Source organism: Actinoplanes sp. CA-252034 (assembly GCF_050956125.1).
GTDB lineage: Bacteria > Actinomycetota > Actinomycetes > Mycobacteriales > Micromonosporaceae > Actinoplanes.
On sequence record NZ_CP191846.1, the window covers coordinates 6943576 to 7404948 of the forward strand.

Annotated in this window: 338 protein-coding genes, 3 tRNA genes, 13 pseudogenes and 4 riboswitches (1 of these 358 only partly in view); of the genes and pseudogenes, 165 read left to right on the forward strand and 189 right to left on the reverse strand. The window is 71.2% G+C overall.

Annotated features, from left to right (window positions below; genetic code table 11):
• Nucleotides 1-169: 169 nt before the first annotated feature.
• Entirely contained in the window at nucleotides 170-403 is a 234-nt protein-coding gene (locus tag ACQPZW_RS31860; RefSeq protein WP_433789720.1) for a zinc-binding dehydrogenase, read from the forward strand.
• A 31-nt stretch (nucleotides 404-434) separates the two neighbouring features.
• Here ACQPZW_RS31860 and ACQPZW_RS31865 read toward each other — a convergent pair whose 3' ends face one another.
• From ACQPZW_RS31865 to ACQPZW_RS31895, 7 genes are all read right to left on the reverse strand, one after another.
• Nucleotides 435-9986, reverse strand: a complete 9552-nt coding sequence (locus tag ACQPZW_RS31865) for an SDR family NAD(P)-dependent oxidoreductase (protein WP_433789721.1) — start codon at nucleotides 9984-9986, stop codon at nucleotides 435-437.
• Nucleotides 9983-12667 carry an SDR family NAD(P)-dependent oxidoreductase gene (locus ACQPZW_RS31870; RefSeq protein ID WP_433789722.1) on the reverse strand — a complete coding sequence of 895 codons (2685 nt, stop codon included), beginning with the start codon at nucleotides 12665-12667 and terminating at the stop codon, nucleotides 9983-9985. The genes ACQPZW_RS31865 and ACQPZW_RS31870 overlap by 4 nt, the downstream gene beginning before the upstream one ends.
• Nucleotides 12589-23961 (reverse strand): type I polyketide synthase, encoded by an 11373-nt coding sequence (locus ACQPZW_RS31875; RefSeq protein ID WP_433789723.1) that lies wholly within the window; start codon nucleotides 23959-23961, stop codon nucleotides 12589-12591. Before ACQPZW_RS31875 ends, ACQPZW_RS31870 begins: the two co-directional genes overlap by 79 nt.
• A complete protein-coding gene (locus ACQPZW_RS31880; RefSeq protein WP_433789724.1) occupies nucleotides 23955-25121 on the reverse strand; it encodes a hypothetical protein in 1167 nt (388 codons plus the stop codon). The genes ACQPZW_RS31875 and ACQPZW_RS31880 overlap by 7 nt, the downstream gene beginning before the upstream one ends.
• The gene (locus tag ACQPZW_RS31885) at nucleotides 25019-40360 is read right to left on the reverse strand and encodes an SDR family NAD(P)-dependent oxidoreductase (protein ID WP_433797672.1); all 15342 of its coding nucleotides are present in this window, start codon (nucleotides 40358-40360) and stop codon (nucleotides 25019-25021) included. The genes ACQPZW_RS31880 and ACQPZW_RS31885 overlap by 103 nt, the downstream gene beginning before the upstream one ends.
• 85 nt (nucleotides 40361-40445) lie before the next feature.
• Complete coding sequence (locus tag ACQPZW_RS31890) at nucleotides 40446-41945, reverse strand: PH domain-containing protein (protein WP_433789725.1); 1500 nt, start codon at nucleotides 41943-41945, stop codon at nucleotides 40446-40448.
• Nucleotides 41942-42427: a PH domain-containing protein gene (locus ACQPZW_RS31895; protein WP_433789726.1), complete on the reverse strand. Its 486-nt coding sequence runs from the start codon at nucleotides 42425-42427 to the stop codon at nucleotides 41942-41944. The genes ACQPZW_RS31890 and ACQPZW_RS31895 overlap by 4 nt, the downstream gene beginning before the upstream one ends.
• Nucleotides 42428-42580: 153 nt before the next feature.
• Between ACQPZW_RS31895 and ACQPZW_RS31900 the strand changes: the two genes are divergently transcribed.
• Together ACQPZW_RS31900 and ACQPZW_RS31905 are read left to right on the forward strand one after the other, a co-directional pair.
• Nucleotides 42581-43369, forward strand: a complete 789-nt coding sequence (locus ACQPZW_RS31900) for a carbon-nitrogen hydrolase family protein (RefSeq protein WP_433789727.1) — start codon at nucleotides 42581-42583, stop codon at nucleotides 43367-43369.
• A gap of 170 nt (nucleotides 43370-43539) precedes the next feature.
• Nucleotides 43540-44868 (forward strand): annotated as a pseudogene (locus ACQPZW_RS31905) (flavin monoamine oxidase family protein); the annotation flags it as partial.
• Between the two features lie 149 nt (nucleotides 44869-45017).
• Here ACQPZW_RS31905 and ACQPZW_RS31910 read toward each other — a convergent pair.
• From ACQPZW_RS31910 to ACQPZW_RS31920, 3 genes and pseudogenes are all read right to left on the reverse strand, one after another.
• Nucleotides 45018-45923: an ACP S-malonyltransferase gene (locus ACQPZW_RS31910; protein WP_433789728.1), complete on the reverse strand. Its 906-nt coding sequence runs from the start codon at nucleotides 45921-45923 to the stop codon at nucleotides 45018-45020.
• Entirely contained in the window at nucleotides 45920-47332 is a 1413-nt protein-coding gene (locus ACQPZW_RS31915; protein WP_433789729.1) for a class I adenylate-forming enzyme family protein, read from the reverse strand. The genes ACQPZW_RS31910 and ACQPZW_RS31915 overlap by 4 nt, the downstream gene beginning before the upstream one ends.
• Nucleotides 47333-47351: 19 nt before the next feature.
• Nucleotides 47352-48337: pseudogene (locus ACQPZW_RS31920) on the reverse strand (agmatinase family protein).
• Between the two features lie 689 nt (nucleotides 48338-49026).
• Between ACQPZW_RS31920 and ACQPZW_RS31925 the strand changes: the two are divergent.
• A complete protein-coding gene (locus tag ACQPZW_RS31925; RefSeq protein ID WP_433789730.1) occupies nucleotides 49027-51789 on the forward strand; it encodes a helix-turn-helix transcriptional regulator in 2763 nt (920 codons plus the stop codon).
• 5 nt (nucleotides 51790-51794) lie between these two features.
• On the opposite strand, the gene ACQPZW_RS31930 is transcribed toward ACQPZW_RS31925, so the two are convergent.
• Nucleotides 51795-52622: a metallophosphoesterase family protein gene (locus tag ACQPZW_RS31930; protein WP_433789731.1), complete on the reverse strand. Its 828-nt coding sequence runs from the start codon at nucleotides 52620-52622 to the stop codon at nucleotides 51795-51797.
• Nucleotides 52623-52760: 138 nt separating this feature from the next.
• Between ACQPZW_RS31930 and ACQPZW_RS31935 the strand changes: the two genes are divergently transcribed.
• From ACQPZW_RS31935 to ACQPZW_RS31960, 6 genes are read left to right on the forward strand one after another with little or no spacing between them, the layout of a single operon-like run.
• A complete protein-coding gene (locus tag ACQPZW_RS31935; RefSeq protein WP_433789732.1) occupies nucleotides 52761-53606 on the forward strand; it encodes an ABC transporter ATP-binding protein in 846 nt (281 codons plus the stop codon).
• A complete protein-coding gene (locus ACQPZW_RS31940) occupies nucleotides 53603-54424 on the forward strand; it encodes an ABC transporter permease (RefSeq protein WP_433789733.1) in 822 nt (273 codons plus the stop codon). Before ACQPZW_RS31935 ends, ACQPZW_RS31940 begins: the two co-directional genes overlap by 4 nt.
• Nucleotides 54421-55572 (forward strand): sensor histidine kinase, encoded by a 1152-nt coding sequence (locus ACQPZW_RS31945; protein WP_433789734.1) that lies wholly within the window; start codon nucleotides 54421-54423, stop codon nucleotides 55570-55572. Before ACQPZW_RS31940 ends, ACQPZW_RS31945 begins: the two co-directional genes overlap by 4 nt.
• 56 nt (nucleotides 55573-55628) lie before the next feature.
• Nucleotides 55629-56192 carry a response regulator gene (locus tag ACQPZW_RS31950; RefSeq protein WP_433797673.1) on the forward strand — a complete coding sequence of 188 codons (564 nt, stop codon included), beginning with the start codon at nucleotides 55629-55631 and terminating at the stop codon, nucleotides 56190-56192.
• 49 nt (nucleotides 56193-56241) lie between these two features.
• Nucleotides 56242-57639 (forward strand): acyl-CoA carboxylase subunit beta, encoded by a 1398-nt coding sequence (locus tag ACQPZW_RS31955; protein ID WP_433789735.1) that lies wholly within the window; start codon nucleotides 56242-56244, stop codon nucleotides 57637-57639.
• Nucleotides 57640-57654: 15 nt separating this feature from the next.
• The gene (locus ACQPZW_RS31960) at nucleotides 57655-57843 is read left to right on the forward strand and encodes a hypothetical protein (protein WP_433789736.1); all 189 of its coding nucleotides are present in this window, start codon (nucleotides 57655-57657) and stop codon (nucleotides 57841-57843) included.
• A gap of 511 nt (nucleotides 57844-58354) precedes the next feature.
• Here ACQPZW_RS31960 and ACQPZW_RS31965 read toward each other — a convergent pair.
• The 4 genes from ACQPZW_RS31965 to ACQPZW_RS31980 form a co-directional block, all read right to left on the reverse strand.
• The gene (locus ACQPZW_RS31965) at nucleotides 58355-58723 is read right to left on the reverse strand and encodes a hypothetical protein (protein WP_433789737.1); all 369 of its coding nucleotides are present in this window, start codon (nucleotides 58721-58723) and stop codon (nucleotides 58355-58357) included.
• On the reverse strand, nucleotides 58702-59895 hold the full coding sequence (locus ACQPZW_RS31970) for a substrate-binding domain-containing protein (protein WP_433789738.1): 1194 nt from the start codon (nucleotides 59893-59895) through the stop codon (nucleotides 58702-58704). Before ACQPZW_RS31970 ends, ACQPZW_RS31965 begins: the two co-directional genes overlap by 22 nt.
• 613 nt (nucleotides 59896-60508) lie before the next feature.
• Nucleotides 60509-61603, reverse strand: coding sequence for an IS630 family transposase (locus ACQPZW_RS31975; RefSeq protein WP_433797674.1), 1095 nt, complete (start codon nucleotides 61601-61603; stop codon nucleotides 60509-60511).
• Nucleotides 61604-61626: 23 nt separating this feature from the next.
• Nucleotides 61627-62274: a hypothetical protein gene (locus ACQPZW_RS31980; RefSeq protein ID WP_433789739.1), complete on the reverse strand. Its 648-nt coding sequence runs from the start codon at nucleotides 62272-62274 to the stop codon at nucleotides 61627-61629.
• Nucleotides 62275-62768: 494 nt separating this feature from the next.
• Between ACQPZW_RS31980 and ACQPZW_RS31985 the strand changes: the two genes are divergently transcribed.
• Nucleotides 62769-63932 (forward strand): ISAs1 family transposase, encoded by a 1164-nt coding sequence (locus ACQPZW_RS31985; RefSeq protein WP_433788678.1) that lies wholly within the window; start codon nucleotides 62769-62771, stop codon nucleotides 63930-63932.
• 2389 nt (nucleotides 63933-66321) lie between these two features.
• On the opposite strand, the gene ACQPZW_RS31990 is transcribed toward ACQPZW_RS31985, so the two are convergent.
• The 4 genes from ACQPZW_RS31990 to ACQPZW_RS32005 form a co-directional block, all read right to left on the reverse strand.
• Nucleotides 66322-67845: a recombinase family protein gene (locus ACQPZW_RS31990; RefSeq protein ID WP_433789740.1), complete on the reverse strand. Its 1524-nt coding sequence runs from the start codon at nucleotides 67843-67845 to the stop codon at nucleotides 66322-66324.
• 122 nt (nucleotides 67846-67967) lie between these two features.
• A complete protein-coding gene (locus ACQPZW_RS31995; RefSeq protein ID WP_433789741.1) occupies nucleotides 67968-69038 on the reverse strand; it encodes a site-specific integrase in 1071 nt (356 codons plus the stop codon).
• 926 nt (nucleotides 69039-69964) lie between these two features.
• Entirely contained in the window at nucleotides 69965-71095 is a 1131-nt protein-coding gene (locus ACQPZW_RS32000) for a hypothetical protein (RefSeq protein WP_433789742.1), read from the reverse strand.
• Nucleotides 71096-71130: 35 nt separating this feature from the next.
• The gene (locus tag ACQPZW_RS32005; RefSeq protein ID WP_433789743.1) at nucleotides 71131-76335 is read right to left on the reverse strand and encodes an ATP-binding protein; all 5205 of its coding nucleotides are present in this window, start codon (nucleotides 76333-76335) and stop codon (nucleotides 71131-71133) included.
• A 376-nt stretch (nucleotides 76336-76711) separates the two neighbouring features.
• Here ACQPZW_RS32005 and ACQPZW_RS32010 point away from each other — a divergent pair, with 376 nt between their 5' ends.
• Both ACQPZW_RS32010 and ACQPZW_RS32015 read left to right on the forward strand, forming a co-directional pair.
• Nucleotides 76712-81127 carry an AAA domain-containing protein gene (locus tag ACQPZW_RS32010; RefSeq protein WP_433789744.1) on the forward strand — a complete coding sequence of 1472 codons (4416 nt, stop codon included), beginning with the start codon at nucleotides 76712-76714 and terminating at the stop codon, nucleotides 81125-81127.
• A gap of 50 nt (nucleotides 81128-81177) precedes the next feature.
• Entirely contained in the window at nucleotides 81178-81999 is an 822-nt protein-coding gene (locus ACQPZW_RS32015) for a DUF4145 domain-containing protein (RefSeq protein WP_433789745.1), read from the forward strand.
• Nucleotides 82000-82287: 288 nt separating this feature from the next.
• On the opposite strand, the gene ACQPZW_RS32020 is transcribed toward ACQPZW_RS32015, so the two are convergent.
• Nucleotides 82288-83757 (reverse strand): recombinase family protein, encoded by a 1470-nt coding sequence (locus ACQPZW_RS32020; protein WP_433789746.1) that lies wholly within the window; start codon nucleotides 83755-83757, stop codon nucleotides 82288-82290.
• A 36-nt stretch (nucleotides 83758-83793) separates the two neighbouring features.
• Here ACQPZW_RS32020 and ACQPZW_RS32025 point away from each other — a divergent pair, with 36 nt between their 5' ends.
• The 5 genes from ACQPZW_RS32025 to ACQPZW_RS32045 all read left to right on the forward strand — a co-directional run bounded on the left by ACQPZW_RS32025 (nucleotide 83794) and on the right by ACQPZW_RS32045 (nucleotide 90190).
• Entirely contained in the window at nucleotides 83794-84021 is a 228-nt protein-coding gene (locus ACQPZW_RS32025) for a hypothetical protein (RefSeq protein WP_433789747.1), read from the forward strand.
• A 149-nt stretch (nucleotides 84022-84170) separates the two neighbouring features.
• A complete protein-coding gene (locus tag ACQPZW_RS32030; RefSeq protein WP_433789748.1) occupies nucleotides 84171-85169 on the forward strand; it encodes a hypothetical protein in 999 nt (332 codons plus the stop codon).
• Between the two features lie 116 nt (nucleotides 85170-85285).
• Entirely contained in the window at nucleotides 85286-85765 is a 480-nt protein-coding gene (locus tag ACQPZW_RS32035) for a hypothetical protein (RefSeq protein ID WP_433789749.1), read from the forward strand.
• A 58-nt stretch (nucleotides 85766-85823) separates the two neighbouring features.
• Complete coding sequence (locus tag ACQPZW_RS32040) at nucleotides 85824-86207, forward strand: hypothetical protein (protein ID WP_433789750.1); 384 nt, start codon at nucleotides 85824-85826, stop codon at nucleotides 86205-86207.
• A 287-nt stretch (nucleotides 86208-86494) separates the two neighbouring features.
• Nucleotides 86495-90190: a GH92 family glycosyl hydrolase gene (locus ACQPZW_RS32045; protein WP_433789751.1), complete on the forward strand. Its 3696-nt coding sequence runs from the start codon at nucleotides 86495-86497 to the stop codon at nucleotides 90188-90190.
• Nucleotides 90191-90237: 47 nt separating this feature from the next.
• Here ACQPZW_RS32045 and ACQPZW_RS32050 read toward each other — a convergent pair whose 3' ends face one another.
• The 3 genes from ACQPZW_RS32050 to ACQPZW_RS32060 form a co-directional block, all read right to left on the reverse strand.
• Nucleotides 90238-92337 (reverse strand): MMPL family transporter, encoded by a 2100-nt coding sequence (locus ACQPZW_RS32050; RefSeq protein ID WP_433789752.1) that lies wholly within the window; start codon nucleotides 92335-92337, stop codon nucleotides 90238-90240.
• 98 nt (nucleotides 92338-92435) lie between these two features.
• Nucleotides 92436-93881 (reverse strand): glycoside hydrolase family 76 protein, encoded by a 1446-nt coding sequence (locus ACQPZW_RS32055; RefSeq protein WP_433789753.1) that lies wholly within the window; start codon nucleotides 93879-93881, stop codon nucleotides 92436-92438.
• Between the two features lie 55 nt (nucleotides 93882-93936).
• A complete protein-coding gene (locus ACQPZW_RS32060; protein WP_433789754.1) occupies nucleotides 93937-94497 on the reverse strand; it encodes an RICIN domain-containing protein in 561 nt (186 codons plus the stop codon).
• Nucleotides 94498-94777: 280 nt separating this feature from the next.
• Between ACQPZW_RS32060 and ACQPZW_RS32065 the strand changes: the two genes are divergently transcribed.
• Nucleotides 94778-95257: a MarR family winged helix-turn-helix transcriptional regulator gene (locus ACQPZW_RS32065; protein WP_433789755.1), complete on the forward strand. Its 480-nt coding sequence runs from the start codon at nucleotides 94778-94780 to the stop codon at nucleotides 95255-95257.
• Nucleotides 95258-95329: 72 nt separating this feature from the next.
• On the forward strand, nucleotides 95330-96721 hold the full coding sequence (locus tag ACQPZW_RS32070; RefSeq protein WP_433789756.1) for an MFS transporter: 1392 nt from the start codon (nucleotides 95330-95332) through the stop codon (nucleotides 96719-96721).
• 126 nt (nucleotides 96722-96847) lie between these two features.
• Here ACQPZW_RS32070 and ACQPZW_RS32075 read toward each other — a convergent pair whose 3' ends face one another.
• Nucleotides 96848-97411 carry a transglycosylase family protein gene (locus tag ACQPZW_RS32075; protein WP_433789757.1) on the reverse strand — a complete coding sequence of 188 codons (564 nt, stop codon included), beginning with the start codon at nucleotides 97409-97411 and terminating at the stop codon, nucleotides 96848-96850.
• Between the two features lie 2 nt (nucleotides 97412-97413).
• A riboswitch (cyclic di-AMP (ydaO/yuaA leader) is annotated at nucleotides 97414-97660 on the reverse strand.
• 287 nt (nucleotides 97661-97947) lie between these two features.
• On the reverse strand, nucleotides 97948-98898 hold the full coding sequence (locus tag ACQPZW_RS32080) for a lysostaphin resistance A-like protein (protein WP_433789758.1): 951 nt from the start codon (nucleotides 98896-98898) through the stop codon (nucleotides 97948-97950).
• A 97-nt stretch (nucleotides 98899-98995) separates the two neighbouring features.
• On the opposite strand from ACQPZW_RS32080, the gene ACQPZW_RS32085 reads away from it, so the two are divergent.
• Complete coding sequence (locus ACQPZW_RS32085) at nucleotides 98996-99499, forward strand: GNAT family N-acetyltransferase (RefSeq protein ID WP_433789759.1); 504 nt, start codon at nucleotides 98996-98998, stop codon at nucleotides 99497-99499.
• On the opposite strand, the gene ACQPZW_RS32090 is transcribed toward ACQPZW_RS32085, so the two are convergent.
• The 3 genes from ACQPZW_RS32090 to ACQPZW_RS32100 form a co-directional block, all read right to left on the reverse strand.
• The gene (locus tag ACQPZW_RS32090; protein ID WP_433789760.1) at nucleotides 99500-102217 is read right to left on the reverse strand and encodes a beta-galactosidase; all 2718 of its coding nucleotides are present in this window, start codon (nucleotides 102215-102217) and stop codon (nucleotides 99500-99502) included. It lies immediately after the preceding gene.
• A gap of 75 nt (nucleotides 102218-102292) precedes the next feature.
• A complete protein-coding gene (locus tag ACQPZW_RS32095) occupies nucleotides 102293-103315 on the reverse strand; it encodes a rhamnogalacturonan acetylesterase (RefSeq protein WP_433789761.1) in 1023 nt (340 codons plus the stop codon).
• 61 nt (nucleotides 103316-103376) lie between these two features.
• Nucleotides 103377-104279, reverse strand: a complete 903-nt coding sequence (locus ACQPZW_RS32100) for an NADP-dependent oxidoreductase (protein ID WP_433789762.1) — start codon at nucleotides 104277-104279, stop codon at nucleotides 103377-103379.
• A 131-nt stretch (nucleotides 104280-104410) separates the two neighbouring features.
• On the opposite strand from ACQPZW_RS32100, the gene ACQPZW_RS32105 reads away from it, so the two are divergent.
• Nucleotides 104411-105262, forward strand: a complete 852-nt coding sequence (locus tag ACQPZW_RS32105) for a helix-turn-helix transcriptional regulator (RefSeq protein WP_433789763.1) — start codon at nucleotides 104411-104413, stop codon at nucleotides 105260-105262.
• A gap of 12 nt (nucleotides 105263-105274) precedes the next feature.
• On the opposite strand, the gene ACQPZW_RS32110 is transcribed toward ACQPZW_RS32105, so the two are convergent.
• Both ACQPZW_RS32110 and ACQPZW_RS32115 read right to left on the reverse strand, forming a co-directional pair.
• Entirely contained in the window at nucleotides 105275-106747 is a 1473-nt protein-coding gene (locus ACQPZW_RS32110) for a diguanylate cyclase domain-containing protein (protein WP_433789764.1), read from the reverse strand.
• A gap of 23 nt (nucleotides 106748-106770) precedes the next feature.
• The gene (locus ACQPZW_RS32115; RefSeq protein WP_433789765.1) at nucleotides 106771-109902 is read right to left on the reverse strand and encodes a PAS domain S-box protein; all 3132 of its coding nucleotides are present in this window, start codon (nucleotides 109900-109902) and stop codon (nucleotides 106771-106773) included.
• Between the two features lie 131 nt (nucleotides 109903-110033).
• Nucleotides 110034-110128, forward strand: a riboswitch (glycine riboswitch).
• A 4-nt stretch (nucleotides 110129-110132) separates the two neighbouring features.
• Nucleotides 110133-110219, forward strand: a riboswitch (glycine riboswitch).
• A 32-nt stretch (nucleotides 110220-110251) separates the two neighbouring features.
• On the opposite strand from ACQPZW_RS32115, the gene gcvT reads away from it, so the two are divergent.
• Both gcvT and ACQPZW_RS32125 read left to right on the forward strand, forming a co-directional pair.
• Nucleotides 110252-111304: a glycine cleavage system aminomethyltransferase GcvT gene (gene gcvT, locus ACQPZW_RS32120; RefSeq protein ID WP_433789766.1), complete on the forward strand. Its 1053-nt coding sequence runs from the start codon at nucleotides 110252-110254 to the stop codon at nucleotides 111302-111304.
• Nucleotides 111305-111307: 3 nt separating this feature from the next.
• Nucleotides 111308-112594, forward strand: a complete 1287-nt coding sequence (locus tag ACQPZW_RS32125) for an L-serine ammonia-lyase (protein WP_433789767.1) — start codon at nucleotides 111308-111310, stop codon at nucleotides 112592-112594.
• 6 nt (nucleotides 112595-112600) lie between these two features.
• On the opposite strand, the gene ACQPZW_RS32130 is transcribed toward ACQPZW_RS32125, so the two are convergent.
• Complete coding sequence (locus ACQPZW_RS32130; RefSeq protein WP_433789768.1) at nucleotides 112601-113089, reverse strand: MarR family winged helix-turn-helix transcriptional regulator; 489 nt, start codon at nucleotides 113087-113089, stop codon at nucleotides 112601-112603.
• 86 nt (nucleotides 113090-113175) lie between these two features.
• Between ACQPZW_RS32130 and ACQPZW_RS32135 the strand changes: the two genes are divergently transcribed.
• Nucleotides 113176-114690: an LLM class flavin-dependent oxidoreductase gene (locus ACQPZW_RS32135; RefSeq protein WP_433789769.1), complete on the forward strand. Its 1515-nt coding sequence runs from the start codon at nucleotides 113176-113178 to the stop codon at nucleotides 114688-114690.
• Between the two features lie 486 nt (nucleotides 114691-115176).
• Here ACQPZW_RS32135 and ACQPZW_RS32140 read toward each other — a convergent pair whose 3' ends face one another.
• On the reverse strand, nucleotides 115177-115803 hold the full coding sequence (locus ACQPZW_RS32140; protein WP_433789770.1) for a DUF4352 domain-containing protein: 627 nt from the start codon (nucleotides 115801-115803) through the stop codon (nucleotides 115177-115179).
• A gap of 238 nt (nucleotides 115804-116041) precedes the next feature.
• The gene (locus tag ACQPZW_RS32145) at nucleotides 116042-116935 is read right to left on the reverse strand and encodes a LysR substrate-binding domain-containing protein (protein ID WP_433789771.1); all 894 of its coding nucleotides are present in this window, start codon (nucleotides 116933-116935) and stop codon (nucleotides 116042-116044) included.
• A 78-nt stretch (nucleotides 116936-117013) separates the two neighbouring features.
• Here ACQPZW_RS32145 and ACQPZW_RS32150 point away from each other — a divergent pair, with 78 nt between their 5' ends.
• The 8 genes from ACQPZW_RS32150 to ACQPZW_RS32185 all read left to right on the forward strand — a co-directional run bounded on the left by ACQPZW_RS32150 (nucleotide 117014) and on the right by ACQPZW_RS32185 (nucleotide 123741).
• Nucleotides 117014-118195 (forward strand): thiolase family protein, encoded by a 1182-nt coding sequence (locus ACQPZW_RS32150; protein WP_433789772.1) that lies wholly within the window; start codon nucleotides 117014-117016, stop codon nucleotides 118193-118195.
• A complete protein-coding gene (locus ACQPZW_RS32155; protein ID WP_433789773.1) occupies nucleotides 118192-118851 on the forward strand; it encodes a 3-oxoacid CoA-transferase subunit A in 660 nt (219 codons plus the stop codon). Before ACQPZW_RS32150 ends, ACQPZW_RS32155 begins: the two co-directional genes overlap by 4 nt.
• On the forward strand, nucleotides 118851-119414 hold the full coding sequence (locus tag ACQPZW_RS32160; RefSeq protein WP_433789774.1) for a 3-oxoacid CoA-transferase subunit B: 564 nt from the start codon (nucleotides 118851-118853) through the stop codon (nucleotides 119412-119414). The genes ACQPZW_RS32155 and ACQPZW_RS32160 overlap by 1 nt, the downstream gene beginning before the upstream one ends.
• 346 nt (nucleotides 119415-119760) lie before the next feature.
• Nucleotides 119761-119937 (forward strand): hypothetical protein, encoded by a 177-nt coding sequence (locus tag ACQPZW_RS32165; protein WP_433789775.1) that lies wholly within the window; start codon nucleotides 119761-119763, stop codon nucleotides 119935-119937.
• Nucleotides 119938-120061: 124 nt separating this feature from the next.
• Nucleotides 120062-120835, forward strand: coding sequence for an SDR family NAD(P)-dependent oxidoreductase (locus ACQPZW_RS32170; protein ID WP_433789776.1), 774 nt, complete (start codon nucleotides 120062-120064; stop codon nucleotides 120833-120835).
• 86 nt (nucleotides 120836-120921) lie between these two features.
• Nucleotides 120922-121077 carry a hypothetical protein gene (locus tag ACQPZW_RS32175; protein WP_433789777.1) on the forward strand — a complete coding sequence of 52 codons (156 nt, stop codon included), beginning with the start codon at nucleotides 120922-120924 and terminating at the stop codon, nucleotides 121075-121077.
• 927 nt (nucleotides 121078-122004) lie between these two features.
• Nucleotides 122005-122778, forward strand: a complete 774-nt coding sequence (locus ACQPZW_RS32180; protein ID WP_433789778.1) for a hypothetical protein — start codon at nucleotides 122005-122007, stop codon at nucleotides 122776-122778.
• A 165-nt stretch (nucleotides 122779-122943) separates the two neighbouring features.
• Nucleotides 122944-123741, forward strand: a complete 798-nt coding sequence (locus tag ACQPZW_RS32185) for a phosphotransferase enzyme family protein (protein WP_433789779.1) — start codon at nucleotides 122944-122946, stop codon at nucleotides 123739-123741.
• An 84-nt stretch (nucleotides 123742-123825) separates the two neighbouring features.
• On the opposite strand, the gene ACQPZW_RS32190 is transcribed toward ACQPZW_RS32185, so the two are convergent.
• From ACQPZW_RS32190 to ACQPZW_RS32200, 3 genes are all read right to left on the reverse strand, one after another.
• Complete coding sequence (locus tag ACQPZW_RS32190) at nucleotides 123826-124431, reverse strand: HEAT repeat domain-containing protein (RefSeq protein ID WP_433789780.1); 606 nt, start codon at nucleotides 124429-124431, stop codon at nucleotides 123826-123828.
• Between the two features lie 104 nt (nucleotides 124432-124535).
• The gene (locus ACQPZW_RS32195) at nucleotides 124536-126758 is read right to left on the reverse strand and encodes a galactose-binding domain-containing protein (RefSeq protein ID WP_433789781.1); all 2223 of its coding nucleotides are present in this window, start codon (nucleotides 126756-126758) and stop codon (nucleotides 124536-124538) included.
• Between the two features lie 282 nt (nucleotides 126759-127040).
• Entirely contained in the window at nucleotides 127041-127679 is a 639-nt protein-coding gene (locus ACQPZW_RS32200) for a TetR/AcrR family transcriptional regulator (protein ID WP_433789782.1), read from the reverse strand.
• Between the two features lie 207 nt (nucleotides 127680-127886).
• Between ACQPZW_RS32200 and ACQPZW_RS32205 the strand changes: the two genes are divergently transcribed.
• The 6 genes from ACQPZW_RS32205 to ACQPZW_RS32230 all read left to right on the forward strand — a co-directional run bounded on the left by ACQPZW_RS32205 (nucleotide 127887) and on the right by ACQPZW_RS32230 (nucleotide 136560).
• Nucleotides 127887-128705: an alpha/beta fold hydrolase gene (locus tag ACQPZW_RS32205; protein WP_433797675.1), complete on the forward strand. Its 819-nt coding sequence runs from the start codon at nucleotides 127887-127889 to the stop codon at nucleotides 128703-128705.
• 66 nt (nucleotides 128706-128771) lie between these two features.
• Nucleotides 128772-129314 (forward strand): N-acetyltransferase family protein, encoded by a 543-nt coding sequence (locus ACQPZW_RS32210; RefSeq protein WP_433789783.1) that lies wholly within the window; start codon nucleotides 128772-128774, stop codon nucleotides 129312-129314.
• Nucleotides 129315-129363: 49 nt separating this feature from the next.
• Nucleotides 129364-130272, forward strand: coding sequence for an ABC transporter ATP-binding protein (locus ACQPZW_RS32215; RefSeq protein WP_433789784.1), 909 nt, complete (start codon nucleotides 129364-129366; stop codon nucleotides 130270-130272).
• On the forward strand, nucleotides 130269-130943 hold the full coding sequence (locus ACQPZW_RS32220; RefSeq protein ID WP_433789785.1) for an ABC transporter ATP-binding protein: 675 nt from the start codon (nucleotides 130269-130271) through the stop codon (nucleotides 130941-130943). The genes ACQPZW_RS32215 and ACQPZW_RS32220 overlap by 4 nt, the downstream gene beginning before the upstream one ends.
• A gap of 2 nt (nucleotides 130944-130945) precedes the next feature.
• Nucleotides 130946-133939 (forward strand): FtsX-like permease family protein, encoded by a 2994-nt coding sequence (locus ACQPZW_RS32225; protein WP_433789786.1) that lies wholly within the window; start codon nucleotides 130946-130948, stop codon nucleotides 133937-133939.
• A complete protein-coding gene (locus tag ACQPZW_RS32230) occupies nucleotides 133936-136560 on the forward strand; it encodes an FtsX-like permease family protein (protein ID WP_433789787.1) in 2625 nt (874 codons plus the stop codon). The genes ACQPZW_RS32225 and ACQPZW_RS32230 overlap by 4 nt, the downstream gene beginning before the upstream one ends.
• 51 nt (nucleotides 136561-136611) lie before the next feature.
• Here ACQPZW_RS32230 and ACQPZW_RS32235 read toward each other — a convergent pair whose 3' ends face one another.
• The 5 genes from ACQPZW_RS32235 to ACQPZW_RS32255 form a co-directional block, all read right to left on the reverse strand.
• Entirely contained in the window at nucleotides 136612-136914 is a 303-nt protein-coding gene (locus ACQPZW_RS32235; RefSeq protein WP_433789788.1) for a GNAT family N-acetyltransferase, read from the reverse strand.
• 99 nt (nucleotides 136915-137013) lie between these two features.
• Entirely contained in the window at nucleotides 137014-138201 is a 1188-nt protein-coding gene (locus ACQPZW_RS32240; protein WP_433789789.1) for an acyl-CoA thioesterase/BAAT N-terminal domain-containing protein, read from the reverse strand.
• A 125-nt stretch (nucleotides 138202-138326) separates the two neighbouring features.
• Nucleotides 138327-138404: transfer RNA gene (locus ACQPZW_RS32245), tRNA-Glu, on the reverse strand.
• Between the two features lie 11 nt (nucleotides 138405-138415).
• Nucleotides 138416-138489, reverse strand: a tRNA-Ile gene (locus ACQPZW_RS32250).
• A 10-nt stretch (nucleotides 138490-138499) separates the two neighbouring features.
• Nucleotides 138500-138571 (reverse strand) — tRNA-Asp (locus ACQPZW_RS32255).
• A 105-nt stretch (nucleotides 138572-138676) separates the two neighbouring features.
• On the opposite strand from ACQPZW_RS32255, the gene ACQPZW_RS32260 reads away from it, so the two are divergent.
• From ACQPZW_RS32260 to ACQPZW_RS32280, 5 genes are all read left to right on the forward strand, one after another.
• On the forward strand, nucleotides 138677-139927 hold the full coding sequence (locus tag ACQPZW_RS32260; protein ID WP_433789790.1) for a DUF4037 domain-containing protein: 1251 nt from the start codon (nucleotides 138677-138679) through the stop codon (nucleotides 139925-139927).
• Between the two features lie 57 nt (nucleotides 139928-139984).
• On the forward strand, nucleotides 139985-140758 hold the full coding sequence (locus ACQPZW_RS32265; protein WP_433789791.1) for a cyclase family protein: 774 nt from the start codon (nucleotides 139985-139987) through the stop codon (nucleotides 140756-140758).
• Nucleotides 140755-142071 carry a thiamine pyrophosphate-binding protein gene (locus ACQPZW_RS32270; protein ID WP_433789792.1) on the forward strand — a complete coding sequence of 439 codons (1317 nt, stop codon included), beginning with the start codon at nucleotides 140755-140757 and terminating at the stop codon, nucleotides 142069-142071. The genes ACQPZW_RS32265 and ACQPZW_RS32270 overlap by 4 nt, the downstream gene beginning before the upstream one ends.
• The gene (locus tag ACQPZW_RS32275; protein ID WP_433789793.1) at nucleotides 142071-142394 is read left to right on the forward strand and encodes a thiamine pyrophosphate-dependent enzyme; all 324 of its coding nucleotides are present in this window, start codon (nucleotides 142071-142073) and stop codon (nucleotides 142392-142394) included. The genes ACQPZW_RS32270 and ACQPZW_RS32275 overlap by 1 nt, the downstream gene beginning before the upstream one ends.
• Before the next feature lie 474 nt (nucleotides 142395-142868).
• Nucleotides 142869-143525: a TetR/AcrR family transcriptional regulator gene (locus ACQPZW_RS32280; RefSeq protein ID WP_433789794.1), complete on the forward strand. Its 657-nt coding sequence runs from the start codon at nucleotides 142869-142871 to the stop codon at nucleotides 143523-143525.
• Here ACQPZW_RS32280 and ACQPZW_RS32285 read toward each other — a convergent pair.
• Entirely contained in the window at nucleotides 143514-145208 is a 1695-nt protein-coding gene (locus ACQPZW_RS32285; protein WP_433789795.1) for an ABC transporter ATP-binding protein, read from the reverse strand. The genes ACQPZW_RS32280 and ACQPZW_RS32285 overlap by 12 nt on opposite strands.
• A complete protein-coding gene (locus ACQPZW_RS32290; RefSeq protein WP_433789796.1) occupies nucleotides 145205-146839 on the reverse strand; it encodes an ABC transporter ATP-binding protein in 1635 nt (544 codons plus the stop codon). Before ACQPZW_RS32290 ends, ACQPZW_RS32285 begins: the two co-directional genes overlap by 4 nt.
• Before the next feature lie 151 nt (nucleotides 146840-146990).
• Here ACQPZW_RS32290 and ACQPZW_RS32295 point away from each other — a divergent pair, with 151 nt between their 5' ends.
• Entirely contained in the window at nucleotides 146991-147122 is a 132-nt protein-coding gene (locus ACQPZW_RS32295; protein WP_433789797.1) for a hypothetical protein, read from the forward strand.
• A gap of 33 nt (nucleotides 147123-147155) precedes the next feature.
• On the opposite strand, the gene ACQPZW_RS32300 is transcribed toward ACQPZW_RS32295, so the two are convergent.
• The 3 genes from ACQPZW_RS32300 to ACQPZW_RS32310 all read right to left on the reverse strand — a co-directional run bounded on the left by ACQPZW_RS32300 (nucleotide 147156) and on the right by ACQPZW_RS32310 (nucleotide 154350).
• Complete coding sequence (locus ACQPZW_RS32300; protein WP_433789798.1) at nucleotides 147156-150404, reverse strand: MGH1-like glycoside hydrolase domain-containing protein; 3249 nt, start codon at nucleotides 150402-150404, stop codon at nucleotides 147156-147158.
• Between the two features lie 71 nt (nucleotides 150405-150475).
• Nucleotides 150476-151891 (reverse strand): glycoside hydrolase family 43 protein, encoded by a 1416-nt coding sequence (locus ACQPZW_RS32305; protein ID WP_433789799.1) that lies wholly within the window; start codon nucleotides 151889-151891, stop codon nucleotides 150476-150478.
• A 35-nt stretch (nucleotides 151892-151926) separates the two neighbouring features.
• Nucleotides 151927-154350 (reverse strand): beta-L-arabinofuranosidase domain-containing protein, encoded by a 2424-nt coding sequence (locus ACQPZW_RS32310; protein ID WP_433789800.1) that lies wholly within the window; start codon nucleotides 154348-154350, stop codon nucleotides 151927-151929.
• 292 nt (nucleotides 154351-154642) lie between these two features.
• Here ACQPZW_RS32310 and ACQPZW_RS32315 point away from each other — a divergent pair, with 292 nt between their 5' ends.
• The gene (locus tag ACQPZW_RS32315) at nucleotides 154643-155095 is read left to right on the forward strand and encodes a DoxX family protein (RefSeq protein ID WP_433789801.1); all 453 of its coding nucleotides are present in this window, start codon (nucleotides 154643-154645) and stop codon (nucleotides 155093-155095) included.
• Nucleotides 155096-155133: 38 nt separating this feature from the next.
• Here the strand turns inward: ACQPZW_RS32315 and ACQPZW_RS32320 are convergent, their stop codons facing one another.
• Nucleotides 155134-157287 (reverse strand): putative bifunctional diguanylate cyclase/phosphodiesterase, encoded by a 2154-nt coding sequence (locus ACQPZW_RS32320; protein WP_433789802.1) that lies wholly within the window; start codon nucleotides 157285-157287, stop codon nucleotides 155134-155136.
• Nucleotides 157288-157575: 288 nt separating this feature from the next.
• Here ACQPZW_RS32320 and ACQPZW_RS32325 point away from each other — a divergent pair, with 288 nt between their 5' ends.
• Entirely contained in the window at nucleotides 157576-158325 is a 750-nt protein-coding gene (locus ACQPZW_RS32325) for an NPP1 family protein (protein ID WP_433789803.1), read from the forward strand.
• Between the two features lie 43 nt (nucleotides 158326-158368).
• Here ACQPZW_RS32325 and ACQPZW_RS32330 read toward each other — a convergent pair whose 3' ends face one another.
• The 4 genes from ACQPZW_RS32330 to ACQPZW_RS32345 all read right to left on the reverse strand — a co-directional run bounded on the left by ACQPZW_RS32330 (nucleotide 158369) and on the right by ACQPZW_RS32345 (nucleotide 163073).
• Nucleotides 158369-158944: a GyrI-like domain-containing protein gene (locus tag ACQPZW_RS32330; protein WP_433789804.1), complete on the reverse strand. Its 576-nt coding sequence runs from the start codon at nucleotides 158942-158944 to the stop codon at nucleotides 158369-158371.
• Entirely contained in the window at nucleotides 158941-159732 is a 792-nt protein-coding gene (locus ACQPZW_RS32335) for a MerR family transcriptional regulator (protein ID WP_433797676.1), read from the reverse strand. Before ACQPZW_RS32335 ends, ACQPZW_RS32330 begins: the two co-directional genes overlap by 4 nt.
• Before the next feature lie 175 nt (nucleotides 159733-159907).
• Entirely contained in the window at nucleotides 159908-161272 is a 1365-nt protein-coding gene (locus ACQPZW_RS32340) for a hypothetical protein (protein ID WP_433789805.1), read from the reverse strand.
• 220 nt (nucleotides 161273-161492) lie between these two features.
• Complete coding sequence (locus ACQPZW_RS32345; RefSeq protein WP_433789806.1) at nucleotides 161493-163073, reverse strand: ABC-F family ATP-binding cassette domain-containing protein; 1581 nt, start codon at nucleotides 163071-163073, stop codon at nucleotides 161493-161495.
• Nucleotides 163074-163313: 240 nt separating this feature from the next.
• Here ACQPZW_RS32345 and ACQPZW_RS32350 point away from each other — a divergent pair.
• Both ACQPZW_RS32350 and ACQPZW_RS32355 read left to right on the forward strand, forming a co-directional pair.
• A pseudogene (locus ACQPZW_RS32350) lies at nucleotides 163314-163793 on the forward strand (alpha/beta fold hydrolase); the annotation flags it as partial.
• 113 nt (nucleotides 163794-163906) lie between these two features.
• Nucleotides 163907-164029 (forward strand): hypothetical protein, encoded by a 123-nt coding sequence (locus ACQPZW_RS32355; RefSeq protein ID WP_433797894.1) that lies wholly within the window; start codon nucleotides 163907-163909, stop codon nucleotides 164027-164029.
• Here ACQPZW_RS32355 and ACQPZW_RS32360 read toward each other — a convergent pair.
• Nucleotides 164022-164612 carry a TetR/AcrR family transcriptional regulator gene (locus ACQPZW_RS32360; RefSeq protein WP_433797895.1) on the reverse strand — a complete coding sequence of 197 codons (591 nt, stop codon included), beginning with the start codon at nucleotides 164610-164612 and terminating at the stop codon, nucleotides 164022-164024. The genes ACQPZW_RS32355 and ACQPZW_RS32360 overlap by 8 nt on opposite strands.
• 120 nt (nucleotides 164613-164732) lie before the next feature.
• Here ACQPZW_RS32360 and ACQPZW_RS32365 point away from each other — a divergent pair, with 120 nt between their 5' ends.
• Complete coding sequence (locus ACQPZW_RS32365; RefSeq protein WP_433789807.1) at nucleotides 164733-165710, forward strand: 2-dehydropantoate 2-reductase; 978 nt, start codon at nucleotides 164733-164735, stop codon at nucleotides 165708-165710.
• Between the two features lie 167 nt (nucleotides 165711-165877).
• Here ACQPZW_RS32365 and ACQPZW_RS32370 read toward each other — a convergent pair whose 3' ends face one another.
• Both ACQPZW_RS32370 and ACQPZW_RS32375 read right to left on the reverse strand, forming a co-directional pair.
• Nucleotides 165878-167176 carry a hypothetical protein gene (locus ACQPZW_RS32370; RefSeq protein WP_433789808.1) on the reverse strand — a complete coding sequence of 433 codons (1299 nt, stop codon included), beginning with the start codon at nucleotides 167174-167176 and terminating at the stop codon, nucleotides 165878-165880.
• Nucleotides 167173-167679: a SigE family RNA polymerase sigma factor gene (locus ACQPZW_RS32375; protein ID WP_433797677.1), complete on the reverse strand. Its 507-nt coding sequence runs from the start codon at nucleotides 167677-167679 to the stop codon at nucleotides 167173-167175. Before ACQPZW_RS32375 ends, ACQPZW_RS32370 begins: the two co-directional genes overlap by 4 nt.
• A gap of 79 nt (nucleotides 167680-167758) precedes the next feature.
• On the opposite strand from ACQPZW_RS32375, the gene manD reads away from it, so the two are divergent.
• Complete coding sequence (gene manD, locus ACQPZW_RS32380) at nucleotides 167759-168967, forward strand: D-mannonate dehydratase ManD (protein ID WP_433789809.1); 1209 nt, start codon at nucleotides 167759-167761, stop codon at nucleotides 168965-168967.
• Nucleotides 168968-169154: 187 nt separating this feature from the next.
• On the opposite strand, the gene ACQPZW_RS32385 is transcribed toward manD, so the two are convergent.
• The 4 genes from ACQPZW_RS32385 to ACQPZW_RS32400 form a co-directional block, all read right to left on the reverse strand.
• The gene (locus ACQPZW_RS32385) at nucleotides 169155-169934 is read right to left on the reverse strand and encodes an aminotransferase class IV (protein WP_433789810.1); all 780 of its coding nucleotides are present in this window, start codon (nucleotides 169932-169934) and stop codon (nucleotides 169155-169157) included.
• A gap of 4 nt (nucleotides 169935-169938) precedes the next feature.
• A complete protein-coding gene (locus ACQPZW_RS32390) occupies nucleotides 169939-170823 on the reverse strand; it encodes a GNAT family N-acetyltransferase (protein WP_433789811.1) in 885 nt (294 codons plus the stop codon).
• Between the two features lie 214 nt (nucleotides 170824-171037).
• Nucleotides 171038-171667, reverse strand: a complete 630-nt coding sequence (locus ACQPZW_RS32395; protein WP_433789812.1) for an NAD-dependent epimerase/dehydratase family protein — start codon at nucleotides 171665-171667, stop codon at nucleotides 171038-171040.
• 219 nt (nucleotides 171668-171886) lie between these two features.
• Nucleotides 171887-172519, reverse strand: coding sequence for an EamA family transporter (locus ACQPZW_RS32400; protein WP_433789813.1), 633 nt, complete (start codon nucleotides 172517-172519; stop codon nucleotides 171887-171889).
• A gap of 576 nt (nucleotides 172520-173095) precedes the next feature.
• Here ACQPZW_RS32400 and ACQPZW_RS32405 point away from each other — a divergent pair.
• On the forward strand, nucleotides 173096-173992 hold the full coding sequence (locus ACQPZW_RS32405; protein ID WP_433789814.1) for a LysR family transcriptional regulator: 897 nt from the start codon (nucleotides 173096-173098) through the stop codon (nucleotides 173990-173992).
• Nucleotides 173993-174079: 87 nt separating this feature from the next.
• On the opposite strand, the gene ACQPZW_RS32410 is transcribed toward ACQPZW_RS32405, so the two are convergent.
• Both ACQPZW_RS32410 and ACQPZW_RS32415 read right to left on the reverse strand, forming a co-directional pair.
• Nucleotides 174080-177283 carry a BTAD domain-containing putative transcriptional regulator gene (locus ACQPZW_RS32410; protein ID WP_433789815.1) on the reverse strand — a complete coding sequence of 1068 codons (3204 nt, stop codon included), beginning with the start codon at nucleotides 177281-177283 and terminating at the stop codon, nucleotides 174080-174082.
• Nucleotides 177237-178187, reverse strand: coding sequence for an LLM class flavin-dependent oxidoreductase (locus tag ACQPZW_RS32415; protein ID WP_433789816.1), 951 nt, complete (start codon nucleotides 178185-178187; stop codon nucleotides 177237-177239). The genes ACQPZW_RS32410 and ACQPZW_RS32415 overlap by 47 nt, the downstream gene beginning before the upstream one ends.
• A gap of 97 nt (nucleotides 178188-178284) precedes the next feature.
• Between ACQPZW_RS32415 and ACQPZW_RS32420 the strand changes: the two genes are divergently transcribed.
• The 3 genes from ACQPZW_RS32420 to ACQPZW_RS32430 all read left to right on the forward strand — a co-directional run bounded on the left by ACQPZW_RS32420 (nucleotide 178285) and on the right by ACQPZW_RS32430 (nucleotide 180284).
• Nucleotides 178285-179136, forward strand: a complete 852-nt coding sequence (locus ACQPZW_RS32420; protein WP_433789817.1) for a helix-turn-helix transcriptional regulator — start codon at nucleotides 178285-178287, stop codon at nucleotides 179134-179136.
• 399 nt (nucleotides 179137-179535) lie between these two features.
• Nucleotides 179536-179988 (forward strand): carboxymuconolactone decarboxylase family protein, encoded by a 453-nt coding sequence (locus tag ACQPZW_RS32425; RefSeq protein WP_433789818.1) that lies wholly within the window; start codon nucleotides 179536-179538, stop codon nucleotides 179986-179988.
• A 5-nt stretch (nucleotides 179989-179993) separates the two neighbouring features.
• Nucleotides 179994-180284 (forward strand): hypothetical protein, encoded by a 291-nt coding sequence (locus tag ACQPZW_RS32430; protein ID WP_433789819.1) that lies wholly within the window; start codon nucleotides 179994-179996, stop codon nucleotides 180282-180284.
• A 360-nt stretch (nucleotides 180285-180644) separates the two neighbouring features.
• On the opposite strand, the gene ACQPZW_RS32435 is transcribed toward ACQPZW_RS32430, so the two are convergent.
• Nucleotides 180645-180935 carry a hypothetical protein gene (locus tag ACQPZW_RS32435; protein ID WP_433789820.1) on the reverse strand — a complete coding sequence of 97 codons (291 nt, stop codon included), beginning with the start codon at nucleotides 180933-180935 and terminating at the stop codon, nucleotides 180645-180647.
• A 410-nt stretch (nucleotides 180936-181345) separates the two neighbouring features.
• On the opposite strand from ACQPZW_RS32435, the gene sigK reads away from it, so the two are divergent.
• The 3 genes from sigK (at nucleotide 181346) to ACQPZW_RS32450 (ending at nucleotide 183080) form a co-directional block, all read left to right on the forward strand.
• Nucleotides 181346-181960 carry an ECF RNA polymerase sigma factor SigK gene (gene sigK, locus ACQPZW_RS32440; RefSeq protein ID WP_433789821.1) on the forward strand — a complete coding sequence of 205 codons (615 nt, stop codon included), beginning with the start codon at nucleotides 181346-181348 and terminating at the stop codon, nucleotides 181958-181960.
• Nucleotides 181957-182712 (forward strand): anti-sigma factor domain-containing protein, encoded by a 756-nt coding sequence (locus ACQPZW_RS32445; RefSeq protein ID WP_433789822.1) that lies wholly within the window; start codon nucleotides 181957-181959, stop codon nucleotides 182710-182712. Before sigK ends, ACQPZW_RS32445 begins: the two co-directional genes overlap by 4 nt.
• A 200-nt stretch (nucleotides 182713-182912) precedes the next feature.
• The gene (locus tag ACQPZW_RS32450) at nucleotides 182913-183080 is read left to right on the forward strand and encodes a hypothetical protein (protein ID WP_433789823.1); all 168 of its coding nucleotides are present in this window, start codon (nucleotides 182913-182915) and stop codon (nucleotides 183078-183080) included.
• 166 nt (nucleotides 183081-183246) lie between these two features.
• Here the strand turns inward: ACQPZW_RS32450 and ACQPZW_RS32455 are convergent, their stop codons facing one another.
• The 5 genes and pseudogenes from ACQPZW_RS32455 to ACQPZW_RS32475 form a co-directional block, all read right to left on the reverse strand.
• Nucleotides 183247-183396, reverse strand: a complete 150-nt coding sequence (locus ACQPZW_RS32455; protein ID WP_433797896.1) for a hypothetical protein — start codon at nucleotides 183394-183396, stop codon at nucleotides 183247-183249.
• 51 nt (nucleotides 183397-183447) lie between these two features.
• Nucleotides 183448-183624: pseudogene (locus tag ACQPZW_RS32460) on the reverse strand (hypothetical protein); the annotation flags it as partial.
• Nucleotides 183588-185102, reverse strand: a pseudogene (locus ACQPZW_RS32465) (galactose-binding domain-containing protein); the annotation flags it as partial. The pseudogenes ACQPZW_RS32460 and ACQPZW_RS32465, both read right to left, overlap by 37 nt.
• Complete coding sequence (locus ACQPZW_RS32470) at nucleotides 185063-185398, reverse strand: hypothetical protein (RefSeq protein WP_433797897.1); 336 nt, start codon at nucleotides 185396-185398, stop codon at nucleotides 185063-185065. The pseudogene ACQPZW_RS32465 and the gene ACQPZW_RS32470, both read right to left, overlap by 40 nt.
• Nucleotides 185399-185469: 71 nt before the next feature.
• Nucleotides 185470-186105: a TetR/AcrR family transcriptional regulator gene (locus ACQPZW_RS32475; protein WP_433789824.1), complete on the reverse strand. Its 636-nt coding sequence runs from the start codon at nucleotides 186103-186105 to the stop codon at nucleotides 185470-185472.
• A 206-nt stretch (nucleotides 186106-186311) separates the two neighbouring features.
• On the opposite strand from ACQPZW_RS32475, the gene ACQPZW_RS32480 reads away from it, so the two are divergent.
• The gene (locus tag ACQPZW_RS32480) at nucleotides 186312-186947 is read left to right on the forward strand and encodes a DsbA family oxidoreductase (protein WP_433789825.1); all 636 of its coding nucleotides are present in this window, start codon (nucleotides 186312-186314) and stop codon (nucleotides 186945-186947) included.
• Between the two features lie 292 nt (nucleotides 186948-187239).
• On the opposite strand, the gene ACQPZW_RS32485 is transcribed toward ACQPZW_RS32480, so the two are convergent.
• The 8 genes from ACQPZW_RS32485 to ACQPZW_RS32520 all read right to left on the reverse strand — a co-directional run bounded on the left by ACQPZW_RS32485 (nucleotide 187240) and on the right by ACQPZW_RS32520 (nucleotide 198052).
• Nucleotides 187240-189471, reverse strand: coding sequence for a putative bifunctional diguanylate cyclase/phosphodiesterase (locus ACQPZW_RS32485; protein ID WP_433789826.1), 2232 nt, complete (start codon nucleotides 189469-189471; stop codon nucleotides 187240-187242).
• A gap of 93 nt (nucleotides 189472-189564) precedes the next feature.
• Complete coding sequence (locus ACQPZW_RS32490; RefSeq protein ID WP_433789827.1) at nucleotides 189565-191829, reverse strand: M4 family metallopeptidase; 2265 nt, start codon at nucleotides 191827-191829, stop codon at nucleotides 189565-189567.
• 266 nt (nucleotides 191830-192095) lie between these two features.
• Entirely contained in the window at nucleotides 192096-192797 is a 702-nt protein-coding gene (locus ACQPZW_RS32495) for a GNAT family N-acetyltransferase (protein ID WP_433789828.1), read from the reverse strand.
• A 134-nt stretch (nucleotides 192798-192931) separates the two neighbouring features.
• A complete protein-coding gene (locus tag ACQPZW_RS32500) occupies nucleotides 192932-194704 on the reverse strand; it encodes a carbohydrate-binding module family 20 domain-containing protein (protein ID WP_433789829.1) in 1773 nt (590 codons plus the stop codon).
• 164 nt (nucleotides 194705-194868) lie between these two features.
• Entirely contained in the window at nucleotides 194869-195783 is a 915-nt protein-coding gene (locus tag ACQPZW_RS32505; protein WP_433789830.1) for a glycine betaine ABC transporter substrate-binding protein, read from the reverse strand.
• Nucleotides 195784-195786: 3 nt separating this feature from the next.
• Nucleotides 195787-196443: an ABC transporter permease gene (locus ACQPZW_RS32510; RefSeq protein WP_433789831.1), complete on the reverse strand. Its 657-nt coding sequence runs from the start codon at nucleotides 196441-196443 to the stop codon at nucleotides 195787-195789.
• Nucleotides 196440-197078, reverse strand: coding sequence for an ABC transporter permease (locus ACQPZW_RS32515; protein WP_433789832.1), 639 nt, complete (start codon nucleotides 197076-197078; stop codon nucleotides 196440-196442). Before ACQPZW_RS32515 ends, ACQPZW_RS32510 begins: the two co-directional genes overlap by 4 nt.
• A complete protein-coding gene (locus ACQPZW_RS32520) occupies nucleotides 197075-198052 on the reverse strand; it encodes an ABC transporter ATP-binding protein (protein ID WP_433789833.1) in 978 nt (325 codons plus the stop codon). Before ACQPZW_RS32520 ends, ACQPZW_RS32515 begins: the two co-directional genes overlap by 4 nt.
• 91 nt (nucleotides 198053-198143) lie before the next feature.
• On the opposite strand from ACQPZW_RS32520, the gene ACQPZW_RS32525 reads away from it, so the two are divergent.
• Nucleotides 198144-199565, forward strand: a complete 1422-nt coding sequence (locus ACQPZW_RS32525; RefSeq protein WP_433789834.1) for an aromatic amino acid lyase — start codon at nucleotides 198144-198146, stop codon at nucleotides 199563-199565.
• A 7-nt stretch (nucleotides 199566-199572) separates the two neighbouring features.
• Here ACQPZW_RS32525 and ACQPZW_RS32530 read toward each other — a convergent pair whose 3' ends face one another.
• Nucleotides 199573-202299 carry a hypothetical protein gene (locus tag ACQPZW_RS32530; protein ID WP_433789835.1) on the reverse strand — a complete coding sequence of 909 codons (2727 nt, stop codon included), beginning with the start codon at nucleotides 202297-202299 and terminating at the stop codon, nucleotides 199573-199575.
• Between the two features lie 171 nt (nucleotides 202300-202470).
• Between ACQPZW_RS32530 and ACQPZW_RS32535 the strand changes: the two genes are divergently transcribed.
• The 3 genes from ACQPZW_RS32535 to ACQPZW_RS32545 are packed head-to-tail and all read left to right on the forward strand — an operon-like array spanning nucleotide 202471 to nucleotide 205378.
• Entirely contained in the window at nucleotides 202471-203757 is a 1287-nt protein-coding gene (locus ACQPZW_RS32535) for an ABC transporter substrate-binding protein (protein ID WP_433789836.1), read from the forward strand.
• Nucleotides 203754-204614 carry a carbohydrate ABC transporter permease gene (locus ACQPZW_RS32540; protein ID WP_433789837.1) on the forward strand — a complete coding sequence of 287 codons (861 nt, stop codon included), beginning with the start codon at nucleotides 203754-203756 and terminating at the stop codon, nucleotides 204612-204614. The genes ACQPZW_RS32535 and ACQPZW_RS32540 overlap by 4 nt, the downstream gene beginning before the upstream one ends.
• Complete coding sequence (locus ACQPZW_RS32545) at nucleotides 204611-205378, forward strand: carbohydrate ABC transporter permease (protein ID WP_433789838.1); 768 nt, start codon at nucleotides 204611-204613, stop codon at nucleotides 205376-205378. Before ACQPZW_RS32540 ends, ACQPZW_RS32545 begins: the two co-directional genes overlap by 4 nt.
• A gap of 32 nt (nucleotides 205379-205410) precedes the next feature.
• On the opposite strand, the gene ACQPZW_RS32550 is transcribed toward ACQPZW_RS32545, so the two are convergent.
• The gene (locus ACQPZW_RS32550) at nucleotides 205411-206253 is read right to left on the reverse strand and encodes a cytochrome c biogenesis CcdA family protein (RefSeq protein WP_433789839.1); all 843 of its coding nucleotides are present in this window, start codon (nucleotides 206251-206253) and stop codon (nucleotides 205411-205413) included.
• A 210-nt stretch (nucleotides 206254-206463) separates the two neighbouring features.
• On the opposite strand from ACQPZW_RS32550, the gene ACQPZW_RS32555 reads away from it, so the two are divergent.
• Complete coding sequence (locus ACQPZW_RS32555) at nucleotides 206464-206850, forward strand: hypothetical protein (protein ID WP_433789840.1); 387 nt, start codon at nucleotides 206464-206466, stop codon at nucleotides 206848-206850.
• A gap of 6 nt (nucleotides 206851-206856) precedes the next feature.
• On the opposite strand, the gene ACQPZW_RS32560 is transcribed toward ACQPZW_RS32555, so the two are convergent.
• On the reverse strand, nucleotides 206857-207330 hold the full coding sequence (locus ACQPZW_RS32560) for a DUF1992 domain-containing protein (protein WP_433789841.1): 474 nt from the start codon (nucleotides 207328-207330) through the stop codon (nucleotides 206857-206859).
• A gap of 170 nt (nucleotides 207331-207500) precedes the next feature.
• Entirely contained in the window at nucleotides 207501-208388 is an 888-nt protein-coding gene (locus tag ACQPZW_RS32565) for an amidohydrolase (protein ID WP_433789842.1), read from the reverse strand.
• Between the two features lie 64 nt (nucleotides 208389-208452).
• On the opposite strand from ACQPZW_RS32565, the gene ACQPZW_RS32570 reads away from it, so the two are divergent.
• The 6 genes from ACQPZW_RS32570 to ACQPZW_RS32595 all read left to right on the forward strand — a co-directional run bounded on the left by ACQPZW_RS32570 (nucleotide 208453) and on the right by ACQPZW_RS32595 (nucleotide 214375).
• Nucleotides 208453-209517: an aldose epimerase family protein gene (locus ACQPZW_RS32570; protein WP_433789843.1), complete on the forward strand. Its 1065-nt coding sequence runs from the start codon at nucleotides 208453-208455 to the stop codon at nucleotides 209515-209517.
• Nucleotides 209518-209627: 110 nt separating this feature from the next.
• Nucleotides 209628-210758, forward strand: coding sequence for an RCC1 domain-containing protein (locus tag ACQPZW_RS32575; protein WP_433789844.1), 1131 nt, complete (start codon nucleotides 209628-209630; stop codon nucleotides 210756-210758).
• Nucleotides 210759-210782: 24 nt separating this feature from the next.
• On the forward strand, nucleotides 210783-211694 hold the full coding sequence (locus tag ACQPZW_RS32580; protein ID WP_433789845.1) for a DUF1295 domain-containing protein: 912 nt from the start codon (nucleotides 210783-210785) through the stop codon (nucleotides 211692-211694).
• 28 nt (nucleotides 211695-211722) lie between these two features.
• Entirely contained in the window at nucleotides 211723-212529 is an 807-nt protein-coding gene (locus ACQPZW_RS32585; RefSeq protein ID WP_433789846.1) for an SDR family NAD(P)-dependent oxidoreductase, read from the forward strand.
• 223 nt (nucleotides 212530-212752) lie between these two features.
• Nucleotides 212753-213124 carry a YciI family protein gene (locus tag ACQPZW_RS32590; protein WP_433789847.1) on the forward strand — a complete coding sequence of 124 codons (372 nt, stop codon included), beginning with the start codon at nucleotides 212753-212755 and terminating at the stop codon, nucleotides 213122-213124.
• A 27-nt stretch (nucleotides 213125-213151) separates the two neighbouring features.
• On the forward strand, nucleotides 213152-214375 hold the full coding sequence (locus tag ACQPZW_RS32595) for an RNA polymerase sigma factor (protein WP_433789848.1): 1224 nt from the start codon (nucleotides 213152-213154) through the stop codon (nucleotides 214373-214375).
• Between the two features lie 30 nt (nucleotides 214376-214405).
• On the opposite strand, the gene ACQPZW_RS32600 is transcribed toward ACQPZW_RS32595, so the two are convergent.
• The 4 genes from ACQPZW_RS32600 to ACQPZW_RS32615 are packed head-to-tail and all read right to left on the reverse strand — an operon-like array spanning nucleotide 214406 to nucleotide 219187.
• A complete protein-coding gene (locus tag ACQPZW_RS32600) occupies nucleotides 214406-215161 on the reverse strand; it encodes a discoidin domain-containing protein (protein ID WP_433789849.1) in 756 nt (251 codons plus the stop codon).
• Nucleotides 215158-216699, reverse strand: coding sequence for an alkaline phosphatase D family protein (locus ACQPZW_RS32605; protein WP_433789850.1), 1542 nt, complete (start codon nucleotides 216697-216699; stop codon nucleotides 215158-215160). The genes ACQPZW_RS32600 and ACQPZW_RS32605 overlap by 4 nt, the downstream gene beginning before the upstream one ends.
• Nucleotides 216700-216743: 44 nt before the next feature.
• Entirely contained in the window at nucleotides 216744-218504 is a 1761-nt protein-coding gene (locus ACQPZW_RS32610; protein ID WP_433789851.1) for a sensor histidine kinase, read from the reverse strand.
• On the reverse strand, nucleotides 218501-219187 hold the full coding sequence (locus ACQPZW_RS32615; RefSeq protein ID WP_433789852.1) for a response regulator transcription factor: 687 nt from the start codon (nucleotides 219185-219187) through the stop codon (nucleotides 218501-218503). Before ACQPZW_RS32615 ends, ACQPZW_RS32610 begins: the two co-directional genes overlap by 4 nt.
• A 91-nt stretch (nucleotides 219188-219278) precedes the next feature.
• Between ACQPZW_RS32615 and ACQPZW_RS32620 the strand changes: the two genes are divergently transcribed.
• Genes ACQPZW_RS32620 through ACQPZW_RS32630 form a run of 3 tightly spaced genes read left to right on the forward strand, consistent with a single transcriptional unit; the run spans nucleotide 219279 to nucleotide 222261 of the window.
• Nucleotides 219279-220436, forward strand: coding sequence for an efflux RND transporter periplasmic adaptor subunit (locus tag ACQPZW_RS32620; protein WP_433789853.1), 1158 nt, complete (start codon nucleotides 219279-219281; stop codon nucleotides 220434-220436).
• Nucleotides 220433-221098 carry an ABC transporter ATP-binding protein gene (locus ACQPZW_RS32625; protein ID WP_433789854.1) on the forward strand — a complete coding sequence of 222 codons (666 nt, stop codon included), beginning with the start codon at nucleotides 220433-220435 and terminating at the stop codon, nucleotides 221096-221098. The genes ACQPZW_RS32620 and ACQPZW_RS32625 overlap by 4 nt, the downstream gene beginning before the upstream one ends.
• A complete protein-coding gene (locus ACQPZW_RS32630; RefSeq protein WP_433789855.1) occupies nucleotides 221095-222261 on the forward strand; it encodes an ABC transporter permease in 1167 nt (388 codons plus the stop codon). The genes ACQPZW_RS32625 and ACQPZW_RS32630 overlap by 4 nt, the downstream gene beginning before the upstream one ends.
• Nucleotides 222262-222359: 98 nt before the next feature.
• Here the strand turns inward: ACQPZW_RS32630 and ACQPZW_RS32635 are convergent, their stop codons facing one another.
• Nucleotides 222360-222944, reverse strand: a complete 585-nt coding sequence (locus ACQPZW_RS32635) for a hypothetical protein (RefSeq protein ID WP_433789856.1) — start codon at nucleotides 222942-222944, stop codon at nucleotides 222360-222362.
• A 93-nt stretch (nucleotides 222945-223037) separates the two neighbouring features.
• On the opposite strand from ACQPZW_RS32635, the gene ACQPZW_RS32640 reads away from it, so the two are divergent.
• Together ACQPZW_RS32640 and ACQPZW_RS32645 are read left to right on the forward strand one after the other, a co-directional pair.
• Entirely contained in the window at nucleotides 223038-223361 is a 324-nt protein-coding gene (locus ACQPZW_RS32640; protein WP_433789857.1) for a hypothetical protein, read from the forward strand.
• A gap of 22 nt (nucleotides 223362-223383) precedes the next feature.
• The gene (locus tag ACQPZW_RS32645) at nucleotides 223384-223875 is read left to right on the forward strand and encodes a GNAT family N-acetyltransferase (protein WP_433789858.1); all 492 of its coding nucleotides are present in this window, start codon (nucleotides 223384-223386) and stop codon (nucleotides 223873-223875) included.
• A gap of 1533 nt (nucleotides 223876-225408) precedes the next feature.
• Here ACQPZW_RS32645 and ACQPZW_RS32650 read toward each other — a convergent pair.
• The 3 genes from ACQPZW_RS32650 to ACQPZW_RS32660 are packed head-to-tail and all read right to left on the reverse strand — an operon-like array spanning nucleotide 225409 to nucleotide 229915.
• A complete protein-coding gene (locus tag ACQPZW_RS32650; RefSeq protein WP_433789859.1) occupies nucleotides 225409-225981 on the reverse strand; it encodes an AAA family ATPase in 573 nt (190 codons plus the stop codon).
• Complete coding sequence (locus ACQPZW_RS32655) at nucleotides 225974-227110, reverse strand: MFS transporter (RefSeq protein WP_433789860.1); 1137 nt, start codon at nucleotides 227108-227110, stop codon at nucleotides 225974-225976. The genes ACQPZW_RS32650 and ACQPZW_RS32655 overlap by 8 nt, the downstream gene beginning before the upstream one ends.
• A 24-nt stretch (nucleotides 227111-227134) precedes the next feature.
• Nucleotides 227135-229915, reverse strand: a complete 2781-nt coding sequence (locus ACQPZW_RS32660) for an FAD-binding and (Fe-S)-binding domain-containing protein (protein ID WP_433789861.1) — start codon at nucleotides 229913-229915, stop codon at nucleotides 227135-227137.
• A 353-nt stretch (nucleotides 229916-230268) separates the two neighbouring features.
• Here ACQPZW_RS32660 and ACQPZW_RS32665 point away from each other — a divergent pair, with 353 nt between their 5' ends.
• Nucleotides 230269-231240, forward strand: a complete 972-nt coding sequence (locus tag ACQPZW_RS32665; RefSeq protein WP_433789862.1) for a hypothetical protein — start codon at nucleotides 230269-230271, stop codon at nucleotides 231238-231240.
• Nucleotides 231241-231310: 70 nt separating this feature from the next.
• Here the strand turns inward: ACQPZW_RS32665 and ACQPZW_RS32670 are convergent, their stop codons facing one another.
• The 6 genes from ACQPZW_RS32670 to ACQPZW_RS32695 all read right to left on the reverse strand — a co-directional run bounded on the left by ACQPZW_RS32670 (nucleotide 231311) and on the right by ACQPZW_RS32695 (nucleotide 237522).
• Nucleotides 231311-231592, reverse strand: a complete 282-nt coding sequence (locus ACQPZW_RS32670) for an ArsR/SmtB family transcription factor (RefSeq protein ID WP_433797678.1) — start codon at nucleotides 231590-231592, stop codon at nucleotides 231311-231313.
• 50 nt (nucleotides 231593-231642) lie between these two features.
• Nucleotides 231643-232089 carry an SRPBCC domain-containing protein gene (locus ACQPZW_RS32675; RefSeq protein ID WP_433789863.1) on the reverse strand — a complete coding sequence of 149 codons (447 nt, stop codon included), beginning with the start codon at nucleotides 232087-232089 and terminating at the stop codon, nucleotides 231643-231645.
• A 129-nt stretch (nucleotides 232090-232218) separates the two neighbouring features.
• A complete protein-coding gene (locus tag ACQPZW_RS32680) occupies nucleotides 232219-234444 on the reverse strand; it encodes a family 78 glycoside hydrolase catalytic domain (RefSeq protein ID WP_433789864.1) in 2226 nt (741 codons plus the stop codon).
• A gap of 29 nt (nucleotides 234445-234473) precedes the next feature.
• Nucleotides 234474-235307 carry a carbohydrate ABC transporter permease gene (locus ACQPZW_RS32685; protein ID WP_433789865.1) on the reverse strand — a complete coding sequence of 278 codons (834 nt, stop codon included), beginning with the start codon at nucleotides 235305-235307 and terminating at the stop codon, nucleotides 234474-234476.
• Complete coding sequence (locus ACQPZW_RS32690; RefSeq protein ID WP_433789866.1) at nucleotides 235304-236218, reverse strand: carbohydrate ABC transporter permease; 915 nt, start codon at nucleotides 236216-236218, stop codon at nucleotides 235304-235306. The genes ACQPZW_RS32685 and ACQPZW_RS32690 overlap by 4 nt, the downstream gene beginning before the upstream one ends.
• Entirely contained in the window at nucleotides 236218-237522 is a 1305-nt protein-coding gene (locus ACQPZW_RS32695; protein WP_433789867.1) for an ABC transporter substrate-binding protein, read from the reverse strand. Before ACQPZW_RS32695 ends, ACQPZW_RS32690 begins: the two co-directional genes overlap by 1 nt.
• 161 nt (nucleotides 237523-237683) lie before the next feature.
• Here ACQPZW_RS32695 and ACQPZW_RS32700 point away from each other — a divergent pair, with 161 nt between their 5' ends.
• From ACQPZW_RS32700 to ACQPZW_RS32710, 3 genes are all read left to right on the forward strand, one after another.
• A complete protein-coding gene (locus ACQPZW_RS32700) occupies nucleotides 237684-238700 on the forward strand; it encodes a LacI family DNA-binding transcriptional regulator (protein WP_433789868.1) in 1017 nt (338 codons plus the stop codon).
• Between the two features lie 126 nt (nucleotides 238701-238826).
• Nucleotides 238827-240509, forward strand: coding sequence for a serine/threonine protein kinase (locus ACQPZW_RS32705; protein WP_433789869.1), 1683 nt, complete (start codon nucleotides 238827-238829; stop codon nucleotides 240507-240509).
• A gap of 205 nt (nucleotides 240510-240714) precedes the next feature.
• Nucleotides 240715-241419, forward strand: coding sequence for a hypothetical protein (locus ACQPZW_RS32710; RefSeq protein ID WP_433789870.1), 705 nt, complete (start codon nucleotides 240715-240717; stop codon nucleotides 241417-241419).
• 97 nt (nucleotides 241420-241516) lie between these two features.
• Here the strand turns inward: ACQPZW_RS32710 and ACQPZW_RS32715 are convergent, their stop codons facing one another.
• Both ACQPZW_RS32715 and ACQPZW_RS32720 read right to left on the reverse strand, forming a co-directional pair.
• Nucleotides 241517-241819: an STAS domain-containing protein gene (locus tag ACQPZW_RS32715; RefSeq protein ID WP_433789871.1), complete on the reverse strand. Its 303-nt coding sequence runs from the start codon at nucleotides 241817-241819 to the stop codon at nucleotides 241517-241519.
• Entirely contained in the window at nucleotides 241819-245871 is a 4053-nt protein-coding gene (locus ACQPZW_RS32720) for a SpoIIE family protein phosphatase (RefSeq protein WP_433789872.1), read from the reverse strand. The genes ACQPZW_RS32715 and ACQPZW_RS32720 overlap by 1 nt, the downstream gene beginning before the upstream one ends.
• A gap of 127 nt (nucleotides 245872-245998) precedes the next feature.
• Here ACQPZW_RS32720 and ACQPZW_RS32725 point away from each other — a divergent pair, with 127 nt between their 5' ends.
• The 12 genes and pseudogenes from ACQPZW_RS32725 to ACQPZW_RS32780 all read left to right on the forward strand — a co-directional run bounded on the left by ACQPZW_RS32725 (nucleotide 245999) and on the right by ACQPZW_RS32780 (nucleotide 256373).
• Nucleotides 245999-246676: a response regulator transcription factor gene (locus tag ACQPZW_RS32725; protein ID WP_433789873.1), complete on the forward strand. Its 678-nt coding sequence runs from the start codon at nucleotides 245999-246001 to the stop codon at nucleotides 246674-246676.
• 679 nt (nucleotides 246677-247355) lie between these two features.
• Nucleotides 247356-247697 (forward strand): annotated as a pseudogene (locus ACQPZW_RS32730) (HAMP domain-containing protein); the annotation flags it as partial.
• 212 nt (nucleotides 247698-247909) lie between these two features.
• Complete coding sequence (locus ACQPZW_RS32735; protein WP_433789874.1) at nucleotides 247910-248218, forward strand: ATP-binding protein; 309 nt, start codon at nucleotides 247910-247912, stop codon at nucleotides 248216-248218.
• A 185-nt stretch (nucleotides 248219-248403) separates the two neighbouring features.
• Nucleotides 248404-248754, forward strand: a complete 351-nt coding sequence (locus ACQPZW_RS32740; RefSeq protein WP_433789875.1) for a PepSY domain-containing protein — start codon at nucleotides 248404-248406, stop codon at nucleotides 248752-248754.
• Nucleotides 248755-248904: 150 nt separating this feature from the next.
• Complete coding sequence (locus tag ACQPZW_RS32745; protein ID WP_433789876.1) at nucleotides 248905-249102, forward strand: DUF3311 domain-containing protein; 198 nt, start codon at nucleotides 248905-248907, stop codon at nucleotides 249100-249102.
• Between the two features lie 38 nt (nucleotides 249103-249140).
• Nucleotides 249141-250808, forward strand: coding sequence for a sodium:solute symporter family protein (locus tag ACQPZW_RS32750; RefSeq protein WP_433797680.1), 1668 nt, complete (start codon nucleotides 249141-249143; stop codon nucleotides 250806-250808).
• Between the two features lie 161 nt (nucleotides 250809-250969).
• Nucleotides 250970-251491, forward strand: a complete 522-nt coding sequence (locus ACQPZW_RS32755; RefSeq protein WP_433789877.1) for a hypothetical protein — start codon at nucleotides 250970-250972, stop codon at nucleotides 251489-251491.
• Nucleotides 251452-251892 (forward strand): hypothetical protein, encoded by a 441-nt coding sequence (locus ACQPZW_RS32760; protein ID WP_433789878.1) that lies wholly within the window; start codon nucleotides 251452-251454, stop codon nucleotides 251890-251892. The genes ACQPZW_RS32755 and ACQPZW_RS32760 overlap by 40 nt, the downstream gene beginning before the upstream one ends.
• Nucleotides 251892-253358 carry an STM4014 family protein gene (locus ACQPZW_RS32765; RefSeq protein ID WP_433789879.1) on the forward strand — a complete coding sequence of 489 codons (1467 nt, stop codon included), beginning with the start codon at nucleotides 251892-251894 and terminating at the stop codon, nucleotides 253356-253358. Before ACQPZW_RS32760 ends, ACQPZW_RS32765 begins: the two co-directional genes overlap by 1 nt.
• Nucleotides 253358-254155: an STM4013/SEN3800 family hydrolase gene (locus ACQPZW_RS32770; protein WP_433789880.1), complete on the forward strand. Its 798-nt coding sequence runs from the start codon at nucleotides 253358-253360 to the stop codon at nucleotides 254153-254155. Before ACQPZW_RS32765 ends, ACQPZW_RS32770 begins: the two co-directional genes overlap by 1 nt.
• Nucleotides 254152-255453 carry an STM4012 family radical SAM protein gene (locus tag ACQPZW_RS32775; protein ID WP_433789881.1) on the forward strand — a complete coding sequence of 434 codons (1302 nt, stop codon included), beginning with the start codon at nucleotides 254152-254154 and terminating at the stop codon, nucleotides 255451-255453. Before ACQPZW_RS32770 ends, ACQPZW_RS32775 begins: the two co-directional genes overlap by 4 nt.
• 17 nt (nucleotides 255454-255470) lie before the next feature.
• Nucleotides 255471-256373 (forward strand): STM4011 family radical SAM protein, encoded by a 903-nt coding sequence (locus tag ACQPZW_RS32780; protein WP_433789882.1) that lies wholly within the window; start codon nucleotides 255471-255473, stop codon nucleotides 256371-256373.
• A 181-nt stretch (nucleotides 256374-256554) separates the two neighbouring features.
• On the opposite strand, the gene ACQPZW_RS32785 is transcribed toward ACQPZW_RS32780, so the two are convergent.
• Nucleotides 256555-257622 carry a LacI family DNA-binding transcriptional regulator gene (locus tag ACQPZW_RS32785; protein WP_433789883.1) on the reverse strand — a complete coding sequence of 356 codons (1068 nt, stop codon included), beginning with the start codon at nucleotides 257620-257622 and terminating at the stop codon, nucleotides 256555-256557.
• Nucleotides 257623-257638: 16 nt separating this feature from the next.
• Here ACQPZW_RS32785 and ACQPZW_RS32790 point away from each other — a divergent pair, with 16 nt between their 5' ends.
• Complete coding sequence (locus tag ACQPZW_RS32790; protein WP_433789884.1) at nucleotides 257639-259078, forward strand: MFS transporter; 1440 nt, start codon at nucleotides 257639-257641, stop codon at nucleotides 259076-259078.
• A 160-nt stretch (nucleotides 259079-259238) separates the two neighbouring features.
• Here ACQPZW_RS32790 and ACQPZW_RS32795 read toward each other — a convergent pair whose 3' ends face one another.
• The 4 genes from ACQPZW_RS32795 to ACQPZW_RS32810 form a co-directional block, all read right to left on the reverse strand.
• A complete protein-coding gene (locus ACQPZW_RS32795; protein ID WP_433789885.1) occupies nucleotides 259239-260465 on the reverse strand; it encodes a DUF6745 domain-containing protein in 1227 nt (408 codons plus the stop codon).
• An 11-nt stretch (nucleotides 260466-260476) separates the two neighbouring features.
• A complete protein-coding gene (locus tag ACQPZW_RS32800) occupies nucleotides 260477-260794 on the reverse strand; it encodes a hypothetical protein (RefSeq protein ID WP_433789886.1) in 318 nt (105 codons plus the stop codon).
• A 239-nt stretch (nucleotides 260795-261033) separates the two neighbouring features.
• On the reverse strand, nucleotides 261034-262644 hold the full coding sequence (locus ACQPZW_RS32805; protein ID WP_433789887.1) for a serine/threonine-protein kinase: 1611 nt from the start codon (nucleotides 262642-262644) through the stop codon (nucleotides 261034-261036).
• Entirely contained in the window at nucleotides 262548-263006 is a 459-nt protein-coding gene (locus ACQPZW_RS32810) for a serine/threonine protein kinase (protein WP_433789888.1), read from the reverse strand. The genes ACQPZW_RS32805 and ACQPZW_RS32810 overlap by 97 nt, the downstream gene beginning before the upstream one ends.
• A 46-nt stretch (nucleotides 263007-263052) precedes the next feature.
• On the opposite strand from ACQPZW_RS32810, the gene ACQPZW_RS32815 reads away from it, so the two are divergent.
• A complete protein-coding gene (locus ACQPZW_RS32815) occupies nucleotides 263053-263781 on the forward strand; it encodes a PP2C family protein-serine/threonine phosphatase (protein WP_433789889.1) in 729 nt (242 codons plus the stop codon).
• Here the strand turns inward: ACQPZW_RS32815 and ACQPZW_RS32820 are convergent.
• Together ACQPZW_RS32820 and ACQPZW_RS32825 are read right to left on the reverse strand one after the other, a co-directional pair.
• Nucleotides 263765-264007 (reverse strand): DUF3817 domain-containing protein, encoded by a 243-nt coding sequence (locus ACQPZW_RS32820; protein ID WP_433789890.1) that lies wholly within the window; start codon nucleotides 264005-264007, stop codon nucleotides 263765-263767. The genes ACQPZW_RS32815 and ACQPZW_RS32820 overlap by 17 nt on opposite strands.
• A complete protein-coding gene (locus ACQPZW_RS32825) occupies nucleotides 264004-264420 on the reverse strand; it encodes a hypothetical protein (protein ID WP_433789891.1) in 417 nt (138 codons plus the stop codon). Before ACQPZW_RS32825 ends, ACQPZW_RS32820 begins: the two co-directional genes overlap by 4 nt.
• Before the next feature lie 230 nt (nucleotides 264421-264650).
• On the opposite strand from ACQPZW_RS32825, the gene ACQPZW_RS32830 reads away from it, so the two are divergent.
• Complete coding sequence (locus ACQPZW_RS32830) at nucleotides 264651-265640, forward strand: GlxA family transcriptional regulator (protein ID WP_433789892.1); 990 nt, start codon at nucleotides 264651-264653, stop codon at nucleotides 265638-265640.
• Nucleotides 265641-265845: 205 nt separating this feature from the next.
• Here ACQPZW_RS32830 and ACQPZW_RS32835 read toward each other — a convergent pair whose 3' ends face one another.
• The gene (locus ACQPZW_RS32835) at nucleotides 265846-266139 is read right to left on the reverse strand and encodes a hypothetical protein (RefSeq protein ID WP_433789893.1); all 294 of its coding nucleotides are present in this window, start codon (nucleotides 266137-266139) and stop codon (nucleotides 265846-265848) included.
• Between the two features lie 112 nt (nucleotides 266140-266251).
• Between ACQPZW_RS32835 and ACQPZW_RS32840 the strand changes: the two genes are divergently transcribed.
• Nucleotides 266252-266728, forward strand: coding sequence for a DUF2243 domain-containing protein (locus ACQPZW_RS32840; RefSeq protein WP_433789894.1), 477 nt, complete (start codon nucleotides 266252-266254; stop codon nucleotides 266726-266728).
• Nucleotides 266725-267498: a cytochrome c oxidase assembly protein gene (locus tag ACQPZW_RS32845; RefSeq protein WP_433789895.1), complete on the forward strand. Its 774-nt coding sequence runs from the start codon at nucleotides 266725-266727 to the stop codon at nucleotides 267496-267498. Before ACQPZW_RS32840 ends, ACQPZW_RS32845 begins: the two co-directional genes overlap by 4 nt.
• Here ACQPZW_RS32845 and ACQPZW_RS32850 read toward each other — a convergent pair.
• From ACQPZW_RS32850 to ACQPZW_RS32860, 3 genes are all read right to left on the reverse strand, one after another.
• Nucleotides 267441-268610: a zinc-dependent alcohol dehydrogenase gene (locus tag ACQPZW_RS32850; protein WP_433789896.1), complete on the reverse strand. Its 1170-nt coding sequence runs from the start codon at nucleotides 268608-268610 to the stop codon at nucleotides 267441-267443. The two genes, ACQPZW_RS32845 and ACQPZW_RS32850, sit on opposite strands and share 58 nt — an antisense overlap.
• On the reverse strand, nucleotides 268607-269029 hold the full coding sequence (locus ACQPZW_RS32855; protein WP_433789897.1) for a hypothetical protein: 423 nt from the start codon (nucleotides 269027-269029) through the stop codon (nucleotides 268607-268609). The genes ACQPZW_RS32850 and ACQPZW_RS32855 overlap by 4 nt, the downstream gene beginning before the upstream one ends.
• A gap of 195 nt (nucleotides 269030-269224) precedes the next feature.
• On the reverse strand, nucleotides 269225-270382 hold the full coding sequence (locus ACQPZW_RS32860; protein ID WP_433789898.1) for an endonuclease: 1158 nt from the start codon (nucleotides 270380-270382) through the stop codon (nucleotides 269225-269227).
• Nucleotides 270383-270649: 267 nt separating this feature from the next.
• Here ACQPZW_RS32860 and ACQPZW_RS32865 point away from each other — a divergent pair, with 267 nt between their 5' ends.
• A complete protein-coding gene (locus ACQPZW_RS32865) occupies nucleotides 270650-270793 on the forward strand; it encodes a hypothetical protein (protein ID WP_433789899.1) in 144 nt (47 codons plus the stop codon).
• 151 nt (nucleotides 270794-270944) lie between these two features.
• Here ACQPZW_RS32865 and ACQPZW_RS32870 read toward each other — a convergent pair whose 3' ends face one another.
• A complete protein-coding gene (locus ACQPZW_RS32870; protein WP_433789900.1) occupies nucleotides 270945-271982 on the reverse strand; it encodes an SGNH/GDSL hydrolase family protein in 1038 nt (345 codons plus the stop codon).
• Nucleotides 271983-272115: 133 nt separating this feature from the next.
• On the opposite strand from ACQPZW_RS32870, the gene ACQPZW_RS32875 reads away from it, so the two are divergent.
• Nucleotides 272116-274857 carry a DUF6493 family protein gene (locus ACQPZW_RS32875; RefSeq protein WP_433789901.1) on the forward strand — a complete coding sequence of 914 codons (2742 nt, stop codon included), beginning with the start codon at nucleotides 272116-272118 and terminating at the stop codon, nucleotides 274855-274857.
• Nucleotides 274858-275311: 454 nt separating this feature from the next.
• Nucleotides 275312-275746 (forward strand): hypothetical protein, encoded by a 435-nt coding sequence (locus ACQPZW_RS32880; protein WP_433789902.1) that lies wholly within the window; start codon nucleotides 275312-275314, stop codon nucleotides 275744-275746.
• Between the two features lie 518 nt (nucleotides 275747-276264).
• On the opposite strand, the gene ACQPZW_RS32885 is transcribed toward ACQPZW_RS32880, so the two are convergent.
• Both ACQPZW_RS32885 and ACQPZW_RS32890 read right to left on the reverse strand, forming a co-directional pair.
• Entirely contained in the window at nucleotides 276265-279180 is a 2916-nt protein-coding gene (locus tag ACQPZW_RS32885; protein WP_433789903.1) for a M36 family metallopeptidase, read from the reverse strand.
• 526 nt (nucleotides 279181-279706) lie between these two features.
• On the reverse strand, nucleotides 279707-280933 hold the full coding sequence (locus ACQPZW_RS32890; RefSeq protein ID WP_433789904.1) for an alpha/beta hydrolase family protein: 1227 nt from the start codon (nucleotides 280931-280933) through the stop codon (nucleotides 279707-279709).
• A 242-nt stretch (nucleotides 280934-281175) separates the two neighbouring features.
• On the opposite strand from ACQPZW_RS32890, the gene ACQPZW_RS32895 reads away from it, so the two are divergent.
• The 4 genes from ACQPZW_RS32895 (at nucleotide 281176) to ACQPZW_RS32910 (ending at nucleotide 285229) form a co-directional block, all read left to right on the forward strand.
• Entirely contained in the window at nucleotides 281176-281970 is a 795-nt protein-coding gene (locus tag ACQPZW_RS32895; RefSeq protein ID WP_433789905.1) for a hypothetical protein, read from the forward strand.
• Between the two features lie 21 nt (nucleotides 281971-281991).
• Nucleotides 281992-284046: a PAS domain S-box protein gene (locus ACQPZW_RS32900; RefSeq protein WP_433789906.1), complete on the forward strand. Its 2055-nt coding sequence runs from the start codon at nucleotides 281992-281994 to the stop codon at nucleotides 284044-284046.
• A 268-nt stretch (nucleotides 284047-284314) separates the two neighbouring features.
• Entirely contained in the window at nucleotides 284315-284758 is a 444-nt protein-coding gene (locus tag ACQPZW_RS32905) for a hypothetical protein (protein ID WP_433789907.1), read from the forward strand.
• A gap of 57 nt (nucleotides 284759-284815) precedes the next feature.
• A complete protein-coding gene (locus ACQPZW_RS32910; RefSeq protein ID WP_433789908.1) occupies nucleotides 284816-285229 on the forward strand; it encodes a DoxX family protein in 414 nt (137 codons plus the stop codon).
• Here the strand turns inward: ACQPZW_RS32910 and ACQPZW_RS32915 are convergent.
• Nucleotides 285219-285908, reverse strand: coding sequence for an SDR family NAD(P)-dependent oxidoreductase (locus ACQPZW_RS32915; protein WP_433789909.1), 690 nt, complete (start codon nucleotides 285906-285908; stop codon nucleotides 285219-285221). The two genes, ACQPZW_RS32910 and ACQPZW_RS32915, sit on opposite strands and share 11 nt — an antisense overlap.
• A 300-nt stretch (nucleotides 285909-286208) precedes the next feature.
• Between ACQPZW_RS32915 and ACQPZW_RS32920 the strand changes: the two genes are divergently transcribed.
• Both ACQPZW_RS32920 and ACQPZW_RS32925 read left to right on the forward strand, forming a co-directional pair.
• Nucleotides 286209-287342 carry a serine/threonine protein kinase gene (locus ACQPZW_RS32920; protein ID WP_433789910.1) on the forward strand — a complete coding sequence of 378 codons (1134 nt, stop codon included), beginning with the start codon at nucleotides 286209-286211 and terminating at the stop codon, nucleotides 287340-287342.
• Between the two features lie 431 nt (nucleotides 287343-287773).
• Complete coding sequence (locus tag ACQPZW_RS32925; protein WP_433789911.1) at nucleotides 287774-288112, forward strand: RNA polymerase-binding protein RbpA; 339 nt, start codon at nucleotides 287774-287776, stop codon at nucleotides 288110-288112.
• A gap of 323 nt (nucleotides 288113-288435) precedes the next feature.
• Here ACQPZW_RS32925 and ACQPZW_RS32930 read toward each other — a convergent pair whose 3' ends face one another.
• The 9 genes from ACQPZW_RS32930 to ACQPZW_RS32970 all read right to left on the reverse strand — a co-directional run bounded on the left by ACQPZW_RS32930 (nucleotide 288436) and on the right by ACQPZW_RS32970 (nucleotide 298239).
• On the reverse strand, nucleotides 288436-288945 hold the full coding sequence (locus ACQPZW_RS32930; RefSeq protein ID WP_433789912.1) for an FxsA family protein: 510 nt from the start codon (nucleotides 288943-288945) through the stop codon (nucleotides 288436-288438).
• An 82-nt stretch (nucleotides 288946-289027) separates the two neighbouring features.
• Nucleotides 289028-289798: a polyprenol monophosphomannose synthase gene (locus tag ACQPZW_RS32935; RefSeq protein WP_433789913.1), complete on the reverse strand. Its 771-nt coding sequence runs from the start codon at nucleotides 289796-289798 to the stop codon at nucleotides 289028-289030.
• Nucleotides 289795-291399, reverse strand: coding sequence for an apolipoprotein N-acyltransferase (gene lnt / locus ACQPZW_RS32940; protein WP_433797681.1), 1605 nt, complete (start codon nucleotides 291397-291399; stop codon nucleotides 289795-289797). Before lnt ends, ACQPZW_RS32935 begins: the two co-directional genes overlap by 4 nt.
• A gap of 427 nt (nucleotides 291400-291826) precedes the next feature.
• Complete coding sequence (locus tag ACQPZW_RS32945) at nucleotides 291827-293035, reverse strand: glutamate mutase L (protein ID WP_433789914.1); 1209 nt, start codon at nucleotides 293033-293035, stop codon at nucleotides 291827-291829.
• Nucleotides 293032-293397: a hotdog domain-containing protein gene (locus tag ACQPZW_RS32950; protein ID WP_433789915.1), complete on the reverse strand. Its 366-nt coding sequence runs from the start codon at nucleotides 293395-293397 to the stop codon at nucleotides 293032-293034. Before ACQPZW_RS32950 ends, ACQPZW_RS32945 begins: the two co-directional genes overlap by 4 nt.
• On the reverse strand, nucleotides 293394-294128 hold the full coding sequence (locus ACQPZW_RS32955) for an OAM dimerization domain-containing protein (protein WP_433789916.1): 735 nt from the start codon (nucleotides 294126-294128) through the stop codon (nucleotides 293394-293396). Before ACQPZW_RS32955 ends, ACQPZW_RS32950 begins: the two co-directional genes overlap by 4 nt.
• Nucleotides 294125-295663: a lysine 5,6-aminomutase subunit alpha gene (locus ACQPZW_RS32960; RefSeq protein ID WP_433789917.1), complete on the reverse strand. Its 1539-nt coding sequence runs from the start codon at nucleotides 295661-295663 to the stop codon at nucleotides 294125-294127. Before ACQPZW_RS32960 ends, ACQPZW_RS32955 begins: the two co-directional genes overlap by 4 nt.
• Nucleotides 295664-295678: 15 nt before the next feature.
• The gene (locus tag ACQPZW_RS32965; protein WP_433789918.1) at nucleotides 295679-297217 is read right to left on the reverse strand and encodes an amidohydrolase; all 1539 of its coding nucleotides are present in this window, start codon (nucleotides 297215-297217) and stop codon (nucleotides 295679-295681) included.
• Between the two features lie 5 nt (nucleotides 297218-297222).
• Nucleotides 297223-298239: an L-erythro-3,5-diaminohexanoate dehydrogenase gene (locus ACQPZW_RS32970; RefSeq protein ID WP_433789919.1), complete on the reverse strand. Its 1017-nt coding sequence runs from the start codon at nucleotides 298237-298239 to the stop codon at nucleotides 297223-297225.
• A gap of 132 nt (nucleotides 298240-298371) precedes the next feature.
• On the opposite strand from ACQPZW_RS32970, the gene ACQPZW_RS32975 reads away from it, so the two are divergent.
• Nucleotides 298372-299733, forward strand: a complete 1362-nt coding sequence (locus ACQPZW_RS32975; protein ID WP_433789920.1) for a KamA family radical SAM protein — start codon at nucleotides 298372-298374, stop codon at nucleotides 299731-299733.
• Nucleotides 299734-299782: 49 nt separating this feature from the next.
• On the opposite strand, the gene ACQPZW_RS32980 is transcribed toward ACQPZW_RS32975, so the two are convergent.
• Nucleotides 299783-299974, reverse strand: coding sequence for a CsbD family protein (locus ACQPZW_RS32980; protein WP_433789921.1), 192 nt, complete (start codon nucleotides 299972-299974; stop codon nucleotides 299783-299785).
• Between the two features lie 159 nt (nucleotides 299975-300133).
• Nucleotides 300134-300568, reverse strand: coding sequence for a winged helix-turn-helix transcriptional regulator (locus ACQPZW_RS32985; RefSeq protein ID WP_433789922.1), 435 nt, complete (start codon nucleotides 300566-300568; stop codon nucleotides 300134-300136).
• Nucleotides 300569-300646: 78 nt separating this feature from the next.
• Here ACQPZW_RS32985 and ACQPZW_RS32990 point away from each other — a divergent pair, with 78 nt between their 5' ends.
• Both ACQPZW_RS32990 and ACQPZW_RS32995 read left to right on the forward strand, forming a co-directional pair.
• Nucleotides 300647-301519: an aldo/keto reductase family oxidoreductase gene (locus ACQPZW_RS32990; protein ID WP_433789923.1), complete on the forward strand. Its 873-nt coding sequence runs from the start codon at nucleotides 300647-300649 to the stop codon at nucleotides 301517-301519.
• A 287-nt stretch (nucleotides 301520-301806) separates the two neighbouring features.
• Nucleotides 301807-302691, forward strand: coding sequence for an NAD(P)/FAD-dependent oxidoreductase (locus ACQPZW_RS32995; protein ID WP_433797682.1), 885 nt, complete (start codon nucleotides 301807-301809; stop codon nucleotides 302689-302691).
• 221 nt (nucleotides 302692-302912) lie between these two features.
• Here ACQPZW_RS32995 and ACQPZW_RS33000 read toward each other — a convergent pair whose 3' ends face one another.
• The gene (locus ACQPZW_RS33000) at nucleotides 302913-303518 is read right to left on the reverse strand and encodes a maleylpyruvate isomerase N-terminal domain-containing protein (RefSeq protein WP_433797683.1); all 606 of its coding nucleotides are present in this window, start codon (nucleotides 303516-303518) and stop codon (nucleotides 302913-302915) included.
• Between the two features lie 28 nt (nucleotides 303519-303546).
• On the opposite strand from ACQPZW_RS33000, the gene ACQPZW_RS33005 reads away from it, so the two are divergent.
• Together ACQPZW_RS33005 and ACQPZW_RS33010 are read left to right on the forward strand one after the other, a co-directional pair.
• Nucleotides 303547-304110, forward strand: coding sequence for a TetR/AcrR family transcriptional regulator (locus ACQPZW_RS33005; protein ID WP_433789924.1), 564 nt, complete (start codon nucleotides 303547-303549; stop codon nucleotides 304108-304110).
• Nucleotides 304111-304193: 83 nt separating this feature from the next.
• Nucleotides 304194-305399: a pyridoxal phosphate-dependent aminotransferase gene (locus ACQPZW_RS33010; RefSeq protein WP_433789925.1), complete on the forward strand. Its 1206-nt coding sequence runs from the start codon at nucleotides 304194-304196 to the stop codon at nucleotides 305397-305399.
• Nucleotides 305400-305402: 3 nt separating this feature from the next.
• Here ACQPZW_RS33010 and ACQPZW_RS33015 read toward each other — a convergent pair whose 3' ends face one another.
• Nucleotides 305403-305573 carry a hypothetical protein gene (locus ACQPZW_RS33015; RefSeq protein ID WP_433789926.1) on the reverse strand — a complete coding sequence of 57 codons (171 nt, stop codon included), beginning with the start codon at nucleotides 305571-305573 and terminating at the stop codon, nucleotides 305403-305405.
• Between the two features lie 166 nt (nucleotides 305574-305739).
• Between ACQPZW_RS33015 and ACQPZW_RS33020 the strand changes: the two genes are divergently transcribed.
• Entirely contained in the window at nucleotides 305740-305970 is a 231-nt protein-coding gene (locus tag ACQPZW_RS33020; protein WP_433789927.1) for a hypothetical protein, read from the forward strand.
• 48 nt (nucleotides 305971-306018) lie between these two features.
• Here ACQPZW_RS33020 and ACQPZW_RS33025 read toward each other — a convergent pair whose 3' ends face one another.
• Genes ACQPZW_RS33025 through ACQPZW_RS33040 form a run of 4 tightly spaced genes read right to left on the reverse strand, consistent with a single transcriptional unit; the run spans nucleotide 306019 to nucleotide 309127 of the window.
• Entirely contained in the window at nucleotides 306019-306465 is a 447-nt protein-coding gene (locus tag ACQPZW_RS33025; protein ID WP_433789928.1) for an Lrp/AsnC family transcriptional regulator, read from the reverse strand.
• A 26-nt stretch (nucleotides 306466-306491) separates the two neighbouring features.
• Nucleotides 306492-307631, reverse strand: a complete 1140-nt coding sequence (locus tag ACQPZW_RS33030) for an acyl-CoA dehydrogenase family protein (RefSeq protein ID WP_433789929.1) — start codon at nucleotides 307629-307631, stop codon at nucleotides 306492-306494.
• A gap of 9 nt (nucleotides 307632-307640) precedes the next feature.
• Complete coding sequence (locus tag ACQPZW_RS33035) at nucleotides 307641-308306, reverse strand: response regulator (protein WP_433789930.1); 666 nt, start codon at nucleotides 308304-308306, stop codon at nucleotides 307641-307643.
• Between the two features lie 38 nt (nucleotides 308307-308344).
• Nucleotides 308345-309127, reverse strand: coding sequence for a sensor histidine kinase (locus tag ACQPZW_RS33040; protein ID WP_433797685.1), 783 nt, complete (start codon nucleotides 309125-309127; stop codon nucleotides 308345-308347).
• A 151-nt stretch (nucleotides 309128-309278) separates the two neighbouring features.
• Between ACQPZW_RS33040 and ACQPZW_RS33045 the strand changes: the two genes are divergently transcribed.
• From ACQPZW_RS33045 to ACQPZW_RS33075, 7 genes are all read left to right on the forward strand, one after another.
• Nucleotides 309279-309968: an ABC transporter ATP-binding protein gene (locus ACQPZW_RS33045; protein WP_433789931.1), complete on the forward strand. Its 690-nt coding sequence runs from the start codon at nucleotides 309279-309281 to the stop codon at nucleotides 309966-309968.
• Nucleotides 309965-312295 carry an FtsX-like permease family protein gene (locus ACQPZW_RS33050; RefSeq protein WP_433789932.1) on the forward strand — a complete coding sequence of 777 codons (2331 nt, stop codon included), beginning with the start codon at nucleotides 309965-309967 and terminating at the stop codon, nucleotides 312293-312295. Before ACQPZW_RS33045 ends, ACQPZW_RS33050 begins: the two co-directional genes overlap by 4 nt.
• Before the next feature lie 84 nt (nucleotides 312296-312379).
• Nucleotides 312380-314389: a M6 family metalloprotease domain-containing protein gene (locus tag ACQPZW_RS33055; protein ID WP_433789933.1), complete on the forward strand. Its 2010-nt coding sequence runs from the start codon at nucleotides 312380-312382 to the stop codon at nucleotides 314387-314389.
• A gap of 80 nt (nucleotides 314390-314469) precedes the next feature.
• On the forward strand, nucleotides 314470-315435 hold the full coding sequence (locus ACQPZW_RS33060) for an aldo/keto reductase (RefSeq protein WP_433789934.1): 966 nt from the start codon (nucleotides 314470-314472) through the stop codon (nucleotides 315433-315435).
• Between the two features lie 9 nt (nucleotides 315436-315444).
• Nucleotides 315445-316353, forward strand: a complete 909-nt coding sequence (locus ACQPZW_RS33065; RefSeq protein ID WP_433789935.1) for a 5'-3' exonuclease — start codon at nucleotides 315445-315447, stop codon at nucleotides 316351-316353.
• Between the two features lie 104 nt (nucleotides 316354-316457).
• Nucleotides 316458-319520 (forward strand): putative bifunctional diguanylate cyclase/phosphodiesterase, encoded by a 3063-nt coding sequence (locus tag ACQPZW_RS33070; RefSeq protein WP_433789936.1) that lies wholly within the window; start codon nucleotides 316458-316460, stop codon nucleotides 319518-319520.
• An 81-nt stretch (nucleotides 319521-319601) separates the two neighbouring features.
• Nucleotides 319602-320264, forward strand: a complete 663-nt coding sequence (locus tag ACQPZW_RS33075) for a GNAT family N-acetyltransferase (RefSeq protein WP_433789937.1) — start codon at nucleotides 319602-319604, stop codon at nucleotides 320262-320264.
• 659 nt (nucleotides 320265-320923) lie between these two features.
• Here ACQPZW_RS33075 and ACQPZW_RS33080 read toward each other — a convergent pair.
• Nucleotides 320924-322105: an acyl-CoA dehydrogenase family protein gene (locus ACQPZW_RS33080; RefSeq protein WP_433789938.1), complete on the reverse strand. Its 1182-nt coding sequence runs from the start codon at nucleotides 322103-322105 to the stop codon at nucleotides 320924-320926.
• Between the two features lie 83 nt (nucleotides 322106-322188).
• On the opposite strand from ACQPZW_RS33080, the gene ACQPZW_RS33085 reads away from it, so the two are divergent.
• From ACQPZW_RS33085 to ACQPZW_RS33095, 3 genes are read left to right on the forward strand one after another with little or no spacing between them, the layout of a single operon-like run.
• Nucleotides 322189-323736, forward strand: coding sequence for a diguanylate cyclase domain-containing protein (locus tag ACQPZW_RS33085; RefSeq protein ID WP_433789939.1), 1548 nt, complete (start codon nucleotides 322189-322191; stop codon nucleotides 323734-323736).
• Between the two features lie 26 nt (nucleotides 323737-323762).
• Nucleotides 323763-323975, forward strand: a complete 213-nt coding sequence (locus ACQPZW_RS33090; protein ID WP_433789940.1) for a hypothetical protein — start codon at nucleotides 323763-323765, stop codon at nucleotides 323973-323975.
• 4 nt (nucleotides 323976-323979) lie between these two features.
• Complete coding sequence (locus ACQPZW_RS33095; RefSeq protein ID WP_433789941.1) at nucleotides 323980-325221, forward strand: vanadium-dependent haloperoxidase; 1242 nt, start codon at nucleotides 323980-323982, stop codon at nucleotides 325219-325221.
• Between the two features lie 36 nt (nucleotides 325222-325257).
• Here ACQPZW_RS33095 and ACQPZW_RS33100 read toward each other — a convergent pair whose 3' ends face one another.
• The gene (locus ACQPZW_RS33100) at nucleotides 325258-326106 is read right to left on the reverse strand and encodes a class I SAM-dependent methyltransferase (RefSeq protein ID WP_433789942.1); all 849 of its coding nucleotides are present in this window, start codon (nucleotides 326104-326106) and stop codon (nucleotides 325258-325260) included.
• A 425-nt stretch (nucleotides 326107-326531) separates the two neighbouring features.
• On the opposite strand from ACQPZW_RS33100, the gene ACQPZW_RS33105 reads away from it, so the two are divergent.
• Nucleotides 326532-327074: an HNH endonuclease family protein gene (locus tag ACQPZW_RS33105; protein WP_433797686.1), complete on the forward strand. Its 543-nt coding sequence runs from the start codon at nucleotides 326532-326534 to the stop codon at nucleotides 327072-327074.
• A 73-nt stretch (nucleotides 327075-327147) separates the two neighbouring features.
• On the opposite strand, the gene ACQPZW_RS33110 is transcribed toward ACQPZW_RS33105, so the two are convergent.
• Nucleotides 327148-327735 (reverse strand): GNAT family N-acetyltransferase, encoded by a 588-nt coding sequence (locus tag ACQPZW_RS33110; protein WP_433789943.1) that lies wholly within the window; start codon nucleotides 327733-327735, stop codon nucleotides 327148-327150.
• Between the two features lie 14 nt (nucleotides 327736-327749).
• A riboswitch (SAM riboswitch) is annotated at nucleotides 327750-327866 on the reverse strand.
• Nucleotides 327867-328288: 422 nt separating this feature from the next.
• On the opposite strand from ACQPZW_RS33110, the gene ACQPZW_RS33115 reads away from it, so the two are divergent.
• Nucleotides 328289-328438 carry a hypothetical protein gene (locus tag ACQPZW_RS33115; RefSeq protein ID WP_433789944.1) on the forward strand — a complete coding sequence of 50 codons (150 nt, stop codon included), beginning with the start codon at nucleotides 328289-328291 and terminating at the stop codon, nucleotides 328436-328438.
• A gap of 669 nt (nucleotides 328439-329107) precedes the next feature.
• On the opposite strand, the gene dacB is transcribed toward ACQPZW_RS33115, so the two are convergent.
• The 11 genes and pseudogenes from dacB to ACQPZW_RS33170 all read right to left on the reverse strand — a co-directional run bounded on the left by dacB (nucleotide 329108) and on the right by ACQPZW_RS33170 (nucleotide 343712).
• Nucleotides 329108-330775, reverse strand: a complete 1668-nt coding sequence (gene dacB / locus ACQPZW_RS33120) for a D-alanyl-D-alanine carboxypeptidase/D-alanyl-D-alanine endopeptidase (RefSeq protein ID WP_433789945.1) — start codon at nucleotides 330773-330775, stop codon at nucleotides 329108-329110.
• A 225-nt stretch (nucleotides 330776-331000) separates the two neighbouring features.
• Nucleotides 331001-331417 (reverse strand): DUF1810 domain-containing protein, encoded by a 417-nt coding sequence (locus ACQPZW_RS33125; RefSeq protein ID WP_433789946.1) that lies wholly within the window; start codon nucleotides 331415-331417, stop codon nucleotides 331001-331003.
• Nucleotides 331410-331805, reverse strand: a complete 396-nt coding sequence (locus ACQPZW_RS33130) for a ChaB family protein (RefSeq protein ID WP_433789947.1) — start codon at nucleotides 331803-331805, stop codon at nucleotides 331410-331412. Before ACQPZW_RS33130 ends, ACQPZW_RS33125 begins: the two co-directional genes overlap by 8 nt.
• Nucleotides 331806-331861: 56 nt before the next feature.
• The gene (locus ACQPZW_RS33135) at nucleotides 331862-334186 is read right to left on the reverse strand and encodes a calcium-binding protein (RefSeq protein ID WP_433789948.1); all 2325 of its coding nucleotides are present in this window, start codon (nucleotides 334184-334186) and stop codon (nucleotides 331862-331864) included.
• Nucleotides 334187-334200: 14 nt separating this feature from the next.
• Nucleotides 334201-336321 (reverse strand): calcium-binding protein, encoded by a 2121-nt coding sequence (locus ACQPZW_RS33140; RefSeq protein WP_433789949.1) that lies wholly within the window; start codon nucleotides 336319-336321, stop codon nucleotides 334201-334203.
• A gap of 4 nt (nucleotides 336322-336325) precedes the next feature.
• Complete coding sequence (locus ACQPZW_RS33145; protein WP_433789950.1) at nucleotides 336326-338236, reverse strand: fibronectin type III domain-containing protein; 1911 nt, start codon at nucleotides 338234-338236, stop codon at nucleotides 336326-336328.
• A gap of 90 nt (nucleotides 338237-338326) precedes the next feature.
• Nucleotides 338327-339850 carry a hypothetical protein gene (locus ACQPZW_RS33150; RefSeq protein ID WP_433789951.1) on the reverse strand — a complete coding sequence of 508 codons (1524 nt, stop codon included), beginning with the start codon at nucleotides 339848-339850 and terminating at the stop codon, nucleotides 338327-338329.
• Between the two features lie 21 nt (nucleotides 339851-339871).
• Nucleotides 339872-340222, reverse strand: a pseudogene (locus ACQPZW_RS33155) (calcium-binding protein); the annotation flags it as partial.
• A 77-nt stretch (nucleotides 340223-340299) separates the two neighbouring features.
• A pseudogene (locus ACQPZW_RS33160) lies at nucleotides 340300-340557 on the reverse strand (hypothetical protein); the annotation flags it as partial.
• Nucleotides 340558-340590: 33 nt separating this feature from the next.
• The gene (locus ACQPZW_RS33165) at nucleotides 340591-342561 is read right to left on the reverse strand and encodes a fibronectin type III domain-containing protein (RefSeq protein WP_433789952.1); all 1971 of its coding nucleotides are present in this window, start codon (nucleotides 342559-342561) and stop codon (nucleotides 340591-340593) included.
• Between the two features lie 71 nt (nucleotides 342562-342632).
• Nucleotides 342633-343712, reverse strand: coding sequence for a hypothetical protein (locus ACQPZW_RS33170; protein WP_433789953.1), 1080 nt, complete (start codon nucleotides 343710-343712; stop codon nucleotides 342633-342635).
• Nucleotides 343713-343773: 61 nt separating this feature from the next.
• Between ACQPZW_RS33170 and ACQPZW_RS33175 the strand changes: the two genes are divergently transcribed.
• Nucleotides 343774-344133 (forward strand): MerR family transcriptional regulator, encoded by a 360-nt coding sequence (locus ACQPZW_RS33175; protein WP_433789954.1) that lies wholly within the window; start codon nucleotides 343774-343776, stop codon nucleotides 344131-344133.
• The gene (locus ACQPZW_RS33180) at nucleotides 344130-344471 is read left to right on the forward strand and encodes a VOC family protein (protein WP_433789955.1); all 342 of its coding nucleotides are present in this window, start codon (nucleotides 344130-344132) and stop codon (nucleotides 344469-344471) included. The genes ACQPZW_RS33175 and ACQPZW_RS33180 overlap by 4 nt, the downstream gene beginning before the upstream one ends.
• On the opposite strand, the gene glgX is transcribed toward ACQPZW_RS33180, so the two are convergent.
• Nucleotides 344468-346576, reverse strand: coding sequence for a glycogen debranching protein GlgX (gene glgX, locus ACQPZW_RS33185; protein WP_433789956.1), 2109 nt, complete (start codon nucleotides 346574-346576; stop codon nucleotides 344468-344470). The genes ACQPZW_RS33180 and glgX overlap by 4 nt on opposite strands.
• Before the next feature lie 41 nt (nucleotides 346577-346617).
• Nucleotides 346618-347694 (reverse strand): serine hydrolase domain-containing protein, encoded by a 1077-nt coding sequence (locus ACQPZW_RS33190; protein WP_433789957.1) that lies wholly within the window; start codon nucleotides 347692-347694, stop codon nucleotides 346618-346620.
• 138 nt (nucleotides 347695-347832) lie between these two features.
• Between ACQPZW_RS33190 and ACQPZW_RS33195 the strand changes: the two genes are divergently transcribed.
• On the forward strand, nucleotides 347833-349230 hold the full coding sequence (locus ACQPZW_RS33195; protein ID WP_433789958.1) for an MFS transporter: 1398 nt from the start codon (nucleotides 347833-347835) through the stop codon (nucleotides 349228-349230).
• A gap of 759 nt (nucleotides 349231-349989) precedes the next feature.
• Here the strand turns inward: ACQPZW_RS33195 and ACQPZW_RS33200 are convergent.
• Together ACQPZW_RS33200 and ACQPZW_RS33205 are read right to left on the reverse strand one after the other, a co-directional pair.
• Nucleotides 349990-350271: a hypothetical protein gene (locus tag ACQPZW_RS33200; RefSeq protein WP_433789959.1), complete on the reverse strand. Its 282-nt coding sequence runs from the start codon at nucleotides 350269-350271 to the stop codon at nucleotides 349990-349992.
• Between the two features lie 1329 nt (nucleotides 350272-351600).
• Nucleotides 351601-351915, reverse strand: a complete 315-nt coding sequence (locus ACQPZW_RS33205) for a hypothetical protein (RefSeq protein WP_433789960.1) — start codon at nucleotides 351913-351915, stop codon at nucleotides 351601-351603.
• 822 nt (nucleotides 351916-352737) lie between these two features.
• Between ACQPZW_RS33205 and ACQPZW_RS33210 the strand changes: the two genes are divergently transcribed.
• A complete protein-coding gene (locus tag ACQPZW_RS33210) occupies nucleotides 352738-353457 on the forward strand; it encodes a magnesium transporter MgtE N-terminal domain-containing protein (protein WP_433789961.1) in 720 nt (239 codons plus the stop codon).
• Between the two features lie 17 nt (nucleotides 353458-353474).
• A complete protein-coding gene (locus ACQPZW_RS33215; RefSeq protein ID WP_433789962.1) occupies nucleotides 353475-354533 on the forward strand; it encodes a spore photoproduct lyase family protein in 1059 nt (352 codons plus the stop codon).
• Between the two features lie 88 nt (nucleotides 354534-354621).
• Here ACQPZW_RS33215 and ACQPZW_RS33220 read toward each other — a convergent pair whose 3' ends face one another.
• Nucleotides 354622-355680: a lipase family protein gene (locus tag ACQPZW_RS33220; RefSeq protein WP_433789963.1), complete on the reverse strand. Its 1059-nt coding sequence runs from the start codon at nucleotides 355678-355680 to the stop codon at nucleotides 354622-354624.
• Nucleotides 355681-355869: 189 nt separating this feature from the next.
• A complete protein-coding gene (locus tag ACQPZW_RS33225; RefSeq protein WP_433789964.1) occupies nucleotides 355870-356202 on the reverse strand; it encodes an erythromycin esterase family protein in 333 nt (110 codons plus the stop codon).
• Between the two features lie 74 nt (nucleotides 356203-356276).
• Here ACQPZW_RS33225 and ACQPZW_RS33230 point away from each other — a divergent pair, with 74 nt between their 5' ends.
• Nucleotides 356277-356771, forward strand: a complete 495-nt coding sequence (locus ACQPZW_RS33230) for an oxidoreductase (RefSeq protein WP_433789965.1) — start codon at nucleotides 356277-356279, stop codon at nucleotides 356769-356771.
• 47 nt (nucleotides 356772-356818) lie between these two features.
• Here the strand turns inward: ACQPZW_RS33230 and ACQPZW_RS33235 are convergent.
• The 4 genes and pseudogenes from ACQPZW_RS33235 to ACQPZW_RS33250 form a co-directional block, all read right to left on the reverse strand.
• Nucleotides 356819-356965: pseudogene (locus ACQPZW_RS33235) on the reverse strand (sulfurtransferase TusA family protein); the annotation flags it as partial.
• The gene (locus tag ACQPZW_RS33240) at nucleotides 356962-357360 is read right to left on the reverse strand and encodes an NUDIX domain-containing protein (protein WP_433789966.1); all 399 of its coding nucleotides are present in this window, start codon (nucleotides 357358-357360) and stop codon (nucleotides 356962-356964) included. The gene ACQPZW_RS33240 and the pseudogene ACQPZW_RS33235, both read right to left, overlap by 4 nt.
• Before the next feature lie 8 nt (nucleotides 357361-357368).
• Nucleotides 357369-358412 (reverse strand): PP2C family protein-serine/threonine phosphatase, encoded by a 1044-nt coding sequence (locus ACQPZW_RS33245; RefSeq protein WP_433789967.1) that lies wholly within the window; start codon nucleotides 358410-358412, stop codon nucleotides 357369-357371.
• Between the two features lie 95 nt (nucleotides 358413-358507).
• Nucleotides 358508-359398: an ANTAR domain-containing protein gene (locus tag ACQPZW_RS33250; RefSeq protein WP_433789968.1), complete on the reverse strand. Its 891-nt coding sequence runs from the start codon at nucleotides 359396-359398 to the stop codon at nucleotides 358508-358510.
• Between the two features lie 1873 nt (nucleotides 359399-361271).
• Here ACQPZW_RS33250 and ACQPZW_RS33255 point away from each other — a divergent pair.
• Nucleotides 361272-361586 carry a type II toxin-antitoxin system PemK/MazF family toxin gene (locus tag ACQPZW_RS33255; RefSeq protein ID WP_093611341.1) on the forward strand — a complete coding sequence of 105 codons (315 nt, stop codon included), beginning with the start codon at nucleotides 361272-361274 and terminating at the stop codon, nucleotides 361584-361586.
• Between the two features lie 190 nt (nucleotides 361587-361776).
• On the opposite strand, the gene ACQPZW_RS33260 is transcribed toward ACQPZW_RS33255, so the two are convergent.
• Nucleotides 361777-363183 (reverse strand): diguanylate cyclase domain-containing protein, encoded by a 1407-nt coding sequence (locus ACQPZW_RS33260; protein WP_433789969.1) that lies wholly within the window; start codon nucleotides 363181-363183, stop codon nucleotides 361777-361779.
• 135 nt (nucleotides 363184-363318) lie between these two features.
• Here ACQPZW_RS33260 and gndA point away from each other — a divergent pair, with 135 nt between their 5' ends.
• On the forward strand, nucleotides 363319-364758 hold the full coding sequence (gene gndA / locus ACQPZW_RS33265; RefSeq protein WP_433789970.1) for an NADP-dependent phosphogluconate dehydrogenase: 1440 nt from the start codon (nucleotides 363319-363321) through the stop codon (nucleotides 364756-364758).
• A gap of 6 nt (nucleotides 364759-364764) precedes the next feature.
• On the opposite strand, the gene ACQPZW_RS33270 is transcribed toward gndA, so the two are convergent.
• From ACQPZW_RS33270 to pgm, 4 genes are all read right to left on the reverse strand, one after another.
• Nucleotides 364765-366198 (reverse strand): diguanylate cyclase domain-containing protein, encoded by a 1434-nt coding sequence (locus tag ACQPZW_RS33270; protein WP_433789971.1) that lies wholly within the window; start codon nucleotides 366196-366198, stop codon nucleotides 364765-364767.
• A gap of 103 nt (nucleotides 366199-366301) precedes the next feature.
• The gene (locus ACQPZW_RS33275; protein WP_433789972.1) at nucleotides 366302-367645 is read right to left on the reverse strand and encodes an MFS transporter; all 1344 of its coding nucleotides are present in this window, start codon (nucleotides 367643-367645) and stop codon (nucleotides 366302-366304) included.
• 48 nt (nucleotides 367646-367693) lie between these two features.
• Nucleotides 367694-369994 (reverse strand): putative bifunctional diguanylate cyclase/phosphodiesterase, encoded by a 2301-nt coding sequence (locus ACQPZW_RS33280; RefSeq protein WP_433789973.1) that lies wholly within the window; start codon nucleotides 369992-369994, stop codon nucleotides 367694-367696.
• 84 nt (nucleotides 369995-370078) lie between these two features.
• Nucleotides 370079-371704, reverse strand: coding sequence for a phosphoglucomutase (alpha-D-glucose-1,6-bisphosphate-dependent) (gene pgm / locus ACQPZW_RS33285; RefSeq protein ID WP_433789974.1), 1626 nt, complete (start codon nucleotides 371702-371704; stop codon nucleotides 370079-370081).
• A gap of 103 nt (nucleotides 371705-371807) precedes the next feature.
• Between pgm and ACQPZW_RS33290 the strand changes: the two genes are divergently transcribed.
• Both ACQPZW_RS33290 and yaaA read left to right on the forward strand, forming a co-directional pair.
• Nucleotides 371808-373532, forward strand: coding sequence for a copper resistance CopC/CopD family protein (locus ACQPZW_RS33290; RefSeq protein ID WP_433789975.1), 1725 nt, complete (start codon nucleotides 371808-371810; stop codon nucleotides 373530-373532).
• A 24-nt stretch (nucleotides 373533-373556) separates the two neighbouring features.
• The gene (yaaA, locus tag ACQPZW_RS33295) at nucleotides 373557-374351 is read left to right on the forward strand and encodes a peroxide stress protein YaaA (RefSeq protein WP_433789976.1); all 795 of its coding nucleotides are present in this window, start codon (nucleotides 373557-373559) and stop codon (nucleotides 374349-374351) included.
• A gap of 3 nt (nucleotides 374352-374354) precedes the next feature.
• On the opposite strand, the gene ACQPZW_RS33300 is transcribed toward yaaA, so the two are convergent.
• Nucleotides 374355-374888, reverse strand: a complete 534-nt coding sequence (locus ACQPZW_RS33300; protein ID WP_433789977.1) for an FKBP-type peptidyl-prolyl cis-trans isomerase — start codon at nucleotides 374886-374888, stop codon at nucleotides 374355-374357.
• A gap of 256 nt (nucleotides 374889-375144) precedes the next feature.
• On the opposite strand from ACQPZW_RS33300, the gene ACQPZW_RS33305 reads away from it, so the two are divergent.
• The 3 genes from ACQPZW_RS33305 (at nucleotide 375145) to ACQPZW_RS33315 (ending at nucleotide 384049) form a co-directional block, all read left to right on the forward strand.
• Nucleotides 375145-375846 (forward strand): hypothetical protein, encoded by a 702-nt coding sequence (locus ACQPZW_RS33305; RefSeq protein WP_433789978.1) that lies wholly within the window; start codon nucleotides 375145-375147, stop codon nucleotides 375844-375846.
• Between the two features lie 82 nt (nucleotides 375847-375928).
• Nucleotides 375929-378820: an MMPL family transporter gene (locus ACQPZW_RS33310; RefSeq protein ID WP_433789979.1), complete on the forward strand. Its 2892-nt coding sequence runs from the start codon at nucleotides 375929-375931 to the stop codon at nucleotides 378818-378820.
• 3804 nt (nucleotides 378821-382624) lie between these two features.
• Entirely contained in the window at nucleotides 382625-384049 is a 1425-nt protein-coding gene (locus ACQPZW_RS33315) for an SDR family NAD(P)-dependent oxidoreductase (protein WP_433789980.1), read from the forward strand.
• Nucleotides 384050-384131: 82 nt separating this feature from the next.
• Here ACQPZW_RS33315 and ACQPZW_RS33320 read toward each other — a convergent pair whose 3' ends face one another.
• From ACQPZW_RS33320 to ACQPZW_RS33340, 5 genes and pseudogenes are all read right to left on the reverse strand, one after another.
• On the reverse strand, nucleotides 384132-384854 hold the full coding sequence (locus ACQPZW_RS33320; protein WP_433789981.1) for a hypothetical protein: 723 nt from the start codon (nucleotides 384852-384854) through the stop codon (nucleotides 384132-384134).
• 1215 nt (nucleotides 384855-386069) lie between these two features.
• Nucleotides 386070-386962 (reverse strand): IS5 family transposase gene (locus ACQPZW_RS33325; RefSeq protein WP_433789982.1). Its coding sequence is split into 2 segments (ribosomal slippage): nucleotides 386070-386287 and nucleotides 386287-386962, totalling 894 coding nucleotides; the frame shifts between segments, so codons are not numbered across the junction.
• Between the two features lie 133 nt (nucleotides 386963-387095).
• Complete coding sequence (locus tag ACQPZW_RS33330; RefSeq protein ID WP_433789983.1) at nucleotides 387096-388496, reverse strand: hypothetical protein; 1401 nt, start codon at nucleotides 388494-388496, stop codon at nucleotides 387096-387098.
• A gap of 227 nt (nucleotides 388497-388723) precedes the next feature.
• Nucleotides 388724-391710: pseudogene (locus tag ACQPZW_RS33335) on the reverse strand (DEAD/DEAH box helicase).
• 222 nt (nucleotides 391711-391932) lie between these two features.
• A complete protein-coding gene (locus ACQPZW_RS33340) occupies nucleotides 391933-392385 on the reverse strand; it encodes a DUF5990 family protein (protein ID WP_433789984.1) in 453 nt (150 codons plus the stop codon).
• Between the two features lie 128 nt (nucleotides 392386-392513).
• Here ACQPZW_RS33340 and ACQPZW_RS33345 point away from each other — a divergent pair, with 128 nt between their 5' ends.
• The 5 genes and pseudogenes from ACQPZW_RS33345 (at nucleotide 392514) to ACQPZW_RS33365 (ending at nucleotide 398304) form a co-directional block, all read left to right on the forward strand.
• Entirely contained in the window at nucleotides 392514-393488 is a 975-nt protein-coding gene (locus ACQPZW_RS33345; RefSeq protein ID WP_433789985.1) for an alpha/beta hydrolase, read from the forward strand.
• 11 nt (nucleotides 393489-393499) lie between these two features.
• On the forward strand, nucleotides 393500-394735 hold the full coding sequence (locus ACQPZW_RS33350; protein ID WP_433789986.1) for an ATP-grasp domain-containing protein: 1236 nt from the start codon (nucleotides 393500-393502) through the stop codon (nucleotides 394733-394735).
• A 182-nt stretch (nucleotides 394736-394917) separates the two neighbouring features.
• Nucleotides 394918-395484: pseudogene (locus tag ACQPZW_RS33355) on the forward strand (cellulase N-terminal Ig-like domain-containing protein); the annotation flags it as partial.
• 269 nt (nucleotides 395485-395753) lie between these two features.
• Complete coding sequence (locus tag ACQPZW_RS33360; RefSeq protein WP_433789987.1) at nucleotides 395754-396974, forward strand: glycoside hydrolase family 9 protein; 1221 nt, start codon at nucleotides 395754-395756, stop codon at nucleotides 396972-396974.
• Between the two features lie 64 nt (nucleotides 396975-397038).
• Nucleotides 397039-398304 carry a cytochrome P450 gene (locus ACQPZW_RS33365; RefSeq protein ID WP_433789988.1) on the forward strand — a complete coding sequence of 422 codons (1266 nt, stop codon included), beginning with the start codon at nucleotides 397039-397041 and terminating at the stop codon, nucleotides 398302-398304.
• 65 nt (nucleotides 398305-398369) lie between these two features.
• Here the strand turns inward: ACQPZW_RS33365 and ACQPZW_RS33370 are convergent, their stop codons facing one another.
• Nucleotides 398370-399170: an arginase family protein gene (locus ACQPZW_RS33370; protein ID WP_433789989.1), complete on the reverse strand. Its 801-nt coding sequence runs from the start codon at nucleotides 399168-399170 to the stop codon at nucleotides 398370-398372.
• Complete coding sequence (locus ACQPZW_RS33375) at nucleotides 399134-399481, reverse strand: STAS domain-containing protein (protein ID WP_433789990.1); 348 nt, start codon at nucleotides 399479-399481, stop codon at nucleotides 399134-399136. Before ACQPZW_RS33375 ends, ACQPZW_RS33370 begins: the two co-directional genes overlap by 37 nt.
• Nucleotides 399482-399707: 226 nt before the next feature.
• On the opposite strand from ACQPZW_RS33375, the gene ACQPZW_RS33380 reads away from it, so the two are divergent.
• Nucleotides 399708-401270, forward strand: coding sequence for an amino acid permease (locus ACQPZW_RS33380; RefSeq protein WP_433789991.1), 1563 nt, complete (start codon nucleotides 399708-399710; stop codon nucleotides 401268-401270).
• Nucleotides 401267-402139, forward strand: a complete 873-nt coding sequence (locus ACQPZW_RS33385; protein ID WP_433789992.1) for a universal stress protein — start codon at nucleotides 401267-401269, stop codon at nucleotides 402137-402139. Before ACQPZW_RS33380 ends, ACQPZW_RS33385 begins: the two co-directional genes overlap by 4 nt.
• 120 nt (nucleotides 402140-402259) lie before the next feature.
• On the opposite strand, the pseudogene ACQPZW_RS33390 reads toward ACQPZW_RS33385, so the two are convergent.
• The 3 genes and pseudogenes from ACQPZW_RS33390 to ACQPZW_RS33400 all read right to left on the reverse strand — a co-directional run bounded on the left by ACQPZW_RS33390 (nucleotide 402260) and on the right by ACQPZW_RS33400 (nucleotide 405422).
• Nucleotides 402260-403239 (reverse strand): annotated as a pseudogene (locus ACQPZW_RS33390) (serine/threonine-protein kinase).
• 268 nt (nucleotides 403240-403507) lie between these two features.
• Entirely contained in the window at nucleotides 403508-404419 is a 912-nt protein-coding gene (locus tag ACQPZW_RS33395; protein ID WP_433789993.1) for a hypothetical protein, read from the reverse strand.
• Nucleotides 404420-404486: 67 nt separating this feature from the next.
• The gene (locus ACQPZW_RS33400) at nucleotides 404487-405422 is read right to left on the reverse strand and encodes a sulfotransferase family protein (RefSeq protein WP_433789994.1); all 936 of its coding nucleotides are present in this window, start codon (nucleotides 405420-405422) and stop codon (nucleotides 404487-404489) included.
• Nucleotides 405423-406282: 860 nt separating this feature from the next.
• On the opposite strand from ACQPZW_RS33400, the gene ACQPZW_RS33405 reads away from it, so the two are divergent.
• The 6 genes from ACQPZW_RS33405 to ACQPZW_RS33430 are packed head-to-tail and all read left to right on the forward strand — an operon-like array spanning nucleotide 406283 to nucleotide 413853.
• Nucleotides 406283-407212, forward strand: a complete 930-nt coding sequence (locus ACQPZW_RS33405) for a glycosyltransferase family 2 protein (protein WP_433789995.1) — start codon at nucleotides 406283-406285, stop codon at nucleotides 407210-407212.
• Nucleotides 407213-407245: 33 nt separating this feature from the next.
• On the forward strand, nucleotides 407246-408208 hold the full coding sequence (locus tag ACQPZW_RS33410; RefSeq protein ID WP_433789996.1) for a glycosyltransferase family 2 protein: 963 nt from the start codon (nucleotides 407246-407248) through the stop codon (nucleotides 408206-408208).
• Nucleotides 408205-409527 (forward strand): glycosyltransferase family 2 protein, encoded by a 1323-nt coding sequence (locus ACQPZW_RS33415; RefSeq protein ID WP_433789997.1) that lies wholly within the window; start codon nucleotides 408205-408207, stop codon nucleotides 409525-409527. The genes ACQPZW_RS33410 and ACQPZW_RS33415 overlap by 4 nt, the downstream gene beginning before the upstream one ends.
• A 52-nt stretch (nucleotides 409528-409579) precedes the next feature.
• Nucleotides 409580-411979: a hypothetical protein gene (locus ACQPZW_RS33420; protein WP_433789998.1), complete on the forward strand. Its 2400-nt coding sequence runs from the start codon at nucleotides 409580-409582 to the stop codon at nucleotides 411977-411979.
• The gene (locus ACQPZW_RS33425) at nucleotides 411976-412752 is read left to right on the forward strand and encodes a DUF1616 domain-containing protein (RefSeq protein ID WP_433789999.1); all 777 of its coding nucleotides are present in this window, start codon (nucleotides 411976-411978) and stop codon (nucleotides 412750-412752) included. The genes ACQPZW_RS33420 and ACQPZW_RS33425 overlap by 4 nt, the downstream gene beginning before the upstream one ends.
• Nucleotides 412753-412776: 24 nt before the next feature.
• Entirely contained in the window at nucleotides 412777-413853 is a 1077-nt protein-coding gene (locus ACQPZW_RS33430) for a glycoside hydrolase family 26 protein (RefSeq protein ID WP_433790000.1), read from the forward strand.
• On the opposite strand, the gene ACQPZW_RS33435 is transcribed toward ACQPZW_RS33430, so the two are convergent.
• Both ACQPZW_RS33435 and ACQPZW_RS33440 read right to left on the reverse strand, forming a co-directional pair.
• A complete protein-coding gene (locus tag ACQPZW_RS33435; protein ID WP_433790001.1) occupies nucleotides 413843-414901 on the reverse strand; it encodes a glycoside hydrolase family 26 protein in 1059 nt (352 codons plus the stop codon). The genes ACQPZW_RS33430 and ACQPZW_RS33435 overlap by 11 nt on opposite strands.
• A complete protein-coding gene (locus ACQPZW_RS33440; protein WP_433790002.1) occupies nucleotides 414898-415701 on the reverse strand; it encodes a polysaccharide deacetylase family protein in 804 nt (267 codons plus the stop codon). Before ACQPZW_RS33440 ends, ACQPZW_RS33435 begins: the two co-directional genes overlap by 4 nt.
• Before the next feature lie 238 nt (nucleotides 415702-415939).
• Here ACQPZW_RS33440 and ACQPZW_RS33445 point away from each other — a divergent pair, with 238 nt between their 5' ends.
• Nucleotides 415940-416602, forward strand: coding sequence for a hypothetical protein (locus ACQPZW_RS33445; RefSeq protein ID WP_433790003.1), 663 nt, complete (start codon nucleotides 415940-415942; stop codon nucleotides 416600-416602).
• A 172-nt stretch (nucleotides 416603-416774) separates the two neighbouring features.
• Here ACQPZW_RS33445 and ACQPZW_RS33450 read toward each other — a convergent pair whose 3' ends face one another.
• Complete coding sequence (locus ACQPZW_RS33450; protein ID WP_433790004.1) at nucleotides 416775-417671, reverse strand: ScyD/ScyE family protein; 897 nt, start codon at nucleotides 417669-417671, stop codon at nucleotides 416775-416777.
• A 136-nt stretch (nucleotides 417672-417807) separates the two neighbouring features.
• On the opposite strand from ACQPZW_RS33450, the gene ACQPZW_RS33455 reads away from it, so the two are divergent.
• From ACQPZW_RS33455 to ACQPZW_RS33475, 5 genes and pseudogenes are all read left to right on the forward strand, one after another.
• On the forward strand, nucleotides 417808-418482 hold the full coding sequence (locus tag ACQPZW_RS33455) for a nucleoside/nucleotide kinase family protein (protein ID WP_433790005.1): 675 nt from the start codon (nucleotides 417808-417810) through the stop codon (nucleotides 418480-418482).
• Nucleotides 418483-418540: 58 nt separating this feature from the next.
• Nucleotides 418541-419722: a metallophosphoesterase gene (locus tag ACQPZW_RS33460; protein WP_433790006.1), complete on the forward strand. Its 1182-nt coding sequence runs from the start codon at nucleotides 418541-418543 to the stop codon at nucleotides 419720-419722.
• Nucleotides 419723-419812: 90 nt separating this feature from the next.
• A complete protein-coding gene (locus ACQPZW_RS33465) occupies nucleotides 419813-420712 on the forward strand; it encodes a phosphotransferase family protein (protein WP_433790007.1) in 900 nt (299 codons plus the stop codon).
• 102 nt (nucleotides 420713-420814) lie between these two features.
• Nucleotides 420815-424296 (forward strand): annotated as a pseudogene (locus ACQPZW_RS33470) (ATP-binding cassette domain-containing protein).
• 17 nt (nucleotides 424297-424313) lie between these two features.
• Nucleotides 424314-425117, forward strand: coding sequence for a hypothetical protein (locus ACQPZW_RS33475; protein ID WP_433790008.1), 804 nt, complete (start codon nucleotides 424314-424316; stop codon nucleotides 425115-425117).
• Here ACQPZW_RS33475 and ACQPZW_RS33480 read toward each other — a convergent pair.
• Nucleotides 425104-426135, reverse strand: coding sequence for an alpha/beta hydrolase (locus ACQPZW_RS33480; protein ID WP_433790009.1), 1032 nt, complete (start codon nucleotides 426133-426135; stop codon nucleotides 425104-425106). The genes ACQPZW_RS33475 and ACQPZW_RS33480 overlap by 14 nt on opposite strands.
• Nucleotides 426136-426161: 26 nt before the next feature.
• On the opposite strand from ACQPZW_RS33480, the gene ACQPZW_RS33485 reads away from it, so the two are divergent.
• Together ACQPZW_RS33485 and ACQPZW_RS33490 are read left to right on the forward strand one after the other, a co-directional pair.
• On the forward strand, nucleotides 426162-427322 hold the full coding sequence (locus ACQPZW_RS33485; RefSeq protein ID WP_433790010.1) for an acyltransferase family protein: 1161 nt from the start codon (nucleotides 426162-426164) through the stop codon (nucleotides 427320-427322).
• On the forward strand, nucleotides 427276-428400 hold the full coding sequence (locus ACQPZW_RS33490) for a barstar family protein (RefSeq protein ID WP_433790011.1): 1125 nt from the start codon (nucleotides 427276-427278) through the stop codon (nucleotides 428398-428400). The genes ACQPZW_RS33485 and ACQPZW_RS33490 overlap by 47 nt, the downstream gene beginning before the upstream one ends.
• A 52-nt stretch (nucleotides 428401-428452) precedes the next feature.
• Here ACQPZW_RS33490 and ACQPZW_RS33495 read toward each other — a convergent pair whose 3' ends face one another.
• The 7 genes from ACQPZW_RS33495 to ACQPZW_RS33525 form a co-directional block, all read right to left on the reverse strand.
• The gene (locus tag ACQPZW_RS33495; protein WP_433790012.1) at nucleotides 428453-429607 is read right to left on the reverse strand and encodes a dienelactone hydrolase family protein; all 1155 of its coding nucleotides are present in this window, start codon (nucleotides 429605-429607) and stop codon (nucleotides 428453-428455) included.
• A gap of 109 nt (nucleotides 429608-429716) precedes the next feature.
• Nucleotides 429717-431030, reverse strand: a complete 1314-nt coding sequence (locus tag ACQPZW_RS33500) for a carbohydrate-binding protein (RefSeq protein WP_433790013.1) — start codon at nucleotides 431028-431030, stop codon at nucleotides 429717-429719.
• Between the two features lie 173 nt (nucleotides 431031-431203).
• Nucleotides 431204-433078, reverse strand: a complete 1875-nt coding sequence (locus ACQPZW_RS33505) for a glycoside hydrolase family 5 protein (RefSeq protein ID WP_433790014.1) — start codon at nucleotides 433076-433078, stop codon at nucleotides 431204-431206.
• Between the two features lie 119 nt (nucleotides 433079-433197).
• Nucleotides 433198-434991, reverse strand: coding sequence for a rhamnogalacturonan lyase (locus tag ACQPZW_RS33510; protein WP_433790015.1), 1794 nt, complete (start codon nucleotides 434989-434991; stop codon nucleotides 433198-433200).
• 187 nt (nucleotides 434992-435178) lie between these two features.
• The gene (locus ACQPZW_RS33515) at nucleotides 435179-436516 is read right to left on the reverse strand and encodes a hypothetical protein (RefSeq protein WP_433790016.1); all 1338 of its coding nucleotides are present in this window, start codon (nucleotides 436514-436516) and stop codon (nucleotides 435179-435181) included.
• Complete coding sequence (locus ACQPZW_RS33520; protein ID WP_433790017.1) at nucleotides 436513-436764, reverse strand: hypothetical protein; 252 nt, start codon at nucleotides 436762-436764, stop codon at nucleotides 436513-436515. The genes ACQPZW_RS33515 and ACQPZW_RS33520 overlap by 4 nt, the downstream gene beginning before the upstream one ends.
• Nucleotides 436761-437687: a metal-dependent hydrolase gene (locus ACQPZW_RS33525; RefSeq protein ID WP_433790018.1), complete on the reverse strand. Its 927-nt coding sequence runs from the start codon at nucleotides 437685-437687 to the stop codon at nucleotides 436761-436763. Before ACQPZW_RS33525 ends, ACQPZW_RS33520 begins: the two co-directional genes overlap by 4 nt.
• An 84-nt stretch (nucleotides 437688-437771) precedes the next feature.
• Between ACQPZW_RS33525 and ACQPZW_RS33530 the strand changes: the two genes are divergently transcribed.
• On the forward strand, nucleotides 437772-437930 hold the full coding sequence (locus ACQPZW_RS33530; protein WP_433790019.1) for a hypothetical protein: 159 nt from the start codon (nucleotides 437772-437774) through the stop codon (nucleotides 437928-437930).
• Here the strand turns inward: ACQPZW_RS33530 and ACQPZW_RS33535 are convergent.
• The gene (locus ACQPZW_RS33535) at nucleotides 437927-439003 is read right to left on the reverse strand and encodes a winged helix DNA-binding domain-containing protein (RefSeq protein WP_433790020.1); all 1077 of its coding nucleotides are present in this window, start codon (nucleotides 439001-439003) and stop codon (nucleotides 437927-437929) included. The two genes, ACQPZW_RS33530 and ACQPZW_RS33535, sit on opposite strands and share 4 nt — an antisense overlap.
• A gap of 33 nt (nucleotides 439004-439036) precedes the next feature.
• Nucleotides 439037-440668 (reverse strand): glucose-6-phosphate isomerase, encoded by a 1632-nt coding sequence (gene pgi, locus ACQPZW_RS33540; protein WP_433790021.1) that lies wholly within the window; start codon nucleotides 440666-440668, stop codon nucleotides 439037-439039.
• A gap of 268 nt (nucleotides 440669-440936) precedes the next feature.
• On the opposite strand from pgi, the gene ACQPZW_RS33545 reads away from it, so the two are divergent.
• The gene (locus ACQPZW_RS33545; RefSeq protein WP_433790022.1) at nucleotides 440937-442271 is read left to right on the forward strand and encodes an SWIM zinc finger family protein; all 1335 of its coding nucleotides are present in this window, start codon (nucleotides 440937-440939) and stop codon (nucleotides 442269-442271) included.
• Nucleotides 442268-444952 carry a DUF6493 family protein gene (locus tag ACQPZW_RS33550; RefSeq protein ID WP_433790023.1) on the forward strand — a complete coding sequence of 895 codons (2685 nt, stop codon included), beginning with the start codon at nucleotides 442268-442270 and terminating at the stop codon, nucleotides 444950-444952. Before ACQPZW_RS33545 ends, ACQPZW_RS33550 begins: the two co-directional genes overlap by 4 nt.
• A gap of 1113 nt (nucleotides 444953-446065) precedes the next feature.
• Here the strand turns inward: ACQPZW_RS33550 and ACQPZW_RS33555 are convergent.
• From ACQPZW_RS33555 to ACQPZW_RS33565, 3 genes are all read right to left on the reverse strand, one after another.
• Nucleotides 446066-446731 carry an esterase/lipase family protein gene (locus tag ACQPZW_RS33555; RefSeq protein ID WP_433790024.1) on the reverse strand — a complete coding sequence of 222 codons (666 nt, stop codon included), beginning with the start codon at nucleotides 446729-446731 and terminating at the stop codon, nucleotides 446066-446068.
• 562 nt (nucleotides 446732-447293) lie between these two features.
• Entirely contained in the window at nucleotides 447294-447497 is a 204-nt protein-coding gene (locus tag ACQPZW_RS33560) for a hypothetical protein (RefSeq protein WP_433790025.1), read from the reverse strand.
• A gap of 58 nt (nucleotides 447498-447555) precedes the next feature.
• A complete protein-coding gene (locus ACQPZW_RS33565; protein ID WP_433790026.1) occupies nucleotides 447556-448215 on the reverse strand; it encodes an SIMPL domain-containing protein in 660 nt (219 codons plus the stop codon).
• 468 nt (nucleotides 448216-448683) lie between these two features.
• Between ACQPZW_RS33565 and ACQPZW_RS33570 the strand changes: the two genes are divergently transcribed.
• Together ACQPZW_RS33570 and ACQPZW_RS33575 are read left to right on the forward strand one after the other, a co-directional pair.
• Entirely contained in the window at nucleotides 448684-450768 is a 2085-nt protein-coding gene (locus ACQPZW_RS33570; RefSeq protein ID WP_433790027.1) for a serine/threonine protein kinase, read from the forward strand.
• A 247-nt stretch (nucleotides 450769-451015) separates the two neighbouring features.
• On the forward strand, nucleotides 451016-452212 hold the full coding sequence (locus tag ACQPZW_RS33575; RefSeq protein WP_433790028.1) for a DUF1996 domain-containing protein: 1197 nt from the start codon (nucleotides 451016-451018) through the stop codon (nucleotides 452210-452212).
• Between the two features lie 16 nt (nucleotides 452213-452228).
• On the opposite strand, the gene ACQPZW_RS33580 is transcribed toward ACQPZW_RS33575, so the two are convergent.
• The 3 genes from ACQPZW_RS33580 to ACQPZW_RS33590 are packed head-to-tail and all read right to left on the reverse strand — an operon-like array spanning nucleotide 452229 to nucleotide 455181.
• A complete protein-coding gene (locus ACQPZW_RS33580; RefSeq protein ID WP_433790029.1) occupies nucleotides 452229-453998 on the reverse strand; it encodes a protein kinase domain-containing protein in 1770 nt (589 codons plus the stop codon).
• A complete protein-coding gene (locus tag ACQPZW_RS33585; protein ID WP_433790030.1) occupies nucleotides 453988-454710 on the reverse strand; it encodes a hypothetical protein in 723 nt (240 codons plus the stop codon). Before ACQPZW_RS33585 ends, ACQPZW_RS33580 begins: the two co-directional genes overlap by 11 nt.
• 12 nt (nucleotides 454711-454722) lie before the next feature.
• Nucleotides 454723-455181, reverse strand: a complete 459-nt coding sequence (locus ACQPZW_RS33590) for a peptidase inhibitor family I36 protein (protein ID WP_433790031.1) — start codon at nucleotides 455179-455181, stop codon at nucleotides 454723-454725.
• Between the two features lie 289 nt (nucleotides 455182-455470).
• On the opposite strand from ACQPZW_RS33590, the gene ACQPZW_RS33595 reads away from it, so the two are divergent.
• Entirely contained in the window at nucleotides 455471-455941 is a 471-nt protein-coding gene (locus ACQPZW_RS33595) for a hypothetical protein (RefSeq protein WP_433790032.1), read from the forward strand.
• Here the strand turns inward: ACQPZW_RS33595 and ACQPZW_RS33600 are convergent.
• The 3 genes from ACQPZW_RS33600 to ACQPZW_RS33610 form a co-directional block, all read right to left on the reverse strand.
• Nucleotides 455926-456492, reverse strand: a complete 567-nt coding sequence (locus ACQPZW_RS33600; protein ID WP_433790033.1) for an exonuclease — start codon at nucleotides 456490-456492, stop codon at nucleotides 455926-455928. The two genes, ACQPZW_RS33595 and ACQPZW_RS33600, sit on opposite strands and share 16 nt — an antisense overlap.
• Before the next feature lie 44 nt (nucleotides 456493-456536).
• Complete coding sequence (locus ACQPZW_RS33605; RefSeq protein WP_433790034.1) at nucleotides 456537-457766, reverse strand: acyltransferase family protein; 1230 nt, start codon at nucleotides 457764-457766, stop codon at nucleotides 456537-456539.
• A 160-nt stretch (nucleotides 457767-457926) separates the two neighbouring features.
• A complete protein-coding gene (locus tag ACQPZW_RS33610; RefSeq protein ID WP_433790035.1) occupies nucleotides 457927-458967 on the reverse strand; it encodes a glycoside hydrolase family 26 protein in 1041 nt (346 codons plus the stop codon).
• A 172-nt stretch (nucleotides 458968-459139) separates the two neighbouring features.
• Between ACQPZW_RS33610 and ACQPZW_RS33615 the strand changes: the two genes are divergently transcribed.
• Entirely contained in the window at nucleotides 459140-460306 is a 1167-nt protein-coding gene (locus ACQPZW_RS33615) for a dipeptidase (protein WP_433790036.1), read from the forward strand.
• A 162-nt stretch (nucleotides 460307-460468) separates the two neighbouring features.
• Nucleotides 460469-461155, forward strand: a complete 687-nt coding sequence (locus ACQPZW_RS33620; RefSeq protein ID WP_433797687.1) for a S1 family peptidase — start codon at nucleotides 460469-460471, stop codon at nucleotides 461153-461155.
• Nucleotides 461156-461176: 21 nt separating this feature from the next.
• On the opposite strand, the gene ACQPZW_RS33625 is transcribed toward ACQPZW_RS33620, so the two are convergent.
• On the reverse strand, nucleotides 461177-461373 hold the end of the coding sequence (locus ACQPZW_RS33625) for a hypothetical protein (protein ID WP_433790037.1). The gene runs 757 nt beyond the window's last position; 197 of the gene's 954 nt are visible here — the last part of the coding sequence; the start codon falls outside the window, past its right edge; it ends in the stop codon at nucleotides 461177-461179.

Here is a 461373-nt window from a genome sequence, read left to right on the forward strand (position 1 = left end):
GTCGAGGTGGCGGTGGCCGGCGTGTCCTTCGTCGAGACGCAGATCCGGCGCGGCACCGACAGGTGGCATGAGCGGCCACGGCTGCCGCACGTGCCGGGCGGTCTGGTGGCCCGACGGGTCAGCGAGGTCGGCGCGCGGGTCGACCCGGCTTGGCTCGGCCGGTGTGACGGTGCTCGGCATCGAACAGCTCTTCGGGTTCGGACGGCGGGTGCCGCGCTGGGCGAGCCAGATCATGTCACTGGCCGCGGAGGGGATCATCCGGCCGCTCATCGGGCAGACCTTCTCGCTGGAGCAGGCCGCCGAGGCGCACGCTGCGATCGAGGGCCGTACCGCCGTGGGGAAGACCTTGCTTCTCCTCGGAGAGGATCCCGGCCGCCGGCCGTCCCGTCGCCGCACGGTGTGAGCGACGGCGAGGGGACGGCCGGACGGGTCGATCAGAGGCCCAGCTCCTGGTCGATGAAGGCGAACATCTCCTCGTCGCTGGCGTCGTCGAGGCGGCCGGTGACCTCGTCGGTGCCAGCCGGCTGCCAGCCCGCGAGCAGTTTCCGCAGGCGGGCCGCGATCTGGTCGAGGACCGCCGGGTCCAGGCCGTCGGCTGACAGCGCCGCCTCGAACCGGTCCAGTTCCTCCAGGGCGGGCAGCGGCGGGGCGGCCGGGGCCAGCTCGCCGTGCAGGTGGGCGGCCAGATCCTCGGGTGTCGGGTAGTCGAAGATGACCGTGGCCGGCAGCCGCAGCCCGGTCGCGGTGCTCAGCCCGTTGCGCAGTTCGACCGCGGTCAGCGAGTCGAAGCCCAGGTCGAGGAAGCCGCGGGTGGGTTCGATCGGCTGGCCCTCCGGATAGCCGAGGACCGCCGCCACGTGGCGGTGCACCAGGTCGAGCAGCAGCTCCCGGCCGGCTTCGGTGGACAGGCCGGTGAGGCGGTGCTGCACCGGGTCGGCGGTGGTGGGCGCGGCCACCCGGGTGGTGGTGGGCCGGACGAGGCCGCGCAGCAGATGCGGCACCTCCCCAGCGGCCCGTACGGCGGCCAGGTCGAGCCGGATCGGGACGACCGCCGCCACCGGTGCGGTCACGGCCGCGTCGAAGGCCGCCGCCCCCGATACGGCGTCGAACGTGAGCGTCCCGGCCCGGGCCATCCGCTGCCGGGCGTTGTCGTCGAGGTCGCCGGCCATGCCGCCGTCGGCCCACGGGCCCCAGGCCAGCGCGGTCGCCGGGAGACCCAGCGTGCGCCGGTGCTCGGCGAGCGCGTCGAGGAAAGCGTTCGCGGCGGCGTAGTTGGCCTGCCCCGGTGTGCCGAAGACGGCCGACGCCGACGAGAACAGCACGAACGCCGACAGGTTCCGGTCGCGGGTCAGCTCGTGCAGGTGCAGGGCGGCGTCCACCTTGGGCCGCAGCACCAGGTCGAGCCGCTCCGGTGTCATCTGCTCGGTGATGCCGTCGGCCAGGACGCCCGCGGTGTGCACGACCGCGGTGACCGGATGCTCGGCGAGCACCGCGGCGAGCGCGTCGCGGTCGGTGACGTCCGCGGCGACCAGGGTCACCTCGGCGTCCAGCTCGTCGGCGAGCGCCTTGCCGCCGCCGCTGCGGCTGACCAGCACCAGCCGCCGGACGCCGTGCCGGTCGACCAGGCGCCGGGCGATGTGAGCGGCCAGAGCACCGGATCCACCGGTGATCAGAACCGGTCCTTCGCCGAACGACACGGGGTCACCCGCGGTGGTCCGGGCCAGTCGTGGTGCGAACAGCTCGCCGCCCCGGACTGCCACCTCCGGCTCGCCGGCGGCAACGGCGGCCGGGATCAGCCGCCAAGAGGCCGGGTCGTCGTCGACGACGATGACCCGGATCCGGTCCGGGTTCTCCTGGCCGGCCGACCGGAGCAGGCCGCGGACCGCCGCACCGGCGAGGGTGTCGCCGGTCAGCGCGACGAACCGGGAGCCGCCGGCCAGGGCCTGCTGAACCAGGCCGAGAATCCGGCGCAGCTCGGCCCCGGTCTTGCCGTCGGGGACGTAACCGGCGGTCACCAGCACGACCGGGGCACCGGAGCCGCCGGAGACGGCCGTCCCCAGCGTGACCGGAGCGCCGAACCCGCCGACACCCGGAACTCCGGGCAGCTGCGGCAGCGGGTCACCGAGGACCGCCCAGCCGGTGGTCGTAGCCGCCGCCGGTACGGGCAGACGCGTCCAGTCGACCGTGTACAGGTCACCGGCACCCGGCTGGACCGACGGCGCCGGCCGCAGCACCAACGAGCCGACCGTCAGCACCGGCTGCCCGTCCACCGTGTACGCGTCCAGCCGCACCGCGTCGCCCGAGCCGGTCAGCCGTACGTGGAGCCGGTCCGCGCCGGTGGCGTGCACCGTGACGTCCGACCAGCTGAACGGCACCCGGGCCACCCCGTCCCCATCGCCGAGAGCCAGCGCGTGCAGCGCCGCGTCGAGCAGTGCAGGGTGCACCCCGAAGCGGGCGGCGACACGCTGCTGCTCGGCGTCCAGAGCCACTTCGGCGTAGCGGGCATCGCCGTGCTGCCAGACCGAGTGCAGCCCTTGGAAGGCCGGACCGTAGTCGAGGCCGATGTCGCGCAGCCCGGGATAGAGCCCGTCCACCGGCAGCGGCACCGCACCGGCCGGCGGCCACGAGGACAGGACGTCCGGTGAGCCGGACGTGCCGAGCGTCCCGGTCGCGTGGTGCAGCCAGTCGCCGTCCCCGCTCCGGGAGTGGATCCGCACCGTGGAGCCGCCGACGGTGACCTGCAGTTGCACGGCCCCACGGTCCGGCACGACCAGCGGCGCGTGCAGGGTCAGCTCCTCGATCGCGGCGCCGCCGGCCTGCAGCGCCAGCTCCAGCAGGGCGGTGCCGGGCAGCAGCGCCGCACCGGAGACGACGTGGTCGGCCAGCCACGGGTGGGTACGCAACGAGATCCGCCCGGTCAGCACGGCGCCGTCCCCGTCGGCGAGCGGGACGACTGCCCCGAGCAGCGGGTGGTCGGCTGTGTCCAGCCCGGCGGCCCCGAGGTCGCCGGTTCCGGAACGCGGGGCGATCCAGTACCGCTGCCGCTGGAACGCGTAGGTCGGCAGAGCGGCCGGGCGTACGCCCTGGTGCAGCGCGGTCCAGTCGACGTCGACACCGTCGGCGAACAGGGTGGCCAGTGCGGTCAGCGCCGTCGTCACCTCGTCACGCCCGCGCCGCAGCAGCGGCACCGCGTCGTCGACCACAGTCGACAGCACCGCGTCCGGCCCCAGCTCGACGAACCGCACACCGTCCAGCTCGGCGATCGCGTCGGCGAACCGCACGGTGTCGCGCACGTGCGACACCCAGTAGCCCGGGTCCGACCAGCGGCCGTGACCGGGCGCGAACGTCAGCGTCCGCACGACCCGCTCGAACTCCGGCAGCATCGGCTCCATCAGCCGCGAATGGAAGGCGTGGCTGGTCCGCAGCCTGGTGGTCTTCCACGGCATGTCCGGAATGTGGGCGCCGGCCACCACCACCGATGCGGGGCCGTTCACCGCGGCGATGTCCAGATCGGGGAACGCGGCCCGGACCTCGTCCTCGGAGGCCTGCACCGCGACCATCACACCACCGGCGGGAAGCGCCTGCATCAGACGGCCCCGCGCGGCGACCAGCGTGGCCGCGTCGGCCAGCGAGAACACCCCGGCGACATGGGCCGCGGCGATCTCCCCGATCGAGTGGCCTACCAGCACGTCCGGGCGCACGCCCCACGAATCCAGCAGCGCGTGCAGCGCCACCTCGACGGCGAAGATGGCCGGCTGGGCGTACCCGGTCTGATGGATCAGCTCCTCGTCGGCGAGCACCTCCGACAGCGGCCGGTCCAGATACTGATCGACGTGCAGGGCGACCCGGTCGAACGCTTCCGCGAACACCGGGAAGGACGCGTACAGGCCACGGCCCATGTCGGCGCGCTGTGAACCCTGGCCGGTGAACAGGAACCCGAGCCGCCGGGACGTCGCCACCCCGCGCGCGACCACGTCCGAGCCGAGCAGCACGGCGCGGTACGGCAGGGCCGCCCGCCGGGCCGCCGCCGCACCGATCCCACGCATGTCACCGGCGGCCGTCTCGACCCGCGACAGTTGCACCTGCAGCGCGGCCTCGCTGTGCCCGGACACCGGCACCGGCACCACCGGCAGCGGCGTCACCGCGGTCACGGCCGGCGCATCCGGCGCCTCCTCGATGATCATGTGAGCGTTGGTGCCGCTCACCCCGAACGCCGACACACCCGCCCGGCGCGGGCGCTCTCCGGCGGGCCACGGCTGAGCCGACGTGAGCAGTGCGACATCACCGGCCGACCAGTCCACGTGCGACGACGGCGCGTCGGCGTGCAGGGTCGCCGGCAGCGTCTCGTGGCGCAGGGCGAGGACCATCTTGGCGATGCCCGCGACACCGGCCGCGGCCTGGGTGTGCCCGATGTTGGACTTCACCGACCCGAGCCACAGCGGCGTGTCCCGGTCCTGGCCGTAGGTCGCGAGCAGCGCCTGCGCCTCGATCGGGTCGCCGAGGGTGGTACCCGTGCCGTGCGCCTCGACCGCGTCCACGTCCGATGCCCGCAGACCTGCCGCGGCGAGCGCCTGCCGGATGACCCGCTGCTGGGCGGGACCGTTCGGCGCGGTGAGCCCGTTCGACGCGCCGTCGGAGTTGACCGCCGTCCCGCGGACCACGGCAAGGATCTCGTGCCCGTGCCGTCGCGCGTCAGACAGCCGCTCGACCAGCAGCATGCCCGCGCCCTCGGACCAGCCGGTCCCGTCCGCGCCATCGCCGAACGACTTGCAGCGCCCGTCCGGCGACAGCCCGCGCTGCCGGGAGAACTCGACGAACACGTCCGCGTTCGGCATCACCGTCACCCCGCCGACGAGCGCCATCGAACACTCGCCGGACCGCAGCGCCTGACCCGCCAGATGCAGCGCGACCAGCGACGACGAGCACGCCGTGTCGACGGTGACGGCCGGGCCCTCCAGCCCGAACGTGTAGGCGACCCGGCCCGACATGACCGACGAGGCCGTTCCGGTGAGCATGTGCCCTTCCAGGCCGTCGACCGATTCGCCGGGCCCGTTGCCGTACCCCATGAAGGAGGCTCCGACGAAGACGCCGACCGGCTCGCCGCGCAGGCCCAGCGGATTCACCCCGGCCGTCTCGAAGGCCTCCCACGACGTTTCCAGGAGCAGCCGCTGCTGCGGGTCCATCGCGGTCGCCTCGCGCGGCGAGATCCCGAAGAGCCCGGCGTCGAACGTGGTGGCGGCGTCGAGGAAACCGCCGTGCCGGGTGTAGGAGGTGCCCGGGTGCTCCGGGTCCGGGTGGTAGAGCGCCTCCAGGTCCCAGCCGCGGTCCTCCGGGAAGGTGCCGATGCCGTCCCGGCCGGACGCGACGAGATCCCAGTATCCGGCGGGCGTCTCGACTCCGCCGGGCAGGCGCAGGCCCATGCCGACGATCACGATCGGATCGTCGCTGGTCACCGTGGTCGCCTCGGCGGGCGGGCGCGTCTCGGTCCCGCCGACGGCCTCGAGGAGGTACGCCGTGAGCCGCTCCGCATCGGGATGGTCGAACACGAGTGTCGCCGGCAGGGCGAGCCCCGTCGCCGCCCGCAGACGGTTGCGCAGGTCGACCGCGGTGAGCGAGTCGAACCCGAGGTCCTTGAACGCGCGGCCGGGTTCGATCGCGTCGCCGGACGTGTGCCCGAGCGCGGCCGCCACCTCGGCGCGGACCAGGCCGAGCACGGCCCGTTGCCGATCGTTTCCGGCCATCGTGGCGAGCCGGGCGGCCAGACCGCTCGCCGGCTGCCCGGCGTCGTCGCCGGCCGGGGCGAGCCGGGCGAAGAACGGCCGCTCCCGGGTGGCGGTGAACAGCGGCAGGAAGTCGGCCCAGCGCACGTCCGCGACGATGACCTGCTCGTCGCCGGCGCCGACTGCCGTGGCCAGCGCGGTGAGGGCTCGCTCGGGGGCCATCGGGTCGAGGCCGCGGCGCCGCAGCTGACCGGCCACGTCCTCGTCGGCGGCCATCCCGACCCGCGCCCACGGGCCCCAGGCCACGGCGGTGCCCGGCTTGCCGTCCGCCCTCCGCCGGGCGATCAGGGCGTCGAGGGCGGCGTTCGCGGCGCCGTAGGCGGCCTGGCCGGCGCTGCCCCAGACGCCGGAGATCGACGAGAACACCACGAAGGCGTCCACGTCGCCGGCCAGCTCGTCCAGGTGCTGCGCGGCGAGGACTTTGCCGCGGATCACCCGGTCGAGGTGACCGGTGTCGGCGTCGACCAGGTCGACGTCCTCGCTGACCCCGGCCGCGTGCACGATCGCGTCGACCGGGCCGACCGCGGCCAGCAGCGCCGCGGCGGCGGCCCGGTCGGCCAGGTCGCAGGCGTGCACCTCGGCGTTCGGAATGTCGGTCTCGCCCCCGCGGCGGGACACCAGGACCAGACGGTCCGCGCCGTAGTCGGCGGCCCAGCGGGCCACCTGCGAGCCCAGTCCGCCGGTGCCGCCGGCGATCAGGATCGTGCCGCGCGGCCGCCAGGCCGTGGCGAGCGGCGCGGGGGCGTGGTCGAGGCGCCTGACCAGGATGCCGCCGGCGCGGATCGCGATCTGGTCCTCGGCGCCGAGCGCGCCGGAGAGCACGGCGGCGATGCGGTCCTCGGATCGTTTGTCGAGGTCGGTGGGGAGGTCGAGCAGGCCACCCCAGAACTCGGGGTGTTCGAGGCCGGCCGCCCGGGCGAAGCCCCACAGTTGCGCCTGGGTGACGTCGGCCCGGCCGGTGGCCACGGCTCCCCGGGTGACCAGCCACAGCGGGGCGGTCACCCCGTCGGCCGCCAGGGACTGGACCAGCTCCAGGGCCTCCTCGGGGGTGGCCGGGGCGGCGACGATGCCGACGGCGGCCCGCACGTCGTCGGTCACCGTGGCGCCGTGCCGCTCCAGCATCGCGGCCAGCGGCACGTCGCCGATCAGCGCCCAGGCGCCGTCGAGGGTCGCCGGGGCCGGGTCGGTGACCGGCTCCCACACCACCCGGTAGCGCCAGCCGTCGACCGTGGCCCGGTCGCGGCCCTGTGCTCGCCAACCGGCCAGCGCGGGCAGCACCGTCTCCAGGTCGGTCTCGGCGACACCGAGCTGGGCGGCGAGGCCGGGCAGGTCGCCCTGCTCGATCCGGTCCCAGAACGCCGCCTCCACCGGATCGGTGGTGGTGGCGCGGAACTCCAGCCAGTAGCGCTGCCGCTGGAAGGGATAGGTCGGCAGGTCAGCCGGTTCAACCCCGTTGAAGAGCGCAGACCATTGCACGGGTACGCCCTGAGCAAACAGCGTGGCCACGCCGGTCAGCAGGGTCGTCACCTCGTCACGGCCGCGGCGCAGCAGCGGGACCGCGTCGTCGACCATCGCCGACAACACTGCATCCGGCCCCAACTCCACGAACCGCACGTCCGCGAGCCTGGGCTCGGACACCGGATCCGCCGGGCTTGAGGCTCGTGAGTGGCGGCTGGCGCTGTCGCTCCCGCCCACCTGGGCGATCGCGTCCGCAAACCGGACTGTGTCGCGCACATGCGACACCCAGTAGGCCGGATTCGACCAGTCCCCCGACGACACCACCGGGATGGTTGGCGCGTTGAATGACAGCGCCCGCACCGCCCGATCGAAATCGGCGAGCATCGGCTCCATCAACCGCGAATGGAACGCGTGACTGGTCCGCAGCCGCGTCGTCTTCCAGGGCCCGCCTTCAACAAGCGAGATGTCGGAATCGGGGCCGGAGACCACGACCGACCTCGGCCCGTTCACCGCCGCGATGTCGATGCCCGGGAACGCCCCCCGCACCTCGTCCTCCGACGCCTGCACCGCCAGCATCGCCCCACCAGCCGGAAGCGCCTGCATCAGACGACCCCGAGCGGTCACCAGTGTGGCCGCATCAACCAGGGAGAACACCCCGGCCACGTGAGCAGCGGCGATCTCACCGATCGAGTGACCGACCAGCACATCCGGGCGCACACCCCACGACTCCAGCAGCGCATGCAACGCCACCTCGACGGCGAAGATCGCCGGCTGGGCGTAAGCCGTCTGATGAATCAGCTCGTCATCGGCCAGCACCTCGGCGAGCGGCCGGTCCAGATACTGATCGACGTGCAGGGCGACCCGGTCGAATGCTTCCGCGAACACCGGGAACGCCTCGTACAGGCCACGGCCCATGTCGACACGCTGCGAACCCTGACCGGTGAACAGGAACCCGAGGCGGGCCGGTGACGCGACCCCGCGGGCGACCACCTCCGAGCCGAGGACCACGGCACGATGCGACAGCACCGCCCGGCGGGCCGCACCCGCACCTAGAGACATCGGGGACGCGTCGACCGTACCGAAAAGGGTCATCTGAGCATCGAGAACGGCATCGCTCGCACCGGAAACGATCACCGGGACCACCGGAAGCGGCGATGGCGCTGCAGGCGCCTCGAACGCCGGCGGCTCCTCGATGATCACGTGCGCGTTGGTGCCGGAGACACCGAACGCCGAGATGCCGGCGCGGCGGGGCCTCTCGCCCGCCTGCCACGGCTGAGCCTCCGTGAGCAGGGCGATCTCCCCCGCGGACCAGTCGACGTGCGGCGACGGCGAGTCCGCGTGCAGCGTCGCGGGCAGCAGGTCGTGGCGCATCGCCAGGACCATCTTGACGATCCCGGCGACACCGGCGGCGGCCTGGGTGTGCCCGATGTTCGACTTGACCGAGCCGAGCCACAGCGGCGCTGACCGATCCTGACCATAGGTGGCCAGCAGCGCCTGCGCCTCGATCGGGTCACCGAGCGTAGTCCCGGTGCCGTGCGCCTCGACCACGTCGACGTCCGCCGTGGTCAGACCCGCGCCGGCTAGCGCCTGGCGGATGACCCGTTGCTGAGCGGGCCCGTTGGGCGCGGTGAGCCCGTTGGACGCGCCGTCCTGGTTGACCGCCGTCCCGCGCACCACCGCCAGCACCCGCCGCCCCGCCGCACGCGCCGTCGACAGGCGCTCCACCAGCAGCATCCCCGCGCCTTCGGACCAGCCGGTCCCGTCCGCGCCCGCGCCGAACGATCGGCACCGGCCGTCCGCCGACAGCCCGCGCTGCCGCGAGAACTCGACGAAGATGTCCGGCGTCGGCATCACCGTCACACCGCCGACCAGCGCCATCGAACACTCGCCGGACCGTAGCGCCTGCCCGGCCAGATGCAGCGCCACCAGCGACGACGAGCACGCTGTGTCGATGGTGACGGCCGGGCCCTCCAGACCGAACGTGTAGGAGATCCGCCCCGAGATGACCGACGAGGCGGTGCCGGTGAGCAGGTGTCCTTCGAGGCCTTCGGACGTGGTGCCGTACCCCATGAAGGCCGCGCCCGCGAACACCCCGACCGGCTCGCCCTGCAGCGACAACGGGTCGATCCCGGCCCGCTCGAACGCCTCCCACGACGTCTCCAGCAGCAGCCTCTGCTGCGGGTCCATGGCGAGCGCCTCACGCGGCGAGATCCCGAACAGTCCCGCGTCGAACTCGGCGGCCCCACGCAGGAAGCCACCCTCCCGCGCATAGAACGTGCCCGGGTGGTCCGGGTCCGGGTGGTAGAGCCGGTCCAGGTCCCAGCCGCGGTCGGTGGGGAACGCACCGATCCCGTCCCCACCGGAGGCGACCAGATCCCAGTACTGCTCCGGCGTCTCGACACCGCCCGGCAGGCGTACCCCCATGCCGACGATCACGATCGGATCGTCGCTGGTCACCGTGGCTGCCCCGGCAAGCGGTTGCGGCTCACTGACGCCCAAGATCTTCTGCTGTACGAACGAAGCGAGCCGTTGTGCACTCGGGTGATCGAACGCGAGCGTCGCCGGAAGGACGAGCCCGGTCGCGGCCTGCAGCCGGTTCCGAAGTTCGACAGCGGTCAGCGAGTCGAACCCGAGCTCCTTGAAGGCCCGTTCCGGGTCGATGGCGGCCCCCGAAGCGTGACCGAGTGCCGCCGCGACCTCGCCGCGGACCAGTTCCAGGACTGCCCGCTGCGACTCGGCCCGCGTCATCCCGGCCAGCCGCGTGGCGAGCGCCGAGGTGGTCCCCCGGCCGCTTCCACCGGCCCGGCTTCCGCCAGCGCCGCGAAGAGCGGCCGCTCCCGGGTGGCCGTGAACAGCGGCAGGAAGTCCGCCCACCGAACGTCGGCGACCGTCACGGCCTCCTCACCCGAGCCGACCGCGGCGGTCATCGCGGCCAGCCCGAGGTTCGGTTCGATCGGGCTGAGCCCCTGCCGCCGCAGCCGTCCCGTCGTGTCGTCGCCGGCGGCCATCCCGACCCGGGCCCACGGCCCCCAGGCGATCGCGGTGCCGGGTTTGCCCTGCGCCCGGCGGCGGGCGATCAGCGCGTCGAGGGCGGCGTTCGCGGCGCCGTAGGCGGCCTGTTCGGCGCTGCCCCAGATGCCGGAGATCGACGAGAACACCACGAACGCGTCCACGTCTCCGGCCAGCTCGTCGAGATGCAGAGCGCCGAGCACCTTCCCGTCGACGACCCGGCGGACGTGCTCGGCGTCGGCTTCGAGGATCGTCGCGTGCTCGCTGACCCCGGCCGCGTGGACGACGGCGTCGACCGGCCCGACCGCGGTTAGCAGCGCCTCGACGGCGTCACGGTCGGCCAGGTCGCAGGCGTGCACCTCGGCGTTCGGAATGTCGGTCTCGCCGCCGCGCCGGGAGACGAGGACGATCCGCTCGGCCCCGTTCTCGGCAGCCCAGCGGGCGACCGCGCCGCCCAGCCCACCGGTGCCACCGGCGATCAGCACGGTCCCGCTGGGCCGCCAGTCCGCCGTCACACGCACCGCCGGCGCGTGCTGAAGCCGCCGGACGAGCAGCCCACCAGCCCGGACGGCGACCTGGTCCTCACTGCCCAGCGCCCCACCCAGAACCGCGGCGATCCGCCCGGCCGCCCGCTCGTCGATGGTCTCCGGCAGATCGAGCAGACCACCCCAGCGGTCGGGGTGCTCGAGGGCCATGGTGCGCCCGAGCCCCCACACCTGCGCCTGCACCGGGTCGGCGGGCAGGTCGGACCGCCCGGCCGAAACCGCCGCACGGGTCACGAACCAGACCGGCGCCGCAGCCTCCCGGGCCACCTCAAGCGCGTCGTCGAGCCCGTCGGCCAGGCAGATGACACCCGCCACCGGCCCTTCCGGCGCGCTGGTGACCACGCGGGCCCCGTGCGCGGTGAGAGCCGCCACCAGCCCGTGCCAGTCCGCACCCACTCCTTCAGGGCCCGGCACCGACTCGCGCTGAGCCGCGCTCCCCCCTTCCTTGCCCGGCACCGCCGCCCCCGACTCGAGGCCATCACCATGCCCCTGAACGGCGCCATCGTGATCCTGGCCAGACGCCGGAGAACGGGTGCCGAGCAGCAGCCAGGTCCCGGTGAGCGGCCTGGGGCCGGGATCGGTCACCGGCTGCCAGGTGATCCGGTAGCGGAGGCCGTCCAAACGGGAACGCTCACGGCCCCGCGCTCGCCACGAGGTGAGCGCGGGGAGAGCTTCCTGCAGTGAGGTGGCGGGGTCGACGCCGAGTTCGGCGGTGAGCTGGGCCAGGTCGCCCCGGTCGATGGTGTCCCAGAAGGCGGTGTCCACCGGGTCGGCCCGCTCGGTGCGGGCCTCCAACCAGTACCGCTGGCGCTGGAACGCGTAGGTCGGCAGGGCCGCCGGGCGGACACCGTCATGGAACGCGGTCCAGTCGACGGCGACACCGCTCACGAACAGCCTCGCCACGGCGGTCAAAGCCGTCGTGACCTCGTCACCGTCACGGCGCAGCAGCGGCACCGCGTCGTCGACCAGCGCCGACAGCACCGCATCCGGCCCCAGCTCGACGAACCGCACCTCGGACACAGGACCCGCCGCGTCCACGCCGGCACCAGGGCCACGTCCTAGTTGCGCGATCGCATCAGCAAAGCGGACCGTGTCGCGCACATGCGACACCCAATAGGCCGGATCCGACCAGTCCCCCGACGACACCACCGGGATGCTCGGCGCACGGAACGACAACCTCCGGACCACCCGATCGAAATCGGCCAGCATCGGCTCCATCAACCGCGAATGGAACGCATGACTGGTCCGCAGCCGCGTCGACTTCCACCCGCCCGCGGCGATCTCGGAAATGTCGGAATCGGGGCCGGAGACCACGACCGACCTCGGCCCGTTCACCGCCGCGATGTCGATGCCCGGGAACGCCGCCCGCACCTCGTCCTCCGACGCCTGCACCGCCAGCATCGCCCCACCAGCCGGAAGCGCCTGCATCAGACGACCCCGCGCCGTGACCAGAACGGCCGCGTCGGCCAGCGAGAACACCCCGGCCACGTGAGCAGCGGCGATCTCACCGATCGAGTGACCGACCAGCACATCCGGGCGCACACCCCACGACTCCAGCAGCGCATGCAACGCCACCTCGACCGCGAAGATCGCCGGCTGCGCATAACCCGTCTGGTGGATCAACTCCTCATCGGCCAGCACCTCGGCGAGAGGCCGGTCCAGATACTGATCGAGATGCAGGGCGACCCGATCGAATTCCGAAGCGAACACCGGGAAGGACGCGTACAGACCACGGCCCATGTCGACACGCTGCGAACCCTGGCCGGTGAACAGGAACCCGAGACGCGCGGACGACGTCACTCCGGACAGCCCGCCACCGGCTGCCACCTCGGCGAGACCGGCCGACAACGTGGCGTGATCCGATGCCAGGACCACAGCCCGATGCGGCAGAGCGGCACGCCTGGCAGCCGCCGCACCGACGGCCGCCACATCGACCCGGCCATCTCGGCCGATCCCGCGACCGGCACGGCCGATGTCGCGTCGGGATCGGTGATCTCCATCAACCTGGCCGCCTGCGCGGCCAGGGCTGCCCGATCGTGTCCGGACACCACCACCGGCACGATTCCCCGGCGCGCCGAAAGCGCCGGGGCGACCGCCGGGGCCTCTTCGATGATCACGTGGGCGTTGGTGCCGGAGACACCGAAGGCGGACACACCGGCCCGGCGCGGGCGGTCGGCCGCCGGCCACGGCTGAGCCGACGTCAGCAGGGCGATGTCACCGGCCGTCCAGTCCACGTGCGGCGACGGCGCGTCGGCGTGCAGAGTCGCAGGGAGGACCCCGTGCCGCAAGGCCAGCACCATCTTGGCGATGCCGGCGACACCCGCGGCCGCCTGGGTGTGGCCGATGTTCGACTTCACCGACCCCAGCCACAACGGCGCCCCGGCACGGTCCTGACCATAGGTGGCCAGCAACGCCTGCGCCTCGATCGGGTCACCGAGGGCGGTGCCCGTGCCGTGCGCCTCGACCGCGTCCACCTCCGACGGGCGCAGACCCGCGGCGGCCAGCGCCTGCCGGATCACCCGCTGCTGGGCGGGACCGTTCGGGGCGGTCAGGCCGTTCGAGGCGCCGTCGGAGTTGACCGCCGTGCCACGGACCACGGCGAGGATCTCGTGGCCGTGCCGCTGCGCGTCCGACAGTCGTTCGATCAGGAGCATTCCCGCGCCCTCGGACCAACCGGTCCCGTCCGCGCCGTCTCCGAAGGAGCGGCAGCGGCCGTCCGCCGACAGCCCGCGCTGCCGGGAGAACTCGACGAACACGTCCGCGGTGGGCATCACGGTGACACCGCCGACCAGGGCCATCGTGCATTCGCCGGAGCGCAGCGCCTGCGCCGCTAGGTGCAGGGCCACCAGCGACGACGAGCACGCCGTGTCGACCGTGACGGCGGGGCCCTCCAGGCCGAACGTGTACGACACCCGGCCGGAGATGACCGACGACGCCGTACCGGTGAGCAGGTGTCCCTCCGCTGCTTCGGCCGCGCCGGAGCCGTACCCCATGAAGGTCGCTCCGACGTAGACCCCGACCGGCTCGCCGCGCAGGCCGAGCGGGTTGACCCCGGCCGTCTCGAACGCCTCCCACGACGTCTCCAGCAGCAGACGCTGCTGCGGGTCCATGGCCAGCGCCTCGCGGGGCGAGATGCCGAACAGGGCCGCGTCGAACTCGCCGGCACCGTAGAGGAAACCGCCCTCCCGCGCGTAGGTCGTGCCCGGGTGGTCGGGGTCGGGGTGGTAGAGGCGGTCGATGTCCCAGCCGCGGTCGGCCGGGAACGGCCCGATCACGTCCGTCGATCCGGCGACCAGGTCCCAGAGCGCCCGCGGTGATTCCACGCCGCCGGGCAGGCGCAGGCCCATGCCGACGATGACGATCGGGTCGTCGGTGGCCGCGGTGGCCGCGGTGGCATGAGTGTCGGCGCTGCCCGGGGCGGCCGTGTCCGGCGCCAGAAGGGCCAGCGCGAAGGACGCGAGCCGGTCGGCGTTCGGATAGTCGAAGACCAGGGTGGCCGGCAGCGCCAGACCGGTGGCGGTCTGCAGGCGGTTGCGCAGCTCGACGGCGGTCAGGGAGTCGAAGCCCAGGTCCTTGAAGGCGCGTTCCGGTTCGATCGCGGTGGCCGAAGCGTGGCCGAGGGCCGTGGCGACCTCGGCGCGGACCAGGTCCAGCACGAGGCGGTGCCGTTCGGCGGCGGGCAGGCCGGCCAATTCGACGGCGAGGCCCGGCGTCCCGGCGGTCGCCGCTGCGAGGGTGACGGCTGCGGTCTCGGGCAGGTCGTCGAAGAGTGGGCGCGGCCGGGCGGCGGTGAAGAGCGGCAGGAACTCGTCCCACCGTACGTCCGCGACCGTCACCAGGTCGTCGCCGGAGCCGACGGCCGAGGCGAGAGCCGCGACCGCCCGCTGCGGGTCCATGGCGGCGAGTCCCTGGCGACGCAGGGCGGTGGCCGCGTTCTCGGCACCGGCCATGCCGACCTGGGCCCAAGGCCCCCAGGCGATCGACGTGCCGGGCTTCCCGGCGGCCCGGCGGCGCTGGATCAGGCCGTCGAGGGCGGCGTTGGCGGCCCCGTAGGCGGCCTGGCGTGCGCTGCCCCAGGTGGCCGAGATCGACGAGAAGACGATGAACGCGTCCACGTCACCCACCATCTCGTCCAGGTGCAGGGCGCCGTCGACCTTGCCCCGCCGCACCCGGTCGAGGTGCGCGCGATCCGCGTCGGACAGGCTGACGTCCTCACCGATACCGGCCGCGTGCACCACGGCGTCGACCGGCCCCACCGCCGCCAGCAGTGCCCGCACCGCGGCCCGGTCACCGATGTCGCAGGCGTGCACCTCGGCGTTCGGCAGCTCGGTCGCACCGCCGCTGCGGGACACCAGGATCAGCCGCTCGGCGCCGTTGCCGGCCGCCCACCGGGCGACTTCCCCGCCCAGCCCGCCGGTCCCCCCGGTGATCAGCACGGTGCCCCGCGGCCGCCAGCCACCACCCCCACCGACAGGTGCGGTCTCCGGCGAACCGCCACCCGCAAGGTTGATCGCGGGTGTGCCGGTGCCGGCCGGGGCGTGGATGAGACGGCGGGCGAGCACTCCGGCAGGCCGGAGCGCCAGTTGGTCCTCCGGGCCGAGGGCGCCGCCGAGGATCGCTGCGAGCCGGTCGGCTGACCGGGCGTCCAGGGTGGCGGGCAGGTCGAGCAGGCCGCCCCACATGCGCGGGTGTTCCAGGCCGACCGCCCGGCCGAAGCCCCAGAGCGCGGCCATCGCCACATCGACGTCCTCGTCCGCACGGCCGGTGGCGACCGCGTTCCGGGTGATCATCCACAGCGGGGCGTCGACGCCGGCCGCGGCGAGGGCCTGAACCAGGTCGAGCGTCTCGTCGGTCCCGTCCAGGACAGAGATAACGCCGGCCAGGCCGTCGGTGACGCCGTCCGCATGGAGAGCCGCGCCGATACGACCGGCTACACCACGACCCGGGCCCACCACCGCCTCGGCGACGCCGTCCGGCGAGACAGCGACGTCGTTGGGCGCCAGGGGTTCGGCCGGGTGCGGCGTGGTTCTAAGGCGCAGCGCCTCGGCCGGGAGGGTGGCTACGGTTGCGCCCCGGGCGGTCAGGGCCTCGGCCAGGACCTCGGTCCGGGCCGAGGCGCCACCGACCAGCAGCCACCTGCCGGACAGGCCGGTGGTTGTGGGGACGGTCAGCGGCTTCCAGATCACCCGATAACGCCAACCGTCCAGCAGCACATGTTCCCGGCCTCGGGCTCGCCAGGCGGCCAGGGCCGGAAGCAGGTGCGCAACGGCGGCCTCGTCCACGCCCAGTCGGCCGGCCAGGGTGGCGGCGTCACCGTCTGCCACCGCGGACCAGAAGCCGTCGTCGGCGCCGTCGGCGGCGACTGCGCGGACACCCTTCGCGGGCCAGAAACGCTGCCGCTGGAAGGGATAGGTCGGCAGGTCAGCCGGTTCAACCCCGTTGAAGAGCGCAGACCATTGCACGGGTACGCCCTGCACAAACAGCGTGGCCACGCCGGTCAGCAGGGTCGTCACCTCGTCACGGCCACGGCGCAGCAGCGGCACCGCGCCGTCGACCATCGCCGACAGCACCGCATCCGGCCCCAGCTCGACGAACCGGACACCGTCCAACTCGGCGATCGCGTCGGCGAAGCGGACCGTGTCGCGCACGTGCGACACCCAGTAGGCCGGGTCCGACCAGCGGCCGTGCCCCGGCGTGAACGTCAACGCCCGGACGATCCGCTCGAACTCCGGCAGCATCGGGTCCATCAACCGCGAATGGAACGCGTGACTGGTCCGCAGCCGCGTCGTCTTCCACTCCCGGGCGGCGATTTCGGAAATGTCGGCATCGAGGCCGGAGACCACGACCGACCTCGGCCCGTTCACCGCTGCAATGTCGATGTCCGGGAATGCCGCCCGCACCTCTTCCTCCGACGCCTGGACCGCCAGCATCGCCCCGCCAACGGGGAGTGCCTGCATCAGACGACCGCGAGCGGTCACCAGTGTGGCCGCATCAATCAGGGAGAACACCCCGGCCACGTGAGCAGCGGCGATCTCACCGATCGAGTGACCGACCAGCACATCCGGCCGCACACCCCACGACTCCAGCAGCGCGTGCAACGCCACCTCGACGGCGAAGATCGCCGGCTGGGCGTAAGCCGTCTGATGAATCAACTCCTCATCGGCCAGCACCTCGGCGAGCGGCCGGTCCAGGTGCTGGTCGAGATGCAGGGCGACCCGGTCGAACGCTTCCGCGAACACCGGGAACGCCTCGTGAAGGCCACGGCCCATATCGACACGCTGCGAACCCTGACCGGTGAACAGGAACCCGAGCCGCCGGGACGTGGCCACACCACGGGCCACCACCTCCGAGCCCAGGACCACGGCACGATGCGACAGCACCGCCCGACGGGCCGCACCCGCACCTAGAGCCATCGAAGACGCGTCGACCGTACCGAAAAGGGTCATCTGAGCATCGAGAGCCGCATCGCTCGCACCGGAAAGGATCACCGGGACCACCGGAAGCGGCGATGGCGCTGCAGGCGCCTCGAACGCCGGCGGCTCCTCCAAAATCACGTGCGCGTTGGTCCCGCTGATGCCGAAGGAGGACACGCCGGCCCGGCGGGGCCGTGAACCGGCCCGCCAAGGCTGGGCGGACGTGAGCAGGGCGATGTCGCCTTCGGACCAGTCGACGTGCGGGGACGGCTCGTCGGCGTGCAGAGTCGCGGGCAGCGCGCCGTGCTGGAAGGCGAGCACCATCTTGAGAATGCCCGCGGCGCCGGCGGCGGCCTGGGTGTGCCCGATGTTCGACTTGATCGACCCGAGCCACAGCGGCGCTGTCCGATCCTGACCATAGGTGGCCAGCAGCGCCTGCGCCTCGATCGGGTCCCCGAGAGCGGTCCCCGTGCCGTGCGCCTCGACGACGTCCACCTCGGACGGCTGCAGCCCGGCCACCGCGAGCGCCTGCCGGATGACCCGCTGCTGGGACGGCCCGTTCGGCGCGGTGAGCCCGTTCGACGCACCGTCCTGGTTGACCGCCGTCCCGCGCACCACCGCGAGGACCCGCCGGCCCGCCGCACGCGCCGTGGACAGCCGCTCGACGAGGAGGACGCCGGCGCCCTCACCCCACGCGGTGCCGTCGGCTCCGGCGCCGAACGCCTTGATCCGCCCGTCGGCGGCGAGGCCGCGCTGCTGGCTGAAGTCGAGGAACGCCATCGGCGTCGACATCACGGTGACACCGCCGACCAGGGCCATCGTGCACTCCCCGGACTGCAGCGCCTGCCCGGCCAGGTGCAGCGCCACCAGCGACGACGAGCAGGCGGTGTCGACGGTGACCGCCGGTCCTTCCAGGCCAAACATGTAGGACACCCGCCCGGAGAGGACGCTGGCCGCGTTGCCGGTGCCGATGTGCCCGGCGGATGCGGCGACATCGGCGTGCCCTTCGTCGAGGAGCGCCACGTAGTCCTGGCCGTTGGTGCCCGCGAACACCCCGATCCGTTCGCCACGCAGGGCCGACGGGTCCATTCCGGCCCGCTCGAACGCCTCCCACGACGTCTCCAGGAGCAGGCGCTGTTGCGGGTCCATGGCGAGCGCCTCACGCGGCGAGATCCCGAAGAGCCCCGCGTCGAAGGTGGTGGCGCCGGTGACGAAGCCGCCCGCGCGGACGTACGTGGCGCCGGCGCGACCGGGTTCCGGGTGGTAGATCGCGTCAAGGTCCCAGCCGCGGTCGGCCGGGAACGCGCCGATCGCGTCGGCGCCGGAGGCGAGCAGCTCCCACAGCGCCTCCGGGGTGTCGGCGTCCCCGGGGAATCGGCAGGCCAGGCCCACGATGACGATCGGGTCGTCGACGGCCGTGGCGACGGGTGCGGACGATGTCGTGGGCCGGCTTCCGGCGAGCCGCTCCAGGAGGTACGCCGTGAGCCGCTCCGCGTCCGGGTAGTCGAACACGAGGGTGGCCGGCAGGGTGAGCCCGGTGGCCGCGGCGAGCCGGTTGCGCAGCTCCATCGCGGTCAGCGAGTCGAAGCCGAGCTCCTGGAAGGATCGTCCGGCCGGGACCGCGTCGGCGTTCTCGTGGCCGAGCACGGATGCGGCGGCCGTGCGCACGTCGGCGAGGATGGTCCGGCGCGCTTCGGCGGGCGGCAGGTCGGCCAGCCGTACGGCCAGTGGCAGCCGCCCGTCGACGGTGACCTCGCGGCCCTGTGCCCGCACCTCGGGAAGGTCGGCGAGGATCGTGGCGGGCCGGACTGCTCCGAGTTCGGCGGCGAACCGGTCCCAGCGCACGTCGGCGACGAGCACCGTGGGTTCGCCGCTGCCGACCGCGTCGGCCATGGCGGCCAGCGCGAGGTCCGGCGGCAGCAGGGTGAGGCCGGTCCGCCGGAACTGCGCGGACGCGGCGTGGCCGGCCATCATCCCGGCGTCGGCCCACGGACCCCAGGCGATCGAGGTGGCCGGCAGCCCGGCGGCGGCCCGCTGTGCGGCGAGCGCGTCGAGGGCGGCGTTCGCGGCGGCGTAGTTGGCCTGCCCGGGGTTGCCGAAGACACCCGCGGTCGACGAGAACAGCACGAACGCGCTGAGCGGCCGGTGTGCGGTCAGCTCGTGCAGCAGCTGCGCGGCGTCGGCTTTGGCGGCCAGCACGGTGTCGAGGCGGGCCGGGTCGAGACCGGCGATCATGCCGTCGGCGAGCACTCCGGCGGCGTGCACGATCGCCAGGTCCGGCTCGTCGTCGAACTCGGCGAGCAGCGCGGTGACGGCGTCCCTGTCGGTGAGGTCGCAGGCGCGGACTTCAACGGTGGGCAGGTCGGTGGTGCCGCCGCCGATGGAGGGCAGGTCGGTGGTGCCGCCGCCGATGGAGGGCAGGTCGGTGGTGCCGCCGCTGCGGGAGACCAGGATGATCCGGTCGGCGCCGTTGTCGGCGGCCCAGCGGGCGACCTGGCGGCCGAGTCCGCCGGTGCCGCCGGTGATCAGGATCGTGCCGGTCGGGCGCCACCGGTCGTGCGGCGCGGGCGCCGGGACGAGGCGGCGCACCAGCAGGCCGGCGTCACGGATGGCGATCTCGGTCTCGTCACCGAGACGGCCGGCCAGGACGGCGGTGAGGCGCGCGATCGCCCGGGCGTCGGGATTTTCGGGCAGTTCGACGAGGCCGCCCCAGCGGTCCGGGTGTTCCAGGGCCGCGACCCGGCCGAAGCCCTGGATCCGCGCCCCGGCGGGGTCGGTCAGCAGCCAGAGCGGGGCGGTGATACCGGCCCGGCCCAGCTCCTGGACAAGGGCGAGGGCCTCGTGGACGGTGGCGGGACGGGCGATCACACCGTCGATCGGCGTGGTAGCGGCCAGATCGGTGACGACGGTGGCGCCGGGCAGCGGCATGTCGGCGCCGAGGACCAGCCAGGTGCCGGTCAGCGTGGCCGGGGCCGGGTCGGCGACCGGCTTCCAGGTGACCCGGTAGCGCCAGCCGGCGATCCGGGAGCGTTCCCGGCCCCGGGCGCGCCAGGTGGTGAGGGCGGGCAGGACGGTTTCGACCGCGCCGGGGTCGACGCCGAGTTCGGCGGCGAGGGTGGGCAGGTCACCGAGTTCGACGGCGTCCCAGAAGCCGTCCTCGACGGCGGCGGGCGCGACGGGCAGCAGCCAGTAGCGGCTGTGCTCGAACGGATAGGTAGGCAGGTCAGCCGGTTCAACACCGTTGAAAAGCGCAGACCATTGCACGGGTACGCCCTGCACAAACAGCGTGGCCACGCCGGTCAGCAGGGTCGTCACCTCGTCACGGCCACGGCGCAGCAGCGGCACCGCGCCGTCGACCATCGCCGACAACACCGCATCCGGCCCCAGCTCCACGAACCGCACGTCCGCGAGCCGTCGCTCAGCCACCGAATCCGCCGGACTCAGGGCACCTGAGCCACGGCCCACCTCGCCCGGAACCAGCTGCGCGATCGCCTCGGCAAACCGGACCGTGTCCCGCACATGCGCGACCCAGTAGGCCGAATCGGACCAATCTCCCTGCGAGATGACCGGGAGGTTGGGCTCATTGAAGGTCAACGTCAGGACGATGCGCTCGAATTCGGGCAGCATCGGCTCCATCAACCGCGAATGGAACGCGTGACTGGTCCGCAGCCGCGTCGTCTTCCAGGGCCCGCCTTCAACAAGCGAAATGTCGGCATCGGGGCCGGAGACCACGACCGATCTGGGGCCATTGACCGCCGCGATGTCGATGTGCGGGAATGCCGCCCGCACCTCGTCCTCCGACGCCTGGACCGCCAGCATCGCCCCGCCCGCGGGAAGCGCCTGCATCAGACGACCCCGAGCGGTCACCAGAACGGCCGCGTCGGCCAGCGAGAACACCCCGGCCACGTGAGCAGCGGCGATCTCACCGATCGAGTGACCGACCAGCACGTCCGGCCGGACGCCCCAACTGTCGAGGAGAGCATGCAACGCCACCTCGACCGCGAAGATCGCCGGCTGCGCATAGCCGGTCTGGTGGATCAACTCCTCATCGGCCAGCACCTCGGCGAGCGGCCGGTCCAGATACTGATCGACGTGCAGGGCGACCCGGTCGAACGCTTCCGCAAACACCGGGAACGACGCGTACAGGCCCCGGCCCATATCGACACGCTGCGAACCCTGACCGGTGAACAGGAACCCCAGACGGGCCGGTGACGCCACCCCGCGAGCGACCACCTCCGAGCCGAGGACCACGGCACGATGCGACAGCACCGCCCGACGGGCCGCACCCGCACCTAGAGACATCGAAGACGCGTCGACCGTACCGAAAAGGGTGAATTGAGCATCGAGAACGGCATCGCTCGCGCCGGAAAGGATCACCGGGACCACCGGAAGCGGCGAAGGCGGCGAAGGCGGCGAGAAGACCGGCGGCTCCTCCAGGATCACGTGCGCGTTGGTGCCGGACACGCCGAACGCCGAGATGCCGGCACGGCGGGGCCTCTCGCCCGCCTGCCACGGCTGAGCCTCCGTGAGCAGGGCGATCTCCCCCGCGGACCAGTCAACGTGCGGCGACGGCGACGCGGCGTGCCGGGTAGCCGGGAGCACACCGTGCCGCATCGCGAGGACCATCTTGGCGATGCCCGCGACACCGGCGGCGGCCTGAGTGTGGCCGATGTTGGACTTCACCGACCCGAGCCACAGCGGCGCTGACCGATCCTGACCATAGGTGGCCAGCAGCGCCTGCGCCTCGATCGGGTCACCGAGCGTAGTCCCGGTTCCGTGCGCCTCGACCGCATCCACGTCCGAGGCCCGCAGACCCGCCGCGGTCAGCGCCTGCCGGATCACCCGCTGCTGGGCGGGCCCGTTCGGGGCGGTGAGCCCGTTGGACGCGCCGTCCTGGTTGACCGCCGTTCCGCGCACCACCGCCAGCACCCGCCGCCCGGCCGCCCGGGCCGTCGACAGCCGCTCGACCAGCAGCATGCCCGCGCCTTCGGACCAGCCGGTGCCGTCGGCGTCCGCGCTGAACGACTTGCACTGCCCGTCCGGCGACAGCCCGCGCTGCCGGGAGAACTCGACGAACACGTCCGCGTTCGGCATCACCGTCACGCCGCCGACGAGCGCCATCGAACATTCACCCGACCGTAGCGCCTGCCCGGCCAGATGCAGCGCCACCAGCGACGACGAGCACGCCGTGTCGATGGTGACGGCCGGGCCCTCCAGCCCGAACGTGTAGGAGATCCGCCCCGACATGACCGACGAGGCGGTGCCGGTGAGCAGGTGTCCCTCGATGCCGTCGGCGGCCTCGACCGGGCCCATGCCGTAACCCATCACGGACGCGCCGACGAACACGCCGACCGGCTCCCCGGCCAGGCCGAGCGGGTCGACGCCGCCGCGTTCCAGCGCCTCCCACGACGTTTCAAGCAGCAGCCGCTGCTGCGGGTCCATGGCGAGGGCCTCGCGCGGCGAGATCCCGAACAGCCCGGCGTCGAAGTCGCCGGCGCCGTACAGGAAACCGCCGCCGCGGGCGTAGAACGTGCCCGGATGGTCCGGGTCCGGGTGGTACAGCCGGTCCAGGTCCCAGCCACGGTCGGTGGGGAACGCACCGATCCCGTCCCCACCGGAGGCGACCAGATCCCAGTACTGCTCCGGCGTCTCGACACCGCCCGGCAGGCGTACCCCCATGCCGACGATCACGATCGGATCATCGCTGGTCACCGTGGCTGCCCCGGCAAGCGGTTGCGGCCCGCTCACCCCGAGGACCTTCTGCTGTACGAACGAAGCGAGCCGTTGTGCACTCGGGTGATCGAACGCGAGCGTCGCCGGAAGGACGAGCCCGGTCGCGGCCTGCAGCCGGTTCCGAAGTTCGACAGCGGTCAGCGAGTCGAACCCGAGCTCCTTAAACGCCTTCCCCGGGTCGATCGTGTCGGTCGAGGCGTGCCCGAGGACCGCCGCGACGTGGGTGCGCACCACATCCGTGATCAGGCGTTCCTGGTCGGCGGCGGCCAGCCCGGCGAGCCGCTGCGCGAACGCCGACGTCTCGGGCCGGTCCTGCTGCCCGGCGATGCTGCGGGCGGCGGGCAGGTCGGCGAAGAACGGGCGCGGCCGGGTGGCGGTGAAAGCGGGCAGGAAGTCGGTCCACCGTACGTCGGCGACCACGACCTGTTCCTCACCCGCGCCGACCGCACCGGCCATGGCGGCGAGCGCCGTCCCCGGATCCACCGGCTGAAGGCCGCGGCGCCGCAGCCGGCCGGCGACCTCGGCCTCGGCGGCCATGCCGACGCGCGCCCACGGGCCCCACGCGATCGCGGTGCCGGCCAGGCCACGGGCCCGGCGGCCGGCGACGACGGCGTCCAGTGCGGCGTTCGCCGCAGAGTAGGCGGCCTGGCCGGAACTGCCCCAGATCCCGGAGATCGACGAGAACACCACGAACGCGTCCACGTCCCCGGCCAGTTCGTCCAGGTGCCGGGCGCCGTCCACCTTGCCGGTGAGCACCCGCTCCAGGTGCCCGGCATCGACGTCGACCAGGTCGGCGTCCTCGGCCACCCCGGCCGCGTGCACGATCGCGTGCACCGGGCCGACTGCGGCCAGCAGCGCCTCGACGGCAGCCCGGTCGGCCAGATCGCAGGCGTGCACCTCGGCGTTCGGAATGTCGGTCTCGCCGCCACGCCGGGACACCAGGACCAATCGGTCCGCGCCGTTGTCGGCGGCCCAACGGGCCACCTGCGAGCCCAGACCACCGGTGCCACCGGCGATCAGCACGGTCCCGCGAGGCCGCCAGACCCCACCGGCGGCAGCGACACCCGAGCCGGGCACGCCCTCTCCGGCGCCGCCGCCCTCAACCGAGCCACCCACGTCAACCGGGCCGTCGTCCCTGGTCGGGCCACCCACCGCGGCCGGACCACCCACCGCGGCCGAGCCATCCACCTCGACCGGCTTTCCGGGCTGGACCGGGTTACCGGGCCGGGACGGATCGCTGGGGAACGCTGGATTCTCGCGGGTTGGGGGGCCGGTTGCAGACGGCGGATCAGGGCGCCGCCGGATCGGAGAGCGATCTGGTCCTCGTCGCCGAGTGCTCCGGCGAGGATCGCGGCGAGGCGGCCGGCGGTCGGCGCGTCGACCGCCCGGGGAAGGTCGATGAGGCCCCGCCAGGTCTGCGGGTGTTCGAGGCCGGCGACCCGGCCCAGGCCCCACTTGGCGGCCTGCATCACGTCGGGGGCACCGTCGGCGCGGCCGGTGGCCACCGCGTTGCGGGTCAGCAGCCAGGTCGGCGCGTCCGCCGTGCGGACCAGGCCGGGCAGGTCGGTGAGCGGCACGGACGGCAGGACGAGGATGCCGTCGACGGCCGCTGCCGCCAGTTCCGCGGCGATGACCGGAACGGCTTCGATACCCGCGGCGGCAAGGGCGTCGGCAAGGCCCAGGTCGTCGTCGCCGATCAGAGCCCAGACACCGGAGCCTCCGGGCCGGGCGACGCCCGGGGAGGCGGGCAGGTCGGCGGGCTTCCAGATGACTCGGTGGCGCCAGCCGTCGATCAGGGAACGTTCGCGGCCGCGGGCTCGCCAGGCCGTCAAGGCGGGCAGCAGCGGCTCCACTGTGAGGGCCGCGACGCCCAGGCGGGCGGCTAGCTCCTGCAGGTCTCCGCGGTCGATCGGCTCCCAGAACGAGTCGTCGGCGGCGGTGGCCGGGGCTTCGGGCCGGGAGCGCAGCCAGTAGCGCTGGCGCTGGAACGCGTAGGTCGGCAGGGCCGCCGGGCGGACACCGTCATGGAACGCGGTCCAGTCGACGGCGACACCGCTCACGAACAGCCTCGCCACGGCGGTCAAAGCCGTCGTGACCTCGTCACCGTCACGGCGCAGCAGCGGCACCGCGTCGTCGACCAGCGCCGACAGCACCGCATCCGGCCCCAGCTCGACGAACCGCACACCCGCAAGCCCTGGCGCGGGCACCGGATCCGCCGCGTTCGACAGGCCAGGGCCCTGCCCCAACTGCGCGATCGCGTCCGCGAACCGAACCGTGTCCCGCACATGAGACACCCAATAGGCCGGATCCGACCAATCCCCGACGACACCACCGGGATCGTCGGCGCACTGAACGACAACCTCCGGACCACCCGATCGAAATCGGCCAGCATCGGCTCCATCAACCGCGAATGGAACGCATGACTGGTCCGCAGCCGCGTCGACTTCCACCCGCCCGCGGCGATCTCGGAAATGTCGGAATCGGGGCCGGAGACCACGACCGACCTCGGCCCGTTCACCGCCGCGATGTCGATGCCCGGGAACGCCGCCCGCACCTCGTCCTCCGACGCCTGCACCGCCAGCATCGCCCCACCAGCCGGAAGCGCCTGCATCAGACGACCCCGCGCCGTGACCAGAACGGCCGCGTCGGCCAGCGAGAACACCCCGGCCACGTGAGCAGCGGCGATCTCACCGATCGAGTGACCGACCAGCACATCCGGGCGCACACCCCACGACTCCAGCAGCGCATGCAACGCCACCTCGACCGCGAAGATCGCCGGCTGCGCATAACCCGTCTGGTGGATCAACTCCTCATCGGCCAGCACCTCGGCGAGAGGCCGGTCCAGATACTGATCGAGATGCAGGGCGACCCGATCGAATTCCGAAGCGAACACCGGGAAGGACGCGTACAGACCACGGCCCATGTCGACACGCTGTGAACCCTGGCCGGTGAACAGGAACCCGAGACGCGCCGGAGACGCCACTCCGGACAGTCCACCGCCGGCCACGACCTCGGACAGGCCGGCGGCCAGCGAGGAGGAATCCGACGCCAGGACCACCGCCCGATGCGGGAGGACGGCACGCCGGGCGGCGGCCGCACCCACCGCCGTCACCTCCACGTCAGCGCCGCCGACCTCGATCAGTCGCGCGGCCTGAGCGGTCAGCGCCGTCCGATCGTTCCCGGACAGCGCCACCGGCACGATCCGCCGGCGAACAGGTTCGGCCGGGGACTTCTCGACGTTCGCCCCGGCAGCAGGGGCCTCTTCGATGATCACGTGGGCGTTGGTGCCGGAGACACCGAAGGCGGACACACCGGCCCGGCGCGGGCGGTCGGCCGCCGGCCACGGCTGAGCCGACGTCAGCAGGGCGATGTCACCGGCCGTCCAGTCCACGTGCGGCGACGGCGCGTCGGCGTGCAGAGTCGCAGGGAGGACCCCGTGCCGCAAGGCCAGCACCATCTTGGCGATGCCGGCGACACCCGCGGCCGCCTGGGTGTGGCCGATGTTCGACTTCACCGACCCCAGCCACAACGGCGCCCCGGCACGGTCCTGACCATAGGTGGCCAGCAACGCCTGCGCCTCGATCGGGTCACCGAGGGCGGTGCCCGTGCCGTGCGCCTCGACCGCGTCGACGTCGGCTGCGGCGAGGCCCGCGCCCGCCAGCGCGGCCCGGATCACCCGCTGCTGGGCGGGACCGTTCGGGGCGGTCAGGCCGTTGGACGCGCCGTCGGAGTTGACGGCGCTTCCCCGTACCACCGCAAGGATCTCGTGCCCGGCGGCCGTGGCCGTCGACAACCGCTCGACCAGGAGCATTCCCGCGCCCTCGGACCAACCGGTCCCGTCCGCGCCGTCTCCGAAGGAGCGGCAGCGGCCGTCGGCGGACAGCCCGCGCTGCCGGGAGAATTCGACGAAGACGTCCGGGTCCGGCATGACGGTGACGCCGCCGACCAGGGCCATCGTGCATTCGCCGGAGCGCAGCGCCTGCGCCGCTAGGTGCAGGGCCACCAGCGACGACGAGCACGCCGTGTCGACGGTGACGGCGGGGCCTTCCAGCCCGAACGTGTAGGCGATCCGGCCGGAGATGACCGACGAGGCGGTGCCGGTGAGCAGGTGCCCCTCGACGCCGTCGGTGGAGTCGACGGGGCCGCTGCCGTACCCCATGAAGGACGCGCCGACGTAGACGCCGACCGTTTCGCCGCGCAGGCCGAGGGGGTCGACCCCGGCCGCCTCGAACGCCTCCCACGACGTCTCCAGCAGCAGCCGCTGCTGCGGGTCCATGGCCAGCGCCTCACGCGGCGAGATCCCGAACAGCCCGGCGTCGAAGTCACCGGCCCCGTACAGGAAGCCGCCCTCCCGGGCGTAGAAGGTGCCCGGGTGGTCCGGGTCCGGGTGGTAGAGCCGGTCCAGGTCCCAGCCACGGTCGGTGGGGAACGGGCCGATGCCCTCTCCTCCGGCGGCGACGAGGTCCCAGAACTGTTCGGGTGTGTCGACGCCGCCGGGCAGCCGCAGTCCCATGCCGACGATCACGATCGGGTCGCCGGTGGCCGCCACGGCCTGGGCCACGTTGGCGTCGGAGACCACGGTGTCCGGGGTGAGCCGGGCTAGCACGAACGTGGTGAGCTGCTCGGCGTTCGGATAGTCGAAGACCAGGGTCGCCGGGAGTGTGAGACCGGTGGCGGTCTGCAGGCGGTTCCGGAGTTCGACGGCGGTGAGCGAGTCGAACCCGAGGTCCTTGAAGGCCCGGCCGGGCGGGATCGCGGCCGCCGACGCGTGGCCGAGCGCCGTGGCGACCTCGGCCCGGATCAGATCCAGCACGGTACGGTGCCGCTCGGCAGCCGGCATGCCCGCGAGTCGTGCGGTCAGCCCGGTCTCACGCTGCTCGTCGGTGGCGGCGACGGCGCCGGCCGTGGCGAGCCGCGCGAACAGCGGCCGCTCCCGGCTCGCGGTGAAAAGCGGCAGGAAGTCCGCCCAGCGCACGTCCGCGACGACGACCTGCTCGTCACCGGCACCGACCGCCGTGGCCAGCGCCGCCAGCGCCCGTTCCGGCGCCATCGGGTTCAGACCGCGGCGGCGCAGCTGACCGGCGATGTCCTCGTCAGCGGCCATGCCGACCCGCGCCCACGGGCCCCACGCGACGGCCGTGCCGGGTTTGCCCTGCGCACGGCGGCGAGTGATCAGCGCGTCCAGAGCGGCGTTCGCGGCGCCGTAGGCGGCTTGACCGGCGCTGCCCCAGATCCCGGAGATCGACGAGAACACCACGAAGGCGTCCACGTCGCCGGCCAGCTCGTCGAGGTGCCGCGCACCGAGAACCTTGCCGTCGAAGACCCGGCGCAGGTGCTCGGCATCGGCGTCGAGCAGGGTGACGTCCTCGCCGACACCGGCCGCGTGCACGACCGCGTCGACCGGGCCGACCGCGGCCAGCAGCGCCTCGACGGCGTCACGGTCGGCCAGGTCGCAGGCGTGCACCTCGGCGTTGGGAATGTCGGTCTCGCCGCCACGGCGGGACACCAGGACCAGTCGGTCCGCACCGTTCTCGGCAGCCCAGCGGGCCACCTGCGAGCCCAGTCCGCCGGTGCCGCCGGCGATCAGGATCGTGCCGCGGGGCCGCCATTCGGGGGTGTTGTCGGCCGCCGCGGCCGTGGTGAGGCGGCGGACGAGGATGCCGTTGCTGCGGACCGCGATCTGGTCCTCGGCGCCGGACGCCCCGGACAGCACGGCCGCGATCCGGCCCACCGCGCGGTCGTCGATCATCTCGGGGAGTTCGAGCAGGCCGCCCCAGAGTTCGGGGTGCTCCAGGCCGACCGCTCGGGCGAAGCCCTGCACCGCCGCCTGGTCGACACCACTGCCCCGGGTGGCGAACCAGATCGGGATCCGCCGTCCGATCATCGACTTCACCAGGTCGAGGGCCTCGGCCGGCGACGACGGGGAGACGACGACACCGGTCGTCGCCTCTGCCAGCGGGACGACCATGGCGCCCAGCCGGGTCAGCAGTTCCTCGTCGCCCGCCCAGCTGCCGGACAGGGTCGCGGTCCGGCTCTCCACCGGCTCCCAGGTGACGCGGTAGCGCCAGCCGTCGAGTTCGGAGCGCTCACGACTGCGGGCGCGCCAGGACGCCAGGGCGGGGACCAGGTCGGTGAGGGCGCCGGCCGGCAGCCGCAGTTGGTCGGCCAGAGTGGCCAGGTCACCGCGCTCGACGGTGGCCCAGAAACCACCGTCGTCGGCCCCGGCCGCAGCGTCCACCGGGGCTTCGTCGAGCCAGTAGCGCTCCCGTTGGAAGGGATAGGTCGGCAGGTCAGCCGGTTCAACCCCGTTGAAGAGCGCAGACCATTGCACGGGTACGCCCTGAGCAAACAGCGTGGCCACGCCGGTGAGCAGGGTCGTCACCTCGTCACGGCCGCGGCGCAGCAGCGGCACCGCGTCGTCGACCATCGCCGACAACACCGCATCCGGGCCCAGCTCCACGAACCGCACGCCCCCACTCGCGAGCCGTGCGTCAGATGCCGGATCCGTGCCGCGCGCGTCGAGCTGCGCGATCGCGTCCGCAAACCGGACCGTATCCCGCACATGCGACACCCAGTAACCCGGATCCGACCAGTCCCCCGACGACACCACCGGGATCGTCGGCGCACGGAACGACAGCGCCCGCACCACCCGATCGAAATCGGCCAGCATCGGCTCCATCAACCGCGAATGGAACGCGTGACTGGTCCGCAGCCGCTTCGTCTTCCAAGGCCCACCTTCAACAAGCGAAATGTCGGCATCGGGGCCGGAGACCACGACCGATCTGGGGCCATTGACCGCCGCGATGTCGATGTCCGGGAACGCCGCCCGCACCTCGTCCTCCGACGCCTGCACCGCCAGCATCGCCCCACCCGCGGGAAGCGCCTGCATGAGACGGCCTCGGGCGGTGACTAGGACAGCCGCGTCAGTCAGCGACATCACTCCGGCCACGTGAGCAGCGGCGATCTCACCGATCGAGTGACCGACCAGCACATCCGGGCGCACACCCCACGACTCCAGCAGCGCGTGCAACGCCACCTCAACGGCGAAGATCGCCGGCTGCGCATAACCCGTCTGGTGGATCAACTCCTCATCGGCCAGCGCCTCGGCGAGCGGCCGGTCCAGATACTGATCGACGTGCAGGGCGACCCGGTCGAACGCTTCCGCGAACACCGGGAACGACGCGTACAGGCCACGGCCCATATCGACACGCTGTGAACCCTGACCGGTGAACAGGAACCCGAGGCGGGCCGGTGACGCCACCCCGCGAGCGACCACCTCCGAGCCGAGGACCACGGCACGATGCGACAGCACCGCCCGACGGGCCGCACCCGCACCTAGAGACATCGAAGACGCGTCGACCGTACCGAAAAGGGTGAATTGAACATCGAGAACGGCATCGCTCGCGCCGGAAAGGATCACCGGGACCACCGGAAGCGGCGATGGCGCTGCAGGCGCGTCGAACGCCGGCGGCTCCTCCAGGATCACGTGCGCGTTGGTCCCGCTCATGCCGAACGACGACACACCGGCCCGGCGGGGCCGCGAACCGGCCGGCCACGGCTGGGCCGACGTGAGCAGCGATATCTCGCCCGCCGACCAGTCCACGTGCGGCGAAGGCGAATCCACGTGCAGGGTCTGGGGCAGCAGGCCGTGGCGCATCGCCATGACCATCTTGACGATCCCGGCGACACCGGCCGCGGCCTGCGCGTGCCCGATGTTCGACTTGACCGAGCCGAGCCACAGCGGCGCTGACCGATCCTGACCATAGGTCGCCAACAGCGCCTGCGCCTCGATCGGATCACCGAGAGCGGTTCCCGTCCCGTGCGCCTCCACCACGTCCACGTCGGACGACTCCAGCCCGGCGACGGCGAGCGCCTGCCGGATGACCCGCTGCTGGGACGGCCCATTCGGGGCGGTGAGCCCGTTCGACGCACCGTCCTGGTTGACCGCCGTCCCGCGCACCACCGCCAGCACCCGCCGCCCCGCCGCACGCGCCGTCGACAGCCGCTCGACCAACAGCATGCCCGCGCCCTCGGCCCAGCCGGTGCCGTCGGCCGCCGCGGCGAACGGCTTGCAGCGGCCGTCGGCGGCGAGGCCGCGCTGCCGGGAGAACTGGGTGAACGTCTCCGGCCCGGACATCACACAGACGCCGCCGACCAGCGCCATCGTGCACTCACCGGACCGTACCGCCTGGGTGGCGAGATGCAGGGCGACCAGCGACGAGGAGCAGGCGGTGTCGATGGTGACGGCCGGTCCTTCCAGGCCGAACGTGTAGGAGATGCGGCCGGAGACGACGCTGGCGGCGGTGCCGGTGAGCAGGTGGCCTTCGATGCCGTCGGGCAGCGCACCGGCCCGGGCGCCGTAGTCGATGCTGTTGGCGCCCGCGAACACGCCGACCGCTTCGCCGCGCAGTGACAGCGGGTCGATCCCGGCCCGCTCGAACGCCTCCCACGACGTCTCGAGGAGCAGCCGCTGCTGGGGGTCCATGGCGGTCGCCTCGCGCGGCGAGATCCCGAACAGGCCGGCGTCGAACTGGGCCGCGTCGTGCAGGAAGCCGCCCTCGCGGGTGTACGAGGTGCCGGGGTGGTCGGGGTCCGGGTGGTAGAGCGCGTCCAGGTCCCAGCCGCGGTCGGTGGGGAAGCCGCCGACCGTGTCGGTGCCGGAGGCGACGAGGTCCCACAGGGCTTCGGGGGTGTCGGCGCCGCCCGGGAACCGGACGCCCATGCCGACGATGACCAGCGGGTCGTCGCCGTCCGCCGCGACCGTCGCCGGTCCGGTCACGGTGACGGCCGAGCCGGTCAGCTCGTCCAGCAGGTGGGCGGCGAGCCGTTCGATGCTGGGGTGGTCGAAGGCGAGTGTGGCGGGCAGCGCCAGCCCGGTGGCGGCGCGCAGCCGGTTGCGCAGGTCGACGGCGGTGAGTGAGTCGAAGCCGAGGTCCTTGAACGCCCGGCCGGGCGCGATCGCGTCGGTGGTGGCGTGGCCGAGGACCGCGGCGACGTGGGTGCGCACCAGGTCGGCGACGTGCCGGCGGCGGTCGGCGGCGGGCAGGGCGGCGAGCCGCTGGCCGAGGCTGGTGACCACGGTGCCGGTGGCGGCCGGCGCGACCGCTTCGGGCAGGTCGTCGAAGAGCGGGCGGGCACGGGTGGCCGTGAACGCGGACAGGAACTCCGGCCAGCGCACGTCGGCCACGGTCACCGCGGTCTCGCCGGCGCCGACCGCGTAGGCCATGGCGGTGATCGCACGGTGCGGGTCCATCGGGGCCAGGCCGACGCGGCGCAACTGGGTCGCCACCTCGTCGTCGGCGGCCATCCCGACCCGGGCCCACGGCCCCCAGGCGATCGCGGTGCCCGGCTCGCCCTGTGCGCGGCGGCGTTCGATCAGGGCGTCCAGGGCGGCGTTCGCAGCGCCGTAGGCGGCCTGCATTCCGCTGCCCCAGATGCCGGAGATCGAGGAGAAGACGACGAACGCGTCGACGTCGCCGACCAGCTCGTCGAGGTGCCGGGCGCCGTCGACCTTGCCGGAGAGCAGGTCGTGCAGGTGCTGCTCGTCGGCGTCGGCCAGGGAGACGTCGGCGGCCACCCCGGCCGCGTGCACGACCGCGTTCACCGGGCCGATCGCGGTCAGCAGCGCCTCGACGGCGGCCCGGTCGGCCAGGTCGCAGGCGTGCACCTCGGCGTTCGGCAGGTCGGTCGTGCCGCCTCGGCGGGAGACCAGGACGATCCGTTCGGCGCCGTTGCCGGCGGCCCACCGGGCCACCTCGGTGCCGAGGCCGCCGGTGCCGCCGGTGATCAGGATCGTGCCGCGCGGCTGCCACGCCGGGCCGGTGGCGGCGGGCGCGTGGGTGAGGCGGCGGACCAGGACGCCGCTGTCGCGGACGGCGATCTGGTCCTCGGCACCGAGGGCTCCGGCGAGGACCCCGGCGATCCGTGCGGCGGTACGGTCGTCGACGGTCTCGGGGAGTTCGAGCAAGCCGCCCCAGAGTTCGGGGTGCTCCAGGCCGACCGCTCGGGCGAAGCCCTGCACCGCGGCCTGGTCGACACCACTGCCCCGGGTGGCGAACCAGATCGGGATCTGCCGTCCGATCATCGACTTCACCAGATCGAGGGCTTCAGCAGGTGACGACGGGGAGACGACGACACCGGTGGTGGCCTCGGCCAGCGAGACGACCATGGCACCGACACGGGTCAGCAGTTCCTCGTCGCCCGCCCACGTGCCGGACAGGGTGGCCGGTGGGAGGTCGGCCGGTTTCCAGGTGATCCGGTAGCGCCAGGCGTCGGCCTGCGAGCGTTCGCGTCCCCGAGAACGCCACGCGGCCAGCGCGGGCAGCACCTCGGCGAGCGAGTCGGCGGGGAGATCCAGCTGGGCGGCGAGCGTGGGCAGATCGCCCTGCTCGACGGTCTGCCAGAAACCGGTCTCGGCGTCGGCCGGGGCCGGTGCGACCGGCTGACTCTCCAGCCAGTAGCGGCTGCGCTGGAAGGGATAGGTCGGCAGGTCAGCCGGTTCAACCCCGTTGAAGAGCGAAGACCATTGCACGGGTACGCCCTGCACAAACAGCGTGGCCACGCCGGTCAGCAGGGTCGTCACCTCGTCACGGCCACGGCGCAGCAGCGGCACCGCGCCGTCGACCATCGCCGACAGCACCGCATCCGGCCCCAGCTCGACGAACCGGACACCGTCCAACTCGGCGATCGCGTCGGCGAAGCGGACCGTGTCGCGCACGTGCGACACCCAGTAGGCCGGGTCCGACCAGCGGCCGTGCCCCGGCGTGAACGTCAACGCCCGGACGATCCGCTCGAACTCCGGCAGCATCGGGTCCATCAACCGCGAATGGAACGCGTGACTGGTCCGCAGCCGCGTCGTCTTCCACTCCCGGGCGGCGATTTCGGAAATGTCGGCATCGAGGCCGGAGACCACGACCGACCTCGGCCCGTTCACCGCTGCAATGTCGATGTCCGGGAATGCCGCCCGCACCTCTTCCTCCGACGCCTGGACCGCCAGCATCGCCCCGCCAACGGGGAGTGCCTGCATCAGACGACCGCGAGCGGTCACCAGTGTGGCCGCATCAATCAGGGAGAACACCCCGGCCACGTGAGCAGCGGCGATCTCACCGATCGAGTGACCGACCAGCACATCCGGGCGCACACCCCACGACTCCAGCAGCGCGTGCAACGCCACCTCAACGGCGAAGATCGCCGGCTGGGCGTAAGCCGTCTGATGAATCAACTCCTCATCGGCCAGCACCTCGGCGAGCGGCCGGTCCAGGTGCTGGTCGAGATGCAGGGCGACCCGGTCGAACGCTTCCGCGAACACCGGGAACGCCTCGTGAAGGCCACGGCCCATGTCGACACGCTGCGAACCCTGACCGGTGAACAGGAACCCGAGCCGCCGGGACGTGGCTACACCACGGGCCACCACCTCCGAGCCCAGGACCACGGCACGATGCGACAGCACCGCCCGACGGGCCGCACCCGCACCTAGAGCCATCGGGGACGCGTCGACCGTACCGAAAAGGGTCATCTGAGCATCGAGAACCGCATCGCTCGCACCGGAAAGGATCACCGGGACCACCGGAAGCGGCGATGGCGCTGCAGGCGCCTCGAACGCCGGCGGCTCCTCCAAAATCACGTGCGCGTTGGTGCCGGACACGCCGAACGAGGAGACGCCGGCACGGCGCGGCTGCTCCCCCGCGGGCCAGGGCTGAGCCGACGTGAGCAGGGAGATGTCCCCGGCCGACCAGTCGACGTGCGGTGACGGCTCGTCGACGTGCAGGGTCGCGGGCAGCAGCGAGTGCCGCATCGCGAGGACCATCTTGACGATGCCCGCGATGCCCGCCGCGGCCTGGGTGTGCCCGATGTTCGACTTGACCGAGCCGAGCCACAGGGGCGCTGTCCGATCCTGACCATAGGTGGCCAGCAGCGCCTGCGCCTCGATCGGGTCCCCGAGAGCGGTCCCCGTGCCGTGCGCCTCGACGACGTCCACCTCGGACGGCTGCAGCCCGGCCACCGCGAGCGCCTGCCGGATGACCCGCTGCTGGGACGGCCCGTTCGGCGCGGTGAGCCCGTTGGAGGCGCCGTCGGAGTTGACGGCCGTGCCGCGGACGACGGCGAGGACGCGGCGCCCGGCGGCCTGCGCCGTGGAGAGGCGTTCGACCAGCAGCATGCCCGCGCCCTCACCCCAGGCCGTGCCGTCGGCGCCCGCGGCGAACGCCTTGATCCGCCCGTCGGCGGCGAGGCCGCGCTGGCGGCTGAAGTCGAGGAAGGCGTCCGGCGTCGACATCACGGTGACACCGCCGACCAGGGCCATCGTGCACTCGCCCGACCGCAGCGCCTGCCCGGCCAGATGCAGCGCCACCAGCGACGACGAGCACGCGGTGTCGACAGTGACGGCCGGGCCTTCCAGGCCGAACGTGTAGGCGATGCGGCCGGAGACGACGCTGCCCGCGGTGCCGGTGCTGAGATATCCCTCGAGGTCGGTGGGGATGCCGGTGCGCTGGCTCGCGTAGTCCTGCCCGTTGGAGCCGGCGAACACGCCGACCGCTTCGCCGCGCAGTGACAACGGGTCGATCCCGGCCCGCTCGAACGCCTCCCATGAGGTCTCCAGCAGCAGCCGCTGCTGCGGGTCCATGGCGAGCGCCTCACGCGGCGAGATCCCGAACAGGCCGGCGTCGAAGTCGGCCGCGCCGTGCAGGAAGCCGCCCTCGCGGGCGTAGGAGGTGCCGGGGTGGTCCGGGTCCGGGTGGTAAAGGCCGTCGAGGTCCCAGCCACGGTCGGTGGGGAAGCCGCCGATCGCGTCGGCGCCGGAGGCGACCAGGTCCCACAGGGCTTCCGGGGTGTCGGCGCCGCCGGGGAACCGGACGCCCATGCCGACGATGACGATCGGGTCGTCGGCCGCCTCGGTGACCGCCGCGACGGTGCTGGTGGGCAGGGATCCGGCGATCTGCCCGTGGACGAACGCGGCGAGCCGTTCGATGCTGGGATGGTCGAACGCGAGCGTTGCCGGGAGGACGAGCCCGGTCGCGGCCTGGAGCCGGTTGCGCAGCTCGACGGCGGTCAGCGAGTCGAAGCCGAGTTCCCGGAAGGCGCGGGTGGGCTCGATGGGCTCGCCGGAGGTGTGGCCGAGGACGGCGGCGACGTGCGTACGGACCATCTCGGTGACGAGACGTCGCCGTTCGGGGGCGGGCAGTTCGAGCAGCCGCTGGCCGTAGGTGGAGAAGACCGTGCCACCGGTGGGCGGGGTGTCGGCGAGCCGGTCGAACAGCGGGCGTTCCCGGGCGGCGGCGAACAGCGGCACGAACTCGTCCCACCGGACGTCGGCCACGGTGACCGTGATGTCGCCGCCGCCGACGGCACCGGCCATCGCGGCGATCGCCCGGTCGGCGGGCAGCGCGTGCAGACCCTGCCGGCGCAGCAGTTCCGTCTCGCCCTGGTCGGCGGCCATGCCGACGGCGGCCCAGGGGCCCCAGGCGATCGCGGTGCCGGGCCGTCCCGCGGCGCGGCGGCGTTCGATCAGGGCGTCCAGGGCGGCGTTCGCGGCGCCGTAGGCGGCCTGGCCGCGGCTGCCCCAGACTCCGGAGATCGACGAGAACACCACGAACGCGTCGACGTCCCCGGCCAGCTCGTCGAGGTGCCGGGCCCCGTCCACCTTGCCGGACAGCACCCGCCGCAGGTGGTCCTCGTCGGCGTCGGCCAGGTCGGCGTCCTCACCGACACCGGCCGCGTGGACCACCGCGCCGACCGGCCCGATCGCGGCCAGCAGCGCCTCGACGGCGGCCCGGTCGGCCAGGTCGCAGGCGTGCACCTCGGCGTTCGGCAGGTCGGTCGTGCCGCCTCGGCGGGAGACCAGGACGATCCGTTCGGCGCCGTTGCCGGCGGCCCACCGGGCCACCTCGGTGCCGAGGCCGCCGGTGCCGCCGGTGATCAGGATCGTGCCGCGCGGCTGCCAGGCCCGTCCCGAGGTCGCCGGGGCGCTGACCAGGCGGCGGACCAGGACGCCGTTGCCGCGGACCGCGATCTGGTCCTCACTGCCGAACTCACCGGACAGCACGGCCGCGATCCGGCCCGCCGCGCGGTCGTCGATCGTCGCGGGGAGTTCGAGCAGGCCGCCCCAGAGTTCGGGGTGCTCCAGGCCGACGACCCGGGCGAAGCCCTGCACCGCGGCCTGGTCGACACCACTGCCCCGGGTGGCGAACCAGATCGGGATCTGCCGTCCGATCATCGACTTCACCAGATCGAGGGCTTCAGCAGGTGACGACGGGGAGACGACGACACCGGTGGTGGCCTCGGCCAGCGAGACGACCATGGCACCGACACGGGTCAGCAGTTCCTCGTCGCCCGCCCAGCTGCCGGACAGGGTCGCGGTCCGGCTCTCCACCGGCTCCCAGACGGCCCGGTACCGCCAGCCGTCGATGATCGAGCGTTCCCGGCCGCGGGACCGCCAGGCGGCCAGGGCCGGGAGCACACCTTCGACGGCGGCGGTGTCGACGCCGATCTCGGCGGCGAGAGCGGGCAGGTCGGCGCGGTCCACGGCGGTCCAGAACGCGCTGTCGTCGTCGCCGCGGGCGGCGGGGGCGGTGTCGAGCCAGAACCGCTGCCGTTGGAAGGCGTAGGTGGGCAGGTCGACGATCCGGGCGGCCGGGGGGAACAGTCTCGGCCAGTCCAGGTCGGCGCCGCGGGTCCAGAGGGTGGCGGCGGCGGCCCGCACGGTGGCGGCCTCGTCCCGGTCGCGGCGCAGCAGCGGCACCGCGCCGTCGACCATGGCCGACAGGACCGCGTCCGGGCCGATCTCGACGAACCGGGCGTCGCCGACCTGGGCGACCGCGTCGGCGAACCGGACGGTGGCGCGGATCTGGCCGACCCAGTAGTCGATGTCGGTCCACTGGCCGGGTTCGACCGGTCGGCCGGTGACGGTGGAGACGATCGGGATCTTCGGCTCGCGGAAGGTGAGGAAGCGCAGCAGGCGGCGGAACTCGGCGAGCATCGGCTCCATCAGCCGGGAGTGGAAGGCGTGGCTGGTCCGCAGGCGGGTGGTCGTCCAGCCGTGCGCCTCGACCGGTGCGATGTCGGCCTCGGTCCCGGCGACGACGACCGCGTTCGGGCCGTTGACGGCGGCCAGGTCGACGTCGGGGAACGCGGCACGTACGTCGGCCTCGGCGGCCCGCACGGCCAGCATCACCCCACCGGCGGGCAGCGCCTGCATCAGCCGGCCGCGGGCGCCGACCAGGGCGGCGGCGTCGGGCAGCGACAGGACCCCGGCGGCGTACGCGGCCGCGATCTCCCCGATCGAGTGTCCGACCAGCACGTCCGGGGTGATCCCCCAGTGTTCGAGCAGCGCCAGCAGGCCCACTTCGACGGCGAAGACGGCGGGCTGGGCGTACGCCGTACCGGCGAGCAACTCCGGGTCGTCGAGCGCGTCGGCGAGCGGGGTGTCGAGCTGGATGTCGAGGTACCAGGCGGCCTCGTCGAACGCGGCGGCGAACACCGGCTCGGCCCGGTACAGCGCCCGGCCCATCCCCACCCGCTGGGAGCCCTGCCCGGTGAACAGGAACGCGGTCCGGGCCGTGGCAGCCGTGCCGGTCACGGTGAGAGCGCGCAGACCCTCCTCGGCGGTGGCGCGGTCGGTGGCCGGCACGACGGCCCGGTACGGGAAGTGCGTACGGGTGGTGGCCAGCGAGAACCCGAGGTCGGGCAGTGCCGTGTCGAGCCGGTCGAGCAGTTTCGCGGCCTGCGCGGACAACCCCTCGGCGGTGCGGGCGGAGATCGGCAGCAGCGTGACCCCGGCCGGTTCGGCAGCCGGCGCGGGTGCCTGCGACGGCGGCTCCTCGATGATCACGTGGGCGTTGGTGCCGCTCATGCCGAACGACGAGACCGCGGCCCGGCGGGGGCGTTCGGTCACCGGCCACGGCCGTGGTTCGGTGAGCAGCTCGACCGACCCGGCCGTCCAGTCGACGTGCGGGGACGGCGCGTCGACGTGCAGTGTCCGGGGCAGCACCTGGTGGCGCAGCGCCTCGACCATCTTGATCACACCGCCGACACCGGCGGCCGCCTGGGCGTGCCCGATGTTGGACTTCAGCGAGCCCAGCCAGAGCGGCTCGGCCCGGTCGCGGCCGTAGGTGGCCAGCAGCGCCTGCGCCTCGATCGGGTCGCCGAGGGTGGTGCCGGTGCCGTGCGCCTCGACCGCGTCCACGTCGGAGGGCTCCAGCCCGGCGTTGGCGAGCGCCTGCCGGATGACCCGCTGCTGGGCCGGGCCGTTCGGGGCGGTCAGGCCGTTGGAGGCGCCGTCCTGGTTGACCGCGGATCCGCGGACGACGGCGAGGATGCGGCGGCCGGCGGCCTGGGCGGTGGAGAGCCGTTCGACGAGCAGCATGCCGATGCCCTCGGCCCAGGCGGTGCCGTCGGCGGCGGCCGCGAACGGCTTGCACCGGCCGTCCGGGGCGAGGCCGCGCTGCCGGGAGAACGCCAGGAACGACGCGGGGCTGGCCATCACGGCCACGCCACCGGCCAGCGCCATCGTGCATTCGCCCTGGCGCAGCGCCTGCGCGGCCAGGTGCAGGGCCACCAGCGACGAGGAGCAGGCGGTGTCGACGGTCAGCGCCGGGCCCTGCAGGCCGAGGACGTAGGAGACCCGGCCGGAGGCGACGCTGGCGGCGTTGCCGGTGACCAGGTAGCCCTCCAGGCCGTCGGCGGCGTCCTGCAGGCGGGGGCCGTACTCCTGGGTCTCGGCGCCGACGAACACGCCGATCCGCTGCTCGCGGAGGGTGTCCGGGACGAGCCCGGCGGCTTCCAGGGCCTCCCAGGAGGTCTCCAGGACCAGCCGCTGCTGGGCGTCCATGGCGAGCGCCTCACGCGGGCTGATTCCGAAGAACGCGGCGTCGAAGTCACCGGCGTCGTAGAGGAAGCCGCCCTCGCGGGTGTAGCTGGTGCCGGGCTGGTCCGGGTCGGTGGAGTAGAGGGCGTCGAGATCCCAGCCCCGGTCGGCCGGGAAGGTCCCGATGGCGTCGGCGCCGTCGTCGACCAGCCGCCACAGGCCGTCCGGGGTGTCGGCGCCGCCGGGGAACCGGCAGGCCATGCCGACGATCGCGATCGGCTCGTCGGACTGCCCGGGCATCCCGGCGGTGGCGGGCTCCGGGGCCAGGCCGAGCAGTTCGGCGTGCAGGTGGCGGGCGAGCGCGGCCGGGGTCGGGTAGTCGAACGCCAGCGTCACCGGCAGCGCCAGGCCGGTGGCCGCGGTAAGCCGGCTGTGCAGCTCGACCGCCGTCAGCGAGTCGAAGCCGGTCTCGAAGAACGTGTCGCCGGCCGCGACCGGCTCACCGGCGGGCCGGCGCAGCGCCGCAGCCGCGAGGCCGGTGACCAGGTCGGTGAGCAGCCGGTGCGCTTCCGGCGCCGGCATTCCGGCCAGGCGGTCCCGCAGTTCCCCGGACGAATCCATCATCTCGCGCCCACCATTCGGCAAAGAACAGCAATAGCCCACACTATTCGCGGAGGCTAGCGGTGTGCCGAGAGGCGGAAATCCCCTAGCGGACCCCTACGGGTTTGTTTTCCTCAGGTGCGGTTTCGAGGAATTCGTCGAGCATTCCGGGGGTGGCGGCGCGAGCAAGGGCGAGGCCGTCGGCGACCCGGACGTCGCGGATTCGGTAGCCGCTGCGGCCTGCGCCGACCATGGCCACGAACGTGGCGATGCCGGCCCGCCGCTGGAAGGCGGACTGGTCGATGCCCCAGCCGATGACGGCTGACGTGTCGATCAGGACGGTCCGCCGGTTGTAGGTGCCGCAGCGGGTGACCAGGTAGCGGCCGTGCAGCCCCGACCCGAGGTTGCGGTGGGCGTCGACGGCCGCGGCGACGGCCAGGGGCAGCAGGATCGCGGCGGAGATCCCGGCGATGTGCAGCAGCACGTCGGTCAGCAGCGCGCCGAGCAGCACGAGCGGCGCTTCGAGCAGGGCGATGCCGCTGACGGCCCAGGTCAGGCGGCGGCGCAGGGCCGCGCGGGGCGCCCCGGCCAGAGTGAGGCCGGTGAGGAAGCCGGGGTCCTCGCCGAGGATGCCGGCGGCGACCCGGTGCGCCTCGGCCTTCGGCGCGGGCGGTAGCAGGGCGCTCTTGTTCGAGGTGGACCGGTCCTCGTGGGTGCCGAGGCCGATCGCGATCGCGTTGAGCCGGGCGCCCCGGGCCAGCCGCAGCGGCTGGGGCTCGCTGATCTGCAGGCCGCGCAGCCGGGTCCGGTCGAGCCACACCGACCGGGTGCTGAACAGGCCGCGTCGCATGTCGAGGGCGTCGCCGACGGCGTCCAGCCGGTAGCCCCACCAGCTCTCCACGAAGGTGCTGAGCGAGGTGAGCGCGCCGAGGGCGAGGATCACCAGCAGCGGTACGCCGATCGCCGCCCCCAACGGCAGTCCGGCCAGCCCGAACCAGATGGACCGCAGGAAGCCCACGTCGGCCGGGTTGATCCGCAGCGAGTCCAGCAGCCGGAAGAACCCGCCGAGGACCGCGCCGACCCCGGCCACGCCCCACACGCTCAGCGGCGCGTATCGCAGCCAGCGCCAGGTCAGCATGGACAGAGTGGTGTCGCCGCCGGTGTCGCCCGGGTCGAGCAGCCGGCGCAGTGACTCGGCGCGGGCCACGCTCACCCCGTCGAGGACCAGCTGGCGGCTGTCCGACTCGGCCTGGGAGCCCGGGTTGATCCGGACCACCCGCAGCCGCAGCAGCCGGTGCAGGACGGTGGCGGTGACGTCGACGCTGCGGATCCGGTCCTGCGGCATCGTGCGGTGCCGGCGGAACAGCAGACCGGAGCGGACCTCGACCCGGTCGCCGTCGAGCCGGTAGCGGGTGGTGGCCACCCGGACGGCGAAGATCACGGCGATGACGACGAAGGTCGCGGCGATCGAGGCGAGGGTGATCAGCGCGGCCAGGTCGGGATCGCCGCCGGTGAGCAGCAGGGTGAGCAGGGCGGTGCCGAGCGGCGGGACCAGCCAGGTGAGGCTCACCGCGACCATCCGCGGCTCGAGGCGCTCCCAGGTCACTGCCCGTCTCCCGGGGCGGCCTGGGCGCGGGCGGCGAGCGTCTCGGCGAGGTCGGCGGCCACCTGCCGGTCGAGGCCCTGGATGCGCACCGGGCCGGCCGCCGACGCGGACGTCACGACCAGTCCGGCCAGTCCGAACATGCGCTGGATCGGGCCGCTGCCGGTGTCGACGGTCTGGATGCGGGCCATCGGGGTGATCCGGCTGCGCTGCCACAGCCACCCGGACCGGGCGTAGACGGCGGTGCCGGTGGCCTCCCAGCGGTGCACCCGGTAGCGCCAGAGCGGCATGACCACCAGGTACGCCAGCCCGATCGCGGCGACCACGGCCGTGCTGACGCCGAGCCAGAAGCGGGCCGGCGCGATCAGCGCGGTCAGCAGCGCCAGCACGGCGACGGGGGGCACCGCGAACACCGCGGCCTGGGCGATCCACCAGCGCACCGCACGCCGGTCCAGTCGGTTGCCGGGCCGCCGTATCGATTCCACGGGCCCGAGCATAAACGGCCGTACATCGACTGGGGTATCCGAGGTGGGTAGGGGTTGCCGCCATTTCCGGTGGCCGGTAGCAATTCTGGCGGCATGTCTCGCCGGCTGCTCGAATTCGCGAGAGGCGAACCATCGGTGAATGCTTCGGAAACAATGCGAATCGCGTGCTGGCAACCCGATTGGGTCGCCGGCCGTTCGCATCACGACGATTTCCTGAGCCGGTTGACGGAGGTCGCCGCGGCGGCGTCCGGTGCGGGGGCGAGCCTGCTCGTCACGCCGGAGATGTCGGCCACCGGCTACCACCTGGGCCGGGCCCGTACGGTGGAGCTGGCCCAGCCCGCCGACGGGCCGTTGACGGCCGCGGTCGCCGCGATCGCGGCCCGCCACGGGCTGGCGATCGTCTACGGCTGGCCGGAGCGGGCCGGCGACACCGTCCACAACAGCGTGCACCTGGTCGACGCCGACGGCACGGTCACGGCCCGCTACCGCAAGACTCACCTGTACGGCGAGATCGACCGCTCGGTGTTCACCGCCGGCGACGACCTGGTGGTGCAGGCGAAGCTCGGCGGGCTCACGGTCGGCCTGCTGGTCTGTTACGACATCGAGTTCCCGGAGACGGTCCGCGCGCACACACTGGCCGGCACCGAACTGCTCGTGGTGCCGACCGCCCTGGTCCGGCCGTGGGAGTTCGTGGCACGCACCCTGGTCCCGGCCCGCGCCTTCGAGAGCCAGCTGTTCATCGCCTACGTCAACTGGCACAGCCCCAGCCCGGACGGCTACTGCGGGCTGAGCACCGTGGTCGGCCCGGACGGCGCGGCCCGGGCCCGGCAGTCCGGCCCGCTGCTGATCGCCGACCTCGACCGGGACGCGCTGACCGCCGCCCGCCGGGTCACCCCGTATCTGGCCGACCGCCGCCCCGGTCTGTACGGCGGTGCCCGGTGACGCTGCTGGCCGCTCCCCCGATCACCATGTTCGGCCCGGACTTCCCGTTCGGCTACGACCGCTGGCTGGCCCACCCCGACGGCCTGGGCATCGTCCCGCCGGACATGCACGGCACGCCGGTCGCGGTCGTCGGCGGCGGGATCGCCGGGCTGGTCGCCGCCTATGAGCTGATGCGGCTGGGCCTGCGCCCGGTGGTGTTCGAGGCCGAGCAGCTCGGCGGCCGGATGCGCACCGCCTGCTTCCCGGGGCATCCGGACACCGCGGCGGAGCTGGGCGCGATGCGGTTCCCGCCGTCGGCGACCGCCCTGTTCCACTACGTCGACCTGGTCGGCCTGACGACCCGGCCGTTCCCGAACCCGCTGGCGCCGGCCACCCCGCAGACCGTGGTCGACGTCAACGGCGACCGGCATTTCGCCCGCGTCGCCGATGACCTGCCCGCCCTGTACCAGCAGGTCAACGAGGCGTGGCGCAAGGCGCTGGAGGAGGGCGCGGACTTCGGTGCGATGGACTCGGCGATCCGGCACCGGGACGTGGCGGCCATCAAATCGCTGTGGAACCGGCTGGTGCCGTTACTGGACGACCAGTCGTTCTACGGTTTCCTGGCGTCGTCGCCGTCGTTCGCCTCGTTCCGGCACCGGGAGGTGTTCGGGCAGGTCGGGTTCGGCTCGGGCGGCTGGGACACCGACTTCCCGAACTCCATGCTGGAGATCCTGCGGGTCGTCTACACCGACGCCGACGGCGACCACCAGACCCTGGTCGGTGGGGCTCAGCAACTGCCGTTGCGGCTGTGGGAGCATGCCGTGGACCGGCCCGCGCACTGGCCGCCCGGCACGTCGCTGGCGTCGCTGCATCCGGACGGGCCACGACCGGAGGTCACCCGGCTGTCGCGGTCGCGGGGCTGGGTCCGGGTGGAGACCGCGCAGGGCGCCGGGGAGTTCCTGGCGGCCGTGCTGACCCCGCAGGTGCGTCTGCTGACGTCGCGGATCGACACCGACGAGGATCTGTTCCCGACCGGCGTGTGGTCGGCTATCGAGCGCACCCACTACATGGGCGGGTCGAAGCTGTTCGCGCTGGTGGACCGGCCGTTCTGGCACGAGGTCGACGAGCTGACCGGCCGGCCGGCGATGGGGATGACGCTCACCGACCGGGCGCCGCGCAGCGTGTACCTGTTTGACGAGGGGCCCGGCGAGCCCGGGGTGATGTGCCTGTCATACACCTGGAACGACGATTCGCTGAAGGTGTCGGCGCTGCCGGCCGCCGAACGGCTCGACGTGATGCTGCGGCATCTGCGGCGGATTTACCCGTCGGTCGACGTCCGCAGCCGGATCATCGCCCCGCCCATCGCCGTGACCTGGGAGAACGAGCCGCACTTCATGGGCGCGTTCAAGGCCAACCTGCCGGGCCACTACCGCTATCAGCGGCGGTTGTTCACCCATTTCATGCAGGACACACTTCCGGTACGCCAGCGCGGCGTGTTCCTGGCCGGCGATGACGTGTCGTGGACCGGTGGGTTCGCCGAGGGCGCCGTCACCACGGCTCTGAACGCGGTCTGGGGGGTGCTGAACCACCTCGGTGGCCGTACCCCGCGGGAAACCCCGGCCCGGGCGACGCCTTCGCCGGCATCGCCCCGATCGAGTTGCCGTACTGATCAGCGACGCGGGCGCACCAGCGCCCGCCGCAGGTCGCACAGCTCGACACCGAAGTGGTCGGCGGTGACCCGCAGCCGGGAGAACATCGCGTCGGGGCCGGCGACCCACAGCCGGTCCACGCCATGGCCGCGCAGCGCGGTGACGGTGTCGAGCCAGCCGATCGGGCGGACGAACCCGTCGAGCAGGCTCGCCCGCAGCTCGTCCACACCGGTGACGAGCGACCCGTCGAGGTAGGACACGATCGGCAGGCGCGGTGCGGCCAGCGGATACCGGTCGTAGACGGCGGCCATCCGCTCCCGCAGGCCGGCGAAGACGGCGGCGTGCGCGGGCGGGCGCATGGTGTAGAGCGAGTAGCCGCCGGCCTCGCTGATCGCGGCCTTGAACGGCTCGAGCTCGCCGTCACGCAGCGACACCATGTGGAAGTCGGTGTCCAGGTGGCCGGAGATCTCATGCCAGGCCAGGCCGTCGAGCAGCTCGGCCAGCCGGCCGGCGGGGACCCGGGTGAACGAGTGGGTGACCACGTCACGGTGCTCGGTGGCGAAGAACTCCCGCTCGGTACGGGCGATGTCGCCGGCCAGCAGCACGGTGTCGGCGAAGCCGAGCGCGCCGGTGTAGGCCAGCGCGGCGCGTTCGCCGAAGCTCGGGCCGACACAGTAGGCGGGGTCGGCGCCGAGCCAGTCGGTGGACCAATCGGCCAGCGCCAGACAGGCCACCAGCACGGCGACCTGCACCGGTTCGGCGTAGTCGTCGTCGGGGGCGGCGGCCAGCGCGTCGGCCAGGTGGTAGCCCAGGGCCTCGTCGGCTTCGGCGAGACGCCTGCGGGCGTACGGATGGATCATCAGGAAGGTGCCGAGGTCCCGGCGGCGGACCGGGGAGAGCGCGGGGAAGACGATCGCCGAGGTCATTCGCCCGCCGCCAGGTTCTCCAGGGCCTTGCGGTCGGGTTTGCCGTTGCGGTTGAGCGGCAGCCGGTCCAGCACGACGACCCGGTTGGGCTGTTCGTAGGCGGGCAGCACCGCGCAGATCCGGTCGCGCCAGTGGCCGGCGTCGGCGCCGGTCTCGTCCTCGACGAAGAACACCAGTGAGCTTCCGCGCCGCTCGTCGGGGACCGCGATCACCTTGGCCGAGCAGCCGGCCTCGGCGACCCGCGCCTCGATCAGCTCGGGGTAGAGGGTGTAGCCCATCCGGTGCACGGCCAGTTTGCGGCCGTGGACGTAGAGGTTGCCGTCCTTGTCGAGGCGGCCGAAGTCGCCGGTGCGCCGCCACCCGCGCGGCGCGAGGTCGAGTTCACCGTCGGTGTCGAGGTAGCCCTCCATCAGGTCGGGTGAGTCGACCTCGATCTCGCCGATCTCCTCGGCGCCGAGCACGATGTCCTCGTTGTCGACGATCCGGACGCCCATGCCCTCGACCGGCTGTCCGGTGGCGACCGGGTTGTCCTCGGTGGCGAACGCGACGTTGCCCAGCTCGGTGCTGCCGTAACTGTCCAGCAGCGGTTTGCCGCACAGTGCCACGTACCGGTCGACCAGGGTCGGGTCGAGGGGGGCGGCGCCGCTGCAGTACAGCCGGACGGTGCGCAGCTCGGCCATCGGGTCGGGCCGCCGGGTGACGATGTTGAGGATGCTGCGGTACGTCGACGGTGTGGCGTCGAGGACGGTGGCGCCGGTCTGGGCGGCCATTCGCAGGGCCCGGTCGGCACGCCGGTACGGGGCGATCACCAGCGAGCAACGGACCAGCCAGGCGATGAACACCATGGACAGGCCGTACTGATGGGAGAAGGGCAGCAGCGGCAGCAGCACGTCGCCGGGGCGGTGGCCGATCTGCACGGCGTTGCGTTCCAGGTTGCGCAGGAAGCGGGCGCCGGTCTTGACCACACCCTTGGGCACGCCGGTCGACCCGGACGACCACATGATCAGCCCGTCCGGCAGGGCACGCCAGATGTCCAGGTCCAGCGGGCCGTCCAGCTGCGGGACGGGGAGAGCGGTGGCGGCGGCGAGCAGCTGGTAGACGAACACTACCGGGCCGTCGGCGGGGGGAACGGCGTCATCGTCGACGATCGTCAGCGCGGCGCGGGTGAGCCTCTGGATGCGGGTGGTCTCGTCGGCCTTGTCCTGGTGGTCGACGAGCACGATGGAGGCGCCGGCATGGGCCAGGGCGAGCAGCACGGTGACCCAGGCGGCCGAGTTGTCGGCCTTGAGGATCACCCGGGTGCCCGGGTGGACGCCGTGCCCGGCCAGCACCGCGGCGACCCGGGCGGCGGTGCGCTCGAGGTCGTGCAGGGACTGGGCCGAGTCGGGGGCGAAGACGGTGGCGGTCATGGGGGCCGTCCTTCTGCGGTCAGGTCAGCGGGAACTTGAGCTGGCCGGAGGCGATCGGGTTGACGTAGTCGGCGCTGGTCATCCCGGCCTTTCGCATGGCCAGGCCGGTCAGGCCCTCGAAGATGGCCCGGCGCGCGTTCATCGTGGTGGTGTATCCGGGGTCCAGGTGCGGCGCGATCTCGACGACGTCGATGCCGATCACATTGGTCTCGGCGCAGATCCGGCGGAAGGCCGGGAACAGCTCGCGCGGGGTGAGCCCGCCGGGTTCGGGGGTGCCGGTGCCGGGGCGTAGGCCGGGTCGAGCACGTCGATGTCGAGGGAGAGATAGACGAACTCAGGCCCGTCCAGGATCTCCTCGATGACCTGATCGAGCACGGCGGTGAAGCCCCGCCGTTCGATCTCGACCATGAAATGGGTACGCAGTCCCTGCCGCCGCATCCAGTTGAACAGCTGGTCGTCGGGGCCGGTGGGGGTGCGCAGGCCGACCTGGACGAAGTTCTTGCCGGGGATCCGGTTCTCCTCGATGAGCCGCCAGATCGGGGTGCCGTGGGTGATTCGGTGGCCGAAGATGTGCTCGTGGCAGTCGGGGTGGGCGTCGAAGTGGACGACGCCGATCTTGTCCGGGCCGTACAGCTCGGCCAGGGCGCCGACGCTGGCGATCATCAGGGAGTGGTCGCCGCCGAGGATGACCGGGACGGCGCCGACGTCGGCGACCTCGCGCACGGTCGCCGCGATCGACGGCAGTGACTTCTCGACACTGAAGATGTCGACCGCGGCGTCGCCGTAGTCGACCACCTTGAGGGTGTTGAACGGACTGACCCGGGTGCTGGCGCTGACCATCAGCTCGGGGGTGTTGAACAGGTAGCGTTCGTCGGAACGCATCGCCCGGGGGCCGTAGGCGGCGCCGCGGTGCCCGGAGGAGGAGTCCAGCGGCACCCCGAGAACGGCGACGTCGACGCCGCCGGCGCGCAGGTCCTCCTGGTCGAGGCAGATCGGGGTGCCCATGAAGGTGGGGATCCCGGAGTAGGCGGCCTGGAGGAAGTTTCGCCGCAGGTCGATCGGGCCGGGCTCGCGGGCCGGCGCCTGCGATCGATCGACCGGAATCTGCCAGGCCTCGGCCGCGCCGCTCTCCGTCACGCTGTCGTCCTCATCCCGAATAGGTCGGATGGCAATTCTTCCAAGCCGGGCGGACGTTACGAGGCGGCGAATACGGGGCCAACCCCAGGACTCCCCCTACCGGCCTCCACTATGGACTTGAAGGATCGTCGCGTCCTGTTCTTCACGTGGCCTGTTTCAGCCGGCATCCACATCGCATTCACCTACGTGAAAGCCTTGGTTAAGCGGTTCATCTCCCATTACTGGTTCCGGTCGGACACAAGTGAAGCGATAGACACTCAAACACAGACGCCGCAGGTCAAGGGTCGTTTCAACACCGCCACGCAACGGTAAGTTGTCCTAATTATGCCCGGATGCACGAAGACTGCGTCTGCGCGTGACCTCAGTGCTTCATTGCTTGCGTCCGCTTTACAGTGACATACTGTCGCCGCCGATCATGGCGGCTCATGGCATTTCCATAGTCGATATGAATCACACGTCCGGAGCCCGACGATGTGCTCGTGAGATTCGTATCACCCTCATTTTAATCGGATTACAGCGCCCAGGAAAACGGGCGGTTACCTCGGGGGAAGCCAGTCATGGTGTTTGTCGAACGGCAAGATCAGGTTGCCGGTTTCGCGACCACGATGGCGGCGTGCCAGGCCGGCCACGGCCGCTTGGTGGCCATCACCGGGCCGATGGCCAGCGGCAAGAGCACGCTGCTCGGCGAGTTCGTCCAGCGCGCCGCCGCGGCGGGCTTCGTCACCATGCAGGCCATCGGAACCCGGGCCGAGCGGGCCCTGCCGCTGAGCGTGATCAACCAGCTCTGCCACGAGCTCCCGGTCCCCGAGGCCGACCGGATCCTGCTGGTCCGCGAAGCCCACCGGATCGCGGTCCGGCACGCCGGCGGCACCCTGGTCCCCGGTCAGGGCCTGCCCACCATGCTGCACAACGTGTCCGCGGCCCTGCTGGCCACCAGCCGCGAAGTGCCGGTGCTGATCGCCGTCGACGACCTGCATCACGTCGACCCGCTGTCGCTGCACTGCCTGGTCTACCTGGCCCGCCGCATCCGTACCGCCCGGATCCTGATGGTCGTCACCAGCGGCGAGCTCGTCGAGCCGGCAGAACCGCACCTGCACGCCGAGCTGCTCGAGTCTGCCGCCCACGACCACACGCTGCCCCGGCTGTCGCGCGACGGCATCGGTGAGATGCTGGCCGCCACCCTGGGCGCCCCGCCCGCCGACGCGATGGTCGACGCCTGCGCCAGCGCCACCGGCGGCAACCCGCTGCTGGCCCGGACCCTGATGACCGACCTGCGTGAGTCCGGCGCCCCCGCCCTGGACCGCGACGGCCAGGTCCGGCCCGGCCGCGCCTACACCTCCGCCGTCCGCCGCTACGTCGACCGGTGCGACCCGCAGATCCAGCTGGTCCTGGCCGCCGCCGCGGTCCTCGGTGAACGCCCGCCGGCCGGCGCGCTGACCGTGGCCCGGCTGGCCGACGTGGACACCGCCGCCACCCGCCGGGCGCTGCGCGGCCTGGAGCGCGCCGGCCTGCTCGTCGACGGCTGCCAGCTGCGCCCGCACGCCCGGCAGGCGGTCCTCGACCACCTCGCCCCAGCCACGCTGACCGACCTGCACCTGCGGGCCGCCCGGCTGCTGCACGAGGAGGGCTCCACGCCGCTGCCGGTCGCCGAGCACCTGCTCGCCGCCGGTCACGCGCCGCACTGGGCCGGACCGCTGCTGGTCGAGGCCGCCGACCGGCTGTTCACCGGGGGCGACGCCGACCGGGGCCTGACCCTGCTGCGCCTGGCCCACGACAGCACCACCGACACCCGCGAGCGGGCCGCCCTCAAGGTCGCGCTGATGCAGGCCGAGTGGCGTACCGACCCGGCCACCGCCGGGCACCGGCTCGGGCAGCTGGCCGCCGCCGCCCAGGACGGCCGGCTCACCGTCGAGGCCCGCGTGACCGTGGCGCACTGTCTGCTGTGGCTGGGCAACACGGCCGAGGCGATTCAGGTCATCGACGGCCTGCCCGGCCCGGACGCCACCGCCGACATCCGCTTCCTCACGGTGTGGGCCCGCTACCTGTACCCGGGGCTGCTCCCCGACGAGCCGGACGGGCCACTCGTCACCCGGCGCAGCCCGGAGAGCATGGTCAGCACCCGCCACGCGATCGCGCACGCCCTGGAGACGGTGCTGATCAAAGGCCCGAACACGGCTGCCGTGACCGCCGCCGAGCAGTCACTGCCCCGGGCCCAGCTCGGCCCCGGCACCCCGGCCGCGCTGGCCGCCGCGCTGGCCGTGCTGGTCTACGCCGACCACCTGGAGACCGCCACCCTCTGGACCGACCGGCTGATCGCCCAGGCCAGCGAGCTCGGCGCCCCGTCCTGGCAGGCCATGCTCTTCGGCGTCCGCGCCGACATCGCGCTGCGCGCCGGCCACCTCGCCGACGCCCAGCGCTACGCCGAGGCCGCCCTCGGGCAGATGTCCCCGGCGAGCTGGGGACCGGCCATCGCTGTGCCGCTCAGCGCGCTGATCATGGCCGCCCTCGGCCGCGGCGACCTGGAGGCCGCCCGCCGGCAGCTCGACCAGCCGGTGCCCGACGCGATGTTCCGCACCGTGTGGGGACTGTCCTACCTGCAGGCCCGCGGCCATTACTACCTGGCCACCGGCCGTCCCGCCGCCGCCCTCGACGACTTCACCACCTGCGGTGACCTGATGGCCCGCTGGAACCTCGACCTGCCCGCCATCGTCCCCTGGCGGGTCCTCACCGCCGACGCCCACCTGGCCCTGGAGCAGCCGGAACGCGCCCGCACCCTGGCCGAGAGCCAGCTCACCCAGCTCGGCGCCGAACCCAGCCGCACCAAGGCCGCCGCCCTACGGGTGCTCGCCGCCACGGTCGCCCCGGTGCAGCGCCCGGCCCTGCTACGTGACGCGACCACCATGTTCCGCGGTTGCGGCGACCGGCTCGGCCTGGCCCAAGCGCTGGCCGACCTGAGCCGCGCCCAGCGTGCGCTCGGCGACTTCCAGCGCGCCCGGCTGACCGTGCGCAAGGCCTACGACGTGGCCGGCGAATGCCAGGCCGACGCCCTGCGCAAGGTGCTGCTGCCGGACGTCGACGACAACGCCCTGGCCGTCGCCGACGCGGGCGACACCGAGGCGTTCCACTCCCTCAGCGACGCCGAGCGCCGGGTCGCCGCGCTGGCCGCGCAGGGCAGCACCAACCGGCAGATCGCCACCAAGCTGTACGTCACGGTGAGCACCGTCGAGCAGCACCTAACCAAGGTCTACCGCAAACTCAACGTCACCCGCCGAGCCGACCTGCTGATCAAGTTCGGTGCGCTGATCGGCGATCCGGCATGAACCGCTCAGCCGAGGATCCGGCGCAGGCGCCCCGGCGGGGTGCCGCGCCGCCGCCACTCCCGCGGATAACCGACCGACACCTCCTCGAAGCGCACCCCGTCGTAGTACGTGGTCCGCGGAATGTGCAGGTGGCCGTACACCGATGCCGCCGCCCGGAACCGGACGTGCCAGTCGGCGGTCAGCTCGGTGCCGCACCACTGGGCGAACTCGGGAAACCGCAGGATCCGGGTCGGCTCCCGCACCATCGGCCAGTGGTTGATCAGCACCGTCGGCAGGCCGGCCGGGATCGCGTCGAGCCGCTTCCGGGTCTGCTCCACCCGCGCCCAGCACCACTGCTCCCGGCTCGGATACGGGTCCGGGTACAGCAGGATCTCGTCGGTGCAGACCACGCCGGTCTCGTACGCGTACGCCAGTGCCTGCTCCTTGGTGGTGTGCCCCGGCATCCGGAACGAGTAGTCGTAGAGCAGGAACAGCGGCGCCACCACGGCCGGCCCATCGGCACCGTCCCACACCGGATACTCGTCCTCCGGGGTGGCCACACCGAGCTCCCGGCAGGCCTCGACCAGCCGCCGGTAGCGCGCCTCGCCGCGCTCGGTCACCGGATCCTCCCGCGGCGTCCACAGCTCGTGGTTGCCCGGCGACCAGACCACCTTGGCGAACCGGCCGGCCAGCAGTCGCAAGGCCCACACCACATCGGCGAACATCTCCCCCACGTCACCGGCGACGATCAGCCAGTCACCGTCGTCCTCCGGGCGCAGGCTCTCGACGATCTCACGATTCTCCTGGTACGCGATGTGCAGGTCACTGATCGCGAACAGCGTCGGTGCGGGCATTCGACCACGCTAACCAGCGCGGCGCGGGTCGTCGTACCCCTAGCCGACCCCCACCGGCCGCGATGTCCATCACTCGATGGACACCTGTCGGTGGATCGGCCGTCGCGGCCGGACGCCGCCGCCACCGATGCTGACACCGTGACAGAAGCGGTACGAGTACGCGGCCTGGGCAAGAGCTACCCGGGCATGAGAGCCGTCGACGGTGTCGACCTGGACATCACCGAAGGGGAGATCTTCGCGCTGCTGGGGCCCAACGGCGCCGGCAAGACGACCACGGTGGAGATCCTCGAGGGTTTCCGCAGACGCGACGCCGGCGAGGTGCTGGTCCTCGGCCAGGACCCGCAACGCGCCCCACGGCGCTGGCGCTACGACATCGGCCTGGTCCTGCAGAACGCCTCGGACATGGCCGACATGACCGTCGCCGAGACGGTCCGGCACTTCGCCCGTTACTACCCCGACCCGCGGACGGTCGACGAGGTCCTCGACCTCACTGGGCTCACCGAGAAGGCCGGCAAGAAGGTACGCACCCTCTCCGGCGGCCAGCGCCGGCGCGTCGACGTGGCGATCGGTGTGGTCGGCCGTCCCCGCCTGCTGTTCCTCGACGAGCCGACGACCGGTTTCGACCCGGCCGCCCGCCGCCAGTTCTGGGCGCTCGTCCGGACCCTGTCCGCCCAGGACGGCACCACGATCCTGCTCACCACCCACTACCTGGACGAGGTGGAGGCCCTCGCCGACCGGGTCGCGGTGCTCACCGCCGGCCGCATCAAGGCCGTCGGCACCCCCCGCGACCTCGGCGGCCGCGACAGCGCCGAAGCCACGGTCGGCTGGATCGAGGCCGGCGAACACCGGCACACCAGCACGCCGAAACCCACCGTCGTGGTGGCCGGACTGGCCGACCGGATGGGCGGCGAGATCCCCGGCCTGACCGTCACCCGCCCGTCCCTGGAAGACGTCTACCTGGACCTGATCGGAAGCCGGCGATGACCACCATGCCCCTGCGCGATCCGTCGGCGTGGGAGCTGTGCGCCGCCCGCTCCGGCGTCGAACTGCGCCAGTTCTTCCGCGAGCGCACCGCGGTTGTCTTCACCTTCGCGCTGCCGGTGGTGCTGCTCACCCTGCTCGGCTCCATCTTCGACAAACAGCTCGCGGCCGGCGGCGTACCGGCCAGCCAAATGCTCGCCGCCGGCATGATCGCCGCCGGCATCGGCTCGACGTGCTTCGTCAACCTCGCCACCAGCATCGTCAGCGACCGCGAGGACGGCACCCTCAAACGGCTGCGCGGCGTGCCGATGCCACCGATCGCCTACTTCGCCGGCAAGGTCGTGCTGGTCCTGGTCACCACCGTCGTCGAGGTGCTGCTGGTCCTCGCCGTCGGCGCCGCCTTCTACGACCTGCCGCTACCCGCCGACCCGGCCCGATGGCTCACCTTCACCTGGGTCTTCCTGCTCGGCGTGACCGGTTGCGCGCTGCTGGGCACCGCGATGAGCAGCGTCCCCCGATCGGTCCGCGCCGCGGCACCGATCGTCAACCTTCCGTTCCTCGTCCTGCAGTTCGTCTCCGGTATCTTCATCGTCCCGATCACCGTGCTGCCGGAGTCGTTGCAGCAGGTCGGCGCACTGTTCCCGCTGAAGTGGATGGCGCAGGGCTTCCGTTCGGTGTTCCTGCCGGAGGGGGCCGCCGCCACCGAGGCCGCCGGCGCCTGGGAGCACGGCCGGATCGCGCTGGTCCTGGCCGCCTGGTGCCTCGGAGGTCTGATCCTGTGCCTGACGACGTTCCGCTGGCAGGGCAGGAAGGACGGTTGAGTCGCGGCCCCGAGGAGTGGCTGCGCTGGCAGCCACTCTGGGACGCCTACTTCGTCGTGGTCGCCGTGGCCACCGCCGCCGGCGTGACCATCGACCGCGACGCCGCCTACCCTCACCGGGTCATCGCAGTCGCGGTTCTCGTCACTCTGACGACAGCCCATCTGGGGTACGGACGACGCCTGATCCGCCACGCCCGAGGCACCCGGCGGGCACTGCTCTACCAGGTCACGGTCGTGGTGCTGTTCGCGACGGCCGTCATCTCCGTACCCCGAAGCGCTTTTCTGGTCTTCGCTCTCTGCGCCCCGGCGTTCATGACGGCCGGCCCGATCGCCGGCGCCGTGATCGTGCTCGCTCTGCACCTGGTCTGCCTGTGGGCGACCGCCCCCGACACGCTGCTCGGCGCCGCCGGCATCATCGCCGCGTCACTGTCGGTCGTGCTCGGCATCTGGATCAGCCAGGTCATTCGGCAGAGCACCGAACGCGGCGAGCTGATCGCCGAACTCGAAGCAACCCGCGCCGAACTCGCCCGGGTCTCCTACGAGGCCGGCCGCGCCGCCGAACGCGAACAGGTCGCCGACGCCGTCCATGACACCATCGCCCAGGGCCTCTCCAGCACCATCATGCTGCTGCAGGCAGCCCTCGGCGCCCTCGACGACGACCCGGTCCGTGCCCACCGCCACTTGGAGCTGGCGGCCGGCACCGCGCGGGACAACCTGGCCGATGCGCGGGCTCTGATCACCGCCCGACCGCTGCCGGAGGCAACCGCCGGGTCCCTCTCCGACGCACTCGTCCGCGAGGTCGACCGGCTCCGCGAGCTCACCGGCATCGACGCGACCCTGCACGTCGAAGGGGACACCGGACCGGCCGGCCGAGCCGTCGACGTGGAGCTGCTGCGACTGGCCCAGGAGGCGCTGACCAACGTCCGCAAGCACGCCGCTGCACGCCGCGTCACGGTGCTGCTGGCCCACGATCCCGGCCGCATCCGGTTGGAGGTCAACGACGACGGCCGCGGATTCGCCGCCGACACCACCCCGGCCGGGCACGGCCTGCCGCTGATGCGCCGCCGTCTGCGCGAGGCCGGAGGCACCCTGCACATCGACTCGGTGCCCGGCGCCGGCACCCACATCCGAATCGAGGTTCCCACGTGACCATCCGACTGCTGCTGGTCGACGACCACACGGTGATCCGCGCCGGCATCCGCGCGATGCTGCACGACGACCACGACCTGGACATCGTCGGCGAGGCGGCCACCGGCAACGCCGCCGTGCAGGCTGCCTACGAGCTGAAGCCGGACGTCGTGCTGATGGACCTGCGCATGCCCGACGGCGACGGCGTGAGCGCCACCGCGGAGATCCGGGCCGGCCTACCGGGTACCCAGGTGGTGATCCTGACGACGTACGAGACCGACGGCGACATCCTGCGCGCCGTCGAGGCGGGCGCCGTCGGCTACCTGCTCAAGGACACACCCCCCGGCGACCTCGCGCAGGCGGTCAGGGCGGCGGCACGCGGCGAGACCGTGCTGTCCCCGTCGGTCACCGGCCGGCTGCTGGACCGGGCCCGCCGGCCCCGCACCGAGATCCTGTCGCACCGCGAGATCGACGTGCTACGCCTGATCGCCCGCGGCCAAACGAACGCCGACATCGCCCGGGAGCTGCTCATCGCCGAGGCGACCGTCAAGACGTACGTCGTGCGCATCTTCGCCAAACTCGGCGTCGCCGACCGTACCGCCGCCGTGATGGCCGCGGTCCAGTCCGGCATCCTGGAATAGGGGTGCCCTACGGGTGTCGCGAGCCGCCGCCGGGGTGCAGGTTGACATCATGCAGGATCCTCGAGCCCCGATCGCCCGGCTCAGCGCGCTGCTCGACCCCGGTGACATTGTTCTGCTGCACCCGGCCGACGACAGCGGCGTGGTCGCGGTCAGCGGATCGATCAACGGCATTGCGGTGTACGCGTACTGCACCGACGCCACCCGCATCGGCGGCGCCCTCGGAGCGGCCGGCTGCGCCCACATCGTCACCGCCATCGAGACAGCCCTGCGCGACGGCCGCCCGGTCCTCGGGATCTGGCACTCAGGTGGCGCCCGGCTCGCCGACGGCGTCGAGTCGATGGACGGCGTGGCCCGGATGTTCGCCGCCATGACAGCCGCATCCGGCCGGATCCCGCAACTGTCGGTGATCGTCGGCCCGGCAGCGGGCGCGGCCTCCTACGGCCCGGCGCTGACCGACCTGGTGGTCATGGCCGACACCGGGCGCATGCTGATCACCGGCCCCGACGTGATCCGCAGCGTCACCGGCGAACAGGTCGACCTCACCACCCTCGCCGGGCCCGCCGTGCACGGCCGCAAGTCCGGGGTGGCGCACGTGGTCGCCGCATCCGAGGCCGAGGCGTACGAGACCGCCCGCCATCTGACCACCCTGCTGACCGACCGCGCCGCCTTCGACCCGTCCCTGGTCGACGAGCCGACCGACCTGCGCACGCTGCTGCCCGCCTCGGCACGCCGCGCCTATGACGTACGCCCCCTGGTCCGGGCGCTGGTCGACGACCGGCCCGGCGGCGGCACCAGCCTGATCGAGATCCAGCCCGGCTGGGCCCGCAACCTGCTCGTCGGCCTGGCCCGTTTCGCCGGCCGCAGCGTCGGTGTGCTCGCCAACAACCCGCTGCGCAAAGGCGGCTGCCTCGACTCGCTCAGCGCGGAGAAGGGCGCACGCTTCGTACGGATGTGTGACGCCCACGGCATCCCGCTGCTCGTGATCGTCGACGTGCCCGGCTATCTGCCCGGCGTGGCCCAGGAATGGGACGGCGTGATCCGGCGGGGCGCGAAACTGCTGCACGCGTTCGCCGAGGCCGCCGTTCCGAGGGTCACGCTGGTGACCCGCAAGGCGTACGGCGGTGCCTACATCGCGATGAACTCACGCGGACTCGGCGCCACTGCGGTCTACGCCTGGCCGGAAGCGGAGGTCGCGGTGATGGGCGCGGAGGCGGCGGTCGCGGTGCTGCACCGCAAGCGACTCGCTGCGACGCCCGCCGACGAGGTCGAAGCTCTTCGGGCCGAACTGATCGACGACCAGCGACGGACCGCCGGAAGCCTCGACCGGGCGGTGACCCTCGGTGTGGTCGATGCTGTCATCGAGCCCGCCGACAGCCGCCGTTGGCTGGCGAAGGCCCTGGCCGAGGCCGCTCCGCGGCACGGTGCTCACGGCAACATCCCGCTCTGACACGTCACCGTCGCCGTGCAGGACCAGCCCCAACTCCGTGGCGAAGTGCCGGGTGGATCGCAAAGTCGCGACAGCGGCGTCGTGACGTTCTCCCGGCCGGGTGGGACGGGCCTGCGTGAGGCTACGATGCAGGGCCTGAAGTTCGGCGAGGTGGGCATCGAGCAGTTCTATTACGTCGGCGTGCATGGGGAAGCCCTCAAGTGACGTGCGCGGAATACGGCTACTTCCGGTTGTTCATGGCGTCGTCCCTGGCTGCCTGGCTCCTCTCGACAGACAACCACCATCACGCAGGGCATGCGAATCAAGCACTACCTGCAACGCTGCGAGCCTAGGGCAGTCAGATGAACGACTCGGCGTATACCGGGTCATGTCGATGGTCGCGACCGCTCGGCGAAACCGCACCATCTGCCGCTTAAATGCGCAAAAGGGTAATACTCGGCCACGAGAAGTGGCCGGGAGATGGCCGTCACCTGACCAGAGGTTGACTATGATCAGGCCGGCGATCTGGCCATGCACCCAGAACTGCAGTGCCGGCAACACGACAACGATTACAGAAAGTAACGTCGGCCCTCGCGCTCGTCTGAAAGACCACAGCGGCAGTTCCCGTGCCGGCGCAGAAGATACCGGCACCCTGCGACGATCGAACCCGGGTCCGGCCGCCGGAACACGTCGATCGTGACGCTGCTCGACCGGCGGGCGCGATCAGGCTCGTCCGTCATTCCCGTGGCGTGGTGCACAGCGGCTCGGGTGTGCCGTCACCGCGCACGCACGGCGCGTCCTGCTGTGCCGCGATCATCGAGCGGGCCTCGGCGCCCACCAGATAGTTGGCGAAGGAGCGCGTCAACGGGTCGGCCTTGTCCAAGTCGCCGTAGCTGTAGAGGTACTCCACGGTCCAGAACGGATAGCCGGCTCGGATGTCGTCGATCGTGGCGGCCCGTCCAGCGAGCCGGACCTGCTTCACCCCGGGAGTCAGCAGCGCGTTGGGCGTGTCCACGTATCCCACCGCGCCCGCCCGGGACCGCACCTTGACCAGGACGTCGCTGGTGGTGGTCTGCTCGCAGATCACCGGCTGCGAGCGCAGCACCCCCCCTCACGCAGCACATCGCAGGAGTCGCTGGTGGCACCGGCCTGCCGGTCCTTTAGGACATACGTCTCCAGCGCCCGCCGGCTGCCCGACCGGTCGTCACGGGCCACCACCCGGATCGGCGCCGCGTCCGCCGCCGCGTCGACGTCCTGCCAGCCGGCGACCTCACCCCGGAAGATGCGGCGCAGCGCGTCAACGGACAGGTCGGTGACAGCGACACCGTTGTTCACGACCACGCTGTACGGCACGACCGCCAGACCACGGCTGGGTACCAGATCGGCGAACCCGATGAACTTTCCGTCAGCCAGCGCAAGCCGCCGGGGCCGCTGCTCGGGAGCGGCGTTCTGCAGATGATCCAGGCCCTCGAAGCTGCCCGCCGCCACCACGGTGATCTTCGCATCGTCGCAGTAGGACATGTACTGCCCGGCCAGATGCGCCGCGATCCCGGCGAACGCGCTGGAGCCCTCCACGATCAGCTCACCCGAAGCACACACCGGCGCACTGGCCGACGTGCCCGCTCTCCTCGGCGAACTGGCGAACAGCAGGGTCGCCACCAGGGCACCGGCCAGCAAGGTGCTCACCGCGGCACCGGCGATGGTGGTCCGCCGGGTCCGTGGCGTATCCGCCGCGGTGACCAGCCCACCCTCGGACAGCCGGCCGATCGCCTTCGCCGGCGGGTTCGGCCCTGCACCCTCGTTGGAGAGCAGGACGACGACCTTGTACTCCTCGTTCGGGTTCAGATCCACCCGCGGCAGTTCCAGGGTCGTGCTGCCGAGTTGCCACTGGAAGTCCTTGAACTCCTTGCCCAGCGCTTCCGTTTTTTCCTCCGTGAAACCCGCGGCGATGGTCCGGCGGCCCGGGAAATCCAGTTCCAGAGTCTTGTAGTCGTGCCGAGAGATAGCCGTACGGCCGACGTTCTTGACCCGCGCCACCACCAGAGCCGGATCCGCGATATGGGCGTTCTCCCGATCCATGACCCGCGCGACGAGCCGGGCGTAGGCGGGGCTGAATCCCAGCGGCGAGTTGAACCGCACCCGAAACGACAACACCCGCTTACGCCGGGCCTGGAACTGATTGAACGCCGTCAGTCCGAGCGCCAGCACCAGGGCGGCGACCAGACTGCCCACCCCCTGCTGAGCACTGAGCCAGTCCACCAGAACCGACACCGCCACCGGTCCCCTTCCTCACCTGCCACGTCCCCCGGAGACGACGAGGACCGGCAGTTGGTCATCGAGGGGCCCACACCGTCAGTCCATCGATGTTTCTCGCCGAACTTGACCCGCAGGAGTGCGCCAAGTGAACAGGCGATCACGCCTTGACGATGTGCCTGGCCCCAAGTCGCGTCCGGATTCGTGAGGAAACGCTCACCTCGGCTGACGGGGCATCCGGCGGCCAACTGACACCGATCTCTACGTGGACGTCCAGATTTCTACACGCTGCACGCAGCCCCCGGACCGACAGATTCGCTGACACCATGAAATACCGCGCCGGTGGCTCGTGTCATTGAGAGCAGATGACCGGGCGGATCTAAATCGAGCGGGGGACCAGTTCTCGCTCCATCAGCAAGGGCACGAAGCCCCGGATCCCCGCATGAACAGCGGTCTATACCGCGCAAACGACGGCGCACGCGACCTTGTCACCTCGTTGCACATCAGCCCCCTGCGGGCCTTGGGGCAGCAGTGGGGTGGAGAGCTGGTAGCCGCCGGCTTTGACGACATGGGGGTCGATGGCTTCGGGTGCAGCTGCGGCGTCCGCGGCGGCTAGTGCATCGTGATGCTGATCGATTTACTTTGAGTTTTTCGCGACGAGTTTCTTGATGTTGCGTTGGGTGAGGCGGACTTTCGCGAGGATCTCGTCGGCGGTCGCGGTCCAGGTGAAGGGTCGCGGGTTGCTGTTCCAGGAGGCGATGTAGGCGCGGATGGTGCGGACGAGGATCTGCACCGAGGCGAAGGTGCCGCGGCGGATGGCCTGGCGGGTGATGATGCCGAACCAAGTCTCGATCTGGTTCAGCCAGCTCGAACCGGTCGGGGTGAAGTGGAAGTGGACGTTCGGGTTCGCGTCCAGCCAGGCCGTCACCTCGGGTGTGGTGTGGGTGGACAGGTTGTCCAGCACGACATGGACCTCGCGGCCGGCGTGCGGGGCGACGGCCTTCTTCAGGAAGGTCAGGAACGCGGCGCTGTTCCTGCTCGGCACGCAGTCGCCGATCACTTCGCCGGTGTTCACGTTCAGGGCGGCGAACAGGTTGGTGGTGCCGTGCCGGACGTAGTCGTGGGTGCGCTGCTCGGACCGGTCGAACTCGATCGGTAACAGCGGCTGGGTGCGGTCCAGGGCTTGGATCTGGGTCTTCTCATCCAGGCTGAGCACGACCGCCCCGCCCGGCGGGTCCAGATACAAGCCGACGATGTCGGCGACCTTGTCCGCGAACGCGGGGTCCCTGCTGAGTTTGAAGGTGCCTTGCTTCTGCGGTTTCAGGCCGTGTTCGCGCCACAGGTTCGCCACCCAGTGATACGAGACGCTCGTCCCGCACGTGCGGGTGACGTAGTCGGCCATCGTCCGGGTCGACCAGTGCGACAACCCGGTCTCCGCCGGCGGTGTCGCCCGGGTCAGCGCGAGGACCCGCGACCGGACATCCGCGCTGACCTGCTCACGAGGCCCGCCAGGCTTCGCGGCCAGAAGCCCGGACGCACCGTCGGCGGCGTACCGGCCGAGCCACAGATCCACCGTCGGCCGTGACACCCCCGCCAGCACGGCGATGTCCTTCTTCAGCCGACCCTCGGCATGCCACAACACGATCCGTGCCCGCGTCCCGACCGCCGCCGACACCTCTGAACTCGTCGTCAGCGCACGCAGCTCAGCAGTCTGGCCAGCCGTCAACGCCACCCCGACAGCCAACCACACCATCATCACGTAAAGGCAACAGAATCACGATGCACTAGTTCGTAATATCGAATGGTCTCATCGCCTAAGGCCACGGGATCCAGGCCCTCGACCCGTTTGAGGTATTGCAGGACGGCGACAGTGGAACGAAGCTGATCGAATAGGAAGTCCCAGTCGCGCCGCAGTAGCACGGTGGCGTGTTCGCGGGGCACGTAGTCAGGCACTCCAGGATGATCGATGACGACCACTGAGAGCCAGGTTTTGCCAGCGGGTCTGATCTCGATGCCCCGGTCGCGTTCGTTGATCAGTGTAATAGCGGGCTTGGTGCCGAGCTTGCGGATGGTTCCGACCGCTTGGCGTGCGGCCTTGACGATACGGGAGTCGAGCCAGGATCGTTCACGCTGAAGGTTCTGACCGCGCTCGGTGCGCGCCTTCACCTGAACCACGGCGGCCAAATCGCCGGCCATGAGGATCGCGTCGCCGAGTTCCCTGACACCGGACCCGCTGGCTTGCTGGATTGAGCGGAAAACGAAGTCGGGTAGGCCCCACGTCGCGGCTGCTTGCCGGGTGGCGTCTTCAGCGGCGGGCCCGACCTCGACGTCCGTGGACAGCGCGCGGGCGGGTTGAATTCGCCGGGCGAGTATGCCGTCGTCGGTTTCAATGAGCAGTGTCAAGTCGCCGTTATGATGACGTTCAGCTCGAGGCGAGTCCACGACGAATTATTATCGTTGCCAACTGGTGACACCGACCGGCGGAGGCTCGACTGGCCTTCCGGGTAGGTTGATGCCGCATCCGCTGTACCGGCTCTATGCCGACAGTGCTCTCGCTGAGCTGCAGGTGCCGCGCCAAATCAGAAGAGCCTTCGTCTCCGCGTTACTCTTTGGAGAGTTGGGTATCGCCTTGGCTGCCTGCGACGCGAACCTGGATGCATTTCGGTCCAGACGCATATAGTTCGCTCATTCGGTCTCCTCAGCGCCACCAGCAGGCAAAAGGCGAGGCAGGGATTGACCGTGGGGGTTCAAGTCCCAGGGCCCCGGCAAAGTCGTGGTGGTGTCCGACTTGAGTGGACTGGGGTAGAAGCGCCGCTGTTCGGTGCAGCAAGACGGGCATGACCGATTCAGAAGATCATCAAGGTTCCTACGCCACGATGATCTATCCGAAGTGAGTCATGCCCGCACTGCCATCATCTCTGATCTCCTCTTTGTCCTGTACACCGGCTCTGACCGTGCCCGAAACCGCTGGCGGGCTGGTGGCAGCGCTGGCCGAGCTGCCCGATCCGCGGGCCCGGCGAGGGGTCCGGCATCAGCTGACGGTGGTGGTTGTCGCAGCGGTCTGCGCGGTGATCGCCGGCTGCCGTTCCTACACCGCGATCGCCGAGTGGGTCGCCGACGTGCCGGCCACGACCGCTCTCACCTTGGGCATCACCCCTGGCCGGCGCCCATCCGAAGCAATGATCCGCCGGCTTTTGCAGGCCCTCGACGCGCAGCTGCTGACCACCGCGATCACTGTCTGGCTCGCAGGCCGGGCCGAGACCCCGGCGAGTCGGCAGGCCATCGCGGTCGATGGCAAGACACTGCGCGGATCCCGCACCGGCGACAGCACCGCCCGACACGTCCTGGCCGCTTGCGATCAGAACGCCGGTATCGTCCTGGCCAGCACTGATGTCGACGGCAAGACCAATGAAATCACCCGATTCGGTCCGCTGCTCGACCAGATCGGCGACCTACGCGACACCGTGATCACCGCTGACGCCATGCACTGCCAGCGCGAACACGTCGACTACCTCGCCGAACGCGGCGCCCACTGGATCCTGACCGTCAAAGGAAACCAGCCTCACCTGCACAAACAACTCTCAAGACTGCCGTGGAGACAGGTCCCGCAAGCTGCCCGCCAGGATGACCGCGGCCACGGCCGCCGAGAGATCCGCACCTTGAAGATCCTGACCGTCGCGGCCGGCATCGACTTCCCGCACGCCGCCCAGGCCCTGCAGATCCGCCGCCGCAGACGCCGTCTCGACCAGCCCCGACGCTTCACCACCGAAACCGTCTACGCCATCACCGACCTACTCCTTCACCAGGCCAAGCCGGCCCAGCTGGCTGACTGGATCCGCGGTCACTGGACCATCGAGAACAAGATCCACTGGGTTCGCGACGTCACCTACGACGAAGATCGCAGCCAAATCCGCACCGGCACCGGACCACACGTCATGGCAGCCCTCCGCGACGCCGCCATCAGCGCGCTACGAGCGGCCGGAACCACCAACATCGCCGCCGCCAACCGGCACCACGCCCGCGACAGCAGCCGCCCACTGGCACTTCTCGGCCTCATTTAGGACTTTGCCGGGGCCCTGGTTCAAGTCCCCCCTCGGACACGTTAACCCACAAATGCGATCATCACTCTGCGTGAGCAGCAAGGCGATTGGTCGGCCGCCTCGGACCTCAATCCTGTAGCTCGTCCTTAACGGATCCGGCCGCATCCCGAATCCGGATTCCTCGATACGCCTCGGCTCCATCCGAATCAACAGCCCAGGTTAAGCGGTCTGGTGGGCTCGGGCGCGAGGATGGCAGTTCGGGCAGCGGGCGACGCCGCCGCTGGCGATTTCGATCAGACGGTTGGGCCCACACGCGTCACATTGGGGGGCCAAAGTAACCGGGGCTGCAGTGACCACATCGCGGAGCTCGGCAAGGAGCTCACAGAGATCATCAACCGGAATGCCTCGAACATAGGCTCCGATACTGCGTGGACGATGCCGATCAGTGAGGAGTTTGACGACGGCTCGCGCTTCCCGGCCGGTCGCTCCGGTGACCCTGATGACGTAGTCGAGGGTCGGACGTCGGGGTTGATCGATGACGGCCACGGGCTCGGACGGATAAGGCGGACGTGCAGCTCCGGCAGAGGGGCCCTCATGTCCGTCTGCCGGAGGTACATGTCCAGCAGGCGCTCTCGGATGTCCTCCTTCATCCGATGGAGGACCTGCAACTCCACCATGCTGAGCTGGTGGTATTGCTGGTGAGAGATCTGCGGGTCCGCCTGACGCCGGCGATCGCGTCGACATAGTCGTGGTGGCGATGCACGTCCCACACTCGCATCCTGGATCAGCCGGCATCGGGGGCAGTCGCCATCGGGGAACCCGCCCGGGGGTGGCGTACAGCGGTTCCCCTCGCCGGTCCGTACCGATCGGCACCCGTACGTTGATTCCGTTCTTGGTAAGCCGGGTGATGGCATGCCGCAGGCCCCGGGAGTCCACCCTGGCACGGCGGCACAGCGTGTCGGTGCTGATCTCCCGGATCTCCCCCACGGTGCGAGAGTTCTCCGCGATGGCCACCAGAATCAGCACCTCGGTCGCGGTAAGACCTTTGGGCGCGTGGTCCAGGACCTCCACAACGAGCTGATACATGTACGACCGTTCTCCCCGGATGGTGTTGCTTGGTCCCGAGCCGGCCTCGGGCAGGACAGTACGGCTGGCAGGCGTGACAGATAGGTGGGCGTGCTCGCGCGGCGCCCGACGCCACGGGCGTGTCCGGTTTTGCACGAATGCCGCGCCACGATTTTGTCGCCTCGTTGCCCGCCGTGCATGGGCTTGCCGATGAGCTTGTATTTGCGGCGCTTCGTCGGCTGACTTCGCGCGCCGGCGCTCAGGCGACGCGCTGCCGCCGTATCTCCGGACAGGGCCGCAGCACCACGGTGCCTTCACCATCGAGGGCGGGCAGGGCGCTCACCACTCAGCGTGCACAGCTTGATACAGGATCCGCGCCACCAGCCACGCATCACTGCCGGCGCCCGGGTGGGTAACGACAAAGCATGCCCGAGCCGGGTCAGCGCGCTCATCAACATGGTCAGCGTCTGATTCATTCTTCCCCATCAAAAGCTCGACTCAGAAGGCGCTCGATGGCCCCTCGGATGATCGGTCGTCAGGTGCCTTCTGAGCTTCGACAAGATGGCGCATCAACGGAAGTTGTCTGCGGTTGTCTCCGGTAGTCCGGTTGGTGTCTCTTGCACCAGCGGTACACCGGACGCCCATTGGTGCAGCCCGTTCTTCCGAACTCTCCCCTGGGCCGGCGCCAGCAAGGTAACCGCGACCACAGACCCCCGGCTCTCTGGTGCGGACAGCACCTGACGCCCGACCGAATTGACCCTCAGTAGGCCGCCCGGCGTGAACACACACCCACCTTCGACCCGGCCCGACGGGGGGACCGGAACGCTGCTGCCGTTCGGGCCATAATGCGTCAGCCCGATCGGGGGCACCAGCTACCTGAAGGCTGGCAGCACGATCCACATTGCCGTAAACGCCTACTACGACGGCGGCGACGCCCGGCCAAGACTGCGAAGATCTCCGCAACCACTGTCTCGCTCTTACCGCTGCCGACCTCCAATGCCGCAACGGTCAAGAGGCAAGTCCCAAACGCAACTCGTCGTCCGTCACACCGACAGGAACAGCGTGCCACCGACTCCCTGCATGGCTGTCCGAGATTCGGCCCGGGCCCATGGCTGCCTCACAGCCTCTGCCGTTACACGCCTGCTGACTCGCGATCGACCTCCCGCCCCGAGTTGCCATCCGATCGCAGATGGCAGTCAAACCCGCTGACTCGACTCGGATCAAGCACCTCGCCGCCAAACGCCCACACCGAAGGTAATGACAGTCGACACGAGATACTGATCCGACGCCCTCGAAGACGACGGGCCAGTCCGATCAAGCAGCCCCGGCAAACGTGCACTCACGCTCACCACGCCGGCTGAGCATCCATCAGAGAGCTCCGCTGATCCGGGACCACCCCCGCACGACTCGCCCCACTTTCAGACGGCGGCCGCGCTCGCGTCTGGCAGCCGGGGCCTCCCGACTCATCGGTGCTCAGATCGAGAGTCACACTGACCGGTGTACAGACGATGACGATGTTCCGCCGGCGAAGACACGCAGCGAAGACCCCCGGCGGAAACGAACTCACGTCACGACGTTCCAAGTTCGCGAATGCGATCGTCGTCTTCTCCAACAGCACGTCCTCTCGCACGTACAGAATCTTGGGCCTGCCGGGTTCGGCCGCGCTCCCGCTGTTGTGGCCGTGCCGGCATCGGTAGCGAGCCAACCCTTTCGACCAGTGGCCCTCCGCGCGCCGGCCACACAACCCGCAGATCACCAGGCCGGTCAGAACGTACCGGCGCTCAATCCCATCAGCTGGCTTCAGCAACGCGGACACCCGCTGCACCTGGAGGAAGTCGGTCTCACTGACCAACGGCGGGTGCGTCACCTTCCTCGAGAAGATCCATTCGTCAGCCGGATTCCACCGCCGGGTCGGCTTCCGGCCGGGCGAACGGCCCCCGTGAGCGCCGAGAGTCGTGTCATGGTGATCGGTGCGCTGCCGGTTCCACACCTCACGACCGGTATAACGGGGATTCGCCAAGATCGCCGCCACCGTACGCACCGTCCACTCCCGGCCACTGCGGTGCGGGTTCCGCGCCCGGTCATGCGCCGACGGCGGCACCACGCCGGCCGCGTTCAACGTCCTGGCAATCCCGGGCGTACTCTCCCCGCCGAGCCGCAGGTCGAAGATCCAGCGCACGTGCGGGGCGGTCACCGGATCCAGGTCCAGGCGATGCAGCCGCCTGCCCCAGCCCGCGTGTACCGCGTTCGGATGCGGTCCCGCGTCGACGATCCGGTACCCGTACGGCGGCCGCCCGCCCAGGAACCGACCCTGCTCCCGGGTTTGCGCGGCCATAGCCGCCGACGCCCGCAACCGGGAACGCAGGATCTCGCGCTGCGACTGATGACCCAGCATCAGCATCAACGCCTGATGAACCGGGCTGTCTGCTTCCACCGGCCCACCCGCCTCCGGCAGCCACATCTGCACCCCATGCGCACCGAACACCGGCAGCAGCGCCTGCAGCTGGCCTCCGTAAAACGCGCGCTCGAACTCACCGACCACAATCGCATCGAACACCCTCGCCGCATCGGCCACCTCGGCGAGCAGCGCGCCAGCCTGTGGACGCAGATGCCAGTCCAGGCTCCGCGGACATCCGACGTCGAAGAAGTCCACGACGATCCTGCCGTGCCCAGCGATGAGCTGACTGGCGCAGTCGAACTGCCATTGATACGACGTCGCATGATCCTGGAAGTCGCCCGTCGACATCCGCCCGTAGAACGCGAACCGGATATCACCCCGGTCATGGCGGGCGTGACGACCCCGACGGCGCCGCGGTACAGCGGTGTCCGACGGTGCGACGGGATCCGGTGAAGCGGCAGGGGAATCCATCACGATCACCTCACTCAGGACGAGGTATCGATGAGAGATCTCACCAACATGCCGATGACGCACGACCGCGCAGGTTCACTCACATGAATGGTCCACCGCTCGAGCGATAGACAACGCCGTACCTACGCCCCGCCGAATCCCTGCCACAACGAATCGGACTCCATGGTGCCCGTGGCCAGCGGATGCGGCTCACTGGTCAGCCACGCCACCACCCCAGCCAACTCCGCCAGCCCGGCGATCGGCTCACCCGTGCGGCCGGTCAGAACCGCCCGGCCCGCATCGGACCCGACATAACCGCGCGCGACACCAGAACCGAATCGGCTGCTGATCCGGTCCAAGGTCGCCCTCCGCAACCAACCCGTGCTCACCTGCTGCTCAGCAACCCACGAGAGCTGCCGGCCGATCCGCCGCCACAAATGGTCATACCGCCGCGAGGTGATGCACCGACCGTCGCGATACCGCAACAAACCCGGCCCCGGACCCGGCCGCCACTGCACATGCTGCGCCAAAGCCGCCGCCAACGACGGCGACACCGGCTGCGTCCGCGCGTCCGCCGACCCCGCCCGCAACACGATCACCGACCGCTGCACGTCCAGATCGGCTGTACCGAGGCCCAGCGCCTCGCCGCGGGTGCACGCCGTCTCCAGGTGCAATCGCAGCAGCAACACATCCAGATCCGGATCTTCGCCCGTCCCCGCCACCACAGTGTTGATCTCCGTCAACTCGCCGTCAGTCAACACCCGGCCTCCGCTCGGGACCGGACGGCGAGGTTTAGCCACCTCACCCGCCGGATTACAGCCAGCAGGCACCACACCATCAGCAACCGCCCGGGAGTAGAGACACCGCAGCGCCGCAACAAGATGCTCCGCAGCGCTGCCTCCCCCACGACCGTTGCGCCGCTTCACCGCCGCCTCCCGACGCTGCCCGGCCAACTCGGACACCTCCGCCGCGGATACCTCGTCCAGACGCCGGCCACCCCACTGCTCGACCACCATGCGCCAGTACGGCTCATACGCGCGCCGTGCACCTGAACCGACCGCCGTCGTCAAGACGGGCAAATACTCAGCGAACGTCGGCGCCCCGTTACGACTCGCCCGATCGGCGGTCCGTACCTGCTCCGCTGTAACGCCGAGCCGACGCATCTCGGACTTCACCCGCTCGAGCCGATCCGGCAACGGCACTTCCTCGGTCACGATGCAGCACCCTCCCGTCTCCACTGAAATCTTGATCACCTCGGAGGCGATACACCCGTTGCCGGGCTCGAACCCACCCACAAGCTGACCCATTCCGCGACAGCCATCGTCCTACCGGCATCAGCCGCCGCGAGATCAGCAACTGCCCCGCACGCATCGGATCGCCACCCGCGACACCATCGTCGGTGGCAGACCGATCCCCGGGAAGTTGTCTTCGGTTGTCCCCGATAGTCCCGGCGCCACCTCGCTCCTATCACCCGCTGCCAGGAGCTCCCCGGCCACATGCTCCTCAACCGGTACTGCAAATCGCGAAGTCGCCCGCAGCCTCGCCACCGACGTCGACCCTGTCACCAATCGGCTCCTAAAGTCAGCCCGCGACGCCGACGACTCACCGGGACAAGCCGTTCCCTGCCCAACAACGCTCAAGCAGAAAGACCGCGGACACGGGTCGAGATCGAACTCCAACGACTGGCACCTCCGATCCGGGACAACCGCAGACAACTTCCGCCACGCCAGACGAGCACGCAACCATAGTCACTGCAAGGGACTTCGTCACCGACTGCAGCCCCTTGTCGCGCCGATCTCGGCATGATGGCCGCCACGGTTCAAGCCCGAGGCCCACAAGCGCCACTACCCGGCCGACGGGAGGGCTCATCTCGATGGCGAAGAAGACAGCAACCGAATGCTGGCAGGACTTCTGGCGAGTGATCGCCCGAGCCCACGCGGACGCATGTAGGCGTGAAGCAGCCGGATTGAACCAGAAGGACGCCGACCAGCCACAGTCACGCCGCGATTCGAGCGGTGGTGATCAACCCCCCGGATGAAGGCATCACCGCATCGCGCCGCGAGTTCGGAGCCACAGTGACCATCACATTGCTTCAACCGCCGCCCACGCCAGAAGCCGCAGGTCCTACTTTCTACACTCGTCAGTCTTCGTCGCCTGCCCCATCAGTCGGGAAGTCATGCAGCGAGCAATCCACCACTACTCCCGCAGCGAGCCGATGCGCGCCCACCGCCTTAAGTAGTTGCTCGTAGAGGTCAGGGCGTATCAAAAGGTCGGTGCCGTGAACGGCTGGTTCGAGTGGGCTGTAGCTGCCGTCGTGGACGAGAACTCCTCGCCATTGGCGGCCGACGATCGCCACACCGTTGTCATCGACCAACACGTGGCGCAGCGCCGGCGTTTCGGGCCGGAGCCCCAACAGGGCGACGACCTCGATCCGTGGAACGAGTACGTACTGTGCGAGTCCGATGCCTCGGTTCGTCGCCGGAGTGCCCGGCTGGCCCCGATAGGTGACGAGGGCAGCCAGCGGCCCCGACATCGACGCGAGAACGGCCGCGGCTCGTTCGGCGTTCAGACCAGGATCAAGCCGGTCGTGGGTCAGCGACCACAGGTTGGGTGGAGTCTGCGACAGCGGCAGACTGTTGGCGGGCAACGGCGAGTCACACGTTTCGAGTCCGGTGGCGATGATCATCGCTCGGCCGGCGGTCTCGGGGTGGCGGGTTGCCGGTGTAGCCTGCCGTTCGAACAGGGCCAGCTGAACCCATCCCTCGTATGGTGCCTCACCAGCGCGTACCGGTTCGGCGTCCGCGCCGGCGAGCTGCCGGACATCCGCCAAGCCGCCCGCGCCCGCTGGTGGCCACTGGGCATCGTCTTCGAACCACGGAATCGGGGTCAGCGACCATTCCAGAGCGCGTGCTCGCGTCCGTGGACGTGGGACCCGCGACGCTTCGCCGCGCAACGCCCACAGAGCAGTCGGCGCCAGCCAATGAGCGAGGAAACGCTCGAAGCGGCGCGGCTCCGAGACGATGCCTTCGACGGACTGGGCCGTTCGAATGCCTGCCGCACAGGCCTGCAACTCGTTCTCGGCGGCCGCTTCATCGGCAAGGTAGGCGTCCGGAATCCGCCGGGACCAGGCTGATGACCGCAGCTGATCATTCTGCTGCCGGAAGCGTTCACCGATGCTCTCGACCTGCCCGGCCAGCCTGTCGACGACCGCGTCACGAAGCCCGGGTGGCTCGTCGGCGTCGGCAAGTCGATTGTCGAGAAATCGGTCCACCAGCGCTTCTGCTTGGTGGCGCGCTGTCGGCGAGCTCATTCGCGTTCTCCCAGCAGTTCGCGAAACGCGACACGTAACTGTGGGGCCGGCTCGGTCGCCGGCGGATCGGGGACGACACGTCCGTGTCGTTGCGAGATCGCTGCTGCGAGCGAGCGCACCGACAACCAATCCGTCCGGGCCAAGATCGCCAGCTCAGCCGCCAACTCCTCGGTCAACTCCCCTCCAGGTAGACAGGCACTGATGACCTCCAGCAGCCATGTGGTCCGGCCCGCATCCAACCCGCGGCGGAATATCCGAGCGAGTACCGTTTGAGCGCACTTCGGACGGCAGGTCAGAAGCAGAGCAGCAGCGAGAAGGCTCTGCCGCAGATCCGCGCGCAAAGGTTGAACGATCGTTGCCAGCGCGAGCGCCGCCAACGCCTCGTCAACCGCTTCCCCGTCCGGTTCAACAGTCGGCCGGTAGGTATGGGCACCACGTTCGGCGGCTCCTGGCAGCCGACGCGCGATCACTGACAATGCGGCTTCCCAGCACTCGACTGCGATCTGACCGGTTGTCGCGGGCGCGGTCACCGCGAACGCCGCGACGACGGCCTGTGTCACCCCGAAGTTGTGTTGGGTAGTTGAGGCGACCGCGGCGGCGATTGCCGCCGCTAGCGTCCGCTCCGCGGTCGGCCCATCAAGATGGTGTGCCGTAGCCCAGAGATCTGTTCGTCGGCGACCGGCGAACGTGCGCCACCCGCCTCCGCCTCGGATGCGGGTGTATGCGAGTGTCAGGCAGTAGCTGGCGACTGTTTTCAACGGCTCGCCACTGGTGTCGCACCGCAGTGCGAGGCCCTGGCCGAGAACGGCGAACATTTCGTTGTCGGCGTGCGAGGGGATTTCGCGGGCGATGTCGTCGAGTAGCCCGATACCTGCGGCTGCCCCGTGGGCAAGGGTCTCCTCGAGGACGCGCCAGCCGATGATGTTCGTGACCGATTCCAGGTCCCAGGACGTATCAATGCCATCCCGAAGACGCTGGCCAGCGAATGCCCGAGCCGCGAGTACCGCGCCCGATCGGCCGGTGGGCAGACTGGGGCTCTGCCCAGCCGCAATCCGGCTCGGCAACTCAAGCCGGTCAGGCGTCGGGCGCGCGTCTCGTCTGCTGTTGCCCTGCTTTTTCGGAAGCGGTGTCCGGGCCAGGAATGCAGTGCCACCCAGCCGGACGACCGCGCGGACGAGTTCGGGTGTCGCCACGGCTGCGGGTTGGCTGTCGGAGTACACCGCCGCCTCGTCGTCGTAGGTGGCTGCGATGCTATTCGCGACGATGGCCAGTAGTACGTCCGTCTGCGGGCTCGATGCGAGCTCTCCGGCGAGCCTGGTCAGCAGTTCACGATCGACGGCCGGATCACGCCAGCCTGTTCCGGTCGTCAGGCGCAGTGCCGCCAGGACGATGGGGTCGGCGGTCGTGATCTGGCCGGTCAACAGGGTGGTGTGCGCGGTGTATGCCCGATTGTCTTCGAAGCCGACGTCTGCAATGAGGACATCGGCGCCGTCGAGGCCCGCAGCGATCGGATCGATTGTCGCGACGTTCTCCCACCACTGACTGACGACGTTCGACGTTCCGCGCCCGTTGGTGTGTTGACTCACCAGGTAGACCGGATCGACGAGATTGTGCAGGCATCGGCGGGCGACGTGGATGTCGGCGACGTCAGCGACGTCCTGGATACTGTCGAGGACCTCATAGATGGTGGGATCCTTGTGGCCGCCGTAGGCGGCGAGCAGCAAGCTGGCACGACGCCAGCATTCATCGGCTTCCTGCCCGGCGCCCGCGGCAATGCAGATACGAGCGGTCGCGAGTTCGAAGTCGGCTGTGATGCGGTACTGGGTACGGGAGTCGTCTCGCCGCTGCCGGACGACCCGCATCAGCGCATGGACTGATGCCACGCCCAATCGGTCGGAAAGGCGAGCGAGGATCCCCAACAGGTCGTTGGTGATCAGGGGCCCGTTTTCAGGCAGTCCCAAGTTAGTTGTGGTGGTGGTTCCATCACCGATGGCGATGAGGTGGCTGAGAACCTGGTCGAGGTCGCTGGGCCGTACGACGGCCAGGGAAGCCTCGAGGACCTGATGGATGAGCGGCTGGATCGAGTGAAGGTCGCAGGCACGGGGTTCTCCAGTGAACGCGTGTGCCTCTTCGGCCAGGTCCGCGAGGGCGACCCGGACTGCTGTTGAGGCGTCCTCGGCCGTGGTGAGGCCCGCGCCGACGTCGCGGGCCGTGCCGATCGTCGCCACGGCGTAACGCAGCCATGCCCGGTAGAAGCCGACGCCGCCCAACAGGGCCGCGCACCGCATCGGGACGGCCCGGTCGACGGCGTGGCCGAGTTCCAGCAGTGACAACCATCGTTGGACGTGTCCATGGCTGCCCGCATGATCACCGACGATCGTGGCGGTGGCCCTCAGTAGTTCCGCTCCGAGGTCCGAGACTCCCGATCTTCCCAGGACATCGGCAGCCGCGACCGAGTGGCTCAGGTATCCGGCGATGTCCAGGGCCGGAGCGAGCGTCCATGCCTGGCTGGCAAGTTCGGCCGGCTCAGGTAGGCCGGGTGTCCCGCCAGCCGCGAGGTTCGCCAGCGTGAGGTAGACCCTGGCGGCTTTGGCCGGATCGGTGATCGCGGCCGCAACATCAGGCATCGTCGCCGGAGGCAGGCCCGCGGCGAACACCTTCGCCAGCTCGTCAAGGGGAACGTCATGGTCACGCCCGAGGTACTCGGCAACCTGTTCGGCCAGGTCAGGGGGAGTATCTCCGCGTTGGATACGCAGGCGAAGCAAACCAAGCTGTACGGCGAGGTGAAGACTGCCGTCGTGATCGGAGCTGTCCGTGCGGCGTCCGCGGCTCGATTCGCGGGTGTGGGCGTCGAGGTACACCTTCCACGGGGCTGCGGCGCCAGCCAGATCAACTGCATGACAAAGCCGCAGACCCCATTGCGGCGCGAACGTCGGTCGCCCTTCGTACAGAAGACGATCGGCAACGGTGTCAGGGCCGACGAGGTCCACCACGACGTCCGCATAAGAAACAAGGGTGTCAGGAAGCGACTCGGTCTCGTAGGCGTCGATCGCCTTGCGAACCTCGACGCAGGTGATCAAGGTTGGCCAGTCAAGCCGTACTTCGCTTTCGCGGGCCACAACGGCGACGACCCGATGTAACGCCTCCGGCGGCTGAAACGCGCTGATGGCCTCGGCCACGAAGCCCGCTTCGATGAGGCGCTTCAGGTCCTGGTACCGGTCGAGACGAGCAAGTAGTTCCGGGAGGTGCCGGAACGCCCTTGCGTCGATGTAGAAGCCGCGCGCCATCAGCCATTCAGCAATCTTGAGGCGGACGGTGGCGACCCAGCCGTCGTCCTTGTCACGCAGAATATGCCGGCTGAAGCTTTCGTGATGAATCCGCAGGCCGCCGAGACCAGGCTGAGAATTCAGCACCGGCGCGAGTGTTGCGAGGGCGCCGGCGACGAGCGGCCGGATCATGGGATCGACCAGGTCGCCGAGCTCGTCTGCAGACAGAGCGAAGTCACACACGGCGAGCGTGCCGATGGTGAACAACTGATCCGGAGTCAAGGCGCCGAGCAGATGCCCGTAATAGGCGTCGATATCCGTGGCCGTGCCGGGAATGCGCTTAAGCCGGTGAACGATCTGGTTGACCGTGCCGGGCGCTGTACCCTCGTCCAGCGGAGAAGTACCGATCGCGTAGCGGCACAGGTAGGTCGCGTACAACGCGTTGCCGCTCGAGCGTTCAAAGAGCAGGTCAACGACAGCGCGTTTTTCGTCAGCCGACGGTGTGATCCCTGCGAGACCGGAGAACAATCCGTGCTTGGCCGCAAGAGCGCACACCTCATCCCACGACATGCGCGGCATCTGGACCAGGCGCCCGCGCGCGGATCCTGAACCAGCGAGGTGCCGGCTGGGCTGACTGGCGATGATCATGCACACGCCGTCGGGAAGCTCAATGGCAAGTAACCGTTCGGCCAGCAGGCGCGACGGGCCGTCCCTCTGACCGGTGTTGCGGCCCAGCACCCGGTCGACATGATCCAGACCATCAACGATCAGAAGCAAGCTTCGCTCCGGATCGCTGACGCGACATCGCCGAACTGCTTCAGTGAGAGCTTCTGCGGTGGCGGCGAACCGTGGTCGCAGGCCGGCCGTGGCTTCGGGAACAACCTGTTCTAGCTGTTTGATCAGGCTACCGATCACTACGTCGGCGAGCACACGTTCGTCCCGGTCGATGTCGGCAGCGCCGAGCCAGCAGTGGTGCCGCGCCACGATCCAGTCGTCGGCGCGGTACGCGTCTGCAAGCTCCTGACACAGCCACGACTTGCCGACGCCGGGCTCGCCGGTGATAACAACGCGGCCACCGACAAGTGCGGTGGCGCCGACATGCTCTCGTACTTCGGCGACTGCTCCTGTTCTGGGCACGACGACGTTCGCCTCGATGGGGTGCCCTTCGGCGACCGCTCCGAAGTCGGTAGTGAGCCCCACCCGGGGCACCAGACTCTCGCGAGTAACCTCACCGTCGCGCGCCCGGGCGCCAGTAGCCGCGTGGGTCAGTGCCAGTGCCACATACTCCGGCTGAACGGCCGTGTTGGGAACACGACCAGCACCGAGTTCCTCGACGACCCGGCGCAGAAGCACACGCTCGGCCGGGCCGGGCGCCGAGAAGTCAAGCGTCGCCGCCGGCGCAGCGGTGTCGATGGTGAGACTTGCACAAGCCGCTTGGATCTTCACCGCGGTCAGACCGTTGAGGCGCTGCTTCCACGGTTCCATTTGCTGAAGCTTCTCCGGATTGAACGCGAATCGTCGAGTTGGCAGGCCCGGCACCGGATCGCCGGGGTCATTGGCCCGCGTGACGGGCTCGAGTACCGCCGCCAGGCCTTCGTCCGGGCCACCGTCTCGGACAACGACCCGATACTCAGTACCCGGATGCCGCTCCAGGTCGGCCAGAAGGGAAGCGAACAGCCGGTCGAGCCGCAAACTTCTTCCATCTGCGGAGAAGGTCTGCTTCGACAGCTTTCTGTCCGTAGTGGTGTGCTTGATCTGAACGCGGACCCTCCGCCCTGTCCGATACCTCACGGTCAGATCGTCGAACCGGTCGCCGGGTTCGCCCTTCGTGTCGACCGTGACCTGGTCGGCGACCCCCAGCACCAGGTCGACGAGAGCGATGCCCGTGATGAGGTCTTGATACGCATAGCCATAGTGAGTAAGTCTCAGATTCATCCGCATCCTCGGACTTGTTCCTGCCCGAGAATCGACCCGGATGAGCCCTTCAGCGGGCGAAGCGCATGAGCTGATCTTCACGTTACCGTGAGACGGTCCAGCACCCACAGGGTTGCAGCGATCTCCGTTCGCGGCGGGGACCCGACGGTGTTGAATACCCGACGACACCACAGATCGCCGTCAAACTCCCGGCGACATCGACGATCCGCGTCGGGACGTCTGCACCAGACGTTCACGCCGGCAGACCACCCGGACCTTCCGGATGCATCACCACACGGCAGAGTCCCGCAGGCCTCGATTCACTCACGCACAAAACGTTGCGCTAGGTACTCAACCGAACGCATCCTGTAGTGCTGTCGAGTGTGGAGGACATACGTTGCCGGAGCTGATTTCGCCGACAGATCCCGAGGTCATCAAACTGACCACCGGCCTCATCACCTACCTGAAAGCCCTGGTGAGCAGGTCACCCCACCAACAAACGCCAGACATCATCACCCACAACCCGCACGCCTGGCTCGACACCTACCAGACGTTCGTCCAGCCACCGTCAGACGACGGCACCCTGCTGGCGGTGGAACATCTTCCCGTCACCGGACCACCACCAATGCCACCCGAACTCGACGAATGGACCGACCACCGCTGGGACGATCCCAAAGGCCCGGAACCGACGCTGGACGACCTCGGTGAAGCCAGCGCCGTTCCAGGCAGAGTCAAAGCAGCATTCACACGATGGTCGCGCACCTGGCGAGAATGGGCCGACGCAGAGATACAGGCTGACGGCACACGTGACTGTTACAACAAACTCGAAGAACTCCGCCAACAGGCCACCCAGCAAGCCGACACCCACGAACTCATCCTCGGCCTGGGACTTCTCACCGCCCCCATCACCGACGCCCCCACCATCTACCGGCATCTGCTGACCGTCGACGTCACCATCGACCTCGATCCCAACACCGACGTAATACGCGTCGAACTGCCAGCACAGACGCCGCTCACCCGCGAAGATCTTGACTTCTTGTCCAACGTCGCCCTGTTTCGGGGCGATCGCGCATCGGCCCAGCACTTCGACGCCTCCCTCGAAGAACTCGACCCCTTCTCGGAGCAGGTGGCCACCTGGCTCGACCGATGGGGCAGAAACTGCTGGAACAGCGCCCTCGACCTGACAGCCACACAACAATGGGCACCGGCCGCAAACGAGACGGCCCACCCATCGCTGCGCCTCGCCCCGGCACTGATACTCCGTAAACGCGAGGCAGGCGGTCAACTCGCCTTCTACGACCGCATCCTCGCTCACCTACGCCAACCCGGAGCGGCCGCCCCGATCGGCCTCGCCCAAATGGTCCTCGCGCTAGGACCCGACGACCGAGTGCGCTGGCTACGAGAAACCACCGGCACCGATGGACAACTAGCCGGTACCGATCCGCTACTGCCATTAGCGACCAACGACGAACAACGCGACGTCCTCCGTGTCCTGGAAACCGACACGGCAGCAGTAGTACAGGGACCACCCGGCACCGGAAAGACCCACACCATCGCAAACCTGATCTGCGCTCTCCTAGCAGACGGCCATCGCATCCTTGTCACCAGCCAGAAAAGCCAAGCCCTGCACGTACTCCGCAGCAAACTCCCACCAGCCGTACGCGACCTGTGCGTCCTCATGAGCGGACTGCAAGGCAACGGACAAGACGAACTCGACCGCAGTATCGGCGCCCTGTCCGACCTTCAATCCACCACGAACACCGACCAGCTACGACACGACATCACACGTCTTCGCGAGCAACGACAGCAACTCCTCGGCCGCGTCGACCGCATCATGGCCGACCTCAGCGTCGCCCGAGGTCAAGAGCACGCCAGACACCCCATCGGCGCCACCGGCAAAACTCTCACGCTGCTCGACCTCGTTGCTGGCATCCGCGCCGGAAGGGAACAACACCAGTGGATCGGCGACCTGCCCGCCAACGCTGATCCTCAACCGCCGATCAGCAACGATGAAGCCCGCACTCTGCTCAAGCTCCTACGCGAAACCACCCCCGAGCGGGCAGCCCGACTGGAGCAACTGTTCCCGGATGAGCAAATCCTCATCGCCGTAGACCACTTCGCCGAAGCGCGCGCAGCCATCTGTGAAGCAGAAGCGGTGGTCGGGACGGATCACGACCTGATAGCTCCGCTGCTGGACGCCGACGCACACGTGCTCGCTGAACTCGGCCGCCTCCTCGACGAGGCCGCTGACGCGCTCAGCGCATGCGGCCTACCCGAATTGATCAACAACTGGGAACGTCAAGACTGGCGGCGCAACGCTGTCTCGACACAACTCAACCGCCGAAACCCCGCCTATTGGGCGGCGCTGCTCGCCGACCTCGCCGCAGTCCTGCACGACGACGACGTCCTCGCCGCCGAACACGCCGCCGACGTAGCGATCGAAATCACACCAGGCGGAGCCTCCCGGACACGCCTGCTCGGGCAGGCCAGACGCCTACACAGCTACCTCTCCCGCGGCGGCCGTGTCCGCCGTTTACTGCCGGCCCAGGAACAACTGGACGCCACCCAGTTCCTCACCCACTGCACCGTCAGCGGCCTGCGGCCGAACACACTGCACGAGGTAGCCACCGCCATCAGCTACCTCCACGCAGACGCCACAGTGACAGCAGTACTCGAGGAATGGTCCCGCCTCGGCGTCACCGTTCTCGGCGGCACCCTGCGCCGCAAAATCGCCCAACTCCGCGACATCCAGCACAACGCCATGGCAATCAACCAGCTCACCGAGACCCGCACCGCCATCGAACTAGCCCTGCGAAACAGCGGTCTCCGGCTTGCCATCCGCACCATCGCAGACTGGGATGCGACAGTCCGCGTCGTCCGTGCCGCACCAATCATCACCCGAGCCCGAACCGCCGGATCGAAACTGCAGCAAGCAGCCAACGAGTTGACCGCCTTCAGCCGCCGAATCAACGCCGCACCCGAAGCCGCGCTCCTCGCCGCCGCCCTCAACGACCTCGACGGCGAGGGCTACTCCACAAACTACGCCCGGCTGACGCAAGGCCGAGCCGACCAGCACACCGAACAACAAAGCCAAACCCTGCTCTCGCGCCTCGCCGCGGCCCATCCCGCCCTGGCATCAACCCTGAGCAACGACCCCTGGCAACAGCACTGGGACAACCGCCTGCCAGCAATCGAACCGGCCTGGCACTGGGCCACCGCACACAATTACTTCCATCTCATACGAAGCGTGGAAGGTCAGAAAAACTACGAGCAGATTCTCGCCCAGACCGAACAACGGCTCAGCGACGTCACCGAACAACTCGCCGGGAAACAAGCACTCCTACACTGCCTCACGCGAATCACCCCAGAACAACGCCAAGCCCTGCAAACCTACCGCAGCCACGTAGCCCGCTACGGCCGCGGCAGAAGCAATCAAAAACACCGCCAAAACACCTCAATCCGCGAAGCCATGCAAGACGCACAAGGCGCGGTACCCGCCTGGGTCATGCCACTGACCGTCGTAGCCAAAACCATCCCCGCCGAACCCAACACCTTCGACGTCGTCATCGTCGACGAAGCCAGCCAAGCCGACCTGGAATCGCTCTACCTACTCTGGCTAGCACCCCGCACCATCGTCGTCGGCGACGAACGACAATGCGCCCCACCACCCGGAAACGACCTCGACGCCGCCGCAGCCCTCCGCGACCGGCTCCTACCCGGACTGAAGCAACACCTCCGCGACGGCTTCGAACCCGGGATGAACCTCTACGAACTACTCGCCGCTCGGTTCCCCAAAGTCATCCGACTCACCGAACACTTCCGCTGCATGCCCGAAATCATCGGCTGGTCCTCCACCCTCTTCTACCAGCCCCGCCTCATTCCCTTACGACAATACGGCGCCGAACGCCTCGACCCCCTGAAAGTCATTCACGTCGAAAACGCCACATCACTCGGCACCGAAAACACTCTCCGAAACCCCACCGAGGCAGAAGCCATAGCAGACACCATCGTCAAACTCACCCAAGAACCCGACTATCAAGACAAAACCATCGGCGTCATCACCCTGCACGGCTCAAAAACCAAACACCTCGAACTCATCGAAAACCTGGTCCGAGAGCGCGTCGATCCCGCCGTTCTCCGTCACCACGAATTCCGGGTCGGACAGCCACCCGACTTCCAAGGCGACGAGCGCCACATCATCCTGCTCTCCATGCTCGTAACACCATTACCAAGCGGACGGCCACTCTTCCCCCACACCGGCCGGCACCAAGAACGCCGATTCAACGTCGCCGCCACCCGCGCACAAGATCAAATGTGGCTGTTCACATCAGTACGACCCAGCGACCTCAAACCCGAAGACCTACGACACCAACTTCTCACCTACATGAGCCACCCACCAGCCCCCCTCACCAGCGATCCACAGTGGGACGACACAACCCGCAACCAACCACGCCGCCCGCTCCAATCCCTACTCGAACAAAACGTCTTCCTCGACCTCCGCAGCCGCGGATACGACGTACTCCCCCAACACCCCGTCGGCGCCCGGACCATCGACCTCGTCGTAGTCGGCGACCGCGGCCTACTCGCCATCACCTGCGAAACGCCAGAGCAAACCCTCAGCCCGGAAGACCTCAAAGCCGAGCTCCGCCACGAACACCAACTCGGCCGCGCCCAGTGGCGCTTCCACCGAATCCGGCACAGCGAATACCTCCACAACCCAGAAGCTGCGATGCAACCACTCTGGCAACACCTCGATCAGCTTCAGATCGAGCCACGATCCCTCACTCGCCCACCCAGGCACTCCGCTCGATAGACGAACGGCCCCACCACCCGAACCAAAGCCAACCGAGAGGGGACACCTCCGTGCTCGAAGACCTCGACGACAACACGCTCGACGGCATCGCCAGCATCGCCTGCGGCGGCGGCGACTACCCCGTCTACCGCAGCACCAACGACATCCGAAAACTACTCACCCAGGCAAAATGGAACGACGTCCCGCCACACGACGGCACCACATCACGCAAAGACTGGCTCGCCAAACAACTACGCTCCCGCCGAAACACCGCCGGCGCCATAGACGCAGTCGTACTACGACTCGTCGACCCTCGCGAATACATAGCCCGCAACGAACCACTCGCCGCCGCCGAAGTCAGCACCCTCCTCAACACCCTGCTGACCGCCGAAGGCTTTGAGATCAGCCACCACCACGGCAAACCCACAATCCGCCCATACAAACCCACCGAAGACGACGGAGACGACCCCACCGACACCACCCTCCACGTCGCCATGGCCGACATCGTCAGCGACCGCAGCCTGGCAGCCGTCCTAGACCAGAGACTCACCGAAGCCAGAATCTGCCGCCGCCACGGCGCCTACACCAGCGCCGTCATCATGCTCGGCAGCCTTCTCGAAGGCATCCTGCTAGACGCCGTAGCCACAAGACTGCCCAACGACACAACCCGACTCGACAATTGGACACTCGACAACCTCATCAAAACAGCACGCCAACACCGATGGATCCAATCCGACCGCCACGATTTCGGACACCTTCTACGCCAATACCGAAACCTCGTCCATCCCCGAGCAGAAATCCGCCGCGGCGACGCACCAGACGCGCACACACTCAACATGTGCTGGCCCGTCATCAGCGCCACACTCAACGACCTAGCCGCCACCGCCCCTTAACCCGAACAGCCAAAGTCGCGTCCCCTCAAGCCAAAGTCGCTCATGCGGCAGATAACCCAGAACCACCACTCCCGCCGCAAAGACCTGAACCGAAAAACTCCCGCTACCCGGCATCCCACACGGCCCCACTCGCCAACCCAACAAGAATGATCAGAAATTTCAACATTTCGGTGCCGACGGGCAAGCTAAGACACCGCCAGACGACCAAAAAACCGCAACATGAACCCGATACAGCCAACATGGCGAGCGGGCTAGGATACCAGCGACGCTTACAGCACACCCACGCTATTAATCGGCCTGCCACAGGGGAACCAACTCCACCTTGCCCGGACCGAACGGCCCCGGATGAACAACCATCCGCCTGAACACCGCAGCCAAAGCCTCACGCTTGTCATGCGCCGTGAACCGATCCCACTCATCCAACAAAGCACCGAACTGACGGACATAGGTGATGCCACTCGCCGCGACCCGCTTCTCAGCCAACCGCTTACCGGCCTCAGCCGCCGCCAGCGCAGCAGCAATCTCGGCACGCTGGCGCACGTAGTCTTCACGATCGATCAACTCATCGGTCCAGGAATCCGCAAGTCGTGCACGCTTCCGCATCAATCGATTGATATCCGCCTCCAGCGCCTCAACATCATCCGTCGCCCGACGACCAGCCTCAAGCCGCCGCGCCTCCTCGGTAACCGACTCACCCCGCTGAACGTGCCGCTCAATCCAACCCAGAATGAACCTCATCGCTCGCAGGTCAGACACATTATTCGGAGCATGGGCCTTGGAAACTTCTGCACGATTACACGTCCAATTCAGCACACGCCCCCGGCCCGACTTCGTCGACACCATCGCGCCACCACAGTCGGGATAGCCACAGAACATCAGACCCGACAAAGCGTGGGATGCCGTCCGCAACCGAGGCGCCATCTTGGCCTGAGCCGCACGCCGCTCCCGATAACGTTCAAACAGCTCCAGCGAAATAATCGGCTCGTGAGCCCCACGCCGCCACACGTCGAAGTGGGCGATTGTGTACTTCCCGGCAGCCGCTGTATCCGACCGCTCCCTGATCCAGCCGGCAGCGAAGCCGGTATCGAGCATGTGACCCAACCGGTTGCCGTTCCACAGGATGCCCGTCGTCGTCCGCAGACCCGCGGCATTCCACTCCAACGCCATGCCCCGCAACGACGCGCCACTCACATACGCCTCATACGCGGTCTTCAGCGTCTCACGCAGCGACTCATCAACCCGGTATCGCTTGCCCTCGTAGATGTACCCCCACCGAGGCTTGCCATCCGTCGGAAGTCCATCACGCCGGCGCTTGTCTTGCGCTTCCTTCCAACTATCCGAAATCATGTCGGACTGAAGCTGAGCGATCGACAGCAGCTGGTCGCGCGTGAACCGGCCGATCGTCGTCTTCGGATCCACATCCTCGGTCGCGGCCCGCACAATGCCGCCGACCTCCTCCACCGCCGCCAAGTGAATCTGCGACTCCTTGAGGTTGCGGCCCCACCGCGACCACTTCCACAGGATCACGTAAGACCAGCGGCCCTCCTTGACGCCCTGGATGACCTCCTTCACGCGCCGCTTGGCGAAGTAGCGACCCGACTTGTCGATGTCCTGGATCTCGGCAACGATCTGGATACCCTCGCGCTCCGCCAGCATGTCGATCGTGTGACGCTGCACCTCTGGCGAGATCAGGTCATCGCCGCGACCACCCACCTTGGAAACCCGGATGTAGGCGACCCCCGTACGTTCCTCAGCCATGCCCGGCTCCTCCCCCAAGATCCAATGTAGCCAGGTTTGGCACGCCTGACGCCGGTCAGCCAGACCGGGTTGCCGGCCGAGTCGACGATCTTGTTGCCGGAGACGTGCAGCCAGTCGGTGGCCGGTGCGGCCGCGGCGGACGCGCCGGGCGCCGCGGTCACCGCCGCGGTGGCCCCGCCGGTCACCGCCAGTGCCATCCCGAGGACGGCGCTGGCGATGCGTTTGCGTGTGGCTCTCACTCGAACTCCCTGGGGACGGGCATGATCGGAATCTGGGAGCGCTCCCATCGACAGTATTTAATCCCAGCGAAACAGGAAGCAAGACTTTTCGAAACCGACTTCCACTTCGGTACGGCCCACCGCCGCCCCATCGCCCGAACCGCCGGGCCCGATGATCATCTATGCTCTGCGCTCGTGCTCGATCGTCTTGTTGTACGGCTGTCACCGTCCGCGCCGTACCCGGAGGCACGCGCCCTGGTCAAGGTGCTCGCGGCCGGTGACTGGGCCGGCTGTCTGCAGATCATCGGCGAGGCCGACGCCCCGGCGCGTACGGAACTGATCGCCCTGCTGGGGCGGCACCGGCGGCTCCATGGCCTGGCGGCACGGGCACTGACGGCCGACCCGGAGGACTCCGTCGCGGCGGCGGCACGGGCGTTCCAGCTGATCCACCAGGGCTGGCAGATCCGCGGCCAGGCGCGGGCCCGGCACGTGTCCGAGCGCCAGTTCGAGATGTTCCACCGCTATCTGGCCGAGGCTGAGAAGGTGCTGCACGCCGGGCTCACCCACGCGGCCCACGACACCGCTCTGTGGACGGCGGCGCTGACCACCGCCCGCGGTCTGGGGATGGGTCTGGAGCAGGCCCGGTACCGGTATGGGAGCCTGGCCGCGTTCGACCCGCACCATCTGCCCGGCCAACTGCAACTGGTGCAGCAGCTGTGCCCGAAGTGGGGCGGCGACTGGGCCGAGGCGGAGGAGTTCGCCCGCACCGCCGGGCGGGCCGCACCCGACGGCGCCCCCAACGCGATGCTGATCGTCGACGTCTACCTGGAGAAGTGGCTCGAGCAGCCCGGCGTGCGGGATCTGTCGACCGCGCAGGCCCGCGCCGACCTTCGTGAGGCCGCCGACCGGTCGGTACGCCACCCCGCGTTCCGGCGCACGGTCGGCTGGGTCCCGGTGGTCAACTCGTTCGCGATGGCGTTCTGGCTGGCCGAGGAGCACGCGGCCGCCAAGCAGATGTTCGCCATGCTCGGGCCGTACGCCTCCGAGTTCCCGTGGGCGTACCACCGGGGCGGTGCGGCGACCGCGTTCCGCCGGGCACGGGTGCGGGCCTACGGCCTGTCCGGTGGGCCGACCAGCGCCGTGGACGCGCTGCTGGTGGCCACCTCCGCACTGACCCGCTACGTCAAAGGCTAGGCCGGAGGTCCGCATGAGCGTCCCGTTCGAGGTGGACGGCGTACCCGCGCTGTTCACCGAGTCGGCCGGCCCGGATCTGTGCCTCACTGCGTGACCTTCCGGTCGGCCGGCTGCCGGTGGAGAAGGAGATCCTGCGCACCGCGGCGGCCTCGCGCCACGGCGACGAGATGCCGGTCCGGCGGCACGGCGCCCGGGGTTACGGCGCCGCCGCGTTCCCCGAGTTCGGCCTGGCCGGCCTCACGGCCGACGACCTGCGTGTCTGGGCCGACCGTCATTTCGTACGCGGGAACGCCGCCCTGTGGATCACCGGCCCGCATCTACCGGACGGGCTGCGGCTGGACCTGCCCGACGGTGAACGCCAGGCCCCGCCGGCCGGTTCGGCGCCGCTGCCGGTCACGCCCGGGTACCTCCCCGGCCCCGACGGCGCCGTCGTCTGGGACACCGTGGTCCCCCGCGAGATCGCCGCCACGGTGTACACCGGCCTGCTCAGCCGCGACCTGCGCCGCGTCCTGCGTCAGGAGGGCGGCCTGTCCTACACCGCTGCGGCCGACCACACACCGTGCCGACGGCACCACCTGGATCACCGCGCTCGCTGACGCCCTGCCCGACAGGCAGGGCCCGGTCCTCGACGGTCTGACCGGTGTCCTCGACCGGATGCGCCGCGGCGAGTTCGACGACGCCGGCCTGACCGCGGTCGTCGAACAGCACTGCGGCGACCTGGTGCGGGCCGAACGGCAGGGTGACCGGCTGCTGCGACAGACGGTCGACCTGCTGCTGGGCCGGCCGCCTCATGACCTCGACGAGGTGCTGGCGGCGATCCGGGCGGTCACCCGCGACGACGTGACGCGGGTGGCGCGGGCCGCGTACGCCACCGGGCTGCTGCGGGCACCCGGCGGTACCGCGCCCGGCGACGGCTGGACCGCCGTCCCGGACGCCTCCGGCGCCCCCGTCACCGGGCAGGTGTATCCGTCACTGTCCGCCCCGGCCCACGACCGGGTCATTCTCGGCGACGACGGCGCCACTCTCGTCGAGGGGTGACCGGCACGTATCCGCTGGCCAGTCTCCCCGCGCAACTGTTCGCCATGGCGCTGGTGGCCGCCCGGGGAGCCTGGGCGCTGCGCGCGCTGCTAGAGCTGCACCAGGGCCGATGACGGCGGGTAGGGTCTGCGTAATCGATCGACACTCCCCTTTCTGTTAAGTGACCTTTACAGATCGATATCAGGCGATCGAAGATGGCGGGTGATCTTCCTTGTCGATGGAGGCTTCATGCGTCGTACCCCGCTCGCCGCCGTGTTGTCGCTTGCCCTGGTCGGGGGTCGGTGGTGGTGAGCCGGCCGGCCGCGGCCGCTCCGGGCCCGAGGTTCAGCACCTCGTTCGAGACCGGGGATCCACCTCCCACCTGGCAGAACACCGCGGAGCGGACCTCCGGGGTGGACGGCCGGCTCCAGGCGGGGATTCCCGGGTCGGTCAACGGCCGGGTCGCCGCGGTCACCGCTTCCGGCGAGAACACCGGCGGCGGCGAGGTCAAGGAGAACCTGCTCGACGCCGACCCGGACACCAAGTGGCTGGTCTTCGCCGGCACCGGCTGGGTGACCTACCGGTTGGACGCGCCGGTACGGGTCACCCGCTACGCCCTGACCGCCGCGAACGACGTGCCCAGCCGGGACCCGCGCGACTGGCGCCTCGAGGGCTCGGCCGACGGCAGCACCTGGACCACGGTCGACACCCGGACCGGGCAGGCCCTCGGCGAGCGGGGCGCGACGACCATCTACGACGTCGCGACCCCCGGCGACTACGGCTTCTACCGGCTGACCGTGACCGCGAACGGCGGCGCGACCATCGTGCAACTGGCCGACCTGCAGCTGTCGAACGGTGACGAGACACCGCCGCCGCCCGAGCCGGCCCGCAGCGCGATCGGGACCGGGCCGTCGAACGCGCCGGCCGCCAAGGCCCGGGTCGGGTACTCCGGCCTGGCCTCGCTGGAGTTCGCCGGACGTCATGCGACGGACGGGCGCGGGTACACGTACAACAAGATCTATGACGTCGATCTGAAGATCGGGCCGGACACCGAGCTGTCCTATCTGGTGTTCCCCGAGTTCAGCCGGGGTGACCTGAGCTATCCGGCCACCTATACGGCGGTGGATCTGGCGTTCACCGACGGCACGTTCCTGAGCGGGCTGAAGGCGAAGGACCAGCACGGGACCGTGGTCAGCCCGCAGGCGCAGGGCGCGGCCAAGAAGCTGTCCGCCAACCAGTGGAACAAGATCGTGTCGCGGATCGGCCGGGTCGCCCGCGGCAAGACCGTCGACCGCATCCTGGTCGCCTACGACAAGCCGTCCGGGCCGCAGAGCCCCTGGCGGGCCTGGTTCGACGACATCACCCTGACCGACGTCAAGGATCACAAGCCGATCAAGAGCCTCGCGGGGTACGTGGAGACGCGTCGCGGAACGCAGTCGAGCGGAGGCTTCTCCCGCGGCAACAACATCCCCGCCGCCGCCGTGCCGCACGGGTTCAACTTCTGGACCCCGGTGACCAACGCGTCCACCCTGAGCTGGCTGTACGAGTACCACAAGGGCAACAACGCGGCGAACCTGCCGGAGCTGCAGGCGCTGTCGGTCAGCCACGAGCCCAGCCCGTGGATGGCGGACCGGCAGACCTTCCAGTTCATGCCGCAGGACGGCACCGGCGTCCCGAACGCCGACCGGGCCGCCCGGGCGCTGCCGTTCCACCACGAGAACGAGACCGCCCGGCCGCACTACTACGGTGTCACGTTCGACAGTGGGCTGACGGCGGAGATGGCACCCACCGATCACGCCGCCCTGCTGCGCTTCACCTTCACCGGCGACGGCGGCAACATCATCTTCGACAACGTCAACGACAACGCCGGCCTGACCGTCGACGCGGCGACCGGCACGGTCACCGGATGGACCGACGTACGCAGCGGCCTGTCCAACGGCGCGTCCCGGATGTTCCTCTACGCCACCGTCGACGCCCCGGTGCTCGGTGGCGGGATGCTGCCGGCCGGCAACCGTCCCTCCACCGGATACGTCACGGTCGGCGCGAAGACGGTGAACCTGCGGGTGGCCACGTCGCTGCTCAGCGTCGACCAGGCCCGGCACAACCTGGAGCTGGAGATCGCCGCCGCGGACACGCTGGAGAAGGTCCGCCACCGCGCCGAGACCGCCTGGAACGCCAAGCTGCGGACCGTCGAGGTGGAGGGCGCGAGCCGGGACCAGCTGGTCACCCTCTACTCCAGCCTGTACCGGCTGTTCCTCTACCCGAACTCGGCACACGAGAACACCGGCACGAACGCGGCCCCGGTGTGGCGGCACGCGGTCCAGTCGTCGACGACCACGCCGCCGAGCACACCGACCGAGACCGGGGCCCCGGTCAAGGACGGGAAGGTGTACGTCAACAACGGCTTCTGGGACACCTACCGCACCACCTGGCCGGCCTATTCACTGCTCACCCCGAAGCTGGCCGGGGAGATGGTGGACGGGTTCGTGCAGCAGTACCGCGACGGCGGCTGGATCTCCCGGTGGTCGTCGCCCGGATACGCGAACCTGATGGTCGGCACCAGTTCGGATGTGGCGTTCGCGGACGCGTACCTCAAGGGCGTGAAGGGTTTCGATCTCGAAGACGCCTATGCGGCGGCCGTCAAGAACGCCTCGGTCGCGCCACCGAACGACAACGTCGGCCGCAAGGGCCTGACCTCCTCGATCTTCAAGGGGTACACGCCGTCGGACGCCACCGGTGAGGCGATGTCCTGGGCGGTGGACGGCTACATCAACGACTACGGCATCGCGAACATGGCCCAGGCTCTCGGCCACACCGAGGAGGCCACCTACTACCGGCAGCGGGCACTGAACTACGTCAACCACTTCGACCCGTCGGTCGACTTCTTCCAAGGTAGGAACTCCGCCGGGCAGTGGCGGTGGGGCCCGACGCAGTACGACCCGGAGGTGTGGGGTTACGACTACACCGAGACCAACGGCTGGAACATGGCGTTCCACGTGCCGCAGGACGGCCAGGGCCTGGCCAACCTGTACGGCGGCCGGGACGCGCTCGCCGGCAAACTGGACACGTTCTTCTCGACGCCGGAGACCGGGCTCAAGTTCGGCTCCTACGGCGGTGTCATCCACGAGATGACCGAGGCCCGGGACGTACGGATCGGCCAGTACGGCCACAGCAACCAGCCGTCGCACCACATCCCGTGGATGTACACGTTCACCGGGCAGCCGTCCAAGACCCAGGCGCTGACCCGGGAGATCGTCGACCGGCTCTACCTGGGCAGCGAGATCGGCCAGGGCTACCCGGGCGACGAGGACAACGGGGAGATGTCCGCCTGGTACGTGTTCGCCGCCCTGGGCTTCTACCCGCTGCAGATGGGCAGCGCCAACTACGTGATCGGCTCACCGCTGTTCACCAAGGCCACCATCAACCTGGAGAACGGCCGGAAGGTCGTCATCCGGGCGCACGGCAACTCGCCCCACAACGTCTACGTCCAGTCCCTGAAGGTCAACGGCAAGGCGTGGAAGTCGACGACGCTGCCGCACTCGATCCTCGCCGGTGGCGGCACCCTCGACTTCACCATGGGGGCGAAGCCGTCGAAGTGGGCCACCGGGGCCGACGCGGTGCCGCCGTCGCTGACCTCCGGCCCCGAGGTGGCCGGCCCGCAGAAGGACGTGACCGGCACGGTGACCACTGCCGCGCTGGCCGACGACTCCTCGGCGACGGAGGCGACCGTCACGGCACAGGAGTGGACGCTGCCTGCGGCGGCCGAGGTCGGCCAGTACACCCTCACCTCCGCGGCGGGGGCCGGCGCCGATCCGGCCGGCTGGAGACTGCTCGGCTCGGCCGACGGCACCACCTGGACCGAACTCGATACCCGGTCCGGGCAGGCCTTCCCGTGGCGGCGGCAGACCCGGCCGTTCACGGTGGCGTCGCCGGGCGCCTACACCCGCTACCGTCTGGAGTTCACCGGCCCGGCCACGGTGGCCGAACTGGAACTGCTGGCCTGACGATGCGAACCGGCCCGGTGACTTCCACCGGGCCGGCTCCGGCCCGGTCAGGCCACGGGGACCCGCGCCGCGGGGGCCAGCCGCGGCCGCCACCAGTTCCAGCGGCCGAGCAGAGACATCGTCGCCGGAAGCAGCAGACCACGCACCACCGTGACGTCCAGCAGAACGGCCACGGCCATCCCGACGCCGATCTCCTTCACCGCGACCAGATCGCCGAGGACGAAGCCGAGAAAGACGATGCCGATCGCCAGGGCGGCCGTGGTGATCACCGGACCGGCGGCGGTGATCCCGGCCAGGACCGCGCGGTCGTTGGCCGCGTCGTCGGAGGCCGTCCGCCGGTCCCACTCCTCCTTGATCCGGGCGAGCAGGAACACCTCGTAGTCCATGGACAGCCCGAACGCGAACACGAACAGCAGCAGCGGTGTCGTCAGGTCGAGCACACCCCAGGGCTCGAAACCCAGCACTCCGGCACCCCAGCCCCACTGGAACACCGCGACCAGCACCCCCATGGTCGCCAGCAGTGTCAGCATGTTCATCGCGATGGCCTTGACCGGCACGACCACCGAGCGGGTGAGGGCGAACAGCAGCGCTCCGGTGGCCACCACGATGACGGCCAGGGCGACGGGCAGGCGCTCGGCCACCGATCGCTTCGCGTCGGTGAGCTCCGCCGCGGGACCGGCCACCAGCACGGGGGCGGGCGCGTCGAGTGCCCGCAGGTCGGCCACCAACCGCTGCGCCTGCCGGCTGTCCGAGGCGCCGTCGGGCACCACGTCGGCGACGCTCACCCCGGCGGGCACGTCTGACCGCACGTACACGTCGGACACGCCCGGCAGCTGCTCCATGGTGTCGAACAGCCGCTTGACCTCCGGCCGGTCCGGGCCCGCCTCGACCACCACGGTCAGCGGCTGCTTCGGCGGGTCGGCGAACCTCTCCTGCGTGGCCTCGTACGCCTGACGTGCCTCGCTGGTCCCGGGGAGCACGCGGACGTCGGAGTTGCCGAGCTCCACGGACAGCAGTGGAGCGCTCAGCACCAGCAGACCGGCGACCACGGCCAGCGCCACCGGGCCCGGCCGGCGCTGAGCGAGCCCGGCCAGCCGCACGAGAAGACCGGGGCCCCGCGACCGGCGCGACCCGCCGTGCGCCGGGATGCGCCGGTGGGCGACCGCGATCAGCGCGGGCACGAGCGTCATCCCGGCCGCCGTCGCCAGCACGACGACCAGCGCTCCGCCCATCGCCATCGCGGCCAGCACGGGGTCACCGAAGACGAAGAGCCCGGCCAGCGCCGCGGCGACCGCCGAGCCGGACACCAGCACCGCCCGGCCGGCGGTCACCACCGTACGCTCGATGAGCTCGGCCATCGGCGCGCGTGGATCGGTGGCCCGCTCCTCCTGGAACCGCGTGATCATCAGCAGGCTGTAGTCGACGGCCAGCCCGATCCCGAGCAGGGTCACCACGTTGACGGCATACTCGCTGACCGGCAGCAGGCGGGCCAGGCCGGTCAGCGCCAGCAGCGTGGCGGTGACCGCGCCCACGGCGGCGCCCAGCGGCAGCAGGCCGACCACCAGGCCGCCCAGCAGCAGGATCAGCAGGATCCCGACGCAGATCAGAGCGATCGACTCACCGACCGCGGCGTCCCGGACCGCCTGATCGCCGAACTCCCGCTCGGCCAGCAGCCCGCCCCCGATCAGGATCTCCGGAGCGTCGATGCGGCGCAGGGCGGCACTCACCCGGTCGGCGGCGCGGAGGGCCTCGTCCTCGCTCAGGCCCGGCGTCAACTCCACCGTGATCAGCGAGCTGTGGTTGTCGGTGGAGATCTGCCGCGTCCCCGTGGTGTACGAGTCCTCGACCTCGGCCACGCCCGGGATGTCGCGGATCTCGTACGCGATGCGGCTGACGCTCTCGACGAGCGCGATGGCGCCGACGTCACGCCCGGAGATCACCGCGACCACCCGTTCGCCCTCGGGCGACAGCGCGTCCAGACGGGCCTGCGCGACAGCCGCCGGCGCACCGGCGGGCAGGGAGTCGATCGACTGCGTGCGATCGTAGACGGAGCCACCGAACACCGCGCCGGCCACCGCGACCGCCAGCCACACGACGATGACGGTACGACGCCAGGCGTGAACGGCTCGACCCAGCCCAGCCGGCATGACGGCCTCCTGACCGGCGCCGGAAGGCAGCCCCGGCACATTCGATCATCGCGGCCGGACGGCACGCAACCATGTGGAGCCGGTCCGGTCCACTACGGTCAGTTCGGCGCCGCGTTGAGCAGGTCGAGCACGCTGTGCTGGCAGCCGTGGCTGGTGGGGACGTAGGGACCGGCCCAGTGGCTGCCGTACTGGTCGAGGGTGTCGCGGTTGCGGGCGTACGCGCTGTCCGCCTGCCGTTGCAGGTACGCCGTGTAGGCACCGCCGGTCGCCGAGCTCAGCACACCGAGGCCCCGGACGGCCGGGCCCTTGAACGAGACGCCGTCACCGCCGCACGTGTTGCTCTCGTTGGGTTCCCGCATGATCCCGCTCGCGTTCAGGTAGGTGCTGGAGGTCAGCGCGTCCCCGATCCGCCGGGCGGCGGCCAGCGTGCCCGGGTCGCCGGTCAGCTGGTTCAGCCGCACCAGGGCGTTGATCAGAACACCCTGGTTGTACGTCCACGTCACGTCACCGTTGTTGCGGCAGGTCGTGAGGTTGACGCCGTCGTTGACCAGGTTGCCGGAGTTGAGCATGCCGGTGCTCTGGAACCACGTCCAGCCTGCCTGGGCCCGTTGCCGGTACACCGTGTCGCCCGGGACCCGGCGGGACAGCTCGGCGTTCAGCTGGATGTAGAGGCTGTTGGAGATGGCGTTCTTGACGGTGCGATCGGTCCGCCAGTAGACCCCGCCGCCGCAGCGGGTGTCCCAGTATGCGTGCATGTGGTCGGCGTCCGCGCGGGCCGTCGCCAGGTAGCGGCTCTCCCCGGTCAGGTCGTACGCGGCCACCCAGGCCAGCCCCCACCAGCCGGTGTCGTCGAGGTACTCGTTGCGGAACTGGCCCTGACGACTGTTGATGTTGCGGTCGTAGGTCTCGCTGACCGCGTACCGGTAGCTCTGCATGCCACTGATCCGGATGCTGTCGATGAGGGCGGTGAGCGCGTTGGCGCCGGTCCACCAGCCGTTGGTGTCGAACAGGCCGGTGGCGCGATCGAAGCGCATCATCAGCGCCGTGGAAGCGGCGGTGCGCCGGTTCGCGGCGTTCCAGGTGGTGCGGGCCCACGCCGTACAGGCGATCTCCGGACGGTCGGCGGCTTTACCGCACGCCCGCAACGCGCCGACGCCCCGCGCGGCCCAGTCGTCGACGTTGACCATGCCCGTACGCCATCCGGTGCCACCCGCCGGGACCCGGGTCTCGCTGACGCGGCTGCCGTCCGGCCAGCTGCGCCCGCCGTCCATCGAGCGGTCCAGCCACACCTCGTCGCCGGCCGTTGCGCCGCTCACCGAGGCCCAGCCCATCGCGTCGGTGTCGTTGACGTGCAGGCGGAAGGTCCGCCCGTACAGGAGCGCGGTGACCGGGACACGCTCGTTCGGCGCCAGCGCCGGGTCACGGCCGTCGCAGTAGCGGTTGCAGATGACGGCGGCGGCCCGGGCCGGGCCGGCGAACGGAACCGGTGCGAGCGCGGCGACCGCGATCAGGGTGAGGCTCGCGAGGAGTCGACGGTTCGTCATACCTGTTAACAAACCTGAAAAATCGCTAGGCGTCAATATGTGACGCGTTCGCTCATCAGAAGATGTTCCAGCGCTGGTTCCAGCTGTTCTTGCAGCTCCACACCTGCAGCGGAGCGCCGTCGGAGAAGTTCACGTCCCGGACGTCGAGGCAGCGGCCGTCGGCGACGTTGACCAGCCATCCCCAGTTGCTGCCGGGCACCACGTCGACGAAGTGCCACTGCTGGTTGGCCGAGCTGGAGCACGTGTACTGGTAGACGGGGGCGCCGTCGTAGTCACCTCGGTCCATGGACTTGTCCAGGCACTTACCGGAGTTGCGATTGCGCAGCTCGACGACGTTGTCCATGCCCGGCACGTAGCTCGACAGGACGTCCCACCGCTGGTTGGCGACGTTCCCCGTCCTCTCCAGACGCCAGAGATGGGCCGGACCGCGGTCGTCCTTGGACCAGTTGGCGATGTCGAGGACCTTCGGCCCGATGACACCCGACGGCGCGAGCACGCTGATGTAGATGTCGTACGCGCCGGCCGACGCCGGAGCGGGCCCGACCAGCAGGGTGCTCAGCCCGACGACCACCGCCGCCAGCGCTCCGAACGCCCGCCGCAGACTCTTCCCGTTCATGCGATTCCCCCGTGATCGATCGACCGGCGGCGCTCATCGCCGCCGCGGGAGAAGGTATCGACCACCTCGGCGGGACGGCCACGATCCGCCGTCTCCGGTTGCGCAGTTGCGCAACCGGAGACGGCGGATGCCGGACGGTCGCATTCGGCCCGGCGGGCGCGCCGCGGCCGGGACGGGCCGCCTGCCTCGCGCGGGAGCCACGGGGCCGCGTGGGTGCGGTCGGGGCGGCAGTGATTCGTACCGTAAGCGGATCATCTGTTTGCGAACTAATCTGGGCGGCATGACTGCGATGGCGCCCACGCGGACCGCGACGGACCTGTCCTTCCTGCTGGACCACACCAGCCATGTGCTGCGGACGCGGATGGCGGCGGCGCTCGCCGAGATCGGGCTGACGGCGCGGATGCACTGTGTGCTGGTGCACGCGCTGGAGGAGGAGCGGACGCAGATTCAGCTGGCCGAGCTGGGCGACATGGACAAGACGACCATGGTCGTCACCGTGGACGCGCTGGAGAAGGCGGGCTATGCCGAGCGGCGGCCGTCGAGCACGGACCGGCGGGCGCGGATCATCGCGGTCACGCCGGAGGGGGCCGGAGTCGCGCGGCGGAGTCAGGAGATCGTCGACGGGGTGCACCGGGAGGCGCTCGGCAGCCTTCCCGACGACGAGCGTGACGTGCTGGTCCGGGCCCTGAATCGGCTGGCCACCGGGCACCTGGGGACGCCGGTCGAGGGCGCCAGGCGGGCCCGCGAGCGCGTCAGGTAGTTCCGACCGGGATCGTCTACAACAAGACTATCTGCTAGCGTCCTTTCCATCCGCATCGATGGGGAGGCTCTCATGCATCGCTGGACCGCGCTCGGCGCTCTGTCCGCCGCCGGGCTGATGACGATTCTCGACGGCAGCATCGTGACCGTGGCGATGCCCGCGATCCAGCAGGACCTGGGGTTCTCCCCGGCCGGGCTGAGCTGGATGGTCAACGCGTACCTGATCCCGTTCGGTGGCCTGCTGCTGCTCGCCGGGCGGCTCGGTGACCTGATCGGGCGGCGGGTGATGTTCCTGACCGGCAACGCCGTCTTCACCGCCGCGTCGCTGCTGGCCGGGCTCGCGACCGGACCGGGCACACTGATCGCCGCCCGGTTCCTGCAAGGGGCCGGCAGCGCGATGGCCTCGGCCGTGGTGCTCGGCATCCTCGTCACGACCTTCACCGACGCCGGAGAGCGGGGCCGGGCGATCGCGGTCTTCAGCTTCACCGGCGCGGCCGGGGCGTCGATCGGCCAGGTCCTCGGCGGGGTGCTGACCGACCTGCTGAGCTGGCCGTGGATCTTCTTCGTCAACGTCCCGATCGGCGTGGCCACGATCCTGGTCGCGGTACGGGTGCTCCCCCGCGACCGCGGTCTGGGGCTGTCCGCGGGCGCCGACGTGCTCGGTGCCGCCCTGGTCACGTCCGGGCTGATGCTCGGCATCTACACCGTCGTCGAGGGCGGGCGGCACTGGTGGACCGGCGTGGTGTCGCTGACACTGCTGGCCGGGTTCGTGGCCCGGCAGGCGACCGCCGCCGACCCGCTGATGCCGCTGCGGATCCTCCGGTCCCGCAACGTCACCGGGGCCAACCTGGCGCAGATGCTGGCACTGTCCGGCATGTTCGCCTTCCAGATCCTGGTCGCGCTGTACATGCAGAGGGTGCTCGGCTACACCGCGCTGGAGACGGGGCTCGCGATGCTTCCGGCGGCGGTCGGGATCGGGGCCGTGTCGCTGTTCGTGTCGGCACGGGTCAATGCCCGGTTCGGCGCCCGCACGGTGCTGATCGCCGGGCTCGTGCTGCTGATCGCGGCGATGGGGCTGCTGACCCGGATCCCGGTACGGGCCGACTACGTCACCGACCTGCTGCCGGTGATGCTGCTGATCTCCGGCGGCGGGCTGGTCCTGCCGGCGCTGGCCACCCTCGGCATGTCCGGGGCACGGGACAGCGACGCCGGACTCGCGTCGGGACTGTTCAACACCACCCAGCAGGTCGGCATGGCGATCGGCGTCGCGGTGCTGTCGACCCTGGCGGCGTCGCGCACCGGCGGGCTGCTCGCGGCCGGGAGCACGCCGGCGGAGGCGCTGACCGGCGGCTACCGGCTGGCCTTCGCCACCTCGGCGGGACTGCTGGCCACCGGCCTGCTGGTCGCCGTGGCCGTTCTGCGGCAGCCGCGGGCCACCGCTGCGCTGCAGCCGGTCCGGCCCTGACGCCACGTCCGACTCGAGGCGGCGGACCGCGCCGGGGTGGTGCCGCGCAGTCCAACGACTGCGTGACGCCACCCCAGCACGGTCCCGACGCGCAGTGTCCCGACGCGCACGGTCCCGACGCGACGGTCAGAGGCGGATGCGCTGCCCCGGGAAGATCAGGGCGGGGCCGCGGAGCTTGTCCTTGTTGAGCGCGTAGAGCGTACGCCAACCGCCCTTGACCTTGTATTTCCGCGCGATCGCGGCGAGCGTGTCACCGGAACGGATCACGTAGGTCTTGCCGGTCGCCTTGACCGACGTCTTCTTGGCCTTCTTCTTCGAGGTCGCCGTCGTCGCCTTGTAGACGCCGGACTTCTTACCGCAGGTCGGCCACGGGCTCAGGCCACGCTTGGCGTAGAGCTTGTTGGCGATGGCGATCTGCTCGGCCTTGGTGGCCTTGTCGGCGGTCGCGGCATACTTGCCACCGCCGTTCGACTTCCACGTGCTGCGGCTGAACTGCAGGCCGCCGTGATACCCGTTGCCGGTGTTGATGTGCCACCTGCCGCCGGACTCGCACTTGGCGACGACATCCCAGTTGACCTGGCGCGCGGCCTGAGCCGGAGTGGCCGGGCCGAGCAGGACGCCGGCTCCGGTGACTCCGGCGGTTGCCAGAACCAGGGCAAGGCGAACTCGTCTACTACCGATCCGAGACATGGAGATCCTCCACGCCTGCGAGGTGAGCTGTCGGATTCGGGCACGGATCGTTCTCGACCTGCCTGGAGTCTCACCTCTCAGGCGATCAGGGCGACGGCGTCCGCCGTCGTGAACGATCCTCGCTGGCCCGGCCGCGTGCACACGGCTTCACCCCTAGGCGCGCATCCCGCGCGCCGTGAAGATTGGGTCCCCCGCTCCTGCCCTCCTATCGAGTCTGTGGACGGGGGCAGGACTCGGCGGTCCGTCCACAGTGCCCGCAACGCGGGACTGCCCGACGGTAACCACGTCGATGGGCTCGGAGCCAACCCGATCGCCCTTCAGAGTGACGTTCTTCTCAGTATTTGCCCACTTTGATCTTCATTGTGGACGGGAATTTCCGACACTGGGCTTATACCTGTTTCATCCTGTTTTTTCGTGGCTCAACGGGACGGGCTGTCGGCTTTCATCGGGTCACCCGGCGGGCCACAAAGCTTCCCATTACCCGCTTTTCGGGCCGGTCATCGATGCTCGGGAGGTTTGCCGGGCCGTGAAGCGGGTCAGCGGACGCCGGCCACCAGGGAGTAGACGCCTGCCGGGTAGCCGGTGACGGGGGTGGCGGTGGCCAGGCCGCGCCGCCGGGCCAGCCAGATGATCACTGCGGCGAAGCCGAGAAGGAGCGGGACGTCCACGGCGAAGCCCTGCCACGGCATGTCGGCCGCGGTCTCGTCGATCGTGAGCTGGCCGAACGCGGCCGCCACCAGGGTGCCGAGCAGGTTGTTCATGACATGCAGGGCCACCGCGGCCTCCAGCCCACCGGTGCGCACCGTCACCCAGCCGGCGACCACGCCGAACAGCATCAGGTCGGCGAAGCCCCACGGCGTTCCCCACCCGTGCAGCGCGGCGAAGACCACGGCCTGCACCACGATCGGCAGCCACGGTCCGCGCAGGTACGCGCCGAGGCCCTGGAGCAGCCAGCCACGGCACACGTACTCCTCGGCGGCGGCCTGGAACGGCACCACGGCCAGCAGCACCACCGACGACACCAGGAACGGCCCCCACCCGGCCAACGGGTCGCCGAGTCCGGCGTCCTCCCCGGTGGCCTCGGCGAGCGCCGTGACCGCCGTCAGGAACACGACGATCGTCACCGCGGCGACGCCCAGGCAGACCGCGAGCCACCGCCACCGGATCCGGCCGGTCACCGACGACAGCGTCCCGGCCGGGCGCTGCTGGATCCAGCGGGCCGCGATCAGCACGAATGGCAGGATCACGGCGATCGACAGGAAACCCACCGCCAGGTCGGGCAGCGCGCCGAACGAGGCCATGCCGTCCGGCCCGTCCGGGCGCCCGGAGACCTCGGCCGCGATCACGTAGGTCCCGTAGCCGCCGATCATCGTGACGAACCCGGCCACGACGACGAACAGGGTGCCCACCGGGAAACGCCACCAACGGTGCGCGGCGGTACGAGCGGCGCGGTGGTAGGGGCTACCGGGCGGCGGAGGCGTCATCATGCCCACGAGTCTTCCCGCCGGGGCGGGCCGGCGGATCTGGCCGCGGCCGGATTCTCACCCCTAACCTGAGATATAGAGGTCCGGCAGAATACCGATCATGGAACCACCCGAGATGATCAACGCCGGCGAGCTGGTCCTCAAACGCTGGGAACCCGAATGGTCCGCCGAGGTGGCCGCGGCCGTCCAGGAGTCGCTGCCCGAGCTGGCGCCGTTCCTGCCGTTCGCCACCCCGCACTACGGTGTCGCCGAGGCCCGCGCCTACGCCGAGCGGTCAGCGGCCGATTGGGCGGCCGGGACCGAGTTCAACTACGCGATCTTCACGACCGTCGGTGACCTGATCGGGTCGATCGGGCTGATGACCAGGCCGGGGCCGGGCGCGCTGGAGATCGGCTACTGGATACGGACCCCGTGGGCGGGCCGGGGGCGGATGACCGCCGCGGTGACGGTCCTGTCCCGGGTGGGGCTGTCGCTGCCGGGCATCGAGCGCCTGGTCATCCGGCACCACCCGGCCAACCTCGCGTCCGCCGCGGTGGCGGCCAAGGCCGGTTTCGTCGAGATCGGCCGCGACGGCGACTCCGTGATCCGGGAGCGCCGCGCCTGATCACCGTGGGCCGGTGCCCCCGTCCAGGACCACGACACCCCGGGCGGGGAGCGTCGGCGGGGCGCCGGGCAGATCCGGCAGGGCGATCGTCTCGGCGGTGCGGTTGATCAGGAAACGGAACGGGCCGCGGACCGCGAGCTCCACCTTTCCGCGCAGGGCGGGCGGCAGCTCGCTGACGACTCCGGCCGGCGCCAGCAGCTCGTCGAGGATCGGCACCAGGCCTTGCGGCCTCAATCGGGTCGAGACGTACGCCGCGGAGCCGGCACCCACCTCCCGGCGTGTGACGGCCGCCCCGCCGCCGGCGTAGGTGACCAGCACCTTGGTCGCCGGGTCGGTCACCTCCACGCGCTCGGACCAGAGCGTGCCGGCCGTGCCGTCGGACAGCGGCGCCGACTCCCCGTCCAGCAGGGGCGCGAACTCCTCGACCCGGATGCCGAGCAGGTCACGCAGCGCACCCGGGTAACCGCCGAGCCACGCGTGGTCGAACTCGTCGACGATGCCGGAGAAGTACGTCGTCACCAGGTGACCGCCGCCGGTCACGTAGTCCTCGAGGCGCTGCCTCAGGGCGGCCGGGACGAGGTGCAGGATCGGCGCCACGACCAGCCGGTATCCGGTCAGGTCGGCGGCGACCGGCACCACGTCGGCGCGGATGCCCAGGTCGAGCAGGGCCGTATACCAGTCGAGCGCCTCGTCACGGTAGCGGAGCCGGTCGGTCGGGTGCGCGTCCTGTTCGGCGGCCCACCACGACTCGTAATCAATCACCACGGCCACCGCGGACGGCGTACGCCGCACGGTTGCGACGCCGGACAGTGACCGCAACCGCGCGCCGAGATCGGTGACCGCCGCGAAGATCGCGCTGCTCTCGCCGGCGTGCGGCAGCATCGCCGAGTGATACTTCTCGGCGCCCGCCCGGGACTGCCGCCATTGGAAGAAGCAGACGCCGTCGGCGCCGTGGGCGACGTGCGTGAGCGAGTCGCGGGCCAGCTCGCCGGGGAGTTTCGGCACGTTGACCGGCTGCCAGTTGACCGCACCGGTGGAGTGCTCCATCAGGAACCAGGGCCGGCCGGCGATCAGGTTGCCGGACAGGTTGGCCGAGAACGACAGCTCGTCGCGCGACTGCGGGCCGGGCCGGGTGTAGTGGTCGTTGGCGATGAAGTCGACCTCGGCCGCCCAGTCCGGATAGTTCATCTCGTTGATCGGCCCGGCGACCATGAAGTTGGTGGTCACCGGCACGTCCGGGGTGATCTCCCGCAGGATGCGCCGCTCGGCCAGGTAGTGCTCCTTGAGGGCGTCCGACGAGAACCGCCTGAAGTCGAGCTGCTGCGTCGGGTTGACCGGCCCGTTCGCGTGGCGCGGCGGCAGGATCTGCTCCCACTCGCCGTAGCGCTGCGACCAGAAGTCGGTGCCCCAGGCCTCGTTCAGCGCGTCCAGGGTGGTGTATCGCCGCCGCAGCCAGACCCGGAACGCGCGCGCCGCGTCGTCGGAGTAGTCATGGACGTTGTGGCAGCCCAGCTCGTTGCTGACATGCCAGGCGGCCAGCGCGGGATGGCCGGCGTAGCGCTTCGCGATCGTACGGACCAGGCGCAGCGCGTGCTCGCGGAAGACCGGTGAGGTGGGTCGCCAGTGCTGGCGGGCGCCCGGCCACACGGTGCGGCCGTCCCGGTCGACCGGCAGGATCTCCGGGTGCTTCGTGGTCAGCCACGGCGGCGGCGAGGCGGTCGGAGTGGCCAGATCGACCAGGATGCCGCCCGCGTGCAGCAGGTCGATGACCTCGTCGAGCCAGCCGAAGTCGTAGCGCCGCTCGGCCGGTTCGAGCCGGGCCCACGCGAAGATGCCCAGCGACACGATCGTGACCCCGGCCTCGCGCATGGCCCGCACGTCGTCGGCCCACACCTCGCGCGGCCACTGCTCCGGGTTGTAGTCGGCGCCGAACTCGATGCGCGGCTCGCCGTCGCGTTTCAGCCAGCGCGGCGCGTCCCGGGGCGCGCGCAACGCGGCCGCGAAGAAGCCGAGCGACGCGTCGACCGAGTCGGGGACGTCGAGCGGCCGGTTGAGGTGGCCGTGCGTGGTGCCGGGAGCCACGAACGACTCGGCCGGCACCCCGACCTCACGCAGCTGCCGTTGCAGCAGCTCGCCGGAGGGACGCAGGTCGTCGATCTCGGAGAGCAGGATGTGGGCCGGCGGCAGGCCGTCGAGCCGGGCCGCGCCGGGCAGGGCGTCGGCCGGGAGGTCGCTGATCCGGCCCACGTAGTTGCGGACCATGTCCTCGATGTTCTCCAGCGTGCGCCCGTGCCCGAGCGTCGGCGTCGGGAAGTGCGCGAACGGATAGGCCAGCAGGAGCAGGTCCGGCCGGTCGTCCGTGGTGCGCAGCGCGGCCGCGACGGCGAGGGCCGCTCCCGCGCTCGCACCGCCGAGAGCCCGGCGTGCCGGCAGGTCGTCGCGAGCGGCCACCCAGGACCAGACGGCGTGCACGTCGTCGATCGGGACCGGGTAGCGGACCCCGTCGACGGCCAGGCGATAGCCGACCGAGAAGACGACCGCGTTCGCCCGGCGCGACAGCTCGGCGCCGACCATGTCGGACTCGGGAGTGTCCAGGCCGCCGTGGCGGAACCCTCCACCATGGGCCCAGACGAGCACCGCCTCCGCCGGGCCGTCCGGCTCGTAGACCCGCACCGGAATCGGGCCGTGCGGCCCCGTCACCTCGAGATCCGCGCTCATTCACCCATCCTTGTGAAACGTATTAGCCCAGGCAAGCGCTTTCCGCAGGTTTCCGGTGCGGTTCTCCCCCACGCCTCAGCCTCCGTACCACTCGCGGAGCCGGGTCAGCACGAGCCCGCCGATCCGGTCGGCGCCGTACTCCGAGAAGTGGGTGTTGTCGCGCTTCTCGTCGTACAGGAAGATCGGCTTCGAGGCCTCCGGACCGAGCCCTTCGACCAGCGCGGCGCTGTCCGCGGTCAGGTCGATGTAGGGCACACCGGAGGCGCCCGCGACCGCCGCCATCTCCGCGGGCAGGTCCACGCCGAGCCCGTTGACGTGCCTCGCGACCGGCGTGAGCCGGCCGTCCGCGTCGAAGAGACGGCGCACCGGCGGGCTGACCAGCACCGGCCGAGCGTCCAGGGCCCTCAGCTCGGTGACCATCCGGGTCAGGTTGGCGCGATAGTCCTCGGCGGTCGTGGCCTTGTCGTTGTGCCCGAACTGCAGCAGCACCACGTCACCACGGCCGACCCGCGGGAGCATCGTGGCCCACAGCCGCGGATCGGCCAGGAACGACGCCGAGCCCTCCCCCGAGTCGGCGTAGTTGGCCACCGTCACCGACCGGGGCAGGTGCTGCGGGATCGCCTGACCCCAGCCCGTGTAGGGCACGACGGCCTGGTCGCAGACTGTCGAGTCACCGGCGAGGAACAACCGCGGCCCCCGTGGCGGCGCGGGTCGCACGGTCACCCGGCGCACCTGCGGGGCGGCGCCGGTGAAGGTGAGCGTCAGCCCTGGCGTGCCGACGGCGGGCAGGGTCGGCTCGCCCTCCGGCTCGCGCACGTCGACCCGGAACCCCCGGTGCGCGAACCGCCCCGCCCCGGTGGCCGTCTCGGCGAGCATCATCCGGCGCGCCTCGGCCCGCACGGCGGTGCTGCCGGCCGCGTCCGGGCTGCCGAGGGTCACCGCGACGTCGTACACCCCGGGCGGCACGTCGTAGTGGCAGACCACCGGGGCGGTCCCGGCGCACTCGCCGGGGATGTCATGGCGCCCACCGGCCAGAGCCGGGCTCGGCGCCACGACGGCGGCCACGGTGGCCAGCGCCAGCGCTCGGGATCTTCTCATCGGGGTCTCTCCCATCGACATTTTGAAACGTTTACATCGATGAAACCCGATCAGTCAAGCTCTACGGCCGCAGCAGCAGCTTTCCCCGGACATGGCCACCGGCACTGCGGTCCTGGGCCTTACCCGCGTCGGCCAGGGCGAACGTCCCGGCCACCTCGACCCGCAGCCGGCCGGTCCCCGCCAGCTCGGCCAGGGCCGCCAACGCCTCCCCGCTGCGCTCGCCGCCCGCCGAGAACACCACCCCCGACTGCTGGGCGGCCACCGCGTCGGCGATCGTCACGATCCGGTCGACGCCGCCACGCAGCTCCACCGACACCTCCACCGCGCCCTGACCCGCCGCGTCGAAGACGGCGTCGACCCGCGGCGCCACGGCCCGGACCCGGTCGGCGAGACCCGGGCCGTACGCGACCGGGACCGCCCCGAGCGACCGCAGGTAGTCGTGGTTGCCCGGCGACGCGGTGCCGACGACGGTCGCCCCACGAGCCACCGCCAGCTGCACCGCCACCCCGCCGACACCACCGGCCGCCCCGTGGATCAGCACCGTCTCCCCCGCCCCGACGGCGAGCAGGTCCAGGACCCGCTGGGCGGTCTCCCCCGCCACCGGCAGCGCGGCCGCCTCGTCCCAGCCCAGCCCGGCCGGCTTCCGGGCGACCACGGTGGCCAGCGCGTAGTCCGCGTACGCGCCGGTGTCGGTGAACCCGAGCACCTCGTCGCCGGCCGCCAGACCGGTCACCCCCTCGCCCACCTCGTCGACCACACCGGCCGCCTCCCAGCCGGGCGTCGCCGGGAACACGGTCGGGAACACCTGCTCCAGGAGGCCGTTGCGGACCTTGTGGTCGACCGGGTTGACACCGGCCGCCACCACCCGCAGCCGGACCTGGCCGGGCCCCGGCTGCGGCACGCCGACCTCGGCCACCCGCAGCACCTCGGGACCACCGAACCGGTCGAAGACGATCGCCTCCATGACTGCCACCTCTCTCGTGGATCGCTGTGGCACCCAGGCTGCTGCGATCGCGGGCCGTTGTGGAGCGGACCTGTTTCCCTAGGACCGGTGATCCTTGGCTACCGTCCGGCGGATGCGCGAGCATTGCCGTCATGGATCGACGTGAGCTGGCCGACTTCCTGCGCCGCTGCCGGGAGCGGCTGCGGCCAGCCGACGTCGGGCTGACGGCGGGGCCACGACGGCGTACGCCCGGATTGCGCCGTGAGGAGCTGGCCATGCTCGCCGGTATGTCGGCCGACTATCTGATGCGCCTCGAACAGGCCCGCAGCCCGCAGCCGTCGCCGCAGGTGCTCCGCTCGCTGGGGCAGGCGCTGCGCCTCAGCGACGACGAACGTGACCACCTCTACCTGCTGGCCGGGCACCGTCCACCGGCCGGGCGGCCGGCCGGCGCCCACGTCCGGCCCGGACTGCTCTACCTGCTCGACCAGCTGACCGGTGTGCCCGCCCAGGTGCTCAGCGACCTCGGCGACGTGCTGGCGCAGAACGCGCTGGCCGAGACCCTGTTCGGTGACATCTGCCCGCCGATGCGCCACGACCACGAGCAGGATCACAACATCGTGTGGCGGTGGTTCAACGACCCGCGGATCCGGCTGGCCCATCCGGTCGAGGAGCACGACTACCTCAGCCAGGTGTATGTCGCCGATCTGCGGGCCGCGATCGCCCGGCGCGGTCGCGACCCGGTCGCGGCGACGCTGGTGGAACGGCTCCGGGGGTGCAGCGACGAGTTCGCCGGGCTGTGGGACCGGCACGAGGTGGCGGTCCGCCGGCAGAGCCGCCTGCGCGTGCAGCACCCCACCGTCGGGCTGCTCGAGCTCGACTGCGAGACGCTGCTGACCCCGGCCGAGGATCAGCGGCTGGTGCTGCTCACCGCGCCGCCGGGCAGCCCGACCGCAGGCCACCTGGAACTGCTGCGGGTCGTCGGCCGGGAGACGTTCGCGGGCTGAGCCGGGCCACCCTCAGGCGGCGACCTCGAAGGCGCCCTTGCCGCGGTTCTTCGCCCGGTACATCGCCTGGTCGGCCAGGTTGAGCAGATGTGACGCGTCGCCGCCGGCACGGTCGGCCAGCGCGGCGCCGACGCTGGCCCGTACGGTCGCGGTGCCGCCCGCCGGCAGCGGGCACGGCGCGTCGACGGCCCGGATGATCCGGTCGGCCACGGCCGGCAGGCCCTCCGGCGGCGGCCGGTCGAGGAGGATGGCGAACTCGTCGCCCCCGAGACGGGCGACCAGGTCTCCGGGGCCGACCGCGGCACGCAGACGGGCGGCCGTCTCGATCAGCACGGCGTCACCGGCGGCGTGGCCGTACCGGTCGTTGACGGGTTTGAAGTCGTCCAGGTCGATCAGGAGCACCCCGGCCGGGCCCGGGTTCCGCAACGACGCGGTCAGCCGGTCCAGGAAGCAGGCCCGGTTGGCCAGGCCGGTGAGGCTGTCGGTGAACGCCATGGCATGCAGCCGCCGGGTGAGGCCGTCACGTTCGGCGAGCAGCCGGGCGTTGTCGATGAACGCGGTGAGCTGCCGGGCCACGACGATCCCGGTGCAGAGCACGGCGCCGGCCTGGACGATCCAGGCTCGCGGGTCCAGCCCGCCGGTCAGCAGGGCCCAGATGAGCAGCAGGTGGATGCCGGCGAGCGCCAGATACGGCATCGCGCTGTACGGGCGCTTGCGTACCGCCGGCGTCACGGCCCGCCCGGCCAGGAACCGGCGATACTGGAACCACGCCGCGACGAGCAGCAGCGCGTGACAGGCCAGGCTGAGCGCGAAGACGACGCCGGGACGCCCGGCCCGTGCCAGCTCCGGTCCCAGGGTGCGGGCCAGGCTCTCCAGCGTTCCGGCGATCGGGCCCATCACGCCGATGTGCCAGCGGAACGGCGCGGTCCCACTGAGGTAGAGCCGACCGACCGCGAACGCCAGCAGCATCGCGATCAACGGGGCGGCCACCCCGGCGACCTGCCCGGCCCCGAAGGAGCCGGTCATCGTCCAGTACAGGCACCCGGCGCCGACCGCGGTCACCACCGTGGCCAGGTCGAGGTGGTAGCAGAGACGCTCCCTCGCCGACCGGTGCGGCAACGGGTAGGTGGCGATCACGCCGATCACCACCGCGCCGCCCAGGCCGAGCGCCACGGTCCGCGCGATCCCGGTGCCGGTACGGGCGTCGAACGACGACGGGTCGGCCAGCGTCATGGCGACCTGGAGCCAGTCGGCGACACTGAAGATCGCACCGGCGACGATGAAGGCCCGCCAGAAACGGCGTTCCGTGGTGGGCTCCGGCATGAGGCGGACCGCGCGGTACGCGTACCACGTCATCGCCGTGGCGAAGACGGCGACGGTGAGCCAGCAGACCACCGCGTGGACGGCCGGGCTCCCCCACGGCACGACGAAGACGGCGCCGAGCACGGTGGTCAGCGCGGCGACGGCCACCGGAAGGACCGGCATCGGGAGGCTGCTCCGGGGTGACGTCACGCCGGGCTGACCGATCCGGCGGCGGCCACCGGCAGGGTCAGGGTGAAGATGCTGCCCGCCGGGTAGCCGGGCAGGTACCCGACCGTGCCGTCGTTGGCCTCGGCGAGGCCCTTGACGATGTAGAGGCCCAGCCCGGCGCCCTGGATGGTCACGTCTCCGGCGGCCGCCCGGCTGAACCGGTCGAACAGATGCGGCCGCAGCGGCTCCGGGATCCCCGGGCCGTCGTCGTAAACGCTGATCAGCGCGTTGCCGCCCTGCACCTCGACGGTGATCGCGGTGACGCCCCCGGCGTACTTGTCGGCGTTGGTGCAGAAGTTGGTGACGATCTGGTGCAGGTGACTGGGATGCACCAGCACCGCCTGGTCGGGCGGGCAGGTCACTCCGGGGGTGATGCCGAGCCCGGTCACCACCTCGTGCAGGGCGGCCGCGACCTCCACCGGCTCCGGCACGGCGTGCAGCTGGCCGGCGTCGATGGTGTAGAGGGTGAGGATCTCGGCGCGCAGCAGGTTGAGCCGGTGGGTGGAGCGGGCGATGACCTCCAGCGCCTTGCGGTGTGCGGGCGCCAGCTGCCCCGGCTCGGCGAGCACCATCTCGGCATAGCCGGCGATCGTGTTGAGCGGGGTGCCGATCTCGTGGGAGAGCATGCCCATCAGGTCGAGCCGGAACGCGTTCGCCTCGGCCAGCCGGGCGTTGCTGTCCTGCAGCTCGTCGTTGCGCACCCCGAGCAGCCCGGCCGCGGCGTCGCGTTCCCGTTCCGCGGCCAGGCGCGCCGTCACATCCTGGACGACGGCGATGAAGCTGGTCGGCTGGCCGTCGCTGTCGCGCACCAGGGACATGCCGACCTCGGCGTCCACCACGCGGCCGTCGGCGTGCAGCAGGCGCAGGTGGCGGCCGGCCGGGAGGTTCTCGGTGAACAGTATGGCCGCGGCGCGGTGATTGGCGGGCCGGTCGTCGGGATGGGTGATGTCGTCGAGGGTGAGGTCCTCCAGCTCGACGACCGACCGGCCGAGGATTTCCGCGAGCGCCGGATTGACGTGCTGGAACCGCCCGTCGAGCCGGATCGTCGCCTGGCCGACGGTGGCCAGCGCGAACTGGGTGCGCAGACGCTCCTCGCTGTCGGCGAGCCGCCGTTCGGCCTCTTTACGGGCGGTGACGTCGATGTTGATCTCGAGGATCGCCAGCGGTACGCCGTCCTCGTCGTACTGGACGCTCTGATGGGACAGCACCACGACGCGGCTGCCGTCGCTGCGCAGATGGTCCAGCTCGCCGTGCCAGCGGCCCACGTCGGCCAGGGTGCCCTCGATCAGGGTCCGCAGCGCCGGGAACCGGGTGTTGAGCAGCCGGTGCAGGTTGCAGCCGAGCACCGCGTCCGGCTTCCACCCGTAGATGCCCTCGGCGCCCCGGTTCCAGTAGGTGACCTTGCCGGTGAGGTCCCGCACGATCACCGCGGTGGGCGCCAGGTCGAGCAGCTCGGCCTGCTGGCGCAGTCGCGCGGTGTCGCGGTGGCGCTCGGTGACGTCGCTGCAGACGCCGTCGACGAAGAGCACGCCGTTCTCCCGGCGTGGGTGGCCACGGGTCCACACCCAGCGGGTGACCCCGTCGCCGCCGATCAGCCGGCAGACGGTCTCCGCGGCCTGCCCGGTCGTCAGTGTCCTGCGGAACGCGCGGAAGGACTCCTGATCGTCGGGGTGCACCATCGCGGCCATCGCCTCGCCCAGATCGCCGCCGGACGGCGGCGGCCCGCCGAAGACACCGGTGTTGCCGGGGCTGGCGTACATCACCCGGACCGAGCCGTCGGCGGCGATCCGGACCTTCCACAGGAAGTCACTGAGGTTGGCGACGATCTGGTCGAAACCACGCCGGGCACGGCTGAGCTCCAGCTCCAGGTCGAGGGCACGGCGGCGGTGGACGTACTGGCCGATGTGCGCGGCGACCGTGTCGAGGGCGGCCATCACCTCCGGGTCGGCCTCGGTGCGCCGCCGGTCGTAGACGGCGAGGACCCCGACCACGTCGACGCCGTTGCGGACCGGCACGGCCACGACGCTCTGCAGCCCGGCGGCCCCGGCGGCGGCGGCACGCGGGCCGTCGGACGCCGGCAGGTCGGTGGACCAGCAGGCCGCGGCGGTCTCCCACACCTGCCCGACAGCGCCGCGACCACGGCTGATCTCCCGGACCGGGCGCATCGACTCGGCCATCGCGGCGTCCCGGCACCACGCGGCCAGCCGGACCAGGCACCTTCCCCGCGCGGCGTCGAGGTGCCAGTACTCGACGTACGGCCAGCGCAGCCCCTCACCGACGGCGGCGAGCACCGAGTCGGTGGCCTGCTCCACGTTCTGGGCCGCGGCCAGCGCCCCCGCGACGGCGTATTCGAGCCGCCGCAGCCGCTCGCCGTGCTGCCGGGCGGTGATGTCGCGGACGAACGTGCCCATCACCGTCGACGACAGCTCGATCGGGAACCGGCGGCCACCGCGGTGCACGGCCTCGAACTCGCCCCGGCGCCCGGCCTCGTCGAGGTCGTGTTCCACCTCGTCGAGCCACCGGCGGAAGCCCTCGCGCCGGTCCGGGGCGATGATCAGCTCCTCGATCGGGCGGCCGAGCGCCTCCAGCTCGCTCCAGCCGAACATCCGCTCGGCGGCCCGGTTCCAGGTGGTGACCCGGCCGTCGGCGCCGGCAGCGACGAAGGCGTCCAGGGTGCTGTCCAGGATCCGCCGCAGCTGCTCGGAACCGCGCGCCGCCTCGGTGGCCGCGATCCGCGCCGCGATCTCGCCCGCCGCCGCGACGGCCAGGCCCTCCAGGACGGCGATGTCCGTGCCGGTCCACTCCCGCGGCCGGTCGTCGAAGACGCACAGGGCCCCCACGACCCGGCCGTCCGGCGAGCACAGCGGAGCACCCATCCAGGTGTCGGCCAGCACGTGCGGCGCCGCGGTCTCGACCACCTGCCGGCACCACGACTCCGGCGCCGGGGCGGGCTCGATCCCGCTGACGTCGCCGGCGAGCACGGAGCCGGACGGCAGCATCGCCACGCAGGCCCGTCCGCCGGCGAGACGGGCGGCCAGGACGGTGATCTGCTCCAGGACGGGCGACGCCGGGGCGAGGTCCACGTCGTCGGCCACTGCGATCGCGTTCATCGAGAGGCCCATCGTCCATGGCGCGGCACAATTGAGAGCTGGGCCACACACCGCTGTCCGGCAGGGCCGCGGCAGGCGGGCGGGTCGCGGTAGGCGGTAGGGTCTCGGCAGACAACCGAATACTTCGCCGCGATTCCGCCGCGGGAGAGTCCTCGCAGGTCAGCGAGGCGCCGAAGGAGCAACTTCTCCCTCAGAATCTCTCAGGCCCCCGTACCGCGACGGTCAGGCGACTCTGGAAAGTCAGCTCTTTCACGGAGCTGCGCCCACGGTGCAAGCCGCCCCTCCGGCGGTGAACCTCTCAGGCAGAGATGACAGAGCGAGGGAGGCCCGACCCGACAAGGAGCCTCCGTTGCGACACACCGCCCTGCACCACGTCCATCAGACCCACGGCGCCACCATGACCGGTTTCGCCGGCTGGTCCATGCCGCTGCGCTACGGCAGCGACATCGCCGAGCACCACACTGTCCGTACCGGCGTGGGCCTGTTCGATCTCGGGCACATGGGCCAGATCGAGGTGACCGGGCCCGACGCCGCCGCGTTCCTGGATCACGCTCTGGTCGGCCGGTTGTCGAAGGTCGCGGTGGGCCGCGCCAAGTACACGATGCTCTGCCACACGACCGGCGGCGTCCTCGACGACCTGGTCGTCTACCGGCTGGCCAGGGACCGGTTCCTGGTGGTGGCCAACGCCGGCAACGCGGCCGTGGTCCGGGCGATGCTCGGCGAGCACTCCGGCGGCTTCACCGTCACGATCACCGATCAGGCGCGGTCACTGATCGCGGTGCAGGGGCCGAAAGCCGTCGACGTGGTCGGCGAGCACCCGGATCTGCGCTACTACGGCATCCGGCCGGAGCGGCTGGCCGGGCGCGACGTGCTGCTGGCCCGTACCGGGTACACCGGCGAGGACGGGTTCGAGATCTACTGCGCCGACTCCGACGCCGAGGCGATCTGGGCGTGGGCGATCGACAGGGGCGCGGTTCCGTGCGGTCTGGCCTGCCGGGACACGCTGCGCCTGGAGGCCGGGATGCCGCTGTACGGCCACGAGCTCACCCTGCGCACCACCCCGTTCGACGCCGGTCTGGGCCGCGTCGTCGCCCTCGACAAGACGGACTTCGTCGGGGCCGCCGCCCTCCGCGCCGCCCGGCCGGACCGCCTGCTGACCGGCCTCGTGACCAAGGGCCGCCGCTCGCCACGGGCCGGTCACGCGGTCCTCGACCCGGACACCGGCGAGCGCCTCGGCGAGGTGACCAGCGGCGTCCCCTCCCCCACCCTCGGCCACCCGATCGCCATGGCCTACCTCCCGGCCGACCGCGCCGAGCCCGGCACCCGCGTGGTCGTCGACATCCGCGGCACCCGTGAAGAGGCCGAGGTCGTCACGCTGCCGTTCTACCGCAGGCAGGGCTGAGCCGTGACCGTCTCCGTCTTCGACCTGTTCTCCATCGGCATCGGCCCGTCCAGCTCGCACACGGTCGGCCCGATGCGCGCGGCCCGGCTCTTCACCGGCCACCTGACCGGCATCGACGGCGTGACGACCGTGCGGGCCGAGCTGTTCGGCTCGCTCGGCGCGACCGGTCACGGGCACGGCACGCCACGGGCGGTGCTGCTCGGCCTGCAGGGTGAGGACCCGGAGACGGTCGACACCACGCTCGAACCGTCCGCGGACGCCACCGGGTTCGCCGTGGACGTGGTGCTGCACCGGCGGCGCGCGCTGCCCGGCCACCCCAACGGCATGCGCTTCACCGCGCTGGGCGCCGACGGCACCGAGTTGCTGACCAAGACCTATTTCTCGGTCGGCGGCGGGTTCGTGGTGGATGACCGGGCCTCGGGTGTACGTCCGGAGCACACGCTCGTGCCCCACCCGTTCTCCTCCGGCGCTGACCTGCTGGAGCTGACCCGCTCCACCGGACTGTCGATCTCCCGTCTGATGCTGCACAACGAGTCCGTGCGGCGGCCCGTCGCCGAGGTGCGGGCCGGGCTGCTCGGCATCTGGCGGGTGATGAGCGCCTGCATCGACGACGGGCTGGACGCGGAGGGCGTACTCCCCGGTGGTTTGAAGGTCCGTCGCCGCGCCGCGCTGACCGCCCGCAAGTTGACCGCCGACGGTGATCCGCTGGAGTGGTTGACCGTCTACGCCATGGCGGTGAACGAGGAGAACGCGGCGGGCGGCCGGGTGGTGACCGCACCGACCAACGGGGCCGCCGGGATCATCCCGGCCGTGCTGCGCTACTACCTGGACTTCGTGCCCGGGGCGAACGAGGACGGGGTGGTGCGGTTCCTGCTGGCGGCCGGTGCCATCGGGCACCTGTTCAAGGAGAACGCGTCGATCTCCGGGGCGGAGGTGGGCTGCCAGGGTGAGGTCGGGTCGGCGTGCGCGATGGCCGCGGCCGGACTGGCCGAGGTGCTCGGCGGCACCCCGGAGCAGGTGGAGAACGCCGCCGAGATCGGCATGGAGCACAACCTGGGCCTGACCTGCGACCCGGTCGGCGGCCTGGTGCAGATCCCGTGCATCGAGCGCAACGGCATGGCCGCGGTCAAGGCCGTCACCGCCGCGAAGATGGCGCTGCGCGGCGACGGCCGCCACCACGTCTCCCTCGACAAGGTCATCAAGACCATGAAGGAGACCGGCGCCGACATGAAGAGCAAGTACAAGGAGACGTCACGGGGCGGCCTGGCCGTCAACGTCATCGAGTGCTGACGCCGGTCAGCGCCCCTTCTCGTCGCGGGCCGTCGTGACGGCCTCGCACAGGTCGGTCAGCGGGTCCCGGGCCTGGGCACTGCAGGCGATCGTCTGCAGCAGCCCCCGGAAGGAGTCGGCGTCGCCGGCCGGCAGCGCGCCGAGCACGTGCGCCTCGACATGCCGCAAGGCGTCGCGGTGGGACTGCCAGGCCTCGCGGCCCCTGGTGGTGGCGACGACGAGACGGCTGCGGCGGTCGGCCGGGTCGGGGCGGCGGGCGACCAGCTCGGCCCGCTCCAGGTCGTCGATCAGGTAGGTCAGGATGGTCCGGTCGATGCCCAGATCGGCGCCGATCGCGCCCTGGTTGCGGGGTGGCTCGCCGATCGCCGCCGAGAGCACCTGATAGCCGCGCGGGCCGCCGGGCAGATCGCCGAGCACGTGGTCGGCGGCCTTGGCGTAGGCACGGAAGACCACTCCCAGCATCCAGCCGAGATCACCTTCGAGGGGCGTCGTCACACGACCACCCTAGCTCAGCCTTACAGAAGTTCTGCCCTTCAAATGTTCTGTTTGACAGAACATCTTTTCCGCGTCACAGTTGCCGCATGTCCGACTACGGCCACCCGCTCGAGTTCGGGTCCTTCATCACCCCGTCAGCCGCCGACCCCGCCCGCGTCGTCGCGCTCACCGTGCTCGCCGAGCAGGCCGGCTTCGACCTGGTCACCTTCCAGGACCATCCCTACCAGCCCGGCTTCCTAGACACCTGGACTCTGCTCAGTTACGCCGCCGCCCGCACCTCGTCGGTGCGCCTCGCGGCCAACGTCACCAACCTGCCGCTGCGCCCACCCGCCGTCCTCGCCCGCAGCGTCGCCGCCCTCGACCTGCTCAGCGGCGGCCGGATCGAGCTGGGCCTCGGCGCCGGCGCGTTCGCCGAGGCGGTCGAGGCGATGGGCGGGCCCCGGCTCACCCCCGGCCAGGCCGTGCAGGCCCTGGAGGAGGGCATCGACGTCATCCGCCAGATCTGGGACACCGACGCACGCGGCCCGGTCCGCGTCGACGGCCGGTTCCACCGGGTCTCCGGCGCCAAACGCGGCCCGGCCCCCGCCCACGACGTCGGCATCTGGCTCGGCGCCTACAAGCCGCGGATGCTGGCCCTCACCGGCCGCCGCGCCGACGGCTGGCTGCCCTCCCTGGCCTACCTGAAGGACGGCGACCTCGCCGCCGGCAACCGGATCATCGACGAGGCGGCGCTGGAAGCCGGCCGCAAACCCGCCGACATCCGGCGCCTGCTCAACATCGGCGGCCGCTTCACCGACGCCGGCCACGGGCCGCTCGTGGGCCCCGCCGAGCAGTGGGCCGAGGAGCTCACCGATCTGGCCCTCACCGACGGCGTCGGCACGTTCATCCTGGCCTCGGACGACCCCGACGACCTGCGGCGATTCGCGGACGAGGTGATCCCCGCGGTCCGCGAGGCGGTCACCGCCGAGCGCTCCGGCACCCGCACGCTCGCACCGCCCTCCGCCCTGCCGTCGGCCTCCGTCGCGCCTGCCCGGGACACCGCTTCTCCAGGCGCCCGACCGGGCGCTCCGGCGCGGAAGGCGGGCCGGTCACCGTTCGCCGTGACTCCCACTCCCGACGACGGGGTACGCCTGAGCGGCACCGTGGTCTGGGACGAGCAGACCCGCCCGACCGGCCCCGCCCCGGACCCGGATCGCACCTACACCGAGCACGACCTCGCCACCGGACGGCACCTGATCCAGGTCCACGACGGCCTGCGCGGCGAACTGGCCCAGATCCACGACCTGATCGGCCAGGTCGAGGCCGGCACGATCGACGTCGGCACGGCCCGCTCCCACATCAACACGATGACCATGCGGCAGAACAACTGGACCCTCGGCACGTACTGCGAGTCCTATTGCCGGATCGTCACCACCCACCACACCATCGAGGACCGCTCGCTCTTCCCGCACCTGCGCCGGGCCGACCCACGCCTGGCCCCGTGGTGGACCGCCTCGAACAGGAGCACCACGTCATCCACGAGGTCCTCGAGGGTGTCGACAAGGCCCTGGTCGCGCTGGTCTCCACCCCCGACGGCCTGTCCGGCCTGCGGGACGCGGTGAACCTGCTGAGCGACACCCTGCTGTCCCATCTGGCCTACGAGGAACGCGAGCTGATCGAGCCCCTGTCCCGCCTCGGCGCGCAGTAGGCGACCCCGACCCGCCCGCATCGAACCGCTTCACACCACCCGGTCCCGCCGGCAGGCGGGGGCGGACCCGCCGGTCAGCGGGTGGCCGCCGGCCGGGCGCCCGCGCTGGAATGGCAGGGCCGGGACGAGCCCGGCCCTGCCGCACGGGGTGATCGTTTCGTCCGCAGATCCGGACGACGGGAATTCGCTGGTCGTGTTGTCACACGAGCGGCCGCCGGTGCCTTGGCCGGCGGATGCTCCGGAGGCCGGCGCCACACCCCGCTGCGCGCGTGCCGACTGACCGCTGCTCGGGGCGCTCGCGGCAGTCGCCGGCCGGTGGGGTGGGGGGAACGCCCTCCGGCCGGCCGCCGCGACCATGGCCGGGCTCGTCGCGGTCAGAACCGAGGTGCCGGAGCGCGGCCTACTTCAGGGGAATCCGGATCCCGGCGGTGAACATCGACTCGTGTACGACGATCGACGTCAGTTTCGTGCCTGCCGGAACGTCGTACACCAACTTCCCGTTCACCTTGTTGCCCGGGTTGATGTTCTCGAGGAATGTCTGGTTCTGATCGTTGACGTAAACCTCGGCGCCACTGTCGACGGAGTACTCGGTGCCTTTCCCGTCGTAGGCCTTCTGCGAGTTGGAGTCGAACAGTTCGGCCGTCGTAGCCACGTTCTTGACGGTCACGTCGACCATGCAGAACTGGCCCTGGGCCTTCACCCCGAACTCACCGCCCACCTCCTTGGCGCCACACTTCATGCCGGTCACCGTGAACTCGAACTTGCCGTCGGTCGCCGGCTTGCCGAACTCACCCGCGACGGCATTGGCGCCCTTCTGGTTTGCGTCCAGTTCAGTGGCCGCATCCCCGACCACCTTCGCCCCTCCCGCCAGAAGAGCGATTCCACCGATGCAGGCCGCGATGACGGCGAGGGCGATACCGCCGAGAACCCACGGCCACACCCGGCGCTTCCTCGGCGGCGGCCCGAATGGGGTCACGCCATACGGCTGGCCGACGGGCTGCTGATATTGGGGCGGCTGGTAGCTCATGAAGGCGGCTCCACGGATCAGGGTTGAGAATTGTCATTCGGCGGGGTCCAGATCGAAAAGACCGGGCCGCAACCACCCAACTCTCCAAAGTGGTGCCGGAGGATGGCGATTTCGGTCACATCGCCGCAACGATCGTCCAGATCGGACGGGCCGGTCAGCCTCCGATCGCGGTCGTCGGATGACGCCCATCACCCGCTGGTACAGATCCGGCGCGCGTAGCCGACAAGAGTGACGGCTGTCAGGGGTTGGCCGGGGCGGCGAGCTGGGTGATGACCCGGATGGCCTGCGCTGTCACCGGGGAGTCCTCACCGGAGCGCACGGCCAGGGCCAGGTCGATGCGGGCGGTGGGGTCGGTCAGCGGGCGGTATGTCGCGCCCGGCACGCCGAGCTGGGCCACCGGCTCGGGGACGATGGCCAGGCCCAGGTCAGCGGCCACGAACGTCACCAGGGTGGACGTCTCGACGACCTCGTGGCGGATCCGCGGCTCGAACCCGGCGCGGTCGCAGAGGCGGCGGACGGCGCCGTACATGGCGGAGTCGCGTTCGGCGTGGATGACGAAGTCCTCGTCTGCCAAGTCGGTGACATCCAGGCGGGCCCGGGCGGTCAGGGGGTGACCGTCGGGCAGGGCGACGATCAGCGCATCGCTGCGCAGCGTGCGGACGGTGATGCCGGGGTCGTCGACGGGCGGGCGGAGCAGGGCGATGTCGATGTCGCGGCGCTGCAGGGCGGCCACCTGCTGGGCACCGAGCATCTCGCCGCGGAAGGCGACCTCCACCCCGGGCAGCTCCTCGCGCAGGCGGCGGGCGACGGCGGGGAGCAGGCTGTAGGTGGCCGAGCCGACGCAACCGACCGACAGGCGGCCCTGCAGACCGGCGGCCACCCTCCGGGCGACCTCGCCCGCGTCGTCGACGGCGGCCAGGACGGTGCGGACCCGGTCCAGGTAGGCGGCGCCCGCCTCGGTGAGCTCGACGCGGCGGGTGTTGCGGTTGAGCAGTCGTACGCCCAACTCGCTCTCCAGCTGCCGGATCTGCTGGGAGAGCGGTGGCTGGGCCATGTGCAGGCGGGCGGCGGCACGGCCGAAGTGGCGTTCCTCGGCGACGGCCAGGAAGTACCGCAGATGTCGCAGCTCCATGAACTGATACTCGCTGAGTCTCAGTTCCGGCGGAACAGGTATTTCTGAATATCAGAGCTGCTTACTAGCGTGGGAGTCATGGCTGACTCATTTGTGTACGCCGCCGTTCGTACCCCGTTCGGCCGTTATTCCGGAGCGCTGGCCGACGTCCGCCCGGACGATCTCGCCGCGACCGCCCTGACCGGGCTGCTCGCCAAGGCCCCGGAGCTGGACCCGGCCCGGATCGACGACGTGTACTGGGGTAACGCCAACGGCGCGGGCGAGGACAACCGCAACGTCGGCCGGATGGCGGTGCTGCTGGCCGGACTGCCCACCTCGGTGCCGGCCGCCACGGTCAACCGGCTCTGCGGCTCCAGCCTCGACGCGGCGATCATCGGGTCCCGGGCGATCGCCGCCGGTGACGCCGAGATCGTGGTGGTCGGCGGTGTCGAGTCGATGACCCGGGCCCCGTGGGTGCTGCCGAAACCGTCGCGGGCCTTCCCGGCCGGCAACGTGGAGGCGGTGTCCACGACGCTCGGGTGGCGACTGACGAACCCGAGGATGCCGGCCGAGTGGACCGCGTCGCTGGGCGAGTGCAACGAGCAGCTCGGCGACAAGTACGGCATCTCCCGCGAGCGGCAGGACGCGTTCGCCGCCCGGTCGCACGCGCTCGCCGACAAGGCGTGGAACGACGGGTTCTACACCGATCTGGTGACCCCGGTCGGTGACCTGACCCGGGACGAGGGCATCCGCGCCGACAGCAGTGTGGAGAAGCTGGCGCGGCTCAAACCCTCGTTCCGGCCCGACGGGACGATCACGGCCGGTAACGCCTCGCCGCTCAATGACGGGGCGGCGGCCGTCCTGCTGGGGTCGGAGCGGGTGGCCGTACAACTGCGGCTTGATCCTCTCGCTCGCATCGCGGGACGTGCCGCACACGCCGTCGACCCGCAGGAATTCGGTTTCGCGCCGGTCGAGGCGGCCGAGAGGGCGCTGCGGCAGGCCGGGATCGGCTGGTCGGACGTCGGCGCGGTCGAGCTCAACGAGGCGTTCGCGGTGCAGTCGCTCGCGTGTGTGGACGCGTGGGGCGTGGACCCGGAGATCGTCAACACCCGCGGAGGGGCGATCGCCATCGGTCATCCGCTGGGTGCCTCCGGCGCTCGGATCCTCGGCACACTCGCCCACGTGCTGCGCGAACGCAAACAGCGCTGGGGTGTCGCGGCGATCTGTATCGGCGTCGGCCAGGCACTCGCCGTGGTCCTGGAGAACCCGGGGAAGGCATGAGGACGCAGACGGTCGACGCGCTGACCGCGGTTCGTGAGGTCAAGGACGGCGACACCGTGCTGGTCGGCGGCTTCGGCATGGCCGGCATGCCGGTCGCGCTGATCGACGCGCTGATCGAGCACGGCGCCGGCGACCTCACGATCGTCAGCAACAATGCCGGCAACGGTGACACCGGGCTGGCGGCACTGCTGGCGGCGGGTCGCGTACGCAAGATGGTGTGCTCCTTCCCCCGGCAGGCCGACTCGTGGGTCTTCGACGGCCTCTACCGGGCCGGGAAGATCGAGTTGGAGCTGGTGCCGCAGGGCAACCTGGCCGAGCGGATGCGCGCGGCCGGGGCCGGGATCGGCGCGTTCTACTGCCCGACCGGGGTCGGCACGCCGATCGCCGAGGGCCGCGAGACCCGGGTGATCGACGGCCGGGAGTACGTCCTGGAGTATCCGATCCGCGGTGACGTCGCGCTGATCCGGGCGCATGTAGCGGACCGGCTCGGCAACCTGGTCTACCGCAAGACGGCCCGCAACTTCGGCCCGGTGATGGCGACCGCCGCGAAGATCACGATCGCGCAGGTGTCGAAGATCGTCGAGATCGGCGAGTTGGACCCGGAGGCGGTCGTGACCCCGTCGATCCACGTGAACCGACTGGTGGAGGCAGCCTGATGGCCCTGGACAAGAACGAACTGGCCAGGCTGGTCGCCGGCGACATCCCGGACGGGGCGTACGTCAATCTCGGCATCGGCCAGCCCACGTCGATCGCCCGCTATCTGAACGCGGAGAGCGGCGTCATCCTGCACACCGAGAACGGCATGCTCGGCATGGGCGAGGTGGTCCCGGACGACCAGGCCGACTGGGATCTCACCAACGCCGGCAAACAGCCGGTCACCGAGTTGCCGGGGGCCGCATACTTCCACCACGCCGACTCGTTCGCGATGATGCGCGGCGGCCACCTCGACGTCTGCGTGATGGGCGCCTTCCAGGTGTCGGCCGCCGGTGACCTGGCAAACTGGCACACCGGGGCGCCGGACGCGATCCCGGCGGTCGGCGGGGCGATGGACCTGGCCGCCGGCGCCAAGCAGGTCTGGGTGATGATGACGCTGTTCACCAGGTCGGGCGAGCCGAAACTGGTCCCGGCCTGCACCTATCCCCTGACCGGCAGGGCGTGTGTCACCCGCGTCTACACCGAGGTCGCGACATTCCACATCACCCCGAGGGGGTACGGGTGACCGCCACCCACGGCATCGAGGTGGAGGAACTGGCCGCCAAGCTCGACGTGAAGCTGCTCCCCTCAGCGGCGGTGAGCACCACACGGCAAAGGTGATCTTGCTGGTAGCTTTCCTCCATGGATTCCTCCGAGGGTTCGGCGATCCCCTTCCGGACCCTTCATCACACCGTGGAAAGCCATAGAGAGCTCGCCGTGGTCGGGCTTTACCTGATCCCGGACGAACACGTGGCCGACACATGGGATTTCCTCGATGGTGGCCGCACTCCCCGAGCTGCCCCTACCGTAGACCTCGCCACTGAGACCGTGGTCCTCTTCACTCACGGACATCGACCCACCCGGGGCACGGCGTGACCATTGATCGCGTCGTGCTGGAGGACGGGCACCTGGTCGTCGAGGCCACCGAAACGCGCCGCACGGGCGGTCTCGACTCCGCTGTCTCGCCGGCACACCTGATCGCCGTGAAGGGGAAGTGGCCGCCCTATGGCGACATTCGCCTTCGGCTGCAGGTTACGTACGGACCTTAGAACCCCAGTGCCTGACTACGGATGCCCCGCCGGACGATCAGACGGTCAGGCCCGTGTGCATCACCCGTAGAGGACCGGTGAAGCGGTTGATCGGGTTGTCCGGTGATCGGGCAGGATGGCTGTCATGGCGACGATTCTGATTTCCGGCTCCAGCGACGGCATCGGGCGGCAAACGGCCGAGACTTTGGCGGCGGACGGGCATCAGGTGACCCTGCACGCCCGTACCGAGCGCCGTGCCGAGGACGCACGCAAGGCCGTGCCGCAGGCGCATGGTGTGATCGTCGGTGACCTGGCGTCCCTGGCGCAGACCCGCGAGCTGGCCGCCCAGGCGAACGCGGCCGGGCCGTTCGACGTGGTGATCCACAACGCCGGTATCGGTGGCGGGCAGTCCGCCCCGGAGATCACCGAGGACGGACTGGAGCGGATCTTCCAGGTCAACACGCTGGCCCCGTACCTCTTGACCGCGCTGATGCCGGCGCCGGGCCGCCTGATCTATCTGACCTCGGGCCTGGAGGCCGACGGCCGGGCCCGCCTCGACGACCCGCAGTGGCAGACCCGGCAGTGGGACGGCATGCAGGCCTACAGCGACTCCAAGCTGTACGACGTGATGCTCGCCTTCGCGGTTGCGCGGCTCCGCCCCGGCACCCTGAGCAACACGGTCGACCCAGGCTGGATCCGCACCCGGATGGGTGGCCCCAACGCCACCGACGACCTGCCGCAGGGGGCGGAGACTCAGATCTGGCTCGCGACCTCGGACGAGCCGGCCGCCACAGTGACCGGCCACTACTTCAAGCGCCGCACGGCCTTGACGGCGAACCCGCAGGCCTACGACGAGGGGTTGCAGGAGGAGTTGCTCGCTCTTTGCGCTGACCTCACCGGTGTCAAGCTCCCGGGCTAGGCAGCGATCGATCGCCGCCCTCCGAGCCGCGCCGCCCAGACGCGGGCACGGCGCTGGAGGATTTGCCGCGGTCATCCGCTCGCGCGATGACGACGACACCGGCGGTCACACCCAGGGCCCGCATTCAGCGCGACACCGAGACCGACGTTGTTGAGCACGATCCCGGCGACGACGCCGAAGGCAGCGCCAAAAGCGACCCAGACCTCGATATTCGACCAGATCCCAAGACTTGCGGCGCCTAAGGCTTGTCGTTACTCGTCATCGGATCTCTCCCAGGACGTCTAGGGAGCTTCTGAGGTCAGGGTCTGTGCCAGGTCACCGCCGCCCCGGCCGGCCTACCTGCCGGGTTCGGGTGTTCTCGCCGCCGTCTACGGTCGGTGACCGAGCCCGGGTTCCCCTACCGGGTGCACCGGACGGCTCCGGCGATGGGCCTTGTACCCACCCGAACCGCTGCTCGGGTGCGACTGCGGCGCGACACCAGCGTCGACGACCCGGCCCACGCGTGCCAGTGGTCCGTGTAGTCGATCTTCTCCGTGGTCGCCGGCGGCGATGGGCGCACACGTAACGGTTGCGTGTGCGCTGGTCGTCGCCCTGGCGTTGGTGAGAGCCCACGATCGGGGTTGCGTGTGCGCTGGTGGTCGTGGGGGCGTGGCTGGGGTCGCACGATCGGTGTTCGTGTGCGCCTGTGCTCGTCCTCGTCCTCGGCGAAGGCCTCGGCGAAGGCAGGGAACGTCCTGGTGACGAGTCCCCCGGGGCAAGGGCAGCGGACGTCTCGGCGACCAGCCCTTCGGCGCAATGGGCCGGAGACGTCTCGGTGGCCAGTCCCCCGGGCCGACGGCAGCGGACGTCTCGGCGACCAGTCCGTGAACCGCGGCGTGAACGGGCTGCCAGCCACGTCATCACCTGGCTGAGCTATGGCCAGCCGACGCCGGCGCAGACCCTGATTCCGAAAGCTCTCTAGCGGAAAGGCGGACGATCCGGCGGCCAACCGTGGCGAATGCGCCACCGTCACCCTCCACAAATGGGACGGTGGCCGGTGCGGAGCACCGTTCGCTGCTGATCGAGATCCCGGCCTGGCGATGGCACCCCGTGTGCCTCCGGGGTGGCCCAAGTCGCATCGGCGTCCGTCAGTGCGGCGGGGCGGATCACGCTGCCCTACGCTGCCCGCCATGCGAAACGGGGAACGAAACCACACCATCGGACGCCGGGGCCTGCTCGTCGGCGCCCTGGCCGCCACCGCCGCACTGGCGGGTTGCAGCACCGGGACGCAGGACGCTGCTGCGCCGGGCACGTCGTCCGCCGCGGCCACGATGCAGCACTTCGGATCGGATGGGTACGGCAAGCTACGGATCACCATGACCAGGAGCGAGGCGCTGGCTACCGGCGACTTGATCACCTCACCCGTGTCGACGGTGGGCGGCGACGACTACTCGTTCGTCGGCGGTCCGGCTCCCGACCCGAGCCGGATGGCCGCGGACGAGAAGCTGGAGAACGAGGTCGAGAAGGCCGCGAAGGCGGCGGACGCAGCCCGAGCCAAGGCGGACGAGTACCGCAGAACCCACGGCCGTTCCGCGCAGGAGTCCGCGAGGTCGGCCCGGCTGGCGGCCGACTCCGCCGCTGCCGCGGCCAAGAGCATCGAGACGATGGCCGCCTCCACCGAGCGGTCAGGAGAGCGGCTCACGGCCTTCCTGACCGCCGGCGGCGTGTCGTTCACCGGCGAGCGGATGACCACCATCGCGGCGCCGCCCAACGCCACCACGGCCGAAGGCGTCTCGCGCGGCTCGAGCCTGGACCAGCTGAGAGCGGCGTACGACAGCAAAGGCCTGAAATCCACCTCAGAGGGCCGGTACGAGATGGCGGCCGGTCAGCCGGGCTGGACGATGACCTTCGACGTGGAGGCGGGCAAGGTCGCGTACATGATGCTGCGCGCCACCGAAGCCTGAGCCCGTCCCGCATCGATGCGCCTCGGCGGCGCTGGATTCCACGGCCACATGGAATGACCGCCGCCGGGGCCCTGCCCAGCACGTCCCGCCGTGCCGAATCGAGTGCGTTGCCGAAGGCAGGAAGTCGGTGTTCCGTACGCCGTCACTCCGCTCAGAATGCTGTGCATGAGTGACCACGACGCCGGTGCAGCGACCGGGCAGGAAGAAGTACTGGCGGGAGGCAACATGGGCAGGGCAGTGCGCGTAGGCGTCAGCGTCCGTCGCCGTGCCGGTGCCTGGAGCCCGACGATCCAGCGACTCCTCCGGCACCTGAGACAGCATGGCCTGGAGTGGGTCCCCGAGCCCCTCGGGCGCGATCAGGACGGACGTGACAGCGTCGCTTACCTGGCCGGGGAGGTGCCCCAATACCCGCTGCCGGACTGGATCTGGAGCGAAGGCATCCTGACCGACGCGGCCCGGCACCTGGCCCATCTGCACGCAGCCAGCGCAGACTTCCTCGATACCACGGACGCGATCTGGCAGATTCCTGCGCACGAGCCGGTCGAGGTCATCTGCCACAACGACTTCGCTCCCTACAACATGGTCTTCACCGATGGCCGGCTTACCGGGGTCATCGATTGGGACACTGCCTCTCCTGGCCCACGGGTCTGGGATCTGGCCTACCTCGCGTACCGGTTGGTGCCGCTGACCGATCCGGCCAACGGTGACGGCTTGGACAGTGACGTGAGTCAGCGAGCCCGACGCCTGCGACTGCTCTGTGACACCTACAACCGCTACCACGGTCACGAGGTGGACACGGCAGCCATCCTTCCCGTCACCGTGCAGCGCCTGCTTGACTTGGCCCATTTCACACAAGCGCGTGTCGACGCCGGTCAAGACGAGCTCCGTGGCCACGTCGGCCTCTACCGGCGAGATGCCGCATGGATTACCGCCCATACCAGGGCCTTCCAGATGCCCGGCTGAGTCGTTCATAAGCGGGCCGAACGCGCTCATCCGCCGTCGATCGGGCGTCCTGTGGCAGGTCGAGGCCGGAGGTTGAACGGCGAGCTAGCGGCTCACCTCGACGCCGCGGAGCAGCAGTCCTTCGACTGCCTCGGCACGGGTGTCGGGGTCGTCGTCGTCGAGCCGGGCGGCGAGCGCGTCACGCAGCCGGGGGAAATCGGCGTCGGTCTGGCGTGCGAGGCCGAACGTGGCCCAGTCGCGGACCCGGGCGTCCACGTCGGCGGAGAGCGTGATGAGAGCGTCGAGGGCTGCCGCTTCCGGGCGGCCGAGCAGGCCGAAGGCCACGCCGCGCCGGACGCCGGCGTCGGGGTGGGTGTGCAGGCTGATCAGGGGCGCCAGGCTGCGCTCGTCGCCGATGTGCCCGAACCCGACGGTGATCGCGTGGAGCACGTCCGGGTCGGACTCGTCCCGCACCATCGTCAGCAGCAGCGTCAGCGCCTCCTCGCGGAACGGCCGGAACTGGCCGAGCACGTCGGCGGCCAGGAGGCGGCGCGCGGGATCGGGGTGACCGGCCGACCGGGCGGCGATCTCGACTGCCTCCCGCCCGCCGTGACGGTGCAGGTGGGAGATCAGCTCCCAGCGGCGGTCGTCGTCGCCCGCGCGAAGCGCCTCGTCGAAGGCTTCGGCGGTGGTGGGTTCGGGCGTCGACATGACGACCATCGTGTCCGGCTCGTTCACATCGCTCAACAGAGATCGCGGCCGCCGGTGCGGGTAGCACCGGTGGCCGCGTGGTTCACGCCGTCATCGCCGTGGGATCAGGGGTAGGCGATGACGTTGCGCGGGGTGGTGTTGCCGGCCGGGTTGGGCACGGCGCCACCGGTGTCGTTGACGACGTTGGCGATGGTGCCGACGTCACCGAGGGAGACGGTCAGGACGCTGCGCAGCTGAACGCCGGACCGGTTGGGCACCTCGAAGGCCCGGTCCACCCGGACGGCGGGGTTGACGTTGAAGTAGGCGTACGAGCCGCCGCCCCAGAGCTGGTGGTCGGTGACGGCGTCGGCGACCTTGTAGGCGGCGTAGCCGTTTCCGCGGGGCCCGATCCAGGCGGCCTGGTTCGGCACGTCGTACGGCTTCTCGTTCTGGAAGAAGATCGTCTTGCCGCGGTTGCCGTTCCAGATGACCTCGTACTTCTGGTAGTGCTCGACGAACAGGCCGGTCGCAAGGACGTCGTCGCCGTTCACGAGGACGCCGGTGTCGCCGGTGTTGACCGTCCAGCCGGTGGGCGCGCCGCCGTGGTCGGCCCGCCAGGCCCAGATGTGGTCGATGATCGTGTCGTCGCTGTGCACCGCGAGAGTGGTGGTGGCCTTGCCCTGGACGCTGCTGCCGATGCGGAAGAAGACGTCCTGCAGGCTGATCGGGTTCGCGGCGTGGTCGGTGTGGACGCCGGCCCGGCCGACGGTCAGCAGGGTCGGGCTGTTCGTCGTACCCGCGTCGAAGGTCAGACCGCTCACCTTGACGCCGTCGACGTCGGCGATGTTCAGGGCCTCGACCCCGCCGGACGGGATCAGGGTCGGGAAGCCGATGCCGGTGACCACGGTGTTGGCGCGGGTGACCCGGATGGTGTCGTTGAGGGTGTAGGTGCCCGGGGTGAAGAACAGGTTCAGTCCCTGAGCGAGCGCCTGGTTGATCCGGGCGGCGCTGTCACCGGGCTTGGCGACGTAGAACTCCCGCATCGGGATCGAGGTGCCGGCCGCGTTCGGCCAGGTGGCGCCGGCCGAGTTGCGCCGGAGGGCGGGGACGAAGACGCGGTAGAGGCCGGCGTTGTCGACGTACAGGTACGGCTTCTCGCGGCTGACCGGCGTGGTGGCCAGCGTGGTGTGCGGCGGGTTCGGGAACGCGTTGGCCGGGGCGCCCTGGACGCCGGAGTAGACCATGTTCCAGACGCCGCCGTCCCAGCGCGTGATCCGGCTGTCGCGGGTGTACCACTGCTGCTGCGAGCCGGACGAGACGACACCGTCGACGATGGAGTCGGCCAGGTAGCCGCCGCTGGAGTAGCCCTGTCCGCCGTCCTGGTTCGACGGAGCCAGCGTCAGGTTGCCCTTGATGTGCACCCGGCGCATCGGCGCGGCCTGGGAGACGGCCCACCGGTTGGTGCCGCCCTCGGGCACGATCGACAGGTTCTCCATGCTGCGCCAGAAGTTCTGGGTCGCGTTCTTCTCGTCGCCGTAGTTCCAGCCGGAGTCGACGTTCACGGCGCCGTTGATCGTCACGTCGTCGGGGTTGAGACCGAGGCCAGCGATCGTCGTGTAGAACCCGACGTTGGCCCACACCCGCCCGTAGGTGCCGGGCTTGAAGAGGAACACGTGGCGCTGGGAGCCGAACTGCGCGGTCGGGCTGCGCAGCTGCGCGTTGAACGCCGAGTCCACCGCCGACTGGATGGTCGAGGCCGCGGTGCCCGGCTCGAAGATCCGCACGTTCGAGCCGAAGTCCGGGGTGTCCGAGGTCGGCAGCGTCGGGGTCGTGGTCGTCCCGAAGACCTGGAACTCCCAGAGCGAGTAGCCGTACGGGGTGGCCCGGGTGGTGCCGCTCATCCGCACGTACCGGCCACTGCCGGTGACGTTCAGCGTCTGGACGCCGGCCTGGCCCGTCGTGACCGGGGTGACGTTCGTCCAGGAGGTGCCGTTCGCGGAGGTCTGGATGGTGAACGCCGAGGCGTACGCCGCCTCCCAGTTCAGCACGACCTGGCTGATCGACTGGCTGCTGCCCAGGTCGACCTGCAGCCACTGCGGGTCGGCGAAGGTGCTGGACCAGCGCGTGCCGGTGTTGCCGTCGACCGCGTTTGAGGCGGGGAAGGCGGCGCTCTCGACGGACGAGGCGGTGGCCGGCTTGCCTTGCGACAACGGGACGTCCGCGGCGCTGGCGGTGCCGGCGATCGAGGCGACGGTGAGACCGAGGGCGGCGGCGAGGGCGGCGCTCAGCACGACCCGCCCGCGGCGCAGGTGTCTCTGCCGCGGGGAAATCAGTGTCGGGGGTGTCATGTTCCTGCCTTCGGACGGGGTGCCGCGCGTCCGTGATGACGGGCGTACAGCAGGCGAGGGGGACGGGGTGAGCGCAAAGCAGAGAGCGCTCTCCGAGAATTGTTACTTCGGCGTCGCGGCCCGTCAATATGTCGGCAACAAATGAACGGTTCCGGAACCGCGCCGAGATCGAGAATCGTTCGGAATGGCAATTCCTTCGATCAAAACTGTTATCCGTCGCGACCCGGATCGTCCCCTCGCGGCGCGGAGAGCCGCCCGCCGCCCGCCGCCCGCCGCCCGCGCTCAGGGAGCCGGATCGGTGCGGGGCAGGACTCCGTTCAGGAGGAGGTCGACCGTTCCGACCATCTCCTCGGCGAGGTCGAACGGGGCCGGCTCCTCGCTGGCCCATGCGGTGAGGATGACGTAATACGAGGACGCCAGGATCAGGCCGACACGGTCGGCGTCGACGGCCGGATCGATCTCCCCCTTGCGCTGGGCCTCGGCGAAGATGCCGGCGAACTCGACGGCCACCGGTATCCGCTGCCACGTGTCCGCCACCCCCACCGACCCGAGGATCACCGCGACACTCTCGGGCCGGGAGGCGTCGCTGAGCGCCCCCAACTCGGCGAAGTACCGCACGAGGATCTCTCGCGCCGATGACCCGGAGCCGCCGGCATGGGTGGCCCGGAGCGCTTTCTCGCGACGCCGCGTGGCCCATTCCTGCAGGAAGGCGGCCTTGCGAGGGAAGTGGTTGAACACTGTGGCCCGGGCGACATCGGCACGCTCGGCGATGTCCTCCATCGTCGTGCCCTCATACGTCTTCTCGACGAACAACGCGATGGCGACGTCGTAGAGCTCGGCACGACGGCGCTCCCGCTGGCGGGCACGGCGGTCCGGCGATGCCGATCCGGGGTCGGAGGAACTCGAAGTGCGGGCTGTCACCGACTGTTCACTTCCTTGGAGACGACAGGTGTGCTCTACTACGGTCATATTCGTTGGACTCGAGTCCAACAATGGACGTGGGTTCGTTCTTGTACTCCAGATCAGTCTACAACGCCGCCGTGGACACGCCTCCAGGAGAAACCTTTGACTCAGCACACGCACCACGACGCCGCAGCCGACACCAGGCCGACGCCCGGCACGTCCTCCCTGACCGTCGACGGCGGCCGGCTCGCCTACGAGGTGGCCGGCCGGGGACCCCTGGTCGTTCTGGCCCACGGCATGGGGCACACCCGCACCGCGTACCGATTCGTGGCGCCGGCCCTGATCGCTGCCGGCTACCGGGTCGCATCAGCCGACCTGCGCGGGTGCGGCGAGTCGACAGCGGCCTGGCCGTCCTACACACGCACCGACATCGCCGGTGACCTGATCGCGCTGATCCGCCACCTCGGCGGCCCGGCCACCCTGGTCGGCCACTCCATCTCCGGCGGCGCCGCCACCATCGCGGCCGCCCAGGCGCCCGACCTGATCAGCGGCATCGTCGAGATCGCGCCGTTCACCCGCGCGCAGGCGATGAGCATCGGTGACTTCGCCTCCAAGACCTACCGCAAGGGCGCCTACCGGATGCTCGGCACGATGATGGGCAGCGTGCCCCAGTGGCTCGGCTACCTCGACCACGCCTACCCGGGCCGCAAACCCGGCGACTGGGCCGCCCGGCAGGCCGGCATCGAGACCCACCTGCGCGAACCTGGCCGGATGAAGGCTCTGCAGGCGATGCTCAAGACCTCGCCGGCCGACGCCGGAGCGCGACTGGCCGACGTACGCTGCCCGGCCCTGATCATCGAGGGCTCGCTGGATCCCGACTGGACCGACCCGTACGCCGAGGGCCGGGCGATCATCGACGCACTACCGGCGGGCCTCGGCGAACTGCAGATGATCGACGGCGCCGGGCACTATCCCCACGACCAGTACCCTGACCAGACCACGGAGCTGATCCTGTCGTTCCTGGGCGCGAACGCCGGCGCCTGAGCTCTCCCGGGGCCCCGGCTCGCGTCACCCCGCACACCGATCCGCACGCCCATTAGCCTTGCGGGCGTGCCCGGATCATCTATCACCGCCGTCGTCCGTCCCGCCGTCGCCGCCGACGTGGCCACCATCGCGCGGATCTGCTCCACGGCCTACCGCAACGCGTACCGTGATCTGCTGCCCGAGGGGTACATCAACCGCAGCGTGGCCGAGTTCTACAGCGAGCCACGGATCGCCCGGGACATCGACCCGTCGCCGCCGGGCTGGTTCGGCTACCAGGTCGTCGAGCAGGAAGGCCGGGTCCTCGGGGCGGCCGGCGGCGGCATGGCGGACGCGACGGCCGGTGAGCTGTCACTGATCTACCTGGAGGCGGCCGAGCGGTGCCGTGGCCTCGGCACCCTGCTGCTGGACCGGGTGACCGAGCAGATCCGGGCGGTCGGCGGCACCGAGATGTGGGTGTCGGTGTTCCTCGGCGACTCGGCGGGCATCGGTTTCTACCGAAAACGGGGCTTCCAACCAATGGATACGGTACGGGCCACACTGTCCCGCGAGGACGACCACATCCGGAGCCTGCGCATGCGCCGGTTGACGGCGGACGTCCTGAACCGTTAGATAGGCACGCCCAAGATCTATCCGTAGCGCAAGTCGGGGGACTTCCGCCATGTCGTTGCCGCAACCGCCCGCACGGGCGGCGGAGTTCGGGCGGGATGCGCTGATCGTCTGCGACAACCTGGTCCGGATCTACCAGACCGGATCGATCGAGGTGCAGGCGTTACAGGGCCTGGACCTGCTGGTCAACGCCGGTGAGATGATCGCTGTGGTGGGCGCGTCCGGGTCGGGCAAGTCGACGCTGCTGTCGATCCTCGCCGGGATCGACGCGCCGACCGCCGGACGGGCCCGGGTCGGCGAGGCCGATCTGCTGGCCATGTCCCGCAGCGACCGGGTGCGCTACCGGCGGCACACCGTCGGGTTCGTCCGGCAGCAGACGGCGTCGAACCTGATCCCGTACCTCACCTCCCGCGAGGTGATCGAGATGCCGATGGTCGCCGCCCGCCGGCCGGCCCGCACGCGCCGCGCCCGCGCCGACGAGTTGCTCGCCGCCCTCGACGTCGGCGACTGCGCCGACCGCAAGCCCGCCCAGATGTCCGGCGGCCAGCAGCAGCGTGTCGCGATCGCGGTCGCGATGGCCAACGAGCCGCGGGTGCTGTTCGCCGACGAGCCGACCGGCGAGCTGGACACCACCACGTCGGCCGGGGTGTTCGAGGCGCTGCGGCACGTCAACCGCGAGTTCGGGGTGACCGTCGTGGTGGTCACCCACGACCCGGAGGTGAGCGGTCAGGTGGAGCGCACCGTGGCGATCCGGGACGGCCGGACCAGCAGTGAGGTGCTGCGCCGCACCGAGACGTCGTCGAACGGGGACACCCACGTGATCGCCGAGGAGTACGCGGTGATGGACCGGGCCGGGCGGGTGCAGATCCCGCGGGAGTACCGGGACGCCCTGGACCTGACCCGCCGGGTGCGGCTGGCGCTGGAGGCAGACCACGTGACGATCCACCCGGACCCGTCGTGAGCGCGCTGGTGTCGGTGCGGGGCGTGCACCGGCGGTTCGGCAGCGGCCCGGCCGTGGTCCACGCGCTGCGCGGGGTGTCCTTCGACGTCGAGGCGGGCAGCATGGTGGCGCTCGTCGGCCGGTCCGGGTCGGGCAAGACGACGCTGCTCAACGTGGTCGGCGGACTCGACCAGCCGGACGAGGGCTCGGTCGTCGTCGACGGCGACGAGGTCACCGGCATGAGCGAGGACCGGCTGTCCCGGCTGCGGCGCGAGAAGGTGTCGTACGTGTTCCAGACGTTCGGTCTGATCCCGGTGCTGTCGGCCGCCGAGAACGTGGGCGCGCCGCTGCGACTGGCCCGTACGCCCGCCGCCGAACGGGAGAAGCGGGTGGCGCTGCTGCTCGACCTGGTCGGGCTCTCCGAACACGCCGCGCAGCGCCCCGGCGAGATGTCCGGCGGTCAACAGCAGCGGGTCGCCATCGCACGGGCCCTGGCCGCGTCACCGCGACTGCTGATCGCCGACGAGCCGACCGGCCAGCTCGACGCCGAGACCGGCCGCTCGGTGATGGCGCTGCTGCGGGCGGTCGTCGAGTCCGAGGGGGTCACCGCGCTGGTGTCCACGCACGACCCGGTGATGATGGCGCTGGCCGACCGGGTGATCCGGATCAGCGACGGCCAGGTCGACGCGTAGCCGTGCGGACCATCATCCTCCGGCGGGCCCGGGCGCAGTGGCCGCTGCTGGCCGCGGTGCTGACCGTCGTCACCATCGGCGCCACTCTGCTCGGGGTCTGCGCCCTGCTCGTCACCCGGACCTCGGACCGCGCGCTCGAGGTCGCGGCGTCGCGGGCCGTCCCGGCGGACACCGGCGTCACCGCCTACACCGTGACGATGGCCCGCGGCGACGTGGCGTCGGTGGATGCCGACAGCCGGTCGGTGCTGCGCGAGGCGGTGGCGCCGTTCGGCAGCGTGATGGCGGGGCGGATGTCGACCGAGATGCGACACCTCGAGCGCGGCGACGACAAGACGCCGAGCCTGGCGTACTTCTCCGGCGTCGAGGACCTGACGGATCGCGCGACTCTGCTGACCGGTCGATGGCCGCGCCCCGGCGCGGGCGAGGTGGTGCTGCTCGACCGGACCGCCAAGGCGCTCGGCGCACGGCCGGGCACCCGCGTGCGGCTCGGCCGGGAGTTGGCACGCGACCCGGCGCCGGGACTGACCGTGAGCGTCGTCGGTGTCGTCCAGGCCCGGTCCGGCGGTGGCTGGAATCGTGACCCTCTCGAAGGCGCCGGGTACGTGCCCGACTACCGCGGGTCGCCGCTGCCCACCGCCCAGGTGTTCGGGCCGTTCCTGGCCGACTACCGGGACCTGCTGGCCGGCGGTTCGGCGGTCAGCCGACTGGAGATCACCGCCCGGCCCGACCTGTCCGCGTCCAGCCCCCGCGACCTGGACCGGCTCAGCACCGGCGTGCGGGACGCCAACGGGCGGCTGTCGGCGGTGCTCGGCGAACGGGTGCAGATCGAGCGCATCGCGTCGCGGTTGCCCTCGGTGCTGGCCGACACCGCCCGGCAGCAACGGATCACGTCCTCGGCGGTGCTCGCGGTCGCGGTGCTCGGTGCGGTGCTGACCGCGGCGGCGCTCCGGCTGGCCGGGCGGCTGACCGCGGACGTCCGCGCCGACGAGTCGGCTCTGCTGTCCGCCGCCGGGACCAGCCGCGTGCAGCTGGCCGGGCTCGCCGCCGCCGAGAACGGGCTGCTCGCCCTGCTGGCGGTGGCCGTCGCGCTGCCACTGTCGTCGCTGGCGCACGCCGCTCTCACCAGTCTTGCGCCGTTCACCGATGCCGGCCTGACCGCCACTCCGGCGGTGACCGGCCCGCAGTTGCTCGCCGTCGCGGCCGGCGCCGCGCTGCTCTTCCTGCCGACTCCGGCCCGGTCCGGACTGGCCCGCTCCGGCGCCGACCTGGCACTCGTCGCGCTGGCCACCGGCGCCTGGTTCTCGGCGCGCTCCGAGGGCGCCGACGCCCGTGTCGACGTGGTACGCGTGCTGGTCCCGGCCCTGGTGCTGGCCGCCGGCTGTGTGATCGCGCTGCGCCTGGCGCCGCCCGTGCTACGTGCCGCCGACCGGTGGACGAGCCGGGCGCGCGGGCTGGCGCTGCCGCTCGCCATGTCCGAGGCGGCCCGCCGGCCCCGGGCGATCGCGGCCGGGCTGCTCGTCGCGCTCGGGTGTGCGGCGGCGACGTTCGCGGTGGCGTTCGACGCGACCTGGCACCGGTCCCAGCTCGACCAGGCGAACCTGGCGGTCGGCTCCGACATGGTCCTCACGCTGGGTGCGCCCGCGTATGCCGGGCAGGGCGCCGAGGTGTCCCGGACGACCGGCGGCCAGGCCCGGCCCGCCACCGACCGCAACGTGTCGATCGGCCAGTGGCTCGGCGGCAGCGACGCCCCGCCCCGGCTCGTCGCGGTGCGCGGGCCGGCCGCCGCACCGGGTGTCCCGATCGCCCGGAGCACCGTCCTCACCCTCACCGGGCGGGCCACCGGCGAGGATCCGCTGTCGGTGACGCCGCAGCTCATCCTCGAGGACGACACCGGCCTGCGGATCCCGTGCACCGGGGCGGCGATCCCGCTGGACGGCCGCCCGCACCGGCTGCCGGACTGCGTGCCGATCGACGGCATGCGCCTGATCGCCGTGATGCTGCCGGTCGTCTACAACGAGTTCGCCTACGACACCGTCAAGACCAGCAAGATCACCGTGGACCTGTCAGTTCCGGCAGGTGACGGCTGGACCGCCTCGTCCGCTCAGCCCTACTCCGGCCAGCTCACCGACCTCGCGGTCACCGCGAACGGCGCGTCGATGCGGATGAGCGCCGAGGTGGCGCTCGGTGGCCCGCCCGACGCCGCCCGACGCCTGGTCGCCACGTCCTTCGCCGACCCCGGACCGATTCCGGTCACCGTCTCGGAACGGCTCGCCTCGCAGCTGTCGGTCGGGCCCGGTGACGAACTCCAGGTCATGGCCGGCCTGGCCGCGATCCGGGTGACGGTCACGGACGTCACCACGACGATCCCCGGGGCGCCGGGCGCCGCCGCGATCTCCGCCGACCTGGACACCCTCTCGCGGTCCCTGCTCGTGCACGGCGAGCCGCAGTTCCCCATCGACGCGTGGTGGGTCACCGGGGCTGCCGACGCCGCCCCGGCGGCGGCGCTCCATCTCGGTGACATCCGCACGCGTACGGGCGAAGCAGCGCGACTGACCACCGGCCCCGTTCCGGCCGCCCTGCCCGGATCGCTGCGCATGCTGGTCCCCGCCGCGATCCTGCTGCTCCTGGCCGGCCTGATCCTGCACGTGACGTGTGACCTGCAGGCACGGGCCATCGAGGTGGCACGTCTACGCGGCCTCGGCCTGACCAGGCGTGACATCCGTACCACTCTGCTCGGCCAGCACACGATCGTCCTGCTGCCACTGCTGCTCGCCGGAGCCGTCGTCGGGGCCGCCGCGACCTGGCTGGTCAGCCCACTGCTGGTGCGCTCGGAAACGGGGGGCGTGCCGGTTCCGGCGGTCGCCCCGGTCTGGCCCTGGCCCGCCGAGTCGGCCCTGCTGGCACTGCTGCTCACCGCCACGGCGCTCGCGGTCGCCTCGGTCGTGGTGGTCCAGTCGCGTCGCGCCGACGCCGCTCACCTGCGAGTCGCCTCATGAGATCGCTGCCGATGACCACGGGGCTGCACGGGGCGTCGATCCGCGGCCGGGCCCGCGCCGACGCCGGGCCGCTGCTGCTGTCGGCGCTGGTCGTGCTGATGGTCAGTCTCCTGGCCGGTGCGGTTCCCGGACTGGTGGAGAAGACCGCCGACGAAGCCGTGCGCGACGCGGTCCGCCGGGCCGGCGACCGAGCGCAGATCACCGCCACCGCACGGTTCGAGCCCGACTACTCGCGCACCGGCCGGCTCCGGGCACCGCACCTCGCCAAGGACATCGACGACCTGCGTATCCGGGCCACCGACGAACTCGGCAGCGATCTGCAGAAGTTGCTGCGGCCACCGGTCGCCTCGGTCATCAGCCCCACCCTGAAGGTCACCGACGGCAGCGTGCTGCGAACCTTCCGGATGGTGTATCTGGCCGGGGACACCGGCCCCGAGGTCGTCTGGTCGGCCGGCTCGGCCCCGGCGGCGAGCGGCGACGAGACGGCCGAGATCGACATCTACGGCCCACCCTGGCGGGTCCAGGTCGGCGTCTCCGAGACGGCGGCGAAATCCTTCGGGGTACGGCCGGGCGCGCTCCTGAAACTCGCCGATGAACGCGGGAACACCAAGGAAGCGCAGGTGAGCGGGATCTTCCGCCCCGTCGACCCGGCCGATCCGGCGTGGGCCTCGGCCCCGTGGCTGCTGAACCCGGCGATCGGCGGCGACGGCATCGGGACGACCCGGTTCGGTGGGCTGCTCAGCGCCGAGTCCCTGCCCGACGCCCGGCTCGCGTTCCAGCCCGACGAACTGAAGCGCACCGTGTCGTTCAGCCCCGACCCGGCCGCGATGACCTGGGCGAACGCCCACTACGTCAACGCCACCGTGGTCAACCTGCAGGCCAAGTCCGCGACGTCGAGCAGCATCGACACCTCGTCGAGCTGGCAGACCGGGCTCGACTCCGTCCTCGACGAGGTCACCGCACAGATCGAGACGGCCCGGGTGCAGGCGTCGGTGATGCTCGCGGCGATCCTGGCCGGGGCCGTGCTGGTGCTACTGCTCGCGGCCGACCTGCTCGTGCGGCGCCGTTCGGCGGCTCTGGTGCTGGCCCGGCAGCGGGGCGCCACACTCACGGCGCTCGGGCTGGAACTGCTGACCGAGTCGTCGCTGGTGGCACTGGCCGCGGCCGGAGTCGGATGTGCGGCGGCCCTGCTGGTCACCGGGGCCGTGGCCGGAGTGTGGGTGGCGCCGGTCCTGGTCACGGCGATCGCGGCGGTGCCGGCGTACGGCCTGCTCACCGCCGCCTCGGCCACCCGCGACCGTAAGGTGCCCGCCAACCGATCCGCCCGCCGGTGGGCGCAGCACACCGGCGTGCTGCGCCGGGCCGCCGCCGAGGCGACCGTGGTCCTCGCCGCGGCCGCCGCGATCGTCGCCCTCCACCAGCGTGGGCTCGGATCGGGCCTGCCGGTGCTGGCGCCCACCCTCGCGGTGCTCGCCGGCGCCATCCTGGTGGTACGCCTGCTGCCACCGGTCACCGGGCTGGTGCTGCGGTGGGCACTGCGGTCACGGCGGCCCCTGGCGGTGTTCGGCAGCGCGCAGGCGTCATCCGCCTCCGGGCGGGCGCTGCCGGTCGCCGCCCTGGTCACGTCGGTCGCGTTGGCGACGTTCGCGCTGGTCACGGCCGCGACCGTGGAGCGCGGGCTGGCCAGTGGCGCACAGGACACGGTCGGCGCGGACGTACGCGTCGACCTCAGCGACGACGCCGGCGCGACCACCGAGGAGACGGCCCGCCGGATCGCCGCCGCACCGGGGGTGACTCGCGTCGTGACCGGGCAGGTGACCGACGCGGCACGGATCGTCGCGGACGGGAAGCTCACCGCGGCCCGGCTGGTGATCGTAGACAGCCGGACGTTCACCGGCGTGCCACTCGGCGGGGTGCAGGCGCTGGTCCGCTCGTTGAACGGCACGCTGCGCGAGGGCATGACCGTGGAGATCCTTCAGGACGGCAAACCGGCGGTACGGCTGACCGCGTCCGGTGCGGCCCCGGCGGTCGGTGGGTCGGCCGAGGTCGTGATCGTCGACGTGGCGGCCGGGCTGCCGACGGTGCCGAACACCGTCTGGGTCACCGGCCCCGGCGCCCAACAGGCCACCGACGGCCTGCCCGTGGTGTCGCGCGCCGAGGTGGCCCGCTCCCGCCGGGCCGCGCCGCTGGTCGCCGGGCTGATCTGGCTGACCTGGGCGACCGCGGCGTTCCTGCTGGTGGCGGGGCTGCTCGGGTTCGCGTTGACGGCGGCGGCCGGCGCGCCCGGACGATGGCTGACGGTGAGCCGGCTGCGAACGCTCGGGTTGACGCCCCGGCAGGGCCGACTGGTCGCCGCCGGTGAACTGCTGCCGGTGGCGGCGGTCGCGGCGGTCGGCGGCACGGCCCTGGGCGCGCTGGTGGCGACGGTGACGACCGGGCCGTTGGGGTTGCGGTTGCTCACCGGCCAGGTCACCGACCCGGCCACGGTCCTGCCGTGGGCGGGGCTCGCCGCGGTGGCCGCGCTGTTCCTGATCACGGCCCCGCTGCTGGTGCGCGCCGAGGCGGCAGTACGCCGTCGCCTGCGCCTGGCCGAGGTCCTGCGGGTGGGCGGCCCCACGTGACCGAATGGTCCGCGCACGCGTCGGCCACCGCTCAACACGGCGACCGGGCCTCTATTTGATGCGGCGAGTGGAGCGAGCGACGAACCTGTCGTAGGCGGGGTGCTTCTCCAGCCACTCGGCCAGGACCGGGCACATCGGCACGACGGTCCGGTTGCGGCTCTCGGCGTCCTCCATGACGGCGCGGGCCAGCAGCGCACCCACATCCCGGCCCTCGAATCGCGGGTCGATGGTGGTGTGGGTGTAGACGATGATCGGCCCGGTCACCTGGTACGTGAGCATGCCGGCCAACTCACCGGCCTCGTCGCGCGCCTCGAAACGTTCCTTCGCGGGCACCTCGGCCACCGTGATCGTCACCCCACCATCCAACCACGGGCGGTTCGGCGCCGACCTTTCCGGCTGGTCCCAGCTCCGGCGGAAGGACTCGAAACGGACCTGACTTCGCCGACCGCCCTGTCAGGGTGCTGCGAGCATCTCCAGCACTCGGGGCCACCCGTCCACCCGTGCGCGTTGATCGTCCGCGCGGGTGCCGCCCATGCGTAACTGTCCCGTGGCGACGCCGGTGGGAATGTGTGGGTAGGTGCCGACGACATGCCCGGCCCTTGGGTAGATCAGGATCTTGAAATCCGGGCGCCGCCCCCGCAGCCGTCTCGCAGACCCGGCCGAATCCCACAACTGATCGTCGCCACCGGCGATCGCCAGCAGTCCGCCGGAGATCTTGTCGACCGGGATGGGCCCTCGCGGCACCGGCTTGCCCCGATAGGTCCAGGCTGGCCGGTCGTCGTAGGGAAAGCCGGCATGGACGACGTCGCTGGGTGCGTAGACGACCACCCCGCGCACCAGATCGGGGAAGTGCTGCCCGACCAGCAGCGCCGCCTCGCTGCCCCGGGAATAGCCGATCACCGTGACCGGTCCGCCGCCGGTCTGCGCCGCCAGGTGCCGGAGCGCCGTCGCGAAATACTCCAGCGGGACCCGATCCAGCGTCGCCGGCAGTCCCGGCGCGTCGAAGTAGGCCAGCGCCATCGCCGGATGCCCGTGCGAGGCGAGTTGGGCGGCCTCCCAGAGTTGGGAACTACCGCCCTCCGAACCACCGAAAATCAGGACCGGCCGCCGGACGTGGCCCTCTGCCCGCGGCAGATAGATGTCGGCGACGAGCTCGTCGGTGTGCACCCGCTGGTGGGTGACTCCTTCACCGAGCCACTGTCGTCGCGCGACGGCCGTCGCGGCGGCGCCGCTCGCCGCGGTCGCCGTCAACCGCACTTCGGAAGGCCCCAGTTCGGGGCGTTCAGGGGCCAGAAAGCTGGTGTCGGGGTCGGCGCCCTCCGGCACCATCGACCAGAACAGGCCCATCCCGTCCACGCCCTGGTAGCTGCCGCCCGTTGAGGGGGCCGCATCCAGGTCGGCGACGCCGGTCGGGTCGGCGCGTACCACCGCGGTGCCGCGCCAGGTGATGTTGTTCCGGTCAGTGGTCTCCGAGCGGATCGTGACGGAGCGGCCGGCGGCCAAACCGGTCACCCGGATCCCCACCCGCTCATCGGCGAGCGCGACCGGGGCATCCACGGCTATCACGGGATGCTCGTCCGGCGCCGAGCAGGCCGGGAGGGTGGCGAGCAACAGAACTACGGTGACGGCACGACGAAACATCCGGTCAAGCTATTCGATTCGATGACGATGAGCATCGCGGCCGGGAGTCGGACCGGGTCGTGGACTACGCACCCGGATGACCGGCCGCCTGTGGATCCGTGCCCCGCTCGGCCCGCTGGGAGCCATGGTGGCGCGGACGGGACTCGAACCCGCACATGTCCCGGGTGAAAGCCGGGCGACTCTACCTATTCGTCCACCGCGCCAGGGTGGTGCGTGTCGCCGGGTGGGGTCGAACCACCGGCCTCCGACTTATCAGGTCGGCGCTCTGACCAGCTGAGCTACGGCGACGTGTGTTGCGCGCCCCGTGCCGGGATCGAACCGGCGGCCCCCCGCTCGACAGGCGGGTGCTCTCCCATTGAGCTAACGGGGCTGGAAAATCGGTCCGAACACAAAGAACCGCCCGATTCCCGTGGGGGAATGGGCGGCGCGAACGAACGCTGAAGCGATCTATCGGCGCCGCCGGAGAATATCTTCATTGATCGCGTTCATCTCGGTCTCCCCGTTCGTTCGGTCTGGAACTGGGGAGAACATTAAGGCGCTCGCCGGGACGCGGCAACGCATTTATCGTGACGGCGTGCTGCTCGAATTCGTGCCCGGTCTGCGACTGTGCCGGGACTTCTACACCGAGGCCGTCCGTCCGATCCTCGACGAGGCCCATCCGGGGCTGCCGTACGCGGCCGCGCGGATCGGGCCGGGCTCGGAGGTGCTCGGCTTCGACACACCGCGCTCGGTCGATCACGACTGGGGGCCGCGGCTGGAGCTGTTCCTGCTGCCGGAGGACGTCGCCCGGCACGGTGCCGACCTGTCCGCGCTGCTCGCGGCACGTCTGCCGAAGCACGTCGGCGGGTGGCCGACCAACTTCGAGCCGGCCGACGCCCGGGTGCGTGTCATGACGCCGACCACCGGGCCGGTCGCGCACCGGGTGCACATCACCGACGTGGCGACCTGGTCGGTGGAGCGCCTCGGATTCGACGGGCGCGCCGAGCCCACCACACTGGACTGGCTGGCCACGCCCACGCAACGGCTCGCCGAGACCGTCGGCGGCGCGGTGTTCCACGACGGCGTCGGCGAGCTGACGGCGCTGCGGCGGCGGCTCGACTGGTATCCGGACGGCGTGTGGCGGCGGGTGCTGGCCGCTCAGTGGACACGGATCGCGCAGGAGGAGGCGTTCGTCGGGCGGACCGCCGAGATCGGGGACGAGCTGGGCAGCAGGATCGTCGCGGCGCGGTTGGCCCGGGATGTGACGCGGCTGGTCCTGCTGTTGGCGCGCCGCTTTCCGCCGTACGGCAAATGGCTGGGTAGCGCCCTCACCGCCCTGCCGGAAGCGGCCGGGATCGTCGCCGCGCTGCACGACGCCCTCGCCGCCGCTGATGCGCGGCAGCGCCAGGCCTCGCTCTGTGACGCCTACGAGGCGGCCGGCGACTGGCAGAATCGTCTCGGCATCGCCGAGACGGTCGACGCGACGCGGCGCCCGTATTTCGACCGACCGTTCCCGGTCATCGACGCGGGCCGGTTCGCCGCCGCACTGACCGAGGATGAAACGCCGGGGACCGACGGTGAAGCGCCGGGCATCGAGGATGAGGCGCCCGGGACCGAGGGCGGAGCGCCCGAGGCCGAGGGTGAAGCGCCCGGGATCGGGGGGATCGACCAGTTCGCCGACAGCACCGACGTGCTGGAGCGGCCGGACCTCGCTCGCCGGATCATGCGGGCCGCGACCGCCCCGTAAGGCCGAAGTCCGGGTCGATGCCTGCCGCGCGGAACGCGGCGGCCGTAGGGTTTGCCGATGAGCGTTTTGAAGGCCCTGTTGTCCGGTGTCGGCGGCGGCTCGATCGAGGTCGTCGATCTGACCGCGCCGCTGTCCGCGGCTACGCCGATCCTGCAGCTGCCGCCGCCGTTCGCGAACACGATCCCGTTCGGACTCGAGGAGATCAGCCGGTACGACGACCGGGGCCCGGCCTGGTACTGGAACGACATCCACACCGGCGAGCACACCGGCACCCATTTCGACGCCCCGATCCACTGGGTGACCGGCCGCGACGGTGACGACGTGTCGCAGGTCCCGCCGCAGCGGCTCATCGCCGGGGCAGCGGTCGTCGACGTCGCCGACCGGGCCGCGAAGGACCCCGATTTCCTGCTCGAAGTGGAGCACATCCGTGAATGGGAGAGCACGCACGGGCCTCTTCCGCGCGGCGGGTGGCTCCTGATCCGTACCGGATGGGATTCCCGCTCGGGTGACCAGGAGGCCTTCCTGAACGCGAACGAGACCGGTCCGCACACGCCGGGCGTTTCGGTGGAGGCCGCGAAGTGGCTGGCCGAGGAATCGCCGGTGATCGGCATCGGGGTGGAGACCGTCGGCACCGACGCGGGCGCCGCGCATTCGTTCGATCCGCCGTTCCCGTGCCATTCCTATCTGCTCGGGGCCGGGAAATACGGGCTCACCCAATTGCGGAACCTGGATCGGCTGCCACCCACCGGATCGGTGGTGATCGCTCCCCCGCTGCCGATCGTCGGCGGTTCGGGAAGCCCGGTCCGCGTTCTGGCCCTCGTGGAAAAGTGAGCGACCGGACCGTTGCCGACGTCGTCGGCGAGACCCTCGCGAAACTCGGCGCCGACCTGGTCTTCGGTGTCGTCGGAAGCGGAAACTTCCACGTCACCAACGCGCTCGTCGCGCACGGGGCCCGGTTCGTCGCCACCCGGCACGAGGGCGGGGCGGCCACGGCTGCGGACGCGTATGCGCGGGTCAGCGGGCGCCCAGGCGTCGTCACCGTGCATCAGGGCTGCGGGCTGACCAATGCGATGACCGGCATCGCGGAGGCGGCGAAGAGCCGCACGCCCATGATCGTTCTGGCCGCCGAGCCGGCCGCGTCCGCGTTGCGGTCGAACTTCCGCGTCGACCAGGACGCGCTGGCGCACGCGGTCGGCGCGGTCAGCGACCGGGTGCACGGGCCGGCGTCGGCCGTCGCGGACGCCACCCGCGCCTGGCGGACCGCCGTGCTCCACCGGCGCACCGTCGTGCTCAACCTGCCGCTGGACGTGCAGGCCGCGACCGCCGAACCGGCCGAGGTGACGCCCGCTCCGGCGAGCCAGCCGCCCCGCGCGTCCGACGACGCCGTGACCGCTCTTGCCCACCTACTGAAGGGCGCGGAACGGCCGGTCTTCATCGCCGGGCGCGGGGCGGTCGCCGCCCGGGCCGAGCTGGAGTCGCTGGCCACGGCGTCCGGCGCGTTGCTGGCGACGTCGGCCGCGGCGAAGGGGCTGTTCGCCGGCGACGACTGGAACCTCGACGTATCCGGTGGTTTCGCCACCCCGCTGGCGGCCGAGCTGATCCGCTCGGCGGACGTCGTCGTCGCCTGGGGCGCGTCGCTCAACATGTGGACGAGCCGGCACGGATCGCTGATCGGGCCGGACGCCGCGGTCGTGCAGGTGGATGTCGATCCGGCCGCCTTCGGCGCACATCATCGCCTCGACCTGGGCATCTGCGGGGACGCGCGATTGACGGCACTCGCCGTCGCGGCCGCGCTCCCCGATCATCGGGAGGCCTTCCGGACCGAGGGGGTACGCGCGAAGCTGCGCGACCGGGGACGCTGGCGTGACGTCGAGTACACCGACACCGGCGACGACAGCCGGATCGACCCGCGGACCCTCGCGATCGGCCTCGACGACCTGCTCCCGGCCGAGCGGGTCATCGCCGTCGACTCGGGCAACTTCATGGGCTACCCGTCGATGTTCCTGTCCGTTCCCGATCACCAGGGTCTCGTGTTCACCCAGGCGTTCCAGTCGATCGGGCTGGGCCTGGCGAGCGCCCTCGGGCCGCGCTGGCGAGCCCCGGCCGGCTACCGGTCGCGGCATGCGGGGACGGCGGTTTCCTGATGGGCATCGCCGAGCTCGACACGATCCGGCGGCTCGGGCTCGGCATGCTGATCGTGGTCTGGAACGACGAGGCGTACGGCGCCGAGGTGCACCACTTCGGGCCGGCCGGGCACGCGCTGTCCACGGTGGTGTTCCCGGAGACGGATCTGGCCGCCGTCGCCCGCGGCTACGGGTGCGCCGCGGTGACCGTACGCAAGCCGGAAGATCTTGATCCGGTCCGGGAATGGCTGGCCGGTCCCCGGGACGTGCCGATGGTCGTGGACGCGAAGGTCACCGCCGACCATCCGTCCTGGTGGCTGGAGGAGGCCTTCCGCGGCCACTAGAGGTCGAAGGATCCCGACCGGCCGGTTGCCGTGCCACACCAGGTTCCACGGGCCGAAGTCGCCGTGACCGACCAGGTCCCCGGCGCCGAACACCCCGTCGTGAGCGGCCCATCCGGCCACGGCGGCGGGCCGGAACCCGCGCACCGCGTCGTGGTAGTCGCGCAGCAGCCGGGCCGTCGCGGCCAGCCCGTCGTCGGTCACCACCTTCGCCCAGCCGTCACCGCCGGACTCGCCGTCCAGCCAGGTGAGGACCTCCCGGCCGGCCTCGTCGATGCCGAGAACGCGGGGAGCATACTCGAATCCGGTCCGCTCCAGGTGGTGCAGGAGTTCGTGGACCGTCGGCGACCAGGGGTGCATCGGACGGCGGACGGTGTCGCCGATCCGGATCACCCGCCGGTGCGGATCGTCCTGGAGCACGTCGTCGCCATCGGTACACCGCACCACACGGGTGGGCCGGTCGGGAAGGATGGGGACATGTCCGCAGAGGTGTCCCGCCCACGGGGTGTCGGCCGTCCGCCCCGCCTGTCCCTGGAGGCGATCATCGCCGCGGCGGAGCGCCTGCTGGTGGCCGAGGGCCCGGAGAGACTGTCGATGCGGCGGCTGGCGACCGAGCTGGGCAGCACGCCGATGGCGCTCTACCACCATGTCCGCGACAAGGACGAGCTGCTGGTACGGGTGCTGGAGTCGCAGGCACGGACGATGCCCCGGCCGGACCTGCCGGCCGAGCCGCGGGACCGGCTGGTGGCCGCGTCGGTGCTGCTCTACGAGTTGCTGGCGGAGCGCCCCTGGATCGTCGAGGTGCTGACCGGCGACGACCTGATCGGGCCGTCGGCGCTGTGGATCGTCGAGGTGATGGTCGGCGCCGCAGCCGACTGCGGGCTGGCCGAGGACGAGGCGTTCTACGTGTACCGGACGATCTGGTTCTACATCGTCGGCGACCTGATCATCCGGATCACCGGGGCCCGCCGCCGGGCCCGGGCGGCGGCGGCCCACCAGGACGGGGTCGTCGCCGGGCTGACCGCCGACGACTATCCGCGGCTGGTGTCGCTGGCCGGGCGCTGGGCCGACCTCAACGCCCGCGACACCCATCAGCGGGCGCTGACCGCGATCGTCGACGGGCTACTCCCCTGAGAACGCGGCGTAGCGGCCGCCGCGACGCAGCAGCTCGTCGGGGGTGCCCTGTTCGATGATCCGCCCGCCGTCGAGGAAGATCACCCGGTCGGCCCGGCGGACGGTCCGTATCCGGTGGGCGACCATGATGACGGTACGGCCGGACATCAGCCGGTCGATGCCGGCGTGCACGGCCGCCTCGTTGTCCGGGTCGAGCGCCGACGTCACCTCGTCGAGCAGCACGATCGGTGCGTCCTTGAGCAGGGCCCGCGCGATCGCGACACGCTGGCGCTCGCCGCCGGACAGCAGTGCGCCGCCCTCCCCCACGATCGCCGACCAGCCGCCGGGCAGCCGGTCGACGACCTCGTCCAGTCCCGCGGCGGTGGCGGCGGCCCGTACCTGCTGATCGGTCGCGTCCGGGCGGCCGAGCCGCACGTTCTCCTCGATCGTGCCGTCGAAGAGGTAGACGTCCTGGAAGACGATCGCGATACGGGCCATCAGGTCGGCCGGGTCCATGTCACGGACGTCGGCGCCACCGACCCGGATCGCGCCCGCGTCCACGTCGGCGAACCGGGCCAGCAGGCGCAGCAGGGTGGACTTGCCCGCACCGGACGGGCCGACGACGGCGAGTCGCTGCCCCTGCGGCACGGTCAGCGACAGGCCGTCCAGGACGATCCGGTCGCCGTCACGGGCGGTCACCGCGTCGAGCTCCAGGTCGTGGTGGTCGGGGCGGACCGGGGTCGCGGGCTCGGGCAGGGGTGCGGTGCGCAGCAGGCGGTCGAGGCGGTCGAGTTCGCCGCGGGCGGTCCGGAGTTTGCCGCCGATGTCCGAAAGCGACAGCAGAGGGTCGGCGGCGCGGGCGGCGAGCACCAGGATCGCCAGCAGTTCCACGGCGCTCTCTTCTTCCGGGGCGGTGCCCACCGCCAGGTTTAGGGCGAGTGCCAGTACCGCGGTGAAGACGACCTGCACGGTCACCGCCAGGCCGACCGCGCCCGGCAGCACCGACAGGGTCCGGCGGCGCGACGCCCGCTCGACCTCCCGCAGCGCCCGGTCGAGCGGCCCGAACCCGTCCCGGCCACCGGCCCGCAGCACCGGCTGGGCCTGCACGTATTCGACGACCCGGGCGGCAGCCTCGTCCGCCCGCCCGGCGTGGGCGGCGTCGGCGGCGGCAGCCGACCGCGCGGTCACCAGGTGCACGGCCACCACCAGCGGCGCGGCGGCCAGCGCGGCGAGCCCCAGCCGCCAGTCGAGCACGGTGATCACCACGACGATCGTCAGCGGCGTGACGCAGGCGGCCACGAACGGCGCCATCAGATGAGCGGCCACCCCCATCGCGGTGAGCAGCCCTCGCCCGGCCATCGTGGACACCTCGCCGACGCGGGCACCGGTGAACCAGCCGATCGGCAGCCGCGCCAGGTGTCTGCCGAGGCGGTGGTACATGCCGCGCAGCATCGTGGTGCCGACCCGCATGCCCGCCAGGTCACTGCGGTAGCGCAGCAGGGCGTAACCGGCGACCGCCACCGCGAACGCGATAAGCCACGGCCGGGCGTCCGCCGTCGGGCCGCCCAGCAGCGCCCGCAACAGCGGCACGAGCAGGGCGTACAGCAGCCCCTCGGCCACGGCGGTGATCACCATCAGGGCGACGGTGCGGCGCATCGGCACGGCGTATTCGTGGCCGAGCACCCGCAGCAGGGTCCGGATCATCGGACGATCACCCCCTCGCGCAGCGTCACCACGGTGTCGGCGCCGGCGACGGTCTCCGGCCGGTGCGCGATGACCAGCACCGTCCGGTTCCGCAGGGTGGCCAGCGTCTGACGTACCGCCCGGTCGGTCTGCGGGTCGGCGAACGCGGTCGCCTCGTCGAGCACCAGGATCGGGGTGTCCGCGGCCAGGGCACGGGCCAGCGCGATCCGCTGCGCCTCACCGCCGGAGAGCTCGGCCTCGTCACCGAGGACCGTGTCGTAACCGCGCGGGAGCTCGAGAATGCGGTCGTGGATGTGCGCGAGCTTCGCCGCGCGGATCACCGCGTCCCGGTCCGCTTCCGGCACGGCGAGGGAGATGTTGTCCGCCACCGAGGTACGCAGGAGGCGCACGTCCTGGAACACGAAGGAGATCCGCCGGCGCAGCTCCCGCCCGCCGATGTCGCGCAGGTCCACACCGCCGAGCCGGATCGAGCCGGCGTCCGGGTCGAAGAACCGTGGCAACAGCCGCACCATTGTCGACTTGCCGCTGCCGGACGGGCCGGTCAGCGCGGTGACCGTGCCCGGCTCCACCGTCAGATCGATGCCGCGCAGCACCTCCCGCCCGTCGTAGGAGAACCGCACACCACACCATTCGAGCCGGTCACCGTCCGGGACGATCGGGTGCGCCGGCTCCGGCAGCGGCTCGACGGCGAGCACGCCCCGGATCCGGCCGACCGCGCGACCGGCCGCCTGCAGGTCGTCGAAGCCGTGCCCCAGGGCCGCCACCGGTGCGGTCAGGCCGAGTCCGAGCAGCAGGAACGGCAACAGATCAGCCGGGGCGAGGTGGCCGGAAGTGATCAGCGCGGTGCCGCCGGTCAGGACGGCGAGCAGCACGAACGGCGGGGACAGCGCCAACTGCATCCCGGCCGCCACGGCGGACACTCCGCGTACCCACCGGGTGAAGATGCCGACGAAGTCGTCGGCGGCGGTGAGGAAACGGCGATAGGCGTCGCCGGCTCCGCCGAACGCCTTGACGACGGCGATGCCACGGACGTATTCCACGCTGGTGTCGGCGATGCGGCCCAGGGCCGCGTCGAAGGCTTCCTGCTCACGGGTACGGGCGGGCGTCATCAGCAGCGGGACGAGGGCGATCGCCAGCACCACCGGGACCAGGGTGATCAGGGTGAGCCGCCAGTCGATGGTCAGCAGGTAGATCAGCGACACCAGCGGCACGACGAACGCAGCGGTCAGTTCGCCCGGGGCGTGCGCGATGAACGGGTGCACGGCGGTCACGTCGTCGCCGGCGACCTTGGCCAGCTCACCGGTGCGCCGGTGGTCGAGCCAGCCGAGAGGCGCGCGGCCCAGCGCCGCGGCGAGCGCCCTCCGCAGGGTGAGCTGGACCCGCCCGTCGAGGAGGTGCCCGAAGCCCGCCGACGCCGACGTGAAAACCAGCCGGAGCAGCAGCCCGGCGACGCCGAGGAGCACGACCGTCCGCAGGTGATCCTCGTCCACCGGGCCGGGCGCCAGCAGCACCCGGCCCACCTCGGCCACCGCGAGCAGCGGCGCCAGCCCGGCGAGCGCCCCGGCCACCTGCAGTCCCGCAACGAGCACGAACCCGGTGACGTGTGGCCGCAGCAGTTGCCCGATCATCATGCCGATCACTCCCCCGCCTATTATCTTACGCGTAAGATAATAGGCGGGGACCGCTCCGGTCCACCCCGCCGTCCCGGGCGGCTCCGTGCCTCAACCGTTTCGCACCCGGGTGGCTCCCCCGGCCGCACCGGAACCGGCCGACCAGAGGGACATGCAGACGCTTCTCTCGGAACTCGCCACCCCCTTGGTCGCCGGTCTCGCCGGGATGCTCGGCGTCTACGCCGCCGAGGACGTGCTCGGCCGGCTGCGCCGCTCAGGCCGGTGCCCGCAGCGCTGGCGCTGACCACAGCGCCGGCGCCGACGGGTCACCCGCTCGTCAACTGGCGAAGGCCTTCACCTCCAGGAGCCCGACGGAGGCTGCGCCGCTGGTCAGTGCCACCCGCAACCGGGTCGTGCTGACCTGACCGAACGTGACGACGTTGTACTGCCCGGCGGCGACGGGGTAGCCGCTCGCCGACGGCACGTCCACGTAGGCGGTGCCGTTCCAGTACTGGAGCTTCCACGACGCGGGCAGGTCGATGCCCTGGCCGTCGTCGAAGAAGTAGACCTGGGCGGACTTCAGGTTCTGCGCCGTGGACCAGGTCAGTTCGGCCCACTGCTGTCCCTGGTTGGGCCAGGTTCCCCAGCGCGGGTTGACGGTGTCGTTCGACGACGACGGGTCGATGCCGTCGTTGATGGCGGCGACGCTCTCCCACGACGACGTGTACGAGGCGCTCGGGGTGGCCGCCGTCGCCAGGTTGGGGTTGGGATTCGGCGGGACGGTGCCCTGCCCGTACAGCTTGATCTCGGTCAGTCCGGTCTTGGCGCCGCCGGACGGCTGGGTGAACTGGACCCGCAGCCGCGTCGTGCTGACCGCGGTGAAGGTGACCTTGTTGAAGTTGGACTGCGGGGTGCCCGGCGTCTTGACCTGCGAGGCCGTGTTGACCCAGGCGCTGCCGTTCCAGTACTGGACGTTGTAGCCGGTCGGCGGCCGGTACCGGTTGCCGGCCCGGTCGTTACGGAAGTAGAGCCAGGCCTCGTCGACGGTACGGGCGGTGCTGCCGAAGTCGAGCTCGTACCAGTCGGTGGCGTTGGCACTGCCGTAACTGCCCCACAGCGGCGCGTTGGTCGGCAGCCCGTCGATCGCGCCGGCGACCGAGGTGCCGGAGGTGGTGTACGACGCCGACGCGCTCGCCCCGGCAGCCAGGTTGGGCCGGGTGGAGGTGAGGTCGACGCCCGCCTTGGCGAAGACGTCGACCACGCGCGCCCCGCTCTGCACCACGTTCTGCGGCGCCTGAAGTGACGCGAACGCGGTGCTGAACGCGACCGTCCCGGTGGTGGTGACGGCCCCGGTCGCCGGGTTGTAGGTGAACGGCGCCAGCTGGTTGAGGGTGGCGACGCGGGTCCCGTTCAGGTAGATCGAGTACCCCTGGGGCACCCCGGGATACCTGGTCACGCCGTCGGCCGGGTCGTCCCAGACGATCGACAGGTCGGCGTTGCGGTAGCGCAGGTTGTTGACCGCGAAGTGGCTCCAGCCGATGTTGATCGGCGACAGCTGGATCTGGGCGTCGTTGCGCGGCCGCAGCCCGGCGACGTCCTCGATGATGGTCCAGTTGCTGCTGCCCAGGATGTTGTGGTGGATCCACGAGCGGTACGTGATGGCGCTGCCGTTCCAGTCGGCCCAGAACTCGTTGGCGTCCGGCCAGTTGGTGTCGCCGCCGACGTACTGTGCCCAGGCGTTCCAGTAGAGCAGCTTCTTGTAGTCGTCGGTGTTCATCCACGAGTTGGGGTAGTTGCGCAGCACCGACGAGTAGAGCCGGAACTGCACCGTCGAGTTGATCGTGGAGAAGTTGTTGCTGCCCGGGTTCCCGGCGGCCGCGGCGGCCGCCTTGTCGACCTGATTGGCGGTGTAGAAGGGGAAGATCGGGTACTGGCCGGCGTCGGCGAACAGGCGCAGCGCCTCCCGGTACTGGGCGGTGTTCGGCATCAGCCCGACCGCGTACGGGTAGTAGTTGTTGATCTCCTTCCACGGCACGAACGCGTTCGTGGAGACGTGTTTGTGCTCCAGGAGCTGCCGGTCCGGGTTCCACAGCGTGTTGATCACGCCGTTGCGGATCCGGTCGGCGAGCGTCTGCATCTCGGTGGCCTTGGCCGTGTTGCCCATCAGCGTGTAGGCGTCGCGGGCGGCGTTGGCGGCGCTCCACACGTAGGCGGTCTCGGCGCGATCGAGGTTGCCGGCCCGCCAGTGGAACGACACGGCGTCGGCGTCGTTTCCGGTCATCGCGCCCCAGTCGTACTCGATGACGCCGTTGTTGTTGGTGTCGTAGGTGGCCAGCTGGCCCTTGGCGTCACCCTCGGCGTAGCGGGCGAAGTTGTTGAGCATCGCCGGCTGGCCACCGTGGATCTGGTAGGCCCGCCACGCCGCCTCGGCGATGTACTGGGTGTACGAGTTGGACCAGTTCTCCGGGTCGCCCGGGTTGTCGACGAAGCGGCCGTTCGCCGAGTACTGGCCGACCGCCAGGTACGGGCCGTAGGAGTACTCCGGGCTGCGCAGGTACTTCAGGTCGTCGATATGCATCGGCTGGGTGAGCGCGATCGCGTTGTTGTAGCCGGTCACGCCCTCGATCGACTGCGGGAACTGGAAGTCCTGGCCGGGGATGTCGGCGTCGAGGTGGTTGAAGCGCATCAGCCACCAGCGGTAGTAGATGTTCTTCTTGATCGCCGCGTCCGGCACGTCGATGTAGGGCACGTTGTCGGCCCACCATCTGTTGTAGGCGCGGACGTGGGTGGCGAACGCGTCGGCCGGTGTCCGGGTGCGGTAGGCGTCGTACTCGGTACGTGACGCCGGGATCTCGGTGGCGACCCAGCCGAGCTGCACCTTGACGGTGACCGTCTGCCCGGCGGCGACCGTCACCGATCGGCTGAGCGCCCCGTTGGCGGCGGTGAAGCCGTCACCGGAGAACCGCGGGTAGAGCGTCGTCAGGTTGTTCTTGACGGCCCGCGTGCCGGTCAGCTCGGTGCCGCTCACGGTGGTCGCGTAGGGCGACGTGGCGTTCAGTGTCAGGGTCGTCGAGGCGCTGCCGTTGTTGACCACGGCGACGTTGGTGACCAGCACGTTGTTGTCGGTGATGAACTTGGTGACGTCGAGCCGGACCGAGCCGTTGGTGTGCACGCTGCGCCAGTGGCTGGGGGTCTGCCGGCGCTGGGCGGCCTGTTCGGTGAAGGTGCCGGTGGACGCGGTGATGGCGTAGGCGTTCTGGCTGGAGATGTTGTCCCAGTACGCGGCGTTGCCACCGAACCCGATCACCGACGGGGTGTGCGTGTTCATGAACGCGGCCCGCCCGCGGGTCATCAGCCAGGTGCCGGCCGGGTCGTTCCCGGTGCGTGCGAGCAGGCGGTCCATCCAGAAGTCGGTGCCGCTCGACTCGGCGTCGTAGATGGCGCGCATCGTGTCGCCGGTGGTGTAGGCGACCGGCGGCGCCGGGATCGATCCCGTGTTGCCGAAGGTCGGGAACCCGATGGGTTGCGCGGCCAGGGCCGGCTGCGGGTTGACGGTCAGCGAGGCCGCGATCAACGTCAGGCTCATCGTGTACGCCCAGACGCGCCGAATCCTGCCGAAGCCTCGACGGTCCGGCCGTCGTCTGTCGACCGGCCGCCTCATGACTGGAACGCCTTCCACTCGAGCACGCCGGTGGACAGTCCGCTGCGTGAGGTGATCTGCAGACGAAGCCGCGTCGTGTTGACCGCGCTGGCGAACGTGTTGACGTTCTCAACATTGCCGGCGACGCCACATGTTGACTGCAGTTGAACGGATACATATTGACTGCCGTTCCAATACTGCAGTGCACATGACGCCGGGAGGTCGATGCCCTGGTTGTCGTCGAACCAGTAGACCGAGCTCTTGTTGATCGACTGAGCGGTCGGCCAGGTGTACTCGATCCACTGTGTGCCCTGTTGTGGCCAGTTGCCGTACGCCAGGTTGGACCGGTCCTGCGAGTTCGCCGGCGTCCCGCCGTTGTTGACCGCGGCCAGGCTCTCCCACGACGACACGTACGACGTCGTCGCGGTGGCGGACGGCGCGATGTTGGTCCCGCCACCACCTCCACCGCCCGGATTCGGCGGCGGCCCGGTGGTCGTCTGCACGACCGGCTGGATCGTCCCGTCAGCGTTGAAGTACAACCGGTCGACCGCCACCGACCTGCGGAAGTTGCCACCGCCGGGCGCGTTCGCGTTGTGGTAGACGATGTACCACTGCCCGTTGAACTCGACGATGCCGGCGTGGTTGGTCGTCGACGACACCTGGCCGAGCACGACACCCCGGTGCGTCCACGGCCCCATCGGGTTGGTCGCGGTGGCGTACCGCTGGCAGGCGTAGTTGGTGTTGGTGACACAGCCACCGGTGTCGTTGGCGGCGTACATCATGTAGTAGAGGCCGTTGCGTTTGAACATCCACGGGGCCTCCCAGTAGTTGGTGAGTCCCGTCGGCGTGACGACCGACCCGACCGTGTCGATCATGTTGGCCGCCAGGCGCACGGCACGGGGTCCCCAGTAGCCGCCCCAGTACATGTAGGCCTGCCCGTCGTCGTCGACGAAGACGGTGGGGTCGATGTTGAGGCCGGACGAGTTGGCGGTGCTGTCGCTGATCAGCGGCCCGCCCTTGGCGTCGGTGAACGGGCCGAGCGGGCTGTCCCCGACGGCGACGCCGATGTTCATCCAGCCGGCGCCGTTGCCGTTGACCGAGGTGTACCAGTAGTACTTGCCGTTGCGCGGCTCGACCTCACCGGCCCAGGCGTCGGCGCCGGCCCACGGGAACGTGGCGATGTTGGCGCGGGCGCCGTTGTCGGTCCAACTCGCCGCGTCGGTGGAGGACAGCACGTGCCATTCGCGCATCACGAAGTTGCTGCCGCCGGTGGGCGCCTCGTCGCGGCCGGCGTAGATGTACATGGTGTTGCCGACGACCAGGGGGGCCGGGTCGGCGGTGTAGATGTTGGTGATGATCGGGTTGGCGGCCTGCGAGGGGGTGGCGACGGCTGTCGCCGCGGCCGCGGTGGCCAGCACGCTGAACAGCGCCACTGACCGTCTTCTTCTCGACATCGAAACTGCCTCTCTCACTGTCCGGTGGAAAACAGTTGAGCGACCTCCGCCGCGGACAGCGCCCGGCTGTGGATCCGGAACCCGTCGACGGCGGCGGTCAAATACGGATCGGAGGCGTACTGGGAGCGGCCGATCCAGTTCTGGGTGGTCGACGGCAACGCGGACGGGCGTACCGTGAGCGCGGTGTTGCGGGCGACCTCGGCGCCGTTGACGTAGAGGACGCCGAGGTTGCCGGTGTGGGTGACGGCGACGTGGGTCCACGCCCCGGTGGGGAGCGCGGCCGGGGCGTCGATGCGCTGCTCGGCACCGGAGCCGCCGCCGCTGATCGCGTACCGGGCGGCGCCGGAGCCGCTGCGCGGGGTGAGGAACAGGTACGCACCGGTGCCCGTGCCGAAGTCGAAGACCCGGGTCCAGGTGGCGGCGGTGTCGATGCGGACCCAGGTCGCGACGGTGAACGCGGTGACGCCGGCCAGGATGCCGCCGGGCAGGGCGACGTGCCCGTTGCTCCCGTTGAGCAGGACTGCGCTGCCGGTGCGCCCGGCGGTGCGGGTGACGCCGCCGGCCAGGGTGGCGGTCCAGCCGTTGCCGGTGGCGTCGGCCGCGCTCGTGCCGGACGTCTCGTCGAAGGGGTAGTACGCCTCCTTCGGCGTGCCGCTCGTGACGTTCCAGTAGACGGAGTAGCGCTGGCCATGCGTCTTGTAGAACGGCCGGAGCAGCACCGATCCCGCGGTGTACTCCAGTGGCGTGCCGGTCGGCTGCGGAGTCCCCGAGAGTGTCGGCAGGGAGCTGAGGTTGCTGGTGCCGAACTGACCGGCGAGCACGATCGGCCCGTACTTGACGGCGCGCACCGACGGGTTGTCCGGTGCGGCCTCCAGGGTGAGCGTCATCGGCAGGCTGACATCGACGACGTCGCCGGTGGCCCAGATGCGATTGATCGAGAGGTAGGTGCCGGGTGTCGGCGGTCCGGTGAGGACGCCGTTGACCCGGACCTGGGCGCCGCTGGTCCAGGACGGGATGCGGATCCGCATGTCGAAGGCACCGGAGCCGGCGGTCACGGTGAGCCGGGTGGACGGGCTCTCCGGATACGTGGTGTCCTGCCGGATCGTGACGCCTTGACTTGACCACGTCAATGTTGACGAGATGTACATGTTGACGTAGAGCGTCGTGTCGACGTGGAAGTAGATGCTCTCGGCGAACTTGGTGTTCGTCTCCATCCCGGTGCCGTGACAGCAGGTGAAGTTGTCGTAGTCGTTGCTGTACGTCTTGATCCCGCCGGCCCGCAACGGCACGTAGTAGCAGTGGTGCCCGTGTGCCGAGCTGGGATTCTGCGCGCCGAGCAGGTGGTTGTAGAGGCCCTTCTCGTAGAAGTCCATGAACTCGGCGGCCCGTGACGGGTCGGTGAAGAACAACTGCCGGGTCAACTTCAGCATGTTGTACGTGTTGCAACACTCGCACGTGTTGTCGGACAGCTCCGACGCGATCCGGTCCGGTGCCTGGAAGTACTCGCCGTTGGAGTTGCCGCCGATCGCGTACGAGTGACGGCGTACCACGAAGTTCCAGAAGTTGACCGCGATGTCGCGGTAACGGGTGTCGCCCGTCGCGTGGTATCCGCGGATCGCCGCGATGGCCTTCGGGATCTGCGTGTTGGCGTGGAATCCGGCCAGCGCGTCTACCCCGGCGGCGAGCGGGTCGAGCACCTGGGCGTGATCGAAGTACTGGGCGGTGAACAGGTGCACCGGCTCTTCGGTGAGCTGGTAGAGGTTGAACAGGGTCTCGCCGATACCGCCGAACTCGACGCGCAGCATCTGCTGCCGCTGGGCGTGCGTGAGCCGGCTGTTGCGAGCCTGCACCCACGCGGCCTTGCGCTGCAGCACGGCGAGGGCCTGGGCGCTGCCGGTGAGCAGGTGCCAGTCGAGCAGCCCTTGCACGATCTTGTGGAGGGTGTAGTAGGGCGCCCACACCTGCCGGCCGGTCTCGACCCGGTCGATGAACGACTCGGGGTAGGCGGAGAGGAAGCCGTTCGGGCGCTGGCAGAGGGCGAGCTGCGCGACCAGATAGTCGCCCTTGGCCTGGTAGGTGGTGTCGCCGGTGCCGGCGTAGGCCTGGGCGAGCGCGCTGAGCACGTGCCCGATGGAGTGGCCGCGCAGCTCGGTGGTGGGTGACTCCCAGCCGCCGCACGGGGTGGCCGACGACGACAGGCCGGCGGTCACCCGGAACATGTGCAGCAGCCGGTCGGCGTTGAGGAAGCGCAGGTAGGCCTGGGTGCGGCCGGCGTTGTCGGCGAACGGGCCGGCACCCAGCCGGACGGCGGTGAGCGGGAACGGATACGCCGAGACTCCGGCGTCCGGGCGGACGGCGCGGGCCGGGCCGGCGGGCAGCAGAACCCCGGCGGCTCCGGCGGCGCCGGCGATCAGGACGGTACGACGGTTGAAACGCATGAGGACACCTCTGCAATCGAGATATATCGATGCATGGGAAGCGGAGGAGCCCGGGAAAGATGCAGCGTGTGACACCCCTGGGCAGCTCCGGCGGACCCGCCCCCGTGATGCGGCTCGCCTGCGGCACACGCTGCCTTACGAAAACGTTTTCGGCAAGATGTAGAACCGGTTACGAATAGATTTCCGTCACCCCGGACTCTTAGGCGAAATTTAAGATCGTCTATATAAAGCGACGTTCCGAGCACCTAGGGTGGTTTTCCAGATTGTCCACTTCCCGACAGAGGAGCGTCTATTGTCTACCCCACGCGTGAACGAGATCACCTGGCTGCTGTTCCGGGTCGTCGTCGGCCTGCTCTTCACCTGTCACGGGCTCGCCACCGTGTTCGGCCTGCTCGGCGGCGCCCGGGGCACGGGCCAGGCGGTGGCGGTCGGCCTGTGGCCCAACTGGTATGCCGGGCTCATCCAGCTCGTCTGCGGCGTGCTCGTCCTCGTCGGACTCGGCACCCGCCCGGCCGCGATCCTGGCGTCCGGCTCGATGGCGTACGCCTACTTCGTGGTGCATCAGCCGGACGGCCTGATGCCGATCGAGAACGGCGGCGTCACCCCCGCCCTCTACGCCTGGTCCTTCCTCCTGATCGCCGTCGTCGGCGGCGGGCCGTGGTCCATCGACGCGCTGATCCGCAACCAGCGCGCCTCGGTCCCCGCGGTCACCCCGGAGAGGACGACCGCGAAGGCGAGCGTCTGACCCCGGCGACATCCCGGTCGCGTCGGCGGCCGGGATCGTCAGGCCGCCAGGTCCCGCTGCTGTTCGAGTAGGGCCAGGACCTGACCGGGCTCGACCGGCCGGGAGTACAGGTAGCCCTGGCCCCGCTCCGAGCCGAGTGCCAGCAACTCGGCGGCCTGCCCCTCGGTCTCGATCCCCTCCGCCACGGTGGTCAGCCGCAGGATCTGCGCCAGCCGGATCACCGCCTCGGCGATGGCCGCGCCCTCGGCGGTGCCGTCCAGCCGCGCCACGAAACCGCGGTCGATCTTGAGAATGTCGACCGGAAGACGTGTCAGGTACTGCAGGGACGAGTAGCCCGTACCGAAATCGTCGATGGCGATCCGGACCCCCGCGGACCGCAACCGTCGCAGCGCCGCGACCTCGACCGCTTCCTCGACCATCGCCGACTCGGTCACCTCGACGACCAGGCTCTGCGCGGGCACCCCGGCGCGATCGAGCACGCTGAGCACCTCCCGCGCGAGATGCGGCTCCTGCAGCTGGCGCGGTGAGACGTTGACGGTGACCGTCAGGTCGGCGCCGGCCGCCCGCCAGGCCGCCACCTGCTGGACCGCCTGCTCCAGCACCCACCGGCCGATCCCGACGATCTCGCCGGACCGTTCGGCGACCGGGATGAAGGCGGACGGAGAGATCGCGCCGTGCAGCGGGTGCCGCCAGCGCAGAAGTGCCTCGGCCGCCACCACCCGGCCGGTCGCCAGGTCGACGATGGGCTGGTAGACGACGCTGAGCTCGTCGCGCTGCCGAGCGCCCTCCAGGGCCTCGGCGAGCGCCGCGTCCACCGCCCGGCGGTCGTTCATCGACAGCTCGTGGACGACGAACGTCGACGCCGGCGACCGGACGGCGTGGCTCATCGCGATCTCGGCGTTGCGCAGCACCGTCTTGGCGGGCTCGCCGATGCGGGCGACGGCCATCCCGATCGAGCACCGGACCTCGTCGTCGTCGGCCGCGGCGAGGATCCGCTGCGCCGCGATGGTCGCCTCACCGGCCACACCGGCATCGGTGAGCAGCACCCCGAAGGTCGCCGGGCCGGTCCGCGCGACCAGGTCGTCGGCACGGACGTTGCGCCGCAGGATCGACGACATGCGGTGCTGCGCCCGCGGCTCGGCCACCGCGATCACCAGCACGGCGAACGGCTCGCGGCCGCGGACCACCGCGGCGAGCGCCTCCTTCAGGCCCGCCCGGTTGGCCAGCCCGGTCTCCGGGTCGCGGCCGGCCCGTGCCCGACTCGTCCGCAGCGAGATCCAGTAGCGGAACGTCACCGCGGCCAGCATGGCGGCCATCGCGACGACCAGGCCGCTCCAGCGCAGCCAGCCGGACGTCCGCACGATCACCACGAGCAGCAGCGCCACGCCGGTGACCAGCGCGCCCAGGGGCAGATACGCGACCCAGCGCGGCGGATCGGCCCGGCGCGCCCGGTCGGTGACGCTGCCGATGCCGGACGCCGACATCAGCGGCGAGAGCGTGAGCAGCAGATGGGCGGTCACCACGAGGGCGCCGCCGGACGGCTCGACCAGACGTTCCACACCGGTCGGCAGGGTGGTGGCCCATCGGGTGTCGGCCAGGATCGCGAGCATCATTCCGGTGACCAGGACGGTGATCGGATCGCGCCAGTGGTTGACCATGCCGCGCAGCAGCATCGCGGCGATCGCCATGGCCAGCATCAGGTCGGCGGTCAGCAGGCCGCCGACGATGCTCCAGGTCGCGGCGGACCGGCCGGACACCAGCGCCGGGTCCAGCCCCGCGAACCAGACCACCATCACCCCGGCCGCGCCGACCGCCACCATCTCGGCGGCGAACGCCTGCCGGTGCGGGCCGCTGAGTCTCAGCAGCGGGCCGAGCACGGTCGACAGGCCGAGCAGGGCCATCCCGCCGATGTGGGTCGCGGCGGCGGCCCACCACAGCCACGCCGGTGCGCCGGCCAGCCAGGCGGTGAGCGTCACCGCGTTGCCGACTCCCAGCCCGCGGGCGACCGCGGCGAGCCGGCACGGCAGCACGTTGATGCCGAGCCGGGCGACCCGGGTCAGGTAGTGGACGCCGATCGCGTCCACCACGGCCAGGGAGATACCGAGGATCATCGGATACCAGGACGGGACGATCCAGCCGGCGACCTGCACGGGGAGGATCGCGGCGAGAAGCAGCAGCGTACGGCGGGGCACCGGCCTCGCGCCTACCACCGAACTCCGCCTCACATCCGTTCTGTCGGCGCACGCCGACGGGAGATGAGACAAACTCTTGCCCCAAGGGGCCGCAGGCCTCAAGCTGATCGATTGTTACCGGCGGGTAGACCGTCGGCCGGTCGAGGACGTGGTGTTCGCCGAGCGTTGATCCCCGCGCAGCCCGGTGGATGCCCCACCACCCGGCGGCCGTGCGGAGATCCGACGGAACGATTCCCCCCGATCGATACCGAGGAGTCCGATGTCCCCACCACTCCCCGCCGCCGGGCGTTGCGTTCGGCGTTCGTCGCCGGCAGCGCGCTCGCCGTCCTGGCCGTCACGGCCGCTCCGGCGCTCGCCGCTCCCCCGGCCGAGCTGCCCGGCAACGCCGAGGCGATCGAGACCAAGTGGCAGCCGGCGTACGACTACGACACCGACGGCTGCTACCCCACCCCGGCGATCGGCCCGACCGGCGTCGTCAACGGCGGGCTCAAGCCGACCGGCTCGCTCAGCGGCGACTGCCACGACAACTACGACCTGGACAACACCAACGGGTACTCGCGGTACAAGTGCAACAACGGGTGGTGCGCCGTCGCGTACGGCCTCTACTTCGAGAAGGACCAGGCGCTGGCGAACAGCTCGATCGGCGGGCACCGCCACGATTGGGAGCACGTCGTGGTGTGGGTGCAGAACGACGTGGCGAAGTACGTCTCCACCTCGGCGCACGGCGACTTCGACATCGCGGCGGCGAGCGCCGTGCGGTGGACCGGCAACCACCCGAAGATCGTCTACCATAAGGACGGGGTCAGCACGCACGCGTTCCGGCTGGCCGGCTCCAACGACGAGCCGCCGGAGAACGGCTACGCCACCTGGCAGTACCCGTCGCTGGTCGGCTGGAACGGCTTCCCGTCCACCGCCGTGCGCACCACGCTGAGCAACTACGACTTCGGCAGCGCCAACTTCGGGCTCAAGGACGCCAACTTCGTCAACCTGCTCACCGAGGCGATGCCGTCCGGCATCACCTTCAACCCTTCCGCCTGACGTACGCCGCCCGCCCCGCCCGTGGTGGGCGGGGCGGGCACGCCTAACGGGCCGGGAGCACCGGCTGCCGCAGGATCGTGCGCAGCCTCTCCGGTGCCGTCCGGCGCCGGTCGCTGAGATAGATCTCGTGATGCCGGCCGGTCATCCGCAGCCCGTTGGCCGGGATGAACTCGTCGTGCATCCTCGCCAGCGTGGGACCCTCCTCATCGAACGAGCCGACGTGCAGGGTCTGCACGCAGCGGCCCTCGGCGAGGGACCCCAGACGGACGGGACCGTCGACCAGGGTCTCGTCGACCCGGTCCGGCACCATGATCATCAGCGTCCAGCGCCACCGGCTCTTGTCCCGCGCCGCCGTGAACGACTCCATGTCGTCGGCCCACCACAGTCCCTCCAGCGGCATGACGACGTAGTCGTGGCCGAGCCGCCTGCTCGCGAACTTCAACCGGTACGCCACCGGGTAGAGCGCCCCGACCGCGTCGGCGAAAGCCGTTCCCTCGTTGGGATCGCCCTGTCCGTCGACCATGAGATAGCGCAGATTCGGCACGTCCACGACGTCGAACCGGCCGGGCCGGGCCGAGTAGCAGTCCAGTTCCCGCTTGAAGTCCGTCTTCGACGTCACCGCTCGCCCTCGATCGGGAACTGCACCTCGGTGAGCAGGTCCTCGGGCTGGACGGTTTGCGGGTCGTTCAGGTAGATCTCCCGTGGCGGACCCGCCGGCCGCCGCCCGTTCTCCTCGATCCAGCCGCTCACCGCGTGATATGCCGGGGCGATCTCCGCGTAGGGGCCACGATGGATCGTCGACGCGACGGTGCAGCCGGACATCTCACGAAAACCGGCGGCGGGGACACAGATCTCCACGTCGCCTTCGGTGGTCTCGTCGATGACGTCGTGGTAGACGACGAAAGGCGCGCCGCTCGGGGACGCCCCGGCCGTACCGATGGCTCCGACGACCGCGCCGAAGCCCTCCCGGACGGCCTCGCCGATGGTGACCAGGCTGGCCCGCCGCGTCACGCTCGCCACCGTGACCGGCGGGACCACCTTGACCCTCACCTCGTACGGCATCAGGTTTCCTCCTCGATCGATGAGACGTTCGAGGAACCGCAGCATCCGCTCCTGCTCGGCGAGCCGGGCCCGCAGCCGCTCCCGGTGTACGGCCAGGCGCTTTCCGATCAGCCCCGGATCGTCGTCGGCGAGCAGGTCGCGGATCTCCCCGACCGGCATGTCGACCGCCCGCAACACCCGGATCGCCTCCGCCCGTGCCGCCTGTCCCCGCCGGTAGTAGCGGTAGCCGGACGACGGATCCACCCACGCCGGAGGGAGCAGCCCCTGCTCGGCGTAGAAGCGCAACGCCTTGATCGACAACCGGCTCATCCGGGAGAAGCGACCGATCGCGATCAGGTCGTCCACCACGGTTCCTCCTTCGCATCCGAGGCTCCGGTCTCCCCTGACGGGAGAGTCAACCCATTCTCGGCTCCGCCGCCCTCGACCACGGCAGGGGCGGCTGATGTACCCGATACCGGGACCGGCCCATAGAAGGGCGGGGTGAAACCATTGGCGACGCGGATCCCGGTCCCGATCCTTCCTAGAGACGACTGACGGCGGTGACGCCGTTGACGCGCGGCGACGGGATCTGCGGGTCGGCCGGGGCGCCCGCCTCGGCGAACGTCGGCCCCTTGCCGGCGGTGAAGCCGCAGGACGCGATGGTGTGCTGGCGCAGCATCAACGACGTCGGCACCGGGGCGATCTCCCGCCAGGCGAAGCAGGCGCGGATGATCGGCACGTTCTCCCCGCCGGTGATCTCCCGGTCGGCCTGCAGCAGCGCCCGCAGGACGCTGTGGTAGGTGAGGAAGTCCGGCGAGATGTTGCTCCACGTGACCGCGAGCAGCCGGCCCAGGTAGTCGCGGGCCCGCAGCAGCGCGTCCTTGAACGCGGCCTCGTTGCCGGCGTAGGCGGCGGCGAACTCGGCCTCGATCTCGTCGAGATCCTGCGAGGTGCCGGGCAGGTTCGTCGACCGGGTCCGCAGGTCCTCGCTGATCAGCTTCCGTGCCACCAGGTCCTGCTGGAACACCTCGACCATGGTGTCGAAGATGGCGCCGGTCAGCGGCAGCGACCGGTCGTGCGGCTCGTCGCCGACGTCGGACATGCGGCGCGAGTTGAACGCCACCCGGATCTCCCGGCTGTCCGACAGCTCACCCACCCGGTCCAGGCCGTTGATGGTGAGCAGGTTGCCCTTCGTCGAGTCGAGCAGCAGGTCGACGACCGAGTGGAAGTGCAGCGACGCCACGATCGCGACCAGGTCACCGGCCGACTCGTGCATGCCGCCGTAGTCGGTCGCCTCGTCACGCGGGCTGGCCGGCACCCCGACCTCGGCGAAGATGATGCTGTGCCCGAGCTCGTGGGCGAGAACGTCGAAATTCTCGCAGAACGGCCGCTCGTGATCGATGGTCCCGTTCGGTTTGCGCCCGAATCCGAACTCCAGGAAACCGTAGCCGGACTGGGCGTTGTCCCATTCGATCAGCGGGATCAGCTCGAGGCGTGAGAAATCAGATTCAAAATGCCATTGAATGGTACGGCCGAAGTAGTCCTCCCAGATGTCCAGGACACGTCGGACCGTCGCGTACATGGTGGCGGCCGAGAATTCCCGGCCGGCCGGATCGAGGTGATCGAAATGACCGTCGTCACCGGGCTGGACCGGCGGCCGTGCCTCGCCCCGGAACGGCGGGCGGAAGAACCGGTTGTACGGCAGCTTCCCGATCGCGTCGACCACGAACATCCGGTCGTCGCCCGGCCCGGCCTGCATGGCACTCGGCTCGACGGAGACGGTGACCTGCTCGGGATCCGGGAAGAGCGGCCCCGATCCGTCGGCCTTCCGCAGGAACCGGGGCTGCGGGAAGATCCGGAACCGGGTGCCGACCTCGGCCAGCCTGCGATCCAGTTCAAGGGACATGAGTGCCTCCACCCGCCGTTGATTTTCAGGAGGCCTTCATGCGATTCCCTTCTCTCCGGGAAGTCAACGTGACTGTCCAAGAACCATCCCAAAGAAACACGCGCGGGGCCCGGACGGGCGGGGGCAGTAGGGCCGCCCGCCCGGATCCCGCATCGACGACAACGCTACGGCCGAGCTGCCGGCCCGGGCGGGTGAAAAAGCGGGGTGGGTGAATAAAAAGTCACTTATCCGACGTCGACCGCAAGGTGCCGGACAAATGCAGCCACCGCTCGACGCCGATCTCGGTCAGGAACCGCTCGTCGTGACTGACCACCACGAACGCGCCCTGATAGGCGTTCAGCGCGTTCTCCAACTGACCGACGCTCACCAGGTCCAGGTTGTTGGTCGGCTCGTCCAGCAGCAGCAACTGCGGGGCCGGCTCGGCGAACAGGATGCACGCCAGGGTCGCCCGCAACCGCTCGCCGCCGGAGAGCACCGACACCGGCAGATGCGCGCGGGCGCCCCGGAACAGGAACCGGGCCAGCAGGTTCATCCGCTCGGCGTCGGGCAGCGCCGGAGCGGAGGCGGCCAGGTTCTCGGCCACCGTCCGCGCCGGATCGAGCAGGTCCAGCCGCTGCGACAGGTACGCCACCCGGCCGACGGCACCCTTCTCGATGTGCCGCAACAGCGTCGACTTGCCCGCGCCGTTGGGACCGGTCAGGGCGATCCGCTCCGGCCCTCGGATGATCAGATCGATGCCGGAGAAGATCTCCCGCTCGCCGTAGGCCGCCGCCAGCGACTCGCCGTGGAACACCGTGCGCCCGGCCGGCACGTTCGTCCCCGGCAGGTCGAGGACGATCCGGTCGTCCTGCTTGGCGGCCCGGCTGGCCTGGTCGTAGCGTGCCTGCGCCTGACCCACCCGGTCGCCGTGCACGTCGGCCGCACGGGCCGCGGACACCTCGGCGCCGCGTTTGAGATTGCCCGCGTGGATCCGGGCCAGACCGGCGCTGGCCAGGTTGCGCGACGCGGTCGACGAGCGGCGGGCGGCCCGCTCGCGGGCCTGCTGGGCCTCGCGTTTCTGCCGCTTCAGGTCCTGCTCGGCGTTACGGACCTGACGCTCCAGGGTCTCCCGCCCGGCCGCCGCCGACTCCGCATAGGACGTGTAGTTCCCCCCGTGCCACTCCACGTCGCCGTGGTCGAGGGCGGCGATCCGGTCCATCGCGTCGAGCAACTCCCGGTCGTGACTGACCACCAGCAGCGTGCCGGTCCAGGAACGGACCACGCCGATCAGCCGCTCCCGGGCATCCCGGTCGAGATTGTTGGTCGGCTCGTCGAGCAGCAGCACGTCGGGCCGTTTCAGCAGCTCGGCGGCGAGACCCAGCGAGACGGCCTGGCCGCCGCTGAGCGTGTCGAGCCCGCGGTCGAGGGTGACGTCGCCGAGGCCGAGACGGTCGAGCTCGGCACGGCTGCGCTCCTCGACGTCCCAGTCGTTGCCGACGACCGCGAAGTGCTCCTCGGCGGCGTCGCCGGCTTCGATGGCGTGCAGGGCCGCGATCGTACGGTCCACGCCCAGCACCTCGGCGACGGACTGCTCCGACGCGAACGGCAGATGCTGCGGCAGGTAGCCGAGCGTGCCGCGGACGGTGATCGACCCGCTGGTCGGTTGCAGATCGCCCGCGACGAGCTTGAGCAGGGTGGACTTGCCGGCCCCGTTGATCGCGACGAGGCCGGTGCGGCCCTCCGGCACGGTCAGGGACAGGCCGTCGAAGACCGGCGTGTCGTCCGGCCAGGCGAAGGACAGCTCAGAGACAGAAAAGGACATGGTGAACCCCAGGACGGAATCGGTTTTCAGGGCACGACAAAGGCAGCCGCCACGTGGGCGGCCGGGGCGGGGTCCTCACCCGGCGATGTCGTCGTCCCCTGCCATGTCTCTCTCCTACCTTGTGAAAGGTCGTCGGCAACGATAGCCCACCGGTCCCGGATGGATGCACTCGTTTGTCACTGACAGCCCACAAGCACGCCGTAAGTTGCGGGATCGTCGAATCATTCACGGGAGGTAGTCATGTCCGAGAAACCGGTCGTCGTCCTGGTGCACGGCGCGTTCGCCGAGTCGGCCAGCTGGAACGGGGTCGCGGCGAAGCTGGCCGAGGCGGGTGTCACCGCACTGGCCGTGGCCAACCCGCTGCGCAGCCTCTCCGGTGACGCCGCCTACGTGCGGGACGTGGTCGCCTCACTCGGCCGCCCGGTGATCCTTGTCGGTCACTCCTACGGCGGTCAGGTCATCACCGCCGCGGCGGCCGGCGACGAGGCCGTCAAGGCGCTGGTCTACGTGGCCGCGTTCACCCCCGAGGCGGGCGAGAGCGCGCTGGAGCTCTCCGGCAAGTTCGAGGGCAGCACCCTCGGTGGCGCGGTGGTCCCCCGCACGCTGGCCGGCGGCGGTGTCGAGCTGTCGATCGCGGTGGAGAGGTTCCCCCAGCAGTTCGCCGCCGACGTCGACCCGGCGACGGCCGCGCTGATGGCGGTCACCCAGCGGCCGGTCACCGAGGCCGCGCTCACCGAGGGACTTCCCGAGGGCGAGCCGGTCTGGCGTACCGTCCCGGCTTCTTCATCTGGGGCGACGCCGACCGCAACATCCCCGCCGAGGCCATGCGCTGGATGGCGAAGCGAGCCGAAGGCCGCGTCCAGCGGGAGATCGCCGGCGGCGGCCACGCCCTGCCGGTCTCGCAGCCGGCCGCCGTCGCCGAGACGATCCTCGAAGCGGTCGCCGCGGTCAGCTGACCGCGGGCAGGCCGAGGACCCGCAGCAGTGCGCCGGTGAGGTGGTCGGCGGCCTGCTGCGTGGTCCAGCCGAGGGTGTGGGTCAGGTCGACGACGACGCGCTCGTCGAAGACGGTGACCCACATCAGCACGGCGAATCGGACGTCCTGCGGGGGCGCCGCGCCGATGTCGATCGCGCGCCCGACGAGGCGGCCGAGCCGTTCGTAGAGGCCGCCGACGAACGAGTCCTCACGCCGCGCCAGCACGCCGCGCGGGGACCGTACGTGCACCGCCGCCGCACCCCATCGGGAAGCCTGCGCCACCCACTCACCGCAGGCCGCGCGGATGTCCGCGACCGGGTCTTCCGAGACCGGGATCCGGTCGAGGGTCTCCAGCAGTTCGCCGCTGAGCTCGGCGTAGAAGGCGTCGACCGCGCTCGCCGTGTCGGAGAAGTTGCGATAGGCGGTGGCCGTCGATATCCCGGCCAGCCCGGCCGCCTCGGCCAGCGAGAACCCGGGGCCACGCTCGGCCAGCAACTCCCCCACCGCGGCCAGCAGCGCCGCCCGTCGCATCCGCGCGTCACCGCGCCGGGGCCTGTCCGCCATGCGGCGATCTTAGGAGTGGGCCGGATCACCGGAGGATTCGCGGTCGCGTAACACCGCCGAAAAGGATCGCCCGCAGACTGGGAACTGAGAAAACATTCTCAGTTACCTCGGGAGGCTGGCATGTCCACAAGACGAACCCGCGTCGCGGTCATCGGAGCCGGCGCTGTCGGCACAGTGGTCGCCGCCGCCGCAGTGGACGCCGGGCACGACGTCGTCGTCTGCGCGCGGCGCCCGATCGACCGCCTGGTCGTCGAGCGTGCCGACAGCGTGCGCGAGATCGACGTCGAGGTGCTGGTCGACCCGTCCGCGGCGACCGAGGTCGACTGGGTGCTGCTGGCCACGAAGGCGCAGGACGCGGCCGGCGCGGCCGCCTGGTTCGGGCCGCTGGTCGGCCCCGGCACCACGATCGTCGTCCTGCAGAACGGCGTGGACCACGCCGAGCGGATCGAGCCGCTGGTGCCGCGCGGGGCGCGGGTGCTGCCGGCGCTGGTCTACGTGGCGGCCGAGTCGCTGGGCCCCGGGCACGTGCTGCACCGGATGGGCGCGCGGATCACCGTTCCGGGCGCGCCGGGCACCGCTCTCGACGCGGCCCGCGCCACCTTCGACGAGCCGTCGGCCACCAGTGCCGGGCGGGTCTGCGCGACCGCGACCGATCCGGCCGACCGGTTCGCGGCGCTCCTGGACGGGTCGTGGCTGCACGTCGAGCGGGTCGCCGACTTCTCCACGGCGGCGTGGCGCAAGCTGCTCACCAACGTCGGCGCCAACCCGGTGACGTCACTGACCATGAAGCGGATGTCGGTGATCCAGCACGAGCCGGCGGTGCGCGAGCTGACCCGTGCCCTGCTGGACGAGGCGATCGCCGTGGGCCGGGCCGCCGGCGCCCGGCTCTCCGACGCCGACATCGAGCACACCCTCGACATCTACGACGGGTTCGCGGCCGACGACGGCACGTCGATGCTCTACGACCGGCTGGCCGGCCGCGCCACCGAGCACGAGCTGATCACCGGCGCCGTGGTCCGGCTCGGCGAGCAACACGGCGTGCCGGTGCCGCTCAACCGGGCCATTCTCGCCCTGATGCACGGCGTCAACCACAAGTGAGCGCCCGCAGCGCGGCGCCGACCGCGAGACGCCGCCGGCAACCACCACTCCGCCGGCTCCTCTGAGCCGACAGGCGTCGGCAACGCCTGGACCAGGGACCTGTCCGAAGCGTGGGCGCACCGCCCCGCGGCCACACACGCCGGCGCGGCGACGTGGGGATCCGGGCCTCACACCCTGCCGATCCTGATCGAGACGGTGGCCCGGACCGGGCCGGTGGTGACGCGGGTGATCTCGCCGGTCCGGACGTGCCACGTGATCAGGCCCTCCCGGTCGGTCTGTGCCAGCAGGGTCTGGCCGTCGATCCAGTCGAGGACGCCGCAGCAGCTCTTCCAGCGGTCCATGCCGAGATCGAGCAACCGCTCGACCAGGCCGCTGGTGGTTCTCACCACGGTCAGCATCTGCACGCCACCGTAGCTCTGCGGACTGCCGTCGGTCGGGGCGTGGTCACCCCACGCCGCTGCGGCGACACGCCCCGCACTGTCGGGCATCGCCGGGCCGTACCACTCGCTCACCCCGTACCCCAGAGGTTTGACCAGGCCGAAGTCGACCGCGACCGTGCTCGCCGGTCGCGCGTCGCCCGGCCGCCACACCCGGACCCTCCGGTCACCGTCGGCCACGATCAGCTCGGCGATGTCGCCGGAGGCGACCGGGCTGCCACCACCGTGCCACGCCGACATCGCGGCCGGCTCCTGGGTGACGGTTCCGGCGGCCCAGTCGACACGGACCACACCGGCCGACCCCTGGCCGACCAGGACGATGCCGTCACCGGACCACATGACCTGCTCGTTCAGGCCGGGCACCGGGATCCGATGCGCTTTCGCCGCGGGCAGGTCGATCACCACGAGCGCCTCGGGCTGCGGCACGGCGACGCGGCGCCCGTCCGGCGAGAGGGAGGTGCGGCGCAGCGGGTCCGCCTCGTTCCCACCCCCGTCATGGGTACGCACCAGGTCGCCGACATCGATCCGGACCCACTGCCCCGCCGCGTCCAGGACGTGCAGCGGCCGCATCGACTGATCCGCCGAATCCGGGTCGCGCTCCTGAACCACCGCGACCGCCCGGTCCACCGGATGCCCGGACAGCTTCGGCACGTCACCGGGGACCGTGAAGTCGGCGGGCAGCGGCGCCAGGGACCGCACGACCGGGTTCGGCGGCATCACGTCCACGGCCGGCAGCGGCGCCAGGGACGTCCGGCCCGGGTCCATCGGTGACCCGTTCACCCCGGGCGCGGCCGGGGACGGTGTCGGCGTCGCCGCCGGGGCCGGTGGCGCGGGCCGGATGTCGTCGCCACCCCGGTCCCGCAGCGGCACGGTCACCGCGACCACGGCCGCGAACGCGGCCACCGTGGCCAGCACCTGACGGCGGCGGCGCACCCGGCGGCCGGTCGCCCAGGCGGTGGCGGCGAAGGCGGGTGGGGTGACGTCCGCAGACGTCTCCTCGAACAGCTCGGTGAGCCGGTCAGTCGTCATCCTCGTTCCCTTCCGACCATCTCGCCCAGCTCCGGGGCCAGCTCACGGAGTTTGCGCAGAGCCGCGCTGGCCTGGCTCTTCACCGTGCCGACCGTGACGCCGAGGATCTCCGCGGTGCGGGCCTCGGTGAGGTCGTCGAAGTAGCGCAGCACCAGCACCGCCCGTTGCCGTGGCGGCAGCCGTCGCAGCGCCGCCTCGAAGACCAGCCGGCTCGGCACGTCGTCGCCACCGGCCGGGCGCTCCGGTGGCACGTCGCTGAGGTGCTCCCGGCGGAACCGTCGCCACCACGAGACCGCGTCCCGGTACATCACCGTGCGCAGGAACGCCTCCGGGTCGCCCTCGCGCACCCCGGTCCACCGCAGGGCGAGTTTGACCAGGGCGCCCTGCAGCAGGTCCTCGGCGAGGTGGTGGTCGCCGCAGACCAGGTACGCCGAGCGCAGCAGCCGGTGCTGACGTGCCTCGACGAAGGCGGCGAAATCGCTGTCCACACCTGTCCAACGCATGAGCACCCGTGAATGGTTGGCCGCGCCGATCGAGATCGATAAAGTCGAATCTCCTGGCACCCGCCTCAGGAGGAGCACAGTGAGAATCGCCGACGCCCGGGTGATCGTGACCTGCCCCGACCGCAACTTCGTCACTCTCAAGATCGTGACAACCTCGGGGGTGTACGGGGTGGGCGACGCGACGTTGAACGGGCGCGAGCTGGCCGTCGCGGCATACCTGCAGGAGCACGTGGTCCCGGCGCTGATCGGGCGGGACGCCTCGCGGATCGAGGACACCTGGCAGTACCTGTACCGGGGCGCGTACTGGCGGCGGGGGCCGGTGACGATGTCGGCGATCGCGGCCGTCGACACCGCCCTGTGGGACATCAAGGGCAAGGCCGCCGGGCTGCCCGTTTACCAGCTGCTCGGCGGGCGCTCCCGGGAGGGGGTGACCGTCTACGGCCACGCCAACGCCGACACCGTCGACGACGTGCTCCCCGAGATCGCCAACTACGTGGATCTCGGCTACCGGGCCGTCCGGGTGCAGACCGGCGTCCCCGGGCTGGCCAGCACCTACGGGGTGTCCAAGGACCGGCTCTTCTACGAGCCGGCGGACGCCGCACTGCCGACCGAGAACACCTGGTCAACCGCCCATTACCTCGATCACGTGCCGGAGGTCTTCGCCCGGGTGCGTGACGAGTTCGGGCCGACGCTCAAGCTGCTGCACGACGTGCACCACCGGCTCACCCCCATCGAGGCGGCCCGGCTCGGCAAGAGCCTGGAACCCTACAACCTGACCTGGATCGAGGACCCGGTCCCGGCCGAGCTGCAGGAGGGTTTCCGCCTGATCCGGCAGCACACCACCACCCCCATCGCCGTCGGCGAGGTCTTCAACACCATCTGGGACTGCCAGCAGCTGATCACCGAGCAGCTCATCGACTACATCCGGGCGACCGTCGTGCACGCCGGCGGGATCAGCCATCTGCGCCGCATCTTCGACCTGGCCAACCTCTACCACGTACGCAGCGGCTCGCACGGGGCGACCGACCTGTCGCCGGTGTGCATGGCGGCCGCGCTGCATCTGGACCTGGCCATCCCGAATTTCGGCCTGCAGGAGTACATGCGTCACACCGAGGCCACCGACGCGGTCTTCCCGCACGGCTACCACTTCGCGGACGGCTATCTGCATCCGTCGGAGGAGCCGGGCCTCGGCGTCGACATCGACGAGGAGCTGGCCGCACGATATCCCTACCGTCCGGCCGCTCTTCCGGTGAACCGCCTCGAGGACGGCACCCTGCACAACTGGTGATCAGGACAGGCTCCTCCCACCGGTGACGCGGGCGCCCGGCCGTGAATCCCCACGCCCTCGCCGCCAGGGGGCGTGCGCCCGACGAGCCGTCAGCTGCGTCGATCACCGTCACCGGGGGCGGCTCGATCCAGGTCATGCCGCGATCCTGCCGCAGGGGTGTGACATTTTCGGCGGCGAGGCGCCGACCTCAATGAACGGGTGGGATGGGCTGCCACGGGACCTCGTCCCACACTCGGCGTAGGAGGGCGGTCAGGTGGCCGTACGCCGGGAAGTCGATCTCGTCGATCGTCTGGATCGCCTGGTCGGGGAAGTGGGAGTTCGTCGCCGCCGCGGCCGTCAGGCCGGTCGTCCCGCTCAGCGGGACAGGAAGCTCGATCTGCGGGACGCCCATGTCGGTCATGGTGCGGCGCAGGGCCCGCATGGTGATGCCGGCCAGCATCGGCGCCCTCGGCCAGACGACGCGGTCGCCGTCCCAGAAGACCGCGTTCCAGACCGAGCCCTCCAGGACCAGACCGCCGTGGCCGATGAACAGGACGTCGTCGAACCCGGCGCGCCGGGCCTGCAGGGCGTGATGGCTCAGCGCGAGAGTGCCGCAGTGCTTGAGATGCGGCAGGTCACGTTCATAGCGGACCGTGCGCACCCGCAACGGCGGTCGCGGGACTCTAGGGGCGGGCTCGCCCACCGACACCATGACGTCCGCGCCGGGCAGGACGGTCACGCGCACCGAGGCGTCGCGTTCGTCCCGCAGCGCCCGGCCGATCAACGCGACGATCGTCTCGTCCGACGGCGCGAGGTCGTCCGGGAACAGCTCCGCGGACGCCTCGCGCAACCTGGACAGATGCAGGTCGAGGCCGGCCACCGCACGCCCACGCACCTGCATGGACGTGTAGTGGCCGAACCCCTGGACGGCGGCCAGGTGCAGCGCCTCGACGGTCGGGCCGCTGCCGTTGATCTCGACGTGGGTCACACGGCTACCAGATCATGTCGACCTGTCGTTCAAACGTGCGGTAGCCGGACCGTGCGAAAGCCGCCGCCATCGGGACGTTGCCGACATCGGTGGCCGCCCGGATCCGCGGCACCTCCTGCGCGGCGAGGATGCGGGTGCCCTCGGCGAGCAGGTCGTCGATGTGGCCACGGCCACGGTGCGCGGGGACGATCCCGATGTAGGCGATGATCGGGTTGTAACCGTTGTGCGCCGGGATGACGAACCCGACCGGATCACCATCGGGCAGCGCCGCGACCCGCCACCACTCCTGCGGGCTGGGGTATTTCAGCAGCTCACCGTGGAACTGCTCCTCGGCACACTCGCGCGGGGTCATCCGGGTCAGCTCGTCACGGCTGTGCGCGTCCAGCGAACCGTCCAGCACCAGCGTCATCAGGTCGATCAGCTCGCCCTCGCGGGGCAGGCGGAATGTCAGCCGGCCGGTCGGCGCCGGGATCGGGGTGCCCGGCTCCCACTGCAGGCGCAGACGCTCCACGAACGGCTTCGCGCCGCACGCCTCCAGCACCGCCATCCACGTGTCGGCATCGGAGCGCCGCCAGTCCGGAGGCAGGAAGCGGGTGAACTCGGGCGCGGGGTCCGGCAGCGCGGCCGTCACCAGCCGGACCGCGTCGTCGAAGTGACCGTCGGCCACGTCGAGGATGTCCATGATCAGGGGCTGCGCGTCGCCGGGGCGGGACCACCAGGCGGCGCGGGCGGTCACCCGGTCGCCGCGCAGAGCGAGCCACAACCACTCCGGGCGGCGGCGCCCGGCGGTCAGGTCACCGATGATCTCGCTGTTCAAGGGGTACGGGAAGGAGTTGAAGAGATCCAGCTCGCCGGGCATGACGGCGGGACGGATGGTCAACGGTGTCAAGGCTTCTCCAGGAGAGAGTCGCCCACTCCGCGGCCGGGCGGCTGGTCAGCCTTGTGCCCGGGAGGAGGTGAGCGCGATCGACATGCGGTACATGGCTCTCCTCCTTTCTTGTCGAGGTCCTGGTCGGGCATTCCATCAGGCCGACGGCCCCGCGGCAACCGATTATCCGCCGCCGACCAGCCGGTGCGCCTTTACCCGCCGCCAACCAGGCGCCTTATCCGCCGCCGACCAGCCGGTGCGCCGCGCTGTCCGGATCCGGCTCGCCCACCTCCGCCGCCCAGTGCTCGGCGTCGTCGCACGGCCGGTAGCCGATCGCCCGGCCGCCCGCCGGTGACCACCAGCGGCGGGTGTTCGCCGAGACACCCCAGACCAGGTGCCAGCCCGTCGCGGTGAGGGATGCCTCGACCAGTCTCGCCATGTCGTCCGGCGACAGCCACACCGACAGGTCACACGGGTTCGACGGGCGCTCGGCGCATCTGCCTATCCGCAGACAGACGACGTGCAGGCCGAAACGGTCATGATGCAACCTGGCCAGCGACTCGATCGCGGCCTTGCTCCAGCCGTAGTAGGAGTCGGGACGTGGGGGCACGTCGTCCGGCAGCCCGCCGGGACCCGCCTCGTCCCGCGACCACAGGCCGGCGGCGTGATTGCTGGACGCGATGATCACCCTCGGTACGCCGGCCCGGTGCGCCGCCAGCAGGATGTGCTCGGTGCCGCGCACGTTGGCGGCCAGCACGTCCTCGAACGGCTGCTCGTCGGCTATGCCGCCCAGATGCAGGATCGCATCGGCGCCCTTCACGGCCCGCTCCACGGCTGCGCTGTCGGTCACGTCCAGCGCTGCCACGCCCCTCGGTGGGGCTCAGATCGGTCAGCCGAAGGGTGTGCCGCGCCAGCCGGTCCCGCAGCAGAGTGCCTACGCGGCCGGAGGCCCCGGTCATCAGAATCACCGCCATGTCCGAGGGATGCCCCGGTGCGCCCGAGATCAACGTTCTAGTGCGCCACACGGGGATCAGTCCCCTTGCCCTGACCCCTCGGTCGACGCCCTGTCCGTCCTTGGCCGGCCTCAGCGTGCGCCGGCGCGCTCCGCGCCGATGCCGGCCGTGACGACCAGGGCGATGCCGGCCAGGGCCGCCCAACCGGGCGCCTGGTGCAGCAGGACGAAGCCGACCGCCACGGCGATCGCCGGTTCCAGGCTCATCAGGGTGCCGAAGGCGGCCGTCGTCAGCCGGCGTAGGGCCAGGAGCTCCAGGACGAACGGCACCACCGGCAACAGCACCGCCAGGAACAGGCCGGCCAGCACGATCTGCGGCGTCAGGAGCGTGATCGTCGACGGGGCCGCGACGAGGGTGGCGACCACCCCCGCCACCGGCATGGAGATCGCCAGGCCCCGGATCCCGGAAACCTCGTCGCCGACGTGCTGGGTGAGCAGGATGTAGGCGGCCCAGCAGGCGGCCGCGCCCAGCGCGTACCCGACGCCGAGCAGGTCCACGTCACCCCGCCACGGCGACGTCAGCAGCAGGACACCGACTCCGGCCAGCAGCGGCCAGAGCAGACGACGGCCCCGGAAGACCGCCACACCGAGCGGGCCGAGGAACTCCAACGCGCTGGCGGTGCCCAGCGGCAGCCGCGCCACCGCCAGCATGAACAACAGCGTCACCCCGGCGGTGACCACACCCAGCGCGATCGCCGCCCTCAACCCGGAACGGCTGATCGGACCCCTATCGACACGACCCTCTGCCGAGGCTCCGGCGGCCTGGCGGGTAGCCCCCTGGTCAGCTCCGGCCCGGCCAGCTTCAGTCTGGCCAGCTCCAGTCTGGCCAACGCCGGCCCGGCCAGCTCCAGTCTGGCCGACTCCGACCCGGCCAGCTTCGGACCCGCCGACTCCGGCCAGGCAATCTGCGGCGCGGTCCGCTGCTGGCCGGCGCGTGGCGATTCGGCCGGGTGCGGTCCGGTGGGAGGCGATCCAACGGGCGGCGGCCCGGACCCGTCCGGTCACGGCGGGGTGGGCCAGGATCAGCAGGATCAGGCCCGCCCATGCCAGCCTCAGCCAGGCGACGCCGAGCGCCCCGATCACCCCGGCCAGACCGACCGAGGCGGCAAGCCCCAGCTGCACACAACTCATCGAGGCGACGGTGAGTGCGGCTCCGGTACGGGCGGCGGTTCGTGGTGGCGTGGCGAGGACGGTCATGCCTGGAAGTAGAAGGCCTCCCCATCGTTCATGTCCACGTGACGATGCTGTACACACCGTTCGTGTTCACTTGACAATGAAGAGATGGACGTACGCCGCCTGGAGACTCTCCTCATGCTGTCCCGGCTCGGGTCGATGCGAGCGGTGGCCGACGAGATGTACACCACCACCTCGACGGTCTCGCAGCAGATCGCCGCGCTCAGCCGGGAAGCCGGAACCCCGCTGACCGAGCCGGAGGGCCGCCGCGTTCGGTTGACCCCGGCCGGACGACGGCTCGCCGAGCACGCGGTCACGATCCTGGCCGCACTGGAAGCCGCGAAACTGGATCTGGACCCCACCGCAGAACCCGCCGGCACGCTGCGTGTCGCCGGTTTCGGCACGGCCATCCGCCGATCGCTGATGCCGATCGCGGCCGGGTTGGCCGTCGATCATCCGAAGGTACGGATACGCATCCTCGAGCACGAACCCACCGAGGCCCTGGCCCTGCTCGCCTCGGACGACGTCGATCTGGCCCTGACCTACGACTTCAACCTGTCACCCGCTCCTCTGGACCGCTCGGTCGCCTCCCACCCACTGTGGTCGGTGCCGTGGTCCCTCGGTGTGCCGGCCGCCGACTTGCCACTGGACGCTCCCGCACCGGAGATCTTCGACCGGTACCGGGATGCCGAATGGATAGTCAACTCCCGAGGCTCAGCAGACGAAGAGGTGGTACGCACGATCGCCCGCATGGCCGGCTTCGACCCACTGATCACGCACCGTGCCGACAGCCTGCTCCTCCTACAGGACCTGGTGGTCGCCGGCCTGGGCGTCGGTCTGCTCCCGGCCGACCAGCCCACTCGTCCCGGGGTTGGCCTCCTTCCCCTCCGGGACCCAGGGCCGGTACTACGCACCTATGCCGTCGTGCGCGCCGGCCGGACCGGATGGCCGCCCTTGGCCCTGCTCCTGAACCTCCTCGAAACCACCTCCCCGCCCTCCTCCTGACCGCTGCATCCTGCCCGGCCGCACCACCGGATCAGGCCTCGAGCGGGCCACAGCTCATTACACGTGGTGGGCCATCGCGGTAAGCCGTCACACGTTCCAGGGAAGCAACGACTCGGGGCCGGCGTCGTGAATGCCCGGGTCGATGCCGGTGACGTATCGGGCGTCGAACGGCCACCCTCGTCGGCCGGCGTCGCGTTCGAGCAGGAAGCGCACGAAGTGTGGGACGTCGCCGGCCACCCGGTAGGAGTAGTCGTCGCCCTCCGCCGCGTCGATGAAATAGACCGCCCCGGACTCCGCATCGACGACATAGACGTTGCCGCAGCCGTCTCCCGCGATGGGAATCCAGCCCCGCTGCGACCAGCCACCGAACTGGTCGAGCCGCTCCAGGGCGTCGCCTGTCCCGAAGACGCCACCGGGGCCGATCGCCGCCCCGTTGCAGACCCGCAGCCACGACACATACGACGATGGCAGCGGCATCGGAAACCGTCCGCCGATCTGCGCGATCTCGTCCTCGGTGGCGCCACGCACCGGCTCATGGTCCTCCGGTGACCGCGTCGCCCGGGCGACCAACTCCAGTAGCCGGGCATCGTCGGCCTCGGGCACACCCAGCTCGCGGTAGAGCCGCTCCGCCGCCGCAGCCTCGTCGGCAGCCGGTCGCCACTCCGCACCGCCGAGGTGTGCACGGGCCAGTCCGTACCGGGCCCGCGCCTGTTCCGGCCGGTTGCCCGCCTCGCCCGCCAGGATGCCGGCCGTCTCGTGCGCGGCGATGGCCCGCGCCGGGTCACCGGTGGCCAGGGCCGCCTCGCCCAGCCCGTTGTGCGCGGCCGCCTCGTCGCTCCGGTTACCGATAGCACGGTAGAGGTCACCGGCCTGCCGGTGCCGGGCCAGCGCCTCCCCCGCGCACCCCTGGTGTCGCAGCAGCAGCCCGAGTTGGTTGAGCACCCGCGCCTCTCCCAGTGGGTCAGCGTCCTTGCGGTGCAGGGCGAGCGCCAGGTCGAGATGCCTGCGGGCCTCGTCATGCCGGCCGAGCTGGTCGAGGATCATGCCGAGGTCGCCGAGCGCGGCCCCCTCCCTGGACCGGTCACCGGCGACCCGGGCCAGGTCGAGCGCCTCCCTCAGGCAGCGCTCCGCCTGCTCGGTCTCGCGGTGGCGCCAGGCCACGTCGCCGAGCGTGTGCATGGCCAGCGAACGGGGGAACTCGTCGGAGGCGACGTCGAGCGCCTCCCGTGCGAAGACCTGCGCCTGCTCGTAGTCACCGCGCCGCCAGTGCGTCCACGCCAGGTCGGCGAGCGCGCGGCTCTCCACGGCCGCGTCACCGTTGGCACGGCTGCGGGTGAGGGCAACCGTGTGCAGGGTGACGGCGTCATCGTGATGGGCTTGCCGGTCCAGATACGGCCGAAGCGCGTGGGCGAGGTGACCGACGCAGACACGTGGACCGTGGACGACCGTGGCGATGATGTTGCCCCGCTCGGCGTCGAGCCAGCTGATCGCCTCGTCCGGCCCGGCCACCGACGCGATCGGGGTGAGCACCGGTGGCAGGCCGGGCCGGTCGCCGATGTTGCCCGGGTAGAGCTGCCGGACCGCCGACCGGGAGCGGTGCAGGTAGTGCACGAGCAACCGCATCAGCGCCTCGTCCTCGCCGGCGAGGGTGCGGGCGTGCTCGCGGAGCAGGTCGTGCATGGTGTAACGCCCCGGCTCTCGCTGCACGAGCATGTGCGCGTCGAGCAGACTCTCCAGCAGATCCTCAGCTGCGCTGACGGGTAGGTCCGCGAGAGCGGCGGCGGCGTGCGGCTCGATGTCACGACCGGGGGCGACACCGAGGAGGCGGAACATCCGCTGCTCCGGCTCGGCCAGCTGCTCATACGAGACGGTGAACGCGGCCGTGACGCTGCGCTCCGCGGTCGCCAGGTCGCACGGCCGGAGACGGCCGGCCAGGTAGGCGACCGTCCACCGGGGACGGTGTTGCAGGCGGGCGGCGGCGATCCTGATGGCGAGCGGCAGGTGCCCGCACAGGTCAAGCACCTCACGCACGGCGCCGGGCTCGGCGACGGCCCGCTCGCCCACGATGCTCCGGAAGAGGGCGACGGCGTCGTCGGCGGGCAGCACGTCCATGGAGAGTGCCCGGGCGCCGTCGATGTCGACGAGCCGTCGCCGACTGGTGATCAGCATGAGGCTGTCGGAGGCGGCGGGGAGCAGGGGCCGCACATGAACGCCGTCAGCGGCATTGTCGATCACCACAAGGACCCGGCGCCGGCCCGTCTCGGCCCGCCACAATGCGCTGCGCTCCTGTGCGCTCCGCGGTATGTCGGTGATCCCCAGCTGCCGCAACAGGATCTCCAACGCTGCGGATGCGGGGATCGGGTCCTGGCCCGCGGTGTTCGCCCGCAGGTCGAGGAAGAGCTGCCCGTCCGGGAAACTCCCGGCCAGCCGATGCGCGGCTCTGATCGCGAAGGTGGTCTTCCCGACCCCCGCCATGCCGTCGATGGTGACGACATTGTGCGGGAAGCCTGGCCGGATCGTGTCCAGCTCGGCCGCACGGCCGGCGAAGTCGGGCAGGTCGTAGGGCAAGAATCCGGATCTGGTGCTGGGCGGGTCACCGGCGAGGACCGTCCTCTCCAGATCCAGGAAGGCGGAGCCGGGGTCGAGGCCCTGTTGCTCGGCGAGAGCCGTCCGGTAGGCGCGGGCCGCGGTCAGGGCGTCAGCCTGGCGCCCCGACCGGTGCAGGGCCAGCACGAACTGACCGGCGAGCCGCTCCCGCAGCGGGTTGACGGCGACGTGGACGGCGAGCTCGTCGACGATCTCGGCGTGGCGGCCGGCATCCAGCCGCGACTCCATGAGCCGCTCGACGGCGGTGAGGCGCCGGTCGTCGAGCAGTGCGCGGGCGGCGGGCGCATAGGCGGCGTTGACGTCGGCGAGCGCCTCACCACGCCAGAGATCGAGGGCTTCCCGGAACTGTCCGGCCGACGCCAGATCGTCGAACTCGCTCACGTCGACCCGGCCGCGCTCGGGAACCGCGACGTACCCACCCGGTCGCGTCTGCAACACGTCGCCGGCGCCCGCCGAGCGCAGCGCCCGGCGTAGGGCGGTCACCGCCGCATGGATCTGTGAGCGGGCCGTCTCCGGCTGGTCGTAGCCCCACATGGCGTCGATCAGCCGCTCCATGCTGATCACCCGACCGGCATGCAACAGGAGGTAGGCCAGAACCGCCCGGTGCCGTGGCGCGATGCCCGTGACCGGCGCGCCGTCAGACATGATCTGCACCGGGCCCAGGAGCCGGAATGTCGGGGCCACGCCGCGAATCTACCGCCTCCCGGACCGCCGGGACGATCTCCGCGGCCCAACGGGACACCGACGTCGGATCCGGTGTCCCGCCGGGCGGAGAGAACAACAGGAATCCGGAAGCGCCGTGCTCCAGGACCGCCGAGGTGAGCTCCTCGATCCACTGGCCGGCGGAACCACCGACCCAGCGGCCGTCGCGGTCTCGCGGCGACGGCAGAGGAAGATCGGTGATCCGGCCGGGAAGGTTGAAGACCGTCCGGATCTGCTGCGGATCACGGCCCACGGCGGCCGCCGCATCATCGATGACCGGCCGCGAGGTGCGATAGCGGCTGCTGAGCCAGTCAGCGGCGTGACCGGGGATCCACCCGTCGGCGACCCGGCCCGTCGCGGCCAGTGAGCGGGGGCCGACCGATCCGGTCCAGACCGGAGGCGCGGCGACCGGAGCCGGCTCGATGCCGTCGACCCGGTAGTGGCGGCCGTGGTGGGTCACCGGCGGGCCACCCCCGGAGAGCTTGCGCACCAGGAAGATCGCCTCCTCGAAGGCGTCCACCGCCTCGCCCGGTGACAGCCGTGGCACGCCCATGTCGCTGATCAGGTCCCACCGGCCGCCGGCGCCCATGCCGAGGATCACCCGGCCACCCGACACGGCCGACAGCGACGTCACGGTGCGGGCCAGCACGGCGGCGGGCCGGGTGGGCAGGTTGGTGACGTTGGCGAAGCCGGCCAGCCGCCGGGTGGCCCCGAGCACGAACGCGATCGTCGCGTACGCCTCCAGGCGGCAGGCCAGGTAGGGATGGTCGGACAGGGAGAAGACGTCGAGGCCGTCGCGGTCGGCCTGCTGAGCCATCCGGAGCAGCTCCGGCCCCTCGTCGATGTCGGTGTGCGCTCCGAAGCCGAAGACGATTCCCTCGTTCATGCCTCGAGACTGCACCGGCCGGAGGCCATTGTGGAGGCCCTGCTGAGGGTGGTACCAGGAGGGACACCTTGAGGGCCTGCAGCGTTGTTACGGTCGGATGGTGGACGACAACGAACTCGGACTGTTCCTGCGGAAGCGCCGGGAGGCGATCACTCCGGACGAGGTCGGGCTGCCCGCCGGCCCACGCCGGCGTGCCCCAGGTCTGAGACGTTCCGAGGTGGCCGCGCTCGCCCGGGTCAGCGTGGAGTATCTGACCCGGCTCGAGCAGGGCCGCGACCGTCGGCCGTCACCGCAGGTCCTGTCGGCGCTCGCCGGGGCCTTGCGGCTGTCCGCCGGAGAGCGCGCCCACCTGCTGCGGCTGACGAAGGCGTCCGATCCGGCCTACAACTGCCTCGGTGGCGACAGCCGCCCGGCGCGCACGGTGCGCCCGACGGTCCGGGCGGTGCTCGATCGGCTCGATCCCGCGCCGGCGGTGCTGCTCAACCGGCTCGGTGACATCCTGGCCCGCACCGCCGCCTACGAGCGGCTGATGGGACCGATCGGCCTGCTCGACGGGGCCCGGCCCAACCTCGCACGGTTCGTTCTCACCGACGAGCGGGCGCGGGTGGCCTATCCCGACTGGGAGCGGGTCGCCGACGAAGAGGTGGCGGCGCTGAAGCAGGGGCCGTTCCGGGCCGATCCGCACATCGCCGCGCTGGCCGACGAGCTCACCGTCACTGCCGGGGAAGCCTTCACCCGGCGGGTCGAGACGGTCCCCGGGCTGCCGGGCGCCAGCGGTGTGCTCCGGTTGATCCACCCGACGGTGGGCCACCTGCGGCTGGCCTACGAGGTCATGGATCTTGCCGCCGACGATGATCAGCGGCTGATCGTTCTTCTGCCCGCCGATATCGAGACGACGACCGCGCTCGACCGGCTCGTGGTCCCACCGCTGCATCTCCTGGCCGGCTGACCGCGGTTCCGGCCAACCAACCGGGGCTCCGGCCCACCGAACCATGGCTCCGGCCCACCGACCGCGGCTCCGGCCGGGCTCGCCGCTGCTCCGGCCGGCTGCCTGCGGCCCCTCTCGACCGACTGCATCTCCCGGCCGGCCAGCCGGCCGGGAGATGCGGCACCCCCAGGCGGGACCGGTATTAAGGGCCTCGCCTGGGCGAAAGGCCGGGGCGCAGCCTCTACGAGCCGTGCAAGACGAGGCATGCAGAAGAGGGAGCCGGATGGCGGGATACGGCCGGAGACCGGCTGGCGATGTGTGTGCGCGAGACGGCCCATCGCGGACGCATCGTCGATGTATCAACCGGGTCGGACAACCTCGGGTGCAAGGCAAACGGCACGCACTCAAGGAGTGAGAACGATGCAGGCACGGATGAAGAACGCGGCAGTCCTCGTCCCCGCGGCGATGCAGCCGATCCAGGGGCTGATCAAGGCGGCGCACTCGCAGGGCGTTCCGCAAGAGGTGCTGGATCTGGTGCATCTGAGGGTGAGCCAGATCAATGGGTGCAGCTTCTGCGTCGACGGCGGGCTCAAGAGCCTGCGCAAGCTCGGGGTGAGCGACGAGCGGATCGGGTTGGTGGCGGCCTGGCGGGAGACGCCGTATTACACCGAGGAGGAGCGGGCCGCGCTGGCTCTGGCCGAGTCGGTCACCCGGCTCGCCGATCGGGTCGACGCCGTTCCGGACGACGTGTGGGATGCGGCCGCGGACCACTTCAGCGAGGAGCAGTTGGCCGCACTGCTGCTGTGGATCGCGGTGACGAACCTGTTCAACCGCCTCAACGCCCCGATCCGCCAGATCGCCGGGGCCTGGTGATCGCGATGACGGCGGTTCGTGCGCACACCTACGCTGTCGATCCGGCCGACCTGGAGGAGTTCCTGGCCCGGCGGGCGTCGCTGATCGGCACGGTTCGCGGGAGTCATCCGGGGCTCACGGCGGCCGTGCTGGTGCGGTTGGAGGACGACACCTACACCGACACCTGGCATTGGGAGAGCGAGGCCCAGTTGCGGGCGGCGCTGGCGGCGATCGCGACCTTCCCGGAAGCGCCGCTGACGATGGCCCTCACCCGGGACGCGTCGACACGAAACGGTCTGATCATCGACCAGCGTTGAGGCGACGACGATGAAAGGACGACGATGAGAGGCGGCAGCACCCAGCGGAGCCGACGCCCACCGTAGGCAGCGCCAGCAGAGGCAACGCCCAGCAGAGGCAACACCCAGCCAGTGACGACGCCCAGCGGACGCGCGCCCAGCCAGAAGCAACACCTAGCGGAGGCGCGCCCGGCCGGGGCCTGCCCGACCCGGCGCTGGAGCCGACCTCAGCCGCCGATGGATCCGCCAATCCCGTTGCAGGGCCGCACGGCTTGGTGGGAGGTCGCAGGGCTTGACGGCCCGGCGCGAGGGTGCACGGCCCGGCGCGAGGAGGTGAGGGGCGGCCCGGCGCGAGGAGGTGAGGGGGCGGCCCGGCCGGTGTCAGAATTCGTCGACGCGGGCGCGCTGGTCGAAGCAGGTGGTGTCGATGGCCAGTTTGATCAGCTCACGCGCGGTGGCGTGATCGGTGGCTTCGGCGTCGAGGGTTCCGAGTGTGCGGGTGGTGTCCACGATCTCGTCGGTGGAACGGCCATCGGCCAGACCGGCGCAAGCGTTGTCGGCGATCGCCTGGATCTCCGCATCCGCCCGGCCCGCGGCGATGTCGGCGAGTTGGGCCCGCACCACCCGTACGAACGCGCCGGCCGATGACGAGCCGGCCGATGACGAAGGCACGCCCGCCGGCGAGCCGGCGGCGGAGGACGAAGACGGCCCGGAAGGAGGAAGAGTGGTTAGGACGACCGGCGACGAGGAGGGCGAGGGTGCTGACTCCGCGCAACCGGCCACCGACAACAGGGCCGCCACCACAGCCACCACCGGCCACATCTTCATCATCGCCCCATTCCGGAAGTTCGAGCTCTCATCTGAAAGCTGAAGATCTCAGCAGCGTAGAAGACGCGAGGCCATGACCGGACCGACCGGTTCAGTGACATGCGCGGCCCGCGCGTGGTAGCCAGATGACAGAATTCGCGAGTCGTTCAGCAAGCGAGTCGTTCAGCAAGCGAGTCGTTCAGGAAGGGACACCCATCCGCGGCCGGGGCGGCTCCGAATCCCCACCCGGACGAGTCGATGCGGGATGGAGAACGATGGCAGAGCGTGGCGTCGGGGATCGACCGGAGTACCTGACTCCGGTGCCGGACCCGGAGACGGTGCCGGATGCCGGGCTGTTGCTGGCGTCGGTGGCACGCGGTGACGAGAAGGCGTTCGGCAAGCTGTACGACCTGGTTGCGCCACGTGTCTACGGCCTGGTCAGGCGAGTTCTGCGGGATCCGGCGCAGGCCGAGGAGGTGGCGCAGGAGGTCCTGGTCGAGGTGTGGCGGACGGCGGCCCGCTGGGATCCGGACCGGGGTTCGGCGACCGCGTGGATCTTCACGATCACGCATCGGCGGGCGGTGGACCGGGTGCGGTCGGAGCAAGCGGCCGGTGATCGGGTCGCCCGGGTGGGCGCTGCTTCGGTGGACACTCCATACGACGAGGTCGCCGACGAGGTGGCGATGCGCCTGGAACGCCAGCAGGTACGGCACTGCCTGGAGGCGCTGACCGAGGTGCAGCGGCAGGCGGTGACGCTGGCGTTCTACCAGGGCCACACGTATCCGCAGGTCTCCGAGCTGCTGAGGGTGCCGTTACCGACGGTCAAAAGCAGAATGAGGGACGGCCTGATCAGGCTCCGCGACTGCCTGACACCGGAGGTGGCGGCATGAGCGCACCCGACGAGAAGAACGACGTCCACTCCCTGATCGGCGCCTATGTGCTGGACGCACTCGACGACCTCGAGCGGGCCGCGTTCGACCGTCATCTGCGCGACTGCGAGGTGTGCCGGCTCGAGGCGGACGAGTTGTTCGAGGTGACGGCCCAGCTGGCGGACGGCGCCTGGTCGGTTCCACCGCCCGGGCTCCGCGACGACGTGCTCGCCGAGATCACCAACACCCGCCAGTTGCCGCCGGCGATTCCACCACGGCCACGTCAGCAGGACCGGTCGCGACGCGGACTGCGTCTGGTCGCCGCGGCCGCCGCGGTGGTCGCCGCGCTCGGGGCGGGCACGGCCGTCTATCAGGTTCAGGATCAGCGGGTACGCGACGCGCAGTCCCGCCTCGAGGCCGCGCGGGCGAGCGAGGCCCGGGTCCGGTCGATCCTCAGCGCCCCGGACGTGCAGACGCGCACCGAACGGCTGAAAAGTGGTGGGCAGGTGACGGTGTCGAGTTCCCGTCTGCAGAATGCGGGTGTCATCATGCTCGCGGCAGACAGCGCCCCGGCCGCGGGCCGCGTCTATCAGATGTGGACCATTCAATCCGGTGCCCCGGCTTCGGCGGGTGCACTCCGCGAGGGCCAGTCGGCGGCCGTGCAGGTCGTCGAGGGCCTGCCCGCCATGTCGAATGTGGGCGTCACCATCGAGCGCGCGCCCGAGTCCGCGACCCCGACTGCCCCGCTCGACGCTTTGGTGGATCTGGTCTGACATCGGGCCCGGCCACGGCTCCCCCGGCTCCGAACCCCTCGACGACGAGAGGGGGCTCAGAGATGGCCGGGAAGCTGGGTGGCCGCTATCGGCTGCCCCAGGCGATCGGGTCCGGCGGGACGGGCCGGGTCTGGCGGGATTGGCCGGGTCTAGGCGGATTGGCCAGGTCTGGCGGGCCGACGGTCCTGGCGGGGAGCGTGATGGCCGTGGCGATCACCGGCGGCGCGGCTCTCGCCGCGGCCACCACGCAGCCCTCACCCCGGCGGGTGAAGCCGGGCCCCGCCTCACCGGGAGCGATGACGGCCGACGCGTGCGGGCACGCCGCCGAGCCCGAGGCCCGCGTGCCGACCGCTGCGGCCCGCGCATGAGCCCGCACGGCAGCCGGTTCGACCACCGCACGAGCCCGACCGGCACACGAGCCCGCGCCACAGCCGGTTCGGCTGCCTTGCGAGCCCGGCCCGCGCATGAGCCCGCGCAATGAGCCCGCGCATGAGCCCGTGCGGCAGCCGGTTCGGCCGCCGCGCGGGCCTCTGCTCACTGGTAGACGCGTACGTAGTCGACGAGCATCTGGCTGGGGAACGGGGTGGTGGCGTCGATCGGGCCGGGGAAGTCGCCGCCGACGGCCAGGTTGAGGATCAGGTAGAACTTGTGGTCGTAGATCCACGGGCCGCGGGTGTTCTCCACGGTCTCCTTGGCGGCGTCGAAGACGAGCCGGCCGTCGAGGAAGAAGCGGATCCCCTTGCTGTCCCACTCGGCCGCCCAGACGTGGTAGTCCTGGGACAGGTCGACGGTGGCGTACTTCTGGCCGTACCCCCGGCTCCGTTGTAGGCCGGAGCGTGCAGCGTCGAGTAGGCCTCGCTGGTGTTGCGTCCGAGGACCTCCATGATGTCGATCTCCCCGTTGTACGGCCACGGCCGCCCCTGCAGGAAGTCGTCACCCATCAGCCAGAACGCCGGCCACAGCCCGTTGCCCTTCGGGACCTTGACGCGGGCCTCGATCCGGCCGTATTGGACGCTGAACTTGTTGCTCGTGTTCATCCGGTGCGAGGTGTACTGCCGGCCCTGGTAGTCCTGCCGGCGCGCCTCGATGACGAGCGAGCCCGAGCCGTTCATCGACGCGTTCTCGCTGTTGGGGGTGTAGTACTGGACCTCGCCGTTCTGCGGGACGCCCGGGTCGTACGTCCACTTGGCGGTGTCGGGTTTGCTGCCGGCCGCCCCGTTGAACTCGTCGGAGAAGACCAAGCGGGTGGCGGGGAAGGTGGGGTCGGCGGGTCGTGCGGGCGGGCTGGTCGGGTTGCCACCGGTGCCGTAGATGCTGAACTCCCAGAGCGAGTAGCCGTAGGTGCTGCTGCGGGCGGTGCCGTACATCCGCACGTACCGGCCGGTGCCGGTGGCGTTGACGACGTCTTTCAGCCCGTCACCGGTGGTGGTGCTGTAGAAGGTGGTCCAGTTGACGTTGTCCGGCGACACCTGCAGTTGGTAGGCGCGGGCGTAGGCCGGGTCCCACTGGAGCACGACCTGGCTGATCTGGGCGGTGGCGCCCAGGTCGACGGAGATCCAGCCCGGGTCGACCCAGCCGTTGGTCGAGCTGGTCGCCCACCGGCTGGCCGGGTCGTTGTCGAACGCCCTGTCGGGGCTGCACGGGTTGCAGTTGACGTCGTTCTGCCAGGTGGAGGCCAGGGCCGGCTTGCCGTAGGAGAGCAGCCGCGTCGTTCCGGTGGGCGGCGTGTCACCGTCGCCGGAGTAGACCTGGAACTCCCAGAACGAGTATCCGTACGCGTCCAGCGCCCGCTGTGTCAGGTTGATCCGCACGTAACGGGCGGTTCCGGAAACGGCGATGCTCTGCTGGCCGCCGGTGCCGGTCGTCGTCGCGTACGCCTGGGTCCAGGTGCTGTTGTTCGTCGACAACTGGATGGTGAACCCGCGGGCGTAGGCGGCCTCCCAGTTGATCGCGATCCGGCTGACCGAGGTCGCGGCGCCGAGGTCGACCTGGAACCACTGGGCCGCCGACCAGGTGCTGGCCCAGCGGGTGCCGTTGTTGCCGTCGACGGCTTCGGCCGCGAGGTAGGCGCCGGCCGACTCGGTGGACGACGCGGTGGCCGCCTTGCCTTGCGAGACGAGCACCTCGGCGGCCGACGCGGGTCCGCTGGTCACCGCGACGAAGCCGGCCATCAGACCGGCGAGACCGAAGGCAAGGGCGATTCTTCTGGTACGGCCGGAGCGCGGCCGTTTTCGGGCAGGAGTGATCATGGGGCGGGACTCCTCGGGGTGTGACGAAGCGATTTCCAGCCGGGGAACAACCTGTGAAACCGCTCTCTTGACCGCCACCGTGGCAGCCTCGTAGAGGGGTGTCAATGCCTCCCGAAACCGGTTCCGGCACCGGTTCCACATTGGCGCTGCTCAGAGGCGATCGACGGCCGAAGTTCCGGAACCTCACACACCCCGGCGCACCTCCGCGCGGGCCGAAAATAAGCCGCATTTGTCTGCTTTGCCCATTGGAAGCGCTTCATTGCGACGCCAATCCCGGCGCCCCGTCGCCGCGCGAACGTCAACGGCGCGGCAAACGTCAACGGCGCGGCCAACGTCAACGGCGCGGCAAACGTCAACGGCGCGGCAAACGTCAACGGCGCGGCGAACGTCAACGGCGCGGCAAACGTCAACGAGATCGGGAAATGCAGGACCGGCATCGGAGGACGCGGGACCGGCGACGGCGCCGCAGATATCGACGAGGTCGGAGAACACAGGGCCTGCGCGGGCGTCAACCGGCGGTGCTGGACGTGCCCTCGACGAGCAGGCGGTTGATCTGCGCCGGAGTCATCGGGTCCACCGGAAGCGGAGTGGCCGCTGGCGCACGCAGACCGTCCAGCATGAAAGCGACCGCCCGCCGCCAGGCGTCGGAGCCGGCGGTGGCCGCGGCCCGGGCCAGGGGCGCGTGGGAGGCGAGGAAGAACAGCAGGTCGGAAGCGGTGAAGTCATCCCTCAGGGAGCCGTCGTGGCGGGCCCGGTCGATGATCGACTCGGCGGCGGCGAACGAGTTGTCGCAGACGGCCATGAGGCGGCTCGCGTCCGGGAAACGGCGGGTCAGCACGTCGCCGAGGGCCGGGTCGGTCGCCTGCAACTCGCAGACCTCGGTCACGTAGCCGGCGAAGCCCAGCCAGGGATCGGGGCAGGCCAGCGCGGTGCGGGCGGCGTCGCCGAGGCGGGTGGCGGCCAGGTCGGCGATCACCTCGTCGATCAGCGCCTCGCGGGAGCCGAACAGGTTGTAGAGCGTCCCGTGGCTCACCCCGGCGTGGCGGGCGATCTCCTTGAGCGACACCTGCAGCCCGCGCTCCTGGAAGAGGTCCGCCGCGGCGGCGCGCAGTCTGGCGGCGTTGCGCTGTGCGTCCGCTCGCATGCCCCTCCATAACTTGACCCGGCGGTCAACATGTCTGCTACCGTTGCGAGCACAAGTTGACCTTAGGGTCAGGATAGCGGAGGAGCGGACGTGCCGGAGACCCCAGCCGAGCAGATCGACGAGGAGATCCCCGCCGAGGAGCTGCCGCAACTGATCATCCTCGAAGGCGCCGAGGACGCGCCCGTCTGCGAGAACGGAGTGTGCCTGTGAGCATCAGCATCGACGTCTGGTCCGACGTGGTCTGCCCGTGGTGCTACATCGGCAAGCGGCGCCTGGAGACGGCGCTCGGCCGGTTCGATCACGACGTCACCGTCACCTGGCACAGCTTCCAGCTCGACCCGACGATCCCGGCGGGCACCCGGGAGCCGGTCCACGAGATGCTGGCCAAGAAGATCGGGGCGCCCGCCTCCCAGGTGCGGGCGATGACCCACCAGGTCACACAGCTCGCCGAGGCCGAGGGCCTGTCCTACGACCTGGGCCACGCGATCTCGGTCAACACCCGTGACGCTCACCGGGTCGCCCACCTGGCCGGCCGGCACGGCCTCGGCACCGAGATGCACGAGGCGTTGCTCAAGGCGCACCTGTCCGACGCCGCGGTGGTCGACGACCCCGACACGCTGGTACGCCTCGCGACCGCCGTCGGCGTCCCGGCGGACGAGGCGGCCGACGTGGTCGCCGGGACGGAGTACGGCGCCGAGGTCGACGCCGACATTCGCAGGGCCCGGCAGCTGGGCATCAGTGGCGTGCCGTTCTTCCTGATCAATCAGAAGTACGGGATCTCCGGCGCCCAGCCGGCCGACGCGTTCCTCAACGCCCTGCAGAAGGTCCACGCCGAAGCCTGACCACCGGCACGCGGGGGCAAACGGCGTCCCGACCGGCGACCCAGCGACCCGACCAGCGACCCAGCGACCCGGCGGCCCGACCAGCGACCCAGCGACCCGGCGGCCCGACCAGCGACCCAGCGACCCGGCGGCCCGACCAGCGACCCAGCGACCCGGCGACCTGGCGGCCTGGCGGCCCGACCGGCGAACCGGGCCGCCGAGGAGGTCGTCTGCGGCTGACAGGGGGCGGTCCCATCCCGCCGCCGACGGGCCATGGGACCGGATAAGCCGGCCGAATCGGACACGGGGCCGGTCAGGCGCCTTGCACGACCCGGCCGGCCGCCAGACGGGTCTGGGCGGCGGGCAACGGCTTGCCGTACAACCACCCCTGGGCGTAGTCGCAGCCGTTGGCCCGGAGCCAGTCGCGCTGGACGGTGGTCTCGACGCCTTCGGCCACGACCCGGTGGCCCAGCGCGTGCGACATGGCGAGCACGGCCCGCACGATCGACTCGTCGGGCCCGCCGTCGCCGACGCCGGTGACGAACGCCCGGTCGATCTTGACGATGGTCACCGGCAGGCGCTGCAGGTAGCTCAGCGACGAGAAGCCGGTGCCGAAGTCGTCGATGCAGAGGGTGATGCCCAGGTTCCGCAGTTCGTGCAGGGTGTGCAGGCAGGCGTCCGGGTCGTCCATGAAACCGGACTCGGTGACCTCGAGCCACAGCGCCTCCGGCGGGAGGCCGGTGCGGATCAGGATCTCCGCGACCCGCTCGGCCAGGCCCGGTTCGCGCAGCTGGCGTACGGCCAGGTTGACCGACACGTGCACGGGAGTCGTCTCGCGCCATTCCCTGGTTCGGGTGGCCGCCTCCTCCAGCAGCCAGGCTCCGGCCTCGACGATGAGGCCGGAGTCCTCGGCGATCGGGATGAACTCGACCGGCGACACCGGCCCGAGCTCGGGGTGGGTCCAGCGCATCAGGGCCTCGAACCCGTCGACCTCCTCGGTCGCCAGGTGCACGAGCGGCTGGTAGTGCACGTCGAGCTGGCCGCGGTGGAGGGCGCCGCGCAGCGCCCGTTCGAGAGTGACCCGTCGCTGCAGCCGTTCGCGCAGTTGCGGGTCGAAGACGGCGTAGCGGTTGCGGCCGGACTCCTTGGCCCGGTACATCGCCGTGTCGGCGTCACGTAGCAGCTCGACGGCGCCGGTGCCGGCGCCGGCGGTCGCGATGCCGATGGATGCGGTGACGTCGACCGGCCCGACGGACAGCGGCAGCGGGTCTTCCAGGGCCTCGAGCAGACGATCGGCCAGGCGCTGAGGCGCGGGATCGCCGGTGGGCGATGTCATCGCGACCGCGAACTCGTCGCCGCCGGTGCGGCAGACCAGGTCGTCGGCGCGGACGGTGGCGGCGACACGGGCGGCGGCGGCGCGCAGCATCTCGTCGCCGACTTCGTGGCCCCAGTGGTCGTTGACCAGCTTGAACCGGTCGAGGTCGAGGAGCAGCACGCTGACCTGGGTGTCCGGCGCGGTCCAGCGGGACACGGTGGCGGCGAGGCGTTCGCGGTTGGGCAGGCCGGTCAGGGAGTCGTGCTCGGCGCGCCAGCGGGCCTCCTGTTCGGCGCGCGCCCGGGAGTTGTTGGCCCGGATGACGCGGGCGACCACGACGCCGATCAGAGCCAGGGCGAGCGCTGCCCGTACCAGCGAGAAGGCCTGACCTCGCGGCGGCGCGACCACGCCGAGGACGGTCGGCACGCACAGCGTCGCCGTGATCAGGGTGATGCGTCCGCGACGCAGCTCGTGGGAGCGGGCCAGCACCCGTTCGGTGAGAACGGGCACGGTGGGATGCAGCACGCAGGCGGCGTTGGCGAAGTCGGCGGCCAGCACGAGGGCGCCCATGGTCTTGAGCGGGATGCCGTCGGGGCCCTGGACGAACCAGCCGCGGTTGGCCAGGACGATGTTGGCCGCCAGCAGGGCCATGCCGCTGGTGACGAAGAACCACATGGCGGGGGCGCGGGTCCGGCCGAGCAACAGCACCGGCAGGGCGATGGTCACCAGTAGGGCCGGGGCCAGGGGCAGGGCCGCCGCGACCAGGTTCTGCCATCGGGGGTCGCCGACGGCGATCCACGGTTCGATCCACAGCGACCAGACCAGCAGGGCGGCGCCGACGCCGATGAGGGCAGCGTCCACCCGTGCCGGGTCGTCGGCGGTGGCGCGGGTGCGCCGTACCAGGTCGGCGACGCTGGCCGTGAGCAGCAGGTAGATGGGGAGCAGCGCGAGGTCCGGGAGCATGGCGAGGACGGTGCCGCCGGGGGCGAGCACCCGCGTCGTCTCGCCGGCCAGCGAGATCACCATCGCGGCCAGGGTGAGGAGCCACGGGCGGCGGTGGCCGGGGGGAACGTTGTGACCGATGCCGACGGCGGCCGCTATCACGCAGACGAGGACGCCGGCCAGGTAGCCGTAGGTGGCGCCGGGCGCGTCGGCGACGCCGACGAACACGGCGGCCGGCATGCCCACGCCCAGCAGCGCCCAGGAGGAGACGGCCCACCGGTCTCTCACCCTTGTCTGTTCGGCGTGCCGGCACGGCGGCTTAGCGCCGCACTCCGCGGCCACCGCCGGAACGGTGACCGCGGAGCGGGTGTCACTGCGGGGTCAAAGGGTCAGGGTCCAGCTGTTGATGTAGCCGGTGTCAGCCGAGGCGGCGTCCTGGACCCGCAGGTTCCAGGTGCCGTTGGCCGCTTCGGTGGACACGTTCGTCGTGTAGGTGGTGTCGATGTTGTCGGCGCTGCCACCGCTGCGGTTGCGCAGGTTGTAGACGCTGCCGTCCGGGGCGACCAGGGAGACGACCAGGTCACCGACGTACGTGTGGACGATGTGGATCTCGACCTTGCTCGTCGACGAGGCGTTGCGGGCGCAGCCGCTGATCGCGATCGGCGAGTTGACGGTGGCGTTGTCGGAGATGGTCACGTCGGTGGCGTTGGTGCCGGAGCAGGTGCCGCCGGCGCCGTTGACGGTCAACGAGAACGTGGTGGTCTTGGTGGCCGCGGAGCCGGTGCCGGTGATGGTGATGGCGTAGGTTCCGGGGGCGGCCGCGGTGGTGGTGGCCAGGGTCAGCGTGGAGCTGGCGCCGGCGGTGACCGACGACGGGCTGAAGCCGGCGGTGACCCCGGACGGCAGGCCGGAGGCGGTCAGGGCGACCGTCTGGGCGCTCCCGCTGGTGACGGCGGTGGCGATGGTGGCGGTGGCCGACGAGCCGGGGTTGACCGCGGCGCTGGCGGGGCTGGCGGTCAGCGAGAAGTCGTTACCGGTGGAGCAGGTGGCGTCGCTGCCGGCGACGTTGACCGCGGTCCAGGCGGCCTGGACGGTCTTGTACTCGGTGGAGCAGGAGCCGTACAGGTCGGTGGCGGCACGCAGGGTGTAGGCGCGGGCGGTGTTGGCCAGGTTCGAGGCCAGGTAGTAGCGGGTGTTCGACGTGAAGTAGGTGTCGAGCGCCCGGAACCAGATCTTCTCGGCCTTGGCGCGGCCGATGCCGGTGACGGCCGGAGCCGAGCCACAGACCGGGGAGGTGCCGTAGGCGGTGGCGCCGGTGCCCTCGGCGAGGTTGAAGAAGAAGTGGTTGCCCGGGCCGGACGAGTAGTGGACGTCGATGCTGTTGGTGTTGGTGGCCCAGCAGCCGTGCGACGAGCCGTCCAGGGTCGGGTTGTACATGTAGCGCAGCGGCGTGTTGTTGCCGTTGATGTTGATCTTCTCGCCGACCTGGTAGTCACCCGGGTCCGAGGTGGTGTTGGCGTAGAACTCGACCATGTTGCCGAAGATGTCGCTGGTGGCCTCGTTGAGACCGCCGGACTCGCCGGAGTAGGTGAGGCCGCCGGAGACGACCGCCTCGGTCACGCCGTGCGACATCTCGTGGCCGGCCACGTCGAGGGAGACCAGCGGCTTGGTGTTGCCGGAGCCGTCACCGTAGGTCATCTGGGCGCCGTCCCAGAACGCGTTGACGTACGCGTTGCCGTAGTGCACCCGGGACGGGACGCCCGCGCCGGTGCCGAAGATGCCGTTGCGGCCGTGCACGTTCTTGAAGTAGTCGAACGTCTTGGCCGCACCGAAGTGGGCGTCGACGCCGGCCGACTGGCGGTTGGAGGTGGCGCCGGTGCCCCAGGTGTTGTCGGCGTCGGTGAAGGTGGTGCAGGTGCTGGTGCCGTTGTTCATGTCGCAGGTGCGGCCGTTGCCGCGCAGCGGGTCGATCAGGCTGTAGGTGGAGCCGGAGAGGGTGGTGTCGACGGTGACGGCGCCCGAGTAGACGCTGTTGCCGGTGCCGGCGACCGTCTCGATCTCGTCGAACTCGCCGATGTACGCGCCGGTCTGCGCGTCGCTGATGACGTGCAGCCGCGACGGGGTCTGCTTGTCCGGGGCCCAGCCGCTGACGACGGTCTCCCAGGCGAGGCGGGCGCTGCCGTCGCTCGCGTCGACGAAGAGCTCCGGCGTGCCGGTGGCGGTGCGGGAGCCCTCGAAGTTGGCCTCGGCGGTCTTTGCGGCCTTGGCGGCGCTGACCTTCGGGGTGACGCTGAGGGCGAGCGGGGCGTCCAGACCGACCGATGTGCCGTCGTACGCGCCACCCGGCTTGCTGTGCACGACGAAGTCACCGCCGTAGACGCGCAGGCCGTGGTAGAGCCGGTCGTAGCGGACGTGCGAGGCGCCGTTGGCGTCCACGCTGGCGCGGTACACCTTGTAGGTCTCGCCGTCGGCGGCCTCGATGTCGGCGGGGCGGGTGGCGATGTGGCTCTCCGCCCGGGCGGCCGCCTGTGCCTCGGAGGGCGGCGCGACGGGGGACGGCGGTGCGGCTGCGGTGCTCGTGGCGGTGGCCACGAGGGCGCTGCCGACCAGCAGGGTGGCGCTGGTCAGCGCAAAGGCTCTCTTCACTCGGTTCCTCCCCGAACCTATTCACACATGACTATGTGTGGCGTTCAGTATGGGGATCCTTAAACGACAGACGTATATATCTCTACGGTCATACCGTGGACATACGTCCAGCGTGACGACACACGGACGGACGGTTTCGCGGCATCAGCGACTTGAGCCCTTCCGCCATCACCCGGCCCGGACGGGGACAGTCCTGCGCGATCCGCTCGCTGGACCGTCGACGGGCGCCTCGGCGGGTTCGCCGAGGCGCCGCTGCGACCGGATCGTCAGGGGTTGCGGTCCGGGCTGGTCAGGACGGTGAACTGGCGGGTGCGGCGCAGCTCGAAACCCATCGACAGGTAGAGCCGGATGGCATTGACGTTGCTCGCGGCGGCGTGCATGAATGGGATCTCGCCCCGCTCGCGGATGTTGTGCGCGACCGCTCGGACCAGCGTCGACGCCAGGCCCTGACCGCGGAATTCCGGATCGGTGCAGACCGCGCTGATCTCCGTCCAGCCCGGCGGGTGCAGGCGCTCACCGGCCATCGCCACGAGCCTCCCGGCCCGGCGGACGCCGAGGTAGGTGCCGAGGCGATAGGTCTCCACCTCGAACGGGCCCGGTTTGGTACGCGCCACGAGCTCCAGCATCTCCGGGACGTCGGCGGCACCGAGGACCACGAGCCCGGCGGAGGGCTCGGAGCGCAGCGCAGCGGTCGAGACGAGCTGGACACCCTCGCCGCGCACCTCGACGGTCCAGCCGTCCGGCGGGGTGCCGATATCGGCGGAGAGGAAAGCCTGCCCCCGCCGGCCGACGAGGGCGTGCAGGTCGGCCCAGGCCCGCTCGTCCGCCTCCGGTGGAATCGCCATGATCGGCGAGATCTCGGGGCGGTAGCGCAGGGCCCGGCCGTCACCCTGCGCGAAGTGGGCGTGCGGGCCGGTCAGGGAGGCCCAGGCGGCCTGGTCGAGGATGTGCACTCCGGTTTCGATCACAGCGGCTCCCAAAGTCCACAAAAACTATAGGAGCAATATGCATTACGGACGGCCCGCGGAGCAAGGATGCCGATCATCACACGTCCGGCCCGGCCACCGTGGGGCGACCGGGCCGGACGTGTGGTGCCGGGAGCTCAGCGCCAGGTGTCGTTCAGGGTGACCTGCCCGGACGCCGGGACCGTGGCGGTGCGGTTGCTGCCGGACTCCCAGGTGACGCTGCCGTCGGCGTTCTTGCGGATGTACTTGTACTCGAACGCCGTGCCGGCGGGCATCAACACCGTGCCCTTCCACACCGGGTAGGAGGTGGCGGACAGAGCGACCGCGCTCGCCGGGGCCCAGCTGCCGAGCGCGGCCTGGTTGCCGACGACGAAGATGTTCTGGCCCAGCGAGGTGGTGGCCGTGACGTTGAAGCCGGCGCCGGCGGTGGCCGTGCTGGTGGGCGTCGGGGAGACCGACGTGGTCGGGGTGACGCCGCTCGCGCCGACGTAGAGGGCGATCGCGTCACCGGCGGGCACGGTGGCGGTGAACTGGCCGGAGGAGTTGACGGCGTAGGTCGTACCCGTGCATCCGCCGTTGGCCGTGGGGTCGCCGTGCTGGACGTCGCAGTAGGTGCCGGCCGGAAGGGAGGTCTGGAACGTTCGCGTCAGCGAACTGCCCTCGTGGTTGATCGCGACGTAGCCCCTGCTGCCCCGGCTGAAGGCGATCTGGTCGGCGCCGTTGGACCACCAGTTGGTGACCGCCGTGCCGCGGGTGGCGTTGCGGAACCCGACCATGTTGCCGACCTGCCGCCACGCGTGCTGGCACTTCCACCCGTCGGCGTAGCAGGCGCTGACCGCACCGTTGTTCGGCGGCCCGGCGTCGTGGTTGCTGAACTCGTAGCCGGAGTTGACGTCCGGCGCACCGTACGGCCAGGCCAGCGTGAAGACCTGGGCCAGGGTGTACGCCGACCCGTTCTTGTAGCTGAGGGTGTCCCCGCCGCGCTCGGTGTCGTGGTTGTCCACGAAGACGGCCGCCTGGTTGCTGGGCAGGTAGCCCCACGCCGTGCCGAAGTTCGACAGGTAGGCGAGGTTCTCGCTGAGGAAGACGCGCTTGAGGTCGCGGGCGAACCGGAACTCCTGGACGTCGCCGGTGCCGGTGTACTCGGTCGGCTGGACCGCCTCGCCGGAGCCGAAGATGACCTCCTGCTTCCAGTAGGCGCCGGTGTTGCTGAGCTTGCCCTTGATGGCGGAGAGGTCGGCGGCGGCGATGTGCTTGGCCCCGTCGATCCGGAAGCCGTCGACACCGAGGGACGCGAGGTCGTTGATGTACCCGGCGATCCTGCCCCGCACGTAGTCGCTGCCGGTGTTCAGGTCGGACAGGTTGACCAGTTCGCAGTCCTGCACGTTGCTGCGGTTGGTGTAGTCGCTGATCGCGGTCCGGCAGGAGTGGAAGTCCGCGTCGGAGTAGACACCCGGGTAGTTGTACTTCGCGTACGAGGTGCCGCCGGTGCCGGTGCCGGAGCCCGCGGACATGTGGTTGATCACCGTGTCGGCGACGACCTTGACCCCGGCCGCGTGACAGGTGTTCACCATGGTGGTGAAAGCGGCACGGTCACCGAGCCGGCCGGCGATCTTGTAGGACACCGGCTGGTACGAGGTCCACCACTGGCTGCCCTGGATGTGCTCCTGCGGCGGGGACACCTGCACGTACCCGTAACCGAGCGGGCCGAGGGTGGTCGTGCACTCGCGGGCGATGGAGGCGAAGCTCCACTCGAACATGACGGCGGTGACGTCCTTCTCGCCGGGCGGCGAGGCGAAGGCCTCCGGACCGGTGAGAACCTGGGCGACACCGAAGCCGCCGACGCCGAGGGCGAGGGTGGTGGCGGCCAGGATGCGGGTCAGGCGTCGCCGCCTGCGGGGACTGTCCACATCTACCTCCGGGCAAAGGGGGGAAGGCTGCAAGCCCTTGCAGCAACAGGCTTGAAACTTTCTGAAAATCTTTGCGGCAAAGATAGATACCAGCGAGTACAGCCGTCAAGACATCAGCCGGAAACAAAACGCCGCCCCGAAGGGCGGCGTCTCTATCAACAAACCTAGCTGAGGCCGTTCTCCGACAGGAACGCCTTCGCCACCACGGTGATGTCCTTCTTGTCCACCTGGACCTGGGCCAGGTAGCTGGTCAGGTTCGCGGTGGTCAACTTGCCCGAGACCGCGTCCAGGGCGCCGGTCACCGTCGCGTTGTTCGCCTCGCTACGGATCAGCGGGATGACGTTCTGCGAGGTGAACAGGTTCTTCGGGTCGGCCAGGGTGACGAACTTGTTGGTGACGATCGACGAGTCGGTCGAGAACAGGTTGGCCACCTGGATGTCGCCGTCCTTCAGGGCGTTGACGGTCAGCGGGCCACCCGGGTCGAGCGGCTTGTACTCCTTGAACTCGACGCCGTACACCTCCTTGAGGCCCTTGAGGCCCTGCTGGCGTTCGGTGAACTCGGGTCCGCCACCGGCGACCAGCGTCGGGGCGACCGCCTTGAGGTCCTCGATGGTCTTGAGGTTGTTCTTGGTGGCGGTGTCCGCGCTGACCGTCAGGGTGTCCTTGTCCTCGGCCGCCGACTGGGTCAGGACCTCGGTGCCGGAGGGCAGCACCTTCTTCAGCTCGGCGAGAACAGCGTCGGGGCTGCTCACCCCGGCCGGGATGCCGTTCGGCGACAGGGCGGCCAGCAGCGCGCCGTTGTACTCCGGGAGCAGCGAGATCGAGCCGTCCTGGAGCGCCTTGAGGTAGACCTCGCGGGCGCCGATGTTGAACTTGCGGGTGACCTTGACGCCCTTGCCCTCCAGGGCCTGGGAGTAGATCTCGGCGAGCAGCTGGCTCTCCGGGAAGTTCGCGGAGCCGACGGTGACCGAGCCGCCGGCAGCGCCGGAGGCGGCCGGTTCGTCGGCGAGCGGATCACTGTTGGTGCCGCACGCGGTGAGCGTGAGCGCCATGGCGACTGCAGCGGCGATGCGCTTCATCTTCTACGAGCCTTTCAATCCGGGTGAGACGATCAGACGCTGGATCAGCGCCAGAACGAGATCGACGAGTACGGCCAGTGCGGCGACGACGATGGCGCCGGCCAGGACTCGGGAGTAGTCGTTGACGGCCAGGCCGTCGATCAGCAGCCGGCCCAGCCCGCCCAGCCCGACCGCGGCCGCCACGGTGGCGGTCGCGACCACCTGCAGGGCGGCGTTGCGGAAACCGCTGAGCATGATGGGCAGCGCCATCGGGATCTCGACGCGGGTGAGCACCTGCCACGGGCGCATGCCCATGCCGCGGGCCGCGTCGACGACCCGGTGGTCCAGGTTGCGCATCCCGGCGTACGCCGAGGTCAGGATCGGTGGGATGACCAGGACGGTCAGCGCGATCAGCACCGGCAGCAGGCCCAGTCCGAGCAGGGTGACCATGAGCATCAGCAGGCCGAGCGTGGGCAGCGACCGGCCGGCGTTGCCCGCGTTGATGGCGATGAACGAGCCCCTGCCGGTGTGGCCGATGTAGAGCCCGACCGGCAGGGCGATCACCGCGCCGATCAGCAGGGCCAGCGCCGTGTAACCCAGGTGCGAGACGATCAGGTTCGGGATGCTGCCGGGGTTGCTCGGATCCCAGTGGGCCGGATCGGTCAGGTAGGAGAAGTTCATGCGGCACGCGTCCACGGGGTGACGGCCCGCTGCACGAGCACGATGATCAGGTCGGCGATCCCGGCGAGCAGCACCGACAGGATGACGCCGATCAGGATCGGCTCCAGATAGAACAGCTGGAAGCCGCGGGTGAACAGCTGGCCGAGGCCGCCGATGCCGATCAGCGAGCCGACGCTGACCAGGCTGATGTTGGACACCGTGGCGACCCGCAGACCGGCCAGGATGACGGGCAGCGCGATCGGCAGCTCGACGTCGATCAGCCGGCGGGTCCGGCGGTAGCCCATCGCGGTGGCCGCCTGCACCACCACCGGGTCGACCGCGCGCAGGCCGTCCGCCACCGTACGGGCCAGCAGCGCCACCGTGTAGACGGTCAGCGCGACCACGACGTTGACCGGGGACAGCACCTTGGTCCCGAGGATGACCGGCAGGAACACGAACAGCGCCAGCGACGGGATCGAGTAGAGCACCCCGAAGGTGTTGATCAGCGGGTGGTAGAGCCACGAGAACCGGACCGCGAGATAGCCCAGCGGCAGCGCGATCGCGAACCCGAAGAGGATCGGCAGCAGCGCAAGATACAGATGCTCCTGCAGCGCCTGCCAGACGATCTCGTGGTTGTTCGTCAGATACTGGATCATGAGCGGCGGCTCGCCAGATAGTCGGCCAGGTCGTGATGGCTGACCAGCCCGTCGGCGGCCCCGTCCGGCCCGACGCGCACCGCGATCCCGCCCGGCGAGCTGATCACCAGGTCGGTGACCACGCGCAGCGAGTCGTCCTTGGTGAAGACCCCCGGCAGCCCGACCGGCCGGCCGGCGTCGTCCAGGTCGACACCCTCCACCGGGCGGACCGGCAGCTCGGCGGCGCTGTCGAAGGAGAGGCTGCGCAGACCACGGTCGCGGCCGACGAACGAGGCCACGAAGTCGTCGGCGGGCGACGCCAGCAGCTCCCGCGGCGTCGCGAACTGGGCCAGCCGGCCGCCGGTACGGAGCACCGCCACATGGTCGCCGAGCTTGATGGCCTCGTCGATGTCGTGGGTCACCATGGCGATGGTCTTTCCCAGATCCTGCTGCAGACGCAGGAACTCGGCGTGCAACTGGGCCCGCACCACCGGGTCGACGGCGCTGAACGGCTCGTCCATCAGCATGATCGGCGGGTCGGCGGCGAGCGCCCGGGCCACCCCGACACGCTGCTGCTGGCCACCGCTGAGCTGGGCTGGGTAGCGCTTGGCGAACTCGGCGGACAGGCCCACCCGTTCGAGCAGGCCGAGCGCGGCGGTCCGGGCCTCGCGTCGCGTCCTGCCGAGCAGCACCGGCACGGTCGCCACGTTGTCCAGCACGGTCCGGTGCGGGAAGAGGCCGGCGTGCTGGATGACGTAGCCGATGCCCCGCCGCAGCTCGGCCTCGTTCTGCCGGGTCACGTCCCGGCCGTCGATCAGGATGCGCCCCGAGGTCGGGTCGACCATCCGGTTGATCATCCGCAGGGAGGTCGTCTTACCGCAACCGGAGGGCCCGACCAGTACGGTGATCTTGCCGGTGGGCAGCTCGAGGCTGAGATGGTCCACCGCCGTGGCGCCGCCGGGGTATACCTTGACGACGTCCTCGAATGTGATCATGGCACTCCCAGTTGATCTTATGAATCATACTATTCATACTCGCTAAGTAGTGAATAATGTGTCAACGTTCGGTCACGGTTCTGGAGACTTCGTGCAGGTCCGGCTAGATGGTCACTCCCTGACGATCCCAGAGCTGGAGACGATCGCCTCCGGCGTGGCCGAGATCACCATCGATCCAGCCGCACTCATCCTGGTCGGCGAACGCCACACCGGGCTCCTCGACGCGCGGGCGCGGGGAGCCGTCTACGGCGCCAACACCGGCGTCGGCGCGAACCGGCACGAGCAGGCCGGCGATCCGGACGGTCACGCGCTGCGCCTGCTGCGCAGCCACTGCGCCGGAGTGGGGCCGGAGGAGGACGACCGTACCGCCCGGGCGGTCATGACCGTGCGCCTCAACCAGCTCCTCGCCGGCGGGTCGGGAGTCTCCCGCCGGGTCGCCGAGGCGCTGGCCGCCGCCCTGCGCGACGGCGCCGTCCCCACCCTGCACCGCTGGGGCGCCATCGGCACCTCCGACCTGTCCGCGCTCGCCGAGCTCACCCTCACCCTCGCCGGGGACCGCCCGTGGCGCAGCGGAACCGCGCCGGCCGTCGGCCTGGACGCCACCGACGCCCTGCCGATGATCAGCTCCAGCGCCCTCACCGTCGCCACCTCCGCCCTGGCCGTCTCGGACGTCCACCGTCACCTACGCGCCTCAACGATCATCGCGGCGCTTTCCTTCCTGGCGCTGCGCGGTAACCCCGAGGCCTACGATCCTGCCGTGCACGCCGCCCGCGCGCACCCGCACCAGATCGCCGTCGCCACGACTCTGCAGGCAATGGTCAGCGGCGCGTCACCAGCGCTGCGCATCCAGGACCCGTTCGGCCTGCGGGTGGTGCCGCAGGTCACCGCGCCCGCCCTGCACGCCGCCGAGACCCTGAGCGCCACGGTCACCGCCGAGATCAACGCAGCCGTCGAGAACCCGCTGGTCACCGCCGCGGGGGTGCACCATCACGGCCAGTTCCACACCGCCACCCTCGCGGCCGGCCTCGACGGGGTCCGCGGCGCGTTCCTCCCGGTGATGTCGCTGTCGGCGGCCCGGCTCGGCCTGCTGATGCGGCCCGACATGACCGGCCTGCGAGCCTTCCTCGCCGACGGACCGCCCGGCAGCTCCGGCCTCATGATCACCGAGTACGTGGTCCAGGACCTGCTCGCCGAGATGCGCGCCGTGGTCCAGCCCACCGCCTCCGGGACCCTCACCATCTCGCTCGGCCTGGAGGAGCACGCCAGCTTCGCCACCCAGGGCGCCCGCTCGCTGCGCACCATGGCCCGGCTCACCCCCACCCTGCTCGCCGCCGAGCTGGTCGCCGCCGTGCGCGCCCTGCGCCTGGCACCCGAGCGCCTCACCGGCGGAGTCCTCCGGGAGGCGTGGTCCCTGGCCGCCACCCAGCTCTCCGACGACCTCACCGACCGGCCCCTCGACACCGACCTCACCCGGGCCGCCGCGCTGCTGCCCACCCTCGCCGCCCTGCTCTGAACCCCTGTCACGGGCACAGACGCCGCGGCCCGGCGCCGGGGAAGTGCCGCTCCCAGTCCACCGAGAGCGGCCGGCCGGCGCACACCTCACCGATCACCCGGGCCACGTCGCTGTCCAGATGCCACAGATCGCCCGACGCGAGCACCGCGATCCGCCCGTCCTCGATGCGCGGGAACCCGAGGCCGAGACCCTGGGCATCGAGCGAGATCAGCGGTTCGCCGGTCGCGACGCTCACCAGGACGACCCGATCGAAGTCGGTCAGCGCCAGGGTCCGGCCGGCCGGATCGAAGGTCACCGTCGACGGATAGCCGAGGCCCTCGACGCGGGCCACCGTCCGCACGTCGGCCGGATCACCGGCGTCGACCATCACCACCTCTCCGCTCTCCGCGATCGCGACGACCATGCCGTCCGGGCCGGCATAGGGCGACATACGGTACGGCGAACGGAACAGCGTGGCGACCCGGGCACCGTCCACCGTCCACCGCTCCAGCACGAACGAACCGTCCTGACGCCGGCACACGACGAGGCCGGAGCCGTCGGGCAGCAGCGCCGTGCTCTCCACGTCGGTCGCGGGCAGTCGGCGCGGGGCCCGCTCACCGACCCGCCACAGGACCGCGGCGTGGTCGCCGGTCACGCCGGACACCACCGAGCCGTCCCGGTCCATGCTCTCCACCAGCGGAAGATCCGCCGGCGTCGGGATACGGCGTGGACTGTCCAGGTCGGAGAGGTCCCAGAGCACCGAGCCGGGCCCGCCCCCGTAGAGGGCCACGGTCTCGTCCTCGCTCCGGCCGTACAGGAACATGTCTCCGGTGGGCAGCTCACCGGCGGGTGCCCACGAGCCGTTGCTCGGGCGCCACAACTGCTCGGTGGCGGGCCGCCCGCCGTACGGCGGCTGCCTGGTGATCGCGATCCGGCCGGGCGTCGTCGCATACCCCAGCCCCAGCGTGGTGGCGGACGACGCGGCGTGCGCCAGCACCAGCATGTCGCGTGACTCGGCGGTCGGGGCGACCCGGTAGGCGGCCAGGGCCAGCGCCTCGGCGTCGTGCGGGCGTGACTTGAGCATGCCCCGGGCGGTGTCCACGGCGCGCAGCGACAGCGCCTCGTTGCGCTGAGCCGTCGCCGAGCGCTGGGCCGCCACGGCGGTGATCGCCGTCCCGGCCAGCAGGACCGTGATGACCGCCAGCCCCGCCACCAGCCGGCGCAGACGTCGCGCCGACCGCCGCCCGGCCGCCGCCGCCTCCTCCTCGGCCGCCAGCCCGGCATCGAGGAACTCCCGCTCCCGGCGGTTGAGGCGATTCCGCAGCCGGGCCGCCTGCTCGAGGCGGGCGCCGCGCTGCAGGGTGTCCGGATCGCGGCCGTGCGCCTCCCAGACGGCCGTCTCCTCGGCGATCCGGTGCAGCGTGCGCAGGTCGTCCCGGTCCCGGGCGAGCCAGCCGGCCAGGCGCGGCCAGGCGTGCAGCAGCGCCTCGTGGACCAGCTCCACACCGTCCCGGTCGATGCTGATCAGACGGGCGGCGGCGAGCCGGTCCAGCAGCGCGTCCGGCACGTCGAGATCGGCACGCGACACCCGCCGCTTGGTGTCCTCGGTGCCGTCCCCCGGCACCACCAGGCGCAGGAACAGCCCCCGGGCCGCGGCCCGGCCGTCCTCGTCGAGCTCGCCGAAGGTCTCCTCCGCGCTGCGGGCCAGCGCGTGCCGGACCCCGCCGACGTCCTCGTAGCCGGTCAGCGTGAGCGCCAGGCCGCGACGCCGCCGCCAGGCCTCGGCCAGGGTGTGCGACACCAACGGCAGCGCGGCCGGCTGCCCCGCGACGTCCGAGACGAGCCGGGCCACCAGCGCCGTCTCCAGCGAGGCCCCCGCCCGGGTGGCCGGCTCGGTCACCGCCCACCGGAACTCCTCCGTCGACATCGGCCCGACCAGCAGCTGAGCGCGATGCAGGGCCGCCACCAGCTCCGGGTGAGCGCCGCAGTGGCCGTAGAAGTCGGCTCGGACCCCGATGACCACCCGGCTGTGCGGTCCGGCGGCCACGGTCAGCGCGCGGATCAGCCAGTCACGGCCGGCGTCGTCGCAGAGGGTGAAGCACTCCTCGAACTGGTCGACCACCAGGAGCAGATCGTCGGCCGCCTTCGCCAGCCAGCCCCGCAGCGCCTGCGGGTCGGCGGCCAGATCGTCACGGACCCGGCCGGCGGGCTCGTCGGCGAGCACGGCCAACGCCACGGCCAGTTCGCCCACCGGGTCGGCGCCCGGCGTGACGACCAGGGCCGTACGCGGGGAGCGGGCGGCCAGACCGGCCCGCAGCAGTGACGACTTGCCGGCGCCGGAGGCCCCGAACACACCGGCGAACGGCCGCTCCTCCACCAGCGCCAGCAGGGTGGCGGTCAGGGCCTCCCGGCCGAAGAACCGGTCGGCGTCCTCGACCTGGTAGGCGGCCAGCCCCACATACGGTGGCGGCGCCTCCCCCGGCGCACCCGGCTGCCCGGCGGCCAGCTCCCGCCAGCGCTCGGTCCAGGCGGCGGCGTCACCGTCGCACGCCCGCACGAACGCCACGGTGACGGCGAGACTGGGCAGACGGCGCCCGGCCACCGCCTCGGACAGGGCGGCGGCCGAGTAGTTGGTTCGCTTCCCGAGGTCACGGTACGTCGGCTCCCCGGCACTACGGCGCAGCCGCCGCAGATCGCCGGCGAACCGGAGCAGCGGCGAGTCCTCGGATCCCAGCGGACGTTCCCGACGAGGCACCCCTGCTGTATATACGACGGCCTCCAGCCGGCCGACAGCGGCTGGGACCGCTCCCACGTATCGACGTTGTTCAGCGTTGCTTGTTCAGCGGCCGAGCCCGAACACGAACAACGCGCAGCTCTTTAACGTCCACGGCATTCGCCTGCACGTACGCCCCACAAAGGAGCTGCCATGCGCTCGAAACCCACCCGCCGCGCCTTCCTCGGTCTCGGCGCCGCCGTCGCCGGCGGAACGCTGTTGTCCGCGTGCGGCGGAGGATCCGCGTCCGGGTCCGGCAAGCTGAAGTTCTGGGACATGCCGTGGGGGCAGGCCGACTACACGGCCGCGGCCCGGAAGCTGACCGAGGGGTACCAGCCGGCGAACAACCTGCCCGCGGCCGGTTATCAGGAGATCCAGTGGGCGAACTTCTCGCAGACCTTCTCCTCGGCGATCGCCTCCAGGACCGGGCCCGCGGTCAGCACCGGCGGCGGCTTCCAGGCCTTCCAGTTCGCCGACCAGGGCGCCATCGCGTACGCCGACAACGTGATCGAGCAGTTCCGCAAGGACGGCACCCTCGACGACTTCCTGCCCGGGCAGGTCGAGTCGATGAAGACCGCGAAGGGCTACGCCGCGGTGCCGTGGCAGCTCGACTTCCGCGTGTGGTGGTACCGCAAGTCCCTGCTCGACGAGGCGGGCGTGGCCGTACCGACCACCTGGGACGAGCTGCTGACCGTGAGCCGGGCGCTGGCCGCCAGGAAGGTCTTCGGGTTCGGCACCGGAGCCGGTGCCGGCAACAACCTCGGCAGCCAGGGACTGCTGCTGATGATGCTGAACAACGGCGGCGGTCTGTTCGACCCCGACGGCAGGGTCGACGTCGTCACCGGCGCCAACCTCGAGGCGGTGACGTTCGTCCAGGAGCTCGTCAAGGCGAAGGCGGTCGACCCGGCGTCGATCAGCTACACCACCGACAACCTGATCGCCCAGTGGAAGATGAAGAAGGTCGCCATGGGCATCCACACGGCAGGCCTCGACACCGACACCGGCGAGACCGACGGCGACCTGCGGGTGATGAGCCCGCTCACCGGGCCCAGCGGCGCCAAGGCGGGCCTGGTCTTCCAGAACAACATCATGATGTACGCGAACACGCCGTCGACCGAGGGCTCGGAGGCGTTCCTGTCCTACTACATCCGCAACATGAAGGTCCTGTGGCAGCAGAACGTGGTCGCCGGGCTTCCGGTGCTCAAGTCGATCGTCGCGCTGCCGGCCTTCCAGAAGCAGACCGCCAAGGCGAAGATCATCGCCGAGTGGGCGCCGGTCGCCAAGACCTTCGCCACCCGGTCGACGACCCTGTTCGGCGGACTGGCCGCGGTCGACTCCAGTCAGCCGCTCACCCAGTTCGCCCAGACCGTCCTCGCCGGCAGCGACCCGCGGGGCGCGCTGAACACGCTGCAGGACGCGCTGCAGGCGATCGTGAAGTGACCCGCGCCCGGCGGACCCTGCTGTTGCTGGTGGCGCCGTCGCTGGCGCTGCTGGTCCTGATCAACGCCTATCCCCTGGTCTACGCCGCCGTCCAGTCGGTACGCGACGGCACGCTGATCGACCCGGGCGACTACGTGGGCCTGGAGAACTACCGGGAGACACTGACCAGTCCCGCGTTCTGGCGATCGGTCCGGTTCACGCTGGTCTTCACGGCCGTCGGCGTGTTCGGCAGCTGGCTGGGCGGGCTCGGGCTGGCACTGCTGCTGCGCACCCGCATCCCCGGCCGGACGGTCTTCAAGACGCTGCTCCTGCTGCCCTGGGTGGTCCCGGTGGTGGTGTCGTCGACCGCGTGGAACTGGCTGGTCGCCACCCCGCAGAGCCTGCTGCCGAGCCTGGTGCACGCGCTCGGCCTCGGCACGCCGCTGTTCCTCGCCGACCCGGCGTGGGCCAGGGTCACGGTCTGCGCCTTCAAGGTGTGGATCAGCGTGCCGTTCATGATGACGATGATCAGTGCGGCGCTGACCGGGGTCGACCGGTCCGTCTACGAGGCCGCGGGGGTCGACGGCGCTTCCCGGCGGCAGCAGTTCGTGCACATCACGCTGCCGATGATCGCCCGCTCCACGTACATCTCGTGGATCCTCATGACGATCTTCTGCGTCAACGACTTCCCCACCATCTACCTGCTCACCGGTGGCGGCCCGGTCGACGCCACCACCTCCCTGGTCGTGCTCTCCTACCGGACCGTGTTCCAGAGCTTCCAGGTCGGCCCGGGCGTCGCGATCGCCTTCGTGATGACCCTGAGCCTGGTCGTCGTGTCGCTGGCCCTGTACCGCCAGATCAGAAAGGCCCACGTATGACCAGGGGTGACAGGCGCGGGCAGTGGTGGCGCTTCGCGGTGATCCTCGTGATCACCGGGGTCGTGCTGGTGCCGGTGGCGGCGGTGCTGGTGCTGTCGCTGCGGCCCGGTGTGGGGTCGGGCAGCAGCGCCTCCTTCGGCATGGCCAACTTCGTCCACGTCTTCAGTGACGTCCCGACCCTCATCTGGCTGGGCAACAGTCTCGGCGTCACCCTGGCGACCGCGCTGGTGTCGGTCGCCGTGGCCGCCCCGGCCGGGTACGTCCTCTCCCGCGGCCGCAGCCGGGCCGTGTCGGCGTACTCGCTGCTGCTGTTCGTCGTGCAGTCGCTGCCGGTGATCACGGCCGTGATTCCGCTGTTCCTGCTGTTCGCCGAGATCGGGCTGGTCGACAACCTGATCGGGCTGGGCATCGTCTACGTCGGGGCGTCGATGTCGGTGGCGGTGTGGATGATGGCCGCCTACATGGACACGATCCCGGTGTCGCTGGAGGAGGCGGCCTGGATCGACGGGGCCTCGCTGTTCAGCGGGTTCACCCGGATCGTGCTGCGCAACTCCCTGCCCGGGGTGCTGTCGACGGCGATCTTCACGTTCCTGGTGTCGTGGAACGACTACCTGGTGGCGATCGTGTTCCTGCGCTCGGAGGAGCGGTTCACCCTGCCGATCGGGGTCCAGTCGTTCTTCCAGCAGAACGGGACGGACTGGGGGTCGGTCATGGCGCTCGCGGTGGTGATGATGCTGCCCCGGTCGTCGTCTTCACCTCCCTGAACCGCTACTTCAGCGTCGGCGGCATCGGCGGGTCACTCGCCGGCACCTGAGACGGCCGGCGCGCCCCGCCGGGAGCGTGTGACGATCGCCAGGAGGGCCACCACGGTGAAGGCGACCGCGGTCCACCCGATCCCGATCGTGTCCAGCCACGTGGTGACGCGGCCCTGCAGCTCCCCCACCGTCCCGACCACCGGATCGGTGGGGGAACCGCCGTCGGCCAGGCGCAGCTCGTACCAGCCGTAATACGTGACGTACAGGCCGGCGGCCAGCAGGAACGCCCCGGACAGGCGGGAGATCCACGGCAGGACGGCGCGGGTACGGCGGACCGTGGCCTCGCGGGCGAAGGCGACCAGCATCGCCAGCAGGCCGACCACCAGTCCCATGCCCACGCCGTAGGCGACGAACGCGGCGACACCGGACGTGACGTCGGCGCCGCCGGAGACCAGACCGGTGACCGCCAGGAACGGGGCGATCGTGCAGGACAGCGACGCCACCGCGTAGGACGCTCCGTAGCCGTACAGGGCCAGGATCGAACCGGCCGGCGAGCCGGCGGCGAGCCGCGGAAGGCGGACCTGCAGCTCCCGGCCGGACAGCAGCCAGGCACCCAGCAGGACCAGCGCGCTTCCGGTGATCACCGCGGCCCACGGCAGATGCCGCTGGATCGGCGCCGTCGTCACCGCCAGAACCGCCCCGATCAGGCCGAAGACGGTGACGAATCCGGCGGTCATCGCCGCCGACAGGCGCAGCGCCCGGAGCACTCCGCCGGGACCGGCGACCAGCAGCGCCAGGAACGACGGCAGCAGCGCGAACCCGCACGGGTTGAACGCCGCGAGCAGCCCGGCGGCCAGAGCGAAGGTGATCGTCTCGTAGTCCACGACCGTGCATACGGCCGCGGGCCGCCCTCCGGATTACCGGGCCGGTGGATCACCGCCTCCGGCGTGCGGATCACCGGCCGGCCGATCCGCACGGCTGACCTGCCTTTCGGCCGTTCGACCAGGAAAGCCCGGTACGCCGACCCGGTACGCCGGACGCGGGGACGATGGTCCCCAAGCACATTCCGAGAACACGAGACGGGGGATCTCGCCATGCGGAAGAACATGATCGCGCTCACCGCCACGACCATCATGGCGGCCGGGGCGATTTCGACTGTCAACGCGTCGCCGGCATCCGCCGGGAGCCGGTTCGGCTGTGACTATCCGCGGGTCTGCTTCTACCTCACCAGCGCCGACTGGCTCGCCCGTGAGCCGACCGCGGCTTTCCGGGACATGACTCAGGATTTCCAGAGACTGGGGCCGCGGGCCAGGCACGCCTATGCCGCCTACAACTCGCGGATCGACGACGCCGCCTGGCTGGAGATCTCCGGCGGAGCGCAGGACTGTCTGGCTCCGGGCGACCCCTGGTTCTTCGACCAGGTCCAGCCGCCGCAGACGGTGATCGGCATCCAGATCGTCGACGAGGACGAGTGCTTCTGAGGACAGTCAGCGGGCAACGGTGAAGAGGCGGCGCCACCACGGGAGCGGCACGGCCGCGGGCGGCGCCTCCGCCGGTGGCGGGGCCGGGCGGGTGGCCAGCCAGTGCGCGACGACCGGCTCCGGGTCGACCTTGCGGACGAATAGGCCGGGCTGGGCCGGTAGGCGCCAGGAGTCGGTGATGCGCTTGTTGAGGTCGGCCACCGCGGCACGGACCTTCTCCTCGGTGGGCAGGGCACCGACCGTGACGTCGATGTCCTCGGCCTCCTTGCGCAACAGCAGCGGCAGGGGCAGCGCGGCGTCGGCGGAGACCTCCTCGCGCTCCATGTAGGCGCGGAACCACCAGTCCTCGTCGTCGGCGCCCGCGGGCAGCGCCTTGCCCGTGCCGGGGAGGTTGTCGAAGTCGCCGCGCTCGGTCGCCTCGGTGATCTGCTGGTCGATCCACGACTCGAAGCTCATGCCCATCGGTTTGCGCTCGGTCATCACCGGTCCCCGAATCCATCGACGTGAACGACGTCCTGCCAGCCTATCCGCCGTTCCGCACGTCCGGCAGACCGCCGGTGACCGTCGCATCCGCCCGGCGGTCGCGCTGTCGGCCGGGAGCGGGCAGCCCCGTCGCGGGGTAGGCCCGGGACGGGGTGGATTGCGGCCGGTCAGGTGTGGTCCGTACCCAGGGAGGGGCCTTGAAGGAGGCGGGAGGGGTTCGCGGTGAAGTACCCGCCGTGGAAGGCGAGCGGGTCCAGGGGCTCGGCGTAGGGGCGGTCGGAGCCGTGCACGACGGCGGCCGGGCCGACGACGCGGGCCAGCGCGGCGATGGCGTCGGAGTGGTAGGACGACGTCTCGTAGAAGACGTTCGGGTCGGGGGCGAAGACCGGCCCGCCGCGGGCGGCGAGGCGCTCGTGATGCAGCGGGGCGAGCCCGGCCAGGGCGACGAACGCGATGCGCAGCGCCGGGTGGCGTCTACGGCCGGCGACGTGCCAGGCCATCCAGGAGCGGTGCATCTGCGCGACGTACGGCACCAGCGCCGGCCACCAGTCGGGCAGCTCACCGGACTCGGCGGGCGCCGGTCCCGGGTGCACGAGCAGCGGTTTCCCGGAGCGTTCGAGCACCTCCAGCAGCGGCGCGACGTGCCCGAGAGCGTCGGGACCGTCCAGCGCGGTGGCGGGCAGCTGCAGGCCGGCGACGCGGTCCTCGCGCAGCACCCGGGTCAGCGCGGCGGCGTCCGGCGCGGCGACCGAGGCGGCGGCCCACACGTGGAACGGGTCGGGCAGCTCGAGCGCGCTCGCGTGCCAGATGTCGATCAGCTCGGCGCCGTCGGGGGCGTGCTCGATCCCGAGCGGGCTGGACAGCGACACGAGGACCCGGTCGGCGTGCTCGGCGGCGCTCCGGCGTTCCACATCGTGAGCGGCCGGGTCGACCCGGTACGGGTTCTCGCCCTCCAGGTACAGCGTCCAGTCGCGCAGGAACGGCATGGCGTCACGCTCCCGCAACGCTGTGACCAGCGCCGGAGGCCAGAGATGCTGGTGACAGTCGAAGCGCATGCGGGTGAGCCTACCGACCGAGGTGAGCGTTAACAGCCGCCGCTTATCTGGCACGATGCCGCCCATGACGAGTATCGACAAGGTGACATTCGGCGAGCTGGCCGACGGCACGGGCATCGAGAGATGGACGCTGAGCAACACGGGCGGCGTGTCCGTGTCGATCCTCACCTGGGGCGCGACGATCCAGTCCGTGCTGGTACCGGACCGGGACGGCAACCTCGGCAACGTGACGCTCGGGTTCGCCGACCTGGCGGGGTACACCGATCCCGCCTATCTGGCCGGGAACCCGTTCTTCGGCGCGACGATCGGGAGGTACGCGAACCGGATCGGGGGCGGCGGCTTCACGCTCGACGGGGAGAGCTACAAGCTCGCGCAGAACGAGGGTCAGACCACCCTGCACGGCGGTTCGCACGGCTTCGACCAGCGGGTCTGGGCGGCCACCGAGGTCGGGAACGGTGTGCGGATGAGCTACACCTCGGCCGACGGCGAGCAGGGCTTCCCGGGGACGGTGCGGGTCAGTGTCACGTTCACCCTCGACGAGCGGGACGCGCTGCGGCTCGACTACGAGGCCACGACCGACCGGGCGACGGTGCTGGCGCTGACCAACCACGCCTACTGGAACCTCGCCGGCGAGGGCAGCGGCACCGCCGAGGGCCATCTGTTGCGCATCGACGCCGAGCACTACACGCCGGTCGACGCGACACTGATCCCGACCGGGGAGATCGCGCCGGTGGCGGGCACCCCGTTCGACTTCCGCGAGTTCCACCCGATCGGCGCACGGGTCCGTGACGAGCACCCGCAGTTGGGGATCGGCCGCGGGTACGACCACAACTACGTGCTAGGCGACGGTGCGGGGCTGCGGACGGCGGCGGTCGTGCGGGACCCGTCGAGCGGGCGCGAGATGACGATCGAGACGACCGAGCCGGGTCTGCAGTTCTACTCGGGCAACTTCCTGGACGGCAAGCTGCGCGGCGGGGGCGGGCTCACCTACCGGCAGGGTGACGCGTTCGCGCTGGAGACGCAGCACTTCCCGGACAGCCCGAACCAGCCAGGGTTCCCGTCGACGGTGCTGCGGCCCGACGAGACCTACCGGTCGACCACGGTCCACGTCTTCTCGCTGTTCGCCTAGGAGATCGAGGGCCGTCGACGACGACCCACCGCTTGTCCATTGCTCCGGGTCGATGGTTAACTTCTGGGAGCGCTCCCACTCCTTCCGTTCCCCATCCCCGGAGTAGGCACATGGCTAGATTCCGCATCTTCGCCGCTCTCGCGGCCCTCGTCCTGGGCGTCGCCGTCGGCCCAGCCACGGCCGCCCAGGCCGCCACCACACCCGCCGTGGCCACCGGCTACGCGCACACCTGCACCATCCCCGCCGACGGCTCGCTGTGGTGCTGGGGCGGCAACTACACCGGCGCCCTCGGCGACGGCACCACCAACCACCGGACCACCCCGGGCCGTGTCGGCACCGCCACCGACTGGGCCTCGATCGACGCCGGCTTCCTGCACAACTGCGCGGTCCGCTCCGGCGGCACCCTGTGGTGCTGGGGCAACAACTTCCGCGGCCAGCTCGGCGACGGCACCACCACCTCCCGCAACGCTCCGGTGCAGGTCGGCACGGCCACCAACTGGGCCACGGTCAGCGCCGGCGACAGCCACACCTGCGGCGTGCGGACCGATGGCTCCCTGTGGTGCTGGGGCTTCAACCGGTCCGGGCAGCTCGGGGCCGGCGCCTACACCGAGACCGCGCCGATCCGGGTCGGCACGGCCACCACCTGGGCGAAGGTGACGACCGGGTTCGCGCACACCTGCGCCACCCGGACCGACGGGACACTCTGGTGCTGGGGTGACAGCACGACCGGGCAGCTCGGCCTCGGCATCCTCAACTACCGGGCCGCTCCGGAGCAGGTCGGCACCCTGACCACCTGGAACACCGTCACCGCGGGGTACGCGTTCAGCTGCGCCACCCGCACCGACGGGACGCTGTGGTGCTGGGGCGAGAACGGGTACGGGCAGCTCGGCCAGTCCGGCACCTTCCAGACCACGCCGGTCCGGGTCGGTGACGCCTCGACCTGGACACGGGTCACCGGCAACGACAACTCGGCGTGCGCCTCCCGCACCGACGGCAGCCTGTGGTGCTGGGGCAACAACATGGAGGCGCAGCTGGCCGACGGGACCACCACCAACCGGTACGCCCCGACCCGGGTCGGCACGGGCACCGACTGGACCGGCGGCTTCGCGATCGGCTACCACGGCTGCGGGATGCGCACCGGCGGGGCCCTGTGGTGCTGGGGCAACAACGCCAACGGTCAGCTCGGCGACGGGACCACCACCCGCCGCCCGGCTCCGCAGACGGTGACCCTGCCCATCTGAGCGACGGGCCATTAGCATCCGTCTATGACCTACCGGATCGGCGGGAACCTGGCCGGCTCTTCACGGCCGGCCGGGTTCGCCGTCGTGACACTCGCCTACCTGGCGGCCGGCCTCGCCGCCTGGGCGGTCGCCGCCGCCGTGCACGGACCGGGGCTCCTGGTCACCCTCTACGCCGACGTGGCCGCCACGATCGTGGTGTTCGTGGCGAGCATGCTGGTGGCGAACGCGAGCCTCTACGACCCGTACTGGAGTGTCGCCCCCGCGGTGATCGTGATCGCCTGGGTGGTCTCCGCGCCGCCGCTGACCGGCCGGCAGATCGCCGTGCTGCTGCTGGTGCTGGCCTGGTCGATCCGGCTCACCGCCAACTGGGCGCTCTCCTGGCGCGGCCTGGGCCACGAGGACTGGCGTTACGTGCAGTTGCGCGAGCAGCGCCGGCCCGGTGTCCCGTGGTGGCTGATCAACCTGGGCGGCATCCAGATGATGCCGACTCTCGTGGTCTTCGCCGGACTGCTCGCCGTCTGGCCGGCCACCACCGTCACCGGCCGCCCGTGGAACCTGCTCGACGCCGCCGCGGTGGCCGTCACCACCGGTGCGATCCTGCTGGAGGCGACCGCCGACCGGCAGTTGCACCGGTTCGCCGGCGACCCGGCCAACCGGGGTGCCGTCATCGACCTCGGCCTGTGGCGGCACTCCCGGCACCCCAACTATCTCGGCGAGATCGCGTTCTGGTGGGGGATGTGGCTGTTCGGGCTGGCCGCGGCCCCGGACTGGTGGTGGACGATCGTCGGGCCGGTCACCATGGTGCTGCTGTTCACCTTCGTGAGCGTGCCCATGATGGACCGCCGGTCGCTGATCCGCCGGCCCGCCTACGCCGAGCACATGCGGCGGGTTCCGGCGCTGCTGCCCCGGCCGTCCGGTTTCCGGATGCGTGGTTGAGGCGGCCGCTGCTGGGCACACGGCCGGCATGACCACTACAAGCGAGAACCGGTTCGCCGTGATCACCGGAGCATCCAGCGGCATCGGATACGAACTGGCCCGGCAACTCGCGACGCAGGGTTTCGACCTGCTGATGATCGCCGAGGACGCGGGCATCGAGGAGGCCGCCGGCGACCTGCGCCGCGACGGCCGCAACCAGATCACCGCGGTGCGCGCCGACCTGGCCGACTACGACGGCGTCGAGCAGGCCTGGGCGGCGATCGAGGCGACCGGCCGCGACGTGGACGTGCTCGCCCTCAACGCGGGCCGTGGCATCGGCGGCGAGTTCGTCGGCGGCACCGCCCTGGCCGACGAGCTCAACGTCATCGCCGTCAACGTCACCTCGACCGTGCACCTGGCCAAACGCGCGCTGCCCGGCATGGTCGACCGCGGTCACGGCCGGGTCCTGATCACCTCGTCGATCGCGTCGATGATGCCCGGGACCTACCAGGCCGTGTACAACGCGTCGAAGTCGTTCGTGCAGTCGTTCGCCGAGGCGGTGCGGGCCGAGCTCAAGGACACCGGCGTGACCGTGACGTCGCTGATGCCCGGCCCGACCGACACCAATTTCTTCCACCGCGCCGACATGGACGACACCCGGGTCGGCGCGGGCGGCAAGGACGACCCGGCGCAGGTCGCCGAGCAGGCCGTCCGGGCGCTGCTCGACGGCCGGGAGAAGGTGCTGGCCGGGTCGGTGAAGACACGGGCGCAGGCGGTCGCGAGCAAGGTCACCCCGGACCGGGTCAAGGCGGCCCTGCACGGGCGGATGGCCGAACCGGGCTCGGCACCCGAATGAGAGCCGGCGGGCTCCCCGGACGGTGACGCGGCGGACGACGGCGTCATAGGCTCGCCGCACCGGCCCGGTCGGCCGGCTTCGGCGCGAGCGACATCAGCCGCCCGGCCGGCACCCTGACACTCGAAGAGATCCGGACCCTTGCACGCTCCGGCCACCGGGTGACGATCCGGGGCCCGCTGGTTCGTCATCAGGGTGACGGTTTCTGAGAAGAGGGAGACGGACCATGCGGTACGCGCTGCTGATGCACCACCACGAGCCGGCTGACGGCGAGCTCGACGCCGCGGTGATCGCCGAGGCCCAGCGGGCTTTCGACGTGTATGCGAAGGCGCTGGAGCAGGCCGGTGTCCTGCTGTCGGCGGACGTGCTGCAGCCAACCGGGGCGACCACGACCGTCACCCGGCGCGACGGGACGCCACGGGTGCAGGACGGGCCGTTCGCCGAGACGAAGGAGGCCCTGGCCGGGGTGTTCCTGATCGACGTGCCGGACCTGGACGCGGCGATCGGCTGGGCCGAGAAGAACCCGGCCACGCAGTGGGGCGCCGTGGAGATCCGCCCGGTGTCGACCTCGTTCCTGGCCGGTGGCTGGACCCGCTGACCGGGAGGGGACGACGGGACGCGGCGGATGGACCCGCTGATCGCGGCCGGGGTGGCCGCCCGTGACTGGCACGGGCGGCTGCTCGCGCTGCTGGCGGCCGGGTCGGGTGACATTCCGGCGGCCGAGGACGCGCTGGCCGACGCCTACGAGGCGGCCGTGCGGACCTGGCCGGAGCAGGGTGTTCCCGGCAATCCCGGTGGCTGGCTGCTGACCGTGGCACGTAACCGGATCCGGGATCGGTGGCGCGCGGCCGAGTTCCGCCGGACGGTGGCGCTCGACGTGGAACGCGACGCACCGGCGCACAGCGACGACGTGGACGTCGACGCGATCCCGGACCGGCGGCTGGAGCTGATGCTGGTCTGCGCGCATCCGGCGATCGACCGGGGCATGCACACGCCGCTGATGCTCAACACCGTGCTCGGGTTCACGGCCGAGCAGATCGGACGGGCCTTCTCGGTGCCGGCCACCACGATGGCCACGCGTCTCGTCCGGGTGAAGAAGCGGATCCGGACCACCGGGATCCCGTTCCGGATCCCCGAGCGGGCCGACCTTCCGGGACGGATGACGGCGGTGCTCGAAGCCGTCTACGGGGCGTACGCGCTCGACCCGGCCGAGGCACTCCACCTGGTCGAGGTGCTGGCCACGCTGGCGCCCGACGAGCCGGAGGTGCACGGGCTGGCGGCGCTCGTGCAGCTGTCGGCCGCACGGGCGGGCGCCCGGATCGGCGCGGACGGGCGGTTCGTGCCGCTGGACGAGCAGGACCCGCAGCAGTGGGACCGGGGGCTCATCGAGTCGGCGCACGGGCATCTGCGGGCGGCGCACGGGCTGGGGCGGCTGGGCCGGTTCCAGGTGGAGGCGGCCATCCAGGCGCTGCACTGCTCGGGGGCGGCGGATGCCCGTACGCTGCTCGAACTGCATCTGATCTTGAATGACCTCGCGCCGTCACTGGGTGGTGGCGTCGCACTGGCCGCGGTGACCGCCGACGTCGGCGGCCCGGCGGCCGGGCTCACCCGTCTCGACGACCTGCTGGCCACGGCCGGGGAGGCCGGGCACCGTTTCCAGCCGGCCCGGGCGACCCGCGCCCACCTGCTGCAACGCCTCGGCCGGCACGAGGAGGCAGCCGCGGAGTACGACCGGGCGATCGCCCTGACCGCCGACCCGGCCGAGCGGGAGCACCTGCGGGATCGCCGCGCGGCGGGAGGACCGGAGCATGGCGCGGAGAAACGCGACGGTGCGGCCCGGAGTGCGTGACCGGGAGCGGGCGACGGTGCTCGGGCCGCGCTAGGAGACGGTGAGCTCGGCGATCCGGGACAGGTCGTTCACGCCGTTGCCGGCCCGGGTCAGGATGCGCAGGGCCGTCACCGACCGGGGCGCGAACGTGCCGGCCCGGGCGGTCGCCGTGTTGCCGCGGACCGTGGCGACGGTCTGCCAGCCGCCGGCCCACACCTGGACGTCCCAGTCGCGCAGGCCGCCCTCGGCCGGCGTCGCCACGTCCGCCCGGGAGACGGTGACCGGTGTCGGCCAGTCGAGCTGGAACCAGTCGGGCCAGACACGGTTCGTGCCGTCGGACCAGAACGTGGTCGGATCGCCGTCGGCGGCGGCGCAGATCGGGTTCGCGGCCCGGAACGACGCGGCGGTCACCTCGGCGGCACGGGCGGTCAGGCCCGCCTCCGGCGGTGGGGCGGTCACCGTGACCGGCACGTCGACGTGCTGGTCACCGCTGCTGACCCGGACCTGATGGGCGCCGGGCGGGGTGCCGGTGGCGGCGCTCACCCGCACCGGCACGGCCCGCGTGTAACCGGCCGGCAGCCACGTCGACACCAGGGTGCGCTGCAGGTGCAGAGCCTTCGGTGCGGCGAGCTCGGCGTCGGCGTACACCGGCTCGGTGGAGGTGTTCGCCAGCCGTACCGAGAGATCGCGGGCATTGCACGGGCCGGTGGTGAGCGGAAGGGATCGCGGGTTCACCGTCAGGTGGACCGGGTCCGGCGCAGGCAGCGCCGGGAGGAGGGCGCAGAGCAGCGCCGCCAGGGCCTTCACGCCGGCACCAGCCCGGGCCGTGCGCGTTCGGAGACGAACGTGGCGCGCGTGGTGATCGGTGAGCCGGGGCGGGTCACGTGCGACAGCACCCGGAAGTCGGCACGCAGAGTGTCCCGGGTGAGCTCGCAGCGCACGTAGCCACGCTGCCCGTTGGTGAACCGCAGGTGCGGGCTGGACCGTTGTTGCTGCTGGAGCTTCGGGACCACGTCCAGGCCGTCGCCGCCGCTGGTGATCGAGGTGCCGACCAGCTCCACGGCGACCGGCGGGGTGTCCGGGCGGGCGAAGTCGGCGCGCAGGTCGGCGGCGTAGTTGAAGTGGATGTCGCCGGTCAGCACGACCGTTCCGGGGACGCGGGCGGCGGCGCCGAGGATCGCGGCGCGGTCGGCCGGATAGCCGTCCCACTTGTCCATGTCGAGGCGGCCGGCCTCGCCGCCGTAGCGGCACTCGGCCATCATCACCTGCTGGGCCAGCAGGTTCCACCGGGCGCCGGACCGGGCCATCCCGTCGACCAGCCACTTGCGCTGGCCGGGGCCGAGCAGGGTACGCCCGGGCTGGTCCCGTTCCGGGCACGCCGCACGGATTCCGTCGCCGCACGCCTGGTCGCTGCGGTACTGGCGGGTGTCCAGGACGTAGGCGTGGGCCAGGTCCCCGAAGCGCAGCCTGCGGTAGAGGGGCATGTCCGGCCCGGCCGGCCGGCGTGGGCGGCGCAGCGGCATGTTCTCCCAGTAGGCGCGGTACGCGTTGGCCCGGTGCACCAGGAAGTCGACGGGCGGCACCTCGAACCGGGGCACACCGGCCGCGTAGTTGTCCTGCACCTCGTGGTCGTCCCAGGTCAGCGCCCACGGGACGGCGGCGTGCGCGGCCTGCAGGTCCGGGTCGGTGCGGTAGAGGGCGTAGCGCATCCGGTACAGGTCGAGGGTGTCGGTGGTCAGCTCGAACGTGTCCGGCAGCCGCAGCGAGGCGTCGTCACGGTCGCCGCCCCGGCTGGTGACGGCGCCCTCGTAGATGTAGTCGCCGAGGAAGAACAGCACGTCCAGGTCCTCGGCGGCCAGGTGCCGGTGGGCGGTGAACCAGCCGTCGGTGTAGTTCTGGCAGGAGGCGATCGCGAATCGCAGCCGCTCCGGACTCGCCGTCCGGGCCGGGGCCGTGCGGGTCCGGCCGGCCGGGCTGACGTGCCGGTCGGTGCGGAACCGGTAGAAGTAGTCACGGGCCGGTTGCAGGCCACGGACGTCGACGTGGACCGAGTGGCCGTAGGCGGCGGCCGCCGTGGCGGTGCCGTCCTTGACCACGCGGGTGAACCCGTCGTCCTCGGCGACCTGCCACTTCACCGGGTAGTCGGCCTTCGGCAGGCCGGCGGCCGGCTCGTGCGGCTGCGGCGCGAGGCGGGTCCAGAGGACCACCCCCTCCGGCAGTGGATCTCCGGAGGCGACGCCGAGAGTGAACGGGTCGGTGTGCGGGGCGGCCCGGACCGGGCTCGGGCTCAGCGCCGCCACGAGCGCGGCACCGCCCGCGGTGAGCACCTGGCGACGACCCAGCATGCCATCTCCTCCTGGTTTGTCAGGAGAAAGGTACCTGCGGTCGCTCAGCGTGGAAGGCGGACCGTGAACACCGTCCCCATGCCGGGAGTGCTCTGCACGGTGATCGTGCCGCCGTGCGCCTCGACCAGCTTGCGGGTGATGGCCAGGCCCAGGCCGCTGCCACCGGTCGCCCGGCTACGGGACTCGTCGGCACGCCAGAACCGGTCGAAGACCCGCGGCAGGTCCTCCTCGCTGATGCCGATACCGGTGTCGCGTACCGTGATCGTGCTCTGCGAGGCCGTGACCGTGACCGTCCCGCCCGCCGGGGTGTAGCGGATCGCGTTGGAGACCAGGTTGCCGACCACCTGCCGCAACCGCACCGGATCGGCATGGACCACCGGATCGCCCTCGACCGACGTCTCCAGCCGCACCGGCCCGGTCCCCCGATGGGCGTCGGCGGCCTGCTCGACGACGTCCCGCACGCGAATCGGCTCCGGATGCACCCGCAACGTGCCCGCGTCCACGGCGGCCAGGTCGCCCAGGTCGTCGATCAGGTGCTGCAGCTGCACCGACTCCTCGTGCAGCAGATCCACCAGCTGGGCGTCGGTGGGCGCCAGATCGTCCTGGGCCGCCTCCAGCCAGCTGCGGATGTTGGTCAGCGGCGTCCGCAGCTCGTGCGCCACGTCGTTGACCATGGCCCGGCGCTGCTCCGCCGACGCGTGCAGGGCCCGGGCCAGGTGGGCGATCTCGTCCCGGCCGGAGACCACCACGGGCGCCTGCCGGTCGGCGGCCTCGGTCAGCGCCCGCAACGGCCGGACCAGGCGACGGCCGGCCAGCACGGTCACCACGATGGTGGCCAGCAGCACCGCGCCGGTGACCGTGACGATCCGGACGGTGTTCTCCCGGGACAGGGTGAACCTGGTCTCGTCGTCGCCGGTGCCCGGGTCGGTGACGAACAGCAGGGCGGGCGGGGCGACGTACGGCTGGAGCTGGGTGCGCCGCGACTTCTCCAGGCAGGAACGGACCCGGGCGGTACGTCCCGCCGCCACGCCCTTGTGCTCGGAGGGGACGATCGGCACGATCGTACGGTCGGAGGCCTCCTTGGCGGTCAGGATGTAGGCGCTGAACCTCGGCGACACCATGACGGTCCCGCCGTCGACCCCGCCGAGGCAGGCGCTGGTCAGCTTGCCGAGCGACCGCAGCGCCTTCTCCTCGGTCCGGGTGGCCGTCTCGTCGAGTCCGGCGGTGCATCGCGACAGCGCCCCGCTCGTGTCCGGCGCGGTCGGCTCCACGGTGGGACGGCCGCTCGGGGTGTCGACGACGCGGCCGGACACCCCGGCCTCGTCCATGCACGACTTCGTCCTCGCGGCGTAGGCGCGCAGCTCGGCCCGCTCGGCGGCGGGCAGACGGTACGGCCCGACCGCACGCGTGTCGATGCGCTCGGCGCCACCGGTCAGGCCCAGATCGAGGTTGAGCGGGTCGACGACGGCCGACGGGCGGGCCGCGGCCAGCGACGGGCCCGGCCCCGAATCGATGATCACCTGGCGGTCCTCGGTCATCAGCGTGATCCGCCGGTCCAGCTTCGCGGCCCGCTCCCGGACCAGATCGGGCGCCTCCGACCAGTCCGGATGCCCGGCCGCGTAGGCGACCAGCATGTCGTAGACACCCTTGTCGTCGGTGAGCGACCGGCCCTGCTCCTGGCTGATCGCGCGGGTCGCGGTCCGGACGGCCAGCCAGGCGGTCGCCCCGATCGCGGCGATCGCGATCAGCACCGACGTCGCCAGCAGACGGGTCACCAGACTGTGCCGCCACGGCACCCCCGTCATGCCCCACCCGCCGTCAGCCGGTAGCCGACCCCGTACACGGTCAGCAGCTGCACCGGCCGCTGCGGATCCGTCTCGATCTTGCGGCGCAGGTTCATCACGTGCACGTCGATGGTCCGCTCGGTCGAGCTGCGGTCGATACCGCGGGTGTGGTGCAGCAGCTGGGCGCGGCTGAACACCCGGTCCGGCTGCTCGCACATGGCCGCCAGGATCGCGAACTCGCCGCGCGTGCACACGATCGGCTCGCCGTCGACGGTCACCCGGTGCGTGGCCGGATCGAGCGCCACCCGCCCCACCCGTTTCTCCGCCACCCCCACCGGCCGGTGCGCCCGGCGCAGCAGGGTACGCACCCGGGCCATCAGCTCCCGCGGACTGTACGGCTTCGTCAGGTAGTCGTCGGCGCCCAGCTCCAGGCCGAGCAGCAGATCCTCCTCGCCGGTGCGGGCCGTCAGCATCAGCACCAGCACGTCGGACTCCTCGCGCAGCGTCCGGCACACGTGCAGGCCGTCCAGCTCCGGCATCATCACGTCCAGCACCAGCAGGTCGGGGCGCAGCCGCCGGGCCTGCTCCAGCGCCTGCCGGCCGTCGTGCACGACGGTCGCCTCGTGGCCGGCCGCCCGCAGATACCGCCGGATCACCTCGGCCTGCCGGAGATCGTCGTCGGCGACCAGCACGTGTGCGCACATGGCGGCGACTATAGGTGCGCCCACCACGGCCGGGCCCGTCGCCGGAGCAGACCTGACAGCTTTCTAAAGATCTCCGCACAGGCTCTGCGCCATGTCTGCTCACTCTCACGTCCGGCGGATCGGGCTCGGGCTGATCTTCGTTCTGCTCGTGACCGCCGGGATCTTCGTCTTCACCAGGCATCGGTCCACGGCCTCCCCCGATCCGGGACCCTCGGCCGCGGCCGCCACCGCCAAGCTCGAGCGACGGGACCTGAACACCTCCAAGACCATTCCCGGGACCATCGGGTACGGCAACCCGCGCGCCGTGGAGGGGCACAAGGAGGCGACCGTCACGTGGCTGCCGGCGCCGGGGGCGAGCATCAAGCGGGGTCAGCAGTTGTACCGGGCCGACGACCGGCCGGTGACGCTGTTCTACGGCGGGATGCCGCTCTACCGTTCGATCGAGGGCAAGGGCCTGGTCGGGCGCGACGTGCAGATCGTCGCCGACAATCTCGGCAAGCTCGGCTATTCGCTCGGCTATCGGCCCCGCGCCGGGGAGTGGGTGACACCGGTATCTCCCCCGGCCTCCTCCGCCTCTCCGGCCCCGTCGTCCCCGCCACCGCCGCCGCCCTCGGTGCGGGTCAAGAAGGACGAGGGAGTCCTCACCGCCGCCATGATCACGGCGATCAAGAAGTGGCAGCGTGACGTCGGCCTCCCCGAGACCGGCGCGATCGCCGTCGGTGACGTCGAGGTCCTCTCCGGCGCCGTCCGCGTCGAGTCGGTCGCCGTCCAGCCCGGCGCCCCGGCGAACGGCCCGCTCATGTCGGTCACCCCGACCCGCAAGGTCATCACCGTGGCCGCCACCCTCACCGACGCCGCCTCCATCGAACGCGGCGCCGCCGTCACCGTGATCCTCCCCGACAGCACGGAGATCCCGGCCCGCGTCCTGTCCGTCGGCCGCACCCTCGCCGCCCCCGAAGGCAGCGTCGGCGACAGCACACCCCAGCTGACCGTGACGGTCACCGTCGACGACCCCGCCACCCTCGCGAAGCTCGACTCCGCCGAGGTGACCGTCGGTTTCACCGGCAAGGCCCGCGAGGACGTGCTCGCCGCCCCGGTCGAGGCCCTCATCGCGCTGTCCGAGGGCGGCTACGCCGTACAGACCCCGGCCGGCCTGGTCGCCGTCACCACCGGCATGTTCGCCCAGGGCTGGGTCGAGGTCACCGGCGACGGCCTGGCCGAGGGCACCGACGTGGTGGTGGCGTCATGACCACCCCGGTGCTGTCCGTCCGCGACGCCGGCATGATCTACCCCGGCGGCGTGACCGCCCTGGCCGGCATCGACCTCGACATCCACGCCGGCGAGTTCGTGGCGATCGTCGGCCGCTCCGGCTCCGGCAAGTCCACCCTGCTCAACATCATCGGCACGCTGGACCGGCCCACCTCCGGCACCGTCCACATCGCCGGCCAGGACGTCACCACCCTCTCCGACCGGCGGCTGTCGGCGCTGCGGGCCCGCGAGATCGGCTTCGTCTTCCAGCAGTTCCACCTGACCGACGGGCTCAGCGCCACCGACATCGTCGCCACCGGCCTGCTCTACGCCGGGGTGCCACGACGGCAACGCCGGGCCCTGGCGGTGCAGGCGCTCGACCGGGTCGGCCTCGCCCACCGCGCCGGCCACCGCCCGCACCAGCTCTCCGGCGGCGAACGCCAGCGCGTCGCCATCGCCCGCGCCCTGGTCAACAGCCCCGCCCTGATCCTCGCCGACGAGCCGACCGGCGCCCTCGACACCGCCACCGGGCAGACCGTCCTCGCCCTGCTGCGCCGGCTCAACGACGAGGGCGCCACCATCGCGCTGATCACCCACGACCGCGACATCGCGGCCGCCCTGCCCCGCCGGGTCGAGATCCGCGACGGGCGGCTGGTCCCGTGACGAACCCGATCGACCTGCTCGGCCTCGGTGTCGTCGGCCTACGGACCCGCCCGCTGCGGGCGCTGCTCTCCGGCCTCGGGATCGCGATCGGCATCGCCACGATGATCGTCGTCACCGGCATCCCCGCCTCCAGCCAGGCCGCCCTGGTCCGCGAGCTGACCGCGCTCGGCACCGACACGCTGCAGGCGATGCCGGTCCCCGACCAGCAGCCGCCGGCGCGGCTGCCGGAATCGGCGGTGGCGATGGCGAAACGGATCGGCCCGGTCCGGGCGGCCAGCGCGGTCGGCAACACCCATGCAGCGGTACGCCGCAGCGACCGCGCCGACCCCACCAGCGGCACCGGCCTGAGCGTCCTGGCCGCCCGCCTCGACCTGCCGCCGGTGATCGGCGCGCGGATCGCCTCCGGTCACTGGCTGACCACGGCCACCGCCGATTTCCCCACCGTGGTCCTCGGCTCCGTCGCCGCCACCCGCCTCGGCGTCACCACCGTCGCCGCCGCCCCGCAGGTGATGATCGGCGACCGCTGGTTCACCGTCGTCGGTGTCCTCGCCACCACACCCCTGTCCCCCGACATCGACCGGTCGGTGCTCGTCGGCTGGGAGGCGGCCCGCACCGAGCTCGGGTTCGACGGCCGCCCCACCGTCGTCTACCTGCGCACCGACGAGACCCAGCTGGAGACGGTCCGGTCGGTCCTGGCCGAATCGATCAACCCGGAGCGGCCCGGCCAGGTGATGGTCACCCGGCCCTCCGACGCGCTCGCCGCCAAACGGGCCACCGAGAGCAGCTTCTCCGTGCTGTTCCTGGCCCTCGCCGGGGTGGCGCTGGTCATCGGCGGGATCGGCGTGGCCAACACGATGGTGGTGTCGGTCCTGGAACGCCGCTCGGAGATCGGCCTGCGACGGGCCCTCGGCGCCACCCGCGGCCAGATCCGCGGCCAGTTCCTCACCGAGTCGATGGTCCTGTCCACCGCCGGCGGCCTGGCCGGAACCGTGCTGGGCCTGGTGGCCACGGTCGCGTACGCCCGCTGGCAGGACTGGCCGATCGTGGTGCCGGTCGAGTCCGCCGTCGTCGGCGTGGGCGGCGCTGTGGTCATCGGCGTCCTGGCGGGGGTCTACCCGTCCGTACGGGCCGCTCGCCTGCCCCCGGCCCAAGCCTTGCACTGAAGCCCGTCTCACCACCTGCTGAAGCCCGTCTCACCGCCTGCGCGGAACGGCGGCCGGGATGTCCCGGCCGCCGTTGCGTGTCAGGCTTCGTGCTCTCATCAGGACTTGGCGGCCACCTCGCGCTCGCAGTCCGGGATGCGGTCCATACCCAGCGAGATCGACCGGGAGTCGTTCTGGTCGCCGCCGAGCGCGATCGAGACACCGTCCTCGCTGACCTCGACGAACTTGACGCCCTCACGCTTCAGGCACTTCACCACGTCGAGTGCGAAATCGCGCGCCTCCGGGTTCGCCGGATCCTTCTCCCACGGCGGCAACGGCAGGAACTGAGGCTCGCAGATCTGATTCGCCCGCTCCGCCGCCTGGGCCTTCTCCCCCGACAACGGCTCGGCGGCCAGCTCCGCCTTCTTCCGGGCGTCCAGCGGGTCGAAGCCCTGCTCACGCATACACTTGTTGTACGGTTCGAGCAGCACCTCGTACTCCTCCGACGTCATGTCGAGCCGCTCCCGGGGCCGCTCCGCCTTCTTCGACGCCGCCGCCGACGGCGCCGTGGCGCCCGCGCTCTGCAACGTCGCCACCCGCGGCGCGCCCCCCGCCTCCGTCTTCCCCGGCTCCTCCGAGGAACCGCATCCCGGCAGCACGGTGAGCGCGACCGCGGCGAACATGAGCGCGGCATTCCTGCGCATGGCAACCCCCTGTCCGGCGAGGACGGTCCCCGCCGTGCCGGAAAGCCTGACGAGCAATGATGAGGAAGTCGTCAGATTCGATCAGGAGCGCCCATGTCCCGGTTCGGTCCCGCGTTGTTCGTGTCCCGAGCCGACGTGGCGGCCATCACCGAGGCCGAGCAGAACGAGATCCTCACCCATGTACGCTCCGCCGCCACCCGCCTGGGCCTGACCCGACTGACGCCCCGCCTCCACGACCGCGACCCCGAGACGGTCGGCGTCCTGCTCCTCTCCGAACACGGCTATCACCACATGCCCGACGAGATCCGCGAAGAACAGGACCAGGCGTGGGCTGCCCAGGCGCTGCGGGTGGGTGCCGAGGTCGACAGGCACGTGCCGGGCGTCTACCGCTTCACCGCCTACACCGTCGAGGACTGACCCGGCCGTGCGCGGTTCGCTCGTGACGGCACGGCTCCTCCTGGGCGCCTTCGTGCCCTCGCACGTGCTCCTCTCCGACCCGCTGACCAACACCGTCGGGGCCGGGCCGTTCACCGAACTCGGACAGACCGAGCGGTGGATCCGCAACCGGGTCGCCTTCCGGGAGTCGCACGGCCTCTGCTGGTACGCGGTCCGCGAACGGGAGAACAACACTCTGATCGGCAACTGTGGGCTCCTCTCCCGGCGTACCGGCGTCGGCGAACCCGAGATCGGCTATCTGATCAGCGCCGGGCACCGTGGGCGGGGTCTCGCCTCGGAGGCGGCCGAGGCCGTGCTCGCCGAGTGCCGTTCGGCGGGGCTGCCCCGCATCCGCGCCTCCCTCCGGCCGCACAACCTCGCCTCCCGGCGCATCGTGGAGCGACTGGGCCTGCACTTCGACCGAACCGGGCACGACGAGCGCGGCGCCCTCGACCTCTGGCTCGTCGATCTCAGCACCCGGGATCCGATCCGCTGAAGGCTTCGGGCCGGTGTCGGTGGCACTGGAGAGCTTCCGCAACCGGGGGTCTACGTCTCGCCTACGCCACATCTCGTCTTCGCCGGTGATGACCGCACACCACGCGGCCCGTGAGAGGCGATGCCGCATCCGTGACGATCCGCCTCGATCGTGCCCGCCTCGCCGGCACCCACCACGCCGGCGCCCACACCCACCACGCCCACACCCACCACGCCCGCACCCACACCCACCTCGCCCACACCCACCTCGCCCACACCCACCACGCCCACGCCCAGAGAGCGCCCGCTGCGGAATCAAGCCCCCACGGGGCCTACCGATACGAGACACGAAGCGAGGCTGCTCTGCCTGAGGCCACCCCCGAGCCAGCGGGCCACAGCCGGCGGGCCACAGCCGGCGGGCCACAGGCCACCGCCGAGCCAACAGGCCGCGGTCGAGGCGACAGGCCGCAACCAGTATCGGTATCGGGCGCTCCTGCCGCCCCACTACAGGCGCCAATCAAACCCAGCCTCCGCACCGGACACACCCGCCACCCGAACCAGACCAAGAGCGCCAAGCCAACCCGAACCACCGACCGGGTGTCGCCACGACCGGACTTCAACGTTCGCCAACTCGACCAGTCCGAGGTATACCTCAGAACCTGACCTCAAAGGCTATGAACGGATCGCGCACGGTGCCGCCGGCACCCTGATGGGTCTTGTCTGCGACCTCATCATCTCTACGGCGGGAAATGCCTCGACGGCGGCCCGACGGCTTCGTCGAAAGGGGCTCCCGGGATTGCCCGAAACTGCCCGAGGACGGGTTTTTGGCATGATCGACTTCTTACACTTCCCGGATTTTCTGAGGGAGAATTCTTGTATGAGGCAAGGGTCGCTGTTCAGTCGTTCTGAAATTGCCGGGATGCGGGATCGGACGGCAGCTCGGAATTATTCTCCTGAGCGTGAGGCGTTTCGCCTGGAGCATGAGCGGCATCGGGCCTGGGGGCTGCGGCAGCGGCATTCTGCGAAATTGAGGCGCGTTCGTGGAGGTGGGGCTGCCTCTACTCGCGGTTCGGGTTTTATTGATTCAGGTGGTTCCGATGGGGCCGTGGCCGAGGTTTCACTCGAGGTTTCTGCAGCGGAAACGGTTGATGGCGGTTGCCCGTCTGTGGCTGAGGTTTCAGTCGAGGCTTGTGCAGGGGAAGCGGCCGGGGAGGGTTACCCAACCGCGGATGCCGTTTCAATCGGGGCTTCAACTGGGGAGGGCCGCCCGCTCGCGGATGCCGTTTCAATCGGGGCTTCAACCGAGGAGAACTTCCTACCTGCAGATGCTGTTTCAATCCGGGCTTCAACCGGGGAGAACTTCACGCCTGCAGATGCCGTTTCAATCGGGGCTTCAACCGAGGCTTCAACCGGGGAGAACTGCCCGCCCACGGCTGCCATTCTAATCGGGGCTTCGGCTGGGGAGGGTTGCCCGCCTGCGGATGCCGTTTCGCTTGAGGACTGTGCAGTGGAAACGGTTGGGGACGACTGCCCGTCTGTGGCTGCGGTTACCTCGCTAAGGATGTTTTTCTTTGCAGCGACTGCAGCGGGTGGGACATGGTGTTTGTGGTGTGGTTTCGTGCAGGTTGCTTTCTCTGAGGATCCTGGTCACCGTTTGCTCGAAGGTTTCAGCGGCGGAGATCACGTGTTCGCCGGGGGTGCCGAGCAGGTCCCGTTTGGCGTACCACGTCTGCATCATCTCTTCGGTTACCGAGATCTTGTCCTTTCTTCCGTGGTGTCTTCTTACCGTTTCCTCGAAGGGGATGTCCATGTAGAAGCAGGCTGTGGGGCCGGGGTGTCGTTCGATGAGGCTGCGCAGGAGGGGGCCGTGTTCTCCGGTGTGCAGGATGCCTTCCAGGATCACGTGGTAACCGGATTCCAGGGCCGCTCTCGTGGTCGCCGCTATGAAGCCCGGGGCGAGCGCTTCGTCGCCGAGGCCGCCGTGTTCTCGCAGCATGACCCGGCGCAGGTGGTCCTGTTCTATCAGGGCGCAGCCCCGGCCGTATCGGCGGCGGACTTCTCTGGCCGTGGTGGTCTTGCCGCTGCCGGAGTTGCCTCGCAGGACTATGAGGGTGGGGTGTTCAGGCAAGTGACTTCTCCGGTTCGGGGGCGTTCTTTCTTCTCTTGGCTGCGAGGGCGAATGCGGCGCCGCCTATCGCCACGGTCACGCCGCAGAGGACCAGTGTGGTGCGATATCCGAAATGTTCCACGGCCGCACCGGACAGGATGCCGGAGATCAGAAGGCCTGTCGTGGAGGCGTTGGAGAAGAGGGTGGTGGCGCGGCCCGTGGCGGGGGCCAGGTAATCCTGGAAGTAGCGGATCCCGGCGGTCGCCACGATCGCTATGCCGATGCCTCTCAGGACCTGGCCGGCCACCAGCAGTGGCATCCCGGTGGCGGCCACCGTCAGCAGGTGGTAGGCGGCGAAGGTGGCGAAACCGGTGAGGATCAGGGTGACCTGGCTGACCCTCGCGGGGAGGGCTGCCAGGGCCAGTGTGGCCACGACCTCCACCGCGGCGCAGACGCTGAAGAGGATGCCCATCGACGCTGACGGCTGGTGCAGGCCCCTGGTGACGAAGAGGGCCAGGGCCAGGCCTCCGGCGAACATGGCGGTGAAGAACAGCGTCACGGCCACGGTCAGCAGGACGGGGGTGTCGCCGGAGGCGGGGGTGTCGGTGGCTGTGACCGGGCCGGGACGGGGCACCATCAGCACCGCGAGGGCGGCTGTCAGGTATGCCGCTGACGCCGTCCACATCAGCCAGGAGTAGCCGCCACGGGACAGCACCAGCGCGCCCAGCAGCGGGCCCACCGCCCACGCCATCGACCAGGATGCTCTCAGGAACGGGGTGGAGCCGCCCTCGCCGAGGATCGACCGGCCCAGGGCGAAGAGCTGGGGGAACGCGGCGCTGACTGCCCCGAAGACGGTGGCCGCCATCAGGAGCAGCAGCGGATAGCTCGTCACCCGGGGCAGCACCAGATAGCCGGCGGCGCCCATCAGGATCACCCCGATGGCGTACGTGCGGGCGGGCCGGCGGTCGAAGAGGCGGCCCAGCGTCCAGCTGATCGTGATGCCGCCCAGCGCGTACACGGAGGTCCACACGCCGAGTTGCAGTGGCGACATGCCGACCACGTCGGCGCCGAACAGGACGACGTAGGAGTTGACCATCGAGTCCGCGATCCCGAAGACGAGGATCGCGGACGCCAGCGTCAGAAGGGGCACGAAGACTTCGTACCGGTTCGGGGGCTAGGAGCGCGCGCGAATTCTCTGCTGCAGCAGTTGGACGAGGTGGACACCGGAGACTCCGGCGAGGTCGTCGGCCTGGGTGCGGCAGGAGAAACCGTCGGCGAGCAGGATGTCGCCCTCCTCCGCCTTCTCCAGCGCGGGCAGCAGCTGCTGCTCGGCCACCTGCACCGACACCTCGTAGTGGCCCCGCTCGACGCCGAAGTTGCCGGCCAGGCCGCAGCATCCGCCGAGCCGCTTGACGGTCGCTCCGGCCTGCTTCAGGAGTCTCGCGTCCGCGTCCCAGCCCATCACGGCGTGGTGATGGCAATGCGGCTGTGCGATCACTCGTACCCCCTCGAGGTTGGGAGGGGTGTAACCGGGGGTGGCGGCGAGCAGCTCGGCCACCGTCATCGTCGCTTCGGCGACCGCCTTGGCGGCGTCGTTGTTCACCAGCTCGACGGCGTCCTGGCGCAGCACGCCGGTGCACGACGGCTCCAGGCCGACGATCGGGATGCCCTTCTTCACCGACTCGTGCAGCTCGGCGACCGTGCCGCCGAGGATGCGGCGGGCCGCGTCGAGCTGGCCGGTGGAGATCCAGGTCAGGCCGCAGCAGGCCTTGCGGCTCGCCACCTGCGGGGCGTAACCGGCGTCGACCAGCACGTCCACGGCGGCCCGCGCGATCTCCGGCGAGAAGTGGTCGGTGAAGCTGTCGACGAACAGGACGACCGGTTTGCCGGTCTTGGGAGCGGTGTAGGACGCGCGGAAGGTCTTGGGCGCGAACGAGGGGATGTTGCGGCGCTTGTCGACGCCCGCCACCCAGAGGGCCAACCCGCGGATGCCCGGCAGCGACGTCATCAGGTTGGCCAGGGCCGGAACACGCGAGGCGAGCCGGGACCAGCGCGGCAGCCAGCCGAGCGAGTAGTGCGACCGCGGCCGCACCCGGCCCTTGAAGCTCTGGTGCAGGACCTCGGATTTGTAGGCCGCCATGTCGATCCCGGTCGGGCAGTCCGACGCACAACCCTTGCACGACAGACAAAGATCCAGCGCATCGTGTACGGCCTCCGCGCGCCAGTCCGGAGCCAGATCACCGTCGAGCATCTCCTGCAGCACGCGGGCACGCCCCCGGGTGGAGTCCTTCTCGTCCTTCGTGGCCAGGAAGGACGGGCACATCACGCCGCCGAGCACGCGGGTGTCGACGCGGCACTTGCCGACGCCGGTGCACCGGTGCACGGCCTGGTTGAAGTCACCGCCGTCGTGGTGGTAGGCCAGCGCCAGCGGCACCGTCACCTTGCGGGCCTGCGACACGCGGATGTTGGCGTCGACCGGGTCCGGGTCGACGAGGTTGCCCGGGTTCAGCAGGTTGCGTGGGTCGAAGACGCCCTTGATCTGCCGGAACAGGCCCATCGCCTCCGGCGAGTACATCCGCGACAGCAGCTCGGAGCGGGCCCGGCCGTCGCCGTGCTCGCCGGAGAGCGACCCGCCGTAGCTGACCACCAGGTCGGCGGCGTCCTCCAGGAACGCGCGGAACAGCTGTGGGCCGTCCGGCTTGTCGAGCGGGAAGTCCAGGCGGACGTGGACGCAACCGTCGCCGAGGTGGCCGTACGGCATGACGGAGAGACCGTGGCGGGCCGTCAGCGCGTCGAAGTCACGTAGGTAGGCGCCGATCCGCGCGGGCGGGACCGCGGCGTCCTCCCAGCCGGCGTGCGCCGGGAGGCCGGACGGGGCCCGGCCGGCGAGGCCCGCGCCGTCCTCCCGGATCTTCCACAGTGGGGCGGCCTCCGCGGGGTCCTCGACGATCCGGTGGTCGACCGCGCCCGACGCTTTCACCAGGCGGGCGGTCCGGTCGCGGACGTCGTCGAGGTCGTCACCGGCGATCTCGATCATCAGCCAGGCGGTGCCACCGGGCAGCGGGGGCACCGCGTCCGGGCCGCGGCGGGACCGGACGACGTCACAGATGCGGTGGTCGAGGCCCTCGCAGGCGGTCGGCTTGAACTCCAGGATCGACGGGATGACGTCGCCGGCGGTGCCGAAGTCGGGGTAGCCGAGCACGATCATCGTCCGGTGGACCGGGTCGGCGACCAGGCGTACCGTCGCCTCGGTGATCACCGCGAGGGTGCCCTCGCTGCCGACCAGGAACTCGGTGAGGTTGAAACCGTTCTCCGGCAGCAGGTGCTCGACGGCGTAGCCGGAGACCTGCCGGCCGAACGTCGCGAACTCGGTCCGCCCGATCGCCAGGTTGGCGCCGATCACGTCCCGCAGCCGGTCCACCGTCTTCGACGTGGACAGTTCCTCGCCGTCGATCGTGTACGCCTTCAGGCCGAGCGTGTTGTCCGAGGTCCGTCCGTAGCCGAGGGTGCGCGCGCCGCACGAGTTGTTGCCGATCATGCCGCCGATCGTGCAGCGGGTGTGCGTCGACGGGTCCGGGCCGAACCGCAGCCCGAACGGCTTCGCCGCCGCCTGCAGCGTGGCCTGGACCGTCCCGGCCTGCACCCGCGCCGTCCGCGCCTCGCCGTCGACGTCGAGCACCCGGTTCATGTGGCGGCTGAAGTCGAGGATGATGCCGGGGCCGATCGCGTTGCCGGCCACGCTGGTGCCGGCGCCACGGGCTGTGATCGGCACCCCGGACTCGCGGCTCACGGCCAGGGTGGCCAGGACGTCGTCGTCGTGCCGTGGGCGGACGATCAGCTGCGGCACGATCCGGTAGAGAGAGGCGTCACTGGCGTACGCCGACCGGTGCGCCGCATCGGTGAGGACGTCGGTGACGCCCGCCCGGCGCAGCAGGGCGGCGAGGTCGTTGCTCACGCGGATCTCCAAGGCTGTCGGCGTGCTGGTCCGCCTTGGCAGCGTGCGGCGGTGAACCTGCTTCGGACGTCGCCGCCATGGTAGTCGCCACCGATCGCGGCCCTGCGCAGCGCCGGTTTCGCTGTGAGATCCGCAATCGCCGGAACTCCTGTTGGCAACTCGACAAAAGGGCGATAACCTCCTGCCCGTACGTTCCACGAATGGTCAGATTCTCGGCGCCGCAAGGAGACGCGTGTGGGGCGGATCGAGCCTCCCTCCGACGAGGGCCAGCGTCCTTCCGCGCTGAGGGTCGGGGATACGTCAAGAGCCGCCGGGCAGCCCGTCATCGTGCTCCCGAGGCGGACGGGCAGGACGTGCGGCTGCCGGACATCTCCGACTACTGGCCTGACGCGCCACACCGGACACGCTCCGCGTGGGAGGGCTTCCTACCGCTGCCGCCCAACGCCGTCACCTCGGTGGCGGTCGACCCGCCACGGCCCGGCACCGGCGACCGGCGGTGGCCGATCGTGCTCACCGGTGTGCTGGCCCTGTCGGTGGTCGCCGGGACGATGCTGCTGGCCCGTCCGCTCGCCGAGTCGGAGATCCGCCGGCAGCGGGCCGCGCTGCCGCCGTCGGCCGTCGCGATCGAGCCGCAGATCACCGTCGCCCCGATGCCGCCGCCGCTGCTGCTCTCCCCCACGCCGTCGCCGTCGCCGTCGGTGACGTCCGGCGCCACGGCGCCGGACGTCCGTTCGGCCCGGCTGGAGTTCGTCACCGGCGTCACCGACCTGTCGGTGCGCATCTCCGACCTCGGCGACCAGCCGTTCGACGTGACGGCGCCGGACGGGTCGGCGGTCGACGCCGCCACCACGTTCACCGACGGCGTTCTGCGCATCGAGATCGAGTCGGCCGGCTCCAACGGCTCGGTCGAGGTCCGGCTCAGCAACCGCATCGTCTGGGGTCTGCAGTTGTCGGCCGGGGTGAAGTCGGCCCGGTTCGACACCACGGCGGGCACGGTCAGCCGGATCGACCTGGACGGCGGCGCGGAGAGTCTCAACCTGGTGCTGGGCAAGCTGTCCGGCGTGGTGCCGATCCGGATGACCGGCGGGGTGAGCGCCTGGCGGATCTGGACCGACGGCCGCGTCCCGACACGTGTCACGGTGGGTGACGGCGCCGGGAACGTGACCGTCTACGGCGACGCGCACGGCGGGACCGGGCCCGGCACCGTCTACCAATCCGGCGACCTCGGCGGCGGCACCGGCCTGGACATCGCCGCCACAGCCGGGATGGGCTCCCTGGAGATCAGCTCGACCGATCAGTCCGGCCGCGGGCGCACGCGCCGCTGACGGACCCGGCCGGCTGTCAGCGCTGTTCCGAGCGCGCTGGGACAGCGCCGGAAGCCGGCCGGGTCTGACCTCAGGCCTGTTCGCCGGCCTGCTGGATCGCCTCGGCGATGCGCTTGATGCGCTGCAGACGGGCATCCCAGGCGGCACCGACCGACGACAGCTGGGCCACGGCGCGGGCCAGCCGGGCGTCGTCGACCCGGTAGCGCCGCTCCCGACCGGCCGGGGTGCCGTGCACGAGACCGGCCCGTTCCAGGACGATCAGGTGCTTGGCCACGCCCTGCCGGGTGACCGACAGCCGGTGGCCGAGGGTGGTGGCGGTGCCGTCGCCGTCGGTCAGGAGCAGGTCGAGCATCCGGCGGCGGGTCGGGTCGCCGATCGCCGACCAGAGATCGTCGTCGACGATCACGGCCGGACCGCCAGGGTGCCGGCGTAGGGCGCCAGCCGGGGCAGGAAGAAGTCCCAGCCGCTGACGTGGTCGCGCCAGGCCTCCTCGGCGACGGCCTCGGTCCAGCCCCGCTCGCGGAAGCCGGTCTCGCTCATCCGCAGCAGGGTCCCGGCGCCCTTCGGGGTCAGGTCGAACGTGACGAGGAACGAGTTGTCCGCGGCCGCGGCCTCGCCCTCCGGGTGTGTCCACCGGAACGCGAACGACCGCGGCGGTCGCACGTCGACGACGGTGAACGTCTCGGACTTGTCCCCGAACGAGATGCGGCCCGCCTCGCCCGGGACGAGCGTGTAGTCGGTCTCGTCGGGCCACCACTGCCGGACGTGCTCGGGGCGGCTGACCACCTCGAAGACGATCTCGGGCGACGCGTCGACGTAGATCTCACGCTCGATGCTTGCGTACTCCATCTCAACCTCCCGCAACCTTTGGTTGCGTATGACTCTAGGACACCCCACCCCCTTGTGCAACCGTTGGTTGCGCATTGCGGGCGGCGTCCGCCCGGACACGTCTCCCGCGACGTATCCGGGCGGACCTCCTCAGCCGGTCACGTCCCCCTCTCCGACGGTCACCCGGTGGACTCCGCCGGTCAGTTCGGCGTCGTCCCGGCCGGGCAGCGACAGCACCCCGGTCACCCCCGCGGGAAGGGTGACGTCGACGGCGAGCTCACCGTCGTCGAGGCGCCAGGACACTTCGATGCGGCCGTGCCGGGTGTCCAGACCGGCACGCCCCCAGGTCAGGCCACCGCCGGGACGGGGCGCGATCAGCACCCGCGAGTAGCCGGGCGCCAGCGGGGCGATGCCGCCGATCACCCGGTGCATCCAGTCGGCGACCGCGCCCAGCGCGTAGTGGTTGAAGCTGGTCATCTCGCCCGGGTTGATCGAGCCGTCCGGCAGCATGCTGTCCCAGCGCTCCCAGATCGTGGTGGCGCCCATGGTCACCGGGTACAACCAGGACGGACATCCCCGCTCCAGCAGCAGCCGGTAGGCGACGTCGAGATGGCCGGTCCGGGTCAGGGCGTCGAGGATGTACGGCGTGCCGGCGAACCCGGTCGAGATGCGGTGACCGCTCTCCGCCACCAGGTCGGCCAGCCGCCGCCCGGCCGCCGCCTCATCGTCGACCAGCCCGAACACCAGCGCCAGCGTGTAGACCGTGGTGCAGTCCGAGACGATCGTGCCGTCGGCTGACACGTACTGCTCGTTGAACGCGGCCCGCACGCGTGCGGCCAGGTCACGGAACTCGGCCGCGTCCTGTTCCCGGCCGAGCAGCGCCGCGGCCCCGGCGGTGATCGTCGCGGACCGGTGGAGGGCGGCGGTCGCCACCACGCCCGGGTCGGCCTTCGCCTTGGCCGGGTTGTCCGGTGGCGCGTCCGGGTCGAGCCAGTCACCGAACTGGAACGACGTGTCCCACACCCCGGCCGGGGACAGCAGCGACTCGACCCGGCGCACGTGCGCGGTCATCGAGTCGTACTGATCCTCCAGGATCGCCCGGTCGCCGTAGGCCTGCCAGAGCGTCCACGGCACCCAGACGGCGGCGTCCGACCAGAACGCGGTGCTGTCCGGCGCGGGGAACTCGGGCACGTCCGGCAGGTATTTCAGCACGTCGGGGACGACGAACGGGACCAGGCCGCCGGCGGACTTCTGCTCGGCGGCCAGGTCGGCCAGCCAGTCGGACAGGAACGGGCCGGTGTCGAAGAGGTAGGCGGCCGACGGGGCGAAGACCGCGATGTCACCGGTCCAGCCGAGGCGCTCGTTGCGCTGCGGGCAGTCGGTCGGCAGGTCCAGGAAGTTGCCCTTCGTGCTCCACACGACGTTGCTGTGCAGCTGGTTGAGCAGGTCGTCGGAGCACTCGAACGTGCCGGTGCGGGTCAGGTCGGTGTGCACGACCACGGCCTCGACGTTCCGCGCCTCTTGCGTGGACAGGCCGGTGATCTCGGCGTACCGGAAGCCGTGGAACGTCATGGTCGGCTCGAAGAAGTCCTCCGCGCCGCTGAGGATGAAACGGTCGGTGGCCTGCGCGTCGCGCAGCGGCCGCGAGCCCAGCTCGCCGTGTTCGAGGACCTCGGCGTGCCGGATCCGGATCTCCGATCCGGCCGGCCCGGTGGTGGTGAAGCGGATCCAGCCGACCAGGTTCTGTCCGAAATCGACGAGCGTCCGCCCTTCGGGCGACTGCCACACCCTCACCGGCGCGACGACGTCCTGCCTGGTCACCGGAGTGCTGATGTACGGGGTGAGCACGCTCGCGTCGAAGTCGAGCATCCTGACCGGCAGGAACCACTCGGGCTCGCCGCCGGCCACGTGCCATGTGGCGGAACGCCGCCGCGCGTCGATGGTCTGCCCGTCGTAGAGGTCGTCCGCCAGCACGTCGGAGCCGCCGGCCCGCCACGTCTCGTCGGTGACGACGGTCTGCCGGTGCCCGTCGGCGAAGGTGATCTCCAGGTCGGCGATGACGCCGAGCCGGTCGCCGTAGAAGGCCCGCCCGCCCATGAACCCGAGCCGCCCCCGGTGCCAGCCGTTGCCGACCAGCACGGTCAGCACGTTCCGGCCGGTCAACAGCGTGGTGACGTCGTGGGTGAGGTAGCGCAGGCGGTGCTCGTAGGAGCTCCACCCGGGGCTGAGCACGTCGTCGCCGACCGGCCGCCCGTCGATCCGCGCCTCGTGCACCCCGAGGCTGCTGATCCGCAGCGTCGCGGCGGTCACCGGCCCGTGCCCGTCGTCGAGCGTGATCTCGGTACGGAACAGCGGCGCGCTGCCCAGCTCGCTCACCGGTGTGATCATCCGACCTTGCACGGCACTCATCCCTTCACCGAGCCGGCCACCATGCCCGACACGATCTGACGCTGGAAGATCATGAACATGATCAGCGGCGGGACCGTGACCAGCAGGATGTCCATGAACAGGAGGTTGTAGGAGTTGGTGTACTGGCCCTGGAAGTTGAAGAGCGTCAACTGGACGGTGGCGTTCTCGTCGCCGGGCAGGAAGTAGAGCGGGCTGGTGAAGTCGTTCCAGATGAAGACCGTCTGCACGACGACGACGGTCACGATGATCGGCCGCAGCAACGGCAGCACGACCCGGAAGAACAGGCTCAGCGGGCCGGCGCCGTCGATGGTGGCGGCCTCGTCCAGCTCCTTCGGGATGCCCGCGATGAAGGCCTGGAAGAGCAGGACACAGAAGGCCATGGCGTACGCGATCTCGACCAGGATCAGGCCGGGCATGGTCTTGAACAGTCCCAGCCTCTGCAGTACCCAGATGGTCGGGACGACCGCGGGCGGCAGCACCAGTCCGGACAGGATGATCAGATTGACGGCCCGGGTCAGGCGGGTCTTGCGCCGCTGCAGGACGAACCCGGCCATCGCCGCCAGCACCACGACCACCGACACGCTGGCGACGGTGAGGATCGTGCTGTTGATGAACGCGATGATCAGCAGGTAGTCGCGGGCCTCCACCACGGCCTGGAGGTTCTCCACGAACGCCCACCGCGTCGGCCAGGAGAAGTCGAGCAGGGCAGACTCCTGCGCGGTCTTGCCCGCGGTGAGCACGATGAACGCGAACGGGACCAGGAAGACGACGCCGAACACGACGACCGTCAGGCCGCTGAGCGGAAGGTTGGTCTTGGTGCGGGTGCTCACGCGTCCCCCTTCCGGTTGAAGAACCAGAACAGCGGCAGCGCGATCAGGATCACCAGCAGGAACAGCACGACGTTGCCGGCTGTGGAGAGCCCGTAGAAGCCGGCCTGGTACTGCTTGTAGATGACCGACGCCATGACGTCGGACGTGAATCCGGGGCCGCCCTTGGTCATCGCCCAGATCAGGTCGAACTTGCGCAGCCCACCGATCAGCGACAGCAGGATCACCGACACGGTCGCCGGCTTGGCCAGCGGCAGCGTGATGTTGCGGAAGCGGTGCCAGGCCCCGGCGCCGTCCATCGTGGCGGCCTCGAAATACTCGCCGGGGATCGACAGGATGCCGGCCATGTAGATGACCAGGGCCAGGCCGACGCCCTGCCACACGTCCACGAACGCGACCGACAGCAGCGCCCAGCCGGGGTCCACCAGCCAGGCCGGGCCGGTGATGCCGATGACGTCCAGCGCCTGGTTGATGACGCCCCGGGTCGGGTGCATCAGGATCTGGAAGGTCAGGCCGACACCGATCGTGCTGACCAGCACCGGGAAGAACGCGACCGATCGCATGAAGCCGCGGCCCAGGATCGGCCCGGTCAGCAGCACGGCCAGCGCCATCCCGAGGACCACCTTCATCCCCGAGGTCACCACGGCGTAGACCAGCGTGTGCCACAGCCCGGACGCCAGCGCCGGCTCCCGGAAGAACTGCACGTAGTTGTCGAGGCCGATGAACTCCTGGTCGAACAGGGTCCAGCGGGTGAGGCTGAACCAGAACGCCATCACCGACGGCACCAGGAAGAAGACGGTGAAGATGACACCGCCCGGGAGGATGAACCAGTACGGATACGGACTCTTGTGGCGGCCGGGCTCCGGGACCGTGGTCGCCGGAGCCTCTGTCACCGCGTCGGTGACGGTCGTCATCACCAGCCCTGGAGTCCGAGCTGCTGCGCCTGCTTCTTCACGTCCTCGTCGTACAGCTTCGCGCCGTCCACCGCGGGACGGATGCCGGAGCCGACCTCGACGGTGATCTGCTCGAGCGCCGGGCCCTTGATCGGGGACAGGAACTCCAGCGCGGGGCTGGCGGCGCCGGCGTCCACGTACGCGCTGAGGTCCTTGACCGCGGTCGCCACGTCGTCCGGGAGCTTGCAGGTCTTCACCGCGAACGGGCCACCCAGCGACGTCGCGCTCGCCTGGGCCGTGCAGCCGTCCGGGGAGGCCAGGAACGCCTGGAACCTCTTGGCGGCGGTCAGCTTGTCGCCCCCGGTGCTCTTCGGGATGTAGATGCCGGACGGCTCCCACAGGGTCACGCCGTTCTTGCTCGCGTCGGTGCCGGGCAGGGCGAAGAAGCCCACGTCGTCGGTCTTGCCGGGCGCCGCGTTCTCGATGGCGGTCACCGCGAAAGTGATCATCGGATAGTGCGCGGCGGTGCCGTTCGCCACGGCGGCCAGGCCCTCGTTGTACTTGGCCGAGGCGTAGTCGTCGTTCCAGTAGCCGGCCCTCTTCAGCTCCTCCAGGTGCTGGAAACCGGCCAGGGCGGCGGGCGTCGTCGCGTACTTCGCCTGGTTGTTCGTGTACTTGCCGGCGAAGCCCGGGTCGGCGGCCGAGACGTTGTGGAAGTCGGCGAGCACCAGGATCTGCGACGTCCAGGTCTCGCTGTAGGTCTGGGCGACCGGCGCCGTACCCGCGGCTTTGATCTTGGCGTTGTTGCTCATGAAGTCGGCCCAGGTCCGGGGCGACTGGAGGCCGAGCTTGGCGTAGAGCGGCTTGTTGTAGAGGATGCCGCCGCCGGAGATGGTCTGCCACGGCGAGCCGTAGATCTCGGTGCCGACGGAGACGACCTTCTTGAACGTCTCGTCCAGGTCGCCGACCCAGGGCTCGCCGGTGATCGGCGTCAGGTTGGTCTGCGGGGCGATCGCCTGCAGCAGCGAACCGGAGTTGTACTCGAAGACGTCGGCCATGTCCCCGGTGGAGAGCCGGGTCTTGACCAGGTTGTCGCCCTCGCTGCCCTGCGGCCGGGTGTCGAGCTTGACGTCGACGTCGGTGTTCTTCGCCTCGAACGCGGCGATGACCGCTTCGGCCACCTTCACGTTGGCGGGGTCGTTGTTGGTCAGGAAGGTGATCGGGGTCTTGCCGCCGGCCTGGTCGTCACTGGACCCCAGGGATCCGGCGCTGCAGGCCGACAGGGAGAGGGCGCCCGCAAGCAGCACCGCCGCACCGAGCCTCATATGAACCTCCGGTTTCGCGCATGTTTGTAGATCGGTCTCCGCGTGTAACAGCCGTCACAGTAGACCGATCTACGTCGGCGACACAAGACGCAACTCGAAACGTTTCAAAGATTGGTGAACCCGCCGTTCCGAGCTGCGGAGAACGGTCTACAGTGAGGCATATGTCGATCACGAGGGGCCGGGGCGTCACGATCAGTGACGTGGCCGCGGCCGCGGGCGTCTCCCGGGCCGCGGTGTCGAAGGTGATCCGCAACGCGTACGGGGTGAGCCCCGGCATGCGCCGGCGCGTCGAAGCCGCCATCGAGGAGCTCGGCTACCGGCCCAGCGTCGCCGCGCGGGCCCTGCGCGGGTCCAGCTACCGGATCGGCCTGGAGATCCCCTACGTCAGCGCCCGGTTCATGAGCCAGATCGTCGAGGGCGCCAACCGGGCCGTCGCCGGCACCCCCTACCAGCTGGTCCTCGCGCCCGCCGACGGCCCCGAGTACAGCACCCTCGAATCACTCGCCGACGGCCTCGTCGACGGGATCATCGCCGTGTCACCCCGCGTCGACCCGCCCTGGCTGGAGGATCTCGCCCGGCGGGTGCCGATGGTCATGCTCGGGCGCCACGACGACCCCGAGGCGTACGACACCGTGGTCGGCGACGACGAGGCCGGCGCCGGGGCCGTGATGGACCACCTGTTCGCTCTCGGCCACCGGCGGATCGCCCACCTCACCGAGCCGGAGGCCGTCACCGTGGCCACCCCGGTCACCCCGCACGTCGTCCGCGTCGCCGTCTACCGGTCGCGGATGGCGGCGGCCGGGCTCGACCCGATCATCGAGGTGGCCCGCTGGGAGGACGGCGACACCGGCGTCCGGGAGGCGACGGCGCGACTGCTGGCGCTGCCGTCCCCACCGACGGCGATCTTCGCCGGCCACGACGACATCGCCCTCATCGTGCTGGCCGGCGTGGCGGCGGCCGGACGCCTCGGGCAGGTCTCGGTCGCCGGCTACGACAACACCGACATGGCGCAGCATCCGCTCATCGACCTGACCTCGGTCGACCAGCAGGGCGCCGAGATGGGCGCCCGGGCGGCGAAGCTGCTGCTGGAACGCCTGCAGGGACGCACCGAGCGACGGCAGCACGTCGTGGCCACCAGCCTGCGGGTGCGCGGCTCCACCCGGCCGCCGGTTACCTGACCGCGGCCACCTCACCGCACGCCGCCGGGCAATCCGTCGTCAAACCGACATCGACGCGGTGTCCAAGAAGCGTGATCACCTTGAGTAGACTCCCGGGGCGCGACGGCCCGAGAGGATGAGACCCAGATGAACATGCCGCTGCGTCCGGGAGACCCGGTCGCCCTCGGCCGGTACGAGTTGGTCGGACGACTCGGCGAAGGCGGCATGGGGACGGTGTTCCTGGGCCGTGACCCGGACGGCCGGCCCGTGGCGATCAAGATGGTCCGGCCCGAGTTCGCCGACGAGAGCGAGTTCCGGGCCCGGTTCCGCAGCGAGGTCACCCGGGCGAAGCAGGTGCCGCCGTTCTCCACGGCCGAGGTCCTCGACGCCGACCCCGACCACGAGCCGCCCTACCTGGTCGTCGAGTTCGTGGACGGGCCGAGCCTGGCCGCCGAGATCAAGGCCAAGGGCGCGCTGTCGGGCGCCGCCCTGCACGGCGTGGCCGTCGGCATCGCCACCGCACTCACCGCCATCCACGGCGCGGGCGTCATCCACCGCGACCTCAAGCCCGGCAACGTGCTGTTCGCCCGCGGCGGCATCAAGGTGATCGACTTCGGCATCGCCCGGGCGTTCGAGGCGACCAGTCAGCACACCCGTACCGATCAGCTGGTCGGCACGGTGGCGTACATGGCGCCGGAGCGCTTCGACCCGGTCGACGGGCGGCCCGTCACCGCCGCCGCCGACATCTTCGCGTGGGGCGCCGTCGTCGCCTACGCCGCGACCGGCCGTACCCCGTTCGCCGCCGAGTCCGCCCCGGCCACCGCGATGCGGATCCTCACCCAGGCGCCCGACCTCTCCGGTCTGCCCGAGTCACTGCGCGGGCCGGTCGGGCGGGCGCTGGCCAAGGAGCCCGACGACCGGCCCACCGCCCGCGAGCTGCTCGATCTGCTGCTGGCCGGCGGCCCGGTGCGGCCACCGCTGGACGACACCGTTCTCCTGGCGGCCATCGCGCCGTCGTCTCCCCCGGCGCCCATCGCCGCCTCGGCGCCCTTCTCACCCGTGCCCTCCGCGCCGGCCGGGCCGCATCCGGCGACCACGGCGCATCCGCCGGTCCCGGCAGGCCCGGACGCCGTGCCGCGACGCCCCCGCCGCCGCCGTACCCTCGCGGTCGTCGCCACCGCGGTGGCCGTGGTGCTGGCCACCGGTGTGGGCGTGCTGATCCGCTACAAGGGCCTGTCCGCCCCGAGTGACACGGCGGCCGGCTCCAACGCGTCGGCCGCACCACCGTCGGCGCCGGTGTCGCCGTCCACGTCACCGAAGGCGGGGCACACACCGACCGCCGAGGAACGGCTGAAGGCCATCAAGGCCGGCAAGAACCGCACCCTGATCCACGTCGCCGAGTTCGACCGCGACCTGGCACTCGACACGCACTTCAGCGAGGTCGAGGCCGGTGACGGAACCGGCGCCAAATCGGAGTTCGCGCTCGTCCCGGTGGGTGTGGACTACCTGATCCGCGCCCTGTACGACCCGAACGGCGAAGAGGTGTGCATCGGCGTGCGGATCATCGCCGACGCGTCGGCCAAACTGGTCGGGACCGAGTGCGCCACCAGCGACGGCACCCTGTTCCAGCTGATCCCCACCAAGCAGAAGGACGACAAGAACCGCCCTCGCTTCAACCTCTACAACGACGCGCACGGTTTTGTGCAGTGGGACGCCGACGCCAACGAGGGAGCCGGCGGCTTCTACGTCGAACACGTCGGCGACGCCCCGCCGCTGACCACCTTCAGCTTCGTCGACCGCGGCCCGATACCGTCCCCTGCCCCCAGCTGACCCCGCCCGGGCCCACTGCCGTCTCCCGGCCGCCCGCCTTCGGCTCGCGGCCGTCCTCCCCCGCTCCCGCCGGCCGCGCCTTCCCTGGGACCCGCCGCCCGTCCGTCCTCGCCGATCCCGCCTGAGGTGTGGGCGACCGGCGGGTTCGGTGGAGGTTCCGTGTGCGACCGGGCCCGCCGGCCGGGCCTCGTTCTACCGTGCGGGCATGAGCACGATGGGATGGATCAGAGCGTGGCTGGGCGTCTTCATCACCGGGCTGGTGGTCAGCGGCCTCACCGCTTTTCCGCTGGTCACCGAGATCCGACTGCTGGCCGACCTGCTGCACTGGCTACCCGCCGCGCCGGACGGGCTCGTCGCGTGGGTGGAACGGGTGCGGGACGGACTCACCGTCACCGCACGTGACTACCCGTTCGTCGCCTACGGGACGGACTGGCTCGCGTTCGCGCATCTGGTCATCGCTGCGGCGTTCTGGGCGCCGTGGCGGGACCCGGTGCGCAACGTGTGGGTGGTCGAGTGGGGCATGATCTGCTGCGCCGGGATCGTTCCGCTGGCGCTCATCGCCGGGCCGGTCCGGGGGTTGCCGTTCGGGTGGACGCTGATCGACATCTCGTTCGGCGTGGTCGGCGTCGTGCCGCTGATCGTCGTGCGGTCACTGATCAAGCGGCTGGCGACGGCGGGTGTACGGCAGGACGAACAGGTACAGGCCGGTGATCATGAGCACGGCCAGCGGGAGCAGCGGCACGTAGGAGACCCAGACGATCGGGTCCTTCTGGGCGAGGGCGACGAACGTCAGGACGACGGTCGCGGTGAAGACGGCCGAGGTCCAGCGGTGGATGCTGCGGATGCGATTCTTCCAGGTCATGAGCAGACGCTAACGACGGGAACCCGGCTCGGGCTTCTCGATTCCTGACCGGCTGCGGCCCGGCGCGGGCGACCGGATCGGCGGAACAGGCCGGATCAGCGAGGCGAGGCGGGTGGGGCGAGGCGAGGCGAGGCGGAGGGCGGGGTCAGACGTGGTGGACCGTGGTGAGCTCGGTCAGGCCGGAGATCTCCAGCAGGGGGGCGAGCAGGGGTCCCGTACGCAACTCGATGTGATCGGCCTGGGCGAAGAGCGCCGAGAGACCGGCGCTGTCGAGGTATTGGACCGCGGTCATGTCGACCATCAGGCGCCCGCCGGCCGCGCCCGCGACCGCGCGGGTCAGCGCGCCGGCGAAGGTCTCGGCGTTGCTCATGTCGATCTCGCCGGAGGCGGTGAGGACGACGGCACCGTCCGGGCCGGAGCCCGTCGTGAGGGTGAGCTCGGTGGTCATCAGGTTAGCCTCGCCTGCATGTCGACGACGGTGCCGGTCGTTCCGGAGGTGACGGTGACAGTGTGCATGAAGGCGCGCATGAGCTTGATCCCCCGACCGCGGTACGGGCTGGCGGATGGGTCGGGCGCCTTCCAGCTGCCGCTGTCGGAGATCGTGAGGCGCAGGTCGCCGGCGGTCGCGGCGGCCCGCAGCCGGATGCGGCCACCGGGGTGCTCCCGATGCCCGTGCTCGATCGCGTTGGCGCATGCCTCCCCGGCCGCGACCAGCACGTTCTGAACGGTGGTGGGGTCGATGCCGCACCGGTCGAGCCAGCCGCGCAGGGCGGAGCGGACCGGGGCGAGCCGGGTCGATTCGGCGGCGAACTCCAGCTCCAGCGGCCCGGGGTGCCGGTAGAGGAGCAGGGCGACGTCGTCGTCGTAGCCGGTCTCGGGGGCCATCCGGTTCATGATCTCGGTGGCCAGGTCCTCGATCGGGGTGCCCAGCCCGTGCTGGACGGCGACGCTGGCCTCGCCGATGCCGGTGGACAGCGGGCGACGGCGGCGTTCGACCAGGCCGTCGGTGTAGAGCAGCAGCGTGGCCCGCGGCGGAACCACGTACTCGGCGTCGGGGCGCTCCACGCCGGGCCGCACCGCCACCGGCCGGGACCGGCCGCCGTCGAGCAGCTGGGTGGTGCCGTCCGCCCGGCCGACGATCGCCGGTGGGTGCCCCGCGCTGGAGTAGACCAGGTGACCGGTCCCGGGGTCGAGGATCCCGCAGAACACCGTGGCGCACACGGCGCCGGGCAGCACGGCGGCGAACCGGTCGAGCGCCATCAGTGTCTGCGCCGGGCTGGTGTCCTGCAGGAGCAGGGCCCGGCAGGCGCTGCGGAGCTGACCCATCACGGTCGCCGCCTGCAGGCCGTGGCCGACGCAGTCGCCGACCACGATGCCGATCCGGCCGTCGGGGAGCTCGATCGTGTCGTACCAGTCGCCGCCGACCTTCAACGGACGCGTCGCCGGCTCGTAGCGGACCGCGAACCCACTGGGCAGGTCGTCCGGGCCGAGGATGGCGCGCTGCAGGGCGAGTGCCGTCTCCCGCTGCTGGTCGATCTGGTCGATGCGGCGCAGGCCCTGGCTGAGCCGGCCGGCGAGCAGGGCGAGCAGGGTCTCGTCCGGTGCGGTGAACGGGCGCTGCGGGCCGGGCTCGATCCACAGGGTCATGACACCGTGCGGGTGGTCCATGACGATGCCGGTGCCGGCCGGGGTGAACGGCGGCCGGTCACGGAGCGCGAGGATCGACCGGCGCTGGTCATCGGGGAGGGTGTCCCAGGTCAGCGCGGGGTCGGTGGCGGTCACGATCGGGTCGGCCCGCTCCGCGAAGACGGTCGCCAGCACGTACCTCGCCTGCCAGATGTCCTGGAGCACCCGCAGGACCGCCTCGACGGCGCCGCCGAGGTTCTCCGCCTCGGCGAGGCGCATGCCGAGAGCCGCGAGGGCGCTGTCGCGCTGGATCGTGTAGTGCTCGGCGGTGACGTCACGGAACGTGCCGACGATCACCCGCTTACCCGTGTCCGGGTCGTGGACCTGGTTGAACGAGGCCGCTGCCCACAGCCGCCGGCCGTCGCGGTGCACGACCGGGATGGTGTAGGTGCCGTGCGGCTCCTCGAGCAGCATCGCGAAGGCGTTCGCCACCGCCCGGTGCGCCTCCGGGTCGGTGGCGGAGTCCGGCCACCACGGATGGACCGGGAGGTACGGCAGCCCGTCCGGCCCGTACCCCAGGATGTCGGTGAATGCGCTGTTGATCTCGATGATCGCGCCGTTCTCGTCGCCGACGAAGAACGCCTCCTGCAGCGAGTCGATCAGCGCGGTCCGCCAGCGGGCGTGGTGGTTGCGCAGGCGGGCCAGCTCGACGTTGGCACGCACCCGGGCCAGCAGCTCGGCGGCGGAGAACGGTTTGAAAAGGTAGTCGTCGGCGCCGGCCTCCAGACCCTCGATCGACGCCTCCTGACCGGCACGCGCGGACAGAAGCAGGACCGGCGTGCTCGCCGTCCGCGGATCCGAGCGCAGGGCCGCGACCAGTTGCAACCCGTCGAGGTGCGGCATCATGACGTCGCTGACGATCAGGTCGGGGGTGACGGCCCGCGCGGCCTCCAGGGCCTGCCGGCCGTCGCCGACGGCGGTCACCCGGTGCCCGGCGGAGCGCAGCAGCCGGGTCAGGTAGTCGCGCATGTCCGCGTTGTCGTCGGCGACGAGCAGGGCGGCGCCGCTGTCGGCCACGACGCTCGCCTCCGGCGTCATCGCCGGTCCGTCCCCGGCCGGGAGCCACCGCAGGGCCTCCTGCAGGAACGAGTCGGCATGGCTTTCGCCGGGGGACCTCAGCGCGTACGGCGGGAGGTGCCCACTGCCGAACGGAAGACGGATCGTGAACGTCGTCCCCCGCCCGACGGCGCTCTCCGCGTCGATCGTGCCGCCGTGCAGCCCGACCAGCTCCCGGACCAGCGCCAGGCCGATACCGCTGCCCTCGTTGGAGCGTGATCGCGAATTCTCGATCCGGTGGAACCGCTCGAACAGCCGGGGCATCTCCTCCTCGGACACACCCACGCCGGTGTCACTGACGGTGACGACCGCCTCGCCACCCTCCGCTCGCGTGGTCACCCGGATGCCACCGTCGAAGGTGAACTTCAGGGCGTTGCTGAGCAGGTTGAGGACGACCTTCTCCCACATCCCCGGGTCCAGGTGGACCGGCTCGGGCAGCGGCGGGCACTCCACGTCGAGGGTCAGCCCGGCCCGCTCGATCGCCGACCGGAAGACACTGGCCAGCTCGGCCGTGGCGGCGGACAGGTCGGCCGTCTCGAAGCGGGCCTGCATCTTGCCGGCCTCGATGCGCGAGAAGTCGAGCAGCGTGTTGACCAGCTTGCCGAGGCGCAGCCCGTTGCGGTGGATGACCTCCAGGTCCGCCCGGGTCTCCTCACCGGCGCCGGCGAGGAGCTCCTCCACCGGACCCATGATCAACGTCAGGGGGGTACGGAACTCGTGGCTGATGTTCGAGAAGAAGGCGGTCTTCGCCCGGTCGAGCTCGGCCAGCTCCTCGGCCCGGCGCTGCTGCGTCTGATAGCTGCGGGCGCCGGCGATCCCCGCGGCCACGTGGCCGGCGGTCAGCTCGAGGAAGCCGCGATAGGCGTCGTCGAGCGGCCGGTACCGGTTGAGTCCGGCGACCAGGAAACCGTACGGGGTGTCGCCCTGGCGCAGCAGCGGCACGGCGAGGGCCTGAATCGGCGGGTCCGCCCAGTCGCCGGCGGGCAGCCCGTCCCAGCGGCCGAGGTCGGCCAGCACCGGCTCGCCACCGGCCAGCCGGGCCCCGGGCCAGGTCTCCGGCGCCACGGCCGGATGCCGGACGTCGATCCCGGTGGACGCCGCGAGCCGGGCCCGGCCGTCCTCACCGAACAGGTACGTCAGCGTGAACGGCAGATCGCGCCGGTTGCGATCCAGCTGCCGCCCGACGAAGGCGAGCACCTCCTCCTGGGTCCGGACCACGCTGGGGTCCGAGCCGAGGTCACGCAGCGTGGCCATGCGCCGCTCACCGATCACCCGATCGGTCTCCTCGCTGACCACACAGAGCATCCCGACCAGCGCGCCGTCGTCGTCGCGCAGCGGGCTGTAGGAGAACGTGTGATACGACTCCTCGGGATAGCCGGAGCGCTCCAGGAAGAGCAGGAGCGCCTCGTCCCAGGTCGCCTCCCCGGTGCGCAGAACGGTGTCGATGCGGGGCCCGATGTCGTCCCAGATCTCCGCCCACACCTCGCTCGCCGGGCGGCCCAACGCCCACGGGTACTTACGGCCCAGCGTGTTACGGCGGTAGGCGTCGTTGCAGAAGAAGGTGAGTTGCGGTCCCCAGGCCATCCACATCGAGAAGCGCGAGGACAGCAGGATGCTCACCGCTGTCTGAAGGCTCTGGGGCCAGCCGTCAGGTGGCCCGAGTGGAGTCGCCTCCCAGTCGACCGCGGCGAGGTCGGCGCCGACCGCGGGGTCGGCGGAGAAATACGCGGGAGACGGCTGGTTGTCATCACCGTTCATCGCGACCGCTTGTCCCCCTACCACTGGCCGTCGAAACCACCACGACGGTAACCATTGGCGTGATGATCGCGGCAGGCGGGTCGGCCGTTCAGGGTGCTTTCAGCTTCGGTGGGCAAGGATGGTCGCCATGCGTGTACTCGTCGTGGAGGACGAGAAACGGCTCGCCTGGTCGTTGCGGGTGGGTCTGGAGGCCGAGGGCTTCGCGGTCGACGTCGCACCAGACGGCGTCGACGGTCTCTGGCTGGCCAGAGAGAACGATTACGACGTGATCGTCCTCGACCTGATGCTGCCCAGGCTCAACGGCTACCAGGTCTGCGCCGCGCTGCGCGCCGAGGAGGACTGGACACCGATCGTGATGCTCACCGCCAAGGACGGCGAGTGGGATCAGGTCGAGGGCCTGGACACCGGCGCCGACGACTACCTGACGAAACCGTTCTCCTATCCGGTGCTGGTCGCCAGGCTGCGGGCGGTGGCCCGCCGCGGGGCACGGGAGCGGCCGGTCCAGCTGACCGCCGGTGACCTGCGGATCGACCCGGCGGCGCGGCGGGTGTGGCGCGGTGAGACCGAGATCGAGCTGACCGCCCGCGAGTTCGCGCTGCTGGCGTTCCTGGCCCGCAACGCCGGTGACGTGGTGTCGAAACAGCGGATCCTCGATGCGGTGTGGGACGCCGACTTCGACGGCGATCCCAACATCGTCGAGGTGTATGTGCGGCACCTCCGCAACAAGATCGACCGGCCGTTCGGGCGCGAGGCGATCCAGACCGTGCGCGGCGCGGGCTACCGGCTGGGCGGCGACGGTGGTTGAGCGCGCCTCGATCCGGCTACGGACCACCGCCCTCGCGGTCCTGGTGATGGCGGTCGCCGTCGTGATCGGGTCGGTGCTGTTGGTGCTCCTGACCCGGTCGTCGCTGGAGGGCGGCATCGAGGACGCCGCAGAGAACCGGCTGGCCGCGCTGGTCGCACAGATCGAGACCTCGGGTCTCCCACCGGCCTCCTCCCCGGCCGCGCCCGCCGGCTCGCCTGCCCTGCCCTCGTCCCCACCCGCCAACTCCGCCGGCTCGCCAGCCCTTACCGCCTCCTCCCCACCTGCTGCCGCCGCCGGCTCGCCTCCCCTTACCGCCTCCTCACCTGCTCCCGCCTCCCCACCTGCCACCTCCGCCGGCTCGCCAGCCCTTACCGCCTCCTCCCCACCTGCTGCCGCCGCCGGCTCGCCTCCCCTTACCGCCTCCTCACCTGCTCCCGCCTCCCCCCCACCCGCCACCTCCGCCGGCTCGGACTCCGCTGAGGACGCGGACTCCCCGGATGAGGACGACGACTTCGCGTGGGAGATCCGGGATGCGAGTGGCACGGTCGTCCGGGCATCCGAGGGGCTCGACGATCGCTCTCTCCGGGTCGAGGAGCGCGCGGGGGCGTACACCGTGGTGGTCCTCGCCTCTTTGGAGGAGGTCGACGACGCGACCAAGGCGCTGGCCACGCCGCTGCTGATGGGGGTGCCGGGGGCGCTGATCCTGGTCGGTGGGGTGACCTGGATCGGGGTGACGGGGGCGCTGGCCCCGGTCGAGCGGATCCGCCGGGAGGTCGAGAAGATCACCGGGGAGCGCCTGGACCGGCGGGTTCCGGAGCCGGTCGCGCGGGACGAGATCCACCGGCTGGCGGCGACCATGAACCGGATGCTCACCCGACTGGAGGACTCCCGTGAGCGGCAGCAGCGGTTCGTTGCCGACGCGTCGCACGAGCTCCGGTCGCCCCTGGCGGGGATCCGGCAGGCGGCCGAGGTCGCCCGATCGCACCCCGGGGCACTGCCCGAGGGCGAGCTGGCCGAGGCGGTGCTCGAGGAGTCCGCGCGGATGGAGCGCCTGGTAGAGCAGTTGCTGCTGCTCACCCGCACCGGCGGGGCGGGGCTGCGGGAGCTTCGTGACGTGGACGTGGACGATCTGGCGCTGGGCGAGGCCCGGCGGGTGCGGAGGACCGGGCTCACGGTCGACGCGTCCGGGGTCGGTGCGGGGCGGGTGCGGGGGACGCGACGGCGCTGGCCCAAGTGGTCCGCAACCTCGCCGACAACGCGGCCCGGCATGCCCACGACACCGTCGTGGTGGCCGTCCGGGCCGACCCTGACGGGGTGGAGCTGGTGGTCGAGGACGACGGCGCGGGGATCCCGGAGAGCGAGCGGGAGCGGGTGTTCGAGCGGTTCGTGCGGCTGGACGAGGCCCGTGACCGCGACGCCGGGGGCAGTGGGCTGGGGCTGGCCATCGTCAAGGAGATCGTGGCCGCGCACGAGGGCACGGTGGAGGTGACGGCGTCGGCGCTGGGTGGGGCCCGTTTCGTCGTGCGCCTGCCGGCCTCCTGAGCGGTGCGCCTGCCGGCCTCCTGAGCCGTGCGCCTGCCGGCTTCCTGAGCGGTGCGCCTGCCGCCTTCCTGAGCGGTGCGCCTGCCGCCTTCCTGAAAAGCCTTTCAGGCGCGTTCAGGGGAGATTCAGGGACCGAGGCGCACGCTGTCGCCGTACTCGTTGGTCATTCGAGAAGGGCACAGCTCATGGACACCAGCAAGCTTCGCAGCAAGCGCACCATCATCGGCGGCATCGCCCTCGTGGCGGCTCTCGGCGCCGGCGGCACGGTGTGGGCGACCGCCGCCAACGCGGACGGTCGGCCGGATCCCGATGATCGGGTGCTGAGCGTCGAGGAGCGCACGTCGGCGGAGAACGCCGCTCGGGCCGCGATCCCCGGCGGGACCGTTCTCGAGGTCGAGGCCTCCGACGATCAGGGCGTCGCCTATGAGGCCGAGGTCCGCGACGCGGCCGGTCAGGAGTGGGATGTCGATCTGGACGCTTCCTACAAGGCCGTGACCAAGACGGCGGACACGGACGAAGACGGCGACGACGACTGAGTTTGCGACCAGGGTCTTTCCTCTTTGGAGATCGAGCGGTAAAACAGTCTTCTCGGTTTCGGCACTAGCAGTGCTAAAAGTCCCGCGTTCTCCTCGCCGTGGCCGGACTCCGGCGGCTCGCGCCGCGCCCCACGACAGCAGGAGACGACGATGTCGACCCGCTCGCGTCACTGGCAGTGGCTGTTGGTCATACCGACCGCAGCCCCACTGCTGACCCCGTTCGCCAACCGGATCGAGCCGACGTTGTTCGGCGTCCCGTTCTTCTTCTGGTATCAGTTCGCATGCGCGCTGCTCGCGACGGTTGTGATCACGGTCGTCTACCTCGCCACCCGCGAGGGCCGGCCGTGACCGATCGAGACGTCGAGGTCGGCGTCTTCCTGGTCCTGATGGCGGGCGTCGTGCTGCTCGGTTTCGGCGCCGCCCGCTGGCGCCGGCCCGCCGACCCCTATCACCTGGAGGAGTGGAGCGTCGGCGGGCGGGCGTTCGGCAACTGGACCATCTGGTTCCTGCTCGGCGGCAGCATGTACAGCGCGTACACGTTCATCGCGGTGCCGGCGCTCACCTACGGCGTCGGCGCGATCGGGTGGTTCGCCGTGCCGTTCGCGATCGTCACCACGCCCCTGACGTTCATCTTCACCACCCGGGCGTGGTCGGTGGCGCGACGGCACGGCTTTCTCACCCACAGCGAGTTCGCGGCGGCCCGGTTCGGGTCGCCCGGGCTCGGCGCTCTGGTCGCGGTCACCGGCATCCTCGCCACGATCCCGTACGTGGCGGTGCAGTTGATCTCGTTGCAGGCGGTGCTGCGGACGGTCGGGTTCGGTGGGGAGTGGCCACTGCTGGCCGCGGTGACGCTCGTGTCGATCTGCACGTTCCGCTCCGGGCTGCGGGCGCCCGCCCTGCTGTCCGTGGTCAAGGACGTGCTGCTCGCCTGGATGCTGATCACCGCGGCGCTGATGGTGGCCATGTACGGCGGCTGGGGCAGCGCCTTCCGCGGGGCCGCCGCCCGGTTCGCGGCCACGCCCAACCCGGCCGACGGCCTGCTGCTACCGGAGACCGGGCACCTCGGCTTCCTCACCCTGGTCGTCGGGTCGGCGCTGGCCATCTTCGCCTACCCGCACGCGCTGGTCGGCATGCTCGCCGCCAAGGACCGCGACACTGTCCGGCGCAACGCCGCGGCTCTGCCCGTCTACTGCATGGCGCTCGGCCTGATGGCCATGCTGGGGATCTTCGCGCTGGCCCGGGGCGTGACACCGGCCGACGGCGACCTCAACACCGTGGTGCCGCGGCTCATCCACGAGTATTTTCCCAGCTGGTCGGCGGGTGTGGCGTATGCGGCACTCAGCATCGCCGCCCTCATCCCGGCCGCCGTCATGTCGATCGCCGCCGCCAACGCGTTCACCCGCAGCCTCTACCGCACCTATCTGCGACCGGACGCCACCCCCGCGACGGAGGCATGGGTCAGCCGATGGGTGTCGCTGGTCGTCAAGTTCGGCGCGGCCGCCCTCATCCTGGCCGTCGACCCGGCGTTCTCCGTCGACCTGCAACTGATCGGCGGGGTGCTCATCCTGCAGACCATCCCGGCGGTCTTCCTCGGCCTGCTCACCGGCTGGTTCCACCGGGCCGCGCTCACCGCCGGGCTGATCAGCGGGCTCCTCACCGGCCTAATCCTGCTCTGGGACATTCCGAGACTGGACGCGACCGGCCGGGTCGTCGCCGAGCACTTCGGCGGTTCCAGCTGGTCGATCGGCGACGGCCGTAGCGTCTACGTCGGCGTGGTCGCGCTCGCCGTCAACCTCTGCGTCACGGTCGTGCTCACCCTGCTCGCGCGGGCTGCCGGTCTCCGTGACGGCGACGACGGCACCCGCCCCGACGACTACCACGCCGACGCCGGCGACCCGTACCTCAAACGCCTCGACAACCTGATCGACGGCCTGCCCACTGCCGCGGACCGCGAGCAACACGCCGCCGACAGCCTGGCCGACTCCACCCGTCGAGGGCAGCGGACCGCCGCCGGCGCGCCCGCCTCCGGAGGCCGGCCACCACGAAACGTCTGAGGACGGGGCGAGCGCCGTCATCCGGCGGCGCGGTGCCGCAGTGGTGACCTTTCCGCGCGAGGCCTCTCCGAGGGGTTACGCGCGGCGCGAAAGTGTCGGTGGGGACTGCTAGGTTCTCGGCACTGTTCCGGTGAGCTTCGGTTACGGACTAGGGGAGTCCTGTGGGCATTTACGAGCACGTGGAGATCTTTGCGGGGCTGCCCGTGGTCGCGGCCGACAACGAGGAGGTGGCCGTCGCCGATCCGGGCGCCGTCGCCTGGCGGATCAGCATGGAGGAGTTCGAGGCCCCGCCGGAGGAGTTCCAGGCCGCCTTCGAGCAGCTGCTGCAACGCACCGGCCCGACCGGCCCGACCGCGCTGATCATCGGCGAGTGGGGGTCCGCCTACGACTCCTCCTTCCCGTACCAGTTGCTCATCGACAACGTCTCCCGGCTGAGCGGGCTGAGGGCGCTGTTCGTCGGCGAGCTCACCGGCGAGGAGTGCGAGATCTCCTGGATCCACCAGGCCGACGTCACCCCGCTGATCGAGGCGTTCCCGGCCCTCGAGAGTCTCTGGATCCGCGGCGCCGAGAGTCTCGAGCTCAAGCCGGTGCGTCACGAGGGTCTACGCGAGCTGGTCTTCCAGTCCGGGGCCTGCCCGCCGAGGTGGTCCGTGCGGTCGCCGCCAGCGATCTGCCCAACCTGACCCGTCTGGAGCTGTGGCTGGGCGTCAACGAGTATGGGGGCGACGCCCGCGCCGACGACCTCGCCCCGATCCTGGCCGGCCGTTCCCTGCCCGCCCTCACCTACCTGGGCCTGCGTAACGCCGAGATCGCCGAGGAGGTCGCGACGGCCGTCGCCGCCGCGCCGGTCGTGGCCCGCCTGACCGACCTGGACCTGTCCATGGGCGTGCTCGGCGACACCGGCGCCGAGACCCTCCTGGCCGGTCAGCCCCTCACCCACCTGCGCCGGTTGGACCTCAGCCACCACTTCATGTCCACCGAGATGGCCCAGCGCATGATCGACGAGCTGCCCGGCGTCGAGGTCGACGTCTCCGACCCACAGCAGGAAGAGGAGTGGGGCCGCTACACCGCGGTGGCCGAGTAGTGCGCCTCGCCGTCGTCGGAAACCCGGACAACCGCCGGGTGGCCCTGTTCACCGAGGCCGTCCTGCGGGCCGGCCTCCCCGCACCGGTCGTCTACCCGTGGCGAGACGTGCTGTCGCCGGCCGCGACGCCCTCCACCTCCGGAGGCTTCCCCGCGGCCCTCTCCCCCTCCGGCACCTACCGCGCCGCGCTCTCCTCCCCCGGCGACTCCCCGACGGCCTCCGGACCTTTCCCCGCCGATCTCCCCACCTCCGCGGCCTCCGGACCTTTCCCCGCCGATCTCCCCACCTCCGCGGCCTCCGGACCTTTCCCCGCCGATCTCCCCACCTCCGCGGCCTCCGGACCTTTTCCCGCCGATCTCCCCTCCTTCGGCGGGTCCTCAGGCGGTTCCGTCTCTCCGCGTCCCGGGCCCGGGACGCTTGTGCGGATCGAGTCGCCCGGGGAGGACGCGGAGGTCGACCGACTGCTGCGCGAGATCGGCAGCGGGCGGCCGGCGGTGGCCGCCGAGCACGGCGAGATCGTGGGGACCGCGGCGGCGTTCGCCGGGTTGCGGCAGGCCCTCGACCGCGTCGCGGCGGGCGGCGGCACGCTGCTCAACCACCCGGGCGACATCCTCACCATGAGTGACAAGCCACGCTGCCACGCGCTGTTGGCCGCGGCCGGCATCCCGGTGCCGCCCGCGCTGCCGCCGGTCCACGACTACGCGTCGCTGCGCGCCGCGATGGCCGAGGCCGGCTGGAGCCGGGTGTTCGTCAAGCCGGCCCACGGTTCCTCGGCGTCCGGGGTGCTGGCCTTCGCCACCTCCGGGCGGCGGGTCACCGCGGCCACGTCGGTCGAGCTCAGCGGCGACAAGATCTTCAACAACCTGCGGGTCCGCCGATACGACGACGAAGCCTCGATCGCAGCGATCGTCGACCGGCTGGGACCGGACGGCCTGCACGTCGAGCGGTGGTTCCCGAAAGCCGCTCTCGGCGATCGCGTCCTGGACCTGCGGGTGGTCGTGATCGCCGGTGAGCCACGGCACGTGGTGGTCCGCACCAGCCGCTCCCCGATGACGAACCTGCACCTCGGCAACGCCCGCGGCGACGTGGCCGCAGTCCGGGCCGCGGCGGGCGAGCGCTCCTGGGCAGCGGCGATGGAGACGTGCGCCCGGGTGGCGGCGTGTTTCCCGGGCAGCCTGCACGCCGGCGTGGACCTGATGTTCCGTGCGGGCTGGCGCGACCACGCGGTGGCCGAGGTCAACGCCTTCGGTGACCTGCTCCCCCGGGTCCTGGCCGACGGCGTCGACACCTACGGCGCCCAGGTGGCGGCCCTGACCGCCGGCTGGTCACCCACCGCCACGATGGGCGCCCAGGTGGCGGCCCTGACCGCCGGCTCGCCACCCACCGCCACGATGGGCGCCCAGTTGACGGCCCCGACGGCCGGCTCGTCACCCACCGCCGCGATCATTGACGGGGCGGGTGCGTGATGCGGGAGCTGATCGGAAGTCACGACCTGCTGTTCGTCACGCTCGACACGTTGCGCCACGACATCGCGGTGGAGTGCCTGACGGGTGGGCGTACGCCGTACCTCGCGAAGGTCTTGCCCGGTGGGATGTGGGAGCGGCGGCACACTCCGGCGAGTTTCACCTACGCCGCGCATCATGCGTTCTTCGCCGGGTTCCTGCCGACGCCGGTGACGCCGGGCCCGCACGAGCGGTTGTTCGCGGCGAGGTTCGGCGGCAGCGAGACGAGCGGCCCGGGGACCTATGTCTTCGACGCCCCAGACCTGCCGACCGCGCTGGCCGCCGCCGGATATCACACGGTCTGCCTGGGCGGGGTCGGTTTCTTCAATCCGGCCACGCCGCTGGGCCGGGTGCTGCCGGGCCTGTTCGCCGAGGCGCATTGGGAGAGGGCGTTCGGTGTGACGGCGCCCGACTGTCTCGGCGCCCAGATCGACCGCCTCACCATGATCATCGACGGGTTACCGGTGGAGCGGCCGCTGTTCACGTTTGTCAACGTGGCCGCCATGCATCAGCCGAACCGGCACTACCTGCCGGGGGCGGCCGACGACGGTCCGGCCACGCACGCCGCCGCCCTCGAATACGTCGACGGTCTACTCGACCGGCTGTTCGCCCTCGTCACCAGCCGTGGCCGCCCATGCCAGGTGATCATCTGCTCCGACCACGGCACTCTCTACGGCGAGGACGGCCACACCGGCCACCGCGTCGCCCACGAGTCCGTGTGGACGGTCCCGTACGCCGACTTCATCCTGGACGCCCGGTGAGACTCGACTCCCCCTATCAGGGTTACCTCTACGCCTATCCGCACAAGACCGCCTACCGGCGGCTCGACCCGCGCCCGCTGCTGCGGGACGTGTGGGCGACCGAGCCTCAGGACTCTCTTTTCGGGTACGTTCATCTGCCGTTCTGTGAGATGCGGTGCGGCTTCTGCAACCTGTTCACCCGCGCCAACCCGCCCGACGAGCAGGTCACCGCCTATCTGGCCCAGCTGCGTCACCAGGCGGCCGCGATCCGCGACGGTCTCGGGCCGTCGGCGTCGTTCTCGCGACTGGCGATCGGCGGCGGCACCCCCACCTATCTGACCGCTCCCGAGTTGGAGGAGCTGTTCACCATCGTCGCCGGGGTGTTCGGCTCGGGGCCGGTGCCGCTGTCGGTGGAGACCTCACCGGCCACGGCCACCCCGGACCGGCTGGCGGTGCTCGCCGCCCACGGCACCACGCGGGTCAGCATCGGGGTGCAGAGCTTCCTCGACGCCGAGGCGCGCGCCGCCGGCCGGCCGCAGCGCCTCGCCGAGGTGACGGCCGCGCTGGCGGCGATCCGTGACGCCCGGATCCCGGTCCTCAACGTCGACCTGATCTACGGCATCGACGGGCAGACCGCCGGGACGTGGCAGCATTCGCTGGACGAGGCGCTGCGCTGGCGGCCCGAGGAGCTGTATCTGTATCCGCTCTACGTGCGGCCGCTGACCGGGCTGGGCCGTCGCGCCCACGCCCGCGCCGACTGGGACAGGCAACGCCTCGACCTGTACAGGCAGGCCGTCGACGTGCTCACCGGCGCCGGTTACGTGCGGCATTCGATGCGCCAGTTCCGCCGGAGCGACGCGCCGGTTCCGGACGGGCCCGACTACTGCTGCCAGGACGACGGCATGGTGGGGCTGGGCTGCGGCGCCCGGTCGTACACGACGACCCTGCACTATTCGTTCGACTACGCGGTGGCGGTGCCCGAGGTCCGCGCGGTCCTCACCGACTACCTCTCCCGGCCACCCGACGACTTCCGGTACGCGGAGTTCGGTTTCCACCTGGACGAGGTCGAGCAGCGGCGCCGTTGGCTGCTCAAGTCCCTGCTGCGGGCCGAGGGCGTGGACGCGGCCGCTTACCGGCAACGGTTCGGCACCGACCACACCGGCGACTTCCCGCAGCTCACCGAGCTGGTCGACCGCGGCTGGCTGGACGAGAGCAGGACCGTCCTCACCCCGGCCGGCCTGGACCACTCCGACGCCGTCGGCCCGTGGCTGGTGTCCGGCGAGGTCCGCGCGGCGATGGGAGCCTACGTCCCGCGATGATCCCTTCCGGCCGTCCGATGCTTCCGCTGCTACCCGCCCTCAACGACCTCTACGTGCTGTACCGCGGTCCGCTGGCGAGCTGCAACTACGACTGCCCGTACTGTCCGTTCGCCAAGCGGGTCGACCCACCGGACCTGCTGCGCGCCGACCGGGCCGACCTGGAACGCTTCACCGGCTGGGTGGAGGCCACCACCGACCGGCGCCTGTCGGTGCTGTTCACCCCGTGGGGCGAGGGCCTGACCCGCTCCTGGTACCGGGACACGATCGTCCGGCTGTCGCATCTGCCACACGTCGCCAGGGTCGCCATCCAGACCAATCTGGCCGCCCGCACCGGCTGGCTCGCCGAAGCAAACCCGCAGGTGGCGGCTCTGTGGGCCACCTATCATCCCGGTCAGGTCAGCAGGGAGCGGTTCCTCAGCCGGTGCCGTGACCTTCTCGACCTCGGCGTTCGTTTCTCGGTCGGCGTGGTGGGGCTCCCCGGCCATCACACGGAGGCGGTGGCGTTGCGGGCCGCGCTGCCACCCGAGGTCTACCTGTGGGTGAACGCCGCCGAGGGGCACGTCTACACCTCCGAGGAGGAGGCGCGCTGGACCGCCGTCGACCCGCGATTCGGCGACAGCGTGCGGCCGCATCCGTCACTGGGCGTGCCGTGTCACGCCGGCGAGACCGCCATCTCGGTCCTCGGTGACGGCACGGTGCGCCGCTGCCACTTCATCAAAAACCCGATCGGCAACCTCTACGACGGTACGTGGCGCGCGGCTCTGAAAGCGCGCCCGTGCACGAACGGCCTGTGTGACTGCCACATCGGCTACGTCCACCTCAAGCCGTTGGAGCTGCGTGACGTCTACGCCGACGGACTCCTCGAACGAATCCCCGCCGGCTGGCCGTCGCCGCCCGCCCCACCTCCGGCCGGCCCCTGATCCCCGCGCCGCCGCATGTTCGGCATGTTCGCCCTGCTCGATCCAGGATCGTCGCACCCCGACCACCGCAACGGAACGTCGCACCGACGCCGCAGCACCAGGTGGGTCCCGGCGGCCCCGGCCGGGAAGGGGATCCGCGCGGTCTCGCTGCCGTGGCGGCCCCGGGATCGCGCGGCCACCGCTACCCGGGGTGAGGACGGGTGGTGGAGCGCTGGATGACCCGCCACCCGTGCTCGGCCGGGACGCCGGCGGGACGGCCGAGGGCGGCTCGGGCGCAGTGGGCGCCCTGCTCGCGGAGTGACTGCGCCAGGGTGGTCAAGCCCGCGGGTGCGGCCGTGTCGCTGTCGTCCCAGCCCGTGACGGCCACGTCGCCGGGGACCGACAGACCGGCGGCGGCGACCGCGCGCAACGCTCCGAGGGCCAGCTCGTCGCTCATGGCCGCGATGGCGTCCGGTGGGTCCCCGTCGTGGAGGAGCTCACGGGTGAAGGCCTCACCGTCGGTCAGTCGATTGACCGGGCACACGGCGAGCCGCAGCGCCGCCGCGGGACGGCCGGTGCCGGTCCAGGCCTCCCGGAAGCCCTCCCAACGGTGCCGCGTCACCGGGAATCTGGCGTCCGGCACGTCGTCGCCCAAGCGCAGCTGACGGACCCGGCCGCGGTCGACGGGAAAGCCGAGCACCACGGGACTCCGGGCGCCCGCGAAAGCCACCTCACCGATCGCGGCGGCCGCAGCCCGGTCGTCGATGCCGATCACCGGTATCCCGGGCCGGCGCGGTCCCGCGTGGATCACCGCGGGGAGGCCCGTCTCGGCGACGGCGTCCAGGACCGGATCGTCGTCGCTGGTGGTCCAGACGACGAAGCCGTCCACCGCCGCCTGCGCCACACGCTGGACGTCGGACGTGCCACCGGTGATCGGCACGAGGGTCAGCCCGACACCTTCGGCCGCGCACACGTCGGAGACCCCGGCGAGGAAGCGGGCCGCCTGCGGGTCGTCGAAGGCGTAACTCAGCCTCTCCCCCAGCACCACACCGAGCGAGCCGACCCGCCCACGGCGCAGCGACCGGGCAGCCGGGTGCGGGCCGGGGTAGCCGAGTCGCTGGGCGGCCTCGTGGACTTTGGCGGCCGCTTCGGCGGACACGCGCTCCGGCTGGGAGTAGGCGTAGGAGACCGTCATCGTCGACACTCCGGCGGCCTCGGCGACCTGCCGCATGGTCGGTCGTGGCCTGCGGGTGGCGGCGGGCTCGTTCATGACGCAAACTTTACTTGTGTACCGATACACAGCGAACCCGCGACCGGACGCTTTCGTACGGGACGCACCCACGGTCCTCGCCTACGCCGCGCTGGGCTGCTTCACGTTCTGGCTGTACGCCTTCGGGCCGGCGCTCACCCTCCTCCGCGACGAGTTGCGCTTCTCGTACACCCTGCTCGGCGTCTATTCGACGCTGTGGGCGGCGGGAGCGGCCCTCGCCGGAGCCTCGTTCACCCGGCTCGCCCGACGTCTGCCGAGAAGCCGGCTGCTGTGGGGTTCGGCCATCGGCGCCGCGGCCGGAGCCGTCCTGTTCACCCTCGGTGGCAGCGTGCCGGTGACACTCGTGGGCGCGGGCGTGTTCGGGCTGGCCGGGACCACCATGCTCACCGTGATCCAGGCGATCCTCTCGGACCGCCACGGCAGCCGACGGGAACAGGCGCTCACCGAGGCCAACATCGGCGCCGGAGCATCCGCCGTCCTCGCGCCGCTGGCCTTGGGCGCGCTGGCCGGCGGGGTCGTCGGCTGGCGCGCCGTGTTCGCGCTGCCGATGGTCGTCCTCGCCGCCCTGTACCTCAGGTTCCGCCGGGAGCCACTAACGACCGCAACGCCACGCCACCCGGATCGACCACCACGAGATCGGACGGCACCGTACGACAAACCGCCGCCACCGTCCCTGAGCACCCGGACCGGGCGGGACGAGCATTCCCCACCGCGGCCCCGGATGCCGGCCGGACGGTATCGTGCCCGGACGTTCGGCGGGCTTCCGGCAGCGTGCTGGATGTTCGCGGTGCTGACAGCGATCGGGTCAGCGATCGAGTTCTGCCTGGTCTACTTCGGTCCCCAGATGCTCGTCACCACCGGGCTGTCCGCCACGGCGGCCGGCACCGCGCTCGGGAGCAACCTCTTCGGCATCCTGGTCGGGCGGATCGTCGGCGCCCGTCTCACCCGCCGCCCCGGCCGAACCGTCACCCTCCTCTATGCGTCACTGGCGATCACCGCTGTCGGCTTCCTCCTGTTCTGGCTGACCGGCCACCCCACGGCCGCGATTCTCGGGCTGTTCGTGTGCGGGCTCGGCATCGCGAACCTCTACCCGCTCTCGCTCGCGCTCACCTTCGACGCCGCCGACGGTCGCGATGACGAGGCCAACGCCCGCTCCCAGGTGGTGCTCGGCCTGGTCGCCGCGGCTTCCCCATATCTTCTCGGCAGCCTGGCCGACCGGTATGGCCTCACTGCCGCGTTCACGCTGGAGCCGACTCTCATCGTTCTCAGTGTCCTCCTCCTGGCGGCGGGCCTCCGCGCTCACAGCCGCGTAGCCCGAAGCACCGCCGACGAAGTGACCACGCCACCGATCGACCCGGCCACCACCAACCAGGCCACCACCAACCAGGCCACCACCAACCCGGCCACCAGCGATTCGTTGCCTGCCCGCCCCGGGAAGAGCGGCTTGCGGGCGTAGTCATCCGCCGCCCTCAGGACCGACGCCGACAGCCCCATCGCCGCCACCCGCCTCGCTATCGCGAACCACGCCCGCTGACGAACCGGCCAGGGGAACGACGCAGGCAGACCGGCCGCGGGAGAACTGTCACCGGCATAGCGGAGCCACAAGCGCGGAGCCGTCAGGTCTGGATCAGCGGTTGGTACTCCTCGGCGGTCAGGCCGAACGTCCAGGCGACACCCTCGCGGGCGCTCCTGGTCCGGGGTGGGACGCGCAGCCAGTAGATGCGGCTCGTGCCGTCTGGCTCCGGGGTCGAGTTGACCACCTCGACCATGACCAGGGGCTCGTCGCCGGGGAGATCGAGATACCACAGCGTGCCCGCCTCGTCGGAGCTGAGCTTGCGGGCGCCCGCGTCACGGAGGTAGCGGTCGTAGCCGTAGTGCTCCAGCATCACCCGCCGGATCTCCGCGTTGCCCTCCGACCTGATGCGGTCGATGGTGAGCGTCGGCAACTCGGTGGCCAGGTCGGCGGGGATGGGCATGCCACGCCAGGCCCAGAGGCCGTAGCCGTCGGGGAACTCCAGGGCCGCGCCCTCACCGCGATGCAGGCGGCCGACGTTGTCGCGGGTCAGGTTCGAGGGACGGTCGGTCAGGACGGCGACCTTCTCGTTCGCCCACCACCAGCCCGCGTTTCTCGCCACCGCCGCCAAGCCTGCCAGCCCGGTCATCAGTCCAGCCTCGGGGCACAGCCGGTCGGCGGCGTCGAACGTGGACAGCCACGTGCCGTCATGCTGCCCATAGATCGCGTCGAGCACCGGCATCCGTGCCGACCGGCCGTCGTCGCCGGGGAAGGCCGCCGCCAGGTCCTCACCCAGGCGCAACCGGAGCCGTCCGGCGATCAGGTCCATGACCAGGCCCCACGATCGCCGGCCCGCCGCGGCGCTGAGCTGCGCCCACCCGTCACTGCCGAACGCCTCGACAGCCGCTTTGCGCGCGGCGGCCCACGGCTCGGTCCGCACCTGACGGCGCAGCGACGGCCCGGCCGTCTCCCCGGGCACCCAGCCCTGCCGCAGAAGCTCGGTCACCACCTCGGCGAGCAGCCCACCATCCGGCCCCACGACACGATCCGGCCCCGGATCACCCGCTGCCTCAGCACCGCCCGGCGCCGCAGCGGGTGGTAGGTCGGGGACGGAGAGGCGACCGGAGAGCAGCGCGACCGCCACCGCGCCGGCGCGCGGGGAGCCGAACCAGTAGATCCGGTCGGGAGCCTCAAGTCCGGCCAGGAGATACGAGTCCCGTACTCCTGATTCGGCAGCCGCACGATCCGCGTCGCCGGTCTGGACCGCGGCGGCCAGCCACTGGTCTTCGATGGCCGCGGCCATCGCCTCCTGGGCGTGGGTCAGCTTCATGTCGCGCCCTCTCAGTCGGCGACCGGGCGGAACGCGCCCGGAATGTACTCACGCTGGCGCACCACCCGGTAGTGACCGGATGGCAGCGAGATCGGACCGTGCTCCTCGTGGGTGACCCGCCCGTGCGACGCAACGTCGATGAACAGGCTCTCCGGATCGTCGACATCGGCGAGAAGCTGCAGGCCCGGCCCGCCGACGACATGGGCGTGACCGGTGGCCTCGCCACGGGCCAGCACCATCCGGCCACGGCGGTCGCGGGGCACCGGCGCGCAGGACGGCACCTCCCTCTGCGGTATCGGAATGATCAGCACGTCGCCCTGCCGGTACATCCTCGGCCTCCCTCCGCTGTCCGACCCTGACGCGGGGAACGCTATCGCCGGGGTGTGACATTTTCGGCCACCACCCGGCAGACCTGCGAAAACCCGGGGCCGGGATGTCCTGGTGAGCATGATCGGACCGCGTTACGGCTCCGGCAGGGCAACCCGATCGGCGGCCGGGACCGGCAGCGGCCGCCGCGCGCGCCCGAACCTCGACCGCGAGGACTGCTCGGAACCGTTGGAAGGGAAGGTCAGCGCACGTTCATCCGGGCGACCGCCGTGACCTCGCCGCCCCGGATGGTGACCAGAGCCGCGAACGGCGACGGCTCGTCGCTGACCGTCGCGAACTCCTCGAAGCTGACCTCGCACGTCCCCGCCAGCGTCACCGCGTCGGTGCATCTGCGCCGGTCGGGCCGGAAGTCGCGGTAGACCGGCCGGGCGGCGATCGGGAGGGCGGCCCGGAGTCCGCTCGTCACCGGCACGTACCTGTTCCCGCACTTCGGCGAGGTCAGCTCGAGACGCCGGCAGTATTCGGCGCCGGTCGGGTATTCGGCGGGTTCGGCGATCGCGACCCGCCCGCGGTCGTAGACCATGTGCATGGCGGCGACCAACTCGGCGTCACCGGTGAGGAAGTCTGGCGCCGGGGGTGTCGCCGGATCGGCGCCGGACCGCAGTCGCGCGTCGGCATAGGTGACCGATCCACCGGAGGCCCCGACCAGCACCTGCCCGCTGACCAGCGACGACTCGTCCAGCGGCCCGGTGAGAACGGTCTCGCCGTCGATGCTGACGGTGGCTTCCCGTTCGCGGGCGACCACCTGGAGCAGATGCGGCCTACCGGTGTCGGTGGCGCGTTCCGTGCCCGCGACGGGCGTCGCGTCGCCACCGATCCGGGCGGCCAGCCCGACCCGGTCGGGGCACACGGTGACCTGGTAGGCGTCCGGGAACGTCTCCTCGGCAGCCGTCCGGAACCAGATCGTGGCGCACGACCGGGCGTTACCCAGCGTGGCGCGCACACTGACGTTCTGGCTCGGCGGGAAGACGATCCGCTGGTAGTCGGCACACATCATGGGGGCGGTGGACGTCGGCGTCACCCGCAACCCGTCATCGGCGTACGCACAGCGTCCGTTCTCGGTCCTCGCGACGCTGAACAGGCTCTCGGTGCGCAACGCGTCGAACACGGCCGGTCCGGAGATGATCTCGGGCGCGGCCGGCGGCGGATCCTCGGAGGGTGCGGGCCGGAGGGCGACTCCACCGGCCACGGCCACCGCGACGACGACTGTGGCAGCGGCGGCGACCGCCACGAGACGGCGGCGGGGGCGGCGGCGGTGCCCGGTCGTGAACCGCCCGGACTGCTGGGCGGCCTCGGCGGAGCGCTGGAGCTCGACGGGGAGCGGCGGGGCGCTGGGCGCGCCGGTGACGAGCAGACGGTCGAGCAGCTCGGGGGCGGTGGGACGGTTCTCCGGCTCCTTCTCGAGGGCTGCGGCCACCAGTTCGGCGAGGTACGGCGGAAGGTCACCGACGCGGGGCGGCTGGGTGAGGATGCGCGCGGCCGTGACGGCCGGGCTATCCCCGCCGAACGGGGTACGGCCGGTGCCGGCGAAGGTGACGACGGCGCCCCAGGCGAACACGTCGACGGCGGGTGTGGGCAGGCGGTCGGTCTCGGCGTCGAGGCGCTCCGGGGCCATGTAGGCGAGCGTCCCCACCACCTGGTCGGCGCGGGTGTGGAAGCTGGTCGGGTCGAGCGGCCGGGCGATCCCGAAGTCGATCACCTTGGGGGTGCCGAGGGCGAACAGCACGTTGCGGGGCTTGAGGTCACGGTGGACGACCCCGGCTCCGTGGATGGCGGCGAGCGCGGCCGCCACGCCGACGGCGACACCGTGCAGGCTGCCCCGGTGAGCGGGCCCTGGTCGGCGACGACCTCGTCGAGGCTCGGCCCGTCGACGTATTCGACGACGAGATAGGGCGTCTCGTGGTCGGGGTCGGCGTCGAGCACCTCGGCCGTGCAGAACGGCGGCACCTCGCGGGCCCGGTTGACCTCGCTGCGGAACCGGGCACGGTATTCGGGCTCGTGGGCGTACTCCGGGCGGATGACCTTGACCGCGACGAGCCGCCCGGCCGGGTCCTCGGCCAGGTACACGGATCCCATTCCGCCCGCGCCGAGCCGGCGCAGTGTCCGATATCGGCCGATGGACCGTGGATCGGTGGGGCGCAGTGGATCTGCCACGGGTTGGCAACCTACCGCACGCGGGCCGGCGATCTAGCCTTCGGTAATGGAGTTCACGGAGGCGACATGGGTCGTCGGGGCACGGCGGCTTACAGCGGCGGCGGGGACGATCGTCGGCAACCGCTACCCGGCCAACTTCGACGTGCTGCACCTCGACGCGGCGCGGACGCTCGCCGTGGTGGCGGACGGGATGGGCGACGGCCCGGGCAGCACGGCCGCCGGTCGCACCGCGGTCGAGACCTTCGTGAGTGGGTCAGCGAACGGGTCCGGTCCGGCGGCGTTGCGGGCCGTGGTGGCCGAGGTGCAGCGGGCGGTCCACGACGCGGGCCGCGGTATCGCCAGTCTGACCGGGTGCACTCTGACCGCTTTCGTCGGTGACCCCGACGGCTCGGCGTGGCTGGTGCAACTGGGCGACTCGCGGGCCTACCGGCTGCGTGACGGTGTGCTCGAGTTGCTGACGTCCGACCACACGGCGGCCTGGCTGGGGATACTCAACGGCTGGTATGCGGCGGACTCGCGGGAGGCATACCGCGATCGGCATCGCCTGACCCGCTATGCGGGCCATCCCGGCATGCCGGAGCCCGATCTGCTCAACGTCAGCCTCCGTCCGGGTGACCGATTTCTACTGTGTACGGACGGGGTGTCCGACCAGATCCACGACCGCCGTCTGGCCGATGCCCTGACCGAGCGGACCCCCGTGACGGAGCTGCTCGCGGAGACGCTGGACAACGGCGGCGACGACAACGCCACCGCCGTGATCATCCAGGTCGGTTGATCCGCCGCAGCACGAGCATCCCCCCGATTCCCGGGATCAACGCGAGCAGACGGATCCCGAGCGGCCATTTCGTCAGATTCAAGGTCAAGATCACGATGATGAGGTACGCACACCCGTGCACCGGCCCACATGTTGACGCGATCACGTCAATATGTACGGTCAACATATTGATCAACATGACGGACAGCGTGATCAGCTCAACCCAGGCGGCGATCCGCACCGTCATGCTCCCGTCGTCGAGCCGGGCCGCACGATCATCAACACCGTGACGGTCGCCCACAACAGGTTGAAGATCCCGGTGAGCATCCCGAGTCGATTCGCCTTGCCGTCAACAAGTGCCCGCTCCTGGCCGGGAATGATCAGCAAACCGAGGATCAGTGCGGCGGCCAGTGTGAGAGCGATCGAGGTCAGCAGCCAGGCGTCACCGAGAACGCCGAGACTGCTCGCGGTGGCCAGCCCGAACACCGGAACGGCCACACCGACCACGCCGTAGACACGACAGATCCGGTGCAGCAGGCGCAGCCGTTCACCGACGCCCGATCGGCGCGCGACGGCCGGGAACATGCTGGCCGCGACGGTGACCGGCCCGATCGCGATGATCGCGGCGAGCACGTGCAGAGAGAGGAGCAGTTTCGTCACGCCGGGCACGCTATGCCCGTTTCACCATCCAGCAGAACTGGCAGGACTGCCCACCTCCAACCGATTCTGGCCACACGCGGGCGTAGGCTGACCGCCGCAACGACCGGCCGAAGGGCGCCCCTCGTGACGACCGACCGGAGGGCGACACCCGTGACGACCGACCGGAGGGCGGCACTCGTGACGACCGACCGCAGGCGCGCCGACGCGATGACCGCCGAAGGGGGCCCGGCATGAAGGATGTGCACCTCGTGGCCGTGCTCGCTCTCGACGGGGTCATTCCGTTCGACCTGTCGACGCCGATCGAGGTGTTCAGCCGGGTGCGGCTGGCCGACGGCGGCATCCCCTACCAGGTGCGGGTCTGCGCGCCCACCCCGTCGGTCGACGCCGGGGCGTTCCGTGTGCAGGCCTCATGGGGGCTCGACGTTCTTCTCGAAGCGGACACGATCATCCTGCCCGGCGTTGCCGATCCTCGGGTGGACGTACCCCTGGAGGTTGTCGATCACCTGCGGAAAGCCGCCTCCGGCGGGGCCCGGGTCGCCTCGATCTGTGCCGGAGCGTTCGTCCTGGCCGCCACCGGGCTCCTCGACGGACTGCGGGCCACCACCCATTGGCTGGCCGCCGACGAGCTCGCCGCCCGGTATCCGGAGATCGACGTCGACCCGGGCGTTCTCTACGTCGACAACGGCCAGTTCCTGACGTCGGCCGGGGCGGCTGCGGGCCTCGATCTGTGTCTGCATCTGATCAGGCGGGACCACGGATCGGCGGTCGCCGCCGACGCTGCCCGCCTGTCGGTGATGCCGCTGGAGCGCGAGGGCGGGCAGGCACAGTTCATCATCCCGTCGCCGCCGCCGACCCCGCGCGGAGCCGGGCTGGAGCCGCTGCTCCAGTGGATGCAGGACAACACCAGCGTTGATCTCACTCTGGGGGATCTGGCCACGCGCTCGGGCATGAGCGTCCGCACGCTGAACCGCCGCTTCCGTGAGCAGACCGGCACGACGCCGCTGCAATGGCTGCTACGAGCCCGGGTCCGCCGGGCCCAGCACCTGCTCGAAGCCACCGATCAGCCGGTCGAGTCGATCGCCGCGCGAGCCGGTTTCGGCTCACCGACCGCTTTCCGCGATCGCTTCAAACGCATCGTCGGCACCAGCCCGCACACTTACCGGGCCGCATTCCGCAGCCGCACCGACGCCGGCCCCGGAGAACCGCGGGTCACCGCCTGAGGCAGGCCGACGGGCGTCGGCACCAGCCGCAACCGCGACCGGCGGCGCGGTCGGGAGGTCGCGGCGCTGTACCCGTGAGGCAGGCCGGCGTGGGCGTCGAACATCAGCCGTGGACGCGACCGGCTGCGTGATCAAGGTCGCGACGCCGCCCCGGAGACGGGCCGGCGGGCGCCGACATCAGCCGTGGACGCGACCGGCTGTGCGGTCAGGGGCGCGGTGCTGTGCGGGTCCAGGCCCGCTCGCCCCTGCGGGTGGTCGCCGCCACGCAACGGGGACAGATGTAGCGGACCTCGTCGTCGGCGGTGATCACGTCGGTGGCCCGGAAGTCGAACCGTACGTGTGGGAAGCGCCGCAGCCGGGTGCGGCTCAGGGCGAGACCGCACAGGGTCTGGTTCATGCCCGGCGTCCAGGCGTGAACCTCTCCCCCGGGCTGGCGGACGCCGTCGTCGCCGGTGAGCTCACTGGACGCCGCGACGGCGGCGGAGCGTGGTCGGGCCATGGTCTCCTGGTTCCCCGCCACCGCGCACATAACCCGTTCGGGTACGGGTAAGCGAGCGCTCCGGCATACCGAGAGGACACGTGTGGGCCACACCGTTGTGAGACTTCCCGGCATGGTGCTCGGGATCGGCATGGGCGGTTTCGCCGATGGCATCCTGCTGCACCAGGTTCTGCAATGGCACCACCTGCTGACCAGCGAGTATCCCGCCGACACGGTGGACGGACTGCGGATGAACACGCTCGGGGACGGGCTGTTCCACACGGTCACCTGGCTGGCCGTGCTGACCGGGCTCGGCCTGCTCCACGCGCGGATGGGCACGGTTTCCGGGCGGCTGTGGCGGTCGCGGGACCTGTGGGGGTGGATGCTCGTCGGCTGGGGACTGTTCAATCTGGTCGAAGGGATCGTGGACCACCACCTGCTCGGCATCCACCACGTGCGCGGTGGCCCGTACCAACTGTGGTGGGATCTCGGTTTTCTGCTGTTGGGCGTGGTGCTGATCGTGGGCGGGTGGCTGCTGCAACGCGGCCGGCACGTGCATCAGGGCGGGCAGGACGAACCCGGGCGCGAGCATGCCGGGGATCGCCGGTGACGCACGGGCACCTTCCGGGCGGGGGCCTTCCGCTCCTGCTCGTGGCCGTCGCCATGATCGGTTACGAGGTCCTGGCGCTGCGGGTGGCCCGGTGGCCGCCGTGGCGGACCGTCTCGTTCGTGACCGGGTGCGCGCTGCTGGTCGTCGGTCTCACTCCGGCGGCGTTGCCGTGGGCGTCCGGCGACTTCCGGGGGCACATGCTGGCACATCTGCTGGTCGGCATGTTCGCCCCGATCGCGCTGGTCCTCGGTGCGCCGGTGACGTTGCTGCTGCGAACCGTGCCGCGCCGGGCCGGGCGCGTGATCGGCCGGCTGCTGCGGTCGCGGCCGGTGCATGCCGTCGCCCACCCGGTCGTGGCGCTGGTCCTCAACGTGGGCGGGCTTGTCGCGCTCTATCTGGTCCCGCTGCCGCCCATGCATCCGCTCGTCTCGTTGCATTTCCTGCTGTCCGGCTACCTGTTCGCGTGGGTGGTGGCCGGCCCGGATCCGGCGCCGCGACGGCCGTCGGCGCCGGCGCGGCTGGTCATGCTGGGGGTCGCGATCGCCGCCCACTCGATCCTCGCGCAGCTGCTCTACGCGGGGGTGCTCGTCGACGTGCCGGTGCCGCGGGAGCAGCGGGAGGGCGGCGCCGAGCTGATGTACTACGGCGGGGACATCGCCGAGTTGCTGCTCGCCGTCGCCCTCGTCACCGGCCGGCCGCGACGGGGCGCTCGTCAGGGGACGAAGACCGCCCGTACACAATCGTCGTCCTTGTCCTTGAACATGCGGTAGCCCTTCGGCGCCTCTTCCAGCGGCATCACATGCGTCGCCAGGTGCTCGGTGACCAGCTCGCCCGTGGCCATCCGATCGAGCAGCATCGGGATGTAGCGCTGCCCGTGCATCTGGGCGCCCCGTACGGTGAGGCCCTTGTTCATGAGTGCGCCCAGCGGGAACTTGTCGACGAACCCGGCGTAGACGCCGAGGACGAAGACGGAGCCACCCTTGCGGCAGGCGTGGATGGCTTCGCGGACCGCGACCGGACGGTCGGTCTGCAGCCGCAGCTGCTGCTTGAGCTGGTCGTAGGCGAACTGCGGGCCCGGCGAGTGCGCCTCCATGCCGACCGCCTCGATGCACACGTCCGGTCCCCGGCCGCCACTGCGTTCGCGCAGTTCACCGGCGACGTCGTCGTGCTCGTAGTTCAGCGTCTCGGCGCCGGCGTGCTGCCGCACCTGGGCCAGCCGGTTCTCCAGGCGGTCGATGACGATCACCCGGTCGGCGCCGAGCAGCACCGCGGCCCGGGCGGCCATCTGCCCGACCGCACCGGCACCCCACACCGCGACCACATCACCGGGTTTCACCCCGCCGAGGTCCGCGCCCATCCAGCCGGTGGACGCCGAGTCGGAGGCGAACAGCGCGCGCTCGTCACTGACCGCATCCGGGATCGCGAACGCTCCGACGTCGGCGAACGGCACCCGAATGTACTCGGCGTGACTGCCGGCGTTGCCGCCCATGGCGTGCGAGTATCCGAAGCAGCCGCTCGGCGCCTGCCCCCACAGCGTCTCGGTGATCGCCGGGTTGGTGTTGCCGTTGTCGCACAGCGAGAACAGCTTCTGGTCGCAGTACCAGCAGTTGCCGCACGAGATGAACGACGACACCACGACCCGGTCGCCGACACGGTGGTTGCGCACGTCAGGCCCGGTTTCGACGACCTCGCCGATGAACTCGTGGCCGAGGACGTCACCCTTCTCCATGAACGGGATGTACCCGCCGAGCAGGTGCAGGTCCGAGCCGCACGTGACGGTCCGGGTGACCTTGACGATGACGTCTCCGGGATTGCGCAGCTCCGGATCGGGGACGGTGCCGACGGCCAGCTTGTTCACACCCTGCCACTGCAGCGCCCTCACAGCAGACCCCCTTCACGCCCGTTCTGGGTGACCGTCTGCAACGGCCGGTTGAGCAGGGTCGGCACGGTCGTCGGCGGGCCGGAAGGCAACAGAACGTCACCGGCCTCCAGCAGCGAGCGGGTCTCCCGGAGGGCACGGCGCACCTCGCCCTCGGACACCGGGGAGTCGTCCGGGATCCGTACCGAGATCTCCGTCCCCCGCCCGCCCGGCGCCTCCGCCAGCCGGATCTCCACACCCTCGATGATCTCTTTCAGTGATCCAGGAAGCTGCGTGACCTCCAGTTCGGACAGTGGCCGGTACACCGTGATCACGTGGCGGCGCCGCGGCGGACCCGAACGGCCTCGGCGTCTGACGGCGACCGCCGCGGCCCCGGCCGCCAGCGGCCCGGCGATCAACAGAAGCTTCCCGGTTCGATTCATTCTCGCCGCATACCACTCCCCCGGCGATCTAAACGGCGGTGGTACGGACCAGGCCGTCACCAACGGCAACCATCAGTCCCGTAGCCACCACGCGAGCGCCTGCCGCCTCCCGGCCGCGGCGCGACCGCCGGGCTGAAGCCGGACATGACGCGGCCACCGCCACGGGTGTGGCGGTGGCCGCGCTGGGGGGCCGGGTCAGCCGAAGATCGAGGCAGCCCACTCGGGGTGGTCGATGAACGGGTTCCGGTTGTGCTGGTACGTGGCGTAGATGAGCTGGTTGCGGGCCTTCTCCGCGCTGTCCGGCGGGTCGGCGTTGTGCCAGGCGATCAGGGTGGAGAGCTTGCCGGTGTACGGGACGCTGCCGTTGCCGGTGACGTTGTTGACCTCGAGGTCGGCGAACCCGTCGTCGCCGGAGTAGCGGACCGCCATGTAGAAGAGCATCCGGGCCACGTCGCCCTTGACGGCGGCGCGCGGCTCCCACGAGTCGGAGTCGGAGTAGTTGCCGGAGGCGCCGGAGACCGCGCTGCCACCGTTGTCGAAGTCGAGGTTGCCGCGGAGCGCGTTGACCGTGACGTCCTCGGGACGCAGGTGGTGCAGGTCGGTGCCGGGTCCGGCGCCGGTGCCGAAGTCGCCGTGTGACTGGGGCCAGACGTGTTCGCGGTTCCAGTTGCCGGAGCTGCCGCCGTTGAGGGTCTTGGAACGGCTGATCCCCGAGTAGAACAGTTTGACGTTCGACGAGTTCGACGGGTCCTGGTCGGTGACCTTGAGGGCGTTCCAGACACCGTCGTACGACAGCTTCGTCGTGCCGCTGGACGTGATGGTGTGCAGCGCCGACTTGAGGCTGGAACCCGACTTGCCGAGCGCCGAGGCGTAGTAGGTGTCCGTGGTGCTGGACGCCGTCGGGGAGGCGGTGGCCGTGGCCGTGGCCGTGGCGGTCGGGCTGGTGGTGGAGCCGGTGCCGAGGCTCATCGCGGTCGGCGACTTGAGGCCGGCGTGCGAGAAGTACGCCGTGAGCGTCCCGGTGACGGTGAGCTTCTTGCCGATCAGCGTCGGGTTGGTGAGCAGGCCGAACGACGCCCGGTAGGAGGTGGTGATCTGGACGTACAGCATGCTGCCGGTGCTGGTCGTCGAGGCGCTGTCGGCGATGGCCAGAGCGGTGTCGCCGGTGAAGCCGCTGAACCGGACCGTGTTCGTGGCGGTGGGCTCCCCGACGACGTAGCCGCTGACCGTGGCACTCGCGCCGGTCTGGCCGCTGATCGCCTGGGCGACGGTCAGGGTGGCGGCGGCCGCGGGCTGGGGGAATCCGAAGACGGTGATGGTCGCGACGAGGATGCCGGTGAGAGCGGGGACCATCAGCGCCACGATGCGCCGATGTCGAGTTACGGGACCGGGCATGGGGGGCTCCGTTCGCCGAGCTGTATAGACAGGCTTCAGTGTGGGCGAACCGGCCCCGAGGGGTCTCATACCACTTCGGTCATACGCGGGCCGTCGCAGATCGGGTCGCTGTTCCCGATCCTGAACAACCCGGCCAAGCGGCACCGGCAGCCGGGTTCACGGCGGAGCAGTTCCACTACGCGTTCCAGAGCGGCGGCGAGCAACTCGGGAACCAGCCAGCACCGCATGTACCGGTGGCAGGTCGGCGACGCCGGGTCGAAGGCGCGCGCCAGTACGGCGTACGCCATCGGGGTGCGGCCGTTCACCGTCGAGGAGTCGGTGCGGCTTCCCGGCCCGCCTGGTCGATGGCCGGGCTGGCCGAGCGACTGACCGACGGCGACCGCCGGCCCTCTACGCCCGGTCACTCACCGGCGGCGACCAGCTCCCACCACGGTGACAGCGCCTCGCCCCCGACGTCGACCCGCAGGAGAACCCGGTCGATCCAGTGGGGCGAACACGAGGCCGAACGGCCCAGGAGGCCTCATGGCCTGATGAAGGACAGCAGCGCGTCGGCGGTGAAGGCGGCGCCCCGATCGGTCATGTGCACCAGGTCGTCGCAGTAGAGGCCGTGCGTGTTGTCCGACGAGGGCGACGGCTGGCGGGCCGCGAGGTCGAAGTAGGCGACCCCGCTCGCGCCGCCCGGACCGCCGGTGTCCTCGGCCGCGATCTCCCGCCAGGCCTCGGTGAAGCGGGTGTAATCCTGGATCCGGCGATCGGCGCCGACCCGCGGCGTGCCGTAGACGACGAACGACGGATCGGTGTCGGTGTTCTCCCGGACCGTCGCGATGATCGTCATGAGGTGCCGTTTCATCTCCGCGGCGGGCACCCCGATCCGCCAGTCGTTGATGCCCAACTGCAGGATCACCAGGTGCGGCCGGATCGACCGCAGCCGGGGCGCCCAGGCCTCCGCACGGGAGGCGAAGTCGCCGCTGGTCCGGCCGCCGTGGCCGCCGTTGAAGACCTGGATCCCCTTCTCCTCGTCACCGTCGAAGGTCGCGAACCCGTGGATGCGGCCCGGCCCGCGCACCGTGACGGTGTCACCGTTCACCACGATCTCCGGGGCGCCGTCGTGCCACACCTGCACACTGGTGCCGCTGAACCGGTAGGTCAGGCTCTCCTCCGGCCCGGCCAGGTCGACCGCCTTGAGACCCCACCCGGCCGTGTTCACCGTGGTCCCGCCGCCGGTCACCGGCCACCAGCGCGGCGTGCCCCAGGCAGCCACGTAGTTGTCCCCGCCGGGCGCACCGGCCACCGGGAACGCGGTCCGCAGATTCTCGGTCAGCGCCGACACGTAGCCGCGACCGGGACCGGACGCGCCCACACCCTCACTGCTGGACGAGCCCAGGACGGCCACCACGGCCGGCGCGTACCGCCGGTTCGCCAGCGCGGCATGCCAGCTGAGCAGCGGTAACGCGGCCGCCGCCGAGGACGCGCTGGCCGGGCCGGACGCCGCGGCGCTCACCGCGACACCGGTGGCCAGCAGGCCTCCCGCTCTCATGAAGGTGCGTCGATTCGTCACGTGTCCCCCGATACGTCGTCTTCATTATTGAGTGGATCGGCGCGACCTTCGCCCGTCATTCATGCCCGGCGATCGTAGGAGTGCCGCGCCACGGCGCCCGAATCTGTCGTAGGGGGCCGCTAGGTTGTCCGCCATGGTGAGCCTGTCGCAGTGGGAGTCGTGGATTCGTGCCGGTGACGGCGGCCGGGTGACCGCCGCCCTGGTGGGGCTCGACGAGCCGTCCCGGCGGGCCCTGGCCGCCCCGGCCAAGGGCATCCACCTGCACTGGTCAGACCCCGAGATTCAGCGGCTCGCCCACGGTGACTACTCGCAGCAAACGGCGTTCGCCCAGAAGCGGGAGGGGGCGTTGAGGGTGCTCGGCGCGGCGTGTCTGCCCCGCGCCGCCGACGTCGTCACCTGGCTGCGCTCCGACCGGTTCTGGCACGCGCCGACGCCGGAGACCATCGAGGCCGTCGTGCGGGTCCTCCGGCTACCCGGGCGGCCGTCGCTCCCCGCGATCGCCCGTGCCCTGGCCGACAGGATGCGTCCCGCCCAGGCCGACGTGCAGTGGCCGATGGTCGAGCGGCTCCTCGCCGAGGCCGGGCTGCCGGCACCGGCCACCGAGGCCACGCTGCGCGGCTGGATGCGCCGCGTCGGTGCCGATCGCTACCGCAAGGACCTGGCCGACCTGCTCCGCGCCGACGCCCACCTGGAGTCGATGCTGCCGCACGTCTTCACCATCCCGCTGCTCGGCCGAGAGCTCGACGAGGAGTGGACGAAGGCGCTGACCAGACTGGCCGCCGACGGTGTCCTCGACCGGCAGGCCCTGCTCGACGGCTGCGTGCTGCGCCTGCACGCCGGCGACCGGACCGGCTCGCTGCGCCGCATGGTCGTCCTGCACCGTCTCCTCGACCCGACCGCCGAAGAGTTCGCGGCCCGTCGCGGTGAGTACTCAGGCATGCTCTCCAGCGCCGACTCCACGGTCGCTGAGCTGGCCCTGCGCGGTCTGCGCCTGGCCGACGACGCCGGCCTGGTGGAGCCCGAGACGGTCGCCGAGGCCGCCTGGGCGGTCCTTCCCCGAAAGGAGAAGAAGCTGGTCCGGGCCCAGATCGACTGGCTGAGCGCGGCCCTCACCCGTAAACCGGACGCGCTGCTTCTCGAGGCGCTGCTCACCGGCCTGGCCAGCCCGGCCGCCGATCTGGCCGAGCGGGCCCTGAAAACGGCCGGACAGCACCTGCCCACCTTCGGGCCGTCCGCTGTGGACCTCCTCACGGCCGCCTCGGCCTCCCTGCAGGGCGACGTCCGTCGACAGGCCGACGCCCTGATCGCCGCCTCCCGGCACGGCGACGTCGGTCGACAGCTCGACGCCTTGACCACCACCGCCTCCTGGCACGGTGACGTCCGTCGGCAGGCCGACGCCTTGACCACCGGCGCTTCCCGACACGGTGACGTCCGTCGGCAGCCTGACGCCTTGGCCGCCGCCGCGGGGATCTCGGTCGTCGGTCCTGAGCGCGGGTCGGGGCAGGCTGAGCCGCCGCCCGTGGTGACGGCGCTCATGCCCGCGCCGATCGCCTCGATTCCCGAGTTGGCCGCGGAGGCCAAGCACTTCCTTCAGGAGGGCGACGACCCGATCCGCTTCGAGCTGATCCTCGATGCTCTGGTCCGGTTCGCGGCCGTCGACCGTCCGGCTCTGGCCCGGGCACTGGAACCGATCGTCCCGCGGTGGGATTCGGCATTCGCGAACATGCTGCGCGCCGTCGTCACCGGTGTCGCAGCCAAGTGGATCCCGGCACCGTGGGAGCGCAGGGCCGGCCCGCCGTTCTGGATGACGGTCCGCCGCATGGAGGAGCTGGCCGAGCAGATGTCCGCAACCCCGCCGCCGGCTCTGCTGGCCACACCCGCCACCGTCGGCGGTCACGTCGACCCGGCGCGGGTGCTGCGCCTGCTCGGCGAGGGTTGCGAGCCCGGGCCCCACGATCTGTCCCAGGCCATGCTGCGCCTGCCCCGGGAGATCGACCCCGCGATCCGGGCAGCGGCCGCCCGCCTGACCTCCCCGGCCGGCCGCGTCTTCGCCGAGTTCCTGGAGTCCGGCGGTGTGCCCGACCCGGCCGTGGTCACCCTCGATCCGGGCCGCCCCTGCCCGCACCGGCCCCGGGATCGTTGCTCCTGCGCTTCCCGGACTCGTCGCCGGGTCGTGGCCTTCGACGCGCTGCCGACGAACCTGACCGTTCAGCCCTACCTGCTGGTCCAGCCGGCCGAGTTCGCCGCGGACCGGGCACACGACTACAGCTGGGAGAGCATGTCCGGTTGGCCGCTGATGTTCCCGAGTCACCGGGAGATCGCCGCCGCGCACATGCAGCCCCGGCTCATCAAGGCATCCGAAGGTAAGGGCGCCGCCAGCGACATCACCGCCCTACCGACGCTGGCCGCATGCGACGGCCCGTTCGGCCCGGCCATGGCCCTCTGTCTCGCCTACGGCATGAGCGCCGGCCGCCCCGAGGGCCGCCTGGCGACCAGCGACGCCTTCGTGGACCTGGCCGCACGTGGCATCCTCGACGGCACGCTGGTCGGGCGCGAGCTCGCCGCACTGCACAGGGCCAACGCCCTGGTCCTGAAACGGGTGACGGAGACCCTCGGCCAGATCCTCCAGGCGGGCGCCGCGGCCCCGGTGTGGGCGGCGCTCCGGGAGCTCCTGCCGACGGTCCTCTCCGACCCGAGACCCGCGATCGGCACCCCCGACCTGCTGCTGGTCGCCGAGTCCGCGGCCGCTGCGGTCGGCGCCCACGACGACATCCCCGAAGTGTCCACCCTGGCCACACGCACCCCGCGCAACCGCGTGACGACCGAGGCCGCCCGCCTGCATCGCACCCTGACCGGAAACCGCCCAGCCGGTTGAGAGGCCGTTCGCCCACACCGCACCCCTGGCCAGGCCACCCCACCGGTCGAGAGGCCTCCGCACACATCCCGGTCAGCCGGCAATCCGGTCGGGAGGCCGCACGTCCACATCCCGCCCCGACCGAAGCCACCCACCCAACCGGGCCGACCACCTATCCACGGCCCACCCACCCAGCCGGGGCCCGCCACCCGGCTGAGGCCGCCCATCCATCCGACCCGCCCATCCATCCGGGGCCGCCCACCCAACCGGGGCCAACCACCCAACCGGGGCCAACCAGCCGGCTGAGGCCGCCCACCATCCAGGGCTGGCCACCCATCAGGGCCACCCACTCTGCCGGGGGCCAACCACCCCGCCGCGGCCGGCCTTCCTCATCGCATCCTGACCAGAGCCGCGAGCGGTCTCGCGGCAACGTCCGGGCGTCGGCGTGGCCGAGCGCAACTGCCAGACTGGGAGGATGACTGACCTGGACGAGGCTGTCGGCCACTGGGACGAAGGGCCGTTCGCCTACGGAGCCATGGAAGCGACCGAATTGGTCATACTGCCTGACGGGACCGGGTGGGGTCTGTGGGCCAACGTGGCGGGTGGCCAGGAGCTGACCGAGTTCGGCTGGCGCCGGCTGGGTCCCGGCCGGCTGGGCATCACGTCGACACTGACGGCCTCGGGCACCTGGGATTCCTCGCGCCCCGACCAGGTGATCTGCGACGAGCCCCCGCGACCGGCCGACGAGCACCTCGAATTCGGATACCGATTGACGACCGAGGTCCCACCGCTCGGCGACGGGCCGGTCCTGTCGCTGACTCTGGACGCACCGTTCATGTTCGCGGAGCGGTTCGCCCTGGTCCGACGCGACGTCTCGGCGGCGGACCGCCCCACCGTGGTGACCGCCTAACCCCACGGCTGGGCGACGTCTGACCTGGGCAACGGTCCGAGTCCCGACGCCACCTGAACCGGGAATCCACCGGATCGGGCGTCGTCCGCGTCGACCATCGCCCGGATCCAGCCGGCGCCGCCTCCGGATGAGGCGACGCCCGCTCGGACGAGAGCGGTGGCGATGGCGGTGGCGGCGGCGGTAGCGGTAGCGGCGGCGGCGGCGGCGGTGCCGGTGGCGGTAGCGGCGGCGGCGATGCCGGTGGCGGTAGCGGTAGCGGTAGCGGTAGCGGCGGCGGTGCCGGTGCCAGTGCCGGTGGCGGTAGCGGTAGCGGCGGCGGTGCCGGTGCCAGTGCCAGTGCCGGTGGCGGTAGCGGTAGCGGCGGCGGTGCCAGTGCCAGTGCCAGTGCCGGTAGCGGTAGCGGCGGCGGTGCCGGTAGCGGTAGCGGTAGCGGTAGCGGTGACGGTTGCCGGCGCCGGCGACGGTGACGGTGACGGTGACGGTGAGCGGGCACGGAGTCCCGCCCACCGTCCCGTGGGTTATCGGGTGAAGGCCTGGAACTCGGCGATTCGCACGTTCAGCGCCTGCGGGCTAGCCGTGGCGCAGTCGGTGTTGGCGCGCGGGTCCTGGTCCTGTTCGCCGGCGTAGTCGGGGCCGCCGGTGCACTGGTTGGTGACGGTCTCGATGCGAAGGTGGGTGGCGGTGACGTCCGGGATGTCGAAGGACCTCACGATCAGTTCCGGGGCCCGGGGGCGCGGGGAACCGGACGGGAAGGCGTCCCGGCGGCTGGTGTAGACCGTCTTGAAGTCGGCCGGGGCCGAGCACGTGACGGTCGCCGTGGCCGTGCAGGCCAGGACCTTGAACTGGCGCAGCGCCGAATAGCGGCTCTGCGCGCCGGCGTCGACGTCGCCGGTGATGGCCGGGCGCAGCAGGGCGCTCACCTGCACGCGCCGGACCCGCTGCGCGTCGCCGGCCAGGTCGACGGTGACGCCCTTGCCGGCGACCGCGCTGCCGACGGACGCCCAGTTGGTGGCCTCGTCGTCGTCGACGAGCCGGACCTGGTTGACGCCGTCACCGGCGGCGGTCGCGCCGTTGGCCGCCGACGCGACGTTGCGCGGCAGCTTCACGGTCAGGGTGGCGGACTTGCCGGACTTGAACCACTGCGGCGACACACGGGCGTGACCGTGGCCGGGGGCCTGCGCGACGAACGCGTACGACCCGGAGACCAGGTTGACCGTGTCGGGCAGGGCGGTCGCCGGGTCGGTGTCGGCGACCGCGACGGCCCGCGCCTGGTAGTCGCCCACGTAGAGCTTCGCGCCCGCGACCGGCTTGCCGTGCTCGTCGACCGGGCGGAACTTGACCGTGGCCTCGGTGGCGTGCGGCGAGCTGAAGCTGGGCGTCGGGTCGGCGTCGGCGGCGCCGTTGCTGGCCGCGCCCTCACCGAGACCACGCTTGGCGAACGCGTTCCAGATGATGTCCTGGTTGGCGCCACCGAAGCGGACCCGGTCGGCGCCGAGCAGCGCGTCACGGGCGTCGACCTGGCTGTTGGCGCTGTTGGCCAGGAGCAGGAACGAGTCGAAGACCAGCTGGATCCAGCGCCGGTTGCCGGGGCACGACGTGACCGGCTTCTTACCGAGGGCGCAGGCCTTCTGCAGGGAGTCGGAGCCGTAGCCGTACCGCTTGATGAACGCGGACCGGACGTCGTAGTTGGTGGCGCTCCACACCTCGCCGGAGGCGTGCACCTGCAGGCCGACGAAGTCGTAGTCGACGGAGCTGTAGTTGAGCCGGTTGTTGCTCATGTTGTAGTTGCGGATGCCGGCGACCGAGTCGCTGGTCACGTACTCGCCGACGGTGAAGCCGCGGGCACCCTTCGGGGCGTAGCCGTTCTCCGCGAGGTACTCGACGGCGAGCAGGTCGGACCAGCTCTCGCTCATGCCCTGCGGGGAGCTGAGGCCGCCGTTCGGGCCGGCGATCATGCGGTTGGTGATGGCGTGGGTGTACTCGTGGCCGATGACCGACATGTCGTAGTCGCCGTCGGCACACGCGCCGTAGAACGCGCCGGCGATCGGCTGCCACAGGTACATGTTGGTGATCGGCGCCTGCCCGTCCGGCGGGGTGATCTGGTTGGCGTTGTTACGGGCCGCGAAGTCCGGCGGGCCGCCCGTGATGCCACCGGCCTGCGCGTTGCCCTGCTCCGGGTCGCCGCCGTCCTTCTCCATGTTCCAGGTGGCCTCGGTGAAGCCGAGAAGGTACGACCAGTCGTGCATCCGGTTGTGCTGGACGAACAGGTTGGCCCGGGCCGCGTCGATGTCGTTGCGGGCCGGCGTGTCGAAGACCGTCGGCGCGCACTGCTCCCGGTGCCACTGGTTGGTCCACGGGTAGGTGTAGTCGCGCGTGGGGCTGGGCGTGGCCAGTTCGGTACCGACCGTGAACGCGTCGTTGGACAGCCAGTTGTGCACCGCGAACGAGTTGTTGCCGCTGGTGGTGTTGGTGGACGTGCCGGTGGCCGGGTCGACGTCCCACGCCTGCGGGGAGGCCGGGCCGGCGACTGCCTCGTCACAACCGCGCGCCCGGACCCAGCAGAAGGTCTCCCGGGTGTCGCGTGACGAGTAGTCGGTTCGCGGCGAGTTCGGGAAGACGTCCCACTTGGGGTTGTCGGAGTCGTGGTCGACGATGTCCTCGCGGACCAGGATGCTGCCGTCGCGGGCGTCCACCCAGGTGGTGTACGCCTCGGGCTCGGCGCTGCTCAGACCGGATCCGAAGGCGACCTGGTACGCGGCACGCGCGCCCTGGTCCGGGGTGGGCACGGCGACCAGCTTGGTGCCGAGCGAGGTGGGGTCGCTGATGCCGGCGTTCTCGGCGGCGATGCGCTCGGCGTCGGCCGCGGTCAGGGTGGCGGGCTGCGGTGCGGAGGCGTCACGGGCGAGCGAGGAGCTCACATACCAGACCTTGCCGTCGCGCAGACCCACCGAGAGCAGGCCGTCACGGCCCGCTTCGAGCTCGCCGAACTTCTGCCGGAGCAGGACGATGCTGCCCTCGCCGGCCTGCTGGGTGGTCAGGACCTCGAGGGACTCGGCGGCGGCCGCGGTGATGCCGAGGACGTCACGGTTGCCGTCGACGTAGGCACGCGCCGCGGCCACCGGGTCGGCCGGGAGCCCGGCGGCCAGCGGCTCGGCGCTCACGGCGGTGAGGCTGGCCGGGGTACCGAAGACGTTCCACCGGGCGGAGGCGCTCGCCTCGGCGGCGAGGGTGCGCTGCGCCGAGGTGGGCGCTACCTTGCCTTTACGGTTGTCGATGATGTCGGCGTGGTCGTTGTCGCCGTGCAATTCCGGGGTCCCGGCCGATGGAGCCGGCGTGGTTGGGGCCGCACTGCTCCCCGCCCCTGGGGCGAGAACGAGCGCGGCCGCGACGAATACTGTGGTGGTGGCCGCCATCGCACGGGATGGTGTGCGCACGGAACCTCCTCTATGGACGGTCGTTACCGGTCTTCTAGGATCCGATCGCACGAACGCATGATCACGGGATGGGCCGAACGTCCATAATCGAGATGTTTCAATCAAATCCTCATCGATGCCTCCCGGGCCGGGGCCGCGAAGAAAGGCCCAGGCGGGCCTGCAAAGCCTGCCCAGGCGGGCCTGCAAAGCCTGCCCAGGCGGGCCTGCAAAGCCTGCCCAGGGCGGGCCCGCAGAGACCGGGCGGGCCCGCAGAGACCGCCCAAGCAGGCCCCGCAGAGACCGCAAGGCGGGGGCCTGCAGAGACCCGCGCGGCGGGGCCTACAGAGACCGCCCAGAGCTGACCTGCTGGCAAGGCTCACGGACGAGGCCCGCAGAAGCCCCACGGATCGGCCGCAAGACCTCACGGGCGAGACCGGCAGCAAAGGGCCAGGACTGCGCCCGCAGACCGGAATCCACCGCGAGGAGGGCACGGTGAAGGCGTGCGACGCAGGCGCGGAAGCATGTGGCACGAGGCCGCGGGGGACGTCTAACGGAACACGACTTCGGGATGGTCGGCGGACGGCCCGTCCAGGAGCGGCTGCGGGATGCCGCGCAGGTGCAGGTCGAAGAATGCGGTGACGTAGTCGCGGGTGATCTGCACGGCCCGGCTGCCCGGCAGCGGGTAGCCGGGGTCAGGGATGCCGGCCTGCTCGCCGAACACCGGGATGTCGGTGAAGTCCAGGTGGCCGGCGCCGGTGACGTCGAGCCAGCGTTTCCAGCCGTCGAGTTTCGGCCAGTCGCGCAGCCACGAGGCGGCCGGGGCCGCCGAGGGCGCGCCGAGCAGCAGGAACGGCCGCCCGCCGAGGCCCTCGGCGGGGATCGGCTCGAACAGGCCACCGTCCATGTTGATCCCGGCGCGGACGCGGGGGTCGGCGGCCATGGTGGCGGCGGTGGCGCTGCCGCCCATCGAGTGCCCGCCCATGCCGATCCGGCTGCGGTCGATGAGGCGGGCGTGACGCCATGCGGGCCGGTCGCCGGTGAGCCGGTCGAGGACGAACGAGAGGTCACGCGCACGGTTGACGGTCGCCGGGGCGTAGTCGCCGGCCGCGGTGCAGGCGGCGCAGGTGAGGGTGCCGCCGGGGAAGTCGGTGCCCACCGACTCGTAGGCGTGGTCGACCGTGGCCACGATGTAGCCGTGACTGGCCAACTCCTCGGCCAGGTGGGTGAGGGTGTGCCGGTGCAGGGTGAAGCCGGGTGAGAGCACGACGAGCGGGTAGCGCCCGCGGCGGGCGGGCGCGGAGGAGACGGCGGCCGCGCGGGTGGCACTCAGCTCCCCCGGCTCGATGAGGCCGGTCGCGCCCCGGTCGGCGATCAGCAGCTCCGCCTCGGCGACCGACAGGTAGGGCGCGGGCCGGCCGGGCAGCCTGACCGCCGGGTAGAACATCGACACCATCAGCTCGCGGGCGCGAGAGGGCACCCATGGGTCGGGCCGGGACCGGTCGGTCAGGTGCAGCACCTCACGGCCGACATCGAGCGGCCCGGACGGCGCCGGCAGAACGAACGTCGGCGCGGTGGCGACGACACCGGTGGCGGCCGGCGCGGCGCCCGCGGGCGAGGCCGGCAGCAGCGGCAACGCGGACGCCGAGGTGGCCGCCGCAACCGTGACAGCCAGGGCCGCAACGGAACGCCCGCTGAGCGGGCGCCGGGAGGGTGACGGCCCGGCGGAGGGACGACGGGCGGACGGGCGGTTGCCGAAGGGCTCGGAGAAAGGCATGCCACAAGCCAACCGGACCCGAGCCTCGACAACAGTCGTCCAGGGTGGACACTTCGAGGTAACGCCAGCACTACCCCATTGCCACGACCTGGTATCCGAGGATACGGTCCGGCCTGATCAGGAGGGCGGGAACCTCTCGGCAAGGCCGCAGAGCCCGGCGGACGATCGCCGGCAAGACCGCAGAGCCCCGGCGGACGATCAACGGCAAGACCGCAGAGCCCCGGCGGACGATCAACGCGGCCGTGGCCGGCGCCGCAGCCCAGCGCGCCGACGCCGGCGAGGTCCTGCGCATCGAGGAGGTCGACGCCGACGTCGGCGGGCCGCTGCACCGGATGGAACGGGCCAACCACCTGGAGATCGCGGCGGTCGCCCACTCGGCCCGGCTCGCCCGCGAGGAGTGTGCTTCGCTACCGAGTGGGGAACAGTCCTCTGGTCGCCGGTTCTCCCCAGCGACGACGGCGCATTTGACCCGCAGGCGGACCACCGGCCCATCACGGCCGGCCATCGCGGCGGGCGACGGCGACCTGGCGCGCCGGCTCACCCGAGGCTCACATCGAGCCACCGATCTCGCCGAGCACGCCTTCGCGATCGCGGACGACCTCCGGGTGCAGGCGGAGCAGCTCGTCCGTACCGCCGGGGATCTGTCGGCGTCGAGGCCCGCGGTGACCGCCTCGCGCGGCGGGTCGATCAGCGGCGCCGGCGTGATCACCGCCGGGCGCCCACAGCGGCTGGAGTGGTGGATGGGCGCCGACCCGGCCCGGCACGCCCCGACCTGGACCTCGACCCCGGCCAGCGACGCCTTCGTCGCCGACGTCGCCGACGTCGAGCGTGCCCTGCGCCCCGCGCTGCGAGCCGTCGGCAGCGCTGGTCGACACGCATGGGCGGGTGGTCGCCGGCACCAGCGCCCACCATCTCGCCGGCTAGCTGATCCGGGACGGGCAGATCCGGGCCGCCCTGCTCGCGCAGATCCCCTCGGCACTGCCCGGCGGAGCCACCCTCACACCCTGCCTTTGACAGTCCTGACCTGGGCATCGTGAAACCGTGAGATAGTCCGGAGCATGCGGACGGGCTGGCGTTGCCTGGCCGCGCCGCTCGCGGTGTGGCTGGTTCTGACCTGTGCCGGCGCCGGCATCCTGATCTGGGTCGAGCGCACCACCAAGAGTGCCGTGGTCCAGCGCTACGACTGGCGTGCCGGCCTGGCCGCCGACTTCGTCGAGGCCATGGTCACCGACCTGCTCGCCCGGGAGGGCACCCAGGCGCGGGCGTTCCTGAGCGACGAGACGGTGGATCCCGCCGACTTCACCCGCTCGGTCGGCGGGTTCGGCTATCCGGCGGCCGTCCTGCTCGACGCGGACGGCCGGCTCCTCCAGGTCCTCCCGGCGAACCCGGCGATGCTCGGCGAGAAGATCTCCGACCGCTACCCGCACCTGCGCACCGCGGTCACCGAGGGTCGGCCGGCGGTGTCGCCCGTGGTGGGCTCGGCCGCCGCCGGCAAACCGGTGGTCGGTTTCGCCGTCCCGTTCGACACCCGCTACGGCCGGCGGGTCTTCTCCGGCGCGGTGTCGGTCAGCGAGGGCCCGCTCACCTCCTACCTGGCGACCGCCGTCCCGTTCGACCGGGTGAAGATCCACCTGACCGACACCGCCGGCACGATCGTGGGCGCCAACCACCAGCACCCCGAGATCGTCGATCCGCTGACCGCCGAGGAGCCCGAGCTGGCCGACGCCCTCACCCGGGCCGGCAAAGGGCGGTACCTCGACGACGGGGAATCGTGGCGGTACACGTCCCGGACCATTCCCGGCACGCCCTGGCAGCTGTCCGTGTCGGTCCCGGAGGACGTGCTGTTCGCCTCCACCTCGGGCAGCCGTGCCGCGGGGCGGGCCGCTCTGGTCACCGCCGCGGTCGTCGGGCTGCTCGTGGTCGCGGCCGTCGCCCGGGCTCGCGGCCACCGCCGGGAGCTGCGCTCGAGCGAGCAACGGTTCCGCAAGCTGTTCGACAGCTCACGGATCGGCATGGCCATGGCGGACCTCGACGGCCGTTTCTTCCGGGTGAACCCGGCACTCTGCACCATGCTGGGCGTCGAGGAGGACCAGCTGGTCGGCAGGCGGTTCACCGAGATCACCCATCCCGAGGACCTGCCCGCCTGCCTGCAGAGCATCCAGGACTGCCTGTCCGGGCGGATCGACGGCTTCGACATGGAGAAGCGCTATCTGCACTCCAACGGCGACCCGATCGAGGTGGTCATCACGGCCGGGCTGCTGCGCAGTCGCACCGGCCGCCCGCAGTACTTCGCCACCCAGATCATCGACGTGACCGAACCCCGCATGCTGGAACGGGGCCGTCGCCGGGACGCGGCCGAGCTGGCCCGGCACGCCGAGCGCCTGGAGCACGCCAACGAGCAGATGGCCGACTTCATGGCGATGCTCACCCATGACGTACGCCAGCCGCTGACCACCATCGTCTCCGCCGGTGAGCTGCTGATCGAAGACTGGTCCGACATGCCGGAGGACACCCGTCTGCACTACGTGCGCCGGATGACCGCCGGGGGCCACCGCGCCGACCAGCTGGTCACCGAGATCCTGACGCTGGCCCGGCTGGATGCGGGCGCTCTCACCGCCCGCCCGGCACGGCTGGACGTCACGAACGCCGTCCGCGAGGCCGTCGCCACGCAGAGCGCCGAGCCCAAGACGATCACGGTGACCGGTCCCGACCACGTCACGGCGTTCGCCGACCCGGTCCATCTGAGCCTGCTGCTGGGCAATCTCCTGGCCAACGCCGTCAAGTACGGCGCGCCGCCGGTCCAGGTCACGGTCACCCCCGACCACGAGCGGGTCGTGATCCGCATCGCCGACAACGGCGAGGGCGTCCCGGCGGCTTTCATCCCGCACCTCTTCGAGCGCTTCACCCGCGCCGAGACCGGCGTCGCCACCACCAAACCGGGCACCGGCCTGGGCCTCTACCTGGTCGCCCGCCTCGCCAACGCCTCCGGCGCCACCATCGAATACCAGGCCAACAAGCCGCGCGGCGCGGTCTTCATCCTCTCGCTGCCGTGCACCCCGAACCCGGCCCGGACCGAGAGCTCCGCACCGGCGTCCCCGGTCACCGTCGCCTGAAAAACCCTTCAGGGGTACGGCCACCCACCCCCGCCGAACCACCCCGTCACGCACCACCACGCGAGCACCCGCACCGCCCGGGCCGCAACGCGCCCGCCGGGCCGAAGCGGCCCGTCACCGCAGACCGTGGGGCTCTCGCGGTGTCTGCACCGCCCCCGGACAGCGCGGCCGGGTGGCGGGACGGTGCGATATTGACGGGACCGGATTCACCGGTATGCCCGCCCGCCTCGGAGGAGCCACCGGCGGGAGCTCGTCGAGGGAGGCCGCCGTGGCGTATGGGTCTTCCGAAGGTGTGAGCAACCGGGTCCTCGGAATGCTCACCCTGGTCCTGGTGGCCGTCGACGCGGCCCTGGTCGGCATCAACTCGATCATGTGGCCGGCGTATCTGGACGGCGACGTGACCGCGGCCGAGGTGGCGCCCTTCGCGCTGTTCGCCGGCTCCGCCGCGCTGGGCGTGGTGGTGATGCTGTCTGCCGCGATCGCGCTCTTCCGGGACGCCCGGGGCCGCCGGCTCGCCGAGGTGGCGGTGCTCCTGGCCGGCCTGCGGGTGGTTGCGATCCCGGTCGCCGCCGCGATCGTCGTGGCCACGGTGGGTGCCGCCGCGGTCACCGGCCCGTCCGACGTCTTCCTGATCGTCCTGTCCGCGTTCGAGGCGATCGTCGAGTTGACCGTCACCCGGGTCGCCGCCGCCCGCACCGACGGCCGCCGCTGACGACGGCGGGACGGGCCTGGTTCAGCGGCCGAGACCGCCATGGTGGACGATCGATCCATGGCGATCATCGCAAAAGTGGGTCAGGCAGTGCTCGGAGCGGTTCTGGCGTTCGCCGGGACCACCCACCTGACCGTCGCCCGCAGCGAGTTCCGGGCCCAGGTGCCCGACTGGTTCCCCCTCGACGCCGACCTGGTGGTGCTGGCCTCCGGCGTCGTCGAGATCACCCTGGGCCTGGCGCTGCTGACGGTGTGGCGGCAACCGGCCCGCGGCTACCTCGGGGCGATCGTGGCCGCCTTCTTCATCGTGATCTTCCCCGGCAACGTGGCCCAATGGCTGGAGCACAAGGACGGCTTCGGCCTCGACACCGACACGAAGCGGTTCGTCAGGTTGTTCTTCCAGCCGCTGCTCGTGCTCTGGGCACTGGCCGCCACCAGCGCGATCAGCACTCTGCGCAGGCGTTTCAGCGGCTGAGGTCGTGCCGGCGGTGCACGATCCTCTCGACGATCCCGGCGGGGAGCAGCCGCCGCAGCGCGAAGACGGCCGGGGCGTTGCTGCCCACCGCGTACCGCGCTTTCGGCCGGTCCGCCTCGATCGCGGCCACGATCGTCTGCGCCACCCGCTCCGCGGTGATCCCGGACCGCTCGTTGCGGTCGAGAGCCGCCAGCATCCGGGCGAAGTCCTCCCGGTAGGGCGAGTCCTCCCCGATGTACTTCGTGCGCCGCTCACTGATCCCGGTCGCGATCGACCCCGGCTCCACCGTCGTCAGCCACACCCCGAACGGCGTCAGCTCCTGCCGGGCCCCGTTGCTGAAGCCCTTGATCGCCGCCTTCGACGCCACATACGACGAGCGGTAGGCCAGCGGGAACGACGCGAGCATCGACCCGACCATGACCACCCGGCCGTAGCCGCGCGCCCGCATCCCCGGAAGCGCCAGCTGGGCCAACCGCACCGGCGCGAGCACGTTCACCTGGAAGATCCGCCGCAGGGCGTCGGCCGGAAGCTCCTCGATCGGCCCGGACTGGCTCTCCCCCGCGTTGTTGACCAGCACGTCGACACCGGCCAGCGTCCCCGCGAAAGCCTCGATCGACGCGTCGTCGCCGAGGTCGAGTGCCAGGTACTCGACGCCGGGGGCCCGCTGCTCGGGCTTCAACCCGTCGGGGTCACGGCTCGTCCCGAGCACTCGATGCCCCGGGCGGCCAGAGCCGCCGCGGTCGCCAGCCCGATACCGGACGAGGCTCCGGTGACCAACGCGGTGCGTTCCATCGGCAAACCCTAGAGCCGAGGGGGTACGCCCGGTAAGCCCGGGTGGCTACCGATCCGGCCCGCATGGCTCGCCGCGGGGTGCCGCGGAGCTCAAGGCGCCGTCGGCAGCCATATCGAGTTGATCGTGGGGGCGATCACGGTGTGGTTGCCGGGCGGCGGGGTGGGAGCGGCCTAGGGTGGTGGCGCTATGACTGCGCAGGATTCCGAAACCGAGACCCGTCCCTGCGGCCACTGCGGCCGCCCGGTGCCACAGCGTTCGTCCGCGGGGCGGCCGTTCCGTTACTGCCGTGACAACGACGGGGAGTGCCAGCGCGCCTCGCGCAACGTGCGGATGCGCCACCGGCAGTCGCCGGGGCTGGCGGGGCAGGTAGCGCGTACCTGGGAAGTGGTCGATCGTCTCGACCAGCTCGTCGGCTCACTGACCGAGGCGCTGCACTCGGAGATGTCCCCGGCGGGCGTGGAGCGCCAGGTCGCCGAGGTCCGTGCCGAGACGTCGGGTCAGGTGGCCGCCGCGCACGCGGAACGTGACGACGCCCGCCGCGACGCCGAGCAGGCGGCCACCGCGGCGGCCGCGGCACAGCAGATCGCCGGGGCCGCCACGGCCGAGCGCGACGAGGCCCGACAGCAGGCGGAGGAGGCACGGCGTACCGCTGAGGAGGCCGGGCGCCGCGCCCAGGAGGCCGCGGCGGCACGGGACGAGGCGGTGCGTGCTGCCACGACCGCGGTCGCGCTGCGTGAGCGGGCCGAGGCCGAACGTGACGCGGCCGCCGAGGATCTGGGGGCGGCGCGGCGTGAGCTGCAGGACATGCGGGGCGCCCGCGACACCGCCGAACGCGATCTCAAGACCGCGATCCAGGACGCGAAGGACTTCCGGAGTACGGCCGAGGCGGCGCAACAGCGCGCGCAAGAGGAGCTGACGGCCGCCCGGGAACAGGTGGAGCAGCTCTCGGCCGACGCCGCCAGGGAGGGGCAGCGAGCCGTCGCCGCCGAGCGTGCCCGCGACGAGGCCGTGGAGCGGGCGCGCCGAGCCGAGGCGGAAGCCGCCGCCGCGCGGGAGTCCCTGGCGACGGCGCTCGCCGAACGGGACGCCGCACGGCGTACCACCGAGGATCTGGAAAGGTCCGCGGAGCGAGCCGCGCGGGACCAGGCCGACCTGGAGCGCCGCCTCGCGTTCGCCCGGGCCGACGCCGACGCCGCGCAGAACCGCGTCGCCCAGCTGACATCGCAGGTCAGCGACCTGGCCGCGGCCCTGGCCTCGCTCGGTGCCGCCCGGCCCGCCGCTCCGGCGCCCGCCCAGCCGTCCCCGACCGACAACAGCTGACGGGTGTACGCGCCGGAAAGTGCGGGTAGGAGAGAGCGGCAGACGGGTGAACATTCTCACGTCAGGCGCCGGGCCCGGGGAGGTCTCCGGAACGCTTCAGCAGGTGCCCCGCCAGCCGATCATTACGGTGTGCGGACCGGGTTGTGACCGAAGGTGCCGTGAATTACGCGTGAATCAGATCGAGTGACCGACATCGCACCACCCGAACAAGCGTCAAAGAACCATAAAGTGGACCAAGGTCCACTCGGAGACCGGTTCGGTTTGCGAGCTGGGGTGAGTGGCCGGTTACGCTCATAGCGTTAACACCGCTGATACAGCGGTGCGGACAAAGAACTCAGGCGGTCGGCAGGGGATCCCGGCGGAGGAATCCAGCGGCCGCGCCTTTCGTTACACCAACGAGAGCAGCACCACGAGCGAGGGGAAAGCCGATCATGGGCGAACGCATGCTGCGCGGCAGCCGTCTTGGCGCAGTCAGCTACGAGTCCGACCGTAACACTGAGCTGGCGCCCCGACAGACCCGCGAGTTCCTGTGCGCGAAGGGTCACCAGTTCGAGGTGCCGTTCGCCGTCGACGCCGAGGTGCCCACCACCTGGGAGTGCAAGTTCGACGGCAGCGTCGCCCGACTGGTCGACGGCAACGAGCCCGAGCAGAAGAAGGCCAAGCCGCCGCGCACCCACTGGGACATGCTTCTGGAGCGGCGCTCGATCGCCGAGCTGGAGGACATCCTCAACGAGCGGCTGCAGGAGGTTCGCACCCGCCGCGGTCGCTGAGCATGAGCCACGGAAAGGGCCGCCCTTCGGGGCGGCCCTTTCCGCATGCCCGGGCGGCGGCGGCCGGCCACCACCCGTCCCGACGCCCGCCAAAGAGCGCCCAAGATCGCCCAGCCGACCCGAAGGGGCGGATGCGGCCACGACCGACCATCGACGCTCGCCACCCCGGCTAAGCAGGCCCGGCACAGCTCAGACCCTGGCGTCGGAAGGTCTTCAGCCGCCTCCGGTGGTGGTGAATCAGGAATGCGCACCGGATGCGCGTCAGGGGCCGCGACGCGGACGCGTGCCTGGAATCCGTCAGGGGTGCGCAAGGCCGGGGCCCGTCAGCGGACGATCTCGCCCTCGATGGCGCCGGCCGGTGGGGTGGTGCGCTGTTCGTCGACGACGACCACGGTCACCGGGTCGCTCTGGTGAACCCGGACGCGGCGGGGGCCGAACAGGTCGCCTGTGGTGGCGCCGCCGAGGCGGCGGGAGGCGAGCCGCTCGATGGCGCGCCGGGCCAGCAGGCGGCTGGGCGGCAGGAGCAGGAGGATGCCCGCGACCCCGGTGATGAAGCCGGGAATCGTCAGCAGCAGCGCCCCGCAGAGGCCGATCAGGGAGTTGGTGACCTGGGCGGCGGGCGGGCGGCCGTCGCGGGTGGCTTCCTGGAAGGCACGGAAGCCTCGGATGCCCTCACGGCGCAGCAGCAGGACGCCGGCGATGCTGAACGTGGCCAGCAGGAGGGTCGCCCAGCCGAAGCCGATGGCGTGGGCCACCGAGACGAAGGCCAGGAACTCACCGAACGCCAGCAGCGGGAACACTAGAGGTAGGTAGGCCAGCCTGCTACGGCGCATCGTCGGTCCCTCCGGGGGTGTCACGCGAGCCCGCCTCACGACGGGCTCGCTCAAGCATGACACCTCGAAGCTGTGTGCTTCCTTAACGCGGTTTGCGGCTCACCAGGTTGCTCAGGCTCTCCTTGCGGGCCTGCACGCCCCACACGGTGACCCTCAGCAGCTGTTCCTTGAAGATGTTGCCGCTCATCTTGCTGACGCCGATTTCGCGCTCGGTGAACGTGATCGGCACTTCCTTCATGCGGAAGCCCTGCCGGTACGACCGCCACGCCATCTCGACCTGGAACGAGTAGCCGGTCGACGCGATGGTCCCGACGTCGATCTTGTCGAGGACGCCGATCCGGTACGCCCGGTAGCCGCCCGTGGCGTCCTTGAAGGGCATGCCCAGCGCCATCCGGATGTAGATGTTGCCACCGCGCGACAGCAGCAGCCGCCGCATCGGCCAGTTGTGGACGCTGCCGCCGGGGATGTAGCGGGTGCCGAGGACCACGTCGTGGTCCTTGAGCGCGTCCAGCAGCAGGTGCAACTCCTCCGGAGCGTGCGAGCCGTCGGCGTCCATCTCGACGACCGCGTCGTAGCCCTTGTCCTTGCCCCACGCGAAACCGGCCTTGTAGGCGGCGCCGAGGCCCTCCTTGCCGGCCCGGTGAAGCACGAAGATGTGGTCGTCGGCCTCAGCGAGCTCGTCGGCGATGGCGCCGGTGCCGTCGGGCGAATTGTCGTCGGCCACCAGGATGTCGACGGCGGGGATCGCCTTACGCACCCGATCGGTGATCAGCCGGACGTTGTCCGCCTCGTTGTACGTGGGGATGATCACGAGGACCCGTCCCACTCCCGGGTAGCCTTCGGCCTCGCTCACCGTTCCTCCGAAACTGTCACGTCGTCACTGTCGATTCTCGTCTTACGGCGGCGCAGGGGCAGCACGCCGATGAGGGCGACGACCGTACCAAACACGATCATCGCCTCGGGCCAGACGCCCGAACGAGTCGCCAGCGTACGCGGTCCGTCAAGGAACATGTCACGGACCACCACCGCACCGGTGTTGAAGGCGGTCGAGCCGTGGACCGCGCCCTCGCCGTCCACGAAACCGGACACTCCGACAGTGGAGACCATCAGTGCCTCGCGGCCGTGCTCGACGGCCCGCAGCCGCACCATGGCCAGTTGTTGCAGCGCCTCGGCCTCGTTGAAGGTGGCGTTGTTGGTCTGCACGGTGAGGATCTGCGCGCCGCCGACGACGGTGTCGCGGACGATGCCGTCGTAGGCGACCTCGAAGCAGATGACGTCGCCGACGACGACCGCGCCGGTGTCGATGACGCCGGGGTGGTCGCCGCCGAGCATGTTGCGGACCAGGTCGACCTTGTCGGTGACGAAGCGGGCGACCGAGCGCATCGGCATGTATTCGGCGAACGGGACCGGGTGGCGCTTCTCGTACTGCTGGGCGAGGTCGGGGCCGGCGCCGGGACGCCACAGGATGCCGACGTTGTAGATGTCGCCGGGGGTGTCGGTGCGCTGCAGGGTGCCGACCAGGATGGGCGCCTTGATCGTGTCGGCGGCCGACTGGATGAGCGCGGCGGCGTCCTCGTTGCGCAGCGGGTCGATGTCGCTGGAGTTCTCCGGCCAGACGACCAGGCCGGGCTGTTTCTGCCGGCCGGCGGCGACGTCGGCGGCCAGCGCGATCGTGGCGTTGACGTGGTTGTCGAGCACGGCCCGACGCTGGGCGTTGAAGTCGAGGCCGAGGCGCGGCACGTTGCCCTGCACGATGGCGACGGTCGTGGTGGGGCCGCCGGGGCTCTGCAGGGGCAGGGCGGCCGGACCGGCGAGCAGGACCGCGGTCAGGGCGGCGAATCCGGCTGCGGCGAGCACACCGGCGCGCCGCCAGGCCAGGGCGAGCAGGGCGCCACCGGCGATCGCGACGACGAACGTGACCAGCGGGGCGCCGCCGTAGGCCGCCAGCCGCAGCGTGGGGGCGTCGCCCTGGGTGAACGCGAGCCGGCCCCACGGGAAGCCGCCGAACGGGGTGCGGTCGCGCAGGAACTCCTGCCCGGTCCAGATCAGGCCGGTGAGCAGTGGCCACAGGGCCCGCCACCGGTCGGCCAGCGGGGACGTCCACGCGCCGGCCAGCCCGGCCAGCCCGATGTAGGCGGCCTGGGCGAGGCTCAGGATGATCCACGGGAGCCAGCCGGCACCGATGGTGGTCCACTCCAGCAGTGGCACGAACAGCACCAGCCCGGCGAGGTAGCCGAGCCCGAACCCGGCCCGCAGGCGCCTGCGGTGCACGGCCGCGGCGAGAAGCGCCACCCCCACCGGGGCGAGCCACCACAGGTCGTACGGAGGCAGGGCCAGCAGCAGCGCGACGCCGGAGGCGACGGCCAGCGCCACGGCCACCGGCAACCGCAGCGGGCGCGGCGGCACCTCGGCCGCGGGGCCCGGCCCGGTGAGCGCCGGAGGGGGCAGTGTCATTTCCACGCCAGGCAGGCTACCCGCCGATATGCAGGGACGACGGAGGGGCGCGGTCTCGGTTCGACCACGCCCCTCGGGTGCTCCACCCCTGTTGAGCCCGGGGAGAACCCGGTGGACGGCGATCGAAATCCGGTGACCTCGTCATGACCTTCGGACCGACCCACCGCGTGCCGGCTGCCCGCGTCGTGTCGTTGTCTACTGGCCATGATCCCGGCCCCCGGAGGGCCACCCGTGCGTGGTCCGTCTCGTGCCGCCTGCGTCTCGGCGCCCCCTGGACCTGGCAGAACGCGCGACCCCTGCGGGGACTGCGGCCAGTGGGCTCCGAAACGTGGAACAGGACCTGAAGACGGTACGTCCCGCCCCCGCCCGTCTGTCAACCGTGGTCCCCGTGTCGCGGCGTGTCTCGTTCATCGGCGTGTCACCCGGATTACCGGATCGAGTTACCCAGCAGTCGGGCGGCGACATCCGGACGGTCGGCCGCGAGCAGGCCCGCGGCGGCCACAATGTACTGCTCATCGACCAGGGCACGGGCCTGTTCGGGTGGGGCCCAGCCACCGCCGACGTCGGCCAGGACGGCCTGCAGGACCGCGTCGCCGCCGCCGTGGCGCAGCACCCCGCCGGAGCCAAGGACGAGACGTACGTCACGTAGGCCGGGACGGCCGCGGGCATGCCGTCGTAGCGCGATCACGGCGGCCGTGGCGGCCAACTCCCGGTCGCTGCCGGGGACGGGCAGCTTCTCGGCGATCGCGGCGGCCCGGGTGCCGTCGGCGCCGACGGCCACCCCGAGGTCGCCCTCGACCGTTCGCGCCCGCCACAGGGTGCCGGCGACGTCACGGCGCGGGCCGGTCTCCGCCTCCGCGTCGGGGACCAGCGCCGAGTAGACGTCGGTGGTGGCGCCGCCGACGTCGACGACCAGGATCCCGTAGCCGGTGAGGTCGGCCAGCAGCTCCACCCCGGCCAGCACGGCGTCGGGGGTGGCGGCCTGCACGAGCCGGGCGAACCGGCGCCCCCGGGACAACCGCTTACCGCCGATGACGTGTCTCAGGAACACGTCACGGATCGCCGCGCGGGCCGGCAGTGGGTCGAGGACGCCGATGCGCGGCAGCACGTTCGCGGTGGCGGTGACGGGGACGCCGCGTCCGGTCATGACGGCGAGCGCCTCGTCTCGTACCTCCACGTTTCCGGCGAGGACCACCGGAAGCCGGATGCGGGCCGCGGCGAGTCGTCTCGCATTGTGGAGAAGGGTCTCGGCGTCGCCGCCGTCGGTGCCGCCGACCAGCAGCAGCACGTCCGGGCGGGCGGCGCGCAGCCGGGTGAGGTCCGGGCCGGTCATCGGGCCGGCGGCGACGTGCACGACCTGGGCGCCGGCGGAGAGGCCGACGCGGTGGCCGGCCTCGGCGGTGACCAGTTGCTCGTAGCCGACGACGGCCAGGCGCAGCCCGCCGCCGGCCGACGAGCAGACATGGAGCCGGTCGCCGCCGCCCACGGCCGCGACGGCGGCGTCCAGGCCCTCCAGGACGTCCGACGAGGCGGTGGTGGGCACCTCGGCGCGGCAGATCAGTTCCGCGCCGTCCAGATCGATCTTGGCGGCTTTGGTGTACGTGGACCCGACGTCGACGCAGACGGCGGTCGTCACGGCTTCGGCGGCACCACGACCGTGCCGACCGCGGTGGTGGCCACGATCGGCTCCGCCAGCACCTGAGCCGCCGACCCGTCGGTGCCGCGGCAGACGACCCGCACCTCGAAGGTGATCTTCCGGGAGCGGGTGCCCATCGTGGTTACCGTGCCGCTGATCTCCAGCACGTCCCCGGCCCGGACCGGCGCCTTGAACTGCACGTCGTCGTAGGAGGCGAACAGCCCCTCGTCGCCGTCGAGCTGGATGCAGATCTCGGTCGCCACGTCGCCGAACAGGCCGAGCGAGTAGGCGCCGTCGACGAGGTTCCCGGCGTAGTGGGCGTGGGCGTAGGGCACGTAACGGCGATGGGTCACAGTGATCATCTGTTGCCTCCGGCGAGGGCGTGGACGAGATAGGAGGCCACCTCACGCGGGGTGGTGCCGCGGCTGAAGATCCGGTCGACGCCCAGGTCGGGGGCCATCAGCTCGTCGAAACGGGGGCCGCCGACGATCAGCAGCGGCCGTTTCCCGGCGGGCAGCGCCTCCCGGAACGCGGCCGACATGGCGCGCGTGTTCTGCAGGTGAGCGTCGCGCTGGGTGACCACCTGGGACACCAGCACCGCGTCGGCCTTGCGCTCCCGGGCCGTCTCCACCAGGTCGGGCACCGACACCTGGGCGCCCATGTTGGTGACCGACAGCTCGGAGTAGTACTCCAGGCCCTTCTCCCCCGCGATGCCCTTGAGGTTGAGGATGGCGTCGATGCCGACGGTGTGCGCGTCGGTGCCGATGCACGCCCCGACCACGTTGAGCCGCCGCCGCAGTCCGCGCTTGATCGCCGCGTTGACCTCCTTGGCGCTCAGCAGCGGGAAGTCACGCTCGACGACCTGCACCTTGTCGGTGTCGACGAGGTGGGCGACCTTGCCGTAGACGACGAAGAACGTGAAGCCGTCGCCCATCTGCTTGGCGTGCACGAGCATCGCCGGGTCCATGCCCATCCTGTTCGCGAGCTGGATCGCGGCGCCCTCGGCCCGTTTGTCGTGCGGGATCGGGAGGGTGAAGGAGAGCTGCACCATGCCGTCGCCGGTGGTGTCCCCGTAGGGGCGGACGATGCTCATTCGAGGCCCTCCGAGACCGGGTTGTAGTAGTCCTCGTCCTGCTCGGCGACACCGTCGAGGCCCTTGCCCCGGTCGGCGGGGCGCTTCATGATCCCGAAGGTGCCGTCGGCGATCGCGTTGAGCATGCCATCGTCGACGATCCTCTCCAGCAGGTCGATCGCCTCGCCCAGGACCTGGTTGGCGCGCCCCCGGATGAACGGGCCGGGCGTGAAGTCCTCGTGCAGATTGCCGGCGCCGTTGAGCACGTACCGGACGTTCTGGAGGGCGATGTCGCGGTCCGAGAGCCACGGGGTGACGACCGCCTCGGTCATCATGCCGACCAGCAGGATGCTCTGGCCGGTCAGCGCGCCCGCCAGGTTGAAGAAGCCGTCCAGCAGGTTGCCGCGGAAGACGTCGCCGGTCATGTGCTTGGTCGGTGGCATCCACTTGAGCGGGGCGTCCGGGAACAGCTCGCGGGCGAGCAGCGCGTGCGCCAGCTCCATGCGGAACGAGTCCGGCAGGTCCGGATTTATCTCGAAAGCGTGCCCGAGGCCGAGTTGCCAGTCCTGAAGGCCAGCCTCGTGCGCGAAATACTCGTTGAGAAGCTGCGACACCGTCACCGTGTGCGCCGCGTCGACCGCGTCCGCCGTCGTCAGGTAGTTGTCCTCGCCGGTGTTGATGATGATCCCCGCGCGGGCGTGGATCTGCCGGGAGAACCGCTGGTCGACGAAGGTGCGAATCGGGTTGATGTCACGGAACAGGATCCCGTACATCGAGTCGTTGAGCATCATGTCCAGGCGCTGCAGCCCGGCCAGCGTGGCGATCTCCGGCATGCACAGCCCGGACGCGTAGTTGGTGAGCCGCACGTAGCGGCCCACCTCCTTCGACGTCTCGTCCAGCGCGGCCCGCATCAGCCGGAAGTTCTCCTGCGTGGCGTAGGTGCCGGCGAACCCCTCCCGGGTCGCGCCCTCCGGCACGTAGTCCAGCAGCGACTGGCCGGTCGACCGGATCACCGCGATCACGTCCGCCCCGGCCCGAGCCGCCGCCTGGGCCTGCGGGATGTCCTCGTAGATGTCGCCGGTCGCGACGATCAGATAGATCCACGGGCGCTGCTTCGGATCCCCGAACCGTTTGATCAGCCGATCCCGCTCGGCCCGCCGCCGGTCGATCGTCCGCAGACCGGCGGCGGTGGCGCGCTTGGCACGCTGACGCGCCTTTCTGGAAGAAGCGGGCATGGTGAACCGGACCGACCCGGCGGCAGCCTTCTGCGCCAGGACCGTCACGTCCTCCACACCGCTCGTCTCCATCGCGTGAAAGACCGGGACGGCCACCCCGTGACCGAGCCCGACGTCCGCACGCACCGCGTCGACCAGTCGGTTCACCCACGGGATGCCGTCCGGGTCGGCGCCGGTCACCCCGGCCAGGCGCAGCACCGCACGCTCCACCGACACGGTGGTGTGCGACCGCGCCAGGTCGACCACCGGCTGCCCCGCACGCGCCGCGAGCGCTCTCGCCCGCGCCACGACGGCAGGATCCAGATCCAGCTTCCCGGCCAAAGAAAACGCCTCCTGTTACCTCTCGAAAATCGTGTCGCCGTGCAGCACCGTGCGCAGGCAGATCGGCCGCTCCGGATCGGCGCCGTCGGTGTCCGGCAGCAGCGCCGGCAGCCCGCCGTCCACGCCACCCGGGGTGTCCCAGAGCGCGAACGTCGCCGACGCGCCCGGCTTGAGCACACCCGCACCGCTGATCGCGGCCGCACGCCAGCCACCCGCGGTGCTCGCCGCGAACGCCGAGCGCACACTCATCCGGAACCGGGGGTTGCGCGGGGCGGCGGCCGCCACGACGATCGCCCACGGGTCCAGCGCCGTCACCGGCGAGTCCGAGCCGAACGCCAGCGCCACCCCGGTCGCGTGCATCGCGCCGATCGGGTTGCTGGCCAGCGCCCGCTCCACGCCGAGGCGCTGCGCGTACATCCGGTCCGAACCGCCCCACAGCGCGTCGAACACCGGCTGCACCGAGGCGATCACCCCGAACTCGACCATCCGCGCGATCATCGCCTTGTCGATCAGCTCGACGTGCTCGATCCGGTGGTGGCCCTCGCGCAGCCGGTCCACGCCGACCGACTTCGCCGCGATCGCGAAACCCTCCAGCACCGTCGCGATGGCGGCGTCGCCGATCGCGTGGAAACCACCCTGGAACCCGACCCGGACGCAGTCGAGCAGGTGCTCGGCGGCCTGCTCGGCGGTCAGGAACGCCTCGCCGCACCCGTGGTCGCCGTCGTGGTACGGCGCACGCACCGACGCCGTCCGCGAGCCGAGCGCGCCGTCGGCGTACAGGTCGCCGGCCGCACCGTGCGCGCCCAGCTCCCGTGCCCGCTCCGCCCCGCCCAGCTCGCCCCAGAACCCGAACACCTGCGGCAGCCCCTGCCCGGACAGCGCCAGCACCGACGCGAAGTCGGCCTCGCTGGACGTGCCCGGCCCGGCGCACTCGTGCACCGCGGCGATGCCCATCGACGCCGCCCGCGACAGCGCCGTCCGCTGCGCCGCGGTCCGCTGGGCGGCGGTCAGCGAGCCCAGCGCGATCGCCCGGACCGCGTGGTGGGCGGCCTCGCGCACCCAGCCCGACTCGTCGTAGCCGTCCACCCCGCGCGCGGCCGGGAGCAGCGACGACGACGCCAGCGCCGAGTGCACCGAGGCCTGCGACAGATACACCCGGCGGCCCCCGGCGGCCCGCTCCAGCTCGCCCGCGGTCGGCGGGGTCTGGTCGGTCCAGGTCGACTCGTCCCAGCCGTGCCCGTGCACCACCCCGTCGGCCGGCCGCGTCGCCGCGAACGCCGCCACCCGCTCCAGCAGCTCGCCCGGCGACCGCACCGCCGACAGGTCCAGCCCGTCGAAGGCCAGACCGGTGTCGGTGGCGTGCAGATGCGCGTCCACGAACGCCGGCGTGACCAGGGCGCCGCCCAGGTCGACCGTGACGTCGGCGGCCGGGGCGTCGGCGGAGTCGCCCAGCCAGGCGATCGTGTCGCCCCGGGTGACCATGGCGGTGGCGCGGGGTTCCGCGGCCGAGTAGAAGCGGCCGTTGACGTAGCGGACCGAGGGAGTGTTCGTCATGCCGGTCAGTCTGCCGCGATCCGCGCCTCGAAAAGCGCCCGCACCGCGGGAACCTGACGCAGCAGGTCCACCGCGAACTCGGCGTGACCAGGCACGTATCCGTTACCGATGAGCATCGTCACGTCCGCGGCCAGGCCCTCGGCGCCGAGCGCGGCCGCCGGGAAGCTGGTCGCCATCGAGAAGAAGATGACGGTGCCGCCGTTCGCGGTCGCCAGGATCGCGCCGTGCTCGCAGCCCGGCACGTCGACACAGACCACGGTCACGTCGGCGGGCTCGCCCACGGCCTCGGCGACCGCAACCGGATCGCGGGCGTCGGCGATCGCGACGCGGTCGGCGAGTCCGGCTGCCAGGAGCGTGTCCCGCTCCCTCTCGTTCACGACCACAGCGATGGTACGGGCACCCGCGCGCCTGGCCGCCGCAAGAGTGAGCGACCCGCTCTTGCCGGCACCACCGAGCACCGCCACTGTCGGCTCGCCCGGATATCCACGGACCACGCGATCGGTCAGCGCCGGCGCCCCGCACACGTCGTAGACGGCGAGCGCCAGCTCCGGCGGCAGGTCGTCGGGCAGCACGCCGACGATCGAGCGCCCGAACAGGATCGCCGTCCCCTCGGCCGGCACCTGCTCACTGAGCCCGTCCCACCCGGCCAGGCCGTCGGTGATCCGCAGCGGGGTGAGGGTCAGCGACACCAGCGTGGCGACCCGGTCCCCCGGCTTGACCGGCAGCGGCGACTCCGGCCCGACCTCCTCGACCACGCCGATCAGCATCCCGCCCGACCCGGTGACCGGGTTGTGCATCTTGCCGCGTGTCTCGACGATGTCGAGCACCTCGGCGCGGATCGCGTCGCCGTTGTGCGCATGCTTCTCGGCCAGCTGCCGATAACTGGCGGCGTCGAGGTTGAGCCGCTGGACCCGGATCCGGGTCTCGTCCGGCCCGATCTCCGGCGACGCGTCAAGCCGCCAGGCGGCCTGCGGCAGCACGCCGACCGGTTCCACTACCCGCCGCAATCCCACCATGCTCATGCTCCTCACGATCTCCACGCGTTAAAAACACTCTCACAGAGCTACCTTGACCGTAAATCCTGCGTACACATGGTTACTAGACCGGAGATTCTCCGGTACCTTGATCCGAATCCAACGAGGGAGGATCTTCCGGTGGCGGACGACCTGGCAGGCCAGCCGTACGAATACCAACGGCGCGAGCTGATCGAGCCGGACTGGACCCGGTTCCCCGGCTGGCGCGACGTGACGGCCGCGCAGTGGCAGTCCTCGCAATGGCAGCGGGTCAACTGCGTCAAGAACATCAAGCAGTTGCGTACGGTCCTCGGCGATCTGGTCGACGAGAGCTTCTACGCCGACCTCGAAGCCGACCAGCAGCGCCTGGCCACGATGTCGATGCTGATCCCGCCGCAGATGATCAACACGATGGTCCCCGGCCGGGTCCCGGACACCGCTTCGTTCCTGGCCGACCCGGTGCGCAACTACATGATCCCGGTCGCCAGTGACCGCCGGCAGGACTGGCCGTCACACCCGCACGCCGCCCGCGACTCCCTGCACGAGCACGACATGTGGGTCGCCGAGGGCCTCACCCACCGCTACCCCACCAAGGTCCTGGCCGAGCTGCTCTCCACCTGCCCGCAGTACTGCGGCCACTGCACCCGCATGGACCTGGTCGGCAACAGCACCCCGACCGTCGCGAAACTCAAACTGCTGCAGAAACCGGTCGACCGGTACGAGGCACACCTCGCCTACCTCAAGGCCCAGCCCGGGGTACGCGACGTGGTCGTCTCCGGCGGGGACGTCGCCAACGTGCCGTGGAAGCAGCTCGAGGCGTACCTCATGGGGCTGTTGTCGGTCCCGACCGTCCGTGACATCCGGCTCGCCACCAAGGCCCTGATGGGGCTCCCCCAGCACTGGCTGCAGGACGACGTGGTCGAGGGGATGCACCGGGTCGCCGTGACCGCCGAGCGGCGGGGCGTCAACCTGGCCGTGCACACCCACGTCAACCACGTGAACTCGCTGACGCCACTGGTCGCCAAGGCGGTCCGCACGCTCCTCGAGGTCGGCGTGCGCGACGTGCGCAACCAGGGCGTGCTGATGCGCGGGGTCAACGCCACCACCGGTGACCTGCTCGACCTCTGCTTCGCGCTGCAGGGCGAGGCCGGGATCCTGCCGTACTACTTCTACATGTGCGACATGATCCCCAACGCCGAGCACTGGCGGGTGCCGGTCTGGCACGCCCAGCAGCTGCAGCACGACCTGATGGGCTACCTGCCCGGTTACGCCACCCCGCGGATCGTCTGCGACGTGCCGTTCGTCGGCAAGCGATGGGTGCACATGGTCGCCGAGTACGACCGGGAGCACGGCATCTCCTACTGGACGAAGAACTACCGCACGTCCATCGAGGCGAACGACAGCGAAGCCCTCTCCAAGCTGTACGCCTACTACGACCCGATCGACACACTGCCCGAGACCGGCCGTGACTGGTGGAGCAAGCAGCAGCAGACCGCGGAATGACCTGAGGGGGAGGCGCTCAGCGCCTCCCCCTCAATCGGTGCAGCGTTCCCTACTTGAAGGCGTCACGAACGTCGCGGCCGGCGTCCTTGACGTGCTCGCCCGCCTGCTTGGCGTGGGCGGCCGCCTCCTGCGCCTGGCCCTCGGCGTAGAGGCGCTCGTTGTCGGTCGCCTCGCCGATGCCCTGCTTCGCCTTGCCGGTCAGTTCCTCGGCCTTGTTCTTGACCTTGTCGGTGATGCTCATGTGTCCACCCTCCGTAGGTCCTTCATAGCTGGTTGCTGACGCCTCTGTGATGCCCGGTGCGATCTGTTTTGAAACGCTTTGTGCCGTAGCGCACCCTGCCTTGATCGTCCTAGGACAAAGCCACAATGGCTTTCCCCTGGATTCCCCCTTCAGCGGTGTTCATACCTTCCGCTCCGTGCTCCCGTCGTGAGCGGCGCGATTGGCCTGCACCTCGTCCATGTGCGACTCGGCCCACGCCTTCAGACCGCCCATCATCGTGTGCAGGGACAACCCGAGAGCGGTCAGCTCGTAGTGGACGGTGACCGGCACCGTCGGCGTGACCGCGCGGCTGATCAGCCCGTCCCGCTCCAGCCCACGCAGCGTCTGCGTCAGCATCTTCTGGCTCACCCCGGCCAGCAGCCGGGACAGCTCCGAATACCGCATGGGCCGCGGCTCACCGGCGCAGTCGGGGCCACTGCCGAGCGCGGACAGGATCAGCACCACCCACTTGTCGGAGACCGTGTCCAGCAGCCGGCGGCTCGGACAGGCCGCGATGAACGCGTCGTACTCCACCTTCGCCGCCGCCCGCTGCTGGGCCGCCGTCGTCGTCGCCATGCGACTCCCCTTCGCGTGCGAAACGCACCCGCAGGTGCGTACTTCCCCACAGGAAGTTACTCCCCCACAGTTACTCCCATGGTTTCCACGTCACTTCCCGGCGGCACCTGGACGCTGGGCGATCTCACCGTCACCCGATTCGGCTACGGCGCGATGCAGCTCGCCGGCCCCTGGGTGATCGGCCCACCCGCCGACCACCAGGGCGCGCTCGACGTCCTACGCGAGGCGGTCCGGCTCGGCATCACCCACATCGACACCTCCGACGCGTACGGGCCACACGTCACCAACCGGCTCATCCGCGAGGCGCTCCACCCGTACCCCGAAGGCCTGCACGTCGTGACCAAGGTCGGCGCGAACCGCGACGACCAGGGCGGCTGGCCACCCGCCCGCGATCCGGCGAGCCTGCGCCGTGCCGTTCACGACAACCTGCGCCATCTCGGCCTCGACGTCCTCGACGTGGTCGACCTGCGGCTCGGCGACGCGCAGGGGCCGCAGCCCGGATCCGCCGCCGAAGCCTTCGAGACCCTCGCCGAGCTGCAACGACAGGGACTCATCCGGCATCTGGGGGTGAGCAACGCGACCGCCGGGCAGATCGCCGAGGTCCGGGCGATCGCGCCGATCGTGTGCGTGCAGAACATGTACAACCTCGCCCACCGCCACGACGACGACCTGATCGACGAGCTCGCCGCCAACGGGATCGCCTACGTGCCGTTCTTCCCGCTCGGCGGGTTCAGCCCGCTGCAGTCGACGGCGCTGTCAACGGTCGCGGCCCGGCTCGGCGCCGGCCCGAAGTCGGTGGCCCTGGCCTGGCTGCTGCAACGATCACCGAACATCCTGCTCATCCCCGGCACGTCGTCGGTCGCCCACCTGCGCGAGAACGCCGCCGGCGCCGGCCTCACCCTCTCCCCCGACGACCTCGCCGACCTCGCCGACCTCACCGTCATCCGGTAGGCCGCCTCGACCGGCGACACCTGATCGGACGGCGGGGCGCCCCTCGGTTCCTGCCTGTTCTTCGAGCTCCGGCCCCGGGCTTGCGGCGGGTCAACGTCTTGACCGGCCCATCCGCGCCGCACACGGCGTCGGCCGAACGGAGGAAGACCCGGATCCCCCCGCCCGCCGCCCCGCGGGGATGAGGAAACAGGGTCGGCGCCTGTTTCCAAGGAGGGCGGGAGCGAGGCGAGTCCGGCCGCGGCCCGGGCATCCCTCACGAGGCAGGCGCTAGGGTCTCGGGCGTGGACGTGATCGTGGTGGGGGCGGGGATCGCCGGGCTGGCCTGTGCTCGGGCGCTTCGCGACGGGGGTGCCCGGGTGCGGGTCGTGGAGCGGGGACGGGTCGTCGGTGGGCGGCTGGCCAGCAAGCGCGTCGACGGGCGGTATGTGGACATCGGGGCCGCCTACTTCGTCGCCGACGATCCGGGCTTCGTGGATCAGATCGCGGACTGGGAGCGGCGCGGACTCGCCCGGCCGTGGACCGACACGCTCCGGGTCTATCCGGGTGCGGAGGAGACCACCGGGCCCGTTCGGTGGGCTGCCCCCGGCGGACTGCGGAGCCTCGCCGCTGATCTTGCGGACGGGATCGACGTACGACTGGAGTCGTTGATCGAGACGGTGCCGGACGACGCGGACGCCGTCGTGCTCGCCATGCCCGGACCACAGGCTCTGCGGCTCGGGCCGCCTCCGGCGGTCGCCGCCGCGGCGCGAGCGCAAACCTGGCGGCCGGTGATCGCGGCGATCCTCACCTATCCGGAGCGGGAGTGGGGTGAGCTGCGCGGGGCGTTCGTCAACGAGCATCCGCTGCTCGCCACCGTCTGCGACGACGGCGATCGTCGCGGGGACGGGGCGCCGGTGCTGGTGGCGCATTCGACGGCCGAGCTGGCCGCTCAGCATCTGGACGATCCGTCGGCGGCCGGGCCGGTGCTGGCCGAGGCGGTCGGTGAGCTGCTCGGGCTGACCGCGAAGCCGGAGGTCCGCGTGCACCGGTGGACGTATGCGCAGCCGGAGCCGGGTGGCGCCGACTACGCCGTCGACGGGCGGGTGTGGCTGTGCGGGGACGCGTTCGGCCGGCCGCGGGTCCAGACCGCCTGGCTCTCCGGGCGCGCGGTCGCCCGGGCTCTCCTCGGCTGAGCACCAGGCACAGGCAGCGGGACTTGGGCGGGCGATCTTCACCTTCCCGGCGGCCCGGGCCGACTCCGCCCTCGCCGCGGCAGTCGGGGACGGCGGCCCTTATCTGCCAGCCGGCCCGGCGGGAGCAGGCCGACTCCGCCTCCGACGCGGTCAGTCAGGGAGGGCGGCCCTCATCCTCCAGCCGGCCCGGCGGGAGCGGGCCGTCGCCGCCTCCGACGCGGTCAGTCGGGGAGGGCGGCCCTCATCTTCCAGTCGGTCCGGCGGGGGTGGTCCGGGAGGGCGATCCGGCCGGTGCACCAGAGCAGCGCCGCCGACGGGTCGCCGGGCGGGGCGTCCGGGAACAGGCGGGCCAGGACCAGCGCGGACAGGGACGGCGGCGGGGTCCAGCCGAGGTTCAGGCCCTGGGCGATGTCCCAGGTGTGCACCAGGGTCTCGTTGACGCCCATGGCCGCGAAGCCCGGCGGATCGGTCGGGCCCCAGTGCCAGGCCCGCACCTCGGGGCCGGCGGCACGCAGCGCCAGTGAGAGCAGCCCGGCGCAGGCCGCGACGATCTGTAGGACCACGCGCGGCGGGGCGTCCGGGCGCACCTCCAGGTCCAGGGGCAGATAGCCGCCGCCGGCCCGGGAGACCGGCGCTTCGAGGCCGGACGGCAGGCCGCGGGCGGTCAGCTGGGTGGCGTAGGCCGTCAGGTCGTGGGCCAGGTGCGCGGCGGTCGTGCGGCAGTCCCAGTCGAGGGTGCCGGCCCGTACCGTCCAGTCGCGGTCCTGGACCGGCATGAGAAGCCGCGACGTCTCCGCCACGGCGGTGTCGAGGTGGTCCGCTGTCATCACATCCACGTGCCTCATCATGGACCGCATGCCCAAGAAGGTGGACCAGCGGGAGCGCCGCACCCTGATCGCCGACGCGTTGATGCGGGTCGCCGCCGAGCAGGGGCTGGAAGCGGTCAGCCTGCGGCACGTGGCGGCCGAGGCGGGCGTGTCGGCGGGGATGGTGCAGCACTGGTTCCGCACCAGGGACGAGATGATGGCGTTCGCCATGGAGGTGGTGCGCGAGCGCAACCAGGAGCGGGTCACCGCGGCCGTCGCGGCGCTGGGTGACTCGCCGGCGCCCCGCGAGCTGCTGCGGACGATCATCGCGACGCTGCTGCCGTTGGAGGAGGAGAGCCGGGCCGACGGGCGGGTGGCGCTGGCGTTCCTGGCGTACACGGCGGTGCGGCCCACGGCGTCGGCCCTGCTGCGGGAGGAGACGGCTCAGCTCGCCGGGTTCATCGGGAGCCTGCTGCCCGTACCCGACAAGGCTCTTGGTCTCCTGGCTCTGATGGAGGGTCTCGGGGTCTATCTGCTCGGCGGGCAGACCACACCCGACGAGGCCCGGGCGGCGCTCGACGCGCAACTGGACCTGCTGTTCGCCGTGCCATAGTGCGGGAATCAACCGTCCCCCTCCCCGCATGGATGTGACAGGCTGCCCGGACACGACGGTCGACCCGGTGGGAGAGTGTTCCGGTGAAGCAGGCGCAACGGCTCAAGGCGGTCCGGTACGACATTCGCGGGCCGGTGCTGCGCCGCGCACAGCAGCTCGAGGACGCCGGGCACCAGATCATCAAGCTCAACATCGGCAACCCGGCGCCGTGGGGTCTGGCCACACCCGAGCCGATCATGGCCGACGTGGTGCACAACCTGGGGTCGGCGACCGGCTACAGCGACGCCCGGGGGATCTACTCGGCGCGGGTCGCGGTCGCCCACAAATATCAGATCCAGGGCGCCATCGACGTGCAGCCGGAAGACGTGATGCTCGGCAACGGCGTCTCCGAGCTGATCGTGATGTGCCTGCAGGCGCTGCTCGACACCGGTGACGAGGTGCTGGTGCCGAGCCCCGACTACCCGCTGTGGACGGGCGCGGTGTCGCTGTGCGGTGGCCGGGCGGTGCACTACCGCTGCGACGAGGGCGCTGGGTGGCAGCCCGACCTGGAGCATCTGGAGTCCCGGATCACCCCGGACACCCGCGCCATGGTGATCATCAACCCGAACAATCCGACCGGTGCCGTCTACTCGCGTGAGGTGCTGGAGGGGATGCTCGACATCGCCCGCCGGCACGGGCTGCTGGTGTTCACCGACGAGATCTACGACCAGATCATCTACGACCGGGCGGTGCACCACACCGCGGCGGCGCTCGCCCCGGACGTTCCGATGATCAGCATGGGCGGCCTGTCGAAGACGCACCGGGCGGCCGGGTTCCGTTCCGGGTGGCTGGCGGTCACCGGTTTCGGGCCGCAGGACACCGACTACCTGGAGGGCCTGCAGCTGCTGGCCAACATGCGGCTGTGCCCGAACGTGCCGGCGCAGCACGCGATCCAGACCGCGCTCGGGGGTTACCAGAGCATCAACGCCCTGGTCACCCCCGGCGGGCGGCTCTACGAGCAGCGCGAGCACGCCTGGCAGGCGCTGACCGCGATCCCCGGCGTGGACTGCTTCAAGCCGGAGGGCGCGCTGTATCTCTTCGCCCGGCTCGATCCGGCCGTCCACAAGATCCACGACGACGAGCGGCTGATCATCGACCTGCTCGAGTCCAAGCAGCTCCTGCTCTCGCACGGCACCGGCTTCAACATCGACACCACCGACCATCTGCGGGTGGTCTTCCTCGCGCCGGTCGATGTGCTCGACGACGCGATCGGCCGGCTGCGATCGTTCCTCTCCACCTACCGTCAGTAGCGGCTATGCCGGCTCGCGCACCCCGCCCTCGTCCCCGTCGTCCGGAATCGGCTCGACGGGGGCCGGCGGCAGCGTCTCCGGCGTGTCCGGAAGCAGCTCGCCCGGGTCGTCCGGGACCGGCTCGCGCGGGTCGATCGGCGGGTATTCGGTGGGGTCCAGATCAGGCTGACTCATCAACCCATTGTCGGTCATCACCGGTGATGTCGCTCGCGGCTTGCCCGCCGCACCACCGGCCGATGCGACGGTCCGATGGCGAAGTCGCCGCTGGTCGTATCGCGGACATGCCGGTTGACGTTGCCGGCCGTCAGGAACCCGGTTCCGGCTCGGTTAGATTCAGCCGGTGAGCGATGAGTTCTCCCCGGCGGCCGGCACCTGGAACATGCTGCAGTGGGCATACGAGATGGGCGCGGCGACGCTCGGTGAGGCCTACGACATGCTGGAGCAGTTCGAGAACAGCAACGACGTGGCCGAGGTGCTGGGCGAGGACGACACGATCGAGGCCGTCCGCGAGGACATCGAGTACGGCCTGGAGACGGCCGGCCCGGACACCACTCTCGCCGCCCTGCTGTGAATCGGTCGGCATGCTGCCCGCTTCGGCGTCACCCGGTGCGGTTTCGGGTCAGGGGGCGATGCGCGGGGGACGATTCTCGTACGGCGTGGACAGCACGACGGTCGTGCGGGTGGTGACGTTCGCCGCCGTACGGATGTCCTGCAGGAGGCGTTCCAGGTCGGCGGGACTCTTCACCCGTACCAGAAGCATGTAGAAGTCCTCGCCGGCCACCGAATAGCAGGAGTCGATCTCGGACAGGTGGGCCAGACGGTCGGGGGCGTCGTCGGGCTGGGACGGATCGAACGGGCGGATCGCCACGAACGCGGTCAACGGCAGGTCCAGTGCCTCGTAGGAGACCTTGGCCGTGTAGCCGTGGATGACACCCCGCTGCTCGAGCCGCCGGACACGCTGGTGCACGGCGGAGACACTGAGGCCCACCCGCTCGGCCAAGTCGGTGTACGACAGGCGGCCGTCCGCGGTCAGGGCCGAGACGATCGCCCGGTCGATCTCTTCCACGGCGTCACCCTACCGACAGCGGCGGCTCACCCCGTCATCGACCGGGCGATCACCAGCCGCTGGATCTGGTTGGTGCCCTCGACGATCTGCAGCACCTTCGCCTCGCGGAACCAGCGCTCCACCGGGTGGTCGGAGACGTAGCCGGCACCGCCGAGCACCTGGACGGCGTCGGTGGTGACCTTCATCGCCATGTCGGTGGCGAACAGCTTCGCCTTGGCGGCCTCGATGGAGAACGGGCGGCCGGCGTCCTTGAGGCGGGCCGCGTTCAGCAGCAGCGCGCGGGCCGCCGACACCTGGGTGGCCATGTCGGCGAGCATGAACCCGATGCCCTGGAACGACGCGATCGGCTTACCGAACTGCCGGCGCTCCTTCGCGTAGGCGGTCGCGTAGTCGACGGCGGACTGGGCGAGACCGACCGCGCAGGCGGCGATGCCGAGCCGGCCGGCGTCGAGGGCGCGCATGGCGATGGTGAAGCCCTGGTTCTCCTCGCCGACGAGACGCTCGCGGGGGATGCGGGCGTCCTCGAGGACGATCTGGGCGGGCGCCGACGATCGCAGGCCCATCAGCTTCTCCGGGGCTTGCGGGAGCAGCCCGGGCGTGTCGGCGTCGGCGAGCAGGCAGGAGATGCCACGCGGGCCGGGTCCGCCCGTACGGCAGAAGATGTTGTAGAAGTCGGCCCGGCCGGCGTGGGTGATCCAGGCCTTGGTGCCGGTGACCACGAAGTCGTCCCCGTCGGCGACGGCCCGGGTGGTCAGCCCGGCCGCGTCGGAGCCGCCGTGCGGTTCGGACAGCGCGTACGCCCCGAGCAGCTCCCCGCCGACCATCTCCGGCAGCATGGCCCGCTGTTTCCCGGTGCCGAACTCGGCGACCGGGAAGCACGACAGGGTGTGCACGCTGACCGCCTCGGCGATGCTCAGCCAGGAGCCGGCCAGGATCTCCAGGACCTGGACATACACCTCGTACGGCTGGGCCGCGCCGCCGACGTCCTCGGGATAGGGGAGCCCGAGCAGCCCGGAGCGGCCGAGGGTGCGCAGGACGTCGCGGGGGAACTCACCGCGCGCCTCGAAGTCGTCGACCTTGCCGGCCAGCTCGCGGGTGGCGAGCTCGGTGGTGAGGTCGAGCAGGTCGCGAGCTTCAGGGGTGGGAAGCAGTCGATCCACGGTCATGCCAGCAGCTTAACGGTCGTTAACAGATGGGGTGACCAACCCGGTCTCGTACGCCAGCACCACCGCCTGGGCCCGGTCCCGCAGGTCGAGCTTCGCGAAGATCCGGGCCACGTGAGTCTTCACGGTCGCCTCGCTCAGCGTCAACGCCCCGGCCAGCTCCGTGTTCGACAGGCCACGCCCGAGCAGGGTCAGCACCTCCAGCTCACGCGGGGTGAGGGCGGTCAGGTCACGGTGCACGGCGGGCTCCTCCCCCGCCCCGGCGAAACGCTGCACCAGGCGGCGGGTGATCGACGGGGCGAGCAGGGCGTCACCGGTGCCGACCAGCCGGACCGCGGCCGCCAGGTGGTCGGCGGTCACGTCCTTGAGCAGGAACCCACTGGCTCCGGCGGCGAGCGCGGCGTAGACGTACCGGTCCAGGTCGAAGGTGGTGAGCATCAGGATCCGGCAATCGGGGGTACGGGCCAGGATGCGTCTCGTGGCCTCGATGCCGTCCATGCCGGGCATCCGGACGTCCATCAGGATCACGTCGGGACGCAGCCGGCGCTCGGCCTCGACCGCGGCGGCCCCGTCGGCGGCCTCACCGGCGACGTCGAGGCCACGGGCGGTGAGGATCAGCCGGAACCCGGTGCGGATCAGCTCCTGATCGTCGACGATCAGGACGCGCGGGCCGGTCATCGCGCGTCCGGGGACAGGCGGGCGCGGACCCGGGCCGGTCATCGCGCGTCCAGGGGCAGGCGGGCGCGGACCCGGTAGCCGCCACCGAGGCGGCGGCGCGCGTCCAGGTCGCCGCCGTAGACGGCCACCCGCTCGTGCAGCCCGGCCAGCCCCCGGCCGGTGCCGTCACCGGACGGTCCGGTGGGCGGCGGGTCGCCGGTCAGCACACTCGGGCCGGTGGTCAGCACCTCCACCCGCAGCGCGTGCTCGGCCCAGCGGATGGTCACCTCGGCCTTACCTCCGGATCCGTGCCTGAGGGCGTTGGTCAGGGCCTCCTGCACGATGCGGTAGGCGGTGACGTCGATGCCGGCCGGCAGGGGCCGTGGCTCGCCGGAGACGCGGACCTCGACGGGCAGGCCCGCGAACGCCACCCGGTCCACGAGCGGGCTCAACCGGGACAGGGTCGGCTGTGGCGCGAGCGCCGGATCCTCACCGGACGGATCGGGGGCCAGCAGTCCGAGAAGGTTCCGCAGTTCGGTCATGGTGTCCCGCCCCGCGCGCTCGACCGCGGCGAGCGCCGCCTCGGCCTCCGCCGGCATCGTGGCCAGCACCTCCCGGGCCGCGCCGGCCTGCACGATCATGACGCTGACGTTGTGGCTGACGATGTCGTGCAGCTCGTGGGCGATCCGGGCCCGTTCCTCGTCGACGGCGGCCCGCGCCGCGGCCGCCCGTTCCCGCTCCAGCAGCCAGCCACGCTCCCCCATCGCACGCTCGTGCCGCAGCCGGGCCCGGCGCAACATCATCGCCAGAGCCGCCGTGGCGGCACAGGTCACCGCGAGCATCACCGTCACCACGCTGAACACCTTGGCACGCCCGGCCGCCGGCCCGCATCAACCCCTGGGCGGGCGCCGTACATCCCCGGGATGAGGCGGTGCGGCGATTGCATCCGGCGGCCGATGTGGTCGCCCGCCGGTGGCCCGTAGCGTCCCCGACATGACGACAGAGACGGTGGTCCGCCTCGAGGACGTACGCAAGGAATACGGCGAGACGGCCGCCCTGGACGGGGTCTCGCTGACCATCCGCCGGGGTGAGGCGGTCGCCGTCATGGGCCCGTCCGGCTGCGGAAAGTCCACCCTGCTCAACATGATCGCCGGGCTGGACCGGCCGACCTCCGGGGAGGTGACCGTGCACGGCGAGCGCCTCGACGCGTTGAACGAGACGAGGCTCGCGCTGTTCCGCCGCCACCACCTCGGCATGATCTTCCAGTTCTTCAACCTGCTCGACGACCTGTCCGCCCTGGACAACGTGGCGCTGGCCGCCCAGCTGACCGGCTCATCGGCGGCCACCGCCCGGCGGCGGGCCCTGGAGCTCTTCGACGAGCTGGGCATCGCGGGCCGGCGCGACGTCTACCCGGCGGCCCTGTCCGGCGGCGAACGGCAGCGGGTCGCGGTGGCCCGGGCCCTGATGAACCGGCCCGCGCTGCTGCTCGCCGACGAGCCGACCGGCGCCCTCGACAGCCGGGCCGGCGAACAGGTGATGGACCTGCTCATCGACCTCAACCAGATCGGGCAGACCCTGCTGATCGTCACCCATGACGAGCGGCTCGCGCACCGCTGTGCCAGCCGCCTGGTCGAGCTGGCCGACGGCCGGATCGCCGCCGAGTCCGCCCTGGACCGGGTGTGAGCGCCGTGTGGGCGGCCGCGCGGGCCGCGATCCGCCGCCGGCGGCTGCAGACGTTCGTGATCGGACTGGTGGCGCTGTTGTGCACGGCCACCGTGGTCGTGTCGCTGGCACTGCTCGACGCCACCTCGGCGCCCTTCGACCGGGTCTTCGGGCAGCAGCGCGGCGCGCACGCCGTGGCGTCGTTCGACCGGACCGTGGTCGGCGACGCGCAACTGGCGGCGGCGACCAGCGGAGTGCAGGCTTCGGCGGGGCCGTTCGCGCAGGCGATCGTCCAGCCCGAGGGCGGGTCCGGGCCGCTGCTGGAGGGGCCGCTGACGCTCGTCGGGCGACCCGGCCCGGAGGGTGACGTGGACCGTCTCGACCTGTGGCGGGGCCGGTGGGCGACCGCCGCCGGCGAGATCGTGCTGAGCTCCGAGCCCGAGGCGCCCGGGATGTTCGAGGCCGGACCGCTCGGGTCGCTCACGTCGATCACCACCACCGGCGGTCTGACCCTGCAGGTCGTCGGATGGGCCCACAGTGTGAGCGGATCGGCGGACGGCTGGGTGACGCCCGGTCAGATGGCCACGATGCGGCCGACCGGGACGCAGATGCTCTACCGGTTCTCCGGGGACGTGTCGAGCCGGGAGGCGGTGACACAGCGACTGGCCGGAGCGACCACGGGGCTCCCCGGCGGAGCGCTCGTCGCCGCCAGCCCCTATCAGGCGCTCAAGGAGAAGGCGGGCGAGACGGCCGGCGTCTACCTGCCGTTCCTGGGCACGTTCGGGGTGCTCGGCCTGCTGGTCGCGATCATCATCGTGGCCAATGTGGTCAGTGGCGCGGTGGTCTCCGGGTTCCGGCACATCGGGGTGCTCAAGTCGATCGGCTTCACTCCGCGGCAGGTGGTCGCCGTCTACCTGACGATGGTCACGACGCCGGCCACGGCGGGCGCGGTCCTCGGCACGGCGCTGGGCGTCACCGGCGCCGGTCCGCTGCTGGCCGACACGTTCCGCGGGCTGGGCTACGGGCAGGACTCCGCCGTACGGCCGTGGGTGTGGCTGGCCGGTCTGCTCGGTGTGCCCGCCCTGGTCCTGCTGGTCGCGTTGCTGCCGGCGCTGCGCGGCGGGCGGCTGTCCGCCGCCGAGGCGATCAGTGCGGGCAGCGCGCCGCGGCGGGGTCGCGGTCTGCGCGTCCAGAGAGCTTTGAGTGGTACGCGACTCCCGCGCCCGGTCAGTCTGGGACTGGGCCTGCCGTTCGCCCGGCCGGCCCGGACCGCCCTGACCATGGCGTCGCTCCTGCTCGGCGTGGCCACGGTGACCTTCGCGACCGGGCTGTCCGACACCGTGCTGCGGGTGTCCGCCCTCGGTTCGGAGACCGGCGGTGACGTCGGTGTGCGGCCCATGAACCCCGACTTCGGGCGGGAGCCGAGCACCCGTACCGACCGGGAGGTCGAGGCGCTGCTGCGGGGCCTTCCCGGCACGGAGCGGATCGGTGTCGCCGTCGGCCGCAGCTATGCGTCACCCGGCCAGAGCGAGCCGATCCGGATCGACTTCGTCCGCGGCGACGTCGCGGTCATGGGCCACGAGCGGCAGCTTCTCGAAGGCCGGTGGATGGCAGCGCCGAACGAGGTGGTCGCACCGGTCGAGATGGTCAACAAGCGCGGTCTGGCGGTCGGTGACACCCTGCCGCTCGAACGCGACGGCGACCGGCTGTCCGTCACCATCGTCGGCGTGACGTTGATGGGCCTGCCCGGCTCCGGCGACGACGCGCTGTTCGCACCCTGGCGCGACCTTCCGGGCACGGTGGCGAGCGACTACTACTACCAGGTGGGGCTCGTCGAGGGCACCGATCTGCCCCGGTACATGGCGGCGATCGTGGCAGCCGACCCGGGCCTGGACCCCTGGGACAACACCGGTGGCGACGAGCTCACGCCGATCGTGACCGGGTTCTCCACCGTGCTGGCGCTGTTGCTGGCCACGGTCGCCGCGCTGGGGGTGCTCAACACGGTCGCCCTCAACGTCCTGGACCGGCGCCGTGACCTCGGCATGCTCAAGTCGATCGGGATGACCCCGCGTCAGGTGATCACCATGCTCGTCACGTCGATGGCGGCCCTCGGGGTGGCCGGCGGCCTGCTCGGCATCCCGCTCGGAATGAGCGCGCACCGGCTGGTCGTGCCGCTCGCCGCGGACGCCGCGAAGATCACCCTGCCGGATCAGGTGCTGCGGGTGTGGGACCCGGCGACCCTGACGCTGATGGTGACGGCGGGAGTGCTGATCGCGGTCCTGGGCGCGCTGCTGCCGGCCCGCTCGGCGGCCCGGCTGAGCATCGCCCGGGTGCTGCACAACGAGTGATCGCGGCAGGTGCGCCGGCCGCAGGAAGCCGGCGTGCCGGATCGCGCCATTGAGAGACGTCGATAAGTTTGCCAGGATGACGCCATGACGACGGGGCGACGGTTGTTCTCGGCACTGTCCGTAGCGGCGCTCGTGGTGGCCGGCGCCGTCGACGCCGCACCGGCGACGGCCGCGCCGCCGGCCGGGGACCCGGACACGCCGTGGCGCATGCGGCACTGGCCGCAGACCCAGCCGTGGCAGGTCGACGAGGCGGTCACCCTGGGCGGCCCGGCCGGCACGCCGCAGCCGATCGACCCCCAGCGGTACGAGCTGCCGGACACGATGACCTGGGACGACTACCGGGCTGTGCCGGGCACCGACTGGGCCGACCCGGCGGTGCGCGGCTCGGAGCGCACCTTCAACGGGGCGCTGGTGCTGGTCGACTACTCGAATCAGCCGTTCGTGGTCACTCAGCCGGCGAACTCGACGATCTACGGGAACCCGTCCGGCGTGCAGAACCTGGACCGCTCCGAGGTGCCGGCGTTCTATCGGGACTTCCTGAACAAGCCGGGGACGCTCAACCGGGGCCACACCATCCACGAGTATTGGATGGAGGACTCGAACGGGCGCTTCGGCATCGACTTGAGCGCGTTCGGCGTGTACCGGATGCCGCACGCGAGCCACGAGTACGGCATCGAGAGCTCCATGCAGCGCGGACTGGGCTGCCCGGCCGACGACGTGTGCGGGCGTGACCTGCGTGCCGACGCGCGCGCCGCCTGGATCGCGGCGGTCGGCGAGCAGGAGGCGGGGTCGTACGACTTCGTCTTCTTCCTCTCGGCGGGCCAGGACGAGTCGGCCACCTGGCAGGAGTTCGGCCCGATGAAGTTCACCACCAGACAGGACGTGAGCGAGGAGTTCGGCCCGCCGGACGAGTCGCTGCCGAACTGGAACGCGACCCGTTACGTCGAGTGGACCTCCTGGCAGGCCTCGGCGAACATCTGGCCGAACGCCACCCGGGGCAGCTCACTGCAGGCGGAGAGCTCGGGCATGTCGACGTACGCGCACGAGTTCAGCCACATCCTCGGCATCGGCGACAACTACAACAACCCGTACTCCGTACCGGCTCGCCGCGATTACAGCGGACCGTGGGAGATGCTGAGCCGCGGCACGTTCAACGGTCCCGGCGGACCGCACAGCCGGTGGCTGATCCCGGGAACCGCGGGCTCGTCGATGGGCGCACAACACATGCTGCGCAACAAGATGAAGCTCGGCATCGTCGACGACACCGCGGTGCTGAAGCTCTCCCGCGCGGCACTGGCCGAGTCCGGCGTCGTGGTGACGCGGGTGACGGCGCGCGCGGTCGATCCCGGCCCTCGCCGGCTGGCCGGCATCAACGTCACCCTGGACGGCGGCGACCGCAGCCCCGCCTGCAACACCGCGACGGACCCCTACTGCGACGGCGGCGGATACGACAACTACACCCTCGAAGTCGTCGACCGGATGGGCTTCGACTCGTTCACCCCGGACTCCGGCGTGCTGCTGGCCAAGACGAAGAACGCGGACTCCGCGCCGTTCATCTGGACCGTCGACGCCAACCCGCAGGACATCGACAAGGTCGACTTCGTAACGCCGGACGGCACGCCACAGAAGATGACGATCGGGGACTACCGGCAGCTCTCCGACGCGTTGTTCCACGCCGGCACCGGATCGGGCAGCCTCTTCGAGTACGCCGACACGGCCAACCGGCTGCACTTCTACGTCCTGGACCGGAAGCGGGACCGGCACGGCGTGCTCTCGTACGAGGTCGCGGTCCGTTCCCTCGACGGCGCCGGGCCGTCGGTCCGCGGTGTGAGGGCATCGCCGGCCACCGCCCGCCCCGGGCCGTCCGGCTGGGCCCGGTGCACGATTCCGATCCGCAACACCGGCCGGGACGCCGACGTCTTCCGGATCTCCGCGCCGGGGGCGGTGCTGCCCCGGGCGGTCGTCGGAGTGGCAGGCCGCCAGTCGGCCACGGTCGAGGTCTACGTCAAGGGTGTGCCCACGATCGCGGTCCAGGTCAGGTCGGAGAGCGACCCGGACGCGACCGCCACGACCTCCTGCACCGCGCGACGATGACATCCGGGAGGAGACCGCCGTGCTCCTCGCCGGGTTGGAGGGGGCAGACCGGACGGTCGCTCCGGAATAGGGTGATCGACATGGAATACGTACGTCTCGGCCGCACCGGCCTGAAAGTGTCCCGGATCTGTCTCGGCATGATGACCTACGGCTCGCGGAGCTGGCGTGACTGGGTGATCGACGAGCAGGCCGCCACGCCGATCGTGCGGCGGGCCGTCGAGCAGGGCATCACCTTCTTCGACACCGCCGACATGTACTCGGTGGGCGCCAGCGAGGAGATCACCGGGCGGCTGCTGCGCTCCCTGTTCAACCACCGCGACGACTACGTGCTCGCGACCAAGGTGTTCTTCCCGGTCGGCGAAGGCCCCAACGACCGCGGCCTGTCCCGCAAGCACATCATGGCCTCGATCGACCGGTCCTTGCGGCGGCTCGGCACCGACCACGTGGACCTCTACCAGATCCACCGGTGGGACCGGTCGACCCCGATCGAGGAGACCATGGAGGCGCTGCACGACGTGGTCAAGGCCGGGAAGGCCCGCTACATCGGCGCCTCCACCATGTACGCCTGGCAGTTCGCGAAGGCACAGTTCACCGCGGAACGGCACGGCTGGACGAAGTTCGTGTCGATGCAGCCGCAGTACAACCTGACCTACCGGGAGGAGGAGCGGGAGATGCTGCCTTACTGCCTCGACTCCGGCGTCGGCGTGATCCCGTGGAGCCCGCTCGCCCGTGGTGTCCTGGCCCGCGGCCGGGCCGCCGAGTCGGTGCGCGCCCGGACCGACCAGATGATGGCGCGCCTCTCGACCGACGACGACTTCGCGGTCGCCGACGTGGTCGCCGACGTCGCGAAGGCCCGCGAGACGGCCCCGGCCCGGGTCGCGCTGGCCTGGCTGCTGTCGAAGCCGGCCGTGACCGCCCCGATCATCGGCGCCTCGAAGCAGTCCCACATCGACGACGCCGTCGCCGCCGTCGACCTGCGACTCACCCCGGAGGAGATCGCCGCGCTGGAGGCCCCGTACCGCCCCCACGCCGTGATCGGCCACTAGGGTGGGGCGGTGAGCCGACCACTGCTGGCCGTTGACGCCCCCAGTCTGTATTTTCGTGCGTTCCACGGGATTCCGGAGAAGGCCGCGCAGACTGCGGCCGGGGAGCCGGTCAACGCCATTCGCGGGTTCCTCGACATGCTCGCCCAGCTGATCCGGACACGGCGGCCGGATCGGCTGGTGTGCGCGCTGGACGCGGACTGGCGGCCGGCGTGGCGGGTGGAGCTGGTGCCGTCGTACAAGAAGCACCGGGTCGCCCACGGGGACGTCGAGGAGGTGCCGGCCTCGCTGGAGAAGCAGGTGCCGGTGCTGCTGGAGGTTCTCGCGGCGATCGGGATCCCGGCGTTCGGCGTCGCCGGCTACGAGGCCGACGACGTGCTCGGCACGCTCGCGACCGGGCAGCCGGCGCCGGTCGAGGTGGTCTCCGGCGACCGGGACCTGTTCCAGCTCGTCGACGACACCCGCGGGACGCGGCTGCTCTACTGCGGGCGCGGCGTGGCGAAGCTGGAGGACGCCGACGAGGCGCTGGTGCTCGCCAAGTACGGCGTCGAGGCCCGCTGGTACGCGGACTTCGCGGCGATGCGCGGCGACCCGAGTGACGGGCTGCCGGGAGTCGCGGGTGTCGGGGAGAAGACGGCGGCCCGGCTGATCGAGCGGTACGGCGGGGTCGAGCACATCCTGGCCGCCCTCGACGACCCCGGCGCCGGGTTCGCGCCGGGCGTGCGGACGAGACTGGACACCTCTCGCGACTACCTGGCCAGGGCGCTGCCGGTGTGCAAGGTCGCCACCGACGTGCCGCTGCCGGAGTTCGACCCGGTGCTGCCGGGCTCGCCCCGTGACCCGGAGGCGCTGCTGGCGCTCGCCGACCGCTGGAACCTGGCCGGCTCCGCCCGCCGGCTGGTGGACGCCATCGCAGCGTAGGAAAGTTGCCGTCCGGTTGCGGGCGGGACGGTGCGCTCAGGTCGGGGGTCCAGGCCCCGATACGGCGGGTCGGCAACCCTGCCGCCCGACGAACGGAGTGCGCTTTGTCGACGCGAGTGGCTCGCGCGTGCTTCGGCGCCTGGACGCTGGTCCTGACCATCGTCTACTACGCCGTCCCGGACGCGCATCTGTACAGCTGGGCGGCGCTCGGCTACTCGTGCGCGATCGCCGTGCTGGTGGGTGTGCGCCTCAACCGGCCGCGCCGCAAGCTGCCGTGGTACCTGATCAGCATCGCGATCGCCTGCTTCACCACGGGTGACAGCGCGTACAACCTGATCATCGCGCTGGGCGGGACACCGGACTTCCCGGGAGTCGCCGACTTCTTCTACCTGGCGTTCTATCCGCTCCTGACCGCCGGGCTGCTGATGATGATCAGGGCACGGAACAGCGGGGACGCCAACCGGTCCGCGCTGCTGGACGCCCTGGTGCCGACGGTCGGGCTGGGGCTGCTCGCCTGGGTCTACTGGATCGCCCCGTTCACCCGCTCCGAGCACCTGTCGCTGATGGAGAAGCTGGTCTCGATCGGCTACCCGCTCGGTGACGTGCTCGTGCTGGCGATGATCCTGCGGATGTTCACCGGCTCCGGCAAGCGGCTGGACTCGGTGGTCACGTTCGGCGTCGCCATGGTCGGGCTGCTGATCTCCGACGTGTTCTACGGGCAGTCGCAGCTGAACAGCGCGTGGGCGCTGGGCGGCCCGGTCGACATGGGCTGGATCGTCTTCTACTCGGCGATGGGCTACGCCGCGCTGCGGCCGGCGATGACCTCGCTGACCTCACCTATCGAGCGTCCCAACCCGGGCATGGGCAGCCACCGGCTGTTCTGGCTGAGCACCGCCGCGCTGATCGCCCCCGGCGTGCTGGCACTGGAGTACATGGAGGGCCGGGAGGCGGAGATCGCCCGCGGCGGCGTCGTCGACGCGCCGGTCATCGCGGGCGCCGCGGCACTGATGTTCCTGCTCGTCCTGGCAAGGGTCGCGGACCTGGCCCAGTCACAGCGGCAGGCCGGCAGCCGGGAACGGGCACTGCGCGAAGCCGGATCGCTGCTGTTCGCGGCGGCCACCGAAGAGGACGTGACCCGCGCGGTCAAGAAGGCCGTCGCCCGTCTGATGCCCGCCGACCAGCCGTACCACCTGCAGTTCCTGCCGCCCGTCGAAGGCTTGGACGCGGAGACGGCGGTCCGCCGGATCCCCGCCGCGGAACTACCGGACGGCTTCGAGTCCGGCGGATTCAAGCACGTCGTCCACGCCACCCAGCGGCTGTCCGGTCACCGCACCGGCCGGCTCGTGATCGGCGCGTCCGACCCGGTGCTGCACCTGCTGCTGCCCGCATTCGAGACGCTCAGCTCACAGATCGCCGTGGTGCTGGAACGCATCGAGCTGACCGCCGAGGTCAGCCGCCGCGAGGGCGAGACGTGGTTCCGGACGCTGATCCAGAGCGCGGCCGACGTCATCCTGATCCTCGACGCCAACGGCACCATCCGGTACGCGACCCCGTCCGCCGAGACACTGTTCGCCGAAGACCCGACCGGCTCGCCGCTGGCCCGGCTCATCGCCGACGGCTCGCAAGAGGCGCTGCGCGAGATCCTGTTCCGGATCCGGTCCGGCGTCGGCGACCTCGACGACATCCAACTGACCGGGGTACGCGCCGACGGCCGCACCGTGGAGATCGAGTGCGACCTGCGTGACCTGCGCAACGACCCGTCCGTGGCCGGCCTCGTGGTGACCCTGCGGGACGTCACCGAGCGGCGCGGCCTGGAGAAGGACCTCACCCACCAGGCGTTCCACGACGCGCTGACCGGGCTGGCCAACCGGGTGCTGCTCAAGGACCGGCTGGAGCAGGCGTTCTGCGTGGCCGAACGCGACGGCGCCACCCTCGGCGTGCTCTTCGTCGACCTGGACGACTTCAAGGAGGTCAACGACACCCTCGGGCACGCGATCGGCGACCAACTGCTGCTCGCCGTCGCCCAGCGGATCTCCGAGAACATCGGCAAGGGCAGCACCGCGGCCCGGATGGGTGGCGACGAGTTCGCCGTCCTGGTCGAGCAGAGCGACTCGGTGGACGCGGCCGAGGCGGTCGCGGCGGTACTCGTCGAAGCCCTCTCCGTGCCGGTCGAGGTCACCGACGGCAACGGCAACAAGCACATGATCAGCGCCAAGTGCAGTGTCGGTGTCGCCACCAACCGGGACGCCGAGACCGCCACCGAGCTGCTGCGCCACGCCGACCTGGCGCTCTACCTCGCCAAGGGCAACGGCAAAGGCGGCTGGCAGCGCTACCAGAGCGACCTGCACACCGCGATGATGCAGCGGCTCGAGATGCGCACCGCCCTGCACGAGGCGATCGAGGAGGAGCAGTTCGTGCTCCAGTTCCAGCCGATCGTCGAACTGGTCGACCAGCGGATCACCGGCGTCGAGGCGCTGGTCCGGTGGGAGCACCCGGCCAAGGGGCTGCTCGGCCCGTACCACTTCGTCGAGGCGGCCGAGGAGAGCGGCGCGATCGTCGGCATCGGCAGTTGGGTCCTGCGGGAGGCGCTGCGGCAGTTCACCCAGTGGAAGTCCGAGAACCCGGAAACCACGTTGCGCTACGTGAGCGTCAACGTGTCGGCCCGGCAGTTCCGGACCGCCGACTTCGCCGAACAGGTCCGTGCGGCGCTCGCCGAGACCGGCGCGCGGCCCCAATGGCTGCTGCTGGAGATCACCGAGAGCCTGGTGCTGCGCGACGCCGACCAGGTCCTCGCCGACCTCAAGGCGCTGCGGGCGATGGGCGTGCGCATCGCGATCGACGATTTCGGTACGGGCTACTCCTCCCTGAGCTACCTGAGGCAGATGCCGGTCGACGTGCTGAAGCTGGACAAGTCGTTCATCGACGACATCCTGCACAGCCGTCAGCAGCACGCGCTCGTCGACGCGATCGTCACCCTGTCGCACAACCTCGACCTCGCCGTCGTGGCCGAAGGCATCGAAGAGGCCGGCCAGCGTGCCGCCCTCGACGCGATGGGCTGCCAGTACGGCCAGGGCTACCACTTCGCACGGCCGCTGTGGCCCGGCGACATCCCGGCCCTGGCAGTGAAGCCCGAGCCCTACCCGGTACGCCAGCAGGCGTCGGTGTGATGACATCCGACAGATGAGCCTGCGGGTGGTTAGACGGTTATCTACTGGCGCGGCGGCCCGGGAAGAGGCAGGGTCGGGGGTGTGCTGAACAACCCCGTGTGGGCCGCCCTCACCGGGCCGCAGGCGTGTTTCGCCGAGGCCGCGGGCAACGCCGCCCGATTCCAGCCCGAGATCGCCCCGTTCGCAGCCCTCAGTGACCCCGCCGACCCGGCGGCCTGGCGCGACCTGGCCACGATCACCGACTACGCCGTGCTCACCGGCCCGTCGATCACCCCGCACGCGGGATGGCAGACGGACCGGGTCACGCCCGGAGTGCAGATGATCGGCCAGAGCATGTCCGGGGTCGAAGACCCCGACGCCGTCCCGCTCACCGAGAAGGACGTGCCCGAGATGCTCGACCTGGTCGCCCGCGCCGAACCCGGCCCGTTCCTCAAACGGACCATCGAGCTGGGCCGCTACCTGGGCATCCGAGACGCCGACGGCCGGCTCATCGCGATGGCCGGCGAACGGTTCCGGATGCCCGGATGGACCGAGGTCAGCGCCGTCTGCACCGACCCGGAACACCGCGGCAAAGGACTCGGCGCCCGGCTGACGCTCGCGGTGGCGGCCGGCATCCTGGCCCGCGGCGAGCTGCCGTTCCTGCACACCGTCCACGACAACGAGAACGCGATCCGCCTGTACGGCCGTCTCGGCTTCACCCACAACGCCGACGTCATCTTCGCCAGTTACCGATTGGTGAGCTGAGTTTGGTTTGAGTGGGTTGTTTTGAGTGGGTTGTTTTGAGTGGGGTTGGGTTGGCTGAGCTTGCTGGCTCCGCTTCGCTCCGCGGCAAAACGCCTTATACCCGGTGACGGGGCAGTCGATTTCCCGCCGCCCGCAAAACCCGCGGGCGTCGGCAAATCGGCTGCCCCGTCACCGGCGGCGTTTTGCGGGCCGTTCTGTGGCTCGGTGCTCACTGGAAAACTACGGGGATTGGTTGCGGTTGAGACGGCGGGTCGCGCTGAGACGGACAGTCCCGGCTGAGACCGAAAGACCGGCTGAGACCGAAAGCCCCGGCCGTGACCGAATGACCCAGCCGTGACCGAAAGCCCGGCTGAGACCGAAAGCCCGGCTGAGAACGGAAGCCCGGCTGAGAACGGAAGCCCGGCCGAGACCGAAAGACCGGCCGAGACCGAAAGGCCCGGCTGTGACGGGCCCTCTGCGGGCGGTGGTCGAAGCCGGTCTCGACACTGGGGACACCAGACGCCGGTGTTGAGCGCTAGCCGGGCGCTTCGTTGGTCCGGATCACTGATGGTTTTGGGGTGGGGGTTACCGGCGGGAACTCCCGGCGGGCGCGGTGGAGGGCTGGAGTGGCGCCTGCGTTGCGGGGTAGCCACGTGAGCCTGCGTGGCCGTACCAAATGGTTATAGTTGGCCGTGGTTTGGTGGTAGTTGGTCGGCCAGGTCGTATGCGGCTATGTGGGTGTATTTGTAGTCGATCGGGTCGTGGACGCTGTGGGTTCGCGCGTTGCGCCAGTGCCGGTCGAGGCCGTGTTTTGCGGCGGCCGCGCTGGTGCCGCAGAGGGTGAACAGCTCGGAGCCGGCCTCCAGCGCGATCTCGCTGGCGAACGCCTTCGCGGCGGCCACCGCCAGGCTGCCGCGCGCTGCGGCTTCCGCGTCGGCCGGGATCGGACCCACCGCCTCTAGGGTACGGGCGGCCGACTCCAACAGTGCCTCAGCAGCCAGGACACGGGTCGCCAGGCGGCCGTAACGGTGCCGCACGTGCGGGTCGTCGGTAGCCGTGGCCGCGCCATGGCGGACCGCCTCGGTCGACGGGCGCGCCTTCTCCCGCAGGTAGGCTCGGGCGTCCCGCAGCGCGGCACCGGCGATGCCCACCTCGATGGCCGTGTGCACCAGTTGCGCCCGTGCGCCGAGCTGCTGCGGGATCTCGTAGGCCCGCGCGTAGTCGACCCGCAGCCCCGGCTCGACCGGGACCTGGCGGAACGTGGCCGTGCCGCTGATCGTGGCGCGCTGACCGATCATGTCCCAGTCGGTGCCGACCTCGACGCCGTCGGCGTCGCGCGGCACCAGGGCGAGCACCAGCCGGCCGCTCTCGTCGAGGGCGCTCACCGCGATCCAGGCGCTGGTCAGGGCACCGGTCGTGTAGTACTTGACGCCGTCCAGCCGGCCGTCGGCGATCCGGGTCTTCAAGTCCTGGGCGTGTGTGCCGCCGCGCTCGGCCAGGGCGTTGCCGAGCCGCCGGCCGGCCAGGACGTCGCCGAGGATCCGCTTGCGGGCCTCCGGGCCGCCGTGCACGGCGAGGACGTCGACCATCAGGAAGTGGCCCTGCGGGATCTGGGCGATCGCCGGGTCGGCGGCGGCGAGGACCCTGGTCACCTCGGCCAGGGTCCGCGGGCCGAGGCCGGGCCCGCCGTCGGACGCCGGCACGGTGATGCCGAGCAGCCCGGAGGCGTCCAGGGCGGCGACCGCCTCGTGCGGGACGACGTCGGCGCCGTCCCGGTCGCGCTGGATCGCGCCCGGGATCAGGACCTCGGCCAACTGGTGGGCGGCGGTGACCGCCTCGTCATGGGTCTGGGGTACGGCCATCAGCCGATCCTAGGGACCGGCGGCCCTCAAGTGACGTGCGACCGGACCGATCTGCTCCGGCGTCACATCGTGGAGGAGGCGCCGTGCACACTCGGAGTCGAGGGACGCCGTCGTCGCGGCACCGCCGCCCGGCCGGTGGTCTGCCACCGGCCTATCTGGGGCTCGGCGCGCTCTACCTGGCCGCGCTCGTGGTGTCGGTGGTGAACCTGGCTTCGGCGCTGTCCTGGTATGAACCGGCCGCCGAGGTGGCCCGGCTCTCGTTCGGCGTGTTCGGCCTGGTGGCTGCGGTGCGTGCGGCCCGGATGCCGTCGCTCCCGCCGCGGCTGCGGCAGGCCTGGGGCGCGGTCGCCGCCTGCTTCGCGACCCTCGTGGTCTCCGTGCCGCTGCTGATGGCCTTCGGGCGGACCGAGGTGTCGCACTCGCACTGGGACGACGCCACCCACGTGATCTTCGTGGGGGCGCTGGTGATCGCTCTGCAGCGGTTCCCGCTGGCCCCGACCAACGCCCGGGACCGGATCAAGACCGGCGTCGATGCGCTGACCGTGATGGCCGGCGGCTCGATGGTGCTCTGGTACACCGCGATCGGCCCGATGCTGCAGCGCTCCGGCTTCTCCGTCGACGTCCTGTTCAGTGCGGCCGTCTACCCGCTCGGCGACCTGGCGCTGCTGTTCAGCGCGGTCCGGGCCATGCTCCGCGGCGCCGACGAGTCGGCCCAGCGGCCGCTGCGGCTGCTCACCGCCGGCACCCTGATCCTGTTCACCGGCGACGCGGTGCACGGCTACCTCGACGGCCGGTACGGCGCGGAGATGCCGGCGTCGTGGCAGTTCATCTGCTGGATCACCGCCGACGCGCTGCTCGTGGGGGCGGCCGCGGCGCAGGGGCGGGCCGGATTCGTCGCCGCCGCCGACCGCCGTGACCTGGGGATCGGCCGTTACCTGCCGTTCGTGGCGGTCGCCGTGGCGCAGGTGCTGATGCTGACCGAGGCCACCCGCGACGGCGAGTTCTTCCCGTGGGGCGGGCTCGCCCTGGGCGGGGCGGTGCTCAGTGTGCTCGTGCTCTACCGGCAGACGCTGGTGCAGCGGGAGAGCGACGAGCGCGCCCTCACCGACGGCCTGACCGGACTGGCCAACCGCAGCATGTTCCGGAAGGTGTCGTACCAGACGCTGGCCCGCCGTCGCCGGATGGCCGTTCTGGTGATCGACATGAACGGGTTCAAGGCGGTCAACGACACCCTCGGGCACAAGGCCGGCGACCGGGTGCTGGCCGAGTTCGCCTCGGTGCTGCGGCGGTGCGTGCCCGAGCCGGGCCTGCCGGTCCGGCTCGGCGGCGACGAGTTCGCGGTGGTGCTGCCGGAGATCAAGGACGCCGAGCAGGCGTACGAGGTGGCCGGCCGGATCGCCGCGGCACTGGGCCCGATCATGGTCGAGGGGCGGCTCATCACTCTCGCCGCGAGCATCGGCGTGGCCGTCAGCGCTCCCGGCGAGCTCACCCACGACGAGATCGTGCACCGCGCCGACCTGGCCATGTACAGAGCCAAGTCGCTCGGGCCGGAGACCCGCTGGGCGATCTGGCAGGAGTCCCTGGAGCCGTCGACATCGACGCCCGTCGCTGGGCTGCCCCTCGCCGCCTGATTGCTCCGGCTCGTTACGTTGGCGGGATGGTGACGCGGCGCAGCGACGGCATCCTGTCCGCATTCCGCATCGAGGCGGGACCGGAGCCGCGGATCACGTTCCGTGGACGGGCCGGCGGCGCCTGCACCGCGTCCGCGGCGTACGAGGCGCTGCCCGACCTGATCGCGCACTTCTGGTCACCGCCGCCCACTTCGCCGCGGCGACTGACAGGTTTATGCCAGACCCGTCGGATCCGATGACCACATGAAGCGTGCACTGGCACTGATTCTGACCGCCGTACTCGCGCCGCTCGCCGTACCGACGGCCGCGGCGGCCACCCCTTCCCGAGACGCCGTCATCACCTGGAACGAGAATGCCCAGACCGCGATCTGGGACATCGCCCGCGACAACCCGTGGGTGCAGAGCCGCAGCTTCGCCATGGTGCAGGGCGCCGTCTACGACGCGGTCAACGCCATCGCCGGCAAGCCGTACCAGCCGTACCTGTCGGCGCCCCGGACCACCGGGCGCGAATCGACCGACGCCGCCGTCGCGGCCGCTGCCCACCGGGTGCTCACCGCCCTCTTCCCGGCACAGCAGGACCGGCTCCAGGCCCAGTACGACGCCTACCTCGCCGGCATCCCGGACGGACGGGCCGAACGGGCCGGCATCGCCGTCGGCGAGCGCACTGCCGACGCCATGCTCGCGGCACGCAGCGGTGACGGGGCCTTCGGGGTCGAAGCCTTCCCGGTCGGCACCGCTCCCGGTCAGTGGCGGCCCACCCCGCCCACGTTCGCCAACTCCGGGGCGTGGTCGGCCGACCTGCGGCCGTTCGTGCTGCCACGGGCCGACATGTTCCGAACCGCCGGGCCGCCGTCGCTGACCAGTGGCGCCTACACCCGCGACTTCGACGAGATCAAGGCGATCGGGGCGGCGGACAGCGCGACCCGTACCGCTGACCAGACCGACTCCGCCCGCTGGTGGCACGACCGGCGGCTCGGCCAGTGGGAGATCAACCGGCAGCTCGCCGTCACGCAGCGACTCGACGCGGTGCAGACCGCCCGGCTGCTCGCCATGGTCAACATCGCGGCGTCGGACGCCAACACCGCCTGCTTCAACGAGAAACGGCACTGGGGCTTCTGGCGGCCCGTCACCGCGGTCCAGCTCGCCGACACCGACGGCAACCCGCACACCACCGGCGACCCCTCCTGGATGCCGCTGCTGATCACCCCGGGCAGTCCCGACTACACGTCCGGGCACGCGTGCGCGACCGGCTCCAACATGACGATCCTGCGGTTGTTCTTCGGCCGCGACGACATCCCGTTCCACGCGACCAGCGCCGACACCGGGACCACCCGCCACTTCAGCGGCTTCTCCGATGCCCTCGAGGAGCTGATCAACGCCCGGGTCTGGGGCGGCATCCACTTCCGGTCGGCCGATCTCGCGGGCGCCGGGATCGGGGCCAAGACCAGCATCTACCTGTACGTGCACGCCTTCCGCCGCCGCTGACCATTGTCGGACACCGGTGACCGGGCGCTCGCACGGTCACCGGCGTTTGCGGGCCAGTAGTTGCAGTGCGGCCGACCGGTTCCCGTTCATCGTTGCGACGTCGATCCGGCGCTCGGCCACCACGTCGATCCGTCCCCGATCTCCCCCACCGGTCCGGCCCTGACCTTCCCCACCGAATCGGCGATCATCTCCACTGCCGATTCTCCGCTCGTCTCCCACACCGATTCTCCGCTCGTCCGCTCCGTCGATTCGGCGCTCATCTCCCACACCGATCCGGCATTCATCCCCCACGCCGATTCGCCGCTCGTCTCCCACGTCAATCCGGCGCTCATCCCCCGCGTCAATCCGACGCTCATCCCCCGCGTCAATCCGACGCTCATCCCCCACGTCAATCCGACGCTCATCCCCCGCGTCAATTCGGCGCTCGTCTCCCACGTCAATTCGGCGCTCGTCTCCTACGTCGATTCGGCGATCGTCTCCCACGTCGGAACGTGTCAGCAGGGCACGGAGGTGCTCGGCGGTGTGGTGGCGGCACGTCGCCCCGTCGCCCGTGGTGAAGACTCCGTAAGGCGACCCGGTGTAGCGGCGACGATTGCGGTCGTCGTCCTGGAGCAGGAGGTCGCTGACGTGGATCAGGCCACCGGGGGCGAGCAGGCGGTCCAGCTCGGCGATCAGCGCCCGCTGGGCGGCGTCGTCCGGGACGCAGGTGAGCACCGCGAACAGCAGGATGACATCGACGCTCCCGGCCGGGCGGTCCAGGACCGGCGGGGAATCCAGGACCGTGAACCGCAGGCCGGGATGATCACGGCGACCACGCTCGATCAGACCGGCCGAGATGTCGGCGCCGGTGACGTCGGTGAAGCCCTCGGCGGTGAGCTCGGCCATCAGCCGTCCGTAACCGCAGCCGTAGTCCAGGACGCGGGTGTCCCGCGGGACACCGGCCAGCCACTCGTGACGAAGCGGATGGGTGAACGTCTTCGTGACGCCCACGGTGCTCCAGTACATCGTCTCCCTCGCATAGGCCCGGCGGTCGCGTTGCGGCCCGGTGGCGGGTGGACGTCGCGGGGACAGCCACGGGACTGTTCGTAGACCGTACAAAAGATTGAGTTTGATCTTTTTTGTTCTGACACAAGAAATTCATGAACGTCATCATCCGGCGACGTGCGGCTGCCGTAGAAGTGTGTGGTCCGAATCGGACGACACGAAGGAGCCGTTCATGCCCCTCTCCCCCGCCCCCTGATGGCCGGCCTCACCGCCGCGCTGATCACGATCGGTCTGCTGGCCGCCCCCGCCCAGGCCGCCCCACCGGAATCCCGTCGAAGTCGACGGCCCAGACATACCTCAGCGCGCTGACCGTCGCGGCCGAGGCCAACGCGAGCACCTACGATCGTGATCTGTTTCCGCACTGGATCACCATCTCCGGGACCTGCAACACCCGCGAGACGGTCCTGAAGCGGGACGGCTCCAACGTGGTCGTCAGCTCCGCGTGCGCCGCCACCTCCGGCTCGTGGTATTCGTCCTACGACGGCGCGACCTGGACCGCGGCCTCCGACCTCGACATCGACCACGTGGTGCCGCTCGCCGAGGCGTGGCGTTCCGGCGCGAGCGCGTGGACCACCAGCAGGCGGCAGAGCTTCGCCAACGACCTGACCCGCCCGCAGCTGATCGCGGTCACCGACAACGTCAACCAGTCCAAGAGCGACCAGGACCCGTCGACGTGGCAGCCGTCGGTCACCTCGTACCGGTGCACCTACGCCAAGATGTGGATCGCGGTGAAGTACTACTACTCGCTGACACTCCAGTCGTCGGAGAAGACCGCGTTGCAGACCATGCTCAACACCTGCTCCAGCTGACCCCCCGTACCGGAGGGCGGGAGCCGCCGCTCTCCGGTACGGATCGGCCCGATGCCGCGCTGCGCCCGGTGTCCTATCGCGTCTCGGACAGCCGATGTTCCAGGTAGGCGCGACATTCCCGCCATTCCTCGGTCACCACGGAGAACAGCGCCGAATCCCGCAGCCGGCCCTCCTCCCCCGGCGCCCACGAGCGCGACCAGTTCCGCAGCACACCCTCGAACCGCGCGCCCACGCCCACGATCGCTGACCGTGACCGGGCGTTACGCGCGTCCGTGCTCATCCCCACCCGCTGCGCGCCCCAGTTCTCGAAAGCGTTCTTGAACAGCAGATACTTGGCCTCAAGATTGATCCCGGACCCCTGAGCCGACGCGGCCAGCCAGGTGAAACCGACATCGATCGCGGCCAGCGGCTTCCCGCGCGGATCCCAATAGGCGGTCACCCCGACGGCCCGGCCGGTCCGAAGACAGATCTGCGCGTACGGAGTCAAGCCGTCCCGCCCGATCTGCTCCGCAATGTATCCGTCGACGGTCGCGGCGGTCGGCACCCACGTCCAGTCGTAGGAGTCCCGCGACTCCTCAGCAGCCACGGCAAGCCCGGCGGCGTGACACTTGCCCAGCGGCTCGAGACGAACAAGACGGCCGTGCAGCACAGAATGATCCATGAGAGTCCCCTCGGGGTCGCGGCTTGCCCGGCGCGAACCGCACCGAACCCGGTCATCACCCGGGGCACCCCGCCCACGAAGCGGAGGGTTGCCGGCCAGCAAGCCGGGGCTTGACGCTGGCACTCATGACCTGCGCGCAACATACCACCGCCAATCCGCTCCCAGCGTCCCGTTTCCGCAGCCCCCACCACCCGCGCCCCGTTTCCGCAGCGCCCCAGCAGCGACCTGTTTCCGCACCGCCCCACCACCCGCACCCTGCTCCCGCACCGCCCCACCATGCGCGCCCCGTTCCCGCACCGCCCCACCATGCGCGCCCTGTTTCGCAGCGCCCCGTTTCCGCAGCGCCCCCGCGTTCCGTTTCCGCAGCGCCCCGTTCCCCAGCGCCCCACCCGTAGCGCCGGCCACTACTCGAACGCCCGGCAGGTTGCCAGGGCCGACATCGCGCCGCCGCGGACACCCTCAGTTGGCAGGTCCGGTGGCCCGACAGCCGAGTTCTGGACGATTGATGCACTCGCTGCCCGGTCCGGGCACGCTTACCACCCATCGATGGGCGATGATCGAACCCGCACCCGGCAGCGGGCACACCCACGGCCACGGCCACGGCCACGGCCCCGGCCCCGGCACCATGCCCGCCCACACCAACGATCGGGTGCAGCTACGGCTGGACATCGACCACCACCGACGGGCGCTGCCACGGAGATGACAGGTTGCCGGCCGGGGAGGGCGGGACGATTGGCGCAAGAAGCGGTCGGCTTCGGGTTTCGTTTCTCGCGGCTGGCTGTGCCAGTTGAGGACCGGAGCCCACGCTCACGCGCCGCTCGGCACGCACAAGGACCTGTCGACGGACAAACCGCGGGCTACTGATTTGTCGCTTGGCAGTGGTGGTGAGCCAGCTTCTGCTGCCAGGACTGGGCTGCCGTCCGTCCGTCGAGGAGGGCGGGCTGCGAATCGCCGCCGTTATACAGCGAGTTGTTCGGCGGCAGACCCTAACCGTGCCGAGCGATGGCCGACGGGACGGTCATTTCTAAGCGCGGCTGTGCGGTCGGGGACTCGGCGGCTGATCGACGGCGACGGGGTGCGGGCCCTGACTCGAAAGCTCCCTCTTGTAGAGATGACGGATCAGTGGCGGCTGGTGAGGGCGCAATTGGCAACGGAGTGCCTCGCAAGGGGGTGGCCGGTCAGGGGGTGGCCGGTCAGGGGGTGGCCGGTCAGGGGGTGGCCGGTCAGGGGGTGGCCGGTCAGGGGGTGGCCGGTCAGGGAGTTGCCGGTCACGAGGTAGCTGGTCAGGAGGTAGGTGGTCAGGGGTAGCTGGTCAGGAGGTCGGTGGAGATGGAGTGGCTCGCGAGGAGGTGACTCGCGAGGCGGTGGCTCGTCAGGAGGTGGCTCGCCAGGAGGTGATTGATGAGGCCGCGGCTCGGGACGGGGTGGCTGGTGAGGGAGGGGTGGTTGCCAGGGCCACGGCTGCCTCGTCCAGTAGAGGGGCGGCGGTGTCGATGGCCGCGTTGACTATGAAAGCGAAGATCAAGCGGCGGCCGTCGGGGGCGGTCACGTAGCCGGACAAGGCGTTCACCCCGGACAGGGTGCCTGTCTTGGCTCGGACATTGCCGGCGGCGGGGGTGCCTCTCATGCGGTTGCTGAGGGTTCCGCCGATCAGCGGGGCCGGGTCTCCGGCCACCGGCAGCGCCGCGCGGAACGCTGGGAACCAGGTGCGCCGCTGCGCCCTCTCCAGAAGCGTGGTCACCTGGCGCGCGGTCACCCAGTTGCGGCGGCTCAAACCGGAGCCATCACCCATGGTCAACAGCCGGGTGTCCACGCCCAGCCTGCCCAGGGCTCTGGTCGCGGCGGCCAGCCCGGTCGGCCAACTGCCGGGCCTTACCGGGTCGGTGGCCCTCGACATCGCCTTGACGAGCAGCTCGGCGATACCGTTGTTGGACAGCTTCAGGAATGGCGGCAGGATCTCGGCCAGCGGCTGTGACGTCTGCGTGGCCACGGGACGGGTGCCGCCCGGCACGGTGCCCCGCAGGGTCCGCCCGGTGATCGTCACCCCGTGTCGCCGCAAGGCTGCGCGGAACAGCCCGGCGGTCGTGACGGCCGGGTCCGGCACCGAGACCAGATCCGCACCGGAACGGCCCGCCGCCACATTGCCGGTGACGGTGATGCTTGCGGTTCCGTGGGTTCGCACCGCTCCGATCGTGTCCCCACCGTCCCCGGTGACGGCTCGATTGACGACCCGGACGGTGCCGGTCGGCGGCCACACCCGGATCGTCGGGCGGCGGCCGTTCACACCCTGATACCGGATCTCCACGGCGGCGTTGTCGAACCGTGCGTTCGCGGCGAACGAGAGCGCTGACACGGGTGCGGTCGATCCGAACGGCTCGTCCTGCCACGACCAGTCCAGGCCCAGTGGCACCCGGTCGAACCATGTGTCGTCCAGGATCAGCCGTGCATAGCGCTTCGTCCGCGCTCGTGCCACCGATGCGGCCAGCCGGTCGATGCGCTGAAATGTGAGGGTGGGGTCGCCCTCGCCTCGCAGGTAGAGGTCACGGCCACGCGCTCGCACCGTGGTACGGAAACGGTAGTCGGCGCCCAAGACCTCGAGTGCGGCCGCGGCGGTCAGCAGTTTCTGAGTGGACGCGGGGAGCACCCGTGATTCCGCGTCACGCTGATAGACGATCCGGCCATCGGACGCGTCCCGCACGTCCACCGCCACCGTGGAGCCGGGTGGCCGCCGGCCCGCGAAGATCCGGTCGAGCACCGCCACGAGCGGATCCTCGACGTCGGTGACGGAAGCAGCGGCGGCGGTTACGGCACCGACGACCGGTGACGCAGTGGAGACCGGTAGGGCATTCGCAACCGGTAACGCAGTGGTGGTCGATAAGGCAGGGGCGGGTATAGCAGCGACTGCGGGTGCGGGCAGGGCCAGCAGGGCACCGATGAGGACAACCGCGACAGCACGCATCGGCTCGATGGTCACACGGTGGCGGCCGCCGGCGGCGCGACCCACCGGCACCGTCCCCCTTCGGATGACCTGCACTCCCATGCCCGCCATCGTGCCCGCCGGGATGGTGCGGGCACGATGGCGCCAGGGTGACACTTCGCGGTAGCGCAGGCACTACCCCGAAGCGACCGCGCGGGTACTACCCCGAAGCGACCGCGCAGGCACCACCCCGAAGCGACCGCGCAGGCACCACCCCGAAGCGACCCCGCAGGCACCACCCCGAGACGGGCGGCACGGCCCGCCGCAAGGCGACGGGAATGTGGGGCGTCAAGCCGCGCCCAGCAACTGCAGGGTCCGCTGGTCGGGCCCGTCGTAGAAGCGATCCAGGACCTGCTCGAAGACGGCGGGTTCGTCGGCGGCCCGGGCGAACAGCGTCATCGACGAGCGCAGTTTCAGGTCGTCCGGGTGGCCGAGGATCTCGCCCGCGGTACGTCCGTGGTGCCGGAGCAGCGCTTCAGCACTGGAGACGAGGCGCGGCCCCAGCACCGGATGGGCCAGGTACGCGCGGGCCTCGTCGAGGTCGTGGATCGCGTAGCGCCGGGCGGTGGAGCTGGATCCGAGCCCGTCGAGCTGGGGGAAGACGAACCACATCCAGTGCCCACGCTTGTGCCCGGCGATCAGCTCGGCGAGCGCCGATTCGTGGACGCCGTCCTGGGCGTCCACGAATCGGGTCAGGTCAGCCACGGGCGCGCCGCGTCTCCCGGGCGTTGGCCTTCTGGATCGCGTCGACCAGCTCCGGCTTGGTCATTCTGGACCGGCCGCTGACGTCGAGCCGCTTGGCGATGTCGAGCAGGTGCTGTTTGCTGGCGTTGGCGTCGACTCCGCCGGCGGTCTCGGCTCTGGTGTCGCGTCCACCGGCGGCCTTGGCGTCGCTGGGCCCCTTCTTCTCCTTGGGCTCCCAGTGGTCGCCGACCTTCTCGAACGAGTGCTTGACCGCGGAGAACGCGGTGCGGTGCGCCCGCTCGCCCTCGCCGTACTGGTCGACGGCGGAGTCGTGGGTCTGGATGAACGTGTCCTGCGCCTTCTTCGGGGAGCGCTTGAGGGTGTCGGGGAGTTCGTCACGTCCGGGCATACGGTGGAAATGCCCGCGCCAGGGCCCGGCAAACGCGGGCCCTGGCGCGCCGGCGGTCAGCCGCCGATCGGGGTGAGGGTGTATTTCGGCAGGTCGGACTGCCCGGTCTGGCCGTCGTCGGTGGTGTAGCTGCCGTCGGCGGCGATCGTGTAGTACCGGTACCGGCCGACGCGGTCCTGGACCATGATGCTGTCGATCCACCATTCGCCGGGTGTGGTGGTGGCGGGCAGGGTCCCGGCGAGCTCCCAGCCGTTCTCCTCGTCGCCTCCGGCGGAGCCGAGCCAGCTCTCCGCGCCATCGGTACGGATGTGAGCCGAGAACCCGATGATGCCACTCTTGTCATCCTCGGCGTCGATCTTGATCCGTACCGCGCGGTCGACGCTGTTGTCGCCGCTGGACGGGCCGATCATCGTGGCGCCGCTCATCGTGATGGACGGTTTCTCCAGGTCGGAGGCTTCGTCGCCGATGATGGTCAGGGTCGCCGGCCAGTCGACGCCGTCCTGCGCGTCGTCGGGCCGGTAGAGGCTGCGGTACCGGTTGGCCTTGTCCCACAGCGTGATCGCCTGCACGCGCCACTCTCCGGCGGGCAGGCGGGCGGGGACGGTGCCGGTGACGTCCCAGACGCCGTCGTTGACGGTGCCGTCCTTGAGCTCGCTGTTGCCGAGGTTGGCGCTCGGCCCGTTCGGCTCGGTGACGCGGGTGAGCGAGATCCCGACGGAGTTGACGCCGGCCAGGTCGTCGGTGACGGTCAGGCGCAGGGTCGCCGTGCGGTCCTCGGCGTTGTCGAGTTCCCGGGCGGTCCGCCATTCGGTGCCGGTGAGGTCGGCGAGCGGCGGTGCGGCGTCGTATTCGCCGGTGACGGTGAGCGGAGCCAGGGTGACGGTGCCGGCATCGCTGTTCTCCGGGGTGATGCTGCCCTGGACGGTGGCGGCGCCTTCCGGGGTGACGTTGTAGATCGTCCAGCGGTGCACCCGGTCGGTCAGGTAGATACTGGCGACGGTCCATTCGCCGGAGCGGGACAGTGCCGGCAGGGGCCCGCTCATCACGAACGTGCCGTCGTGTGTGTGGCCGGTGGCCGGGCCCTCCCAGGTCCACAGGTTGAGGCTCGGGCCGCTCTCGTCGGGGTTGCGCAGCTGCACCGAGCCGTAGACGATGCCGCTGCGGTCGTCGGTGAGGTGCCCGCTGAGCTTGATGGTCTGTTCCTTGGAGTTCTCGACGCTCGGTTCGATCTCCCACTTCAGGGACGCCAGGTCGATCAGTGGGATGGCCTTGTCGGTGCACTTGTCGCCACCGGCGTCGTCCGGGTCGGGCACGCACGCGTTGAGGCCGGGGCCGCCCTCGACGTCGTCGTTGCCACCACCGCCGTCCATCCTGTCGTCGCCGATGCCGCCGTCCATGCCGTCGTCGCCGTTGCCGCCGTTCATGTCGTCGGCGCCGTCGCCGCCGATCAGCTGGTCGGTGCCGTCACCGCCCTGGATGACGTCGTCGCCGCCACCGCCGTCGAGCTGGTCGTCGCCGTCCCCGCCGACCAGCGCGTCGATGCCGTCGCCGCCGGACGCGACGTCATTGCCCGTACCACCGTCGAGTTGATCGTCGCCGGGGCCGCCGGCGAGTTTGTCGCTGCCGTCTCCACCGGCGGCGATGTCGTTGCCGGCGCCGCCGCGCAGGGTGTCGTCGCCCGCGCCGCCGCCGACGGTGTCGTTGCCGGCGCCGCCGTTGACGCCGTCGCTGCCGCCGCCGCCCTCCAGGTGGTCGGTGCCCTCGCCGCCGTCGAGCCGGTCGCTGCCCTCGTCACCGCTGAGCGTGTCGTCGCCCTCGTCGCCGCCGGCCACGTCGTTGCCGTCGCCGCCGTTGACGATGTCGTCGCCCTCGTCGCCGGCGAGCGTGTCGGCGCCGGGACCGCCGTCGAGGGTGTCGGCGCCGGGGCCGCCGATCACCCGGTCGCCGCCGGAGACCGGGTCGAGCTCGGTGGCGCCGCCGCCGACGGTGTCGTCGCCGGGGCCGCCGTCGACGAGGTCGGTTCCGGTGCCGCCGTCGACGATGTCGGTGTCGTCGCCGCCTTTGGCCTGGTCGTTGCCGGCGCCGCCTTTGACCCGGTCGTTGCCGGCGCCGCCGATGACCGTGTCGGCCCCGTTCTCGCCGTCGAGGTCGTCGTCGCCGGGACCGCCGTCGACGACGTCCCGGCCGCCGCCACCCTTGATCACGTCGTTGCCGCCGAGCCCGCAGATCACGTCGTATCCGTGGGTGCCGAACAGGCGATCGTTGCCGACGGTTCCCACGACCGTGCAGGCCTTGCCGGTGGCGGAGACCGGCTTGCCGCCGGCATGCGCGGGTGCGCCCGTGAGCGCCACGATGAGCGCGGCGGTGACGGTGATTCTCATGACCGGACTCCCAATCACGGATGACTACGGACTCCGCCGCCGACCGGCAGCAGGGTGAAACGCGGGAAGTTCGACTGGCCGCTGAGCAGGCCGTCACGGGTGGTGTAGGAGCCGTCCGCCTGGACCCAGTAGACGCGTTCCCGGCCGACCCGGTCGGTGATGTAGATACCGACGACACGCCATTCGCCGGGGGTGGTGCCCTGCGGCAGGCGGCCGGACAGCTCCCACACCCCGTCCTCGCCGGCCGGGGCGATCGGGTCGAGACGGCCCTGCGCGCCTTCGGTACGGAAGTCGGCGAAGATGCTGCGGATGCCGCTGACGTCGTCCCCTGCCCGGATCCGCAACCGGACGGTACGGTCGGCGCCGTTGTCCGCCGAGGTCGCGCCGACGTACTCGCCCCAGCTCATGTCGGCCGTCGGCCGTTGCAGGTCGGAGACGCCGGTGACGGTCAGCGGGGCGATGCCGGCCAGGCGGTCGCCGGTGATCGTGCGGGTCCGGCCGGTCCGGTCGGTGAGGGAGACGACACCGACCCGCCACGTGCCGGCCGGCAGGTGTGCGGGCACGGCGCCGCTGACCTCCCAGGTGCCGTCGGTGGCGGTGCCGGTGGCGAGCCGCCCGTCGACCAGGGTGACGGTCGGCGCGTCGAGGCCCGCGCCGTCGAGGGTGGCGGTTACCCGGATGGCGCCGCTGAGGTCGTCGGTGACCGGGACGCTGAGCGTGACCGTACGATCCTCGCTGCTGTCCAGGTCGGTGGGCGTGGTCCACGCGGCCCGGCTGACGTCGGCGTCCGGGGCGGTGCTGTCGGTGACGCCGCCGACCCGCATCGGCGGCAGCGTGATGACGCCGGATTCGAGCTCCCACCCGTCGACGGTGTCGGCGAGGGTGTACGCCCCGTCCGGCGCGACGGTGTACCGGCTGTAGCGGAAGACGTTGTCCTGGAGGTAGACCTCGGACAGCGTCCAGTCGCCGGTGATCGAGTGGGCGGGCAGCTCGCCGTTCATCGCGAACACGCCGTCGTGGGACTGCCCGGAGATCAGCTCGGCGCCGTGGAAGCCGACGGTCAGGGCCGGGCTCTGCGGGTCGGGGCTGGTGAATTTGACCGAGACGTACATCATGCCGCTGCGGTCGTCGGTGACGTGGGCGCGCAGCCGCAGCGGCCGGTCGGCGCGGTTGTCGACGGCCGGGTCGGTGACCCAGGTCAGCGAGGCGATGTCGAGGCGGGGCGCCTTCCGGTCGGTGCACCGGTCGCCGGCCTCGTCGCCGGGATCGTTGACGCAGACGTTCGAGCCGGGACCGCCCTCGACGACGTCGTCACCGCCGCCGCCGTCCATCCGGTCGTCGCCGGTCCCGCCGTCGAGGCTGTCGTCGCCGTCGCCACCGGAGGCGGTGTCGGCGCCGGGCCCGCCGCGGATCGTGTCGTCGCCGGTTCCACCGCCGAGGGTGTCGTCGCCCCCGCCGCCGTTGACGCCGTCGCTGCCGCCGCCGCCCTCCAGGTGATCGGTGCCCTCGCCGCCGTCGAGCCGGTCGCTGCCCTCGTCACCGCTGAGCGTGTCGTCGCCGGCCCCACCACCGGCCACGTCGTTGCCGGCACCGCCGTCGACCGTGTCGGCCCCGTCGTCGCCCTTGAGGGTGTCGGCTCCGGGACCGCCGTCGAGGGTGTCGTCGCCGTCGCCGCCGATCACCCGGTCGCCGGCGCTGACCGGGTCGGGCTCGGCCGTACCGCCGCTGACCGTGTCGTCACCCGGACCACCGTCGGCCAGGTCGGCGCCCGGGCCGCCGTCCACGACGTCGGCGCCGTCGCCGCCTTTGACCTGGTCGTTGCCGGCGCCGCCGCCGGCCCGGTCGTCGCCCGGGCCGCCGATGACGACGTCGGTGCCGTCCTCGCCGTCGAGGTCGTCGTCGCCGGGACCGCCGTCGACGACGTCCCGGCCGCCGCCACCCTTGATCACGTCGTTGCCGCCGAGCCCGCAGATCACGTCGTATCCGTGGGTGCCGAACAGGCGATCGTTGCCGACGGTTCCCACGACCGTGCACGCCTTGCCGGTGGCGGAGACCGGCTTGCCCGCTCGTGTCGCGTGAGCCGGGCTCGCGGTGAGTACCGCCGCCACTGCGGCGGCGATGCCGGCCGACCTCATGCGCTCAGTCCTTCACCTTGATCTTGACGGCCTTGGAGGGCGCCGAGACCCCGGCCGCGTTCACCGCCAGCACACGCAGGGTGAGGTTGCTGCCCTTCTTGAGCTTCTTGATCGTGCAGGCACGGGAGGCGGCCGGCGCGGTGCAGCGGGCCACCACACCGGACTTGCCGGACACCTCGGCCCGGTATCCGGTGATCGCGGCGCCGCCGTTGCTCTCCGGCGCCTTCCATCCGGCGGTGACCTTGCGGTCCGACGACTTGGCGGTGACCGAGCGGGGCGCGCCGGGGACGGTCCACGGGGTGGCCGCCACCCGGGTCTGCGCGGGGCCGGTTCCGGCCGCGTTCGTGGCGGTGACCTCGACGAACAGCTTCCGGCCGCCGGTCAGTCCGGTGAGCACGCACGTGTACCGGTTGCCGGGCGCCTGACAGGACGCCTCCGGGGCGCCGCCGGTCGCGGTGCGGAAGGCGCGCGCCGTGTAGCCGGTGATCGCGCTCCCGCCGTCGGAGTCCGGCACGACCCAGGTCACCGTGATCCGCCGGGCGCCGGGTGTGAGATCGAGATCCTGCGGGGCGTACGGCGGCCGCGCCCCGTCGACCGGCCCGGGTGTGGGCGAGGCCGACGGCTCGGGCTCGCCGGACGGCACGGGCTCGGGCGACGGCGTGGGGGACGGCGACGGCGAGGGACCGGGATCGGGTACGGCCGTCGCCACCACCGCCACCCGGGCGGCCGGGTCGCCCTCGCCGAGAGCGTTCACCGCGCTGACCGCCACGTGGTAGGTGCCGCCCGCGTCCAGCCCGTCGATGGTGCAGTAGCTGTCGGTGGTCTCGCAGGACCCGGCCACGGCGCCTCCCCCGGCCGCGGCGTAGGCGCGGGCCCGGTAGCGGGTGACGGCCGATCCGCCGGTCCTCGACGGCGGCTGCCAGAACACGGTGGCGGTGCCCGCGCCGCCCTCGCCCTGGACCGCCGCGGGTGCGCCGGGGGCGGTGGTGGTGCCGGCCCGGGAGGCACGGGAGTAGAGGGCGGCCGTGGCCAGGTCGGCGCCGAGTCCGATGTCGGGCGCCTCCAGGCGTACCCCTCCGTCGGTCGCCGTGGCGGTGACCCTCTGAGGCACGGTCGCGTCGCCGCTGGTGACCAGGTCGAAGCCGGTCGACGCGGCCGCCGCCGCGCTGGTGCCGGCGGCCGCGAAGTACGGCGCGGGCAGGAAGATCGTGAGGACGTTGCGGACCGCCTCGCCGGAGGCGTCGAGTTGCGGGTTGCCGAGCACGCCGAGGCTGACCGGCGGGGAGCCGCCCGGGTCGTAGGTCAGCAGGTCGGCGCGGGCCTGCGCATCGGTGGCGAGGTACGCCCCGTCGAGTCCGGTGGTGTAGACGCCGGCCGAGCCTTCGAGGTCCTGGGTGCGGCCCTCGAAGCGGTACACCGTGGGGTCGGCGGTGGTGTCGCTGTCGCCGCAGGAGTAGCCGGCCGTGCAGTCGGTGTCGGTACGCCAGGCCGTCGGGGTGGCCCGCCCGCTGATGGTGAGCTCGTACTTCCCGTCGGTGACCGAGCGGCTGACCCGCAGTCCGGCCGCGGTGGCGTTGGTGAACCGCGGCACGAACGTCCCGGTGCGCAGCACCAGTTCCAGGGTGCCGCCGGTGACCGACGCCGGCTTGCCCGCCCAGTCCTCGACCGACCAGCGCACCCAGTCGCCGTAGTCGTCGGACTGCGTGACCGCGGAGACGGCCAGCCCGGCCGTGGCCACCGGCTGCGACGAGCCACCGGCGGGGGTGATCGTCGCCGAGGCGATGCAGTAGACGGACTCCGGGCCTGCGCAGGTGGTCTCCCACGCGCCGGCCGGCAGGTCATCCGGGGTCTGAGCCGGGGCGAGACCCAGCGGCAGAGCCGCCAGCAGGGCGATCGCGGCGGTTCGGGTCGGCATCGGGTTCTCCGTTCACGTCCACACTGACGACATAAAAGTGATCGGCACCACAAACCATCAACTGAGCGCGTGCACCCGCTCGACAGTCGGTCACGGCTGCGCCGACGGGGTCCGCAGGGTGAACTTCGGGATGGCCGACGTGCCGGTGAGCTGCCCGGTCGAGTCGGTGTACGTGTCGTCCGTGCCCACGGTGTAGGTGCGCTGCCGGTTGGCGTTGTCGTAGACGGTCACGCGGCACACCCGCCACTGGCCGGGCGTCGTGGTGGCCGGCAGGGTTCCGGCGAGCTCCCAGATCCCATCCGTCTGCTCGGCGCCGACCGAGTAGAGGTAGGTGTTGGCGCCCGTGGTGCAGAAGGTGGCCGAGATGCTCGCGACGCCGCTGCGGTCGTCCGCCGCCTTCACTTCGAGCCGTACCGGCCGGTCGGCGCCGTTGTCGGCCTCGGTGGCGCCGATGTAGCGACCCCAGCTCATGTCGAGCGTCGGGGCGGCGGTGTCCGAGACGCCGCCGGTGACGGTCAGCGGCGGGACCCACGACTCGGCCGGAGTATCGCCCTGCTCGACGAACCGGACCCGGTTGGTCGCGTCGTACGCCCACACCGTCGTCACCTTCCACTCGCCGGTGGGCAGGTACGCGGGCAGACTGCCGGTGAGCTCGACCGAGCCGGAGAGGTGCTCGGACAACTGGGTGCTGTAGAGGTACACGCCGGGCCCGTCCGGGTCGGCCCCGGTGAGGCGCGCGCCGACCCAGGTCACCCCGGTCAGATCGTCGGCCGCGTCCAGGCGGAGGGTCACGTCGCGGCGCTCGCTGTTGTCCAGGGTGGTGGACGTCAGCCAGGTCGCGCCGGCGACGCCGATCTCCGGCGCCTCGTGGTCGTAGTCGTCGCCGGTCAGGACCAGCGGGGTGAACACGAACCGGTCCTCGACCGGGATCTGGCCGTCGGAGCTGGTGTGAAGGGTGTAGTCGCCGTCCGCCTCGATGTAGTACTGGGACTCGCGGTAGACACGGTCCCGGAGCTGCACCATCGTGATCGTCCAGTCGCCGGGGACCGACATCCGGGGCAGGGTGCCGGTCAGCTCGATGACACCGTCGTGCCGATAGCCGGTGACCGGCTCCCCGCCGTGCACCCAGAAACCCGGGCCGCCGGGCTCGGGGCTGCTGAACAGCACGCTCGCGCTGATCAGGCCGCTGCGGTCGTCGGTGACGTGCACACGTACCTTGACCTGGACGTCCTGGGTGTTGGCCACCGGGCTCTCCACGGCCCAGCTCAGTGACGCGACCTCGATGCGGGGCGAGTCGGTGTCGGTGCACTTGTCGCCACCGGCGTCGTCCGGGTCGGGGACGCAGGCGTTGAGGCCGGGGCCGCCCTCCACGTCGTCGTCGCCGCCACCGCCGTCCATGGTGTCGTCGTCGAGGCCGCCGTCCATGGTGTCGTCGCCGTCACCGCCGTCCATGGTGTCGTCGCCGGCGCCGCCCTGCATCGTGTCGGTTCCAGCGCCGCCGTCCATGTCGTCAGCGCCGGGGCCGCCGCTCAGCCGGTCGCTGCCGTCGCCGCCGGTCAACTGGTCGTCACCGTCGCCGCCGCGGACCGTGTCGTCACCGAGGCCGCCGGCCACGGTGTCGTCGCCGGCTCCGCCGCTGACGCCGTCGCTGCCGTCACCGCCGTCCAGGTCGTCGGAGTCGTCACCGCCGTCCAGGCGGTCGGCGCCCTCGTCGCCGGTGAGGGTGTCGTAGCCGGTGCCGCCGGTGGCCTTGTCGTTGCCGGTGCCGCCGGTGACCTCGTCGTTGCCGCCACCGCCCTCGATGACGTCGGCGCCGGGACCGCCTTGCAGCTTGTCGTCACCCTCCCCGCCGATCAGCCGGTCGGCAGCCTTGGCAGGCTCCGGTTCGACCGCGCCGCCGTCGATCTCGTCGTCGCCGCCACCGCCCTCGATGATGTCGTTGCCGGCGCCACCGTCGATGATGTCGCCGTCGTCACCGCCGCGCAGGGTGTCGTTGCCGGCGCCGCCCTTGAGCGTGTCGACCCGGGACCGCCGATCAGGATGTCGGCTCCGGCCTCCCCTTCGAGCAGGTCGTCGCCGGCGCCGCCGTCGAGGGTGTCCTTACCCGGCCCACCACGGATCCGGTCGTCGCCGCCGAGGCCGCAGATGACGTCGTCGGCCGGGGTGCCGGCCAGTACGTCGGCGCCAGGGGTGCCGACGATGGTGCAGGGCCGGCCGTTCGCCGCGACCGGGCCCGTGGCGTGGGCCGGGGACGGGGCGAGAGCGACGATGATCGCGACGGTGGTCGCGGTGCCGTACCGCTGGGAGCGGGTGATTCGCATGGGGCCTGTCCTCTGTCGCGCAATGGGCGGGGGTCAGCCGCGGACCTTGATCCGGATCGGCTCGGAGGGAGTGGAGACGCCGGCCGCGTTCACGGCCATGACCCGCAGGGAGTAGGTACGCCCGGCGGTGAGCCCGCTGCGGAACGCGCAGTCACGGAACGCCGGTTTGTTGGTGCAGCGGGCCACCAGGCCGGACGAGTCGGACAACTCGGCCCGGTAGCCGATGATCGGGGTGCCGCCGACGCTCGCGGGCGCCTGCCACGAGGCGGTGACCCGGCCCCGCGCCGACGCGACGGCGACCTTGACCGGAGTGCCGGGGACCGTCCACGCCGCGGCGGCCGGCATGGTGGCCGGCTCCGGTCCGCGACCGGCCGCGTTGACCGCGCTGACCGCCACGTAGAGCCGGTCGCCGGCCAGCCCGGTCAGAGCACAGGTACGGACCTCGCCGGCGGCCTCGCACGTGGCCACCGGCACACCCCGGGCCGACGTGCGGTAGGCGTTGGCGACGTACCCGGTGATCGGCGCGCCGCCGTCGTCGCCCGGCGCGGTCCAGAAGACGTTGAGCACGCGGGGCCCGGGGGTGAGCCGGATCCGGCGCGGCGCGGCGGGCACGACCGGCGCCGGGGTCGGCTCGACCGACGGGGTCGGTGTCGGCTCGACCGACGGCGACGGCTCGACCGACGGGGACGGCTCGACCGACGGGGACGGCGACGGTGTCACCGGGGGTTCCTCGACCGGCGGGTCGGAGGCCCTCACCGTGACACGACCGGCGGGTGCGCCCTCACCGAAGGTGTTCACCGCGCTGACCGCCACCCGGTAGGTGCTTCCCGGGGTCAGGTCGGTGAGCCGGCAGGTCAGAGCGGTGGTCTCGCAGGAGGCGGCCACGGTGCCGCCGACGGCCTCGGTCCACGCCCGGGCGCGGTAGGCGGTGACCGGAGCGCCGTTGACCGCGGCCGGGGCCCGCCACTCGATCGTGGCGCTGCCGCTGGCGCCGGCCGCGGTGACCGAGCGTGGAGCGCCGGGGCCGCTCAGGTTCTCCGTCCCGGAGGGTGTCGGCCGGTAGTGGACGTTCAGGGGCGACAGGTCGGAGCCGATGCCCAGGTCGTTGAGGTCCATCCGTATCCCGCCGCCCTGGACTCCGCTGACGGCGAGGGGATGCCGGTCGGGGTCGCCCGTGGCGACCACGTCGAAGCCGGTGGCCGCGGCTGCGGTCGGGGTGGTGCCGCCCGAGGTGAAGTAGGCCGGCGGCAGGAAGATCGAGAGGTTGTTGCGGACCGCCGCGCCGGCCGCGGTGAGATGCGGGTTGCCGAACGCGCCGAAGGAGAGCGGCGGGTCACCGCCGGGATCGTGGGCCGGGAGGACCGGCCGCGCCTGCAGGTCGCTGTTGACGTACGCGCCGTCGAACGCCGTCGTGTACGCCAGCGGCATGCCCTCCAGATCCTGGGTGCGACCCTGGAACACGTATCGGGGCGGGTCGGCCATGCTGTTGAGGTCACCGCAGGACACCGCGGCGGTGCAGTCGGCGTCGCTGTTCCAGTGCACCTGGGTCGGGCTGCCGAAGATGTTCAGCAGATTGGCGCCGTCGAAGTCGGTGGACCGGAAGACCAGCAGCCCACCTTTGGCCACCGCGTCGGTGAACCGCGGCACGAAGGTGCCGGTGTTGACGACCAGATGCACCGTGCCGTTGCGGATCTCGGGCGGTTGACCGTCCAGGCCGGCCAACGACCAGTCGATCCAGTCGCCGAAGCCGTCGGAGACGGTCTGCACGGTCAGGGTGAGACCCAGGTCGGCGGGGGCCTGCGGCGGCATCGCGCTCAGCGGCAGGATCTGTGCGTCCTCCACGCAGTAGACGGCGGCGGCGTCGGCACAGGACGCGTCCCACACCCCGATCGGCAGGTTGTCCGGGGTGGCCGCTCGGGCCGGGACCGCGGGGAGGCCCGCCAACAGCAGCGTCGTGACTGCGGCCGACACGGCACGGCGGCTGGGTTTCCGAATGGCGGGCATCGATCTGCGCTCCGTTCACGTCTTCTTTGACGACCAGAAAACGTGTTCGGCAGCACACTGCCCGCACTGAGCTAAGGTCCGGGCTTCTCCTGCCGCCCGAGATCAACAAGGCCCGGCGGGGCCGCACCGAACCGGGCGAAACGGACACCCGGGACGGTCGGGCCGGTCCGGCGGGCCACCCCCAGACCGCTCACCCCCTCGACCGTGACCTCCACGATGTCGGCGTCGGCCAGCAGGGTGGTCTCCCCACCGGCGGGCATCGTGAGGATCAGGTCGCCGTGGTCACGGACCTCTCCGCCGGCGGCCGTCAACCCGGTCGCACCGCTGATCAGATAGGGGTCGAGGTTGGGGTGCGGACTGGCGATGAGCCGGTCGTCGCGGACCGAGAGCACCCAGGGCAGGCTGAGCGTGCCCTGCTCGGCGCCGAGGCGGGCCATCGCGCAGCGGCGCCCGGCGGCGTCGACGAACGTGACGATCGGGCCGACGTCGCCGCGGCCGAACGTGCCCCAGGCACGGGCGGTGAAGTGCATGCCGTCGTAGTTGCCGATGCCGTACGCGATCTGGTCACCCGCGGTGATCATCAGTACCCACGAGCCGTCCAGCGGGAACAGACGCGGGCAGCCCCACCCGGCCCGGTCCCGGGAGACGATGACCCCGTCGTAGGACCAGTTCAGCAGGTCGGCGGAGTGGTACTGGAGGACTCCGGCCGCACCGCCGCGAAGGGCGCCGGCCAGAAGCATCCGCCAGTTCGCGCCGGCCCACCACACGTACGGATCGCTCATCCCGGTGACGCCGGACGGCGGCCCGCCGAGCAGCGGACCGGAGGGGTCGCTCCGCCATCCGGTGAGACCCGGGTCGGCGGCCGCGCGGACCACCCGGCCGCCGTCGACGGTGTGGAACAGGACCGGGCCGTCGGGGCCGGTCACGACGGCGCCGCAGCGGGACGGCCCGTCGCCGGCCGGCGGGCTGACCGCCTGCTCGGTCCAGATGATCAGGTCGTCCGAGGTGGCCCGGCCCCAGGCCGGGGCGCCGTCGGACAGATGCTCGTAGAAGATCTGGTAGCTGCCGGCGGAGGTGAGCACGCCGAAGAGATCACCGACGCGGCCGGCCCGCGGGGTGAAGTGCAGCCGGGGCCGCGGCACTCGTTCCATGCCTCAGCGTGGCATCGACGCCTGTCCTGCGCCAGTGGGGGCCGATGGTTAGTCTGACCGGGTGCCATACACACCGGGGGAGACGGCGGAGCGACTCGGCGTCAGCATCGACACCATTCGCTACTACGAGAAGATCGGGCTGCTGCACGGGATCCGGCGCACGTCGGCCGGGCGGCGGATCTTCTCCGACGATGACCTGTCCCGGCTCGGGCTGCTGCGGTGCCTGCGCGACTCCGGCATGCCGATCGCGCGGCTGCGCCGCTTCGCCGAGTTGCTGCAGCTCGGCGACGAGGGCGCCGAGCAGCGCACCGCGCTCCTGGAGGAGCACGACCGGGAGATCGACGCGAAGGTGGAGCGGTTGCGGCTGGAGCAGAAGCGGGTCCGCGAGAAGATCGCCTGGTACAGGTCAGTGGCGGCATGACCGTCTCGTGGGTGAAGAGCCTGACCTTCGACTGCGCCGACGCCCTGGTGGTGGCCCGGTTCTGGGCGGCCGCGCTCGGCGGCGAGCTCGACCCGACCGGCACCAGCGACAAGGCCTTCGTGGAGGCGCCCGGCTGGGGCGGGCCCAACCTGTGGTTCCAGCGGGTGCCCGAGCCGAAGACGGCGAAGAACCGGCTGCACTTCGACCTGCGCGCGCCGAACGATGATGTGCCCTCCGAGGTCGAGCGGCTGATCGCGCTCGGCGCCACCGTGGTGACGCCGGGCGAGCTGACCGTCATGGAGGACCCGGAGGGCAACATCTTCTGCGTCGAGGTCTAGTAACGGCACCTCAGCAGCACCAGCGTGTGCCGCGACACGGTGAACTGCGTGCCGGCCCGGGCGGTCTTGCGCTTGGCGGCCAGCAGCGGGTCGGCGGTGTTGGCCGCCACCTCCCACGTACGCCCGTAGTCGCGCCCCGGCAGGGTGAAGGCGACGTCGGAGTCCAGTGGGTTGAACAGCACCAGGAACGAGTCGTCCTTGATCTCCTCGCCGAGGGCGTCACGTTCCGGGATGCCGTGGCCGTTGAGGAAGACGGTCATGGTCATGCCGCTGTGGGTGTTCCAGTCGGCGTCGGTCATCACCTGGCCGTCGCGGCGCAGCCAGGCGATGTCCGGCAGGGCCGAGTCGCCGGCCGGCTGGCCGCTGAAGAACCGCCGCCGCCGGAAGATCGGGTGGTCGGCCCGGAGTTTGAGCAGCCGCCGGACGAAGCCGGTGAGCACGTCCTCGTGCCGGGCGTCCACCCAGTCGATCCAGGAGATCTCGCTGTCCTGGCAGTAGACGTTGTTGTTGCCGCGCTGGGTGCGGCCCAGCTCGTCGCCGTGGGCGATCATCGGCACGCCCTGGCTGAGTAGCAGGGTGGCCAGGAAGTTTCGTTTCTGCCGTTCGCGGAGCACGATGACGTCGGCGTCCTCGGTCTCGCCCTCGACGCCGCAGTTCCAGGACCGGTTGTGGCTCTCGCCGTCGCGGTTGCCCTCGCCGTTGGCGTCGTTGTGCTTCTCGTTGTAGGAGACCAGGTCGTGCAGGGTGAACCCGTCGTGTGCGGTGACGAAGTTGATCGACGCGATCGGGCGGCGGCCGTCGTCCTGGTAGAGGTCGGAGCTGCCGGTGAAGCGGGACGCGAACTCGCCGAGGCTGGACGGCTCGCCGCGCCAGAAGTCGCGGACCGAGTCGCGGTATTTGCCGTTCCACTCGGTCCAGTTGGGTGGGAACCCGCCGACCTGGTAGCCGCCGTCGCCGACGTCCCACGGTTCGGCGATCAGCTTGACCTGTGACACCACCGGGTCCTGGTTGACCAGGTCGAAGAACGCGGCCAGCCGGTCCACCTCGTGGAACTCGCGGGCCAGGGCGGCGGCCAGGTCGAAGCGGAACCCGTCGACGTGCATCTCGGTCACCCAGTAGCGCAGCGAGTCCATGATCAGCCGCAGTGACTCGTGGTGCCGGACGTTGAGGCTGTTACCGGTGCCGGTGGTGTCGTAGTAGTACTGCTTGTCCTCGTCGACGAGCCGGTAGTAGGCCGGGTTGTCGATGCCCCGGAACGACAGCGTCGGGCCCAGGTGGTTGCCCTCGGCGGTGTGGTTGTAGACCACGTCCAGGATGACCTCGATACCCGCCTGGTGCAGGGCCTTGACCATGGCCTTGAACTCCTGCACCTGCCCGCCGCCCTCCGGGAACGACGAGTAGCCGTTGTGCGGGGCGAAGAAGCCGATCGTGTTGTAGCCCCAGTAGTTGGTGAGGCCACGCTCGATCAGCCCGCTGTCGTGCACGAACTGGTGCACCGGCATCAACTCGACGGCGGTCACCCCCAGGCCCTTCAAATACTTGATCATGGCCGGGTGGGAAAGGCCGGAGTAGGTGCCGCGCACGTCCGACGGAATGTCCGGGTGCTGCACGGTCATGCCCTTGACGTGCGCCTCGTAGATCACCGTCTCCCACATCGGGATCTTGAGCGGCCGGTCGTTGCCCCAGTCGAAATAGGGATTGATCACGACGGAGCGCGGCGAGAAGGGCGCGGAGTCAAAATCATTGAAAGAGCCGGGATCGCCGAAATTGTACGAGAAGAGCGCCTGATCCCACTCGTAGTTGCCGTCGATCGCCTTGGCGTACGGGTCGAGCAGCAGCTTGCTGGGGTTGCAGCGCAGCCCCCGGGACGGGTCGTACGGGCCGTGCACCCGGTAGGCGTAGCGCTGCCCCGGCACCACCCGCGGCAGGTAGCCGTGCCAGACCAGCGCCTCCCGCTCCGGCAGGTCGATCCGGGTCTCCTTGCCGTCGTCGTCGAACAGGCACAGCTCGACGCGGGTGGCCGCCTCGGAGAAGATCGCGAAGTTGGTGCCCCCACCGTCGTAGGTGGCGCCCAGCGGGTACGGGTTGCCCGGCCAGATATGCATGGCCCCACCTTGCCCAATAAGCGCCCCGAGGAAAACTGTGATCAGGTCAACGCCGCCATCATCAGCCGCCCGGCGATCACCGGCGTGTCGCCGCCCATCCTCAGCGTGTTCACCGAGTAGACCAGCCGCCGGCTCAGGTCGCGGGTGGCGCCCATGCCGTTGTTGTACCCCGGCCGGTCCCCCGACTTGCCCCAGATCTCCAGGCCGTTGAGCTGCAGGCGGCTCAGCCCGCATCCGTACGCCGCGGTCTCGAAGGGCACGGTCAGCATCGCCTGCAACTCCCGCGGCGGCAGCAGCCGGCCGCCGAGCAGCGCGGTCAGGAACCGGTCCAGGTCCGCGGTGGTCGAGATCATCTCGGCGGCGGCCCACTGCAGCGACGGGTTGGCCCGGCTCACGTCCACGTACTCGCCGTCGATCAACTCGTAGCCGTGCGCGTGCGGCCCCGGGATCGCGGTGCGCGTGCCGGGCAGATACGTGTGCCGCAGGCCGAGCGGCCGCAGGATGCCCCGGCGGATCGTGTCGGCGTACGGCCGACCGGTCACCCTCTCGATCACCAGCCCCGCCACGATGTATCCGACGTTGCCGTACACCTGCTTCTCGCCCGGCGTGAACGGCGGCTCCTCGTTCCACAGCACCTGCGACCCCGGCTCGAACGTGTCGAACCGGTGCTCCAGGAACCAGTCCCGGTCCTTGTGCGGGATCGCCCGCGCCTGCAGCCCGCTGGTGTAGTCGAGCAGGTGCCGCACCGTGCCCGGGTAGCCCTCCGGCAACCGCTCCGGAAGGTACCGGCGCACCGGCGCGTCCAGCTCCACCAGCCCGGCGGCCACCAACTGCAGCATCGCGGTCGCGGTGAACGCCTTGGTCATGCTGCCGATCCGGAACCGGGCATCCCACGGCACCGGGCTCCCACTGCGCACGTCACCCACTCCGGCACGCCCGCGCCAGCGCCCGGCCGACCCCTCCACGCGGACCAGGGCGCCACTCACCGCCGGGTCGAGCGGCTCCAGCGCCGCGGCGAGCGCCGCCTCGTTCAACCCTTGAGCGTACGCGGGGGCGCGCCCCGTGAGCGCGAGGGCGGATCCGGCGAACGCGGCTCCGAGCAGGGTACGACGCTGCATGCTGACAACCTCCGAAGTGGACTGCCGCCCACTCTTCCGGCCGGGACGGGTGAGGTCATCCGGGCTGTTCCCGGAGGCGTACCCCTAGGAGATCCGAGCAACATCCCCGGGTTTCCCCGAAAGATCACGGGTAGAACCGTGAGGGTGCAACCGCGCCGCCATCTGATCCTGGCCATCTGCTGCATGAGCCTGCTGATCATCAGTCTGGACGTCACCATCGTGAACGTCGCACTCCCCGCGATGGCCGAGGACCTGGACGCGCCCGTCTCCGGCCTGCAGTGGATCATCGACGCGTACCTCCTGGTCCTGGCCAGCCTGCTGGTCCTGGCCGGCTCCACCGGCGACCGCATCGGCCGGCGCCGCGTCTTCCAGGCCGGGCTCGCGCTGTTCACGATCGGGTCGCTGCTGTGCAGCCTGGCGCCCACCCTCGAATGGCTGATCGCCTTTCGCACGGTCCAGGCCGTCGGCGGCTCGATGCTCAACCCGGTCGCCATGTCGATCATCACGAACACCTTCACCGAGCCCCGCGAGCGGGCCCGCGCGATCGGCGTGTGGGGCGCGGTCACCGGGTTCAGCATGGCCCTCGGCCCACTGGCCGGTGGCGTGCTGGTGCACTCGTTCGGCTGGCCGTCCATCTTCTGGATCAACGTTCCGGTCGGCATCGTCGCGTTCCTGCTGGCCTGGCGGTTCATCCCGGAGTCCCGGGCCGAGCATCCGCGCCGCCTGGACCCGGCCGGGCAGATCCTGGTGTTCACCATGCTGGCGGCGCTGACGTTCGGCATCATCGAGGGCCCGTCCGAGGGCTGGTCCTCCCCCGTGATCATCGGCTGTTTCGCATTGACCGCCGCCGCACTCGCCGCCCTGCTCTGGTGGGAGCCGCGCCGCGAGGAGCCGCTGATCGAACTGCGCTTCTTCCGCAGCGCACCGTTCAGCGGCGCCGTCCTCGTCGCGATCTGCGCGTTCGCCTCGCTCGGCGGCTTCCTCTTCCTCAACACCCTCTACCTTCAGGAGGTACGAGGCCTGACCGCCCTGCAAGCCGGCCTCTACACCCTGCCGATGGCGGTGATGACGATCGTCGCGTCGCCCCTGTCCGGCCGGCTGGTCGGCACCCGGGGCACCCGCCTGCCGCTACGCCTGGCCGGCGTCTTGATGGCGCTCGGCACGATCCCGCTGATCTGGGCCGGCCCGCACACGCCCGCATGGCAGTTGCTCGCCGGCTACCTGCTCTTCGGCTTCGGCTTCGGGATGGTGAACACCCCGATCACCAACACCGCCGTCTCCGGCATGCCCCGGGCCCGAGCCGGAGTGGCCGCCGCCATCGCCTCCACGAGCCGCCAGGTGGGCAGCGCCCTCGGCGTAGCCGTGATCGGCGCGGTGGTCGCCTCCGGCAGCACCCCCGGCGACCCGGCCGGCTGGGTGATCCTGTGCTCCCTCGGCGTCGCCGTACTGGCCGTCGGCCACGTGACCTCAGGCGCCTGGGCCCGCTCCACCACCACCGCCCCCACCCAACCCACCGCCGATCACGCTCCGGCCTGACTCCTCACGTCACCGAGCCCGCCCGTGGCCCGTCATGGCACACCCCGTGGTCTCGCCCTCCCTCCGTCTCCTCGCGGGCCTGCCGGGACTTCCCTCGGCCCGGCCCGGGGTCCCGCACATCCCGTCGCACTGCGCCGCCCCGCAGGACCCCCGAGGCACCGCATGCCTTCGACGCCCCACGTCACTTCGACGCCCCCATGACGTCCACGTCTCGCAGGACCTCCCCGTCTCGCGGGGCTCCCACGCGCCGCACGACTCCACGCGCCGCGTGACTCCCACGCCTTATGGGACTCGGACGCCCCGTCAGGCTTCGCGCCGCGCTCGACCTCCACGCCCGCCTACCTCCCGGCGCCGCAAAGGCCGCCAGGGTCCCGCCCACCACCAGACTCCGGCGCCCCGGAGGACTTACCGCCACACCGCGCCGCCGAACGCATCGGGCTCAGGTGAACCCCGTCGGGCCCATCCCAGCGGACCCGAGCCGCGCCTCAACGGCACGCGACCCAAACCGGGCTTTCCCAGTCAGTCCTACCCCAAAGGGGTATCACCTGGCCTATCCGCCCAAAAAACCGCGTTGCTCTTCCCGGGATGCGCCGCCCCGGCGGCCAGGCCCGCGGTGCACCGACTCACACACATTCGGACCGGCGGACACTCGGGCGACCTCCACACGATCACCGCGCACCTCTTCGGTGCGCACGGACCGTGACTCACCGGCCGCCTTTATGATCGGCACTCAGAGTGAGTCAGGGTGGTCACGCTGTGTTACCGCCTCTTCGGGGCTCCGCGTTCCCACCAGTCACGGGGCGGCCGGTCACGGATGATCGCGGCGGTGAACTCGACCTGGTGGAGATTGCAGAACTTCCACAGCTCCTTCGCCGCCCTCGAGTACTGGAACAACACCTCATCGACCTGGAAGGCGTCGAGTTCGCCGGCGCGGTGGCGGTCCAGCGCCGCACCTACACGGGCGACGAGGGATCCCAACTCAGCCTCGTGATACTCCGCGACCACCGAACGTGCTTCTGCGCGCTCCGCCTTGCCGGACATGAGGACAAGACTACTCAATGACATTGAGCCGGAACATGCCCCGATCCGAACGGTGACCGGCACCGATACACGACCGTAATCGGCTGGCTATAGCTGCTTCCATCACAGGATGAGTCGACAATCCGTCGAGAATTTTCGGGGAAGTTTGGCATGATCGATTGCTGACATTTCGTGAGTGGGGTCGGGGACAATTGGTGGATGAGGCAGGCGTCGTTCTTCAGTCGGGCAGAAATTGCTTCGATGCGTGACCGGAGCCGGTCTCGAAACCATTCACCGGCCGGTGACGAGTTCCGTCGCGAGCACGAGAGACACCGCGCATGGGGCCTGCAGCGCCGCCACTCCGAGAAGCTCCGCCGGCTCCGGCAGAGCGGGTCCGCGCAGACCGCGGGAGACGGCCGGGCACCCGCGACAGGAGATGTCCGAGCACCCGGCACAGCACACGTTCAGGCATCGACGACCGAGCAAATTCGAGCGACCGCATCGACACCCGTCCAAGCACCCACGACGGGACACGTTCGAGACGCCGAAGCGGCACGCATTCGAGTGGCCCCAGCAGACGACCAGGCATCTCCCACGGAGCTTTCCGGGCCACAGACCGGACAAGCTCAAGCATCCGCATCGACACCCGTCCAAGCACCCACGACGGGACACGTTCGAGACGCCGAAACGGCACGCATTCGAGTGGCCGCAACAGACAACCAGGCATCTCCCACGGAGCCTTCCGGGCCACAGACCGGACAAGCTCAAGCATCCGCATCGACACCCGTCCAAGCACCCACGACGAGACAGGTTCGAGAAGCCGAAGCGCGACGCGCTCGAAAGGCCGGAGCAGCCCGCGCTCGAGAGGCCGGAGTCGCACGCGCTCGAGAGGCCGGAGCAGCCCGCGATCGGGAGGCCGCAACGGACGACCGAATGCCTCTCGCGGAACCTTCCGGCGCGCAGACCGAGACACGACGCCCGGCTCCCACCAATGCAGCCGCGGAGCCGTCGCCCACATGCATGGGGCAGCGGCCAGACCAAATGACGAAGCGCCCGCCCAGGTCTCCGAGCACGGCTCGGACAACGCCGGTGCCCACCGCGACCGAACCCCCACGATGTCCCAATGCGGCTGGTCCGGGTCCGATCTACCCGCAGGCTCGACCAATTCGATCTACACCTGCAGCCCGAGCAGCACCACGTCACACCATGGCGCCATCCACACGCTGCACGGAAGGGGCCTTACCAGCGTCCCCTCGACTTGGGGGTCAGCCAGCGCCGCCTGCCATCGCATGTCGACCGAGAGACGGTGGAGCCTTGGCCTTGAGATCGCCGGCCGTTGCACCGATCACGTCAGGGGCGAACCCGGTCGGCACCGGCAGTCGACAAGGCCTTGGACGGCGGCCTGGGATACCCGCCCAGCGAGAGTGCCATGGACAGCGATTCGCGCTGCCCGCCGAACGACAAGACCATGGACAGCGACCCGAGATGGTCGCCCAGCGACAATGCGATGGACAGCGATTCGCGAGGGTCGGCGGGCGGCGAGGCCGTCGACAGCGGCCCGGGATGGTCGGCGGGCGGGAATCGCAACCCCGCTTCGGGCGACGCCGCCACCGACTGTGCCGCGCCGATCGGCTTGCGGTGGGATTCATGGGGGTGGGCGGCCATCGCAGGATGGTGGTCACGGTTGCAGTCGGCGTGGCCGGGTCGGTCCGGGCAAGCCATGGTCACCAGTCGGTGCTCGGCGATAGAACTGCCGTCTTCTGGTTCTCGCCGCTTCGTTTGGGTGCGTCACCGATGTCGGTACTGGTGATTTATCAGGGCCCCGCGCCGCCTGGCCATTCGGGGTGGTATTTCGTATTGCGGTCCGCGCGGGTTCCGTCGGCAGTGCCGAATGCGTCTTTGCGAGGGCGGGTATTCAAAATGACGGGGCGAGGATTACACGACGAGGGGGAAATTACACGACGGGAAGGAAGTTGAATCTCACGTGTTTCGGGCAACGGGCGCGTCGGCGCGCTGTTGAGCGGTCCTTCCTGAACGTGGCGGCGATCCGGAAGCCCGGCGCCCGGTCCGAGAGCCGCGAAACTCGGGCCGATGCCAAATCGAGGAGAAGTTCAGCGCTCCGGCTGCTGTACACGCCGCGGAACCACCGCGGGTCCGGCAGCCGGGGAAATGCGAGTGCCCTCGCGCGGTGACAGTGCCTGCGGAGACGGAGACGGAGACGGGGGCGGTGACGGTGACGGTGACGGTGACGGTGTGCAGTGGGGGGCCGCGCGAGGTGTGGGACGGTTACCCGGCGTGTGGCGGCTTGGGGTGGGGGCTCGCGGGGGTTTCGGGGTTTGGGTGGCCGTTCTGGTGGGTGGGATGGCGGGACAGGTGATGTTGGCGGGCGTCTTAGGGTGCTAGTCCTTATCGACTACTTGCAATCGAGGGCGAGAGGTGACTGTCATGCTGCCCGGCGGGATGATGCCCATAACTTCGCTGGCCGTGATGATCCGCCAGACTCCGCCGCAGTCGGCGATCAGCATGTTGAACGGGCTGCCCGCGGATCGCTTCACGGCCGTCGCCGATGCGCTCAGCCCGGCTGATCTCGCACGGCTGATGCTGGCCGGCAAACCCGGCAGCCGGGGTCGGGTGCTGCAGATGTTCGTCGACAAGGATGTGGTGCGGGCCGGCTCCGCGGTGCGGGCCGGCGATGCCGCCGCGATGCTCGCCGAGCTGCCCGCCGACCGGCTGCGCCGGATCTTCCGCGAGCTGCCCGAGGCGGTCCGGTCGGCGCTGCTGGCCACCCTGCCGGAGGAGCGGCGCGACGACCTGCTCGGCGAGCTTGACGAAGGCCACGCCCAGCATGTCCGGACCCGGATGTACGTGGCGGCGGTCACCGATGCGCTGCGCCGGTTCAACGCCGAGGTCGGGGTGCCGGAGAACGCCCCGGACGGGATCCTGTACGTGTCGGCCTACCACAAGGTGGTCGCGATCGCCGCGCACCTGGGTGACGACGGGCGTACCGGGGTGCCGGCGGCCGAGAACGCGGCGTACTGGCTGCGGTCGCACGCGGCGTTGTCGATCACCGACCTGCCGGTCGCCCCGGAGGTACGGCGCTACTGTGCGGACGCGCGGGAGAAGGGCCGGCCGTTGACCGCCGTGACATGGGCCGACCCGCGCGACGACGGCCCGCTCAAGCGTGCCCTGGCCTCGTTGTTCTCGTAGCGCGTCATCATTGGCGCATGGCGGAACTGCTGGACATCAGCCGCATCTATGTCGAACCGGCCGCGGCGGAGATGCCCCGGGGGCGTGAGATCCTGGCCCGCTGGCCGGAGGCGACGCTCGTCGAGGTGGAGAGCCATCAGCGGATCCCGGAGCTGTTCGGTGACGAGACGAACGTGCGTCGCTGGGTGCGCATCAAGCAGGAGGCGCTGGTCCTCGGGGTGAAGAAGACGATGACCGCCCGGCCCAACGGGCGGTCCGCCGACTTCATCGCGCCGTCCACCGCCAACGGGTGCGCGATGGCCTGCGCCTACTGCTACGTGCCGCGGCACAAGGGGTACAGCAATCCGATCACCGTCTTCGCCAACATCGAGCGCGTGGTGTCGTACCTCCGCGGTCATGTCGGTCGTCAGGGCGGCAAACCGGAAGCGAACGAGTGCGACCCGGTGGCCTGGGTTTATGACATCGGGGAGAATTCGGACTGCTCGGTGGACGCCCTGATCAGCGACAACGTCCGTGATCTGGTCGAGCTGTTCCGTGACCTGCCCACCGCGAAGGCGAGTTTCGCCACCAAGTACGTCAACCGGGACCTGCTGGACTGGGAGCCGCGTGGGCGTACCCGGATCCGTTTCTCTCTGATGCCACCGGCCGACGCGAAGGTCCTCGACATCCGCACCAGCCACGTCGCGGAGCGGATCGCGGCGATCGACGACTTCGTCGCGGCGGGGTACGAGGTACACGTCAACTTCAGCCCGGTGGTGGTGCGTGACGGGTGGCTCGACGACTGGCGTGATCTGCTCGACCACCTGGACGCCGGGATCGGGCCGGAGGCGAAGAAGCAGCTCGCCGCCGAGATCATCTTCCTGACCCACAACCGGGGCCTGCACGAGGTCAACCTGGGCTGGCATCCGCGGGCCGAGGACCTGATCTGGCGCCCCGACCTGCAGCAGGTCAAACGCTCCCAGAACGGCGATCTCAACGTCCGCTACCGCACGGGAGCGAAGGGGTCGTACGTCCGGGCGCTCACCGACCTCATCGCCGAGCGGACACCCTACCTGCGGGTGCGGTACGCCTTCTGACCGGAGCGCGCCCGGCGGAGGTGACCGCCGGGCGCGCTGTTCGGAAACGGTCAGGTGAAACGGGCGGCGATCCAGTTGGCGACCAGGGTCACCGACTGCGAGACGGCCTGGTCGTGGTTGGCCCGGTGATCGTCTCCAGGGTCACCGGCACCCCGTAGGCGGCGATCTGGTCGACCAGCAGGTCGGCGGTGAAGTAGGGCACGGCCTCGTCCAGGGTGCCGTGCACGATCAGGACTGGAGCACTCAGCGGGGTCTGGGCGGGATTCTCGTAGGACGCCATCTTCGCGACCACGGCGTCCGGCACCACGCCACCCTCGACCAGGTCGGTGGCGGCGAAGTTCCGGTAGGTCGCGAGGATCTCCGGCAGGCAGCCGGACTGGAGGACACCGAGCTGCGCCTCGGCCGGTGCGGCGAGCACGTTGTTCGGTTTGAACCCGGGCTCGACGACCGAGATCCCGTAGAGGGCCATCACCAGGTAGCCCTGGGCCGGGTCGCCCGGGATGTAGTTGATGAACTCCTGCGTGTTGTTGACCGGGGCGATCGCCGCGGTGCCCTTCAGCACCAGGTTGCCGTCGTAGCTCGCGGCCAGCTGGTTGGCGAACAGCGAGCCCTGACCGCCCTGCGAGTGGCCGTCGACGACGTACTGGGTGGAGAGGGCGGAATCGAGGTTACGGGCGGCGCGGACGTTGTCGATCAGCGAGCGGCCGGCACTGGCGCCGATCAGGTACGGGTGGTTCTGCGCTGTGCCGAGCCCGGGATAGTCCGGGGCGGCCACGGTCCAGCCGCGGCTGAGCATCTCGGCGATGGCCAGCCGGGCCTCGTTCCAGAACACGGTCTGGTTGGTCGACGGGGCACAGGTGTCGGCGAGCCCGGTGGTGCCGTGTCCCCACGCCACGGTCCGGTTCTTCTTGCCGGTCTTCGGTGTGAGGACCAGGCCGGTCGCCGTGATGATGCCACCGTTGATGTTCGTCGTGACGTACGTGATCCGCTTCCCGGTGGCGAGAGCGGACAAGGTCGGCGGCAGGCTCGCGGTCGTCGAGCTCAGCACGAATCCCGGCAATGTCGCATACGCCGGTCCGGCGGTCGCGACAAGCATCCCGGCCGCGGCGATCAGCGCGGCGAGAAGAAGTCGGGAGATCTTTCTCATGGCACCACGTTCCCCTGCAGAATCCGAATGGATGATCGATGGATGCCACAGCCTAAAGCTGATCTACCCCACAGTGGATCGGTAATCACGGGCACAGGTTCGTGCCTATTCGGCTATCGGCACACGTCAACTGAATGATGTGCCATCCGAATCCAAAAGATCCATTTAATCGGCGGTTCATTATCGTAATCAGACACCGCTGGGGTACGTCTCCGGCTCGTGGACGTCCACCCGGAGAGTGTGCAGGGGTCGCAGCGCCCGCGTCTCGGCAAACCACAGAAACGCGTCGTAACGCTCACCCAGGACCGTCGGAACGTAGTTCGCCCAGCGCTCCCGCCCCGGCCGGTGGACCACGCCGATCGCCCGGAGCGGCAACTCGGTGGTGAGCAGATCCGGTCGCCGGCCCCCTCCGGGAAGACGAACACGGAGGCCGGAGGTACGGCACTCGGTAAGACTTCCTCCGTGGGTGGCCACGCCGATCAGCACCACGCCGCGGCGGCCGAGCGATCGAGGGCAGCGCATCCGAGCACCGGATCACCCACGCCGCGTGCCCGGAGCGGGTCGCGTCATACGTTCGACCTTGCCATGCTGGATGGATGGGACGTCCCTCGCTGTACGAAGCAGCCGGCGGAGCACCCGCCATGCTGGCCCTGGCCGCCGACTTCCACGAGCGCTGTCTGGCTCATCCGACGCTGTCGCACCCGTTCTCGCACGGCGTCGACCCGGCGCACGTGCCGCACCTGGCCGCGTACTGGGGTGAGGTGCTCGGCGGGCCGCCCGAGTACACCCGGACCCGCGGCGGGCACGGGGCGATGATCCGGGTGCACGCAAACCAGTGCGACGAGGATCCGTTCTCCGGGGCGTTCGTCGAGTGCTTCGACGCCGCGGTGGCGGCCACCCTGCCCGGCGACCCCACACTGCGGGCCGTGCTCGGGGAGTACATCCGGGCGGCGACCGCCGAGGTGGTGGCCTACATGCCGCTGTCGGCGGCGGGGCCCGCGGATCCGCCGATGCCACGGTGGTCCTGGGCCGGGCGCCACGGGCTCGACGCCTCGGTCACGACCGGGGACGCGGTCACCCGTACCCCATAGGTCTGGGGTTGAATTTCGCCGAGATAGTCGTGACCGGTCAGATGACACCAGGCCGGGAGGTCCAGCGGCGCCGCCGGGTCGGAGGCGATCAGGTGGACCACCGCGCCGGGCGGCAGGGTGGCGATGAGCTTGCGCAGCTCGATCAGGAGCAGGACGCAGCGGCGATCGCCGCCGTCCAGGACCGTCGGCGTCACGGCAGCAGCGCCAGCGTCGCCGGAAGCTGCGAATGCAGCGGTGTGGGCAGGTCCCCCACGCTGAACCAGGCCAGATCGTCGAACTTGTGCGGCTCGCCGATACGCACGGCCGCCGGATCGACGCGGACCGCGAAGACCACCGCCACCCAGTGCGACGGCGGGTCGTCGCGCAGCACGTTGCGCACGCCCAGCTGCCGGATCTCCAGTGGGGACGCCGTGTACTCCTCGCCCACCTCGCGAGTCACCGCGGCCTCGAACGTCTCCCCGAACTCGAGCGCGCCGGCGCCGCAGTCCCACGCGCCCGGCTCGTCACGGGCCCGCGCCGACCGGCGGGCCAGCAGGATCCGGCCGGCGCCGTCGTGGCAGACGAACACACACGAGACAGAAGGGTTCATGCCATTGATCATGCACGGGGGCGCGCGGCGAGGATGCAGGTGTCGTCGTCGGGGTTGGCGCGGCGCAACCGGGCCAGCAACTCCGTCAACGGCTGCTCCGGTGCGGCCCTGAGCGCGTCGTCGACAGTCGCGATCACCGAGTCCAGGCCGACGTCCGGACCGCGGTGACGCTCCTCGACCAGACCGTCGGTGTAGAGCAGCAGCACGTCACCCGGCGTCAGGTCGATCACCGCGTCGGCGTAGCGGGCGCCGTCCACCACACCCAGCATCGGCCCGGCCGGGCGGGGCAGCGGCGCGGTACGGCCGCCCCGGCTCAGCAGTGGCGGAGGATGACCGGCCTGCGCCCACACCAGCTCGTGCCGCCCCGGGTCGAACCGGGCGATCACCGCGGTCGCCGCCAGCTCCGGATCGTCCGCCTCCATCTCCCAGATCAGCCGGTTCAAATGTTCCAGCAGCATGCCCGGATCGCTGGTCACCACGGCCAGCGCTCGCAGCGCGTGCCGCAGCTGGGCCATCGTCGTCGCCGCCTGCGTGCCGTGCCCGGCCACGTCACCGACCGCGAGCAGCACCGACCCGTCCCGCAGCGCCGCCGCATGGAACCAGTCGCCGCCGATCATCGCCTCCTGTCCGGCCGGCGTCGTCTCCAGTCCCGCGGGCGTCATCCTCTGGCCCGGCATCGTCTTGAGGCCCGCCGTCGCCTGGCCCGCCGTCGCCTGGCCCGCCGTCGCCTGGCCCGCCGTCGCCTGGCCCGCCGTCGCCTGGCCCGCCGTCGTCGTCTGGCCTGCCGGGAGGTAACGCACCGCCACCCGCAGGCCCGGCAGGTCGATCGGCTCCGCCGGGATCGGCAGGATGATCCGCTGCAACCGGGCCGCCAGCTCGTGCTCCGCCGCCAGCGTGCGCTCCACCTCGGCCAGCCGCTCGGCACCCGCCTGCTGCTCGGTGACGTCCTGCACTATCCCGTACACCCGCAGCGGTCGTCCCTCCGCGTCCCGGGCGGCGTCCGCGACCGTCCGTAGATGCTTGACCCGCCCGCCCACACGCACCCGGGTCACGACATCCACCCGCTCCGCCCGGTGAAACGCCTCAGCCGCCGCCGTCCGCAACGGCCGATCGGGGGCGACCCCCATCGACTCGGCCTCGTCCTCGCTCAGCGGGCCCAGCGCCGGATCCCGCTCGTAGATCCGGTACAGCTGGGGTGACCAGTAGATCTCGCCGCTGACCAGATCCCACTCCCCCAGCCGAGATTGCCGAGTTGTTCCATCCCGTCGAGGCGGCCGGGGTGTCTTCGGCGCTCCCAGCTGATCAGCAGCCCGGGCCCGAGCCGGGCGGCGCGGATCATGAAGTCGGACCCGCCCATCCGGATCGGGCCGATGTCGGCGGGTTCCCCGGTGTCGAGAACCCGCTGGTAGATGCGGCGACGATCGCCGGCCGTCGCCTCCGGGTGGTGACGGCTCACCGGCAGACCTATCAGGTGCGTGCCGCGACGGCCGTCCGGAGCCACGGCCTCGGGGCTGGCGGCGGCCCAGATCAGGTCCGTCATCCGGCCCTGGTCGTCGACTTCGGCGAGCAGATAGGCGCACATTCCGGGCAGGGTGTCCAGGACGTTCTGCACGGTCACCAGCCAGGGGGCGGCCTCCCCCATACCGGGCTCGCGCGGCACAGCACCCCACGCCGGATCGCCCGCCGCCGGACCGTCCGCCACCAGACCGGCCACCGCCGGGCCGCCCGTAGCCGGACCGGCCACCGCTGGGCGGCTCGCAGCGGCGCCGATCGTCGCGGGATTCATCATCGCGGCCGTGACCAGCTGTGGCACCGTCTCCGGCGGTGGCAGGGTGTCCGCCACGGCCTCCGGACTGTCGAGCAGCCGGATCACTCGATGAGCGAGCTCGGTGACGTCACATCGTCGCTCCGCCGCCATCCGCAGCAGATGGCGATGAGCCTCGGCGACCCGGCAGCGGGCACGCCCGGCCAGCAGCCCGATCGCCCGCTCCACGGTCACTCGTCCGGCGTCCTCACCAGCGCTGCCGATGGTCCGCATGCCGTGCTTCGCCGCGGCGCCTCCGTCCTGACCTGGGCCACCCCGGCCCGTCCCGCCGGGATCCGTCCTCCCGGGATCCGTTCTGCCACCGGCTCCACCACCGGCCGGACCCCATCGCGCCGTGAGCTGCCGGCCGCCCGCCGTCCGCGCATGCGTCTGACCTCCCACCAGTGACCTCCCAGCCCGCTCGAGGTTCCTGCTTACGCCTGCACACCACCTCACGGCATCCCCCGATCATCCGGCCGGGTGCCAACGGACACCTCTACGTCGCACAGGTCACCCGGTCGAGGTCCGACGTTCGGTCACGGCCACTGAACACCCCATGTGGTACGGCCCACCGCTCCCACCCACGAGCGCCTGAACGTCCCCCGGCGCTGAGCGTGTCCGTTCGCCGCCCGAGGTGCGATGGCGACCTGGTCCGGCCGGCCGTCGGCGCTGTTTCGAGCGCTCTGCAGGAGGCGCTGACGACCAGCCGTGAAGATCCGTCCGGTCGTCAGCGTCATAGGAGTGCCGGGCTGCCGAAGCCGCCCGCGCAGCTCATAGGAAGCGCGCCGAGCAGCGAGGATGAGCGCACCCGATGACGGTGTGGGTGCACGGGTCATCGATATGACGTCCGTCAACGCCCACGATCCACGGGTGTGGACGCTCGTGGTCGTAGCAGCGCTGATCAGGTTCAACGTTCGCTGATCGTGCGCGCCGGCCATCGGCCGTAGCGTCCGGTCGTCGGCCGTAGCGTCCGGTCGTCGACCCGATCGCGTTCTCCGGCGTCAGCACGATGGCGGCGACGCGCTGACAGCGAGACGCAGACGGGGCGACGCGCCGGCGGCGAGACGCAGAGAGGGCGACGCGCCGGCGGCGAGACGCAGACAGGGCGACGCACCGGCGGCGACGCGAAGGGACGACGCACCGGCGGCGAGACGCAGACAGGGCGAGACGCCAAGAGGGCGAGGCGCTGGCGGCGAGATGCCGAAGGACGACCCTCCGACCCGTCGGCTACGCCGGGCGGGGCAGGGATAGCCCGCCAATGGGCGCTGATCACGGCCGGTGCGCGGATTGGGTACCGCACCCGGCCCTGGCAGGGCTCTCGACGGTCTGCCGCGACAGGATCGGATCGTTTTCACCGCCACGACGACCGTCTGGCCGGCCACGATCACGAACCGCAGACCACGCTCAAAGCCTGAACCGGCGAGACGAATGCCTGATCGATCAAGATCACGTATCGCGACCTGCGCTGGAAACCCGAACTGGCGCGGCGACTCCCGATCGTCGATCTTCGCGGACCGCGGACCGCGGACCGCGAACGGCGAACGGAACACACCGCTGCAGAAGTTGCCGAAGCAGGACAAAAAACATGCAACCGAATAAACCGGTAATGGCACAAGGAGCGATATAGGCGCCAAAACCGACAGCACGGACCGGCAGAGGGCGGACCGACGCGGCACGGACCGAGAGAGCGGACCGACGCGAAGTTCACCGACGCGACGCAGACCGAGGCGACGCGGACCGACGCGACGCGACGCGGACCGACGCGACGCGGACCGACGCGACGCGGACCGACACAGGGGCGGACCGAGGCAGGGGTGGCCGTGGGCGGTGATGCGGGACTTGCGCGTGAGGCGCCTTGGAGGGCTGAACCACGTTGGGCGTCGCGATGTAGTGCGGGACGGGGTGGGTTGGGCGGGAGGGGTGGCCGTACCGAATGAGGGCTTGATGAATGTCGCTGAGGGTGAGTGGCCAGGCTTCCGTGAGTGGCGGGGATGCCGGCCGCGGTTTCGGGAAGTGGCCGGGCGGGGCGGGCGCGGGCGAGATCGGTGCGGCGGTACGCTTCCTGCCATGCTGATCCGGACCCCGCCGATCTCCGGGTCATGCTGACATGCGGCGCGGGGAGATCTGGACCATCGGTGACCGGGCCGATCTGCGCTATCGGGTGCTGGTGTTGTCCGGGGACAGCTACAACGAGCGGAAGAATGCGGCGCCGTTCTGTGCGCCGATCGTTCGGCAGCGTGGGGTGACCGAGTTGCCGCCGTATGCGGTGGCGCTGACCGAGCAGGACCCGATCACCGGTGTGGTGGTGGTCAATCGGATGCGGCGTCTGCCGGCTTCGACGGGGGCCGAGCGGATCGGGATGGTCACCGGGGCCAGCATGGCTCGGCTCGCTGAGGCGATGCGGGATCTGTTCGAGCTTTGACCACGGGCGCCTCGAGTGTCGCGGTGCCCACGCCTCTCTCGGATCGCTCGGCCGTGCAAGCCTCGCGCCACCCGACTAACGACTACGGCCCACAACCAACGGCACACCCCCCGACCCGGACGAACGTCGATCCGCAACCCGCCCGCACGGCGATCCACCGGTGGCCGCCGGCGTGTGAGGGAGAGCCCGGTCAGGCGGCTCGGCGGGCGGCTTTCTCCCGGTACATGGCCTGGTCGGCGTGGCGGATGAGGTCGTCGGCGTCGCGGGTGGTGTCGGAGAGCACCGCGCCGATGCTGGCGCCGATCCGGACCTGTTCCCCGGCCACGGTGATCGGCGGGTCCAGAGCGGCGTGCAGCGCTGCGGTGAGCCGGTGGGCGGCGGCGGCCTGGTCGGGGTCGTCGCAGAGGAGGACGAACTCGTCGCCGCCGTAACGGGCGGTGACGGCGCCGGGGATGCGGAGGCGGGCGGCCACCTCGGTGAGGAGCTGGTCGCCGGCCAGGTGGCCGAGGCGGTCGTTGACCTGTTTGAAGCCGTTCAGGTCGCAGAAGAGCAGGACCACCGAGGGGCGGCCGGCCCGCTGTTCGGCGGCCAGGGCGGTGTCGAGGTGGCGCCAGAGCTCGGCACGGTTGGGCAGGCCGGTGAGCTGGTCGTGGGTGGCCTGGTGGCGTAGCCGGCGTTCGGCTTCGTCGCGCTGGCGGCCGAGCCGGGCGATCCGGAACGCGACGAGGCCGACGATGACCAGGTTGCCGACGGTGAGCAGGGCGGCGTCGCCGCGGATGCCGAGGATCTCGCGGACGCCGGTCACGGTGGGGACGACGGTGACGGCGGCGGTGAGCGCGACGACGCGGGCGGTGTGGAGGTGGTCCGGCGGGACGGGGCCGGGGCGGGCGATCAGCGGGGCGCCGGGGTGCAGGACGGCCAGGCCGAGCAGGATGTAGCCGAGCATGAAGAGCATCTCGCGCAGCGCGGTGGTCGGAGCGGTGACGGCCCCGGTGGCGTCGATCACGGCTACGTATCCGGCCAGGTCGCAGACGACCGCGGCGGCGAACATGACCAGCGGGGCGGGCCGGGGGCTGGCGATCCGGACGACCCGGATCAGGGCGCCCAGGACACCGGACAGCAGCAGGACGCTGGCCAGCAGGTTGACCTGCTGTAGCAGCGGGATCCCGGCGGTGTCGAGGCGGGGCTGCAGCAGCAGGGTCCAGGTGAGGGCGGCGATGACGGTGCCGGTGACGGCGGCGTCGATCAGGCCGCCGACGTCGTTGCGGCCGCGGCGCAGCACGAGGGTGGTGGCGGCGGCGAGCAGGTGCAGGTTGCTGATCGCGAGGACGACGTCGGCGAGGACCACCAGCCGGCTGCCGCCGAAGACGGCGAGGAGGCTGTTGACGACCAGCCAGGCGACACCGAGACCCAACTGCACGATGGGGGTACGGTCCGCGCGCGGCACCCGGGACACGAGGTGGGTGACGGCGGCCGCGTCGAGGACGGCGATCAGCAGGAAGATCCAGTGCCGGCCGGCGCCGGGTGTCAGGGGCATGGCCACCGTGCAGGCGGCGGCCACGGCGAGGAAGACCGCCATGCCGGAGAAGCGGGTCACGGCTGTGCGATCGGCCGCGGCGGCGCAGACTTGAGCATGCTCACCACGTGGACGTGATCGAACCGCGAAGGCCCCGATCCCGTAAGAATGACCGCGGGGCCCGTAACGGGCGGGTAACGAGGAAGGACGTAGTCGATGTCGCAAAAGGCGCAGATCGGTGTCACCGGCCTGGCGGTGATGGGCCGTAACCTGGCCCGTAACTTCGCCAGGCACGGGCACACCGTGGCGTTGCACAACCGGTCCTACGGCCGCACCAAGGAGCTGGTCGAGGAGTTCGGTCACGAGGGCTCGTTCCTGCCGGCGGAGTCGGCCGAGCAGTTCGTGGCGAGCCTGGAGCGCCCGCGACGCGTCGTCATCATGGTCAAGGCCGGCCCGGCCACGGACGCCGTGATCGACGAGTTCGCTCCGCTTCTCGAAGAGGGCGACATGCTGATCGACGCGGGTAACGCGCACTACGCGGACACCCGGCGGCGCGAGGCGGCACTGAAGGCGAAGGGCCTGCACTTCGTCGGCGCCGGTGTCTCCGGCGGCGAGGAGGGCGCGCTGCACGGCCCGAGCATCATGCCGGGTGGCCCGAAGGAGTCGTACGAGGCGCTCGGCCCGCTGCTGGAGGACATCGCGGCGAAGGTCGACGGGGAGCCGTGCTGCGTGCACGTCGGCCCGGACGGCGCCGGTCACTTCGTGAAGATGGTGCACAACGGTATCGAGTATGCGGACATGCAGCTCATCGCCGAGGCGTACGACCTGCTGCGGCAGGTCGGCGGGCACTCCCCGGCCGACATCGCCGACATCTTCAAGGGCTGGAACGAGGGCCGGCTCGGGTCCTACCTGATCGAGATCACCGCCGAGGTGCTCCAGCAGGTGGACGCGGCGACCGGCAAGCCGTTCGTGGACATCGTGCTGGACCGGGCCGAGCAGAAGGGCACCGGCCGCTGGACCGTGCAGGCCGCCCTGGACCTGGGTGTGCCGGTGTCGGGCATCGCCGAGTCGGTGTTCGCCCGCGCCATCTCCGGTGGCGTGACCGAGCGTGAGGCGGCCGTGAGCGCGGGCCTGCCGGGCCCGTCGGCGGGCGCCGAGCACGTCGGCGGCGACCTGCGCGCCGATGTCGAGCAGGCGCTGTTCGCGTCGAAGATCGTGGCGTACGCGCAGGGATTCCAGCAGATCCAGGCGGCCAGCAAGGAGTACGGCTGGGACATCGACCCGGGCGCGATGGCGAAGATCTGGCGGGCCGGCTGCATCATCCGGGCCAAGTTCCTGGACTTCATCAAGCAGGCGTACGACAAGAACCCCACGCTGCCGACGCTGCTGGTGGACTCCTACTTCCAGGACGCGGTCGCGGGTGCCCAGGACGCGTGGCGCCGGGTCGTGGTGACCGCCGCCCAGCAGGGCATCCCGGCGCCGGGCTTCTCGTCGGCGCTGGCCTACTACGACAGCCTGCGGGCCGAGCGCCTGCCGGCCGCCCTGATCCAGGGCCAGCGTGACTTCTTCGGCGCACACACGTACCACCGGGTGGACAAGCCGGGCTCGTTCCACACGCTGTGGGCTGCCGAGGGCCGTCCCGAGGTCGACGCCTGACGGTCGTCAGGCCACTGCACGGGCCGGCGTCGCGGGGCGCGCCTTCACGGCGTACATCGCGGCGTCGGCACGGGCGATGAGGCTCTCCCGGTCGTCGCCGGGGCGGGCGGTGGCGGAACCGATCGAGGCGCCGATGCGGACGGTTCCGCCGGGCACGTCGATGGGCTCGCGCAGCAGTGCGGTGATCCGGCCGGCCACGGGCTCTCCCCCGCACTGGAGGATCACGAACTCGTCGCCACCGAGCCGGCCGACGGCGGCGTGCGGGCCGGCCGCCGTGGACAGGCGCTGGGCCACGGTCTGCAGGACGACGTCGCCGGCTTGGTGGCCGTACCTGTCGTTGACGGGTTTGAAGCCGTCGAGGTCGCACAGCATGAGCGTGATCTCGGCGAGTTCGTCCCGGTCGAGGGCGTGCATCGCCTCGTCGATCTTCGTGCCGATGTGACGCCGGTTGTAGAGGCCGGTCAGCTCGTCGTGATGGGCCTGGTGGGCGAGGGTGCGCTCGGCGGCGGCCCGCTGGACCGACAGCAGCCGCAGCCGCAGCACCACCAGCGGCACGACGATCATCGTGGCGACCGGCAGGACCACGCTGGCCGGCCCGTCGGCGCGGATCGCCTGGACGGCGGCGATCAGCGGGTTGGCGCAGAGGGCGGCGCCGAGCCAGCCGAGCGGCGGGTGCCGGACGCCGGCCGGTGCGGGCCCGGGCTCGGTGATCAGCGGCGCGGTCGGCAGGACGGCCGAGGCCGCGAGGGTCAGATACGCCAGCATCATGATCTGGGCGGTCCAGACGGAGCTGCCGTGCACGGTGAGCACGGCGACGATGTCGTTGGCGAGCGTCAGTATGGCGGTCAGCACCAGGTAGCCCAGCGGGCCGCGGGCGCCGCGGGCGGTGATGCCGATCCGGATCAGACAGCCCAGGACGGCCGAGAGCACCAGCACGTCGCTCAGCAGCAGCGCCATGCCTAGGTCGGTGGCGGCCGGCCCGAGATACGGTCCGATCAGCCATTCCCAGAGGGGACCGGCGGCGCAGAGACCGAACAGGGCGGCGTCGATGAGGCCGCCGGGGTCGGTATGTCCGTGCCGCCGCAGCGCGCTCGCGGTGCTGACCAGGAAGAGCAGGTGCGCGGACGCCATGAGGAGGTCGGTGGTGGATCCCTCGGCACTGCCGAAGTGGTGGTCGGGGATCCAGTCGGGCCACATGACCGTGCCGAGGGTGAGGAAGCCGAGCCCGGCGACGCCGGCCAGCCATGTCTTGCGGTCGGTCAGGTGCCCGGCGCCGAGAGCGAGCAGGAAGGTGACGATCGGCACGGCGGTGACCAGCGCGAAGATGGCGTTGCGCAGGTGCGGTTCGGCCAGTGCGTACGTCGTGGCGACCGTTACCGACAATGCGACCAGTCCCGCATGCACGGGCCATGCCGGCGCCGTCGCACGCGGCCATCCCATGGTGTTCCCCTCCGCCGAGTCCGGGTTCTCTCCGACCTATCCAGATCGGCGTCGCGGAGGGGCGTCTGAGGATTGAGCGGGTGAGGTGTGTGGGGCCGGGACGTCAGGTGCCGACGGTGACCGGGCTCTCCTCGGCGACGCGGCCGCTCAGGGACCGGTAGGGGCGGCTGGCCATGGCGAGGGCGGTGGCGATCACGCCGATGATCCCGGTGAGCACGAAGACCAGGGCCATGCCGCGGTCCGGGCCGGTGCCGAACCAGGAGCCGATGGCGTCGGCCCCGGCGCCGCCGTCGCTCATGAACGGGATGAACACGAACTGGGTGATCGGTGAGATGAGGAACGCGGTGAGCGGGGACGCGGCCTGCTCGGCGCTCTGGGCCAGGCCGAAGACCCGTCCCTGCCGCTCGTAGGGGACGACCCGCTGCAGGATGGTCTGCTCGGCGGCCTCGGCGTAGGGCATGAGCAGCATGTACAGGTACATCCCGATGGCCATCGGGATGATCGACGCCCAGAGCGGGAAGATCAGGATGATCATCCAGAGGACCACGTTGATCAGCAGCAGGAGCCGGACCGGGCGGGAGCCGAGGCCGGTACGCGCCACGAGCAGCCCGCCGACGATGAACCCGGTGCTGAGCACTCCCCAGAGAAGCCCCCACGCCTGCACGGAGACGAGCGACAGCCCGTAGGCGTCGGCGAGCGCCATGAACACGCCGCCGAGGAAGTTGTTGAACGTGGAGAACAGGATCAGCGCGGGCAGCCCGGGGACCCCGCCGATGATCCGCAGGGTGCCCCGCAGGTCCACACCCGGCGCACCGGCGGCCTCGTCGTCGTGGGACGGCTCCCGTTCGGGGATGCCGACGAAGGCCAGGTGGACGACGGAGAGCCCGAGCACCACGAGCGCCAGGACGAGCACCGAGAACATGCCGTCGAAGGCGACGAGCACGCCGCTGATCACCGAGGTGACCAGGAAGGAGGTGCCGGAGACCGTGCCGACCAGGCCGTTGGCGCGATCCCGCCGGTCGGGGTCGATGAGCAGGGTGACCAGGGTGGGCAGGGCGATGGTGCGGATGTTGCCGGCGATCACCCCGGACATCAGGAGAAGCACGAACACCCAGAGCCGTGCGTCCGCCGGATCGTGGAACGCGGCGTCCGGCACGGCCTGGTGGACGCCGAGCGCGGCAGCGTACAGCCCCAGGGAGGCGAGAGCCGAGCCCTGCAGGACGGTCTTCTTGCGGTGCCCGTCGACCAGGCTGCCGAACCAGATGCCGGTGAGCGCGGTCAGCACCAGGAAGATGCCGGAGATGACACCGGTCGCGAACACCGACTTCGTCTGCAGGTACGTCCAGAAGGTGACCGCGAACCAGACGGAGAAGTTGATGATCGAGACCAGCCCGGTGTTGAGCAGCAGCTGGTAGAAGGTGCGGACATGGCCGGTGACGACGGTCATGGGTGCACGCTAGTACGTGCACCCCGGTTGAGGTCCAATCGAGCCGGCTCAGGCCGCCCGCACGGGGTCGCCGGCCATCAGCGCGCCACAGTCGGCGGCCGGCAGCGGCTTGGCCATGAAGAAGCCCTGACCGTACCGGTAGCCCATGTCGCGCAGCCGTTCCAGCTGCTCCCGGTTCTCGATGCCCTCGGCGACCGCCTTGAGCTGCAGGTGCTCGGCGAGCTGGGCGACCGCCGCGGCGACCGCGAGACGGCCCCGGTCGGCGCCGTCGGCGATGCCGTCGACGAACGACTTGTCGAGCTTGAGCACGTCGACCGGGAACGCGCGGAGCAGGCTGAGCGACGACTGGCCGGTGCCGAAGTCGTCGAGCGCCAGGCGTACGCCCATGTCGTGCAACGCCTGCAGGGTCTCCTGCACCTGCCAGCCGTCGACCACCGACGACTCGGTGACCTCGAGGATCAGGTTGCGTGAGGTGAGACCGGTCTCGCTGAGCGCGGCGGCGACCTCGTCGACGAACGCGGCGGAGCGCAGCTGCCGGACCGCCACGTTGACGTTCACCGCCTCGACCGCGCCGTCGCCGTGCTCGGTCCGCCACTCGGCCAGCTGGCGGCACGCCTCGCGGAGCACCCACGCGCCCAGCGGCACGATCAGCCCGGAGCGCTCGGCGACCGGGATGAACTCGACCGGCGAGACGAACCCGCGGATCGGGTGCTGCCAGCGCACCAGCGCCTCGCAGCCGTGCAGGCGGCCGGTGACCAGGTCGAAGACGGGTTGGTAGAGCAGCCGCAGCTCGCCGCGGGCGATGCCGTTGCGCAACTCACCGGCGAGCGTGGCGTGGTTGATCATGTCGTCACGCATGCGCGGCTCGAAGCGTACGAACGAGGCCTTTCCGCTCTCCTTGGCCGCGTACATCGCGATGTCGGCGTTGCGCAGCACCTCGTCGGCGCCCTCGCCGGTGTCGGCGACGGCGATGCCGGCGCTGGCGTGCAGCAGCAGCTGCTGTTCGCCGACCTTGAACGGGTCGGAGAGCGCGAGCAGGAGCCGGGTGGCGGCGGCCTCGGCGGCGTCCGGGTCACCGTCGGGCAGCAGGACCGCGAACTCGTCGCCGCCGAGCCGGGCCGGCATCTCGGCGGCCGTGCACCGGTCGCGCAGCCGCTGGGACACCTGGAAGAGCAGCTGGTCGCCGGCGGCCGGGCCGATCGTGTCGTTGATCATCTTGAAGTCGTCGACGTCGATCAGGACCGCCGCGGCGGGCAGGTCGCCGTCGAGCCGCTCGCCGAGCGCGACCAGGAACCGGGTCCGGTTCGGCAGACCGGTCAGGTTGTCGCTGAGCGCCAGCCGTTCCAGCTCGTCCTGCTGGCGGCGGATCCCGCGCAGGGCGATCGTGTTCTCCCGCAGGCTGAGCAGCTGGCGGGCGACGACACAGCCGGTGATCAGGAAGGCGCCGACGATCACGACGCGCTGGCGGGTGCTCATGTCCTGGGCACTGACCGTGATCACCAGCCCGGCCGTGGCGACGACCGCGACGAACGGCAGCATGGTGAAGACCGACCGGGCCGGGAACGTCGAGATGGACGGCCTGATCAGGGCGCGGCGCTGCAGGTGGGCGCCGATGCACACGGCGGCCCCGGTGAGCGGGAGCGCGAGCACGGACAGCGCCAGCCGGGACCGGTCGTCGCCGGCGATCAGCAGGATGGTGCCGGCGACGCAGGTGATCGGGCCGGTCATGAGCACGCGCAGCGCGCCGCTGTCGACGACGGTCTCGGGGGCGGCCGCGGCCTTGCCGACCACGACGAGCAGCAGCACCCCGCCCACGCCGACGACGGCGGCGACCACCTTGTCGGCCAGGGATGTGCCGGCGGGAGCCAGGTCGAGCACCACGTACCAGAAGATCAGGGCACTGGCGATGGCGACGGTCACCGTGTCGAGCGTTCCTCGCAACCAGCACAGGGCGGTCCGGCGCGGGCCAGGCAGGCCGAGGAAGGCGGCCATCAGCAGACCGACGCCGAGCAGCATCGGCACGGCGACCCAGATCGACATGCCGGTGTTGTTGTTGGCCCGGGCCAGGGCGATGACGGCGGTCACGGCCAGACTGCCGGCGGCGAGCTCCATCCGCAGCCAGAAGGAGCGCACCGGCCGCGGGAGACCGGGTGTGCGGACCATCCGGAAGCAGGCGTACGCGCCCGCGGCGAGAGCGACCGGGCCACCCCAGTAGCCGTAGGTGACCTCGTCGGCGTCACGGATCAGCAGCCACACCAGGACGCCGATGTTCGCCCACACGGCCACCAGCACGGGGACCAGTCCCCCGGTCCACGACCGGGGTTCGGTGGCGCTCACGGGTGCGGTCATCAGTCTCGTACGGCTCCTGCCCGGATCAGCCGGTCTGCTTACGACTGACTGTCGGCGCAGGAGCCGCGGACCTGAGATGAACGATCAGCCGGAGAGTGCGGCGGACACCACCGCGCGAGCCTCCTCCTGGATGCGGGCGAGATGGTCGGGGCCGTGGAACGACTCGGCGTAGATCTTGTAGACGTCCTCGGTGCCGGACGGGCGGGCCGCGAACCAGCCGGAGCCGGTGACCACCTTGAGGCCGCCGATCGCCGCGCCGTTGCCGGGCGCGCTGGTCAGCACCGCCGTGATCGGCTCGCCGGCCAGCGAGGAGGCGGTCACCTGCGACGGTGAGAGCTTGCCGAGCACGGCCTTCTCCGCGGGCGTGGCCGGAGCGTCGATCCGGGCGTAGGCGGGCTCACCGAACCGGGCCGTCAGCTCCCGGTAGTGCTCGCTCGGCGACTTCTGCGTGACCGCGAGGATCTCGGAGGCGAGCAGGTCGAGGATGATGCCGTCCTTGTCGGTGCTCCACGGGCCGCCGTCGCGGCGCAGGAACGACGCCCCGGCGCTCTCCTCGCCACCGAACCCGATCGAGCCGTCGAGCAGGCCGGGCACGAACCACTTGAACCCGACCGGCACCTCGTCGAGGCGGCGGCCCAGGTCGGCGGCGACCCGGTCGATCATCGAGGAGGAGACCAGGGTCTTGCCGATGCCGGCGCCGGACGGCCAGCCGTCGCGCGACGAGTAGAGGTACGCGATGGCGACCGCGAGGTAGTGGTTGGGGTTCATCAGGCCGCCGTCGGGGGTGACGATGCCGTGCCGGTCGGCGTCGGCGTCGTTGCCGGTGGCGATCTGGAAGCGGTCCTTCTGCTCGATCAGGGAGGCCATCGCGTACGGCGACGAGCAGTCCATCCGGATCTTGCCGTCCCAGTCCAGCGTCATGAACCCGAACCGGGGGTCGACCAGCGGGTTGACCACGGTCAGGTCGAGCCGGTGCCGTTCGGCGATCTCGCCCCAGTAGTCGACGCTGGCGCCGCCGAGCGGGTCGGCCCCGATGCGCACGCGAGCGTTGCGGATCGCCTCGACGTCGATCACGTTGGGCAGGTCGTCGACGTAGGTGCCCAGGTAGTCGTACTTCTCCGGGCTCTGCGGCCGGGCCGCCCGCCGGACCTCCTTGAGACCGGCCGCGATGATCGCGTTCGCCCGGTCCTGGATCCACCTGGTGGCGTCGGTGTCGGCCGGCCCGCCGTTGGGCGGGTTGTACTTGAAACCGCCGTCGTCCGGCGGGTTGTGCGACGGGGTGACGACGACGCCGTCGGACTTCGCGGCATTGTCCCTGTTCCAGCGCAGGATCGCGTGTGACAGCGCGGGCGTCGGCGTGAACCGGTCGCGGCTGTCGACCAGCACCCGCACGTCGTTGGCGGCGAACACCTCCAGCGCGGTGATCAGCGCCGGCTCGCTGAGCGCGTGCGTGTCCCGGCCCAGGAAGAGCGGTCCGGTGGTGCCCTGGTCCCGCCGGTACTCCACGATCGCCTGGCTGGTCGCGGCGATGTGGTCCTCGTTGAAGGCGGTCCGCAGGCTGGACCCGCGGTGCCCGGAGGTGCCGAACGCGACCCGCTGTCCCGCCTCGGCCGGGTCCGGATGCTCGGTGTAGTAACGCGAGACGACCTTCGGAACATCGATCAGATCGGCCGGCTCCGCGGGGCGGCCGGCACGGGGGTGGACGGACAAGGCGGCCTCCTCGGTGGCGGGGTCAGACGCTGTCACGGATCGTATACACAGCGACTCCTTGAACCTTTCCCCCCGGCGATACGAACTACCCCATGTGACCCGGGTGCTCGCCTTTCTGTTCGTGCTGCTGACCGCCGCCGTCGTCCTGCCGGCATCGCCGGCCTCCGCGCATGCGGCGACGGTCGGCTCGAGTCCCGCGCCGGGAAGTGTGATCGGCGCCTCGCCGTCCGAGGTGACCGTGACCTTCAGCGAGCCGGTCACCCCGGTCGACGGGCGGGTCCAGGTGATCGCCCCGGACGGCGAGCGGATCTCCGGGAAGGTCCAGGGCGGCGGCACCGTGCTGCGCATCCCGGTCCGCAAGGCGGGCAAGCCGCTGGGTACCTACCTGATCAGCTTCCGGGTCATCTCGGCCGACAGCCACCCGGTCGGCGGCGCCATCACCTTCTCGGTCGGCGCGCCGTCGGAGCGCCCCGAGGAGCCCGCCGCCACCAACGGGCCGCACCCGTCGGTCGCGGTCACCGTCCCCCTTCTCAAGACCATCGGGTACGCCGGGGTCACGCTCATCGTCGGCCCGGCGCTGTTCCTGGCGTTCCTGTGGCCACCCCGGCGCTCCCGGTCCGGGGCCCTGCGGATGATCCGGATCGGTCTGGTATTGACCGCGGCGGCCACCCTCGGCGCTCTCGGCACCCAGGCGCAGCAGGGCTCCGGCGCGCCCATCTGGACGCTGACGGCCGCCGAGTTCACCGAGGTGGTGAGCAGTCAGTACGGACTGCTGCTGATCGGGCGCCTGCTGGTTCTGGGCGCTCTGGCCGTACTGCTGCCGCCCCTGCTGCGACGGCCACGACGGACCGTCACCGTGTCGCAGGCCGCGCCCGCCCCGGTCCTTGTCGGCGCTGGTGCGCCGGTGCCCCAGCCGGCGCCGGCCCCCAAAGCGCAACCGCAGGTCACGCCACGTAAGGGGCGGGCCTGGGCGGTTCTCGCGCTCGGTGCCGCCGGGCTGGCCACGTGGCCGATGACCGGTCACGCCATCGCCGTTCCGCTACCCGCGGTGACGGTGACGGCCGGGGTGGTGCACATGGCGGCGATGGCCGCGTGGCTCGGCGGTCTGGTCACGCTGACCGTGTTCCTGCTACGCGGCACCCACGAGCGGATGCTCGGCGTGGTGCTGCCGGTGTGGTCACGGTGGGCGGCGCTGGCGGTGGTCTGGCTGGTCATGGCCGGTGCGGTGCAGGCGGTCATCCAACTCGGCTCGGTGCCGGCGCTGTGGCGCACCGACTACGGGCGGCTGCTGCTCGTCAAGATCGGCATCCTGGCCGTGGTGCTGGCCGCGGCGGCCGGCGCCCGGCGGATGGTGAACCGGGCCCGCAACGGCAGCGGGCTGCGGCGCACGGTCGGCGTCGAGGTGGTGGCGAGCGTGCTGATCCTGGGCCTGAGCTCGGTGCTGGTGCAGGTCGACCCGGGCCGCAGCGCCGCCGCCAACGAGAAGGCCGTCAGCGGCAAGGGCATCGCCGAGACGCTGACCAGCGATCTCTACACGGTGCAGTTCAACATCTACCCGGTCGAGCTGGGCGAGTACAACACGGTGCACGCGTTCCTCTACCGGCCGGACGGGGCGCCGCTGCAGGCCGAGGAGTGGCAGGTGTCGGCCCGGCTGCTCGACCCCGCGCTGGAGGCGGTGAAGCAGCCGATGGCCGGCATCCTGCCCGGCAACCAGGCGCTCGGCTCGCTGGCGTTCCCGCTGGCCGGGGAGTACGAGCTGGTGTTCACCATCCGGGTCAGCGAGATCGACCGGGCCAGCGTGAAGACGACCGTGACCGTCGGCCGGTGACCGGGACCCCGCTAAGGTCTCGACGTGCTCATCCTGCTTCCGCCGTCCGAGGGCAAGACCCCCGCCCCGGACGGCGCCCCCGTCGACCCGTCGAGCCTGTGGCTGCCGTCGCTGGCCGCCGCCCGGACCCGGGTGCTGAAGAGACTGGTCGCCCTCTGCGCGCGGACCAGCGAGCGATCAATAGCGGACAGTCTCGGGGTGCTCGGGCTCACTGACGGGCAGCGGGGGGAGATCGCGCGCAACGCGGGCCTGCTCACCGCACCGGCCGCTCCGGCCGCCCGGATCTACACCGGGGTGCTGTACGAGGCGCTCGGCACCGCGGACCTGCGGGGCGACGAGAGGGACTGGCTGGACCGGACGGCGGTCGTGTTCTCCGGGCTGTGGGGTGTGGTGCGGCTCGGTGACGCGATCCCGGCCTACCGCTGTGCGGTCGGCGTCACCCTTCCCGGAATCGGCGGGCTCACCCCGTACTGGAAGAAGGGTTTGAAGAAGGTCCTCGACGAGGCGACCGCGGGCGCGCCGGTGCTGGATCTGCGGTCCGGTGCCTACGCCGCGATGTGGGCCCCCGGCGCGAACGCGGCCGCCCTGCGGGTGCTGCACGAGCGGGTCGTCGGCGGCGAGACCAGGCGGTCGGTGGTGAGCCACTTCAACAAGGCCACCAAGGGCCGCCTGGTCCGCGCGCTGGCCGTCGAGCAGGCCGCGCCCGAGTCGGTGGACGAGCTGGTCACCGCCCTGCGGGACCTGAAGTTCACGGTCGAGGAGCGGCCGGGCCCGGCATCCGGGCCGCGGCAGCTCGACATCGTGGTGGCGGAGCTGTAGGCCCTACTGGGCCGACAGGATGTCGACGACGAAGCGCAGGTCGCCGCGCTCCGGACCGTAGGCGAGGGCGGCGGGCACGTCCAGCTGGATCCGGCTGCCCACCTTCTGCCCCGGGATGGCCTTGTCCCAGCCCTGGATCAGCTTGCCGACGCCGATCTCGAAGCTGATCGGCTTGCTCGTGCCGTTCGTCCAGGACGAGTCCATCTCCTCGCCGGAGGTGTAGCCGATCAGCTTGTAGTTGACGCTGACCGTCTGACCGGACTTCACCTCCGGGCCGGTGCCCGGGATCCGCTCTTTGATCACCAGCTCGGTGAGGGTGCCCGACCCGGTCGTGACGACCGGCTCCTGGGTGATCGTCTCCGGGGCCATGCTCGTCGGCGCGGCGGCCGCGGCCGGCACCCCGCCGGAGCCGGCGTCGGGGTCCTTCCGGACCAGGACGAAGACCACCACCAGGACGACGAAGACGAGCACGCCGCTGAGCACCCCGGCGATCGCCTGGCCACGGCGCTTGTTGGTGGACGTGGTCATGTCGCTCATTCGTCAATCTCCCGGTCGGCGAGTCGGAAACTCCGGACACGCTACTCGCAACCGGATGCAACACGGCGAAGAACCTCATCCGAATCGCTGAGGTGGGCGATCAGCCGTACGTGCCCGACCGGCCGCCCCCTCTTCACCCCGCCCGCCCGGGATGAGATCGTTTACCGCTCCTGCCCGCCCGAGACCTGGAGGATCCTTGCCTCTGCGCGATCCCGAAGGACGCCGACATCGGCGGGAGCACCTCCAACAGGGCGCCGTGATCCTCGTCGGAGTCCTCGCCGTCGTGGCGGTCGGCTGGGTCGTCCACGAGCAGACCACCCGCGACGAGCCGGCGCCGGTGCCGCCCCCGGTCGCGCTCGGCCCGGTCACGCAGGTCCCGATCCCGCTGCCCAGCGCGACGCCGACGCCGTCCATGGCGCCGGTCAACCAGATCGTCGTCGAGCAGGTGCCGATCGGCGACACCGTCGACCTGGCCGCCGAGGGCCGCATCGACTGGGTGCACTGGGGCGAGGAGGGCCGGTACTCGCTGGAACGCGACAGCGGCGGTAAGTTCACCATCCTCGAAGGCACCCCCGGCGAGCCTCGACTGCGGCACACCGACAGCCCGCAGCGCTTCACCTGGACCGGCGCCCCCGCCAAGGGCGTGACCAGCGGCATCGAGACCTGCGGGACCGGGCACGGATTCACCCTCTCCGCCCCGGCCGGACCCGGGCCGCACACCCTGCGGCTGTATCTCGGCGCGACCATGGCCCGCGGCGACCTGCGCCTCGAGCTCAGCACCGGCGGTGAGGCGTACACCGACTCCTTCACCAGTCGCAAGGCTTCGATGGGCACGACCGCCTACGTCGTTTCCTACCGCGCGACGGGAACTGGCAAGATCTCGATCAAGTGGATCACCGGCGCGACGTTCGACGAGAACTGCGGCGGCGTGGCCCTCCAGGCCGCGACTCTGAGCTGAACCTTTGGACTGACGAAAAACCAGGAAGGGGAACCCTGTGTTCGCGGGCTGGGGATCGCGGGTCGCCCGCCTGAGGTGGCCGGTGCTCATCGTCGCGCTCGTCGCGGTGATCGGCTCCGGCGTCTGGGGCTTCGGCGTGTTCGGTCAGCTCACCGAGGGCGGGTACAACGACCCACGGAGCGAATCGGCCCGGGCCGCCGAGATGGCCGCCGTCGCGACCGGCGGGCAGGGTGGCGACGTCATCGCCATCTACACGCCCGACCAGGGCGGCATCGACGACGCCGCGCTCACCAAGCGCATCAAGGAGCGTCTCGCCGCACTGCCGAAGACGGCGGTCGAGTCACAGAGCTCCTACTGGGACGAGAAGGCCGCGGCGTACGCGTCGAAGGACAAGTCCAGCGCCATCGCCGTCCTCACGCTCACCGGCGAGGACGACGCCGACAAGATGGACGCCTACGCCGACATCGAGGGCTCCCTGACCGTCGCCGGCGCGCACGTCGAGCTGGCCGGCGGCATCCCACTCGGGCACGCGTCGTCGCAGCGCTCCACCGACGACCTGGCCTTCGCCGAGATGGTGTCGCTGCCGATCGTCCTGATCCTGCTGCTGCTCATCTTCGGGTCGCTGGTGGCCGCCTCCCTGCCGGTGCTCGTCGGCGGCGCCGCGGTCCTCGGGTCCCTCGGCGTCCTGCACGCCGTCGCGCTCACCCACGAGGTCAACTCGTTCGCCGTCAACGTGGCCAGCCTTCTCGGCCTCGGCATGGCCATCGACTACGGCCTGTTCATGGTCGGCCGGTTCCGTGAGGAGCAGGCCGTCCACCACACGGCCGAGGCCGTCCGGCGGACCGTGGCCACCGCCGGGCGTACCGTCGTCTTCTCCGCCACCCTGCTGATGACCGCGCTCGCCGGGCTGCTGCTGTTCCCGCAGGGCTTCCTCAAGTCACTGGCGTACGGCGGGCTCGCCGCCGTCTTCCTGGCCATGCTGCTGTCGCTCACCCTGCTGCCGGCGCTGCTCGCCGTCCTCGGGCCGCGCGTCGACCTCATCCCGATCCGGCTGCCCGGCCGCGGCACCGCGAGCACCGGCGGCTGGGAGAGACTCGCCGGATGGGTCCTGCGGCGGCCGGTGCTGGTGGCCGTACCCATCCTCGCCGCCCTCCTGGTCCTCGCCCTGCCGATCACCGACGCCCGCTTCGGTGAGAACGACGAACGGCAACTCCCGGCCGGCGACCCGTCGCGCGTCGCGATCGAGACGCTCAAGACCGACTACCCGCAGTTCGCCTCGGACGGCGTCCAGGTGGTCGTGCACGCCACGAACGGCGAGAAGCCCGACGTGAAGGCGCTCAGCGACGCCGCCGCGAAGGTCACCGGCGTCGAGAAGATCACCACGACCGGCGGCAACTCCGACACCGTGATCCTGACCGCCGACCTGAAAGCCACCGACGCGTTCAGCGACGAGGCCCGCGACGCCGTCGACGGCCTGCGCGCCCTGACACCCCCGGCCGGCGCCGAGGTGCTGGTCGGCGGCGTCACCGCCCGCAACATCGACAGCCTCGAAGCCATCGGCGCCGAGCTCCCCCTCATGATCGGCCTGCTCGCCGGGGCCACACTCGTGCTGATGTTCCTGGCGTTCGGCTCCATCCTGCTGCCGATCAAGGCCGTGGTGATGAGCGCGCTGAGCCTCACCGCCACCTTCGGCTCACTCGTCTGGATCTTCCAGGAGGGCCACGGAGCGTCGTGGCTCGACGTCACCCCGACACCACTCGAAGCCGGGATCGTCGTCCTCATGGCCGCCGTCGTGTTCGGCCTCTCCACCGACTACGAGGTGTTCCTGCTCTCCCGCATGGTCGAGGCACGGCTGCGCGGAGCCACCACCCGCGAGGCGGTCACGATCGGGCTGTCCCGTACCGGCCGGGTGATCAGTGCCGCCGCGCTGCTGCTCATCGTCGTGACCGGCGCGTTCGCCCTGTCCTCGGTGACCACCATGCGGTTCATCGGCGTCGGCATGATCATCGCGCTGGTGCTCGACGCGACCGTCGTGCGGGTGCTGCTCGTACCGGCCGTCCTCGCCCTCCTCGGCGACGCCTCCTGGTGGGCGCCCGGGCCGCTGCGGCGCCTGCAGGAGAAGGCCGGGCTCGCCGAATACGCCGGCGAGGAGGAGGCCACCGGGCGGCACGCCTGGCGGCCGATCGACCCGTCGCTCGAGGAGACCACCGTCCTCGACGGGACGCTGCTGGCCAGGGCGTTGCCGGCGGCGCCGGCGCAGGCCGCGCTGCCGTCCGGCGGCGAGACCTCCAATACGGTGGTGCTGGATTACGAGGCGGTCCTGGATTACCTGTCCGAGAAGAACCATGCCGCGGGTACGCCGTCCAACGATCCGATCGGGAATGAGGCATCGTCGGCTCCCGCCGAGCCGAACCCGCCCACCGGTCGGGGCCGCCATCGCGACGCCCTCACCGCGGGCCCTTCCGACGTCGTCTCCGCCGCCTCGTCCCCCTCCACCGGTGCCGACGTCGCGTCCTCACCTTCTTCCGGTGGGGTCGTTCCCTCGCCGGCCCCGTCTGGCTCGGGTGACGCCGCCCCCTCGTCCCCCTCCCCTCCCCCTCCGCCGACGCCGCGTCTTCGTCTCCCTCCCCGTCCCCCTCCACGTCTGCTGACGCCTCCCCCTCCGCCGCCGCCTCCTTCTCCGCTGACGACGCGTCCTCCGTCTCCGCTGACGGCGCGTCCTCCGCCTCCGGTGACGCCGTGTCCTCGGCTCCCTCCGGTGACGCCGTGTCCTCGGCTCCCTCCGGTGACGCCGTGTCCTCGGCTCCCTCCGGTGACGCCGTGTCCTCGGCTACCTCCGGGGACGTCGTGTCTTCGTCGGCCGACGGTCGCGATGATGAGGAGCCGGCCGGTCCCGACGATCTGTGGGCAGAGGTCGAGGCCACTCTGGCCGCCGGAGCCGAGATCACCCGGCCGGTCGCCGAACCGTCCCTGATCGAGGCCTACACCGAGGCCAACTCGCCGGACGACTTCGATCCGTCGGTGACCCACGTCCTGCACCTGCCCACCGAGCCGTCCGCCGACGACCCCGCGGCCACCCAGGTCCTGCACCTTCCGGCCGTCGCACCCTCGGAACCCGCCCCGGAAGAAGCGGTGATCTTCTCCGAGACCGTCTACAACGGCCTGTTCACCGAAGAGACCGTGCGAGCGGCGACACCCGCCCCCGAGGAACTCACCACCGATCCGGCCGAGGACACCCCGGCCCCCGCCGACGTCGAACCGACCCCGAACGACGCCGACACTCCTCCCGTCGACGCCGACATCCCTCTCGTCGACGCCGAAGACGCCGCACCACACGACGTCTCCTCCACCGAAACGGCCCGGACCGAGGTCACCTCGGCCGATCTCCCCTCAGTCGACACCGCACCGGCCGACGTCTCCGGCGCCGGGATCTTCTCCACCGATGCCCCCTCCGTGGACGTCCCCTCTGCCGACGTCGCCTCCCGCACGCCCGTGCCGGCCGATGTCTCCCCTACCGACGTCTCCCCTACCGACGTCTCCCCGGCAGGCCCGTTCCCTTCCGACTTCTCCCCTGCCAAGGTCTCCCCGGCCGGCCCGTTCCCTTCCGACTTCTCCCCTGCCGACATCTCCCCGGCAGGCCCGTCCCCTGCCGACGTGTCCCCTGCCGACGTGTCCCCGGCCGGCTTCGGACCGGTCGCCGCCGAGGCTGTTGCGTTCGCGCCGGATGACTCGGAATCCACGCCGGCCAAACCCGCCGCGTCCACGACCACGGACCTCCCGGACTCCGGGCGCTCCCGTTCCGGAAGGTCCACGGCCGCAGAGGACGAGGAGGTCGCATACTTCCTGGCACCCTTCGTAGACGCCACCGACCTCGCAACGCCTTCTACCGAGCCCGCGGCGCCTCCCTTCGAGCTCACCACTCCCTCAGCCGAATTCGTGGCCGGTCCTTTCGAGCCCGAAGCACCTTCCCTGGGGCCGGCGGCGTACTCCTTCGAGCCGCACGCACCCTCGACCGAACCTGCGACCCGCTCCTTCGAGCCCGAAGCGCCTTCAACCGAGTCCCGGACGTACCCTCTCGAGTCGCCCACGCCGTCTTCCTTCGACTCGCCCACTCCGTCCCCGTTCGAGTCGCCCGCGCCGTCCTCGTTCGACTCGCCAACGCCGTTCCCGTTCGACTCGCACGCACCGTCCGCTCTCGAGACGCCTGCGCCGTCCGCCGAACCGCCGGCCCCTTCTTTCCTGTCCGAGGCGACTTTCACGGAGCCCAGGCATCTCGCCGACGCGGTCACCCCGGCACCGGCTCCTCAGACCGACGCGCAGGTGGTCGAGCCTGTAATCGACCCGTTCTCCTGGCGTGACGACCCCCGCCTGGCTGCCATCACCGCTCCGGAGCCCGACGCGTTCCCGTGGCTGGACCGCTATGCCGCGGTGCCCGGCACACCGGAACCCGCCGTGCCCAAGCCGGACCCGATCCCGCCGGCCCCGGGGACCGACCCAACCGTTCCCCACCGCCCGCAGACCCTCGACGACTGGCTGACCACGACCCCGTCGCGAAGCCGTGACGACTGGCTGACCACAACCCCGTCGCGAAGCCGTCCGGAAGAGGCACGATTCGACTCCACCGGTGTTCCGGACGTCACGGAGGCTTCAAGGGCACCACGCCCGGAAAGCCTCGGCGACCTGCCGACCACCCCGGTGAGCCCGGCCGCCCGCCCCCGCCCGGCCAGCCTGGCGGATCTCCCCACCCGTTCGGCCGGCGTCAGCGGCCCTCCGGCGTCCGCCTCCACGCCCGACCCGACGGAGCCCACCAAACCGGCGCGCGCAACCTCACCGACCGGCGGAGCAACAGCCACCGAGCCGACGTCTGCGGAGGCCGCGGTGCCGGCGAGCGTCACCACGACCGAACCGGCGCGCGCAACCTCACCGACCGGCGGAGCAACAGCCACCGAGCCGAGGTCTGCGGAGGCCGCGGTGCCGGCGAACGTCACCACGGAGGCACCGGCACAGCCCTCCGCGGCTGACGAGCCGGAACCTTTCACAGCTGCAGCCACACCGGACGCGCCCAACAGCGACACGCCGGACCGGATCACGGCCGCTGAGCCGTCCACCGCATCCACCGCATCCACCGCATCCACCGCATCCACCGACAGCGTTGCCGAGCCGTCGGCCATTACACCGACCGAGATCACCGACCGCCACGGCGTCGAAATCACCGATTCCCACGCCGTCGCGGACACCGGATCCACCGACGCAGTCGTCGAACCCGCCGCTGATCAACCGACCGAGACCGCCGACGTGGAGCCCGCCGACCCCACCGAAGCTCCCACTGCGGCGAAGGTCGCCGCTGTGGCGGAGGCAGCCGCCGTGCCCGAGATCGCCGACGTGCCCGAGGTCGCTGAGGTGGCCAATGTCCCCGCGGCGGCGAAGGCGAACCAAGCCAGCGAGACCGCCGAAACAGCGGAGACCAACCAAGCCAGCGAGGCCACCGAAACAGCCGACACGAACCAGGCCACCGAGGCCACCGAGGCCGCGAAGGTGAACCGGGCGAGCGAGGCCACTGAGTCGGTGGGGTCCGCACATGTGGCCGAGGCCTCCGAGCCCGCCGAGGTCGACGCCTGGCGCGACCCGGCGGTCCTGGCCCAGTCGGCGATCGGCTCGACCACCACCCGCCCCCGGCCCACCAACGCCGAACCTGAAGCCGCCGAGCCGGCCGAGGCGCTCGCCGACGACACATCGCCGTTCGCGTTGACGGAGTCGCTGGTGCCCGCGGAGCCGGCACCACGTGTGGAAGCGACAGCCCCTTCCCCCGTATCAGCTCCAGAGGCGATCGGAGACCCGGTGGACGAGATCTCCGACGAGCAGGCGCCCACGGCCGAGGCGATCGAATCGACCGGCACCGCGGCAGCTGCGGAAACAATCGAAACGGCCGACGAGCAGGAAACTGCGGATGCGCCGGAGACGCCCTACGTCCCGGAAACGACCCTCCCGACTCCCCCGATCCCAGCCCCAGCCCCGGCCCCGGCCCCGGCCCCGGCCCCGGCCCCGGCCCCGGCGAGCCTCGCGCAACCACGCCGCCCGCAGACTCTCGACGATTGGCTGGCCGGCCCCGCTCCGCTACACCGTCCCCGGACCTTGGAGGACATCCCGCTGGCGTCGGCCCGCCCCCACACCCTCGACGACGCCCCGGAGGTCCCCCCGGTACGCCCTGAGCCCCTGGGGGACGCGGAGGTCTCCCGGGTGCGCCCCCAGACTCTGGGGGACGTGAACACCGGAGCCTGGCCGGGCACCGCATCCGTCGAGCAGCCGCCCGAGTCGGACCGCAACGAACCCGACCATTCCCGGGGCCGCCGTCCCGAGACGCTGGACGACCGGATCCGGGGCACGGTGCGCCCTGCGACACTGGCCGACCACATGCCGGATCAGGGTCGTTCGAGTCGGCGCCCGGCGAACACCGGTCCGTCATGGGCCGACGGTTCGGGCGAGTACCCGTACGACCGGCAGACCCGCCGCCCGGCCTCGCTGGCCGACCACCCGGGTCCGGTCCGGCCCGCCTCGGAGCCGACGCCGGACGAGCCCGGACCGGACGCGGCACGCTGACGCCGACGAACCGGCCGTCCGGTGGTCCCACGGGGTCACCGGGCGGCCGGTTCGCCGTCTGGTGGGCTTGATCGCAACTGCTGTGGTGATGGACACCGGTGCCGATGGGACCGCCGGTGGGGCGACGACCCGGCCGGTAAGTACAGTGCGTGCGGGTAGGGAACAGAGGGGGACGTACGAAATGACCGGCATCGACCCGGACGCCGTAAGTGTGGATCCGGACCGTCTAGCGGTCTGTCTTTCGGTCCTGGCCGAGGTGGAGAAGCTGCCGACCGAGCATCCGGACGCGGTGCGGGTGCGGCGGGCGACCGCCGGCCTGTTCAAGACGGTGAAGGTGCAGCGCCGCAAGGAGCGCCGCCAGGCCGTCGTGGCGAGCGACCGCGCGGTGACCGAGGCGACGGCCACCGGCGCGCCGGGCCGCATCGACGACGAGACGGCGGGGATTCCGCTGCGCAGCACGGTGCGCGGAGCGACGGCCGGGGTGCTGAAACAGGCCCGCGGCTGCTATGTGTGCAAGCAGCGCTTCACGATCGTGGACGCGTTCTACCACCAGCTCTGCCCGTCGTGTGCCGAGCTGAACCATTCGCGGCGCGACGCGCGTACCGACCTGACGGGCCGGACGGCGCTGCTCACCGGCGGGCGCGCCAAGATCGGCATGTACATCGCGCTGCGGCTGCTGCGCGACGGCGCGGATCTGACGATCACGACGCGGTTCCCGCACGACGCGGTCCGGCGCTTCGCGGCGATGCCCGACAGCGCCGACTGGCTGCATCGGCTGCGGGTGGTCGGCATCGATCTGCGAGACCCGGCGCAGGTCGTCGGCCTTGCCGAGTCGGTGGCGGCACGCGGTCCGCTGGACATTCTGATCAACAACGCGGCCCAGACGGTACGGCGTACGCCCGGCGCCTATTCCGAGCTGGTGGCCGCGGAGTCGGCCCCGCTGCCGGACGGACCGCTGCCGGAGCTGGAGTTCTTCGGTGGCGCCGCCTCGATCGGTTCCTCGCCGGCGGCGGCGCTGACGGCGGCGCACCCGCCCACGCTGTCGGCGAAGGAGGTCACCGAGATGGCGCTGACGGCCCGTTCGGTGGCGATCGACGCGGGTGGCCTGGTCCCGGACACGACGTCGACGAACAGCTGGAGCGACCGCGTGCACGAGGTGGCGCCGCTGGAGCTGCTGGAGGTGCAGCTCTGCAACGTGACGGCCCCGTTCATCCTGGTGAGCCGCCTGCGCCCGGCGATGAAGGCGTCGAAGTTCACGCGCCGCTACGTGGTGAACGTGTCAGCCATGGAAGGCATCTTCGCCCGCGGTTACAAGGGCGCCGGCCACCCGCACACGAACATGGCGAAGGCGGCCCTGAACATGCTGACCCGCACGAGCGCGGACGACATGTTCGCCGACGGCATCCTGATGACCAGCGTCGACACCGGCTGGATCACCGACGAGCGCCCGCATCCGACGAAGATGCGCCTGCACGAGGAGGGCTTCCACGCCCCCCTGGACCTGGTCGACGGCGCGGCCCGTGTCTACGACCCGATCGTCCGTGGCGAGCAGGGCGAAGACGTCTACGGCTGCTTCCTGAAGGACTACGCCCCCGTGGCGTGGTGACCCACGCCGGGCACAGCGAACGGGCCGCACCTCGAGGTGCGGCCCGTCTGTTCTGAAGGGACGATCACTACCTAGGTAGCGATCAGAGGCTCCCGCCGCCGTGACCGCCGCCGCCACCGTGACCGCCGCCACCACCGTGACCGCCGCCACCACCGTGACCGCCGCCACCACCGTGACCGCCGCCACCACCGTGGCCACCGCCACCACCGTGACCGCCACCCTGGCCGCCGCCACCACCGTGACCGCCGCCGTAGCCGCCGCCACCGCCTTGGCCGCCGCCGCCACCGTGACCGCCGCCGTAGCCACCACCGTGACCGCCGCCACCACCGTGACCACCGCCGTACCCGCCACCGTGACCGCCGCCGTAGCCACCACCGTGGCCACCGCCACCGCCGTGGAAGCCACCGCCGTGACCGCCGCCGTAGCCACCACCGTGGCCGTGGCCGTAGTACCTCACACCCGGCCTGTTACGGAACGGGTGGTAGTAACGGCCGCCGATGTCGTAGGAGTTGAACACGTACGAGGGCCGGTACAGCCAGTTGTCGGGCCACCCGCCGCTCCACGCGGACCATTGCCAGTTGTTCTCCGGGATCTCGAGGACCCACACCGATCCGCGACCGGGGACGGACGCGAGGTAGTAGTCGTAGTCGTTCCAGGCGCCCTGGGTCACGCCGTACGCGCCGGCCTGCTGGCACAGCACCTCGCTGGCGTAGTAGCCGACCACATAGTCGTCATCCCAGCCGTTCGCCGTCATCGGTGACGAGGGCGTGGCCTCCTTGGCAGCCGGAGCGGCCGGTTTGGCCACTAGTCCTGCTGCCGGGGCGGGAGACGCAATGCCCAGCGCTCCAGCAACTGCCAGACTCATGCTGGCCGCAGCCAACATTCGCTTCGGGTTTTTCATTGTTGTCACACCTTTTCGGGACAAATCGCCATGACTTGCGTAGCTCACCATGCCCCTCAAAGGCGAACCGGAGCTTTACCGGAAAGCTGACCGTTCGGACGACCCGGCCCGTGTCCGTAAAGCCAGGTTTGCCGGTTCCATGTTTAGCCAGACAATGCCGCTGACCAGGCACTTCTTTGTACTCACGCGCTACTCACCGGCCGAAGCATGCCCTCCATTGCCGGCTCGTCAGAAAGCAGTAAAAGTCCCTTTAAACCGCAAACCAGACATTCACTCCAGCCCGCCTGGTCTCATCCCGCCCGTCCCGGCAACAACGCCTCACCTCTCACTCATCGTCACCATCCACCACCGACGAATCGCCACCTGACAAAGCCCCTCAGAGGTCCCACCGCCACCAGTCCCGCACCCGCCACAACATCGACGCCCGCGGCCTCGCCCAGGCCCGCGGCCTCGCCCAGGCCCGCGGCCTCGCCCAGGCCCGCGGCCCTGCCACCATCGGCGTCCGCCTCGCCACGCTCACACCCGCACAGCCACACCGAGCCCGGGAGCGAAAGGCCCTCATCCTTGAAGGACGAGGCGCCCCACAGGCGGGACCACCGTCAAACCGCATCCCGCCGCCAACCCCCACTCACGACAGGCACGAACCAGACGGCGCAAGAAGCGGCCGCCAGAAAGCCGTCGAACGAAACGGCGAGGCAGACCCCAACTACCACCACCCGGTGGCGGCGGACAGCCGAACGACGGCGGACAGCCGAGCACCACAAACCCTGGCGGGCAGACGAGCACCCGAACCGCGGCGGGCACCCGAACCGCGGCGGACAGCCGAACCATGACGGACAGCCGAGCAGCCCAATCACCGCGAGCAGCCGGACCATGGCGGGCCGTCAGGTAGTGGCGGGCGACCGAATCCTGACGGGCGACCGAAAGGCGCCGGGCGACCGAACCATGGCGGACACCCAGACCAGCTGAGCCGCGGCGGACACCCAGACCGCGGCCGGCCACCGATCCGTGCCGGACAGCCGGACAATGGCGGGCGGACATCGGCGGGCGGGCATCGGAACGGCATGAACTACCGGCGGACGGGCGGCCGTCCGGGCTTAAGGCGTGTTTAGAACCCGGTCAGAGCCACTCGCAGATGATGACGATGGTCAGGACGGCTTGGAATCGGACGGCGAGTTTGTCGTAGCGGGTGGCGACGCCGCGGTGGCGTTTGAGGCGGGCGATGCCGTTCTCGACGGCATGCCGCATCCGGTAGAGGGCCTTGTCGAACTTGGGTGGGCGTCCGCCTCGGGAGCCTTTTGCCTTTCGGTGGGCGTCCTGGTCCTTCTTGCTCGGATACATGCCTTGATTCCGCGTTTACGCAGGTAGGCGCGGTTGGCTCGGCTGGTGTACGCCTTGTCGGCCAGGACCAGGTCGGGGCAGGTCCGGGGCCGGCCCACGCCGAGGCGGGTGACCCGGATGCGGCGCAGGACCGAGATGAACTGCGGGCTGTCGCCGCGATGCCCGGCGGTCACGATCATCGACAGGACCTTCTGGCCCTGCTCGACCACCAGATGCGTCTTGGTGGTCAGCCCGCCGCGGGACCGGCCGAGCCCATGATCGGCGGGTTCGTCGTGCACGCCGCCGGGTGATTCTTTCTGCAGGTGACCATCGGTGCGGGCGCCGGCGGCGTGCTGGTGGGCGCGGCTGGTCATCGAGTCCACGCTGACAGTCCAGGCGATCCGGCCCTCCGCATCACCGAAGGCCTGCAACGCCGACAGGATCCGGTCCCAGGTGCCGTCGCGCTGCCAGCGGCGGAACAGGCCGTACACGGTTTGCCAGGGACCGTACTCGGCAGGGACGTCTCGCCACGGCGCACCGATCCGGATTCGCCACCGGATCCCGTCGATGAGCTGCCGCTTCTTCCACTTCGGCGGACGACCCGTCGCCGACGCGGCAGGCAGCAACGACGCAAGTCGCTGCCACTGGGCGTCGGTGAGGTCATGCCGCCTCGTCACCGCTAAGGTGGCCACGAGGTCTCCGGTATGAAGTTCTAGCTTGGTCGCTGAACCAGATACCGGAGACCTCTTCAGTTATCGATCACCGCCACGCCGTGACATGCATACCGGCAGCTCAACCTTCTAAAACACGCCTTAGGCGGAGCCCTCACTCACCGCCGAAATCGTCTGCCAGGGCCTGGTATGCCACTCGGAGCACCTCGGTGACCGGCCGCCCCGCGTGGGTGAGCCCTGGCGCGTCGAGCTGATCGAGCAGCGCATCCGGCCGCAGCATCCGGCCACGGCCGTCCGTCGTGGCGTCGGAATGCCGGCTCCCGGCATCCACCCACTCCTGATCGGACGGTGCGCCCCGCCGTCGGGCGGTCTCGGACTCACCGGCGACAGAAGCTCCGGCGGCCGGGCCTTCGGACGACACCACGGCCCCCCAGAAGGCGGCCGGGTCAAGCGCCGACGACGAACCGCCCGCGCCCGTGGGACTGCCGCCGTCATGGCCCCCGCGATGATCTCCACGCCCGCTGCCCCCGATCGGCCCACCGCTGCCCACCGAGTCACCGAAAGCGCCTCCGGGTCCTGCCGAGCCGCCGGTGGGACCGCCAGGATCGTCCGGCTCACCGGATTCGCGCCCAGACCGCAATGAGTCACCGGACAGCCCGCCGCTACCCGCCACCCCACCGCCGGAAGCCGTCGAATCACCGGACCCCGCCAACCCACCAGAGCCACCTCCCGGACCGGCCAACACGCCAGACCCAGCGCCCGGACCGGCCACCCCACCAGACCCAGCGCCCGGACCGGCCACCCCACCAGACCCAGCGCCCGACCCGGCGACCCCACCAGACCCAGCGCCGGAAGCCGCCGGCTCGCCGAACCCGCTGCCGGAAGCCGCCGGCCCGCCGGATCTGCCGTCTGTATCGGGCGACCCGCTCCTGGAACTCGCCGATCCACCGGACGGATCGGCGTATGCCGTCGAGTGGCTGCCGGACAGGGCCCCGGAATCGGCTGGCCAACCGGGCGGACTTTCCCGTGACGCGTCGGCGACCGAGGCCTCCCGCAGGCGGCGGAGGCGCATCAGGAGTTCGTCGCGTGGTCGGCCACGCCACGTGAAGACCTCGAACGGGTCGCTCTCGAAAGCCCTGGCCAGCGCGTAACAGGTCGCCGCCAGGTGGGCGCAGGGCATCGGCCAGCGCTCGCAGGTGCAGTCCATCGCGACCTCGTCGAGGGAGAGCGGCAGCAGGCTCAGCCCCGCGGCGGCGAACATCGCCTCGATGCCCGGCGGCATCCGTCCGTCGAGCAGGTCGGCGACATAGCGGGCTTCGGCGACCAGCGTCGTCTCCACCCGCGCCCACTCAGAGGCGCCGAACGCACGCGCCGCGATCCGCGAACGGAACGCCGCGGGATCGTCGGGGCCACGGACCAGGGCGACTACCAGGCTGCCGGAGACGGTGAGACTGCGAACGTGCCCGGCCCTCTCGTCACGGCGTCCACGCGCGAAGGTCGCTCCCATCCGCAGCGACTCGAACATGCCGAGGAAGGCCGGCGAGAAGTCACTCATCGACTGCCTCCGAAGCAAATCGGCCAGGCCCGAAAGGCACCGACTGCCCCGACAACAACACCGGACAGCCGCCTGCCGACGACAGCCCCCAGCCCAGGCGCAACACCGGAAGGACACCGAAAGCCCGGACACCGACGTCGGGAAGGCGTCCCGCCGACGAGGGCCGCCGCGGTGAGCGCGAAGTCGTAGAGGAGCCGAAGGCACGGACGCGGACATCGGGGAGGCGGTCAGTCAACGAGAGCCTCCGGCGCCAGGGCGAACAGGTCGCGGATCTCGCCGGCGGAGAGGGCGCTCAGCCAACCCTCGCCGGAGCCGACTACGCGTTCGGCGAGGATGCCCTTGTCGGTCAGGACACGGTCGATGCGCTCCTCCAGGGTGCCCAGGCAGACGAGGGTGTGGATGTGGACGTCGCGGCGCTGCCCGATGCGGAAGGCGCGGTCGGAGGCCTGGGTCTCGGTCGCCGGGTTCCACCAGCGGTCGATGTGCACGACGTGGTTGGCGGCGGTCAGGTTGAGGCCGGTGCCGCCGGCTTTCAAGGACAGCACGAAGATACCGGGGCGCTCGGCTCGCTGGAAGTCGGCGACCATGCTGTCCCGGGCGCCGCGTGGCGTGCCGCCGTGCAGGAACCGCACCGGCACCCCGAACCGGGCGGCCAGATGCGGCGTGAGCATCGCCCCGAACCGGGCGAACTGGGTGAAGCACAGCACGCTCTCCCCGGCTCCGAGCGCATGGTCGACGATCTCCTCCAGGCGGTCGATCTTGCCGGAGCGGCCGGGCAGCGGCGAGGCGTCCTTGAGGAGCAGCGCCGGGTGCACGCAGGCCTGTTTCAGTTTCGTCATGGCAGCCAGGACCAGGCCCTTCCGCCATTTCTCACCCGGCTCGGCGAGGCGCTCCAACAGGTCGTCGAGGACCGCCCGGTAGAGGCTGACCTGTTCCACCGTCATCCCGCACAGGTGCCGGACGTGCCGTTTCGTGGGCAGCTCGGAGGCGATGCCGTGGTCGGCTTTGGTACGCCGGAGCAGGAACGGCCGGGTCGCCTGGCGCAGTCGCGCGGCCGCGTCCTCCTCGGCGTAACGCTCGATCGGCACCGCGAACCGGGCCCGGAAGGTGTGCGCCGACGCCAGGATCCCCGGGTTGACGAAGTCGAGGATGGACCAGAGCTCGGCCAGCCGATTCTCCACGGGGGTGCCGGTCAGCGCGATCCGGTTGCGGGCCGGGAACCGGCGGACCGCCTTGGCCGTGGCGCCGCCGCTGTTCTTGATGTGCTGTGCCTCGTCGAGCACCACCCGGTCCCAGGAGATCGCGGCCAGCGCGTCCGCGTCGCGGACCGCCGTCGCGTAGGTCGTCAGCACCACGTCGGCTCCGGCCGCGAGGGTCGCCGCGTCGGCCCGATCGGCGCCGTGCAGCACCCGCACCCGCAGCGACGGCGCGAACCGCTCCGCCTCCCGCTGCCAGTTGCCCAGCACCGACAGCGGGCAGAGCAGCAGCGCCGGCCCCTCCCGGTGATGCAGCAGCAGCGCGAGAAGCTGCACGGTCTTGCCCAGGCCCATGTCGTCGGCGAGGCACGCGCCGAGCCCCAGCGAGTCGAGGAAGGCCAGCCACGAGAAACCCCGGATCTGGTACGGCCGGAGCACCCCCTCGAAGCCGGCGGGCGGGGGCAGCACCTCCAGCCGCTGGTCGAGTCGCCCGCTGAGCAGGTCGGCCAGCCAGCCCTCACCGCGCGCGTCGGTCACCGGCAGCGGCAGATCCTCCGGTGGCAGCAGCCGCATCGTGCGCAGCGCGTCTCCGGCGGTCATCCGCCCTCCGCCCCGCTGCAGGAACGCCAGCCCGGCGGCGAGTCGCTCCGGATCGAGGAACACCCACCGCCCGCGCAGCCGGACCAGCGGAACCTTGGCCCGCGCCAGATCGGTCAGGTCGTCCTCCGTGAGGGTCCGCCCGCCGAGCGCCAGGCCCCACCGGTAGTCGACCAGCTCTTTCAGCCCGACCGCCCGGTCACGGAGCACCTGCGAGACCGGGTCACGCCCGCGGACCTCCAGCGAGAGCCCGAGGCTGGGCCGCCGTCGCCACCAGGCCGGGAGCAGGACACCGTAGCCGCTCTCCTCCAGCAGCGCGGCGTGGCTGAGGAATCGGTGGGCGCCCTCGGTGTCGAGCAGCATCTGGCCCGGATGGGTGCCGTGCAGCGCCTCCGCCAGATCGGGGTAGAGCCGGGCGGCCCGGCCGAGACCGGCGAGCAGCCGCTCCTGGGGGTGTGACGTCCACCGGCGCAGCGGCGCCGACCGGTCGCGCCACACGTCGGCCGCCGGGACCAGCACGCTCGGCTCGTCGACGGCCTGCAGCAGGAACTCGAGACGCCACGTGTCCTCCGGCAGTGGCACCGCGTCGGGCATCACCGGCTCGTGCTCGCGGGGGTCGCTCAGCCGGAAGCACACCCGCACCTCGGCGCCGCGGGCGGCCTGCTCGAACCAGGCGCCGAGCCGACCGGCCAGCGTGTCGGCGAGCGTGGGGGCGGCGTCGAACTCGGGCTCGCCGGTCAGGGCGGCGAGCCATCCGTAGTCGGCGAGGGTGACCCGGGCCTCGGCCAGTCTGGTGCGCACCAGGCCGTCGACGAGCCGGCCGAGCGCGGCCCCGATGAGCTCGGCCGCGGTCGTCTCCGCGCCGGCGGCGGTCTGCTCGGAGCGGCAGGCCGGCGGCATCCGGTCGCGCAGCGAGGCCAACCGCACCGCGTCGCCCCCGGTGACGACCGGCCGCCACCGCGCCACCGGCCGGGGCCGTCGATCCGCACGCCGGGCAGCACCCGCCCGCGCCGGACCAGGCTCGCGGCGAACCCGCACAGCTCGACGAGCCAGCCGGCCGACGGGGCTGGCCTGCCCTCGAACTCGGCGACCAGATCGACGTCGACGAAGGGCACGCTCACCGCCGGGACACGCCAGGCGCGGGCCCGTGGGGTGCCACGGCGCTGCGGCAGCCCCAGATGCGGCGACGGCAGCGGCCCCGACCCGGTCGACGGCAACAGCAGGGTGGCCTCGGCCCGGGTGTCGCCGGCGGGCAGCCCGTTGACGGCCACCGCGAACGGATGCGGCGGCGCCGCACCCCGGCGGGCGGAAGAGCCGGCCGCCGCACCGTCCTCCGCCCACAGGCTCAGCCCGCCGTCACGCCCGACGAGCCCGTGGAGCACCCGCACGCTCGCCGCCTCGGCCCGGACGATCGCGGTCATGCCGGACCCGGGAGGCGCTGATCGAAACGGTGGCTGAACATGCCGCCGACTCTAGGCCGCCCCTCCGACACTTTCCGGCCGCCACGGCCCCGCCCGGACCGCCGACGTAACCACCGTCACTCCCGCACACTCCCGCGCGCTCAGGAAACCTCGCCGAGAGCGCCCCACCGTCCTCGGTGAGCGGCAGGAGGAGCGCTCAGGACACCGAAGAGCCCGCCGTCACTACGCGAGCGGTTCCAGGGTCCAGAGGATGTCGGGCGGGCGGACCCGGGCGCAGCGGGGCCCGCCGTCCGGGCCGGTGAGCCCGAGCCGGCCGACCAGGGCTCCGTCGCCGGCGGCCGCGGTTCGCAGCAGGTCACCGGGGATGTCGCCGAACATCAGCTTCGCCCGCCGGAAGCCGGCGAACACGCCGGTGTCGGTGGCGCCCCAGCTCAGATACAGGAACCGGGCTCCGGGCCGCCCGTGCACCCAGGGCCCGCCGACGTCGATGAGATCGCCCACCTCGCGGCTGTCGACCTCCAGCTCCCAGACCGCCCGGTCCTCGTGCACCGCGACCAGGTCGACGACCTCCTTGCGCCGCTGGACGCCGACCTGCACGCCACCGAGCCGCAACGCCTCGGCCTGTGGCGCCCCGGCCCGCCCGGGCAGGTCATCCCCCTCGATCCGGATCCGCATCCCCCGACTCTAGACACCTTGAAGTCAGGTCGGCGTCGGCACAGCGTGGCCATGACCTGTCGTAGAGCGTCGTGGGCGGTGATGGCGCACGCCGGGCGCGGACGGCCGGGCGGCGCTAGTGTGCGTTCATGGAGGGTGCCGGCGGGGCGTCGTGCGAGGGCACCGTGCTCCGGTTCTGGTATGCCGATCCTCTTCACCTGCTGGCCGGTGTCCGGCTGTGGTCGTCGGCCATCCGTGCTGACCTGGCCTTCAACGCCGATCTCGGCGCCTGGGAGCTGTCCTGTGCGCGGCCGCCACTGTGGCGTCTCGACTATCACTTCGAGCTGACCGGCCCGGACGGCGAGACGCGCGGCAGCGGCCCGGCCGAGCTGCGGTGTCCCGGTTATGCCGAGCCGGACTGGCTCGCGACGGCGCCCGCTGCGGGGACCTGGCGGCGGATGCGGCTGCCGGGCCGGACGGCGCGCGTCTGGTCGCCGGTGGACGACACCGACCGGGTTCTGGTGGCGCACGACGGCCCTGAGTACGATCTCCGCGGCCGGCTGGGCGACTACACGGCGGCGGCGATCGGATCGGGGCGCGTCCGGCCGTACCATCTGGTGCTCCTGGAACCGGGCCCGGCGCGGGAGAGGATCTATTCGGCCGATCCCGGATATGCCTTTCTCCTGGCGCTGGATCTTTTGCCACGGATCCGGGCGCGGCTCTGCGCCGGCCCGGTCGTCGGTGCCGGGGCGAGTCTCGGCGCGCTCGCGATGGCGCACGCGCAATGGCGTTTTCCGGATTCGTTCGCGGGATTGTTCCTGCAGTCGAGCAGTTATTTCCGGGCGCGGCTGGACGGGCAGGAGGCCGGGTTCCGGTATTTCCGGCGGATCGTCCGTTTCACCGGCCTGATGCGGCACCGGGAGAAGGGGCCGGGGGTTCCGGTGACCCTGACGTGCGGCGCCGCCGAGGAGAACCTCGGGAACAACCGCGAAATGGCGGATGCGCTGCGCGGACAAGGGTATGCCGTGGATTTCGCGGAGACCCCGGACGCACATACCTGGACGGGGTGGCGGGATGCCCTGCACCCGCATCTGACCGGCCTGCTGCGGCGGGTGTGGACCTAAGGGGAGGCGATGTGGCCGACGTCGAGCACACCATCGGCATGTTGCTGGGCACCGAGGACGATTGGCCGCGGGCCTACGAGGCGCTGCTGCGACGGCTGGGCGTGGTCTCGGGCGCGGACGGGCGCAGCCATCGGGCCCGTTCGGTACGGGTGACGATCGAGCCGTTCAACCTGCGTGACAATCCGAGGCACGACCTGGTCATCGACCGTCTGGCGTACTGGTACTACCACCCGCGCGAGTGGCTCAAGAAGATCGCGTTGATGGACGACGTCTACCTGTTGAACAGTCCTTTCACGTTTCAGTCGATGGAGAAGCACGCGGCCTACTGCGCGATGATGCGGCTGGGGCTGAAGGTGCCGGAGACGGTTCTCGTGCCGTTCAAGAATCCGCTGGAGAACTCGCGGTGGGCCTATACGGCGGCGCGTTACAACCGTCCTTTCGACCTGGAGGCGACGGCCGCTGCGGTGGGTTATCCGCTGTGGATGAAACCGTATGACGGCGGCGCCTGGGTGGGGGTCTCGAAGATCCGGAACCCGGCCGAGTTGCACGCCGCCTATGACGCGTCGGGTGAGCGGTTGATGCATCTGCAGGCGTCGGTCGAGGGCTATGACGTGTTCGCCCGGAGCCTGAGCATCGGGCCGGAGACGATGGTGATGAAGTTCCGCCCGGAGCAGCCGATGCATGCCCGTTACGAGGTGGACCACAATTTCCTGTCGGCGGAGGCCGGCGACGAGGTGGTGACGATCTCCCGGCTGGTGAACGCGTTCTTCCGGTGGGAGTTCAATTCGTGTGAATCGCTGGTCCACGGCGACGACGTGCACCCGATCGACTATGCGAACGCGTGCCCGGACGTGTCGCTGACGTCGCTGCACTACTACTTCCCGTGGGCGATGACGGCGCTGCTGCGGTGGACGGTCTTCTGTGTGGTGACCGATCGGCGGCCGCGGCTGGACATGGACACGGCGGCGTATTTCGCGGTGGCCGACTCGGACCGGACGTATGCGGAGAAGCTGCTGGCCTACCGGGAGCTGGCCGACGACTACTTCGAGACGGAGAGGTACCGGGAGTTCTGCGAGAAGAGCCTGGGCAACGTGGAGGACATCGTCTACGACTGGGTCTCCTCCGACGAGTTCCACTCATTGCTACGCGAAACGGTCCGCGCCCACTACCCGGTTCACGAGCACGAGAAGTTCCTGGCCCACTTCGGCGGGCTGATCGATGCCTGGATCCGCGACCAGGGGCGTTGACGACTTAACACGTCCGCAACCAATATGTGTCCATGCATCTATGGGAGCGCTCCCGCAACATAGCCGCGATCTCTGTCCTCCTGATCGCCGGCGCAGCGGCGCCGGCCCTTGCCGAAGAAGTCGAACAGGTCGTCAACGGCGGTTTCGACAACGGCGCCGACCCGTTCTGGACCAACGCGGGCATGACGATCGGCCTGGCCGACGGCCGCGCCTGCGTCGACGTGCCCGGCGGCACGGTCAACCGCTGGGACGCCGCGGTCGGCCAGAACGACATCGACCTGGTCGCCGGCGAGACGTACCGGTTCAGCTTCGACGCGAGCGGCGACGCCGGCCACGTGGTGCGGGCCATCACCGGCCTCGCGGTCAGCCCCTACGACACCTATTTCGAGCAATCGCCGGTCCTCGGCGACTGGCAGCACTACGAGTGGACGTTCACCGCCAACGCGAGCACCGCGCAGGGCCAGGTGGCCTTCCAGGTCGGCGGCAGCCCCGACCCGTGGCGCTTCTGCGTCGACAACGTCTCGCTGGTCGGCGGTGTGCCGCCGGAGGTCTACGAGCCGGACACCGGCCCCCGCGTCCGCGTCAACCAGGTCGGTTACCTGCCGGACAGCCCGAAGACCGCGACGCTGGTCACCACCGCGACGACCGCGCTGCCCTGGGAGCTCCGCGACAGATCCGGCAAGGCCGTCCTGCGCGGCACCTCGGCGCCGCGCGGCGTCGACGCGTCCTCCGGCCAGAACGTCCACACGATCGACTTCGGAAAGTTCCGGAGAGCGACGAGCGGCCTCACCCTGGCCGCCGACGGCGAGGTCTCCCGGCCCTTCGACATCAAGCCGCGGGTGTACGACCAACTGCGCGCCGATTCGCTGAAGATGTACTACACGCAGCGCAGTGGCATCGAGATCCGTGACGACCTGCGACCGGGGTACGCCCGCCCGGCCGGTCACGTCGACGTGGCCCCAACAAGGGCGACGGCGCCGTCCCCTGCCAGCCGGGCGTCTGCGACTACACCCTGGACGTGCGCGGCGGCTGGTACGACGCCGGCGACCACGGCAAGTACGTCGTCAACGGCGGCATCTCGGTCTGGGGGCTGCTGGCCGAGTACGAGCACAACCGTGGCTCACGCAAGCTCGACCTGACCATCCCGGAGAGCGGGAACCGGGTCCCGGACATCCTCGACGAGGCCCGCTGGGAGCTGGAGTTCCTGCTGAGCATGCAGGTACCGGCCGGCAAGGCCAACGCCGGCCTGGTCCACCACAAGATCCACGACCAGGCGTGGACCGGCCTGCCGCTGCTGCCGCACCTCGACCCGCAGCCGCGTGAGCTGCACCCGGTCTCCACGGCCGCGACCCTCAACCTGGCGGCCACGGCGGCGCAGGCGGCGCGGATCTACGGCCGGTACGACCGGGCGTTCGCGACCCGGGCCCTGAGCGCGGCGCGGACCGCCTACGCCGCGGCCAAGGCGCACCCGGACCTGCTCGCGCCGGAGTCCGACGGGGTCGGCGGTGGCGCGTACAACGACACCAAGGTGAGCGACGACTTCTACTGGGCGGCGGCCGAGCTCTACCTGACCACCGGCGAGAGGAAGTACGCGGCCGACATCCTGGCCAGCCCGGAGCACACCGCCGACGTGTTCGGGCAGGTGGCGTTCGACTGGGCGTCCACCGCCGCGGCCGCGAAGATCGACCTGGCGCTGATCCCGAACCGGCTGCCCGGCCTGTCGAGCGTGAAGTCGCAGGTGGTCAAGGGTGCCGACAAGTACTTGGCCATCCAGCGGCAGCACCCGTACGGCGTCGCCTACTCCCCCGCGAACAACGTGTGGGACTGGGGCTCCAACAGCGCGATCGCCAACAACCTGGTGGTGGTCGCGGCCGCGCACCGGATCACCGGGCGGGACCGCTACCGTGACGGTCTGCTGACCGGCCTGGACTACCTGTTCGGCCGCAACGCGCTGAACATCTCCTACGTCACCGGGTACGGCGAGGTCGCCTCGCAGAACCAGCACAGCCGCTGGTACGCCGCACAACTCGACCCGTCCCTGCCGCACCCGCCGGCCGGCACCCTGGCCGGCGGACCGAACTCGTCGATTCAGGACCCGGTCGCGCAGAGCCTGCTCAAGGGCTGCACCGGCCAGTTCTGCTACGTCGACGACATCGGCTCGTGGGCGACCAACGAGCTGACCATCAACTGGAACGCGGCCCTGGCTCACCTGATCGGCTACGTGGCCGAACTCGACTGACATCTGTCAGTGCGCAGCGGGTCCCTCCCGTCCTAGGCTCGAGGCGAGGGCAGGGAGGGACCCGTTGCGCGCTCTACGTTTCGCCACCACGCTGTATCGTCGCCGCCTCGACATCGCCTACCACGGCTACGTCCACGGCGACCCGATGTCACGGCTGCACCTGGCGCCCGGCCGGCACGACCCCTACGCGATCTACGAGTCCATCCGCGCGCAGGGCGACCTGGTCCCGACCCGGCTCGGCAACTACGTGACCGCCGGTCACACGCTCTGCAACGCCGTCCTGCGGGACCGCCGGTTCGGGGTGGCCGCCTCGGCGACGAACGGGCCGGCCGCCCCGGGTCAGCAGGTCGACATGTCGTTCCTGGACCGCGATCCGCCCGACCACACCCGGCTGCGGCGGCTGGCCCAGCCGTCGTTCAGCCCGCGGCAGATCACCGGGTTCCGTCCGCAGGTCGAGCAGACCGTCGACAAGCTCCTCGGCACGGCCGCTGAGCAGGGCACGTTCGACCTGGTCAGCGGCTTCTCGGCGCCGCTGCCGATCGCCGTGATCAGCAGCCTTCTCGGGATTCCGGATCGGGACGAGGCCAGGTTCGCCCGGCACGGCGCCACCATCGGCAGCGCTTTGGACGGCATCCGGTCGCTGGGCCACGCCGCGCGGCTCCTGACCGCCAAGAGCGAGCTCGACGACGTGTTCGTCCGGCTGCTCGCCTCCCGGCGGGCGGCGCTGGAGGCCGGCGCGGAGCCTGTCGACGACGTGCTCGGCCGCATCCTGGCCGTCGAGGGCGACCAGATCCGGGAGCACGAGATCCTGCCGATGCTGGGCCTGCTGCTCGTGGCCGGGTTCGAGACCACGGTCAACCTGATCGGCAACGCGGTCAACGCCCTGCTCGACCACCCGGCCCAGTGGGCGGCGCTGTGCGCCGATCCGGCCCGGCTGGCAGGGCCGGCGATCGAGGAGACGCTGCGGTGGGATCCGCCGGTCCAGCGGACCGGCCGGTGCGCCCTGGAGGATCTGGAGCTGGCCGGGCGCCCGGTGCGGCGCGGCCAGTTCGTGGTGACGCTGATCGGCGCCACCGGCCGCGACCCGGTGGTCTACACCGATCCCGGCCGCTTCGACATCCACCGCACACCGGAGGCCGACCACCTGGCGTTCTCCAGCGGCATCCACTACTGCGTGGGCGCCCCGCTGGCCCGCCTGGAGGCGACCGTCGCGCTGCAACGGCTGGCCGAGCGGATGCCGGGGCTGCGCCGCGCCGGCGTGGTCCGCCGCCGCAGCTCCAGCCTGATCCGCGGCCCCCTACACTTCCCGGTGCGGATCAGCACGCGCTGACCATCCGTGCACCGCCACGGAGCGGCGCAGAACGCGCGACGGACCGCCCCGAGAGCGACGCACGGTCAGCGGTGAGCCGCCACCAGTGCGGTGAGACGGGCGATCAGCGCCTCACGGATCCCGCGCTCGGTAGGGTCGGTGACCGGCCACCACGGGCAGGCGACGTGGACGGCGACGACGCGGCCGGTGGCGAGCAGGCGCTCGCAGGCGGCCAGGACGTCGTCGGCCGAGGGGCCGTCCGGCACCGGGAAACGCAGGCGCGGCACCTCGGCGGCGTCGATGACGTCCAGGTCGACGTGCACGACGAGCGGGCCCGCCGGGGCGGTCTCGGCGGTCAGGTCGGCGACCGGAATGCGGCGGACCGCGCTGCCGGCCAGGTAGGCGGCCTCAGGCGGATCGATGTCACGGGCGTCGGCGAGCACGATCCGCTCCGGCGCGACAGGGCGCAGACCGAACCGGTCGGCATACTCCCCCGGGTGCGCGCCGGCGACCAGGCGCAGCGACATCCCGCCCAGGTACCCGGAGGCGCTGGACTCGACGGTGTGCAGGTCGGCGTGTGCGTCGAACCAGACGACCGCCGGATCGGCGCCACGACGCTGGACGCCGGCGACCACACCGCCGGCGATCAGGCAGTCCCCGGAGAGGACCAGGGGCAGCCCGCCGGCCCCGGCCACGGCGGCGGCGACCGCCTCGTACTCGGCGGCGAGCCGCTCCCAGCGGTCCACGCCGCCGGGGAAGTCCGGGTGCACGGTGGCGTCGGCGGGAGCCGGGATGTCGCCGTCGGGCAGCTGATCGTCCTGGTGGTACGGCACGAGAATGATCGTCACGGTCAGATTCTCCAGGCCGGCGGGCCGCTGGTCGAGCACAGGCCGAGCATCCCGGCGAGCCCGGTGAGCCGCAACTGGCGGTGCACGAACTCGCTGGGGTTGCGGACCACGAACCGGGTGCCCTGGTCACGGGCCGACTGATGCCCGCCGGCGAGCAGACCGATGCCCGTGGAGTCCATGAACGTCACGAGCGTCAGATCCAGGATCATCAGCCGGGGCCGGTCCCGGTGCAGTGCGTCCAGGATCGTCGCCCGCAGCGCGTCCACCGTGGTCACGTCGAGGCTTCCCCGGACGTCCATCACGGTCGCCCCGTCGGCCTGCTGTCGTGCCGTCATCGCGGCCCCGCTCATCACACGCCTCCGACCCCGGCGGACCACATGTCCGCGCCTCCGGCTCGCAGGCTCCCGCGCCGCGGCACGGGCGGGGCGCACACGGCGTACGCCGCAGAGGTTTTTGCGACACGGGGTCGTGGAAACCGCAACCGGAGAGACGGGTTTCGGCGCATCGCGCCGATCATCTTGCGGCGCGTCGTCGGCCGGGGTGACGGTGGCTGAACGATTGCTGAGAGGAGAGCCGATGGCCGGGCGGGGGATCTTCGCGGTACGGGACGTGCGATCGCTGATCTCGGAGACTTCCGAGGAGGGCACGCAGCTCAAACGGACAGTCGGGGCGACCCAGCTGACCGCCATGGGGGTCGGGGCGATCATCGGCACCGGCATCTTCGTGGTCATCGGCAAGGGCTCGTCGCTGGCCGGGCCGGCGGTGATCCTGTCGTTCGTGCTGGCCGCCGTGGCCTGCGCGTTCTCGGCGCTGTCGTATGCCGAGCTGGCGTCGTCGATCCCGGTCTCCGGCAGCGCCTACACCTACGCCTACGCGACGCTCGGCGAGCTGGTCGCCTGGATCATCGGCTGGGACCTGATCCTGGAGTACGGGGTGTCGGTCGCGGCGATCGCGGTCGGCTGGGGCGGCAACCTCAACGCGTTCCTGGACGCGGCGTTCGGCTACGCGCTGCCGGACGCGATCTCGGCGGCGCCCGAGGACGGTGGCGTGTTCAACCTGCCGGCCGTCTTCATCGTCCTGGCGATCACGTTGCTGCTGGTCCGCGGGGTGACCGAGAGCGTGCGCGTCAACCTGATCATGGTCGTGATCAAGCTGGTAGTGCTGGTGTTCTTCATCGCCATCGCCTTCGTCAACTTCAGCACCGACAACTTCACCCCGTTCGCGCCGGAGGGGGTGGACGGGGTGACGGCGGCCGCGGCGATCATCTTCTTCGCCTACATCGGGTTCGACGCCGTCTCCACCGGCAGCGAGGAGGCCCGCAACCCGGCGAAGGACCTGCCGCTCGCGATCCTCGGGTCGCTGCTGATCTGCACGGTCTTCTATGTGCTGACCGTGGTCGGCGCGATTGGCATCGCCACCCCGGCACAGATGGCGGAGTCGGACGCCCCGCTGGCCGCGGCCCTCGACCAGGGCGCCGGGATGACCTGGGCGGCGGCGATCCTGGCACTCGGGGCGGTCGTCGCGATCACCAGCGTGGTCCTGGTCATCTTCTACGGCCAGACCCGGATCTTCTTCGCGATGTGCCGCGACGGCCTGCTGCCGCGCCGCCTCGCCACGGTCAATCAGAGGTACGGGACACCCGCGCGCCTGACCATCGGCCTGGGCATCCTGATCGCGATCCTGGCCGCGCTGGTTCCCCTGGGCACCATCGTCGAACTGGTCAACATCGGCACCCTGTTCGCGTTCGTGCTGGTCAACATCGGCGTGATCGTGCTCCGCCGGACCCGGCCGGACATGCCCCGCCCGTACCGCGTGCCGTGGTCGCCGGCCCTGCCCCTGATCGGCATCGCCTTCGCCGTCTACCTGATGACCGACCTGCCCTGGGACACGTGGCTGCGGTTCGTCGCCTGGCTCGCGGTGGGCCTGGTGATCTATTTCGCGTACGGCTACCGCCACTCCCGCCTGCGCACCGCCCCCTCCGCCGACACGTCCACCGCGACGCCGCCCGCATCCACCGCGACGCCGTCCACATCCACCACGACGCCGTTCGGGTCCACCGCGACGCCGCCCGCAGGGTCCGGGCCCGAGGCGCCGCCGGCCGGTCCGTCGCGATCCGATGACGACGGGACGAGATCGTGACGGCCCCGGCGTCGGGGCCGGTGATCGTCGGCGTCGACGGCGGAACGTCGTCCGCTGACGCGCTGGCCCTGGGTGGCTGGGCAGCCACCACCCTGGGGGTGCCGCTGGTGGTCGCGGCCGTGCACGCGGCCCCGTCGGCGATCGGCTCGGGCCGGGTCGACGCCGAGTGGATCAGCGACCGCCGGGTCGCCGCCGAACGGGCGCTGGACGAGGCCCGTGCCCAGCACACGGCGCCCGCCGAGTACCGGGTGATCGCCTCCAGCTCAGCCGCGCACGGCCTGCACGACCTGGCCGAACAACTGGGGGCGGCGCTGATCGTGGTCGGTTCGGCGGCGACCGCGGCGAACGCCCGCACGTTCGCCGGCAGCACCGCCGAACGCCTGCTGGCCGGCAGCGTCTGCCCGGTGGCGGTGGCCCCGGCCGGCATGCCCACCCCACCGGGGACGCTCGGCCGCATCGGCGTCGCCTACGTCGACACTCCCGACGGGCGTGCGGCCCTGGAGACGGCGGCCCGGCTGGCGATCCGCACCGCGACCCCGTTGCGGCTGGTCACGGTGGTCGCCCGCGGCGACGCGGCCCGCCCTTTCCTGCTGGGCACGGACGCGGAGCGGGCGTTCCTGGACACGGCCCGCGAGTCGTACGAGGAGGCCCTGCGCCGGGCCGCAGCATCGGTCCCGGACGTCACCGCGGAGTGGGAGGTGCGCTCCGGCGACGTGGTCGAGTCACTGGCCGAACTGGACGACGTCGACGTGCTGTTCTGCGGCTCCCGGGGCTACGGCCCGGCCCGCCGGGTCCTGCTCGGCGGCGTCTCGGCCCGTCTGCTCCGCCGAGCCCGCCGCCCGGTGGTGGTCGTCCCCCGCGCCGCCTGACACTCCGCGCCCCGGGAGACTCGAGCGCCGCCTGAGACTCTCGTATTCGCCGGCCAGGCGCGAGGCGACCGACGCGGTCGGGTGCCGTAACCGAAGAGGAGAACCAAGCCCGTCCGCCGGTCAGGCGCGATGGCGACCGACGTGGTCGGTGTCGTCGCCGAAGGGCAGAGCCGGGTCGGCGGCGACGGCGGAGGTCGGGGCGGCGGCGGCCCGCTCGTCCCACGGGGAGACGGTGGGTGGGCGGCGCTCGGCCGGTTCGAGCTCGCGCAGTGGGACGTACACCCGGGCGTCGACGGCCTCGGCCAGCAGCAGAGCCGCGACCAGCGCCGTGGGACGCTCGGCCGGGTCCCGGGCCAGGCAGCGGGAGCACAGGTCGAGCACCTCGGGCGGCAGGAACTCCAGGTGCGGCAGGGGTTCGGGGTCGGCGAAGCGCTGGGCCACGACCATCTCGGTGTGGGTGCGCGCCGACCAGGGCAGGCGGCCGGCGAGGCAGTGGTAGAGCAGGGTGCCGAGGGCGAACATGTCGGCGGCCGGGGTGGCCGGGTGGCCCTCGAAGCGTTCCGGGGCGATGTAGGCGGGGTGCCCATGACCGGGCCGTCCGGGTCGACCTCGGGCGAGCCGACCATGGCGGCGATGCCGAAGTCGAGGACCTTCGCGCCGGACGGGGTGAGCATGATGTTGGCCGGTTTGATGTCGCGGTGCACCACGTTCTCGGCGTGGGCGGCGGCCAGGGCAGCCGCGACCTCGGCGCAGATGCGCACCCCGATGCGCCAGTCGATCGGGCCCCCGGCGAGATGCTCGCTGAGGGTCTGCCCTTCGACCAGCTCCATCACGATGTACGGCACCTCGCGCTCGGCCCCGGGCGAGGTCCCGAAGTCGTGCACCCCGGCGACGTTGGGGTGGGCCAGACGTGCCGCGGATCGGGCTTCGGCGCGGACCAGAGCCACCCCGGTCTCGCCGAGGGTGCCCTCCACAGCCGGATGCATGATCTTGACGGCGACCGGGCGGTCGAGGACCCGGTCGTGACCGCGCCACACCTCCGACATGCCGCCCAGGCCGATCCGGTTGACCAGTCGGTACCGGCCGCCGAGCGTCCGCATCCGCACCCCCTGTCGCAGTGTTCAGGGGCTGCCGTTACCCGGCCGCGCCGGGCACAAAACAACACCCACCCGCACGTGACAGAGAAATGGCGGAGCCCGTCACCTTGTGGGTGGGGACTCCGCCACTCGACAGTGCGGCCGTGTTTCGCGCCCACCTGACGTCGACGACGACGTTAGGTCATCGCCCCGGAGGGCCCTGAACCGGCCCCCACCTGGGGTGATCACGCTCTCATGTGATCATCCTGTGCCCGCGGGCGATCACTCTGTGTCAGAACAACTCGGTACGCAGATCGTGCGCCCCGTCCGGCCGGGTGGCCTCGTAGTAGAGCCGCTGACGGCCGTCGGGCAGCGCGACCAGGCTGAGGTAGCGCAGGCCGTGCGGCTCGTGCGGGCTGCCGACCGGCTCCCGTTCCTCGGCGGTGAGCTGCCCGAACGTGCCGTCTGGCAGCCGCACGCCGTGGGCGACGCCGGTGCGCTCCTCCCAGTTCTCCCCGGCCGTGGCCCGGCCGTCGTAGGAGGCGATGATCCGGTCGCCGTCGACGACCACCGACGAGACGCGCACACCGCGGGCGTCCCATTCGCCGGGGCGCCCGGCCAGCGCGGTCCGCACCCACGTCCAGTGGACGCCGTCGGGGCTGGTGGCGTACTCGGTGGTCATCCGGTCGGCGTCGTCCCACGAGTCGAGGGGGTGCACGGACGCCCACAGGTGCCACCCGTGCTCGTCGTGGTGCAGCACCGGATCCTTGACGCCGGCGGTCTCGTCACCGGCCAGCACGGTGCGCGGCTCGGCGTCGGCCAGCCCTTCCGGGGTGTCGGCCTCGATCAGGTCGACCCGCCAGTGCTTGGTGCCGGGGGTGGCGGCACTGACGTAGAGCCGCCACCGCCCGCCGGGGGTGCGGACCAGCGCGGGCCGCTCGAGCGACTCGGCGCCGAACCGGTCCTTGCTGATCTCGGCGACGACGGTGAACGTGAGGCCGTCGGCCGAGCGGGCCACCACGTTGGCGATCCCGCGGCCGGCGCCGATCGGGAGCCGCAGACGGTACGCCAGGTAGACGTGCCCGTCGGCGTGAACCGTACTGGGGGCGCCGGACCAGGCGCCCGGCTCGGATCCGGGCGGCTCGACCACCACGGTGGCGTCGTCCCAGCCGGGCAGTGGCAGAGCGGTGGTTCCGATGGTCAACGCGGCTCCCCTGGGTAGTCGGGCGACGAACCCGTCAAGTTTGCATCATCTATCGAGCATATAGGGTTTACGAGGTTCTGGCGTGTCGGTCGAGACTGAGCCAGTCGTCGTACCGTTCGCCGGTGACATCCTGCAACAGGGCGATGTCCTCGGAGAAGTAGGGAAGCAGAGCGGCCCTCTCCTCGGGCGTGGTGACCGGCCGGTTCCCCTTCGTACGGTGCAGCAGGGTGAGCAGCGGACCACGGGCGGCCAGGCGCAGCGGCACCGGGAACCGATGCCCGAAGTCACCGCCGGCCCGCAGCAGCCCGCGCAGCACCCGGTTGACCCCGTTGTCCTCGACGTAGTGCCGGTTGACGTTCTCCTTGGGGATGGCGGTCAGGATGCCGGTGCGCACCCCCAGGAAGGAGCAGACCCGGTCGAGGGTCTCGGCCGGGTTGTCCTTGAGGTCGCGGTAGCGCAGTAGGAGCACCTGGTCACGGGAGAACCGCTGGTAGAGGTGCTGGAGCTGCCGGCCGTAGAGCCCGAGCCCGATGTAGTGCCAGAAGTCGGCCCAGTGTCGGGCCTTGCGCGACTCCTCGGCGCGGCAGGCGGCGAGGAAGTCAGCCTCCTCCTCGAGGCCGGCGACCCACAGATGGGTCCAGTTGGAGTGGGCGCGGTCGACCGGGTCGCGCAGCAGGATGATCAGCTTCACGTCCGGGATGAGCGCCTGGATGCGGTCGTGGGCCTTCAGGTCGTACAGGTAGAAGGGTGTGGCCTCGCCCTTGAGGGCTTCGGGCGGCGCCGCGGCGAAGAGCCTCTCGTAGGCGGGGCGGCGCCAGATGTGCTCCTGGTAGGTCTGCACGTCGCCGGGGCCGCCCACGGTGGGCGGCGGGCCGTCGGAGAGGAAGAACTTCGGCTCCTTGACCGGCGACAGGTAGAGGTCGGGGTGACCGGTCAGCGCGGCGTGCAGGGCGGTGGTCCCGGCTTTGGGCACACCGGCGATCAGGAAGTCGGGAAGAGACATGCGGATCCCCTCGGCTCAAAAGTGAGACTTAGCCTACAGATCCACTAGGATTTCGCACCGTCCTCCGTGGCGGACATCTCTCACCGCTCGCCCCTGTGGCGGACACCTCGTTCGGCCATGATGCCCGTTCCGGACCGCGAGGACGCCCAGAAACAGCGAACCGACGGGTAACCGTCGACCCCGGTCCGGCGGCGCGGCCGAGGGGCGCATCGGCCGACCCGGCGAGCGCCGGACGATCACCGCTCCCCCGAACGGCGGAGGCCGGTCAGGCGCCGCCACCAGGGCACGGTCGAGCGGTATCGCCGGCAGCGGCCGGTCGGGCAAAGGGCACATTCAGTGCCGGATCGGTAGTGCTCGTGCGCCCGGTAGGGGTGCCCACAGACGCAGAGTCCGGATTCAGTCGCCATCACTCCACCAACGGCTCACAGCGACGCAGGCCACGCGCTCTCAATGAGATCGATGCTAGCGCTCACCGAATGCAACTACGCCTTCACCATGGCCGGAGGATCGCAGTCACATTGAGTGACTGTCGTGTGCCGGCTCGTAGAAATCGTCACTGAACCGACTTGTCCGGATTTAAGGAACTTCTCCGTTATCTCGCGTATTCGCCGTCGGCGCTCCCCGTCGCCCTGCCAAGTCCACCGATGTCCATTACTAACAGTGATATCAGGCAGGAACCTTCACGATGCGGACACCCTCATCAGCAGGCACTTCACGTGACTGTGACCCTCGCAGCCCTCGCAGACTGTTGACGCTGCGTAATCCGTTGCTAGTTTGATCACTCGAAGCGAGCGGCCGTGCAGATCCCGCCAGGGACGCTCGTCGCACCGGTCGTATTGCCGCCCCCGGAAGGGACCGACATGGAGTTCTCGCACGTGAATCCGAACACCGACAGTGACCGACTGCAGTCACCGACAGTAAGCGTCGTCATTCCGACGCTGAATGAGGAGCGAAACCTTCCCCACGTTTTCGCGAAGCTGCCGCCGATGATCACCGAGGTGGTCGTCGTCGACGGGGGCTCCAAGGACCGCACCGTCGAGGTGGCGCGGCAGCTCCGACCGGACGCGGTGATCGTGCAGCAGACCCGTACCGGCAAGGGCAACGCTCTGGCCTGCGGTTTTGCGGCCTGCACCGGCGACATCATCGTGATGATCGACGCGGACGGATCGACCGACCCGGCGGAGATCCCGCTCTTCGTCGAGAAGTTGCTCCGCGGCGACCACTTCGTGAAGGGCTCCCGGTTCAGCCACGGCGGTCACAGCCACGACATCACCCGGCTGCGCAAGCTCGGCAACGACGGCCTCAACCTCGTCGTGAACATCCTGTTCCGGACCCACTTCACCGACCTGTGCTACGGCTACAACGCCTTCTGGCGCTCGGTCGTGCCGGCCCTGGACCTGCCGGACGTGGACCTGCCCCGCCCGGCCGGCGGCCAGAAGCTGTGGGGCGACGGCTTCGAGATCGAGACGATGATCAACATTCGGGCGGTCGCCGAGAAGCTCAAGGTCGGCGAGGTCGGCAGCATCGAGCACGAGCGGATCTTCGGGCAGAGCAACCTCAACACCTTCCGCGACGGCTTCCGGGTGCTGCGGACCATCTTCAGCGAGTACGGCCGGATGAACGGCCGTCGCCGGCGCGGCCTGCGCCCGTTCGTGGAGAGCCTGCGCCTGACCGCCGCCAAGCCGCAGTCGCAGGTCCGCACCGCCGCGCCCCGGCACGCCACCGATCCCCGCCGCGAGGCCGCGCCGCTCAACCGGGCCGCCCGGTCACGAGTCCCGCTCGACGACTGACCGCACGCGACGAGCCACAGGAGCCCTCCCCCCGTGAACCCCCTGAACACCCCCCTCGCCACGACCATCGTCATCCCGACCTACTCCGAGGTGCGCTGGGAGTACCTGAACCGGGTGCTCGCCTCGGCCCGGTCACAGACCCACACGCCGGCCGAGATCGTCGTGGTCGTCGACCACAACCCGGCGATGTTCGAGCGGATCCAGCGTGAGCTGCCCGGCATCACGGTCCTGCAGAACGCGTACGCCCAGGGCGTCTCCGGCAACCGCAACACCGGCGCGTTCCACGCCCGTACGCCGCTGATCGCGTTCCTGGACGACGACATCATCGCCGACGAGAACTGGCTGGCCCGCCAGATCGAGCCGTTCACCGACCCCTCCGTGGTCGGCACCGGCGGCGCGATCCGGCCCGCCTTCCAGGGCCGGGCGCCACGGTGGATGCCCGCCGAGTTCCTGTGGGCGGTCGGTGGCTCGTACGAGGGGATGCCGACGCGGACCTCGCCGATCCGCAACGTCTGGTCGGCCAACATGATCGTCCGCAAGGACGCCTTCGAGCGGGCCGGCGGGTTCCGGGTGGGCTTCGGCAAGCTCGGGTCCCGTAACCGGCCCGAGGACACCGACCTGTGCCTGCGCATGAGCAGGGTCAGCGGGGGCCGCTGGATGTACGTGCCGAGCGCGGTCATCCAGCACGAGGTGCCGGCCGAGCGGGCCAGCTTCCGCTTCTTCGTGCGCCGCTGCTACGCCGAGGGCCGCGGCAAGGTGCAGATGGCCGGCCTGCACGAGAACGACGCCCTCGGCGCCGAGAAGAACTACCTGTGGTCGCTGCCCCGGGCGATGTTCCGGCACCTGGCAGCCGGTCTGACCGGCCGTGGATCGGACCACTTCCTGCGCGCCGGCGGTGTGGTCGCCGGTGTCGCCGCCGCCGGATTCGGTGGCGTCGTCGAAACCGTCAGCTCCCGGCGGCTCGGCCGTCGTACCCCGGTGGAGGCCACCCCGTGACCGCGACATTCCCGGCCGCTCCGCGGCTCGACGACACCGGCGTCCTGCCGGCCGTCGTCCTCGACCTCGACATCGCCGAACCGCTGCCGGCGATCGCCGCGACCGCGCCCGACGGCCGGCGGGTCCAGCAGGCCTGGGCCCTGGTCCGGCTGTTCACCGAGCCGCTCGGCACCCTGATGCTCGACGTGCCGGAGCACGGCCTGTCCCCCGAGGCACTGGCCGCGGCGATCGACACCGAGCTCGGCGACGTGCTGCGCCCCCGGCTCGACGGCGCACCGGTGCCGTCGGGTGGGATCGTCCCGGACCGGGAGCCCACCTTCCTGGCGAGCCGGCGCGCGGCGCTGGCCGTGGCACCGGACATCACCGTGGTGATCTGCACCCGGGAGCGGCCCGGCGCGCTGGCCCGCTGCCTGGACAGCCTGCTCGCCCAGGTGCACCTGCCGGCCCGGATCGTGGTCGTCGACAACGCACCGGCCACCGAGGCGACCGCCGAGGTGGTCCGGTCGGCGGCCCGTCGCGGCCCGATCGAGTACCTGCGGGAGCCGAAGGCGGGCCTGTCGTTCGCCCGCAACACCGCCGAGGCGGCCACCCGTGGCGAGATCGTGGCGTGGCTCGACGACGACGAGCTGGCCGACCGGTACTGGCTGGCCGAGGTGGCGCGCGCGCTGGTCGACAACCCGGACGCCGACGTGATCTCCGGTGTGATCGTGCCGGCTGAGCTGGAGACCCGGGCGCAGGTCTGGTTCGAGCAGTTCGGCGGGCACAGCAAGGGCCGTGGCTTCCGTCCGGCCACGTTCGGCCCGCACACCGCGCACCTGCAGAGCCCGCTCTACCCGCTGCCGCCGTTCGGCACCGGCGCGAACATGACGTTCCGGCCCGGCGTGATCGAGCGGATCGGCGGCTGGGACACCGCGCTCGGGGCCGGCACCCCGGCCATGGGCTCCGAGGACACCCTCGCGTTCACCCAGGTGCTGCTGGCCGGCGGGACGATCGTCTACCAGCCGACCGCGGTGACCCACCACTTCCACCGGCGCGACTTCGAGGGCCTGCACAAGCAGATGGTCGGGTACGGCACGGGGCTGACCGCGGCGTACACCGGACTGCTGCTGGGACGGCCGGGACTGCTGTGGCCGCTGATCCGGCTGGCCCCAACGGCGCTGCGCGATCTCACCGGCGCCGACAGCCTGCGGGTGTCGACTCTGCGGGCCGATTTCCCACGTGAGCTGCTCACGGCCAACCGGCGGGGGATGATGGCCGGACCGGGTGCGTACCTGCGAGGACGCCGCGCGGCCCGGGCGAAACTGCGCGCTGCCCGCTGACCGGGCGCGGGTGGAGCCCGCGCCGAGAACCCGAACTGTGGAGGGTCTTTTCATGGGGGACCAGCCGACGCCCGCCGAGGATGGGGCGCCGGAGGAGGCGGTGACCGCCGAGGACGAGACGGCGGAAGAGGCGCCGCCCGCCGAGGACGAGACGGGGGTGGAGCCACCGCCGGCCGAGGACGAGACGGCAGAAGTGGCGCCGCCCGCCGAGGACGAGACGGCAGAAGTGGCGCCGCCCGCCGAGGACGAACCGGCGGAAGAGGCGCCGCCCGCCGAGTCGGTCGAGGAGTCATCGCGACCTGACGAGGCGGCCACGGCCGAGAAACCGTCGCCGGGCGAGGAGACGGTCGTCCTCAGGGCGGCCGAGCCGGCGGCGAAGCAGAGCGACGACACCGTCATCCTGAGTGCCGCCGCTGGTAGGAGGACGAACGACGACACGGTCGTCATCCGCCTGCCCACCGCGCCGCCGACCGGCGCCAGGGCGAGACCCGGCGTCAGCGCCCTGACCACGGTACGCAAGCAGGCGGGTGAAGAGACCGTCGTCATCACGCTGCCGCAGCCCGCGACGAGGGAGCCCGGGGACGAGACCGTCGTCCTCCGGCTGCCCGTCGAACCGGAGCCCCGCCCACGTGACGTCTACTCCCTGGGGTGGGCGCCGTGGGTGCTCGCGGTGTCCAGCTTCGGCGTGGTCCTGGTCGCGCTCGCCTACGCCGGCGGCCGGCACGAGGCCGGCTGGGCGATGGCCGCCTACTGGACCGGTCAGATCATCGTCTTCTCCCCCGTGGTGTTCCGGCTGCTGAGCCGGCTGGCCGGGGTGGGCGAGTCGTTCGTGCTGGTGATGGGCCTGGCCGCGAACCAGTACATGCTCAAGTGGATGTACAGCCCCGACCAGTTCCGGTTCCCCGACGAGCTGCAGCACTGGCTGGCCACCACCCTGATCACCGAGTCCGGCGACCTGTTCCGGCCGAACAACGCCCTGCCGCCGGCCGTGCACTTCCCCGGACTGGCCGAGATGGGCGCCGGGCTGTCGCTGCTCACCGGGCTGCCGGTGACCGCGGCCGGGACCATCGTGGCCGGCGTCGCACACCTGGTCTTCGTGGGCCTGCTGTTCGCCGCCGTGCTGCGGGCCGGCAACTCCCCGGCGATGGCCGGGGTCGCCTGCGTGACCTACGCGACGGCCATGCACTACCTGTTCTTCAATTCGATGTTCCTGTACGCGACCGCCGCGCTGCCGTACTTCATGCTGACCGTCTGGGCGCACCGCCGCTGGCGTACCGGAGGCGGACCGCGGTTCCTGGCGCTGGCCGTCGTGGGCATCGCGATGACGACGGTCAGCCACCACGTGACGGCGTTCGCGCTGGTCGCCACGCTGCTGCTGCTCGCCGTGACGGAACTGGCCCTGGACCGGCCGCGGCCGTGGGCGACGTTGATCCCGCCGGCCGTGGCCCTGACGGTGGTGTGCGCCTGGATCGGGCTGGTGGGGCGCGACGTGATCGCGTACCTGGAGGCGCCGGTGCAGCGGCTGGCCACCGCGCTGAGCCAGATGTTCGGCGGCGGGGGCGAGCCGGCCGGCGCCAGCGAGCCGGTTCCGCTCACCCAGCTCGCGGTGCAGGGCCTGGGCCTGCTGGGTCTGTTCGTGCTGTTCCTGGCGGTGGCGCGGGACATGATCCTGCGCAAGGACCGGGACACCTGGCGGTGGGCGGCGCTCGTCGGCGGTGCCGTGTTCTTCGCCGGCAACGGGGCCCGGTTCCTCGGCGCGGGCGGCCCGGAGATCGCCGGCCGGCTGTCGACCTTCACCTACGTCCCGATGTCGATCATCGCGGCGATCGCGATCGTGCACGCCGTACGGATCATCCCGGACAAGGACGAGAACGGACGGCGCTGGCTCTCCGTGCCCCCTCCGGGAATCGCCATCACCACCGGGCGGCGCCTGACCAACCAGGTGTACGTCGGCACCACGCTTCTCACCCTGCTCATGATCGGCGCGCGGACCGGGGGCTGGCCGCCGGTGTCGGCGCTGCTGCCGGGGCCGTACATGCCGGCCGCCTACGAGCGGTCGGTGGACGCCTACGGGGTGGACTCGGCTCACTGGCAGGCGGAGAACCTGCCGCCGCACACCAGGGTCGGCGGCGACATCACCGCGGTGGCGCTCTCCTCGACTTACGGCCGGACCGACCCGGTTCGTGAGGTCGGCCCGCTCTACTGGGCGGACTGGTGGTCCGCGACCGAGGAGGAGACGGCCCGCCGACTGGCGATCGGCTACCTGGTCGTGGACCGGCGGCTGGGTGACTCGGTGCCGGTGGACAACGCGTACTTCCAGGACGACCCGATGGCCGGGCGGATCACCGAACCGCTCAGTGAGGCCCAGTTGGGCAAGTTCGACCTGATCGCGGAGATGTCGCGGGTCTACGACAACGGCGTGGTGCGGATCTACCGTCTGGAGGCCTCATGAATCCGGTACGCGCCGGGGCGCTGGCCGGCCTGACGGTCGCGGCGGCGGTCGCCGTCGAGCTCGGGCCGCTGCCGGTGTCGCTGCCGGGTGGGCTCCTGCTCGCGTTCGTGCTGCCCGGGTTCGCGCTCGGCGAGGCGATCTTCCGGCCCGGCCGGCGCGACATCGGCGTGGTCGAGCGGGCCGTGCTGGCGCCGGCGCTGAGCCTGGCCGTGCTGGTGCTCGGCGGCCTGATCCTCTGGGCCGCCGGCGGCCACCTCAACCGGACCAGCTGGACCCTGGTGTGCGCGGTGACCACGCTGATCGCGGCCGGTGCCGCCTACTACCGGACGCTGCGGGCCGAACCGGCGGCGCCGGGCGGGGAGCGCGCCGCGGGGCCGGCGAAGAGCGTCCAGGAGCGGCTGATCCGGGACGTGCTGCCGCTGGCCCTGGCGGTGCTGCTGGTCGCCGGGGCGGGCGTGTGGTCGTACGCCGACTCGGTCCACACCCACGATGTGCCGGTCAGCACCCTGTCGGCACAGCCGCCCGGGCCGGTCGACGCCGACGGCAACCGGGCCGTGCGGGTGGCGGCGACCGGCCTGGCCGCCGGTGAGTGGACCATGGTGCTCAGCGATCCGGCCGGGGTGGAGGTGGGCCGGCAGGAGGTGACGCCGGACGGTGACGGCGACTGGTCCGGGCAGATCAGCGTGCCGGGCGATCAGCGGGTGACGGTCGGCCTGTTCCGCGGTGGCGAGGCGGCCGCGTTCCGTACGCTGATCATCGCCGCAGTCCCCTAGCAGCGCAGACCTGGAGTCGCCCGGATGCCGTCTCGCCGCCGGCCGGCCGCGGCCGTGATCGTGCTGCTGGCCGCCGGCTGCACCCCGGCCGCCGAGGAGCCCGCGCCGCAACCGTCGGCGTCGGTCTCGGCGTCGGCACGGGCGCCGGCCGATCCCCGGTCCGCCCGCGCCCGGATCGCGCTCCCCCGGGAGGCGGGTGCCTGGCCCGGCCCGAACGGGTTGTCCGGGGTGAACGGCTTCCCCCTGCTCGACACCGCGTCGGTGACCGCGTTCTGCACCGACCGCGGGCGACCGTGCGGGATGGCGCAGACCTACACCGACCGCACCGACTACACGTCGATGACACGCGGCTCGGCGTGGGTGTTCGAGTCGTTCGCCGGCTTCGACGGCGTCCTGGTGATCTCCCAGTCGCTGGTGCCCGACAAGGGCGAGGCCCTGATCGAGGACTGCGCGAACGGCGACTACGACCAGCACTGGCGCGACTTCGGGACGCTGATGGCCCAGCACGGGCGCGGCGACTCGGTGGTGCGGCTGGGCTGGGAGATGAACGAGTCGTCGATGGCCTGGCGCGGCCTGGACGCGACCGCCTACATCGGCTGCTACCGCAGGGCCGCGACGGCGCTCCGATCGGCGAACCCGCTGGTCGTCCTCGACTGGACGATCAACGCGCACAACACTCCGGCCGATCTGTGCGGCGGCTCGAGCACCAACTGCTACCCGGGTGACGAGTACGTCGACGTGATCGGCATCGACAACTACGACCATCACCCGTGGTCGCCGACCAAGGCCGATTTCGATCGCACGGCGGCGGCTCCGGAGGGCCTGGACTGGCTGTTCGCGTTCGCCCGCGCGCACGGCAAGCCGTTCTCGGTCGGCGAGTGGGGTGTGATGCCGACCGGGGACGCCGGCAAGGACAACCCCGACTTCGTGCGGTGGATGCACCAGTGGTTCGCCGACCACGCCCCGGACCTGGCGTACGAGGCGTGGTTCCAGCGATGTGACGGCACCGTCTCCCAGTCGGCGATCCTGCGGCCGGACGACCCGGACTGCCTGCCGAACCCCGGCTCCTCCGAGGCGTACCGGGAGCTGTTCAGCCGCTGAACCGCGGGTTCCCGGCCATCTCCCGGTATGCGGCGGCCGCGTCCGGCAGCGAGTCGAGCCGCCAGTGCTCGGGATAGCTGGGGTGGGTGTCGGTGTCGAACCAGACCACCCCGCCGATCGCCGGCCGCTGCTCCACGTAGGCGCTGAGCTGCCGGATCCAGTCCGCCTTGGTCGTGCCGCCGTAGTCCTTCGACCCGACCTCGGTGATCATGATCGGCTTGCGGGGAGAGTATTTGGCGTAGATCGGGTCGAACAGCGTCTCGGGCGACTCCCTGTGCAGGTTGTAGCCGGAGACGCCCACCCAGTCGACGTGGTCGTCGCCCGGGTAGTAGGCGTCGATCCTGTTCCAGTCCGCCTTCGGGCTGGAGTTCCAGTTGGGGCTCCACACCCACGACACGTTGTCGGCGCCCTCGTCGTCGAAGATCTTCCGCAGCTTCCGGAAGCACTTGACGTACCCGTCGGTGTCCTGGTCGTTCCTGGCCCCGCCCCACCGGTACCAGTCGCCGTTCATCTCCCAGCCCCAGCGCAGCAGGGTGGGCTGGTCCAGGTCACGGATCCGGCGGGCGGCCGCGGCGATCAGCTCGTCGGCGTCGCCGCCGAGGATCTCGGTGTACTCGGGGCCACGCCAGGACACCATCGGGACCGACTTCTTCGGCTTCCCCTCGATCCGGGCGGGCAGCTTGTCCTCCCACGCGTAGAAGACGTGGGTGATCCGCTGGTCGCGGCCGATCTGCTCGCGGCGCAGCTTCACCGCGTCCGGGTAGGTCATCCCGTCCAGGCCCAGGTAGGAGCCGAGCATCGCCTTCCCGGCGATGAACGGCACGGTTCCGCCGAGTCTCTCACCGGCATCGGCGAACGGCGACGGGGTCGCCGACGGGACAGGCGCGGGGGTGCTCGTCGGGGTGCCGCTGACCGCGAGCGGCGCCTCCCGGGACGCGGCCCGCCACATGCCGAAGACCCCTGCCGACGACGCCGCGCCGAGCCCGGCCAGGCCGAGCAGCCCACGCCGGGTGACACCCTCCTCGGGACGCCGGTGGCCGCCGGTCACGTGAGCTCCCGGCCGGCCTTGCGGGCCAGCCTGCGGACCATCCGCCAGCCCGGCTGGGCACACTGCCGCAGCCGGGCGGCCGGTGTCGCGGTGGTCCGGGCGACGAGGGCGACCAGGTCGGCTCCGGTGTGGTCCGGGGTGGGCTGGAAGCGGGGCACCGCGAACCGCCGCTCGGACGGGGTGTGCGGACGGCGGCCGACCTCGGTGGCGTTGTCGTGGCCGGAGCGCTCGACGACCCGGCGGACGAGGGCGCTGTTGTAGCCGTGCGGGTAGGCGAACGACCGGACCCGCCGCTGCAGACGTTGTTCGAGCTGGTCGCGGCTGCTCACCACCTCCTCGCGGAGCTGGGTCGCCGACAGCACGTCGAGCGGGTGGTGCACGAGGCTGTGGTTGCCGATCTCGATCCCCGCCGCGGCGACCTCGTCCAGCTCGTCCCAGGTCATCATCGGGCCGAAGTCGGATGCGTACCGGCCGAGCCAGCCGGCGTGACCACCGAGGTGGCCGACGGAGGCGTAGAGGGTGGCGCCCGCACCGGCCTTGCGCAGCGCCGGGACACCGGCGGTGAGGAAGTCGCGGTAGCCGTCGTCGAAGGTGAGCGCGACCATCCGCTCGGTGCTGCCGGCCGCCAGCAGGTCGAGCGCCTCGGTCAGCCCCACCAGCCGGTAACCGGCCGCGCTCAGGGCGTCGAGCTGCTCGGTCAGTCGGTCCGGCGGCACCGCGAGGTCCCGGAGCGGCCCGTCGACGCGAGAGACCGAGTGGTACATCAGCGCGGGCAGCGTGCTCACCGCGTCCTCCCCCATGATCTTGACTTTCCGACGGCCAAAGTTACCCGCTGTGACCGCCTCGTCGGGTCCTCCTTTCGACTGGACCTCTGGCCTTTTCACACTACAGCCAGTAATGTCCGAGGCCCTCCACGTCCCCAGCCAGCGCAAACGGCGTCACACGATCATTACTCAAAGTGATATGTGAACCGAAGGCCAACCGGAGACGTATCGGAGGGCAACACCGAAACCGCTCTAAACCCCGGGAGCGCGCACCATGTTCCGCCTCATTCAGTTGCACACCGAAAGCGGCGTCCCACGCATCGGCGTGGACCCCGACGGCTACGCCAGCGCCCGTGCCGCGCTGGCCCACTACCGCACCGCCCCGGCGACCTACTTCGCGGTCGGCCGCTTCGACCACGAGGGCACCCTCACCGAGGTGATACTCGACCCGATATGCGGCCTCGACGGCGCCTGCCAGCGCCCGGCTTCGGTGATCCACTCGCAGACCTACGAGCGCCTCTGCGAGCGGTGCGCTTCCGGCCTCGACGTGCTCACCGTCCCGCAACTGGCCCGCCGCCTCGGCATCGCCTGCCGGCTCGCCCCGAGCGTCGCCCGCTTCCGGCAGACCGCGCTCGGCGGCCTGCGCGCGCCCTCCGGCAACCGGATCGCCCGCGAGTTCCCCGACCACGTGCACGATCCGGCCTGGCGCCAGGAGCTGTGCATCAGCCTCACCCAGAGCCCCACCGCCCTGAACGGCCTGCTCATCGGGGTCGGAGCCCTCAGCCACCGGCAGGTCCTCGACCTCTTCCCGGCGCTGTGCGCCCTCGGCGACGAACTGCCCGACGCCATTCACGAGGACCTCGCGCGGGCCACCGCGCGGCCACTCTCCCCCGCGGGCGTCGCCGGCCTCCGGCTCGGCCTGCGCAACAAACCCTGACCGATTCGGTACGGCCTACGCCGGGTCACGTGGCTACCACGCGACGCGGGCGGCCCTCACGCCGCCACCGCGCCTCACGGGCGGAGGCGCCGGGTCACCGGGTGGTCGTCAGCGTTGTCTCACCAGCCCCGAGACAACGCTGACGACCACCCGTCGCACCCACACCCGTCAGTCAGAGGCGGATGCGCAGGACCGCACCGGTGTCCTTGCAGGTGCTGCAGGTGGAGACGTAGGCGTGACCGCCACGGATCGCCAGGCCGCCCGGGTCGTGCAGGGCCGCCGTGGCGGTCGACCGGCGCTTGCCGGACGCGTCGATGCTGGTCAGGGCACCCTCCTCCAGGACGTGGAGACGGTTGTCGGGGCCCCACGCCAGGTCGACGACGCCGGTGAACCCGGACGCCCAGACAGTGGGCGCGCGGCCGGGCTCCACCCGCCAGATGCGGGCGGCGGACGACCGTACCGCTGAGGGATCGAACCTCTCCCCGACGTACCAGGCGCCGTCCGGGCCCACGGTGACCGAGCTCGGCCCCGCCGGGCCCTCGAACGTGGCGATCGTCTGGACCCGCCCGCGTGGCGTGAGCCGCACCAGCGCCCGGCGGCGGGCGTCGAGGACCGCCGTGCCCGCGACCGCCACCGGCGCCGGGACCGCGGTCAGCAGGTTCGTGTCGCGGTAGAGGCCGCACGGCTCGGAGGTGGCGGTGTGCAGCGGCTCGCCGTCCGCGCCGATCGTCACGTCCGACGGGCCGGTCGCGCCGGTGCCGGCCGGCGACGCCTCCGACGGCAGGCCGGAGCGGATCCGCCACTGCCGTCCGAACTCGACCACGGTGATCGCCCCGGTCACTCCGGAGCAGACCGAGCCGCCCTCCACGGTCGGACGGCAAGCCGGACCACCCCGCCCCGCCTCGGCGACGAAGAGCTCGCCGCGCCCGCCGAAGGCCAGGCCGCGCGGATTGTCCAGACCGCGGGCGACGATCTCGACCGACGGCCGGCCCGGCAGCGGCAGTCCCGGGTCGGCGGGACCGGCGATCAGCAGACCGAGGACAGCAAGATATGAACGGATCGTGACCAACTAGAACCCCCGTGTAGTCGCCTCTCCCTCGGACAGGCTCGGCGGAACGCCCATGGGGCGCATATCGCCCGAACGGCTCAAGGGGGTGGTGAGTCGGAGATCCGACCCCCGGCCGGGTGACCGGTACGGTCGCGGCATGACGTTCGCCGCACTGGTGTCCCGCGCCCGAGGGCTCGCCGAGGACGGGCGGCGGGCCGTGCTCGGCATAGCCGGACCGCCCGCCGCCGGCAAGACCACTCTGGCGGTCGAGCTGGTCGGGGCCCTGTCCGCCGATCCGCCGCCGGGGCTCGGGGCGGACTGGGTGGCGCACGTGCCGATGGACGGCTTCCACCTGGCCGACGTCGAGCTGGACCGGCTGGGGCTGCGCGACCGCAAGGGCGCACCGGACACCTTCGACGCGTACGGATACGCGGCACTGCTGCGGCGGCTCCTCGAGGACCGCGACGAGATGATCTACGCGCCCGGGTTCGAGCGGGTGATCGAACAGCCCGTCGCCGGGAGCATCGGGGTTCCCCGGGCGACCCGGCTGATCATCACCGAGGGCAACTACCTGCTGCTCGACCAGCCTCGATGGACGCCGGTACGGGAGCTGCTGACCGAAGTGTGGTACGCGGACCTGGAGAACGAGGAGCGGCTCCGGCGGCTGATCGAGCGGCACGTGCGGTTCGGCAAGGAGCCGGCGGCCGCGGCGGCCTGGGCGACCGGCACCGACGAGCGGAACGCCGAGGTGATCGCCGCGTCCCGTGAGCGGGCCGACCTGATCGTGGACTACGCGGCGCTGGCCGTCGGCCTCCGGGGAGAGCCGGCCTGAGAGTGGGCTGAGTAACGGCTTTCGGATTTCGGCGCCGCGCGGTGGCATGCTTGCCGTCATGTCGGTGGGTGAGGCGGTCGAGACCGAGCCGCGCAGGCGCGGTCCACGGTTCGCGCGTTTCGGTCTGGTCCTGGTCGCGGTGCTGTCGCTGCTGTTCGGCGTGCCGTGGGCGACTCTCGTGTGGTCCGGCAACGACTGGCCGCTGCCGGCCTTCGTCGCCGGGACGCTGCTGTTCCTCGGGGTCGCGGCCGGTTTCCCCTACCTGATGTTCCGCGGGCACGGCGGCCACCGTGACCGCGAGTCCCGGATCGCCGACACCCTGCTCGGCGTGATCTGGGTGCTGTTCACCTGGTCGCTGATCGGCCAGCTCGCCGGCGTGCTGCTGCTCGCCCTCGGCGTCGACGACCCGGTCCGCTCGCGGGTGGTGTCGGCCGGCGTCGTGGTGATCTCCGCGGGCCTGCTGCTCTGGGGTCACACCGAGGCGATGCGGGTCTCCCGGGTGCGGCGGGTGGACGTGACGATTCCCCGGCTCGGTCGCGGGCTCGACGGGCTCAAGGTCGTGCTGATCACCGACACCCACTACGGACCGATCGATCGTTCGCGCTGGTCGCGGGGCGTCACCGAGGTCGTCAACTCACTCGACGCCGACATCGTGGCGCACACCGGCGACATCGCCGACGGCCTGGTCGAGCAGCGACTCGAGATGGCGGCCCCGCTCGGCGACGTCGAGGCACGGTTCGCGCGGGTCTACGTCACCGGCAACCACGAGTATCACAGCGGCGCCCAGGGCTGGGTCGAGCACATGGAGCACCTCGGCTGGGAGACCCTGCACAACCGGCACGTCGTGGTCACCCGCGGCGGGGACTCGCTGGTGGTGGCGGGGGTCGACGACCGTACCGCGGGGGGCTCCGGCCTGCCCGGCCACCGGACCGACCACGAGGCCGCCCTGGCCGGCGCCGACCCGGACCTCCCGGTCCTGCTGCTCGCCCACCAGCCGCAGCAGATCAAGGACGCGGTGGCGCACGGCATCGACCTGCAGTTGTCCGGCCACACCCACGGCGGGCAGATGTGGCCGTTCCACTACCTGGTCCTCACCGACCAGCCGAGCCTGCAGGGCCTGTCCCGGCACTCGGAGCGGACCCAGCTCTACACGAGCCGGGGCACCGGGTTCTGGGGGCCGCCCTTCCGGATCTTCGCGCCCAGCGAGATCACGCTGCTGACGCTGCGGTCGGGCCTATAACGGTCAGGTGGCCGGTTCGTCCACTTCCGCGACCCGGACGGCAACAACTGGTCCCTCCAGGCGATCGACTACCGACCCCAGGGATAGCCGTTGACACGACACCTCGCCCGCGAGATCGCCACCGCCGCCCTGGGCCGCGACCCGGGACCGATGACAGGGGCCGACAGCCTCTCCCATCAGGTGTATGTCGGCGCTGACGTGGTCGTGAAGGTCATCGAGGCGGGGCGGCATCCGCGGCTGGAACGAGAGATCGCGCTGGCGCCGCATCTGCCGGCCGGGGTCACGGCGCCGCTGCTCGACAGTGGCGTGCACCCGGCGGGCGACGGTTCGGTGCGGTTCGCCTGCTACGCCCGGATGCCCGGGGAGGCTCCCGGCATGGGCCTGCCCGGCGCCGGCGAGGCGACCGCACGCGACCTGGCCGAGCAGGCGGTGCGGCGACTGCGCATCCTGCACGACTGGGCTCCGCCCGAGGACGCCGGGCGGGTGCTGCGGCAGTCGCTCGACCACGGTGGTTTCGCCGGGCGTACCGCGCTGATCGCCGAGATCGACGCCATCGCCGCCGCCGCGTCGCCCGCCCTGGTCGACGGACTCCTCGCGCTGGCCGAGGGCGCACCGGAGCACGTCCGGGCGACGGTCCCGGTGCACGCGGACTGTCACTGGGGCAACTGGCTGGCGGCGGACGGCCGGATCACCGCGCTACTCGACTTCGAGTGGGCCCGGTTCGGCGACCCGATGGACGACTGGTTCTTCGTCATCGCGGACAGCGGACCGCATCGGGCGGCGGTCCTGGACGTGGTCGCCGGCGCGACGGGCATCCCGGCGGACGTGCTGCGCGCCGAGTGCGAGATCCGGCACGTGAGCCATCTGGCCGCCGATGTGCGCCTGGCGGTGACCGACCCGGCCGGGCACGGAGGATTGCTCGAGACCCGATGGGAGCAACTTCACGAGGTCATCGACCGGCGGACCTGGCAGAAGTCCACTGTCGACTGATCCTCCCCGGGTGGATTGTCGGGAATAAACCTGTTGAGCCGTGCTCTATGGGCCGAGCAGGATGGGTGAACCGCCTTCCCCTTCGCGCCCTGAGGATTCTTCATGCGTCTGCTTCGCGACCTGTGGGCCACGAGCCGAAGTCGCACCGCGCTCGTCGCGTTCCTGATAGTCATCGGCGCGTCCGGTTCGGCGGGCTCCTTAGCCCTGGCCGGCCCGGTGCTGGTCGATCGCTCCGCCCCGCTGTTCACCCTGCTGGCCGTGGGTCTGGTCGCGTCGGTGCTCAGTGACGTGGTGGTCGGCCTGGTGGTGGCGAAACTGACCGCCGACTGGGCGGCCCGTACCCGCCGCGACCTCAACCGCCGAGCGTTCGGCCAGGACATCCCGACCCTGGAGAACACCCCGGTCGGCGAGTTGCTCGACCGGATCGACTCCGACGTCTACCAGGTCGGCGCCGAGCTTCGCGGCAGTGGTGTGCGCCTGGCCCAGTCGCTGGCGGTGGCCACCCTCTCGGTGGTGACCACGCTCTTCGTGTGGTGGCCGGCCGCGATCGCGATGATCGTGGTGGCGTCGCTGCTGTTCGTGGTGATGAACAAACCGGTCCAGCGGATCGGCCCGGTCCGCATCGCCGAGGAGGAGGCCTGGTCCGACCTGGCCGCGGTGATGGAGGAGGCCATCCACGGACAGGACGACGTGCGTACGAGCCTCGCCGCGCCGTACGTCCGCCGCCTCTACGCCCAGCGCTCGGCCGAGGTCCTGCGCCGTGGCCGCCGGGTGTGGCGGATGTCGGCGAAGGTGACCATGACCGCCGGCGGGATCAGCCGCGCCCTGATCGCCGCGCTGGTGGTCGGGGGCGCCTGGGCGCTGATGAACGGCCACATCGACGCGGCCCGGCTGACCGCGGTCTGGCTGCTCGCGCTCGGCTTCGGCGGCACCCTCGAGCACCTGACCCGGATGGTGCCGGAGATGCAGAACGCGCTCGGCGCCTGGGGCCGGGTGCGCCTGCTGGCCGAGGTGCCGCAGGAGCCGGTCGACGGTGTGGACCCGGTCGACGGTGACCTGGTGGTGCGCGACCTGACCTTCCGCTACGGCGAGTCGGACAGCAGCCGGCCGCCGGCGCTGCGCGGTGTCAGCGTGACCTTCGCACGCGGCCGGTCGTACGCGCTGATCGGCCGTACCGGATCCGGCAAGTCCACCCTGGCCAAGATCCTGACCCGGGCGGTCGACGTGCCCCGCGGAACGGTCTTCCTGGGCGGCATCGACATCAACGACATCGGCGTCGAAGCGCTGCGCCGGCGGACCGCGATCGTCCCGCAGCGCACCGAGATCCTCGCCGGCACGCTCGCCGAGAACATCGCACTGTTCGACCGTGACCTGCAGCCGCGGGCCGGGGCGGCGCTGGACGAGCTGGGCCTGAGCGCGTGGGTCGCCGGCCTGCCGGACGGTCTGGAGACGAAGCTCGGCGAGGGCGGCTACAAGCTGTCGGCCGGGCAGGAGCAGCTGGTGGCCTTCGCCCGGATCCTGGTCCGGGACCCGCAGGTGGTGATCCTCGACGAGGCGACCGCCCGGATGGACCCGGTCACCGAGTCGTGGGTGCAGCGAGCCACCGACCGGCTGCTGGACGGCCGGATCGGCGTGATCGTGGCGCACCGGCTGTCGTCGGTGCAGCGCTGCGACGAGGTCGTGGTGCTGGCCGACGGCGAGGTCCTGGAGCAGGGCCCGCTGCGCGAGTCGCGCCGCTTCGCCGAACTGATGGCGAGCAGCAACCTCGCGGTGCCCGCCGCTCCGCCGGCCGCCGGCGGGGTCCTGCTGGCCGAGCGCGACTGGGACGCCGGGATGCGCGACGAGCTGGGCCCGGACGCGCTGACCAACCCACTGCCCACGGTGGAGCCGCCGGCGCTGCCGGAGCCCCCGCGCTCCCGCACGATGCGCGAGATCGTCCGGCTGGCGACCAACGACAAGCGGTACGGCCTGGGCGCCTGCGTGTTCTTCGTGGGCCTGGTGCTGCTCGGTTTCGACGGCGCGATCCTGCCGCTGCTGTGGACGAACGTCGTCGACGGCATGGGCAACCCGCTGCTGCCGGCCCTGGGCATCGCGGTCGGCCTGCTGGCGCTGATCCCGTCGCTCTACTACACCGGGGCCTGGTTCCCGGAGTGGTGGGTCCGGCAGATGCTGCGGATCAGCCTGCGGCTGCTGCACGGACAGATCGGCCCCCGCCGGGTCAGCAAGCACACCCCGGCCGAGGTCGTGGCGCAGGGCGGTGACACCGAGCGGGTGGTGCAGCTGGCCGACAACGTCATCGACAACACCGTCGCGCTGTTCGCGCTGGCATCGATGACGATCTTCTCCCAGTCGATCGTGCCGGGGCTGTTCTTCGCCGGGACGATGGTGCTGTCCGGGCTGGCGGCCACGCTGTTCGGTCCGCGACTGGAGAAGGCGGCCCGCCGGACGGTGGCGGCGCGGGCGGCGTTCGCGACGTCGCTGGTGTCGTCGCTGTCGGCGGTGCGCACGGTGAAGCTGGCCGGCGCGACCGGCCCGGTGCTGACGCATCTGGCCGACCTCGACGCCGACCGCAGCGAGCTGCAGCGCCGGGAGATCGCGATCCAGGTGTGGGCACGGTCCACGCCGTCGATCGCGAGCGGTCTGCTGCCGATCGCGGCGTGGGCGCTCTACCTGGGCGGTCACCTGACGCCGGCGGCGGCGCTGATCGCGGTGTCGGTGCTCGGCGCGGCCCGCTGGTTCGCGTGGACGACGGCGTCGCTGGTGTCGCACTTCCCGTCGGCGCGGGTGTGGACGAACCGGACGGCCGCGATGACCGGCACGTCGGAGTACTCGGCGGAGATCTCCGGGGTGGACATCTCGGCCGGCACGGCGCCCGCCCCGCCGACGGCGCCGCGCAACCCGCTGCGCACGCTGGAGCTGTCCGGCTTCAGCGCGGTGCACGAGAACGGAGCGGTGGGGGTACGCGAGGTCGACCTCACCGTCGAACGCGGACAACTGGTGCTCGTCCTCGGCCCGGTCGGCTCCGGCAAGTCGTCGCTGCTGCGGGCGCTCGCCGGCATCGTGCACCACACCGGCGAGCTGCTCTGGAACGGTGACCCGGTGAACGAGCCGGAGGTGTTCCTGCGGCCGAACCAGGTGGGTTACGTGGCCCAGCTGCCGCGGGTGCTGTCCGGGACGGTGGCCGACAACATCCAGCTCGGACACGAGGTGGACGCGGCCGACGCGGTGTCGGTGGCGCAGCTCGAGCACGACCTGGCCGCCGCCGGTGGTGGCCTGCAACTGCTGATCGGGCACAAGGGCACCCGGCTCTCCGGTGGCCAGCTGCAGCGGCTGGCCCTGGCCCGGCCCTGGCGCCGCGGACCGAGCTGTTGATCGCCGACGACGTCTCGTCCGCGCTCGACGTGACGACCGAGCTGGAGCTGTGGCGGGCGCTGCGCTCGCACGGGGTGACCGTGGTCGGCTCGACCTCGAAACGGGCCGCCCTGGCCCAGGCCGACCGGGTGGTCGTGCTGATCGGCGGCCGCGTCGAGGACCAGGGAACCTGGGACGACCTGGCCGACCGCTGGGGTCACCTGGCCGGCTGACGGCTAGGTTGGGCGGCGTGCGCGCGTTCGTTCTGCTGAAACCGGACTGCCTACGCCGGGGTCTGGGCCGGGAGGTGGAACGGGCCGCCGTGGCGGCCGGGCTGACGATCGACGGGCGGAGGGCGGTGACGCTCTCCCCCGCCGACGTCCGGTATCTGTGGTCGGAGTACTCCGACGCCGGGCACGGCCTGACCCTGGGCTTCCTGGACCGATACCTGACCACCGGCCCGTCCGAGGTCCTGCTGGTCAGCGGGCCGGACGCGTTCGAGGCAGCCCGGCGCGTCAAACGGGAGATCCGGTCCCGGCACGCCGACGGCCCGTTCGCCAACGTCGTGCACGCCGCCGAGCGGCACGGCGAGCTGGCCCGGCAGCGTGACCACCTGCTCGGCGTGGAGAACGCCGATCCGCCGGTCAGCCCGTCCCGCCCGCCGGGCCTGGACTTCGCCTCTCTGTTCGATGTGCCCGCCCTGGTCGGCGAGCTGTGGCCGCGGGTTCAGGGCGTGCCCGACTTCCCCGGGCCACACCGGCTCGACGACGCGGTCTCCGGCGCGGCGGTCGTCCTCGGCCCGGACCGCGACCACACACTCGACTCGACGGTCACCGCCCTGTGGCACGCCCTGCCCGGCGTGCAACCGGCGAGGGCGGTGCTGCTGGCGCTGCACACCGGATGGTCGGGCGGCACCCCGATCGCGGTCGGCGGCCGGACGGCCCTTCGCGACTGTCTGCGGACACTCCGTGAGCACGGGATCCGCAACTGTGCGAAGGGCGCCTGGCAGCCGGGCCGGCCCGAAGGTGACCGTGCCGGGTTCAGGACCGGTTGAGGCGCTTGGCCAGCCACTCGACCGCCAGCGGATACCGCCAGTCGATGCCGCCGTGCTTCGCCGGGAACAGCTCGAACGCGATCTTCTCCGCCGGCAGCCCGATGCGCAGCAGCCCGTCGCGGAACGCCTCCGCGCCCAGGTCCAGGAACCACTCGTCCCGGGTGCCCGCGTCGATCCACACCGCCCGCAGGGAGCGCAGCTCGTCGGCGTAGCGGTCGATCATGCGGATCGGGTCCCAGTGCAGCCACCGCTGCCACACCTCGGGCAGGATCTCGCCGGTGCGCGGATTGAAGGGCAGCCGGGGTGTGCCGTCCGGGTCGGCCGAGAACGCCGCCGTGCAGCCCAGGACGAGGACCAGCAGCATGTCCTCCTCCTTGGTGAACGCGACCCGGGACTGGAAGTCCTTCCAGTACGCCTGGATGTCGTGGCCGTAGTCGCGCAGCGCCCGGGTGGCCTTCGCGAACTCGTTGAGATAGCAGTACTCGTAGAGGGCGTCGCCGGCGTGGGTGGCCAGCGCGCCGAACAGGTCCGGCCGCAGCATCGGCGTGATCATCGCCCCGAACCCGCCGGACGACTTGCCGGTGATGGCCCGCGACTCCCGGTCGGCGATCGTCCGGTAGTTGGCGTCCACGTACGGCACGACCTCGTCACAGAGGTAGGTGTGATAGTTGCCGGTGCCCGGCGAGTCGACGAACTGCGAGCCGCCGTACGCCGTCCACGCGTCCACGTAGACGAGGATGCAACCCGGCGCGCGCCCCTCGGCGAACACCTGGTCGGCGGTCTCGACGAACGGCTGCCGGAACGGCGTCCGGTTGCCCCACATGGTGACCTGGCCGGAGTAGCCCTGGATCACGTAGATGGCCGGGTAGCGCTCGTCGCCGCCGGTCTCGTAGCCGGGCGGCGTATACACCCAGAGCGGCCGCTCGTGCGGATCGCCCAGAACGTTGCCGCGCAGCGCCTGCGAATCGATCGTGTCGTGATGCAGGGTCCCCGCGAGCTCACTGGTCCATGTCGACATGCCCTTGAGTCAACTATCTTTCACCGATGACCGCACCCAGGATGGCTTGGCTCGACGGGCTCCGCGCCGTCGCCGTGCTACTGGTGGTCTATGCGCATCTGACCCGGTTCGTCTTCACCGATCTGCGGGCCGTCACCGGCGAGTGGCTGCATGCCGGCACCGCCGGGGTGATGCTGTTCTTCCTGGTCAGCGGCTACATCATTCCGGCTTCGCTGGAGCGCCACGGTGATCTGCGGGCGTTCTGGCGCAGCCGGGTCCGGCGGCTCTTTCCGCTCTACCTCGCGGTGATCGCGGTCCTCGTCGTGGCCCATCCGCCGGCGGACCCGCTGGCCACGGCCGTGGGGCACGCGACCATGCTGCCGTTCCTGGCCGGGGTGCCGTTGATCACAGCGGTGCTCTGGACGCTCTCCTTCGAGATGGCGTTCTACCTTCTCGTCACGACCCTTTTCACGGTACGAGCGACGCGCTCCGTCCTGCCGCCGGTGCTCCTCGCGCTCGCCGGCGTGGTCACCGCCCCGCTGGTCCCGCTGCGGTGGGGCGAGGTGCCGATGGTGACGGCGGCGGTGCTGGCGCTAGGGCTGGCCGGGGCGGTGTCCGGGCGGCGCTGGGCCGAGGTCACCGGCGGCCTGCTGCTCGGCGGGCTGGCCCTGACGCTGCTGGTGTTCAACATGGATCCGGCGCACACCCACGACGGCCTGCTGATCGTCGCCGTGATGTTCACCGGCACCGTGATCCACCGCGCCGACCACGGGCAGACCTCCTGGTGGCGGGCCGGGGCGGTGATCGCCGTGGTGGCCGGGTCGCTGCTGACCGTCTGGATCGGCGAGCTGGCCGCCCTGCACGGGCTGACGCCGCGCTACATCGCCCGCTCGGTGATCACCCTGCTGGTCTTCGGCGGTTCCTTCGCCGCCGGGATGCTGCTGCGCCACCGGCACACCCCCGCCTGGCTGGCCCGGATCGGCGTGATCAGCTACTCGGTCTATCTGGTCCACTACGTGCTGATCGAGCTCGGCCGTCCGCTGCTCATCGCCGACGTCCCCGGTCCCCTGGTGGCGGTGGGCTACCTGTCGGCGGTGCTGGGCATCTCCTGGCTGACCCACCGGTACATCGAGGTCCCGGGTCAGCGACTAGGGTCGGCGCGTGTCGATCCCCTTCCGCTGGCGACTGTCGGACGTGACCACCGATGACCCGGTCACCGAGTGCATGGAGATCGACGGTCTCTTCACCGATCTGACGTTCCCGGTCGAGCCGGTCTACGAGCGGCACATCCTGCAGGGCTGTGAGCCGTCCGGGCGCCTGCGGGCGGTGATCGACGGTGGCGAGCCGTCCTGGTTCGGCAATCTGGTCCTGGAGGCCCCGGAGGCCTGGAGTCCCGTCGAGACGCTGGAGTCCCTGCTCGACGTGCGGGTCGTCGGGCACCGGCCGGCCGCCGACGGCTCCGGGCGACTCGACATCGAGATCGAGGGGCATCGCGAGCCGGACACCGCCAACGCGGGCGGCACCGTGGCGCCCGGCGTCCCGAAGTGGTTGCTGTTCGACGGGGACACTCCCGTGGGCGAGTGCCGGGCCGTCGCCGGCCTGTTCCACGAGCGGCCACCGATCTGGCCTCCGGGTCCTCCGGTGACGCTGCGCGGGTGCCGTACCGGGCCCACCGGGTTCGTCGAGGCCGAGGTCTCCCATGTGCGCGTCGACGGAACGGTCCACGACCTGTACTGGGAGCAGCGGATCGTCGGGAGGGTCCGGTCCACGGAGCCCTCCGCGCTCGGCGACGGTCTCGTCGACGTCGCTCTGGACGCGCGCGTTCCGTCGCCGCTGGCCGCCAACGAACGGCAGCTGTGGGACATGTGGCGGGCCGGAGGGCCCACCGAGCCGAATCAGTGGGCCGGCCTCGATCGCAGTGGCCGTTACCTGTGGGTGCGGGCCGCCGCCGTCCACCGGGTCCGGGCCCCCGACAAGCCGGACGGAACGGTTTACCACCTGGACGGACGGCACGTCACCGACTACGACGGGTTCTACTGCGCGATCGGCGAGGCGATCAACGGGCCCGGCGGCTGGTTCGGCGGTGACCTGTTCTGGCTGCACGAGAACGCCGCCACCGGCGACGGCGGCGCGACCCCCGGGTTCCGCCTGATCTGGCACGACTCCGAGGTGGCGCGCCGCCATCTGGTCGCCGGTTACGACCGCAAGAGCTGGACGGCCGCCGTCACGTTCGACGAGCTCGTCGCCTACCTCACCGGCGAAGGAGTGCGGGTGGAGCTGCGCTGAGGCGCGCGGGCGGAGCCCCACCGAGAATGCGGGCTGAGTCCCGCTGAGGGGGTCACAGGTGGCGGTCGAGCCAGTCGACGGCCTCCTCCTGCATCTCGGCGGTGAAGACGTGGCCCAGGCCGGGCCACGTCCTGGTGCGCAGGCGGTGAGCGGCCCGCTGGTCGGACCAGACCCGGGTGAGCTTGGCGTGGGCGACGGCCACACCCTCGGCGGTGAACAGGGGGTCGAGCTCCCCGCCCATCACGAACATCGGCCGGGGCGCGGCGAGACTGGCCACGTCCGGGATGTCGAGATGCCGGTAGAGGCCCGGGTGCAGCATGTAGAACGCCGACTGCCCGCGCAGCGTGTTGTTGCCGGGCACCATCATCTCCTTGAGGCCGGTCATCCAGCAGGCGGCGACGGTGGCGGCGATGTGGTCGGAGAGGGCGGCGACCTGCCAGGCCCGGTAGCCGCCCATGGAGAAGCCGACCGCGGCGATCCGGCGCGGGTCGACCTCGGGCACGGTGGCGAGGAAGGCGGCGGCGCGGGCGTCCTCGCGGGCCGTCAGCCCGGCCGGTGACGAGCCCAGGTTGAACAGGTTGCTCGCCAGGGCCTGCTGGTTCTCGTAGGTGAGCCCGCCCCGGTCGCCCCAGCCGAGCGCGTCGACGGCGAGGACGGCGTAGCCCCGCCGGGCGAGGTGGTCGCCGGGGAACAGGCCGCTGAAGTAACGGGCCGCCCAGGCCTGCGCTGCGGCGAGACGCGTCTCGTCGTACCACGGCTGAATGAGCTTCTCCTTGCCGATGTCGAATCTGGCGCCGTGGTCGTGGAGCAGCAGCGCGGCCGGGAACGGACCGGGGCCGTCGGGCACGAGCATGGTGGCGCGGACGCGGCTGTGGCGGGTGACGTTGAAGACGATCTGGCGGCGGCGGTAGCCCGGTCCGGCCTGCTCGTCGATGGTCTCCGGCGCGAACGGGGTGCGGTCGGCGGGGTGCTGGAGCAGGCTCTCGAACTGGTGGCGGGCACGGCGTTTCCAGGCGCGGAAGTCGCGGTCGTGGGAGCGGGGCCACGCGAGGGGGAAGGTGAGCTCGTCCCGGAGGCGCTCGTAGAAGACCGGGAGGTTGCCGGTGATCACCGACGGGCCCTCGAACCCGGCGGCGGCCAGGGCGTCGGTCAGGTGTGGCGCGACGAGGGCCGCGGCGGGCAGGGAGATCACGGAGCGGCGCTTCATGGGGATTCCTGTTCTTCGATGGAATCCCGACGCTAGAAAGCCCTTTCCCGCATGTCAACAGAGCGCCGCCCGCCCGGGGACGGTCCGGGCGGGCGGCGATCGGGGCGGGTCAGCGACCCTGGAGAGCCTTGACGTTGTCGCCGAAGGTCCAGTTCTTCGACCCGTCCCAGTTGATCGACCAGGTCATCAGGCCCTTGATGCCGGGGACACTGTTGACGGCCTGGGCGACCAGGGCCGGGCTCATGTGGCCGCCGCCGGCGCCGACCTGCGCGGGCAGGCCGGGGACCTGCTTGTCGTACGGGATCCGGATGGTCGTGCCCTGGATGGTGAGGCCGTTGGCCAGGCACTGGGTCTGCACGGTGAAGCCCTGGACGGTGCCGGCGCCGTACGAGTCGCCGGAGCAGCCGTACATGCTGCCGTTGTAGTACTGCATGTTGAGCCACCACAGGCGGCCGTTGTCCAGGTACTTCTTGATGATCGGCAGGTACGAGCCCCAGATCGAGCCGTAGGTGACCGAGCCGCCGGTGACGTACGCGGTCTCCGGTGCCATGGTGAGGCCGAAGTTGGACGGCATGGCGGCGAGGACGCCGTCGATGATGCGGATCAGGTTGGCCTGCGAGGTCGACGGGGTGTTGATGTTGCCGCTGCCGGTGAGACCGGTCTCGATGTCGATGTCGATGCCGTCGAAGTTGTACTGCTTGAGGATCGGCACGATGGTCGCCACGAACCGGTCGGCGACGGCGCTGGAGCTGAGGTCGACACCGGCGGTCGCGCCACCGATGGACATCAGGATGGTGGCGCCCTGAGCCTTGGCGGCGCAGATCTCGGCGGCGGTGGGCACCTTCACGCCGGCGTCCATGCCGTTCTCCCACAGGACCGTGCCGTCCGAGCGGATCACCGGGAAGGCGGCCATCAGCACGTTGTAGCCGTGCTGGGTGATCCGGCTGTCGTTGATCGGGATCCAGCCCATGCCCGGGTGCACGCCGTTGGAGGCGCCGTCCCAGTTCTCCCAGTAGCCCTGCAGCACCTTACCGGCCGGACGGCCCTTGACCCCACAGCCGGTGGGGTTGCTCGGGCTGGTCGACGGGCTGGGGCTGACCGAGACGCTCGGACTGGGGCTGACCGAGCGCGACGGCGACGGCGACGGGTTGGTGCCGCCCTCGCAGGCGCCGAGGCTCTTCCAGAGGGTCGGGGTGGCCGCCGGGTTCCAGCCGGTGCCGGCCCACGCGGTGTGCGTGACCAGGGCCTGGTAGAGCGCCGATTGATAGGTGACCTGCTGGCCGGCGGTGTAGGCGACCCCTTCGGCCCAGATCGTCGAGGAGCAGGCCACGGCCGCGTTGCCGGTCGAGGCGAAGGCGACGGCCGAGCTCAGCACCACCCCCGCTCCGACGACCAGGGCCAGCATCTTGCGGCGAACCCTCATGGCGAACTCCTCGACGACGAATGTGACGCGCGTGACGTGTGTGTCCACATCCTGGAGTTCACATACGTAAATATCAAGGGTTCTTAACAGTAATTCTCGGGCCGCATCTCCGGACGATGGCCCGGCCCGGCGGCGGCGAGATCACCGTGGCCCTCGCCCTGACCAACCGGGCGCTAGGGCAGACGGCGACAGAGCAGGGCGTCAGGGGTACGCGACGAGAAGATCCGTGCCGTGAAGGCGATCCCGGCCACGTACTCGTCGTCGGCGCACTGGCCCTTGTGGTGGCCACTGGCGAAGTCGCCGCCGGGGCCACCCGCCGGACGGTTGTCGCCCCGGTCGAACCAGACGGTCCGGCCGCTGTCGGTCGCCGCCGTGATCGCGGTCGCGCACAGGGCGCTCGACACGGCCGCGCCCCGGACCGCGTAGCCGACCAGCACCGACGTCGCCGGGCACTGCAGCTTGGTGTAGCCGGACGCCCAGTCCCGGGAGACGTGCTGCTCGCCGGTCACCACCTGGTACGCGCTCCAGGCCACCGGGCGCGCATGGTCGGTGCACAGGCCCCGGTTGCCGGTGTGGCTGAGCCCGATCAGGCGCTGACCGTCGGGGCAGGCGGCCTTACGGGCGCCGCTGTCCCAGTCGGGCCTGCTCCGCATCGTCGCCGACGCGATGAAGTCACCGTGGTCGGGACTGAGCATGCTGCGGATGGGGACCGGTGCGACGTACCCCTGCCGGGTCGTGGCCGTGACCAGCCGCTGCCAGGCGCCGGATCGCCAGTCCGGGCCGTCGAGGACGCCGGATCGCCGCCCCGCGGCGTCGAAGAACAGCAGCCCCCACTCGTTGCCGCTCTCCGCCCAGCCGACCGCCGGCCAGTAGGCGAAGTCGGCGTCCGCCCGGATCAGGATGTCCACGAAGCTCTCGAACCAGGCGCGCTGTCTGCTGCCCTCGACCGCGTCGGCGGCGACGCCGAACTCGCTGATCCACACCGGCGCGGTGAAGTGGTTGCCGGGCTCCCCCGCCACGAACAGGGCGTCCCGGTCGACGACCGCGGCCAACTCGGCCGGGCTCAGGTCGCGGTAGCGGGGGTCGGTGGTCTCACCCGTGCCGGTGGCGCCGCTGTGGTTGGGGCCGGTGTAGTCGTAGAAGTGCGCCGAGTAGACCAGCTTCCCCGACCTGACGAGCGTGTGCGACAGCGTACGGGCCGGGCGCAGAGTGGGCCGCTCGTGCGCGAGGCCGTCGACCGGGATGCCGGTCCAGTTGATGCCCTCGACGATGATCAGCAGATGGGGATTGGCCTCGGCGAGGATCCGGTCACCGGCGCGCTGCGAGGCGGCGAACCAGTCGTGGGCGTTGCCCCAGCCCCAGTTCGGATCGTCCAGGATCGTGCGGCGCACCTCGTTGTACAGATCGGCGCCGACCACCCGCGGGTTGTCCCGGTAGCGGCGGGCCATGAACAGCCAGTCGTCCTCCCACCGCTGGACGCTCTGCGAGGTGTTCCACCGCTCGTTGCCGTCGACCGCGCAGCACCAGCGGGTCGTGTTCGTGTGGTTGTTGAGGATCACCGCGAGACCGGCGCCGGTGAGCTCGGCGACCACCCGGTCGTACACCTGCAGAGGGGTCGATCCCCGCAGTCCGGGGTTGGCGGCCACGGCGGCGTCGGTGACCGGCGTCGTGTCGCGGACCATCTCGTTGGAGAACGGCAGGCGCACGCTGTTGAGGCCCAGGTCACGGAAGCCGGCGACGATGGTGGCGAGCGGCGCGCGGTCCAGGCCGAGCGGGACCCGCCCGGAGTTCTCGCCGGCATGATGGCTCGCGTTGTCGGCCGTGTCACCGGAGCCGTTCCAGGTGCCGCTCGCGCCGTGCCAGTTGCCGGAGCGCAGCTTGAACCGCTGCCCGTCGGCGTCGACGACATACCGTCCCCGGGTCGACAGTGGCCCCGTCCATCCCGGCTCCGCCGCCGCGGTCGCCGCCGCCGCGGGCGTGCCGGGCAGCAGACCGGCCAGGACCATCACAACCATCAGCAGGGGTACGGCCGGACGCGCGATCACCATGGCTCACATTGAAGACCATCAGCGCCGTTCAGGGAACACACCTTACTGAACTGACGTACCGGGCCGATGGGGGCACGGACGACGCCCGTACCCCCGTCGACTCGTTGGCCTTCCCGTCCTCAGCCGATCGCGAAGCTCGGGTGCGGCGGCTGGTTGTAGGCGGTGTTCTGCCAGGCGACCGCCTCGCGGTACATCCGGTCCTGCATCAGCGACGGGCGCGAGATGCTCGTCGCGTCGGTCGTCGAGTAGATGCGCAGCGCGGTGTTGTTCGTCGTCGGCCAGATGACCTCCTCGCGCCAGTCACCGAGGATGTCGGCCTGCACCGACGGGGTGGCCTTCGTGCCGTTGTTGGAATGCACCCCCGACGCGGTCAGCAGACGCGTGTCGGCGCTCGTGCCGTACTTGTCGATGTGGGTGCCGTCGAGCAGCTCGCGCTGCGCGTCGCCGTCCCACCAGATGACGAAGTTCGCGCTCGACGGCTTACGCCCGATGTTCTGACCGGACGTGTTGTAGAGGCCGGACACCGCCGACGACCACGACTCGGCGCCGGGGCTGCCGGCATAGACGTCGGCCGAGACACCCCGGCCGTTGTCGCAGCCACAGGACGCGTTCGACCAGATGATCGATCCGGTACGGGCGTCGGCCATCCAGGCGGCCAGCTTCGTCGTGCTCTCGTCGACCTTGAAGACCTCCAGCCCGGCCCGGCTCGGGATCAGGTCACCGACGTGCATCGCGTCGCCGTGGCCCTGCCCGTTGGTCCACAGGCCGGCCCCGTTGTCGTCGACGGCCATCGCGCCGTACATGATCTCGTCCCGGCCGTCGTTGTCGACGTCGGCGACGGAGAGCTGATGGTTGCCCTGGCCGGCCCAGGCCGAGCCGTTCGTCGACGAGCTGCTGTCGAAGGTCCAGCGGCGGGTCAGCGCGCCGTTGCGGAAGTCCCAGGCCACGATCACCGAACGGGTGTAGTAGCCACGGGCCATGATGATGCTCGGGTAGGAGCCGGTCACATAGGCGGTGCCGGCCAGGAACCGGTCGACCCGGTTGCCGTAGCCGTCCCCCCACGAGGAGACCGTGCCACGTGCCGGGACGTAGTTCGCGGTCGCCATGGCCCGGCCGGTCTGGCCGTTGAAGACGGTCAGGTACTCCGGACCGGTCAGGATGTAGCCCGACGAGTTGCGGTAGTCGGCGGAGGCGCTGCCGATCACCGTGCCGCCGCCGTCGATCGTGCCGTCGGCGGTCTTCATCGCCACCTCGGCCCTGCCGTCGCCGTCGTAGTCGAAGACCTGGAACTGGGTGTAGTGCGCGCCGGCCCGAATGTTCCTCCCCAGGTTGAGGCGCCACAGGCGGGTGCCGTTGAGCTTGTACGCGTCGATGTAGACCGGCCCCGTGTAGCCGGACTGCGAGTTGTCCTTGGCGTTGGACGGGTCCCACTTCAGGACGATCTCGTAGGAGCCGTCGCCGTCGAGGTCACCGACCGAGGCGTCGTTGGCGCTGTAGGTGTAGGCCACACCGTCGGGGGTGGTCCCACCCGGCGGGATCTGGATCGGGACGTCCTGATAGGCGGCGGCCAACGCGACCGTCGAAGCCGCGGCCCCGGCGAGCGTCGAGACACCGTTCGCCGCCGGGCGGACCGTGTAGGTGGCACCGGCCGGGGCGCCGCTGTCGGTGAAGTTGGTGCCCCTGGTGATCGGGGTGGCGGTCATCCTGGCGCCGTCGCGGTAGACGTCGAAGCCGACGCCGGCCGGGTCGGACTCGAGGAGCCGCCAGGAGAGGAAGTTGCCGGTGGGGGTGCGGAGGCTGATCAGGCCGCGGTTGGTCTCCGCGCTCGCTTCTGCGCTCGCGGCTGATCCGGGGACGGCCAGCGTCGCGGCGGCGGTCAGGGCCGCGATGACACCGGTGAGCAGTTTGAACATGGGGGATCCAAACTCTGTGCGGGGGAAACGGGGATTCCGGCGGCGCTCTCGTCGTGCGGCCGGGGTGGCGCTGGGCCTCCCATTCATGAGGTCTTACCGCCGACCGGCATGTGGGGATCATGCTGGTCGGCGGGGTGCGCGCGGGGGTCGGTGGGCTTTGAAAGCTTTCAGAGACCCCGGGCCGATGCTATCGACGAGTGCCGATATCTGCAATAGGCCGGGCCGCCGGTGCCAGGAGGGCGAGGGCGCACACCAGCGCGTATGCGAGTGCGGTGGGTGAGGCGTTGCCCGCGGTCCACAACAGGGCCATGACCGCCAGATAGACGGCCCCGGCGATCGGCGCGTAAAGGCGCATCACCTGGTCCCACACGTCGGACGGCTCACCACGGTCGCGCCCGGTGAGCCGCCCTTTGCCGGCCTGCTCACCACTGCCGTCCCGGGCAGGTTGCCGCCGGTCGGTCTCCTCGCCGCTGCCGCCTCTGACGGATTGCCGCTGGCCGGCCACCTCGCCGCCGCTGCTGCCTCTAACGGATTGCCGCTCGTCGGCCACCTCGCCGCTGCTGCTGCCTCTGACGGATTGCCGCTCGTCGGCCACCTCGCCGCTGCTGCTGCCTCTGACGGGTCGCTGGTCGACCTCCTCCCCGCTGCCGCCTCTGCCGGGTTGCCGTCGGCGGTGGATCGGGGCCGTCTCTCGACCCCGGCGGAAGGCCGCGACGGCGACGATCATCAGCGCCGCCATCTCCGTCCACAACACCGCCGCGCGTCCGGCCGGGCCGAATGGCACGGTCGGCGCCGAGAACACGATCATCGCCAGGGGCGTGAGCAGGCCCACGGCAGCGATCCGCCACACCCGCAGCGGCCGCCCGGCCAGCAGCAGCCGGGTCAGCAGGGCCGTGCCGAACGGCGCGGCGGCCGCGAAGATGACGGCGCTCGTCAACGGGGCGTCGCCGATCATCGGCGTGTTCGAGGGCGCGGCCGGATTCCACGCCCACCAGCGCAGACCCGGGCCGAGCTGATCGAAGATCTCATAGCCGAGATGAAAGACCACCGCGACGCAGGCCGCCCCGATCAGCGGGTTGCGGCGGTCCAGGATGCCGGTCCGCTGCACGAGGACATAGGCGAGGTACGTCATGGCGGGGTACAGAGCCACGATGTACAACGGCAGCCGGTCGAAGAGGAACTGCACCGTGAACACGTTGTGCACGAAGATCAGACCGACCTGCTCCGCCAACCCGAACCGGTCCGGGAAGTACAGGGGCGGCTCCAGGATCAGCACGTAGACGACGGTGGCGAACCAAAGCCCCAGATTCCCCGCGTCACCCCGCCGGCGCCACCACAGGATCGCGTGGATGAGTGCGGCGATCGCGCCGGCCACCATCAACGACTCCAGGACCGGCTGGGTCCAGCTCTGCAGCGAGCTCGGGTCGCGTACCGTCACCAAAGGGTCTGCGGTCTTGCAGTCGATCCCGCCGAGCGTGCCGGCCAGCGCCGTGAAGTCGTCGGAACAGGGACCCATCGCCGTCACCTCCCGCCCACCGCGCCGCTGCGAACCGGCCTCGCCGCCGCAGCTCTTCCCGCCGTCACCCCCGCGGCCACCGCCACCCTCGTGGCCACCAGCGTCCCCGCGCCCACCGCCACCCTCGCCGCCACCGCCACCGGCGTCCCCGCGTTCGCCGCCGTCCCCGCGTTCGCCGCCGTCCCCGCGTTCGCCGCCGTCCCCGCGTTCGCCGCCGTCCCCGCGTTCGCCGCCGCCCCCGCGGTCGCCGCCGTCATCTCGCGGTGGCCGAGTAGTACAGGCTCAGGTCGAGGCCCCGGTCGTAGGCCTCGAACCAGCGGGCGGCGAAGTCCGGCAGCGGCTCGTTCGCGGGCCGGTGGTGTGGCACCTGCGAGAGCAGCAACCGGTAGGCGAGGACCGCCATCTCGGTGTTGCCGGCCGGCGCGAACGGCGACGGCGGCGAGATGCCGAGCCGTTTCCGCAGGCCACCGGCGAAGGGGAGGCGGGTGAGTGCCTCTTCCCGGCGCACCCCGTCGGGCGAGATGTTGCGGTACTCGGCGCGGCGGTCGGCCTCCGGCACGTGCCTGTCGAAGCCGCGCAGGATGGTGCGGTACACCGTCATGACGTGACTGAAGGTCGCCTTGGTCACACGGCTGCGGTACCACCGGTTGTGCACGACCGCGTCGAAGACGACCAGCGCCGAGCTGCGGTGCTCCACCTCTTCGCAGAAGTGCCACAGGAACAGCGAGGCCACCCGCTCGTCACCCGGCCGGAACAGCACGTCCTCGTGGTCCAGCATGATCTTGAACAGCGGCGTGAACGTCGCCTCCAGATCGGCGGTGTACGCGAGCTGCCACTCCAGCGGCCGGGTGCGCAGCAGCTCGTCGTAGCTGGCGACCGCCTCGTCCACCACCTCCTGCAGACCCGGATACCGCGAGACGAGCGCCGCCACATGCCGACGGTGATTGTTGGCGTGCTGAGCCTCCTGCCGCAGGAACGACTCGGCCTCCGCAGCCGCCGCCGGGTCCTTGATCAGCGGGATCGCCTTCCGCGTGGAGGCCACGATGAACTTCTCGAACGCGACGGCGATGATGCTGATCGCGTTGCACATGAGCCCGAATTTGGGATGACTGGGCAGCCATTGAAACGGAATGCTCTCGTCCAGCCGAAAGTTGATGCGGCGGATGGGCAGGTCCGTCATCACACACCTCACAGACGCCGGGCCCTAAAACTAGAACACGTTCTACATCTGTGTCCACCTTAGGGTCGGCAGCGTGCGGTCGCGATGCCGGCGCTGGACGCCGACCAGGCCCCCGGGCCGATGGCGGAACTGGTCGGCTGGCTACTCGGCGGAGACCTCGACGCTCCGGAACCCCTCGCCGAGCAGCGAGGACTGGCCGAGCGAACGGTGTCCGCCGTCTACTCGGGTGACCCGTACGCCTAACCCGGCTGAACGACCTTCACGGTGAGTGGCAGGCCGACGAAGGCGGCGAACGGCTCCAGCGCCGGCCGGGCATCGTCGAGATCGAAGTCGGTCAGAGGCTGGACGGTGACCGTCACCGACTTCTTGCCGAGGGTGCGTTTCCAGGTGGCCATCACCCGCCCGTCACGGACCAGCGTGGACTGGAAGATGCCGTTGCCCCCGGGGATGATCTTGGCGATCTGCTCCTTGGTGGCCATCATCGAGCGGTCCTTGTAGCCCAGCATGTACTCGTCGAAACCGGGCAGCGCCCACCAGCCCGTCACCGGCCCCGCGTCGAGGACCTCGGGATCGGCCCACATCTCCACGCCGTCGACGTCGACCGCGGTCAGCCCGGCGGCTGCGACGCCCTTGCGGCAGTCGGTGATCGTCAGCCCCGTCCAGCCGGCGAAGTCCTTCACGGTCGTCGGGCCGTGCGAGCGGAAATACCGCTTCGCGAAGATGGCCAGGCCCTCCTCGCGGGACGGGCTGTTGCGCTCGGCCGCCCACTCGTCGAGCAGCACGAACGTCTGCTCGCTGCCCCGGTTGGGCGCGATGGCCGTCACGCCCCGCTGACTCACATACCACAACAGGTGGTAACCACGCTGGCCGTCGACCGAGATGCCGGCCTCGGTCAGCGCGGTCATGCACTCGGATCGCGTGAGACGGCCGCCGCCCGCCGCGACCGCGGCGGCAAGGACGTCCATGGCCTGGTGGGCGGTCTTCTCGTCGAGCCCCAGAAACTCCCAGCGCTTGGCCACGCCGCCGAGCGAGCGAACCCCGGCCAGCTCCAGCATCCAGTGCGCGTCGGCGGACGGGATCAGGTGGACGGTGCCGCGCATCGGCCAGGTGCGCACGACGTCACCCTGCTCGGTGGCGGCGACCACCTCCGGCAACGCCGAACCAGGCAGGCGCACACCGAGCGACCACAGCACACTGTTGAGGTCTTGCGCCTGCATGGCGCCGAACCACTCGACGATGCCCGCCACATCCGGCCGGCTCTGCGCGCCGAGCAGCAGACTGGTCATCCGGAGGCTCAGGGCCGTTTTGGTGTCCACGGCCCTGAGCCTAGAGAACGGGTACGACAGGAATCAGCGGCCGCGCTGCGTCCGGTACCGCTTGATCAGTGTGTTGGTCGACGAGTCGGCGTCGTCGGCCGGCGTCTCCCGGGAGGTGAGTTTCGGCGCGAGCTGGTTGGCCATCACCTTGCCGAGCTCGACACCCCACTGGTCGAACGAGTTGATCTCCCAGATCACGCCCTGGGTGAACGTGATGTGCTCGTAGAGGGCGACCAGCTGCCCGAACGTTGCGGGGGTGAGCCGCTCGGCGAGAATCGTGGTGGTCGGGTGGTTGCCCTGCATGACCCGGTGTGACGCCACCTTCGGGTCGGTGCCCTCGGCCTGGACCTGCTCCAGCGTCCGCCCGAAGGCGAGCGCGCCGGTCTGGGCCAGGAAGTTGGACATGAACAGGTCGTGCATCTCGCCGATGTCGTGGTTGGGCACGCTGAAGCCGATGAAATCGGCCGGGATCAGCTTGGTGCCCTGGTGGATCAGCTGGTAGAAGGCGTGCTGGCCGTTGGTGCCCGGCTCGCCCCAGAAGATCTCGCCCGTCTGGAACGTGGCCGGCTCGCCCGACAGGCGCACCGACTTGCCGTTGCTCTCCATGGTCAGCTGCTGCAGGTAGGCGGCGAACCGGTGCAGATACTGCGCGTAGGGAAGGACGGCATGCGACTGGGCGCCGAGGAACGTGTCATACCAGACGTTGATCAGGCCGAGCAGGGCCGGCACATTGCGCTCGATCGGCGTGCTGCGGAAGTGCTCATCGACGGCGTGGTAGCCGGAGAGCATCTCGGCGAACCGCTCCTTACCGATCGCGATCATGACGGCGAGGCCGACCGCGGACGGCAGCGAGTAGCGGCCGCCGACCCAGTCCCAGAAGCCGAACATGTTCGCCGTGTCGATGCCGAAGTCACCGACCTTCGACGCGTTGGTGCTCACCGCGACGAAGTGCTTGGCGACCGCCGACGCGTCGCCCCCGAGACCCTCCAGCAGCCAGGAGCGCGCCTCCTTGGCGTTGGTCAGCGTCTCCTGCGTGGTGAACGTCTTGGACACCACGATGAACAGGGTGGTGGCCGGGTCGAGGTCGCGCGTCTTCTCGAACAGGTCGGTGGGGTCGATGTTCGAGACGAAGCGGCACTCGATGTCACGCTGGCTGAAGTCCTTCAGCGCCTCGTACGCCATGACCGGGCCCAGGTCGGATCCACCGATGCCGATGTTGACGATCGTCCTGATGCGCTCGCCGGTGTGGCCCTTCCACTCCCCCGACCGCACCTTCTCGGCGAAGGCGCCCATCTTGTCGAGGACCTCGTGCACGTCGGCCACCACGTCCTGGCCGTCGACGACCAGCGACGCGTCGCGCGGCAGGCGCAGCGCGGTGTGCAGGACGGCGCGGTCCTCGGTGATGTTGATGTGCTCGCCGGAGAACATGCCGGTGATCTTCTCGCTGAGCCGCGCCCGTTGCGCCAGCGCGAAGAGGGCGCTCAGCACCTCGTCGGTGACCAGGTTCTTGCTGTAGTCCACGTAGAGTCCGGCGACCTCGGCGGCATACCGCTCGCCGCGCTGGGGGTCACTGCCGAACAGGTCGCGCAGGTGCACCGCGGCGAACTTCTCGGCCAGCCCCTGAAGGGCGTGCCACTCGGCGCTGTCGGAAACGTGATCGCTCATCTCTCCCACTCCGAACCTGGACGACGCACAAATCGTGGCACGATCCGGTGCCCGCCACCCGCGAACCGGCCGCACGGTCGTGTCCTGTCCGCGAGGTTAGTCCTCCCGACAACCCCATGCGGCGCTGGTGTCCTTCTTCTCACTTCCGTGAACCCTGTACCCGTCGGGACCCCTTCCACACGCGCGCGGGCCCAGGTCGGACGGCCGGCGGGACTCCGGATCCGGACGGCCGGTCGTAAATGTCGTACCCCGCCTCTAGGTTCTGCGCATGGTTTCCGCGGCGTACTCGTACCTCGGCTCGTCGGCCCTCGACGACGGCCTCACCCTGCAGACCTCCGGTGGTCCCGCAGCGCACCCCCGCTTCTTCACCGGCTTCCTCACCGACCCTGGCGCCGCGGCCACCGGCCTGTTAGCGGTGGCCGAGGTCGCCCGCACCCGATATTTCCGGCCCCTGCCACCGGCAAGCCTCGATCCGGTCGTCACGGCCGGCTCCGACCGGCTGCGGTTCGAGTCGTTCTCCGGCTGCTGCGGCGTCTACGCCCGCATGGACGTGCTGCCCGAGGGCCTCGACGGCGACATCGTCGCGCACGGCACCACCAACGTCGACGTCAACGTGCCGCTGCAGCGGGCGCTGACCCGGGTCGGCCGGGCTGATCCGATGCACGTCGCGGTCGGGCCCGACGATCTCACCGTCACCACGTTCGACGGCAGGCTGGTGGAGAGGAAGGTGCCTCTGCCGTCTCGCTGGCTGCGCGGGTTCGCCGAGGCTCAGGTGCTCACCGCCCGGTTCGATCCACGTGCCGAGATCGGCGTCGCCGAGGCCCGCATCCTGCTCAACCGGCTCCCGGCCACCGACAAGTCGATCCTGTGGGCGGTCCCGGCGGGGCGCTCGCTGCGCTTCACCTCTCGGCCGGTGCCGGGCGCGGTGTGCCTGCCGGGCGCCGGGCGGCTGGCGGCTCTCAAACCCTTCCTTCGGTACGCGACGCGCCTGCACGTGTACGGCCCGGCTGTCGTCGCGGGCAGTGGCCCGGTGGCCAGCACGTGGGAGCTGAGCATGCCGTCGCTCCGGTTGTCGCTGACCCTCTCCCCCGAGCCGTACCGCGGGTTCTCCGGTGAGGGCGCCGTCCTCGACGCCCTGGTCAGCGACGAGGCCGTCGACGACGCCGACCTGGTCAGCGCCCTGCTGTCGTGGGATCCGACGATCGACGTGGACGCGCTGGCCACCGCCTCCGGGCTGGACGCCGGCCGGGTCCGCGACGCGCTGACCCAGCTCGGGACGGCCGGGCGGGTCGGCTACGACGTTGCCGAGGCGGGCTACTTCCATCGCACGCTGCCCTACTCGGCGGAGGTGGTGGAGCGGATGAACCCGCGGTTGGCCGGAGCCCGCGCCCTGGTCACGGCCGGTGCGGTCACCGCCGGGCCGGAGGTGTCGGTGGTCCGCAGCGGCGAGGAGACCTACCACGTCCGTGACGCCACGTCGTGCACGTGCCCGTGGTGGGCCAAGCACCGTGGCGAGCGTGGTCCCTGCAAGCACGCTCTCGCCGTCCGCATGGTCCAGGCCGGCGCGGTCACCGAGGACGCCGCGGAGGAGGTGGCGGCGTGACCCTCGATTGGGAGAGCGTGGACCGGCGGTCACGCAGCGGCGACCAGCCCGGGGTCGCCCGCCTGCTCCTGGCCGTCGGCGAGCCCGAGCGGCTGGCGTTCGCCAAGGCGGTGGAGGCCGGGATCAAGGGCACCGACCCGGACGTGAGGTGGCGATCCCACGTCGATCCGGCGCCGGGATATGCGCTCGCCGTCATCGGGACCGCGCCGACCGCCGCCCGGGCGGCGACCATGCTGCTGCGGCGCGGGCTGCGCGACTCGTGGCAGCGGATCCAGTTCGAGCGGCTCACGCAGATCGCCGACGCACGGCAGCTGGACTGGCTGGGCGAGCTGGGCGAGCGGCTGTGCGCCCGGCTGCCGACCCGCGACGTGTGGGATGGCGCCGACTGGGCGTTCGCCGCGCGGATCCTCGAGGCCGGAAAGGCGCAGCCGCCGGTCACCGAGGGTGTGGTGCGGGGCTGGCTGGCCCGGTTGATCCGGCCACGAGGCAAGCGGCTACCGCCGTTGTCGATGCGGATGCGCGACGACCCGTACCTCGATCTGCTTCTTCCCGGGGTGTTCGAGATCGACGGCATGGGCGCCGACATCTACAACGCCACCTGGGGTGAGGCCTCGGCGCCGCCGAGGTCGGGGATCCGTTTCCACGAGGCGGTCGCCGCGCTGGTCGCCGAGGGCCGCCTGGAGCGCAAGACCATCCTGGCCGCCATCGCGGACCGTCTGGCCCGCGGCGACAAGCCGACCGCGTTGCGCCCGTTCGTGCTGCTGCACGACGAGCTGGCGCCGACGGTCGACGAGATCGCCGCGCACGCGCTCGACTACGCCCGCTTGCTCGCCGAGGGGCCGGGGCCCATCGCCACGGTGGCGCAGCGTTGCCTGCGCTCCCTCGACGACACCGGCCGCCTCGACCTCGACACCCTCCTCGAAGCCAGCCTGCCGGCCCTGCTCCGCAAAGAGAAGACGCTCGTCAAAGCCCAGATCACTTGGCTGGAGAAGGCGGCGGGGCGCGAGCCGGAGCGGGCCGTAGAGGTGTTCGAGACGATCGCGGCAGCCTTCGGTCACCCGGCGCTGGACATTCAGGAGCGCGCCCTCACCGTGATCATCAGGCATCTGCCGGCCCTGCCCGCCGACGCCGTGGCCCGGCTCGCCGACGCGTCCGCCGCCCTGGCCGGTGACCTGCCCGCGCGGGCGGCCACCGTGTTCGGCACGGCCGTCGTCGCCGAGACCGTGCCGGAGCTGCCGCCCTTCGCCGGGCCGGCCGCGATGCCGGCGCCGATCACCACGGCCGCCGAGCTGGCCGAGGAGATCGCGGTCCTGGTGCACGAGGAGTCCGGGGTCCGGTGGGAGCAGGTGCTGGCCGCGCTGGTCGCCCTGCACGCCGACGGCCGGCGCGACGAGCTGGCCGCCGTGCTGACACCGCTGCTGGAGAGATATCCGGGCGAGCTGGGCGAGCACTCGTGGAACGTGGGCGAGCCACTGGCGTGCCTGGGCGTCGCGATCCGGGTGGCGACGGGTCTCCCCCGCGACCACGACACCCACCGGCAGCTGTATGGCGCGGTGCGCACCGCCTGGCAGGAGGGTCGGCGGGGCGGCTCCGGCTCGGAGCTGTCCAGCGCCCCCGACGGGGTGCTGGCCCTGCGGGTCGCCGAGATCGCGGTGCACCTCAACGGCTCGATGATGCCGATGCTGGTGGCCACGCCCACCCACGTGAACGGCAGCCTCGACCCGGAGGTGCTGTCGGACCGGCTGTCCCGGGCCGAGGGCGAGGGCTGGCAGCCGTGGCCGTTCGACCTGGAGCAGGCCCTGCTGCGCCTACCCCGCAACGGGGTGCCGGCCGAGGTGGTGGCGGGAGCCGGGGCGCTGACGTCACCGGCCGGGCGGCAGTTCGCCCAGTGGCTCGCCGGTGGCGGCCTCCCTGACCCGGTCAGCGAACTGTTCGTGCAGGTGCCGGCGAGCAACGGGCACGGCTTCGTGTGGGGCCTCGACCTGCCGCGGCGGATGGCGGCGACGCTGCGCCCGTCCCGTGACGGCGGCCTGCGGCTGGAGCGGCAGTTGCTGACACTGGACCCGCCGAAGCACCCCGAGTGGGCGCCGCAGCGGTTCGGGAGGCAGCCTGGTGTGCTGTCCATGGTGCTGCCACACCATCGGGAGGTGGCCGCAGCCTGGGCCATCGGCGAGCTGGCCGCCCTCGCCGACCAGGACCAGCGAGACAACGGCCGGCTGCTCCCCCTGCTGACCGAGTGCAGCGGGCCGGTCGGCCCGGCTCTCACCTACGGCCTGGCGTATACGTTCGGCGCCAAACAGGAGTCCGACCGCGCCGCCGCCGTCGACGCGTTCCTGGTGCTGGCAGCAGGCACAAACCCGTTCGCCCACGCGGTCGGCGCGGCTCTGGCCGACCTGGCCGCGGACGGCTCGGTGAAACTCAACCGCGCGCTGCCCGCCCTGACCGACGCCCACCGTTCCGGTGCGTCCGCCGCGATCTGGGAGCTCCTGACAGCGGCGCTGCCACCGCTGCTCGCGGCCGGTCACCGGGCCGTCCCCGACATGCTGGAACTCGCCACGCAGGTCGCCGTGGCGATCGGCGCCCGATCCGCGATTCCCGGCCTGGCCGAGGCAGCGGCCCGACCAGGCTCCTCCCGCCTGGTCCAGGAGGCGAAGCGCCTGCATTCCGCCCTCGCCTCCTGACCCAACGTCCACCCGTGGGCGCCGCTCCCCCGGCGCCCGCGGGCGGACGGTGCCGGCCACCCGCGACCGGGTCCGTCACCCGGCCGCCTTCAGGTGCCGGGGCGGGCGCCCCATCCGACCGGCTGCGGCTGCGGCCGCGCCTCGTGACCGGCCCTGACCAGTCCTGGCCGCCCACCCACGGCCGTGCCCCATGATGTTCCCCTGACCAATCTCGGTCCCTGCCATCCCCGGCCGCCCACCCATGGCAGGGCCGCCTCCGGGTCCCCATCCAGGGCACCCATCCTGATCAACCGCGACCGCGGCCGTGCCTCATGACGGCACCCTGACCAGTCGCGATCCCCGCCACCCCCGGCCGGCCACCCACGACAGGGCCGCCTCCGGGTCACCATCCCAGGCGCCACATCCCGATCGACTGCGACCGCGGCCGTGCCTCACGACCGCACCCTGACCAGTCGCGATCCCCGCCACCCCCGGCCGGCCACCCACGACAGGGCCGCCTCCGGGTCACCATCCCAGGCGCCACATCCCGATCGACCGCGACCGCGGCCGTGCCTCACGACCGCACCCTGACCAGTCGCGATCCCTGCCACCCCCGGCCGGCCACCACCGTTTCCGTTCCCTCCGGCGACGGTCGGGCGCTTGTCGAGGCGAGCCGGGAGGGTTGGTCGTCTGCGGCGCTCCCCACGAATCCGAGCGTATGACGGCCATGACCGGCCCGGCGCATGGCGGCCATGACCGGAGACGCGCCTCTGGGTGGAAGCGACCATTCCGGCACGGCAGAGCGCCGTTGGGCGAGAGCGCACGGGCCGTCAGGCACGGCGCCCCTCGGCGACAAGTGAGTCGCCGGGCACGAGGCCGCACCCGTCGCCCAGCACGATCATGCGGACACGATTCGGTGGCTGAGCGACGGCCGGCGGGCTGCAGGCCCTCATTCCGAAGCTTTCGAGAGGGCGCGGGCCATCAGCGCGGCCGTGCCTGACGGCTGCCAGGCGCGGGCCGCCCGACACGGACCGCCCGACACGGACCGCCCGACACGGACCGCCAGGCGCGGGCCGCCAGACACGGGAGCGCGCCCTCGGGTGAGGGCGCGCGGCCGTCGGGGTGGGGTTCGGGTCAGGTGGCCAGGAAGGACCTGATCTGGGTGAGGATGACGGTGTCGGTCAGGTAGCCGAGGTGGGTCTGGCACGCCACGTAGTTGTTGGTCGCGCCGCTCAGTGTGGTGCTGGTGTAGGGGATGATGATGCCGTCGCACGGGGAGTACCAGGTGGCGTATCGGGTGCTGCCGGGCGTCTCGTCGCCGGCGCTCAGCGTGTTGACGAACGAGGACCCGGGATACATCTGCTGGCAGGTGACGTAGATCAGGCAGGCACCCGCGTAGGTGGTGCCGTGGTTGGCGCCGGCGATCGATGCCAGATGCCGGACGTACTGGGCACCGCCCAACTGCTTCAGATACCACTGGCTGACCAGGCCGCCCATCGAGTGGTTGACGATGTCGACCTGGGCGGCGCCGGTGCGGGAACGGACCTGGCTGACGTAAGCGGCCAGCCCCTGTGCGTTGGTGATGTTGTTGCCGTAGGAGTCGTACTCGTAAGCGAAGAGCTGACTGCTCGGGTAACCGCCGGCGCGGAACACCGACATGGCGGTGGTCCAGTTCGAGGCGCTCCCGGTGTAACCGTGCACGAAGATCACCGGGGTGCCGGGCGCGGCGGCCGCCGGCAGGGACGGGCTCAGGGATAGCGCGGCCAGCACAGCGGTAAGGAATACGACGAGACGACGCATGAAACCTCCAGGGGAAGTCGGGGGTTTCTGCATCGTCAGTGCAAAAGATATGAACGAGCATCGGTGAAATTGCCAGCGATCGATGTTTGCCCATGTCGGGCGACAAGATGCGCGCGCCGTGTAGCGACGGCAGCCAGCGGCACCGGCGCCGCGATCCAGCGGCCATGCAAAGAGCAGAGGAACAGCCGAATGACCAACCGCCACCAACCCGGAAAGCGGGACGGACCGACGACAGACCGGAAGCGCCACGGGCCGACGACAGACCGCAAGCAGCGCGGGACGACGGCAGACCGAAAGGCGGCGCGGAGGGGTCGGTGAGTCCGGAGACGCGGGTTGGGCTGACCGTCGCGGGAGGGTCAGCCCGCGCCGCAGCCCCGGGGCGGGCCGCGGCGTAAGGGCGGAGCAGAAGCCCAGGGCGGAACAGACAGCCAGCGAGAAGCAAGACCAGCGCGATGCAGACGGACAAGGCGAAGGAGAAGCCCAGGGCGAGGCAGGCGGCCAGGGCGAGGCAGGCGGCCAGGGCGAGGCAGGCGGCCGGGGCGGGGCGGGGCGGGGCGGGCGGTCAGCCGGAGCGGCGGATCTTTCGCATCAGCATCGCCCAGACCCCGAAGCCGGAACCCACGTCGCCGGTGATGGCGCCGGCCGCGGAGCCGGTCAGCAGGGCGTTGGCGCAGTCGGGACAGACCTCGCGGCCGGTGATCGTCGTGGTGAACGGCTCGCTGACGCGGCGGCCGCAGTCGGGGCAGTCGCGGCCTGACAATGCCATGGTCGCCTCCGGTATCTGGGGCGTCCCAGCGTACGGCCGCGCCGCACCCGGTGAACCTCTATTCCTCGCCGGCGGCGGGAGCCAGGATCCATTCGACCGTGATGGTGGCCGACAGACGCTGGCGGCCCGGCTCGATCGGGACGGACTGGTCCTTCAAGGCCAGCGCCGCGGCCATGTCGTCCCTCTGGCCGGGCTCCGAGTAGCCGTACGCCGCCTCGCTGATCTTGACCACTCGGCCGAGGGGGCGGCCGGCCGCGCGGGCGTACAGCTCGGCCTTGTCGTGGGCGTCGGCGAATGCCTTCTTCCGCGCCTTGGCGATCAGGGCGGCGTTCTTCTCGATCGTGAACGACACCCCGTTGAGGCGGGCCGCGTCGCCGCCCGCGGTTATGGCCGCGGTCATCAACGGGCCGGCCTTCGGCAGGTTCCTGATCGTCGCGTTGAGGCCCTGGCTCACGGTGTAACCGGTGACCTTGCCGGTGTCGTCGGTTGTCGAGTTGATGCTGACGTTCGCCGTCTGCAGGTCGGCGCGGGCCACACCGGCGCCCACGAGGGCGTCACGCATCCGGGTGGCCGCGGTGAGCGCCTGTTCCAGGGCCGTGCCGACCGTGGCGGCGGTGGTCTCGACTCCGAAGTCGGCGCTGAGCGTGTCGGGCTCGCCGGACACCTCGCCCGTCCCGGTGACCAGCACAGTCTCCCGAGCCGGGTCACCGGCCGTCACAACCCCGCCACGAGCGCCGGAGCGTGCGACCGCCGGAGCCGCACCACGAGCGCCGGAGAACCCGACCGCAGCCGACCGGGCCGCACCACGAGCGCCGGACGATGGATCAGCAGCACGAGAGCTGGAAGAGGTAACCGCACCATCAATCATGGGAGATGACGGGAGCGGGCCGTGGGCGGCGGGCGGTGCCGGGACGCGGGGCGCGGCGCAGGCGGCGCCGGCGGCGAGTGACTCCGCGGACAGCACGCCTACCGTAGCCAGCACGAGCGCGGGAGCGGTGACACGTAAACGATTCATTTCTCCACCTTTTGCGAGGATTTACACCCTATTCAAAGTGGCTCGAGTAGCACGGCAACGGGATTGGCCGCATCTCGACACGTCAGGGCGAAGGGGCCGCGACATGACGCGGGACGAGTGGCTGCGTACTGTATGTCGGTCCCAGTCCGCAGACGTCGATGGGCCTGATCGATGAAGAGTCCGCTGCGCCCCGGCGACCCGCACTCGCTGGGTGGCTATGAGCTACTGGCCCGGCTCGGCGAGGGCGGCATGGGGTCGGTCTTCCTGGGGCGGCGCGACGGCGGCCCGCTGGTCGCCATCAAGATCATCAAGGCGGAGTACGCCCACGAGGAGGAGTTCCGGGGCCGGTTCCGCAGTGAGGTGAAGCGGGCCCGTCAGGTGCCGCCGTTCTGCACCGCCGCGGTTCTCGACGCCGATCCCGAGCACCGTACGCCGTACCTGGTAGTGGAGTACGTCGACGGCCCGAGCCTGGACGAGGTCGTGACGCGGGAGGGACCGCTGGGCGACAGCCGCCTGCACGGCGTCGCGGTCGGGGTGGCCACGGCTCTGACGGCGATCCACGGGGCGGGCGTGATCCACCGGGATCTCAAGCCGCGCAACGTGCTGTTCGCGCTGGGCTCGCCGAAGGTGATCGACTTCGGGATCGCTCGGGCGCTGGAGGTGACGAGCCAGCACACGCACCCGGATCAGATGGTGGGGACGGTCGCCTACATGGCGCCGGAACGGTTCGACGGCATCCACCGGGACATCACTCCGGCCGCCGACGTGTTCGCGTGGGGCGCCGTGATCGCGTACGCGGGCACCGGCCGCACCCCGTTCCGCGCCGATTCGCCGGTCGCGGTCGCGGCGCGGATCCTCACCCAGCCGCCCGACCTGACCGGGCTCACCGGACCGCTGGCCGACCTGGTGGCGCTCGCCCTGTCGAAGGATCCGGAGGACCGTCCGACCGCCCACGAGCTGCTGAATCTGCTGCTGGCGCAGAACACCGACCCGAACTCGTTCAGCCGGCCGCCGACTCTCGATCCGCGTCTGCGGGAGGCGGCGGAGGCGGCGCAGCTGTCCGGTCACCACGTGTCCGGCGCGGGGAAGCGGCCCGGTCTGCCGGTTCCGGCCCGGAAGCCGCGACGGCGCCGGCTCACGGCGGTCGTCGCCGGCACCGCCGCCGCGACCGTGCTGATGGCCGGTCTCGGGCTGTTCAGTCGCAACGCCGTCGAGGAGGTCGACTCGGTGGACGGTCCGGACACGATCACTCAGGCGGCGATGCCGGTTCCCGGTGCGGTGCGCGGCCCGTGGGTGGTGGACGCTCTCGACCGCCGCGGGCAGTGGAGGGATCTCACCGACGACAACGACGGGCAGTGCTCCTTCAAGGACGGCCTGGTCATGACCACGACGAGCTTCTCGCTGATGTGCCCGGGCCCGGGCGAGACGTTCGCCGGCAACCAGTCGATCTCCGCGGGTGTCACCGTGTCCGGTGCCGGGTCCTGTGCCGAGGTGCAGTTCCGGGCGGTGGGTGCGAGCTCGTACTGGCTGGACCTGTGCCCGGAGACGATCCGGATCCGGCATCAGGGCGCGGTCCAGACCACCACGCTCGGCTCGGAGGAGTCCGATCTGTTCGCGCCGGGGCAGCGCCGGCTCGTCGCGTTGCGGCTACTCGACGAGCAGGCCTCGGTGTCGGTCGACGGCACGGTGGTCCTCGAGGCGTCGCTGTCGGATCCGAGCCTGCTGGCCGGCAAGGTGGCTTTCGGTGTCGGCCCGACCGATGCGACGCGCAACGACGAGAAGAAGGTCGGCGCGGTCGTCCGCGATGTGGAGATCAGGCCGATCGAGGACGCCGAGTCGGAACCGGACCCGTCGAGGCCGGCGTTCACCGATGTGCGGACCGGCGCGACGAAGTCGATCGTGAAGGTGCGGGCGTACCTTCCGAAGACCCGGTCGATCGTCGTGGAGCCGGTGCTGTTCATGACCGGCGAGGAGTACTGCGAGACGTTCGGCCTGGAGCCCTCCGCCGACGCGCCCTGCGAGCATGCCTGGGTGACCGAGGACAGCCGGATGACCGTCACCCTGTCCACCTCGGCCACACCGAAGCTGACCAGCACGTTCGACGAGCCGGACCGCTGCGCGGGCACCCCGGTCACGGTCGGCACCTGCACGATCACCGCCGCCAAACTCGCCACCCGCCTGGGCACCGAGGGGCTCGCCGAGATCACCACCAAGGACGGCGTGGTCACCGCGATCGCCGAGGTCTACACCCCATAGAGGAATTCAAAGACCTCAAAAACCGGCATGGGGGTACGGTCGAACGGGTCCCGTGCCACTGCTGAGGCATAGTCGGCTCTACCGGTGACGGGCGGGATCAACCCGGATAACACTTTCCCGGCCCGCGCCCACTAATTGCGTACCAATGGACGGTCTTTTCTTTTCTTTGTTTTAAGTGCCTGTCCGGCGCCCACGCGCGCTGCCTAGCATTTCGGCGGCCGTCAGTCGCGCATGTCAGGGAGTCACCGTGCCGTCCTCCGCATTCCCCGAGCCGCCCCCGGCGCCCGGCCGTCACGCCCGGCGTCCGCGGGGCGCAGCCGTCGCCGCCGCCGGAGTGGCCGTCGCCCTGATCGCCGGGGCAGCCGTGTGGATGACCAGGCCGGACGCCGGGTCCGGCAATGTGCCACCGGCGCAGGACGCGGCCGCCAGCCGCCCCGCGTCCGCACCGGAGAGCGCCGCGGGCACAGCGTCGGCCCCGATCGCCGCGTCCGGCCCCACGAAAGCGGCCGTGTCGGCCTCGACGAAGCCGACCGCGCCGCAGGTGGTCGCCAAGGGCGGCTGGATCCCCGTCGACCAGGCCGTCTGGGGTGAGCAACTGGCCGACTACGAACGCACGAAGGCCGACCCGCCGGTCAACGCGGGCAACCTGCCGGAGTTCCGGGCCGACTGCAAGTACAGCCACCGCGCACCCGACGACCCGATCGTGGCTCCGGGGCTGCCCGGCGCCTCGCACATGCACTCGTTCGTCGGTAACAAGGCGGTCGACGCCCACACCACCGCCGCCGATCTGATGAAGTTCACCGCCACCAGTTGCAAGCCGGTCGTCGACCATTCCGCCTACTGGGTGCCGACGCTTTACGAGGCCGCCTCGAAGAAGCCGGTCGAGACCACCGGTTTCCGGGTCTACTACCGTTCGCTGCGGAAGAGCTCGACCGGTGTCGTGCCCATTCCGAACGGCCTGCGAATGATCGCCGGTGACGCCAAGAAAAAGGTCCCGACACCGCGGGGCGCGCAGGGCCAGTTCTACTGTGCCTTCTACGGTCCGGGTGACATCGACGGCTATGCGCGCAGCGAGAACGGGAACTGGCCGATATGCGCTGAACCGGCGAGCCTGCATTTCATGCTGCAGTTCCCGGACTGCTGGGACGGCAGGCACCTGGACAGCCCGAACCACAAGGACCATGTGGCGTTCGGCAACGACGCGGGCTGCCCGGCCGCCCATCCGGTGCGGATCCCGGCGCTCACCTTCGACATCGCGTACGGCGCGAAGGGCTCGAAGGCCGGCTACCACCTGTCGTCCGACCCGGACGGGCGCAGCGCCTCGTCGATGCACGGGGACGCGTTCGTGATGTGGGATGTCGACGCCGTGAACCAGCGTGTCCGCAACTGCATCGCCCAGCGCCGGACCTGCAACAACGACGGCTACGACCCGTTCTCGTACTGAGTGGCCCGCGGAGTGCTCAGGAGCCGGTGACCCGTACTCCGGTGAAGGTGGCGTCGGCGCCCCAGGCCCGGACGGCGACGCCGCCGCATTCGACCTCGGGCAGGTCGTAGGCGGCCAGCTCCCGGCCGTCGACGCTGACGGTCATGGTCGACCCGACCGACGTGACGGCGACGTGGCGCCGGGTCCGCAGATCCGGGGCCGGTGTGGGCGCGACGTCGACCGACCAGGCCCCGCCGGGCAGTTCCACCGGGCGCACGACCGGGCCGGGCCGGCTGCTGACGTCGGCGGTCTGCCACTCGTACTGGACGGAGTAGCCCTGTGGCTGGTCGTCCGGGAGGGTGCTGCGAGGGGCGACGGCGATGCCGTAGTTGTCGCCGACCGGTTTCACCTCGACGTCGAACTCGACGGTGGAGGCGCAGTGCCGGGTCGGCGACCAGAAGCCCCAGAGGTGCTTGAATCGGTCGGCGCCGGCCGGCGGGCTGATCGACAGCGTCTCCGGCCCGGCGGTGGCGGGGAAGTCGGCCCACTTCCGCCCGAAGACGGCGAAGTCGACGTCCTCGACCGCGCCCGGCCCGACCGAGCCCGGCCCGACCGACGACCCGCCCGGCCCGACCGACGACCCGCCCGGCCCGGCAGAGGACGCGCCCGGCCCGGCGAGAGCCGCCGGCTGCCGCTGCCGCGATCCGTCCGGCCACAGCGTCCAGACGGCCGCGCCCAGGACGGTCGTCATCGCCGCGGCGGTCAGTGCCCGCCCCACATGCCGCCGCGCCCGGCCGACGGGAAGGGCCGGCTCCCCGGCCAGGGCCGCGGCGATCCGGTTGCTCCAGGCGACGGGTCCCAGCCCGGCCCGGAACACGGGATCCGGCGACAGATACCGGCTGATCAGCTCACGTACGCCCGCGTCACCGGCCGCCTCCGCCCACGTGGCGACGGCGAGCCTCCGGTCGACCTCGGCGTGGTAGCCCGGGTCCTCGGCGCTGGGCGGCGGCTCGCCGACGAGGAGGTGGTAGGCGACCGCGCCGAGCGAGAACAGGTCGGAGGCGGCGGTGCGTGGCCGTTCCGGCGCGGCGAGGACCTCCGGCGCCGCGTAGGGCGGGGTGCACAGACCCCGCCGGGTGGCGTCCGATCCGAGCCGGGTGACCGCCCCGGTGTCCACGAGAACCAGCCCCCGGTCCGCGGTGACCAGGCAGTTCCCGGGTTTGATGTCGCCGTGGACGATCGGGTTGTTCTCAGTGCGGGTGACCGAGTGCAGCAGGTCGATCGCCTCGGCCAGGTCCCGGATCCAGCCGGTGCGCTCGGCGACCGGCACCGGCCGCGCGCCGAGGACGGCCGTGGGCGGCGTCCCGTCGATCCATTCCATGACGAGGTACGGGGTTCGGAACACCCGCGCCGGGTTACGCGCCGTGCCGGCCCCACCGAGGAAGAGCTCGCGCACCCGGACCAGATGCGGGTTGTCGGGCAGCCCACGCAGCAGGCCGACCTGGTCGTCGAGGTGCGGCCAGGTCCCGTCGTGCGGCCAGGACCGATCGGCTCCGGCCGGGCACCGGTACTCCTTGACGGCGACCAGGCGCGTCGATGCCCGGCCCCGCCCGGCGAACCGGGCCCGGTAGACCGTCCCCTCGACACCGCCCCCGACGTGCTCGAGACGCTCGTAGGCCGCCGGGGCGTGTTCCGGGCCGATCCAGAGCCCGTGGTCGGGAACCGGCGGTGGGACGTAGGCGGGCAGCGGTGTCGCTGCGGAGGCGTCGGTGGACGCGGCGGTGTCCGGCGCATGATCAGGAGTCATCCGCGATCCGTTCCAGATCGCCCTCGGTGACGTTGCCGGACCGGATCGCCCAGTGGGCGAGCCGCTCGACGGTGATCAGGTCGGGGATGTCGTGTTCGTGGGTGAGCCAGGCCCGCAGCTCGTCGAGGTTGTTGCGGATGGTCTTCGCCCGGTACGGGTGCCCGTGGGCGGCGAGCAGTTCCTCCATGGCGGCGTAGGACGGCACCTGGCCGCGGGGGCCGGACGAGGTCATCACCGGCAGGCAGAGCGCGGCGAGGAAGAACCGGTGCCGGGGCCGCATCGTGGCGATCCGCTGGAATCCGGCCGTCGGCGCCGATCCGTCGGCCCGTGACGGCCGGTCGCGGGCCACGCCGAGCGGCCGCAGGTCGATCGTGATCCGGTAGTCGGCGACGGCCCCGGTGAGGCTCAGGCGTACCAGCGGATGCGGGTGGGTGCCGGTGACCATCATCGGGAGGATCTCGTATCCCGGGCCGGGGAACGTCGACACGGTCAGCGTCCGCTTGTCGCTGAGATTGTGGATGAGCACCCCGTCGTCGCGGCACTCCAGCATTCCGGCCGTACGCGGCACCCGCCGGTCCTCCGGGCAGTGGCCGATGCGCAGATCGTTGCCCACGGCACGGCCGAAGCTCAGCGACCGCCCGGCGGCGAGCCTGCGGGTGAAGTCACCGGAGGTGATCAGCGCCGCCGGGGTGGGTTCGTCGGATACGGTCACGGGCCCGGAACGTCAGAAGCAGGAGTAGCCGGGGACGATCGTGCCTCCGCCGCTGCGCCAGATCGCCGGCCGGACCGAGGTCATCCGGTCGTTCCAGGTCGAGTTGAAGCTCCTCGCCTGCCCCGGCTCGACCCGCAGCGAGGTGCTGCCGCCGTAGTTGGGGTTCGCGTAGACGCAGACCGGAGTCGACGTGCGGTTGTACCAGGAGCTGGCCATGTCGTTCCAGGTTCCGTTCGCGCCGCTGTTGGTGGAGCTGCGGCAGCCTCCGCACGGGTTGTTCTGCAGGTTGGCGTTGCGGCCGGCGCCGAGGTTGTACCGGGCGCCGGAATAGTTCGAGTCCACCCAGAAACAGAGACTGCCGTTCGCGCAGTCGCCGGCCGCGGCCGAAGCCGGCGACACCACGCCGAACACACCGGCCAGCACCATCCCGAGGCTCACCATGAGCGCCGTGATCCTTGTTCGCACCTGCATCCTGTTCCCTCCCCAGATGACGCGCGCAAGGTTAGCGGGATGCGCGGGCCGGTCTCATGGCCTTTCCGGAGTGGAGAGGTGGGACATTCGGCCAGGTCAGCGCCGTGCTGCGGGGCTTCTGCGGCGGGCGATGGCCGGAAACAGTTCACTCGCCGGGATTAGCCGGAAAGGCGGAGAAGGTGGGTACCCGGGCACCCCTGCCCTGGAGCGGAGGCCCTCCCGGCCGCGAATCTGTTGTCGACGCACCGGTCCCACCTCCGGGACCCGGTCACGAGCAGGAGGTTTCGCGATGACACACACCACCCGGACCAAGCGCACCCTCCGCGCACGTCTCGCCGCCCTGGCCGTTCTCGGCGCCGTGGCGACCGGCGGCGCGGTGGCCGTCCCCACCCCGGCGCTGGCCGCGAGCACCTACGGCCCGGTCACGATCAACTGCGGCATCGTCACGTGCAGCGCGTACCTGTCCCGGTCGGCGACCAAGGCGGCCTACCGCAAGCTGACGATCGGCGGCGGAGGCTTCGCGGCGGCCGCGGCGGTGGTCTGTGCACCGCTGATGGTGCCGCCGCTGACCCCGATCGGGGTGGCGTGCGGGGCGGTCGCCACCGTCCACGGGGCGTGGATCGCCCAGTCGATCACCGAGGCCGCGACCATGCACGGCTCGCGGGGAGCCTGCCTGAAGGTCACCTACACCCGGCCGGTCCGCGGTCTGTCCACGATCACCTACTGGTCGACCAACAACGGGACCTACTGCAAGAACTGACCGCGGGCGTTCAGCATGGCGCAGAAGAGCGCGCCCTGTTCGAGGGCGTCGTCGAGGGCCACGTGGCTGTGCGGGGAACGGTCGAACCAGGCCCGCGGCATGGTCCGCTTCACCGTCGACCGGAAGTCGGTGCCCAGCAGGGCCATGGCGTACGACTTCATGTCCAGGGCCGAGTGGGAGAACGGGCTCGCACCGGTGAAGCGGATCAGGTACCAGTACACGAACATGAAGTCGAAGGCCGCCGGGTAGCCGACGAAGACCGGACGGCCGGGCAGGCCCTCCAGCCAGGTGCGGTAGGCGGCCATCGCGGTCGCCGGGTCCTGCTGGTCGGCCCGGCACGCCGCCCACGCCTCCGGCTGGGTCTCCCACCAGGCCATCGTCTCCGGGTGGCCGCGCGCCTCGGGAAGCGTGGTCAGGTTGGCGGTGAAGGTGCCCAGCAGGGTCTTGTCGGCGGTGAGGGCCGCCGACGCGAAGCTCAGCATCGAGTGCGGGCCGGGAATCGGGCCGTCGGACTCGATGTCGGTGCTGATGTAGATCTCGGGTCGTGCCACTCCGGCACCATAGGTGGCACGATCCGCGACGTCGACCGGATTCGCTAGCGGGGTCCCTCCGGAAGGGAAGGCCCCAGCCCGGCGGCCGCGAGTCGGCCGGGACGGTCCGCCCCGCTCGCGGGGTGGCCCCGGTCGGGTGTGGTGTGGTCGGGGACCGGGTGGCTCGTACCACCTGATGTCCAACGCCGTGTGAGACGGACCAGCAACCGGCGGGATGGTTCCTCGATGTACCGATGGGCGCCCTCGGCGATCAGGAGCAGCACGGCGAGGGTGATGAGCAGGGCGCCGTAGGGGGCCCAGCCGCCGCCGGTCTTGATGCGGTCGGCGGTGCCCAGGTCGAAGAGGATCCAGCGGTGGGTGATGTAGAGGGCGTAGCTGGCCAGGCCGAGACGGACCATCACGGTGGTGGAGAGGATCCGGGCCATCCAGCCGCGGCCGGACGCAAGACTGATCATGACCAGCGCGAACGGCACCACGAAGAGCAGGCCGTAGGCGGCCGAGCTCCAGCCGGAGCCCATCGGGCGGAAGGCGGCCAGGCCGAAGACGTAGCTGAAGACGAACGTCTGGATGGCGTGGTGGCGCCGGGTGGACCAGCGCCCGGTGTACGGGATGAGGAAGGCGACCGCCATACCGGTGACGAACATCGGCAGGTGGCAGAGCGGGTTGCGGTAGAGCCAGCGGTGCGCCGAGGTCGGGTTGTCGGCCTTGAACGAGGAGTGGCCGGTCAGGTGGAAGGCGGCCCAGAGCGCGAGGATGACCGTGGCCATCGCGAGAATCAGAACGATCAGGCCACGCCAGCCGAAGCGGCGGGCCAGCCCGGCGACGAGCGGGACGAGGAACGGGAACAGCGCGTAGAAGAACAACTCGACGCCGATGGACCAGCCGGGGCTGTTGTAGTAGCCCATCGCCACCTTGAGATCGCCGCTCCAGGTCTGTACGGCGAGCAGGTTCTGCAGCAGCGCCCAGCCGTGGTTGGGCCGGCCGTACACCCAGAGGTAGATGGCGCAGTAGGCGATCACCGCCCAGTAGAGCGGCATGACCCGGGCGATCCGGGCGATGTAGAACTTGACCGTGCGGCGGCCCTCCCACCCCTTGAGGTGGGAGTAGTTGTAGGCGAGCACCACCCCGGAGAGCATGAAGAACATCGGGACGCCGATGTGGCCCCAGCTCGCGATCTTGTCGAGGTGCTCGGGCAGGCTCGCCGGCACTCCACTGTGCGAGATGACGACACCGATCGCCGCGACCGCCCGTAGGCCGGTGAGGGCCGTGAGCACGGGCCTGTTCTGTTCTGCCACTTACCTGGTCCCTCATGTGCGCGATGCCGACTCGGCATTGCAGCAGCGGTCGGCGAACGCAGAGTGTCGGGAGAGGAAATGCACAGCGAAAAGCGCCGCCCGGCGGGGGACCGGGCGGCGCTTCTCATCCGGGGGGACGTCAGCCGAGCTTCACCTTGAAGATCGGGTTGGCGGCCAGCTTCTTGAACGCGGCCAGGCTCGCCTTGGTGCTGTCGATGCTGATGTCGCGGTCGCCCTGGTCGTCCTTCTTGGTGTCGAAGTGCACGATCGCCTTGATGGCGGGGCGCTTGCGCAGCTCCGAGACGACGCTGTCGTAGACGGCGGCCTTGTCGGTGGTCTTGCCGACGCGGTGGTAGGCGCCCCACTCGGCGACCATGATCGGCTTGTTCTTGTGCTTGGTCACGGCCCAGTCGTAGAAGCCGAGGCCGCCGCCCTTGGGCTTGCGGTCCAGCAGGTCGGCGAAGTCACCGAAGTGGTAGTAGCCCTTCTCGACCGAGACGTAGGAGTCCAGGCCGATCCAGTCCACCACGTCGTCGCCGGGGTACAGGTCGGCCCACCAGGACTGGGCCATCCACTTCTCGTTGCCCATGTAGGCGACGACGTTGACGACGTTGGTCACGCCCTGCGAGCGCAGGCGCTTGATCGTGTGCCGGTACATGGCCGCGAAGTCCTTGGCCTCGTAGCCGGAGCCCTTCGTGGCCTTGACGTCGTTCTCCGGCTCGTGGTTGAGGACCAGGAAGAACTTCTTGCCGTACGACTTGGCGCGCGCCGCGAAGGCGTCGATCCGCTTGTTCTGCTCGCCCTTGGCGACCTTGGCCCACGACGAGCCGTAGGCGATCTTCCAGTTGAGCAGCAGGGCACGCGGGTTGGCCGGGTCGTTGGTCATCGCGATCTCGGCCTTGGTGGGGAACGCCTCGTCGCCCTTGTGGTACTGGTGGAACAGGCTCGCCGTCCGGCCGCTGGCCTTCTCCCAGGTCTTCAGAGCCTGGTCACGCGGCGTGCTGGTGAATCCACCGGCCGCGCCGCCCCAGAGGACGCCGCAGGACGGGACGAGCTTGGCGTCGGTGACACATGCCGCGGGGGCGGCGGTGGCAGCGGTGCTCGGGGCCAGGACGGCTCCGGTTCCCGCGAGAACGGCGGTCAGAGCTGTCAGGAACTTCGGCAGCTTGGCCAGGCGCATTCAGTGACTCCCCCAGTTTGTCCGGCGCGTTGTCGGCCGGGCATGTGAAAGAGATTCCAGGGCGGGAGGTGCGGGCCGAGTGCCCGTGCCGGTGCCACCCGGTTGCGGAGAAACGAGCCCCGAACGGGCGGATCCCCTTGCACGGCCGGGCGGCGGGCGGTAGCCAGGGGAGATGGACTTGATCATCGACGGCCACAACGACCTGCCGATGCGCCTGCGGGAGTGGCACGGTTCGGCCGTGCCCCGCCTGCACGAGGAGAGCCCGGGCCTGCACACGGATCTGCCGCGGCTGCGCAGAGGGGGCGTGGGCGGGCAGTTCTGGTCGGTGTACGTGCCGTCGGACCTGCCGGAGCCGGTGGCGTTGGCCAGCACCCTGGAGCAGATCGACCTGGTGCACCGGCTGGTCGCCGCGCATCCGGACGACCTGGCGATGGCCTACACGTCGGCGGACGTGGAACGGGCAATCGCGGGCGGCCGGATCGCGTCGCTGATCGGCGTGGAGGGCGGGCACTGCCTCGCGAGCTCCCTGGGCGTGCTGCGATGCCTGGCGCGGCTCGGCGTCCGCTACGTCACCCTCACCCACAATCACCACACCGGGTGGGCGGACTCGGCGACGCAGGACGCGGCGCACGGTGGCCTGACGGCCGAGGGGCGGGTGATCGTACGGGAGATGCAGCGCCTGGGCGTGCTGGTGGACCTGTCGCACGTCTCCGCCGCGACCATGCACGCGGCCCTGGACGAGGCCGCCGCCCCGGTGATCTTCAGCCACTCCGGCGCCCGGGCGGTGACCGACCATCCGCGTAACGTGCCCGACGACGTGCTGGCCCGGCTGTCCGGCAACGGCGGGGTGATCCAGTTGACGTTCGTGTCGTTCTTCGTGTCGCCGCAGGTCCGGGACTGGTTGCAGGCCGCCGACGACGAGTGGGGGCGGCTGGGCCTGCCCCCGTACGGCGACGACTGGCCGCGTGCCCCGCGCCCCGGTGAGGAGCCGGCGAACGTGCCGGTGAGCGTGCCGCACGACTGGGCGGCGGAGCCGGCGTTCGCGCCGTGGCTGGCGGCGAACCCGAAGCCGTCGGCGACGGTGGCCCAGGTGGCCGACCATGTGGAACACGCCCGCGAGGTGGCCGGCATCGACCACGTGGGCATCGGCGGCGACTTCGACGGCACACCGGAGGTGCCGGACGGCCTGGCCGACGTGTCCGCCTATCCGCGGCTGCTGGCCGAGCTGCGCGATCGCCGGTGGTCACCGGCCGACCTGGCGAGACTCGCGAACCGCAACATCCTCCGAGCGATGCGGGACGCCGAGGAACATGCCGAGGAACCGCTCTGGCCACGCTGAACCATCACCTCGAACAGGGGCACCGACTGAGATGTATCGACATCTGTCACTTTCTTGTAACTTCGGCCGCGGGCACCAGCCCGTTCCCCCGAAGGCAAGAAGGGACGTCACATGCGCCTCTCAGCCCGGATCCTCCTGGCCACCGCTGTCGCGGTGGCCGGAATGTTCGCGCCGGCCGCCGCCCTGGCCGCGCCGCCCGACCCCGGCCCCGCCACCCAGGTCGTCGGCGGTGAGCCGGCCAGCGAGAACTACTCGTTCATGGTCTACGTGTCCGGCTGCACCGGCTCGCTGATCAAGGCGAACTGGGCGGTCACCGCCGCGCACTGCCCCACCCCCAGCACCGTGCGGGTCGGCAGCATCAACCGGTCCAGCGGCGGAGTCGTCGTCTCGGTCCGCCGGGCCGTGACTCACCCGCGGATCGACGTCAAGCTCCTGGAGCTGGCCTCCTCGGTGACCTACGCCCCGGCGCCGATCCCGACCACGTCCGGCGCGGTCGGCACCGCCACCCGGATCATCGGCTGGGGCCAGACCTGCCCGACCCGGGGCTGCGGCTCCACCCCGACGGTCGCCAACCAGCTGAACACCTCGATCGTCGCGGACAGCCGCTGCTCCGGCATCGACGCCGCCTACGAGATCTGCACCAACAACACCAACGGCAACGCCGGCGCCTGCTACGGCGACTCCGGCGGGCCGCAGGTCCGGCAGGTCAGCGGCCGGTGGGCGCTGATCGGCGTCACCAGCCGGGCCGGCAACAACAGCTCGACCTGCGCCACCGCCCCGTCGATCTACGGCGACCTGCCGTCGATCCGCGCGTGGGTGAACACCCAGGTGGGCGGGCTTCCGGCCTGACCCCTCGGCACGAGCGGGCGGTCAGGCCGCCCGCCCGTGCCGCACCGCCACCACGCCCGGCATCGGGGAGACCTCGTCGACCAGGGCGGGGAACACCCCGGGACTCGTCAAACCGATCTCCCAGAAGTACGGCACCCGCATGCCCGAATCACCGGTGAGCTCCCCGCCGTCGCAGTACGCGTAGCGGTACTCGTCGTCGGTAGGGTCGTAGTGGAACG

Excerpts from the sequence above, each read along its gene's own strand:
- ACQPZW_RS31865 (WP_433789721.1), bottom strand. The coding sequence starts at position 9,986 with ATGACGCGGGCCGAGTCGCAGCGGGCAGTCCTGGAACTGGTCCGCGGC.
- ACQPZW_RS31885 (WP_433797672.1), bottom strand. The coding sequence starts at position 40,360 with ATGGATTCGTCCGGGGAACTGCGGGACCGCCTGGCCGGAATGCCGGCG.
- ACQPZW_RS31900 (WP_433789727.1), top strand. The coding sequence starts at position 42,581 with ATGCGAATCGCGTGCTGGCAACCCGATTGGGTCGCCGGCCGTTCGCAT.
- ACQPZW_RS31910 (WP_433789728.1), bottom strand. The coding sequence starts at position 45,923 with ATGACCTCGGCGATCGTCTTCCCCGCGCTCTCCCCGGTCCGCCGCCGG.
- ACQPZW_RS31915 (WP_433789729.1), bottom strand. The coding sequence starts at position 47,332 with ATGACCGCCACCGTCTTCGCCCCCGACTCGGCCCAGTCCCTGCACGAC.
- ACQPZW_RS31925 (WP_433789730.1), top strand. The coding sequence starts at position 49,027 with ATGGTGTTTGTCGAACGGCAAGATCAGGTTGCCGGTTTCGCGACCACG.
- ACQPZW_RS31930 (WP_433789731.1), bottom strand. The coding sequence starts at position 52,622 with ATGCCCGCACCGACGCTGTTCGCGATCAGTGACCTGCACATCGCGTAC.
- ACQPZW_RS31940 (WP_433789733.1), top strand. The coding sequence starts at position 53,603 with ATGACCACCATGCCCCTGCGCGATCCGTCGGCGTGGGAGCTGTGCGCC.
- ACQPZW_RS31950 (WP_433797673.1), top strand. The coding sequence starts at position 55,629 with ATGCTGCACGACGACCACGACCTGGACATCGTCGGCGAGGCGGCCACC.
- ACQPZW_RS31955 (WP_433789735.1), top strand. The coding sequence starts at position 56,242 with ATGCAGGATCCTCGAGCCCCGATCGCCCGGCTCAGCGCGCTGCTCGAC.
- ACQPZW_RS31985 (WP_433788678.1), top strand. The coding sequence starts at position 62,769 with ATGCCCGCACTGCCATCATCTCTGATCTCCTCTTTGTCCTGTACACCG.
- ACQPZW_RS31990 (WP_433789740.1), bottom strand. The coding sequence starts at position 67,845 with ATGGATTCCCCTGCCGCTTCACCGGATCCCGTCGCACCGTCGGACACC.
- ACQPZW_RS32005 (WP_433789743.1), bottom strand. The coding sequence starts at position 76,335 with ATGAATCTGAGACTTACTCACTATGGCTATGCGTATCAAGACCTCATC.
- ACQPZW_RS32020 (WP_433789746.1), bottom strand. The coding sequence starts at position 83,757 with ATGGCTGAGGAACGTACGGGGGTCGCCTACATCCGGGTTTCCAAGGTG.
- ACQPZW_RS32040 (WP_433789750.1), top strand. The coding sequence starts at position 85,824 with ATGCGCCGCGGCGAGTTCGACGACGCCGGCCTGACCGCGGTCGTCGAA.
- ACQPZW_RS32050 (WP_433789752.1), bottom strand. The coding sequence starts at position 92,337 with ATGCCGGCTGGGCTGGGTCGAGCCGTTCACGCCTGGCGTCGTACCGTC.
- ACQPZW_RS32055 (WP_433789753.1), bottom strand. The coding sequence starts at position 93,881 with ATGACGAACCGTCGACTCCTCGCGAGCCTCACCCTGATCGCGGTCGCC.
- ACQPZW_RS32060 (WP_433789754.1), bottom strand. The coding sequence starts at position 94,497 with ATGAACGGGAAGAGTCTGCGGCGGGCGTTCGGAGCGCTGGCGGCGGTG.
- ACQPZW_RS32065 (WP_433789755.1), top strand. The coding sequence starts at position 94,778 with ATGACTGCGATGGCGCCCACGCGGACCGCGACGGACCTGTCCTTCCTG.
- ACQPZW_RS32070 (WP_433789756.1), top strand. The coding sequence starts at position 95,330 with ATGCATCGCTGGACCGCGCTCGGCGCTCTGTCCGCCGCCGGGCTGATG.
- ACQPZW_RS32075 (WP_433789757.1), bottom strand. The coding sequence starts at position 97,411 with ATGTCTCGGATCGGTAGTAGACGAGTTCGCCTTGCCCTGGTTCTGGCA.
- ACQPZW_RS32080 (WP_433789758.1), bottom strand. The coding sequence starts at position 98,898 with ATGATGACGCCTCCGCCGCCCGGTAGCCCCTACCACCGCGCCGCTCGT.
- ACQPZW_RS32085 (WP_433789759.1), top strand. The coding sequence starts at position 98,996 with ATGGAACCACCCGAGATGATCAACGCCGGCGAGCTGGTCCTCAAACGC.
- ACQPZW_RS32090 (WP_433789760.1), bottom strand. The coding sequence starts at position 102,217 with ATGAGCGCGGATCTCGAGGTGACGGGGCCGCACGGCCCGATTCCGGTG.
- ACQPZW_RS32095 (WP_433789761.1), bottom strand. The coding sequence starts at position 103,315 with ATGAGAAGATCCCGAGCGCTGGCGCTGGCCACCGTGGCCGCCGTCGTG.
- ACQPZW_RS32100 (WP_433789762.1), bottom strand. The coding sequence starts at position 104,279 with ATGGAGGCGATCGTCTTCGACCGGTTCGGTGGTCCCGAGGTGCTGCGG.
- ACQPZW_RS32105 (WP_433789763.1), top strand. The coding sequence starts at position 104,411 with ATGGATCGACGTGAGCTGGCCGACTTCCTGCGCCGCTGCCGGGAGCGG.
- ACQPZW_RS32110 (WP_433789764.1), bottom strand. The coding sequence starts at position 106,747 with ATGCCGGTCCTTCCGGTGGCCGTCGCCGCGCTGACCACCGTGCTCGGC.
- ACQPZW_RS32115 (WP_433789765.1), bottom strand. The coding sequence starts at position 109,902 with ATGAACGCGATCGCAGTGGCCGACGACGTGGACCTCGCCCCGGCGTCG.
- ACQPZW_RS32135 (WP_433789769.1), top strand. The coding sequence starts at position 113,176 with ATGTCCGACTACGGCCACCCGCTCGAGTTCGGGTCCTTCATCACCCCG.
- ACQPZW_RS32140 (WP_433789770.1), bottom strand. The coding sequence starts at position 115,803 with ATGAGCTACCAGCCGCCCCAATATCAGCAGCCCGTCGGCCAGCCGTAT.
- ACQPZW_RS32145 (WP_433789771.1), bottom strand. The coding sequence starts at position 116,935 with ATGGAGCTGCGACATCTGCGGTACTTCCTGGCCGTCGCCGAGGAACGC.
- ACQPZW_RS32150 (WP_433789772.1), top strand. The coding sequence starts at position 117,014 with ATGGCTGACTCATTTGTGTACGCCGCCGTTCGTACCCCGTTCGGCCGT.
- ACQPZW_RS32155 (WP_433789773.1), top strand. The coding sequence starts at position 118,192 with ATGAGGACGCAGACGGTCGACGCGCTGACCGCGGTTCGTGAGGTCAAG.
- ACQPZW_RS32160 (WP_433789774.1), top strand. The coding sequence starts at position 118,851 with ATGGCCCTGGACAAGAACGAACTGGCCAGGCTGGTCGCCGGCGACATC.
- ACQPZW_RS32170 (WP_433789776.1), top strand. The coding sequence starts at position 120,062 with ATGGCGACGATTCTGATTTCCGGCTCCAGCGACGGCATCGGGCGGCAA.
- ACQPZW_RS32175 (WP_433789777.1), top strand. The coding sequence starts at position 120,922 with ATGACGACGACACCGGCGGTCACACCCAGGGCCCGCATTCAGCGCGAC.
- ACQPZW_RS32180 (WP_433789778.1), top strand. The coding sequence starts at position 122,005 with ATGCGAAACGGGGAACGAAACCACACCATCGGACGCCGGGGCCTGCTC.
- ACQPZW_RS32185 (WP_433789779.1), top strand. The coding sequence starts at position 122,944 with ATGAGTGACCACGACGCCGGTGCAGCGACCGGGCAGGAAGAAGTACTG.
- ACQPZW_RS32190 (WP_433789780.1), bottom strand. The coding sequence starts at position 124,431 with ATGTCGACGCCCGAACCCACCACCGCCGAAGCCTTCGACGAGGCGCTT.
- ACQPZW_RS32195 (WP_433789781.1), bottom strand. The coding sequence starts at position 126,758 with ATGACACCCCCGACACTGATTTCCCCGCGGCAGAGACACCTGCGCCGC.
- ACQPZW_RS32215 (WP_433789784.1), top strand. The coding sequence starts at position 129,364 with ATGTCGTTGCCGCAACCGCCCGCACGGGCGGCGGAGTTCGGGCGGGAT.
- ACQPZW_RS32230 (WP_433789787.1), top strand. The coding sequence starts at position 133,936 with ATGAGATCGCTGCCGATGACCACGGGGCTGCACGGGGCGTCGATCCGC.
- ACQPZW_RS32240 (WP_433789789.1), bottom strand. The coding sequence starts at position 138,201 with ATGTTTCGTCGTGCCGTCACCGTAGTTCTGTTGCTCGCCACCCTCCCG.
- ACQPZW_RS32265 (WP_433789791.1), top strand. The coding sequence starts at position 139,985 with ATGAGCGTTTTGAAGGCCCTGTTGTCCGGTGTCGGCGGCGGCTCGATC.
- ACQPZW_RS32275 (WP_433789793.1), top strand. The coding sequence starts at position 142,071 with ATGGGCATCGCCGAGCTCGACACGATCCGGCGGCTCGGGCTCGGCATG.
- ACQPZW_RS32280 (WP_433789794.1), top strand. The coding sequence starts at position 142,869 with ATGTCCGCAGAGGTGTCCCGCCCACGGGGTGTCGGCCGTCCGCCCCGC.
- ACQPZW_RS32285 (WP_433789795.1), bottom strand. The coding sequence starts at position 145,208 with ATGATCCGGACCCTGCTGCGGGTGCTCGGCCACGAATACGCCGTGCCG.
- ACQPZW_RS32290 (WP_433789796.1), bottom strand. The coding sequence starts at position 146,839 with ATGATGATCGGGCAACTGCTGCGGCCACACGTCACCGGGTTCGTGCTC.
- ACQPZW_RS32295 (WP_433789797.1), top strand. The coding sequence starts at position 146,991 with ATGCAGACGCTTCTCTCGGAACTCGCCACCCCCTTGGTCGCCGGTCTC.
- ACQPZW_RS32300 (WP_433789798.1), bottom strand. The coding sequence starts at position 150,404 with ATGAGCCTGACGTTGATCGCGGCCTCGCTGACCGTCAACCCGCAGCCG.
- ACQPZW_RS32310 (WP_433789800.1), bottom strand. The coding sequence starts at position 154,350 with ATGCGTTTCAACCGTCGTACCGTCCTGATCGCCGGCGCCGCCGGAGCC.
- ACQPZW_RS32340 (WP_433789805.1), bottom strand. The coding sequence starts at position 161,272 with ATGTCCCTTGAACTGGATCGCAGGCTGGCCGAGGTCGGCACCCGGTTC.
- ACQPZW_RS32345 (WP_433789806.1), bottom strand. The coding sequence starts at position 163,073 with ATGTCCTTTTCTGTCTCTGAGCTGTCCTTCGCCTGGCCGGACGACACG.
- ACQPZW_RS32355 (WP_433797894.1), top strand. The coding sequence starts at position 163,907 with ATGGCGAAGCGAGCCGAAGGCCGCGTCCAGCGGGAGATCGCCGGCGGC.
- ACQPZW_RS32360 (WP_433797895.1), bottom strand. The coding sequence starts at position 164,612 with ATGGCGGACAGGCCCCGGCGCGGTGACGCGCGGATGCGACGGGCGGCG.
- ACQPZW_RS32365 (WP_433789807.1), top strand. The coding sequence starts at position 164,733 with ATGTCCACAAGACGAACCCGCGTCGCGGTCATCGGAGCCGGCGCTGTC.
- ACQPZW_RS32370 (WP_433789808.1), bottom strand. The coding sequence starts at position 167,176 with ATGACGACTGACCGGCTCACCGAGCTGTTCGAGGAGACGTCTGCGGAC.
- ACQPZW_RS32375 (WP_433797677.1), bottom strand. The coding sequence starts at position 167,679 with ATGCGTTGGACAGGTGTGGACAGCGATTTCGCCGCCTTCGTCGAGGCA.
- ACQPZW_RS32405 (WP_433789814.1), top strand. The coding sequence starts at position 173,096 with ATGGACGTACGCCGCCTGGAGACTCTCCTCATGCTGTCCCGGCTCGGG.
- ACQPZW_RS32415 (WP_433789816.1), bottom strand. The coding sequence starts at position 178,187 with ATGAACGAGGGAATCGTCTTCGGCTTCGGAGCGCACACCGACATCGAC.
- ACQPZW_RS32420 (WP_433789817.1), top strand. The coding sequence starts at position 178,285 with ATGGTGGACGACAACGAACTCGGACTGTTCCTGCGGAAGCGCCGGGAG.
- ACQPZW_RS32425 (WP_433789818.1), top strand. The coding sequence starts at position 179,536 with ATGCAGGCACGGATGAAGAACGCGGCAGTCCTCGTCCCCGCGGCGATG.
- ACQPZW_RS32430 (WP_433789819.1), top strand. The coding sequence starts at position 179,994 with ATGACGGCGGTTCGTGCGCACACCTACGCTGTCGATCCGGCCGACCTG.
- sigK (WP_433789821.1), top strand. The coding sequence starts at position 181,346 with ATGGCAGAGCGTGGCGTCGGGGATCGACCGGAGTACCTGACTCCGGTG.
- ACQPZW_RS32445 (WP_433789822.1), top strand. The coding sequence starts at position 181,957 with ATGAGCGCACCCGACGAGAAGAACGACGTCCACTCCCTGATCGGCGCC.
- ACQPZW_RS32450 (WP_433789823.1), top strand. The coding sequence starts at position 182,913 with ATGGCCGTGGCGATCACCGGCGGCGCGGCTCTCGCCGCGGCCACCACG.
- ACQPZW_RS32470 (WP_433797897.1), bottom strand. The coding sequence starts at position 185,398 with ATGCCGGTCCTGCATTTCCCGATCTCGTTGACGTTTGCCGCGCCGTTG.
- ACQPZW_RS32475 (WP_433789824.1), bottom strand. The coding sequence starts at position 186,105 with ATGCGAGCGGACGCACAGCGCAACGCCGCCAGACTGCGCGCCGCCGCG.
- ACQPZW_RS32505 (WP_433789830.1), bottom strand. The coding sequence starts at position 195,783 with ATGAAGCGCATCGCCGCTGCAGTCGCCATGGCGCTCACGCTCACCGCG.
- ACQPZW_RS32510 (WP_433789831.1), bottom strand. The coding sequence starts at position 196,443 with ATGAACTTCTCCTACCTGACCGATCCGGCCCACTGGGATCCGAGCAAC.
- ACQPZW_RS32515 (WP_433789832.1), bottom strand. The coding sequence starts at position 197,078 with ATGATCCAGTATCTGACGAACAACCACGAGATCGTCTGGCAGGCGCTG.
- ACQPZW_RS32520 (WP_433789833.1), bottom strand. The coding sequence starts at position 198,052 with ATGATCACATTCGAGGACGTCGTCAAGGTATACCCCGGCGGCGCCACG.
- ACQPZW_RS32535 (WP_433789836.1), top strand. The coding sequence starts at position 202,471 with ATGCGCTCGAAACCCACCCGCCGCGCCTTCCTCGGTCTCGGCGCCGCC.
- ACQPZW_RS32545 (WP_433789838.1), top strand. The coding sequence starts at position 204,611 with ATGACCAGGGGTGACAGGCGCGGGCAGTGGTGGCGCTTCGCGGTGATC.
- ACQPZW_RS32555 (WP_433789840.1), top strand. The coding sequence starts at position 206,464 with ATGCGGAAGAACATGATCGCGCTCACCGCCACGACCATCATGGCGGCC.
- ACQPZW_RS32560 (WP_433789841.1), bottom strand. The coding sequence starts at position 207,330 with ATGACCGAGCGCAAACCGATGGGCATGAGCTTCGAGTCGTGGATCGAC.
- ACQPZW_RS32565 (WP_433789842.1), bottom strand. The coding sequence starts at position 208,388 with ATGCGCTTCGACTGTCACCAGCATCTCTGGCCTCCGGCGCTGGTCACA.
- ACQPZW_RS32570 (WP_433789843.1), top strand. The coding sequence starts at position 208,453 with ATGACGAGTATCGACAAGGTGACATTCGGCGAGCTGGCCGACGGCACG.
- ACQPZW_RS32575 (WP_433789844.1), top strand. The coding sequence starts at position 209,628 with ATGGCTAGATTCCGCATCTTCGCCGCTCTCGCGGCCCTCGTCCTGGGC.
- ACQPZW_RS32580 (WP_433789845.1), top strand. The coding sequence starts at position 210,783 with ATGACCTACCGGATCGGCGGGAACCTGGCCGGCTCTTCACGGCCGGCC.
- ACQPZW_RS32585 (WP_433789846.1), top strand. The coding sequence starts at position 211,723 with ATGACCACTACAAGCGAGAACCGGTTCGCCGTGATCACCGGAGCATCC.
- ACQPZW_RS32590 (WP_433789847.1), top strand. The coding sequence starts at position 212,753 with ATGCGGTACGCGCTGCTGATGCACCACCACGAGCCGGCTGACGGCGAG.
- ACQPZW_RS32595 (WP_433789848.1), top strand. The coding sequence starts at position 213,152 with ATGGACCCGCTGATCGCGGCCGGGGTGGCCGCCCGTGACTGGCACGGG.
- ACQPZW_RS32605 (WP_433789850.1), bottom strand. The coding sequence starts at position 216,699 with ATGCTGGGTCGTCGCCAGGTGCTCACCGCGGGCGGTGCCGCGCTCGTG.
- ACQPZW_RS32610 (WP_433789851.1), bottom strand. The coding sequence starts at position 218,504 with ATGACGGGGGTGCCGTGGCGGCACAGTCTGGTGACCCGTCTGCTGGCG.
- ACQPZW_RS32615 (WP_433789852.1), bottom strand. The coding sequence starts at position 219,187 with ATGTGCGCACACGTGCTGGTCGCCGACGACGATCTCCGGCAGGCCGAG.
- ACQPZW_RS32620 (WP_433789853.1), top strand. The coding sequence starts at position 219,279 with ATGTCTGCTCACTCTCACGTCCGGCGGATCGGGCTCGGGCTGATCTTC.
- ACQPZW_RS32625 (WP_433789854.1), top strand. The coding sequence starts at position 220,433 with ATGACCACCCCGGTGCTGTCCGTCCGCGACGCCGGCATGATCTACCCC.
- ACQPZW_RS32635 (WP_433789856.1), bottom strand. The coding sequence starts at position 222,944 with ATGCGCAGGAATGCCGCGCTCATGTTCGCCGCGGTCGCGCTCACCGTG.
- ACQPZW_RS32640 (WP_433789857.1), top strand. The coding sequence starts at position 223,038 with ATGTCCCGGTTCGGTCCCGCGTTGTTCGTGTCCCGAGCCGACGTGGCG.
- ACQPZW_RS32670 (WP_433797678.1), bottom strand. The coding sequence starts at position 231,592 with ATGCTCGACCTGCTCCTGACCGACGGCGACGGCACCGCCACCACCCTC.
- ACQPZW_RS32675 (WP_433789863.1), bottom strand. The coding sequence starts at position 232,089 with ATGGAGTACGCAAGCATCGAGCGTGAGATCTACGTCGACGCGTCGCCC.
- ACQPZW_RS32690 (WP_433789866.1), bottom strand. The coding sequence starts at position 236,218 with ATGACGACCGTCACCGACGCGGTGACAGAGGCTCCGGCGACCACGGTC.
- ACQPZW_RS32695 (WP_433789867.1), bottom strand. The coding sequence starts at position 237,522 with ATGAGGCTCGGTGCGGCGGTGCTGCTTGCGGGCGCCCTCTCCCTGTCG.
- ACQPZW_RS32700 (WP_433789868.1), top strand. The coding sequence starts at position 237,684 with ATGTCGATCACGAGGGGCCGGGGCGTCACGATCAGTGACGTGGCCGCG.
- ACQPZW_RS32705 (WP_433789869.1), top strand. The coding sequence starts at position 238,827 with ATGAACATGCCGCTGCGTCCGGGAGACCCGGTCGCCCTCGGCCGGTAC.
- ACQPZW_RS32710 (WP_433789870.1), top strand. The coding sequence starts at position 240,715 with ATGAGCACGATGGGATGGATCAGAGCGTGGCTGGGCGTCTTCATCACC.
- ACQPZW_RS32715 (WP_433789871.1), bottom strand. The coding sequence starts at position 241,819 with ATGACCACCGAGCTCACCCTCACGACGGGCTCCGGCCCGGACGGTGCC.
- ACQPZW_RS32720 (WP_433789872.1), bottom strand. The coding sequence starts at position 245,871 with ATGAACGGTGATGACAACCAGCCGTCTCCCGCGTATTTCTCCGCCGAC.
- ACQPZW_RS32725 (WP_433789873.1), top strand. The coding sequence starts at position 245,999 with ATGCGTGTACTCGTCGTGGAGGACGAGAAACGGCTCGCCTGGTCGTTG.
- ACQPZW_RS32740 (WP_433789875.1), top strand. The coding sequence starts at position 248,404 with ATGGACACCAGCAAGCTTCGCAGCAAGCGCACCATCATCGGCGGCATC.
- ACQPZW_RS32745 (WP_433789876.1), top strand. The coding sequence starts at position 248,905 with ATGTCGACCCGCTCGCGTCACTGGCAGTGGCTGTTGGTCATACCGACC.
- ACQPZW_RS32750 (WP_433797680.1), top strand. The coding sequence starts at position 249,141 with ATGGCGGGCGTCGTGCTGCTCGGTTTCGGCGCCGCCCGCTGGCGCCGG.
- ACQPZW_RS32770 (WP_433789880.1), top strand. The coding sequence starts at position 253,358 with ATGCGGGAGCTGATCGGAAGTCACGACCTGCTGTTCGTCACGCTCGAC.
- ACQPZW_RS32780 (WP_433789882.1), top strand. The coding sequence starts at position 255,471 with ATGCTTCCGCTGCTACCCGCCCTCAACGACCTCTACGTGCTGTACCGC.
- ACQPZW_RS32785 (WP_433789883.1), bottom strand. The coding sequence starts at position 257,622 with ATGAACGAGCCCGCCGCCACCCGCAGGCCACGACCGACCATGCGGCAG.
- ACQPZW_RS32795 (WP_433789885.1), bottom strand. The coding sequence starts at position 260,465 with ATGAAGCTGACCCACGCCCAGGAGGCGATGGCCGCGGCCATCGAAGAC.
- ACQPZW_RS32800 (WP_433789886.1), bottom strand. The coding sequence starts at position 260,794 with ATGTACCGGCAGGGCGACGTGCTGATCATTCCGATACCGCAGAGGGAG.
- ACQPZW_RS32815 (WP_433789889.1), top strand. The coding sequence starts at position 263,053 with ATGGAGTTCACGGAGGCGACATGGGTCGTCGGGGCACGGCGGCTTACA.
- ACQPZW_RS32820 (WP_433789890.1), bottom strand. The coding sequence starts at position 264,007 with ATGACGGTGCGGATCGCCGCCTGGGTTGAGCTGATCACGCTGTCCGTC.
- ACQPZW_RS32830 (WP_433789892.1), top strand. The coding sequence starts at position 264,651 with ATGAAGGATGTGCACCTCGTGGCCGTGCTCGCTCTCGACGGGGTCATT.
- ACQPZW_RS32835 (WP_433789893.1), bottom strand. The coding sequence starts at position 266,139 with ATGGCCCGACCACGCTCCGCCGCCGTCGCGGCGTCCAGTGAGCTCACC.
- ACQPZW_RS32840 (WP_433789894.1), top strand. The coding sequence starts at position 266,252 with ATGGTGCTCGGGATCGGCATGGGCGGTTTCGCCGATGGCATCCTGCTG.
- ACQPZW_RS32855 (WP_433789897.1), bottom strand. The coding sequence starts at position 269,029 with ATGAATCGAACCGGGAAGCTTCTGTTGATCGCCGGGCCGCTGGCGGCC.
- ACQPZW_RS32860 (WP_433789898.1), bottom strand. The coding sequence starts at position 270,382 with ATGGTCCCCGCTCTCACCGGCATCCTCGTCGCGACCATCACCGTCTTC.
- ACQPZW_RS32865 (WP_433789899.1), top strand. The coding sequence starts at position 270,650 with ATGTACCGGTGGCAGGTCGGCGACGCCGGGTCGAAGGCGCGCGCCAGT.
- ACQPZW_RS32875 (WP_433789901.1), top strand. The coding sequence starts at position 272,116 with ATGGTGAGCCTGTCGCAGTGGGAGTCGTGGATTCGTGCCGGTGACGGC.
- ACQPZW_RS32880 (WP_433789902.1), top strand. The coding sequence starts at position 275,312 with ATGACTGACCTGGACGAGGCTGTCGGCCACTGGGACGAAGGGCCGTTC.
- ACQPZW_RS32890 (WP_433789904.1), bottom strand. The coding sequence starts at position 280,933 with ATGCCTTTCTCCGAGCCCTTCGGCAACCGCCCGTCCGCCCGTCGTCCC.
- ACQPZW_RS32900 (WP_433789906.1), top strand. The coding sequence starts at position 281,992 with ATGCGGACGGGCTGGCGTTGCCTGGCCGCGCCGCTCGCGGTGTGGCTG.
- ACQPZW_RS32910 (WP_433789908.1), top strand. The coding sequence starts at position 284,816 with ATGGCGATCATCGCAAAAGTGGGTCAGGCAGTGCTCGGAGCGGTTCTG.
- ACQPZW_RS32920 (WP_433789910.1), top strand. The coding sequence starts at position 286,209 with ATGACTGCGCAGGATTCCGAAACCGAGACCCGTCCCTGCGGCCACTGC.
- ACQPZW_RS32925 (WP_433789911.1), top strand. The coding sequence starts at position 287,774 with ATGGGCGAACGCATGCTGCGCGGCAGCCGTCTTGGCGCAGTCAGCTAC.
- ACQPZW_RS32930 (WP_433789912.1), bottom strand. The coding sequence starts at position 288,945 with ATGCGCCGTAGCAGGCTGGCCTACCTACCTCTAGTGTTCCCGCTGCTG.
- lnt (WP_433797681.1), bottom strand. The coding sequence starts at position 291,399 with ATGACACTGCCCCCTCCGGCGCTCACCGGGCCGGGCCCCGCGGCCGAG.
- ACQPZW_RS32950 (WP_433789915.1), bottom strand. The coding sequence starts at position 293,397 with ATGATCACTGTGACCCATCGCCGTTACGTGCCCTACGCCCACGCCCAC.
- ACQPZW_RS32955 (WP_433789916.1), bottom strand. The coding sequence starts at position 294,128 with ATGAGCATCGTCCGCCCCTACGGGGACACCACCGGCGACGGCATGGTG.
- ACQPZW_RS32965 (WP_433789918.1), bottom strand. The coding sequence starts at position 297,217 with ATGACGAACACTCCCTCGGTCCGCTACGTCAACGGCCGCTTCTACTCG.
- ACQPZW_RS32970 (WP_433789919.1), bottom strand. The coding sequence starts at position 298,239 with ATGAGCATGGTGGGATTGCGGCGGGTAGTGGAACCGGTCGGCGTGCTG.
- ACQPZW_RS32980 (WP_433789921.1), bottom strand. The coding sequence starts at position 299,974 with ATGAGCATCACCGACAAGGTCAAGAACAAGGCCGAGGAACTGACCGGC.
- ACQPZW_RS32985 (WP_433789922.1), bottom strand. The coding sequence starts at position 300,568 with ATGGCGACGACGACGGCGGCCCAGCAGCGGGCGGCGGCGAAGGTGGAG.
- ACQPZW_RS32990 (WP_433789923.1), top strand. The coding sequence starts at position 300,647 with ATGGTTTCCACGTCACTTCCCGGCGGCACCTGGACGCTGGGCGATCTC.
- ACQPZW_RS33000 (WP_433797683.1), bottom strand. The coding sequence starts at position 303,518 with ATGACAGCGGACCACCTCGACACCGCCGTGGCGGAGACGTCGCGGCTT.
- ACQPZW_RS33005 (WP_433789924.1), top strand. The coding sequence starts at position 303,547 with ATGCCCAAGAAGGTGGACCAGCGGGAGCGCCGCACCCTGATCGCCGAC.
- ACQPZW_RS33015 (WP_433789926.1), bottom strand. The coding sequence starts at position 305,573 with ATGAGTCAGCCTGATCTGGACCCCACCGAATACCCGCCGATCGACCCG.
- ACQPZW_RS33030 (WP_433789929.1), bottom strand. The coding sequence starts at position 307,631 with ATGACCGTGGATCGACTGCTTCCCACCCCTGAAGCTCGCGACCTGCTC.
- ACQPZW_RS33035 (WP_433789930.1), bottom strand. The coding sequence starts at position 308,306 with ATGACCGGCCCGCGCGTCCTGATCGTCGACGATCAGGAGCTGATCCGC.
- ACQPZW_RS33040 (WP_433797685.1), bottom strand. The coding sequence starts at position 309,127 with ATGCTCGCGGTGACCTGTGCCGCCACGGCGGCTCTGGCGATGATGTTG.
- ACQPZW_RS33045 (WP_433789931.1), top strand. The coding sequence starts at position 309,279 with ATGACGACAGAGACGGTGGTCCGCCTCGAGGACGTACGCAAGGAATAC.
- ACQPZW_RS33055 (WP_433789933.1), top strand. The coding sequence starts at position 312,380 with ATGACGACGGGGCGACGGTTGTTCTCGGCACTGTCCGTAGCGGCGCTC.
- ACQPZW_RS33060 (WP_433789934.1), top strand. The coding sequence starts at position 314,470 with ATGGAATACGTACGTCTCGGCCGCACCGGCCTGAAAGTGTCCCGGATC.
- ACQPZW_RS33080 (WP_433789938.1), bottom strand. The coding sequence starts at position 322,105 with ATGGCCGTACCCCAGACCCATGACGAGGCGGTCACCGCCGCCCACCAG.
- ACQPZW_RS33090 (WP_433789940.1), top strand. The coding sequence starts at position 323,763 with ATGGTGACGCGGCGCAGCGACGGCATCCTGTCCGCATTCCGCATCGAG.
- ACQPZW_RS33095 (WP_433789941.1), top strand. The coding sequence starts at position 323,980 with ATGAAGCGTGCACTGGCACTGATTCTGACCGCCGTACTCGCGCCGCTC.
- ACQPZW_RS33100 (WP_433789942.1), bottom strand. The coding sequence starts at position 326,106 with ATGGCCGAGCTCACCGCCGAGGGCTTCACCGACGTCACCGGCGCCGAC.
- ACQPZW_RS33110 (WP_433789943.1), bottom strand. The coding sequence starts at position 327,735 with ATGGATCATTCTGTGCTGCACGGCCGTCTTGTTCGTCTCGAGCCGCTG.
- ACQPZW_RS33115 (WP_433789944.1), top strand. The coding sequence starts at position 328,289 with ATGATCGAACCCGCACCCGGCAGCGGGCACACCCACGGCCACGGCCAC.
- dacB (WP_433789945.1), bottom strand. The coding sequence starts at position 330,775 with ATGGGAGTGCAGGTCATCCGAAGGGGGACGGTGCCGGTGGGTCGCGCC.
- ACQPZW_RS33130 (WP_433789947.1), bottom strand. The coding sequence starts at position 331,805 with ATGCCCGGACGTGACGAACTCCCCGACACCCTCAAGCGCTCCCCGAAG.
- ACQPZW_RS33135 (WP_433789948.1), bottom strand. The coding sequence starts at position 334,186 with ATGAGAATCACCGTCACCGCCGCGCTCATCGTGGCGCTCACGGGCGCA.
- ACQPZW_RS33140 (WP_433789949.1), bottom strand. The coding sequence starts at position 336,321 with ATGAGGTCGGCCGGCATCGCCGCCGCAGTGGCGGCGGTACTCACCGCG.
- ACQPZW_RS33145 (WP_433789950.1), bottom strand. The coding sequence starts at position 338,236 with ATGCCGACCCGAACCGCCGCGATCGCCCTGCTGGCGGCTCTGCCGCTG.
- ACQPZW_RS33165 (WP_433789952.1), bottom strand. The coding sequence starts at position 342,561 with ATGCCCGCCATTCGGAAACCCAGCCGCCGTGCCGTGTCGGCCGCAGTC.
- ACQPZW_RS33170 (WP_433789953.1), bottom strand. The coding sequence starts at position 343,712 with ATGGAACGAGTGCCGCGGCCCCGGCTGCACTTCACCCCGCGGGCCGGC.
- ACQPZW_RS33180 (WP_433789955.1), top strand. The coding sequence starts at position 344,130 with ATGACCGTCTCGTGGGTGAAGAGCCTGACCTTCGACTGCGCCGACGCC.
- glgX (WP_433789956.1), bottom strand. The coding sequence starts at position 346,576 with ATGCATATCTGGCCGGGCAACCCGTACCCGCTGGGCGCCACCTACGAC.
- ACQPZW_RS33190 (WP_433789957.1), bottom strand. The coding sequence starts at position 347,694 with ATGCAGCGTCGTACCCTGCTCGGAGCCGCGTTCGCCGGATCCGCCCTC.
- ACQPZW_RS33200 (WP_433789959.1), bottom strand. The coding sequence starts at position 350,271 with ATGTCCGGCAAGGCGGAGCGCGCAGAAGCACGTTCGGTGGTCGCGGAG.
- ACQPZW_RS33205 (WP_433789960.1), bottom strand. The coding sequence starts at position 351,915 with ATGGCCGCCCACCCCCATGAATCCCACCGCAAGCCGATCGGCGCGGCA.
- ACQPZW_RS33210 (WP_433789961.1), top strand. The coding sequence starts at position 352,738 with ATGATCCGCCAGACTCCGCCGCAGTCGGCGATCAGCATGTTGAACGGG.
- ACQPZW_RS33215 (WP_433789962.1), top strand. The coding sequence starts at position 353,475 with ATGGCGGAACTGCTGGACATCAGCCGCATCTATGTCGAACCGGCCGCG.
- ACQPZW_RS33220 (WP_433789963.1), bottom strand. The coding sequence starts at position 355,680 with ATGAGAAAGATCTCCCGACTTCTTCTCGCCGCGCTGATCGCCGCGGCC.
- ACQPZW_RS33225 (WP_433789964.1), bottom strand. The coding sequence starts at position 356,202 with ATGCGCTGCCCTCGATCGCTCGGCCGCCGCGGCGTGGTGCTGATCGGC.
- ACQPZW_RS33230 (WP_433789965.1), top strand. The coding sequence starts at position 356,277 with ATGGGACGTCCCTCGCTGTACGAAGCAGCCGGCGGAGCACCCGCCATG.
- ACQPZW_RS33240 (WP_433789966.1), bottom strand. The coding sequence starts at position 357,360 with ATGAACCCTTCTGTCTCGTGTGTGTTCGTCTGCCACGACGGCGCCGGC.
- ACQPZW_RS33250 (WP_433789968.1), bottom strand. The coding sequence starts at position 359,398 with ATGCGGACCATCGGCAGCGCTGGTGAGGACGCCGGACGAGTGACCGTG.
- ACQPZW_RS33255 (WP_093611341.1), top strand. The coding sequence starts at position 361,272 with ATGCGGCGCGGGGAGATCTGGACCATCGGTGACCGGGCCGATCTGCGC.
- gndA (WP_433789970.1), top strand. The coding sequence starts at position 363,319 with ATGTCGCAAAAGGCGCAGATCGGTGTCACCGGCCTGGCGGTGATGGGC.
- ACQPZW_RS33270 (WP_433789971.1), bottom strand. The coding sequence starts at position 366,198 with ATGGGATGGCCGCGTGCGACGGCGCCGGCATGGCCCGTGCATGCGGGA.
- ACQPZW_RS33275 (WP_433789972.1), bottom strand. The coding sequence starts at position 367,645 with ATGACCGTCGTCACCGGCCATGTCCGCACCTTCTACCAGCTGCTGCTC.
- ACQPZW_RS33280 (WP_433789973.1), bottom strand. The coding sequence starts at position 369,994 with ATGACCGCACCCGTGAGCGCCACCGAACCCCGGTCGTGGACCGGGGGA.
- ACQPZW_RS33300 (WP_433789977.1), bottom strand. The coding sequence starts at position 374,888 with ATGAGCGACATGACCACGTCCACCAACAAGCGCCGTGGCCAGGCGATC.
- ACQPZW_RS33315 (WP_433789980.1), top strand. The coding sequence starts at position 382,625 with ATGACCGGCATCGACCCGGACGCCGTAAGTGTGGATCCGGACCGTCTA.
- ACQPZW_RS33330 (WP_433789983.1), bottom strand. The coding sequence starts at position 388,496 with ATGAGTGACTTCTCGCCGGCCTTCCTCGGCATGTTCGAGTCGCTGCGG.
- ACQPZW_RS33340 (WP_433789984.1), bottom strand. The coding sequence starts at position 392,385 with ATGCGGATCCGGATCGAGGGGGATGACCTGCCCGGGCGGGCCGGGGCG.
- ACQPZW_RS33345 (WP_433789985.1), top strand. The coding sequence starts at position 392,514 with ATGGAGGGTGCCGGCGGGGCGTCGTGCGAGGGCACCGTGCTCCGGTTC.
- ACQPZW_RS33375 (WP_433789990.1), bottom strand. The coding sequence starts at position 399,481 with ATGAGCGGGGCCGCGATGACGGCACGACAGCAGGCCGACGGGGCGACC.
- ACQPZW_RS33380 (WP_433789991.1), top strand. The coding sequence starts at position 399,708 with ATGGCCGGGCGGGGGATCTTCGCGGTACGGGACGTGCGATCGCTGATC.
- ACQPZW_RS33400 (WP_433789994.1), bottom strand. The coding sequence starts at position 405,422 with ATGTCTCTTCCCGACTTCCTGATCGCCGGTGTGCCCAAAGCCGGGACC.
- ACQPZW_RS33405 (WP_433789995.1), top strand. The coding sequence starts at position 406,283 with ATGGAGTTCTCGCACGTGAATCCGAACACCGACAGTGACCGACTGCAG.
- ACQPZW_RS33420 (WP_433789998.1), top strand. The coding sequence starts at position 409,580 with ATGGGGGACCAGCCGACGCCCGCCGAGGATGGGGCGCCGGAGGAGGCG.
- ACQPZW_RS33425 (WP_433789999.1), top strand. The coding sequence starts at position 411,976 with ATGAATCCGGTACGCGCCGGGGCGCTGGCCGGCCTGACGGTCGCGGCG.
- ACQPZW_RS33430 (WP_433790000.1), top strand. The coding sequence starts at position 412,777 with ATGCCGTCTCGCCGCCGGCCGGCCGCGGCCGTGATCGTGCTGCTGGCC.
- ACQPZW_RS33440 (WP_433790002.1), bottom strand. The coding sequence starts at position 415,701 with ATGGGGGAGGACGCGGTGAGCACGCTGCCCGCGCTGATGTACCACTCG.
- ACQPZW_RS33445 (WP_433790003.1), top strand. The coding sequence starts at position 415,940 with ATGTTCCGCCTCATTCAGTTGCACACCGAAAGCGGCGTCCCACGCATC.
- ACQPZW_RS33455 (WP_433790005.1), top strand. The coding sequence starts at position 417,808 with ATGACGTTCGCCGCACTGGTGTCCCGCGCCCGAGGGCTCGCCGAGGAC.
- ACQPZW_RS33460 (WP_433790006.1), top strand. The coding sequence starts at position 418,541 with ATGTCGGTGGGTGAGGCGGTCGAGACCGAGCCGCGCAGGCGCGGTCCA.
- ACQPZW_RS33480 (WP_433790009.1), bottom strand. The coding sequence starts at position 426,135 with ATGTCGACATGGACCAGTGAGCTCGCGGGGACCCTGCATCACGACACG.
- ACQPZW_RS33485 (WP_433790010.1), top strand. The coding sequence starts at position 426,162 with ATGACCGCACCCAGGATGGCTTGGCTCGACGGGCTCCGCGCCGTCGCC.
- ACQPZW_RS33495 (WP_433790012.1), bottom strand. The coding sequence starts at position 429,607 with ATGAAGCGCCGCTCCGTGATCTCCCTGCCCGCCGCGGCCCTCGTCGCG.
- ACQPZW_RS33500 (WP_433790013.1), bottom strand. The coding sequence starts at position 431,030 with ATGAGGGTTCGCCGCAAGATGCTGGCCCTGGTCGTCGGAGCGGGGGTG.
- ACQPZW_RS33505 (WP_433790014.1), bottom strand. The coding sequence starts at position 433,078 with ATGGTGATCGCGCGTCCGGCCGTACCCCTGCTGATGGTTGTGATGGTC.
- ACQPZW_RS33510 (WP_433790015.1), bottom strand. The coding sequence starts at position 434,991 with ATGTTCAAACTGCTCACCGGTGTCATCGCGGCCCTGACCGCCGCCGCG.
- ACQPZW_RS33520 (WP_433790017.1), bottom strand. The coding sequence starts at position 436,764 with ATGACGGCGGCGACCGCGGGGGCGGCGGCGAACGCGGGGACGGCGGCG.
- ACQPZW_RS33525 (WP_433790018.1), bottom strand. The coding sequence starts at position 437,687 with ATGACGGACCTGCCCATCCGCCGCATCAACTTTCGGCTGGACGAGAGC.
- ACQPZW_RS33530 (WP_433790019.1), top strand. The coding sequence starts at position 437,772 with ATGCCGGCGCTGGACGCCGACCAGGCCCCCGGGCCGATGGCGGAACTG.
- pgi (WP_433790021.1), bottom strand. The coding sequence starts at position 440,668 with ATGAGCGATCACGTTTCCGACAGCGCCGAGTGGCACGCCCTTCAGGGG.
- ACQPZW_RS33545 (WP_433790022.1), top strand. The coding sequence starts at position 440,937 with ATGGTTTCCGCGGCGTACTCGTACCTCGGCTCGTCGGCCCTCGACGAC.
- ACQPZW_RS33555 (WP_433790024.1), bottom strand. The coding sequence starts at position 446,731 with ATGCGTCGTCTCGTCGTATTCCTTACCGCTGTGCTGGCCGCGCTATCC.
- ACQPZW_RS33560 (WP_433790025.1), bottom strand. The coding sequence starts at position 447,497 with ATGGCATTGTCAGGCCGCGACTGCCCCGACTGCGGCCGCCGCGTCAGC.
- ACQPZW_RS33570 (WP_433790027.1), top strand. The coding sequence starts at position 448,684 with ATGAAGAGTCCGCTGCGCCCCGGCGACCCGCACTCGCTGGGTGGCTAT.
- ACQPZW_RS33580 (WP_433790029.1), bottom strand. The coding sequence starts at position 453,998 with ATGACTCCTGATCATGCGCCGGACACCGCCGCGTCCACCGACGCCTCC.
- ACQPZW_RS33590 (WP_433790031.1), bottom strand. The coding sequence starts at position 455,181 with ATGCAGGTGCGAACAAGGATCACGGCGCTCATGGTGAGCCTCGGGATG.
- ACQPZW_RS33595 (WP_433790032.1), top strand. The coding sequence starts at position 455,471 with ATGACACACACCACCCGGACCAAGCGCACCCTCCGCGCACGTCTCGCC.
- ACQPZW_RS33610 (WP_433790035.1), bottom strand. The coding sequence starts at position 458,967 with ATGCGCCTGGCCAAGCTGCCGAAGTTCCTGACAGCTCTGACCGCCGTT.
- ACQPZW_RS33615 (WP_433790036.1), top strand. The coding sequence starts at position 459,140 with ATGGACTTGATCATCGACGGCCACAACGACCTGCCGATGCGCCTGCGG.
- ACQPZW_RS33620 (WP_433797687.1), top strand. The coding sequence starts at position 460,469 with ATGTTCGCGCCGGCCGCCGCCCTGGCCGCGCCGCCCGACCCCGGCCCC.